The organism is Pseudomonas tolaasii NCPPB 2192 (genome assembly GCF_002813445.1).
In the GTDB taxonomy this organism is placed as follows: Bacteria; Pseudomonadota; Gammaproteobacteria; order Pseudomonadales; family Pseudomonadaceae; genus Aquipseudomonas; species Aquipseudomonas tolaasii.
Genome location: NZ_PHHD01000001.1, coordinates 5,088,633 through 5,550,005, shown reverse-complemented (window position 1 = coordinate 5,550,005; position 461,373 = coordinate 5,088,633). Strand labels below are relative to the sequence as shown.

Here is a 461,373-nt window from a genome sequence, read left to right as displayed (position 1 = left end):
GGCGGCCTATACCTCGCTGTGGACCTTCGTGGCCCTGTTGATCGGTGCCTTCTTCGCCAGTTTTGCAGCCACCTTTGGCGGTCGCCGTCGCGATGCCGTGGTGTATGTCGAAACCGAACACTTTGTCCGTTAATTAAGGAAGAACATCATGCGCTCATTACTTCTGTGGTTCCTCGGCGTGCCAATTCCAGTGATCATCCTGATCGCGATCTTCATGCACTAAACCCGGGCCTGTCTGGCTCTGTGTGGGAGCGGGCTTGCTCGCGATGGCGGTCTGTCAGCTATTGATTAGTTGACTGACACAACGCTATCGCGGGTAAGCCCGCTCCCACCTTTGGTTTTTGTTCGGCGCGATTGTTAATAGCGGCTTAACCAAGGCCTGGCTAGACTCGCGCCCCATGAGCCGCCTAATCCGTTTAATCCTGGTCACGCTGTTAAGCCTCACGCTACCCCTCGCCGGGATGGCGGGCGTACCATCGGGCACCGAGCCTTGCCCGATGAAAATGTCGAGCATGCAGATGATGAGCGACATGACCCCGGACTGCTGCCAGGACGGCGTCGACCATGGCAAGGCCTGCAAAACCGGTCAGGAATGCAAGACCGGCGGTGTCGTGCAACTGGCGATGCCGGTGTTCAAGGCGCCCTTGGGCATGGCGCACCCTGTGGCGCTTGGTCTCTCCACGGATTTCATCCCCGACCGCACGCCGTCCGGCGTCTGGCGCCCACCCCGTTCCTGAAAACCTGTTGCTTCCCACGCTTCATCCCCTGACCGGGATGGCCTTGCTGTGGGCCGCGTAATGCGGCGTGCAGCGCGACAGATCAGGAATTTTCCACATGACTTCCCTCTACCTGCGCGCCCTGATGGTGGGCGTGCTGGCGTGGCCGGCGTTGGCGAACGCGCTGACCCTGGATGACGCCTTGCGCCTGGCGCAAAACAACGCGCCCTCCCTGACCGCCGAGGCGGCCAAGCTGCAAGCCGCGGCCCAGGCGGCCATTCCGGCGGGTGAATTGCCCGACCCGAAACTGTTGGTGGGCCTGCAGAACTTCCCCATCGGCGGGCCGAATCGCGGCACGTTATATGGCGATGACATGACCCAGCAGATGATCGGCATCCAGCAACAGGTGCCCAGCCGCGACAAGCGCAAGGCACGGGTGGAACTGGCTGACGCCACCGTCGAACGCACGGCGGCAGAAGGGCGAATCGAGCGCCTCAACGTGCGCCAGGCCACCGCCCAGGCGTGGATTCGCGCCTGGACGGTGGAGCGCAAGCAAGCCCTGTTCGAAGACTTCTACCAACAAAACCGCCTGCTGCAAGACAGCGTACGCGCGCAGTTGGCCGGTGGCCGTGGCCAGGCGTCCGATGCGGTCATCCCCAGGCAGGAAGCCGCCGAGCTGGCCGGGCGCGAAGATGAATTGACCCTGCAACGTGCCCAGGCCCGTGCGGCGCTCAAGCGCTGGATCGGCGCGGCCGCCAGCGAAGCCCCCAGCGGCCAGTTGCCCGACTGGCCCATCGACGGCCATGGCCTGAGCCATAACCTGCACCAACACCCCGAACTGCAAGCGTTCGCGCCACGCACCCGCGAGGCCGAGGCGCGTTTGCAGGACGCCAAGGCGCAGAAAACCTCGGACTGGAGCTGGGAAGTCGACTACGGCCATCGCAGCCGCGAATACGGCGACATGGTCACCCTGCAATTGAGCTTCGACCTGCCGATCTTCCCCGGCCGCCGCCAAAACCCCGGCATCGCCGCCAAGCAGGCCGAGCTGGACCAGTTGGACGCCGAACGCGAGGCCGCGACCCGCGAGCACACTCAGATGCTCGACGACGACCTGGCCGATTACCAGCGCCTGCAACGCGCGGTACAGCGCAGCCAGGACAGCCTGGTGCCGTTGGCCGAAGAAAAAGTCGCCCTGAGCCTGGCCGGGTACCGGTCCGGCAAAGGTGATTTGATCAACCTCGTCAGCGCGCGCCGCGAACAGGTCGAAGCCCGTTTCAAACTCTTGGATGCCATCGAACAGCGCGCCCTGGTTGGCGCGCGGCTGTATTACGCCTATGGGGAGCCTGCCAATGACTAATCGAATTATCGCCGCCGTACTGGTTCTCGGCCTCGGCGCAGGTTACGGACTGGCGCAGTGGCGTCCGGCAGCCCCGGCACCGGTCAAGGACGACAAACAGGCGCTGTACTGGTACGACCCGATGTACCCGCAGCAAAAATTCGACAAACCCGGCAAGTCGCCCTTTATGGACATGCAACTGGTGCCGCGTTACGCCGACGGCGCCGCAAGCGAAACGCCGAGCGTGCAGATCGACCCGCGCCAGACCCAGAACCTCGGCATACGCCTGGCGACGGTCACCCGTGGTGTGCTGACGGCCACCCTGGACTTGCCCGGCATTGTGGCCTTCAACGACCGCGAGGTGGCGGTGGTGCAGGCGCGGGCGGCGGGGTTTGTCGAGCGGGTGTATGCCCGTGCGCCGGGGGATGTGCTCAAGGCCGGCGCGCCATTGGCAGACGTCCTGATACCTGAATGGGCGGCGGCCCAGGAGGAATTCCTCGCGTTGCGCCACAGCGGTGACAACGGCTTGATTGCCGCCGCGCGCCAGCGTTTGCGCCTGAGCGGCATGCCGGCCGGGTTGATCGCGCAGCTGGAACGCAGCGGCCGGGTGCAGTCGGTGCTGACCGTCACCACGCCGTTGGGCGGTGCGTTGCAAGCCCTGGACGTGCGCGAAGGCATGACCGTCGCGGTCGGGCAGACCCTGGCGCGCATCAATGGTTTGGATCAGGTATGGCTGCAGGTGGCCGTGCCTGAAGCCCAAGGTGCGGGCTTGAAAGTGGGGCAAACCGTGGAGAGTCACTTTGTCGGCCTGCCGGACAAGCCCGTGCAAGGCACCGTCAGCGCGATCCTGCCGACGGCAGCGATGGACAGCCGCACCGTGCAAGTGCGTGTGGAACTGCCCAACCCGGACGGCAACTTGCGCCCCGGCATGACCGCGCAGGTGCGGCTGGCGCAAAACAGCGCGCAGCCCGTGTTGCAGGTGCCCAGCGAAGCGTTGATCCGCACCGGCAAGCGCGTGTTGGTGATGCTGGCCGAGAAGGGCGGGCGCTTCCGGCCGGTCGAGGTGCACGTGGGCACGGAAAACGGCGACCAGACCGTGATTCTCAGCGGCTTGCAGGAGGGCCAGCAGGTGGTCGCTTCCGGCCAGTTCCTGCTCGATTCCGAGGCCAGCCTCAGGGGCGTGACGGCCGCCGAAGCGCCGATGAGCATGCAACCGGGAGCCCAGCCATGATCGCCTTGCTGATTCGCTGGTCGGTGGCCAACCGTTTTCTGGTGCTGCTCGCCACACTGTTCATCACCGCGTGGGGCGTGTGGGCGGTGCAGAACACCCCGGTGGACGCGCTGCCGGACCTCTCGGATGTGCAGGTGATCATCCGCACGCCGTACCCGGGCCAGGCGCCGCAGATCGTGGAAAACCAGGTCACCTACCCGATGACCACCACCATGCTCTCGGTGCCGGGCGCCAAGACCGTGCGCGGTTTTTCATTCTTCGGCGACAGCTACGTGTATGTGCTGTTCGACGAAGGCACGGACCTGTACTGGGCGCGTTCGCGGGTGCTGGAATACCTCAGCCAGTTGCAGGCGCGGCTGCCGGCGTCGGCCAAACCTTCGCTGGGGCCGGACGCCACCGGGGTTGGCTGGATCTACCAGTACGCGCTGGTCGACCGCACTGGCACCCACGACCTGGCGCAATTGCGCGCCTTGCAGGACTGGTTTCTCAAGTTTGAACTCAAGACCATCCCCAATGTGGCGGAAGTTGCGACCATTGGCGGCCAGGTCAAGCAGTACCAGGTGCAACTCGACCCGCTGGCCATGGCCAGCCGTGGTATCACCCAGGCGCAGGTGGCCGACGCCATCGGCAAAGCTAACCAGGAAGCCGGCGGCTCGGTGCTGAACATGGGCGAGTCCGAGTACATGGTGCGTGCTTCGGGTTATTTGAAAACCCTGGATGACTTTCGCGGCATTCCCTTGCGCCTGGGCGCGAACAACGTGCCGGTGGTGTTGGGCGATGTGGCAAAAATCCAGCTGGGCCCGGACCTGCGCCGCGGCATCAGCGAACTGGACGGCGAAGGCGAGGCCGTCGGCGGCGTGGTGATCCTGCGCAGCGGCAAGAACGCGCGGGAGGCCATCGCGGCGGTGAAAACCCGGCTGGAGCAACTGCAAAGCAGCCTGCCGCCGGGCGTGGAGGTCGTCACCACTTACGATCGCAGCAAGCTGATCGACCGCGCCGTGGACAACCTCAGCCACAAATTGCTGGAGGAATTCCTGGTGGTGGCGCTGGTGTGCGGGGTTTTCCTGTGGCACCTGCGTTCCTCGCTGGTGGCGATTATTTCGTTGCCGGTGGGGGTGTTGATCGCGTTTATCGTCATGCGTTTCCAGGGCATCAACGCCAATATCATGTCGTTGGGCGGCATCGCGATTGCCATCGGCGCGATGGTGGATGCGGCCGTGGTGATGATCGAAAACGCCCACAAGAAAATCGAGGCCTGGCATCACGCCAACCCCGGTCGGGAACTGAAAGGCGAGGATCACTGGAAGGTCATGACCGATGCGGCGGGCGAGGTCGGGCCCGCGCTGTTTTTCTGTCTGCTGATCATCACCTTGTCGTTTATCCCGGTGTTTACCCTGCAGGCCCAGGAAGGTCGCTTGTTCGGGCCGCTGGCCTACACCAAGACGTACGCCATGGCGGCGGCAGCCGGGTTGTCGGTGACCCTGATCCCGGTGTTGATGGGCTACTGGATTCGCGGGCGCATTCCTGATGAGCAGCGCAACCCGCTCAATCGCGGCTTGATCAGGGTGTACCAACCGGCGCTCGACGCCGTGCTGCGCTGGCCGCGCCTGACCTTGCTGGTGGCGCTGCTGATGGTCGCCAGCGCCTTGTGGCCGGTGTCGAAGCTGGGCGGTGAGTTTCTGCCGCCGCTGGATGAGGGGGATTTGCTGTACATGCCCTCGGCACTGCCGGGCTTGTCGACGCAGACGGCGGGCGAGTTGCTGCAACGCACCGACCGCTTGATCAAGACCGTGCCGGAAGTCGCCCACGTGTTCGGCAAGGCCGGCCGCGCCGAAACCGCCACCGACCCGGCGCCGCTGGAAATGTTTGAAACCACCATCGAGTTCAAGCCTCGGGACCAATGGCGCGCGGGCATGACCCCCGACAAACTGGTGAAAGAACTCGACCGCGTGGTGCAAGTGCCGGGGCTGACCAATATCTGGATTCCGCCGATCCGCAACCGCATCGACATGCTCGCCACCGGGGTTAAAAGCCCGATCGGCGTGAAAGTCGCCGGCACCAGCCTGATGCAGATCGATGCCGTCACCCAGGCCGTGGAAAAGGTCGCCAAAACGGTGCCGGGCGTGAGTTCGGCGTTGGCTGAGCGCTTGACCGGCGGGCGCTATATCGACGTCGACATCAACCGCGCGGCGGCCGCGCAATACGGGCTGAACATTGCCGATGTACAGGCGATCGTGTCCGGCGCGATTGGCGGTGAAACCATCGGCGAAACCGTTGAAGGGCTGGCACGTTTCCCGATCAGTCTGCGTTATCCCAAAGAATGGCGCGACTCGGTGGACGCGCTGCGCAACCTGCCGGTCTACACGCCCCAGGGCAGCCAGATCACCTTGGGCACGGTGGCCAACCTCAAGGTCAGCGAAGGCCCGCCGATGCTCAAAAGTGAAAACGCACGGCCGTCGGGCTGGGTGTACGTCGACGTGCGCGACCGCGATCTTGCATCGGTGGTGAAGGATTTGCGTGAGGCGATCAACCGGCAGGTGCAGCTGCAGCCGGGCATGAGCCTCAGTTATTCGGGGCAGTTCGAGTTTCTGGAGCGAGCCAATGAGCGTTTGAAACTGGTGGTGCCGGCCACCTTGCTGATCATTTTCGTGCTGTTGTACCTGACCTTTCGGCGGGTGGATGAGGCGCTGCTGATTCTCGCCACCTTGCCCTTTGCGCTGACGGGCGGTGTGTGGTTGCTTTACTGGCTGGGCTTTAACCTGTCGGTGGCCACGGGTGTCGGATTTATCGCGCTGGCCGGGGTCTCGGCAGAGTTCGGCGTGATCATGCTGCTCTACCTGAAAAACGCCTGGGCCGAACGCAAGGACGGTGATTTGCTCGCAGCGATTACTGAAGGCGCGGTGCTGCGGGTGCGGCCCAAGGCGATGACCGTGGCGGTCATCATTGCCGGTTTGTTGCCGATTCTGATGGGCGGCGGCACGGGCAGTGAAGTCATGAGCCGTATTGCCGCGCCGATGATTGGCGGCATGCTGACGGCGCCGTTGTTGTCACTGTTCGTCATTCCGGCGGCGTACCGCCTGATGCGCCGGTGATTCCTGATCGTTCCCACGCTCCGCGTGGGAATGCCTCCTGTGACGTTCTGCGTCATGCCCTTAAGAACGGACGCGGAGCGTCCAGGGCTGCATTCCCACGCGGAGCGTGGGAACGATCACTGGGAGGTCAATCGTCGAACCCCACCTGCTCATGAATCTCATCCACCTTCAATTCCAACCGGTACGCCACGGCGATAAACAACGCCTGGCACAGGCACAAGGTCGCGCTCAACGAACGGAACGCAAATGACGAGCCTTCATTGACCAGCAACACCGCGTTCGCCCGCTTGGCCAGGGGCGACAGGTTGCTGTCGGTGATGATCAGCGTCTTGGCCTGGTGGTGCTGGGCGATACGCAGGCAGTGCTGGGTCTCTTTGCCGTAGGGCGTGAAGCTGATGGCAATCACCAGGTCGTTGGCACGCACGCTGCGCATCTGCTCGCGGTAGCTGCCGCCCAGGCCCGAGATCAGGTGGATGCGTTTGTTGGTGTGTTGCAGGTTGTACACCAGGTAGTCGGCCACCGCGAAGGAACGGCGCACGCCCACCACGTAGATATTGTCGGCGTTGACCACCAGGTCCACGGCCTTTTCAAAGGCCGCGTCGTCCAGTTCCAGGCCCAGGCGTTCGATGCCCGAGAGCGTGGCATTCACGCATTCACGCGCCAGGTCGCCGCCGCTGGCTTTCTGCGACTTGTTGGCGATCATGCTGCGGATACGCTGCTGGTAATTCTGCACCGGCGTGGTTTTGTGGGTGTAGGCCTCGCGGAACAGCGCCTGCATTTCACTGAAGCCACTGAAGCCGAAACGCTGGGAAAACCGCACGATGGCCGAGGGGTGCACTTCGCACTCGCGGGCGATGTCGCTGATGCGGTCGACCATGATCCGGTCGCTCTGCTGGCTCATGTAGCTGGCGATGCGTTTGAGCTGGCGCGGCAAGCTCTCGTATTCGTCGGTGATCAGCTGCAACAGGCGCTCGGCGTTGAGCGGGGGGCTGGCGAGAGCGTCTTGTGAAGGGGTCTCGGGCATGGGCAATCCTTCTGGCGTGTTCTTCTGATGCGCTGGTGGGTGGCGCAAGTCTACAGGGTAGGCGCAAAAAAATACCTCGGCATCACGGCGCGCTTGGGCTGCTGAAACGATGCAGGGTGGAGGCAGAGCTTTTACTGTGGCTTATTGGAAAAAATATTCCACTAAAAATAATTATGGAATAAATATTGATTGGCGCCGCTGAACGTTCTAGTCTGCTCGCACCAAGAGCGTTTACCGTCGCCATGACGGTGCAACGCAGGCTGATAAAAATAACAGGAGCCAGCATGGGCCAGACTCGTTTTGCCAGTGGGCGTCAATTGGATCTGATTTGCCTCGGGCGCCTGGGCGTCGACCTCTATGCACAACAAGTCGGTGCGCGGCTTGAGGACGTGTCCAGCTTTGCCAAGTACCTCGGCGGGTCCTCCGCCAATATCGCTTTCGGTACCGCGCGGCTGGGGCTCAAGTCGGCCATGCTGAGCCGGGTGGGCGACGACCATATGGGGCGTTTCCTGGTGGAATCCCTGGCTCGCGAAGGCTGCGATGTCAGCGGCATCAAGGTCGACCCGGAACGCCTGACCGCGCTGGTGCTGCTCGGCCTCAAAGACCGCGAAACCTTCCCCCTGGTGTTCTATCGCGAAAACTGCGCCGACATGGCCCTGCGTGCCGAAGACATCAGCGAAGCCTTCATTGCCTCCAGCAAGGCGCTGCTGATTACCGGCACGCATTTCTCCACCGACGGCGTGTACAAGGCGAGTATTCAAGCGCTGGACTATGCCGCCAAACACAACGTCAAGCGTGTGCTGGATATCGACTATCGCCCCGTACTGTGGGGCCTGGCGGGCAAGGCTGACGGCGAAACGCGGTTTGTCGCCGACCAGACTGTCAGCGCCCATGTGCAGAAAATCCTGCCGCGCTTTGACCTGATCGTCGGCACCGAAGAAGAGTTTCTGATTGCCGGTGGCAGTGAAGACCTGCTCACTGCACTGCGTACCGTGCGCAAACTGACTCCGGCCACGCTGGTGGTCAAGCTCGGCCCGCAGGGCTGCACGGTGATCCACGGCGATATTCCGGCGCGGCTCGAAGACGGCGCGATCTACCCCGGCGTGCGCGTTGAAGTGCTCAATGTGCTCGGCGCCGGTGATGCCTTTATGTCGGGCTTTCTCAGCGGCTGGCTCAACGACGCCAGCGATGAGCGTTGCAGCCAGCTGGCCAACGCTTGCGGCGGGTTGGTGGTGTCGCGCCATGCCTGTGCGCCGGCCATGCCGACCCCGGCTGAACTGGATTACCTGTTCAACAGCCTGGTGCCGATCACCCGGCCCGACCAGGACGTGACCCTGCAGCGCCTGCACCGCGTGACCGTGCCGCGCAAAGCCTGGAAGCAACTGTTTGTGTTTGCCTTCGACCACCGCTGGCAACTGGTGGACCTGGCGCAAAAAGGCGGCCAGGCCCCGGCGCGCATCAGCGACATCAAGCAGCTGTTTATCCAGGCCATTGAGCGCGTGGAGAAAAAGCTCGCCGAGGAGGGCGTCGAAGCCGATGTGGGCCTGCTGGCCGACCAGCGTTTCGGCCAGGACGCGCTCAACGCCGCCAGCGGTCGCGGCTGGTGGATCGCGCGCCCGGTGGAAGTGCAGAATTCGCGCCCGCTGGCGTTTGAGCACGGCCGCTCGGTGGGCAGCAACCTGATCGCCTGGCCTCAGGAACAGATCATCAAGTGCCTGGTGCAATTTCACCCGGACGACGAACCGATGCTGCGCCTGGAGCAGGAAGCGCAACTCAAGGCAGTGTACGAGGCGTCCCTAGTCAGCGGCCATGAACTGCTGCTGGAAGTCATCCCGCCCAAGGATCACCCGTCCACTTACCCGGACGTGCTCCACCGCAGCCTCAAGCGCCTGTACAACCTTGGCATCTACCCGGCGTGGTGGAAGATCGAGGCGCAGTCGGCCGAAGACTGGAAAAAACTCGATGAGTTGATTCAGGAACGCGACCCGTACTGCCGCGGTGTGGTGCTGCTGGGCCTGAATGCCTCCGCCGAGTTTCTCGCCGATGGCTTCCGGCAGGCCGGCCAAAGCACCACCTGCCGAGGCTTTGCCGTGGGGCGCACGATCTTCCAGGAACCGAGCCGCGCGTGGATGGCGGGGGAGATCGATGACGAGACGCTGATTCAGCAGGTGCAGGCGACCTTCGAACAGCTCATCAATGCCTGGCGCAGCGCCCGTGCTTAAAAGTTGAAATGCAATCCAATGTGAGAGCAGTTTTTTGTGGGAGTCGGGCTTGCCCGCGATGCAGGCGACTCGGTTCAACTGCTGAACCGAGGTGATGCCATCGCAGGCAAGCCAGCTCCCACACAAGCCAGCTCCCACATCAAGCAGAACTCAGTGCTATTTGAAAATAACAATAGGTGCAGCCATGCCCGCAATCCGAATTGGCATCAACCCGATCTCCTGGAGCAACGACGACCTGCCGGCCCTGGGCGGTGAAACGCCGCTGAGCACCGCGCTGAGCGAAGGCAAGGAAATCGGCTACGAAGGGTTTGAACTCAACGGCAAATTCCCCAAGGACGCCAAGGGCGTCGGCGATGTGCTGCGCCCTTACGACCTGGCGCTGGTCTCGGGTTGGTACTCCAGCCGCCTGGCGCGCCGCTCGGTGGCTGAAGAAATCGAAGCCATCGCCGGCCATGTCCAGCTGCTCAAACAGAACGGCGCGACGGTGTTGGTGTACGGCGAAGTCGCCGATTCGATTCAGGGCTCGCGCATCCGCCTGATCGAACGCCCGCGTTTTCACAGTGAACAGGCCTGGCAGGACTACGCCGACAAGCTCACGGAACTGGCGCGTTTTACCCTGTCCCAGGGCGTGCGCCTGGCGTACCACCACCACATGGGCGCCTATGTAGAGTCTCCGGAGGACATCGACCAACTGATGCGCCGAACGGGCCCCGAAGTCGGCCTGCTGTTCGATTCAGGCCACTGTTACATGGGCGGCGGTGAGCCCATCGAAATGCTGCGCAAGCACATCGACCGTATTTGCCACGTGCATTTCAAGGACGTGCGCAAACCCGTGGTGCAACTGGCGCGCAACCAGATGTGGAGTTTTCCCGACTGCATCGTCAACGGCACGTTCACGGTGCCCGGCGACGGTGATATCGACTTCGCCGAATTGCTCGACGTATTGCTGGCTGCCCAATACGAAGGCTGGCTGGTGGTCGAGGCCGAGCAGGACCCGGCGGTGGCGCCCAGCTATGTCTACGCGAAAAAGGGCTATGACACCTTGCGCGCGCTTCTCAACGAGAGGACTTGAGTGATGAGCCTGTTGGTCAAAAGCAGCAAACGCGGGCAGACCATGGTCGCCCTCGAAGACGGCCGCCTGGAGTACGTGGGCTTTTCTGCCTATCGGCTGAGCCTTGGCGAGACCCTGCCGGTCAGCGCCGGTGACAAGGAGCTGTGCCTGGTATTGCTCAGTGGTCGGGTGAATATCGAAGGCGAAGGCTTCAACTGGCAGAACCTGGGGGATCGCCAGTCGGTTTTCGAAGACAAATCCCCGTTCGCCGCCTACTTGCCCCCGGGCACCCAGGCGCAGGTCACCGCCTTGAGCGATGTGCAGATTGCCGTGTGCGCGGCTCCGGGCGCCGAGGGCTACGAGCCGCGGCTGATCCGCCCGGACAACTGCAAGCGCAGCGTGCGTGGCAAAGGCGCCAACACCCGTTATGTGTGCGACATCCTGCCGGACAGCGAGCCGGCCCATTCGCTGTTGGTGGTGGAGGTGCGCACGCCGTCCGGGCATTCGTCGAGCTACCCGCCGCACAAGCACGACACCGACGATTTGCCGCACCAGAGTTTTCTCGAAGAAACCTATTACCACCAGATCAACCCGCCCCAGGGCTTTGTGTTCCAGCGCGTCTACACCGACGACCGCAGCATCGACCAGGCCATGGCCGTGGAAAACAGCGACCTTGTGGTGGTGCCCAAGGGGTACCACCCGGTCAGCGTGCCGTACGGTTACGAATCCTATTACCTGAACGTGATGGCCGGGCCCAAGCGCGCCTGGCATTTCCATAACGACCCGCAGCACAGCTGGCTGCTGGACCTCTAAACGGTGTTGGACGGAGAACAACAATAATGAAGTCGCCGCTGCGTTTTGCCCTTAACCGCATGGTTGCACCGAACTTGTCCCTGCCGGATTTCATTCAGTTGGCGGCGGCGCTCAAGTGCGATGCCATCGAGATCCGCAATGACCTGGCGGACAAGCAGATCGAGTTCGGCACCCCGGCCAGCCGTGTGCGCGAGTTGTGCGCCGTGCAGGGCATCACGGTGCTGTCGATCAACGCGCTGTACCCCTTTGATGTATGGAACGACGAGCGCCGTGCCCAGGCGATCAAGCTGGCGACCTATGCCCGTGAATGCGGCGCCCAGGGGCTGGTGATGTGCCCGCTCAACGAGCGGGGCGATTCCCGCACTGAAGCCCAGCGCGCGGCCGGCCTGCGCACGGCCTTGAGCGAGCTGGCGCCGATCCTGCGTGATTACGGGATTCTCGGCTTTATCGAACCCCTGGGGTTTGAAGAATGCGCCTTGCGCCGCAAACGCGTGGCGGTGGATGCGATCCAGTCCATCGGCGGCCTGGATGTGTTCCGCCTGGTGCATGACACCTTTCACCATCATCTGGCCGGCGAGCAGGAATTCTTCCCGCAACTGACCGGGCTGGTGCACATCTCCGGCGTGGAAGACGCCGACGCGCCACTCAATGCCATCCGTGACGGTCACCGGGTGCTGGTGGGCGAGGGGGACATTCTTGGTAATGCGGCGCAGATCGACACGTTGTTGAGTACGGGTTACAGCGGCTATCTGTCGTTTGAGCCGTTTGCCGAAAGCGTGCATGGCCTGGCCAATATTCAGCAGGCATTGGGCGCGAGCATTGCCCACCTGCAAAAGCCTCGAACCTGACACCGATCAACCTGTGGGAGCTGGCTTGCCTGCGATAGCGGCCTTCCAGTCACAGATTCATTGGCTGACACACTGCAATCGCAGGCAAGCCAGCTCCCACAGGGTTCACTGTTCATACAAGGTGCGAACATGACCACAACAAGATTGACCATGGCCCAGGCCCTGGTGAAGTTTCTGGATAACCAATACATCGAAGTCGATGGCGTGCAGAGCAAGTTTGTCGCCGGGGTGTTCACGATTTTCGGCCACGGCAACGTGTTGGGCCTGGGCCAGGCTTTGGAGCAGGACAGTGGCGACCTGGTGGTGCATCAGGGCCGCAACGAGCAGGGTATGGCCCACGCGGCCATCGGTTTTGCCAAGCAGCACCTGCGCCGCAAGATCTACGCCTGCACCGCTTCGGTCGGCCCCGGCGCGGCGAATATGCTGACGGCGGCCGCCACGGCCACCGCCAACCGTATCCCGCTGCTGCTGTTGCCCGGCGATGTGTACGCCAGCCGCCAGCCTGACCCGGTGCTGCAACAGATCGAGCAGTTCCACGACCTGAGCATCAGCACCAACGACGCCTTCCGCTCCGTGAGCAAATACTGGGACCGCATCAACCGCCCCGAGCAGTTGATGACCGCCGCCATCCACGCCATGCGCGTGCTGACCGACCCGGCCGAGACGGGCGCGGTCACCCTGGCGTTGCCGCAGGATGTACAGGCTGAGGCCTGGGACTATCCGGATTATTTCCTGCAAAAACGCGTGCACCGCATCGAGCGTCGTCCGGCGACTGCCGCGATGATCGGCGACGCCCTGAGCGCCTTTCGCGGCAAGCGCAAGCCGCTGATCATCTGTGGCGGCGGGGTGAAGTACTCCGGCGCGAATGCCGCGTTGCAAGCCTTCGCCGAGCGTTTTGATATTCCCTTCGCGGAAACCCAGGCGGGCAAGAGCGCGGTGGTGTCCGGCCACCCGTTGAATGTCGGCGGCATCGGCGAGACCGGCTGCCTGGCGGCGAACCTGCTGGCGCCCGAGGCGGACCTGATCATTGGTGTGGGTACGCGTTACACCGACTTCACCACTTCGTCCAAATCCCTGTTCAAGCACCCGGAGGTGAAATTCCTCAACCTCAATATCAGCCCCTGCGACGCCTTGAAGCTGGATGGCGTGCAAGTGCTGGCCGACGCGCAAGTCGCCCTTGAAGCGCTGGCGGATGCACTGGGGGATTACCGTGCCGGCTGGGGCGGGCAGGTGGCGGATGCCAAGTCACAACTGGAGGCGGAAGTGAACCGCGTGCATCAGGTGGAATACGCCGGCGACGGCTTTGTGCCGGAGGTGGATGACCACCTGGACCGCGCAGTGCTGCGTGAATTTATCGAATTGACCGGCTCCTGCCTGACCCAAAGCCGTGTGCTCGGCGTGCTCAACCAGACCCTGGCCGACGACGCCATCATCGTCGCCGCCGCCGGCAGCCTGCCCGGCGACCTGCAGCGCGCCTGGCGCAGCAAGGGCGTGAACACCTATCACGTCGAATACGGCTATTCATGCATGGGCTACGAGATCAATGCGGCCCTGGGCGTGAAACTCGCCGAGCCGGCCAAAGAGGTGTACGCGCTGGTCGGCGATGGTTCCTACATGATGCTGCATTCTGAGCTGGCCACTTCGATTCAGGAGCGGCGCAAGATCAACGTGGTGCTGCTCGACAACATGGCCTTCGGCTGCATCAACAACCTGCAGATCGGCAATGGCATGGACAGCTTCGGCACTGAATTCCGCTACCGCAACCCCGAAAGCGGCAGGCTCGACGGTGGCCTGGTGCCGGTGGATTTCGCCATGAGCGCGGCGGCCTATGGCTGCAAGACCTACAAGGTCAGCACTGTGGAGCAACTGGAAGCGGCGCTGGCGGATGCGCGTACGCAAACCGTTTCGACGCTGATCGACATCAAGGTGTTGCCCAAAACCATGGTCCACGGCTACCTGTCGTGGTGGCGCGTGGGTGTGGCGCAGGTGTCCACCAGCGAACGCACGAATGCCGCCGCGAAAAAACTCAATGAACAGCTGGCCAAGGCCCGGCAGTACTAATAACAAGAGGAGTTTTGTATGTCTTTAAAGCTAGGTGTCATTGGTACGGGCGCTATCGGCCGGGACCATATTCGTCGGTGCAGCCAGACGTTGCTCAACAGCCAGGTGGTGGCGGTCACCGACATCAACCTGGAGCAGGCTGCCCAGGTGGTGGCCGATTTGAAGCTGGACGCCGAGGTGTACCCGGACGGGCGCGCGCTGATCGCCTCTCCCGAAGTAGAGGCGGTGCTCGTGACCTCCTGGGGCCCGAGCCACGAAGAGTTCGTGCTGGCGGCCATCGCTGCCGGCAAACCGGTGTTCTGCGAAAAACCCCTGGCGGTCACGGCTGAGGGCTGTCGCCGCATCGTCGACGCCGAAATCGCCTACGGCAAGCGCCTGGTGCAGGTGGGTTTCATGCGCCCGTATGACGAAGGCTATCGCGCCCTGAAGGCGGTGATCGACAGCGGCCAGATCGGCGAACCGCTGATGCTGCACTGCGCGCATCGCAACCCGACGGTGGGCGAGAACTACAAGACCGACATGGCGATCACCGACACCCTGATCCACGAACTGGACGTGTTGCGCTGGTTGCTCAATGACGACTACGTGTCGGTGCAAGTGGTGTTCCCCCGCAAGTCGAGCAAAGCCCTGGCCCACCTGCGCGACCCGCAGATCGTGCTGCTGGAAACCGCCAAAGGCACGCGCATTGATGTGGAAGTGTTTGTGAACTGCCAGTACGGCTACGACATCCAGTGCGAAGTGGTGGGGGAGACCGGCATCGCCAAACTGCCGGAGCCGTCGCAAGTTCAGCTGCGCAGCGGTGCAAAGCTGTCGAATGCGATTTTGATGGACTGGAAAGATCGCTTCATCGGCGCCTATGACGTGGAGTTGCAGGCATTTATCGACAGCGTACGCGCCGGCCAAGTCGGCGGGCCGTCGGCGTGGGACGGTTTTGCGGCGGCGGTGGCGGCGGATGCGTGCATCCAAGCGCAGGGCAGCGAGCAGATTGTGAAAGTGAGCTTGCCGGATCGACCGCATTTCTACGGTTAAACCACTGAAGAAACCCGATTGAAAAATGTGGGAGCTGGCTTGCCTGCGATAGCGGTCTTTCAGTTGCAAATGTAGTACCTGATGCACCGCTATCGCAGGCAAGCCAGCTCCCACAGTTGACCGGGGTTGGTAGATCGTTCCCACGCTCTGCGTGGGAACGCCTCAATGGACGCTCCGCGTCCGCTTTTGATTGTGACGCAGAGCGTCACGGGCTGCATTCCCACGCAGAGCGTGGGAACGATCAAGGGATCTACTTATGAGAATTGGACTAGTCGGCTACGGCCACGGAGGGCGCTTCTTTCATGCGCCGCTGATTGCCACGCTGCCAGGCGCCACGTTTGTTGGCGTGGTCACCCGTTCACCTGAGCGGCGCCAGCAGTTGGCAACCGACCACCCCGGCCTCAAGGCCTTTGACTCCATCGGCCAGATCGTCGAGGCCGGCGTTGACGCGCTGGTCATCTCCACCACCCTCAAAGGCCGCCCGGCGCTGGTGCTGGAAGCCATCGAACACGGCGTGGCGGTGGTCAGTGACAAGCCTTTTGCCAGCAACGCCGAACAGGCCCAGGCCCTGATCACCGCCGCCGAGCGCCAGGGCGTGTTGCTCAGCGTCTACCAGAACCGGCGCTGGGACTCGGACTACCTGACCCTGCGCAAGCTGATCGACGCCGGTGCCCTGGGCGACATCACCCGGTTTGAATCCCGCGTGGAGCGCTACACCCCCGACGCCGTGGGCAACCCCAGTGGCGGTGGCTGGCTGCGGGATCTGGGCAGCCATCTGGTGGATCAGGCGCTGCAACTGTTCGGCCCGGTGGATCGGGTGTTCGCGCAACTCCAGTTCAGTACGGAACACCCAACCCTCGACCACGGCTTCTTTGTGTCGCTGACCCACGCCAACGGTGTGATTTCGCACCTGTGGGGCAGTGCGCTGCAAAACAGCCAGGCCCCGCGTTTTCGGGTCAGTGGTACCCGCGGTTGCTACACCGTCGATGGCCTGGATGGTCAGGAAGCACTGTTGCTGGCCGGCAAGTCGCCAAAAACCGAAGGCGAGCATTGGGGCGCCGAAGAACACCGACGCTGGGGCTGGTTCGAGCAGGGTGAAGAGCGCGAACGGGTGCCGTCGGAAAAAGGCTGCTGGACGCAGTTCTATCGGCAGTTGCACAGTGCGGTGCAAGGGTTGGGGCCGTTGCCGGTGGATGCCTGTGATGCGCTGGAAACTACCCGTATATTGGACGCTGCGCGGCTCAGTCATGAGCGTCAGCAAGTGGTCGAAACAACGTCGCAGTAGGGCTTTTCCAGAAAAATAGAACAAAATTCCAAATTGTGTTGATATGGAATTAATTTTCCAATAAAGTCTTTTCCAGGTTGCAGAAAGTACGCTCGAACCCGATTCGCGCGGCTCAACAAAAACAAGATCAAAAACAACCAGGTACCGTCAGATGAAAATCTTCAACGCTGTACTGCGAGTTTTACGCCCTGCCCAAACGCCACGCGGTCTGCCCCGCGCCCGGCCATTTTACTTCTCCTTCCTCAATGTGCTGTGCGTCGAAAACAAAGACGCGCTGGTGTGCTGCATTCCAGGCGCTCCGGTGGTTCGACTGCCTACTGCGCAAGGCCCGCTCTGATCAACGTAACGTCCAACAAAATCAACAAGAATGTGGAGACAGACCGTTCATGAAGACCCCGATCCGTTTTACCGCGCTGGCCCTGTCGTTGATGCTGGCCAGTGGTTTTGCCAGCGCTGCCGATATCAAGGTGGGCGTGAGCATGTCCGCCTTCGATGACACCTTTCTGACCTACCTGCGCGAAGACATGGACAAGCAAGCCAAGTCCTACCCCAAAGGCGACGGCGTGCAGCTGCAGTTCGAAGACGCCCGTGCCGACGTGGTCAAGCAACTGAGCCAGGTCGAGAACTTCATCAGCCAGAAGGTCGACGCGATCATCGTCAACCCGGTGGACACCGCGTCGACCAAGAACATCATCAGTGCCGCGACCAAGGCCGGCATTCCGCTGGTGTTCGTCAACCGCCGCCCTGACCAGAAAGACCTGCCCAAGGATGTGGTGGCCGTGACCTCCGACGACGTCGAGGCCGGCAAGCTGCAAATGCAGTACATCGCCGACAAGCTGGGTGGCAAAGGCAATATCGTGATTTTGCTCGGCGACCTGGCGAACAACTCGACCACCAACCGCACCAAGGGCGTCAAGGAAGTGCTGGCCAAGTACCCCGGCATCAAGATCGAACAGGAACAAACCGGCATCTGGCTGCGTGACAAGGGCATGACCCTGGTCAACGACTGGCTGACCCAGGGCCGTGATTTCAACGCGGTGCTCGCCAACAACGACGAAATGGCGATTGGTGCATCGATGGCTTTGAAGTCGGCGGGCAAGAAAGACGTACTGATCGCAGGGGTTGATGGCACGCCGGACGGTTTGAACGCAATTACCAAGGGCGATATGGCCGCCTCGGCGTTCCAGGACGCCAATGGCCAGGCGGTCGGTTCGGTGGAAGCGGCGCGCAAGATGGCCAAGAAAGAACCCGTCGAGCAAAACCAGGTGATCCCGTTCCAGTTGATCACCCCGGACAACGTCGCCAAGTTCAAGTAGCCCCGACATAACAACAATAAGCCGGCAGGGCGGTCACGGCCGCTCTGCAGATGGAGTACCTTTCTATGCTCGCTCAAGCGACTGTCCCGCAGACTGCCGGCGCCCAGGCCCCGCTGCTTGAAGAACCCTACTTGCTGGAAATCGTGAATATCAGCAAAGGCTTTCCCGGCGTCGTGGCCCTGGCTGATGTGCAACTGCGTGTGCGCCCAGGTTCCGTGCTGGCGTTGATGGGCGAGAACGGCGCGGGTAAATCCACGCTGATGAAGATCATCGCCGGCATCTATCAGCCGGACGCCGGGGAAATCCGTCTGCGTGGCAAGCCGATCGTGTTTGAAACACCACTGGCGGCGCAAAAGGCCGGCATTGCGATGATCCACCAGGAACTCAACCTGATGCCGCACATGAGCATCGCCGAAAATATCTGGATCGGCCGCGAGCAGCTCAACAGCCTGCACATGGTCAACCACCGCGAAATGCACCGCTGCACCGCCCAATTGCTGGCCCGGTTGCGCATCAACCTGGACCCCGAGGAACACGTGGGCAACCTGAGCATCGCCGAGCGGCAGATGGTCGAGATTGCCAAGGCCGTGTCCTACGACTCCGACATCCTGATCATGGATGAACCGACTTCGGCCATCACCGACAAGGAAGTGGCCCACCTGTTTTCGATCATTGCCGACCTGAAAGCCCAGGGCAAAGGCATTGTCTATATCACCCACAAAATGAACGAAGTGTTTGCCATCGCCGACGAAGTGGCGGTGTTTCGCGACGGTCATTACATCGGCTTGCAACGCGCCGACAGCATGAACAGCGACAGCCTGATTTCGATGATGGTCGGCCGCGAATTGAGCCAGCTGTTCCCGGTGCGCGAAACGCCCATCGGTGAGTTGCTGCTGACCGTGCGTGACCTGCGTCTGGACGGCGTGTTCAAGGACGTGTCATTCGACCTGCACGCCGGTGAAATCCTCGGTATCGCCGGCCTGATGGGCTCGGGACGTACCAACGTGGCGGAAACCATTTTTGGCATCACCCCAAGCAGCGGCGGGCAAATCACCCTCGACGGCAAGCCGGTACGCATCACCGACCCGCACATGGCCATCGAAAAGGGCTTCGCGCTGTTGACCGAAGACCGCAAGCTCAGTGGCCTGTTTCCGTGCCTGTCGGTGCTGGAAAACATGGAAATGGCCGTGCTGCCGCATTATTCGGGCAACGGTTTTATTCAGCAAAAAGCCCTGCGCGCCCTGTGCGAAGACATGTGCAAGAAGCTGCGAGTGAAAACCCCGTCCCTTGAGCAGTGCATCGACACGCTGTCCGGCGGCAACCAGCAAAAGGCCTTGCTGGCGCGCTGGCTGATGACCAACCCGCGCCTGCTGATTCTCGACGAGCCGACCCGTGGCATCGACGTCGGCGCCAAGGCCGAGATTTACCGTTTGATTTCCTTCCTCGCCAGTGAAGGCATGGCCGTGATCATGATTTCGTCCGAGCTGCCTGAAGTGCTGGGCATGAGCGACCGAGTGATGGTGATGCACGAAGGCGACCTGATGGGCACCCTGGACCGCAGCGAGGCGACCCAGGAAAAAGTCATGCAGCTGGCTTCCGGTATGACCGCAGTCCACTGATTACAGAATAAGAAGGTGATTGGCTATGAACGCAATAACAGACAACAAGCCCGCCACGGCACCGGTCAAGCACCGGCGTCGCATGCCCACCGAGCTGAGCATCTTTCTGGTGCTGATCGGCATCGGCCTGGTGTTTGAACTGTTCGGCTGGATCGTGCGTGACCAAAGCTTTTTGATGAATTCCCAACGCCTGGTGCTAATGATTCTGCAGGTGTCGATCATCGGTTTGCTGGCGATTGGCGTGACCCAGGTGATCATCACCACGGGGATCGACTTGTCCTCCGGTTCGGTGCTGGCGCTGTCGGCGATGATCGCCGCCAGCTTGGCGCAGACCTCGGACTTTTCCCGGGCGGTGTTCCCCAGCCTGACCGACTTGCCGGTGTGGATCCCGGTGGCCATGGGCCTGGGCGTGGGGCTGCTGGCGGGGGCGATCAACGGCAGCATTATTGCGGTCACCGGCATCCCGCCGTTTATCGCGACCCTGGGCATGATGGTGTCGGCCCGTGGCCTGGCGCGTTACTACACCGAAGGCCAGCCGGTGAGCATGCTGTCGGATTCGTACACGGCCATCGGCCATGGCGCGATGCCGGTGATCATCTTTCTGGTGGTGGCAGTGATCTTTCACATTGCCTTGCGCTACACCAAGTACGGCAAATACACCTACGCCATCGGCGGCAACATGCAGGCGGCGCGCACCTCGGGCATCAACGTCAAGCGCCACCTGATCATCGTGTACAGCATCGCGGGCCTCTTGGCAGGTTTGGCCGGTGTGGTGGCCTCGGCACGCGCCGCGACCGGGCAGGCGGGCATGGGCATGTCCTATGAGCTGGATGCGATTGCGGCGGCGGTGATCGGCGGCACCAGCCTGGCAGGCGGGGTAGGGCGCATCACCGGCACGGTCATCGGCGCGCTGATCCTCGGGGTGATGGCCAGCGGGTTTACCTTTGTCGGGGTGGACGCGTATATCCAGGACATCATCAAGGGGCTGATCATCGTCATTGCGGTAGTCATCGACCAATACCGTAACAAGCGCAAACTCAAGCGCTGACAAGTAAGGGGCCATGCAGGCATCACGCCGATGCTGCCCCTTAACTGACCCCCCTTCTTTTTCAAGGTACCAGTGGCAGGAAACGCCATTGCGCCAATTCCTTGCTGATCCCGCCCCGGTGCACGTCTACCACGCTTTGCGGGCTGACAGCCTTGTTCAACAGCGAATAGTAATTCTCGGTGCGCTGAGCCCTGGTTTTGAGATGGGCCACGGTGTATTCAAGTTTGGGGGTGGTGGCCTGCGGGTAATGAAAGTGTGCATACCACACGGGATAGCCGCGTTTGTCGTTGATGGCGTACTCCTGGATAAAGTCGCGCCGTTCGCCCTTCAAGGCGATGCGCGGGCTGAGGCTGGCGAGCTGGACCTGGTCCTGTTCAAGCAGATAAGCCAGATGGCTGTCGGTGGGCGCAAGTTCCAGCGTGCGCTGAATGCGTAACGTGCGGTCTTTGGTCTTCAAGGTTTCCACGGCACCGAGCAATTCGCTGACCAGCCCGCGGTCGGCTGGAGTTTGCCGGTCTGCGGGTTGAGCGGTGATGGCTCGGTCCAGTTCATTGGCCAGTGCATCGAAACGCGTTGCTTCGGTGTCCAGGCTCTCCTGTATTTCTATCGGAAACCTCGATACCCGCGCATAGCCTTCCTGACGTTTGACCGTCGAGTCCAGTGTCTTGAGCCGCTGGCGCGCGTCGCCCTTGATGACATTGAGTGCACGCGTGTCCGGCAGCGGTCCCGGGGCGGAAGGCAGACGCCGGTATTCAATTTCGTCCCAGCCGCTTTCGTGCTCCGAATAAGTGGCCAGCAACTGGTCGGTCTGTTCGGAGCGAACTTCCACGGTATCGATAGGCAGGGTGTTGTCAGCGGGCTTCATATCGCCAATCAGGACGCCCTGCTTGCGAGTCTTGATGACCTTCTTCTGGACTTTTCCAGGCGTGCCGAGTGCCCGCTTGGGTGGTCGTTTCGGCGATTCGGCTATTGGCTTGACCACCGAGGCCAGCTGTTGCACCACGTCCTGGTACAACGAATTGATCAGCGCTTGCAGAGATTGGAATTCGGCCATGTTCAAGCTTTCGGCGTGTACCAGCCCGATGCCCTGCAAGGCGTCCACGGCCTGGGCGTAGTGCTCGAACAGGCTGTCGAGCACGGCGAGGCGGTCGGCGGCGCCAAGGTTGAAGGTGTTGAGTTCGCTGTGGGTGCGCACTTGCGGGGCCAAAGGGTCAAGAATGGCATCCAGTTCATTGTCGAACAGACCGGCCCGCCAGTCCTTTTTGCTCAGGTTTTTCAGATTTTGCAGTTGCGAATATTTGAGCGCGAGTGCGCTGAGCTCGTCGGGGCGTCCGTGAGTCAATCGGTTGTAGCGTTCAAGGCCGGGCTGGCCGAGGTTAAACAACTCCAGCAGGGCGTTGTCCTTGGTTTCCAAAGCCTTGATTTGGCGCTCGTTGATCAGGCTCAGGTCCTTGAGAAAGTCTGAGTAACGGGAAGGGTTGGCAAGGATTGCCGGTAACGCCTGCTCGTAAGGCGCACTCAATTCAGGTGTTTCGGCGTAGAGCGCCTGGCGGTCCATGTCGGCGACAACGACCGACTTGCGTGCATTGTTGACGGTGTTTTCCAGAAACACACCGGCAACATCGACAGGCATGGGGATGCCCAGTTCGCTGCGCTCCTGACGGCTGTCGAGAAAACCTGCATAAACGTTCATTTGCTCATGCAGGGCGTTGTCGAAATTCTTGCGTGTATTGGCACGGGCCTTGTCGCTGTACTTGGGGTCGGTGGCGGCGCGGTTCATCAGCGTCTGGGCCATGTCGACCTTGTCCTGCAACAGTTGTTGCGGGCTTTTGAGGGTTACCAGGGCGCCTTGCTGCATGACCTGCGGGCTGTGGGTGAACCGGGTCTGCTCTTCGCCCAGTTGTTGCTTGCGCAAGGCTTTGCGCTCGCGCTCGGCGGCGATGCGCTTGGGCGGCATGCCGCCGCGCAGGCGCAACTGCAAATCGATCGACCAGTTACCCTGACCGTCCGATTTCAGATACGGGCCATGATGTTGGGTGTTGAACGGGTCAACGATCACCACGCAGTCAGGTTCAAGACGAACCTGGTACCAACCTGTATCAATGAGCGCGTACCAATCACGCAGGTAGTGATAGAGGCCGCGATGCGGGCCGCTCGACACAGGGTCAGGCAGCACCTCAGGCTTGGGCACCTGCAGCAGCGACAGACGCTGCCGTTGGTCCGCCGTCAACCGCTGGCGTGCGCTGGCAAAGCCGAAGTCGACTACGCTGTTGGCCAGCCCTGAACTACCGCCGCCCAACAGGACGGCGCCGTGTTCGACGGGGGCGGCGGGCAGGGGCGGCCATTGTTCGGGAACGCGCCGTGCCAGTGGCGAGTGCAGAATCTGCTCTTGGTGATGGCTTGACAGGTTGAGTTTGGAAGGCACGCGTGTCGGCACAAGTTCGAACATCAGCATGCCGACGTTCAGCAGCAAGTCTGCCCAGGCCAGCTCGCGGGTTTGGGCGTCTGCACTGTTAACTGCCGGGATATCCCGATTGGCGCTGCTTGACAGGCTCAGCAACCAGCCCGTCAGCATGAGTGGCCCGCGCAGCAATGGCAGCAGCAGCGTACTGAACAGCAGGCCGGCACCTTCCAGGAATACCCGCCAGCGGCTTTCGGCGTTGGATACGGACTCATGCTCAGCCTGATCGACCAGCGCGCGTGCGTTGGCGCCGTAGAGGTATTGCATCAATTCGCCGTTGGCCAGGCACTGCAACAGTTCGTCATTGATTCCATTGGCGGCAAGGGTGGCCGGCGCAGGTATTTCAGGTCGGTCGAATTCACTGCCGGCACCAAACCGGACGTAGTGCGGCTGTGCAAACCCGCCGTTGTCATAAATGGGGCGCGCGCCGTCGGACAGCCAGGTCAGCACGCTGGTTTGCAGCTCGCCCGGTGTGGCGATGGCACTCATCATCTGCGCGCGGCTGCTGAACTGCAGCAGCGCGTCGGCATAGAGCGGGCGATAGAGAATATGCGGCCCGATGTCGCTGTTTTCCGGTTCGATGATGTACATGTTTGCAACCCTATCCGCAGCTGCGCCGGGCTTGCGCTGCAGTGCAAGCTGGCGGATGACGATGGGCTGACCGTCCACCCTGCGTTCCCCGGCCTGGCCAGCGACCAATGCCGCGACGCAGGCAGCCCCTCGTGCCGTAACGCCGTTGACCTGCTTGAGGCTCGACTCCAGCGCCAGCAACGGCAGTTGCGCCACCGCCTGCGCGGCAAAACGGCGTTCTCGCTGACGGGATTCTTCGTTGTCCCCAAGCAGGCGGTTCTTGAGCATTTCAGGGTAAGTCTTGCCAATGTTGACGTGTTGAATCAGGCCGCCGCTGCCGGTGAGGTAATCGGCCGTGAGCCAGGCTGGCAGGGGCTGGTTGTTGCGGTGGGCTATTGTGAATTGCCCCTGTGGTCGACTTTGCAGGTTGTTGATGGCCAGGTCCGTCAGGCTCATGCGGACGTTTTCGACGTAGCCCGCGCCACCCGGGTAGCCAGCGGCCACATGAAAGGTCAATTGAAGGTCAGCGGGCTGGAACTGCGCGGCGCGAGTCTGTTCGGCGCGGATGTTGTCGAAGCGGATCTCATCCTGCTGCAACTGGTTGAGCAAGGCGGTTTGGGTGTAGGTACGGATATCCGGCAAATCACTGAGGAAGGTTTCACCCTCGCCGCGTTTTTTGGCGCTGGCCAGTTTCAGGCTCAAATGCCTGTACTGCGCGCGTTCGTGCGGGGTGGCCCGGGTTAGCCACTCAGGCAGCTGCTGGCGCAACGTTGTCAACGTCGGGGCGCTGTAACGGGCGGCGTTTTCAAGGCTTTCGACCGGGTTGGTGATGTGCCAATACACGCTCTTGAGCGCCTCGAGGCCGAACTGGCTGCCCAGCTTCAGGTTTTGCAACTGATGTAGTTGATGATTGAGGATGATCGACGACTGGGTCTCAAACAGATGACCGTCCGCCTCGAAACGTTGGAGAGTCACGCGCTCGAATACGGCGTCCGGTTCGAGCGTGTGTGCCCAATTCGACAACGCCGACTCCAGGGTGTAGTAGCGTTCATAACCACCCGCCGCGTAGCACCACAAGATATGCGGCTGGCCTTTGAATACGGGGATCAGAATCAAGTCGGGGGCCAGCCGCTGTTGCGTGCGCTTGCCTGCCGTAAAGGTTGCCATGGGGAAGTACGCATGGACGGCGGCATCGCCGTAGCGGGCCAGGCGCAGGTCAGCGTCTGGATACTCGACCAGTTGTTCGAGTATTTCCCGTTCCAGCGGCATGAGGTCGTTCGTCTGGATGAGTGCCATGCGCAAGGTGTCTCGGAGCACCTCGCTGAACCACTGCCAACGCGTTACGCCTGTGTCGCTGGTGCCGTTCCAGTGCGCCGCGAGGGCATTTTGCAGCGCGGCTGGCAATGTCTGAGGGAGGGATTCGACCAACCCCTGGACGATCTTCATGTCCAGAGGAGCGCCCTGTGCAAGCAGTGGAGTGGGAGGGATGTGACTCAGCTGGCAGCGGCGGCCATGACGGTCGCTGAAGTCCGGCGCAGTGCCATTGGCAAGCAGGTCCAGTGCCAAAGCCATGAGTGATTGCCGGCTCCAGCCTCCGCGAGAGGTCGGTGTGAGCAGCTGCGTTCGGGTCAGGTCAAAGGTCAGCGATGGATAAGCCTGGTTGATGAGAGTTGCCAGCAATTGTCGGGTAACCGCGATCAGCGTCGGGCGGGAGCCGAACTGGGTATTGACGGCGCCGCTGAGGGGTTCACCGGCAGGCGATGGAGCAGGGCTTGGGGGCATAACGGGGGCTTTCCTGGTTGATTACTGATGTAGGGCGCTAGCTAATGCCTATTCACCTGGGGCCGGGCGGTAGCTATTGCTGGGCAGCAAATCAACCATTCGTCTTTCATATAGCTCCACAACACTGAATTTCTTGCTATAAACGCACTCCGATGACCATTCGCCGAGCCCGTCCTGGTGCTTTTGGGGGTTATCTCGGAAAAAATGCCTGTCTTTTCAGTTGCTGCGCCCTCAAGTCGGCCTTAGACTGCCGCCCCTCGTAAATTGAGTGCCGGGTGGCGCTTGGAATGGATGGCGCCTTTCCGAGACCTGCAGAGGTCGGCCGGAACGCTCCCTTATTCGCCTTAATGCACGTATTTTTTATAGAGAAATCAATGACAAAGGAAAAGTTGCTGGCCATGCCGGCGGATGACTACATGAATGCCGAACAGCACGCTTTTTTTGAGCAATTGCTGCAAGACATGAAAGTGGAACACCACGAGCGCATTGAACAGAACCGCATCGCCATTGAAAGCCTGGACACCCCGGCCGACCCGGCTGACGCTGCTTCCGTCGAAGAAGAGCGTACCTGGCTGGTAAACGCCATCGACCGCGACCAGCGCATGCTGCCGCAGCTTGAGCGCGCACTGGAGCGCATCAAGGAAGATTCCTTTGGCTGGTGTGATGACAGCGGCGAGCCTATCGGCCTCAAGCGCCTGCTGATCAGCCCGACCACCAAGTACTGCATCGAAGCGCAAGAACGCCACGAGCAAATCGACAAGCACCAGCGCCAGGCCTGATGCGCTGAAGCTGGGCACTGCCTTTGCGGTGCCCTGGAAACACCGGTTACACCCACGTCTATTGATCTGCTGCAAGCTACCCCACCAAAGGCCCATGGATAATGGCTAGATAGTGGCGTTTAATGCAGAAACAATAACGACAAGCAGTGGGGTAACAACGATGGCTGGAGACGGATCTCTGATGGGCGCAGCAGTGCCACCACACACGGTGGCGCGCACGCTGCCCGGCTGGCTCACGCCGCTTCTGCAGAGCACCGCCCTGGTGCTGGTACTGCTGGGCCTGGCGTTTGCCGGCTTGCCGCTCTATGTATGCCTGCCGGTGATATTGCTGGTGGTCTGGCTGCCTTCCTTAAAACACCGCGCGCCGCGTGAGACGCCTTCCCAGGCCGTGGATGCCATGGGCGAGCTGACTCGCGACCTGTCCTATACCACCAGCCACAATGCGTTGTCGGCCGCCGGCGTGGCCTATTCGGTCAAGCAATTGGCGGCGCGGTTGCAATCGCAATTGAGTGCGGCGAAGCAGATTGTCAGCAGCGCCGAGGTCATGATCGGCACCGAGCAGGTGACCTCACAGCTCAGTCGTCAGGCATTGGGCGCGGCGAGTCAGGCTCACCAGCGCAGCACCGAGGGGCGCGAAGTGCTGGCCCAGTCGATCACGCGCATGCATCAGCTCAGCCAGCGTGCGAATGCCAGCCGCGAACTGATTGAGGCGCTGAGCCAGCGCAGTGAAGAAATCCAGCGCGTCACGCTGGTGATCCAATCCATCGCCAGCCAGACCAACCTGCTGGCATTGAACGCGGCCATTGAAGCGGCACGCGCCGGTGAGCATGGCCGCGGCTTTGCGGTGGTGGCTGACGAAGTCCGTGGCCTGGCCGGGCGCACGGCCACGGCCACCGATGAAGTCGGGGTAATGGTCGCCGATATCCAGCAGCGCACCGCGCAGGTGGTGGAGCAGATTCGCCAACTGTCGACAGACCTGCACACGGGGGTTGAACAGGTGGAGCACGCTGGCGAGCAGTTGGAAAGCATCGCGAGTCTGGCGGCGGATGTAGAAGGGCAGGTCAATGAAATCGCCCAGGGCACTGATACCAACCGCACGCAACTCGACAGTCTGTTTCACGCCGTGGAGCAGATGCGCAGCGATTTGTCGGTCAGCGACCAGCAGACCCGCCAACTGGCCGATGTAGCCGTACAAATGGAGGGGCAGGCGGAAACCATCAGTGAACGCCTGGCCGAAGTCGGCCTGGACGATTATCACCAGCGCATCTACGACCTGGCCCGCGAAGGTGCCAGTCGCATTGCCCAACAGTTCGAGGCTGACGTGCTGCAACGCCGTATCAGCCAGGAAGACCTGTTTGATCGCAGCTACACGCCCATCCCCAACACCAGCCCGAGCAAATACCACACGCGTTTTGACGGTTATACCGATGAGGTACTGCCGGCGATTCAGGAAGCGCTATTGCCGCGTCATGAAGGCTTGGTGTTCGCCATTGCCTGTACCCCTCAGGGCTACGTGCCGACGCATAACAAGGCGTTTTCCCACGCTCTGACCGGCGATGCCCAGGTCGACGCGGTGCAGAATCGCACCAAACGCAAGTTCGAAGACCGCACCGGCATTCGCTGCGGCAGCCATCAGCAAGCGGTGCTGTTGCAGACCTACACCCGTGACACAGGGGAGTTGATGCATGATTTGTCGGTGCCGATCATGGTCAACGGCCGGCATTGGGGCGGGTTGCGTCTGGGCTATAAACCGGAAGGGGCACCGGCGGTCCGCTAGGGATTGTTGCTGTTTATGCAATGGAGCTATTCCGCGGATAGCTTTTTCCAACTGGCAGAAAACCGTAGCATGATCAACATTGTTAGCAAGCTAACTAGTGTTGCGGAGAAGCTCCATGCAAAACAAGGTCGATGTGGCCGTGATGATCGGCAGTGGTGTACCCGAAACCCTGCGTGCGCTGGGTCAAAAAGCCTGTTGGGTCGTGCTGCTCAATGGCGAGCAACGCGGCACGGCCTTCGCCAGCCGCGATGAAGCCGAGGAGTGCAGGGCTGCCTGGCAAGCGCTGATGCAGCTCGAACAGTCAGACAGCCTGCATTGAGGCGGATTATTGTGCCTGGTGCAGACGCTGGTTCAGCTCGTCTACCGGGATGGCCCACTCGGCATCTTCACGCAGTTCTTCTTTGAGGAACTGCGCTTGTTGTGGCGTCCAGAAGGGCGCGTCGATCAACTTGACTTCTTCAGGCAGCGGATGCGCGACGATAAAAGCATCGATGGCCTCGGGCGTCGAATCCAGGCCCAGTTGTTCGAACAGGGTTTCAAGGGTGGGAATTGGCGCGTCCATTGGTCGTTCTCCATGCAAGGTGATGGTGGCTATGCATGTGAGGCTGGTGGCGCGGCAGAGTTCTATCGGATTGTCAGGAATTGAGCGCACCGGAGTCCACGGCCGCTTTCAGCGCTTTGGCGGCATCTTTTGCTGCCAGTGCCGCGGCGTCGACGGTTTTGAACCAGCGGTCTTTCTCCACCTGGTGCGTTGTGACGGTTTTCAAGGGGGGTTTGGCGCGCATGATGATGACAGCCTGAAACTCACCGTCTATTTCCCTTGCATCGCCATGGATGAAAAATTCGCCAATATCAAATTCCGTCACGTATTGCCTTCCCTTTCAGATAACCGCATCAAGGTAACTGCACAGATAAAACCGGGCCCCGAAGTGGGGCGGGTCAGTATGGCAGTTGTTGGGCGGCGGCGGCGGGGGAATGTCAGCCAGGTGACGAAACGATTGCACCGTGGAGCGCATGCAGGCCGGCTTCCAGCTCTCTGGCCAGTTTGCAGGCCTGGATGTGGTTGCTGCGAAAGCCTTTGATCCTGCCGCTGGTCACCTCGAGAATATGAAAGAAATTGCGTCCGGCGGGTACAACTTGGTAAAGAACAGAATTGGAGTACCCGCTGTCGCTGTTCAGGCAGTAATATTGGCGCTCGTCTTGGCCAAATGTACGAGTGCGGGAAGACATGGCGGCGTGTTGACGTGGTTGCATGGTCAGCTCCTGTCGATCGATCGTGTTGGTCACCCGCAGCGTTTCGGGTGGTTTTGACCCGCGTTGCTGTTTTAGTATTGTTGCCGGCAGCCCGCGGCTGGTTCCAGACCAAGTGTTTTAGGCTGTGACGGCTGTCGGAAGCTGCGTTTTTAACTGGGTTATTCTCTGAAGCGGGCCGGCTCGTATTCTCGGACCGGTGAACCTGTGATTTCCTGTGATGCCTGATGACCTTTCACAAGGTCCATCACGCATGCCTGTACTAGTCTTACGGCGCAGCAAGGGATCTTCTTCAGTTTTTTAAAGCATGTGTTGTGTGATCGTGCCCGCTGGGCCGTTTTTTTGTGCTGCCCGCTCCGGTGGTCAGCGCTCTTTTTGATGTGGGGGCGTTTCCTTGGCAGTCAGTAATCTGGATATGCACGCGTTATTCGTGCTGGGTGATTTGCGCGCAAAGTTGGTCAAACAGTTTCAATCCCGTTTTGTTTACATCACTGAACAGACGCCGGAAGGCATCTATATTGCCGAGATCGATACCGAAACGGCGCTGGTGGTGGATGACAAACCCCGTCTCGAACTCAAGGTTGGCGATCACTTTCGTGCAGCCGTGTTGCCCAGCCGTGAAGGCGGCAAGTTCGAATTGAAGTTTCGTGACATCAAGTTGACGGTCTATGGCCTGGGCGATTACGCCTTTGTTTCTTCGGCAGAAGGCCAGGGCATCGTGTTCAAGGAAGGCCACAGCGTGATGTTGGTGTTCGCAGCCCACGAGCAATTGCAGGAAGGCTTGACCAAAACCCTCAAGGCCGTCACCGGCAAGGCTGCCAAGTGGCGCAAGGGTGAACTCGTCACGTTCAAGGCCAGCGAGTAATTCATAAACTTGCTGTGCAAGCCTGCTCTCCCGGAACCTCTACTACAGTTGAGTTGACTTAACTATTCAGAGGCTTCGCGCATCAGCAGCAAAGCCCTCCGCCAGTGCTGCGAACACGCGAGGTGCAAAAAGCATGAAAGGATTGAGAACCCTGTTGGCCGCGTCCCTGACGACCTTGAGCCTGTCGGTGGCGTCACTGCCGGTATCCGCCGCCCAGGCGCCGGTGCATTTCGCCGACCTGAACTGGGAAAGCGGCAGCCTGATCACCGAGGTACTGCGGTTTATCGTCGAGAAGGGCTACGACCTGCCCACCGACACCTTGCCCGGTACCACCATCACCCTGGAAACCGCCCTGGCGAAAAATGACATTCAGGTGATCGGTGAGGAGTGGGCCGGCCGCAGCCCGGTCTGGATCAAGGCCGAAGCCGAAGGCAAGGTGCTGGGCCTTGGCGACACGGTCAAGGGGGCAACGGAAGGCTGGTGGGTGCCGGAATACGTGATCAAGGGCGACCCGTCCAAAGGCCTCAAGCCCTTGGCACCGGACCTGAAAACCGTACAGGACCTGGCGCGCTACAAGGACGTGTTCAAAGACCCCGAATCTCCCGGCAAGGGGCGCTTCCTCAATAGCCCGATCGGATGGACCTCCGAAGTCGTCAACGCGCAGAAGCTCAAGGCTTACGGCCTGAACGACAGCTATGTGAATTTCCGCAGCGGCTCGGGTGCGGCGCTGGATGCCGAGATCGCCTCGTCGATCCGCCGAGGCAAGCCGGTGCTCTTCTATTACTGGTCGCCCACGCCGTTGATGGGCCGTTACAAGTTGGTCCAACTGGAAGAGCCGCCGTTTGACGCCGATGCCTGGAAGACCCTGACCGATGCGGATAACCCCAACCCAAGGCCGACACGTTCGCTGGCGTCCAAGCTGAGCATTGGTGTGTCGACGCCGTTCCAGCAAGAGCATCCGCAGATTGCCGCGTTCTTTACCAAGGTGCAGTTTCCGATTGATCCGCTGAACAAGGCGTTGGCGGCGATGAGCGAGAATCACACGCCGCCGCGTGAAGTTGCGCAGGCCTTTCTCAAGGACCATCCCGAGGTGTGGAAGGCGTGGTTGACGGACGATGTCGCGCAGAAGGTTGAGGCGGGCTTGAAGTAACTTAAACCTCGAATACAAGTGCAGCTCCGAATGTGGGAGCTGGCTTGTGTGGGAGCGGGCTTGCCCGCTCCCACATTTTTATGCATTCCAGCCTTAGAACCGGGTCTGCACCGCCACCTCAAACGTCCTCGGCGCCCCCAGGTAGTAAGCCGGCGACACATGCGCAAACTCGGCATACACCTCATTCGTCAAGTTGCGCACACGCCCCGTTACCGAGGTGTGCGAGTCCACCTTGTAGCGCAGGAAAGTTCCGAACAGCGTGTAGGCCGGTACCGTCTGAGTGTTGGCGTTGTCGGCATACACCTCGGCCACGTACCGTGCGTCCACACCGCCTTGCCAGTCTTCGGCGAAATCGTAGGTCAGCCACAGATTACCCACGCGCTTGGGCACGTTCGTCGGCGTGTTGCCTTTGCGCGAAACCACGGCACCGCTGGCGATTTTCTCGTTGAAGTCGTCGTACTCGGCATCCACCCAGGCGAAGTTGCCTTCAGCCAATAACGTGGGCGTGATGCGCAATGAACTGGCCAGCTCAATGCCCTTCGACGTCTGCGCGCCTACGGGAATGCTGTTGTTCGGGTCCAGCGGGTCGGTGACGGCAAAATCCTTGCGTTCGATCCTGTAGGCGGCGACGGTGGCCGAGCCACGCCCGTCCAGATAGTCGAACTTGCTGCCCACCTCCCACTGCTTGCCGGTCGACACGTCAAACACCTGCGTCGTGGTCGAAGGTTGCTCGGCGGCAGTGCTGTATTGCACATACACATTGGCCGATGGAATGAACTGGTAGGTCAGCCCCACGCGACCGGTGACCGGCTCCCAGCTGCGCTTGAAGTGGCGCGGGTTGGTGACCGTAACCACGCGATGGTTGGTGACATCCAGGTCGATGGCGTCATAGCGCAAGCCGGTCAGCAGCGACAATTTGTCGGTCAGGCCCAGGCGATTCTCTACGAACAGCGCTTTGGTGGTGACGGCGTTGGTCTTGTCCTTGACGAAGCCCGGGCGAGTGCCCGGAATGTCATAGAAGTGCCCGGGGTTGTAGTTGTTTGGATCCACCGTGCTGTTGCCCGGTACATTCAAGGGGTTGTTGGTGGTGCTGTTGACCTTGTATTCAAAGCCGCCGGACCAGGTCGTCGAAAGGCCGAAGAAACTGTCGTCGTGACGCAGCTCGAACTGGTTGCCGTTCTGCTCACCTTGATGGCGTACTTGGTAGGCGGTCGAGCGATTCACCGCGCTGTTGTCCGCGTTGTACTGGTAAGTCTCCAGGTTGCGGTAATCGCGCTGGCTGTCCAGGTGATACAGCGTGTTTTTCAGCGTGGTGCTGTCGTTGATCCGGTAGTCGATGATCGAGCGCATCCAGAGGGTGCGTTGTTCGTAACGGCCATCGGCGACGTTGTAGTTGTTGAAGCGGTTGTGCCTGTCGATCTTCAGCTCGCCGGCCTTGGGGTTGAGGACCGGCGTGCCCCAGTAGGGGCTGTCCTCGTGTTCATCCTGATATTCCAGCGCCAGGGTATGGGACAGGTCGGGCGTCAAATCACTGAGCAGGGAAAACGCCACACTCCAGGCATCACGCTGGTCGCGGTCGATGTAGCTGTGGTTGGTGTTGCGGCTCACGTCCAGGCGCGCGTAGTGCTGTACATCGGCACCCGGCTCGGTCAGGGCGTGATTCAGGCCAAAGGCCATGCCCGCCGTGTCGTAGCTGCCATAGGTGAGCTGGCCTTTGGCGGCCTGTTCCTCACGGGTCGCCAGTTTGGTCACGTAGTTCAGCGAGCCGCCTACGGAACCGGCGCCGTTGATCAGGGAGGAGGGGCCGCCCACCAGCTCAACCCGGTCGTAAATCCACGCATCCACTGGCCGGGCCAGGCCCGTGGCGACGTTGATACCGTTGAACATCTGGGTGATCTGGCTGCTGGTAAACCCGCGATAGGACACAAAACCGCCAAACCCCGGCGGTGCGCTGGCGTTGACACCAGGCAGGGTGTTGGCCGCATCGCGGAAGGTCTTGGCGCCATGGCGCTCGATATCATTGCGTGTGGCGATGGCCACTGACGCCGGGGTTTCCCGCACGCTCAAGCCCAGGCGCGACGCCATGCCGCTGGGTTGATCCAGGGTCAGTCCGGGCTCGGCGCTTTGCTCGCCATCAATGGTGGTAGGGGCCAGTTCAATCGCCCAGGTGCAGACGGGCAGGCAGCCGAACAGGCCTGCCAACAGGGGTAAATGTTTCATGGTTGAATCCTGAAAAACTTGGCTGAAACAACGCACAGCCATCCCTGTTCCTCAATGGGAACGGAGGCCGGTGCGGATCGGAAAGCGAAGAGTCAGGCGAAAGCGGGAGGCGCGCGCGGGTTGGCCGTGGGCCAGGTGAAACGGGCAGGGATGTCAGCGGCAAGCACCACCGCCGGAGGCGGTGCATGGGGTTGTGGCAGCACCGCCACATTCAGGCTGGAACTGAGCGCCGGGCCCATGCCGCCGGTGGAACACAGCGGGCAACCAAAGGCCTTGGCCAGGGTCGGCAGGTTTTCATCGGAGGTGTTGGTCGAGGCGGGCGCCTGGGTGCGCGGGTCGACGGTACAGAACTGACCACCGATGCCATTGAGCTGCATCCCCAGCATCTGCCCATGGCCAATACTGCACGCGAATACATTGAACAGGACGCAGCAATAAAGCATCCAGGCAATGAGCGAACGGTCGGCACGGGCGATTTTCATGGGGCGGCACTTTACCATCAGCTGCCGACGAAATGCCTACAAAAAATCTCAGGGCGACTATCCTCATTCGCACATTTTCAGGGAGCGTCAGCCATGAGCTTTGTCATCGCGCGATGGATTGTGGGGGTGTTTGCCTGCATCAGCATGGTGCATTTGTACTGGGCGGCGGGCGGCAAGCTTGGCAGCCTGGCGGCCATTCCACAATTACCGGGCGAGTTCGCCAGAGGCCCAAGACCCGCGTTCAAGCCTTCGGCACTGGGCACGTTTCTGGTGGCGTTGGGGTTGGTCGCAATTGCCTTGCTCGTCTGCTTGCGCGCCGGGCTGTATTTCTCGCCGGTTTCCCATGGGGCCCTGCAGTGGGGGATCAGCGCGATTGCACTGGTGATGTTTGCCAGGGCCATTGGGGATTCGGAGTTGGTGGGGTTTTTCAAGAAAGTGGGCGGGTCGAGGTTTGCGCGGCTGGATACATATTTTTATTCGCCGTTGTGTTTGTTGTTGGGGGTGGGGTTGTTGGTGGTGGCGTGGGCTTAAACCTGGCGCCCAACGGCTGGCCCGCCGGACTACACAAGAAAGCGACCCGACTCACTGCGAGAAAGCCGCACAAATAAAAACCACTCTCATCCTTGCCCGATTTCCAGACTGGGCCGTCACTGTTAATAGAACCTCTATTACGCAGGATTTCCCATGTCGCGCCTTGCTCGTCCCTTGCACCCACTGGCCCTGTCAGTGGCGTTCGCCTTTGCCGCCGTGCCGTTGCTCACCGTTGAGTCTTCCTTTGCAGAAGAGAACATCAGTGCCGTGCGCCGTTTCTCGATTCCCGCCGGGGACTTGAGCCAGGCGCTCAATAGCCTCGCCGAGCAGGCGGGGCTGGTGCTGGCGTTTGATGCGAGCTTGGCCCGGGGCAAGCACAGCAACGGGTTGAGCGGGCAGTTCGACACCGACGTGGCGTTGACTCGGCTGTTGGCTGGCAGCGGCTTGCAGGCGTTGAAGATTTCCGCTGATCGCTACCGGCTGGAACCCATTCCGGATAGCGGTGGCGCCATGGAGTTGCAGGCCACGACCATCAACGGCGCGTATCAAAGCGAAAGCCCCACCGGCCCTGTAGTGGGCTATGTGGCCACGCGTAGCTTGTCGGGCACCAAGACCGACACCGCGCTGATCGAGACGCCGCAGTCGATTTCCATCGTCACCAAAGACCAGATGCGCGCGCAAAACGCCGAAAGCCTCAACCAGATCCTGCGTTACAGCGCTGCCGTGGTCCCGGAAACCCGTGGCGCCACGGCTTCGCGGCTCGACCAGTTGACCATCCGCGGCTTCGCGCCCGCGACTTACCTTGACGGCCTGCGCTTGCCGTCCAGCCGAGACGCTTCGCCGCAAAAGGACGCGTTCGACCTGGAGCGTGTCGAAGTGCTGCGCGGCCCGGCTTCGGTGCTCTACGGGCAGGGCACGCCGAGCGGAGTGATCAATATGGTCACCAAGCGACCGCTGGACACGCCTTTTCATGAGATTGGCGTGGAGTACGGCACCTTCAACAAGAAGCGCACCACCTTCGATCTGAGCGGCCCGATCGACGATCAGGGTATTTATTCCTACCGAGTGGCAGGCCTTTTCGATGACGCCGACGGTCAGGTTCAGCACACCGAAACGCGTCGCCAATCGCTGTCCAGCGCCTTCACCTGGCGACCGGACGATGCCACCTCGCTGACCCTGCTCGGGCATTTTCAGAAGGATCCTCAAGGCGCGTCCTACGGCTCGGTGCCCGCCTGGGGTTCGGTGCTGCGCAGCCCCACCGGGCATAAGATCGACGTGGATTTCTACGACGGCGAAAAGCGCTTCGAGAAAAGCGACCGCGAACATTACTCATTGGGCTACGCCTTCGAACACCACTTCAACGATGTGTGGACCGTGCGCCAGAACGCCCGCTATATGCGCGCCGAAGGTATCTATCGCAGCATTTACAACAGCAACTTGCAGGCCGATTACCGCACCTCCAACCGTTCGACCATCGCTGCTGATGTCGATATGGACGCCTATACCCTCGACAACCAACTGCAGGCCAAATTCGACACCGGGCCGTTGCAGCACACGCTGTTGACGGGCCTCGATTACCAGAACATCACCACAGACACCAAGACCGGTTATGGCAAAGGTCCGACCCTGGATATCTTCGACCCGGTCTATGGCGCGCCGGTCGTCACACCTGCTTTCAGCACTGACGCCACCTCACGCAGTGAGCAGACCGGTGTCTATTTGCAGGAGCAGATGAAGTGGGACCAATGGGTACTGCTGCTCGGCGGCCGTTATGACTGGGCCAGCACCGACAGCACCACCAAAACCCTCAGCAGCGGCGCCAAGAGCAAGTCCTCGCTGGACAGCAAGGCCTTCACCGGCCGCGTGGGGCTGGTGTATCTGTTCGATAACGGCCTGGCGCCGTATGCCAGTTATGCCGAGTCGTTCAACCCGCAGTCGGGTACCGGCTACGGCGGTTCGGTGTTCAAGCCGACCGAGGGCAAACAGTATGAAATCGGCATCAAATATCAGCCGCCAGGCAGCAACAGCTTTATCACCGCAGCGATTTTCGACCTGCGCCAGAGCAACGTGCCAACCATGGACCCGGACCCGACGCACCTGTGCGGCAACGGGCGCTGCAGCATTCAGGACGGCGAACAGCAATCCCGTGGCTTTGAGCTGGAAGGCAAGGCCAGCCTGAACGATAACCTCGACATCACGGCGGCCTATGCCTATCTGGACAACCGTGCGAGCAAGTCCAACAGCACCGTGCAATATGCGCCGATCAGCGACATCGGCACCGGCCCGGCGATCCCGGTCAAAGGCACCACCACCTACGGCGTGCCGCGCCATACCGCGTCGGCCTGGGCGGATTACACCTTCCATGATGGCCAGCTCAAAGGCTTCGGCATGGGCGCAGGGGCACGTTACGTGGGCTCGTCCTGGGGTGATACCGCCAACACCCTGAAAGTGCCGGGCTACACGCTGGTGGATGCGGCGGTGCACTACGACATCCCGAATATCGCCAACCCCAAAGACAACCTGCGCCTGGCGCTGAATGCCACCAACCTGGCAAACAAGGAATATGTGGCTTCGTGCTACTCCTACTCGTGGTGCTGGTATGGCTCGCAGCGCACGGTGCAGGCGAGTGCGACTTATCAGTGGTGACACACACGGATAAGGCAATTTAATGGCCCCTTTGTAACAAAAATCTCGCCAGAATCACTTTTATTTTCAGGTGGTTAGGTGAGGAAGCAAATGCGCTCTGTGGGAATCATGCTGATCGCCTGCTCATTGGCGGGCGGCGCGGCTGCCGTGCAGGCACGGGAGCTGCGCGAGGGTGACAAGTACATGTGCAGTTGGGGCGCCGGTACGGCCGCCAGGGCCCAGGAACTCAAACTGTCGGGGGTGTCGCTGTATGCCGCCCGGCAGAAGATCCAGACCCTCAAGTTCAGCAAGTCGTGGATGCGCATGATGGCCATGGGCATCACCGAGCAGACCTACGACAGCCGTTCGCGGCTCAAGCCCGAGGCGATTCGCCAGAGTTTCTATCAGGATTGCCTGCGCTATAAAGTCGCGCGCAAATAGCACCTTCGATTTGCACCGGTCAGTGCAAAATCTGTGTAAGCCCGTCCAACTTTGCCCTGGCGCCCGTCTCCATACTGGCGCCAGGTAAACGAAGAGGCACAGGCCATGACTGATTACGTATTCACCCCCGCGCAAACCCCGTCCCTGGCGATTCAGGGCAGTGACGCACGTTTTCCGCTGCGCCGCGTGTTTTGCGTGGGTCGCAACTACGGCGAGCACTCCCGGGAAATGGGGCACGACCCGGACCGCGAGCCGCCGTTCTTCTTTATGAAACCGGCGGATGCGGTGGTGCCGGCGGAAGGCGTGATTGCTTATCCGCCGCTGACTGCCGACCTGCACCATGAAGTGGAACTGGTGGTGGCCATCGGCAAGGGCGGGGTGGATATCAGCCCTGAAGAGGCGCTTTCCCATATCTGGGGTTACGGTGTCGGCATTGATCTGACCCGGCGCGACTTGCAAACCCAGGCGAAAAAGCTCGCGCGGCCGTGGGAATGGGGCAAGGCCTTTGATGAGTCGGCGCCGAGCACGGCATTGCAGCCGGTCAGCGCCATCGGGCACCCGTCCACCGGGGCCATCTGGTTGAAGGTCAATGGCCAGCAGCGCCAGATCGGCGACCTGGCTGACCAGATCTGGTCCGTCAGCGAAGTGATCAGCCATGCCTCAAAATCCGTGGCCCTCAAGGCTGGCGACCTGATTTTCACCGGAACGCCTGCAGGCGTCGGCGTGTTGCAGCCTGGGGACGTGGTTACGGCGGGTATTGAAGGCATCGGTGAGTTGAGTTTCACCCTCAGCAAGGGTTGAGGCTAAAGTGGTGACCAGGCCAATCGAGAGATCTTTATGCCCGGCACCCGCGTCACCACTTATGGCATGGAACAACGCAGCGACCGCCCTGATTTTTACATCCGCGACAAACGCGGGCGGGCGGCGCTGACCAGTCCCCATCGGCATGAGTATTTCCAGATCCAGATCAACCTCGGCGGTGACACCGTGCAACACATCGGTGGCGCCTTGCGGCCGTTTCCGCGCAAGGCGCTGGCTTTCATTCTGCCCCACCGACTGCATGTGATTCCCCATCCTGAGGACGGTGAGTTCATGCTGATCAACTTCAGCCAGGCGTTTTTCCTGCCGCAGCTGACCTGCGATCCGTTGGACCTTGAAGATATTCCCATCGGCCAGGCGCCGGAGCTTTCGCCGTTTCGCTTTCAGGAGCAGTTGGACTTCATCCTTGAGGATGCAGCCTTTGGCGAAGTGCAGACGTGGCTCGCGCACATGCGCACGCTGGACGCCCAGCGCACCTTCGGCGCCCGCGAGCGGCTCAAGGGCTATCTGTTTCAACTGATTGGCCTGGTCTGCGAACAGTACGCCGAACCCCTGCAGGCGTACGCCGCCACCAACGCCACCCGGCGCGGGCGCAAGGATGCCTTGGCGCGCGTGCAGGGCTATATTCGCGAGCATGTGCACGAGCCCGGCCTCAACCTGAGCGATGCGGCCGCCGCTGCCTTTTTGTCGCCGAACTACCTGACCCATCTGCTGCGAAAGGAAACCGGTAAACCGTTCTCCCAACTGGTGCTCGACCGACGCATGCAACTGGCGCGCACCTTGTTGCTCAACAGTGCGCAGATGATTGGCGTAATAGCCCTGCGCTGCGGGTTTACCGACGAAGCCTACTTTTCCCGCTGTTTCCGCAAGGCCCACGGCCTGGCGCCGGGGCAGTTCCGTCGCCAGCAACAGGCGCAACCGTTGTAGCTCCCACAGGCGACCGCGTCCACTTTTTGAAATGCGGTCAATTGTGGGAGCTGGCTTGCTTGCGAAGGCGGCGGCACTGCCAACACAGAGGCCATCTGACCCACCGCCATCGCAGCCTCGCTAAAGCTCGACAGCTCCCACAGGCGACCGCGTCCATTCTTTGAAATGCCGTCAAATGTGGGAGCTGGCTTGCCTGCGAAGGCGGCGCACTGCCAACACAGAGGCCACCTGACTCACCGCCATCGCAGCCTCGCTAAAGCTCGACAATTCCCCCACGGGGGCTGTGACGTTTGAATGATCTCCACCGGCAGGGCGGTCGTGCCGGGCTCACTTTTACAAATCCACGACAATCGATATGTTTCTATTTGCATACAATTGCGCTTCCCACCCTGGAGGACAGTATGCAAATGCTTATTCGCCTGGCGAACGAGGACGACGGTGACCCCGTGCGCGACCAAAAGCGCAGGGCGCGCTAGTGCCATGAGCCTGCCAGAACCGTCAGCCTCCGATAACGCCCGCTACTTTGTGATCGGGGTGGTGTGCGTCGCGGTGCTGCTGGGCGCCTATTTCGTGCGGCTCAATGCCCAGGTTGACCAACAACGGGAGCAAGCCAGCGAGCAGTTGGCACTGTGCCGACACGTTGAAAACATTGCGCGTGCCACAATCCCGGGCAACCTCGAGCCGGGACTTACCTGTGAGGAATTAAAGGCGCGTTATTCCAAAACATCCGCACCGTTATAATCAATAACCCTATTTAAATAATGGAATTGCATAAGCAAAGTGCAATGCCTTATGAGCGCAACTTGCACCAAAAAGTGGCACTTATTGCGTTGACTACCCTGAAAAACATGTGGTTATTGAATGACTTACACCGTTTTTAATCCGACGAAAGGATTAAATTCGTCTTGTTACAGGTTATTACAATCGTTATTATTGCCGGGCGTTCACCTCCCACGGTTTATGCATTTTTAAATCCCAAGTTTCCATCAGCTACTTGGGATTTTTTTTGCCCGGAATTTGACCTCAGCGTCAAACTTCAATATCTGCAAACTCCGCGCGCATGCGTCCATTGCGCTTGGCCTGGTACAGCAACTTGTCCACGGTCTCCACAAACCCGAGCATGTGACTGTCAGGCCTCACGATCCGCGTACCGACCCCCAGGCTCAGGGTCAACAGCCTGGAAACCGGCGAAAACCCGTGCTCTATCTGCTGTTGGCAAATCAGATGCAGGCAGCGTTGTGCCACTTGCCGCGCTGAAGCCGCATCCGTCTCGGGCAACAACCACACAAATTCTTCTCCGCCGATGCGCGCAATGAAATCCCGCGGCCGGTTGGCAGCCTGAGCCAGGGTGCGTGCCACCTGGCGCAAGGCTTCATCGCCCTTGATGTGCCCGTAGTGGTCGTTGTACTGCTTGAAAAAATCGATATCGAGAATAATCAATGACAGCGGCAACTGGCTGCGCAGGGCGCTGGCCCACTCGCGTTCAAGCACGGTGTCGAACATGCGGCGGTTGGCGATGCCGGTCAGGCCGTCCTGGAAAGAGTATTCCTCCAGCTGTTTTTGCAGGCGAATCAGGTGCTCCTCGGTTTTCTTGCGCTCGCTGATGTCGAACATAAAGCCAATCAGCGCTTGTACTTCGCCGTCCTTGCGCACCACATGCACCACGTCGCGAATCCACACGTAGTCGCCATTGACCGTCAGCGCACGGTAATCAGCCTCGTGGTCCACCCCGGCTCGGGATTGCGACACGCAGAAATTCACCACGTATTCACGGTCGTCGGGGTGCATGCGTTCGACCCAGTCATCCACGCTGACCCAGCTTTGCGGAGTCCAGCCCAGCAGGGTTTCGATCTGCGGGCCGATGTAGCTGAAGGTCATGGTCGGCCAGTCGATGCGCCAGGGGATGGCCTTGGTCGATTCCAGCAGTGTTTTGTACACATCACTGTCGGGCGCGCTTGGAGGTTCGATGCTCATGAAAGGTGGCTCGCGAGAAGGCAAAGAGCCATGAGCCTCTTGCGATCCACAGCGCGAGTCAAGCCTTGAAAAAGCCGGCAGACGAGAGGTCGCACGCCTGCTTTCTGGCGCCAACACACCAGCGTTTAAAGGGCAAAATGCGGAGCAGGTATCACTTTTGAATTAATTGTTCAGTAGCAGGCAAAAGCTTATCTATGCTGGTGGCATCACACCGACAGGGTAGAACCCAGGGACGGGGCTTTATCATGATTTCCATCACCGAACTCAACCAGATAATGGCCTCGGGCTTTCTGCCGCTGTCGTGCGAATGCAGCCTGAACAGTGATGGCTCGCTGCGCATCAGCGTGTACGAGCCGACGTCCGGCCGCGTCGACTTGCTGCTCACCCGGGTTTCACCCCAGGGTCTGGACAGCATCCGTTCCATCTCAAACCTGATTGGTGAACTGCGCACCGAGCTCAAGGCCGGGCGTCGTGGTTTTGCGGCCGTGGGTTAGCTGTTGACGGTGTCTGTCTGGGTGGAGACGGCGCCGTAGTAGCGCCAGCAGCAATGCCGGTGTTCCGGCAGGATCACACAGCCGCTGAGGCTGGCAATCAACAGGGCGGCGACAAGCAGGGTCAGGCGACGGGGCATGATGTTTCCTCTTTATGTGTACTGCGTTAACCGTTGAACGCAGCCGCCTGCGAAAATCCGTCGCGATACGTTCAAACATTTCATCAAGCGCCGTGAGTGCCTGAGCAATACTTCCCTTCGATCCTCGCCGAGAAAATATTCAGTTTTTTTTGCGACGGATTTTTCCGCACCCGCCGTTCAACCCATCAGCAGCGTGCATTTACGCTCGCCGTATGAAGGAGTTGCCATGAGTTCACTGGCCAAATTGCGCTATGCCTTGCTTGTCCCGCTGGCGTTCACCGCGCTTGTCAGCACCCCGGGTTTTGCCGAAACCGAAGTGATCATTCGCCAGGCGCCGCCCGCCGAGCGTGTTGAAGTGATTCCCGCTGAACGCCCGGGCTATGCCTGGGACCGTGGCCACTGGCGCTGGGAAGGCGGTGCCTACGCCTGGGTGCCGGGGCATTGGCAGCCGGTTGAGCGTAACGGGCGCTGGGAGCCCGGCCACTGGGAATCCCGCGGGCCGAACTGGTACTGGCGCGAAGGGCACTGGATTCACTGAACACCCCCTGGCCCCGGACCGAGTATGACCTGATTGAAAGACACTGATCCGGACGTTGAGCTACTGGCACGTATCGGCAACAACGAACCCGCCGCCGTCAACGAAATGGTGACGCGCAAGCTGCCGCGCCTGCTCGCGCTTGCCGGTCGGTTGCTGGGGGACGCCGACGAGGCCAGGGACGTGGCCCAGGAAAGTTTCCTGAAGATCTGGCGCCACGCGGCGAATTGGCGGCCGGGCGAAGCGCGCTTCGACACCTGGCTGCATCGCGTGGCGCTCAACCTGTGCCATGACCGTTTGCGCCGCCGTAAGGAGCGCCCGCTGGACGAGGACGAAGTGCTTGAACTGGCGGACAGTGCGCCGTCCCCGGAGGAACAGCTGGAGACGGCCGACCGCAGCGCAAGGATGGCCGCCGCCGTGGCGGCCTTGCCCGAGCGCCAGCGCGAAGCCATTGTGCTGCAGTATTACCAGGAGCTGTCGAACATCGACGCCGCAGCCCTGATGAATATCAGCGTCGAGGCACTGGAGAGCCTGCTGTCGCGGGCCCGACGTCAGTTGCGCAGCCAACTTGCCGATACACCCGGGCTCGCCCGCCCAGGAAGGGGAAAACCATGACACCTGAACGATTTGCGTACCTGGCCGATGCCTACGGTGCCAGCTTGCAACGCTGGCCCGTCGCCGAGCAGGCTGGCGCCCAGGCGCTGCTCGACAGCGGCGATGCCCGTGCGCGTGAGGCGTTGCGCGAAGCCGGCTGGCTCGACACACAATTGAACGGTTACGCGTTGGCCTTGCCCGACCCTGCGCTGGCGCGGCAGATTCGCCAGTCGGCGCCGCGGCGCGCATCGTTCTGGTCGCGCTATGCCAACTGGCTGTCACCGGCGGGGCTGGTGGGCGCGGGCATTGCCGGTATCGCCGCCGGGGTGCTGGTGGCCTCGCTGAGTGCGCCCTTACCGATGGTTTCATCCGAAGTGCTGCCCAGCGTCTTCGATCAGGGCGACGCCGATGTCGTCTTTACCGTCAACGCCGAGGAAGCCGAGCAATGACCTCCAAACCCCTTAAGCCCTGGTTGCTCGCGTCGGTATTGCTCAACGTATTTTTGCTCGGCGGTGTGGGTGGGGGGCTGTATCACTGGATGGCTGCCCCCAAGCCTGCCGAAGCAGTGGTCAACCAGCATGGTTTGCGCCAGGCGATGATCAAGTTGCCGGCAGAGCGGCGCAAGGAACTGCGTGCGTTGCTGCGGCACAACCGTTCCGACAGCCAGCCGCTGATCATGGCCGGCCGCGAGGCACGTCTGGGGGTGATCAAACAACTCGAAGCGCCGACGCTGGATCGCGATGCGCTGGTGACCGAGCTGGCTAAAGCGCGGGAGGCCGATGCGTCACTCAGGGCACTGGTGGACGGCACGCTGGCGCAATTTGCGAGCAATTTGCCGCAGGATGAACGGCAGAAACTCGTCGAGGCGCTGTACCAGCGCGGGCAGTCCGGAACTAAAGAAAAATTAATCCAGACGGTGGGGAATAAACCCCGTTCTTGAGCCGTTAAGCCCGCATAAACTCTATGGAAGTGTGCTTATGCCGGCTGCGAAAAAGAAACAGGCTTTTGATTTTTCCTGTGGGGCTGCGTCGTTGCTATGCGCGGCGGTGGAGCTGGATGCGACCTTGCCCGGTGGCATGAATGCGACTGATGCGCTGCGCACCAACATGTGTGAGGTGGAACTCTACAAATACACCTCCGGGGCGCTGACCGGCGGGGTGGTCAAACCCTTCGATCCGACAAAGGCCGGATATTCCTACCCCCACAGCGTGGCGCTGGCGGCGCGGACGTTGGGGTTGAATGTGACCATCTATATGGAAGGTTTTCTGGCCAGCGCGCTGGCAACCTTGTACCCCAAGTGCGAGGAGCTGTGCGTGAAGGCGGGCTTCCCGGTGATTCACGGCGCACCACCGCCGATGGCGGCCAACCGCCGCGCGTTATGTGTGGTGACCACCTTTGTCGTAGGGCTGCATTATGTGATGTTGCGGCCGGGAGGGGATTTCATGGACCCGGCGGACGGCGATAACCATGACAATTTCAAGACGATGAATACGTGGTCCAAGGTGTATTCGCAGACGGGAATTACCCTGGTGCTGGAGAAGGAAGTCGAGGTCTAGGACGCTGGCGCGGTATTTGGAGCGAGGAGGATCCCCTCTGGGAGCGGGCTTGCCCGCGATCGCGGTGGTTCAGCCAAGACTAAATTGACTGACACACTGCCATCGCGGGCAAGCCCGCTCCCACATTTTTGACCGAGCGCGGCTGTGCTTTTCTGTGGGAGCTGGCTTGCCTGCGATGGCTGTTTAGCGGTCAGGTACCTGTGGCGAGCGGGCTGCGTACACCGACCAGAACCTCCTGCTCACGCTGTGCGCTGTTGACGTTCACGCAGCGTGCAACGCTCACGCCGTTGCCCTCAAACACGCACATCACCCGATCCCGGAACGCGGTCTGCGGGTAGATCCAGTTCATTTCCAGCGTGCGCGTATCCAGCCAGCGGGCGCCCGCTACGACCTGCGCCTCGTTGAACTCATAACCGTGGTGCAGGTCGCGACCGGGCATGCTGGTCAGGCCTGCCAGCCAATGATCCATTCCCACGTTCAGGCGGTGTGTGGTCTGGCTGTCGGTCAATTCGAAGGTCAGCACGTCACCGCGAAACTCGAATGACAGCTGCTTCACGCCCAACCCGTTTTCAGCCATCGCAAACACACGCGTCGAGTCTGCTGGAACCGCGCAGGCTGAAACCAATGAAGGCCGTTCGGCCATGCTCGCCAATCGCACTTCCAGCCGTGCATCCGCTTCGGGCGTGCCACCGCCGCCAAACGCCGCCGGAAAGTACTGCTCGATGTACGGAATGATCTCGGCCGAGTTCTTCATGCCGCCGACCACCACCAGCGTCGCGTCATGCTCGCGGTACACCGCCGCCATTTGCACGAATACGCCCAGGGCACTGAATGCGCCGACGGGTTTCATCATCCAGTGGTAGCCGTAGCGGCTGTTGGGCCCGCCCTGGGGCTGCGTGGCCGCCTTGACCCACGCGGCGGGCAGGATTTGCTCGCCCTGCCACACGCCGTTTTGCGCGTGCAACACGGCTAGTTTCAGCACCGCCGACACCGGCGCGGTCAGGCCATTGCCGCCGGGGTTCACACCGTCGGGGCCGATGTCCCAGCGCTCGTTGTGAATCTCCAGCGGCGCGAACAGCCGCGGTTTGAGGTAGTCGTGCAGGGTCTGCCCGGTCACGCGGTTGATCAGCGCCGACAACATGTAGCTCGCCGCGCTGGTGTAGACGTATTCGGTGCCCGGCGCAAACGCCAGAGGGATCTTGAAAAATTCGGCAATCCAGCTGGTCTCTATTCCACGCCACACCGAGCCCGAGGTATTGCTCGCGTGCCCGGTGCGCATGGTCAGCAGGTGTTCGACGGTCATGTCCGCGAGGCGCGGGTCGGCGTCTTCCGGGACTTCGTCGGGGAAGAAGCTCACCAGCCGGTCATCCAGCTTCAACAACCCTTCGTCGATCGCCAGACCAATCGCACAACCGGTGAAACTCTTGGCCATGGAATGCAGCACGCGCGGCTCGTTGGGGTCCACGGGCCAGGTCCAGCCTTCGGCTAGCACATGGCCATGGCGGTGCAGCATAAAGCCGTGCAGGTCGAGGCCGGCGGCCTTCACCGCATCGAGAAACGCAACCACTTGATCGGGGTCAACGCCAACGCTGCTGGCGCTGGCACGGGGCAAACCATCGTAGGAAGTCGGGGGCATGAAAAGGCTCGTGGGGCTAAGGGTCAACGGCTGCGATGCACCAGCCGCGAATAGGAAATCAGCATGCTGGTGAGTTCCTGGCTGACGCTGGTCAGGGGCGAGGACCGGCGGCTGATCAGGCACACATCGCGGCTGGCCAGAGGCTCTGCGATGGCAATGGTGGTCAGGGCGCTGGAAAACAGCTTCATCCCCGGCAACATGCGCGGCTCGATGGTCAGGTAATCGGTTTCCGAGACAATGTGCAGGGTTTCCAGTAACGAGTCGGTGGTGATCGCGATTTTCGGCGGCGCCAGGCCCTGGGTGCGGAACAGCTCGACCAGGCGGTTTTGCGCGCCGCCGACCACGCCGGAAGGGCGCACGCTGATCCATTGGCAGTCCACCAGCGCCTGCACCGACTTGGCGTGTGCCAGCGGGTGGCCCTTGCGCGCGATGATCCCGGCGTTGGAGCTGTAGAGGCGGTCAATCGAGAGGTCGATGTCGGTAACATTCGGCGCCAGCGGGCACAGCACAAAATCCAGGCGGCCATCGCGCACCTTTTCCACCAGGCCTTTGGTGGTGTCGCTGGCCACGTGCACCTGAATGCGCGGGAAGCGCTGGGTGAAGTTGCTCAGCACCGGCAGCAGCAGTTCGGCGAGCGGTTCGGAGGTGACGCCCAGCGCGATGTTGCCTTCGGGTTCGCCTTTCCACGGTTGCAGGTCGAGCAGGGCGCGTTCGCAGTCCAGGGTGATGGAGCGTGCGCGCACCAGAAACACTTCGCCCGCCGGGGTGAGGTTGATGCCCTGGTTCGAGCGTTGCAGCAAGACCACGCCGAGTTCCTTTTCCAGGGTCTGGATCGACTGGGTCAGGGTGCTTTGCGCCACGTCCAGCTGGCGCGCGGCAGAGCGGAAACTGCCTTTTTCAACCACGGCGCAGAACGCGCGAAGATGGGTGAGAGTCATATCGGACGGCCTCGGCTGCGCCAGCAAATTCATTGGATGCCGGCCAGCTTATCTGATGGCTTTCCGGACGCACAGATCGGTTTAAGCAATCAGGTTCATTATTTCTGATCGCCTGGAAACGGCCCCGGCCCTCGATTTTTCGGTAGGCTCAGGGCATTCCCGCTCAGGTTCGCCCGGTGATCGGAAAACCCGAGCCCGATCACCTGGAGCGTTCTTCTCAAGGTTGGCGCGTGAAGAATAAGATCGGTCCAGGAACATTCGCCCACCGTGAACGGCGACCAAAACAACAACAACTATTCAGGAGTTCGGCCGTGCCTCTTTTTGGGTCCTGCCAGCGTCCGAACCCATGCGTAAGGAACAGTTAAGGTGCATTTATCCATGAACAAGACTTTTATCCTGGCAGGCGCCTTGTCTGCGGCGCTGATGGGCACTGCCCACGCTGAAAGTGTCTTGAAGGTGGCGCTCAACGCCGACATCCGCAGCACCGACCCCGGTGTGAATCGCGACACCAACTCGGACGCGGTGATCATGCACATCACCGAAGGGCTGGTGGCGTTTCGTGAAGACGCCACGGTTGGCCCGTTGTTGGCCAAGGACGTGCAGGTCTCCGATGACGGCCTGCGTTACACCTTCCACCTGCGCGACGGGGTGAAATTCCAGAACGGCAAACCGCTGACCTCCGCCGAGGTGCTGTGGACCTGGAAACGCTTTCTGGACCCCAAGACCCAATGGCGCTGCGCGCCTGAATTCGATGGACATGGCGGCGCGAAAATCGTCGACATGAGTGCCCCGGACCCACTGACCGTGGTGTTCACCCTCGACAAGCCCAACGGCCTGTTCCTCACCAGCACCGCGCTGCCGGAGTGTGGCGGCAGCGGCATCCTGTCACCGGATTCACTGAATGCCGACGGCAGCTGGAAAGCCCCGGTCGGCACCGGCCCGTTCCAGTTGGGCGAGTGGAAACCCGGCCAATACGTGGAGCTGCTGCGCAACCCCAACTACACGCCGCGCGATGAGAAAGACCCTGACGGCTACACCGGCAACAAGACCACGCGTCTGGACCGTGTGCGCCTGCTGGTGATTCCGGACCCGGCGGCGGCCAAGGCGGCGTTGCTGTCGAAAAACGTCGACCTGCTGATTGATGTCACCCCGCTGGACGCCACCGAACTGGCCGCCAACCCCGGCGTGCGCGTGACTTCCAGCGGCACCATGTCGGTCAATGCCTTGCTGTTCCAGACCCGCGACCCATTGCTTAAAGATGTGCGCCTGCGCCAGGCCATCGCCCACGCGCTGGACACCGCGCAAATCGTCGAAGCCCTCACCGGCGGGCGGTCCAAGGCCAACAATTCGATGGTCGCCAGCGGCAGCCATTACCACACCGCCATTGAAGACCAGGGCTTTGCCTTCGACCCGGCCAAGACCGCGCAACTGCTCCGCGAGGCGGGCTACAAGGGCGAGCCGATCAAGCTGATCGTCAACAAACGCTACGCCGCGATCTTCGACATGGGCGTGTTCGTGCAAGCCATGGCCAAGGCCAGCGGCATCAACCTGGAGCTGGAAACCCTGGAGTGGGGCACCCAACTTGAGCGCTACCAGAGCGGTAACTACCAGATGATGGCCTTCCCGTATTCCGAACGCCTCGACCCGGCCTTGAGTTTCGACTCGATGACCGGCGACAAGGACAAGGAAGCGCGCAAGGTCTGGGACAACCCCGACGCCCGCCACTGGCTGCGTGAAGCCCAGCGCGAAGGCGACATCACCAAGCGCCAGGCGCTGTTCGATCAACTGCACCAGCAGATGATCAAGGACGTGCCGCTGATCCCGATGTACAACGGCAACGCCATCGCCGCCAGCCGCGACTACGTCAAGGGCCTGCGCACCTGGCCGGTGTCCAAGCCGCGCCTGTGGACCGTCAGCGTCCCTGCCTCCGGGAGTAATTGAGGATGTTGCGCTTTATTTCTCAACGCCTGGCGATGTCGATTCCGACCTTGCTGCTGATCTCGCTGATGGTGTTCGCGATCATCCGCCTGGTGCCCGGTGACCCGGCGCTGCTGATGCTCGGCGACATGGCCGACGCCCATAGCCTGGAAGTCGCGCGCGCATCGTTGGGGCTGGACCAGCCCTTGCCGGTGCAATTTGTGATTTGGCTCAAGGCCGTGCTCAGCGGTGACCTGGGGCATTCGATCACGACCAATGAAGCGGTATTGCCGCTGATTCTGGACCGTTTTCAGGTGAGTGCCGGAATCGTGCTGGTCTCGGTGCTGCTGGCGGCGCTGATCGCGGTGCCGGCGGGCTTGCTGGCGGCGTGGAAGCAGGACAGCGCGCTGGACTTTGGTGTGGTGTCGACCGCGACGCTGCTGCTGTCGATCCCCAGTTTCTGGCTGGGCCTGCTGTTGCTCTACGCGTTCGGCATCAAGCTGGGCTGGTTGCCGGTGGTGGGTTACGTGTCGTTCAGCCAGTCGCCCTGGCAGGCCGTCACCTTCATTGTGCTGCCGATTGTCACCCTGACGCTGGTGGAGTTGGGCGCGATCACCCGCATGGCGCGGGCCAGTGCGATTGAAGTGCTGCGCCTGGAATACATCACCCACGCCCGGGCCAAGGGCCTGTCGGAGCGCGCGGTGCTGTGGCGGCATGCCTTGCGCAACTCGTTTGCGCCGACCTTGACCCTGATCGGCCTGATCCTCGGCAACCTGCTCAGCGGCATCGCGGTGCTGGAAACCGTATTCACCCTGCCGGGCATCGGCCGGTTGATGGTCGACGCCATCTATGCCCGCGACTACCCCGTGCTGCAAGGCTGCCTGTTGCTGGTGACCTTTGTTTATGTGCTGGTCAACCTGTTGGTGGACCTGCTGTACCCGCTCTTCGACCCTAGGGTTAAGTTATGAATAAGCCTCTTCCTGTTGCGCCCGACGTGCTGCTGCCGGCACCGGCGCGTGCCCCGAAGGCCTGGCGTGTGCCGCCGTTGAATGCGCTGATCGGTGCGTTTCTGCTGGGGGTGCTGTTGCTGATGGCCGCCCTGGGTCTGGTGTGGACACCCCACGACCCGCTGGCGCTGAACCTGCTGGCGCGTTTGCAGGCTCCCGGCGCCGCGCACCTGCTGGGCACCGATGAATACGGCCGCGACGTGCTGAGCCGTTTGATGATCGGCGCGCACACCAGCCTGTGGGTGAGCGTGTTGACGGTGACCCTGGCCATCGTCGCCGGTACCTTCCTCGGCCTGCTTTCCGGCTTCCTGCGCGGCTGGGTCGACCGTGGCCTGATGATGATCAACGACGCGCTGCTGGCGTTTCCGGGGATTCTGCTCGCGTTGGGCTTGATGGCGATCATCGGCCCGAGCCTGTACGGCATCGTCTTCGCCCTGAGCCTGGCTTACACGCCGTCGGTGGTGCGGGTGGTGCGCGGCACGGTGTTGTCGCTGCGTGAAAAGGAGTTCGTCGAAGCCTCGCGGGTGATCGGCAATTCCGAGCTGTACACCATGCTGCGCCACATCGCGCCGAACTGCGTGGCGCCGGTGTGCGTGCTGGCGACCAGCATGTTCGGCTGGGCGATTCTGGCCGAAAGCGCCTTGAGTTTCCTCGGCCTGGGCGTGCCGCCGCCGGCGGCGACCTGGGGCAACATGCTCGCGGCCAGCCGGCCGTACATTGCCACGGCCAGTTGGCTGGGGTTGTTTCCCGGGGTCTGCATCGCCATGGCGTTGCTGGCGTTCAACCTGTGTGGCGACGCCTTGCGTGACCGCCTTGATCCACGGATGAGTAAATGACCATGACTGACGTACTTCTGGCCGTCGATCACCTGAAAATCCGCGTCGGCGCCCACGGCCCGCTGGCGGTCAACGATCTGAGTTTCACCATTGCGCCGGGTGAAATCGTCGCCCTGGTGGGCGAGTCCGGCAGCGGCAAGACCATGGCCGCCCGGGCTGCCATCGGCCTGTTGCCGCCGCCGCTGGAGCATTGCGGCGGGCAGGTACGCTTCCAGGGCCACGACCTCAACAGCCTGGCGCCCGAGCAACTGCGCCAGCTGCGCGGGGCGAAAATCGGCATGGTGTTCCAGGAACCCATGGTGTCGTTGAACCCGTCCATGAGCATCGGCGAGCAAATGGCCGAGGGCCTGCGCTTGCACACCAAGCTGACCGAGGAGCAGATTCGCGCCCGCAGCCTGGAGATGCTCGGGCATATCGGCATCAAGGACGCCGAGCGCTGTCTGGCGGCGTTCCCCCATGAGTTCTCCGGCGGCATGCGCCAACGCATCATGCTCGCCTCGGTGATGCTGCTGCGTCCGGCGCTGCTGATTGCCGACGAACCAACTACGGCGCTGGATTGCCTGGCGCAACTGGACGTGTTGAAACTGATGCTCGACCTGACCCGCGAGCAGGGCACGGCCATTCTGTTTATCAGCCATGACCTGTCGCTGGTCGCGCGTTACGCCGACAAGGTGGTGGTGATGCGCGAAGGTCGCGCGGTGGAGCAGGGCACCATCGAACAGATTTTGCTGTCGCCCAAGGCTGAATACACCCGGCAATTGCTGGAAGCCTTGCCGCGTCGCGGCGTACTGGCGCAGTTGCCCAAGGCTGACGGGCCACTGCTGACGGTCAAGGACGTGTGCATCGAACACCCCGGCCCGCGCAGCTTGTGGGGGCGCAGCCAGTTCAAGCGTGTGGTGCACTCGGCCAATCTGAGCATCGCACCGGGGGAAACCCTGGCGTTAGTGGGGGGCAGCGGCTCGGGCAAAACCACATTGGGGCGGGCGATTGTCGGCTTGAACAAAGCCTGTGCCGGCGCCATTGAGTTTGAGGGTGTGGACATTCTCAAGTCCGGCAACCGCGAGCATCGCCTGCAGTGCCAGATGATTTTCCAGGACCCGTATTCGTCCCTCGACCCGCGCATGAAAATCGGCGACATCCTCGCCGAACCCCTGCGCCACGTGCCGGGCATGAGCGGCGCGCAGAAGCGTGAGCGGGTCACCAAAACCTTGTTGGATATCGGCCTGGCCGAGCAGTTTGTCGACCGTTTCCCGCATCAGCTCTCCGGTGGCCAACGCCAGCGCGTCGCGATTGGCCGCGCGCTGGTGCGTCACCCACGGTTGGTGATTGCCGACGAGCCGATTTCGGCGCTCGACATGACCATCCAGAAGCAGATTCTCGAACTCTTCGAACGCCTGCAAGCCCAGTACGGCTTTGCCTGCCTGTTCATCTCCCATGATCTCGCGGCGGTGGAGCGCATTGCCCACCGGGTGGCGGTGATGAGTGAGGGCAGGGTGGTGGAAATGGGCGCGCGAGACGAGATTTTCGACCGCCCGCAACACCCCTACACCCGCAAGCTGCTGGCCGCTGCCAGCCCCCTGGAGAAACTTGAAAACGGTGGCTACCGCATCCGTCAGGGCCCCGTACCGCTAGCGCTGTAACCCAGAGCTGACTGCACCCGCCGCGCAAATCACCGATTTGCGCGAACGGCGAAGCCATGCCCGAAGAACAATAAAAACCCCCAACCATGACACTGCCAGGAGCTTAAAAAAATGAAAAAATCCCTGACTCAACTCATCACAGGCGTAGGCGTCGTGAGCAGCGGGATGATCCCGTTCGCCGCCCAGGCCGACTTCATCAAGGACAGCAGCGGCACGCTGGAATTGAAGAACTACTACTTCAACCGCGACTACCGGGAGAACGCCTCGCAGTCGATGCGGGCGGAATGGGCCCAGGGTTTTATCCTGGGCATCAAGTCGGGGTTTACCGAGGGCACCGTCGGTTTCGGCCTGGATTTGACCGGCATGCTCGGCGTGAAACTTGACTCCAGCCCGGGGCTTTCCGGCACCGGTTTGCTGCAACGCGACAGCGACAAAAACGTCTCCGATGAGTACTCCAAACTCGGCGTGACCGCCAAGGCGCGTTTCGCCAAAAGCGAGCTGCGGGTGGGCTACCTGGTGCCGGACCTGCCGATTTTGCAGCCCAACACCAGCCGCCTGTTTCCCCAGTCGTTCAGCGGTACGCAGCTTGTTTCCAACGACATCAGCAACCTGAAAATCAGCCTCGGCCAGCTCGACCAGGCCAAGGACCGTGATTCCACCAACTATGAAGACATGAAGCTGACCACGGTCAGCAAGGTCTACAAAAGCACTGCGCTGAGCGACAAGTTCCGCTTTGCCGGGGGTGACTATTCGCTGACACCCAACACGCTGGTCAGCTACCACTTTGCCGCGCTGGACAGCATCTACCAGCAGCAATACGTGGGTTTCAAGAACAACTTCGGCCTCGGTGGCGGCACGCTGAAAACCGACGTGCGCTACTTCAACTCCGACAAGGACGGCGCGGGCCTGGCCGGCAAGGTTGATAACAGTGCGTTGAGCACGCGCCTGACCTACCAGTACGGTGGGCACAGCATCGGCGGCGGCTTCCAGCGCCAGTACGGCACCACGCCGTTTACCTACCTGGACGGCTCGATCACCTACCTGTTCACCGAATACCAGTTCAGCAACTTCACCCAGACCAAGGAACAGGCGTGGCACGCGCGCTACGACTACAACTTCGCCGACCTGGGCGTGCCGGGCCTGTTGATGGGCATCAAGTACGCCAAGGGTGATTCGGCCGAGGTGATTGGCTTCAACGGCGAAGGGCGTGAGTGGGAACGTGACCTGGACATCAGCTATGTGGTGCAGAACGGGCCGTTCAAAGGCGTGTCGATGCGTTGGCGCAATGCCCTGAGCAAGGGCAACTACTTCAATGACGTCAACGAAAACCGCGTGATGCTGGGCTACACCCTGGCGCTCTGGTAGTTCCCCTCACTGTGGGAGCGGGCTTGCTGTGGCGAGCAAGCTTGCTTGCGCTGGGGTGCGAAGCGCCCCCCAAAAGCCAGCTCCCACACTGATCGGATTATCAGATCGAGATAGCTGTAGCCGCCCTTACAGGCGATCACCCGGTCTCGTTAGTATTTTCTCAAGGTCCATCACTCGAATATCGAGACTTCCGGTTTATGAAACTTAATCAACACCCTTTGCTGCAAGCGACACAGGGCACCCACAGGTACGTGGAAAGTGAGCATTACGGCGCGGCGGGTGCAGGTCGAAAAATCTATATTCAGGCGGCGCTGCACGCCGATGAAACCCCGGCGATGCTGGTGGCCGCGCAACTGCGTCGGCACCTGGTGGCGCTGGAAAGTGCAGGGCGCCTGAACGCAGAAATTGTACTGGTAGCGGTGGCCAACCCGGCGGGCCTGGGCCAGTACATCATGGGCGCCCCGAGCGGGCGGTTTGAACTGGGCAGCGGGCGCAATTACAACCGCGGTTTTCCGGTGCCGTACCAGGCGATTGTCGGCAAGGTCGAGCACCTGCTGGGCCAGGACATCCACGCCAACCGCGAGCTGATCCGCACCGCCTGGGGCGAATGCCTGCGCGCCGCCCAGCCGATGGATGAATACCAGTCACTGCAACAGACCCTGATGCTGTTGGCCCACGACGCCGACATCGTGCTCGACCTGCATTGCTCCCGCGAAGCGGCGATGCACCTCTACACCGGTGAGTCGGTATGGCCGACCATCGAACCCCTGGCGCGTTACATCGGCGCCGAGGCCACCTTGCTGGCCACCGATTCCCAGGCCAATTCCTTTGATGAAGCGCTGTACCTGTTGTGGGTGAACCTGCGCGAACAACTGGGCGAGCGTTTCCCGATTCCGGACAGCAGCATTGCCGTGACGGTGGAACACCGCGGGCAGCGTGATGTGTCTTACGAGCTGGCCGAGCATGACGCCAGCGCGATCATCGATTACCTGACCCACCTGGGCGCCATCGAAGGCACGCCGCGCCCCTTGCCGGCGTTGCGCAACCCGGCGACGCCGCTGGCAGGCAGCGAACAGTTTTACGCGCCGGGCGCCGGGGTGCTGGTGCACCGCGCGACGGTCGGCAGCCGCGTCGAAGCGGGGCAGGCGTTGTTCGACATCGTTGACCCCCACAGCGGCAAGACCGTGACGGTGACGAGCCACAACACGGGCGTGCTGTACATGCGCCGCGATGTGCGCTTTGTGAAACCCGGCGACCCGCTGGGCCGCGTCTCCGGCGCCACGCCGATTCGCAGCGGCAAGCTGCTGAGCGCCTGATTTTCCAGGCATGAAATGCAATTCAATGTGGGAGCTGGCTTGCCTGCGATGGCGGTACAGCAGACAGACCGCTATCGCAGGCAAGCCAGCTCCCACAGTTGATCTCTTTTGTTCACTAGTTTTTTACCAGGCAGGACACCCCCCATGCACTCCAACCCGGCAATCACCCTCGAAAACCAATTCTGCGCCCACAACTACTCGCCACTGCCGGTGGTCATCGTCAAGGGCGAGGGCGTCTGGGCGATGGGTGACGACGGCAAGCGCTACCTGGACATGATGTCGGCCTATTCCGCCGTCAGCCACGGCCATGTCCACCCGCGCATCCGCGCCGCCGCCGTGGCGCAGATCGACAAGATCAGCGTGGTATCCCGTGCGTTCTACAGCGAGCCGCTGGGCAACTTTCTCAAGGCGTTGTGCCGCATCAGCGGGTTTGATTCGGCGCTGCCGATGAACAGCGGTGCCGAGGCGGTGGAAACCGCGATCAAGGCCGCGCGCCGTTGGGGTTACCGGGTCAAGGGCATCGCCGCCAACCGGGCAAACATCGTGGTGGCCGACAACAATTTCCATGGCCGTACGTCGACCATTGTCGGCTTCTCGTCAGAGCCGGATTACAAGGCCGATTTCGGCCCGTTCTGTAACGGTTTCACCGAAGCACGCTTTGGCGATATCGAAAGTTTCCGCCAGGCGATCACCGCCGACACCTGCGCAGTGTTGATCGAGCCGATCCAGGGCGAGGCGGGCATTCGCGTGCCGCCCGCCGGGTTCCTGAGTGAATTGCGCCAGCTGTGCGATGAGACCAACACCCTGCTGATTCTTGACGAAATTCAGTCGGGCCTGGGTCGCACCGGCAAGTGGTTCGCCTTCCAGCACGAAGGCATTCGCCCGGACGCATTGATTCTGGGCAAGGCCCTGGGCGGCGGGATCATGCCGGTGTCGGCGTTTGTGGCCGACCACTCGATCATGGACCTGTTTGACGCCGGCAGCCACGGCTCCACGTTTGGCGGCAACCCGTTGGCCGCCGCCGTTGGCCTGGAAGCGCTGAACGTGTTGGAAGACGAAGGCTTGATCGACAACAGCGCAAGCCTCGGCCAGTACCTGGTGGAGCGCCTGACGGCAATGAACTCCCCGGCGATTCGCGAGATTCGCGGGCGTGGTTTGTGGGTGGGCGTGGAACTCGACCGCGATGCGCGGCCGATCTGCGAAGCCCTGCTCGCCGAAGGCCTGTTGACCAAGGAAACCCACGAAAACGTGCTGCGCATCGCGCCGCCGTTATCGATCACCCGCGAAGAACTCGACTGGGGCCTGGCGCGCATCGAACGAGTGTTCGGCCAGCTATGAGCGATTTTCTCAACCACCTGCACATCGACGGGCAGCGTTACACCTATATCGACCTGCATAAACTGCTGACGCCTGAACAGCTGCATCGGTTGCCGTATTCAGTGCGCATCTTGCTGGAAAACATCGCCCGCTGTGCCCCGGCTTCGCTGCCGCAGGTGCTGGCGCGCGCGACCGGCAATGGCGCGGAGTGCGAAGTGCCGTTCCAGCCCAACCGGCTGATGTTCCACGACACCACCTGTTTGCCCGCCCTGGCGGATTTCGCCGGGATGCGCGACGTGGTGGCGGAGCTCGGTGGCGACCCGACGGCGGTCAATCCGTCGATTCCGGCGGTGCTGACTATCGATCATTCGGTGATCGTCGAGCATTACGCCGAAGCGGGCGCGGTGGATGCCAACCTCGACATCGACTTTCGCCGCAACAGCGAGCGCTACCGCTTTATCAAGTGGGCCCAGGCCAGCCTCGACAACTTCAAGGTGATCCCGCCGGGCACGGGGATCATCCACCAGATGAACATGGAGGCTGTTGCGCAAGTGGTGTGGGAAAGCCCGGCGGCCGACGGCGGCGTGCTGCTGCACCCCGATTGCATGGTCGCCACCGACAGCCACACGCCGATGATCAATGCCATCGGCGTACTCGGTTGGGGTGTCGGCGGGCTGGAAGGCCAGGCAGCGATGCTCGGTGAGCCGGTGCCGATTCCTTTTCCGCAGGTGGTGGGCATTCGCGTGAGCAACGCGCTGCGTCCCGGTGTGACCGCGACGGACCTGGCGTTGACCGTAACCGAGTTGCTGCGTCAGCGCAGCATGGTCGGCAAGTTTGTCGAGTTCACCGGGCCCGGGCTGTCGTCGTTAAGTTGGGCGGCGCGTGGAACCGTGGCGAATATGGCGCCGGAATATGGCGCCACCGTGGTGTTTTTCCCGTTCGATGACGAGACCTTGTCTTACCTGGCACTGAGCGCGCGGCCCAAGCCGTTGCTGGCCAAGGTGTCGGCGTATATGGCGGCGCAAAACTTGTGGCGCCAGGAAGAGGCGCCGCAGCCGCAGTTCGACGAGTTGATCGAGCTGGACCTCGCGCAGGTCGAGCCAAGCGTGGCCGGGCCGCATCAGCCCCATCAGCGCCAGTCGCTGGCGAATGCGGCCGCCTCGTTTCATCGGCATGTGCAGGGCGAACCTGGCCAGCAGTTTTTCGAGCCGTCGTTTGATGCCCCGTTGAGCCACGGCGCTGTGGTGATGTCTGCGATCACCAGTTGCACCAACACCGCCAACCCGGCGCAGATGGTCCAGGCCGGTTTGCTGGCGCGCAATGCGCGAGCCCGTGGCGTGGGGCGCCGGCCGTGGGTCAAAACTTCGCTGTCACCGGGGTCGCGGGTGGTGGCCGATTATCTGCAGGCGGCGGGGCTGCTGGAGGATTTTGCCGCGCTGGGGTTCGAGCTGGCGGGGTTTGGCTGCATGACCTGCATCGGCAACTCCGGCAGCCTTGAAGCCCATGTCGAAAGATTTGCCAGGCGAGGCCTCAAGGGTGTGGTGGTGCTGTCGGGCAATCGCAACTTCGAAGGCCGGGTCAACCCGGACGTGCCCGCCGGCTACCTGGCCTCGCCCGCGCTGTGTGTGGCGTATGCGATTGCCGGGAGTATCGACATTGACCTGTCGAGCCAGCCGCTGGCGATCGACGCCCAGGGCAAACCGGTGTATCTGCACGAGCTGATGCCCGATGATACCGAGGTGGCGGCGCAGGTGGCCGAGGTGGTGCGCCCTGCGTTGTTTCGCCAACGCAGCGAGCTGTTGTGGCAGGGCACCCATCATTGGCAGGCGCTGGACGCCGATGGCAGTGTGCGGTTCGGCTGGCACCCGGATTCCACCTACCTGCGGCGCCCGCAGTATCTGGCGCATGTGCAGCCGCTGCCCGCGAAGAGCCTGGCGGTGCGTGACGCCCGGGCGCTGGTGGTGCTGGGCGATAACGTCACCACCGACCATATCTCGCCCGCCGGCACCATCCCGCCCGATAGCCTGGCGGGTGCCTGGCTGCGCGAGCGTGGTGAAGCCGAGGTGGATTTCAATCAGTACTCCACCCGCCGCAGCAACCATGAAGTGATGGTGCGCGGTGCCTTCACCAACCCGCGCCTGAATAACCTGCTGGATACACAGCAACCCCCGCGCCGTGGCGTGTGGGCGTGGACTGCCGACCACAGCGAGTACTTGCCGCTGTACCTTGCCGCGCAAAGCTATGCGGGTACGCCGACGGTGCTGTTTGCCGGCATCAACTATGGCGCCGGTTCCAGCCGTGACTGGGCGGCCAAGGTGCTGAGCCTGTTGGGGATCAAAGCGGTGGTGGCGCGCAGCATCGAGCGCATTCACCGCAGCAACCTGATCGGCATGGGCGTGCTGCCGCTGGTGTTCGCCGAGGGCACGACGGTGCAGGCGTTGGCGCTGGACGGCAGCGAGCGCCTGGATTTTCTGGGGCTGGACGCGCTGAAGGTCGGCGAGAATCCGATTACCCTGCAGATCACGCGCGCCGATGGCACGCTTGCGACCTGCGATTTGGCCCTGCGCCTCGACTCGTTGCAAGAGCTTGGTTACCTTGAGCACGGCGGCGTGTTGCCGTTTGTGATTCGCAAGACCGTGCAACGGACTCGTCAAGGAGCGCTCAATGATTGACCCGCAAGTGCTGCACCAACTGGCCCCCGACGGCGTGTTGCGCGCCGCCATCAACTTCGGCAACCCGGTGCTCGCGCAACGCGGCCCCGCCGGTGAGCCTCAGGGAGTTTCCGTGGCGCTGGCCGAGGCTTTGGCCGAAGAATTGGGTGTTGAGTTGCAATTGATCACCTTTGACGCAGCGGGCAAGGTGTTTGCCGCGCTCGCCGAGGATGTGTGGCGGGTGGCATTTCTGGCCATTGAGCCGGTGCGCGAGCAGGAGATTGCCTTCAGTGCGCCTTATGTGGCGATCAAGGGCACCTGTCTGGTGGCGGCCGATTCAGCCATCACCCGCGTGGCGCAACTGGATGCTCCGGGCAGGCGCATCGCCGTCGGCCAGGGCGCAGCCTATGACCTGTACTTGAGCCGCACGCTGCAGCACGCCGAGCTGGTGCGCGCGCCAACTTCGGCGGCGGCCGTGGACTGGTTTATCGAGCAAGGCCTGGACGCGGCGGCGGGGGTGCGGGATTTACTGTTGGGCAAGGTGTCGGCGCAGTGGCGGCTGGTCGAGGATGATTTCATGACGATCCGCCAGGCCATGGCGGTTCCGGTGGCGCACGCAGCCGCTGCCGCGTTCGTCAAATCCTTTGTCGAACGGCAGAAAGAGAGTGGCGGGGTGAAGCGGGGCTTGCTGGCCAGCGGGCAGAGTGCCGGACTACAGGCGACGTAGAAAGGCTTTGACGATGTGGCGGGTGGCGTCGGTGGTGTCGAGGTCGTCCATGGCGTGGTAGTCGTGCCACTGACACTCGACGATTTCGTTGCGTGGCCGCGCTTCGCCAAGGTTTACCACCGAGGCTTCGAACACGTGGTGCACGGTGTCGCGGGCCTTCAATTCCTGCAAATACAGCAGGCCGTCCACGTTCAGCCCGGTTTCCTCTTCCAGCTCCCGTTCGGCGGCACCGACCGGGCGTTCATCCTGCTCGACCTTGCCCCCCGGCAACGCCCATTTCGCTCTGGCCTTGCGCACGAAGAGGATCTGCCCCTCGTGTTGGCAAATGACCGTGGCCCTTATTTTCATCCTGATGTTTCCCCCATATCGCAGTGGCTGTCATAAAAGTGTAATGCAAATGTCATGCTAATCGGCGGTGGCGCCGACGAGGGGGGATGTGGATACTGCCTGTTGAATGAAAAAACGCACGAGGAAAACCGATGAACACCGTACGTTGGGGCATGATCGGCTGTGGCAGCGTCACTGAATTGAAGAGCGGGCCTGCCTTCTACAAAGCGCCAGGTTCTGCGCTGGTGGCCGTGATGGGGCGCCGCGAAGAGGCCGTGCGCGATTATGCGGCACGTCATGGCATCGCCCGCTTCTACACCGACGCGCAGGCCCTGATCGACGACCCTGAAGTGGACGCGGTGTACATCGCCACACCGCCCGACAGCCACCTGGAATACAGCCTGATGGTGGCCGCCGCCGGCAAGCACTGCTGCGTCGAAAAACCCATGTCGCTGAACGCCGAACAGAGCGCGCTGATGCAGCGCACGTTCGAGCGCGCCGGCTTGCACCTGTTCGTTTCCTACTATCGCCGTTCGCTGCCGCGCTTCCAGCAAGTGCGTGACTGGCTGCAGGAAGGGCGCATCGGCGAATTGCGCCACGTGACCTGGAGCCTGTGTAAACCGGCGGCGGCGGGGGATGCCAGCGCCGCCAATTGGCGCACCGACCCGGCGATCGCCGGTGGGGGTTACTTTGCCGACCTGGCCAGCCACGGGTTTGATCTGTTCCAGTACCTGGCGGGTGATATCGTCGAAGTCACCGGTTTCACCGCCCGGCAGGCTGGTAGCTATGCCGCCGAAGACGCGGTGACGGCCTGCTGGACCTTCACCTCGGGCGCGCTGGGCATGGGTTGCTGGAACTTCGTGGCGGACCGTCGCGAAGACAAGGTCGAGTTGATCGGCAGCCATGGGCGCATCACCTTTGCCGTATTCGACGACCAGCCGCTGCGGCTTGAAGGCCAAACCAGTGAAGTGCTGGAGGTGCCGTGCCATGCGCATATCCAGTGGCACCATGTGTTGAATATGAATGCACATATTCGCGGTGAAACCGAGCATCCTTCCCTGGCGATCGAAGCGTTGAAGACCGACAGGATTCTGGACAAGGTGCTGCAGCGTAATCCCCACCTTCCGGGGTGATTGGTTTTTTTCAAGGAACAGACGGATGAAATACTGGATGGCGTTGTGGCTGGCGTTTGCCACCTGCGCAATGGCGGCGCCGCGAGATCAGGGCACGCCGGGGGCGTTTGATTTTTATGTGCTGTCGCTGTCATGGTCGCCGACGTTTTGCCTCACGCACCCGGACAATGAACAGTGCTCGGGCAAGGGTTACGGCTTTGTGTTGCACGGCTTGTGGCCGCAATACGCGAAGGGTGGTTGGCCCGCTTCCTGCGACCCGCAGTCACGCTTGAGCCGCGAAGCCATGGACAAGGGCGCCACTTTGTTTCCGACCCGTTCGCTGCTCAAGCACGAATGGGCCAAACACGGCACCTGCAGCGGGCTTGAGCCTTTGGCCTATCTGGAGAAAACCGATACCGCGCTGGGCGTGGTGAATATTCCGCAGCAATTGCAGCCCTTCAACACGCCACCGTCATTGCAGGCCCGCGAGATCGAAGCGTTGTTTCGCGAGAGCAACCCGCGCATGGGTAACCATGGGCTGGCGGTGATCTGCAAGGGCAAGGTGCTGTCGGAGGTGCGGGTTTGCCTGACCAAGGACCTGGCATTCGCCGGCTGCCCGCGCAGCGTGAAGACACAGTGCCGTGGCGGCGATATCCGCATTCCCTCACAGCGCTAAGGCAGCATTGCCACGCGATAGCGCTCGTCAAAATCTTCCGCCAACTGCGCCAGGGTCACATTGCCCAGGCGCTCCAACAACAGGGCCTGAGCCTTTTCGAAGGCGTCGGTCAATGCTGCATTCACTGCCTGTTCCACCAGGCACTCCGGGTGGTCGGTGGACAGGCCGATGGCAAAGATCGACGGTGCACCCAGGGCGTGGTGAATCTCCAGCAGGGTGATTTCACTCAAGGGCTTGCCCAGGGTCCAGCCGCCCTGGTGGCCCTTTTCCGAGCGCACGTAACCTTTCTCCTTGAGTAAGCCGAGCGTGCGCCTTACCACCACCGGGTTGGTGCCAAGCATCTGTGCGATGGTTTCCGATGTGGCACGTTCTTCATGGCGACCCATGTGGATCAGCACGTGCAGCATGCGCGAAAGGCGGGTGTCGTTTCTCATCAGCAAACCTCAAGTCGATTCGCTGCGAAGTATCGTTTGTAACCTGAAGAGTTGCGAGACTCTTGACGGCTTATTTTCATGTAACTTATGGTGTGCCATGAAAGCGCCGGGATCACCTTGCGCAGCGAAAGACGAGATCGCACACATGATTTATGACGTCATTATCGTGGGCGGCAGCTATGCCGGCCTGTCTGCGGGCCTGCAACTGGCGCGAGCGCGGCGCAAGGTGCTGGTGATTGATGCGGGGCTGCGGCGCAACCGGTTCGCGGCCACGTCCCACGGTTTCCTCGGTCAGGACGGCCAGCCGCCGGAGATCATCGCCGCCGAAGGGCGCGGCCAATTGATGGAGTATCCGACGGTGACCTGGGTGCACGACAACGTGATGCAAGCGCAGCAACAGTTGGACGGCTTCAGTGTCCGAACCCTCTGTAACGGGGCGTTCCAGGGCAGACGCCTGATCCTGGCCACCGGTGTGGTCGACGAACTGCCTGCCATCGAGGGCCTGGAGGAGCGCTGGGGCAAACGGGTATTTCATTGCCCCTACTGCCACGGCTACGAGCTGGACCAGGGCCGCATCGGTGTCATCGCCACGTCCCCCTTGGCCATGCACCACGCACTGATGCTGCCGGATTGGGGCACCACCACCTTGTTCACCAATGGCGTGTTCACGCCGGATGCCGAGCAACAGGTGCAGCTGGATCGGCGTGGGGTAAGCGTGGAAAGCGCCGCGGTCAGGCGTCTGAGCGGTGAGCGGGCGGACGTTGAACTGGATGACGGCCGGGTGTTCAGCCTTGATGGTGTGTTCATCATGTCCCGCACGCGCATCAGCCCGCTGGCAGGGCAATTGAGCTGCAGCATGCTGGAGGGCCCGACGGGGTCTTATCTGCAAACGGACGAGATGCGCCAGACCTCCGTCACCGGCGTGTTTGCCTGCGGCGATACTTCGCTGGCAGCCGGTTCCGTGGCGCTGGCGGTGGGCGAGGGCGTGCGCGCCGGGGTGGGCGCGCACTTTTCGTTGATCAACGGGTGAGGTAGACCGGGGCGGCGGTGGAAAGCGAGGCCTTCACTGCGTGGGTCATGTCGGTGATCAGCGCTTCTTCGCGGTCTTCGCTCAGGGCCTTGAGGGTGATGGCGACCACGTCCTGGGGCGTGCTTTTCGGCGCCTGGATATCGGCCACCATGTCGGTGTCGATGTAGGCCGGGTGCACGCCAATCACCAGGGTGTTCTGCTCGCGCAACTCACCGCGCAGGCCGTTGGTGAGGCCCCACTGGGCGGATTTCGAGGTGCTGTAGCCGCCCGAGCCGGGAGGGCTCAGCCAGCTCAATACCGACAGGATATTGATCAATGCGCCACCGCCCTGTTTGGCCAGGATCGGCGCAAAAGCGCGGCTCACACGCAGGGTACCGAGGGTGTTCACCTCAAAATGCTGCTGCAGGTTGTCGACACTGTCTTCGGCCAGCAGTGAACCGTACTTGAGCCAACCGGCATTGTTGATCACTACGCTGACGTCGGTGTACTGCTCGGCGGCGCGTTGCACGCTGGCCGCATCGGTAATGTCCAGAGCAACCGGGGTACTGCCGGGAATATTGACACTCGCCGGGTCGCGAGCGCCGGCGTAGACCTTGGCGGCACCCGCCTCAAGCAATGCGATGACAAAGGCTTTGCCCAGGCCACGATTGGCGCCGGTGACCAGTACGACTTTTCCACGAATATCCATGATCCACTCCACACGACAGTTTGGTTTAATAATGAAACTGTTTTTATCCTGCGCGTTTGGGTCCTATAATGCAACCTTATTTTTCAAGCTGCCGGGAGGCCGCCGATGAAACGCAAATGCCTGGAAGGTGACGCTTGCCCGGTCGCCCGCGCGCTGGATGTGGTGGGGGATTGGTGGACGCTGCTGATCATCCGTGATGCGTTCGCCGGGGTGACCCGCTTCGGCGATTTCCAGAAGCACTTGGGCGTGGCGAAAAACATCCTCGCCACGCGCCTCAAGGAGATGGTCGAGCAAGGCTTGCTCCAAACCCGCGAAGTCGGTGCGCGCAGTGAATATGAGTTGACTGACAAAGGCCGCGCCTTGATGCCGGTGCTGGTGACCCTGGCACAGTGGGGCGAGGTGCATACCGAGCCCGAAGTGGAGGGCGCCCGCGTGCTGGATGCGCGCTTGCTCAAGCCGCTGCGCAAGGTCGAGGTGATGTCTGAAGATGGCCGCGTGCTGGATGTGAACGATATCGTCACCCAGGCGCCAGTGGCTTGATGGCCCGCTGAGCAAGGGCGTGAGCCTGGAAAACCCGAAACAGTCCCGGCCATGTGAAGGCGCGGGACTGCGAGTTATTCGTCAAACAGGCGCAACCGGCTTCATTTGCTGTCGAGGAAGTTCAACACCGCCGCGTTGAACAGCGCCGGGTCCTGCAGGAAGGCGAAGTGGCTGGTGTTCGGCAGGATCAGCAGGCCGGCACCGGGGATGGTCGCCGCCATGTACTCGGTGTGCTCGCGCTTGATCGCTTCGTCATGGTCGCCGTCGGCAATCAGGATCGGCGTCTTGATGCTTGCCAGTTGCGCGTCGGTCCAGTTCGGTTGGCTGGCCCACATGTGGCTGATCTGCTCGACAAACGCGTCGTACTCTTTTGGCGTCGGCGAGAGCCTGGCGTATTCCTTGCCCGCGCGTTCGATGAAGGCGGCGAAGGTCGGGTTCTTCTCGACGGCATCCTTGACCCCGGAGGTCTGGGTGTTGGCGGCGAAGGCGAACACCTTGCCGATACGCTCAGGATGACGCAGGGCCAGGTCGATGCCGATGATCGCGCCGTCGCTCCAGCCAACGATATCGGCGCGCGGGATTTTCAGGCTGTCGAGCACGGCCACCACATCGTCGGCCATCAGGTCATAACCGTAGGGTTGTTCATTGCGCGAGCTGCGCCCGTGGCCACGGCTGTCGAGGCTGATCACCGTGTGTTTGGCCGCCAGAGCCTTGACCTGGTTGCCCCAGTAATCGGAGTTGGACAACCCGCCGTGCAGCAGCACCACCGGTGAGCCGTGGCCGGTGCGGGTGTAATAGACCTTGATGCCGTTGACGGCGGCGTAGCCGGTTTGGGCACCGGCCACCGCAGCTGGTGTCGGCGGCAAGGTTTCCCAGCGCTCGGCGGCCTGGGCCGCAGAGAAAGACAACAACAGGCAGGCAGCTGCCAATAGACGACGTGACATGGCGATTCCCTTTTACAGTGATCAATGAGAAGTGAGCAGGGGCCTGAACTCTAGCACCGCCATTTGCCTGGTAAATATGCATTTATTCCTATTGAAACAGACCGCTTGAAAGAAAAAAATGAAGCGATATCAATGGAATAAAAACTTCTAAAGAGCCTGTGGCAGGCCGCGAAAGTCGTCAAAACGATCAGCGTGGCGAAGTGCAAGTTCACTGAGGGTGATTTTGTTCAATACGCCCCAGAGTCTGCGCTTTACCGTGACCCCATCGTCATTGGCTCGAATAAAAAGGAACTGCAATGAGCTTGATCCTCTCCATGGCCGCCTTCGCTCTCGCCACGTCCATCACGCCCGGCCCGGTCAACGTGGTCGCGTTAAGCACCGGGGCGCGCTTCGGTTTTGTCGCCAGTCAGAAACACGTGTTCGGCGCGGCAGTGGGTTTCACTCTACTGCTGGTGCTGATCGGCCTGGGCCTGCATGAAGTGCTGCTACGCTGGCCGATCCTGACGCAGTTGATTCAGTGGGGCGGGGTGGCCTTTCTGTTGTACATGGCGTGGAAACTTGCGGTCGACGATGGCCGGCTGAATGCCGACGGCACGGCCACCGCGCCGTCGATGCTGTACGGCGCGATCATGCAATGGCTCAACCCGAAAGCCTGGCTGGCCTGCGTCGCCGGCATGGGTTTGTTTGTGGCCGACGGCGACGCCGGTCAGGTCTGGCTGTTTGCCGCGCTGTATCTGGTGATCTGCTACCTGTCGGTGGCGTGTTGGGCCTATGCCGGCACCTTTTTGCGGCGTTACCTGGGCAACCCGCAGGGCGTGCGCTTGTTCAACCGCTCAATGGCCGCGTTGCTGGTGGCCAGTGTGGGTTATTTGCTGATGGCTTGAGCACGTCGCGGTACTGCCCCGGCGTCGCCGCAAAGTGCTGCTTGAAGGTGCGCTGGAAGTGCGCCTGATCGGCAAAGCCTGCAGCCAGGGCGACCTCGGCGATGAGCCCGCCATCGCGCAGTTGGCGGCGGGCAAACTGGATGCGCCGGTTGACCAGGTAGGCGTGGGGCGTCATCCCGTAATACTGTTTGAAGGCGCGAATCAGGTACGACGGCGACAGCTCGGCGGCCAGGCAAATGTCTTCCAGTTTCAACGCCTGGCTGCAGTGCTCGCGGATGTAGTCGGCGGCGCGTTCCAGCTTGTGGTTGACCTCGCGCGGCGGTGTATCGGACGGGTTCAGGCGCTGCTGCACCTCAGTGAAAAAACTCACCAGCGCACTTTGCTTGTGCAGGTGTTCGGCCTGTTCGTCGACCAACAGGCGGTACAGCGCCAGCAGGCCGTTGTAGAGGTTTTCGTCGCGGGTGTAAGGCGTGCTGAACGGGCGATAGCCCAGGTCGCTGCTGAAACCCAGCTGATGTTGCAGGTCGGTCAGCCAGGGGGTGTCGAGGTACAGCATCTGATAGGACCAGGGCTGATTGCGGATCGGGTTGCAGGCGTGCACGTCGCCGGGGTTCATCAGCACCACCGTACCGGCGCTGATCTCGAACGTTTGCGCGCCGTGGTGGTAATAGCTGCAACCGGTGGTGACCGCGCCGATGGAGAAGTGCTCGTGGGCGTGGCGCCCGTAAGCGACCTTGCGCCCGTCGGCAATGGCCCGCGCCTCGATAAACGGCAGGGCCGGGTCGCGCCAGAAACTGGGGGTAGCAGGGTTGGCGGGCGAGGTCATGGTGCGGAGCTCCGAAAGGGTTGCAGCGCCAGACTCAGGCATATCCGCCGGATGTTCAAGGTTTGGATGCCGTCGCTGCAAGGTCGCATCACCTGGCGCAACGATAGGGGACTGGGCCAGCTCCCACATTTTGCTTTGTGATGGTGCGGCTAAACGGTTATACATCCGCTCAAATGTCCACCGAGAAGCGACAATGAACCCCTTCGAAGACATGCGCCTGTTCTGCCAGGTCATGGAGTCCGGCAGTTTCACCGCCGCCGCCGAGCAACTGGGCCTGTCCAAGCAATTCGTCAGCCGCCGCCTGATTCAGCTGGAAGACCGCCTGGGCGTGCGCCTGCTCAACCGCTCCACACGCCGCCTCGACGTCACGCCACTGGGCCAGAGTTACTACGAATCGGCCTTGCGCCTGCTCGGTGAAGTCGAGCAAGTTGAGCAGGGCATTGCCGGCCAGAACAGCGAGCCGCGCGGCACGATCCGGCTCAGTGCCCCCTTGTCGTTTGCGATGGCCCACCTGAGCTGCCTGCTGCCGTTATTCCTGCAACGCCATCCCCAGGTCTCGGTGGAAGTCGACCTGAGCGACCGCCCCGTGGACCTGATCGGCGAGGGCTACGACCTGGTGCTGCGCATCGGCATTCTTGAAGACTCCACCCTGATCGCCCGACGCATCGGCAACGTGCCGCGCGTGTACTGCGCCAGCCCCGACTACCTGGCCCTGCGCGGCACGCCGCGCAAACCCGAAGACCTTGCCGCCCACGACTGCCTGCCCTACGGCCATGGCCGCCAGGTGCAATGGCGGTTCCAAAACAAGGGCAAGTTGCAGTCGGTGAATGTGAGCGGGCGTATGCGCGTCAATAACGGCGAGCTGTTGCGCGACACGGCGATTGCCGGATTGGGGGTGACTTACTTGCCGACCTTCATCGTCGACGAGGCGTTGAAAGACGGGCGACTGGTGACGGTGCTGGAGGAATTCGCACCTGAACCGTTGACACTGTCGGCGGTGTATCCCCAGCACCGCCAGAGTTCACGGCCGGTGCAGGCGCTGGTGGAGTTCTTGCGCGAGCGCCTGGCCGGTGGCTGTTGAACATTCTTGAACCCGTCAAAGATCCACTGTGGGAGCTGGCTTGCCTGCGATAGCTATCTAACCGTTGAAACTGCGTCAACTGACCCACCGATATCGCAGGCAAGCCAGCTCCCACATTGTTTGATCGGTGTTTGGCTTAGATTTCGACGAGGTTGGCCAGTTTTGAACCGTCGAGATAGCGCTCCAGATTCGCCAGAAATGCCTCGGCAATCTCATGTGCGCTGTTCGTCGAAATCGCCGAAGTATGGGGCGACAGCCGCACCCGCGGATGGCTGTACAACGGGTGCCCGTCCGGTAGCGGTTCAGGTTCGGTCACGTCGAGGGAGGCCAGGCCGATCCGGCCATTGTCCAGGGCTTGCAGCAAGGCCTGCTGATCCAGCAAACCGCCGCGCGCGATGTTGATCAGGTGCAGCCCCGGCTTTGCGCTGTCGAGCACCTCACGATTGACGATATGCCGCGTGGCCTCGGTCAGCGGCGCGGCCAGTACCAGATGGTCGGCACGGGCGAACAGGTCATGGATATCCTTCGCCGCTTCAACCCCTTCAACCTCGAAGGGCGCCTGGCGTTGACGCAACGCGATCACATTGATCCCCAAGGCCAGCGCTTTGCGCGCGAGGCTTTTGCCAATTGCGCCAAAGCCAAGAATGCCGAGCGTGGTGCCCTTGAGCGGGCGCAGCGCGGTGAAGTGCCACTGGGCATCCTTCACCCAAATGTCCGGCAAGTGCTTGGATGCGGCAAAGATCGCCGCCAGAGCGAATTCCGCGAGGTTATCGGAGGCGCTGCCCCGTGAGGTGCTGACCGGCGGGCCGTTGAACAGCCAGTGCGGATAGAAATCGATGCCCGACGACACCAAGTGCACCCACTGCGCGCCATACGGCCAGCCCGGTGGCGGGGTGTCCGGCGCGGTGTAGCCGCGCACATTGATCGGGCGCAGCAGCAGGATATTGGCGTGGGGCGGCAGGTCGCTGGGCACGCCGACGGGCACGCCGATCACCTGGGCTTCAGGGTGCAGCGGCGCCAGGCGCTCGCGGATCACCTGGTTGAAATCTTCGTCCAGCTGGCTGGCGATAATCACCTGACTCATGTGCGTTCCTTCTGACGTTGGGCGAAGACAGCTTTGCCGACGCCTTGCAGTACGGCGTCGTTTTGCGGGGTATGTACGCGGCTGCACAGCACGTCGCGGTAGTGACGTTGCAACGGGCTGTGGCGCGATAGGCCGGGGTTGCCCGAGGCCTCAATGGCCAGCTCGACGGCGCGGATGGCATTGCCGGTCACCAGGTATTTCAACTGCGCCGCGTTAGCCGCCGGGGTGTGCCCTTCGGCGGCGGCGTCCAGCAGGCTGCGGTTGGCAAACAGCAAGGTGTCGATATGCCCGACGGTTTCCTGAAAACGCGGCAGCGTGGACAGCGCGGCGCCAAGGTTGGACGGCGTGCGTTGTTCCAGCCAGGTCACCAGCCAGTCCCGCGCAGCCTGGGCCACGGCGTCGTACACCGACGACAACAGCACGGACATCCACAGGAAACCCTCGCCATCGAGTTCCGGTTGCGGCGCGCTCCACGGGCTGACGCTGACGGCGTGGTCGAGCGGCACCAGCACGTTGTCGAGCACCACCTCATGGCTGCAGGTGGCGCGCATGCCCAGGTGGTCCCAGGTGTCGATGATGCTCACGCCGGGGCTGCCTTTGGGCACCAGCCAGGCACCGACCAGCGGGTCGGCATCGTCGCTGCGTGCCCATACGCTGAACCAGCTCAGGCCGTGGCTGCCGGTGGAGTAGAGCTTGCGCCCGCTGATGCGCCAACCTTCGGCAGTGCGCACGGCGGTGGTTGCCGGCAGGCCACCACGGGCCGGGGTGCCGAGGTCAGGTTCGACGCGCAGCGCATTGATCAGCGCGCCATGGCGTACGGCACTTTCGGCGACCTGTTCGCGCAGGTGGCGCGGCCAGGTCTTGCTGTCTTGCAGGCGGGTGTGTTGCAGGTATTGCATGACCAGAATCAGCGCGGTGGACGGCTCGCCCCTGGCAATCGCGCTGATCGCCTTGCGCGCCTGGGGCAGGCTCGCGCCGCCACCGCCGAGGTGCTTGGGTACGGTGAGGGCGACCAGGCCGTGGTCATGCAGCAATGTGAAGTTGGCGTGTGGGAAGGCGCCGCTGTCGTCGTAAAGGTGCGCGGTGGCGGCGAGTTCGGCACTGAGGCGTTCGAGCAGGGCTTCGAAGTTGGCCACTTCCACGGAGCGTAAGGAGGGGTGAGAAGATTGGCTCATGCTGATGTCACTCGATCAAATCGATGGGGGCAGGCCGAACCCTGTGGCAGCTGGCTTGCCTGCGATGGCGGTGGTTCAGGCGACGCTGCGGTGGCTGACAGACTGCTATCGCAGGCAAGCCAGCTCCCACAGGGAATGGGTGTGTACCCACTGCACCGGCTGTCAGGCGGAACGTTGTTCCACTGCGTGCAGCGCCGGTTCGACCTCGGCGACGCTGTAGCGGTTGGCCGGCACCTCCAGGCCCAGGTTGTCGCGCAGGGTGTGGCCGGTGTACTCGGTGCGGAACAGGCCGCGCTGCTGCAGCACCGGCACCACCAGTTCGGTGAAGTATTGCAGGCCGTCAGGCAGTACCGAGTTGATGATGAAGCCGTCGCTGGCGCCGGTTTCGAACCAGGTCTGGATCGCGTCGGCGACTTGTTCCGGGGTGCCGACAAAATCGCGCTTGGGCCGTGAAAAGCGCAGGGCCACTTCGCGCAAGGTCAGACCTTCATCCCTGGCCAATTGCTTGATGCGGTCGGAACCGCCTTTCTGGCTGTTGGCGCCCAGGTCGCCGAGCTCGGGGAACGGCGCATCCAGCGGGTATTGGCTGAAATCATGGTCATTGAACGGGCGGCCAAGGGCGACGATGGCGTCTTCGATGGACACCAGTTCCACGGCCTGCTGATAGCGGCTTTCCACCTCAGCCGCGTCACGCCCGACAATCGGGCGAATGCCCGGCAGGATCGACAGGCTGGCGGCGTCACGGCCAAACCCTGTGGCGCGGCGTTTCAGGTCGGCGGTGTAGGTTTTGGCTTCTTCGATGGATTCAACGTGCACGAAAATCGCATCGGAATGTTCGGCGGCAAAGTTGCGCCCGTCTTCGGAAGTGCCCGCCTGAAAAATCACCGGTTGGCCCTGGCGCGAACGGGCGATGTTCAGTGGGCCTTTCACCGAGAAAAATTCGCCCTTGTGGTTCAGCGCATGCAGCTTGTGCGGGGTGAAAAACTCGCCGCTTTGCTTGTTGTAGGCAAACGCGTCGTCTTCCCACGAGTCCCACAGGCCTTTGACTACATTGAGGTGTTCCCTGGCGATGCGGTAGCGCACGGCGTGGGGCGGATGCTCGGCCTTGCCGAAGTTGTCGGCGGTGCCGCTGAGCCAGGAAGTGACCACGTTCCAGCCGGCGCGGCCACCGCTGATATGGTCCAAAGAGGCGAACTGACGGGCCACCTGATAGGGCTCGGTGTAGCTGACGGTGACGGTGGCGACCAGGCCGATATTCGTCGTCAGTGCGGCGAGGGCCGAAAGGATGGTCAGCGGCTCGAAACGGTTGAGGTAATGGGGGCTGGATTTGGCGTGGATGTGCAGGCTGTCGGCAATGAACACGAAGTCAAATTTGGCGGCTTCGGCCAGTTGCGTCTGCTGTTTGTAGAACGCAAAGCTGGTGCTGGCGTTCGGTTGCGCCTGCGGGTGGCGCCATTCGCCCCAGCCGTGGCCGACACCGTGGACCATGGCGCCGAGTTTCAAATGGCGAGGCTTCAATGGATGTGGCTTGCTCATGTTCTGCTCCTGTTAGCGCGAGGCTTGGGAAAGAGGGACGCGCTTGGCGTTAAAGCTCTTGTCGAATCCTTGGGACACATCGATATGTTTGTTGATCAGGCCTTCCTGTTCATAGGTGTCGGCGGTGGCTTGCAGGCCGCTGATCACGCTGTCGTCGATGGTGACCGGGCTCAGGTGAGTGTCCTTGGCCACCGCGAGGTGCACGGCCAGGGGCAGGCCGGTGATTTTCGCCTGGGCGGCGGCGTACTCATCCGGGTGTGCGTTGGCCCAGGCATACGCACGGTCCACACGGGCCACAAAGTCATCCAGTTGCACGCGCTTGTCGGCGATGGCCTGGCCGGTGGCGGCGAAATACAGGTGGTTGCTCAACAGCGTGTTGCCGCTGATCAGTACGCGGGCCTGGCTTTGCGAGGTCACCACGGTGGTGTACGGGTCCCAGGTGGCCCAGGCGTCGACGGTGCCGTTGTCCAGCACCAGACGCGATTCGGCCGGCAGCAGGAACACAAACTCGACGTCCCTGGAACTCAGGCCCGCGCTGGCCAGCGCCTTGAGTGCCAGGTAATGGCCGATGGAACCGCGCCCGGTGACGATTTTCTTGCCCTTGAGATCAGCCACGGTCTTGATCGGTGAATCCTTGGGCACCAGCAGCGCGGTGGTGTTGCGCCCTTCGGCGTGGATGATGCTGACCACCTTGAGCGAGGCACCGGCGCCGAGGGCGAACACGTAAGGCGCATCGCCCAGGGCGCCCACATCCACTGCGCCTGCGTTCAAGGCTTCACCCAGCGGCGAGGCGGACGGGAACTCCGACCAGCGGATTTCGTAGGGCACATGCTGGGTTTCGCCAGAGGCTTCCAGCAAGGCCTTGATCGTGGATTTCTGATTGGCCACGCGCAGTGGTTGCAAGTCGGCGGCGGTGACGCTGCCGAGCAGGCCGAAGGCGAGGGCAGTGCCCAGGAGCAAGCGTTTGAAAGGGGTGGTAAAGACCATGGCGTGCAGGCTCCAGGCAAAACGAATAAGGGTTGGCTACCTCCGCCTGGAGAAGGGGTCGGTGTGTAGATTCACGTTATTCCCATAAAAACCCGCTGTGAAGTTCTTTTTGGTTATATGTTAATTATTAAAATATTTGATTATGTTCTTATTGATTATTCTGTATTTGCATTTGAATGGGCGCTACGAGCGAGTGCAAACCGCGCCTTCATTTCGTGACGAGCAGGCTTGCCTGCGTTGGGGGGGGCGCAGCGGCCCCAATGACAGCAATGCATTTTTGCTGGCAGGGCGGGAGGCACGAGGAGATTCCTGAGAACACTGCGATTGCTGTGGGAGCTGGCTTGCCTGCGATGGCGGTGTGTCAGCCACCAATGTTTCGGCCGAAGGAACGCTATCGCAGGCAAGCCAGCTCCCACAAAAGGGGGGCAGGCAGGCTGGGCGGGGTCAGATCACGTAGAAACCGTGGGTGCCGTCGCGAGCCAGTTGCTCGACCAGGCCGAACTCCCAGTCCAAGTAGGCCTGCATGGCTTCTTTGGGGCTGTCGGTGCCTTCGTACGGGCGGCGGTAGCGGTCGATGCGCGGGGAGGCCAGGCGGGTTTCGCCTTCTTCCAGCGGCAGCTTTTCGGCGATCCAGTTCAGGGTGCCGCCTTGCAGCAGGAACACGGGCTTGCCGGTGAGGGCTTCGACTTCGGCCACGGCCAGGCGCGCCAGTTGGCTGGTGCCGCAGGTCAGCACATAGCGGTCGGCGGCAGGCACTTTGGCCAGGGCTTCGGGCAATTGCGCGCGCAAGGCCCAGAAGGCTCCGGGGATATGGCGTTTGACGTAGTTGGCGCTCGGGGTGAAGTCCAGCACTGCCGTGTCGCCGTGGGTCAACCAGTCGGCAAGGGTGTGCGGGCTGATCGGTTCGGCTTGCGGCGGTGCCGGCACCGGCGCGACCCAGGCACCTGTTTCGCTGAAATTCGCCGGTTGCAGGTCGTCCAGCACATGCACTTCCCACCCCAGTTGGGCGAGCCAGGAGGCGGACATGTTGGCCCGCACACCATCGTCATCGGCCAGCACCAGCCGCGCACCGCGCACGCTGGCGACGTGGTCGGTCTCCTGCACCAATTGGCCGCCGGGCGTTGAGCGCGCGCCGGGTAAATGGCCGGCTTCGAATTCTTCCGGGGTGCGCACATCGAAGAGGTAGGTGGTGCGCGTCGCGTCTTGCTGCCAGCCCTGCAGGTCAGCGAGGGTCGCGCGGCCAACCCGGGCCTTGTCGGCGACGCGGCGTGCATCCCGGGCCGCAATCTGGCGGTGCTCTTCGGACGTGGGTGCAAAGCGGCGCGACTGACCATGGGCAAGTTTCTGCCCGGCCAGGGTCCAGCCGATGGTGCCGTTGCGCAGCGCCGACACCGGGTTCGCCACGCCGGCATTGATCAGCGATTGGGTGCCGATGATGCTGCGGGTACGCCCGGCGCAATTGACGATGATGCGGGTGGCCGGGTCCGGTGCCAGTTCTCGGGCGCGCAGCACCAGCTCGGCACCGGGTACGCTGATGCCGGTGGGAATGCTCATGGTCTGGTATTCGTCGAAACGGCGGGCATCCAGCACCACCACGTCGGCCTGGTTGTCGAGCAACGCCTGCACTTCTTCGGCGGCCAGGGACGGCGTGTGCCGCTCGCTTTCAACCAGTTCACCAAAGGCCTTGCTTGGCACGTTTACATCGATAAACAGCTCGCCACCGGCCCGCCGCCAACCGTCAAGGCCGCCTTCGAGCAGGCTGACATCGCTATAGCCCAGTTCCAGCAAGCGCTCGGCCGCCCGCGCCGCCAGGCCTTCGCCGTTGTCGTAGACCGTGATCCGGGTATCGCGGCGAGGGATGCGCGAATACACCTCCAGCTCCAATTTGGACAGCGGGATATTGGCCGCGAACAACGGGTGGGATTCGGCAAACGGCGCCTCTTCGCGCACGTCCACGAGGGCGACTTCCTGGTGGTCCAACAGGGCCTGGCGGATCTGCGCAAAGCGGCGGGTCGATACGGTGGTCATAGGGCAGGGCTCTTTTCTTTGGACAAATCCCAGATATTCGGGAGGTAAGCGTTGGAGTAACCGGAGATAAACAGTTTCTCGCTGCCGTCGGGCTGGTACACCGCACGGCGAACGGCGCCGATATTGGCGCCGTACACATGAATACTGATCGACACCTTGTCGCTGTAGGCATTACTGACCTGATGGATATCACCGACCTTGGGCGACACGGCCTCAACCTGACCCGGCACCAATTGAACCGGCTTGCCTTCGGCGATCAGGCGGCCATCCGGCGCGCGCTCAAAGCCCTGGGAAAACTCGGAACCGCGCAGCATGCCGATCAGGCCCCACACGCGGTGGTCGTGAATCGGTGTGGTCTGGCCCGGCCCCCACACAAAGCTGACGATGCTGAAGCGCTGGCGCGAGTCGGCATGCAGCAAAAATTGCTGATAGCGCTCGGGGTCGGGCTGGGCGTATTCGTCGGGGAGCCAGTCGTCATGGCTCACCAGTTGCGCGAGGAGTCTGCCGCCACGGTGCAGCAGGTCGCCTTCCCGTGGGTTGCCGTCGATCAGTTCCGCCAGGGCGCCTATGAAGGCTCTCAATCTTTCGGGGTGTCGGGCCTGGGTCATGGCAATTCCGTCGGTCTGTGTTGATGGGTTTATCTAAGCATAATGTTTATGGTTAATATGCTATTTTTTAATGATTAGCTTATAGCTGGAGGTAATTTAGAACCGGTCTGAATAGCGTTAGACGTTATCGATCACAGCGCGGGCTATCCAGACAGCGTGGCGACAACTATGCTTGGCGCACATCTTAATGACTGTTCTCTATGTGCGGCCCAAATGAAAATTGACGATATCGATGCCTTTGTCGAAGTGATTCGTTGCCAGTCCATCAGCCACGCCGCCGAGTCGTTGCAACTGACCCAGCCGGCCATTACCCGCCGTGTGCAGAACTTCGAGCAAGCGCTGGGGGTGGAGCTGTTCGACCGCAATACCAAGCCCCTCAAGCCTACGCTTATCGGCACCCGCGTTTATGAACAATGCCGGCTGATCCTGCGTGAAATGGATGCCCTGCGCGAGCTGGTGGCCACCGATGCGCCGCCCACCGGCCTGCTGCGCCTGGGCGTGCCGCAGACCATCGGTGACGTGGTGTTGCTCGATGCGCTCAAGCACTTGCGCACCGAATACCCTGACCTGCGCGCCCAAGTGGCGACGGGGTGGGGCAGCCAATTGGTCGGCAAGATCGAGCGCGGCGAGCTGGACGCCGCGGCGGCGCTGTTTCCGGCAGGCAAGATTTTCCCGGACAACATCGTCGGCCAATCCGTCGGCAAGATGGAGCTGGTGGCGGTGTGCGCCCTATCCCAACTGCCGAAAAAGCCGTGCAAGCTGGCGGATGTGTACCAGAATGGCTGGATTCTCAACCCGGATGGCTGCGGTTTCCGCGCGGGGTTGCAGCGCACCTTGTCGGATCAGGGCCTGGCGTTGCGGGTGAACCTGGAGACGTTCGGCACCGAACTGCAATTGGGCCTGGTGGCGGACGGTTTGGGGCTGGGGCTGGTGCCGCGCCCGTTGCTGGAGCGCAGCGCGCACCGTGAGCAATTGGCGGTGATGCCGCTCAAGGACTTCAAGCCGGTGATGGATTTGTGGCTGATCTACCCGCATTTTCTCGGCAACCTGCAGGGGCCGGTGGATGCGTTCGGCGAGTGGGTGGCTGCCTCTTTGCATAAAGTCCCTGACGCCGCCTGAGTCCTCTTGTGGGAGCTGGCTTGTGTGGGAGCTGGCTTGCCTGCGATGCCGTCACCTCGGTGTATCAGCTGCACTGCGACGATGCTGTCGCAGGCAAGCCAGCTCCCACAGGTGTTCTGTGTTGTGACTTTTTATATGAAAAAAAATAATAATTAGCTTAGATTAAAATGTGCTTTTTATTATTTTTCGGCATCCCCTAGGCTGCCTGGAAGTCCTTAAGGCCATCCAGGAAGTTTTGCCATGAGCAGCGTCACCTCGCTATCGAGTGTCTCCAGTAACGTCCGCCAGCGCGTCACGCCAGAAGAGTGGGAAGTGCGCGTCAAACTGGCCGCGGCCTATCGACTGGCGGCCTTGTACAAATGGACCGACCACATCTACACGCACTTTTCCGCCCGCGTACCGGGGCCGGAGGAGCATTTCCTGATCAATGCCTTTGGCTTGTTGTTTGATGAAATCAGCGCTTCCAACCTGGTCAAGGTCGACCTCGACGGCACCATCGTCGACGACCCGACCGGGTTGGGCATCAACTACGCAGGGTACGTGATTCACAGTGCCATCCATGGTGCGCGCCCTGATCTGCAAGCGGTGCTGCACACGCATACCCGCGACGGCATTGCCGTGTCGGCGCAGAAAGACGGCTTGTTGCCGATTTCCCAACATTCCATCGCATTCTCCGGACGCGTCGCGTACCACGGCTATGAAGGTGTGGCGCTGGACCTGGACGAGCGTGAGCGGCTGGTGGCGGACCTGGGCGACAAGAGCGTGATGATTTTGCGCAATCATGGCCTGCTGACGGCGGGCGTGAGCGTTGAACATGCGTTTCAGCAACTGCAAGGGTTGGAGCGCGCGTGCAATATCCAGATTGCGGCGCAGGCGGGGGGGAACGCGGAGTTGATCTTCCCGCCAGCCGAGGTGGTGGCCAAGGTGGAACAACAGGCCAAGGTGTTCAGCAACGGTGAAGGGCCGGGGGTGGCCAGGCATTGGAATGCGCTGATTCGGCAGTTGGAGCGTACGGATACGGACTACAAAACCTGAGCTGGGAACCTGTGGGAGCTGGCTTGCCTGCGATGACATCAACTGAGTGTGCCTGACACACTGCGGTGTCTGCATCGCAGGCAAGCCAGCTCCCACAGGGTGTATTGCGCTTTAATTGGTCGGCACCAAAAACGCCGCCTCCAGCAACTGCCGGGTATAGGCATGCTGCGGATCCGCAAAAATCGCCTGCGCATCCCCCTGTTCCACCACCTGCCCATGCTTGACCACCATCAACTGGTGACTCAACGCCTTCACCACCGCCAAGTCATGGCTGATGAACAGGTAGGTCAAGTTGTACTTGGCCTGCAGTCCTCGCAACAACTCCACCACCTGGCGTTGCACCGTGCGGTCCAGCGCCGAGGTCGGTTCGTCCAGCAGAATCAGGCGCGGCTTGAGCACCAGGGCACGGGCGATGGCGATACGCTGGCGCTGCCCCCCGGAAAACTCGTGGGGGTAACGGTGGCGTGAATCCGGGTCCAGGCCGACTTCCTTGAGTGCCGCGATAATTGCCGCTTCCTGCTCGGCGGGTGTGCCCATCTTGTGGATGCGCAGGCCTTCGCCGACGATCTCGCTGACGCACATGCGTGGGCTCAGCGAGCCGAAGGGGTCCTGGAACACCACCTGCATTTCCCGGCGCAACGGTCGCACCTGTTGCTGGCTGAGTGTATCCAGTTGCTGACCTTCGAAACGGATCCCGCCCTTGCTGCCGATCAGGCGCAGGATCGCCAAACCCAATGTGGACTTGCCCGAGCCGCTCTCGCCCACAATGCCCAGGGTTTGCCCCTGGGGCAGGCTGAAGTTGATGCCATCCACCGCCTTGACGTAATCCACGGTGTTGCGCAAAAAGCCTTTCTTGATCGGAAACCAGACCTTCAGGTTATCCACTTCCAGCAACGGTGCCCCGACGTCATTGGTCGCCGGCCCACCGCTGGGTTCAGCTGCCAGCAGTTCCTGGGTGTAAGGGTGCTGCGGCGCCTGGAACAGCGTTTCGCACTCCGCCTGCTCGACGATGCAGCCTTTTTGCATCACGCACACGCGGTGAGCGATGCGGCGTACCAGATTCAAGTCGTGGCTGATCAGCAGCAGCGCCATGCCCAGGCGTGCCTGCAATTCCTTGAGCAGTTCAAGAATCTTCAACTGCACCGTCACATCGAGGGCGGTGGTCGGCTCGTCGGCGATCAACAGTTCCGGCTCATTGGCCAGGGCCATGGCGATCATCACCCGTTGGCGTTGGCCGCCGGAGAGCTCATGGGGCAGGGCTTTGAGGCGTTTGTGAGGCTCAGGGATGCCCACCAGCTCCAGCAGTTCCAGCGTACGCTGGGTGGCCACCTTGCCTTGCAGCCCCTTGTGCAGACCGAGCACTTCGTTGATTTGCTTCTCGATCGAATGCAGCGGGTTCAGCGAGGTCATCGGCTCCTGGAAAATCATCGCGATGCGGTTGCCGCGAATGTGCCGGATGGTTTTTTCTTTCAGCTTCAGCAAGTCCTGCCCGGCATAGTGAATGGTGCCGCAGGGATGCCGCGCCAGCGGGTAGGGCAGCAGGCGCAGGATCGAATGCGCCGTCACCGACTTGCCCGAACCGCTTTCGCCGACCAGGGCCAGGGTCTCGCCCCGCTTGATATCGAAGCTGACGTTGTTGACCACGCGGTGGTGATGTTCGCCCGTGACGAACTCGACGCTGAGGTCGCGGACTTCGATCAGATTGTCCTGATTCATCTCATTTCCTCGGGTCGAAGGCATCGCGAGCGGACTCGCCGATAAACACCAGCAAACTCAACATGATCGCCAGCACCGCAAAGGCGCTCATGCCCAGCCACGGTGCTTGCAGGTTGGATTTGCCCTGGGCCACCAGTTCGCCCAGCGACGGCGAGCCGGCCGGCAGGCCAAAACCGAGGAAGTCGAGGGCGGTGAGGGTGCCGATGGCGCCGGTCAGAATGAAGGGCATGAAGGTCATGGTCGACACCATCGCATTGGGCAGGATATGCCGGAACATGATCGCGCCGTTCTGCATGCCCAGCGCTCGCGCCGCACGTACATATTCGAGGTTGCGCCCGCGCAGGAACTCGGCACGCACCACGTCCACCAGGCTCATCCAGGAAAACAGCAGCATGATCCCCAACAACCACCAGAAGTTGGGTTGCACGAAGCTGGCGAGGATGATCAGCAGGTACAGCACCGGCAGGCCGGACCAGATTTCCAGGAACCGTTGCCCGGCCAGATCGACCCAGCCGCCATAGAAACCCTGCAAGGCTCCGGCGATCACGCCGATGATCGAGCTGAGCACGGTCAAGGTCAGTGCGAAGAGTACCGATACACGAAAGCCATAGATGACCCGCGCCAGGACGTCGCGGCCCTGGTCATCGGTGCCCAGCAGGTTGACGCTCGACGGCGGCGCCGGTGCAGGCACCTTCAGGTCGTAATTGATGCTCTGGTAGCTGAACGGGATGGGCGCCCACAAGGTCCAGGCATCCTTGGCCTTGAGCAATTCCTGGATGTACGGGCTCTTGTAGTTGGCCTCCAGCGGGAACTCGCCGCCGAAAGTGGTTTCCGGGTAGCGTTTGAGCGCCGGGAAATACCAGCCGCCGTCGAAATGCACGGCCAGCGGCTTGTCGTTGGCGATCAGTTCGGCGCCCAGGCTGAGCACGAACAGGATCAGAAACAGCCACAGCGACCACCAGCCACGTTTGTTGGCCTTGAAACGCTCGAACCGACGGCGATTGAGGGGGGACAGGTTCATCTCAATGCTCCCGGCTGGCGAAGTCGATACGTGGATCGACCAGGGTGTAGGTGAGGTCGCCGATCAGCTTCACCACCAGCCCCAGCAGGGTGAAGATGAAGAGGGTGCCGAACACCACCGGGTAGTCGCGGTTGATCGCCGCTTCGAAGCTCATCAGGCCCAGGCCGTCGAGGGAGAAGATCACTTCCACCAGCAGGGAGCCGGTGAAGAAAATCCCGATGAAGGCCGAAGGGAAACCGGCGATCACCAGCAGCATCGCATTGCGGAACACATGGCCGTAGAGCACGCGGTGATTGGTCAGGCCCTTGGCCTTGGCGGTGACTACGTACTGTTTGTTGATCTCGTCCAGAAAGCTGTTTTTGGTCAGCAGGGTCATGGTCGCGAAGTTGCCGATCACCAGCGCGGTGACAGGCAGGGCCAGGTGCCAGAAGTAATCGAGGATCTTGCCGCCCCAGCTCAGCTCTTCAAAGTTATTGGAGGTCAGCCCGCGCAAGGGAAACCAGTCGAGGTAACTGCCTCCGGCAAACACCACGATCAGCAGAATCGCAAACAGGAACGCCGGGATGGCGTAGCCGACGATGATTGCCGAGCTGGTCCACACATCGAAATGGCTGCCGTGTCGCGTGGCCTTGGCGATGCCCAGCGGAATGGACACCAGGTACATGATCAGCGTGCTCCACAACCCGAGGGAGATGGACACCGGCATCTTTTCCTTGATCAGGTCGATGACCTTGGCATCGCGGAAGAAGCTGTCGCCAAAATCCAGCCGGGCGTAATTCTTGACCATGATCCACAAGCGTTCCGGCGCCGACTTGTCGAAGCCGTACATCTTCTCGATTTCCTTGATCAGCGCCGGGTCCAGGCCTTGCGCGCCGCGGTAGCTGGAGCCGGCCACCGAGACTTCGGCACCGCCCCCGGCGATGCGGCTGGTGGCACCGTCGAAACCTTCGAGTTTGGCGATCATCTGTTCCACCGGGCCACCGGGGGCGGCCTGGATGATGACGAAGTTGATCAGCAGAATCCCGAACAGCGTGGGGATGATCAGCAACAGGCGGCGAAAGATATAGGCCAGCATTTAATCGCCTCCGCTCGCCGGATCGGCGTTTGTGCTTGTTTCAAGGGTGACGGCAGGTTTGGCGTCGGGCTTGGCCCACCAGGTGGCCGTGCCGACGTCGTAGCGCGGCGGGACTTCAGGGTGGCCCAAGTGGTCCCAGTACGCCACGCGGAAGGTCTTGATGTGCCAGTTGGGGATCACGTAGTAGCCAAATTGCAGCACGCGGTCGAGGGCCTTGGCATGGGCCACCAGGCTTTTGCGCGAGTCGGCGTCGATCAGTTCTTCAACCAGCTGGTCGATGGCCGGCTCCTTGAGGCCGATGTAATTGCGGCTGCCGGGTTTGTCGGCGCTGGAGGTTTTCCAGAACTCACGTTGTTCGTTACCCGGCGACGTGGATTGCGGGAAGCTGCCCACGACCATGTCGAAATCCCGCGAACGCACGCGGGTGATGTATTGGGAAACGTCAACCCGGCGAATCACCAGGTCGATGCCAAGGTCCGCCAGGTTGCGCTTGAAGGGCAGCAGCACCCGTTCAAACTCGGTCTGGGCCAGCAGGAACTCGATGGTCACCGGCTTGCCGGTGGTGTCGACCATCTTGTCGTCGACGATCTTCCAGCCAGCGGCTTGCAGCAATTGGTAAGCCTCGCGTTGCTGGGTGCGGATCATGCCGCTGCCATCGGTTCTGGCCGGTTCAAAGGCCTGGGTGAAGACTTCGGGCGGGATCTTGTCGCGCAGCGGTTCGAGGATCGCCAGTTCGTCCGGGCCGGGCAGGCCGGTGGCCGCCATTTCCGAATTTTCAAAATAACTGCGGCTGCGGGTGTAGGCGCCGTTGAACAGCTGCTTGTTGCTCCATTCGAAATCCAGCAACAGGCTGATGGCCTTGCGCACGCGCACATCCTGAAACATCGGCTTGCGGATGTTGAAGACAAACCCCTGCATGCCGGTGGGGTTGCCGTTGGGAATTTCTTCCTTGATCAGCCGGCCTTGGGTGACCGCCGGGATGTTGTAGGCGTTGGCCCAGTTCTTGGCGCTGAACTCCAGCCAATAATCAAACTGGCCGGCCTTCAACGCTTCCAGCGCCACGGTGCTGTCGCGGTAATAGTCCGTGATGCGGTTATCGAAGTTGTAGAAGCCCCGGGTGATCGGCAGGTCCTTGGCCCAATAGTCCTTGACCCGTTCGTAGCGCACCATGCGCCCCGGTTTGACTTCGGCCACCTTGTACGGCCCGCTGCCCAACGGTATTTCCAGGTTGCCCTTGGTGAAGTCGCGGGTTGCCCACCAATGTTTGGGCAATACCGGCAGTTGACCTAGGATCAACGGCAATTCGCGGTTGTTGGTGCGCTTGAACTTGAACAGCACGCGCAATGGGTCTTCGGCGATCACCTCATCAACATCGGCATAGTAGGTGCGATAAAGCGGCGAGCCGTCCTTGATCAGTGCCTGGAAGGTGAACACGACGTCTTCGGCGCGCATGGGGTGGCCGTCGTGGAAGCGTGCTTCAGGGCGCAGGTAGAAGCGGACCCAGCTGTTATCCGGGGCCTTTTCGATCTTGCCGGCGACCAGGCCGTATTCGGTGATGGGCTCGTCCAGGCTTTGCATGGCCAGGGTGTCGTAGATCAGTGGCAGGTTGTCCGCCGGCACACCCTTGCTGATGTAGGGGTTGAGGCTGTCGAAGCCGCCCATGCTCGACTCGCGGAAGGTGCCGCCCTTGGGCGCGTCCGGGTTCACGTAGTCGAAATGCTTGAAGTCGGCGGGGTACTTGGGGGGCTCGTTGTAGAGCGTCAGCGCGTGTTGCGGCGCGGCATGTGCCGCGCCGCACAGCAAAAGGCTGCCCAGCAAGGCAGTACGCAAAGACATCATTGGGCTTTCTCCGAAGCTTTCAGCCACCACGCGCTCAGCCCCAGGCTGTAGGGCGGCGTGGTCACAAAGGCGAACCGGTTGCGGTACGCCAGGCGATGATAGTTGAGGTACCAGTTGGGAATACTGTAGTGCTGCCACAGCAGCACGCGGTCCAGCGCGCGGCCGGCGGCCAGTTGCTCTTCGCGGGTCTTCGCCGCCAGCAGTTGCTCCAGCAGGCGGTCGACGACCGGGTTGGCGATGCCTGCGTAATTTTTGCTGCCCTTGATCGCCGCCTGGCTGGAGTGGAAATACTGCCACTGCTCAAGGCCGGGGCTGAGGGTTTGGTTGAGGGTGATCAGGATCATGTCGTAGTCGAACTGATCCAGGCGCTGCTTGTATTGCGCGCGGTCAACGGTGCGCAGGCGCGCGTCGATGCCGATGCTGATCAGGTTCTCGACATAGGGTTGCAGAATGCGCTCCAGGTTCGGGTTAACCAGCAGTATCTCGAAGCGCAGCGGCTGGCCGTCGCTGTTGAGCAAACGTTGCCCCGACAGTTTCCACCCGGCCTCGCCAAGCAGGGCGAGGGCACGGCGCATGGTCTCGCGCGGGATGCCGCGACCGTCGGTCTGCGGCAGGCTGAAGGGTTGGGTGAACAGGTTGGCCGGTAACTGGTCGCGGTAGGGCGAGAGCATCAGCCATTCGTGGCCCACCGGTACGCCGGTCGCCGAGAACTCGCTGTTGGGGTAGTAACTGAGGGTACGTTTATAGGCGCTGCTGAACAGGGTGCGGTTGGTCCACTCGAAGTCGAACATCAGCCCCAGGGCTTCGCGCACCTTGACCTGGCTGAAGGTCGGCCGCCGTGTGTTCATGAACAGGCCCTGGCTTTGTGTCGGGATCTGGTGGGCGATCTGCGCCTTGATCACGTCGCCCCGGTTCACGGCCGGGAAGGTGTAGCCGGTGGCCCAGTTCTTCGCCTGATGTTCGATATAGATGTCGAATTCGCCGGCCTTGAAGGCTTCGAAGGCCACGTCACTGTCGCGGTAGAATTCCACCTCGACCTTGTCGTAGTTGTACAAACCCTGATTGACCGGCAGGTCCTTGCCCCAGTAATCCTTGACCCGCTCGAACACCAGTTGGCGGCCGGGTGTGACTTTGGTGATGCGGTACGGCCCGCTGCCCAGGGGCGGCTCGAAGGTAGTGGCCTTGAAGTCGCGGTTTTTCCAGTAATGCTGGGGCAATACCGGCAACTCGCCGAGGCGCAGGATCAGCAGCGGGTTACCGGCGCGCTTGAACACGAAGCGGATGCGGTGGCGGTTGAGAATGTCGACCCGTGCCACTTCCTGCAGGTTGGTGCGGTATTGCGGGTGACCTTCGGTCAGCAGCGTACGATAGGAGAACGCCACGTCATAGGCAGTGATCGGCTTGCCGTCATGAAAGCGCGCTTCCGGGCGCAGGTTGAACACCACCCAACTGCGGTCTTCGCTGTATTCAACGGATTGGGCGATCAGCCCATAGCTGGAGGCAGGTTCGTCGCCGGAGGGCGCGTACTGGCCAGTGCCGACCATCAATGGCTCGTTCAGCTCATTGACGCCGTATTGCAGGAAATTGGGCGTGGAAACCGGGCTTGAGCCCTTGAAGGTATAAGGGTTGAGGGTGTCAAAAGTGCCAAATGCCATGACCCGCAATGTCCCGCCTTTGGGCGCTGCAGGGTTTACCCAGTCGAAGTGGGTGAATTTGGCCGGGTACTTGAGCGTGCCGAACTGCGTGTAACCGTGGCTCTCGGTAATCGTCGCGTTCGCAGCAAAGCTCAAGGCCAGACTTATTAGTAGAAGGAGGGGACGCTTCAAGTCAGAGATCCGATCCAGGCGGCTTGGGCTTTATGATCGGTACAGTAACAGCTTGTTCCGGTTGGAAAAAGGTTGTTGAAAACGTCAGCTTGAGGCTCGCTCAGGCTTGAGCCATGTGCAAAACAAATGTGGGAGCTGGCTTGCCTGCGATGGCCTCACCCCGGTGCTCCAGATGTACCGTGGTGATGCCATCGCAGGCAAGCCAGCTCCCACAAAAGTTAACGCGGGCCGGAAACCACCAGCATCTGCCCCGGCTTCAACGCCTGGCCGGTGCGCGGGTTCCAGCGCTTGAGATGTTGCATCTCAACGTTGAAACGCTTGGCAACAATGTACAGCGAGTCGCCTTTCTTGACCTTGTACTGCACGGGCTTTTTGCTGCTGGCCACGACCTTTCGCGTGTCCTGCATCACCAGGGTCTGGCCGACCTTGAGCGCCTGGCCGTTGAGCTTGTTCCAGCGCTGCAGGTCATGCACATCAACCTTGTTGGCCTTGGCGATCAGCGTGAGGTTGTCGCCGCTGCGTACCTTGTAATTGCGCGTACGCCCGGCCACCCGCGCGGTTTCAACTTCGTCGAACACCTGCTTTTTCGGGCGCATGGCCAGCAATTCTTCCGGCTTCATCGTCGAAAGGGTGCTGGTCAGCAGTTGCGCCTTGGAGCTGGGAACGAGCAAATGTTGCGGGCCGTCGAGGGTGGTGCGTTGTTTCAGCGCCGGGTTGAGCTGGAACAGTTCGTCTTCGTCGATTTCTGCCAGCGCGGCCACCCGTGACAGGTCCATGCTTTGCTTGACTTCAACCACTTCGAAATACGGCGTGTTGGCAATCGGGCTCAGGTTGACGCCGTAGGCCTCGGGGGCCAGCACCACCTGGGACAGCGCCAGGAACTTGGGCACATAGTCCTTGGTTTCCTGGGGCAGGGGCAGGTTCCAGTAGTCGGTTGGCAGGCCGAGCTTTTCGTTGCGCTCGATCGCCCGGCTCACGGTGCCTTCGCCGGCGTTGTAGGCCGCCAGGGCCAGCAGCCAGTCGCCGTTGAACATGTCATGCAGACGCGTCAGATAGTCCAGGGCGGCGGTGGTGGAAGCGGTGATGTCGCGACGGCCGTCGTAGGCGCGGGTCTGGCGCAGGTTGAAGTAGCGCCCGGTGGAGGGAATGAACTGCCACAAGCCGACCGCATCGCTGCGCGAATAGGCCATGGGGTTGTAGGCACTTTCAATTACTGGCAGCAGCGCCAGCTCCAGGGGCATGTTGCGTTCTTCAAGGCGTTCGACGATGTAATGAATGTAGAGGCTGCCGCGTTCGCCGGCGTTCTCCAGAAAGGACGGGTTGCTGGCGAACCACAAACGCTGTTGCTCGATGCGCGGGTTGACGCCCAGGCCGTCCTGTAATTGAAAGCCCCGTCGCATGCGTTCCCAGACATCCTGGGGGACTTCGGGGCTTGGCTTCTCTGAGAGCCAGATAGGTTTTTGCTTGATCTTGGCAGCAAGATTCGGTTTGGGTTGCACGGTGGATTGTGCAGCGAAATTTGTCGATTGGCAGCCCGCCAGAGTCGCGGAAACAGCCACCGCCACAGCTTGAGCCAGGCGGGTCAATGCGTCTGAAGAAATGGATTTACGAATAGATGACGACATTGGCTGGAAGTAAGTTCCGGGCAAAAATGTCGGGCGATTCTAGAAAGCGCTTGAGTTCCGGTCAACCATTCAGAAATTCCGTATCAGATTGCATCGGCTTAGAACTTATCTTTCCATGCCCTCAAGCTAGCAAACACCTCGGCCCCAGAGCGGTTGTCGCGCCCATTCCGTTCGTCCGCTTTTTGTTTAACGGATGTTTCGGCGGTCCGCAGAAAAGGGTTAGTGCGTTTTTCGAGAGCCAGGTTGGACGGCAACGTCATCTCGCCAGATGCACGCAATTGGTTGACGTTGGCCACTCGTTCGGCGATGTCTGCGTTATCGGGCTCCACGGCCTGGGCAAACTTAAGGTTACTTTGCGTGTACTCATGGGTGCAGTACACAAGGGTGCTGGCCGGGAGTGCGGCCAAGCGTTCCAGCGAAGTGTGCATCTGTTCGGGCGTGCCTTCGAACAGGCGTCCGCAACCGGCGGCGAACAGGGTATCGCCACAGAACAACACGCCCTCGTGGTAATAGGCGATATGGCCCAGGGTGTGGCCGGGCACGGCATAAACGTCGAAGTCCCAACCGAGCGCGGTAATGCGGTCGTTATCCTGCAAGTCCACGTCCCGCGCCGGAATGTTTTCGTTTGCCGGGCCGTAGACTCGGGCTCCGGTCGTGCTTTTGAGTTGCTCGACGCCGCCGACGTGATCATGGTGATGGTGAGTGATCAGGATGTCGCTCAAGGCCCAACCCGGGTTTTGCTTGAGCCAGGCCAGTACCGGCGCGGCATCGCCGGGGTCGACCACGGCGCAACGTCGGGTTTGCGGGTCTTGTAACAACCAGATGTAGTTATCGGTGAAGGCGGGCAGGGCACTGATCTGTATCATTCTTCGATTCGCCAAGCTGAACACATTGGTGCATCTTAGAACGTCCAGGCGAGTTGGAGAATGCAATGACTGATAAAGCGTTCGCCCAGGCCGATCCCGAGTGGCTGGCCCTGATCAGCGCGGCCCGCGATTGGCTGTCCGGGCCGATCGGGCAATTTCTGCTGGATGAAGAACGAAAAATGCTCGAAGACGAGCTGGGCCGGTTCTTTGGCGGCTATCTGGTGCATTACGGCCCGTCGGCGCAGACGCCACCGTCGGCGCCGCAGGTGCAACGCAATGTGCGTTTGGGCGCGCCATTGCCGGGCGTTGAAATTGTCTGCGAAGAACAGGCCTGGCCCTTGAGCGAACACGCTGCTGATGTGGTGGTGTTGCAACATGGCCTGGATTTCTGCCTGTCGCCCCATGGTTTGCTCCGCGAAGCCGCCAGCAGCGTGCGCCCGGGTGGCCATTTGCTGATTCTCGGCATCAACCCCTGGAGCAGTTGGGGGCTGCGCCATGTATTCGCCCATGATGGCCTGCGCCAGGCGCGCTGCATCTCGCCTTCGCGGGTGGCTGATTGGCTGAACCTGCTGGGCTTCGCGCTGGAGAAACGCCGCTTCGGGTGCTATCGTCCGCCGCTTGCGTCGACCAAGTGGCAAGGCCGCATGGCCGGCTGGGAACGCCGTGCGGGCACCTGGCAATTAGCGGGCGGCGGCTTCTATTTATTGGTCGCGCGCAAGATCGTGGTCGGGCTGCGGCCGGTGCGTCAGGTGCAGCGTCAGCCCATGGGTAAACTGGTGCCGATGCCGATGGCCAAGGTCAACCGCAAACAAAGCGATGCGTAACACCTCTTTTTTGATTTCAGACCCTGCCTGTTTTGATGGATGCAACTGATGACCGATACCGTAGAACTCTTCACCGATGGCGCCTGCAAGGGCAACCCGGGCCCAGGCGGCTGGGGCGCCTTGCTGGTGTGCAAGGGCGTGGAGAAGGAACTGTGGGGCGGCGAACCCAACACCACCAACAATCGTATGGAGCTGATGGGCGCCATTCGCGGCCTGGAAGAACTCAAGCGTCGGTGTGACGTGCTGCTGGTGACCGACTCGCAGTATGTGATGAAGGGCATCAACGAGTGGATGGTCAACTGGAAGAAGCGCGGCTGGAAAACCGCCGCGAAGGAACCGGTCAAGAACGCCGACCTGTGGCAACTGCTCGACGAGCAATGCAATCGCCATAACATCACCTGGAAATGGGTGCGCGGGCACATCGGGCATCCGGGGAACGAGCGCGCCGACCAGCTCGCCAACCGCGGTGTGGACGACGTGCGGGGCTACAAGCAAAGCTGACGTGGTAACATCGCGCCCTTTGATTCACACCACCCGCTGAGAGCTGAACCCTGATGGCCATCCGATCTGTTGTACTCGATACCGAAACCACCGGCATGCCGGTGACCGATGGCCACCGGATCATCGAAATCGGCTGCGTCGAACTGATGGGCCGCCGTCTCACCGGGCGGCATTTCCACGTCTACCTGCAGCCGGATCGTGACAGTGACGAAGGCGCGATCGGCGTCCACGGCATCACCGACGAATTCCTCAAGGGCAAGCCGCGCTTCGCCGAGGTCGCCGACGAATTCTTCGAATTCATCAACGGCGCGCAACTGATCATCCATAACGCGGCGTTCGACGTCGGCTTCATCAACAACGAGTTTGCCCTGATGGGGCAGACGGACCGTGCGGATATCTCGCAGCACTGTTCGATCCTCGACACCTTGATGATGGCCCGTGAGCGTCACCCCGGCCAGCGCAACAGCCTGGATGCGTTGTGCAAACGTTATGGCGTCGACAACTCCGGCCGTGAACTCCACGGCGCCTTGCTCGACTCCGAGATTCTGGCCGACGTTTACCTGACCATGACCGGCGGGCAAACCAGCCTGTCCCTGGCCGGTAACGCCTCCGATGGCAGCGGCTCTGCGGAAGGGTCGGGCAACCGCCCTTCGGAAATCCGCCGCCTGCCGGCCGATCGCAAGCCGAGCGTGATCATTCGCGCCAGCGAGCAGGACATGGCCGAGCATGCCGCGCGGCTGGAAGCGATTGCCAAGTCAGCCGGTGCGCCGGCGTTGTGGTCGACCCTGACCCAGCACTAATTAATGTGGGAGCTGGCTTGCCTGCAATGGCGGTGAGTCAGCCAGAGGTAAATCAACTGATCTACCGCCATTGCAGGGACGCCAGCTCCCACAGTTGATCACCTTCGCTTTCAAAATCTTCATTCGCGTCATCCCGCCGCAGCTTCTACCCTTGAGTGCATAGCCCTCAGGACTAAAAGCGCTCATGTACAAAGACCTGAAGTTTCCCGTTCTGATTGTGCACCGCGACATCAAGGCCGACACCGTGGCTGGTGACCGGGTCCGAGGCATCGCCAGGGAATTAGAACAGGAGGGCTTCAGTATCTTTTCCGCGGTGGACTACGCCGAAGGCCGGCTGGTGGCTTCTACCCATCATGGTCTGGCCTGCATGTTGATCGCCGCTGAAGGCGCCGGCGAAAACACCCACCTGCTGCAAAACATGGTCGAGCTGATCCGCCTTGCGCGGGTGAGGGCGCCGAACCTGCCGATCTTCGCCCTCGGCGAGCAGGTCACCCTGGAAAACGCCCCGGCCGATGCCATGAGCGAACTCAACCAGTTACGCGGCATTCTTTACCTGTTCGAAGACACCGTGCCGTTTCTGGCCCGGCAAGTCGCGCGGGCAGCGCGGGCCTACCTTGATGGCCTGTTGCCGCCTTTCTTCAAGGCGCTGGTGCAACACACCGCCGACTCCAATTATTCCTGGCACACCCCCGGCCATGGCGGCGGCGTGGCTTATCGCAAAAGCCCGGTGGGGCAAGCGTTTCATCAGTTTTTTGGGGAAAATACCCTGCGCTCGGATTTGTCGGTTTCCGTGCCGGAACTGGGTTCGCTGCTCGATCACACCGGGCCGCTCGCCGAAGCCGAGGCCCGCGCTGCGCGAAACTTCGGCGCCGACCACACGTTCTTTGTGATCAACGGCACGTCCACCGCCAACAAGATCGTCTGGCACTCCATGGTCGGGCGTGACGACCTGGTGCTGGTGGACCGCAACTGCCACAAGTCGGTGCTGCATTCGATCATCATGACCGGCGCGATCCCGCTCTACCTGTGCCCGGAGCGCAACGAGCTGGGCATTATCGGCCCGATTCCCCTGAGTGAATTCAGCCCCGACGCCATTCGCGCCAAAATCGACGCCAGCCCACTGACCCGCGGGCGCCCGCCGAAAGTGAAGATGGCCGTGGTCACCAACTCCACCTACGACGGCCTGTGCTACAACGCCGAGCTGATCAAGCAGCAACTGGGCAACAGTGTCGAGGTGTTGCACTTCGACGAAGCCTGGTACGCCTACGCGGCGTTTCACGAGTTCTTTGCCGGGCGCTACGGCATGGGCACCTCGCGCACCCCGGACAGCCCGCTGGTGTTCACCACCCACTCGACCCACAAGCTGCTCGCGGCGTTCAGCCAGGCGTCGATGATTCATGTGCAGGACGGTGGCGCGCGGCAGCTGGACCGCGACCGTTTCAATGAAGCGTTCATGATGCATATCTCCACCTCGCCGCAGTACAGCATCATTGCCTCGCTGGATGTGGCCTCGGCCATGATGGAGGGCCCGGCCGGGCGCTCGCTGTTGCAGGAGATGTTCGACGAGGCCCTGAGCTTTCGCCGCGCCCTTGCCAATTTGCGACAGCACATTGCCGCTGAAGACTGGTGGTTCTCTATCTGGCAGCCGCCTTCGGTGGCGGGCATTGACCGCGTTGCCACGACGGATTGGCTGCTGCACCCTCAGGATGACTGGCACGGCTTCGGCGATGTGGCCGAAGATTATGTGCTGCTCGACCCAATCAAAGTCACGCTGGTGATGCCCGGCCTGAACGCCGGTGGCGCGTTGAGCGAGTGCGGCATTCCGGCGGCGGTGGTCAGTAAATTCCTCTGGGAACGTGGGCTGGTGGTGGAAAAAACCGGGTTGTATTCCTTCCTGGTGCTGTTTTCCATGGGCATTACCAAAGGTAAATGGAGTACGTTGCTTACCGAACTGCTGGAGTTCAAACGCAATTACGACGCGAATGTCAGCCTTGCCAGCTGTTTGCCATCGGTCTACACACAAGGCCCGGCGCGCTATCAGGGCCTGGGCTTGCGCGACCTGTGCGATCAATTGCACAGTTGCTATCGCAGCAACGCCACCGCCAGGCATCTCAAGCGCATGTACACCGTGTTGCCGGAGATCGCTATGAAACCGGCCGACGCCTACGACCAGCTGGTCAGAGGCGAAGTTGAAGCCGTTTCCATCGATGCCTTGCCAGGACGCATCGCAGCCGTGATGCTGGTGCCTTATCCGCCGGGCATACCGTTGATCATGCCCGGCGAGCGTTTTACCGAGTCAACGCGCTCGATCATCGACTACCTGGCGTTTGCCCGGACATTCGATAGCAGTTTCCCCGGTTTTGTCGCCGATGTTCACGGGCTGCAACACGAAGACGACGGCAGTGGTCGTTGTTACACCGTCGATTGCATCAAGGGTTAAGGATGTTTATGCAGGCTGTAATGAACCCGAAGTACCCGGGCCTGAGTGTGCGCGTTGCCGACGAAGGCTTCGATGCCTACGTGTGGGGCAACGACTTCAGTTTCGAAGTCAGCGCCTATGGCGTGCCCCAGATGGGCAAGCGCGTCGATCAGTGGGCGGTGGAGCGCATCGTGCCGTATCGCAAATGCTACGGCATTGACCCAGAGGAGTTCGCCAGTTTTCGTGACGCGCCGGACAGCGCGATCTTCATGGCCTACCTGGATGACCGCGCGGTGGGGCATATCGTGGTGAGCACCAACTGGAACGGGTTTGCCCATGTCGATGAACTGGCGGTGGCTTTGCCTGCACGTCGGCATGGCGTGGCCAAGGCGTTGCTGGATGTGGCGCAGTTCTGGAGCCGCAAGAAAAACCTGCCGGGCATGATGCTCGAAACCCAGAACAACAACCTGGGGGCCTGCCGCCTGTATGAGCGCTGCGGGTATGTGATGGGCGGGATTGATCAGTTGCGTTATCGCGGCATTGATCCGCAAACCCGCGAGGTGGCGATTTTCTGGTATCGCCTGTTCAAGACCGAAGGCGAACAGGTTTAACCCACTAACAGACTCTCGGCTTTTTGCGTGACGATCTCCAGCAGCGCATTCAAGGCCGGCGTGGTCATGCCGTCCCTGAGGGTCAACGCATACAGGCTCACCGGAATCGGCGGCGACACCGGGCACGCGTCCAGCCCGGCCTCCCGCGCGCCGAAGGCGGTGAACGGGTCGACAATCGCCAGACCTTCGCCGGCCTCCACCATGCTGCGCATCATCTGGTAGGTCTGCACCCGCGTTTGCACCACCGGCAGCGGCCGAAGGGCTTGCAGCTTGGCGTCGAGCAGGCGGCTTAGCGGGTCGTGGCCTTCCAGGCCAATCATCGACTGCCCGGCCAGGTCCTGCAGCGCGATGTATTTCTGTTTGGGTTTGAGCCAGCCGTGGGGCGCGAGCACTTGCAGCTTGCCCTGAGCCAGCACAGTGCTATGAATCTGCGGGTGTTCCGGGTCGTGCAGGCTCAGGCCCACTTCGGCCTCATGCAGCAACAGGCTGCGCACGATATCCCGCGTCGGTTGGCTGGACAGGTTGCACGGCGTGTCCTGAAAACGGCGGCGCAGCACGGCGATGCTTTGCGGCAGCAGTTGATTGGCCAGCGGCGGGGTGCACAAGGCGCGCAGGGGCGCGGCATGGTGATGTTTCAGGCGGCTGGCCAGCCGTTGCACGGGCTCCAGTGCTTCATACACGCGCGCAATTTCGGCTTGCAGCGCCAATGTTTCGCGCGTCGCTTGCAAACGCCCGCGCACACTGGCAAATAGCATGAAACCCAATTGCTGCTCGGCCTCTTTGAGTGCTGCGTCTACGTCGGCCACGGGAAGTTGCAACCATTCGGCCGCCAAGCCTGGGTGTCCGGTTTGCAAGATGGCTTGAATCACTTCGATATGACGTAAACGCATGGCCGGAGTCTAGGGGGCGCGCGGCGGGGTTTCAATGGCCGGGCACAAAAGAGCGCGAGCCTGCCTGCGGGGCGTCTACTTTTATGTCTGTTGGGTACTGCAATCGTCAGTTCACACAAAGCGTGTATCAACCAAAGCATTCAGAGGGAACCCTACGATGCCCGGCAAAACCGCAGCCAATGACAGCTTGCACAACCAGCGCGGTTTTACGCGGTGGGCCGTGCTGGTGGCGTTGATCATCCTCGGCCTGCTGGCGCTGGCGGTCGGGCCACGTTTGTTTGGTGATGTGACGCTGGCGGAAATAGCCACGGCCAAACGACAGGTCGCCGAACTGGGCCAGGCTGTCGAGCAGTTTCATCAAGACATTGGCCGTTATCCCAGAGATGACGAGGGGTTGGACGCGTTGATCACGCCACCGCAAGGCGAAACGAAGTGGAAGGGCCCCTATGTCAAAGACGAACAACTGACCGACCCTTGGGGTGTGGCTTATCAATACCACTATTCCCCTGGCAAGGCGCAAACGCCCTTTGATCTGTTCTCGTTCGGCAAGGATCGCACGCTTGGCGGTGTGGGGGAGAACAAGGATATTACCTACGGCGACCGCTGATACCGCTGGCATTACCCATCGACCTGATTAGAATGGCGGCTCTGATCATCAACGACCAATGCCGGTCAACCGGCACTTACAACAAAAACAAGTCTGGTCTCACATGCCTCTACCCTCGATGTTTTTCGGGGTAACGGCCAAGCAACTTCTGGTCCTGGTGACCGTGGGGTGCGCGGCTGCTTATCTCTTCAATGCCAGTGACGAACACACCCCCGACAACCTCGCCCTTGAGGCATTTATCCGTTCCCAGGAACAGGTGGGCGAACAGGTGGGCGCGGTGCTGGGTATTACGCTGGTGCGGCAAGTGGTGGCGCATCCCGCGTATGGCGCGGCGGGCTACAAGCGTTCGATGTTTGACGTCGAGGGGGAGAAGGGCAGGCTGGTGGTGACGCTCAAGCAGATGGAAGGCGAGACAGGCGCTGAAATCACGGAAATCCGCAAACCTTGATCGCCCGGCCCAGTCGACGCCGGCAAGGGCCAGGACTGAGCGGGTAGATAAGGCGCGATCTTATGAAGCGAGGGTCGTTTGCGATTCGCGCACGATGATCGTGCCCGACTGAATCAGTTTGAACTCATCCCCTTCCAGTTTTTCTACACGGTCGCCAATGGCCAGCTTGTAGGTGGTGGTAGGCGTCGAGCCAGCCTGGCTGTCCTGCGCCGGGTTGGATTCCTGGAACTCATGCACCGAATACACGCGTCCTTCTGCGTCTCTGGCATGGAACTGTCCGACAAGTACTGCAGCCATCTGTTTAGAACCTCTGGAGATAAACACTCGATTTGCGGTTCTGTAGACCGTCATGGAGCGCGGTAGTTTTCCTACAAGGAAAAAATACTAGTCGTTGATATTTTTAGAGCCTTCCTGCGTCAGCAATACGCAGTGAAGCTTCGGGGACAGTAAAAAACGTGCTGGTGAACACCGGGTGAAAACTCTATAACTACAAGCTCTTTTAGTCAGACGTCGGGAAAACCTCAATGAGCAAGGTCTACACGATTGCCGTCCTGGTGGGCAGCTTGAGAGCAGCGTCGATCAACCGCAAAGTCGCACTGGCACTGGCCGAACTGGCCCCTGCCAACCTCAAGTTGAATATCGTCGAAATTGGCGACTTACCGCTCTACAACGAGGACATCGACGCAGGTTCGCCGCCCGCAGCCTACAGTACTTTCCGCAAACAAGTGAGTTCATCCGACGCGGTGTTGTTCGTGACGCCGGAATACAATCGCTCCGTGCCGGCGCCGTTGAAGAATGCGATTGACGTGGGTTCCCGCCCATATGGCCAAAGCGCCTGGAGCGGCAAGCCGGGGGCGATCATCAGTGTGTCGCCGGGCGCCATCGGCGGGTTTGGTGCCAACCACCATTTGCGCCAGTCCTTGGTGTTTCTGGATGTGCCGTGCATGCAACAGCCGGAGGCCTACCTGGGCGGCGCGGGCAGTGTGTTTGACGAGTCGGGCGCATTGTCGGAAAAGACCAGGCCCTTCCTGCAAGCGTTTATCGACGCTTATGGCAAGTGGGTGGAAAAACAGAAGGGCTGACAAGCATTAGTGTGAGCGCTGGCTTGCCTGCGATTCAGGCACCGTGGTGTGTCAGTCACACTGCGGTGACGCCATCGCAGGCAAGCCAGCTCCCACAGGGGGTTATCTGAGCCAGTTGGTGCGTGCCAACTCGATCACTTCATCACCACGCCCGCTCATCACCGCCTTGAGCATGTACAGGCTGAAGCCCTTGGCCTGCTCCAGCTTGATGGTCGGTGGCATCACCAGTTCCTGAGTGGCCGTGACCACGTCCACCAACACCGGGCCGTCATGGGCCAGTGCGCGGCGCAAGGCCGGCTCAAGGTCCTCGGATTGCTCCACACGAATGCCCAGAATGCCCATGGCGTTCGACATGGCGGCGAAGTCCGGGTTTTTCAGCTCGGTGCCGGCGTCCAGGTAACCGGCGGCTTTCATTTCCATGGCGACGAAACCCAGTGACGAGTTATCGAATACGATGATTTTGACCGGCAGTTTCAACTGCGCCAGCGAAATGAAATCCCCCATCAACATGGCGAAACCACCGTCACCGGACATCGAGATCACCTGCCGCCCCGGAAACGCCGCCTGGGCGCCGATAGCCTGTGGCATCGCGTTGGCCATTGAGCCATGGTTGAACGAGCCGATCAGCCGGCGCTTGCCGTTCATCTTCAAATAGCGCGCGGCCCACACCGTCGGCGAGCCAACGTCGGCGGTAAAAATCGCATCGTCGTCGGTCAGTTCGCTTAGCAGGCGCGCTACGTATTGCGGATGGATCGGACGGTCGGCCTTGGAGGGTTGCGCCAGGTCATCGAGCCCCTGGCGAGCCTTTTCATAGTGCTTCAACGAGGTTTCGAGGAAGCTGCGGTCGGTCTTGCGGGTCAGGCGTGGCAGCAGTGCCGTGATGGTTTCGCTGACGTCGGCGGCAATCCCCAGGTCCAGCGTGGCGCGTCGGCCCAGCGCCTGCGGGTTGCGGTCCACCTGAATGATTTTGGCGTCGGTGGGGTAGAACTGGCGGTACGGGAAATCAGTGCCGAGCATGATCAGCGTGTCGCAGTCGAGCATGGCGTGGTAGCCCGAGCTGAAGCCGATCAGGCCGGTCATGCCCACGTCGAACGGGTTGTCCCATTCCACATGTTCTTTACCGCGCAGGGCATGCACCACCGGCGCGCCCAAGGTGTCAGCCAGCGCCACTACCTGATCGTGGGCGCCGGCACAGCCGCTGCCGCACAGGAGCGTGACTTTCTCGCTGCCTTGCAGAATCTCGGTGAGCTGTTGCAGGTCTTGCTCGGCCGGTAATGTGCGCGGGGCGTGCAGGGCTGGCCAAGGTTTGAGCTTGTCTTCGACTTCCAGCAATGACACGTCGCCGGGAATCACCACCACGGCCACGCCACGGTTGAGAATCGCCGAGCGCATGGCGCGGTGCAGCACTTGCGGCATCTGGGCCGGGTTGGTCACCAGTTCGATAAAGTGGCTGCATTCCTTGAACAGTTCCTGGGGATGGGTTTCCTGAAAGTAGTTCAGGCCGATCTCCGAGGACGGAATTTGGGCTGCGATCGCCAGTACCGGCACATGGTTGCGATGGCAGTCGAACAAACCGTTGATCAAATGCAGGTTGCCCGGGCCACAGCTGCCGGCGCACACGGTCAATTCCCCGGTGGCGGCGGCTTCGGCACCGGCGGCGAACGCGGCGACTTCTTCGTGGCGCACGTGCATCCACTCGATGCTGTCCATGGTGCGCAGGGCGTCGGTGAGGCCGTTGAGGCTGTCGCCGGTCAGGCCCCAGATGCGCTTGATGCCCGCCTGTTCAAGGGTGGTCGCCAATTGCTGGGCCAGGTTGATTTTCGCCATGAAGAACTCCAATCGTCAGTGAGGTTAAAAGCTGCTGATCAGTAGAGGACAGTTCGATCACGGCGAATACTCACCCCTTAATGTGAAGATTGACTCATGGCGGCGCGGTATTGGCGGGTGCGTCGCGCCAGGAACCACTGGTCACGTACCAGTGCCATGCACGGTTTGACGTCTGCCTTGGGCGCATGGCCGCGGCTCAGGCGGCGCATCTGGTAGCGCACCACGGCCAGGGTAGCGAGGGCGGCCAAAGGTTTGCGCTGCCAATTGATCGGCTTGAGTTGCGGGTTGAGGTCGCGGCCGTCGCGCCAGTGTTTGATCAGCTGCGGTTCCAGGGTCAGGGCCGTGGCGATGCCGGCCATGGCGATGCCGCTGTCCAGCACCTGTTGCACGATGGGCAGGCGACGGATGCCGCCGGTGACCATCAACGGCATCCGGGCAATGGCGGCCAGCTCCTTGGCGAATTCCAGAAAATACGCTTCGCGCGCCAAAGTGCGGCCATCACGCGCTTCGCCTTGCATGGCCGGCGCCTCGTAGCTGCCGCCGGACAATTCCAGCAGATCGATGGGCAGCGGGTTGAGCATTTGCACCACAGCGCGCGCATCGGCAGCGTCGAAACCGCCGCGCTGGAAGTCCGCCGAGTTAAGTTTCACCGCCACGCAAAACGACGGGCTGACGCTGGCGCGAATGGCGGCGATCACCTCCAGCAGCAAGCGTGCTCGGTTTTCCAGCGAGCCGCCCCAGCGGTCAGTGCGTTTGTTGCTCAACGGCGACAGAAACTGGCTTAACAGGTAGCCGTGGGCGCCGTGGATTTGCACCCCGGTAAACCCGGCTTTCTCGGCCAGGCGTGCGCTGGTGGCGAAACGTTTGATCACGTCCTGGATGTCGTCCTCGGTCATGGCCTTGGGCATGGCGAACATCTTCGAGAAGCCGCCCAGGTCCAGCGCGACGGCGGAAGGTGCGACAGAAGGCTGGCGCAGATTACCCGGCGTCTGGCGCCCCGGATGGCTGAGTTGCACCCAGAAGTGCACGCCTTTGGCCCGCGCCACGTCGGCCCACTCACGAAAGCTTGCCAGGTGCGTCTCGTCTTCCAGGGCCACGCCGCCGGGGCCGGTCATGGCGCGGCGGTCGATCATCACGTTGCCGGTGATCAACAGGCCGGGTTCGCCTTCAGCCCAGGTCTTGTATAGCTGCTTCAATTCGGGAGAGGGCGCCTGGTGCGCATCGGCCATGTTTTCTTCCATCGCCGCTTTGGCGATACGGTTGGAAATGACTTGGCCATTGGGCAGTTGCAGGGCTTCAAAGGGTGACATGGGTTGACTCCTGAGCGGGGGAGGCCTCAGGCTAAGCTTAAAGTTAACTTTAATGTCAAGCAGGGTTTGGTGATGAATATCGGTGAGTTGGCAAAGCAGAGCGGGCTGGCGGCGTCGCGCATCCGTTTTTATGAGGCTGAAGGCTTGATCAGCCAGGTGGGGCGCCAGGCCAATGGCTATCGGCGCTATTCGCAGGAGGCGCTGCAAACGCTGCAGTTGATTCAGAGCGCGCAGCAGGCCGGATTTACGTTGCAGGAGCTAAAAGCGCTGATGCCGGCGCCGGGTGAACACAAGCGCGAGGAGTTGATTGAAGGGCTGGAGCGCAAGGTCGCGCAGATCGAAGTGATGCAGGCGCAACTGGCCCACAGCAAGGCGCAGTTGCTGGGTGTGATCGAGGCGGTACGGGCGCAGCCTGAAGGCGTGCCGTGCTCAATGGGGCAGCAACAGGTGCTGGCGTCGATTAAATCCAACGCATAAAAAAGCCCCGGCGTGCCAGGGCTTTTTCATGCGCTGATGCTTCAGCAGGACGCAGAGCGTCCCCGGCGGCATTCCCACGCAGAGCGTGGGAACGATCAATGCGCCTAGGCTTAGCGACGACGGAACAACGGCAATGGTTCATCCGTTGCAGCCTGGTACGTCACCGAGAAGTCCTTGAGGCTTTCCAGCGCTTCGTACGGGTCTTTGTCGGCGCGCAAGGCGAAGGCATCGAAACCGCAGCGGCGCAGGTAGAACAGCTGGTCGCGCAGCACGTCGCCAATCGCGCGCAGCTCACCCTTGTAACCGTAGCGGTCGCGCAGCAGGCGTGCGTTGGAGTAGTTGCGCCCGTCGGTGAAGGCCGGGAAGTTCAGGGCGATGACCTGGAAGTGTTCCACGTCGGCGCCGATTTCTTCGGCTTCTTCATCGGCGTCCAGCCACACACCCAGGCCGCCGTCGCGCGCCTTGAGGGCGTGGCCGTGTTCGCGCCACAGGGCCAACGGCACGATCAGGTCGTCGCAGTTGGAAATGCCGTCGAAGCTCGCGTCCTTGGGCAGCAGGTGCCAGGTTTCGTCGAGGACTTCGTTGTTCTTAATGATTCGCTGCATAGACGCGCTCCTTGAACAGGTCGATGCCGATGCGCTGGTAGGTGTCGATGAAACGCTCATCTTCGGTGCGCTGTTCGACGTACACATCGATCAGTTTGCCGATCACGTCAGGCATGGCTTCCTGGGCGAAGGACGGGCCGAGGATCTTGCCCAGGCTCGCATCGCGGCTGGCGCTGCCACCCAGGGACACTTGGTAGAATTCTTCGCCTTTCTTGTCCACGCCCAGGATGCCGATGTGGCCGACGTGGTGGTGGCCACAGGCGTTCATGCAACCGGAAATGTTCAGGTCCAGCTCGCCGATGTCGAACAGGTAGTCCAGGTCGTCGAAACGCCGCTGGATCGATTCGGCGATCGGGATCGACTTGGCGTTGGCCAGGGAGCAGAAATCGCCGCCCGGGCAGCAGATGATGTCGGTCAGCAGGCCGATGTTCGGCGTGGCGAAACCGCCTTCGCGCAGCTCGCCCCACAGGGTGAACAGTTGGCTTTGCTCAACGTCCGCGAGAATGATGTTCTGCTCGTGGGAGGTGCGCAGTTGACCGAAGCTGTAGCGGTCGGCCAGGTCGGCGACGGCATCCAGTTGTTTGTCGGTGATATCGCCCGGTGCAACGCCGGTCGGTTTGAGCGACAGGGTCACGGCCACATAGCCCGGCTTTTTGTGCGCCAGGGTGTTGCGGCTGCGCCAGCGGGCGAAACCCGGATGCTCTTTATCCAGCGTGGCAAACTCGGCGTCCTGATTGGCCAGGGCCTTGTACTCAGGGTCGACGAAGTGCTTGGCCACACGGTGAACTTCGGCTTCGGTCAAGGTGGTCTGGCCGCCGCGCAGGTGTTCCATTTCGGCGTCGACTTTCTGGGCGAACACCTCAGGGGTCAGCGCCTTGACCAGGATCTTGATCCGGGCCTTGTACTTGTTGTCACGACGGCCGTAGCGGTTGTAGACCCGCAGAATGGCGTCGAGGTAGCTCAACAGGTCCTGCCACGGCAGAAACTCGTTGATGAAGGCACCGACCACCGGGGTGCGGCCCAGGCCGCCACCCACCAGGACGCGGAAACCCAGGTCGCCGGCGGCGTTGTACACCGGCTCAAGGCCAATGTCGTGCACTTCGATGGCTGCACGGTCCGAGGTCGAGCCATTGATGGCGATCTTGAACTTGCGCGGCAGGTAAGCGAATTCTGGGTGGAAGGTGGTCCATTGGCGGACGATTTCGCACCAGGGGCGTGGGTCGATCAGCTCGTCGGCGGCAACGCCGGCGAATTGGTCGGTGGTCACGTTGCGCAGGCAGTTACCGCTGGTCTGAATGGCGTGCATTTGTACGGTGGCCAGTTCAGCCAGGATGTCCGGCACGTCTTCCAGCGCCGGCCAGTTGAACTGTACGTTCTGGCGCGTACTGATGTGGGCATAGCCTTTGTCGTAGTCGCGGGCAATCTTGGCCATCATGCGCATCTGGCGCGAAGTCAGCTGGCCATAAGGCACGGCCACCCGCAGCATCGGCGCAAAGCGCTGAACATAAAGGCCATTTTGCAGGCGCAGAGGGCGGAACTCTTCTTCGCTCAGTTCACCTGCCAGATAGCGTCGGGTCTGATCACGGAACTGCTTGACGCGGTCCTCGATGATGCGCTGATCGTATTCGTCGTATACGTACATATAGGTCCTGTTCTCGGCAAATCTGCGCGCACGGCCGCGCACTCCCAACGGAGCCGGCGCACGATACCAGTTTGCGTTTATGCGCAAAAGTGATGTTTGAGTATATGTAAATAACCAAAATGACTAATGAGACTGATTCTCGCAATGCCCACATTTGTCATGGGGGCAAGTGTGGTCTTTACTGTCGTCGAGTCTTAGTGCAATCACCTATAAAACCGACAAGAGGCGATGCGATGAGCAATCCTGTAAAGGCGCGTAAACCCGACAGCACCGTTGATGCCTGGGCGATTTTGTTCCTGATCATTCTGGTGGTGGGAACCGCGGTGTTCTGGGTCAGCCACCAGTAAAAGAGCGTTGATTGAGCCTTCATTGAGTGTCGCATTGCCATTATCATGGCGCTCAATCTTCAGGGCTTGAACAACTATGTTGAAGGTTCTGCTTACGTGTGTGTGGTTGCTGGGATCGACGTACGGGGCCATGGCTCACGCGGCGTCGGTGGTGTTTCTCAACCCTGGCATGTCGACTGAAACCTTCTGGGTCAGCTACACGCAATTCATGCAGGCCGCGGCCAAGGACCTCGGCCTGGATTTGCGTGTGCGCTATTCCGAGCGTGACGGCCACAACACGGTGGCCCAAGCCCGCGAAGTGTTGCAAGGCAGCCAACGGCCCGATTACCTGGTGTTGGTGAACGAGGAGTATGTGGCACCGCAAATCCTGCGCATGGCGCGGGGTAGCGGGGTCAAGCTGCTGATGGTCAATAACAGCCTGACGGCCGACCAGGTGCAATTGCTCGATGCCCACCGGGATACCAACTGGATCGGCAGCCTGATCGCCGACGACGAACAGGCCGGCTACCTGATGCTCTCTGACCTGCTGCGCCAGCACGGCCCGGTTGCGCCGGGCGCGACCATCGACTTGCTGGCGTTCTCCGGCGCCAAAAATACCCCCGTCTCACAACTGCGCGAGCAGGGCCTGCATCGCGCCCTGGCGGAGCACCCGCAAGTGCGCCTGCGCCAGCTCGTGTACGGCGAATGGAGCCGCCAGCGTGCCTTTGAGCAGGCCACGCAGCTGTTCAAGCGTTACCCGCAGACGGCGCTGGTATGGTCGGCCAATGACGAGATGGCGCTGGGTGCCATGCAGGCGCTGCAAGACAGTGGGCGTGTGCCGGGCAAGGATGTGTTGTTCAGCGCGGCGAACAGCTCGCCAGCCGCCTTGAACGCGCGCTTGGAGGGGCGGTTGACGACCCTCGTTGCGGGGCATTTCACCTTGGGCGGCTGGGCGATGGTGCTGATCAATGACGACGCCAGGGGCGTGGACATGGCCACGTACGGCGGCAGAGACCGCCAGGCGTCGCTGTTTCAACTGATCGACGCGACACAGGCGCAACGCTTGCTGGGGCCTGCGCCGTCGGTGGATTTTCGAGGGATGTCTGCCGTGGGCAAGCCTGCGTCCTATCGCTACCCGTTCAGTCTGCAATGGCTGCTGCGCTAAACGCCCGCCATCAACAGCACCAGCTTGACGATGCCGAACAGCGTCAAGGCAAACACCACCGTAAACAGGATGCCCAGGATCACAAAGTGGCTGGGTTTGCCGTGGGTGAAGTCGCGCGCACGGTTCTTGCCGCTCTGCACGCCAAAGGCGGCGGCCATGACGCTGTGCAGCATCTGCCAGAAGGTAGGAGGCTTGTGGTCGGTCGGATCGTCCATACATCCCTCAGAACAATGTGCCTGGGGGAAAGCATAGTCCAAACAGCACGAAACCAATGTGGGAGCTGGCTTGCCTGCGATGGCATCAACTCGGTTTGCCTGAAGTACCGAGGTGTCTGCATCGCAGGCAAGCCAGCTCCCACATTTTGATCGGCGTTGCGGTAGATCAGTTGTCGTAACCCAGGTTCGGCGCCAGCCAGCGCTCGGTCACAGTCAGATCCTGGCCTTTGCGCGTGGTGTAGCTGGTCACCTGGTCCTTGTCGATCTTGCCGACGGCGAAGTACTGCGCCTGCGGGTGGGCGAAGTACCAGCCGCTGACGGCCGCCGCCGGGAACATGGCGTAGTGCTCGGTGAGGAATACACCGCTGCGCCCGGCGTGCATTTCCTGCGCTTCGGGATCCAGCAGTTGGAACAAGGTGCCTTTCTCGGTGTGATCCGGGCACGCCGGGTAGCCGGGAGCAGGGCGGATACCGCTGTACTGCTCCTTGATCAAGGCCTCGTTGTCCAGGTCTTCATCTTTGGCATACCCCCAATAGTCTTTACGCACTTGCTGGTGCAGCCATTCGGCGCAAGCTTCGGCCAGGCGGTCGGCGAGGGCCTTGACCATGATCGAGTTGTAGTCGTCGCCCGCGTCCTGATACGCCTTGGCCACTTCTTCGGCGCCGATGCCGGCGGTGGTGATGAAGCCACCCACGTAGTCGGTCACGCCGCTGTCCCTGGGCGCCACGAAGTCGGCCAGGGAGAAGTTCGGCTTGCCGTCGGTCTTGATGATCTGCTGGCGCAGGTGATGCAAGGTCGCCAGGGGCTTGCCGTCGTCGCCGTAGACTTCCAGGTCATCGTCCTGCACCTGGTTGGCCGGCCAGAAGCCGAACACCGCACGGGCGCTGATGAGTTTTTCATCGATTAGCTTGGCGAGCATCTCCTGGGCGTCGGCATACAGCGCGCGGGCGGCTTCACCGACCACTTCGTCGTCGAGAATGCGCGGGAATTTACCGGCAAGATCCCAGGAAATGAAGAACGGCGTCCAGTCGATGTACTCGGCCAGCACCTTGAGGTCGATATTGTCCAGCACCCTGGCACCGGTAAAAGTCGGCACCACTGGGGTGTAGCTGCTCCAGTCGAACTGCGGCTTCTTGGCGATCGCCGCCGCGTAGCTCAGGCGCTCGGTGCGGGCGCTGCGGTTGGAGGTGCGCTCGCGCACTTCCACGTATTCTTCACGGGTACGTTCGACGAAGCCGGCTTTCAGTTCCTTGGACAGCAACTGTGTGGCCACGCCCACCGCGCGGGAGGCGTCGGTGACGTACACCACCGCATCGTTGCTGTACTTGGGCTCGATCTTCACCGCCGTGTGTGCCTTGGAAGTCGTCGCGCCGCCGATCATCAATGGCAGGTGGAAGTCCTGGCGCTGCATCTCGCGGGCCACGTGCACCATTTCGTCCAGGGACGGCGTAATCAGGCCGGACAGCCCGATAATGTCGCACTTCTGCTCCCTGGCCACCTGCAGGATCTTCTCCGTCGGCACCATCACGCCCAAATCGACGATGTCATAGCCGTTGCAACCCAGCACCACGCCGACAATGTTCTTGCCGATGTCATGCACGTCGCCTTTTACCGTGGCCATCAGGATCTTGCCCTTGGCTTCCGGCTTGTCGCCTTTTTCCAGCTCGATGAACGGAATCAGGTGAGCCACGGCCTGTTTCATTACACGGGCGGATTTCACTACCTGTGGCAAGAACATTTTGCCCGCACCAAACAGGTCGCCGACGATGTTCATGCCGGACATCAGCGGGCCTTCGATCACTTCGATCGGGCGCGCGAACGACAGCCGCGATTCTTCGGTGTCTTCCACAATGTGGGTGGTGATGCCCTTGACCAGCGCGTGCTCCAGGCGCTTGTTCACGTCCCAGCCCCGCCATTCCTCGGTCTCGGCTTCCTTGACGCTGCCGTCGCCCTTGTACTTGTCGGCGATGGCGAGCAGGGCGTCGGTGCCTTCCGGCGTGCGGTTGAGCACCACGTCTTCCACGGCGTCACGCAGCTCGGCCGGGATCTGGTCGTAGATCTCCAACTGGCCGGCGTTGACGATACCCATGGTCAGGCCGTTGCGGATCGCATACAGCAGGAACACCGAGTGGATCGCCTCGCGCACCGGGTTGTTGCCACGGAACGAGAACGACACGTTGGACACACCACCGGAACTCAGTGCGTAGGGCAGCTCGTCACGGATGTAGGCACAGGCGTTGATGAAGTCGACGGCGTAGTTGTTGTGTTCTTCAATACCGGTGGCGACCGCGAAGATATTCGGGTCGAAGATGATGTCTTCCGGCGGGAAACCGACTTCATTCACCAGAATGTCGTAGGAGCGTTTGCAGATCTCTTTCTTGCGCGCTTCGGTGTCGGCCTGGCCGGCTTCGTCGAACGCCATCACCACCACGGCGGCGCCATAGCGCTTGCACAGCTTGGCGTGGTGAATGAATTGCTCCACGCCTTCCTTCATGCTGATGGAGTTGACGATGCCCTTGCCCTGGATGCACTTGAGGCCGGCTTCGATCACGTCCCATTTGGAGGAGTCGATCATGATCGGTACGCGGGAGATATCCGGCTCACCGGCAATCAGATTGAGGAAGGTCACCATGGCCTTCTTCGAATCCAGCATGCCCTCGTCCATGTTGATGTCGATCACCTGGGCGCCGGCTTCCACCTGCTGCAGGGCGACTTCAAGGGCTTCGGTGTAGTTGTCTTCACGGATCAGGCGGGCGAACTTGGCCGAGCCGGTGATGTTGGTGCGCTCGCCGACGTTGACGAACAACGAACTGCGATCAATGGTGAACGGCTCCAGGCCCGACAGGCGGCAGGCTTTGGGAATGTCGGGGATCACGCGCGGCGCATAGCCGGCCACGGCCTTGGCGATGGCTTCGATGTGGCCCGGCGTGGTGCCGCAGCAACCGCCGACGATATTGAGGAAGCCGCTTTGGGCGAACTCTTCAATGACCTTGGCGGTTTGCGACGGCAACTCGTCGTATTCGCCGAATTCGTTGGGCAGGCCGGCGTTCGGGTGCGCGGAAACGTGGGTGTTGGCCTTGTTCGACAATTCTTCCAGGTACGGGCGCAGTTCGCTGGCGCCGAGGGCGCAGTTCAGGCCCACGGAAATCGGCTTGGCGTGGGCCACCGAGTTCCAGAACGCTTCGGTGGTCTGGCCCGACAGGGTACGACCGGAGGCGTCGGTGATGGTGCCGCTGATCATGATCGGCAGCTCGATGTTCAGTTCTTCGAACACGCCTTGCACGGCGAAAATGGCGGCCTTGGCGTTGAGGGTGTCGAAAATGGTCTCGATCAGGATCAGGTCGGCGCCGCCTTCGATCAGGCCTTTGGTGGCCTCGGTGTAGTTTTCCACCAGTTCATCAAAGGTCACGTTGCGGTAGCCGGGGTTGTTCACGTCCGGAGACAACGAGCAGGTGCGGCTGGTAGGGCCGAGCACGCCCGCGACGAAACGCGGTTTGGCCGGGTTTTCTGCGGTCTTGGCGTCGGCGATCTTGCGCGCCAGGCGTGCGCCTTCTACGTTTAGCTCAAAGGCCAGCTCTTCCATACCGTAGTCGGCCATGGAAATGCGCGTGGCGTTGAAGGTGTTGGTTTCCAGGATGTCGGCGCCGGCATCCAGGTAGGCTTTTTCGATGCCGCCGATCACGTCGGGGCGGGTGATCACCAACAGGTCATTGTTGCCTTTGACGTCACTCGGCCAGTCGGCGAAGCGTTTGCCACGGTAGTCGTGTTCCTCAAGCTTGTAGCTCTGGATCATCGTGCCCATACCGCCGTCGAGGATCAGAATGCGTTCCTTAAGGGCTTGATGGAGGGCTTGCAGACGAACGCTACGATCGGACATGGGACTACTCTGGTCAGGCATTTCGGAGGGCGGCAATCATAGCAAACCTGTGCCGATTTAGAGTATGTGCAGATTTTGCATGAATATCGTTCATGTTGCTGCAGGCCTTGGCCCGGTAGAATCACCGGCAATTTTTCAGCGCACGCATTGAATCGGGACCGGGTACATGTCATTTCGTCTTATCGTCAGCGCGGTGTTGTTGCTGATCGCCAGTAGCACTCAGGCGCAAAGCCCGGCTCCCGCGCTTTCCTATACCCGCGACATCCAGCCGATTTTTACCGAGAAGTGTGTGGCCTGCCATGCCTGCTACGACTCCGCCTGCCAGTTGAACCTGGGCAGTGCCGAGGGCGCGGCCCGTGGCGCGAGCAAAGTGCCGGTGTATGACGGCGAGCGCAGCCAGGCCACGCCGACTACGCGGCTGTTCTATGACGCCTTCGGCAAACAGGCGTGGCAGCAGAAGGGCTTCTATTCAGTGTTGGACGCCCAGGGCAGCCAGGCTGCGTTGATGGCGCGCATGCTGGAGCTGGGTCACAACGCGCCGCTGCAGCCCAACGCCAAGCTGCCCGACGACATCGTGCTGGGTCTGAACCGCGAAAACATGTGCGCGACGCCGGGCGAGTTCAATGCCTACGCAGGCAGTCATCCCAAGGAAGGCATGCCGCTGGCGGTCACCGGCCTGACCGACCAGCAATACCAGACGTTGCAGCGCTGGCTGGCGTCCGGTGCGCCTATCGATGAGCAGGGCCTGGCGCCGAGCGCCAAAGAAGCCCTGCAGGTGCAGCAATGGGAAAACCTGTTCAATCAGCCTGGCGCCCGGGAAAGCCTGGTGGCGCGCTGGTTGTTCGAGCACCTGTTCCTGGCTCACATCTATTTCGAGAACGGCGAGCCGGGGCATTACTTCCAGTGGGTGCGCTCCCGCACGCCCAGCGGCAAGCCGATTGACTTGATCGCCACCCGTCGCCCCAATGACGACCCGGGCACCCAGGTGTACTACCGCCTGTGGCCGGTGCAGGGCGTGATCGTGCACAAAACCCACATCACCTATCCGTTCAGCGCGGCGAAAATGGCGCGCGTGAAAGAGCTGTTCTACGCCGGTAACTGGCAGGTCAACGCCTTGCCTGGCTATGGGCCGGGCAGCCGCGCCAACCCGTTCGCCACCTTCGAAGCCATTCCGGCCAAGGCGCGCTACCAGTTCATGCTGGATAACGCCGAATACTTTGTACGCACCTTTATTCGCGGGCCGGTGTGCCGGGGGCAGATTGCCACGGACGTCATCCGCGACAACTTCTGGACGCTGTTCCAGGACCCGGACCACGACCTGTACATCACCGACGCGCGTTACCGTGGCCAGGCCACGCCGCTGCTGGCGATGCCGGGGCAAAACGATGACGTGGGCAGCGTGCTGAGCCTGTGGCTGGCCTACCGCGACAAACGCAACCAATACGAAGCCTTGCGCCGTGACAACTATGCGGATTTGCCGCCACCGAGCTGGTCGACCCTGTGGGCCGGCAATGACAATGCCTTGCTGAGCATCTTCCGCCACTTCGACAGCGCCTCGGTGACCAAAGGCCTGATTGGTGAAGTGCCGCAAACGATGTGGCTGTTCGACTACCCGCTGCTGGAGCGCACCTATTATCAGTTGGCGGTGAACTTCGACGTGTTCGGCAACGTATCGCACCAAGCCCAGACCCGGCTGTACTTCGACCTGATCCGTAACGGCGCCGAACAGAACTTCCTGCGCCTGATGCCTGCCGACAGCCGCGACGGCTTTATGGACGACTGGTACCAGAACAGCGGCAAACTCAAGCTGTGGCTGGACTACGAGGCGATTGATGACGACAAGCCAACCGGCTTGCATCTGGACGAAAAAGACCCGAAACGCGACTTCGCCAACCAGTTGCTGACCCGCTACGGCGACTTGAATGCCAGCCCGGACCCGATCAACCGCTGCAGCGGCGCCTATTGCTCGCGCGACGGCATTGACCCGGCGTTGCAGGAGGCCGAGCAAGCATTGAGCCGCCTGACCTCGCGCCCGGCGGCGGGGCTCAAGGTGATTGACCAGTTGCCCGAAGCCACCATGCTGCGCATCGAAACCAACAGCGGAAAACGCGTGGTCTACAGCATGTTGCGCAACCGGGCGCACAGCAACGTGGCCTTTTTGCTGGGCGAGGCTTATCGCTATCAGCCTGGTCTGGACACGGTCACTATCTATCCGGGCGTGCTGAGCAGCTACCCGAACTTCATGTTCAATATTCCCGCTCAGGAAGTGCCTGAGTTCGTCACGGCGATGGAAAGCGCCAAGGACGCCAAGCGTTTCGAGAAGGTTGTCGACCGTTGGGGGGTACGCCGCAGTCATCCGCTGTTCTGGCAGTATTTCCATGACCTGTCGCAATACATCCACGAAACCACACCCGTGGAAGAGGGCGTGCTGGACATGAACCGATATGAAAACCTCTGATGGGGCTGCAAAGTCTTTTCCGACAAAATTACTCGGACTTTGTACCTGCGTAATATTTTGGCGTAAACTGCCGGCAAGCCTGTGAGGAGTTTCCATGACTGCCATAACCATTACCGACGCCGCCCACGATTACCTGGCTGACCTGCTGTCCAAGCAGAACACCCCGGGTATCGGCATCCGCGTCTTTATCACCCAGCCCGGCACCCAATATGCCGAGACGTGCATTGCCTACTGCAAGCCCGGCGAAGAAAAGCCTGAAGACACCGCCCTGGGGCTGAAAAGCTTCACCGCGTACATCGATGCCTTCAGCGAAGCCTTCCTCGACGACGCCGTGGTCGACTACGCCACCGACCGCATGGGCGGCCAGTTGACCATCAAGGCGCCAAACGCCAAGGTGCCGAACGTCAACGCCGACAGCCCGGTCAACGAGCGCATCAATTACTATCTGCAAACCGAGATCAACCCGGGTCTGGCCAGTCATGGCGGCCAGGTCAGCTTGATCGACGTGGTGGATGACGGCATCGCCGTGTTGAAATTCGGCGGCGGCTGCCAGGGCTGCGGCCAGGCGGACGTGACCCTGCGCGAAGGCATCGAGCGTACCTTGCTCGAGCGTATTCCGGAGCTCAAGGGCGTACGCGACGTGACCGACCACACGCAGAAAGAAAACGCCTACTACTGAGTAAGGTGTTCACTGCAAACAAAAAACGGCGCCCCGTGAGCGCCGTTTTTTATGCTTTAAAATTAATGTCTTACAGGATTTATCTAACAAAACAGATCAACTGTGGGAGCTGGCAAGCCTGCTCCCACAGGGTATTGCATTGCCTTCGGCATGTGTTCAAGGCCGGTAGAGGTGCGCATGACCTGCTCGATACAGCGAAGACTCGCTGAAACTGTCATCCGCCAGCACCCGGCCCACGATGATCAGTGCCGTGCGCCGAAACCCCTTGGCCGCGACCTTATCTGCGATATCCGCCAGTGTGCCGATCGCGAAATCCTGATCCGGCCAGGTTGCCCGGTGCACCACGGCAATCGGGCAATCCGCACCGTAATGCGGCAGCAACTCGGCGACGATTTTCTCCAGGTGGCTAACGCCCAAATGAATCGCCATGGTCGTGCCGTGCTGCGCCAGGCTGCCAAATTCCTCGCCGGTCGGCATGTTTGTTTTGCCGGCGTAGCGCGTCAGGATCACGCTTTGGGCGATGTCCGGCAAGGTCAGTTCGGCTTCCAGCAGTGCAGCGCAGGCGGCAACCGCCGTGACGCCGGGGATGATCTGAAAGGGAATGCCCAACTCGCGCAGATAACGAATTTGCTCGCCGATCGCCCCATACAGGCTCGGGTCGCCGGAGTGCACGCGCGCCACATCCTGGCCCTTGGCGTGGGCGACCTTGATCAGGTCGATGATCTGCTCCAGGTGCAATTCGGCGCTGTTGACCACCTGTTCCGCTTGATGGCCTTCCAGTACCGCTGCGGGTACCAGCGAGCCGGCGTAGATGATCACGGGGCAACTGCGGATCAGCCGCTGGCCTTTGACGGTGATCAATTCCGGGTCGCCGGGGCCGGCGCCGATGAAGTAGACGGTCATGGGAATTCCTGTAAAAAACGTGCGAGCATGAAGATTGCTCATGATCGAGCGCGCTGATTATCGGGATTTTAGCCGGCGCATGCCAATGCAAAGGTGGCCTGGGCGGTGTTTTTCCGGGTGATCAGCAGGCGGGCGGGGGCATTGCCGAGTTGTTCGGCGAGGGCCAATGCGGCGCTTTCGGCGATGCCGTAACAGCCGGTATGGGCGAAAGCCACATCGGACTTGTGACTCAGGCGGTCTGCGTAGGGCGCCAGTTGTTCGGCACTGAAACATTCCAAAGGCAGATTCAGCCGTTGCGCCAGGGCGATCAGCCCCGGCTCATCCCTTTTTCGATCAATACTGGCCAATGCGGTCACGCGCCGACATTCAATGCCGCCCTCGGCGAGGGCGGTTTCAAACAGCGCCAGCAAGGTGTGAACATCACAGCCGCGCTGGCAGCCCAGGCCGACCACCAGGGTCATACCGAGTATTGACCGTCGCGATGGCGGCGAAACAGCCAGGCGCTGATCAGGCCCAGGGCCAGCCAGAACGCCACGTTGGTCAATTGGGAGGCAATCTTGAACTGCGCTTCCAGCGCTTCGGGCGCCAGCATCGAATGCACTTCCGGCTGCGGCGCGCCGATCACGTGTGGCACGGCCAGAATCGCCACGCCCAGGATTTTCAGCAGCCAGTTGCGACCGAACACCAACAGTGCGATACCGACGGCGGTCGAGGCCGCGGTGCCGATCCACCAGATCTGGCGTTGGGCCAGGTCAGCGGCAGCGGTGCCCGGCAATTCAGGTGGCAGACCCAAGGTTGGCGCGAGCACGAACGTCGCATAACCGGCCAGGCCCCACAGCAAACCTTGAGCGGTGCGAGTGGGCGCGCGAAGCGTGTAAAGACCGGCCAGCATCAGCGCAAAACCTACGGCCACCACCAGGTTGCCGCCGGTGGTCGACAGCACGCGCTGCCAGCCATCTTCAGGCTCCCAGGCTTCGGCGTCGTGAGTGTGCGCAGCAGCACCGTCGGCGTGTTCATGGGCGACTTCGGCGGCTGGCGAGGCGTTTTCAAAGGTTTCCGCCTGCAAAATCAGCGGGGCGACCCAAAAGCTTTGCAGCAGGGTCAGCAGCAGGGCGGCCAGCAAGCCGGTGAAACCTGCGGTCTGGGCAATACGCTTGATCATGTCGGCAGGTCTCAGTGGCACGGGAACGCGGCGCTGTGGCGGGTATCGTGGGCGGCGTTGTGCACCGCTTCGATGTGCGAGAAACCGGCGAAATACACCAGGCACGCGCCGAGGATCGACGCACCGATGGCGGCGGTCAGGCGTTGGCTCAGGGTGGAAGTGGTGCTGGCGGTGTGCGAGGTGCTGCTGATGATCGACATGGCGCGTCCCTTCGGGTTTCAGGGTGACGCAGGCGCATGAAAACCCCGCGAGCCGGGCACGCAGGGTTCGAACAGCGCCCGCCCACCGCGGGTTTGTTATCTGATTTTCGGGCCGGTCTCCGGGCTTGCGAGGGGGCTCTTGAGAGAGTCCTGAAAGCATCGCCTTCCCATGCCTGCGCACAGTGGCAATGACGCTTCGCTCGCTTACCGTTGCGGGGGCAGCACCGGACTGGTCATATCGCTATGACGCACCGGTTTCCCGTTTCACCCTTTGCAGGGCACCCGAAACAAGAGGTGTAGGAGAGCATGGGGGTGGGAGGTGAGTCAATTCGGGATGTGTTTTTGGTAGGTGTACCTATCCGTTTCTTGAGTAGCGGCTGATAGGGGTTCCGCTCTTACAGAAGCAAAAGCACGGCGGTCTGAGTGGTGCGAAGCAAAAACGCTTCGGTGCGGGAGCTCAACTCCGACAGAAAAGAAAAGCCGAGCACAGTCAAAAATGTGGGAGCGGGCTTGCCCGCGAAGGCGGTCTGGCAGCGACATAGATGCGGGCTGGCACTCCGCTTACGCGGGCAAGCCCGCTCCCACCGCTGGATATTCATTTTCTGGGGGAGCGCGGTCCGCAGGTGGCCGCAACCGCAGCAACGGATGTGTACACAACCCAAACCCCATCATTGACCATCCCCCAAGCACTGCGTAGCCTTGCACCCTCGAGGTTCTCCGACTCAGGCCGGAGCTAAGAAGGGAACGCGGTCCAAGCCGCGGCTGCCCCCGCAACTGTAAAGGGTTGAGCTGACTGCCACGCCACTGCCAAATCGGCGGGAAGGCGCAATCAGCGCCGGTCGCAAGACCTGCAAGCCCCAAGCCAGGAGACCTGCCTCGCAACCGAATTTCAATTCAACCGGGCGGGGTGATCCGGTGACGAAATCAGCCCCTGCGCGCCGTCGCAGGGCTTGTCGTCCCGTATGCCCGCCCTCAAGGGCATCCGATGAAAACACTGGCCAAACTCCCCGTCACCATCGTTACCGGCTTCCTCGGTTCGGGCAAAACCACCCTGCTGCGGCACATGCTCGACAACGCCCAGGGCCGTCGCATTGCGGTGATCGTCAATGAGTTCGGCGAGCTGGGCATTGATGGCGAAATCCTCAAGCAATGCTCCATCGGTTGCACCGAAGAAGAAGCCAATGGCCGCGTGTACGAGTTGGCCAACGGCTGCCTGTGCTGCACCGTGCAGGAAGAGTTCTTCCCGGTGATGCGCGAACTGGTGGCCCGTCGCGGCGACCTCGATCACATTCTTATCGAAACCTCGGGCCTGGCCCTGCCAAAACCTTTGGTTCAGGCCTTCCAGTGGCCGGAAATCCGCAGCGCCTGCACCGTTGACGCGGTGATCACCGTGGTCGACAGCCCGGCGGTGGCTGCGGGCACCTTCGCGGCGTTCCCGGATCAAGTCGACGCCCAGCGCAAACTCGACCCGAACCTGGACCACGAATCGCCGCTGCACGAGTTGTTCGCCGACCAACTGGCCAGCGCCGACCTGGTGATTCTCAACAAAACCGACCTGATCAGCCCCGAAGACCTGGCCCGCGTGCGCCTCGAAGTCGCCGAAGAGCTGCCGCCAGCCGTGAAAATCATCGAAGCCAGCAGCGGTCGCCTGCCGCTGGACGTGCTGATTGGCCTGGGCGCCGGCTCTGAAGAGCACATCGACGGTCGTCACAGCCATCACGATCATCACCACGACGGTGACGACGACCATGATCACGACCACGATGCCTTCGACTCCATTTCCATCGACCTGCCGCAAGCCGACGAAGCACTGCTGCTCGACGCCCTGACCCAACTGGTGGTGCAACACGGCATCCTGCGCGTCAAAGGCTTTGCCGCGATTCCGAACAAGCCGATGCGCTTGCTGATCCAGGGCGTGGGCACGCGTTTCGACAAGCACTTCGACCGCGCCTGGGGCGCGGACGAAGCGCGCACCACGCGCCTGGTGTTGATCGGTCAGGAACTGGACGCGGCAGGCCTTGAAGCGCAACTGCGCGCTGCGCTCAGCGTTTAACCCATGCACCTGCTCAGGACCCAGCCCGGCGGTTTCGTCTCGGACGACAATATTGCCGACCTGGGCCAAACCCCCGCAGAGCTGGTGATCCTGTGCAGCGGTGATTCGAGCCTGGCGCTGCTGGCCGAAGCCGCCCGGCAGTTGCCTGACGATTACCCCAGCTTTCGCCTGGCCAACCCGATGCAGGTGCAGAACCATGCATCGGTCGACCTGTACGTCGATGAAGTGCTACGCCACGCCAGGGTCATCCTGATTTCGCTGCACGGCGGCATCGGCTATTGGCGCTACGGCATTGAGCGTCTGGTGGAGCTGGCCGAGCGCGGCGTGCAGCTGATTCTGGTGCCGGGGGACGATCGCCCGGACCCGGAACTCAGCAGCCTGAGCACCGTGGGCGTGGAGGTGCGCGACCGCCTGTGGCATTTCCTGCGTCAGGGCGGCATGGGCAACGCGCTGGATTTTTATCGCTGCCTGGCCAGTGGTTTTCTGGGCCGCGATTACGCCTGGGCCGAGCCGCAAACCTTGCCGCGCACGGCGATTTATCATCCGCAAAGCGCCAACCCGCGCCTCAATGACTGGCAAACGGACTGGAACCCTGCGTTTCCCGTGGCCGCTGTGCTGTTCTACCGCTCCCATTTGCAGGCGGCCAATACCGGTTTTATCGATGTGTTCTGCCAGCGCTTGCAGGCGGCGGGCCTTAACCCGCTGCCGATTGCGGTGGCCAGTTTGAAAGAGCCCGGCTGCCTGACGGTGGTCGAGGATTGGCTGGATGACGTGCAGGCGGCGGTGATTCTGAACACCACCGGCTTCGCTCAGTCGAGCCCCGAGGCGCCGCATTTACGGCCGTTTCGACGCAATATTCCGGTGATTCAGGCCATTTGCGCCCAGGACAACGAGCCCGGCTGGCAGGCCAGCGAGCAGGGCCTTGGCCCGCGCGACCTGGCCATGCACATTGCGTTGCCGGAGCTGGACGGGCGCATTATCAGCCGCCCGATCAGCTTCAAGGACCTGGCCTGGCGCAGCGAGCGCAGCCAGTCGGACGTGGTGTGCTACCGCGCCGCGCCCGAACGTATGGATTTCGTCGCCGAACTGGCGCGGCGTTGGGTCGAGTTGGCGCGGGTGCCGAACGCGCAAAAACGCATCGCGCTGATCCTCGCCAACTACCCGACCCGCGATGGCCGCATCGGCAACGGCGTGGGCCTGGATACCCCGGCGGCGGCGCTGAATATCCTGCGTGCGCTACAAGCTGAAGGCTACCCGGTGCCCAGTGAATTGCCGGCCAGCGGCACTGCGCTGATCCACGATTTGCTCGGTGGCGTCACCAATGATCCGGACAGCCTCGACCTGCGCCCGTGCCACCAAAGCCTGGGCATGGATGAATACGAGGCGATGTTCAAGCGTCTGCCCGAAGCCAACCGCCAGGCGGTGATTGCACGTTGGGGGGCGCCGCACAACGACCCGATGTGCCGCGATGGGCGCATGATGATCGCCGGCCTGCGGCTGGGCCTGACATTTGTCGGCATCCAGCCGGCGCGCGGTTATCAGGTGGACGCCAGTGCGGTGTACCACGACCCGGACCTGGTGCCGCCCCATGGCTACCTGGCGTTTTATTTCTGGCTGCGCCACACCTATGGCGCCCATGGCGTTATCCATGTGGGCAAGCACGGCAACCTTGAATGGCTGCCGGGCAAGGGCGTGGGCTTGTCGGAAAACTGCTGGCCGGATGCACTGCTCGGGCCTTTGCCGAACATATACCCGTTTATCGTCAATGACCCGGGCGAGGGCGCCCAGGCCAAGCGTCGTACCCAGGCGGTGATCATCGACCACTTGATGCCGCCGCTGACCCGCGCCGAAACCTACGGCCCGCTGCGCAACCTTGAATTGTTGGCGGACGAGTATTACGAGGCGCAATTGCTCGACCCGCGCCGCGCCCTGGAGCTGCAAAAAGACATTCTCAAGCTGGTGCTCGAAACCCGCATCGACAGGGAACTGGAGATGGACAGCGAGGCCGACGCCGCCGTCTGGCTGCCGCGCCTCGACACGTATTTGTGTGATTTGAAAGAGTCGCAGATCCGCGACGGCTTGCATGTTTTCGGCGAATCGCCCGAGGGGCGCTTGCGCATCGACACCTTGCTGGCCCTGCTGCGTATTCCGCGCGGCGATGGCCGTGGCCCGCAGTCGAGCTTGCTGCGAGTGATCGCCAAGGCCTTTGAATTGGGCTTTGATCCGTTGGACTGTGCGTTGGCCGAACCCTGGACCGGGCGGCGTCCCGATGTATTGCAGAAGATCGACGCACAACTGTGGCGCACCGCCGGCGATACCCGCGAGCGTCTGGAATTGTACGCGGCGCGTTTGATCGAGCAGGCACTCGAAGGGCCACTGGAACAGTTGGAAGAACCTGGCTGGGAAGCAGTAAAAGCGGTGATCGAAAGCCTGCGCTTCGTCGTGGCGCCGCGCCTGGACGCCTGCGGCCCGGCGGAAATGCGCGGTTTGCTGGATGCGCTGAGCGGACGCTTTGTGCCGGCCGGACCCAGTGGCGCGCCGAGCCGTGGGCGCCTGGACGTGCTACCCACCGGGCGCAATTTTTTTACGGTGGACGTGCGTAACCTGCCCACCACCACGGCATGGCGCATCGGTTTCCAGTCGGCCAACCTGATTCTTGAACGGCATTTGCAGGACCACGGTGACCATTTGCGCCAACTCGGCCTGTCGGTGTGGGGCACCGCCACCATGCGCACCGGCGGCGACGACATCGCCCAGGCCATGGCCTTGATGGGGGTGCGCCCGGTGTGGGCCACGGGCAGCCAGCGGGTGGATGATTTTGAGATCCTGCCGATCAGCTTGCTCGACCGCCCGCGGGTGGACGTGACGCTGCGCGTCTCGGGTTTCTTCCGTGATGCATTTGCCAACCTGATCCGCCTGTTTGACGCGGCGGTGCAGGCCGTGGCAGCGCTGGATGAGCCGGACGACATGAACCCGCTGGCGGCCAAGGTGCGCAGTGAACGCGAGGCGTTGCGCCAGTCTGGCCTGGACGAAGACGCGGCGGCGAAACAGGCCGGCTGGCGCATTTTCGGCGCCAAACCGGGCGCCTATGGCGCAGGCGTGCAGGGCGCGGTGGACGGTCGCCTGTGGCAGAGCCGCGAGGATTTGGCCGAGGTTTACCTGAACTGGGGTGGCTACGCCTATGGCGCTTCGGATGAAGGCACTGCTGCCCGCGAACAGTTCGCCCGGCGTCTGAGTCAGGTGCAGGCCGTGTTGCAGAACCAGGACAACCGTGAGCATGACGTGCTCGACTCCAATGACTACTACCAATTCCAGGGCGGCATGCTTGCCGCCGTCGAGACCCTGAGCGGCGACAAGGCTGCCAGCTATCATGGCGACCACAGCCAGCCGGACTTGCCGAAGATCCGCACGCTCAAGGAAGAGCTGAACCGGGTCATTCGTTCCCGGGCGGCCAACCCCAAGTGGATTGAGGGCGTGAAGCGTCATGGCTACAAAGGCGCATTCGAAATGGCGGCGACCGTGGACAATCTGTTCGCATTCGACGCCACCACCGCGCTGATCGATGATCACCAATACGCCTTGCTCGCCGACGCCTATCTGCTGGACCCCGACACCCGGGCTTTCGTGCAGCAGCACAACCCCGATGCCCTGCGCGACATGACCGAACGCATGCTCGAAGCCCAGCAGCGCGGCATGTGGCAGGAACCGGGGCCCTATAAGGACGCTCTGGAAAACCTGTTGCTGGATATAGAAGAAGACAGCTGAAAACCGCACCGCTCGTTCCCACGCTCTGCGAGGGAATGCAGCCCGTGACGCTCTGCGTCACAAGAGCGGACGCAGAGCGTCCATTGATACATTCCCACGCGGGAGCGGGGGAACGATCTAGTGAGAGTTGATGATGACTGATATTCCCCATTTCCCGCTGTCCGCCGTGGTCGGCGCCGACGATTTGAAACTGGCGCTGTGCCTGACCGCCATCGACCCGAAGATCGGCGGCGTGCTGATCGAAGGCCCGCGTGGCATGGCCAAGTCCACGTTGGCGCGGGGGCTGGCAGACCTGCTGGCTAGTGGTCAATTCATCACGCTGCCCTTGGGCGCTACCGAGGAGCGTCTGGTCGGCACGCTGGATCTGGACGCGGCGCTGGGCGAAGGCCGCGCGCAGTTTTCACCGGGCGTGCTGGCCAAGGCGGACGGGGGCGTGCTGTACGTCGATGAAGTCAATTTGTTGCCCGATCACTTGGTCGACCTGCTGCTGGATGTGGCCGCCAGTGGTACCAACCTGGTTGAGCGCGATGGCATCTCCCATCGGCACTCCGCACGCTTTGTGCTGATCGGCACCATGAACCCGGAAGAGGGTGAGTTGCGCCCTCAGCTGCTCGACCGTTTCGGCTTCAATGTGGCCTTGAGTGGCCAAACCTTGCCGACCGAGCGCGGCCAGATCATCCGCCGTCGCCTGGATTTCGACCGCGACCCGGCTGCGTTCTGCACGCTGTGGGCCGGGCAACAGGCTGCCTTGCGCGAATGCTGCACCCAGGCGCGGGCGCGGCTCGACAGCATTGAGCTCGACGACCATGCCCTGGCGCAGATCACCGAGCGTTGTTTTGCGGCTGGCGTCGATGGCTTGCGTGCGGACCTGGTATGGCTGCGTGGCGCCAGAGCCCATGCGGCCTGGCGTGGGGCGACGGCGATTGCCGAGGAAGATATCGAGGCCGTGGCCGAATTTGCCCTGCGCCACCGTCGCCAGGAACAATCCCCGCCGGGCAGTCCACCGGGCGAAGGGCAGTCGCCCGGCGCTGCCGACAGCTCGCCTGGCCAGGGCCAGTGGGGCGATATGCCTGCTCCAGCCTTGCCCACGGGCGCACGCCGGGAAGTCCCCGCCTGGCCAAAAAAGCCTTAGGCATTCGCCCTCGACCTGACGCGGGGGCGGATGCCCGGCCCAAGGCAGGGCGAGTGGACGGTGGCAGGCACGGCAAGGCGCGCAGCGCCAGGCAGGGCTCGATCAATTGGTCCGGCACGTTGCTGGGCGGTCGCCCGCAATCGCGAGAGGATTTGCTGTTTCACCTGCGCAGCCGTACAGCCCATGAGTTGTGGCTGGTGATTGTCGATGCGTCAGCGTCTACCCGGCGCCACCGGGCACTGACCGATGCCAAAGGCTTATTGGCCCAACTGTTTGATGACGCGTATCGCCAGCGAGCGCGCATGGCGCTGTTGACGGCCAGCGGGCAATCGCCGGTGTGGCAGGTTCAGGGTTTGAAAGCTGCAAAAGGCCTGGCAGGGTGGCTGGAGCACTTGGGAGCTGGCGGTGGTACACCGTTGCTGGCAGCGCTGACCGAAGCAGGGCATTGGCTGGTGGCGCGGCGCAAACGCTATCCGGCGGAGCAGCAGCGATTGCTGGTGATCACGGATGGACGGCTGAAAGATATTGCCGGGTTGCCGTCGCTGGGGTGTCCGGGTTTGCTGGTGGATATAGAGCGCGGGCCGATCCGGTTGGGGCGGGCTCATGAGCTGGCGGCAGGGTTGCAGCTGGATTATCGGCATATCGACAGCCTGTAGCGGCCGGCCGATTGCTATCGCAGGCAAGCCAGCTCCCACAAAAAAGGTGGGAGCTGGCTTGCCTGCGATGAGGCCCTGAAAACCACTACAAGACTATCAGCCAGCCCCCGGCACATTCGGCCAAAGATCCGCCACCAGAAACAACCGCTCGGCTTCTTCCCAATCCTCACCCACCTGAACCAGCCGCACCAGCAACTGCGCCGGCGCCATCGGGTCCAGCTGGGCGAGCCAGCCTTGCATCTGCTCTTCGCTCCACACCTGGGCGGCCGGGTAATGCGCCGGCGCCAGCCACGCATGCCGGGGCAGGGGTTGCCAGCGACCGGGCGGGCTGAGGCGGACAAAATCCTGCCAGTCGCGTTGATGCAACCAGCGCCCACGTAAATGTTGCGGGTGCGCACCTGTGGGCGGTTCGGCCTGCCCAGGCCACGGGTATAGCAGGTACCCGCCGAGCCACAAATGCGCGTCGAATTGCTGAATATCCAGCGCTGCCAGTACTTCGCGGCTTTCCGGGCGTGCCGAAATCGGCAGTTGATGCTGGGCCAGATGGGCGAGCTTGCGGTCGAGGCGGTCATGGCAGCCCGGGCCCAGCCACTGCGCGCTGTCGTGACCGTTGCCGTCCTGGGGGCCCAGGTAGAGCTTGATCGCCAGTTCCAGGTGATGCACGCCGTCACGGTCACGCAGCAGCATGTCCAGCTCACCGAGGGTATGCCCGGCGCGGCGGATCGGCAGATTGGCCACCAGCAACTCCACGCCCGGCGCGTGCTGCACGGCGAACTGCCACAGGCGCTCGTAATACAGCCCCAGACGCCGGGTGCGCGCCTGGCTCAGCCAGTGCTGCAAGGCGCTGCTGTCTTGATCGAGGGTGCGCAGCCAGCGTTCCAGAAGATGAGGCGCCTGCACCCAGTCGCTGCCGGCCAGCGGATGGCGCTGGGGCCAGGGCGTGTCCGCGAGCATCGGCGGGGCGAGCATCACCCACGCCAGGTCGCGCACCTCCGGGTGGCGCAGTTGGCGGGGCAGGTTGTGCAAATCGGGGAACACAGTCATGTGTCCGAGCATAGCCGTTTAACGCTCCTACAGGTGGCTGAGAACCATTGTCATCGGGGCCTTGCGACGACAAAGGGTTTTGCCTGACGCGGCCTTTCGCCCATAATCCTTCTTTTTGCCACACCCCAAATCCCGCAGGAGCCCCATGGAGCAATTTCGCAATATCGGCATTATCGGTCGCCTGGGCAGTACCCAGGTGCTGGACACCGTCCGCCGGCTGAAAAAATTCCTGCTGGAACGCCACCTGCATGTGATCCTCGAAGACACCATCGCCGAAATCCTCCCCGGCCACGGCCTGCAGACCTCCTCGCGCAAGATGCTCGGCGAAGTGTGTGACATGGTGATTGTGGTCGGCGGCGACGGCAGTCTGCTCGGCGCCGCCCGTGCGCTGGCGCGGCATAATGTGCCGGTGTTGGGGATCAACCGGGGCAGCCTGGGCTTTCTGACCGACATTCGCCCGGACGAGCTGGAAGTCGAAGTGGCCAAGGTGCTCGATGGCCATTACCTGGTGGAAAACCGCTTCCTGTTGCAAGCCGAAGTGCGCCGCCACGGCGAAGCCATCGGTCAGGGGGACGCCCTCAATGACGTGGTGCTGCACCCCGGCAAATCCACACGGATGATCGAGTTCGAGCTGTATATCGACGGCCAGTTCGTGTGCAGCCAGAAGGCTGACGGCCTGATCGTCGCCACGCCCACCGGTTCCACCGCCTATGCGCTCTCGGCGGGCGGCCCGATCATGCATCCCAAGCTCGATGCCATTGTGATCGTGCCGATGTACCCCCATATGTTGTCCAGCCGGCCGATTGTGGTCGACGGCAACAGCGAGCTGAAAATCGTGGTGTCCAAAGACATGCAGATTTACCCGCAAGTCTCCTGCGACGGGCAGAACCATTTCACCTGCGCCCCCGGTGACACCATCACCGTGAGCAAAAAGGCGCAGAAGCTGCGCCTGATCCACCCGCTGGACCACAACTACTATGAAGTGTGCCGCACCAAGCTGGGCTGGGGCAGCCGCTTGGGGGTGGAGGCGACTGATGCTCGATCCCGCGCGTAGCTACGACCTGATTGGTGACGTGCACGGTTGCGCTCATACCCTTGAGCACTTGCTCGACCGCCTGGGTTATCACAAGATCGGCGGCGTGTGGCGGCATCCGTCGCGTATGGCGGTGTTCCTCGGCGATATCATCGACCGCGGGCCGCGCATTCGCGAGGCGCTGCATATCGTCCACGACATGACCGAGGCGGGCCAGGCGCTGTGCATCATGGGCAACCATGAGTTCAACGCGTTGGGCTGGACCACGCCTGCGCCGCCGGGCAGTGGCAAGCAGTTCGTGCGCGAGCACAACCCGCGACATGCGCGGTTGATCCACGAGACGTTGACCCAGTTCGAACAGCACCCGGGCGATTGGCACGATTTCCTCGGCTGGTTCTACGACATGCCGCTGTTTGTCGACGCCGGGCGTTTCCGCGTGGTGCACGCGTGCTGGGACGACGGTTTTATCCAGCCGCTGCGTGCGACTTTTCCGGACGGCTGCATCGATCAGCATTTTCTGCAGGCTGCCGCCGTGCCGGGCAGCTTTGCGTGCAACGCCTTCGATCGCCTGCTGCGCGGCACTGACATGCGTCTGCCGGATGGGCTGACGCTTACCGGTGGCGATGGCCTGACGCGCTCGTTCTTCCGCACCAAATTCTGGGAAGACGATCCGAAGACCTACGGCGACATCGTGTTCCAGCCTGACGCCTTGCCGGAACCGGTGGCGCGCACGCCGTTGTCCTCCACACAAAAGAATTCCCTGCTGCGCTACGGCGTCGACGAGCCGTTGCTGTTCGTCGGCCACTACTGGCGCAGCGGCAACCCGGCGCCGATCCGCCCGAACCTGGCCTGCCTGGACTACAGCGCTGTGCTGTACGGCAAGCTGGTGGCGTATCGGCTGGACCAGGAAACCCGCCTGGATCCGCATAAATTCGTCTGGGTCGACGTTGAGCGGCCCGAGGTTATTCAATGAGCACCGTGGCTGTTTTACGCCTGCCTCTGAGCGTCGATCTGGGCGGCTTCGTCAAATTGCTGCAACGCATGCAAGTGCCCCACCGTGTCAGCGAAGAGGCGGGCGAGCAAGTGTTGTGGGTGCCGGAAACCATCAGCGACGATGTGCGCGTGTTGTATCAACGCTTTCCCGCCGGTGACCCGGATCAGCAACTCGATATCCCCGAGCAGGCGCCCATGACGCGTCCAGGGTTTGTTCAGCAAGTACGTCACAGCCCGGTGACGGCGCTGGTGCTGCTGGCGAGCATGCTGGTCGGCGCGCTGACCGTGCTCGGCGAAAACCTGCAAACCATGGCGTGGCTGACCTTCCTGCCGTTTCGGGTGATGGGCGAGTACATCCAGTTCACGCCGCTGGCCGACAGCCTCGCGTCGGGGCAGTGGTGGCGGCTGGTCACGCCGATGCTGATCCACTTCGGCATCCTGCACCTGGCCATGAACGGCATGTGGTACTGGGAGCTGGGCCGGCGCATTGAGGTGCGCCAGGGCAGCATCAACCTGCTGGGCCTGACGCTGCTGTTCAGCCTGGTGTCCAATTATTCGCAATACGCTTATGGCGGCCCGAGCCTGTTTGGCGGGTTGTCCGGCGTGCTGTACGGCCTGCTCGGGCACTGCTGGATTTTCCAGTTACTGTCGCCCAACCCGGCTTATCGTCTGCCCCGTGGTGTGCTGGCGATGATGCTGATCTGGCTGGTGCTCTGCATGTCGGGGCTGATCTCGATGATCGGCTTCGGCGAAATTGCCAACGCGGCTCACGTGAGCGGCTTGGTCATCGGTTGCCTGACGGGTTTGCTGGGCGGGTTGTACAACCGCCGCAAAGCCTCACTTTGAGATAGGAAGAGCCTTATGTCCTCTTTTGCTGAAATGATCGAAAACATCACCCCCGACATCTACGAGAGCCTCAAGCTCGCCGTGGAAATCGGCAAATGGTCCGATGGCCGCAAACTCACTGCCGAGCAGCGTGAGCTGTCGCTGCAAGCGGTGATCGCCTGGGAAATCCAGAACCTGCCGGAAGACCAGCGCACGGGCTACATGGGCCCGCAGGAATGCGCGTCCAAGTCGGCGCCAGTACCGAATATCCTGTTCAAGTCGGATGCGATCCATTGATTGAAATCGGTCGCGGTGCAGTCAACAAAATGTCGGCGCAACTCGGTGAGTCGACGGTTCAATACGCGTTTCGTCTGGGCGATACAGAGGTGCCGGTCAACCCGTTGATCGGTACGCATGTGCGCCTGGAATATCTCGGTGCCATCCATTGCAGCCATTGCGGCCGCAAGACCAAAACCAGTTTCAGCCAGGGTTATTGCTACCCGTGCATGACCAAGCTGGCCCAGTGCGACCTGTGCATCATGAGCCCCGAGCGTTGCCATTACGACGCCGGTACCTGCCGTGATCCGGGCTGGGGCGAAAAATTCTGCATGACCGACCACGTGGTGTACCTGGCCAATTCGTCGGGCATCAAGGTCGGCATTACCCGGGCGACTCAACTGCCGACGCGCTGGCTCGACCAGGGTGCGAGCCAGGCGCTGCCGATCATGCGCGTGGCCACGCGCCAGCAATCGGGCTTCGTCGAAGACCTGTTCCGCAGCCAGGTGGCGGACAAGACCAACTGGCGTGCGTTGCTCAAGGGCGATGCCCAGTCCGTCGACCTCAAGCAGGTGCGTGATGAGCTGTTCGCCTCCTGCGCCGAAGGCTTGCTCGGTTTGCAGGAACGCTTTGGCCTGCAGGCCATCCAACCGGTAACCGACATCGAGCCGATCGAAATCCGCTACCCGGTAGAGCAATATCCTACAAAGATTGTCAGCTTCAACCTGGACAAGAACCCGATTGCCGAAGGCACGCTGCTGGGGATCAAGGGCCAATACCTGATCTTCGACACCGGTGTTATCAATATTCGTAAATACACGGCCTACCAGCTCGCCGTGCATCAGTAAAAGGACGAAGCCATGCGCACCGAACAGCCGAAGATGATTTACCTGAAGGACTATCAGGCACCGGACTACCTGATCGAAGAGACGCACCTGACCTTCGAGTTGTTCGAGGACCACAGCCTGGTCCACGCGCAGTTGGTGATGCGCCGCAACCCCGAGCGCGGTGCCGGCCTGCCGCCGCTGGTGCTGGATGGCCAGCAACTGGAGCTGTTGAGCGTCAACCTCGCCGACCAGGAACTGACGGCCGCTGACTATCAACTGACCGAAAACCACCTCACGGTGCAGCCGAACACTGAGACCTTCACCCTCGACACCACGGTGAAGATTCACCCGGAAACCAACACAGCGCTGGAGGGTTTGTACAAATCCGGCGGCATGTTCTGCACCCAGTGCGAGGCCGAAGGCTTTCGCAAGATTACCTATTACCTCGACCGCCCGGACGTGATGAGCACCTTCACCACCACGGTGATCGCCGAGCAGCACAGCTACCCGGTTTTGCTGAGCAACGGCAACCCGATTGCCAGCGGCCCCGGTGAAGACGGCCGTCATTGGGCGACCTGGGAAGACCCGTTTAAAAAGCCCGCGTACCTGTTTGCGCTGGTGGCCGGTGACTTGTGGTGCGTCGAAGACAGCTTCACCACCCTGACCAACCGCACCGTGGCACTGCGCATTTATGTCGAGCCGGAAAACATCGACAAGTGCCAGCACGCCATGACCAGCCTGAAAAAATCCATGCGCTGGGACGAAGAAACCTACGGCCGCGAGTACGACCTCGACATCTTCATGATCGTGGCCGTGAACGACTTCAATATGGGCGCCATGGAAAACAAGGGCCTCAACATCTTCAACTCCAGCGCCGTGCTGGCCCGCGCCGAAACCGCCACCGACGCTGCGCACCAGCGCGTCGAAGCGATTGTCGCCCACGAATACTTCCACAACTGGTCGGGCAACCGCGTGACCTGCCGCGACTGGTTCCAGCTGTCGCTCAAGGAAGGCTTCACCGTGTTCCGCGACTCCGGCTTCTCCGCCGACATGAACTCGGCGACGGTCAAGCGCATTCAGGACGTGGCTTATCTGCGCACCCACCAGTTCGCCGAAGATGCCGGCCCCATGGCCCACGCCGTGCGCCCGGACAGCTTCATCGAAATCTCCAATTTCTACACCCTGACCGTGTACGAAAAAGGCTCGGAAGTGGTCGGCATGATCCACACCTTGCTCGGCGCTGAAGGCTTCCGCAAAGGCAGCGACCTGTATTTCGAACGCCATGACGGCCAGGCAGTGACCTGCGACGATTTCATCAAGGCCATGGAAGACGCCAACGGCGCCGACTTGAGCCAGTTCAAGCGTTGGTACAGCCAGGCGGGTACGCCGCGTCTGGCGGTGAGCGAGTCCTACGACGCAGCGGCCAAAACCTACAGCCTGACCTTCCGCCAGAGCTGCCAGGAGACCCCGGACAAGGTGGAAAAACTGCCGTTCGTGATCCCGGTGGAGCTGGGCTTGCTGGACGGGAAGGGCGCCGGTATCGCCTTGCGCCTGACGGGTGAAGCAACGGCGGGTGCTACGTCGCGGGTGATTTCGGTGACCGACGCCGAGCAGACGTTCACCTTTGTCGACATCCCTGAGCAGCCGCTGCCTTCGCTGCTGCGGGGTTTCTCCGCGCCGGTGAAACTGAGCTTCCCGTACAACCGCGATCAACTGATGTTCCTGATGCAGCACGACAGCGACGGTTTCAATCGTTGGGACGCTGGCCAGCAGTTGGCCGTGCAGGTGTTGCAGGAATTGATTGGCCAGCATCAGGCCGGCCAGCCGCTGCAGCTGGATCAGCGCTTGATCACCGCGTTGCGCAGCGTGTTGAGCGACGAAAGCCTGGATCAGGCGATGGTTGCGGAAATGCTGTCGTTGCCCGGTGAGGCTTATCTGACCGAAATCAGCGAAGTGGCTGACGTCGATGCCATCCATGCGGCCCGCGAATTTGCGCGCAAGCAACTGGCTGACAACCTGCACGAAGAACTGTGGCTGCGTTATACGGCCAACCGCGACCTGTCCAAGCGCACGCCTTACGTGGCCGCTGCCGAACATTTTGCACGGCGTGCCTTGCAGAACATTGCGCTGTCGTACCTGATGCTCAGCGGCAAGCCTGAAGTGCTGGCTGCAGCTCTGGAGCAGTTCGACACCAGCGACAACATGACCGAGCGCCTGACCGCGCTGGCCGTGCTGGTGAATTCGCCATTCGAAGCGGAAAAAGCCCAGGCATTGGCGGTGTTTGCCGAGAACTTCAAGGACAACCCGCTGGTTATGGACCAGTGGTTCAGCGTGCAGGCCGGCAGCAGCTTGCCGGGCGGCCTGGAGCGGGTCAAGGCGTTGATGGACCATCCGGCGTTCACAATCAAGAACCCGAACAAGGTGCGTGCATTGATCGGCGCGTTTGCCGGGCAGAACCTGATCAACTTCCACGCGGCGGATAGCTCGGGGTATCGCTTCCTGGCGGATCTGGTGATCCAGTTGAACGGCTTCAACCCGCAAATCGCCTCACGCCAACTGGCGCCGCTGACCCGCTGGCGTAAATACGACAGCGCGCGTCAGGCGCTGATGAAGGGCGAGCTGGAGCGCATTCGCGCGTCCGGAGAGCTGTCGAGCGATGTGTTCGAGGTGGTCAGCAAGAGCCTTGCCTGATTGTCCTGATTGAAGACACGGCCCTTGCGTACGGGCCCTGTGGCGAGGGAGCTTGCTCCCGCTGGGTCGCGAAGCGGCCCCGGCTCTTTGTCTAAAAAGCCTGGGACTGCTGCGCAGTCCAGCGGGAGCAAGCTCCCTCGCCACAAGGGCTGTTCAAATAACCGGTGGGCGAGGCGTGTCGTCGCCAGGGTCAAGCGGGAAACGCTCCGAGATGATTCCGTGGGGCACGCCCAGCGGCAGGGCGCTTGCGGTGTCGAGGCGAGTGACCTGCTCGGCTGAAAGCTGCACATTCAGGGCGCCAAGGGTGCCATCCAGTTGTTCGCGGGTGCGCGAGCCGAGGATCGGGATCAGCGTGGTGGTCGAGCGCCGAGCCTTTTCGCGCAGCCAGGCGATGGCGACGTGGGTGGGCGTGGCGCCCAGTTCGGCAGCCACCGCCAGCAGGGTGTCGAGCACGGCGGTTTCACGGGCGCTTTTTTCGGCATGGATCAGCATGCCGAGTTTGGTGGCGCGGTTGTCCGTCTGGCTTTCCCGGTACTTGCCGGTGAGAAACCCACCGCCCAGTGGCGACCATAACGTGGCGGCCAGGCCCAGCGCCTCGGCCATCGGCAGCATTTCACGGTCGGCGCTGCGCTCGGCGAGGCTGTATTCCACCTGAATGCCGATGATGGGCGCGAAGTGGCGCACTTCGGCCAGCAAGTCGGCACGGGCAATGCGCCAGGCCGGGAAGTTGGACAGGCCGGCGTAATGGATCTTGCCGGCGCGCACCAGGTCATCGAAGCCCCGCAGGATCTCCTCCATCGGTGTTACGTTGTCGCTCATATGTGCCCAGAGCAGGTCGATGTGGTCGGTGTTCAAGCGCTTCAGGCTTTCCTCAACGGCGCGCACCATGTTCTTGCGGTTGTTGCCGAGCCTGAGGGTGCCTGCGTCCGAAGGCTGGGTGCGCAGGGTGTATTTGGTGGCGACCACCAGGTTGTCACGCTCCGACGCGATGAACTCTCCCAGCAACACCTCGGCCTGGCCGAACTGGTAGCCATTGGCGGTATCGAGGAAGTTGCCGCCGGCCTCCAGGTAGCCATCGAAAATCCGCTTGGCCTCTTCGCGCTCGGCGCCATGCCCCCACCCTGTGCCGAAATTGCCGGTGCCCAGGGCCAATTCCGATACCTGTAAGCCGCTGCGGCGGCCAAAGACTTTATTGCGCATGCAAGACTCCCGACACTTCAGGTTATTTAAATGTTTGGTAACATGTAATTAATATGATGCTGGTCATTTATAACGTCAAGCGACTTTTTTGCTGCTGACAATTTCTGACAGGGGGCTCTGCTAAGCTGCAGGACTTTTTCCTTTTCGGCGGGATCATCGTGTCGCGAACCACTCGTCTTCTGACCTTATTGCAGGCCCTGCGCGGCAAGAAACGCCCGGTGACTGCCGCGGTGCTGGCGGCGCAGCTGGAAGTGTCCGAACGTACGCTGTACCGCGATATCGCCGAATTGACAGCCCTGGGTGCGCCGATTTTCGGCGAGGCGGGGGTGGGGTATGTGTTGCGCAGCGGATTGTTTTTGCCGCCGTTGATGCTCAATGCCGAGGAAACCGAGGCCATCGTGCTGGGGCTGCGCTATGTGGATCAGCGTGGCGATGATGTATTGAGCCGCGCCGCGGCCAATGCCCTGGCCAAGATCGCCGATGTGCTGGATCCCGCCGCCCAGGAAGCCCTGCGTAACCCGACCTTGCTACCCGGCCCGCCGGGTTTTGGTTACCCGGAAAACCGTGTGCCGCTGAATATGTTTCGCGATGCCATCCGCCATCAGGCCAAGCTGCATATCGATTATGCGGACGCCAGCCAAACCCAGAGCCAGCGTCTGATCTGGCCACTTGCGCTGGGCTTTCTCAACGAAGTGCGGGTGATTGTGGCCTGGTGCGAGTTGCGCGGTGCTTATCGCACCTTTCGCACCGATCGCGTAGCGACCGCTGAGGCCCGCGGTGAACGCTACCCGGGGCGGCGCAGTGACCTGCTGCGCGGCTGGCGAAAATTGATGGAACAGAATGAAAGCGGGCCGTTTACTCCTGACAAAAACTGACACGTCCCTGGCTTAGCATGGCGCTACAAATCATCAAAAAAGGAGCTGTGCCATGTCCGTTCCAGAACTGGCCCCGGCCATCAAGGCCTACATCGCGGCCGCCAATGCCCGCGACACCTCTGCGGTTGCCCAGTGCTTTGCCGACGATGCCAATGTGTTCGATGAAGGCGAGCATCAGGTCGGTCCTGCCGCCATTGCGCGCTGGATGGAGGATACCGGGCGGCGCTATCAGCCACGGGTTGAAGTGCTGAACGTGCAGCATCGCACCGGCAAGGTGTTGGTCAGCAACGTCGTTTCCGGCAACTTTCCCGGTAGCCCGCTGGAGTTGCGCTACACCTTTCGCCTGAATGAGCAGGGCAAGATTTCACGGCTGGATATTTCCCTGTAAGTCATACTGGCCCCCATGACTTTCGACTCGCCGCTCGCCGCTTACCAACATGCCATCACCCAGCAAGGCTTCGCGCCCGACGACGCCCAGCGCCGGGCGGTTGATGCCTTGCAAGCTTGTCACCAGGCCTTGCACCAAGGGTGTTCGCCAACCAGGGGCGTATACCTGTGGGGGCCGGTGGGGCGCGGCAAGACCTGGCTGATGGACCAGTTTTATCAAAGCCTGCAAGTGCCCGCCCGACGTCAACACTTTCATCACTTCATGGGCTGGGTGCACCAGCGCTCGTTCCAGCTCACGGGTACTCAGGATCCATTGCAGGCGCTGGCCCGTGAATTGAGCCGGGAAGTGCGGGTGCTGTGTTTTGATGAATTGTTCGTCAATGACATCGGCGACGCCATCATGCTTGGCCGTTTGTTTCAGGTGATGTTCGAGAAGGGCGTGGTGATGGTCTGCACCTCCAACCAGCCGCCTGATCAACTGTATGCCGGGGGCTTCAACCGCGAGCGTTTCCTGCCAGGCATTGCAGCGATCAAGCAGCATATGCAGGTGGTGGCGGTGGATGGCGATGAGGACCACCGTTTGCATCCGGGCATCGGCCTGCAGCGCTATTGGATCAATCAACCGGGCGCGCTGGCTGACGTGTTCCGGCAGTTGAGCGAAGGGCGGGCGGTGCGCGGTGGGCCGGTCAGTGTCGGCTATCGCTCGATTGAGGCGGTACAGTCCAGCGACACCGTGCTTTGGTGTCGCTATGCCGAGCTGTGTGAGCAACCGCTGGCAGCCATGGACTTCATGCTGTTATGCGATCGTTTCAAGGCCATCCTGCTGGGTGACGTCCCGAACCTGAGTGCACAAACACGCCCGGCGAAAATCGCCCGCGGTACCGAAGACGGTGTCCAGCGCGTGGTGGCCGGCGATCGAGAGCTGCCGGAGCTGTCGGTACACGATGACAGCGTGCGGCGTTTTATTGCATTGGTGGACGAGTGCTACGACCGCAAGGTGCCGTTGTTCATCGAGGCCCGCGTGCCGTTGGAAAACCTCTACACCGAGGGTTATCTGGCGTTTGCGTTCCGCCGCACCTTGAGTCGCCTGCAAGAAATGCAGTTGCAGCGTTTCGGCACCTGAAATTACGCGGAATGTGCGTACTTTCTGACGGGCATTTGTAGCTAATCTCCTTCATCTTCTGCGGGCTGCCCGCTTACAATCAACGCCCTCAAAGGGAGCCGATTCCCTTGTGGCCGTTATCGAGGAAGGAAATGGACACCCCCGACATCCTGGTGCTGCAAGCCAGCTATACCAACGCCGTGCACGCCGAGGCCATTGGCCTGCTGCTCAATCACTATGCGCAAGACCCGATGGGCGGCGGCCATTCATTGCCGGCCGACCTGCTGCAACAGTTGCCCGCCGAACTGGCCAAACGCCCGCATGCGTTCAGCGTGCTGGCGTTTGTCGGCGGTGAACCGGCCGGTCTGATCAATTGCTTTGAAGGGTTTTCGACCTTTGCCTGCCGCCCGCTGGTCAACGTTCATGACGTGGTGGTGATGAATCAGTTTCGCGGTTTGGGGCTGAGCCACAAGATGTTGCAGAAGGTTGAGGAGATCGCCCGTCAGCGCGGTTGCTGCAAGATCACGCTGGAGGTGCTGGAAGGTAATGAAGTGGCGCAGTCGGCCTATCGCAAGTTTGGCTTTGACGATTCCATATTTGATCCAGCCCACGGTCGCATGTTGTTCTGGAGCAAACCGCTTTAATAATTTAAAGGCAAAAAAAAGGCGCCATTAAATGGCGCCAAGTTAACCTTTGCCAACGGAGCGGGATGGCACAGGGTAATGCGGATTAACTAAACATTAAATAAAAATTAAATCAGCTATTGGATTGTTGCTCTGAACTTTTCTGTTCAACGGTATTGGTCTTGACGTCTTTGCCGTCGGCCATGGCGGTTTGTTGGTGAATGCCGTGAGTCTGCTGCTGCACGAAGGTGAAGTCCTTGTAGAACTGCTTGGAGCGCTCTGAACCGCCCTCGGCGAACGCCGCTGCGGAAGTCAGTGTCATCAGGCCGGCCAGCATCAAAGTGGAAAGTTTCATCGTCGGTGTTCTCATAAAGTGTGATGAGGTGTCTGTTCTCCCTGATCAGACTCGTGGGGCCGATTATGTGAGTGGTCGATTAAGCGAAGCTTAACTGGAGGGCCTTCAAACTTAACAATTGCGTTAAGTTTGAAGGCGGCATGCAGTTAACTTTTAAAGCTTCCAGTCCACGGCAAGCGTGATGGAGCGCGGGTCTCCCCAATACACGCCGTTATAAAACCCGACACGTTCGTAATATTTTTTATCAAATAGGTTGTTGACGTTAACTGACGCAGAAACATGTTCGTCGAACTGGTAGCGCGACATCAGATTGACCACGGTGTACGCCTGCTGCGTGATCCGCGTGCGTTCAGTGATCAGGCGGCCGTCCTTGTCTCTGCCGCCGACAGGGCGGTAGGCAAAGTCGTAGAAATCACTCTGCCAGTTCACTGCGCCACCGACTGTCAAGCCGCGCCATTCCCCCGGCAGGCGGTAGGCGGTAGACACCTTCAGCAGGTTCAACGGCTGGCCGGTGTTGTTGCGCTGCTTGTCGCCGTTGAGTGAATGGGTATAGCTGTAGCCGGCCGTCAGGTTCCAGTCCGGCATGACTTCACCCGACACCTCCGCTTCGAAGCCCTGAACCTTATTGCCCTTGCCGCCGGACTTGTAGAACTGCTCACCGGTTTTCGGATCGGGCGGCACCGAGTTGTCGAGTTCGGCAACGTTGTCTTGGGTGCTCCAGAAAACGGCCGTCGCCAGGTTCAAGCGCTCGTTGAGCAGGCTGCCCTTGAGGCCGATTTCGTAGTTACTGCCCACCACCGGCTCCAGGTATTTCTTGCTGGCGTTGCGTTCATCCTGCGGGTTGAAGATGTCGGTGTAGCTGACATACGCGGTGTATTCAGGGGTGATGTCATAGAGCAAGCCCGCATAGGGCGTCCACATGTCGTTGTGGGTCTGGCGGGTTTTGGCGGAACTGATCCGTTGGTTGCTGGCGTTGTAGTCGGGCTCGACACTTTCAATGTCCCAACTGCCGTAACGGCTGCCCAACACGGCGTGCAGGCGCTCGGTCAGGCTCAGGCGTGTGGCCAGGTAACCGGCCTTCTGCTTTTTGCTGCTGTGTTCGCCCTTGAGCCCCGTGGTGCGGTCGGGGAACTTGGGGATACCGCCCATGTGCTGCCAGTCTTTGATATCCGTGTAGCCGTCGGGCTCGCTGTAACGCTGGAAAGGCGAGGAGTCTCGCTGTTGCGATTCGCCGTAACCGACCATCAGTTCATGCTCGCGCCCCAGCAGCGAGTAGGAACCTGACAGGTTGAAATCCACCACGTCCATTTTCGAGGTGCCGGTCATCTGGCTGGTCCAGGCGGTCATGCCGCTGCCATCCGGGTTTGGCGCGCCGGCGCCGCCGTAGTAGACCTTGCCGTCGGTGTCGCTTTGGCGATGGGTGTAAGCGGCTTTGAGGCGCCAGTCTTCAGACAGCTTGTGGTCGATGGAGGCAAACGTGGTTTTGTCCTTCAGTGGCCAGGAACTCCAGTCAGCCGCCAGGTTGGCGGAGCGGCGCAGCTTTGCCTTGCTGCCATCGCTGTTCCAGTAGGGCAGGGTGCCCCACGAGCTGCCTTGTACATGCTTGTTCTGGTAATCGAAGCCTACGGTGAGCAGGGTATCGTCCGTCAGATCGCCTTCGAGAATTCCGTAGCCGACTTCCCGTTGAGTGGCGTAGCTGTCACGAAACGATCGGGCATCCCGGTAGGCCATTACGGTGCGCCCGCGCAGTCGCCCATCGAATGCCAGCGGGCCGCCGACGTCGACAAAGCTGTAATAGTTTTCATGGCTGGCACCACTGGCGCCGGCCTGGGCTTGCCATTGGGCGGTGGGGCGCTTGCGGATCATGTTGACGGTGGCCGAAGGATCGCCCGCGCCGGTGGTCAGGCCGGTGGCACCGCGGACCACTTCGATGCGGTCGTAAATGATGGTGTCGGAGTCGGACTTCATGCGCCCGTAGGTACTGAGCATGCCGTCGACCTGGTAGTTGCTGATCGAGTAACCGCGAGCCGTGTAACCCACCCGGTCCGAGTCCAGATGCTGCACGTTCACGCCCGTGGTCTGGCGCAGGGCGTCGGTCAGGGTGTTGAGGTTGAAGTCGTCCATCTGCTGGCGGGTGATCACCGAGATGGACTGCGGGGTTTCCTTGACCGACAGGTTCAGGCGTGTAGCGGTACTCATGGCGCCGGTGGTGTAGGCGCCGGTGTGTTCGGTGGTACTGCCCAAGCCTTCGGCCGTGATGCTGGTGGCACCCAGCTCGAGGGCTTTTGAAGCGTTTTGCTCGGACTCGGTTTCGGCGAGCAGTTCAGGGCTGAGCACCACACTGAACAGGCCGAGGGTAAAGGTTATGGAACGGGTAAAAGGCGCGAACATCGCGGCAGACTCCTTGTCGTCTTTTTCGCCTTCTCAGAAAGAAAAGGCATTGGCTCAAAGACGAAAGGAGTCGCGGAACTTTAGGGTCTAACGAGAATGATTGTTATCTTTCTGTTACAAAGCCCTGACGTTATTTGGCAACCACTTCAGAAGGGTCGGGCTTTTTCGGCTTGATCAGGCTGAAGTCGATCAAGCCCTTTTTCTGGGCGATGTAAGGGTCGCCAATGATCAACGGGCGCGGTTTGAAGCTGTCGCTGACCAGGCTCTTGGTGCGGTCCCACTCATCAAAACTCAGCCCGGCAAGATCGGCCCAGGTGTGAATCAATTGCGAGCTGCTGTAAGGCCGCTGCAGGTCACCGGCGAAGCTCCAGTCGTGGGTTTCGCGCCACTTCGGCGAGGCGTACGCCATGAACGGAATGGTGTACATCGGCGCCGTCGGCTTGCCTTCGTTGCGGCCAAGCGTGCCGTGGCCGGCGGAATCGAACACGTCTTCGCCGTGGTCCGAGAGGTACAGCAGGAAGCCGTTGGGGTCGGTCTTGGCGTAGTCCTTGATCAGGCTGGACACCACGAAATCGTTGTACAGCACGGCGTTGTCGTAGCTGTTGTAGGTCGGTAGCTGCTCGTCGCTCACGCCGGGTGGTACGCCCTGGCGATCAGTGAACTTGTCAAAGGTCGGCGGGTAACGGTACTGGTAGCTCATGTGCGTGCCGAGCAAATGCACCACGATGAATTTGCGTTCAGTGGGGTCGGCCAGGGCCTTGGCAAACGGCGCCAGCACGTCGCCGTCGTATTGGCGGGCGTTCTGGTTGCGGTTGTTGTTGAGGTACACCTGTTCGTCGGCCTGTTCGGAAAAGGTCGTGAGCATGGTGTTGCGCTTGGTCATGGTCTGCTGGTTGGTGATCCAGTAGGTCTTGTAGCCGGCCTGTTTCATGACGCTGACGATCGACGGCGTCTTGAGGTACAGGTCCGGGTTCTCTTCGTCGGCGAAGGTCAGTACCTGTTGCAGCGCTTCAATGGTGTAGGGGCGCGGAGTGATCACATTGTTGAACACCGCCAGCTGGTCGCGCAGTTTGTCCAGTTCCGGCGTGGTATTGCGCGGGTAGCCGTAGAGGCTCATGCGTTGACGGTTGGTGGACTCGCCGATCACCAGCACCAGGGTCGACGGCTGGCCCGCCATGGTGTCCTTGAGGTTTTTCAACGGCGGGATCTGGCTGGCGCTGGTCAGCATGCCTTGCATGTTTTCCAGTTGCTCGGTGTAGCGACGGTAGGCCACGATCATCTGCCAGGGCACGGCAGGTTCGACGCGGGACTCGAAGCCGTCGATGGCCAGCTCCATGGTCGGGTTGGTCGCAATCTGTTTCACCAGCGGATAGCCAACCACTGCCAACACAATGGCGGCCGCCGCCAGCATTGCCTGGCCGCGCGGCAGGTAAACCGGACGCAGGCGGGTCCACAGGAAAATGGCCATCGCGGTGTGGGCGATAAACGCCAGCACAATCCACCAGGCGAAGTACTGGGTGGCGTACTCGCCTGCTTCAGAAATGTTCGACTCGAACATGATGAAGATGACGCTCTGGGAGAATTCCTGCTGATAGATGAAGAAATAGCCGAGGCTGGCCATGGAACAGGCCCACAGCACCACGCCGATCAGGGCGGCGAGCAGGCGCGTGCGGCGCGGGAACAACAGCATGGGCGCCAGCCACAGTGCGCTGAGGAAGAATGCCTGGCGAAAGCCGCTGAAGCCGGACGTGCCGGTCAGTTGGATCAGGAGTTGGGTAATACCCGAGAAGTACCAGAAAAACAGGAACAGCCAACCCAGGCCTGCCCAATCAAAACCTTTCGCAGACTTGGTGCTGCGTTTGAACATCGCCATCCAGTACTCCAACCGAAAATTGCTCAGTCGCCACGCAGGCATGCGCGCAACAGTGGGCCGCCGCTTACGTGCGGCCCTATCTCGGCGGGAGTATCGGGAGGAGGATGTGAAAACTTCGTGAGTTATTTCTGAACGGTTCGTTCAGCTCAGGTTCAGCAAAGGGCGGGCTGGGTGTCGGCCGCCTGATTGATTTGTGCTTGCAAGTGTGAGCGCAGGCGCTGGACTTCCTGCTGCAGCTGGTCGCGTTCGTCTTTCAACTGGCGCAACTCATCGCGACGGACGGTGACGTAGAGGGTCTGTGGCGGGCGGGTCATCTGTGCTGTGCTCATTGCTTACCTCGCAAATAGCCGGTAGATCGCGGTGCCGGAACGGGAGAATGACGGTTCGCGGCAACAGTCGAGACAATTCTGAATTCTTTTTTCCGGCAATGGAACTTTTTTATTTTTGGTGGTCGCTGTGACTTTTTGGAGGGTGATGGTGAAAGGATGGCCACTTTTTGTCATGAAACTCCACGGATCCGCTCTGGACTAACCCTCATTAGCCTCATTGCGCTATAAACTATGTCACACATTTTTTAGCAGTTAGGAGCATCAGCACATGCAACTGGGGATTATCGGACTAGGCCGCATGGGCGGTAACATTGCGCGGCGCCTGATGCTCAATGGGCATACCACCGTTGTATACGACCGTAACGAAGCCTTCGTAAAAGGCTTGAGCGAAGAGGGCTCCACCGGCGTTGCCGATCTGAAGGCCCTGGTCGCCGGGCTGCAAAAGCCTCGCGCGGTCTGGGTCATGCTGCCGGCAGGCGCACCGACCGAAGACACCATCAACACCCTGAGCGAGCTGCTGGAAGCCGATGACGTGATCATCGACGGCGGCAACTCCATGTACAAGGATGACATCCGTCGTGCCAAGGCCCTGTCGGAAAAAGGCCTGCACTATGTAGACGTCGGCACTTCCGGCGGTGTCTGGGGCCTGGAGCGTGGCTACTGCATGATGATCGGCGGTGACGTCGAAGCCGTGGAGCGCCTCGATCCGATCTTCAAGAGCCTGGCCCCTGGCCTGGGCAGCATCCCGCGCACCAAGGACCGTTCCGCGTCGGCCGACCCTCGCGCCGAGCAAGGCTACATTCACGCAGGCCCGGCCGGTTCCGGGCACTTTGTGAAGATGATCCACAACGGCATCGAGTACGGGATGATGCAGGCCTTCGCCGAAGGGTTTGACATTCTCAAGACCAAAAACTCGGAAAACCTGCCGGAACACGAACGTTTCGACCTGAATGTGGCTGACATCGCCGAAGTCTGGCGCCGTGGCAGTGTGGTGTCGTCCTGGTTGCTGGACCTGACCGCCGATGCACTGGCCACCGACCCTAAACTCGATGGCTACTCCGGCTCTGTGGCCGACAGTGGTGAAGGCCGCTGGACCATCGAAGCCGCCATGGAACAAGCAGTGCCGGTGCCGGTGCTGTCCACGTCGCTGTTCGCGCGCTTCCGTTCGCGCCAGCAAAGCACCTACGGTGACAAAATGCTCTCTGCCATGCGCTTCGGCTTTGGCGGCCACGTGGAGACTTCCAAAAAATGACCGCCAACGGCAAGAAACCCCAGGCCGAACCTGCACCGCCCACCACGCTGTTTCTGTTTGGTGCCCATGGCGACCTGGTCAAGCGCCTGCTGATGCCGGCGCTGTATAACCTGAGCCGCGACGGGCTGCTGGGCGACGGCCTGCGCATTGTCGGCGTTGATCACAACGCCATCAGTGACGCCGACTTCGCCAAGAAACTCGAAGACTTCATCCGCACCGAAGCCGCGAGCAAGGTTCGGGGCAAGGGCGACAATGCCCTGGACCCGGAGTTGTGGGCCAAGCTGGCCAACAATATCAGCTACGTCGAGGGCGATTTCCTCGACGACAGCACCTATGCCGACATCGGCAAGAAGATCGCCGACAGCGGCACCGGCAACGCGGTGTTCTACCTGGCCACCGCGCCGCGTTTCTTCAGTGACGTGGTGCAGCGCCTGGGCAGTGCCGGCTTGCTTAACGAAACCGCTGAGGGGTTCCGCCGCGTGGTCATCGAGAAGCCGTTCGGCTCCGACCTGGCCACCGCCGAAGCGCTGAACGCGTGCCTGCTCAAGGTGATGAGCGAAAAGCAGATCTATCGCATCGACCATTACCTGGGCAAGGAAACGGTGCAGAACATTCTGATCAGCCGTTTCTCCAACGTGTTGTTCGAAGCGTTCTGGAACAACCATTACATCGACCACGTGCAGATCACGGCGGCGGAAACCGTCGGCGTGGAAACGCGGGGTAATTTCTTCGAGAAAACCGGCACCCTGCGCGACATGGTGCCCAACCACCTGTTCCAGTTGCTCGCGATGGTGGCGATGGAGCCGCCGGCGGCGTTTGGCGCCGACGCAGTGCGTGGCGAAAAGGCCAAGGTGGTCGGCGCCATCCGGCCGTGGTCCCTGGAAGACGCGCGGGCCAATTCGGTACGCGGCCAGTACACGGCCGGTGAAATCGGTGGCAAGTCGCTTCCCGGCTACCGCGAGGAAGCCAACGTCGCCCCCGACAGCAGCACCGAGACGTTTGTCGCCCTCAAGGTGATGATCGACAACTGGCGTTGGGTCGGCGTGCCGTTCTACCTGCGCACCGGCAAACGCATGAGCATTCGCGACACCGAGATCGTGATCTGCTTCAAGCACGCGCCCTATGCGCAATTCCGTGATACCGACGTGGACGAGCTCAAGCCCACGTACCTGAAAATCCAGATCCAGCCGAACGAAGGCATGTGGTTCGACCTGCTGGCCAAAAAGCCCGGGCCGACCCTGGAAATGGCCAATATCGAGCTGGGTTTCGACTACAAGGACTTCTTCGAGATGCAGCCGTCGACGGGTTACGAAACCCTGATCTACGACTGCATGACCGGCGATCAGACCTTGTTCCAGCGCGCCGACAATATCGAAAACGGCTGGCGCGCCGTGCAGCCGTTTCTGGATGCGTGGAAGGAAGATGACGGGATCCAGGCCTACAAGGCCGGTGAAGACGGCCCGGCGGCGTCCGACGCCTTGCTGGCCCGTGATGGCCGCACCTGGCATAGCCTCGGATGAGTGACGCGGCGATTCATCCCATCCGTTTTGTATTGAGTGACATGGACGGGACGCTGCTGCGCCCCGACCACACGCCCAGCCAACGCACGATCGACGCGGTGCGTGCCTTGCGCGACGCCGGGGTGTTCTTCAGCCTGGCCAGCGGCAGACCGCCGCGGGCCATGATGCAGATGGCCGAAGCGTTCGGCGTTGACGTGCCCATCGCCGGGTTTAATGGCGGGACGCTGGTCAACCCCGACGGCAGCGTATTGCTGGCGCATCATCTGCCGGCAGAGGCCGCGCTGGTGGCGCTGGCGCTGTTTTCGGTAGAGCCGGACGTTGAGGTGTGGGTATTCGCCGACGGCGAATGGCTGCGCCGCGATCCGCCGGGGCCGATGGTCGCCGTCGAGGCGGCGGGCCTGGGCTACGGGCCGCGGGTTGTGGAGAGTTTTGAGCCCTACCTGGACCGGGTCAACAAGATCGTTGCCGCCAGCCACAATGCGCCGCTGTTGGTCGAGTTGGAGGCGCAATTGCAGCCCAAGGTGGAGGGGTTGGCCCACGTGTCGCGGTCACAACCGATTTACCTGGACGTGACCGCCATGTTGGCCAACAAGGGCGATGCCTTGAAAACCCTTGCCGAGCACCTCGGCGTACCGCTTGAGCAAACGGTCGCGATGGGTGACGGTGGCAATGACCCGGCGATGTTTGCAGTGGCCGGCTTGTCGATTGCCATGGGCCAGGCAGAAGAGACCGTCAAGCGTCAAGCAACTGTCGTTACCGGCAGCAATGTCGAAGACGGTGCCGCCGAAGCGATTGAGCGTTTTATTCTAGCGGTGCAGTAAGCTGCGTTATCCGGCCAACTTCCGATCATTGTTTCAGCGTGCAGGCAATGATCGGAAGTTGCGGCGGTTACTACTTGGGCATTGCCCATGACTGCAACTGATAGCCATCTTTGTCGAGCTCTGCGCGAGCTTGCAACAACAAGTCTTCCAATTGTGCCGGGTCGGTGTAAGTGCTCGACGACAGTTGTTTGCTGCCGATACGGGTATTGGTGCGGTCGATGACGCTCAGGCTCAGGGCGCCATGGCCATCGTGCCAGGCCACACACTGAAAGGGCTGGAAAGCACGGTCTGCGATCAAAAGAGCTTCGTTGATGCGGAGCGGGGCGTTCATGGGGTCTTCTCTCTCAATGCCCATTCAAGTGTAGTGCCGGCGGTTGGGCTGACCGTGCGGCGGGTTACTTGTACTGATGCACGATGGCTGGGTACAGGTCACATATTAGGACAAGAAATTTCAACTTTCCGTGATTGAGGTCATGTAAGCGCCTGTTTTGAAAGCGCAATGAAAGTTTCAGTGGTGCATGCCTTTTTGATCGAACACGGGATTAATGGCTTTGTGCCAACACTTATAGCGAAACGGTACAAAGAAAGCGTCAATTCCTTGCTAGTGTTAGCGCCAGGCCTCACAAACTATTGTTTCTAAATAACTTTAATAAATTTGGCGCCAAGGAATAGTCATGGTTGTTACACCTGTCCAGCGTCGTTTGCTTGTGGTCGATCCTTGTGACGATTGCCACGGGCTATTGCCCGGTTTGCGTGCGGCCGGGTGGGAAGTGGACAGCTGCGCCCTCAATGCGGTGGGTGACCGCTCCTGTGATGTGGGGCTTTTGCGCGTGCAGCCCTATCACCTGGAACGCCCGGAAGCGGTCAAGGAGTTAATCAGCCGCAGCGGTACCGAGTGGATCGCCGTCCTCAGCCAGGATGTGCTGCGCCTGCAGAATGTCGGTGATTTCGTCTGCGAATGGTTCTTCGATTTCCACACCTTGCCGTTTGATGTTTCCCGCGTACAGGTGACCCTCGGGCGCGCGTTCGGCATGGCGCGCCTGCGTGGCAAAGGCCAGATGCTGGTCGACGAACCCGCCCATGAACTGCTCGGCGACAGCCGGCCCATTCGCGAATTGCGCAAATTGCTCGCCAAGCTGGCGCCCACAGAGTCTCCGGTATTGATCCGTGGCGACAGCGGCACCGGTAAAGAGCTGGTCGCCAAGACCCTGCACCGCCAATCCCAGCGCCATGCCAAGCCCTTTGTGGCGATCAACTGCGGCGCCATTCCGGAGCATCTGATTCAGTCCGAGCTGTTCGGCCATGAAAAAGGCGCGTTTACCGGCGCCCATCAGCGCAAGGTCGGGCGCATCGAGGCGGCTCACGGCGGCACGTTGTTTCTGGATGAAATCGGTGATTTGCCGATGGAGCTGCAAGCCAACCTGTTGCGCTTTTTGCAGGAAAAACAGATCGAACGTGTCGGCGGCAGCCAGCCCATACCGGTGGACGTGCGCGTATTGGCCGCGACCCACGTCGATCTGGAAGCAGCGGTCGAGAAGGGCACCTTTCGGGAAGACTTGTATTACCGCCTTAACGTGTTGCAAGTGGTGACCGCGCCTTTGCGCGAGCGCCATGGCGACGTGGCCATGCTGGCCAACCACTTTTCACGCTTTTACAGTCAGGAAACCGGCCGCCGGGCGCGCAGTTTCAGCGAAGACGCGCTGGTTGCCATGGGCCAACACCCGTGGCCCGGCAATGTGCGCGAGTTGGCCAACCGCGTACGCCGTGGGTTGGTGCTGGCAGAAGGGCGCCAGATCGAAGCCGTTGATCTGGGATTGCAGGGCGAACAGGCAATTGCGCCACCGATGGCTACACTGGAAGACTACAAGCACCGCGCCGAACGCCAGGCGCTGTGCGATGTGCTCAACCGGCACAGCGACAACCTGAGTGTCGCGGCCCGAGTGCTGGGGGTTTCCCGGCCGACGTTCTACCGGTTGCTGCACAAACACCAGATCCGCTAGGGCGGGTAAACCGAAAAGCCCCGCAACGACCCTTATCGTTGCGGGACTTTTCCTTTGTGGCGAGCGGGCTTGTCCCGCGTTGGGCTGCGAAGCAGCCCCTTCAATCAAAAGTAATACGGAAATTTCAGGCTGAACGTAAAGTCCGGCGCGTCATCCGTCATGCCAATCGACAGGTTCGGCACGATCGTCAGGTTATCCGACGCCGCAATGGTCATGCCCACGTTGAAGTAGCCGGCATTGGCATCGCTGGACACCACCGACTGCCAGTCCTGGCCGCTCTGCTTGATCTTGCTCTTGCGTTGCACAAGGTCGGAGACGGAAAACGACATACTCATTTTCTCGTTGAGCGCGAACGCTACCCCCACGCCGAGCTGAAAGCTGTCGCCCAGGCTGATCTTGCCGGGTATTTTCTGGCCGACATTGGGGCTGATATCGCCAAACGACTCCTCGAAGTTGTGGGTGTACGACAGTGAGCCGAACAACACGGCCGGGTCGAAGGTCTTGACCAGGGAAATACCCGGCGTTATCGACCACACGCCGTTGCCCGTCGGCAGGCTTTCCGGCACGGCGAGGTTATTGTTATTGGCCTGCTCGATCAGCTTGATGCCGTACGGTTCCTGGCCGGTCGGGGCCTTGACCCGGACAGACACCACCGCATCCGGCAGGCTGGCGCTTTCATCGAGGAATTTGTAGGCGATGCCGAAGTTGACGTCGCCGATGGTGGGGTCTCGCGTGACCGAGCCTTCCGACGTGGCTTTGGAGTCGCCGCCGGCGCCGCCGGACTGGTAGGTCGACTCGCGATACACCACCGGCACGTTCAAGTCGAACTGCCAGCGGTTGTCGAGGTTGTAACGGCCGGTCAGGTCCAGGGTCCAGCTGTCGGATTTGATCCGGTCCAGGTTGAGGTTGCCCAGGAAGATCGAGTCCAGCGCCAGAAACCCGTTGAGGGACAATTGCCGCGCGTCGTAACGCGCGTAAGTGATGCCGGTTTCAAAGCTGAATTTGCCATTGCCAAAAAAGCCACTGGCCTCGTTATAGAGGTTGCTCACGCTTTGCGCGGGTGCCGAGTCGTCTTTCAGGCTTTGCCCGTAGGAACTGCCCCCCGCTGCGCCACCGGAAGCCGCTGCCGTCCCCACACCCGTGGTGTGAGAGGCCACGCTGGTGCCGCCTTTCTGGAAGTCGGCGGGGGATTTGGCCAGGCGTTTGGGGGCGGGTGTTGCCGGTTGATCTTCTACTTGTCGTACACGTTGCTCCAGTACGGCCAGTGCTTTTTGCTGCACTTCATAACGTTGCTTGAGTTCCAGCAGCTCCTGCTTCAGCGTTTCGATGTCGGCATCTGGCGCGGCATACAGCATGGACGCAGGAAGAAGCGTACTCAAACAAACCACGGCACGTAGCGATAACGATCGATGCATGAAATAAGCCGTCCCTTTCTAATGCGTAAGTGTCGTGGCTCAGCGTAGTTCAATAACCGGAGGTGCGTAGGCCTTTGAGTTGTTCCAGGTTCACGCTCTGGGTGATGGTGTTCAGCCCGTTATTGCCCAGCACCACATTGAGCTGGGTCATGTTGGCAATCGCGTTGAAATCGCCTTTGATAATGGTGCCCTGGCTCACGGCGCCGCCGCCGATCTGCTGCAAGACACTGCCCTGGTTATTGTTGGCCAGCAGCGCCATTTGCAGCCCGCCATTTTGCGCCGAAACCGTCACCTGGCCCGCCGCCGTGCCGCCGGTAATCGGTTGGCCCGCCATCAATGCCTGCCCGGATTGCACATAGTTGGCAGGCGCCAGGCCGTTTTTGCTCACATTGATGTCGACGCCATTGGTGGCGGTGTTGCCATCCCCGGCGGCGCGCACGCTTTGCACCACGCCCTGGCCTGCGCCGAGGCCCGAGCCGCCCACCACGGTGCCGGAACCGTCAGGTTGCTTGATCATGCCGTTGCCATCGTGGCCGGTGATCTGCACATAAAACTGCGGCGTGATGGTCGACGAACTGACCTGCATATTGGCCGTGCCCGTGACAGTTGCACCGGCGGCATTGGTCCAGGTGGTGCTCATCACCAGGCCAAAACTGACAATGCGCCCGGGCATTACATAGCGCCCGCGCAGGTCGGCCATTTCCGAGTCCTTGAGTTCGATCGGCTTGAATGGCGATGACGCATAAGCCGGTACAGAGGCTGCCAGGCACAGGGCCGTCAGCCAGCTTCGAGTGTTCATTGTTGGCTCCTGGGGCGTCCTGCCCCTTATTGCGCTTCTAGAAGAAGTCGCTCTGGATAAAACCGAAGTCCATCAATTCGCTGTCGCGTACCGGGCTGAATTCGTTCAGCTGGTTTTTTGCCGTCAGCGGCGCACGCGGGGTGAGCAGGGCGTTGGTCTTGTCGTAGCCCTCGCCGATCACCGCGAACACGATGCCGTTCCAGCCTTTGACGAAATCGTCCCTGGCATAACGTTTGTTGCCCAGCACCGGGTCGCCGATATAGGCCCAGTCTTTGTCGGTGCGCTGCAAGACGACGAAATGCTTGTAGCCGCGGATGTCCAGCAGTACGACCACAGGGACTTTCACCGTGACCAGCACGTCCGGCGTGATGCGGTAGCCTTTGGCGCGCATGTTGATGCTTTCCAGGTAGCGCTTCATGTCGAGCATGGAGAAGCCCTGGGTGCGCACCAGGTCCTGGTTGGCGTTGACCAGCATGCCCTTGATGACGTGCTCTTCATCCACGTCCATCCAGTAGGCCTGGCGCAGGATGGTCGCCAGTGCGGCGGCGCCGCAGCTGAAATCGGTTTTCTGTTCCACCAGGTTGGCGAATTTGCGCTCGCGGATACTCTCGACCTTTTTGTACATCAACCCGCCGCCGGGCATGACGATTGCCACTTGCCCCGCCATGGCCTGGCCGGTGAGTGCAAGCAGAAGGAAAAGGGCAACGAGGCGCATGATCGTATGACCTGTCGGACACTGGAAATAAAAAGGGCCTTGTCTCCAAGGCCCGATCCGGATCAGAAACGAGTGGTGGATTGCACGACTACGTTGTTCTGACCCTGGTTGCCGCTGCCCGACAGAACGTTGGAGTTCGAGATGCCCGAGCTGTAGTTCATCGAGCTGTTCACGCTGGCGTTGTTGACGACAGGTTTGGTGCTCCAGCCGTGGCCGCTGCTCAGGTTCGCGGTGAGGTTGGCCGAAACGTCCTGCACACCCGCAACGGTTGCGGCGCCGCCGCTGCCATCTTTGTTGGATTGAACAACGGTGCTGTTACTGCCCTGGTTAGAGGTGCCCGACGCAGCGTTCAACTGAATGATGCCTGACGCGTGGTTGCCGCTGTCGTTGAGCGAGGCGTTGTTTTTGGTGCCGCTGTTGAGCACCAGGTTGCCGGTGTTCGATTGGGCGGAGTTCACGGAGGCGAATACGAAATCGGCATCGGCAGATTGCACGGCCACGTCGTTTTTGCCTTGGTTGTTGTCGCCGCTCAGCACGTTGCCGTTGGCCACGCCGCTGATGTTGTTGTAGGAATCGTTGGCCGACGCGTTGTTTTTGGTTTTGTCATTGAGCACCACGTTGCCATGGTTGCTTTGACCATCAGCAGTGCTGGCAGTCGCGGAGGTAGGCGCGTGGTAACCACCCGCTTGAGCAGCAACAGCCATGAGCGCAGCGAGAGCGAAAGCCAGTGGTTTAAGAGCCATTGAAGTTTTCATGGTGTATCTCCTTGCTTCTATTAGTTGGTTAAGTGTTGGTACTTTCCAGCAGTCGACTCAGCTCCATCAGTTGAGTCGTAGATTCAGGGTGTTAGCCACTCGGTTCCCCACCCCGGCGCTCTGGTTGACCTGTACCACTCCACGGCTGCCGGTGAAGGCCTGGTCACTGGTGGTGACCTGGCGGCTGCCAGTGGCAGGGGTCAATCCCGAGTCTGTTGCAAGCGCAACGTTCTGTTGCGACATGACGCTGTCGTCGATGCTTTGCGGGCCAGCATTCACGCTGATGCGCACAGCATTGATCATCTGGTTCTGGGCCCCGGCGGACTGGTTGACACTCAGTGCGCCGCTGCCATTGCTGAAAGAGTTGCCCTGGATCGCGGCGTTGGCGTTCAGGGAGCGGTCGGCAGGTGCGCCGCTGATTTTTTGCGTGACGCCGATGGTTGACTGGGCGTTGCGGCCCACTGAAATGGCGACGTTATTGCTCAGTTGTTGCTGGTCCCCGGCGCCCTGGTTGATCAGGACGACGCCGTTGTACTGCTTGCCGGAATTATCAATGGACGAGTTGTTGTTGCTGTCAGCCATCGCGGCTGAGCAACCGAGTGCGGCCAGAAGGATCAGGGAACGGTTCATTTCATCGCCCCCCCGATCATGCCGCCGAGGTTGTTCAGCGGGGCGAGGCCGCGCGATACCGCACCGTTGACCGTGCCCGAGATACCGCCGCCAGTGCCACCGCCACCCAGGCTGGTCGCCCCCCCTGCACCCAGGCCATTTGCGCTGCCGAGGGTGTTCAGGCCGTTGAGGGTGCCGTTGGGCATGAGGGTGCGATTGATGCTTGCACCAGTGGCAATGCCCGCGATGTCGTTATCGTTGAGTTCATTGCTGACGGCACGGTTGATCTGTGTCGACGGATTGGCATTGACGGTGGTGGGGTTGGGGTCCATGCCGCGTGAGCGGCCGATAACGTAAGGATGCACCTGGCGCTCGAGAACAATCACACCATCACCTGCGGCAAACACCGGAATGCTCGCGCTGGCGGTCAATGCGCAGCTGATCAGCAGGAGGCTCAGTGAGCCTGGATTGTGTGTGTCCACGGTGATGTTCCTTATTCTTCGCGCTGACCCTAAACAGCGCTGTGAGGAAGAGAGCAGGACGCGTGCCGCTTTTTATTTTGTGTTGTTTTTCAACGTGTTGCCCATAAACCGAGGCAAAGTGATAGCTACGCTGTATCACGGCTGAGACAGCACAGGCCGCCGTGGGCATGCCCGGCAACGCCACGTTGCTTCCTTCAGTGTGTTTCAGCGATGTAACAGAGGCTGTGACAAAACGATGAACCCGCGTCACGCGGGCGATTCAGCACAGAGCAGTGTTTCAAAAATGGACACCGCAGGCAGGCAAGGGCCGAACCTGCCGCAAGCGGGTTCAGCCTTTAGGGGCTTTGCGCGGGATGGCGTTGAGTACGGGGTTGCCGTCCTGGTTCTGGGTCAGGTAGACCGGCAGCACCTTGGGCAGGGAAGGGACGAGCTTGCTCACCTCGTTGATGTTGTAGATGCCGCCGATACGAATGGCCCCGGTACTGGCATCCGCCAGCATCACCGGCTTGCTCAGGTAGCGGTTGATCAGCGGCAACGCATCGGCGAGCGCCAGGTTGTCGAGCACCAGCTTGCCGGTTCGCCAGGCCAGGGCCGTGTCGTCGGGGTTGAATGCCTGGACGTCAGGCGTGACCTCGCCCAAGTGGTAGCTGGCCTGCATGCCGGGGCTCAGCGGCACACTGGGGTGCTGCTTGTCGCTGGCGACCTGCACGGAACCTTCGAGCAACATCACTCGCACCTGATCTTCGTACTTCCACACGTTGAACTGGGTGCCGGTCACGCGCACGTTGCCGTCGCCGGCATACACGATAAAGGGGTGTTCACGGTCATGGCTGACCTTGAAAAACGCCTCGCCTTTTTTCAGCGTGACCCGACGTTGGTCCTTGTAGTTGGCGTAGACCAGTTCAGTGCCAAGGTTGAGCTCCACCTGGCTGCCGTCACTCAACGTGACCTGGCGCAGGCCCGTGGTGGCTTCGACACGCTCATAAGCATTGGGCAACCAGCCCGCTTCCCAGCCGGTAAACGCCGCCAGTGGCAGCGCCACCAGGCAAATCGCAGCGGCTACGGCGTAGCTGCGCAGACGGCTGCGGGGTTTGAAGGGGACAACCGTCGAGGCGGGTTCGTGGCGTGGCAAATGGTCGGCCACGTCCCAGATTTCGAGCATGGCGGCGTATTCAAACGCGTGCAGCGGATGTGCATCGTGCCATTGTTCAAAAGCTTCCCGCTCGCCGGGCGTGCAATCACTCGCATGCAGTCGCATGCACCAATGCGCGGCGGCGTCGGTGATGGCGTCATATTCGGCTTCTGAAAGGGACTTTTCGGTCATTTACACATCCTGATTTCGCACATTCTAACCTCCCAAGGTGGACCGCGAGAACAGCCGTCATGGCGATTGCACATCAATTGGAACTTATTCTCGTTTGAAAAACCCTAACCTGTTCGGGACATGAGTCCGGTATTCACTTGATGGAGAACGATTATGTTGAAGAAAACCCTGGCCGCCTTGTGTGCAACCACCGCCTTGCTCAGCGCTGGCGCCGCCCTGGCCGACAAACCCGGCGCCGGCTGGATTCCGATCGAGAAGGCGATTGAAACCGCCAAGACCAAGGCCGGTTATGTCGAGGTCTATGCCGCCGAAGCGGATAACGACGGTTATTGGGAAGTGAAGGGCCGCAAGTCCGATGGCATCGTGTATGAAGCCCGCATTGACGGCGCTTCGGGCAACATCCTGCGCGACCAGAAAGACTGACGCCTACCCGCCAGGGGCCGTTCAGGCCCCTGCATCCAGCTCCCGCCCCAATTGCGTAATCATGTAGGCCACCGAATCGGCGTTGGCCAGAATGATGTCCATGCGCTTGTTTTCGTCGCTCATAAACACGCGCCGGGCATCGTCCAGCGTTTTGGCTCCGGTTATCTGCAGTACTCTGTTTTTGACAGGGCGTGTCGTGGAATCGTACCCCAGGTCATCCCAGGCATCCGAATACGCATCCCATGCCTTGAACAGCATCAGCTCCGGGGTAAGGGTTGAGAGTGCACAGCGACGCACGTCCGCAAGGTCCGATTTAAGCTCGGGCGCGCCCGGAATGTTAGTGTCGATGAGGTCATGAAACGGGCGCATGCTGTCCAGGTAAGCGATGTCTTCGGACTCGGATTCCAAGTGTGTCAGTTCATGGATCAGGGTTGATGCGCGAGCATGGGCTGAAATATCGAAGGGGGACGTCAGGCGGTTTTGATACACGTCCATCATGGGGTCGAAAAAGCGATTCAACAGGTAGATTTTTTTCTGGTCATCATCCGGCAGCGTAAACGCGTAGGTACTGTCAGGCGTCCAGCGGCTGGTGCCGCATACAAATCGAGCGGAATCGGGTCTGGTCAATGAAGGGGCAACGAGCGCGTTCAACACGTCATCAACCTTTTTTTCGATGCGGCCCAGCTGCTCAGGCGTCACCCGATGAATGCCAAACAGCTCGCCGAAAAACCGCCCCAGGCGGGTCACCGGATCGCGCTCTGCAGCGAAGAACCTGATGTTGCGCTTGCAGTTCACCGAGTAATAAGTGGCCACATTCAGCGCCTCATCGATGCACTGCGCTTTCCAGCTGGAAAGGGCACGGATGGCTTGCATGCCGACGGCCTCGATATTGATGACCTGGCGTTGTGCAATCTGCGTATTGATCTTGCCGGCCAGGCGCGACAGGGTTTTGCCGTAACGCGGGTGGTGGCGGTCCAGGTCCAGTACCCATTCGCCTTTGGCATTGCGTTGCACGCAAGGGCCTGTGAGGCCTTTATGGAAAATGCACCAGCGCTGGCCGGCGCGTTTTACCGGGTACACCTTGCCGGCGACCGGCACATAGGAACGCGTTGCGGTGGTGTCGGTATACACATGGCTCAACGGGCTGAATTTCAGTTCGTTGAGGGCCGTATCGTGATCCTCGAACACCTGCATGCGCGTGCGCTGTGGCTCGGTAATGTCCAGCGTGGCAAAGCGGGTGGCAGCCGGCGCGGGGGCATTCAGCCATTGATGGACGGATGGCTGCGGCGCGGCCGGGTCTTCAGTGCCGAGCAATGTATCGAACTCCTTGCGCAATGATGCCAGCTGCGCCACCCCCTGGATAAACGTGCGCAATCCTTCACTCCAGCGATGTTGCTGCAAATGCTCAGCCGACGACTTGAGCAGTGAATAGCTGCGCCATATCACCTTGGGGACGTTGAGTTTGCCGGCCAGGAAATCCAGCGCCATGGGAATGCCTTTGCGCAGCAGGCTCGACACCGCCTCCCACTGCGGTTTGCCCAAGGGGTCGAATTGGCAGGTCAGCATCGTGTTTATTTGTTTAAGGTTGTCGTTGAACAGCCGTAGAAGCGCGTTGCCCTCTATGGGGTTCGTCGCGAGACGAATATCCGAAGCGTCGTCCCGTGCGGTTTGCCGCCACAGGTTGCGGTAAGTGGCCTGGTGCATCGCCTCCAGGTGTTGGGCCACCCAGGCTTGCAAGTCACCGGGACGATTGAGTGCCTGAAGCAACTCATCTTCGCATGAGAACTCTTGCAACACGCGCCCGGCGCGGTAGGGCGAATACAACACCAGCGGGGCTTGCGGGTCGTCAGCCGTCCCAATCAGGTACAAACCGACTGCCCTTGCGGCGGTGGCGCCGGCGGTTGCGAGCAACTCCAACGGGCGGATGTTCGCCGTGGCGCCCTGCATGGCGGCCCGCGCGACCGCGTCCGGCATATCAAACACCTGGCGGACAAGGCTCCAGGCGGTATTCGACAGCCGTTCTTCCAGCCATTCCTCATGGGCATGGCGCAGCAATTGCCAGGGCAATTGGCGACAAAACGTATGTCGTCGCTGTCGGGTGTCCTCGGTGTCACAACCCAAGTACTTGCCGAACAGGTCCTGGTAGATTTGCCTGAGGTTCAGTTGCTGCACCAACTGCACCACGGCGTGACCGTCCAGGGTTCTCGGCAGCGGCTGTGTCGAACGCGAACGGGGGCGGATGTCGTCCGCTGACAGGTCGGGCAGGTGGCGAATGGCAAAGTCCGCCAACGTCTGAATTCGCCCGTCCAGTTCAACCCGTGTGGGAATCAGCACATCCTCCGGGTCTATCGCCTGATCAGGAAAGCGTGCCTTGAGCAGTGCCCTCAGGGCTTGAGCGGCCTGTTCGCGCAAAGAGGGAATGCCGTGCAGATAGTCACGCTCATCGGGCGCGCTGAGGCGTTGTTGCTCCAGCAGCTCGGCCTGCACGTGTTGTTCTCGGGGTGGCGCCATGCCGAGCCAGGCGGGCAGCGCCTGCTGATACAGCATGGCCTTCGCTATCCGCGTCGCACGTTCAAGGTTGGTGGGGGAGGCACGTTGCATCAGCGCATCCAGGCTGTTTTGCAAGGACCGGGCGCCGAGCCCCATGGACAACTGATGGTCGATTCCGTCCAGCACATGGTCGCGGTGGCTGAGTTGCCGGTTGTCCAGCAGGTGGTCGTCAATGCGCTGCAGCGGGCCCAGTTGGAAAACCTGGTGAGGCGTGCGCTGGCTGACAGGCAGGTTTTCCAGCAGGTGCAGGCGGTGTTCGGGGTGTTTCAAGCGACGGTCCAGCACATCACGCAGGTGGCTCAACGAGGCGAAGGCTTCACAGCCGCGACCGGGCGTCCACAACAGCATCTGGCCGGAACGCTGCGGGTCAGTGCCGCCGCGTTCGCTCAGTACGAAACAGTTGGCCAGGGCCTGCCAGGCGGCGCTGGCGGTTGAGTTCACGGTCAAGGCAAAGGCATCCGGCAAAAAGCCGTTCAGGCCATGGCGTGTCTGGCGCGTGGGGCTGTCGCCTTCAAGCACGGTGGCGAGGACTTCGGCTGCGCGCTCGGGCAGGCTATGACTCAGGCGTCTGAGGTCTGCTTCACTGCGCAGACCTTGTCCCATGGCCTCGCTGACAAGTTGGCGGTGATTGTCGAGAAACAGTCGAGGCAGGTCCCGAATGTCGTGGCGGCTGAACGGCAGCAGCACCTGCTGGATGATCGTGTTGAATGCCGAGTGGGTCAGGCTGCCGATTTTGTAGGCCGCTCCGTCCTGGCGAGGGCCGTAGAACCCGGTGCGAGCGGTATCGGGCACCGTGCCGGTTTCACCCGCGAGGCGTTCGATGAAGTGCTCCACCATGCTGATGGAGCGTTCGGGCGGACGCTCCTCGCGCTCCTGTGCGGTCGTTGAGTAGGCGTTGAGATAAACGTCTTGCGCCTTGAGGTCCAGCGCCTGCTTTTGCAGTTCGTCATTCAGCGCGTGGGTTGCCAGGCTGCGGACCGTCGGGTGGTTGTTGCGCGCGGCAGCCAGCGCCGCCTCGCCGGCTTGCAGAATCGCCAGCACCTGCTTGGCCCGCTCGGCCTTGACGGTGGACGGTCGGCCGCTCGGGCCGGACACCGGATGCAGGCTCCAGCGTCCGCCAGCGTCCAACTCCAGCAAGCGAGGATCGAACATGCTGCGCACATCCAGCGCGCAATCGAGCAGGGCGCTCAAGTCGACCTGGCCGCCGCTCTGGCGGTACAGCGCCAGCGCATGCTCCATATTGCTGATTTGCTTGGCGGCAATCCCTTCGGCCAGTTCGGTGAATACATGGCCCGTGACCGCGCTCCCGTTGACCCGCACCTGATCCAGCCCCAGGAATACGCTGCGCTCCTCAAGGGACAGGAAATTGAGCAGCTCATCCTCATGGCCGGCCGCCTTGAGCATGCTCAACAGGGTGGCCTGCAGGTCATCCAGGTCTTTCAAGACCTGCAGGCCCCGGTGCTGGGTGTACAGGTAGGCATGGGTATCGCTGGCCATCAGCGTGCCGGCCAATTCGACGTAATGTTGGTACGGCGCGTCGACACGTATTTTTTCAATGTTCAGGTTTTTCGCGTGGGCACTGCGCGCCGTCTGGTCGGGCAGCAGTAAAGCCTGCAATTGATGGTATTCGGTCGAAGAGATGATGCCGGCCTGGCGCTTGAGCAGCAGGTCGGCGCGGCAGTTGGCGTTCATCACGTTGGCAAAAAACGTCAGCCTGGATTCACCGTTGGCACGGTCGGCATGCCAGTAGGTGTGCAGCAGGCTGCCGAGCAAGCGGGTCAGCAAGCCGCTGGTTTGCTCGATGAGCCTGTCCCAGTTTTCCAGGTCTTGCCGGGCCTGGTCTTCCGTGAAGCCGGTGGTGAGATGACGCGGGTTCACATAGGTGCGGGTTTGCCCGGCGGGCCAGGCGTGGTTCACGTAAAACTGCAGCAACGCTTCACTCAGCGGGATTGAGCCGACCCAGCGCCGCCGGTTTTCGCCCTGTGCCGTCACGAAGGTGTTGACCTGTGTGTCGCGCTGGTCGAGTGCAGGGAAGCGGGTGCGCGCCATGATCCCGAGCAACGTATCGAGCATCCACTGCAATGGCGGGAGCTTGCACAACTCATCGAGCAGGTCGCGCCGGTTACGCTGCTGGGCTGCCTCAATGGCATGTTCCTGATCCTCCTGCACCGCGCCTTCGATGATCGACGCGGTGAGTGTCAGCGCTTTATCGGTACTTAATGTTTTACATTCACTTATAGATAAAAAATCAAATAAAACATTGGCTTGGGATTCTTTATTAATCCTTTTTATAAGTTCGTCCATCAGCGCGTCACGGCTCTCGAACACTTCCAGGCCGTCATAGGGCGTGTAGAGCAAGGCTTTGCCGGCATCCGGGCCGGGAGCCATCATGAACACGCCCACCAGTGCCACCGGTGCGGCGTCTGTCGGGGTGACGACGAATTTTTCAACCACCATGGGCGCGGTGCGCAGCACCTTGTCTTGCCGGGCGGCGTCGGTGGCGTAGTAGAGCGTGTGCAGCCAATCCAGGTCTTTGACCGTCAGGCCCAGTTCACGCTCGCGCGGGGTAGGCTCATCCCTTTTGAGCGGACGTAAAAACTCGTCGAAAAAATACGGCGGCGTTACCCGTGCCATGGCCTTGTACTCCGTTATCAAAGGAACTTACGGGCAGGCTAGGGCGGTGAAGGGGCAGGCAAGCGGTAGATATTTGCCGTAACCGCCATTGACAGCAGGCGCGGGCCGCGTTGTTTAATCACAGGTCTGGATTTCACAGCCGTAGCCCCTTCCAATCATAAAATCGGAGCTTCAGATGTCTGCCCAGTCCCAGGTAGTTGACAGTTCGACCGCCCTCATCGGTTTTGCCGAACTGGTGGCGTTGCTCCAGGCAATCTTTGTCAGCCACGGCACTTCGCCCGAAGTGGCCGCGGTCCTCGCGCACAATTGCGCCAGCGCCGAACGCGACGGCGCCCATAGCCATGGCGTGTTTCGTATTCCCGGTTACCTGAGCACCCTTGCCAGTGGCTGGGTGAATGGCAAAGCCACGCCGGTGATCACCGATGTTGCATCGGGCTTTGTGCGAGTGGACGCCTGCAACGGGTTTGCTCAACCGGCGCTGGAGGCCGCACGTCCGTTGCTGGTGGAAAAGGCCCGCAATGCAGGCATCGCCCTGCTGGCGATTCACAATTCCCACCACTTCGCCGCGCTGTGGCCGGATGTCGAGCCCTTCGCCGAAGAAGGCCTGGTGGCGCTGAGCGTGGTCAACAGCATGACCTGCGTGGTGCCCCACGGCGCCGACCGGCCGCTGTTCGGTACCAACCCCATCGCATTTGCCGCGCCACGCGCCGATGGCCTGCCCATCGTGTTTGACCTGGCGACCAGTGCCATCGCCCACGGTGACGTGCAAATTGCCGCACGCAAGGGCGAGCGCCTGCCGCCGGGCATGGGCGTCGATAGCCTTGGCCAACCGACCCAGGACCCCAAGGCCGTGCTCGAAGGCGGCGCGCTGCTGCCGTTCGGCGGGCACAAGGGCTCGGCGCTGTCGATGATGGTCGAGCTGCTGGCCGCCGCCTTGACGGGCGGCCATTTCTCTTTCGAATTCAACTGGGCCGATCACCCGGGGGCGCGTACGCCCTGGACCGGTCAGTTGGTGATTGTGATCGACCCGAGCAAAACCGCCGGGCAAAGCTTTGCCGAGCGCAGCCAGGAATTGGTGCGGCAGATGCATGCGGCGGGGTTGCGGCGTTTGCCGGGGGATCGTCGGCATCGCACGCGGGCGAAGTCGGATGAGCAGGGTATCGAGGTAGATGCTGAGGAACTGGCGCGGCTGCGGGACTTGGCGGGGCAGTAAAACGCTTTCAATAAAAGCGGCTGCGCCAGGGCTGGCGCAGCCGCCATCGATCAGTTGCGACGGCCCAGCAACAGGCCAACGACCAGGCCGAAGCCTGCGGAAATCGCTACGGTCTGCCACGGGTGGCCACCGATATAGGTTTCAGTGGCGTCCACCACCGGCTTGCTGCGCTCGCGCACATTGGACACCGAATCCAGGGCTTGCTTGAGTTTGATGGCAACCTGCTCGCGCAGGGTTTCGCCTTCTTCGCCTACCAGCGAAGCGCTGCTTTTGAGCAGTTTGTCTGATTCTTCGATCAGCGCCGTCAGTTCACTGAAGGCTTGATCCTTGATTTGATCTTCGACGGCTTGGGCGGCAGATTTGCGGGCCATTGTGTGACTCCTTGCAGGTGAATGTGACAGTGAACAATGGAGTGTCGGGCGTCGCCAAAAGTTGCAGTTTTTTTGCCGCAGGTAAAACCTGCACGAAATCCGGATCAGGAAACGGTGACCTACAGTGTAAGATGTCACCTATTTGTGCAGCAGGAAATTCCACATGAGCTTCAATCTCGCCAACAAAACCCTCGCCGAACGCGCCGAGCTGGAAGATGAAAAGTCCCGCCTCTACGACCTGTGGCAAACCAACCTGGGCAAGGCCAAGGGGGAAGCGGCGCGGTTGTTCGGCGAACGCGCCAAGCGCAAGGGCAAGTGGGCCGAGTGGGTCCGCGCCGAGCTTGATGGCATGACGCCGCCGGAGTTCTCCAACATGGTGCGCAGCGAGGTCAACAAGCTCATGGCGGCAGCGAAGTAAAAACTGCCACAGTCGCCTTGCGCAGCGTTTCAGCGGGTTCAGGCCAACCTGTGTGATATTTATTTGGCTTATATCATTTAGAACTGAATCGATCTTTATTCACGCTTGAGGCCGGCCGGAGAATGAGCAACCTCATTTTCAGGAGTAAGCGTGATGGCAGTTTCGACGGTAGCGGCGTTGCAGATTGGCTCTTTGCCGGGTGGCAAGGCTGACACCCTGGCGCAGATTCTGGCCTATGAAGACGAAATTCTGCGCAGCGGTGCGCAATTGGTGGTGATGCCCGAGGCATTGTTGGGCGGCTATCCCAAGGGCGAGGCATTCGGTACGCAGCTGGGCTATCGCCTGCCGGAGGGCCGTGAAGCCTTCGCACGCTATTTTGCCAATGCCATCGACGTGCTTGGCGCCGAGACGGATGCACTGGCCGGGTTGTCCTCGCGCACCGGCGCCAGCCTGGTGGTGGGCGTGATCGAACGCAGTGGCAGCACCTTGTATTGCACCGTGCTGTATTTCGAACCGGCGGGCGGGCTGGTGGCCAAGCACCGCAAACTCATGCCCACTGGTACTGAACGGCTGATCTGGGGCAAGGGTGATGGCTCGACCTTGCCCGTCGTCGACACCGCCGTGGGGCGTATCGGGGGGGCGGTGTGCTGGGAAAACATGATGCCGCTGCTGCGTACGGCGATGTACGCCAAGGGCGTGGAAGTGTGGTGCGCACCCACGGTGGACGAGCGTGAGATGTGGCAGGTGAGCATGCGCCATGTGGCCCACGAAGGCCGCTGTTTTGTGGTCAGCGCGTGCCAGGTGCAGGCGTCACCCCGGGCGCTGGGCCTGGACGTGGCGAACTGGCCGGCCGAGCGGCCCTTGATTGCCGGCGGCAGCGTGATCATCGGCCCTATGGGTGACATCCTCGCCGGGCCGCTGCTGGGTGAAGCCGGGTTGTTGACGGCGCAGATCGATACCGACGAATTGGTGCGCGCGCGGTATGACTATGACGTGGTCGGCCATTACGCGCGGCCGGATGTGTTTGAGCTGACCGTGGACGAACGCGCCAAACCGGGCGTGCGCTATATCACTGACTGAAACACAATCAAAAATGTGGGAGCTGGCTTGCCTGCGATAGCGGTGTGTCAGCTTGGCCATCCTTGACTGATACACCGCTATCGCAGGCAAGCTGCTCCCACAGTTGATCTCATTGTTTGGGAGATTTTGATGCCAACCACTCTTCCCGGGTTATTTCCCAGATATCCCGCGGGAAGTCACCTCCCACAAAGTGGCCTTCTTCTGTCCTGATCAAGCGCATGCCCGTGCGCTCGGAAATCCGTCGCGAGCCCAGGTTGGGTGCCGCCTTGGGCGCGCGCAGCACAGGGCGCTTGAGCACCTCAAACCAGTAATCGGTCACCGCCGCGCTGGCTTCGCCCGCCAAACCCTGGCCTTGCCATTGCGGGCCCAGCCAGAAGCCGCGATGGTCATCCTGTTCGTCCGTCAGGCAGATACAGCCAATCAACTGTTGCGGCGCACTTTTGAGGCGGATCGACCAGTGCCAATGCTCACCTCGCGCCATGGCCGGCAAGGCGACCTGTTCCAGATAAGTGCGGGCGCCGTCGGCCGGGTAGGGCCAGGGCACCTCGTTGTTGAGGTAACGCACCACTTCCCAATGCGCAAATTGCTGTTGGGTAGCCTCGGCGTCGTCCAGGGTCAGCGGGCGCAGAATCAATCGTTCAGTGAACAAGGTCGGCTGCATGGTCTTCACCAGCTCGCCGTATTCGGCAAATCCAGCGTGCCACGGTCCACAAAGCGCATGGTGCCGAACAGCCCGCCCGCCAGCTTGCCGCGCAGGGTGTAGGGCAGGTTGTTCAGGCTTTGGGTCTGGCTCAGGCCGAGGGTTTGGCGCAGCACGGAAAATGCCGAAACGCTGACCGGCACTGTAAGAACAGTCTCGGAAAAACGTGGGATGGAGCCTGCCTGATCACTCACCCCGGACGCCAGCGGTCGGCCGTTGACTTCCAGGTCCAGGGCCACGCCGCTGTAGTCGATCGCCGTTTCATTGGGGTTCTGCACCCGCAGCTTCACGGCGAAGCGCACTTCCAGGTCCTGGCTCTGCAGGGGCTCGATGCCCACTACGTTGATATTCACCGGGTCACGGTTGGGGAACAGCGCGCAGGCGCTCAAGGTCAGCAGCAGTAACGATAGAACCATGAGCTTGCGCATTGAAAGTTGCTCCTATTTCGTGACGTCCGGGTCCTGCATCACTTTGAGGGTAGAGGACTCCGGATCAAATTCATCTTCTTCCAGCTCTATGAACTCTTCCGGCAGGAAAATGTTCAGCACGATGGCACAGAACGCGCCTACGGTGATCGGCGATTCAAAGATGTTGTGCAACGCCTTGGGCAGTTCGCGCAGCACTTCCGGCACGGCAGCGACGCCCAGGCCCATCCCCAGGGAGATCGCCACGATCAGCACGTTACGGCGGTGCAGCCCGGCTTCGGCCAGAATCTTGATGCCCGCCACGGCGACGGTGCCGAACATGATCAGGGTCGCGCCGCCCAACACCGGCTTGGGCATCAGTTGCAGCACCGCGCCGATCATCGGGAACAGTCCCAGCAACACCAGCAGGCCGGCGATGAAGTAGGCGACGTAGCGGCTGGCCACGCCGGTCAACTGGATCACGCCGTTGTTCTGGGCGAAGGTCACCATCGGCAGGCTGTTGAAGGTGGCGGCCATCGCCGAGTTGAGGCCGTCGGCCAGCAGGCCCGACTTGATGCGCTTGATGTACAGCGGGCCCTTGACCGGCTGTTGGGAAATCATCGAATTGGCGGTCAGGTCACCGGCCGCTTCCAGCGGTGAAATCAGGAAGATCACCGCCACCGGGATAAACGCCACCCAGTCGAACGAAAAGCCGTACTTGAACGGCACCGGCACGCTGATCAACGGCACCTGGGGCAGGGCGGCCAGATCCACACGGCCCAGCAGCCAGGCGACGACGAAGCCTAGGGTCAGGCCGATCACGATCGAACCCAGGCGCAGGAACGGGTTGTTGAAGCGGTTGAGCACCACGATGGTCAGCAGCACCAACGCGGCCAACCCCATGTTGCTCGCGGCGCCCAGGTCCTTGGCACCAAAGCCGCCGGCCATGTCGGTGACCGCCACCTTGATCAGCGACAGGCCCATCAAGGTAATGATGGTGCCGGTGACCACCGGGGTGATCAGCTTGCGCAGCTTGCCGATGAACTGGCTGAGCACCACTTCGATAAAGGCCGCGAAAAAGCAGATGCCAAAGATCGTCGAGAGAATTTCGTCGGTGCCGCCGCCCCGGGCCTTGACCATGAACCCGGCACTGAGAATCACGCTGATAAACGAAAAACTGGTGCCCTGCAGGCACAGCAGCCCGGAGCCGATCGGCCCGAACGTGCGCGCCTGCACAAAGGTGCCCAGGCCCGAGACGAACAGCGCCATGCTCACCAGATACGGCACTTCGCTTTCCAGGCCGAGCACCCCGCCGACGATCAAGGTGGGGGTGATGATGCCGACAAAACTCGCCAGCACATGCTGCAGCGCGGCAAAGATCGCTGCCGTGAAGTGCGGGCGGTCTTCCAGGCCGTAGATCAGGTCGGATTTATAGCGGGGGCGAGGAGCTTGAGCGTCAGACACAATGCGGGCCCGGGTCAGAAAAGGGAGGCGCAGGATGCCAGAAACTGCCGATCGTCAGAAGTGTAAAAAAATATTTATGGGGGGCCTGCGCAAAACCCCGGGCGCTGCCGATACCTCGTATAGGCCCACATTCCAACCATAACAGTGGTGACCAAAGGTCAGAACGGCGCGTTGACGCCGGCTGATCGTTTCGCGGCAGGGACGCTCGCAAACACTATTTCTGAGAGCATCCCCTATGTCCCTGCGTCAGCTGAATATTGCCCCACGAGCGTTTCTCGGTTTCGCGTTCATTGCCTTGTTAGTGGTGTTGCTGGGGGTGTTTGCGGTCAACCGCATGACGCAGATCCGCCAGTCGTCGGTGGACATGAGCGCCACGCAGCTGCCCAGCGTCACGTACCTGGGCAACATCACCGAAAACGTGCTGCGCCTGCGCATCCTGTCATTTCGCGTGTTGGTCAACCGTGAGCCGGCGGGCTTGCAGGAGGCCGAAACCCGCATGGGCGTGCTGACCGAAAAGGTCAAAACCGCCCAGGCCGGCTACGCGGTGTTGCCCGCCGGTACCGAGGAAGCGGCGCTGTACAAGACGTTCGTCAGCACGCTGGACAACTACCTCAAGGCGCAGGCCGAGATGCTGGCCTTGTCCAAGCAGAACAAGGTCGATGAGATGCGAGCCCTGATCAATACGCGCATCAAGGACGGCACCGACCTGATGGGCGAACAGTTGAACAAGCTGATCGCGATCAACGCAGCCGACGCCAAAGACGCCGACACCGAAGCCGGTGCCAGCTATCAAGGCGCGATTACCGGGGTGATTGTGTTCGCGGTCGCCGCCGCCTTGCTCACCGTGCTGCTCGCCTGGTTGCTGACCCGCAGCATCGTCACGCCGCTGCGCAAAGCTGTGGAAGTGGCCGAAACCATTGCCGGCGGCAACCTCAGCAAAACCATCGAGGACGACGGCAAGGACGAACCTGCGCGCTTGCTCGGCGCCCTGGCCGCGATGCAGGCCAACCTGCGCCAGACCATCCAGCACATTGCCGGCTCGGCCACGCAGCTGGCCTCTGCCGCCGAAGAACTGAGCGCGGTCACCGAAGAAGCCTCCAAAGGCTTGCAGCAGCAGAACAACGAAATCGATCAGGCCGCCACGGCGGTTAATGAAATGACAGCGGCGGTGGAAGAAGTGGCGCGCAATGCGGTGTCCACCTCCGAGGCGTCGAGCCAGTCGAACCAGGCGGCCCGCGAAGGGCGCGACCGGGTGGTGGAAACCGTCGGCGCGATCCAGACCATGACCCAGGATGTGCAAAACACGGCGGTGCTGATTGAAGGCCTGGCGTCCCAGGGCCGCGACATCGGCAAAGTGCTCGACGTGATCCGCGCGATTGCCGAGCAGACCAACCTGCTGGCGCTCAACGCGGCGATTGAGGCGGCGCGGGCCGGTGAAGCCGGGCGCGGTTTTGCGGTAGTGGCGGACGAAGTGCGGGCACTCGCCCACCGCACCGCGCAGTCGACCCAGGAAATCGAGAAGATGGTCGCCGGCATCCAGAACGGCACCGGCGAGGCGGTGCAGTCGATGCAACAGAGCAATCAGCGCACGCAAAACACCCTGGAAATGGCCCGCGCGGCTGGTGTGGCGCTGGAGCAGATCACCCAGTCCATCAGCCTGATCAACGAGCGCAACCTGGTGATCGCCAGCGCCTCGGAAGAGCAGGCCCAGGTGTCCCGTGAAGTGGACCGCAACCTGGTGAACATTCGCGACCTGGCAACCCTGTCGGCCGCCGGCGCCAACCAGACCAGCGCGGCCAGCCATGAGCTGTCGCGTTTGGCGGTGGATTTGAACGCCATGGTGGCCAGGTTTGTGATCTGACAGTCGCAGACTCTCAACTGTTGAACTGGCTTGCCTGGAAACTGGCTTGTGTGGGGTGTGTCAGGAACTAGGGTTTCCAGGCAGTGGGGTTGACCAGGTTTTTCGGCTTCTCCCCGGCCAACGCCTGCAACAGATTATCCACCGCACACCTGGCCATCGCTTCGCGCGTCTCATGGGTCGCCGAGCCGATGTGCGGCGTGGCCACCACATTGTTCAGGCGCAACAACGGCGAGTCATGATTCAACGGCTCGCGCTCGAACACATCCAACCCTGCCGCCCGAATGATGCGTTGCTGCAAGGCTTCGACCAACGCCACTTCGTCCACCACCTTGCCGCGCGAAATGTTGATAAAGATCGTCTGCGGCCCCATCAGCGCGAACTCTTCGGCGCCGATCAGCTTCTCGGTTTCAGCCGTCAGCGGCAGGGTCAGGCAGACGAAATCGGCTTCCTTGAGCAATTCCGCCAGGCTGCGGTATTGCGCGCCAAACCGCGCTTCAACCTGGGGTTTGGGCGAATGGCTGTGGTAGATCACCGGCATGCCAAATCCGAAATGCCCGCGCTGGGCCAGGGCTTCGCCGATTCGGCCCATGCCGATGATGCCCAGGGTTTTGCCGTGCACGTCGGTGCCGAAGTGCGCCGGGCCGATGTTTTTGCTCCATTGGCCGGCGCGCACCATGTCGGCCAGTTCCACCACGCGCCGTGCGGTGGCCAGAATCAGCGCGAAGCCGGTGTCGGCGGTGGTTTCGGTGAGCACGTCCGGGGTGTTGCTGAGCAGAATGCCGCGTGCCGTCAAGTAGTCGATGTCGTAGTTGTCGACCCCCACGGAGACGCTGGCCACGGCCTCCAGATGGGGCGCCAGGTCGAGCAGTGTGGCGTCCAGGCGCAGGCTGGCGCCGAGCAGGCCGTGGGCGCTGGGCAGGGCGTCGCGCAGTTTGGCCAGGCCGGTGTCGTCCAGTGCTTCGATCAGGGTGACGTCGACCTGTTCATGCAGACGCGCCATCAACGGTGCGGAAAGTTTTTTGTAGAGTACGACAGACTTTTTCATGAGGTTTTTACCTTCAACTCCAGGGTTGGCACCCGTACGCGGTCGCTGGCGCCGGGTTTGAGGAAAATCGTGAGCACCACCGACAGCAGCAGCGCGCCGCTCATCAGCAGGTACGAAGCGCCGGGCGAGCCGGTGCTGCTATTGAGGTAACCCACCAGCCAGGAGCCGCCGAACGAGCCGAGGGCACCCATGCTGTTGATCAGTGCCATGGCGCCACCGGCCACATTGGCCGGCAAAATTTCCGGCACGATGGCAAAAAACGGCCCGTAAGGCGCGTACATGCAGGCCCCGGCGATCACCAGCAGGCTGTAGGACCACCAGAAATGTTCGGCGCCCAGCACGTAAGAGGCATAGAAGGCGATGGAGGCGATCAGCAGCGGCGGCCACACAAAACGTTTACGTTTTTGCAGCTTGTCTGAACCCCACGACACCGCGAGCATGCCGATCACCGCCGCCAGGTACGGCAGCGCCGAGAGCCAGCCGGCCTCAACCATGTCCATCTGCAAACCGGCCTTGAGGATCGACGGCAGCCACAGCACAAAGCCATACACGCCGATACTCCAGCAGAAAAACTGCAGCGCCAGAATGATCACCTTGGGCGAGCGGAAGGCCTCGGCGTAATTCTTCACTGCTTTGATCCCGACTTGCTCGGCGGCGAGAGCGCTTTCCAGGTCGTGTTTCTCGGTGTCGCTCAGCCACTTGGCATTCGCCGGTTTTTCATCCGCCAGCTTCCACCAGATAAACGCCCAGATCACCGCCGGCAAGCCTTCGATGATAAACATCCAGCGCCAGCTGAAATGCTGCACCAGGTAGCCCGAGACCACTGACATCCACAGCATGGTCACCGGGTTGCCGAGGATCAGGAAGGTGTTGGCCCGTGAGCGTTCGGCGCGGGTGAACCAGTGGCACAGGTACACCAGCATCGCCGGCATCACCGCGGCTTCGACCACGCCGAGCATGAAGCGGATGGCGATCAGCATGTAGGCGTTGGACACCACACCGGTCAGGGTGGCCAGGCCGCCCCACAGAATCAGGCTGACAAAAATCAGCTTTTTGACGCTGCGTTTTTGCGCGTAAATCGCCCCCGGCACCTGGAAGAAAAAGTAGCCGAGGAAAAACAGGGCGCCCAACAGTGACGACATGCCGGGGGTGATCATCAGGTCTTCGGCCATCCCGGAGGCGGCCGCGAAGCCGTAGTTGGCGCGGTCCAGGTAGGCCAGGCTGTAAGTGATAAACACGATGGGCATGATGTACCACCAACGGCGGGTGGCGAGTTTCAGCGTTTGCATGGGGTGGCTCCTGAGCTTGTTGTAGTTGTGGCAACAGGTAGTGGTGGGTCAGGCAACGGATCGGCCGGGCAGCTCCGCGCGCGTGGGCAGGCCTTCCATATCGCCACGGCTCTGCACGGCACGGCTGCCGATCCAGTTGCCGCGCTGTACCGCTTCGGGAAAGCTGAGGTTTTCCAGCAGGGCACTGACCATGCCTACGGCAAAACCGTCGCCGGCGCCCACGGTGTCCACCACCTTTTCCACCGGCACAGCGGCGATGAAGCCCTGGTCCATATGGGTGCGGTAGTAGGCGCCGTCCGCGCCGAGCTTGATGGCCACGGCTTCGGCGCCCTGGTCCAGGTAAAACGCGGCAATGTCCGCCGGGTCGTCGAAACCGGTGAGCAGGCGGCCTTCGCCCAGGCCCGGCAATACCCAATCGGCCAATGCCGCGAGGGCGTTGATTTCGCGGATCATCTGCGCTTCGCTAGCCCACAGCGAGGGGCGCAGGTTGGGGTCGAAAGAGACGCTGCGCCCGGCGCCGCGCATTTGCGTCATCAATTCCACGGACAACTCACGGGTGGCCTCGGACAGCGCCGGCGGAATCCCGGTGGCGTGCAGGTGCCGCGCCTGCAACAGCGCCGGGCTGATGGCCGCGATGGACAAATGGCTGGCCGCCGAGCCTTTGCGGAAATATTCCACCTGAGGGTCGGCGCCGGCTTCTTCGCGGGACTTGAACTGAAAGCCGGTGGGGTGCAGCGGGTCGACGGCCACATGGCGGCAGTCCAGGCCTTCGCTTTTCAGCGTATCGACCACAAACCGGCCCAGCGAGTCATTGCCTACACGGCTCAGCCAGGCCACGTTGAACCCCAGGCGCGACAAGCCGATGGCGACATTGCTGTCAGCCCCGGCAATGCGCTTGTGAAACTGCGCCACCTGGGCCAGGTCGCCGGTCTGCTCGGCGACAAACATCGCCATGGTTTCACCAAACGACAGGATATCGATCTCAGACATGGGCATTCTCCGCACGGGGCTGGCCAAGGAGGGCGAGGGCGGCCACCTGTTGCGCGGTGACCGCGATCAGGTCATCGCCCTGCAACGGGAATTCCACGGCCCGGGTAATTCCTTGAGTCATATGTTTAAGCAGTTGTTCCCACAGATGCAGGTCGGTGGCGCCGGGCGGCAGCGCCACCAGCTTGCCGTCCGCCCGGCGCGCCACGGCCTTGCAATGCAGGTAATCCACATGGCGGCCCAGCAGGCGTGCGGCGGTGAGGGCGGACTGGTCTTGCCACTGCCAGTTGCCGATGTCGAAGGTCATTTTCACCGGCAGGCCCAGGCGCTCGACGTCGCTGAAAAACCGTTGCATCGGCTCGATGCGTCCGCCGTGCAGGGTCTGGTCGTTTTCCACCAGTAACTGGACCGGGTGACGGCCGAGCAGGGCGTGCAGGCTTTGCAGGTCGTTCGTATCGGTGAAGTAGCCGAGGGAGACTTTCAGCCAGCGCGAACCGAACGTTCGCGCGCGATCCAGGGTTGCACCCAGTTCGGCATTGGGCTGGGCGCGCCCGGCGACCCACAGTTCCAGGGGCGAGGAAAACACCGATTCAAGGCCATGCTTGTCGGCGGCTCGCGCCAGGAGGGTCGGTTGCTCGGTGGTCAGCAGTTCTTCGCGCCATTCGATGCGTTGGGCGCCGGCAGCGCTGAGCAACTCGACAAAACTCAGCTGGCCCTGCTCGCGAACCAGGTCGGCGCCGTAGCTGGATAGGCTGATGGAGACGGGGTATTTATGCATTGTTGTTTACCTCTGAAACCGGTTTCATTTTTTCACGCAAACAATCATCAATGTGGGCGCTGGCTTGCCTGCGATAGCGGACAGTCAGGAAGGTCGGTGCCCACAGGTTGAGCCGCGAACAATCAGTTGCGGCAGGAAATCCAGGGTGCGCGTCGGCGCATCGTCACCGCGCAAGCGTTTGAGCAGGCAGTCGAACGCACTGGCACCAATGGCTTCGGTGGGTTGGGCGAGGGCGGTAATGCCGTTGCCCACCAAGGGGTACCAGTCCAGGTCGTCGAGGGCGATCAGGCCGATGTCGTCAAACAGGTTGCAGCCCAGGTTTTTCAGGGCGCGGGTGCAGGCCAGTGCGGTGATGCCGTTGGCGCAGAACAGCGCTTTGGGGCCCGCCTTGGCAACAAAGACTTTGAGGTTGTGTTCCAGCGTGGCGTCGAGTTCCAGCACGACGCCGGTCATCCCGGCGCGGCGGGCCATCTCGGCCTTGAAGCTCTGTTGGCGCTCCAGGCGTGAGCTGGTGCCGTCATTGGCTTCGGTCACCATCAGTACCTCGCGGTAGCCCTGTTGCTGCAGGTGGTCCACGGCGATGCGGACGGCGGCGGGGTTATCCAGACCCACCAGGTCGCTGTGCAGCGGGGCAATTTTACGGTCCACCAGGACGAGCGGCATTTCGCGCTGCAATTCCAGCAGTTGCTCGAGGTGATGGCCGAGGGTGTTCACGATCAACCCTTCGATGTTGTACGAACGCAGTGCAGCCAGATGCTGGCGCTCTTGCTCGTCATCGCGGTCGGTGTTGCACACCACCAGGCTATAGCCGTGTTGACGGCAGGCGGTTTCGACGCCGTGCATCACGGCAATGGAATAGGGGTTGCGAATGTCGGCAACGAGCATGCCGATCAAACGCGTGCGCCCGCGTTTCAGGCCGCGGGCCATCTGGTTGGGACGATAGCCGAGCTCGTTGATGGCCTGCTCGATGCGCAGCGCAATGGCGTCTGAGAGCAGGGCGCGGTCATCGCCGATAAAGCGCGACACGCTGGCTTTGGAGACGCCGGCGCGCTCGGCCACATCAAGCATGGTCACGCGGCTGCGCTGGGCGGCAGAAAAAGTGGTCACGGCAGCAGGCCTTTCTTATTGGAGGTTGTGAGCATTGAAACCGGTTTCAGGAAACCTCAATGCGGCAAACCCGTCAAGTGTATTTCTGATGACTGGAGCAAGGGAGTTTCCCGTAAACCCCGACGAATGGCGGTCGTACCTGTTAGTTCTGACAGTATCCGAGGGCCGTGATTGGGTATTCAATCAAGGCTAAACCGATCAGCCTAACGCGCCAGCCGATGCGATGTTGATATTCTGGAGACATACATGAGCAGCCCTTCAAGCGGCACTACAGCGACCACGAAGGTTACGGGTTTAAACGCCTTGCCGACATTACCTGCGCTTGAAGTGGAAGGGCGATTGCCGAGTGGGGTCATTCCAACCGCGCTGTTATTTGCAGACCTGAAGGTCAAGTTAAATGCGCCTTGGGGATTTTTACCTCAGTTGGGTGAAACCGATTATTTTGAGGTGATATGGCACGTTCTAGGAAGTGTACCGTTTGACCTTCCTGCGAAACCCCTCGACGGGCCGATTACCGCCGCTGATTTTCCTCTTGAGCAGACTATTCCCCAGGCGTACTTTCAAAATAATAACAAGGTGCTGGTCTCATACCGTATACGCAACTTGTTCGAAGACAGCCTGGTATTTGAGACTTCTTCACCCGTGGAGGTGATCTTTGACCGCAGGTCGCCAGGGGAAAACCAGACGCTTAAAGCACCACTGTTTCACACCGATCCCATCAGTGAACTCGACTTGAGCACTAACGCGACGCTCGCTGTTGAAGTGCCAGGCGATTATTCAGGTCGTGCCCTTAATGATGAGGTCCTGCTTTACTTTATGAACAGTAATGCCCTGCCCACCGGCCTGCCCGTACACGCGCAGGTATTTGCGGTGACTGCCGGCTCAATGATTCTAAACGTACCCGTGGCGGAGTTTCGCAAGTTTGCGGCCTTTCCAGAAATTTATGCGTGTTACAAGTTAAAGGATGAAGCCGGCAATATCGGTAATCAATTTTCCTTGTTGGGCCGTGTTGCGCTCAATCTCACCCCGCCCGTAACGGGATTGCTCCCGCCTGAAGTGCCCGCGTTTGAGTTCAAAAAACTTCTGGTGCGAGAGGACGCGCGCAATATTGTGTCGTTCACCGTAAAACCCTATGGCAACCCGATGGCCGGGGATATCTGTATTCCTGAATTGAACGGCGTCAAACTTGCGCCTCTGCCTGTGACATCGCTGCCTTTATCCGGCCAATTTAAATGGACCGAACTGATCGCCAACGGCTCCGACCTTCAACGCAAAGACAATGTGACTTTTCGCTACTATATCCGGCGGGCCGCCGACCTGGCGGGCCCCGGTGAACGGTCGCCACTGAAATTGCTGAATATGGATTTCACCGTCTTCGGGCGTGATCATAATCTGGCGCCGGCGCTCCTCAATGTGTTGCTGGACCTGGTAAATCTGTTTGGTGCGGTGTCCCAAGTCGCCAACCGCCTGGACATCCGCGACGTCAACCTGCCCGTCACAGCTTCCGTTGTTTTGCCTGCGAATCCGAAACTCGGTGACAGCCTCTCGCTGTTCTTCGCAGGTCAGGCGACGCCAGTAGCAACCTATAAAGTCAAGCCGGGTGACGTGGGGGGCGTGATCGTAAACTTTGACAATTCCATTCCCTGGGCAACGGTGACACAGGCACTTGGCGCCGGTGCGAGTTTGTCGGCCTATTACGTGACTGATAACGCTGTCAACCAGCAACAATCGGCCAGTCAGAGTGTGACGGCCACGATTGTGCCTCCTATTAACTTTCCACGCCCTGCATTTCCGCAATCATTACAGCACCCCAATAAGTATCTGGCGTGCAGTACGCAGCCACCCATCTGGGTAGAAGTTCAAATTGTAGTGACACCCGGTACAAACGTACTTCCGGGCGACGTGGTCACCGTCATCGTTCAAGGGTTTCTAAACTATCCGGACCGTAATCCGATTGCGTCGACTGCTCATACAATCAGCCACATATGGGGCAATTCGGAAACGGCCCATACGTTCCTGATAACGGATTATGAGAACTTCATCAGACCGCTCAGTGACTTTGCAGGGTTGTCGGCGAAATACAGTGTTAGCCGAAAGGGCGCTCTGGTGGGGACTTCAAGTGCAGCCTATGTACAAATCGATCGAAAATTCGCTGGTTCCGGGAAGTATTGCGGCCCGTTGGGAATAGGCCCCAAGTAAGCGGATGAAGCGAGATGGGAGTCACAGCGCATAGGGATTCTGCAAGTTGGTAGTTGGGCAGCTGTAGGCAGTGGCTTTTAAACAACGACGAACGCATGCATGCATGTGGAATGCATCGGCTCGGTGCAGTCAACTATATTCGGTACGATGGAGAGCAGAACATGAACGGAAAAGTTTCTACCAAAGTGTTTATTATCGGTATACCTCCTACCCTGGCGCCAGTTCAAATTCAGAATGTGGTCGACCCGGCTATAGGTCTTGTTTCAAAAGCGTCTGCGACCAGTAGTTTAGAGCTTGACTGCCCGTCTGGCGATCAATCGGATAACGGGGATTGGTATGAAGTTTATATGCGCGACAAGACCAGCCCGATTGCCAATGCCTGGACCCAGATAGCAGGGCCCGCCCAATTTACCATTGCGAACCCTGGCGACTTGTTTCGCGTCACGATCCCGGCCCCTGCCGGCAGCGGCGGGTTCCCCCATGGGGAATTCGAAATTTGTCATCAGTTATTTGTTAATAAGTTTGCGGACCCGGCCATTCCGGGCGATGTGGACCGGCCTTCAGATGTGGGCGAGCAATCGGCTCCCGTGCCTGTGACATTTGACCAATATGCCCCGTATGAGAGTGTAAATTCCAGCGTCAGGCCGCCCGCACCCATCTACACGGGTACGTTGCCGGCAGGTACGCCTGTTACGGCCACTTTTTTGGCGAGCGCTGGCGGTTTAACCTTTAGTGTTCCCGATAACACCTATGCTTTTCGAAGTGGGCAGTGGGATCCTCTCGACACGATTCAGTTCTACTGGACTACAGGTGACGCGGCGGTGCCATCCGAGGAGGTGGGTGGGCTCATTCCACCGCGGCCCATGACGCAAACCGGCAACGTCTTTACACTGCTTCCCGGTGAAGTAACCAACAGTGGTGTGTACAAGCTTATCTATACCATCACAGACCGTTTGGGGCACGTCAGTCTGCCGTCAATCGCGAGTGCGCCCTTCACCGTCGCGCTGACGCCACCGCCTGTGCTGGAGGATATTCTGATTGACCAGGCTCCCGCGCCGAGGGGGGGCAGTACTGACCGTTTAATCAACGTCAAGGACTACGTGTCCGGTGTTACCGGCCAGATCCTTGCTTACACGAACCACCTGCCGGCCAAGGACGAGTTTCAGTTCAAATGGGGCAATCAGCCCTGGACCCAGTGGTTTGGCGTACCCCAGCTGCCGTTCACGTTGGATACAGCCCTGTTGACCCCGCTGATCCTTGCTGATTACGGCACCACAAAAGGGGTGAAGCCGACAGACCTGCAATACCGCATCCGTCGGGACGGTGAGGAATTTCCTTCACCCACCAAGACGATCGATGTGAATTTGAGTGTGACAGGGCCGGACAACCCCGGCACGCCGGGCAGCCCGAACACCCGTTTACTGCCCCTGAATATGTTTGGACAACCTGATGCTGCTCCGGTTGAACCCAATGTGCTGAGGTTTCCACAGGCGGGTAACACTGCCTTTGCAGAAATTGTTTTGTGGACGGGCAGTGATGCTCCCGCGCCAGGCATGTGGATTCACGTGGTACGCCCCGACGGCACGCTCGTCACGCCGCCGTATCCGATCACGACTGAAGTGTCGGGGCAAACCATCCGCGTTCCAGTTGCCTGGAGCAATATAGAGGCCGGTGGAAATGGCGTTCAAAATTTTCATTATTTCGTTGCATCGACGGCAGCGCCAACGGCTGACGATAACCGCAATGACTCACCACCTACCCCTGTGCAGGTACTGGGCGCTGTGACAGCTAGCCTGCCCGCGCCGCAATTTACCGGCGCTGTGGGCACCGGTGCAAATAATCAGTGGAACTGTGATTCGCTTGTGATCGTCCCGGTGACGACGCCCAAAACGTTCCAGGGGCGGATTTTCGTACAGGGAGATCCAAGGATGGTGCTCGGCCAGCAACTGACCCTTGCGTTGCGGATTTTCAGGCCTCGTACAGGAACGCCGATTTTTGACAATACGCAAACCTACAGCGTGCCCATTACCCCCGCCATTATCGCCAGCGGTCACACCTTCCTGGTGCCGTTCAGTTTCCTGGTGAATGCACGACTTGGGCGGGCCGAAGTGGTTGTCACTGCTCCTTTGGCCGGCAACACGCTGGGGGTTGCGGTGTCGGGCCTCAACGTGCGTACCACGCTGTCACAGAATTCCTGTGATTTGTCACCCATCGTAGGGCCTTAGAGGCGTCAGGTAACACAGCGGCAAGCCCCCTCTTTCGCACTTGAAAGGGGGGGCGTTTCGCTCAATCGTTCCCGTTCAATAAATCACCCGGCGTGAAGATTTTTTACATCTAAGCTGCAGACTATTCCTACATAACAAGGGAGGCTTAATTCTTACCCTATGCGCCGCAGAGGTAAGGCTCCTTGTGTAGCGACTGAGCCGAACCGCTTTTTGTAAGCCTCACCAAGAGAGTGATTGACCATGTCGGCACTGAATACGTTTGAGCTCAAGCCGTTGAGCAAGATGATGAAAGTCCCCACCCTTACATTGTGTTTGTTCGCTGCGGTGCAAGGGCAAGCGCAAGCGGTTCAGCTGGGCAATGGTGCTCAACAAACCATTGATGCCACTGTTCCTTCGACCGATTGGCAGCTGTCTGGCCAGTCCACGCTTAACATGAACGGCGCAACAGCAACGGATATCGAGTTGGCGGCTTCCACGTTGAACATGAACGCTGGCAGCGTGGCTAACAGTATTCGTGCAGGTGGCGGCTCCAGGGTCAATATCAACGCTGCACGGGTGACTTCCAACAGCCAGCTGCTCGGCGCCGTGCGCCTGGAAAACAGCCAGGCTTTTATCAATGACAGCACCATCACCAACAGCCGTGGCGTAGGCCTGCAGGCGTTTGGTATCTCCGGTACTGCCAATGGCTCAACGGCGACGGTGACCAACAGCACGATCAGCGGCGCTCTCGCCGGCGCGGAGGCTACCAGCGGCAGTGAATTGCACTTTAAGCAAAACACTGTGGTGCAAGGCACGGGAACCGGTTCGGAAGGGCTCTCCCTGTCAGGTGCCACCGCGACAGCCAGTCAAAGCACCATCATCGGTAACGGAAATGGTGTCTCGCTCACCCGCGGCCGTGCCGATACCACGAATGGCAAACTGGTTCTGGACCAGTCCAGCGTTGAGGGGCGGGTCGGCTCGGCCATTTCGGTGCGAGGCACGCCAGGCCGTGTCCCCGCGGTGTCCATCGATGTTAACAACGGTTCGACCTTGAAGGGCGGCAACGGCAATGTGCTGAGCGTCTCCGGCGGCGCGACAGCGACCATGAACGTGGACGACAGTCGCCTGTTCGGCAATGTCGCTGTCGACGGCACCAGCACCGCTCATTTGAACCTGCAAAACAAGGCCGAGCTGACCGGCCAGTTGCAGAACGTTTCCAGCCTCAGCGTCGGCAATACCGCCAACTGGACCATGACCGGCGACAGCCAGGTCGGTGCGCTGAACATGGGGGGCGGTACCGTCACCATGGGGGCTGCCGATGCATTCTACCGACTGAACCTGACGACGCTTTCCGGCGACGGCAAATTTGTCATGGGGACGGACTTCGCGACCGGCCAGACTGACTTCATCAATGTGACCGGCGAAGCCACGGGCAAACTCGTCCTGGCAGTGGCGGCCAGCGGCGTTGAATCGGTCAAGACCCAGCTGCTGCACACAGGGGGGGGCAATGCGACGTTTTCCCTTGACGGCGGCCCGGTCGACTTGGGTGCTTATGCTTACGACGTAAAAAAAGAAGGCAACGATGTGTTCCTGGATACGCAGAAACGCGTCGCCAGCCGCAGCACACGTGTCGCGCAGGCAGTGTTCAATACTGCGCCCACCGTGATGCTCGGCGAAGAGGCTTCGCTTCGCGCCCGCATGGGGGAACTGCGTTTCGAACCGGGCCAGGCAGGCCTGTGGATCCGCGGTTTCGGCAACAAGTACAACGTGTCGGAAAGCTCGGGCAGCGCCTACACGCAGAACCAGCGCGGCTTCTCCATTGGTGCCGATATGCCGCTGGCAGACAGCCAATGGCTGGTCGGTGTGATGGCCGGTCACAGTACTTCTGACCTCAACCTGGCACGGGGTTCCTCGGGCACCGTCAAAAGCTACTTCGCGGGCCTGTATGCCACCTGGATGGATCAGGAAAGCGGCTTCTACTTTGACACGGTTGCCAAGGTCAACCGCTTCCAGAACGAGGCCAAGGCCACACTCAGTGACAGCACTTCCAGCAAGGGTAATTACAACAACCTGGGCGGGAGCCTGTCGGCAGAGTTCGGCCGCAATATCAAGCTCGATGATGGCTGGTTTGTTGAACCTTATGTGCGAGGCTCGTCGATTGTCGTTCAGGGCGGCAATTACAGCCTGAAAAATGGCCTGCAAGTCGATGGTGAGCGCACACGCTCTATCACGGGTGAGGCGGGGGCGACCGTGGGGCGTGATATCCAGCTCGACAGCGGCACCATTGTTCAGCCATACCTGCGTGCGGCCATGGTCCATGAGTTTGCCAACAACAATAAGGTGCTGGTGAACAATCAGACGTTCAAAAATGATCTGTCGGGTTCACGCAGCAAGTTTGGTGCGGGTGTAGCGGTGAAATTTTCCCAGAACCTGCAAATGCACGCCGACCTGGAAACCAGCAACAGCAACAAAATCGATCAAGTCTTCGGGGCCAACCTTGGCGTTCGTTACTCGTTCTAACTGAACCTGTCGTTGCCAAAAGGCCCTGGTCGAAAGATCAGGGCCTTTTTTCTGCGTGGCAGGGGTGGCAGGCTCAGCTAAACAGGCCTGCGGCGATATTGATCGAAAATCCCAGAATGGCGGTATTGAACAGAAAACCAATCAACGATTGCCCCAACACCACTTTGCGCATACCGCGCGAGGCAACTCCCACATCTGCCGTCTGCACTGCTACGCCAATGGTGAACGAGAAATACAGGAAATCCCAGTAATTGGGGGTTCGTAAATCGTCGGCAAAGCGCAGCGCCGGCTCGTCACCGTCCCAGGTATAAAACAGCCGCGCGTAATGCACGCTGAAAATCACCCCGATCAGCAACCATGAGCCAACCACCGTTAGCCCGGTAAAGCCGTAGTGCAGCAGGCGCTCGGTGTTGTCCAGGTCCTTGGCGCCCACCAGGTTGAGGGTGATGGTCGCAAGGCTTGCGATCGCGGCGATGCACACCATGAACAGCACCATGCCGGCATTTTCATCTTCGATTTCCGCGATGCGCTTGACGTCGTCGGCGCGGGAGCGGCTGACCAGCCACAGCATCAACAGCAAGTAAGTCCAGACCCCGGCGTTCCAGCCAATGAGGATTTTGCTTACAAGTGTGTCTGCCGGTGCCAGGATGCCTATGCCAAGGCCCAGAACGGCAGCGGCGGACAGGCGAGGGTGGGTGCGGGCAAGGAAGGCCATAGGTGCTCACAACAGGGGAGGTTGTGAGCACCATAGCGCATTCGCGGCGGATGAGCTTCCTGTGGCGAGCGGGCTTGCCCTTAACGCTTTTTACGCACCAGCTTCATGACCACTACAAAGAACACTGGCACAAACACCACCGCCAGGGTGGCGGTGATCATGCCGCCAATCACACCGGTGCCAATCGCTTGCTGGCTCGCCGAGCTGGCGCCGGTGGCAATCGCCAACGGCACCACGCCTAGAATGAACGCCAGCGAGGTCATGATGATCGGCCGCAAGCGCAGGCGCGCGGCTTTCAGGGTGGCGTCGATCAGGTCTTCACCTTGCTCGTACAGGTCTTTGGCGAACTCGATGATCAAAATCGCGTTCTTCGCCGACAAGCCGATGATGGTGATCAAGCCCACCTTGAAGAACACGTCATTGGGCATGCCGCGCAACGCCACCGCCAATACCGCGCCGAGCACCCCCAGCGGCACCACCAGCAACACCGAGGTCGGGATCGACCAGCTCTCATACAGCGCCGCCAGGCACAGAAACACGATCAGCAGCGAAAGCCCCAGCAGCAACGGCGCCTGGGAGCCGGACAAACGCTCCTGCAACGACAAACCGGTCCATTCCTGGCCCAGGCCCGCCGGCAACTGGCTGACCAGGCGCTGGATCTCTTCCATCGCCTCGCCCGTGCTGTGCCCCGGTGCCGCTTCGCCGCTGATGGCAATGGCGGGGTAGCCGTTGTAGCGCGTCAACTGTGCCGGGCCCTGGGTCCATTTGGCTTCGACGAATGCCGACAACGGCACCATCTTCCCGGCGTTGTTGCGCACGTTGATTTTAAGCAAATCCGCCACCTGGCTGCGCTGATCGCCTTCGGCCTGTACCACCACGCGCTGCATGCGCCCCTGGTTGGGGAAGTCGTTGACATACGCCGAGCCGATCGCCGAAGACAGTACGTTGCCCACGTCGGCAAACGAGACACCCAGCGCGTTGGCCTGTTTGCGGTCCACTTCCAGCTGCACTTGCGGTGCTTCGGCCAGGGCGCTTTCGCGCACGTTGGCCAGGATCGGGCTCTTCTCGGCGCTCGCCAGCAGCTCGGTGCGCGCCGCCATCAAGGCCGCGTGGCCGACGCCACCCCGGTCTTGCAGGCGGAACTCGAAACCGCTGGAGGTGCCGAGGCCGTCCACCGGTGGCGGCAGAATTGCGTAGGCAATCGCGTCTTTCAGCTCGCTGAAGGCCGCGTTGGCCCGGTCGGCAATCGACGAAGCCGAATCATTGCTGCTGCGTTCGGACCAATCCTTGAGCGTGGTAAACGCCAGCGCCGCATTCTGCCCGGAACCGGAGAAACTGAAGCCCATGATCATGGTGGTGTCGCCCACCCCGGGCTCCCCGGCGTTGTGCGCTTCAATCTGCTCGGCCACCTGCACCGTGCGGTTCTTGCTCGCGCCCGGCGGCAGCTGAATGTCGGTGATGGTGTAACCCTGGTCTTCCACCGGCAGGAACGAAGAGGGCAGGCGGCTGAACATCCAGCCCAGGCCCACCAGCAACACCAGGTAGATCAGCAGGTAGCGGCCACTGCGCTTGAGCGCATAAGCCACCCAGCCTTCGTAGCGGTTGGTGAACTGATCAAAACGTTTATTGAACCAGCCGAAGAAACCGCCCTTGGCATGGTGCTCGCCCTGGGCAATCGGCTTGAGCAATGTGGCGCAGAGTGCCGGGGTCAAGGTCAGGGCGAGGAAAGCCGAGAACAGGATCGAGGTGGCCATCGACAACGAGAATTGCTGGTAGATCACCCCCACCGAACCCGGCATGAAGGCCATCGGCAGGAACACCGCCACCAACACCAGCGTAATGCCGACGATGGCCCCGGTGATCTGGCCCATGGCCTTGCGCGTGGCGTCCTTGGGCGACAGACCTTCGGTGGCCATGATGCGCTCGACGTTCTCCACCACCACAATCGCGTCGTCCACCAGAATGCCGATGGCCAGCACCATGCCGAACATGGTCAGCACGTTGATCGAAAAGCCCAGCAGCAACATGGTCGCGAAGGTGCCCATCAGTGCCACCGGCACCACCAGCGTCGGGATCAGGGTGTAGCGCACGTTCTGCAGGAACAGGAACATCACCGCAAACACCAGCGCCATGGCCTCCAGCAAGGTGTACACCACCTTGGTGATCGAGACTTTGACGAACGGCGAGGTGTCGTACGGAATCTTGTATTCCACATTGGCCGGGAAGTAGCGCGACAGCTCATCCATCTTCGCCCGCACCAGCGTGGCGGTGCTCAGCGCGTTGGCGCCGGGCGACAGCTGCACGCTGACGGCGGTGGACGGCTTGCCGTTCAGGCGCGTGGAAAACTGGTATTCCTGGCTGCCGATTTCAACCCGCGCCACGTCGCCGACGCGCACGGTGGAGCCGTCCGGGTTGGCCTTGAGCACGATGTCGGCAAATTCCGCCGGGGTCGAGAGCTGGCCTTTGACCAGGATCGCGGCGGTGATTTCCTGGGTGTTGGTGCCCGGCAAATCGCCGATGCTGCCCGCCGACACCTGGGCGTTCTGCGCGCTGATGGCGGCATTGACGTCGGCGGGTGTGAGGTTGAAACCGATCAGTTTCTGCGGGTCGATCCAGATGCGCATGGCGCGCTCGGCGCCATACAGCTGGGCCTTGCCCACGCCGTCCAGACGCTTGAGCTCGTTCATCACGTTGCGCGCCAGGTAATCGCTGAGCGCCACGTCGTCGAGTTTGCCGTCGCTGGACGTCAGGGTCACCAGCAGCAGGAAACCGGCGGAGACTTTTTCCACCTGCAAGCCTTGCTGGGTCACGGCCTGCGGCAGGCGCGGCTCGACCGCTTTAAGACGGTTTTGCACGTCAACCTGAGCCATTTCCGGGTCGGTGCCCGGCTGGAAAGTGGCGGTGATGGTGGCCGAGCCCAAACTGCTCTGGGATTCGAAATACAGCAGGTGGTCGGCGCCGTTGAGCTCCTGCTCGATCAGGCTGACCACGCTTTCGTCCAGGGTCTGCGCCGAAGCGCCGGGGTACACCGCGTAGATTTCCACCTTTGGCGGTGCGACGTTGGGGTACTGCGCCACCGGCAACTGCGGGATGGCCAATGCGCCGGCCAGCAGGATAAACAGGGCGACCACCCAGGCGAAAATCGGGCGGTCAATAAAGAACTGCGGCATGGCGGGTTATTCCTTGACTGGCTGGCCCGAGGCTGGGCTGTCGTCCACCTGGACTTTTTCACCGGGGCGCGCGTGTTGCAGTCCTTCGACCACAATGCGGTCGCCGGCCTTGAGGCCGCTGCTGACGATCCAGCGGTCGTCGATCACCGCTCCCAATTCGACCGGTTGCTGGCTCACGGTCTGCTCGGCGTCAAGCAGCAGCACCATCGGCACACCCGCGCTGTCACGGGTAATGGCGCGTTGCGGCACGCTCAGGCCCTGTTTGTCCACGGCTTGTTCCAGGCGCACCCGCACAAAACTGCCGGGCAGCAGGTCAAGATCCGGGTTGGGGAATTCGCTGCGCAGGATGATCTGCCCGGTGCCGGGGTCAACGCTGATTTCAGCGAACAACAACTTGCCCGGCAGCGGGTACAGGCTGCCGTCGTCCTGGATCAGCGTGGCCTTGGCCTGGTCCTGGCCGACCTGCTTCAAGCTGCCGGCGCGGAAGGCGCGGCGCAGGTCATTGAGTTCACGGGTTGACTGGGTCAGGTCGGCGTGGATCGGGTCCAGTTGCTGGATGATTGCCAGCGGCGTGGCCTCGTTCTGGCCGACCAGTGCGCCTTCGGTCACCAGCGCACGGCCGATGCGCCCGGAAATCGGCGCGGTCACGGTGGCGTAACCCAGGTTGAGTTTGGCGCGCTCCACGGCGGCCTTGTTGGCGGCGACTTCGGCGTTGGTCTGGCGCAGGTTGGCGCGGGCGTTGTCGTATTCCTGGCCGCTGATGGCGTTACCTTCCACCAACTGGCTGTAGCGCTGCTCTTGCAGGCGCGCCTGGAACGCGTTGGCCTCGGCCTTGCTCAGGTTGGCCAGGGCGCTGTCGAGGTCGGCCTTGAACGGGGCCGGGTCGATGCGAAACAGCACGTCGCCCTGTTTGACGTCGTGACCTTCCTTGAACACCCGCTGCATCACCACGCCGGCCACCCGCGCGCGCACTTCGGCAATGCGTGGCGCGGCAATCCGCCCGCTCAGTTCGCTGGTGATGGACAGGGGTTTGGCCTGCAGGGTTTCGATACGCACCTTGGCCAGCGGCATTTGCGGCGCTTCCTCGGCCGACTTGCCGCACGCGCCCAGGGCCAGCGTCAAGGCTAGCAGGCAAAACGGCGCAAACAGATTCTTCGACATGCTCATATCCCAATATTGACTGGCGCATCCTAAAGTCACCTGCGCCGTGGTGCTGTGAAGCTGTGTAGCTCGTCTGTGAAGAAATGTAAGGTGCGGCGCATAGTCCGCCGAGGATGTATATCCTTACAAAAAAACTGTAAACACCAAAGATACAATGTGGGAGCGGGCTTGCCCGCGAATGCAGTGGTTCAGTGAAGTATGTATTGACTGAACCACTGCATTCGCGGGCAAGCCCGCTCCCACATTGGATTTGTATACCACCAATAATTGTATTTTTCTGGAAACACCTTCATGCCCAACATCCTTCTGGTGGAAGACGACGCCGCACTCTCCGAGCTGATTGCCAGCTACCTTGAGCGCAATGGCTACCATGTCAGCGTGCTCAGCCGCGGTGACCATGTCCGCGAACGTGCGCGCCTCAATCCGCCGGACCTGGTGATCCTCGATCTGATGCTGCCCGGCCTCGACGGCCTGCAAGTGTGCCGCCTGCTGCGTGCCGACTCGGCGGGCCTGCCGATTCTGATGCTCACCGCCCGCGACGACAGCCACGACCAGGTGCTGGGCCTGGAGATGGGCGCCGACGATTATGTGACCAAACCCTGCGAGCCGCGTGTGCTGCTTGCTCGTGTGCGCACGTTGTTGCGCCGCAGCAGCCTGTCCGAACCCCAGGTGGCCAACGATCAAATCATCATGGGCAACCTGTGCATCGACCTGTCCGAGCGCACCGTGACCTGGCGCGAGCAACCGGTGGAGTTGTCCAGCGGTGAATACAACCTGCTGGTGGTGCTGGCCCGGCATGCCGGTGAAGTGCTCAGCCGCGACCAGATCCTGCAACGCCTGCGCGGCATTGAATTCAACGGCACCGACCGTTCGGTGGACGTGGCCATCTCCAAGCTGCGCCGCAAGTTCGACGACCACGCCGGTGAAGCGCGCAAGATCAAGACGGTGTGGGGCAAGGGTTACCTGTTCAGCCGCTCCGAGTGGGAATGCTGATCCATGTTTCGTGTGCTGCTACGCCTTTACCTCATCACCATCGTCACCTACAGCGCGGCGATCTATCTGATTCCCAAGCTGGTGATTCTGGCTTTCGAACACCGCTACATGGACTACAACATCGAGCAAACGCGCGGCCAGCAAAAACTGATCGTCAAGCAGTACCTGCGTGCGCCCGTGGAGCGCTGGTCGCAAGTTACCGAGCAGTTGGGCCGCGACTTTGCGCCCCTGAAGGTGCAACTGCTGTTGCGTCAGGACGCCAGCTACACGCCCGCCGAAGAAAAGCTGCTGGAGCAGGGCAAATCGGTGGTGCGCCTGGGCGAGTGGGGCTGGATGGAAGAAATCAGCTCGCCGATCAACGAGCAATTTGCGGTCAAGCTGACGCTGCCGCCCGACCCGATGGACATGAACGTGCTGTACTGGGCAATCAACGTGCTGATTGTGGCGGCGCTGCTCGCCTGCCTGCTGATCTGGCTGCGCCCGCACTGGCGTGACCTGGAGCGCCTGAAAAGCACCGCCGCGCAACTGGGCAGGGGCAACCTGAGCGAGCGTACGCGCATTCCGTCCAGCTCCAACATCGGCAGCCTGGCGTCGGTGTTCGACACCATGGCCGATGACATCGAGAGCCTGCTCAACCAGCAGCGCGACCTGCTCAACGCGGTGTCCCATGAACTGCGCACGCCACTGACCCGCCTGGATTTCGGCCTGGCCCTGGCCTTGTCCGAAGACTTGCCGCCCGCCGGCCGCGAACGCCTGCAAGGCCTGGTGGCGCATATTCGCGAGCTGGATGAGCTGGTGCTGGAGTTGCTGTCCTACAGCCGTCTGCAAAACCCGGCGCAGTTGCCGGAGCGCGTCGAAGTGGTGCTCGATGAGTTTATCGACAGCGTACTCGGCAGCGTGGATGACGAGCTGGAAAACCCCGATATCGTCATCGATGTGGCCCTCGATTGCGCTGTCGAACGTTTCAGCCTCGACCCGCGCCTCACTGCTCGCGCCTTGCAGAACCTGTTGCGCAACGCCACGCGTTATTGCGACAAGCGCATCCAGGTGGGCGTAAAAGTGGGCGCCGACGGCTGCGAAATCTGGGTGGACGACGATGGAATCGGCATTCCGCTGGAGCAACGCGAGCGGATTTTCGAGCCGTTCTACCGCCTCGACCGCAGCCGCGACCGCGCCACCGGCGGCTTCGGCCTGGGCCTGGCGATCAGCCGCCGGGCGCTGGAAGCCCAGGGCGGTACCCTCACGGCCCAGGCCTCGCCGTTGGGCGGCGCACGGTTCCGCTTGTGGTTGCCCAGTGTCGGCTGATCAAAGCACCTTCACGGCCCGGCCAATCGCCTGGATCGGCCCGGTGGGCTTGCCGGTCGGCGAGCCGCGCGGGTCTTCCAGGGTCAGTTCAAACAGCTGGTTGGGCGTGAGCGGCGGCAGCTTGTCCAGCGGCACCGACAGCGTTTGCCCCGGCTTGACCAGGCCCAGCGAGACCGGGCCTTGCCAGCCATCGCCCTTGGTCCAGAACTGCAGGGCCTTGTCGCTCGGCACCTCCATCACACCCAATGGAATAAGCTGAATCTGTTGATTGTTGCTGGCCTGGATCACCCAGCCCGGCGCCTGGCTCTGTGGCGCCACCAGCACCACCACAAAGCTGGGTGGCGTGGCGGGCGGGCGAGTCAGCAACAGCGCCGCCAACACCAGCGTGGTCAGCATGCCCGCGCCGGCCAACCCGCGCCATAGCGCCAACAGGTTCCACCACGCCACGCTGTCTTCGGGACGTTTAATCGTGCGTTCGATGCGCGGCCAAAGGTGGGCGGTGGGCGGCACCGGCTCGGCCAGTGCCGTCAGTGGCAGCAGGCGCTGTTCCCAGGCGTCCACGGCGGCACGCAACTCAGGGTCGTGGTTCAGGCGCTGTTGCACCTCGGCCCGTTGCTCGGCGGGCAGGGTGCCCAGCACGTATTCGCTGGCCAGTTCATCCATCGGCTCGTTCATGCCATGCACTCCCGCAGCGCGGCGAGGCTACGTTTGATCCAGGCTTTGACGGTGCCCAGGGGCGTGTCCAGTTTCCGGGCGATTTCGCTGTGGGAATCACCGTCGACATAGGCGTGCAGGATGCACGCGCGACGGGCCGGGTCGAGCTGTTCCAGGCAACGATAAACCTTGTCTTCCCGGGCGCCGAATTCGAAGCGGGCAGCCGGTTCGGCAGCTTGCTCGTGTTCATCGTCCAGCACCACTTCGCGGTAGCGGTTGCGCACGGCATTGAGCGCCAGGTGGCGGGTCACGCTGAACACCCAGCCGCGGGCCGAGCCGCGGCGTGCGTCAAAACTGCCGGCGCCACGCCAGATGCGGATAAAGGCGTCGTGCACGATGTCTTCGGCCAGGGCCTTGTCGCGGGCGATACGCAAGGCCACCCCGAGCAACTGGTTGCTGTCCTGCACATAGAGCTGGCGCAGGGCACGTTTATCGCCGCGGGCGCAGGCCGCAAGGCACGCTTCATAGTCAAACAAATACGGCATCCCTTAATGGCTGAACCCTGTGGCGAGCGCACTCGCCACAGGCAGCGTAGCCGACTTTACTCAGTTGGCCGCCCAGAAGATGTAGTCGGCCTGGTACTTCACCACTTCCTGCGCGCCTTTGTTCGCCACCGTGCAGGCGCTGCTCGGGGCCACGCCGCCCTTGAGGGCGACCCGCTGGATGTAACTCACGCCGCTCATCGCACCCTTGCCTTCGGCCGGGTTGGCCTTGACCAGTTGATAGGGCAGGTTGCCTGCGCCCGACGGTGCCACCGCCAATTGGGTGCCGGTGATTTTCGAGCCGTCCTTGGCCTGCCAGGTGGCCGGTGGGCCGAAGTAGGTGCCCACCGGCTTGCCGCTGCGGTCATTCAACACGGCCTTGGGGCCGACGAAGGTCCATTCGGTCTGGCCGGCGGCGTTGGCTTTGTCCTTGCACTCGTAGGTGATTTCGCCGACGCCTGTCGTCTCCAATGCCACCTTGTGGCCGTCCGGCACCTTGATGCTGTCGGGCAAACCGGTTTGGGCGAAAACGGCAGGGGTGGCCAACAGCGCGGTCAGGCAGAGCAATGCTTTAGCGTTCATGGTGTAACTCCATTTCAGTAAAACAGCGGGGTGACTGAAAGGACTACCCGCGGCGCGCGCGATTGGATGCACGGGTTAGAAAATAAACTTGAGAGGGCGCACACTGTGCGCCCCGCAACAACCGAGGAGAGATTGGCAATGACTGGTGTTCACACGTCTGCTCAACAAGGTTTCTCGACCCAGGCCGTCACCTACGCCCAAGGCCGGCCGGACTATCCGCGGCAACTCACCGGCTGGCTCACCGACACCCTGCATATTGATGCGCACTCCACGGTGATCGATCTGGGCGCCGGCACCGGCAAGTTCACCCGGTTGCTCAGCACCCTGGCGCCGACGCTGATTGCCGTCGAGCCGGTGGAGGCCATGGGCGCGCAGTTGGCAAAACTGCTGCCGGACGTGCGTTTGCTTCCCGGCACGGCCGAAGCCATCCCCCTCGAAGCCGCCAGCGCCGATGCGGTGGTCTGCGCGCAGGCTTTCCACTGGTTTTCCACTGAGGCGGCGTTGGCGGACATTCACCGCGTGCTGAAGCCCGGCGGTCGCCTGGGGCTGGTGTGGAATGTGCGCGATGAATCGGTGGATTGGGTGGCGGCGATCACGGCCATCATCACCCCGTATGAAGGTGATACGCCGCGCTTTCATACCGGCCACTGGCGCGAAGCCTTCACCGGTGAGTATTTTTCCGCACCCGAGATGACGTGCTTTCCTTACAGCCACGTCGGCAGCCCGCAGGAAGTGATCATGGACCGCTTTCTCTCGGTCAGCTTTATTGCCGCGCTGGGACCGGCTGAAAAAGCCACGGTCACCGCGCAGCTGCAGGCGCTGATCGATACCCATCCGGCCTTGAAAGGGCGCGATACCGTGGCCTTTCCGTACCGGACCCAGGCGTACGTCTGTCAGCGCCTGAGCTAAAAGGCATAAAGTCAGATCATATTGGTATAAGTCGTTATAAGAAAAATCGCTATCCTGCGGCCAGAAATTTATAAGGCCGCAGGTAGCTGTAATGGATGTGGGGAATTTTGGTTTTGTCATTGCCGGCCTGATCGTGGGTTTTATCGTGGGCATGACCGGTGTGGGCGGGGGCTCGTTGATGACGCCGATCCTGCTCTGGTTCGGCATCAACCCGGCGACTGCCGTGGGCACCGACCTGTTGTACGCGGCCATCACCAAGTCCGGTGGCGTGCTGGTACACAGCAAGAACAAAAACATCGACTGGACCATCACCGGCTGGCTCACCCTGGGCAGTGTGCCTGCGGTGCTGCTGACCCTGTGGTTTCTCGCCAGCCTGCACACCGACCCCAGCGCGATGAACGCAGTGATCAAACAGGCCCTCGGCGTGGTGCTGTTGCTGACCGCCCTGGCCATTTTGTTCAAGAAAACCCTGTTGGCCTTCGCCCAGCGCCATGCCGGCGATGACTACCGCATGAGCCCGCGCAACCTGAATGCGCTCACCGTGATTACCGGTGCCATCCTCGGCACCATGGTTGCGCTGACGTCCATCGGCGCCGGGGCTTTGGGCACTGTGGCGCTGTTTATCCTTTATCCGTTCCTGGCCACACGGCGGCTGGTCGGCACCGAGATCGCCCACGCGGTGCCCCTGACCCTGGTGGCCGGCCTGGGCCACGCGAGCATGGGCAATATGGACTGGCACTTGCTGGGCTTTTTGCTGATGGGCTCGCTGCCGGGCATTTACCTGGGCAGCCACATGACCGGCAAGGTGCCCGATGGTGTGCTGCGCCCGTGCCTGGCGATCATGTTGATGAGTATTGGCTACAAGCTGGCCTTCTAAATGGTGGGGTGTACGCAATCCAAATGTGGGAGCTGGCTTGTCGGGTCGCCGCATCGCTGCGATAGCGGTGGTTCAGTTGACTGAATAGGTGGCTGGCACACCGCTATCGCAGGCAAGCCAGCTCCCACAGGGATTGCGTGACTTCAGGTCCTGGTCGGGCCATTACCGATCTGCCACACAAACGGCGGTTCGGTGCCATTGACCACCCAATCCCCCACAATCCGCGCCTTGTAGATCACCGGGTTGTGCGAGGACACCGTGCGCGCATTGCGCCAATGCCGATCAAGCGCCTTGCCCTGGCGCACGTCCGAAGCGCCCAGCGCATTGAACAGTTCGGTGGTCGCCCGCTGAATCAGTTCCGATACCACCACCTGCGCTGTCGCCGACTCGATCTCGGCGGCCACGTTGGCCTCACGCTCCACTTCCGCATTCCCGCCAAACCGCGCCACATAGGCCCGTTGCGCCGGCACGGCGGCTTTCAATGCGCTGGCTTCGGCGGCATACACCAGCGCGGCCACTTCACCCACCACCTGCTGAATCTGCGCGTCCTGGCTGACATGCGGCGCATTGCCATGGCTGTAGATGCGCCGGCGGCTGCGCACCTGATGGGCCACATCATTCAGCGCGGCGCGACCGATCCCGGCCAGGCTGGCCAGCAGGACAAGCTGATAGAACGCCGTCTGGTATTTGAAACGGGTGGCGAAGTCGATGACGTTGTCGGCTTCCACCACCGCGTCGCTAAAGCGTGTGGTGCCGCTGCCGGTGGTGCGTTGGCCGAAGCCGTCCCAGTCGTCACGTTGCACCACACCAGGCTGGCGCGTGCGGGTGGCGGCGATCACGTCGCCGCCGGTGTCGCTGCGTTGGGCGTACACGTCGATCCAGTCCGAGAAAATACTGCCGGTGCTGTAGAACTTTTCGCCGTTGAGCTTCCAGTTATCGCCGTCGGGGCTGACTTGGGTGACCACATCGCCGATGGCCACGTTGCCGATTTCGGTCCAGGCGCAGCCGACGATATCGCCTTCAACAAACCGTTTAAACCAAAGGTCGCGGCCCGCGCTCGGCGGGGCGTTCAAGCGGTCCTCGGCAAAGGCAAAGTGCCCGCGCAACGCTTGCGGCACGTTGGAGTCGGCGGCCGCCAGTTCGATCAACAATTCAAACAACTGCGGCAATGAAGCGCCGCCGCCGCCGTATTCCACCGGCACCCGCACGGCGCCGAAACCCGCCTCTTTCAGCCATTGAATGGGCTCAAACGGCAGGGCGCGGGTGTGTTCACGTTCCACGGCACCTTCGGCGATGCGCTGGAAGATCGGCCGAAAGCGCGCGGCCAGCGCGGGGTAATCGACGCCGGTGGACAGCGGGTTGATCACGTGTTGCTCGGTCATGGGGTACGGCTCCCTGGCAGTGTTCAAGTCCTGGGGCTGTTGCACAGTCCGTGCCGGGGTTTATCGCCCGTGTTTGCGGCGCGCGGCAGTGATCCACTGTTGCTCCCGCAACAGTGGAACGACAAACCGGCACAATCCCCGACATTGCCCGCGCGGCCGTACAACCACCAATTGCTTACCGCAACGCCTGCAGGCCGGGCCTTTGCGGACGGCTGGCACGCTTGCTGCTCAAGCCCCTGCCACATCCCTTTGTGCGAGGTACTGCCAGATGAGTCAGCAAGCCGTTAAATTTGCCTATTGGGTACCCAACGTCAGCGGTGGGCTGGTGGTCAGCAAGATCGAACAGCGCACCCACTGGGGCATCGACTACAACCGCAAACTGGCGCAATTGGCGGAAGCGGCCGGTTTTGAATATGGCCTGACGCAGATTCGCTTTACCGCCGGCTACGGCGCAGAAAACCAGCACGAATCCGTGGCGTTCAGCCATGCGCTGCTGGCAGCGACGACCACACTCAAGGTGATTGCGGCAATCCTGCCGGGCCCATGGCAACCTGCGTTGGCAGCCAAGCAACTGGCGACCATCGACCAACTCACCAATGGCCGCATCGCGGTCAATATCGTCAGTGGCTGGTTCAAAGGCGAATTTCAGGCCATCGGCGAGCATTGGCTGGAACACGACGAGCGCTATCGCCGCTCCGAAGAGTTCATCCGCGCCCTCAAAGGCATCTGGACCCAAGACGATTTCACCTTCAAGGGCGACTTCTACCGTTTCAACAACTACACCCTCAAACCCAAACCGCTGGGCCAGCCCGAAGTGTTCCAGGGCGGCAGCTCGCGGGCGGCGCGGGACATGGCCGCGCGCGTGTCGGACTGGTATTTCACCAACGGCAACACCCCGGAAGGCATCAAGGCCCAGGTCGATGACATTCGTGCCAAGGCCGCGGCGAATAACCATTCGGTCAAAGTCGGCGTGAACGCGTTTGTGATCGCTCGCGACACCGAGGAAGAAGCCCGTGCCGTGCTCGCAGACATCATCGACAAGGCCGACCCGGAAGCCGTCAACGCCTTTGGGGATGCGGCCAAACAGGCGGGCAAGGCGTCGCCCGAAGGCGAGGGCAACTGGGCCAAGTCCAGCTTTGAAGACCTGGTGCAATACAACGACGGTTTCAAGACCAATTTGATCGGCACCCCGCAGCAGATTGCCGAGCGCATCGTCGCACTCAAGGCGGTGGGCGTGGATTTGGTGCTGGCCGGCTTCCTGCACTTTCAGGAAGAAGTCGAGTACTTCGGCGAGCGCGTGCTGCCGCTGGTGCGCGAGCTGGAAGCCAAGGCCGGAATCCAGCAAGTGGCCTGAGCCTTTACCGGGTGAAGACGACGACCGCCGCGCGTAATTTGTTGTTGCCGAAACGGCACATGCGCTCGAACTCCCCGTGGCTGACCGGCAGGTGCTGGCAGTCCAGGGGTTGGCGGTGCTGGCTGTGGTCCACGTCAGGGTCGTGCAGGTAGACGAAATCTTCGTCGCAATCGGTGACCATCACCCAATGCGGCGACTTGGAGCGGGTGAGGCGGTAGCTGCTGATCAGCACCAGCGGCTGCCCGCCGTCACGCAGCACTTGCGGCAAGTCCAGTGCGCTGCCGAACAGTTGCTCCACATCGCTGCCGGCCAATTCTTCTTCAAACGCTTCATGCACCAGGCGCATGACATCCTTTTTATGCGGGTCGCGTACGCCATCCAGAAACAAGGGCCCGCGCACGTTCACCTGCATGCGCACGCGAAACCCCCGGCGCCACGCTGCCAGTGCCAGGCCTTGCGGGCTGCAACCGCCATGGCCGGCGGTCATGAATACGGTGGTTGCTTCGCGCCAGATCTGCAATTCCTCGCGGCGCTGCGCGAGGCGTTCGGGCACCAGCGCGCCCATCGCCATCAGCAGGCAGGCGGCGCCGCAGGTGAAGTCGGTGGTTTGCTGGTAATAGGGCACGCTGTGCGGGCGCGCGTCGCTGTGCTGGACGATGCGTTTTTCCAGGCGCAGGGCGGCGGTGTGGTCTGCGTAATAGTCGTTGATCAGCGCAAAGCGCCGGTAACCGTTGCGCTCATACAGGGCCAGGGCGCCGGGGTTGTCGGTGCGCACTTCCAGACGCAGGTAGGCGCAATCGTGCTCGACGGCGCAGGCCTCGATCCGCGCCAGCAACTGTTTGCCCAGGCCCAGACCGCGCGCGTGTTCGGCGATGGCAATCGAATACAGGCGCGCCAGCGAGGTGCCGCGATGGAACAGCACCAGCGCGTAGCCCAGCAGTTGCCCGTCATTTTCCGCCACCAGCAACCGGCCGTGGGCGCGGCTGACCATCCATTGAAAGCTGCGCGGCGAAAGCCGGTCGGTGGTGAAACAGTGCTGTTCCAGCGCCACCAGTTCGGGCACATCTGCGGGGGTTGCAATGCGAAAGAAAAGAGCCATAAGACCGCCGTAAAAGTTGCGTAACGAAACGGGACTTCTCTAAAAGATCGTGCTTAATAGAAAAGGTCGAGTTCTCTAAAGCGGATCAAATATTATGTCGGCGGTACAAGGTCATTGGCGTGAAGTATCCGGGCAAACTGTCGCGGCGACAATAACTTCCAACGGTTATTTTTCGGCGCCCCAACGAGGTTCCAGTCAAGTCGTGATTATTGTCGAGCGCAAGGAAGATTGGGCCTCTTACTTCCCCAGCGAAGACATCGTCACCGCCCAGGAATACCTCGAACAGACCCGTGAAGGCGAGACGGGCAAGCGGGTGCAGGTGATCAACCTGTGTCGCAGCTACAAGTACCTGGGGCATGGTTACTACTGCTCGCTGCTGGCTGAAGCGCGAGGGCACAGGGTAATTCCTTCGGTGCGCACCATCAGCGAGTTGACGAAAAAGTCGTTGTACGGCTTATCTCTGGACGACCTGGATAAAACCCTCGATAAAGCCTTGAGTCATCACCTTTACAGCAATACCGAAGGCTTTACCCTGACACTTTATTTTGGTCGCACCAATATTGAACCGTTGCAGGAGTTGGCCCGGCAGTTGTTTGAAACCTTTCCTTGCCCGATCCTGTTAGTTGAATTTCGCAAGAATAACGGCTGGCATATCGAGGGGGTTAAATCCGGCGTACTGCACAAGTTGCGCGACGACCAGGAAGACCAGTTCGCCCATGCGCTGGACAACTTCAGCCGCAAGATCTGGCGCCAGCCACGCTCACGCCGCCTGGCCCGTTACGACCTGGCGATCCTCCACGATCCCCAGGAGCAACTGCCGCCATCCAATGCCAAGGCCCTGGAAAATTTCGTACGCGTGGGCAAAGGGTTGGGCATTGATGTGGAGCTGATCGAGCGCAAGGATTACTCGCGCCTGGCCGAGTACGACGCCTTGCTGATCCGCGAGACCACCAGCGTCGACAACCACACCTACCGCTTCGCCAAAAAGGCCGAGAGCGAAGGCCTGGTGGTGATGGACGACCCGGCGTCGATCCTGCGTTGTACCAACAAGGTTTACCTCACTGACCTGCTCAACAGCCATCAACTGGGCATGCCCGCCACCGAAATTCTTTACAAGGAACGACCGGAAGATTTCGAACGGGTCGGCGAGCGCCTGGGCTTTCCGCTGGTGCTGAAGATCCCCGACGGCTGTTTTTCCCGGGGCGTGATCAAGGTGGAAAGCCAGGAAGCCTTGCTCAAGGCCACCGCCGAATTGTTCGAACATTCCGTGTTGTTGCTGGCCCAGGAGTTTTTCTACACCGAATACGACTGGCGCATCGGCGTACTCAACCGCAAGCCGATCTTTGCCTGCCAGTACTTCATGTCCAAGGGCCATTGGCAGATCTACAACCACAAGGCCATCGGCCAGGACATCAACGGCGAGTGCCGTACCCTGGCGGTCCACGAAGCGCCCAAGGCGGTGGTGGAACTCGCGGTGAAGACCGCCAACCTGATCGGCGACGGCCTTTACGGCGTGGACCTCAAGCAGTCCGGCGACAAGGTGGTGGTGATCGAAGTCAACGACAACCCGAACATGGACGCCGGCATCGAAGACGCCTACCTGCAGGACGACCTCTACGCCCTGGTACTGGAAGAATTCGTACGGCGCCTGGAGCTCAAGCGCCAGGGCCAGGTGTGGTGACGCGCGATGATCCAGCGCTTTGAATTGAGTGGCGGCAAGCTGGACAGCGGGGCGGGCGAGGATGCACCGATTTTGCTGGTCAGCAACCCCGACCTCCTGGAACGCGAATGGCTGCGCGACCACCACAAACTTGACGAACACGCCCTGGCCTCGGCGCTCGACCCGGACGAGGTGTCGCGCATCGAGTTTCACCCCGACAACCTGTTCCTGATCTGGAAACGCCCGGAGAATTATTCCGGCGGCGGCAACCTGGTGTTCGAGGTGTCGTCCTGCGGCCTGTTGTTTTCACCTGGCCGCCTGCTGGTGATTGCCACCGATGACACCCCGCTGTCCGGGCTCGGCGCGCGGCGGTCGTTGCACACGCCGCTGGATGTGCTGCTCGACCTGTTGCTCAACAACATCCACCACTACCTCGGCCATTTGAAGGTGATCAAGCTGGTGGCGCGGGAGCTGCAGCAGCAGTTCAACGCGTCCATGAGCAATCACCATCTGATGCAGATGTTTAACCTCAGCGAAAGCCTGATCTATTACATCAACGCACTGCACAGCAACGGCGCGGTGCTGTCACGGCTGCGCAACCATGGGGAGAAGGAGCATTTCAGCGCCGAGGTGCTGGGGCTGATTGACGACCTGATCATTGAAAATCACCAGTGCTACAAGCAGGCGGAGATCTATTCCAATGTGTTTTCCGGGTTGATCGATGCGCGCGGGAATTTGATGAACAACAGCATGAATGACCTGTTGCGCAAGCTGACGCTGATCAACGTGGTGTTTTTGCCGTTGAACCTGATTGCGAGTGTGGGCGGGATGTCGGAGTTCAGCATGATGACGGCGGGGACGCCGTGGTGGGTGTCCTATCCGTTGTTTTTGCTGGCGATGGGGGTGGGGGCGGGCTTGATGGTGGTGGGGTTGAAGAGGATGGCTCGTGGGAGGCGTGTTATCAGGGCAGATTGCGTTTCTTCAGACACATGAAGTTCCAACTGTGGGAGCGGGCTGGTGCAGCCAAGAAGATATTGACTGACCCACTACCATCGCGGGCAAGCCCGCTCCCACATTTTGATGGTGCTCGGCTCTGCGTTTCTGTGGGAGCTGGCTTGCCTGCGATGGCATCAACCGGATCTGCCTGATGTACCCGGATGCCAGCTGCTGGAGGAGATGTGTTGTTCAGGCGACCGGTTGCAGGGTCAGCACTTCAAAGCCGTCTGCGGTCACCGCCACGGTGTGTTCCCACTGCGCCGACAGGCTGTTGTCCCTGGTTACAACCGTCCAGCCATCCTTGAGGTTGCGCACTTTGGCGCTGCCCTGATTCAGCATCGGCTCAATCGTAAACACCATGCCTTCGCGCAGTTCCATCCCGGTGCCGGGTCGCCCGAAGTGCAGAATTTGCGGTTCCTCATGCATTTCGCGGCCGATGCCGTGGCCGCAATATTCGCGTACCACGCTGTAGCCGTTCGTTTGCGCGTGGCTCTGGATCGCATGCCCGATATCCCCCAGTCGCGCACCCGGCCGGACCGTGCGAATACCGGCCCACATCGCCTCGAAGGTTTTTTCCACCAGGCGCTGCGCCTTGGGCGCCACGTTGCCGATCATGTACATCTTGCTGGAGTCGGCGATGAAACCGCCTTTTTCCAGGGTGATGTCGATGTTGATGATGTCGCCATCCTTGAGGATGTCCTTGGCGCTGGGCATGCCATGGCACACCACTTCGTTGAGAGACGTGTTGATGCAGAAGGGGTAGTCGTACTGCCCCAGGCTCGCCGGGCGGGCTTTCAGCTCATGGCGGATAAAGGTCTCGACGGCACTGTCGAGCTCCAGGGTGGAGCGGCCGGCGGCGACAAAGCCGTCGAGCATGGTGAACACCTGGGCCAGCAGGCGCCCGGATTCACGCATCACGGCAAGCTGTGCGGGGGTCTTGATCATCAGCCGCGCCCTCGGACCAGGTCGGGTTTGTCCAGCAACAGTTTGTTGATCAGGTCGTTGTAGGGCAGGTGGGGGTTGAGCTCGGCCAGCAGGCCGATTTTGATCCAGAATTCGGCCTGGGCGTTGATGGAGCGGTCCATGGCGGCGCTGGCCAGGCGGAGTTGTTCGTGCAATTGGTCGGTGATTTTGACGATGCCCATGACAGTCACTGTGTTGAAGGAATATACGAATCGTATATGTTTCGTATACTTATGGTAAGCCCCCATCCGCTAAATGGCGGTTGGCCATTGACTTGCCCGGCAAGCGCCGGTTAATTTCGTTGCATGACATTTCTGACTTCGCACTGCCAGCCGAGCATGATTATTACCGCCATTCCTCATTTGGCGGGATAGCACTCGGCTGCACCCAGACCCGCCCTTGAGGCGGGTTTTGTTTATCCGTCTCAGGCCTTTTTTAACAATGCCAGGAGACACCGATGAACACCTGCCCCGTTCCCCCTGCCGCCGATGCCGGGCTGCTTGAACACTATGTGAAAAAGATCCTCGCCGCGCCGGTGTATGACCTGGCGGTGCGCACGCCGTTGCAGGCGGCCCCGGCCTTGTCGGCGATGCTGGGCAATCAGGTGCTGCTCAAGCGCGAAGACCTGCAACCGACGTTTTCCTTCAAGATCCGCGGCGCCTACAACAAGCTGGTGCAGCTCACGGCCGAGCAAAAGGCGCGTGGTGTGGTCACGGCGTCGGCGGGCAACCATGCCCAGGGCGTGGCGCTGGCGGCACGGGAACTGGGGATACAGGCGCGCATCGTCATGCCCTGCAGCGCGCCGGAGCTGAAGGTGTTGGGCGTGCGTTCGCGAGGCGCCGAGGCGGTGCTGCACGGTGACAGTTTCCCGTTTGCCCTGGCCCACGCGCTGCAATTGGCGCATACCACGGGCAGCACTTTTGTCTCGCCATTTGACGACCCCGATGTGATCGCCGGCCAGGGCACGGTGGCGATGGAGGTGCTGCGCCAACAACAAGGCCGGCTGGACGCGATCTTCGTGCCGGTGGGCGGCGGTGGCCTGATCGCGGGCATCGCCGCGTACGTCAAATACCTGCGCCCCGACGTGCGCATCATCGGTGTGGAGCCCGAAGGCTCCAGTTGCCTGCTGGCGGCCTTGCGTGCGGGCGAGCGCGTGGTGTTGCCGAGTGTCGACGGGTTTGCTGACGGCACGGCGGTGGCGCAGATCGGCGCCTATGGTTTCCAGATCTGCCAGCAATGGGTCGATGAAGTGATCACCGTCAGCAACGACGAGCTGTGCAGCGCCATGAAGCTGATTTACGACGATACACGGTCCATCACCGAACCTTCCGGCGCATTGGCCGTGGCCGGCATTCGCAAATACGTGGCTCTGACGGGGGTGCAACAGCAAACGCTGGTAGCGATCAATTCAGGCGCCAACATCAACTTCGATAGTTTGCGACATGTTGCTGAAAGAGTTGCCGCGCAAGTTGCCGTCTAACACGTACGCCCGGGTTAACCGTTTAATCGCGACTTTTCGACGAAGATTTATAGGACGTAAACCAGCCGGCGTTGAAGTTATATAAACGCGCTCAGTGCTTATGAGGAATGGTTACAACGAGAGTGGAGTTTGCCGAGTAGGCTGGTGAATGAAAGCGTCTGCCAGGGTCGGCAAGACGTGGCAGGCACGCGTGTCTGCCGGACATATAAAAATCTGTTGGCAGTCTCATAAAAGGAGAGGTTGACCATGCTTTCGGAATTAGAGCTTCGCAGCATTATTGAAGGAAGTTTCCTGCCCAAACGGTGCGAATGCACCAAAGCCGAAGATGCCTCGTTGACGATCAAGGTCTATGACGACCGCGACCGTGACCGGGTGGATCTGGAAGTCAAAGGCATCAACGCCGATAAACTCGACAGCAGTCGAGCCATTTGCAACCTCATTACCGGGTTGCGCGAAGACCTCAAGCATACCCATTCACCTGTTCTGCAACGAGCGGGCGGGCGCGCCTATTACTAGGCCGATGTTTGAGGTTGAACCACCGACGACCTGTGGGCCTGGATAAACGCCAGGCCCAATACGGTTTCTGTTGCCACCGCCAGCAGGATGCCCGGCCCCGCGTTGCCATCGATCCATTCCCCAAACCCCAACACTGCCAGCACCAGGCAGCCGGTTGCGAAACCGGTGGTCAGGGCGCGGCGCGTTTCATTGGGCGGCGCATGGCGGGCGCGGTAGAACATGATGCCCAAGGCCAGAAACAGCGCAGCGTTGCGGCGGCAGACCAGCCCGGTTGCGCCGGCATATTCGACACTCCACAGCCACAGCAGCAGGTCGGGGCGTAACCCCCAGATCAGCGCCAGGGCAAAGCAGAGCAGGGCGGTAAACAGGGCGAGGGGGCGAAAACTCAGCAGCATGGCGAATCCTTTCAGCCGTTTGACAAGCCCGCAAGACTACTCGTTTATACGCGGGCTTGCCGTGTCTGTTTCAACGACTCAGTTCTGGAAGTCACAGGCTTCGGACATTTTCCGATAACCCACGTCTTCAACTTTGCCGGTCTTGTCGATGAACTTGATGTCCGCGTTGATGACCTTGCAGTCATTGGTTTGGGTTTCGTTCATGGCAAGGACCTTGTCGATGTTCAAGGGCATGCCGTACTGATAAGGCACAGGTTGAGTGGCAGGCTGTGTTGTGTCGGCCTGGGCCAGCCCTGACAGGGTTGTCAGCGCCAGCGCGCCGCCGAGCATCAAGGTACGCAGTTTCATGTTGGTTCTCCGCAAGTGAGTAGAACTTCACACTCGACTTGCGGGATTAACCGTTGATTAATTTTGGCCTAACTGACAAAACCTTCATGAACGCCTGTTCAGTCTAACTGCTCGCGGTAAGGCAGGTCCGGTCCCGTCTTGCTGCAGGTCAGCGCTGCGGCGCGAATGGCGAAGCCGAGCATGGCGTCGATTTGCTCGCGGGTAAGCTTTTGCAGGCCTGCCACCGAGTCCAGTTCATGCTCGGTCAGCCAGGCAATCAACGCCGCCTGGAAGGTATCGCCAGCACCTACGGTGTCGGCCATCACCACCTTCACCGCAGGCGCGGACCAGGTGCCATGCTGACGGCTGAACACGGTGGCGCCGTCGCCGCCACGGGTGAGGAACACCAACTGGCAACGGTGCTGCAGCCAACCTTGCAGCACGCTTTGCGGTGACTGGTTGGGGTAGAGCAGGTGCAGGTCTTCATCGCTGACCTTGATCAGGTCGGCGTGCTTGACCAGCTCGGCGATGCGATCACGCCACAGCTGAATATCCGGCTGCGGGTTGAGGCGCACGTTGGGGTCGAGGCTGATCAGGCGCTTGCCGCTTTCACGCTTGACCAGGCTCAGCAGCGTGTCGCCAATCGGCTGCACCACCAGTGAAAAAGAGCCGATATGCAGGCCGCGAATGTCTTTGCCCAGAGCGGGCAGGTGCGCGGCGTCCAACTGGCGGTCGGCGCAGCCTTCGCCACGGAAGCTGTATTGCGGCGAGCCATTGGCGCCCACGGCAACCATGGCCAGGGTAGTTGGCGCGGCGAACTCCACCAGAAACTGCTCACTTACGCCTTCGTCCTTGAGCACCTGCAACAAGCGGCGCCCGAGGAAATCGGTAGACAGCCCGCCGAACAACGCGGACTCAATGCCCAACCGGCGCAAACCGACCGCGACGTTGAACGGCGAACCGCCGGCAATCGCCTTGTAATTAACCTTCGAAGCCTGCCCGCCGGCCTCTTCTTCGCTGAAAAAATCGAACAGCGCTTCGCCACACACCAGATACATAGTCGTTCGCTCTTAAAGGGTTGCCACGAGTTGTTGATAGCGCTCATAGGCCTGTTGATAGGCGCTCACATGCGCGGCCACCGGCAGCGTACGGCTGGCGGGGTCGACGCTCACACATTTATCGCAAAGGCTGGCCAGGGGCTCGCCGGACTGGCTCCACGCCGCCTGGATCGCCGCACCGAGTGCCGCCGCTTCGCTTTGTTCGGTGCAGACCACCTCGGTGTTCATGATATCGGCGACCATCTGCCGCCACACCGGGCTTTTCGAACCGCCGCCGATCAGGCGGATACGCAGGCTTTGCAGGCCGGTCTGGCGCAGCAGGTCCAGGCCGTAACGCAGCCCGAAGGTGGTGCCTTCGACCACAGCGCGACACAGGTTGGCGCGGGTCAGGTTGGTCATGGTCAGCCCGTGCAGGCTGCCGGTGGCATGGGGCAGGGCGGGCACGCGCTCACCATTGAGGAACGGCAGCATGCTCACGCCGTCGGCGCCAATCGGGGCTTCGGCGACCAGCGCGTTGAACGCCGTCAGGTCGAGGTCGAACAACTCGCGGATCACCCCGGTGGCGTTGGTCAGGTTCATGGTGCAGATCAACGGCAGCCAGCCGCCGCTGGAGGAGCAGAACGTCGCCACCGAAGCCTGCGGGCTCACGTTCGGTTGGTCGGCAAACGCATACACGGTGCCCGATGAGCCGAGGCTCATGGTGATCACGCCGGGGGCGATATTACCGGTGCCGATGGCGCCCATCATGTTGTCGCCACCGCCGCTGGACACCACCGCATTCGGGTTGATGCCCAGCCGTTCGGCAATGGCCGGCAGAATCGTGCCGACGGTTCGGTCGGCCTCGACCAGTGGCGGCAACGCGGCTTGGAGGCGCCCGCTGGGGTCGATGTGCTTGAGCAGTTCCACGTCCCATTCACGGGTGCGTACGTTGAAATAACCGGTGCCGGAGGCGTCGCCGTATTCCGCGACAGCGCGGCCGGTGAGCCAGTAATTCAGATAATCGTGGGGCAGCAGGATATGGGCGATGCGCGCGAACACGTCCGGGTGCTGTTCGCGGGTCCACAACAGCTTCGACACGGTGTAGCCCGGCGCAATCGCGACGCCGAGGCGTTCCAGCGAGGCCTGTTCGCCGCCCAGATACGTCAGCAGGCGGTCGTTTTCCGGCGCGGTTTCGGTGTCGCACCACAGCTTGGCCGGGCGCAGCACTTCACCTTGCTCGTCCAATAGCACCAGGCCGTGTTGCTGGCCGGATACGCCGATGCCGAGGATGTCCTGGCCGTCCACCCCGGCCTGTTGCAAGGCGCGATGGGTGGCTTCGGTGAAGGCGTCCAGCCATTCCTGGGTGTGTTGTTCGCGGCGGCCATTGGCGCCACTGATCAGTGTGTGTGCCGCTGCGCCCAGGCCCAGCACCTTGCCGCTCGCGGCATCGAGAACGATGGCCTTGGTGCCCTGGGTGCCGCAGTCGATGCCGAGAAACAGGTTTTGCCGGGTCATGAGTATTTGCTCAGCAGTATTGTTTTTATGGATAGCTCATACGGTCGATGTGGGAAGGCTTGTGTGAGCACTTCCCAAGTATTTAAGCCGGATCCTTCAGGAGATTTTGCAGGGTTTCGGTAACACCCTTGTCACGCAAACTCACAAAACACCGCTCAAACGCTGCCACAAACTCTGGCGAATTGGGAATAGCCGTCCCGAAAATCTCCTCCACCCCCAGCAGGCGTTGGCTGATCAGTGCGTCGTCGCTCACCAGTCCATGGCAAAATTCGGCACGCGGGTCCGGGATCTTGTAGCTCACGCCATTCTCGTCCACGCCCTTCAAATACAGGGCCCACGCGGCCACCACCAGGGCGGCACGCTCGGTCTCGCGCCCGTCGGCAATCAGGCGGTTGATGGTCGGCACGGTGAACTTGGGAAACTTCGACGAACCATCGGAACACACGCGTTCCAGCTGGTCGGCAATCGCCTGGTTGGAGAAGCGGTCCACCAGGGTCTGCTTGTAGTCGGTCAGGTCGATGCCAGGCACGGGCGCCAAGTTGGGCGTGACGTCCAGGTCCATGTAAGCGCGCATGTAAGCCACGAATACCGGGTCGTTCATGGTGTCGTGCACGAACCGGTAGCCCTTGAGAAAACCCAGGTAAGTGAGGGCCAGGTGGCTGCCATTGAGCAAGCCGATTTTCATCTCTTCATAAGGCGTCACGTCGTTGGTGAACTGCACGCCGACCTTTTCCCAGGCCGGGCGGCCGTTGACGAATTTGTCTTCCAGCACCCATTGCACAAAGGGTTCGCACACCACCGGCCAGGCATCGTCGACACCATGCTCGTCGTGCAATTGCAGGCGGTGGGCGGTGCTGGTCATGGGGGTGATGCGGTCGACCATGGCATTCGGAAAGCTCACGTTGGCGGCGATCCAGTCAGCCAGGTCGGCATTGTGCAGCGCGGCGAACGCCAGCAGCGCCTTGCGGGTGACCGCGCCGTTGTGCGGCAGGTTATCGCAGGACATCACGGTAAACACCGGAGTGCCGGCGGCGCGGCGTCGGGTCAGCGCGGCGCAGATGAAACCGAACACGGTTTTCGGCGCGCCGGGGTTGGCCAGGTCGTGCTGGATCTGCGGCAGGTGGGCCATGAACTCGCCGTTGCTGTCGTCGATGCAGTAGCCGCCTTCGGTGATGGTCAGCGAGACGATGCGGATCTCGGGGCTGGCCAGCTTGTCGATCAGCGCCTGGGCGCTGTCTTCGGCCAGCAGCATGTCGCTGATCGAGCCGATCACGCGCACTTCGGTGTCGTCGGTGTCGCCCAGTTCATACAGGGTGAACAGGTAGTCCTGGCCGGCCAGGTCGTCGCGGGCCTTGCGGTCCTCGGCGCGCAGGCCCACGCCGCAAATGCTCCAGTCCAGGCCCTCGCCGGTATTCATCAGCGCATCGGTGTAATACGCCTGGTGCGCGCGGTGGAAACCGCCGACGCCGATATGGGCGATGCCCTGGCGGGTATCGGCAATGGCGTAGGCCGGGATTTTGACTTCCGGCGCCAACTGAGTGAGGTTCTGTTTATTCAGTTTCATCACAACTCTCGCAAAATCAGGCGGCGGCGCGCAGTGGGCGGGCCACGGCTTTGCCGTCGGTGTCGAACAGGTGGCAGTGCGCCGGGTCCAGGTGCAGTTGCAGCGTTTCGCCGTACTGGCTGGCCATGTCGCCACGGATGCGCATGGTCAGCGGCTCGCCGCTGGCGGTGACCACGTGGCAGAAGGTGTCGCTGCCCAGGCGCTCGCCGACGTCAGCGGTCACGGTCAGGGTGGTTTGGCCGGGGGTAGCGATTTCCAGGTGTTCCGGGCGAATGCCCAGGGTTACCGCGCTGCCCACGCTCAGGTTCGCGCCGCTCAACGGCAGGCTGAGGGTGGTGCCGGCGTCCAGTTGCACTTCGCAGCCCTGGCTTTCGGCGCGCGTGACCTTACCCTTGAGGAAGCCCATTTTCGGCGTGCCGAGAAAGCCCGCCACGAACAGGTTGGCCGGCTGGTGGTACAGCTCCAGCGGCGATCCGACCTGTTCGATGCGGCCGCTGTTGAGCACCACCACCTTGTCGGCGAGGGTCATGGCTTCCACCTGGTCGTGGGTCACGTAGATCATGGTCGCTTGCAGCTCTTTATGCAGGCGTGCCAGCTCCAGACGCATCTGCACGCGCAGCGCGGCGTCGAGGTTGGACAGCGGTTCGTCGAACAGGAAGATCTTCGGGTTGCGCACAATCGCACGGCCAATGGCCACCCGCTGACGCTGGCCGCCGGACAGCTGCTTGGGTTTGCGCTCCAGCAACGGGCCGAGCTCCAGAATGCGCGCCGCTTCGCTGACCTTGCTTTCCACCAGCTTCTTGTCCACGCCCGCCAGGTCGAGGGCAAACGACATGTTTTTGCGCACGCTCATGTGCGGGTACAGCGCGTAGGTCTGGAACACCATCGCCAGGTCACGCTTGGCCGGGGTGACTTCGGTGATGTCGCGGCCATCGAGTTCGATGGTGCCTTCGGTGACTTCTTCCAGGCCCGCGATCAGGCGCAGCAGGGTGGATTTGCCGCAGCCCGACGGGCCGACGAACACCACGAATTCCTTGTCGTTCACCTCAAGGTCGATGCCCTTGATGATGGAGAAACCTTCGAAGCCTTTTTGCAGATTCTTGATTTTCAGGTTGGCCATGATGGGCCCTCCGTATAGAAATGATGAGGCCGTTATTTCACGGCGCCGAAGGACAAACCGCGCACCAGCTGCTTCTGGCTGATCCAGCCAAAGATCAGGATCGGCGCACAGGCCAGGGTCGACACGGCGGACAATTTGGCCCAGAACAACCCTTCAGGGCTGGAGTACGAAGCAATCAGCGCGGTCAGCGGCGCGGCGTTGGAGGAGGTCAGGTTCAGCGACCAGAACGCCTCGTTCCAGCACAGGATCAGCGACAGCAACACGGTGGAGGCCAGCCCGCCCTTGGCGATCGGCAGCAGCACGCGAACCATTTCCTGCCAGAGGGTGGCGCCATCCAGGCGCGCGGCTTCGAGGATGTCCTTGGGGATGTCCTTGAAGTAGGTGTAAACCATCCACACCACAATCGGCAGGTTGATCAGCGTGTAGATGATGATCAGCGCAATGCGCGTGTCCAGCAGGCCAAAGCTCTTGGCCAGCAGGTAGATCGGCATCAGCACGCCCACCGGCGGCAGCATCTTGGTAGACAGCATCCACAACAGCGTACCCTTGGTGCGCTGGGTTTCGTAGAACGCCATGGAGTAGGCGGCCGGCACCGAAATCAGCAGGCACAGGGCGGTGGCGCTGAAGGAAATCACTACCGAGTTCCAGGCGTAGGCGAAGTAGTTGCTGCGCTCGTTGATGTGCAGGTAGTTCTCCAGCGTCGGCGTGAAGATGAACTGCGGCGGCGTGGCGAACGCGTCGATTTCGGTTTTAAAGCTGGTCAGCACCATCCAGAAGATCGGGAAGAAAATCAGGATCGCGATGGCCCAGGCCAGGGTGCCGAGCAACAGGCTTTGCAGGCGGCGGGATTGTTGAAGCGTCATGGCGCGGCCCTCAAGGCTTGTCAGTCAGGTTTTTGCCGATCATCCGCACCAGGATGATCGCCGCGATATTGGCGATGACCACGGCAATCAAGCCGCCGGCAGACGCCATGCCCACGTCGAATTGCACCAGCGCCTGGTTGTAGATCAGGTAGGCGAGGTTGGTTGACGCGTAGCCCGGGCCACCGTTGGTGGTGGTAAAGATTTCGGCGAATACCGAGAGCAAAAAGATCGTTTCGATCATCACCACCACGGCAATCGGGCGGGCCAGGTGGGGCAGGGTGAGGTGCCAGAAAATCGCGATGGCGCCCGCACCGTCCAGGCGCGCAGCTTCCTTCTGTTCCTGGTCGAGGGACTGCATGGCGGTCATCAGCAGCAAAATGGCGAAGGGCAGCCATTGCCACGACACAATGATGATGATCGACAGCAGCGGGTAGTGTGCCAGCCAGTCCACCGGCTCGGCGCCAAACAGCTTCCACACGGCGGCGAGCACGCCCGACACCGGGTGGAAAATCAGGTTCTTCCAGATCAGCGCACCGACGGTGGGCATGATGAAGAACGGCGAAATCAGCAACACCCGCACTACGCCGCGGCCGAAGAACTCGCTGGCCTCCAGCAAGGCGCTGATGAGTACGCCGAACACCACGCTGATCAGCAGCACGCTGCCCACCAGCAACAACGTGTTGGTGGCGCCGGGCAGGAAGCCCGAGTCGGTGATGAAGTAGGTGAAGTTTTCCAGCCCCACGAATTCGTTTTCGCCGGGGTAGAGCAGGTTGTAGCGGATCAGCGAAAAGTACAGGGTCATGCCCAGTGGCACGATCATCCACAGCAACAGCATGGCCACCGAGGGGCTGACGAGGAACCAGCCGGGGTTGGCCAGGCGGTTTTTGCGCGGCTTGTCCGGCACAGCGGTTTGCACTTGGGCAGTGTTGGTATTCATAGGGTCAGAACCAGTCAGGTACATGCAGAACTAGAGTCGAAGCGCGGTCAGTGTGGGAGCTGGCTTGCCGGCGATGCACGCACCCCGGTCTTGCAGCCAAACCGAGCGGATGCCATCGCAGGCAAGCCAGCTCCCACACAAAGCCTTTATCGCGGTGATGCTCAGTTATTTGGGGTAACCGGCCCGCTTCATTTCACGCTCGGTGGTGGTCTGCGCGGCGGTCAGTGCGGCATCGACCGTTTGCTGACCGGTCAGCGCGCCCGAGAAGAACTTGCCGACCTGGGTACCAATCGCCTGGAATTCAGGAATGGTCACCAGCTGGATACCGATGTACGGCACCGGCTTGAGGGTCGGTTTGGTCGGGTCCGCGACTTTCAGCGATTCCAGGGTGACCTTGGCGAACGGTGCGGCTTTCATGTATTCGTCGCTGTAGGTCGACTTGCGCGTACCTGGCGGTACGTTGGCGATGCCGTCGGTCTTGGCCACGAGCTGGCTGTATTCCTTGGAGGTGGCCCAGCTGGTGAACACTTTGGCGGCGTCCTTGGCTTTGGAACTGGTCGGAATCGCCAGGCTCCAGGAGTACAGCCACGAGGTGCCCTTGTCGGTCTTCTCGTGCGGGGCGAAGGTGAAGCCGACGTGGTCGGAGACTTTGCTCTGGGTCTTGTCGGTCACGAACGAGCCGGCGACGCTGGCATCGACCCAGATCGCGCACTTGCCGCTGTTGAACAGCGCCAGGTTTTCGTTGAAACCGTTGCTGGAGGCGCCCGGCGGGCCGGATTTCTTCATGTTGTCGACGTAGAAGGTCAGCGCGTCCTTCCATTCAGGGCCATTGAATTCCGGTTGCCACTTCTCATCGAACCAGCGTGCACCGTAGCCGTTGGCCAGGGTGGTGATCAGCGCCATGTTTTCACCCCAACCGGCTTTGCCGCGCAGGCACAGGCCGTATTGCTCTTTGGATTTGTCGGTGAGTTTGGCCGCGAATTCGCCGATCTGGGTCCAGGTCGGGTGCTCGGGCATGGTCAGCCCGGCGTCCTTGAACAGGTCGGTGCGGTAGTAGGTGATCGAGCTTTCGGCGTAGAACGGCAGGGCGTACAGCGAGCCTTTGACGGACAGGCCGTCACGCACCGATGGGAAAACGTCGTCAAGATCGTAGGACGCCGGCAGATCTTTCATCGGCTCCAGCCAGCCCTTGGCGCCCCACAGTGCAGCTTCGTACATGCCGATGGTCAGCACGTCGAACTGTCCACCCTGGGTGGCGATGTCGGTGGTCAGGCGCTGGCGCAGCACGTTTTCTTCGAGCACCACCCAGTTCAGCTTGATCTCCGGATGCTCGGTCTCGAAGGTTTTCGAGAGCTTTTGCATGCGGATCATGTCGCTGTTGTTGACGGTGGCAATGGTCAGGGTCTGCGCGCCAAAGCTGACGGCGCTGAGGGTCATGCAGGTCATCATGCAGGTAGAGGCAAGCAGAGCTTTTGCTGTGAACTTCATCGCGCACTCCATTTCCGCGCCCAGGGGGCTGCAGAAGGACAGTTATTGTTGTTGTGTCTTCCTGCAAGGAGCCAGGAAGAGTGTGCGGTTGATTACAGCCTTGAAATGGGGTTGTGACAAATCCTTGGGCGCACTTGGACTGATACTTTTTTGCACTCCGTTGGCAATGGGTCGAAACAGTCAACCCATGGGATGGTTGGTCGTTCGTCCAGTCGCAATGCTGCAACCTGAGGCTGCCGCTCCCGGGCAACCTCACTGGCAGGTTCCGCTTGACCTCAGATTCACTTTATCTTGGGTGGGCCAAAATGCACCGGCGCATACTCCACAGGCATCGTGATATAAACCGGTTGTGCTGTTGTGCCTATATTGACGTCAATGGTCGTTCCAACATCTTTTCTGACTTCCAAGACATCGAGTTTGTTTTTGACCAGTTTATTAAGCTGAATTTCTGCCCATTCCTCGACATCAGCTTGAGAGAATTTCGGGAATTTTCTTCTGGTTTCCCGCAGTAGCCGTTGGTATTCCATACTCAACTCTGTTCCTTCAAGCCAATCCGTGGTGACGGTGCTCTCAAAGCCTTTTACCGGGACACCGGTAATCTTTTGTAGTTGGGCAGCATACGAGGCCTCTCCGCCACTCGCGGAATAGCACGTCAAAGTCCGAACGTTCGGGTAATCACGAATATTAACCCCCCTGGCGAGGAGTTTTTGATCAACCTCAGCGGCAGAATATAAAGCGTCGTTGTCGCCGATGATCTTTATGGCATCCCCAGGCTTCTCGGGCTGTGGGCCATGCCCCATGATATTGAGCCGAGGCTTGCCATCATAGGTGTCCACAAATGTCTGAATCTCTCCATCCAGGGCTTTGACGTTTTCCAGGGGGCCGCCCAATCGTATATGGCCGATCCGTTCGCGACCTTCGGCGATGACCCCTTCCAATGCAGGCCCTTCTGCTTCCATTTTCAAGGCATTGTAGGAGTAGCGCTGACCATTCTCGAGTATCGTGCTGGCCTTAATGCGCTCTGCGGTGTCTGCGCGCAGCACCTTGCGATCCGCAATGACAGCATCCTGGATACCGTTTTCGGTGGCCTGTTGCACCAACGGGCTGGACTGCAGCCGACTGACGCCCTTGATCGCTTCCGAGGTGGCGGCGGTGCTCATATCGATGAGCGCAACGTTTTCGGCCCCTTTAACCCCAAACTTCTCGATAAACCCTGCTGCCACCTTGGCAGCCCCCCAAGACGCCGCAGTTTTTGCCAGCCCCCAGAACATGCCGGCGCCCTCTGTGCCAACAATGATCGCGGCATCGATGGCAAGGTCAAGGAATGCCTTGGAGTATTGGCCGTAATAGAGGTCTTCCAGACTGCTGGCGCCCGGCAAGCTGTGCCAAAGGGCCCTGAAGACATCACGGGGTTCTGTCACTTTTTCAAGCGTGTTGGTGAACTTATTACGGTGAAGGTTGAAAAACTCGGCTTTATACAAGTAGGTCGAATCGATCATGACTTTGGCAAGTTTTGAGACTCTGCCTGTCACGTAGTTGGGGGAGAAAGGGTCATTTTCTTTATGGGCTGGTAAGGAAACTTCCAGTGGCCAGGGTTCATTATTGTCATCCAGGAGATGTTGATCGGTACTGCGCAGTACGACCTCTGATTTAACCCCCGATTTGGGCTCAGTGCCGTTTTTAAACGCCTCGGCGTCAATTTCCAGGCTGACTTTCTGACCCAATGGTGTTTCAGGATCAATGTCGGGAATTCTTATAATTTGGCCCCACGCCGGATAGACCGCAAAATCTCTTCTGACCCCGTTGTAGATCGACGTGATCACCATGCCGCTGCCGGCGCCTTCAACGTTCAAAAACTCTACGTTGCCATAGAGCAGGCTTTTGTATTCATCGAGCGGTAGCTTTTTGAGCATGTTTTCGAACAACGTTGCGGTATGACGCCTGCGAAGATCGAAATCTGCCTTTATGGCTTTATCGAATTCATCGTTGATAACCGGGAAGCCAGGCTCTTTGGCTTTTTCACGGATGCTGTCGAAATCTACATGTTTGCCCATCTGTATCCAGCTTTCGTCCAGCCTGCCAGTTTCATAGATTTCCACGAGACTGTAGTGACCATCACTGATGACACCGGCGAAATGGTTTTCCTGCATAAATCCTGTTTCATAATCATTATCGGTGCCGCACTTTTCTCTTAGCACCTTAAGCGCCATGTCCCGTCTATTGGGCGGGTTGTTTGTGCTCAGCCAGCGGACCGCTTCAGCCGTGCGGTTAGCCTGTGCCTGGAGTTTTTGCTGACTATCTTTCAACTGGTCCAGGGTGTAGTTGTTCTTGTCGACCTTGTTGTTGAGGGCCGCCCAATCCAGTAAGGGGTTCATCTGCGCATAGCTCTTTATCTGCGCTTCCAGTGCTGAAACAGGCTGGATATTGTAATGACTCATGACCTGCTCGTAGGTCATGTTTGCGGCAGCGCCAGGGGCCGTCCATTCGATCTGGTTAACCGCCGCCGTAAAATTGAACCACTCGAGAGAGCCCAGAGTGACTTTTTTCGGTACGTCCTTGACCAGTAATTGCGGCGCCGCCCCTGATAACAGCAAGTGCGAAACGACAGGTGCAAGGTTGGAAGGTATATTTTTGTTGGCAGTCAGGTATTGGTTAAACCGGTCGCGGATAAACCGAGTGCTACGACCGACATAATCAGGGTCCGTTAAATCAGCGCCGGCGACGGTCTTGTGTTGAGTGCCGGCCGTTGGATCAAGCTCCAGCACCAAGGCGGTCAATAGCCATTGCTTCAGGCTGGTTGGGGTGATAGCCCCCTTCATCCGAGTTTGCAGGAAATCGGCGAGTTCAAGTGCGTCGTCACTGCTGAGCAATTGCTCCAGGGCTTGTTGGGGGTTGGCGTCCAGGTTGGCAATCTTGCTGCTGAGGTAGTTGAGGAGGGTCTCATCGGTCCCGATCTTGTTTTTTACCTCTTTGATCAGTGCGTCGCGTTGCGCGTTACTCAACGGCAGTTGAGTTGACAGAAATCCCCAGCGATTGCCCAAGGGAGGAGCAGGCGCAACCTGTGTCTGCAAGGCGGCGAGCAAATTGTCACTGCCTGCCTTTGACGGTATTGGGTACCAGCCATTGTTCGAGATGAATGCTGTAACCGTTGTCACGCTTTTAGGCTGATGAGAAGAGTCCGGATCGACGACGAAGGGCTTGAGGCCAGTGTCAGCAGTCCAGTTTTTCAGTTCGTGGATCAGCGCATAACGGTCGTTGCTATCACCCAGTGCAGTTTTCTGGCGGATTAGCCAAGTCACTATTTTTTTCGGGTTAGCGGGGGCTGCGGGGAACCGTGGGGTGCGGCCGATCAATGCAGTCTGTTGATCGAACGCCGAGCTGTTGGGGTCAGCATTGAGGTTATAAAAATGGGCCACCCACTGGTACGGCACGCCGCTGGTTTCGGCGTGAGAGAGTGAGATCGATTGGCCGGGCTTTGCAAATGCCTGCGCGGCGCTCAACACGGGTGTGAGCACGTCAAAATGCTTGGGGTACTTTTGCGCAAAGTCAGTGGCGGTGAAACGCTTGTCAGCACCCTTGACCTTGGCGATCAGTGCATTGTCCGCGGGGTCATAGCGCAAGGAAGTCAGGTCAATATTCTGTTCGCGTGCCCATTCGTTGAAACCACGGCCCTTAAGGGCTTTATCGAGGTAGGCCTGCCATTGCCCGAGCAGGCTGTTGCCCGGTATTGGCTGGATGATTTTCGACGCGAACTGGGCCGGGTTGGTTTTCAGTTCGAGCATTGCCTTGTGCACGGTTTTTGCCAGATCACTTTCGGCGATTGCCCAAAGGTCTTCGGTGCTATCTTCGCTTGCCGCGTGTACCGGGAGGTTGGCTTTGACGGTGGCCGTCAGGGTTTCCATAGGCGAGGGCGATAGCGTCGTGCCTTCCAGTTGTCGCACCCTGTCCCGCTGGCGCTGCTGTACGGCGACGGCAGGGGGATCGCCGGGCAGAGGGGCGGTCAGCGCCTTGAAGCCATCGTTACCGGTCATCTCAGCGATGCGACGCAGGGTGTTCGCGAGTTGGCGCTGTTCCCAGCCCTTTTTTCGAGCGTCCTCCTGGTGAGGGTAGGGTTCGTTGTAAAACGTCATGACTTGAGACAGAGGGGCGGTGTTGTCGGTGGGGTAGGTCACATCGTCTTCGGAACCGGCCGCCATCTGGAGCACTGCATCTTTTATTTCGGCCCAGGTATCACTCCAGCCGGACAGATCGTTCAGATTGAATGGGGTGTTGACGCCTTTGACCGTGCCCATCAGTTCACCGCTGACAGGGTTGATGCGTACGCTGCTGGGGGCGAGTTCGTTCTCTTTGGCAAAGGCGGTAAAAACGCTGCCCGTCAGCGCTTTCAAAAGGTTCTTGCGTACCAGATTGAAAGTTGAATACTCAGGAATGTCCTGCAGAGTGGGCGATGGCTCATATTGATCAGTTTCCGGGATCAGTTTCATCATCCCGCGAGCTGCCAACTGTGCCAGTTCCTGGTCGGCGCGTTGAACCTTTTGTGGTGCGGTAAGGGGTGCAAATTTGTTCAGAATCTCGCGCAGCGCAGGCAGGGGTAGATCCGCGATGTGTTGGCGGGCGTCTGCTTGTTTTTGTTTAATGGGTGCGTCGAGCGGATTCGAGCTGCTGAGCGACTTGAAGTTTTCGTCACGCAATAATTGTCCTGCGGCAGACAAAAGGGCGGTGCTGTCGGTGGTTGCGGGTTCTGAAAAACCGTAAAAGTCACTGACGTCATTACGATAGGCGTGATCGCGACCACTGAAACTAACGACGGTCTGATTTCTCCCCATCAACTGTTTTGCGGCGGCTAAAACTTCAGCTGAGGCGGCCGCCCACACTTCGTCGTCATGCTCAAATTGTAGGTAATGGCCCTTAGATACTTTATTGGCTGCCTGCAGAACGCCGTCCTCCCGGAAATACAGTTCCGACACGTCAAGCGAATAGGTCTGAGCAAACGATTTGAACGGCTCAGCCTCCACCGCATCAGCAAGTCTGGATAATGCCTGACCAAAGGTGGAGTACGGCGGGACGGGAACGTTGTCAATCTCGTTCAGGACACGTTCATCCAGAAGACTCTGCCTGCGGACCAAAGCATTCCCGACACTTATAGCGAGTTGTCGGTCGCCCTGCTCAATCAGGGCTTTCGCGAACTGGCGAACCGACTCTTTGAGGGGCGCCCCCTGTGCAGGGTCGTTCTGCAAATCTCGACGTGAGCGCGACAATGTAGGCGTAGACCGTACGTTGGCTACGCTGAGGAGCGGATGGTCGGCTGCTGCTTGTTGTGAGACGGCATGGTTTTTTTGGGGGATGGGTTGATTGGACTGAAAGGCGGGGGTGTTAATTGAAAATAGCCGTATGTTAATCAAGCTGTAGCTCCTTTTTTATCTGCGTGTCAGAAAAGCACCGCTTTTCGCAAGAAAGCATGTAAGTACTTACGCTGAGTTGCAGGAGGAGCGATCAGGTTCCTTGCTCAGTGGATGAAACGGTTTCGCTTTGCTGGCGTTATTGTTCAACGTGTTTCACTGGACTCGTGGTCAGGCCAGGTTCTGCTCCGTCAAACGCTGAACCGCCAGGCGGCGATAGTGGGAAGGGGTCATGCCCTTGAGCTGCTGAAAGCGCCGGTTGAAGTTGGAGATGTTGTTGAAGCCTGACTCAAAGCACACATCCGTCACGGCTTTATCGCCGTCGGCCAGCAACTCGCAGGACTTGCTGATACGCAGCCGATTAACAAACTCAATAAACGTACGCCCGGTCGCCTGTTTGAATACCCGTGAAAAATACGTCGGTTTCATCCCCAGGTATTCCGCGACTTCTTCCAGTGACAATTCCCGCGCGTAGTGCGCAAAGATGTAATCCACCGCGCGGTTGGTGCGGTCGATGCTGTGTTCGTCCGCCAGTTGCGGCGTGGTCACGCCGGACAGCAACTGATAGTCCTCACACGCGCTCAGCACGTCCAGCAGGATGAAGAAGTGCCCCAGCCGCGCCATGCCCTGGGCGTCTTCGATGCGTTGCATCAGGCTCATGGCCTGGGCAATGGTTTTTTTGCAGCGAAACTCGATGCCGTATTGCGCGCGTTCCAGCAGCGGCGCGAGGGTCCTGAGTTCGGCGAAGATCTGGCTGCCGCTTTCGAACAGTTCGTCGGTGAAGTTCACCAGCATGTCGCGCTTGGGCACCACCTCGTCTTCCTCCACCTGGCTGATCCAGTTGTGCGGCAGGTTGGGGCCGGTGAGGAACAGGCTTTCGGGATAGAAGTTGCCGATGTAGTCGCCGATAAACACCTTGCCGGAGCTGGCGACGATCAGGTGCAGCTCGTATTCCTTGTGGAAGTGCCAGCGCACCAGCGGGCAGGGGAAGCCGTGCTGGCGATAGATGATGGACAGGCCGTTATGGTCGTCCATCAGCTCGTAGGAAGGGTCGGTGATACGCGTTGCTCGGGTCATGCTGCCGTCGCTTTTATTGTGGTCGCTGCACGGGATAATGCCCCCTCGCGCGCGACCTCGCCAGCGCCGGTGTCAAATCACACGGTTTTTTGCCTCGATCCACTGGGACATGTACTGGGTACTTTTATGCGCATGGTGGCGCAACATGCTGCCGGTAAAGTTGCGCCGGCGATGGGCGTCCAGGTCGCGGCGGCAACGCTCCAGGCAGGCCACCAGCGCCGGGCCGTGCAAGCTTTGGTCGTAGCGGTGCGCCAGCAGCTGGCGGCCGTCTTCCTGGGCCTGGGTCCAACGTGCGCGGTCCTGATACAGCGCCACCGCCGCAGCCGCCAGGGCCGGGGCGCTGTGTTCGATCACCCCCGGCCACGGCTGATCGTTGCCCATGGCTTCGGCGCCGATGGGTGTGGTGATATTCGGCGTGCCGCAGAGCATGGCATCCGCGAGCTTGCCCTTGATGCCGGCACCAAAGCGCAACGGCGCCAGGCAGATACGCGCCGCGGTCATGACCTGCAGGGCATCTTCCGCCCAGTTCATTACATGAAACCCCTGGGCCGGATTGTGCAGGGCGGTGGCCTTGGGCGGCGTGTAGGCACCGTAGATGTGCAGTTGCGCTCCCGGCAATTGCTGGCGGATCAGCGGCCACAGGCTGTTTTTCATCCAGAGCACCGCGTCCCAATTGGGCGCGTGGCGGAAATTGCCGATGCTCAAAAAGTGCGCACGGTCTTCAAACGGCGCGAAGGGCTTCACCGGCGGTTCCAGCATCAACGGGCACCAGTGGAGCAGGGCGGCGGGCACTTTGAAGTGATCGGTGAGCAGGCGGATTTCCACGTCGGAGATCATCAAGCTGATATCGCAGCGGTAAATCGCGGCGATTTCGCGTTTGGCCAGGTCGGTGTCGGCCATCAGCAGGAACTCTTCCTCCAGCGCGGGAGTAAACAGCGCGGTGAAGTCGTCGCGGTCGGGATGGGCCTTGAGGTGGTCCTTGAAGCGCTGGTGCCGCGCGTCACGCAGGCTTTGCAGGTCAGAGGTTTCCAGCACGCGCAGGGCATCGGGGCAGCATTTTTCCACGCGCCAGCCGAATTGCTCTTCCATCATGAAACGGTCGAACAGCACGATGTCCGGGGCCAGCTCGCGGATAAAATCGTCGAAACTGCTGTTATTCAGCTCGATGGCGCACTCGGCAATACCCAGCGCGGGCAGGTCGGCCTTGTGCTCGCCAAGGGTTGCCGGGCTGCTGAAGGTGATGGCCCAGCCGCTGTCGAGAAAACTCTGCAGAATCTGCATCATGTGCCCGCCGGCGGCCGAGGAACGGGGTTCCGGCCAGACGTAACCAATGACCAGGACTTTGGTGGCGGGCTGATTCATCTAAAGCAGATCCTTGAAGGGCGGGCGCAAAGCGCGCAATTAAACCACACCTGCGCGGCATGACAATTTGTGTGCGGTGGTAGGTAGTCACTGCACTTTGTGGTTAACTTCGGCCTCTCGAATTCGTTTCAATAAACCCAGCATAAGGATTCCGTTCATGGCTCAAGTCACCCACCGTGGCAACCCAATCAAGGTTGAAGGCGAGCTGCCGCAAACCGGTACCCAGGCTCCAGACTTCATCTTGACCGCCGGCGATCTGTCGGACGCAACCCTGGCCACTTTCGCCGGCAAGCGCAAAGTGCTGAACATCTTCCCAAGCGTTGACACCCCGACCTGCGCCACCTCGGTTCGCAAGTTCAACGCCCAGGCCAACGACCTGAACAACGCTGTGGTGCTGTGCATCTCCAGCGACCTGCCATTTGCCCAGGCGCGCTTCTGCGGTGCTGAAGGCCTGGAAAACGTGAAGAACCTGTCGGACTTCCGTGACCCGGGTTTCGCCGTTGACTACGGCGTCTCGATTGCCGAAGGCGCACTGCGTGGCCTGACCGCCCGTGCCGTGGTGGTGCTGGACGAGAACAACAACGTGCTGCACAGCGAGCTAGTTGCTGAAATCGGCCAAGAGCCGAACTACGAAGCAGCCCTGGCTGTTTTGAAGTAACTGTTTCGGCGCATTACTGTCGTTTGGCAGTAACACGCTTGATGCATGATTGCGGCCTGGCCTAGTCCAGGCCGTTTTTATTTAGGGCTCAAACGCTTAGCGAAATAGCCCGCGGACTAAGGTCAGAAGTTAAAAGTTGTAAGTCCAAGGTAAATAGCCGGTAAAGGCGCTTTTCTTAATGCGCCCCAGTGCTTATCTTTCAGCCTCCCAAAGAAGAAGCTCTCGCGCCCAATGGTTGATCATTCCATGCAATCCTCCCCCCGCAATTCCCGCCGCTGGCTGTTTGGCCTGCTGGTACTGCTGGTCATCGCCGGCCTGTGCTGGAAATTTTGGCCCGGCAACCACAAGGATGCCGCCGAGAAGAAGCCGGCCGGGCATGCCGGCAAGTCGGGGATGATGCGCCCGGGGTTCGGTGGGTCTACCGGCCCGATCCCGGTGCGGGTGGCGCCTGCAGTGCTTGGAGAGTTCCCGGTGTACTACAAGGCACTGGGCACGGTGACGGCGCTCAACACCATTAATGTACGCAGCCGGGTGGGCGGCGAGTTGGTGAAAATCGCCTTTGAAGAAGGGCAGATGGTCAAGGCCGGCGACCTGCTGGCGGAAATCGACCCGCGCAGCTACCAGAATGCCTTGCTGCAAGCCCAGGGCACGCTGCTGCAAAACCAGGCCCAACTGAAAAACGCCCAGGTTGACGTGCAGCGTTACCGCGACCTGTACGCCCAGGACAGTATCGCCAAGCAGACCCTGGACACCGCAGAAGCGCTGGTCCTGCAGTATCAGGGCACGGTCAAGACCAACCAGGGCGCGGTGGACGACGCCAGACTCAACCTTGAATTCACCAAAATCCGTGCGCCGATCAGCGGCCGGGTCGGCTTGCGCCAGGTTGACGTGGGCAACCTGGTGGCGGCAAACGACACCACCTCTCTGGCCGTGATCACCCAGACCCAACCCATCAGCGTGGTCTTCACGCTGCCGGAAAATACCCTGGACACCGTGCTCACCCGCTACCACGCCGGCAACAAACTGCCCGTGGAAGCCTGGGACCGTGGCGACGTGAAAAAACAGGCCGTCGGTGTGCTGCAAAGCCTCGACAACCAGATTGACGTCACCACCGGCACCCTGAAATTCAAGGGCCGCTTCGATAACAAGGACCAGGCGCTGTTCCCCAACCAGTTCGTCAATGTGCACCTGCTGGCCGATACCTTGCACAACGTGGTGCTGGCACCGTCTGCCGCGATCCAGTTCGGCAACAACGGCACCTTTGTCTACAAGCTCGACGGCGACAAGAAGGTCAAGGTCCAGCCGCTGGTGGTGGGTGACACCGATGGTGACAACACCGTGATCAAGGAAGGCCTGGCCGCCGGCGACCGTGTGGTACTGGAAGGCACCGACCGCCTCAAGGACGGCAGCGAAATCGAAGTGGTCAACGACAGCAGCGAAGTCCCGACCACGCCCACCGGGCACCTGCAAGGCAAGCCCGCAGCGAAAGGGGAGACCGGCGCTGACGCCGGCAAGGCGCAAAAGGTCGGCGCATGAACCTGTCGCGGCTGTTTATCCTTCGCCCGGTTGCCACCACGCTGAGCATGCTGGCCATTGTGTTGGCCGGCCTCATCGCTTACCGCTTGCTGCCGGTCTCGGCCTTGCCTCAGGTGGATTACCCGACCATTCGGGTAATGACCCTGTACCCCGGCGCCAGCCCGGACGTGATGACCAGTGCGGTCACCGCGCCGCTCGAGCGCCAGTTCGGGCAAATGCCCGGCCTCACGCAAATGGCCTCCACCAGTTCCGGTGGCGCGTCGGTGCTGACCCTGCGCTTCAACCTCGACATCAATATGGATGTCGCCGAGCAACAGGTGCAGGCCGCGATCAACGCCGCCACTAACCTGTTGCCCAAGGATTTGCCGGCGCCGCCGGTGTACAACAAGGTCAACCCGGCGGACACCCCGGTGCTGACCCTGGCAATCACCTCCAAGACCATGCTGTTGCCCAAATTGAATGATTTGGTCGACACGCGCATGGCGCAGAAAATCGCGCAGATCAGCGGCGTCGGCATGGTCAGCATCGCCGGTGGCCAGCGCCAGGCCGTGCGCATCAAGGTCAACCCCGAGGCCCTGGCGGCCAATGGCTTGAACCTGTCGGACGTGCGCACCCTGATCGCCGCGTCCAACGTCAACCAGCCCAAAGGCAACTTTGACGGCCCGACCCGCGTGTCGATGCTCGACGCCAACGACCAGTTGGTCTCGCCCCAGCAATATGCCGAACTGATCCTGGCCTACAACAATGGCGCGCCGCTGCGCTTGAAAGACGTTGCGCAAATCGTCGATGGCGCCGAAAACGAACGGCTTGCCGCCTGGGCCAATGAAAACCAGGCCGTGCTGCTGAATATCCAGCGCCAGCCGGGCGCGAACGTGATTGAAGTGGTCGACCGTATCAAGGCGTTGCTGCCGAGCATCACCGACAACCTGCCAGCCGGTCTCGACGTGACCGTGCTCACCGATCGCACCCAGACCATCCGCGCCTCGGTCACCGATGTACAACACGAATTGCTGATCGCCATTGCCCTGGTGGTGATGGTGACCTTCCTGTTCCTGCGCCGTTTCAGCGCCACCATTATTCCGTCCATTGCCGTGCCGCTGTCGCTGGTGGGCACCTTTGGCGTGATGTACCTGGCCGGCTTCTCCATCAACAACCTGACGCTGATGGCCCTGACCATCGCCACCGGTTTTGTGGTGGACGACGCCATCGTGATGCTCGAGAACATCTCCCGTTACATCGAGGAAGGCGAGACACCCATGGCCGCCGCCCTCAAGGGCGCCCGGCAAATCGGCTTTACCCTGGTGTCGTTGACCCTGTCGCTGATTGCGGTGTTGATCCCGCTGTTGTTCATGGCTGACGTGGTAGGGCGCTTGTTCCGCGAGTTCGCCATTACCCTGGCGGTGGCGATCCTGATTTCTCTGGTGGTATCCCTCACGCTGACGCCCATGATGTGCGCGCGCCTGCTCAAGCGCGAACCCAAGGAAGACGAACAGGGCCGCTTCTACAAGGCCAGCGGCGCCTGGATCGACTGGCTGATCGAAGCCTACGGGCGCAAATTGCAGTGGGTGCTCAAGCACCAGCCGCTGACCTTGCTGGTGGCCATCGCCACGTTGGGCCTCACGGTGTTTCTGTACCTGGTGGTGCCCAAGGGCTTTTTCCCGGTGCAGGACACCGGGGTGATCCAGGGGATTTCCGAGGCGCCGCAGTCGATTTCCTTTGCGGCGATGAGCCAGCGCCAGCAGGAATTGGCCAAGGTGATCCTGGCTGACCCGTCGGTTGAAAGCCTCTCGTCCTACATCGGCGTGGACGGTGACAACGCGACCCTCAACAGTGGCCGCCTGTTGATCAACCTCAAGCCCCACGGCCAGCGCGACCTGAGCGCCGCGCAAGTCATCACGCGCCTGCAGCCGCAAATCGACAAGCTGGTCGGCATCCGTCTGTTCATGCAGCCGGTGCAGGACCTGACCATCGAAGACCGCGTCAGCCGCACCCAGTACCAGTTCAGCATGTCGTCGCCCGATGCCGAACTGCTGGCGCTGTGGAGCGACAAGCTGGTGCACGCCCTCAGCCAGTTGCCGGAACTTACCGACGTCGCCAGCGACCTGCAGGACAAAGGCTTGCAGGTGTTCCTGGTGATCGACCGCGACGCGGCCTCGCGCCTGGGCGTCAGTGTGTCGACCATCACCGACGCGTTGTACGATGCCTTCGGCCAACGGCAGATTTCCACCATCTATACCCAGGCCAGCCAGTACCGCGTGGTGCTGCAGGCTCAATCGGGTGAGACCCTCGGCCCGGCTGCACTGAACCAGATCCACGTGAAAACCACCGACGGCGGCCAGGTGCGGCTGTCGAGCCTGGCCCATGTGGAGCAGCGCCAGGCGCAGTTGGCCATCGCCCATATCGGCCAGTTCCCGGCGGTGATGATGTCGTTCAACCTGGCCCCCGGCGTTGCGCTGGGCAAAGGCGTGGAACTGATTAACCAGACCCAGAAAGACATCGGCATGCCGGTAGGCGTGCAGACCCAGTTCCAGGGCGCGGCCCAGGCGTTCGAAGCCTCGCTGTCGAGCACCTTGCTGCTGATTCTGGCGGCGGTGGTGACCATGTACATCGTGCTCGGTGTGCTGTACGAGAGTTACATCCACCCGATCACCATTCTTTCCACCTTGCCGTCGGCAGCGGTGGGGGCCTTGCTCGCGTTGCTGCTCAGCGGCAATGACCTGGGCATGATCGCGATCATCGGCATCATTTTGCTGATCGGCATCGTGAAAAAGAACGCGATCATGATGATTGACTTCGCCCTCGACGCCGAACGTAACCAGGGGCTGGACCCGCAGACGGCGATTTATCAGGCGGCGCTGCTGCGGTTCCGGCCGATCCTGATGACCACCCTGGCCGCATTGTTCGGCGCCGTGCCGTTGATGCTGGCCACCGGTTCCGGCGCCGAATTGCGCCAGCCGCTGGGCCTGGTGATGGTCGGCGGTTTGCTGGTGAGCCAGGTGCTGACCCTGTTCACCACGCCGGTGATCTACCTGTACTTCGACCGCCTTGGCCGTCGCTGGCGCAAAGAGCCGCAAAGCCTGGAGCCGGTTGAGTCATGAACCTCTCCGGACCTTTCATTCGCCGGCCGGTCGCGACCATGCTGCTGAGCCTGGCGATCATGTTGCTGGGCGGTGTCAGCTTCAACTTGCTGCCGGTGTCGCCGCTGCCGCAGATCGATTTTCCGGTGATCGTGGTCTCGGCCAGCTTGCCCGGTGCGAGCCCCGAGGTGATGGCGTCTACCGTCGCCACACCGCTGGAGCGCTCGTTCGGCGCGATTGCCGGCATCACCACCATGAGCAGTTCGTCGAGCCAGGGCTCCACGCGGGTGATTCTGGCGTTTGATTCCGACCGCGACATCAACGGCGCGGCGCGGGAAGTGCAGGCGGCCATCAACGCCTCGCGCAACCTGCTGCCCAGCGGCATGCGCAGCATGCCCACCTACAAGAAGATCAACCCGTCCCAGGCGCCGATCATGGTGCTGTCGCTGACCTCGGACGTGTTGCAAAAGGGCCAACTCTACGACCTGGCATCCACCATCCTCTCGCAAAGCCTGTCCCAGGTGCCGGGCGTGGGCGAAGTGCAGATCGGCGGCAGCTCGTTGCCGGCGGTGCGCATCGAGCTGGAGCCCAAGGCGCTGGACCAGTACGGCGTGGCGCTGGACGATGTGCGCAACACCATCGCCAATGCCAACCAGCGCCGGCCCAAGGGCTCGCTGGAAGACAGCGAGCGCAACTGGCAGATCCAGGCCAACGACCAGTTGGAAAAAGCCAAGGACTATGAGCCGTTGCTGATTCGCTACCAGAACGGTGCGGCGCTGCGCCTGGGGGATGTGGCGAAGATCAGTGACGGCGTGGAAGACCGCTACAACAGTGGTTTCTTCAACAATGATTCGGCGGTGCTGCTGGTGATCAACCGCCAGTCCGGCGCCAACATCATCGAGACGGTGCGGCAGATCAAGGCGCAGTTGCCGGCCTTGCAGGCGGTGTTGCCGTCCAGCGTCAAGCTCAACCTGGCCATGGACCGCTCGCCGGTGATCACCGCGACCCTGCATGAAGCCGAAATGACCTTGCTGATCGCCGTGGCCCTGGTGATTCTGGTGGTGTATCTGTTTTTGGGTAATTTCCGCGCGTCCCTGATCCCGACCCTGGCGGTTCCGGTGTCGCTGGTGGGCACCTTTGCGGTGATGTACCTGTGCGGATTTTCGTTGAACAACTTCTCGCTGATGGCGCTGATCCTGGCCACCGGCCTGGTGGTGGACGACGCCATTGTGGTGCTGGAGAACATTTCCCGGCATATCGACGAAGGCGTGCCGCCGATGAAGGCGGCGTACCTGGGCGCTCAGGAAGTCGGCTTTACCTTGCTGTCGATGAACGTGTCGCTGGTGGCGGTGTTCCTGTCGATCCTGTTTATGGGCGGCATCGTCACGAATTTGTTCCGCGAGTTTTCCATCACCTTGTCGGCGGCGATCATCGTGTCGCTGATCGTCTCGCTGACCTTGACCCCGATGCTCTGCGCGCGCTGGCTCAAGCCGCATATCAAGGGGCACATGACCGGTTTGCAGCGCTGGAGCCAGCGGATCAACGACCGCATGGTGGCCGTTTACGCCACCAGCCTGGATTGGGTGCTGCGCCATCGACGCCTGACCCTGCTCAGCCTGTTCGTGACCATCGGCGTTAACGTGGCGCTGTATGTGGTGGTGCCGAAAACCTTCATGCCCCAACAGGACACCGGCCAGTTGATCGGCTTTGTGCGCGGCGATGACGGGCTGTCGTTCAATGTGATGCAGCCGAAGATGGAGACCTTCCGCAAAGCAGTGCTCAAGGACCCCGCAGTGCTCAGCGTGGCCGGGTTCATCGGCGGCAACAACGGCACCAATAACGCGGTGATGCTGGTGCGGCTCAAGCCCATCGCCGAACGCAGGATCTCGGCCCAGGCGGTGATCGAGCGCCTGCGCAAGGATGTGCCGCTGGTGCCCGGCGGGCGCCTGTTCCTGATGGCCGACCAAGACCTGCAATTCGGCGGCAGTCGCGACCAGACCAGCGCGCAATATTCCTACATTCTGCAAAGCGGTGATCTGGCCGCGCTGCGCCTGTGGTACCCGAAAGTGGTCGCCGCCTTGCGCGAGCTGCCGGAGCTGACCGCCATCGACGCCCGTGAAGGCCGCGGCGCGGCGCAGGTGACGCTGGTGGTCGACCGCGATCAGGCCAAACGCCTGGGCATCGACATGAGCATGGTCACGGCGGTGCTGAACAACGCCTACAGCCAGCGACAGATTTCCACCATCTACGACAGCCTCAACCAGTACCAGGTGGTGATGGAGGTCAACCCGAAATACGCCCAGGACCCCATCACCCTGAACCAGATGCAGGTGATCACCTCCACGGGCGCGCGGGTGCCGCTGTCGACCATTGCACACTACGAAAACAGCCTGGCCGATGACCGCGTCAGCCATGAAGGCCAGTTCGCTTCGGAAAACATTGCCTTCGACATGTCGCCGGGCGTGACGGTGGAGCAGGGCACGGCCGCCATCGAGCGGGCGATTGCCAAGGTCGGGTTGCCCGAAGACGTGATCGCCAAGATGGCCGGCACCGCCGATGCGTTTGCGGCGACGCAGAAAGGCCAGCCGTTCATGATTCTCGGCGCGCTGGTGGCGGTGTATCTGGTATTGGGCATTCTGTATGAAAGCTACATTCACCCGCTGACCATTCTCTCGACGTTGCCGTCGGCGGGGGTTGGCGCGATGCTTGCCATCTACCTCACGGGCGGCGAGTTCAGCCTGATTTCTCTGCTGGGCCTGTTCCTGCTGATCGGCGTGGTCAAGAAAAACGCGATCTTGATGATCGACCTGGCCTTGCAACTGGAGCGTCACGATGGCCTGGGCCCGCTGGAATCGATCCGCAGTGCCTGCCTGCTGCGTTTGCGGCCGATCCTGATGACCACCTTGGCGGCGATTCTGGGGGCCTTGCCCTTGCTGCTTGGCACGGGGGATGGTGCAGAGATGCGTCACCCGCTGGGCCTGACCATCATTGGCGGCCTGGTCTTCAGCCAGATCCTGACCCTTTACACCACCCCGGTGGTTTACCTCTACCTCGACCGCGCGCGCCACCGTTTCAACGCCTGGCGCGGCGTGCGTACCGATGCTGCCCTGGACACTGCGCTATGACCGATTCAACACCCGACCTGTGGCAAGGGAGCAAGCTCCCTTTCCACACTATCAAGTTGGCAGTGGTAGTGCTCTGCGGCGCCTTGCTCAGTGCCTGCGCCATTGGCCCGGACTACAAACGCCCGGAAGTTGTCGAGCCTGCGCAGTTCAAGGAGGCCCAGGGCTGGCGTCAGGCTAGCCCCAGTGACGCCCTCGCCCGAGGCGCGTGGTGGGAGTTGTACGGTGACCGTCAACTCAATGAGCTGGTGACACGCCTCAACAATTCCAACCAGACCGTGGCCCAGGCCGAGGCGCGTTTTCGCCAGGCCCAGGCCCAGGTGCGCAGCGCGCGGGGGACGTTTTTCCCCACGGTTGACCTGAGCGTCGGGAAAACCCGCGCCAGCCAGGGCACCGGCAGCAGCAACGCCAGCCTCAGCAGCTCCAGCAGCGGGATTCGCGACACCCTCAACGCCCAGTTGGGCGTGAGTTGGGAGGCGGACGTATGGGGCAAGCTGCGCCGTGGCCTTGAGGCCAATGAAGCCACCGCCGAAGCCAGCTCCGCCGACCTGGCGGCGATGCGTTTGAGCCAGCAGTCGGAGTTGGTGCAGGACTACCTGCAACTGCGCGTCATGGATCAACAGACCCGCCTGCTGCAAGCCACGCTGGACACCTACCAGCGCTCGCTGAAAATGACCGAAAACCAGTACCGCGCCGGTGTGTCCGGCAAGGACGCGATCGCCCAGGCGCAAACCCAGCTCAAGACCACCCAGGCCAGCTTGATCGACCTGATCTGGCAGCGCGCCCAGCTTGAAAATGCCATCGCCGTGTTGATCGGCGAAGCGCCGGCCAATTTCAACCTGGCGGTGAGCCAGGACATTCCGGCACTGCCGCAGATTCCGGTGAGCGTGCCTTCGCAACTGCTGGAGCGCCGCCCGGACATTGCTTCTGCCGAGCGCTCGGTGATTGCGGCCAATGCCAATATCGGTGTGGCCAAGGCGGCCTACTACCCGGATCTGACCTTGAGCCTGGCGGGCGGCTACTCCAGCAGTACCTATGCCGACTGGATCAGCTTGCCGAACCGCTTCTGGTCGGTCGGGCCGAAGCTGGCCATGACACTGTTCGACGGCGGGCAGCGTTCGGCCGAAGTCGACCGCACAGTGGCGACCTATGACGAGACGGTGGCGAAGTACCGGCAGACCGTGCTGGATGGCTTTCGCGAAGTTGAAAACTATATGGTGCAGTTGAAAGTGCTGGAAGACGAGGCGGTGGTCAGCAACGAAGCGCTCGACGCCGCGCGCGAGTCGCTGCGCTTGACCGAGAACCAGTACAAGGCCGGGTTGATAGCGTACCTGGACGTGGTGACGGTGCAGGCGACGGCGTTGAGTAACGAGCGCACGGTGCTGACGTTGCTGCAGACGCGACTGGTGGCGAGTGTGCAGTTGATTGCCGCGTTGGGCGGGGGGTGGGATGGGCACACCTCGTATTCGGGTAAGGAGTGATTGGGGGGTATATCCGTTATTTGGGTGATGGCCAGCTATGGTTCCGCCCTTACGGCGGGTCACTTTGAAAAGCGCAAAGTAACCAACCGCTCTTGCCACTATCCACGGATTCAAGCCTGCGATCGACCAGCGTGTTTAACGGGGCGCCCAGGATCAAAATCAAAAGCACGGCGGCCTGAGTGGTTGAATCAAAAGCGCTGTTTTTGCCAGGGCAGGTTGCATTCACCCTGATAAATGAATATCCAACTGTGGGAGCGGGCTTGCCCGCGAAAGCGGTGTGTCAGCCAGCATCCATGTAACTGACAGACCGCCTTCGCGGGCAAGCCCGCTCCCACATTTTTGACCGAGTCAAACTTCAATATCTGCACACATCTGCTTCTCTGTGGGAGCTGGCTTGCCTGCGATGCAGACACCTCGGTACATCAGTCACACCGAGTTGATGCCATCGCAGGCAAGCCAGCTCCCACACAGAACCGCTTTTGCTTCACACCACTCAGGTCGGCTTTCAAGCCGCCGTGCTTTTGATTTTGATCTTGGGCACACCGAAGCGTGAGCGAGGTGCCGAGTGTTGGGGCAAGAGCCTTTTGGTTACTTTTGGCTGGGCCGGCATTCCGGCTCTTTTCAAAAGTGACCCGCCGTAAGGGCGGAACCCATCTCAGCAATCACCCAAATACCGGATATACCCCCCAAAAAAGCCCCCCGACTGACGGCCATTGTCAGAAACTTCCCACAAGAGTACAAATGTACTCCATGACAACCCTGACCCCCCGCCGCACCGCCATCCTGACCTTCATCCGCGACCGCATCGCGCAACAAGGCCAGCCCCCCAGCCTCGCCGAGATCGCCGAGGCGTTCGGCTTTGCCTCGCGCAGCGTCGCCCGCAAGCACGTGGTGGCCCTGACCGAAGCCGGCTTCATCGAAGTCAACCCCAACCAGGCCCGCGGCATCCGCCTGCTCAACCAACCCCAACGCCCCGAGTGGCTGGACGTTCCCGTCCTCGGCCGCGTCGCCGCCGGCTTGCCCATCGGCGCCGACGCCGAAGTACACAGCCGCCTGCAACTCGACCCCGCGACCTTCGCGAAAACCCCGGACTACCTGCTGCGCGTGCAAGGCGATTCGATGATCGAAGACGGCATCCTCGACGGCGACCTGGTGGGCGTGCGCCGCAGCGCCGAGGCCTTGAACGGGCAAATCGTAGTGGCGCGCCTGGACGGCGAAGTCACCATCAAGCGCTTCGAGCGCACCGGCGAAAGCGTGCGCCTGTTGCCACGCAACCCCGCGTACCAACCCATCGTGGTCGGGCCTGATCAGGACCTGGCCATCGAAGGGGTGTTCTGCGGCCTGGTGAGGCAAGGTTGATGGGCGCCGTGGTTGCCCTGGACTCGCTGTTCAATGGCGGGCGAGTCTGGAAGGGCCGGCCCGTCGCGCCACCGGCCAGCGTGCACCCCACGGGGCTGGCGGCGCTGGACGCGGTGCTGCCCACGGGCGGCTGGCCGGAGTCGGCATTGAGCGAAATCCTCATGGCCAGGGAAGGTGTGGGCGAGTTGCAACTGGTGCTGCCGACCCTGGCGCGCTTGTCAAAGGCCGGTGAGCGGATTGTGCTGGTGGCGCCGCCCTATACGCCGTACCCCCATGCCTGGCAAAACGCCGGGGTGGATCTGCGTCAGTTATCGGTGATCCAGGCCGAGGAGCGCGATGCGTTGTGGGCGGTGGAACAATGCCTGCGCTCGGGCAGTTGCGGCGCGGTGCTGTGCTGGCCGCGCAAGGCCGATGACCGGGCATTGCGGCGCCTGCAGGTGGCGGCGGAAACCGGGCAGACCCTGGCGTTTGCCTGGCGCTCCTTAAGTGAGGCGATCAATGCGTCACCCGCCGCCCTGCGCCTGGCGGTCGAGGCCAAGCCCGCGCAAGTGCGGGTGATCAAGTGCCGTGGCGGGCTGGCTCATCCGGCGCCGATTGCGCTGGCGGGGCACTGAGGTTGCCATGCGCTGGGTGTGTATTGTCTTCCCGCAATTGGCGCTGGACGGGGTGCAGCGTGGGCACCCCGAGCCGGACCAGCCGCTGGTCTTGCTCGCCGGTACGCCGCAACGGCGGGTGTTGCAAGCTGTCAACGATGCCGCGCGTGCTCTGGGCCTGCGCCCCGGCCAGTCGCTGACGGCGGCGAATGCCCTGGCCAAGACCTTTGCCAGCGCCGAATACGACCCCGCCGACATTGAGCGCTGCCAGCAATTTCTCGCCGCCTGGGCCTACCGTTTCAGCTCCCAGGTCAGCCTGTATTACCCGCGCGCCTTGTTGTTCGAGATCGAATCGAGCCTGGGGCTGTTTGGCCCGTGGCCACAATTTGAAGCGCGTTTGCGCCGGGAGCTGACCGAACTGGGCTTTCGCCACCGCATCGTCGCCGCGCCCAACCCAGCGGCGGCGCGGGTGCTGGCCAACCTCTACGATGGCCTGGCTGTCGGGGATGATGGTTTGATGCAGGCCTTGGCGCCGTTGCCCATCGACCGCGCCGGCCTCGACCCGCAGGCCGCCACCGCCTTGTCACGCATGGGCCTGCGCACCCTGGCCCAGGTGCAGGCGTTACCCCGGCATACCCTGGCGCGGCGCTTTGAGGCCGGTTTGCTCAAACACCTGGACGCGCTGACCGGGCACCGGCCGCTGGGCCTGGATTTTTATCAGCCGCCGGACCAGTTCGATGTACGCATCGAATTGAATTTCGACGTGCAATCCCATCAGGCCTTGCTGTTTCCCTTGCGCCGCTTGACCGGCGATTTATCGGCCTTTCTCTGCGGTCGCGACAGTGGCGTGCAGCGTTTCGACCTGCACCTGGAACATGCCCAGGCGCCCGACAGCGTGATCAAGGTCGGCCTGCTCAGCGCCGAGCGTGAGCCGTCGATGCTGTTCGAGCTGGCCCGTGGCCGCCTGGAACAGGTGCAAGTCACCTCGCCAGTGCGCGGCTTTCGCCTGGTCGCCCAGGATTTGCCGGTGTTCGTGCCGCAACGCCAGGACCTGTTCGACGACCGCCCGCAACAAACCCTGCCGTGGGAACAGTTGCGCGAACGCCTGCGCGCCCGCCTGGGCGACGAAGCCGTGCAGGGCCTGCGTTTTCACGCCGACCATCGGCCCGAATGCGCCTGGCAAGCGGCATCGGACAAAAGCCCGTGCCCGACCTTGAATAAGGTGCAACGCCCCGGCTGGTTGCTGCACGAGCCGACGCTGCTGAGCGAGCAGGGCGTGCAGGTATTGATGGGCCCGGAGCGCATTGAGTCCGGCTGGTGGGACGGTGCCGATATCCGCCGCGATTACTACCTGATCCAGACCCGTGCCGGGCAGCAAGGCTGGGCTTACCGCACCGTGGGGCAAAACGACGGGTTATGGCTGCAAGGCTGGTTCGCATGAGTTACGCCGAGCTGCATTGCTTGTCCAACTTCAGCTTTCAGCGCGGGGCGTCGAGTGCGCTGGAGTTGTTCGAACGGGCCAAGCGTCAGGGCTACAGTGCTTTGGCGATTACCGATGAATGCACGCTGGCAGGCATCGTGCGTGCCTGGCAGGCGGCGAAGGCGGTGGAGCTGCCGTTGATCATCGGCAGTGAAGTGCGGATCGAAAACGGCCCGAAACTCGTGCTGCTGGTGGAAGACCTCACGGGCTATCAGCACCTGTGCCGTTTGATCACGGTGGCCCGGCGTCGTGCCGAAAAGGGCAGTTACCGCCTGTTGCAGGAAGATTTCGCGCAGCCGCTGCCCGGCCTGGTGGCGTTGTGGGTGGCCGAAGACAGCGACACCCAGGCCTCGATCCAATGGTTGCGCCGCACCTTCGCTGAGCGCCTGTGGCTGGCGGTGCACCTGCATTGCGGCCAAAACGATGCGCGCCATCTGGAGCAGCGCCTGCAACTGGCCGCCAGCCTGAACATCCAGGCGGTGGCCTGCGGGGATGTGCACATGCACGCCCGTGGCCGCCGCGCCTTGCAAGACACCATGACCGCCATCCGCCATCACGTACCGGTGGCCGAAGCCGGCACGCGCCTGCACCCCAACGGCGAGCGGCACCTGCGCAGCCTCGACGCCCTGGCCGCGCTGTACCCGCGAGCATTGCTTGACGAAACCCTGGCCATCGCGCGCCGTTGCACCTTCGACCTGAGCCAGTTGCGCTATCACTACCCGCGCGAGCTGGTGCCTGCCGGGCATGATGCCGAGTCCTGGCTACGCGCGGTGACGGAAGAAGGCATCGCCCGGCGCTGGCCCCACGGCGCCGATGCCAAGACGGTGCAGCAGATCGACAAGGAACTGCGGCTGATCAGCGAGCTGGGTTACGAGAGTTATTTCCTCACGGTGCACGACATTGTGCAGTTTGCCCGTAGCCGCTCGATTCTGTGCCAGGGGCGTGGTTCGGCGGCCAACTCCGCGGTGTGTTTTGCCTTGGGCATCACCGAGATCGACCCGAGCCGCATGAACATGCTGTTCGAGCGCTTTCTGTCGAAGGAACGCAACGAGCCGCCGGACATCGACGTGGACTTCGAACACGAGCGCCGCGAAGAAGTGCTGCAATATGTGTTCAAGCGCTATGGCCGCACCCGTGCGGCATTGACGGCGGTGGTCAGCAGTTACCACGCGGCCGGCGCGGTGCGTGACGTGGCCAAGGCTTTGGGCTTGCCGCCGGACCAGATCAACGCGCTGGCCGAATGCTGCGGGCGCTGGAGCGACGACGCGCCGCCCCTGGAACGCCTGCGCGAAGGCGGTTTCGACCCGCAAAGCCCGATCCTGCGCCGCGTGCTCACGCTGACCCAACAACTGATCGGCTTTCCCCGGCACCTGTCCCAGCACCCCGGCGGGTTCGTGATTTCCGAATACCCGCTGGACACCCTGGTGCCGGTGGAAAACGCGGCGATGGCCGAGCGCACCATCATCCAGTGGGACAAGGACGACCTCGACGCCGTGGGCCTGCTCAAGGTGGACATCCTCGCGCTGGGCATGCTCAGTGCGATTCGCCGCTGTTTCGATTTGTTGCACCGCCACCGTGGTCGCGACCTTACCCTGGCGACAATTCCGTCTGAAGACCCGGCGACCTACGCGATGATCAGCAGGGCCGACACCATCGGTGTGTTCCAGATCGAGTCGCGGGCGCAGATGTCGATGCTGCCGAGGCTCAAGCCCAAAGCGTTTTACGACCTGGTGATCGAGGTGGCCATTGTGCGGCCCGGGCCGATTCAGGGCGGCATGGTGCACCCGTATTTGCGCAGACGTAACGGCGAGGAGCCCACCACCTACCCGTCGCCGCAGCTTGAGGCGGTGTTGGAGCGCACCCTGGGCGTGCCGCTGTTTCAGGAGCAGGTGATGCAGATCGCCATGGTCGCCGCCGACTACGGCCCCGGCGAGGCCGACCAGTTGCGCCGCTCCATGGCCGCCTGGAAACGCCACGGCGGGCTGGAGCCGCATCAGGAGCGCCTGCGCATCGGCATGCTGAACAACGGTTACACCGAGGCTTTCGCCGCGCAGATTTTCGAGCAGATCAAGGGCTTTGGCAGCTATGGTTTTCCCGAATCCCATGCGGCCAGTTTCGCCTTGCTGACCTACGCCAGTTGCTGGCTCAAGTGCCATGAGCCGGCCGCCTTTGCCTGTGCGCTGATCAACAGCTGGCCCATGGGGTTCTACAGCCCGGACCAGATCCTGCAGGATGCGCGGCGCCATCAGTTGCAGATTCGCCCGGTGGACGTGCAAGCCAGCGACTGGGATTGCAGCCTGGAACCCATCGAGGGCCAGCAACCGGCGATCCGCATGGGCCTGCGCATGATCTCGGGGTTTCGCGAGGAAGACGCGCGGCGCATCGAGGCGGCGCGTCAACGTCGAGCCTTCAGCGACATCGCCGACCTTGACGAGCGTGCCGGGCTGGATGCTCGCACCCAGGCGTTGCTGGCCGACTCCGGCGCCTTGCGCGCGCTGGCGGGCAACCGGCACAAGGCGCGTTGGGACGTGGCGGGGGTGCACAAGCAACTCGGGTTGTTCGCCGGTTTGCCTGGCCCCGATGAAGCCGTTGTGGAGCTGCCGGTGCCTTCGGTCGGTGAGGACCTGCACGCCGACTACGCCACCGTCGGCACCACGCTGGGCCCGCATCCGCTGGCGTTGTTGCGGGCCGAGCTGCGCAGGCGGCGCTGCCGCAGTTCCCTTGAACTGATGGCGGTGGAGCATGGACGCAACGTGAGCATTGCCGGGCTGGTGACGGGCCGTCAGCGGCCCGGCACGGCCAGCGGGGTGACCTTTGTGACCCTGGAAGATGAGTTCGGCAACCTCAATGTGGTGGTCTGGCGCGATTTGGCCGAGCGTCAGCGCCAGGCACTGGTGGGCTCGCGGCTGCTGAAAGTGGACGGGCGCTGGGAGGCGGTGGGCGAGGTGCGGCACCTGATCGCCGGGCGTTTGACCGACCTGACGCCGTTGCTGGAAGGGATTAATGTGCGCAGCCGGGATTTTCACTGACGCCAGTGGTTTCTGCGTCATTTACCCCCTAACGTATAGGCATTGAAACGATCTTTGCCTGACGCGCTCCAAACTTTGCCGACGTCCTTTTTTTCGCACAGAGTTTAACCATGCAGTTTTTATCCAACCCCCACGGCTGTGAAGGTTGGGCCGGTGAAATGGCCCAGCGGATTCGCGGGTTCGATTGGTCGGCCACCGACCTTGGGCCGATCGAGCGTTGGTCCACCAGCCTGACCTGCACCGTGCAGATGATGCTGGCATCACCGGTGCCGATGGTGATGCTGTGGGGGCGGGCCGGGTACATGATCTACAACGACAGCTACTCGGCGTTCGCCGGCGGGCGGCACCCGTACCTGCTGGGAACGCCGGTAGAACTGGGCTGGCCGGAAGTGGCCGAGTTCAACCGCCATGTGGTGGACACCTGCCTGGCAGGCGGCACCTTGTCGTTCAACAATAAAGACCTGGTGCTGCTGCGCAACGGCAAGCCGGAAGACGTATGGCTGGACCTGTATTACAGCCCCGTCGCCGGCGACGATCACCAGCCCGCCGGGGTGCTGGCCATTGTGGTGGAAACCACCGAGCACGTGCATTCCGAGCGCGTGCGCCAGGAGCTGACGCATAACCTGGAACAACGGGTGGCCGCCGAGGTGCAGGCGCGTTCCGCTGCCGAAGACCAGTTGCGCCAGTCGCAGAAGCTCGAAGCCATCGGCGGACTGACCGGCGGCGTGGCCCACGACTTCAACAACCTGCTGCAAGTGATCGCCGGCAACCTGCACCTGCTGGCCCGGTATGAGCCGGACAATGCCCAGGTGCAGCGCCGTGTCACGGCGGCCATCGCGGCGGTGGAGCGGGGTGCCAAGCTGTCGTCGCAACTGCTGGCGTTTGCGCGGCGTCAGCCGTTGTCGCCGGCGGTGTACAACCCGCAGCGCATCTATGCCGGGTTGGGTGAATTGCTCCAGCGCGCGCTGGGGGAAACCATCCATATTGATGTGCAGTTGCCCCAGGATTCATGGTGCATCAACGTCGACCGCAATCAGCTGGAAAATGCGCTGCTCAACCTGGCCATCAACGCCCGGGATGCGATGAGCGGCGAGGGCGTGATTCGTATCACCGGTGAAAACATCATCCTCAACCCTGACGACTGCACCGGCAAAAGCATCAAACCGGGTGAGTACGTACGCCTGGCGGTCACCGACACCGGCGTGGGCATGCCCGCCGCCGTGCTCAAGCGTGCCTTCGAACCGTTCTTCACCACCAAGCGCGAAGGCCAGGGCACCGGCCTGGGCCTGAGCATGGTGTTCGGCTTTGTGCGCCAGAGCGGCGGGCATGTGGAGATGTGGAGCGAAGAGGGCAAGGGCTCGGTGGTGCAGATGTATTTCCCCCACAGCCTGGAGCCGGAAAGCCTCGACATCGGCAGCGAACTGGCGCAGCACAGTGGCGGTCAGGAAACCATTCTGGTGGTGGAAGACAACGAAGGCGTGCGCCTGACTGTGGTCGAGTTGCTGGAGCAATCGGGCTACACCGTGCTCACTGCCGAAGACGGCGACCGCGCGATGCAGGCCTTGCAGGGCGGCGCGCTGCCGGATCTGATTTTCACCGACGTGGTGATGCCCGGCCGCATCAAAAGCACCGACCTGGCCGACTGGGCGCGCGCGCAGCAGCCCCCCGTGGCCGTGCTGTTCACCTCGGGCCACACCCGCGACATCCTCTCCACCAACCACCTGCTAAGCCCCGACATTCATCTGCTGAGCAAGCCCTACAGCCCCGAAGCCCTCACGCATCGGGTGCGCAGCGTGCTCACCGCAAGACAAGGTTACCCATGACGTCACAGCGCAGCATTCCCCCGATCACCGCCCAACGCCCGGGCTTCGTCCGGGTGCGCGGCGCCCGCGAACACAACCTGCGCAACGTCGATGTGGACATTCCCCGGGATGCCCTGGTGGTGTTTACCGGGGTTTCCGGCTCGGGAAAATCGTCCCTGGCGTTTTCCACGGTGTATGCCGAGGCGCAGCGCCGCTATTTCGAATCGGTGGCGCCCTATGCACGGCGCCTGATCGATCAGGTCGGCGTGCCGGACGTGGACTCCATCGAAGGCCTGCCGCCCGCCGTGGCCCTGCAACAGCAGCGCGGCACCCCGAGTGCGCGCTCGTCGGTGGGCAGCGTGACCACGTTGTCGAGCCTGATTCGCATGCTCTATTCCCGCGCCGGCAGCTACCCGCCGGGCCAGCCGATGCTGTACGCCGAGGACTTTTCGCCGAACCTGCCCCAGGGCGCGTGCCCGGAATGCCACGGTTTGGGCCGCGTGTATGAAGTGACCGAGGCGCTGATGGTGCCCGATCCCTCGTTGACGATCCGCCAGCGTGCAGTGGCGTCCTGGCCGTTGGCGTGGCAGGGCCAGAACCTGCGCGACATCCTGGTGACCCTGGGGTATGACGTCGACATTCCCTGGCGCGACCTGCCGAAAAAACAACGCGACTGGATCCTCTTCACCGAAGAAAACCCGACGGTTCCGGTCTATGCAGGCTTCACCCCAGAGCAAACCCGCGAGGCTTTGAAGCGCAAACTGGAGCCCAGTTACCAGGGCACTTTCAGCGGCGCGCGGCGCTACATCCTGCACACCTTCACGCACACCCAAAGCGCGCTGATGAAAAAGCGCGTCTCGCAGTTCATGCAGGGCAGCGCCTGCCCGGCATGCGACGGCAAGCGGCTGAACAAGGCGGCGTTGTCGGTGAAGTTTGCCGGCGTGGACATTGGCGAGTTGTCGCAATTGTCACTGGCGCAGCTGGCCGAGCTGCTGCGGCCGGTGGCGGCTGGGCAGGACACGATGAAACTGTCGGTGGAAAAACGTCTGGCCGCGCAGCGCATTGCTCAGGATTTGCTGGAGCGGGTCAGCACCCTGACCGAGCTGGGGTTGGGCTATTTGTCGCTGGAGCGCAGCACGCCGACCTTGTCCTCCGGCGAGTTGCAGCGCTTGCGCCTCGCCACGCAATTGGGCTCGCAGCTGTTCGGCGTGATCTATGTGCTCGATGAGCCTTCGGCAGGCCTGCACCCGGCGGATGGCGAGGCGCTGTACAGCGCGCTGGATCGCTTGAAGGCGGCGGGCAATTCATTGTTTGTGGTCGAGCATGACCTGGAAACCATGCGCCGCGCCGACTGGCTGATCGACGTCGGCCCGGCCGCAGGTGAGCACGGCGGGCAAGTGCTGTACAGCGGCCCGCCGGCGGGGCTGGCGGATATCGAAGCGTCGCAGACCCGCGAATATTTGTTTGCCGAGCGGCGCCCGGCCAATTCGGCGCGGCGTGAGCCCTCGGGTTGGCTGAAGCTGGAAGGTGTGACGCGCAATAATCTCAAGGACTTGAGCGTGAGTTTTCCGCTGGGCTGCTTTACGGCGGTGACCGGTATTTCCGGCTCGGGCAAATCCAGCCTGGTCAGCCAGGCGCTGCTGGAGCTGGTGGGCGCGGGGCTGGGCCGTGTACCGGAAAGTGACGAAGAGCCGAGCCTGGAAGATGACGCGCCGCAAACCAGTGGCGGGCATATCAGCGCAGGGCTGGAGCACATTCGCCGTCTGGTGCAGGTGGACCAGAAACCCATCGGCCGTACGCCGCGCTCCAATCTTGCCACTTACACCGGGCTGTTCGACAACGTGCGCAAGCTGTTCGCCGCCACGCCAGCCGCGAAGAAGCGCGGCTACGATGCCGGGCAGTTCTCGTTTAACGTCGCCAAGGGGCGTTGCCCGAACTGTGAAGGCGAAGGGTTTGTCAGCGTGGAGCTGCTGTTTATGCCCAGCGTGTATGCGCCGTGCCCCACCTGCCATGGCGCGCGCTACAACCCTGAGACCCTGGCGATCAAATGGCAGGGTTTGAGCATCGCCCAGGTATTGGGCTTGACAGTGGAACAGGCGGTTGAGGTGTTTGCCGAGCAGCCCGGCGTGTTGCGTTCGTTGCAGGTGCTGCGCGATATCGGCCTGGGCTATTTGCGCCTGGGGCAGCCGGCGACGGAGTTGTCGGGTGGTGAGGCGCAGCGCATCAAGCTGGCTACCGAGTTGCAGCGCAATGCGCGGGGGGCGACGTTGTATGTGCTGGACGAGCCGACGACCGGGTTGCACCCGCGGGATGTGGACCGTTTGCTCAGCCAGTTGAATCATCTGGTCGAGGCAGGTCACACGGTGGTCGTGGTGGAGCACGAGATGCGCGTGGTGGCGCAGAGCGACTGGGTGATTGATATCGGGCCGGGGGCCGGGGATTTGGGCGGGAAGGTGGTGGCCAGTGGCACGCCGCAGAAAGTGGCCAAAAGCAAGGTCAGCCGGACGGCGCCGTTTTTGGCTCGAGAGCTGATCTAAACGTCAACACTCATCAATTGTGGGAGCTGGCTCGCCTGCGATGGAATCAAATGGATATGCCTGATGTACCGAGTTGCCTGCGATAGCAGTGTGTCAACCAACACATCAGTGACGGAACCACCGCAATCGCAGGCAAGCCAGCTCCCACAGTTTTGATCAGCGTTGGGCGAGTTGGATTTGTGCTTTCGCTTGCTTCACCACATTTTCAACGGTGAACCCAAACTTCTCCTGCAACTTGGCCAGTGGTGCCGACGCGCCGAAGCTGTTCATCACAACTTTGGCACCGGTCTGTCCCACATACCTGTCCCAACCCAGCGGCCCGGCTTGTTCCACCACCACCCGTGCCTTTACGGCTGGCGGCAACACGCTGTCACGGTAGGCCTGGTCCTGGTCCTCAAACAGCTCCCAGCTCGGCATCGACACCACGTGCGCAGCAATCCCTTCGCTTTTCAACTGTTCATACGCCGCCACCGCCAGGCTGACCTCGCTGCCTGTCGCCAGCAGCAGCACTTGCGGGTTGTCGCCAGCGGCCAGCACATAGGCGCCCCTGGCCGCACCCGAGGCAGGTGCATATTTCGTACGATCCAGCGTCGGCAGCGCCTGGCGCGACAACACCACGCAGCTCGGCCGGTGAGTCTGTGCCAACGCCACCTTCCATAACTCCAGCGTTTCATTGGCGTCGCCCGGCCGCAGGGTCAGCAGGCCCGGCGTGGCGCGCAGTTGGGTCAAGTGCTCGATGGGCTGGTGTGTCGGCCCATCTTCACCGACGCCGATCGAGTCATGGGTAAACACAAAGACCACCGGCAACTCCATGATCGCCGCCAAACGAATCGGCGGCTTCATATAGTCGCTGAACACCAGGAACGTCGAGGTGTAAGGCCGCAGATACGAGAGCGCCATGCCATTGGCAATCGCGCCCATGGCGTGCTCGCGGATGCCGAAATGCAGGTTGCGCCCGCTGTAGTCGTCGGCGCTGAAACGACCGGCGCCGTCGAAGGTCAGGTTGGTTTTGGTCGAAGGCGACAAGTCGGCCGAACCGCCGAGCAGCCAAGGGATGTGCCGGGCGAAGGCATTCAGCACCTCGCCACCGGACGCACGGCTGGCGACGCCTTTGGCATCCGCGGCAAAGCCGGGCAGGTCGGCTTGCCATTGCTCGGGCATTTCACCGGCGCGCATCCGTTTCAGTTCGTCCGCCAGTTGCGGGTCGAGTGTGGCCAGTGTTTGGCCCCATTGGGCATACAGCGGCTCGGCGCGTGCGTGCAGCGCGTCACGCAACACTGTGCGCACCTCGTCGGGCACGAGGAAGCTGGAATCTTCGGGCCAACCATAGGCGGCTTTGGTCAGGCGGATTTCTTCCTCGCCCAACGGCTCGCCATGGGCGGCGGCGGTGTTGTGTTTATGGGGCGAGCCATAACCGATCACGCTGTCGACCACGATCAGGGTCGGCGCGCCGGTATTGGCCTGGAAGGTTTCCAGTGCGGTGCTCAACGCCTGCAAGTCATTGGCGTCGGTGACGTGCAGGGTGTGCCAGCCGTAGGCCTGGAAGCGCTTGATCACGTCTTCGCTGAACGCCAGCTCGGTGTGGCCCTCGATGCTGATGGTGTTGTTGTCGTAGATCCAGCACAGGTTATCGAGTTTCAAGTGCCCGGCGATGGACGCTGCCTCACTGCTGATGCCTTCCATCATGTCGCCGTCGCCGCACAGGGTGTAGACGTTGTAGTCGAACAGCACCTGACCGTCGCGGTTGAAGCGTTCACCCAGCCAGCGTTCGGCCATGGCCATGCCGACGCTGTTGGCGCAGCCCTGGCCGAGCGGGCCGGTGGTGGTTTCCACGCCGGTGGTCATGCGGTATTCGGGGTGGCCAGGGGTTTTCGAGTCCGCCTGACGGAACTGCTTGATGTCATCCAGGCTGATTGCCGGCTGCCCGGAACGCGTGCCGTGGGCGTCAATCTCGACCACGCCGGCCAGGTGCAGCAGCGAATACAACAGCATCGAGGCGTGACCCACAGACAGTACAAAACGGTCACGGTTGGGCCAATCCGGGTGCTCGGGGTGATAACGCAGGAAACGGCTCCACAGCGTGTAACCCACCGGCGCCAGGCCCATGGGCGTGCCTGGGTGGCCGGAGTTGGCCTTTTGTACGGCGTCCATGGCCAGGGTGCGAAGGGTATTGATGCATTGGGTGTCGACGGCGGTGGCAGCGTGAGTCATGAAACCGGTCTCCCTTGAGTGGCGATCTTCAGTGGAGGGCAGGGCACGGCAAAGGTTTGATTCAATCGCCAGGGTTTCGACGAACGGGGCTGCGTTGACTCCAGGCATGACAAGACCCCGCACAATGGGCTAGCTTCAAGGGCGTAGGCCATTGATCAACTTGCGGAGGTATTCCATGCCAGTGAAACACGACCTGTATCAGGACTTGGGGTTGAGCAAGGAAGTCGTTCACGAACGCAGGGCGGGCGACAAACGCTTGGATTCGCTGCTCACTCAGTATGACGATGCCGATAAAGAGGTGCTCAGGGCCGAGTCCACCAGTGCCAGCGATGAGGATGTGGAGAATCTGAAGAAGAAGCGCCTGTTGATCAAAGACGAGATCGTGGGGCGGCTGAACTGAGTGCAGGGTGGTCCTACAGGCCACGGACACATTTGTTCAGAATTGTCTGAGGGACAGGGCGCTTTTGACTGAATATGATGCGCCCCGTCCACCCGGCTCTGGGGACTGTTGCGGCGCAAGGATTGCGCTGTTGAGCCGGGTGGGCATCTCTATTTCACGCCAGCAGCGCCTGGGTGCAAGCCTCGATCGAGCGCTGCTGCGTTTCGCCATACAACTTCAATTCATCAATCGTCTGACGGCCCAGCGCGTGCTCGAACTCAAGCCTGTTTGAGTTGGCTGCGTAGTGGCTCTGCGCTGCATTGCCCAGGTTGGACTGAAAGATCCCCGCCGCACTCACCGGCAGAAAATCCTCGTACACCAAAGGCTCCACATCAATGTGGCCGGCTGCGACCAACGCTTCCAGCGTGCGCGGCTGATCGCAGGCGCCGCGTGCCGCCAGGCCTTGTTCGGTGGCGAAGTAGCGGAAGTAGGCCAGGCCCTGTTCCCGCATCTGCGCATGGCCATCCGGAAAAGCCTGAAAGTGTTGCTCCATCAATTGCATATAACGTGTGGCGTTACCCTCAGTCGGGAAAGCGCCCAGTTCGTCGCGCGCAGCGTTCAGCAATTGGTCGTACAGCGCGCGGCCTTTGGGCGTCAGTGCGACACCGCGTTGTTCGATTTCACCAAACCGCGCGCTGTGGTTGCCCTTGGCGTCGGCAAAGGCGATGGGCTCGTCAAGGGCCTTGAAACTGGTCTGGCGCAGCAGGATCGGGCACTGGCGGCGCGGTGGCCCCTCGATCACCGCTTTGGGCGTGATGCCTTTGCCGGGCATGGCGGCCTGCACCTGGTCGATGTCCAGGGTGCGCGGGGTCAGGTGGTTGATGTGCGGTCCTTTGAACGCAACCACATCGGCGATCAACCGGTGCTGGTCGCTGAGCTGCTGATACTGGGCGGCGGTGACGGTCGCCGTGTGGTGCCAGCGAAAGGTCTCCAGCGCCTGGCCGATGAAAGTCTTGGCGTCTTCCGCGTTCAGGCCGCCCTCCCGTTCAGCCTGTTCGATCAGCGCCAGCGCACCCGGCGTGAAGATCGACCGTTTTGCCAACGCCTGTTCGGCGAAGGCACGCAGTTCCGGGTTTTCGATCAGCTCCAGGCGCAGCAGCGAGGTGAACACGCGAAACGGGCTGGTCTGCAATGACTGCTCGTGCACGGCGCGAAAGGCCGTGGAATGCACCGGCACGCCCGCCGGTGTCAGGTCGTAATAGCCCACCGGCTGCATGCCCATCACCGCAAAAAGCCGGCCGATGGTGGCCAGTTCCGCCGCCGTGCCCAGGCGGATCGCACCGTGGCGTTCCATGTCCAGGCGCTGGATTTCACCGGTGCGTTGCAGGTGCGCGGCCAGGGCCTGATCACGCTCCAGAACCGCGGCATTGGTGTCGGCTACCAGCTCCATCAGTGCGCCATACAGCGGAACTTCATCTCGGTACATGTCGGACATGGCCCGGGAGAAACCCTTGCGGATGTCGTCGGGGCTGACATAGGCGACGGTTGGCATAGAAAAATTCCTGAACACAGTTGAGAGAGGCGAGGCCAGTGTCTGGATTTTGTTGGGCTGGGCGTGGCTACGCAAACGAAGAATCTTCAGGACTTCATTCTTTCAGTGAATGAAATGACGCAAATATGACAAAAAATCGAAGCCGTGAAATTTCATTTTCGAGGGGGTTTTCCTAACTAATTCTTCACGAGGAGCGCCGCGGCCGTCATGAAACAATCGTCACGTTTGTAGGGATGAAAGCTGTTCTGCACACACCGCACATAAAAATATGTTTAGGGGCCGTCGTTAATGAAAATTTCTACACTGGCGTTATCCATCACCGCCGCCTTGCTCGCACAACACGCCAGCGCCGATGATTTCGGCCTGGGTTCGCTGGGCACAGGTACCGGTCACAGCGGTTTCCTGGAAGACAGCCACGCGGCGATCAGCTCGCGCAGCATGTACTACAGCGCAGACAACCGCTCGGGCACCGCCAACGATTTGCGTGAAGCCGCGACACTGCTGCGCTTTGACTACAAATCCGGCTTTACCCAAGGCACCCTCGGGGTCGGTTTTGACGTGATGGCCTTCGGTGCCCTGCGTCTGGACGGTGGCGATGGCCACGCGGCGGGCCCAGGCCTGTCCGGCAACGGCAACAGCTTCTTCCCGACCAAAAACAACGGCACCGAGCCGGCTGACTCCTTCGGTCGCGCGGCGGGTAACGTGAAGTTCCGCATTTCCCAGACCGAGTTGCACGTCGGTGGCGGCCTGGCGCCTGTGTTGCCTATCCTGGTGTCGAACGACAGCCGTGTAGCGCCGCAGACCTTTGACGGCGGCATCCTGACGTCGAGCGACATCCCCAACGTCACTTTCACCGGCGGTGAGCTGAACAAGGCCGAAGGCCGTGCTTCCAGCAACTCCACCGGCTTGAGCGTTGCCGGCGGTACCCGCGACAGCGACAGCTTCAAATTCGGTGGTGTGGACTACAAGCCTTTCGGTTCGTCTGACAACGCCATCGCTAAAAACCTGACGTTGCAGTACTACTACGCCAACCTGCAAGACTTCTACAAACAGAACTACTTCGGCCTGGTTCACGTACTGCCGCTGGGTAACGATCAGTCGTTCAAGACTGACCTGCGCTACTTCGACAGCACCAGCGACGGCAAAAACGGTGAAGCCGGTTACCAGTTCAACAACAACGGCGGCTATGCCAAACACGCCGGCGAAGTGGACAACAAAACCTACAGCGCCGCGTTCACCTACCAGTTGGGTGGCAGCAGCCTGATGCTCGGCCACATCGGCGTGAGCGACGACGGCGGCTTCGTGTGGGTCAACCAGGGCAGCATCGCCAACCCTCAGCCACAAGGCGCAGGCGGCAGCGACTTCTACCTGTTCACCGACGCCGTGGTTGGCCAGTTTTCCCGCGCGGGCGAGCAAGTCAACTTCGGCCAGTACACCTACGACTTCAAAGCCTATGTACCGGGCCTGAAAGCTTCCGTGGCGTACCTGGACGGTACCGACATCAAGTCCAAAGTGGCTGGCGGCTCCGACCAGAAAGAAAACGAAACCGACTTCCGTCTGGATTACGTCGTGCAGCAAGGCCCGCTCAAAGGCTTCGGCACGACCTTCCGGACCGGTACCTACAAAGGCCACAACACCGGTACGCCGGATCAGGATCAAACCCGCCTGATCTTCAACTACACCTACGCGATCTTCTAAGACCGCGCTGCAAAACTCCCCATCTGGAGCGCTGTAAAACTGAAGGCCGCCTCATCCGCGGCCTTCAGTCTTTTTGGCGGATGGGCGACTCTTCATGTGCATCCGCAGGCGAATGGGTTCTACACTGGCCCCCACTGTGTCAGTGATGGAGGACCCGATGCCCGCCACGCCTACCAACATCCTTGAAACCATCGAAGGCCAGCGCCTGGCCACCCCTGACGCCGAACGCTGGCGCGAGTGGGGGCCCTATTTGAGTGAGCGCCAATGGGGCACGGTGCGCGAAGACTACAGCGCCGACGGCGACGCCTGGACCTACTTTCCCCATGAACATGCACGCAGCCGCGCCTACCGTTGGGGCGAAGATGGTCTGGCGGGGTTCAGCGACAAGGCGCAACGCTGGTGCCTGGGCCTGGCGCTGTGGAACGAGCGCGACGCGATCATCAAGGAGCGCCTGTTCGGCCTGAACAACGCCGAAGGCAACCACGGTGAAGACGTCAAGGAACTGTATTTTTTCGTCGACGGGGTGCCGAGCCATGCCTACATGCGCATGCTCTACAAGTACCCCCACGCGGCCTTTCCCTACGCCGACCTGATCACCGAGAACGCCCGGCGCGGCCTGGGAGATGCCGAATACGAAGTGCTCGATACCGGGGTGTTTGAAGACAACCGCTACTGCGATGTGAGCGTGGAATACGCCAAGCACCAGCCTGACGACGTTTTCATGCGCGTCACCGTACACAATCGTTCGGACCAGCCGACCCGCCTGCAAGTGTTGCCCCAGTTGTGGGCGCGCAACGACTGGAGCTGGACCTTCGACGCGCCCAGGCCGCAACTGACGCTGGAGGGCGATCGCGTGCTGGCTCGTCATCATGAGCTGCCCGATCGCCACCTTAGTGCCTGGGGCCAGGACGGGGTGGAGTGGCTGTTCTGCGAAAACGAAACCAACTACGCCAAGCTGGACGGGTTGGCGGCACTCGGGCCGTTCAAGGACGGCATCAACGATTACGTGGTGGATGGCGTGCAATCGGCGATTCGCCGCGACGCGGGCACCAAGGTGGCCGCGCGTTTCACCCTCGAGCTGGCGGGTTTGCAAAGCAAAACCCTGTATCTGCGCTTTGCCCCCGCGCACGCGCCCGAGGTCAATGCGCGCAAGCTGTTCGAGGCGCGCCGTCAGGAAACCGATGACTTTTATGCCGCCTTGCAACACGGCATCGCCGATGAAGACGCGCGCAATGTGCAGCGTCAGGCGCTGGCCGGTTTGCTGTGGTCCAAGCAGCTCTACTATTTCGACGTGAACCAGTGGCTCGACGGCGACCCGGCCCAGCCCGCGCCACCGCCCGAGCGCCTGCACATCCGCAATACCCATTGGCGGCACCTGTCCAACTTCGACATCCTGTCGATGCCCGACACCTGGGAATACCCGTGGTACGCCTCGTGGGACCAGGGCTTCCAGGCCGTGGCTATTGCGCTGATAGACCCGGCCTACGCCAAGCAACAACTGTTACTGCTGGTCAAAGACCGTTTCATGCACCCCAACGGCCAGTTGCCGGCCTACGAATGGCGTTTTGACGATGCCAACCCGCCGGTGCATGCCTGGGCCAGCTGGCGCGTGTATCAGCAGGACAAAGCGCTGACAGGCGTCGGCGATATGGATTTCCTGGAGCGAATTTTCCATAAGCTGCTGCTGAATTTTTCCTGGTGGGTCAACCGCAAGGACGCCGAGGGCCGCAACCTGTTTCAGGGCGGGTTCCTGGGACTGGACAATATCGCCTTGTTCGACCGCTCGGCCACCTTGCCGCCGGGTTACCAACTGGATCAGGCCGACGGCACGGCGTGGGTCGCCGCCTATGCGCTGGACCTGATGCGCATCGGCCTGGAACTGGCCAAGCGCAATGCGGTGTACGTGGATATTTCGGTGAAGTTTTTCGAACATTTCCTCTACATTGCAGGCGCCATCAACCGTGTCGACGACAACGCCGAAGGCCTGTGGGATGAGCAGGATCAGTTCTTTTACGACGTGTTGCACCGCCCGGACGGCCATAACGAACCGGTGCGCCTGCGCTCCATCGTCGGCCTGATGCCGCTGTTTGCGGTGCTGGTGCTGGAGCAGCGTGAGCATGAAGGCCTGCAGGGCTTGCGCGAGCGCCTGCTGGGTTTCATGAAGCACCGGCCGGACCTGGCCAAACTGGTGTCACGCTGGAACGAACCGGGGCAGGGCAACCGCCTGTTGCTGGCGCTGTTGCGCGGCGAGCGCACCAAAGACCTGCTGCGACGCATGCTCGATGACCGGGAGTTTTTGTCGGACTTTGGTGTGCGTTCACTGTCCAAAGCCTTTGCCGAACAGCCTCTGGCGCTGAAAATGAATGGCGACACCCTTTGCGCCAGCTACCAGCCTGGGGAGTCCGACTCACGCCTGTATGGCGGCAACTCCAACTGGCGCGGGCCGTTGTGGATGCCGGTGAACTACATGCTGATCGAATCGCTGCGCGAGTTTCACCGTTACTACGCCGACAACTTCTCGGTGGAATACCCCACGGGCAGTGGTTATCTGTCGTCGCTTGAGGACGTGGCCGACAGCCTCAGTCAGCGTCTGACCGCGTTGTTTCTGAGGGATGAGAATGGCGTGCGGCCGTCGATGGCCGGGTATGCGCAGTTGGAGGCAGACCCTGCGAGCCGCGATCTGGTGTTGTTCCATGAGTATTTTCATGGCGAGACCGGACGGGGCCTGGGGGCTTCGCACCAGACGGGGTGGACGGCGTTGGTGGCGTTGTTGTTGCAACCGAAGTCCTGACTGTTGCCACGCGCAGGGTGTGGGAGCTGGCTTGTGTGGGAGCCGGGCTTGCCCGCGATGCAGGCGACTCGGTCTGTCAGGGAACCGAGGTGATGCGATCGCGGGCAAGCCCGGCTCCCACAGGATTTATGTTGAGCACAAGATTGCAGGCAAAAAAATCCCGCCTCTAGAGGCGGGATTGGTCTTCAAGGTTGCCCTAGGATCAAGCCGGGAACAGTTCGCTCAGCTTCATCGCCAGCATCATGTCGCCTTCGGTGCGCAGTTTGCCGCTCATGAAGGCCTGCATGCCGTCGGTGTCGCCGCTGACGATGCCTTCCATGGTTTCGCCGTCGGTCACCAGGGTCACCTGAGCGTCAGGGTTTTCGCCTTCCAGCAGTTCGCAGGTGTTGTTCTTGACCACCAGCGAGAAGTTCTGGGTGTCGTCGATGCGGAAACCGAACACCAGATCCAGGCCGTCAGCGGCGGCCGGGTTGAATTTGGCTTTCATTGCTTCTACAGCTTTGGCTACGTCAGTCATGGTTTCGATCCTTTAAGGTAGAGTCCAGTGACCTTGGGGTCACGGTTGGCCGCAATTCATCGGAAAGTGATGAGCTGCGGCGCCTTCAACAGTTGCAAGTGGGTATGACCGTTGAAGGAAGCCAGGGCCACCTCGCGACCGCGGAATTTCAGCACGTTGAGCGAGGTGTTAACAATTTGCCAGTTCAGTTCGAAGGCCTGCGCGGCAGGCATCCGGGTGATCAGGTGGAGCAGGGCGGTAATCGTGCCGCCGGAGGTAAACACGGCGATTTTGTCGGCGTTGTCGGCCGCTTCCAGAATGCGTTGCAGGCCGCCTTGAACGCGCTCGACAAATCCCAGCCAGCTTTCCAGGCCTGGCGGGTCGTAAGTGCCAGCCAGCCAGCGCTCGATGATCAGCGCGAAGATGCGCTGGAATTCGCTGCGGTTCTGCGCGGCGTTGCGTAAAACGTCGACCGCGTGAGGCTCTGTGCTCAGCAGGTCCGGGAGCAGTGCGCGAATGATGGCTTCGGCGTCGAATTCGTTGAACGCGCTGTCGATTTCCAGCGTCGGTGCCGCAATGCCAAGGGCGCGGTACTGATCGAAGGCGGCGGTGGCGGTGTGCTGCTGGCGACGCAGGTCGCCGGCAATGCAGCGGTCGAACGTCAGGCCCAGCTCGGCCAGGTGACGACCCATCACGTGCGCCTGTTCCACACCGACGGGCGACAGGACGTCATAGTCGTCTGCACCGAAGGAGGCCTGGCCATGTCGAATCAGATAAATGCTGCCCACGTCCGTTTTCCCGGTACGTTGAAAGTCTGGCGAGGTTATGAGGATGCCTGCGAGCTGTCAATGAAAAAACATACGCTTGTTTTAAAAGCTCGTTAGAGCGCCACTGCTGGCGGTTTGAGCACTGGCTCCAAGGCAGTGCCGCCGGTATGCTGGGGCCATCCGCGCCTGGCGCAGTGCAATTTTCTAAGGAGTCATATGGATTTTCTGGCTGAATACGCGAGTTTCCTGGCGAAGACCGTCACCCTGGTGGTCGCTATTCTGGTGGTGTTGATCAGTTTCGCGGCCCTGCGCAGCAAAGGCCGTCGCAAATCCGCCGGCCAATTGCAGGTCAGCAAACTCAACGACTTCTATAAAGGCCTGCGCGAGCGGCTGGAGTCGACCCTGCTCGACAAGGACCAGCTCAAGACCCTGCGCAAATCCGAAAGCAAAACCGAAAAGAAAAATGCCAAGAAGAAACCCGAGGCCAAGGCGCGGGTATTCGTGCTGGATTTCGACGGCGACATCAAGGCCTCGGCCACCGAAAGCCTGCGCCATGAAATCACCGCGCTGCTGAGCCTTGCCACACCGAAGGACGAAGTGGTGCTGCGCCTGGAAAGCGGCGGCGGCATGGTGCACAGCTATGGTTTGGCGTCTTCGCAGCTGGCACGCATCCGCCAGGCAGGCGTGCCGTTGACGGTGTGCATCGACAAGGTGGCGGCCAGCGGCGGCTACATGATGGCGTGCATCGGCGAGAAGATCATCAGCGCACCGTTTGCCATCCTCGGATCCATCGGCGTCGTGGCGCAATTGCCCAACGTCAACCGTCTGCTGAAAAAGCACGACATCGACTTCGAAGTGCTGACCGCCGGCGAGTACAAACGCACCCTGACCGTGTTTGGCGAGAACACCGAGAAGGGTCGCGAGAAGTTTCAGGAAGACCTGGACATTACCCACCAATTGTTCAAGAACTTCGTGTCGCGTTATCGCCCACAGCTGGCGATTGACGAAGTGGCGACCGGCGAAGTGTGGCTGGGTGTTGCTGCCCTCGACAAACAGCTGGTAGATGAGCTGCAAACCAGCGACGAGTACCTGGCGACTAAAGCCAAGACCGCCGAGGTGTACCACCTGCACTATGCCGAGCGCAAAAGCCTGCAAGAGCGCGTGGGCCTGGCGGCCAGCGGTTCGGTGGACCGTGTGTTGCTGACCTGGTGGAGCCGGTTGACTCAGCAGCGGTTCTGGTAATCCTGATGTAGGCTGCCCCAACTGTGGGAGCTGGCTTGCCTGCGATAGCATCACCAAGGTGTGACTGACACACCGAGGTGCCTGCATCGCGGGCAAGCCCGCTCCCACATTCAGGTTGGTGTCGTCGCGGAGGACTGTTGCGCCAAGGGTATCGGCTTTCTCATCAACATCCCCACCACCAAGGCACCCAGTAACCCCAACAACCCCGCCACCCACAACACCCCGCTGAACCCGCCCACAAACGCCTGCCGCGCCAGCGGTTGTACCACCGCCCGTGCCGATTCCGGCAACAAGCCCATGGCCGCCGGCATATCACCTGCCACCACGCGTGATGCAATGCCTGCCACCTGCTCCTGCCATTGCGCGCCGATACTCGCGCTCAGCAGCTGTTCGCTATGACTGCTCAGCAGCGCGCCGTAAACCCCAATCGCCAGCATGATCGCGCTGAAGCGCATGGTGGTGCTCATGCCCGAACCCATGCCCGCGCGGTCCCGAGGTACGCAGGCCATGATGTTCTTCTGGGTGTCGCCATTAAGCAGGCCAGCGCCGGCGCCGGTCACGGCAATTGCCAGGGCGAAGGGCAGGTAGCCGCCGGCGCTCACTGCCCAGGCGCTCAGCAAATTGCCACAACCCACCAGGGTCAAGCCGGTCGCCATCATCGTAGCCGGCGCAACACGCCCGGCCAGGCGTGCGCCGATGCGTGGACAAACCAGCATGGTCAGGGCAAAGGGCAGCATGCCAAGGCCGGAGGCAATCGCGGAAAAGCCCAGGCCGTTTTGCAGATAAAACGGCAGCAGCGTCATCATCACCTGAGCGCACCCGGCGTAGGCAAACATGCCCATTAAGGCGCCGATAAAGCGCGGATGGCGGAACAGCTGCAAGTCCACCATCGGCCGCTGTTGCAGGCGTTCAACGATCACAAATACACCCAGTAATATCGCACCGCCGATCAGGCGCGCGTAGGTCAGCGGGCTGTTCCAGCCGATGCGGTTGGCTTCGATCAGGCCCCAGATCAGGCACAGCAGGCTGGCGCTGAACGCCAGGCTGCCCCACGGGTCCAGCCGTGCGGACTGGGCGTCACGGGACTCCGGAATCGCGCGCACTACCAGCGTCATCAGCGCCAGGCCCACCGGCAGGTTGAGATAGAAGATCCAGCGCCAGCCCAGGTACTGAGTGATCAAACCCCCCAGGGTTGGTGCAGCAGTCATCGCCACGCCCATGCACGCGCCCCAGAAAGCCCAGGCTTTTGCGCGGTCCACTTCATCGTGGAAGGTGTGGCCGATGGAGGCCAGCGCCGACGTCAGCAGCAAGGCGGCGCCCACGCCTTTCACTGCGCGGGCAATGTCGAGGAACAACGCGTTCGGTGCCGCCCCGCAACCCAGTGATGCCAGGATGAAAATACTCAGGCCCCAGATCAGCGATTTCTTGCGGCCAAAGCGGTCGGCAATGCTACCGGCTGGCAGCAGCAACGCGGCGAAGGCCAGCATGTAAGCGCTGACTACCCACTCGATATCGGCGAAGTTGGCTCCCAGATCGCGAGCGATGCTGGGCAGGGTCACGGCGACGATATTGGTGTCGAGCACGATCAGCGAGCACACACCCGAAGCCGTGAGCAGTGTCAGGCGTGGACTGACCCGGCTCATGGTTTGATTACCTTGCAGGCAATACGGAAATGACGGTTGACGGACATCGCAGAGGCTCTTTAGTGTTGAGGTATCACGAGCTTATCCTTGGCGGCCATGGTCTTTGTTAGGCGCCCCGGTTCACTTTATTACCTTTGAGCTAATGCTGAAATGGAAATACGCCACTTCCGCTACTTCCTCGCTGTGGCCCGTCAGCGCAATTTCACCCGCGCGGCCGAGCAGTTGGGTATCGCGCCGCCGACGCTGAGCCGGCAGATTCAGGACATGGAAACCGACCTGGGCGCCCGTCTGTTCGTGCGCCAGCAACGTGAAGTCAGCCTCACCGAAGCAGGCGCTGCGTTACTGATAGAGGCCGAAGCCACGGTGCGCCAGTTTGAGTTCGCCCAGCGCAATGCACAGCGCGCCGGGCGCGGCGAGATCGGCCATATCGAGCTGGGTTACGTCGCCTCGGCGGTGTATTCCGGGGTATTGCAGCGGCAAATGCAGGCGTTCAGCCAGGCGTTTCCCGATGTGAGCGTGAATGTGCGCGAGTGTGCGATGGCCAGCTTGCCGGGTGCCATCGCGGATGGGCGATGTGATATCGGTTACATCCGATCCCCCATGACCCTGCCTGAGGGGGTGGAGGCCGTGCGCCTGGACAGCGAAGGTTTCGTATTGGCGCTGCACCGTGATTCATGGCTGCTGGGACTGAAGGCCATTCTCTGCGAGCACCTGCAAAACGAGACCTTCATCCTGCCGGAACAAATCAGCGGCACCTTGCACGTGGCGGCGCAAGGGGGCTACGCACCGCAACTCGGCCCGCAGCCGGGTGGCCTGGTGGCAGTCGTTGCGTTGGTGTCATTGGGGCAGGGCGTGGCGGTGGTGCCGGCGTCGCTGGTGGGGCATGTGAGTTTGCCGGGTGTGGTGTATCGGCCCATTCAGGGCAATGACGCTACGTCGTGGTTGTCGCTGATTCACCGGCGCTTTGAGAAGGCGCCGGCGGTGGTGCGGTACATTCAGCAGGTCAAAATGGGCGTCTAGTTCCTGTGGCGAGCGGGTTAATGTGGCAAGCCCGCTCACCACAGGGGTTTTTGTGGTGTCAGGTGAGGCGCGGCTGGACTGAATCCGCCAGGCGCGTGAGGATCAGGCAACAGGACACCGCCCCGGCGTCCAGCACGCCCAACGAGCGCTCGCCCAAACGGCTGGCCCGGCCGATTTTTGCGATCAGGTCTTTGGTCGAGTCGCGCCCTTGGGACGCGGCAGCTTTCATGGCGTCCAGTGCATCATTGAATGAGGCGCCACTGGCATGGGCGTGCTCGAAGGCTTCAACCGCCGGAATCAAGGTGTCCATCAGGCACTTGTCGCCCACGCCGGCTTCGGTAATGTCCTGCAATGAGGTCAGACCGCCGCGCAGCAAGTGGGCGAAGGTTGCCGCATCAATGTTTTCGCTGCTGCGCACTTCGTCGGCCATGCCGATAAACAGGCTGCCATACAGCGGCCCCATGGAACCGCCGATGCCTTCCATCAGGCTCAGCGTCAGCTCGTCCAGCGCTTCGGCCAGGGTCAGTTGGCGGCCTTCGATGGTGCGCCCGCAGTGGGCAAAGCCCTTGGCCATGTTGATGCCGTGGTCGCCATCGCCGATGGCGCCATCGATTTCACTGAGGTATTCGCGGTTGGCGACAATCACGCTGACCAGGTCGCTGACGATGGCGCCGCCGTCACGGGTGGAAAAATGCTGGCTCATGGTTCATTCCGCCTGGGTCATGCCGATGGAGCGGCAGGGTTGGTCGATCAGGGTTTTGAGCTCTGCGTCGAGGCCGAGCAGGGTCAGGGTTACGCCCATCATTTCCAGGGATGTGAAGTAATTGCCTACATAGCAGCGATGAATGTTCAGACCCTTGGCCGTGAGCTGGCGCTCCACTTCGGCGTAGAAAATGTACAGCTCCATCACCGGTGTAGCGCCGAGCCCCGAGACCAGCACCACCACGCTGTCGTCCACGCTGAAGTCTCGGTCGGCGAGAATCGGCGCGAGCATGCGTTCGGCCATGGCGGCGGCAGACTCGATGGGAACGACTTCAATGCCCGGTTCGCCGTGATGGCCGATGCCGAGTTCCATCTGGCCGTCGGGAATGTGGAAGTTCGGCTTGCCCACGGCGGCGATGGTGCAGGGCGTCAGGCCGATGCCGATGGAGCGGCAGTTATCGACCGTTTTTTGCGCGACACGGATCACTCCGTCCAGGTCGTAATGCTGGGCGGCCGCTGCGCCGCCGATCTTCCACATGAAAATTTCCCCGGCCACGCCACGGCGCTTGGCGATATCGGCCTTGGGCGCCGAGGCCACGTCGTCGTTGGCGACCACGGTGCGGATGCGCATGTCTTTGCTGGCGGCCATTTTCATCGCCAGTTTTACGTTCATATTGTCGCCGGCGTAGTTGCCATAAAGGCACGCCACGCCTGCGCCATGGTCAGCGGCGCGGAAGGCGTCGAAGAAGCTTTTGGCGGTGGGCGAGGAGAAGATTTCGCCGACGGCCACGGCGTCTACCAGCCCCGGGCCGACGTAGCCGAGGAAGGCAGGCTCATGGCCCGAGCCGCCGCCGGTGACAATGCCGACGCGGCCTGGCGCCGAAGGTTTGGCTTTGACGATGACGCGCGGGTTGGTCTCGTATTGGCGCAGCTCAGGGTGCGCGACCAGAATGCCGCGCAGCATGTCCTCGACCACCTGGTCCGGATCATTGATGACTCGATTCATAACGCGGGTTCCTGTTTTTGTTCTTAAAGGGCAACAACAATCTAATGTGGGAGCTGCGTCGGTGAAATCAGGGTTCGAGTACCACTTTGAGCGACTTGTCCCCACGCTCCATCACCGCAAACGCTTCCTTGAAGTCCGCCAGCGCAAACTTGTGAGTCACCACATCGCGCATGTCGATCTTGCGGTTGCCAATAAAGTCGATGGCCCGCGGGTACATGTACGGGCCCAGGTGCGAGCCCAGAATATCCAGTTCCTTGCGGTCGCCGATGATCGACCAATCTACCGTGGCCTCGTCATTGAATACGCTGAATTCGACGAAACGCCCCAGCTTGCGCAGCATCGCCAGACCCTGGTTCACCGCCTTGTGGTGCCCGGTGGCTTCGATATAGATGTCGCAGCCATAACCGTCGGTGATGTCGCGGATTTTGGCCATCACATCGACTTCGGCCGGGTTCCACACTTCGTCGGCGCCCATGCGCAGGGCGAGGGCGGCGCGTTCGGGTTTCATGTCGAGCACGATCAGTTTTTTCGGGTTGCGCAAACGCACGGCGCCGATGATGCCCAGGCCGAGGGTGCCGGCGCCGGCGACCACCACAACGTCGTCGTGGTCGACATTGGCGCGTTCGGCGGCGTGCAGCGAGCAGGCGAGCGGTTCGATCAGGATCGCTTCGTCCGGGGCAATGGATTCCGGCACCTTGTGGATGATGCCTTCCTTGGTGAAGATCATGTACTGGGCCATGGCGCCCTGCACGTTGTTCTGGAAGCCATACAAATCGTGCTTCTGGCACATCCAGTACTGGCCGTGGTTGCAGAAACGGCAGCCCCAGCACGGCACGATCTGTTCGGAGATGACCCGGTCGCCGACGCTCACGCCGCGTTTTTCCGCGCCAGGCCCGAGCGCGACCACGCGGCAGACGAACTCATGCCCCGGAATCATTGGCGGTTTCACGTAGCGCGGTTGTTCGGCATCGCCCCAGAACGAGGGTGCGCCGCGGTAGGTCTTGATGTCGCCCATGCAGATGCCGCACAGCTCGACCTTGGTCAGAATCTCGTCGGGCCCGGGTGTGGGCACATCGACGGTTTCCAGGCGGTAGTCTTCCGGGCCATGGCAGACCACGGCCTGCATGGTTTTCGGGATGACCGGGGACAGGTGTTCAGGTGTGCGTTCGGTAACGGTGGACATGACAAAACCTCACGACAAAAAAATGAATTACTGAATGCTGTAGCCGCCGTCGATCACCATGTTGGCGCCGGTGATCATCTGTGCAGCGTCGCTGAGCAAATACAACGCCAGCCCGGCGATTTCTTCCGGTTGGGCAAAGCGACCCGCCGGGATTTGCAACTTGGCCTTTTCACCCACTTCACCGGCCCAGGCTTTCTTGCCCAAGGCGGTCTCGACGATGGTCGGAGAGATGGCGTTGACATTGATCTGCGGCGCCCACTCCATGGCCAGTACCTTGGTCATGCCGACGATGGCCGCCTTGCTCGCGCAGTAGGCGACGTGGCGGTCCAGGCCGATCACGGCGGCCTGGGAGGCGAGGTTGACGATGCGCCCGCTGCCTTGGACCAGCATGTGTCTGGCGCAGGCCTGGGCTACGAAAAAACTGGCTTTGAGGTTGATATCCAGCGTGGTATCCCAAGCGCTTTCGCTCACCTCCACGGCTTTGTCGAGCAGCACCACGCCGGCGCTGTTGATCAGGTAATCGAGGCGCTGGAAGTGTTCGAAAACGCTATCGATGGTGTGTTGTATCTGGCCGATCCGGCCGAGATCAACGGCAATGCCCAGGTGGCCGCTGCCCAGGCGGGCGGCGACTTCAACCACGGCAGGGTCGCGGTCGAGCAGGGCGACGCGCGCACCGCGTTCAACCAGCAGGGTGGCGCAGGCCAGGCCGATGCCGGCGGCGCCGCCAGTGATCACTGCGCAGCGGCCGGTGAGGTCGAAGGCTTGGTTCCAGAAACCGGACATGAATGACTCCTCTGTCGATCGTTCCCACGCTCTGCGTGGGAATGCCGCCTGGGACGCTCTGCGTCCCGATGTTGGGTGACGCGGAGCGTCACGGGATGCATTCCCACGCGGAGCGTGGGAACGATCAAGCTACTTGGAGCCGCTGACTTGTTTGTACAGCGCATCCGCATTCGCGTTAGTCACCGGCACCCACGGCAGGATGTAATTTTTGTCGGTGCCGTCACCCCATTTCACGTCTTTGGCGTAGCGCTCCCAAATCACCGACTGCGGCTTGTAGTCCTTGCCGGCCAGTGCGCGCAATGCCACATCCAGCGCGCCCTGGGATTGGGCCTGGGCGTCTTGCAGGAAGGTGGTGACTTCATCTTTCTTCGCCGCCTGGATCGCGTCCGGCATGCCGTCAATCGAGGTGACCGGCACGTCCTTGGACGACAAGCCATGGGACTTCAGGGCCTGTACCGCGCCAAGGGCCATGTCGTCGTTTTGTGCAATCACGCCGTTGATGCCTTTGGGGTGGGCGTTCAGCCAGTCTTCGGTGAGTGCCAGCGCCTGGGCGCGGTCCCAGTTGGCGGTTTTCTTCTCGATGATCTTGATGTCCGGGTGCTTGCTCAGCACTTCCAGCTCGCCTTTTTCGCGGTCGATTTGCGCCGACTGGCCAATCGGGCCCTGGATGATCACCACGTTGCCTTTGCCGTTGAGCTTGTCGACCATGGCCTGGGCCTGCAGGCGGCCGCCTTCCACATCGTCGTTGCCCACGTACGGCACAGCGGCATCGGCTACTTTCGTATTGGAGGCGATCACCACCACGTCGTTACTCATGGCTTGCTTGACGGTGCCGACGCCGGCCTTGGTGTCAATCGGCACGAACAGGATGGCGTCGTAGTGCTGGGTCACCATGTTTTCAATCTGGTTGTTCTGGGTCAGGGCGTCGTAGTTGCCGTCGAACACGGTCAGTTGCACGGTGCCGTCCTTGACTGCCGGGTGTTCCTTCAACTCGCGCACCCAGTTCTGCATGAACTGGCCCTTGAGGCCGTAGACGGCGGCGCCGATTTTGTAGGTCTTGCCGTCGGCGGCCATTGCGATACTGCTGGCGAGCAGGGAGAGAGCCGCCACGGCGGCCAAGGTGGTACCCAGTTTCATAAGTAGAACTCCGGTTATTGTTGTGGGTCGTTCTCTAGCGTTTTTTCTTGCGCCACACGTCGATCAGTACTGCGAACACGATGATCAGGCCCTTGGCGACCTGCTGGTAATAAGAGGACACGCCGAGCAGGTTCAACCCGTTGTTGATCACGCCGATCAGTAACGCGCCAAACAGCGTGCCGACAATGCTGCCGGTGCCGCCCGAAAGGCTGGTACCGCCGATCACCACCGCGGCAATCGCGTCCAGTTCGTAGGAAACCCCGGCCTGGGGCAGGGCGGAGGTGGTGCGCGCCGACAGCACCACGCCGGCAAGGCCTGCGAGCAAACCCGAAACCACGTACACCGAAAACATCACCTTGCGCACGCCAATGCCCGAGGTGCGCGCGCTTTTTTCATTGCCGCCCACCGCGTACACGTAGCGGCCGTACGTGGTGTAACGCAGCACCATCCAGAAGATCAGTGCGACCACGGCGAAGATCACGATCGGCACACCAATCGGGCCGATCTTGCCGATGCCCAGCGCCAGGTAGGCGTCGGGCAAATCGGTGATCGGGCTGCCGTCATTGAGGATGAAGGTCATGCCCCGCGCGATGCTGAGCATGCCCAGGGTGGCCACGAACGGCGGGATCGACAGGTTGGCGACCATAAAGCCGTTGACTACACCGAGCATCGCCCCGGCAAACATCCCGGCGCTGACGGCCGCGAGCAAGCCGTAACCCTGGGTTGCAACCATGGCGCTGCACAGCCCGGCGAAGGCCAGAATCGAGCCCACTGACAGGTCAATGCCCTTGGTCAGGATCACGTAGGTCATGCCCACGGCGAGGATGCCGTTGATCGAGGTCTGGCGCAGGATGTCCATCCAGTTGCGCCAGGTCATGAAATATTCGCTGGAAAACGCCATCACCACGCACAGCAGGATAAACACCAGCGGCAGGCCGAAACGGTCGAGGGACAGGCGCACACGGTTGCGCGGTGCGGCGGTGACAGGGGCAGTAATGGAGGTTTTGGCATTCATGAGGCAAGACTCAACAAGGCTTCCTGGGAAAGGGCGGTGTCGGTGCTGATGGTCACCAGCCGGCCGCCTTTGAATACGGCGATGCGATCACTCAGGTGCAGCAATTCCGGGGCTTCGGACGACACCACAATGGCCGCGCCGCCGGCGCGCACAAACTGGTCGAGCAGGTGGTAGATCTCCTGCTTGGCGCCTTCGTCGATGCCGCGCGTGGGCTCGTCGCACAGCAGGCACACCGGCTCGGTGGACAGGCATTTGGCGAGCACCACTTTTTGCTGGTTGCCGCCACTCATGGACGCCACCGGCAATTCCAGGGAACTGGTCTTGATGTGCAGACGCTTGACCATGTCCTGCGCGAGCTGGGTTTCCTTGCGCGCATTGATCAGCGACCAGCTCGACAGGCGTTTGTAAGCCGAGAGCGCAATGTTGGACAGAATGCTGCCGGTGAGCACCAGGCCGCTGTCTTTGCGGTCTTCGGTGACCAGTGACATGCCCGCGTTGATCGTGGCCTTGGGCAGGCCAACCGGCATGGGTTTGCCTTGCAGGGTGACGCTGCCGGAGTCGGCGACGGTCAGCCCATAGATGCAATTGAGGAATTCACTGCGCCCGGAGCCCATCAGGCCATAGATGCCGAGGATTTCGCCCTGGCGCAGGCTCAGGCTGATGTCGTGGAACTCGCCGTGACGGCTCAGGTTGTCGACTTGCAGGCAGGTGCTGGCCGCGCATTCGCGGCCGACCTTGTGGTCGATGCGCGTGAGTTCCTGGCCGACGATGCCGCGCACCAAGTGGTTGCGGTCGATATCGGCCATGCGCCCGCTTTCTACAAAGGCGCCATCGCGGAAGATGCTGTAGTCATCGGCAATCTGCGCCAGTTCGCTGAGGCGGTGCGATACGTAAACAATGCCGGCGCCGCGAGCGGTGAGGCGGCGGATGGCTTTGAACAGGGTTTCGGCTTCGCGCTCGCCGATGGCGGAGGTGGGTTCGTCCATGATCATGACCTGGCAGTCATGGCTGAACGCCTTGGCGATTTCCACCAGTTGGATCTGCGCCACGCTCAGGCGGTGCATGGGGCTGGTGGCGTCGACGTCGAATTCCAGGCTTTCGAGCAGTTCGCGGGTGCGGCGGTTGAGAGCCTTGCTGTCGACAATACAGCCGGCGCGGCGCGGTTCGCGGCCCAGCCAGATGTTCTCGGCGACGGTCATATAGGGGATGGGTTCCAGCTCCTGGGTGATCATCGCGATCCCCGCCGCCAGCGCTTCACTCGGGCGGTTGAATTGCACAGGCGCGCCGTTGAGCAGAATGGTGCCGGCATCACGCTGGGTGATGCCCATCAGAATGCTCAGAAACGTTGATTTGCCGGCGCCATTGCCGCCACACAACGCGTGAACGCTGCCGGCCCGCAGAGAGAGGCGCCCGTCACGCAGGGCAGGCACCCCGGCGTAAGCCTTGGCGACGTGTTCAGCCTGGAGCAGTAATGGCGTGGCCATCGGCGTGTCCTCGTGCTGTGAATTCTTATTAGGTCGCACAGTCATGTTTCTCTGTGAGCATATGTGTACCAAATGAAATTCTGATCAGTCAATCTCTTTAATGTAAAAGGTTAGAATGTCATCTTTGCGCTGAAATACGCCTGAATAGAGGGGGGTTGACTGGCAGGTCAGTTAAAACTCGCTTGACAGAAAGGTTTGAATGCCCGCGAAATGAGTGAGCGAAATTTCACAGATTGATCATATGATCAGTCATCAGTAAGATCTCGGCAGCGGAGCCAGACGCCATGAACACACCTTTCCCGGTGGCTATCGGATGCGATGAAGCGGGTTTTGAGCTCAAAGAGCTGTTGAAGCGCCATATCGAGGCGCTGGGTTACCCGGTGACCGACTTCGGCACCCATTCCACGGCGCCGGTGCTGTACCCGGATATCGCGCTGGCTGTGGCCACCGCCATCAACGCCGGGCAGCAGCGCCTGGGCGTGCTGGTATGCGGCACCGGCATTGGCATGGCGATTTCGGCCAACAAGGTGCTGGGTATTCGTGCGGCCCAGGCCCACGACACCTATTCGGCGGAGCGTGCGCGCAAGAGCAACGATGCGCAGATTTTGTCCATTGGTGCGCGGGTGATCGGCGCCGAGCTGGCGAAAAGCATCGTCAAATCGTTCCTGGAGTCTGAGTTCGAGGCCGCGCGTTCCGGGGCGAAGGTCGAACGCATCAATGCGATCGAGCGTGACGGGCATCAGTAGTGGACGGAACGGGGCAAGAGTCGGGAGAATGCGCCTTTGACGCCGAAACGGAAGCCCGTCCCCATGAGTGACAGTACCCAGCGCATGGCCAGCGATATCGATCAAATGACCGAAGTGGCGATGCTCTATTACCTTGAGAACGTCACTCAGGAGGCCATCGCCAAGCGCTTCGACCTGTCGCGCGCGAAAGTCAGCCGCTTGCTCAAGCGCGCGCGCGATGAGGGCATTGTCGAGGTGCGCGTGCTGCAGCACCCGGCGATGAACAACGAGCTGGAGCGGGCGCTGGTCGAACGTTTCAAGCTCGACCGCGCCTTGATTGCCGTCGACCACAGCGAGCCCGACACCCAGCGCTCGGCCGTCGCCAGCCTGGTGGCCAACTACCTGAACAAAACCCTGGGCGACGGCATGATTGTCGCCGTGGGCATGGGCCGCAATGTCGGCGCGGTGGCCGATAACGTGTTTTTGCCGGTGACACGCAATTGCACGTTTGTGTGCGCTATCGGCGGTTCGCTCAAGGCCGGTGAGTACATGAACCCGGACCATATCTGCCGGCGTCTGGCCCTGCGTTTTGGCGGCGAAAGTGAAAGCCTGTACGCGCCGGCACTGGTGGCCAACCCGGAATTGCGCGGTGTGCTGATCAACAACGACACGGTGCGCTCGACCCTCGACCGTGCGCGGCGCGCGGATATCGCGCTGATCGGCATTGGCGATATGAGCGAAAACAGCAATATGGTGCGCATGGGCTGGTTTTCGCCGCAGGAAATCGCTCAGGCGCGGCTGTCCGGCACGGTGGGTGACATGATGGGGTATGACTTTATCGACATTCACGGGCAGCCGGCGGTCAACGCCATTCAGGGGCGGGTGATCGGGTTGACCGTGCAGGAGCTGTTTCGCATTCCGGATGTGGTGGCGATCGCCAGCGAGAACACCAAGGCGGCGGCGACGCTGGGGGCGTTAAGGTCGGGAGTGATCAATACGCTGGCAACCACGGTGACCAATGCGCACACCATCCTGGCGCTGGACGACGCGACCCGAAAGTCCTGATACCCCATCGTTCGACCATGCAGATCAGGCCCCTGTGGGAGCTGGCTTGCCTGCGATAGCATCACCTCGGTTTTACTGATGGACCGAGTTGTCTGCATCGCAGGCAAGCCAGCTCCCACACAAGTGATGTGTTGGGTTCTACAGATCTTGTAATAGTTTTGCGTTGTGGGAAATTTAACTTTCGACTGTACGATTCAAGTCCTTTTCCCATTACAGGACTTACATGAACACCCTCTCGGAGCCTCCCAGTCGTCTTTCCCCAAGACAATCACTGCCGCTGTTCCTGCTGAAGCACCCCGTATTCCGACTGCTAACCTTGTCCCGGCCCACTGACCGCGCATTGCCGTGCCCGGCATTCTGAAAAACCGATAAAGAGACTCTATAAATGGAATGGTTAGCGGATCCAACGGCCTGGCTCGGCCTGTTGACCTTGATTGTGCTGGAACTGGTGCTGGGCATCGACAACCTGGTGTTTATCGCGATTCTGGCGGACAAACTGCCGCCGGAGCAGCGCGACCGGGCGCGGTTGATCGGTTTGTCCCTGGCCCTGCTGATGCGCCTGGGCTTGCTGGCGAGTATTTCGTGGCTGGTCACCCTCACGCAGCCGTTGTTCGAGGTATTCGACAAGAGCTTCTCCGGCCGTGACCTGATCATGCTGTTTGGTGGTGTGTTCCTGCTGTTCAAGGCCACCATGGAACTGCATGAGCGCCTCGAAGGCCATGTGGCCCAGCGCACGGGCAACGCCGCCTATGCGATGTTCTGGCCGATCGTCGCGCAAATTGTGGTACTCGACGCGGTGTTCTCCCTCGACGCGGTGATTACCGCCGTGGGCATGGTGGACGAACTGGCGGTGATGATGATCGCGGTGATCGTGTCCATCGGCGTGATGATTGTGGCCAGCAAGCCGCTGACCCGTTTCGTCAATGCCCACCCGACGGTGATCATGCTGTGCCTGGGCTTCTTGATGATGATCGGTTTCGCCCTGACCGCTGAAGGCCTGGGTTTCCATATTCCCAAGGGCTATCTGTATGCGGCGATTGGTTTCTCGATCCTTATCGAGCTGTTCAACCAGATCGCCCGCGCCCGCCGCAAGAAGTCGGCGCAGGGCACATTGCCGGTACGCCAGCGTACGGCCCACGCGGTCATGCGTTTGTTGGGCGGCCGCAGCCTGGCGGTAGAAGGTATGGAGGATGAGGTCGCCGATTTGCTTGGCGAGCCGGATACCCATCAGGGCCCGCTGTTCGATCGACGTGAGCGCGTGATGATCAGTGGCGTGCTGCAACTGGCCGAGCGGCCGATTCGCACATTGATGACCCCGCGTGCCAAGGTGGACTGCATTGACCTGGCGGACGATGCCGAGACGATTCGCCTGAAGCTGATGCACTCGTCCTACTCGCGGTTGCCGTTGATCCGCAACGGCGCGGTGGATGAACCTTTGGGCTTTGTGCACAAAAAGGAATTGCTCAAAGAGTACCTGGCCGGCAACGAGCCTGACCTTGAGCACCTTGCGCGCCGCGCGATCAACCTGCTGGAAAGCTTTTCGATCCTTAATGCCCTGGAACAGATGCGCCAGGAATCGACCCACATCGCTTTCGTGATCAACGAATTCGGCGACTTTATGGGCGTGTTGAGCATGACCGACATCCTCGAATCCATCGCCGGTGAATTGCCGGACGCCAGCGAGATCGAAGGGCCGGACATTGTCGAAGAGGCGGGCGGGTTCCGGGCCAACGGCGCGTTGAACCTCAACCTGATTCGCCAGCGCACCGGCTTTCAAGCGGCAGCCAGCGAGGACTACCAGACCCTGGCCGGCCTGGTGATGAGCCTGTTGGACCGCTTGCCCGTGGTGGGCGACAGCCTGGAGCATGAAGGCTGGCGCCTCACGGTGGCGGCGGTGGAAGAGCGACGGGTGACGCAGGTGGTTCTGGTGCCTTTAGTGGCTGGAGCCTAAGTCCTGGCCGGTTTGCCGGTGTTGATGAAAGTTGTCCTGGGACGGCGTCTCGGTGTTGGCGTACTCGTCGAACACGTCTTCCAGGACGGCTTTCTGCTCATCACCTGGCAAGCCAATCCCCAGGAGTGATTCAACTTCCTTGCCATTTATGAACACCTTGAGTGTGGGGGTTCCTTCAACGCCGTCCACTCTAGGGATGTACTCAGTGTCGAAGATAAAGCTCGCCACTTGATCGGCGTACTGCTCGGCAATTCGGTTGAAGCAGGGGTCGAGCTCCTTGCATAACTGGCAGTGTAGAGACTTGAACACCACGATAACCGGCAGATCTTTTTTCAGGGCACTTTGATAGCGCTCGAAGTTTTCGGCGGCTGTTTGCATTTCATTCATGGCGACCTCCTGTCAGCCTGATCGGGCTGTTTTCCGGTCACGCTAAATCGAGCAATCACCCCCGTCTACTGTCAACTCTGACAGGTACGCCGCTTAAGCATCGCCATCGCGCTCCACTCGTTCCCGGGCCTTGCGCGCCTGGCTCGCACACTTTCTGTATTCCTCATTGTCCCGGGATGCCTTGGCCTTGCGGTAACCGTGATGGTTCTGGCGGGTGTAGTCGTTGCCGTAGGCTTCCTTGAGCTTTTGCAATTGTTCTTTGCAGTCGCGTCGGTCATTGGTAGCCGAGGCGTTGCCGGCGAGTAAAAAAACCAGCAAAAACAGGAGAGGGCTGAACTTCATTGGGACGGGATCCTTGTCGGCGGTGATGTGCCAAGGCTAGTCCAGTGGGGAGATATTTCCATCTGAGTGCGCGCACCAAAACAGCGCCGGGTAACACCGATGGGGCGCACCTGATTGGAGCTGTCACCGATGGGTGGGGCGTTGGGTATCAACTCCGCCCTCGGTGCTGGCGTAACGCCTTGTTAGTCATTTTGTTTTATCTATTTGATTTTTAAACAATTTGTTCCTGTCATATTTTTCTGTTACCGCGTATGGCACACTTTCTGCTGTCTATTCCGTTGTTACATACTAAGTTCCGGTATAGCGGAATACACAACTCCTGGAGTGCTTGTCATGCATCACCGACCTTCCGTGTTTAAAGCGTGTGTTTTTCTCTTCGCCGCATCGGCTTCCCTCGCAAGCGTAGTGCACGCGGCGGACAGCAAGCTCGATGATGTGCTCAAGCGTGGGCACCTGATCGTGGGTACAGGCAGTACCAATGCGCCGTGGCACTTCCAGGGAGCGGATGGCAAGTTGCAGGGTTTTGATATCGACATCGGCCGCATCGTGGCCAAAGGCTTGTTCAATGATCCGAGCAAAGTCGAGTTTGTGGTGCAGTCGTCCGACGCACGTATTCCCAACCTGCTGACCGACAAGGTCGACATGAGTTGCCAGTTCATCACCGTCACCGCCAGCCGTGCACAGCAAGTGGCATTTACCTTGCCGTACTACCGCGAAGGCGTGGGCCTGCTGTTGCCGATCAACAGCAAGTACAAAGAGATTGAAGACCTGCAAGCGGCCGGCGACGGTGTGACCGTGGCGGTGTTGCAGAACGTGTACGCCGAAGAACTGGTGCATCAGGCCCTGCCAAAAGCCAAGGTCGACCAGTACGACAGCGTCGACCTGATGTACCAGGCCGTGAACTCGGGCCGCGCCGATGCCGCCGCCACCGACCAGTCCTCGGTCAAATACCTGATGGTGCAAAACCCTGGCCGCTACCGCAGCCCGACCTACGCCTGGAGCCCGCAAACCTACGCGTGTGCCGTCAAGCGTGGGGACCAGGACTGGCTGAACTTCGTCAACACCGCCCTGCATGAAGCCATGACCGGCGTGGAGTTCCCGACCTACAAGGCCTCGTTCAAACAATGGTTCGGCGTGGATCTGCCGGAACCTGCGATCGGTTTTCCGGTTGAGTTCAAGTAATTCGTAAACACTGGGGCGTCGTTGACGGCGCCCCAATCAGGTACTGCCGACCATGAACTATCAGTTGAACTTTGCCGCCGTGTGGCGCGATTTCCCCAGCCTGTTGGCGGGGCTGGGCCTGGGCCTTGAGCTGGCCTTGCTGTCGATCGCGATTGGCTGCGTGATCGGCTTGATGATGGCGTTTGCCATGCTGTCCAAACACCGTGCGCTGCGTGTGCTCGCCTCGGTGTATGTGACGGTGATCCGTAACACGCCGATCCTCGTGCTGATTCTGTTGATCTACTTTGCCTTGCCCACCCTCGGGGTGCGCCTCGACAAAATCCCCTCGTTCATCATCACCCTGTCGTTGTACGCCGGTGCTTACCTGACCGAAGTGTTCCGCGCCGGGCTGTTGAATATTCCCAAGGGGCTGCGTGAAGCCGGCCTGGCCATTGGCCTGGGCGAGTGGCGCATCCGCGCGTACATCACCGTGCCGGTGATGCTGCGCAACGTGCTGCCCGCGTTGTCGAACAACTTTATTTCGCTGTTCAAGGACACCTCCCTGGCCGCTGCAATCGCGGTGCCGGAGCTGACCTATTACGCCCGCAAGATCAACGTCGAAAGCTACCGGGTGATTGAAACCTGGCTGGTCACGACCGCGCTCTATGTGGCTGCCTGTTACCTCATTGCCATGCTGCTCCGTTACCTGGAACAGCGTCTGGCGATCCGTCGTTAAGGAGGGCTTTCATGTACGAGTCCCCAAGCTGGCTGCATGAGTTGTGGATCGCCCGGGATACCCTGTGGGCGGGCTTTCAGGCCAGTGTTTATGTGTCGGCACTGGCGATTATCTTCGGCACCCTGATCGGCATTGTCGCCGGGTTGATCCTGACCTACGGCAAGTTCTGGATGCGTGCGCCGTTTCGTCTGTACGTGGATTTGATCCGTGGCACCCCGGTGTTTGTGCTGGTGCTGGCGTGTTTCTACATGCTGCCGGCGCTCGGCTGGCAGATCACCGCGTTCCAGGCTGGTGCCGTCGGGCTGACGCTGTTCTGCGGCTCCCACGTCTCGGAAATCGTGCGCGGTGCGCTGCAGGCCATTCCCCGTGGGCAACTGGAAGCAGGCAAGGCCATTGGCCTGACGTTCTACCAATCCCTGGGTTATGTGCTGCTGCCCCAGGCGTTGCGCCAGATCCTGCCGACCTGGGTCAATTCCTCCACCGAAATCGTCAAGGCCTCGACCTTGCTCTCGGTGATCGGCGTGGCCGAGTTGCTGCTCAGTTCCCAGCAAGTCATTGCACGTAACTTCATGACCCTGCAGTTCTACCTGTTCGCCGGGTTTCTGTTCTTTGTCATCAACTACGCCATCGAGTTATTCGGGCGCTACATTGAAAAGCGGGTGGCCTTGCCATGAACCAACCTCAATCCAACCAACCGCTGCTGAACATCCGCGGCCTGCGTAAACAATATGGCCAGGTGGAAGTGCTCAAGGGCGTCGATCTGTCCATGCAGCGCGGCAACGTGGTGACGTTGATCGGCTCCAGCGGCTCGGGAAAGACCACGCTGCTGCGCTGCGTCAACCTGCTGGAAGAGTTCCAGGGCGGCCAGATTACCCTGGACGGCGAGTCCATCGGCTACAGCGAAATTGCCGGCAAGCGTGTGCGCCATCCCGAGCGCGTGATTGCCCAGCACCGTGCAATGACCGGCATGGCGTTTCAGCAATTCAACCTGTTTCCGCACCTGACCGCCTTGCAGAACGTCACCCTCGGCCTGCTCAAGGTCAAGAAAATGGGCAAGGACGAAGCCGTGGCCCTGGCCGAAAAATGGCTGGACCGCGTGGGCCTGCTGGAACGTCGTAATCACTTCCCCGGTCAGTTGTCCGGCGGCCAGCAACAGCGTGTGGCGATTGCCCGTGCCATTGCGATGAACCCCAGCCTGATGCTGTTCGACGAGGTCACCTCGGCCCTCGACCCGGAGTTGGTGGGCGAAGTGCTGAGCGTGATCAAGGGCCTGGCGGAAGAGGGCATGACCATGTTGCTGGTCACCCATGAAATGCGCTTTGCCTATGAAGTGTCCGACAAGATCGTATTCATGAACCAGGGCCGCATTGAAGAACAGGGCACCTCGAAGGACATCTTCGAACGCCCGCAATCGCCGCGCCTGGCGGAATTTTTGAAGAACATCCGTTTTTAATTTCAGGAGTTATTTTATGAGCATTACTCGTTACGGCACCGGCAGCACCGCCGGCGGCGGCCAGCCACGTCCTTTCGCCCGTGCGGTGGAAGCCGACGGCTGGCTCTACGTCTCGGGCCAGGTGCCGGCGGTGGACGGTGAAATCGTCCAGGGCGGCATCATCGAGCAAACCCGCCAGACCATGCGCAATGTGGTGGCCATTCTCGAAGAGGCCGGTTACGAATTGAAAGATGTCGTACGCGTTGGCGTCTGGCTGGAAGACCCACGGGACTTCTGGAGTTTCAACAAGGTCTTCGGCGAATACTTCACCCCGGAACACGCCCCGGCGCGCGCCTGTGTGCAAGCCAACATGATGGTCGATTGCAAGGTGGAGATTGATTGCGTGGCGTACAAGAAAAAAGGCTAAATTGCCCCGACCTTAAGGCCGCCAACGATCCCATGTGGGAGCTGGCTTGCCTGCGATAGCGGAGTGTCAGTCGGCCCATCCACCCTTGACCCACCGCAATCACGGGCAAGCCCGTTCCCACAGGGGATCGCCTATGCAGTACATACCTTTGACCGGACCCACACTGCCATGACCGAAGACACCATCAAGCGCCGCGCCAAAGGACTGGACCGTGCGTTCGATATCCTCGATTTTCTCAAGGAAATCGGCCAGCCCCTGCGCCCGAATGATATTGCCAGCGGCATTGGCAGCCCCAAATCCACCGTCTACGAACTGGTTGCGTCGCTGCTCGAGCGGCGCATCCTCGAAACGGTGGGCAAGGACGGTCACGTTTACCTCGGCCGTCAGCTGTATTTCCTTGGTCAGGCGCACTTGCGCCATTTCGACCTGACCCGCGAAGCCGATTTCGCCTTGCAGGAAATTGTCAGCCAAACCCACGAAACCGCGCAGATGTGCCTGCTCAATGGGCGCAAATACACGGTGGCGCTGATGCGTGAGGGTGAGCGGCATTTCCGCATTTCGTCGGACATTGGCGAAAACGCCCCCATCCCGTGGACAGCCTCCGGGCGCCTGCTGCTGGGGCACTTGAGTGATCAGCAGATCATCGACCTGATCGACCACGACGACTTCATCCTGCCGGATGGCCAGCGCTTGCCGCTGGAAACCTTCCTGGCGCAAATCCGTCAGGCCACCCTCGATGGCTTCTTTTCCTTCGACAGCGTGGCCGACACCTTTACCCATTGCTTTGCCGCCCCGGTACGGGACGGACAGGGCATCAGCATTGCGACCTTGTGCATCGTCGCCCCGCGCGCCGATGCGATCAAAAACTACAACGACTATCGCCGGGTGTTGATCGACAGTGCCAACAACCTGGCCCGGCGCATCAACGAATAGGAGTTTTCCATGTCTGCCCACAATGCCGTTGAAAAAGGCGCCGCCGCCGTTGGCGCGCACCTGGTCCGTGACGTCAGCCTGCCGGCCCTGGTGCTGCACCGCGACGCGCTGGAACACAACATTCGCTGGATGCAGGACTTTGTCAGCAACAGCGGCGCAGAACTGGCGCCCCATGGCAAAACCAGCATGATGCCGGCGCTGTTCCAGCGTCAGATCGAGGCGGGTGCCTGGGGCATCACCCTGGCCAACGCCGTGCAGACCCGCGCTGCCTATGCCGGTGGCATTCGCCGTGTGCTGATGGCCAACCAACTGGTGGGCGCGCCGAACATGGCGTTGATTGCCGACTTGCTGGCCGACAAGGACTTTGACTTCCACTGCATGGTTGATCACCCCGACAACGTCGCCGACCTGGGCCTGTTCTTCGCCGCCCGTGGCCTTCGTTTGAACGTGATGATCGAATACGGCGTGGTCGGTGGCCGTTGCGGTTGCCGCAGCGAGCAGGAAGTGCGCGAACTGGCCAAGGCGATCAAGGCCCAGCCGGCCCTGGCCCTCACGGGCATTGAGGGCTATGAAGGCGTGATCCACGGCGAGCACGCCATCAGTGGCATCCGCGACTTCGCCGCCAGCCTGGTGCGGTTGGCCGTGGACCTGCAAGACAGCGGCTCTTTCGACCTTCCCAAGCCGATCGTTACCGCATCAGGTTCTGCCTGGTACGACCTGATCGCCGAATCGTTCGAAGCACAAAATGCCGCCGGCCGCTTCCTCAGCGTGCTGCGCCCAGGGAGCTACGTGGCCCACGACCACGGTATCTACAAAGAGGCGCAATGCTGCGTGCTCGACCGTCGCAGCGACCTGAACGAAGGCCTGCGCCCGGCGCTGGAAGTCTGGGCCCACGTACAGTCGTTGCCTGAGCCGGGGTTTGCGGTGATCGCCCTGGGCAAGCGCGACGTGGCCTACGACGCCGGTTTACCGGTGCCGCTCAAGCGCTACAAGGCGGGCATTATTGCGGCGGACGGCGATGACGTGACGGCCTGCAAGGTCACGGCGGTGATGGACCAGCATGCGTTCATGACCGTGGCGCCGGGGGTGGAATTGCGCATTGGCGACATCATTTCGTTCGGTACTTCCCACCCGTGCCTGACCTTTGACAAATGGCAGGTGGGCTGCCTGGTGGATGAGCAGTTGCAGGTGGTTGAGTCTCTTCATACCTGCTTCTAAACCGTGTCGCGGCCATCGCAGGCAAGCCGGCTCCCACATGTTGAATTGTGAATACTTTCAACTGTGGGAGCTGGCTTGCCTGCGATGGGGCCCTGAAGAACACCCGAGAAACTGTCATGACCAGCCAACCCCGCATCGCCCTCATCGGCGAATGCATGATCGAACTGCAACACCGCGCCGACGGCAGCCTGCACCAGAGCTTCGGCGGCGACACCCTGAACACCGCGGTGTACCTGCGCCGCGAACTCGGCGACACCGGCAGCGTCGACTACGTCACCGCCCTGGGCGATGACCGTTTCAGCGATGCCATGTGCCAGCAATGGGCAGAGGAAGGCCTGGGGCTCGGCATGGTCCAGCGCCTGGCCGGGCGCTTGCCCGGTTTGTATTGCATCCAGACCGACGCCAACGGCGAGCGCAAGTTTCTCTACTGGCGCAACGAAGCCGCCGTGCGCGACTGCTTCACCACGCCCGCCGCCGAACCGATTCTGGCCGCGCTGCCGGGTTATGACGTGGTGTATTTCAGCGGCATCACCCTGGCGGTGCTGGGTGAAGTCGGGCGTGAGCGCCTGCTGCAAACCCTGATAGAAACCCGTCGGCAAGGCGGCAAGGTGGTGTTCGACAACAACTACCGGCCGCGTCTGTGGGCCACGGTTGAAGCCGCGCGCGCGGCCTACCACGCGGTGTTGGCCCAGGTGGACATCGCCTTGCTCACCGAGGACGACGAACGTGCGCTGTTTGGCTATGAAGACAGCGAACAGGTATTTGCGGCGTATCCGGACATTGCTGAAGTGGTGCTCAAGCGCGGCGCGGATGCGTGTTTGATCCGTTGCGACGGCGAGCGCTTTGCGGTGCCGGCGTTGAAAGTCGGAAAGGTCGTGGACACCACGGCGGCGGGCGACTCATTCAGCGCGGCGTACCTGGCCAGCCGGCTCAAGGGCGGTTCGCCGGAGCAGGCCGCACTGGCCGGGCATCAGCTGGCCAGCCGGGTCATTCAGGTGCCGGGGGCTTTGATTCCTCGTTGAATGGCCGCCTGCGGCGGTTCGCGGGCAAGCCCGGCTCCCACACTAGAGCGGTGTCTGTGGGAGCTGGCTTGCCTGCGATAGCGGTTTACAGCCAAGCCCCTCAGTCGCGGTAGAAGACCTGCACCAGGTGATACCCGAACTTGCTCTTGATCGGCCCGTGCACCACCTTTATCGGCTTTTTGAAGATCACCGCATCAATCGCCCCCACCATCTGCCCGGGCCGCACTTCACCCAGGTCACCGCCACGCTTGCGCGACGGGCAGGTGGAGTACTTCTTGGCGAGCACATCAAAGGCTTCACCCTTGGCGATGCGCTGCTTGAGCTGTTCGGCTTCTTCGCTGGTTTTTACCAGGATGTGACGGGCTTGGGCTTTCATGTTGTTACCTTGCAACGGTCAAACGGAAGGGCGCGCGATTATGCCTGAACTCATTCATCCACGCTGATCATGCTGCGGATCTTGGTGGCCAACAGGTCGATTGAAAACGGTTTGGCGACCATGTCCATGCCGTCTTCCAGAAAACCCTGACGCTCGGCCGCTTTCTCGGCGTAGCCGGTCATGAACAATACCCGCAGACCCGGGCGATGCTGGCGGGCGATCTCTGCCAGTTGCCGGCCGTTCATGCCGGGCAAGCCCACGTCGGTCACCAGCAGGTCCACACGCAAATCCGACTCCAGCAGCGGCAGTGCCGCACGGGCATCGGCGGCCTGGTGGGCGGTGTAGCCCAGTTCGTCGAGTACGTTGACCACCAGCATGCGTACCGCCGCGTCATCCTCGACTACCACAACCGCCTCGCCCGCCAAGGCCAGCGGGGCTTCGCTCAAATGCGCGGGCAACTCGCTTTCCAGCGCCGTGCCATGCAGGCGCGGCAAATACAGGCGTACGCAGGTGCCTTGGCCGGGTTCGCTTTGAATGGTGACGTGGCCGCCGGATTGCTGGGCAAAGCCGTAAATCATCGATAGCCCGAGGCCGGTACCCTGGCCGATGGGTTTGGTGGTGAAGAACGGGTCGAACGCCTTGGCCAGAATTTTCGGTGCCATGCCGGTGCCGTTGTCGCACACGCCAAGCATCACGTAATCACCGGCCTTGACCGGTTCGAGGGTGGTGATGTCGGTGCCGTCCAGGTAGCTGTTGGCCGTTTCGATGAGGATTTCGCCGCCATCGGGCATCGCATCGCGGGCGTTGATCACCAGGTTAAGCAGAGCGTTTTCCAGCTGGCTGGCGTCGGTGTTGACTGGCCAGATATCCCGGCCCAATCGCACCTTGAGCCCGATATGCGCGCCTTTGGTGCGCCGGAACAGGTCTTCCAGAGACGCCACCAACTGGTTGGGGTCGAGCGGGCGCCGGTCCAGCGACTGGCGCCGCGAGAACGCCAGCAGCCGGTGGGTGAGGGCGGCCGCGCGATGGGCCGAGGACACGGCGGCGTCGGTAAAGCGGCCGATTTCATCGCTGCGCCCGGCGGCGATATAGCGCTGCATCAAGTCCAGGCTGCCGATGATGCCGGTGAGCATATTGTTGAAGTCATGGGCGATGCCGCCGGTGAGCTGGCCCACCGCTTCCATTTTCTGGGCATGGCGCAGGGCGTCTTCGGCGCGCTCGCGCTCGAACATCTCGTTTTGCAGGCGCTGGTTGGCTTCGGCGAGCGCCTGGGTGCGCTGGGCCACGCGTTCTTCGAGGTTCTCGTTGAGGTGGCGCAGGGCTTCTTCGGTGAGTTTGCGTTCGGTTTCGTCGATCACAAAAATGTAGAAGCCGTTCACCGAACCGTCATTGCTGAAGCGCGGCAGGTATTTCATCAACGCATGGCGCGGGCGGCCGTCACGGTGCGGGGTCATGGTCATGAAGCTGCAGGCTTTGCCCTTGAGGGCGGCGGCGATCTTGTCCGCCCGCCCGGCATACACCTCGTCGCCAAGCACTTCGCGGATGGTCTTGCCGTACAGCTCCTGTGGCGTCATGCCGTACCAATCCAGGTAGGCGCTGTTGTTCAGGCGAAAGCGCTGCTCGTGGTCGACATAGCTGATCAGCACCGGCATGGCGTTGATGATCAGTTGCAGCTCGGTCTGGCTTTGGCGCAACGCCTGCTCGGTGTGTTTGCGCTCGGTCAGGTCCAGCGCCGCGCCCAGGAACCGCGCCGGGCGGCCTTGGGCGTCCTTGTAGCAGCGGCCCCGGGCAAATACCCAGCGCACCTGGCCGTCGGCTTGCAGCAAACGGTATTCCTCGGCGTACTCGGTGCCGAACGTGATGCAGTGCTTGATGCTGCGCGCGACCATGCCACGGTCTTCGGGGTGCACGCCTTGCAGGTAGTCGCTGATGGGCAACAGGCCGGCGTCGTTGGGGTCGACGCCGTGCAGGTAGGCGAAATGGGCATCGGCGATAAAGCGGTCTTCACCGATATCCCAATCCCAAGTGCCCACCGCGTCGGTGGCGGCGAGGGCGAGTTGCAGGCGTTGTTCGGTGTTGTGCTGGGCCTTGAGGCTGTCTTCGGAGCGCTGTTGCAGTTCGAGCGCCTTGCTGCGGCGCTCATTGGTTTCGATGGCGGTGACCAGGATGCCCGCCACACGGGCGCTTTCATCGCGGATCGGGCTGTAGGTCAGGTCGAGCCAGATGTCGGTGTCACGGCCGTCGCGTTGCAAGACGAAACGCTGTTCGCTGAAGGTGCGCACCTGGCCGCCGAGCACGGCGTCGTAGATGGGCGCGGTAAAGCTTTCCAGCTCCGGCCAGGTCTGGTGAGCCGGCTGGCCAAGAGCGCCGGGGTGTTTGCTGCCCGCCAGGGTGGCGAAGCTGTCGTTATAAAGCTGGGTCAGCTGGTTGCCCCACAGCAGGAGCATCGGCATCGGCGAATGAACGACGATATCCACCGCAGTGCGCAGGCTTTGCGGCCATTCATTGGCCTCACCGAGCGGGCTTTTTGCCCAGTCCAGCCGCGCGATCAATGCGGCGGCGCTGGCGGTGGATGTTCCATTCATTGAAAAGCCCTGAGCATAACGCTTTGAAATATGACAAAAGCCGATTATCCCGCGAGTCGGGAACGGCTGACTACCCCACGAAAAATAGCATGCCTTGGGGGTTTGTCTTCAAATGAGTGCCTCAGAGCTGAAACCTTTCATCCGTTCGCCAGTTCGGGGCGGTCGCGAAACTGTGCCAGTGCCTGCGGATTGGCCAGCGCATCGGTATTTTTCACCGGTTCGCCATGCACCACGTTGCGCACCGCCAGCTCGACGATCTTGCCGCTGATGGTGCGGGGGATATCCGTGACGGCCAGAATCTTCGCCGGAACGTGGCGCGGTGTCGTGTTGGCACGGATAACCTGGCGAATCTGCTGCGCCAGGGCCTCATCGAGTGTCACACCGTCGTCCAGCCGCACAAACAGCACCACCCGCACGTCGTCCTGCCAGCGTTGGCCGATGGCCAGGCTTTCCAGCACCTGCGGGACTTTTTCCACTTGCCGGTAAATCTCCGCCGTACCGATGCGCACGCCGCCGGGGTTGAGCACCGCGTCGGAGCGCCCATGAATCAGCAGGCTGCCATTGGGCCGTTGCTCGGCGTAGTCACCTTGAGCCCATACGCCGGGAAACTGGCTGAAATAAGAGGCACGCAGCTTTTGCTGGTCCGGGTCATTCCACAGGCCGATGGGCATGGCCGGAAAGTGCCGGGTGCACACCAGTTCGCCTTTTTCTCCGATCAGCGGCCGGCCCTTGTCGTCCCATACTTCGATGGCCATCGCCAGGCTCTTGCACTGCATTTCACCGCGCCGCACCGGCAACACCGGGTTGCCGATCACAAAGCAGGAGACGATATCGGTGCCGCCGGACATCGACGACAGGCACAGCTCGCCCTTGATCTCGCGGTACACGTAGTCGTAACTCTGCGGCGACAGCGGCGAGCCGGTGGATATCAAGCCCTTGAGACTTGTCAGGCTGTGACTCAGGCGTGGTTGCAACCCGGCCTTTTCCAGGGTGGCAAGAAACTTGGGGCTGGTGCCGAACACCGTGATGTGTTCGGCGTCGATCAGGTCGATCAAGCGCTCCGGTCCCGGATGGAAGGGCGAGCCGTCATACAGCACCGCCGTGGCGCCGAGGGCAAGTACCGAGACCAGCCAGTTCCACATCATCCAGCCGCAGGTGGTGTAGTAGAACAGGCAGTCGTCCCGCGACAGGTCGGCGTGCAGGCCGTGTTCCTTGAGATGGGTGAGCAACACGCCGCCGGTGCCGTGGATGATGCATTTGGGCACGCCGGTGGTGCCGCTGGAATAGAGGATGTACAGCGGGTGATCGAAGGGCACCGCGACGAACTCCGGTTCGCCGCCGGGGAGGTAGAAGTCGTTCCACAGCGCCACACTGGCCTGGGTTCGATAGTCCTCAACGCGTGCCTGAGGCCGCGCGTAGGGCACGATGATCAGTTGCTCCAGGGACGGCAGGCGTTCAAGGATCTCATTGAGTTTGGCGCTCTGGTCGATCGCCTTGCCGGCGTAGCGGTAACCGGCGCAGGTGATCAGCACCTTGGGCTCGATCTGGCCGAAACGGTCAATCACGCCCTGGGTGCCAAAATCCGGCGAGGAACACGACCAGATGGCGCCAAGGCTGGTGGTGGCAAGCATGCCCACCAGGGTTTGCCAGGTGTTCGGCATGCAGGCGGCGACGCGGTCGCCCTGGACCACGCCTGCGGCCCGCAGGCTTTTTTGCAGGCCGCAGACGTGGGCGGCCAGTTCGGCGTAACTCAGTGTTTCACGTGTGCCGTCTTCGCTGACGGCGACCACGGCGGGGTGGTCGTCGCGCCGGCGCAGCAGGTGTTCGGCGAAATTCAACGTTGCGCCGGGGAACCACTGGGCGCTTGGCATCTCGGCGTCTTCGATCAATACCGCGCTTGGCGGGCTGCGAAATTGCACGTCAAAAAAATCGACGATTGCGCGCCAGAAATCCGGACGCTGGTCGATGCTCCACTGGTGCAGGGCCGGGTAGTCGGCCAATTGCAGGCTGTGGCGTTCGTTGATGTAGCGACGGAACTGATCCATGCGCGTCTTGGCGATGCGTTCGGCGCAGGGTTGCCAGAGGATGTCGGACATACAGTTGCCTCTTGTTTTTCTCGTTCCCACGCTCCGCGTGGGAATGCCTCATTGGACGCTCTGCGTCCGCTCTTGGGACGCGGAGCGTCCCGGGCTGCATGCCCACGCAGAGCGTGGGCACGAGGGTGACCGGTTTACTGGGCCAGCCAGCCCCCATCAATATTCCACGCCGCACCGCGGACCTGGCTGCCGGCGTCACTGCACAGAAACAACACCAGCTCCCCCAACTGCGGCGGCGTCACAAATGCCAGCGACGGCTGCTTCTCGGCCAGCAAATCATGCTGCGCCTGCTGCGGGTCGATGCCGTTGGCGGCGCGGTCGTCAATCTGCTTTTGCACCAGCGGCGTCAGCACCCAGCCGGGGCAAACCGCGTTGCAGGTCACGTTGCTGGTCGCCGTTTCCAGGCCCACCACCTTGGTCAGGCCGATCACGCCATGCTTGGCCGCCACATACGCCGCCTTGCCCACCGAACCGACCTGGCCATGCACCGAAGCAATGTTGACGATCCGCCCCCAGCCCTTGGCCTTCATGCCCGGCAAACTCAAGCGCGTGCTGTGGAACACCGATGACAGGTTGATTGCGATGATCGAATCCCAGCGCTCGGTCGGGAAATCCTCCACCGCCGCCACATGCTGGATGCCGGCGTTGTTCACCAGAATGTCCACACCGCCGAACTCTCGTTCGGCGTAGGCGAGCATGTCGGCAATTTGCGCCGGGTCGCCGACGTCCGCCGGGTGGTGGCCCACCTTGCCGCCAAACGCCTGCACCTGAGCGATCACCGCGCTGGCGTCGCCGAAGCCGTTAAGGATCAAATCCGCGCCGGCCTTTGCCAGGCTCAACGCAATCCCCAGGCCGATGCCGCTGGTGGAGCCGGTAACCAGGGCGGTCTTGCCGTTCAATGTCGTCATGAAAACCTCACACAATGCCGGTGGCGTAGAAAGTACCGATCACCACGAACACCGCGAGGGTCTTGATGATCGTGATGCCGAAAATGTCCTTGTAGGCTTCGCGGTGGGTCAGGCCGGTGACCGCCAGCAGCGTGATCACCGCGCCGTTGTGGGGCAGGGTGTCCATGCCGCCGCTGGCCATGGCCGCGACGCGGTGCAGCACTTCAAGGGGGATATTGGCCGCATGGGCCGCTGAAATAAAGCTCTCGGACATGGCCGCCAGGGCGATGCTCATGCCGCCCGACGCAGAACCGGTGATACCGGCCAGCAGCGTCACGGTAATCGCCTCGTTGACCAGCGGGTTGGGAATGCCCTTGAGCCAGTCCGCCAGCACCAGGAAGCCCGGCAGCGAGGCGATCACCGCGCCAAAACCGTATTCCGAGGCAGTATTCATCGCCGCCAGCAACGCACCGCTGACCGCACTTTTACTGCCCTCGGCGAGTTTGCTTTTGATCGCCGACCAGCCAAACACCAACACCATGACGATGCCCACCAGCAAGGCTGCCTGCACCGCCCAGATGGCGGTGAGTTTGGCGATTTCCGTAGTCACCGGAGCGCTCATGCCGGGCAGCGCGAGGCTGTGGGTTTTGCCGTACCACTGCGGGATCCAGTGGGTGAACAGCAGGTTCATCACACCCACCAGAATCAGCGGCGACAGCGCGATCCACGGGTTGGGCAGCGCCAGGTTGTCGGCGGTCTCCGGCTCATTGCGCAGCTCGTTGCCATACCCTTCACCGGCACGCTGGGCCTTGTTGCGCTGGCGTGCCAGGTACAGCATGCCGGCGCAGAACACGAAAATCGTGCCGATCAGACCCAGCCACGGTGCCGCCCAGGCAGTGGTGTTGAAGAAGGTGCTGGGGATGATGTTCTGGATCTGCGGCGTGCCGGGCAGGGCGTCCATGGTGAACGAAAACGCGCCGAGGGCGATGGTGGCCGGGATCAGGCGCTTGGGAATATTGCTCAGGCGGAACATCTCGGCCGCAAACGGGTACACCGCAAACACCACCACAAACAGCGACACGCCGCCGTAAGTGAGCAGGGCGCAGACCAATACGATCACCAGCATCGCCTGGCGGGTGCCGAGCAAACGGATCGCCGCGGCGACGATGGAACGCGAAAACCCCGACAGCTCGATCAGCTTGCCGAACACGGCTCCAAGCAGAAATACCGGGAAATACAACTTGATGAAACCGACCATTTTCTCCATGAACACCCCGGTAAAGGCAGGCGCCACGGCGGACGGGTCGGTCAGCAGTACCGCGCCCAGGGCGGCGATGGGGGCAAAAAGGATAACGCTATAGCCACGGTAGGCAGCCAGCATCAACAGCGCGAGGGCTGCCAAGGCAATGATCACACTCATGGTGTGTCTCCAGATCGGATTGTTATTTTTGTGAGGTGGTGCTTTGGGGAGGAGCTATAGCGAGATGTGTGCCAAGAAGTTAACTTGTTGAAATATATGGGAAATAGCTGTTTTTTAATGTTCGATTTCAAGATTTATCTCTATTTAGAGACAAATAAAAATCCAATGTGGGAGCTGGCTTGCCTGCGATAGCGGTGTGTCAGCCCTCATATGTTTGACTGATGTACCGTTATCGCAGGCAAGCCAGCTCCCACATTGGGTTGTCTATTATTTGGGAATTGTGTCTCTTTATTGAGATTGTGCAATACCCAAGGCAACCATCTTCTTGTACAACGTCGACCTGCCAAGCCCCAACCGCCTGGCAGCCTCCACCACATTTCCCTCACACCCCGCCAACGCCGCCGTAATGATCTGCCGATCAAACCGCTCCCGCGCCGCACTGAACGTTTCGTCCTCGACCGTGACGACTGCATTGCGCTCAACCGGGGTAAAGGTGCCAATCGCCGCGCGAATTTCCTCGGTATTCAATACCAGGTCATCACTCAACAAGGCCGCGCGCTCCAGCACATTGCGCAGCTCGCGGATATTCCCCGGCCACGCATGCCGGGCCAGCAGCGCCAGCGCTTCACGATCCAGTTCATGCTGGCTGCGCAGTTCTTCCAGAATGGCTTCGCTCAACGCCGGGATATCGTCCAGTCGCTCGCGTAAGGGCGGCACGCGGATCGGCAGCACATTCAGCCGGTAATACAAATCTGCACGAAACTCGCCGCGCTTGATCGCCGCTTCAAGGTCCATGGACGTGGCGGCAATCACCCGCACATCGCTGTGCTGCATTTCGTTGGAACCTACCGGTTCGAATTCCTTTTCCTGCAACACCCGCAGCAGTTTGCTTTGCAGCGGCAGCGGCATGTCGCCGATTTCATCGAGAAACAGCGTGCCGCCCTGGGCAATCTGGAACTTGCCGGGGCGCCCCTTGCGGTCGGCGCCGGTGAACGCACCGGGGGCGGTGCCGAAGAACTCGGCTTCGAGCAAATCATGGGGAATCGCCGCGCTGTTGATGCTGACAAACGCCTTGTGGGCCCGCGGTGATGCGCCATGAATCGCCTGGGCGAGCAATTCCTTGCCGGTGCCGGTTTCCCCCAGCAGCAACACCGGCGACTCGGCGCTCGCACTGCGCCGTGCGCGGCGTTTGACCTCCAGGCTGGCCGCGCTGGTGCCGATAAAGTGCGCAAAGTTGTACTTGCTCTGCCGCGAACGCAGCAGCGAGCGGGTGGAAGCCAGTTCCTGCTGCAGGCTCAAGTAGCGCTCGATCAGCGGCGACAAATTGCGCAACTCATCGAACAAGGCAAAGCCAATGGCGCCGATCACCGCGCCTGCGTCGTCGTGGATCGGCAGGCGCATCACCACCAGCGGGCCTCTGGGGGTGTCCTGAATGTCCAGCAAAATCGGCTGATCAGTGCGCACCACCTGGCGCAACAGGCTGTTGGCGATCACCTGTTCGCAGGGCTGGCCAATGGCTTCGTCGGCGCTTTTCAGGCCGAAGCGCCGGGCATAGCGCTCGTTCATCCACACGATATTGGCATCGCGGTCGACAATCACCGTGCCTTCGCTGGACTGCTCGATAATCTCGAACAGCGACTGGATGGCCAGGCCGCGAACCTGTTGGTAATCCTTGAGGCTTTCGTTGCTATTCATGTTCACGTCGCCAACACAAAATATGAATAAGATCGCGACCCTGTGGGAGCTGGCTTGCACGCTCCCACAATGGGGCGCGTTTACAGGGGAATGTGTGCGGCGGCCAGCAGCTCTTTGGTGTAAGGATGCTGCGGCGTTTCAAACACCTCATGGCTGGGGCCGCGCTCCACCACCTTGCCGTCCTTGATCACAATCATGTCGTGGGCCATGGCACGCACCACGGCCAGGTCATGGCTGATAAACAGGTAGGTCAGGCCGTATTTCTCCTGAAGCTCGCGCAACAGAGTTACCACCTGTTTCTGCACCGTACGGTCGAGGGCGGACGTGGGCTCGTCCAGCAACATCAGCGCCGGTTTGAGCACCAGTGCGCGGGCGATGGCGATGCGCTGGCGCTGGCCGCCGGAAAACTCGTGGGGGTAGCGGTGGCGGCTGTCCGGGTCCAGACCCACGTCCTTGAGCACCTGGACCACCTGCGCATCACGCTCGGCCAGGCTGCATGGCGCGTGAACTTCCAGGCCTTCGCTGATGATCTGCTCGACCGTCATGCGTGGGCTGAGGCTGCCGAACGGGTCCTGGAACACCACCTGCATCTGCTTGCGCCACGGGCGCATCTGCTGGTGGTTCAGCGGGTCAAGGTCCTCGCCCTGAAAACGGATACTGCCGGTGGAATCCAGCAGACGCAGGATCGCCTGGCCCAACGTGGACTTGCCCGAACCGGACTCGCCGACAATCCCCAGGGTTTTGCCGCGCTGCACGCTGAGGCTGATGCCATCCACGGCGCGCAGGTAGGTCTTGCGCCGAAACAAACCGCTTGAAAGGGGGAATTGCACCGTCAGGTCATCCACCTGCAACACCGTTTCACGCGCGTCGCTGCAGAGCACATCGCCAGAGGGTTCGGCGTCGAGCAGCAAGCGGCTGTAGGTATGTTGCGGCGCTGTAAACAACGTCTCGCAATCGGCCTGCTCGACAATCTCACCGGCGCGCATCACGCACACCCGTTGGGCAATGCTGCGCACCAGGTTCAGGTCGTGGCTGATCAGCAGCAGGGACATGCCCAAGCGCTGTTGCAGGGATTTGAGCAACAGCAGAATCTTGCGCTGCACGGTGACGTCGAGCGCGGTGGTGGGCTCGTCGGCGATCAACAGTTCCGGCTCGCAAGCCAGGGCCATGGCGATCATCACCCGCTGGCGCTGGCCGCCGGACAACTGATGTGGATAGGCTTTGAGCCGTTCCCGAGGCTTCTGAATGCCCACCAGCTCCAGCAATTCAAGAATGCGCGCCTGCGCTGCCTTGCCGCCCAGGCCCTTGTGCACCAGCAGGGTTTCGCCAATCTGCTTTTCGATGCTGTGCAGCGGGTTGAGGGAGGTCATCGGCTCCTGGAAGATCATCGCAATGCGGTTGCCGCGCAGTTTTTGCAGGGTGGCCGCCGAGGCTCCGATCATCTCCTGACCGCGATATTGGATGGAGCCGGTGGTGTGTGTGCCGGCTTCGGGCAGCAATTGCAGGATGGAATGGGCGGTCACCGACTTGCCCGAGCCCGATTCGCCCACCAGCGCCAGGCATTCGCCGGGGCGCACGTCCAGGCTCAGGTTTCTCACGACGGTCTGGCCGTTGAAGGCGACGCTGAGGTCGCGGATTTCGATCAGGTTCATAGGCCGGCACTCATGAGCGGGGGTCGAAGGCGTCACGCAACGCCTCGCCAATAAAGACCAGCAGCGACAGGATGACCGCCAGGGTGAAAAACGCCGTCAGGCCCAGCCACGGCGCCTGCAGGTTCTGCTTGCCCTGGGCGATCAGTTCCCCCAGCGACGCGCTGCCCGCAGGCATGCCAAAGCCCAGGAAATCCAGGGCGCTGAGGGTGGAAATCGCCCCGGTCAAAATAAACGGCAGGTAACTCAGGGTGGCGGTCATGGCATTGGGCAGGATGTGCCGTCGAATGATCTTGCCGTCGCCCAGGCCCAGGGCCCGTGCGGCCTTGACGTATTCCAGGTTGCGCCCGCGCAGGAACTCGGCGCGCACTACGTCCACCAGTGCGAGCCAGGAAAACAGCGCCATGATGCCCAGCAGCCACCAGAAATTGGGCTCGACAAACCCCGACAGAATAATCAGCAAATACAGCACCGGCAGCCCCGACCACACCTCCAGAATGCGCTGGCCGAGCAAGTCGACCCAACCGCCGTAGTAACCCTGCAACGCACCGGCGGCGATGCCGATGGCTGCACTGATGGCGGTGAGGGCCAGGGCAAACAGGATCGACACGCGTGCGCCAAAGATCACCCGCGCCAACACATCCCGCGACTGATCATCGGTGCCCAGCCAGTTCACCGACGAAGGCGGGCTGGGGGCAGGGCGGCTCAATTCGTAATTGGGTGTGTCGTCGCTGAACGGAATCGGCGGAAACAACATCCAGCCGCCGTCCTTTTTGATCAGCTTCTGCACGTAGTCACTGCGGTAGTCGGGCTGGAACGGCAGTTGCCCGCCAAACTCCTGCTCGGTGTAGCGCTTGAACACCGGGAAATACAGCTCGTTTTTGAAGCTCAGTACCAAGGGCTTGTCGTTGGCGATCAGCTCGCCGCCCAGGGTAAGGATAAACAGGCCGATAAACAGCCACAGCGACCACCAGCCGCGACGATTCTTCTTGAACCGTTCGAAACGCCGGCGGGCCACGGGAGACAGATTTAGCATCAGGCGTTCCTCGCGGCAAAGTCGATACGCGGGTCCACCAGGGTGTAGCAGAGGTCGCCGATGAGTTTTATCAAGAGCCCGAACAAGGTGAAGATAAACAGCGAGCCGAACACCACCGGGTAATCCCGCGACACAGCAGCCTCGTAGCTCATGCGCCCCAGGCCGTCGAGGGAAAAGATCACCTCGATCAGCAGCGAACCGGCAAAGAACACGCTGATAAAGGCCTGTGGAATTCCCGAGATCACCAGCAACATCGCGTTGCGAAACACATGGCCATACAGCACGCGGCGCTCGCTCAAGCCTTTGGCGCGGGCAGTGACCACGTACTGACGGGTGATTTCATTCAGGAAGGAGTTTTTGGTGAGAATGGTCAGCGTGGCAAAGCCGCCGATGACCAGCGCGGTGACCGGCAACACCAGGTGCCAAAAATAATCGGCAACCTTGCCGACCGTGCTCAGCTCTTCAAAGTTCTCTGACACCAGGCCGCGCACCGGGAACCAGTTCAGCGAGGTGCCGCCGGCAAACACCACAATCAGGAACATCGCGAACAGAAACGCCGGCATCGCGTAACCGATGACGATGGCCGTGCTGCTCCACACATCAAAACTGCTGCCATGGCGCACGGCTTTGCGGATGCCCAGAGGGATCGACACCAGGTAGGTGATCAGCGTGGCCCACAGGCCCAGGGAAATGGTGACCGGCATTTTCTCCAGGATCAGGTCGATGACGGTTTTGCCACGAAAGAAACTGTTACCAAAATCCAGTTTGGCGTAGCTCTTGAGCATCAACCACAGGCGTTCCGGCGCGGGTTTGTCGAAGCCGTACTGTTTTTCGATGTCCTTGATGAGTTTGGGGTCCAGCCCCCGGCTGGCTCGCGAGCCGCTGCTGATGCCCTCGCCAGCCGAACCGCCGACGGCACCGCCGCCAATCCCTTGCAGGTGGGCGATGGCCTGTTCGACCGGGCCGCCTGGCGCGGCCTGCACGATCACGAAATTCACCAGCAGGATGATCACCAGCGTCGGGATGATCAGCAGAAGGCGCCGCACAATGTAAGCAAACATCAGCGCGCTCCTCCGCGTTTTTTCAGCTCGGCGGTCATCTGTTCATTCGTCAGTGGGGTGGGGCTGATTTCCCACCAGGTTTCCAGCGCCTCGTCGTTCCTGGCCTCGATGGCCGGGCGGCCGAAGCGGTTCCACCACGCGGCGGAGGTGCCGGGCGGGTAGTAGTTGGGGATCCACAGGTAGTTCCATTGCAGCACGCGGTCCAGGGCATGGGCATAGGTGAGCATTTGTGCCTGGGTGTTGGCCTTGACCAGGCCTTTGATCAGTGTGTCGACGGCCGGATCCTTGAGCACCATGTAGTTGTTGGCGCCGGGGTCGAACGCTGCGTCCGAGCCGAAAAAATTATACAGCTCCATGCCCGGTGAGGTGGTCACCGGGAAGCCGGTGACGATCATGTCGTAATCGCGGGCCATTACGCGGTTGACGTACTGCGAGGAGTCAATGCGGCGGATGTTCAACGTAATGCCGATTTGCGCGAGATTGCGTTTATACGGCAGCAACAGGCGTTCCAAACCACTTTGGGCATTAAGGAAAGTGAACTCCAGCGGCTCGCCCTCGGCGTTGACCAGCTTGTCGCCCTTGGGTTTCCAGCCGGCTTCTTCGAGCAAGGCCAGAGCTTGCAACTGCTTGTCACGAATCATGCCGCTGCCATCGGTGACCGGCGCCTTGAACACTTGCGTGAACACCTCGTCGGGCACCTGGCCGCGCAAGGGTTCAAGAATCGCCAGTTCTTCCTGGGTCGGCGGTTGGCTCGCGGCCAACGGGCTGTTGGAGAAGAAGCTTTGCTGGCGGATGTACATATTGCGCATCATCTGCCGGTTGGCCCATTCGAAGTCCCACAGCATGGCCAGGGCCTGGCGCACGCGGCGGTCCTTGAACATCGGTTTTTGTACGTTGAACACATAGCCCTGGGCCGGTTGCGGCATCTCTTTGGCCAGGTGATCACGTTGCAGGCGGCCATCATCCAGCGCCGGGCCGTTGTAGCCGATGGAGTAACCGGTGGCGGAAAACTCGCGGTTGAAGTCGTAGGCACCGCCACGCAGCACCTGGCGCGCCACTTCGGTGTCGCCGAAGTACTCAAGGCTCAGATGATCGAAGTTGTACAGGCCGCGGCTGACCGGTAAATCCTTGCCCCACCAGTTCGGGTCGCGGGTAAAGGTAATGGTGCTGCCTGAGTCGATCTTGCTGACCTTGTACGGGCCGCTGCCGAGCGGCGCTTCATAACCGCCGCCATTGGCAAAATCGCGGGTCTTCCACCAATGCTCGGGAAACACCGGCAAGGTGGCGATATCCAGCGGCAGGGTGCGATTTTCATTGCTGGAAAAATCAAAGCGCACCTGGCGCTCACCCTCGACTTCGACGTGCTTGACGTCGGCGAACAGTGTGCGGAAGCGCAGGCTGCCCTGGGTCATCAGCAGGTCAAAACTGTAACGCACGTCTTCGGCGGTGATGGGCGTGCCGTCGGCAAAACGTGCTTTGGGGTTCAAATAGAAGCGCAGCGACAGGCCGTCCTCGGCGCGCTCCATCTTTTCGGCGACCAGGCCATACACCGTATACGGCTCGTCCAGCGAGCGCTGGGCCAGCGGCGCGTACAGCCAGCCGTCGACCTGAGACACACCAATACCTTTGTCGATGTACGGCAGCACATGGTCGAAGCGCCCGATCTCGATGGCCGAGCGCTTGAGGCTGCCGCCCTTGGGCGCATTGGGATTGGCATAGTCAAAATGAGTGAAGCCGGTGGGGTACTTGGCCGGTTCGCCGTAGACCGTGAGGTAGGTCTGCGGGGCTGCGATCACAGCCGAAGTGGCCAGCAGCAGGGCCAGGGCAGAACCGAACAGTGTTGTAGGAAAAGCCAGTCGCATTATCAGCCTTGAACGCCGGGTGAGCAGGAATAAGGATTTGTACGCTAACGGCGCCAGCGTCGCCAGTCATCACATGCACAACGGCCCACCAAAAGGCGGGCCGTTGTTTTAGAGCATCAGCGCGGACTGGATCAGTCCTGGCGGCTGGTGACTTCCAGCAGGTGGTAACCGAATTGGGTTTTCACCGGGCCTTGCACGGTGTTGACCGGGGCGCTGAAGACCACGGTGTCGAATTCTTTAACCATTTGGCCTGGGCCGAACGAACCCAGGTTGCCGCCGTCACGGCTGGACGGGCAGCTGGAGTTGGCTTTGGCGATTTCTGCGAAATCGGCGCCGCCTTCGATTTGGGCCTTGAGTTCGTTGCACTTGTCTTCAGTGGAAACGAGGATATGACGGGCGGTTGCTTTGGCCATGGGGAGTAACTCCTTGAATTAAAAACGGTGAGCCTACCCGATTCAGGTGGTTATTTCCCGGCAAAGTTCCCGCCGATTGGCAGATCGGTTCAAGAGCGGGCCATGGCGCCGCTGCGGGTCAGCCATTCGATGAACAATGCAAACAGCTCGGCCTGGGAGTTGATCGCCAGCTTGGTGTACAAATTCTTACGATGCATGCGCACGGTTTCCGGTGAGATGCCCAGCACTTGCGCGGTGGATTTCACCGAGTGGCCGCGCAGGATCAAGTGGGCAATTTCCCGCTCACGTACTGTCAATACGCCACTGCCAAACCCCATGAACGCCGCTTCGATCTGCTGGTGCGCCTGGGTCTGGGTAAAGGCTTCATCGCTGATCACCTTGGCCAGCCCGCCCGTGGTGCCGAAGCGGCGCAGCAATTCGCGGACCATCGCCTGAGTGGCGTTCTGCAGTGCCAGTTGCTCGTTGCTGAATTGCCCGGCGCTCAGGCCTTGGAACATGCACAGGGAAATTTTGCTCTGCGGGCACAGGTCGACGATGTAGTAGCTCTCCTGCGCGCCGCCGCTGCGCAGGTAGTAGGTTTTGTAGTACTCGCTGTTGAAGAAGTCATCCGGGGCGATTTGTGCCAGGTGGTAAAAACCCTCGGCAAGCCCCTTGTCCACCGCCAGGCAAAACGGGTCGAGCAGGTAACCACGGGAGAAATAGCGGTGGATGATTTCGTCCTGATAAGCCCGTGGAATGCCTTGTTGATATAACAAGTGCGGTGCCAGGCCCTGGCGCTCCAGGCTGATCATCATCGATTCGATGGGGGTGAGCGTGCACAGCGCCGCCGCCAGGTGTTCCAGGAACGAGGCCTCGTCCACGTGGATAAACGCCTGGGCCAATGCATGGTGCCAGGCTTCCAGTTGCTGCAGGGTTGGCGCGGGGCTGGGTGTGGTCATGCGGGCCAGTCTACCCGCAGGCCAACACCCAGGCAAAAACGCCGAGACAGGCTCGGCGCGAGGGTTCATCGGCCTTGATACTCGCCGCTTTCACGCAGCTCGACCGTCGTGTCGAGGATGCACTGGCGCAGGGTTTCGACGATTTCGTCGACCTGGGCGCGGGTGATGATCAGCGGTGGCGACATCACATTCAAATGGCCGATCGGACGCACCAGCAGGCCTTTTGCCTGGGCGCGCAAGTGGATTTTCTCGCCGATATTCACCGCGTCCGGCAACAGCGCCTTGCTGCGTTTATCTGCGACAAATTCAATGCAGGCCATCAGACGCTGGCAACGGATATCACCCACCAGGGGCAGGTCGGCCAGTGTTTGCAGGCGTTGTTCGAGATACACGCCGACATCCTCAACATGCGCCAGCAGGTTTTCCCGCTCAATGATTTCTATGTTTTTCAGCGCCGCCACACAACTGACCGGGTGGCCGCTGTAGGTGAAACCGTGGGTGAAGCAACGGCCCTTGCCCGGTTCGCCGATCACTTGCCAGATGCGCTCGGAGAAAATGCACGCGCCCAACGGCAAGTAGCCGGACGTCAGGCCCTTGGCGGTGGTGATGATATCGGGCTGCATGCCGAACACGTCTTCGGAGGCGAAAAATGCACCGAGCCGGCCGAACGACGTCACCACTTCATCGGCTACGTAAAGCAGGTCGTAGCGCTGGCAGATCTCCCACATGCGGCGGTGATAGCCGACAGGTGGGATGATCACACCACCCGAGCCCATGATCGGTTCGGCAAAGAAGGCGGCTACGTTGTCCGGGCCGAGCGTGAGGATCTTGTCTTCGAACTCGCTGACCAGAAAGTCAAGAAAATCGGGCTCGCTCATCCCCTCAGGTGCCCGGTAATAATTAGGGCAGGAAATGTGGTGAAACAAATCACTCATGAAATCGAATTCGGGGGCGCGGTCGGCCGCCTTGTTGCCGATCGACATGGTGAGGAAGGTCGAGCCGTGGTACGCACTCAAGCGCGAAATGATGTGCTTCTTGGCCGGTTTGCCGCGGCTGTTCTGGTAGAACTGCACCAGCCGGTAAGCCGTGTCCACGGCAGTTGAGCCACCGGTGGTCAGGAATACGTGGTTCAGGTCACCGGGAGCCAGGCTGGCGAGCTTGGCACACAGTTCGATGGCGGTGACGTTGGCCATGTCGCAGAAGGGGTTGGAGTAGGCGAGCTGACGCACCTGATGGGCGATGGCGTCGGCCATTTCCTCACGGCCCAGGCCGATATTCGTACACCACATGCCACCGACGGCATCGAGGTAGCGATTGCCATGAGTGTCGTAGATGTAGGCGCCGTTACCCACCGCAATATTCAGCGAGCCTTGTTCACGGTGCTCGTCGAACATATGAAAGCCGTGCATGTAGTGAGCTTTGTCGGCGGCGTCCAGCTTGTCGTGGTCAAACTGGGCGAAGAAAGCGGGATTTGGCAGAGTCATGGCGTTTACCTTCAATGGCTGGGTTTACTTGCCGGTTTTCACGGCATTCCAGGTACGGGTGATCAGGCGCACCGCAGCTTGGGGCTGGCTTTTTTGCGTGAACAGGCGCTGCATCGTCGCCGGGTCCGGGTAGATGGCCGGGTTGTCGCGGATGTCGGCGTTCACCAACGGCTTGGAGGCCAGGTTGCTGTTGGCGTAATGAATGGTGTTGCTGACGCCGGCCATGGTTTGCGGTTGCAGGAGAAATTCGATGAATTTATGCGCATTGGCGACGTGGGGCGCGTCGGCGGGGATGTAGAAGTTATCGAACCAGATCAACGAACCTTCCTGGGGAATGAAGTAGTCCAGTTTGACCTTGGCCCCAGCCTCGGTGGCTCGCGCCTGGGAGGTGGCGTAATCCCCCGACCAGGTGGTGGCCAGGCACAGGTCGCCATTGGCCAGGCCATTGATGAAACCGCTGGAGTCGAACTTGCGAATGTAGGGACGCACGGCCATCAATACATCCTGGGCAGCCTTGAGGTCTTTGGGCGCGACGCTGTTGGGGTCCAGCTTCAAGTACGTCAGGGCCAGCGGGATCATGTCGGTGGGCGAGTCCATGAAGGTGATCCCGCAGTCGGCAAATTTCGACACGATTCTCGGATCGAAGATCATCGCCAGCGAGCCGATCGGCGCATCCGGCATGCGCGCCTTGATCATCTCCACGTTGTAGGTCACGCCGTTGCTGCCCCAGGTATACGGCGCCGAGTAGGTGACGCCCGGGTCGTGGGTTTCCAGGCTCTTGAGCACGACGGGGTCGAGGTTTTTCCAGTCGGGCAGTTGCGATTTATCCAGCGGCTGAAACACCTTGCCTTTGATCAGCAGCGGCACCAGCGAAGCATTCAGCAATGCCAGGTCGTAGCCGGAGCGTCCGGAAAGTAATTTGCCTTGCACGGTTTCGTAGGAATCGTAGGTGTCGTAGATCACCTTGATGCCCGTGGCCCTCTCGAAATCGGCCAGGGTGGTGTCGCCGATATAGTCCGCCCAGTTGTAGATGCGCAAGGTGTTGGCGGGGTCGTCGGCGGCGTGGCTCAGCGAACTGGTTGCCAGCAATGCGGCGCTGAACAGGGCGATAAGGGCTTTGTGCATGGGAACCCACCTTTGTTGTGCTTGTTATCAGGCTCAGGGACTGATTGCACTGTCAGGCAGGTGAGGGGTGGGCGCCATACCCCGTTCGGGTAGGGTTCAGGGCAACACGATGTAGTCATTCTGCTGGATGATGGGCCGGTGCGCGCCTTGTACGAGGTGAATATAGCGGCCGTCTACCAGGTCGATGGGCAGGCAGTCATCAATATCCATCACGCCATCAGTGTGAGGCTGAGTCCAGTCATGCAGCATGTGCCGTTTGCCTTTGCTCATGGCTTCCCGCGGGGTTTTGGCCACCACCAGCAGGTAGTGATGGGCCTCGCCAAAGGCATTGGCCTCGTAACCACCCAGGTTGATGAAATACAAACGATGCGCGTCTGCCTGGGGCGCCAAATGGCTAAGTTCGACTTTCCAGCCGTCGACGCCCTCGACCATCATCCACGAGTCGATGTGTACACCGTTGGGGCTGCCAAACCAGCCGTCGCGCAACTGCGCATAGGTGCCTTGCAGCGTGTCCGCCACAGCGAACACCACATCGTGAACTTCAATTTTCGCCCGTGGATGCTTTCCTCCGAGCATGACGACAAACAGCATTGCAGCCTCTTCCCGGTAACCTGAGAGGGGCTAACCATACTTCGATTGAACCCTTTTGTCCGGTCAGTGCCACACTGTTTATTCGCGAATTCATCAGGAGGTTGTCATGCGTACCATCGATCTGGCTGGCGTTCCCGTCCCTGTTATCGGCCAGGGCACCTGGCGTATGGGCGAAAACCCCGACCAGCGACGCGCCGAAGTCGCCGCATTGCAACTGGGCATTGACGAGGGCATGACCCTGATCGATACCGCCGAAATGTATGGTGAAGGGGGGGCCGAGGAGGTCGTCGGCGAAGCCATACGCGGCAAGCGCGATCAGGTGTTTCTGGTGAGCAAGGTCTATCCGCACAATGCCAGTCAAAAGGGCACCCCTCGTGCCTGTGAATCCAGCCTTCAGCGCCTTGGTACGGATTACATTGACCTGTACCTGTTGCACTGGCGGGGCCAATATCCCTTGGAAGAAACCGTCGAAGCCTTCGAGCGCCTAAGGGAGGCTGGCAAGATCGGTCGCTGGGGTGTCTCCAACTTTGATGTGGCGGACCTGCAGGAACTTGCATCCCCGACATGCGCGACGAACCAGGTGCTATACAACATTGAAGAGCGAGGCATCGAATTCGATTTACTGCCTTGGTGGCAACAACACCATTTGCCCTTGATGGCTTACTGCCCAATCGCTCAGGGCGGTGAGTTGCTGGCGAGTCCCACCCTCAAGCAAATTGCCCTTCGTCATAACGCCACGCCTGCGCAGGTCTCCCTGGCTTGGGTGTTGCGCCAGGACGGCGTTATCGCTATCCCTAAGGCCGTCACACCCGAACATGTACGGCTCAATGCCGGAGCCGCAAAACTCGTGCTCGATGAGCACGATCTGGATGCAATCGACCGGGTATTCGGCGCGCCGAAACGCAAGCACCCGCTGGCGATGGTGTAGCCACAGGACAGGAGCGGCACCCTCCGTGGCGACCGCTCCTGCATCCGCCAGCCTTAGCCGGCTACCGGGCTACGCCAGTCGTCCGAACCGGAAGTGCCGGCGACTTCGTGAGTCCAGATAATTTTTCGGTAGGTGAAATACACATCCTCCAAATGGGTGAAGTGGGCGTTGTCCGGGTCCTGGCAATTGGGCATGCGCGACTGAATGTCCACGACGGTTGCCCCCTCCAGTTCAATGGTGAAGTAGTGTTCCTGAGTGCCGGCGGAGGAGGTGCGCAGCCACTCCAGGCGGCATGATACCTCCTCGCCCGATGTCAGCGCGCTGAAGAGCAGGGGCGAGGACTTGTCGAAGACCTTGCTGATCATCATCGGTTTGTGAACCCGCTGGCCCGTTGGCTGACCCGATTGTGGGTCGCGGGGAATGATGACCTGGTGGGCAAATGCCTGTACCAGAATCTGGTCCTCATGCCCCTCTTGATAAATATTACCTACTGAGTCCTGGGTGAATGTGCCTGCCGTGATCAAGCCTTGTTTAACGCCGGTGATTGAAAGGTACGCGGGTGTTGGCATAAGTGGTTTCCTTGCCTGATTAAGTAGATAGACCGAACGGCAAAATACCGATCGGGCGTTTTCCTATAACAAGAAGCGTGCCTGAATTGGTCGTGGTCAATGAAATATAGGGTGCGGTGGTTTTTTGTTTGGGAAGTGTTGAAGTGTGTGGCGGTTTAAGCGGGCGTTTTATGTTTTAAATTGCAGAGGTGTGCGCATTTATCTGCGCAGTTGCTTTCACTTGATAAATAAAAGCTTGAGCGCAGTAGTTAATGAAATTCTCTGAAATGGTTGCGCAAGGCGCTGCGCACACAAGCTTTTAGAGGGTTTGTAGGAAAGTGCTTAAGTGAAAATCTTGCCCTTGCTGATCGCTTTTGGAATGGCTAAGGTTCGTCTGCCTCGCCTGTAAGTGGGCCGAGGTTAAGGGTATTCCGAATGTTTAACTTGTTACGCTTGGGCTGCCGAATTTATCTTGTGAAGTTATGTGCGATATCGAATGGTTTATTCAGACAAGCTCTACTCTCATTATGTTGAGTTGGCCCGAATCCCTTGCTCGGCAGAAGAGTTTGCCGGCTGTGATATGCGCTTTTCTACAGAGTATGAACTTCTTGAATTTGAACTTGGAAAGGCTCAGTCCATGCATGTTTCAAGTTCGCCGGATTGGCAAAAAGTCAACGAAATTGCCGAGCGCATGTTGCGCGTTCATACCAAGGATTTGCGGGTGGTTGTTTGGCTGACGTGGGCTTTGTACCAGCGTTTTTCATTTCCGGGGCTGTTGGCGGGGCTTGGTCTGCTTCTGGGTCTGTGCGAGCAGCATTGGGCGGTTGTTTATCCCGCCAAAGCACGTACGCGTTGCGCGGCGTTGAGTTGGCTGGTGTCGCGGTTGGACGTGCTCTTTTCACAGCACCTTTTACTGAGTGAGCAGTTGCCTCTGTTTGAGGCGCTCCAGGATCACATCGCGCGCCTTGATGAGCTATGGGGTAAGCGTCTTGGCGATGATGCGCCGTTGTTGCTGCCGGTTCGCAGGCAGCTGTCAGAACGTTTGGTCGCTGCAAGTCAAGTGGCTCCCGAAGCGGTCGGTGTTGCTGGTGTGATGGCCCAGGTCAAGCAGGTCGCTACGCAGTTGCTCAAGCCCGAACAGCCGGTCAGCAACGAAAGAGACGCTCAGAAACTGCTGCGGGCGTTGCAGGACCAGGCTCGGCCGTTATGCGCATGGTGGATGCGCCAAAATGTGGCTGACCCGCGTGCGATGCGTTTGAGCCGGACACTGACGTGGTTGATGCTCATCACTTACCCGGACGCCAACAGTGAGCGAGTAACAGCACTGTTTGCGCCCGCGCCCGACAAGATCAAGCGGTTCGAGAGTCGTTTTGCCCAGGGACAGTATGGCGATCTGCTACTGGAACTGGAGGTCAGCCTGACCCACTCAATGTTCTGGTTCGATGGACTGCGCATGGCATGGGAGTGCCTGGAGGCACTGCAGGCGGGGATGGCGAAGGTCGAACTGGAGATGAGTTTTGCCCTGTTGTTGCAGCGGCTACCGGATTTGCCTGAGTTCAAATTTGCTGACGGTACGCCGTTTGTCGACCCCGCAACAGGTAACTGGATCGCGCTGCATGTTGCACACCACCTGCAAAAAGGCGAAGTACCCAATGTTGTGGGGGATGCTGCGGCGCAACCCTGGGAGGTTGCATTGCAGGAGCAAATACTCAACCTGCGCACAAATGGGCTCAAGCCCGCCGTAGCCGAACTCAAACGAGGCCTGCATGCCGCGCGCAGTGAGCGAGCCAGGTTTCATTGGCGATTGGCGCTTGCCCGGTTGTGCATGCGGGCGGGCAAGCATGACCTGAGCAGGATTCAGCTTGAGCAGTTGGATCACGAACTGCAACAAGCGCGGCTGGATCGTTGGGAGCCTGAATTGGCATTTGAGGTGACCCGGCTCCTGCATCGATGTTACGACCTTTTGCCGCAAGACCACGCCATGCGTGAACGCAGGGACATGACTCATCGAAGGCTGTGTCATTTCGACCTGGAAGCAGTACTTGAATAGGTTTTCTAGCCAAAAAAAGGAGAAACACCATGGCCAAAGACGGTTCGGTAGCACCCAAGGAACGCATCAATATCACCTTCAAACCCTCCACGGGCGGAGCGCAGGAAGAAATAGAACTGCCTTTGAAATTGCTGGTGTTGGGAGAATTCAGCGGGCGAGAAGATCTACGCAAGCTCGAAGACCGAAAGCCAATAGCAATCGACCGGAATTCCCTTGATGAGGTACTGGCCAAGCAAGCGTTGAGCCTGACATTGAGCGTGCCCAATCGACTCCAGGAACAGGCTGGCGCCGAAGAATTGGCCATCCAGGTTCGCATCAACTCCATGAAGGATTTCAACCCCGCCAGCCTGGTTGAGCAGATACCGGAATTAAACAAGTTGATGGCATTGCGTGAGGCCCTGATGGCACTCAAGGGACCTCTGGGCAACACCCCCAGCTTTCGCAAGGCCATCGAGCAGGCATTGGCCGATGATGAGTCCCGTGCGCGGGTACTGGCTGAACTGGAATTGAGCCCCAGCGCCTGACAACTTCAGTAAAAGGACACTGACACCATGATCTCTACCCAGCACAACCCGCAGCCCGCAAAAACCGTCGTTGAACACAGCATCCTCGACAACATCATTGCCCAGACATTGCTCAATGCCGATGACGAAGCCTATGGCATTGCCAGGCGCGGGGTATCGGCATTCATCGAAGAACTGCTCAAGCCACATAACCACGCAGAACCGGTAAAAAAACGTCTGGTTGACCGGATGATTGCCGAGATCGATACCAAGCTCAGCCAGCAGGTAGACGAGATCCTTCACCACAGCGAATTCCAGGCGCTTGAATCCGCCTGGAGAGGGTTGCAGTTGTTGGTGGACCGAACCAATTTTCGGGAGAACATCAAAATCGAGCTGTTGAATGTCTCGAAGCAGGACCTGCTGGATGATTTTGAAGATTCGCCGGAGATTACCCAGTCCGGGTTATACAAACATATCTACAGCGCCGAGTACGGACAGTTTGGTGGTCAGCCAGTAGGGGCGATCATCGCCAATTACTTCCTCTCACCCAATGCGCCTGATGTGAAACTCATGCAACACGCTGCGAGTGTTGCCTGTATGGCCCATGCGCCATTTATCGCGGCGGCCGGGCCAGGCTTCTTCGGACTCGAAAGCTTCACAGGGTTACCCGACCTGAAGGACCTCAAGGATCACTTCGAAGGCCCTCAATTTACCAAATGGCAAAGCTTTCGCCAGAGCGAAGATGCTCGTTACATCGGGCTCACCGTGCCACGTTTTCTGCTGCGCACGCCCTACGACCCTCTTGAAAGTCCGGTAAAGACCTTTGCCTATCAGGAAAATGTGGTCAACAGTCACGAGCATTACCTCTGGGGCAATACCGCCTACGCATTCGCCACTCGCCTGACTGACAGCTTCGCGCGTTTTCGTTGGTGCCCGAACATTATCGGTCCGCAAAGCGGCGGCGCTGTGGAGGACTTGCCACTGCATCATTTCCAGAGCATGGGTGAAATCGAGACCAAGATTCCGACCGAAGTGTTGATCTCGGACCGGCGTGAATATGAGTTGGCCCAGGAGGGTTTTATCGCCCTGACCATGCGCAAAGGCAGTGACAACGCCGCGTTCTTTTCCGCCAGCTCCGTGCAAAAACCCAAGACATTTGGCAACAGTGAGGAGGGCAAGGCCGCCGAATTGAATTACCGATTGGGTACCCAACTGCCCTACATGATGGTGGTCAACCGTCTCGCCCATTACCTCAAGGTGCTGCAGCGTGAACAACTGGGCTCCTGGAAGGAGCGTACGGATCTTGAGCTGGAGCTGAACAAGTGGATCCGCCAATACGTGGCTGATCAGGATAACCCCAGCGCCGAAGTCCGCGGGCGCCGACCTTTGCGCGCAGCCAGAATTGTAGTCAGCGATGTAGATGGGGAGCCTGGCTGGTATCGGGTTAGCCTGAGTGTGCGCCCTCATTTTAAATATATGGGAGCGGACTTCACGCTGTCCCTGGTTGGGAAGCTCGACAAGGAATGAGAACAGGCCAGGGGGACTCCCACAACACCAGCCTTTTCGAGCGTCTTGATCGCGATACGTCGTCCCGGACGTGCAGGGTCAGCTCCGTAGCAGCGCATCTGGCGAAAATGCTTGGCACCCGTGCGGGCAGCGTCCAGACATTGCCGGACTACGGACTGCCCGACCTTAATGACATGCGGCTGAGCCTGCATGAATCCGTGACCCGGTCGCGCATCGTAATTGAGCGTTTTATCCAGGCTTACGAGCCAAGGCTGGCGAATGTGCGTGTCCACCTTTTGCCGCGAGGCGACGACCCTTTGGCCCTGTCTTTCACAATCGATGCTGCGCTGATCGTTGACGGTGTTCTGCAATCCGTTGTGTTCCGCGCACGGTTAATGGACACCGGTCGGGTTGAGGTGTGTGCCGATGGGGTTTAATCACTATTTCCAGAGCGAACTCAGCGCTCTGCGTCAGCTCGGTCGGCGGTTTGCTGAACGTAACCCGGCCCTGGCGCCGTTTCTTGCACATCCAGGCCAGGATCCGGATGTAGAGCGCCTGTTGGAGGGATTCGCTTTTTTAACCGGACGTTTGCGTCAAAAACTGGATGACGAACTGCCAGAGTTGACACATTCCCTGATGCACCTGCTGTGGCCCAACTACATGCAGCCGCTACCGTCGTTCAGCATCCTGCAGTTTGACCCACTTAAACGCGTAGGGCCCCCTGTTCAGGTTCCGCGTGACACTTCGATTGAAAGCGAGGGCGCAGGGGGGCAGCGTTGCCGTTTCCGGACCTGTTACGCCACTGATGTCATGCCGCTGCAACTGACCGGCGTAGAGAGTCTGCGTCAGGGCGAGGGTGCACACCTGGATTTGCGTCTCGCCATGAGTGCGGAAGGTAACTTCAGTGAGTTGGCTTTCGATGCCCTTCGGCTGCACTTGTCCGGAGATCGCTATACCAGCCAGGGATTGTATCTTGGGTTGTTGCAGCATCTGGACGCAATCCACTTGCTGCTCCTGGACCACGATGGCATGCCAATCGACGAAATCGACGGGCAGCGAGCCGGATTGCGGCTGTCGGCTGCCAACGTCCGGCCGGTCGGGTTTGCGGAGAACCAGGCGCTGATTCCTTATCCGCAAAATACATTCAGAGGCTATCGCCACCTGCAGGAATACTTCGCCTTTCCCGACAAATACTTGTTTGTCGATGTAGAGGGCCTGGACGTGTTGCACACACTTCCCGAAGCGCTCCTCAAGCGCGCGCACGGCATGGTAATGCGCTTTGAGCTGCGCACTCAGCGTTTCGAAGCGCGGCACCTGACTCTGGACAATGTGAAGTTGTACTGCACACCCATTGTCAACCTGTTCAAGCATGATGCGGTACCTATTCGCCTGGATGGCAAACAAGACGAGTACCTGTTGGTTCCGGGCGAATATGCGTCGGGTAACGCGGCGGTGTTTTCCGTGGACAGCGTCACGGGGTGGCGCCCGGGCGGGTTGGGGTATCAAGCTTATGTGCCCTTTGAGTCCTTTGTGCATGATGGCCAAAGCACGCAGTCATACATCATCCGTCAACGCGTATCGCTGCAGCACAGTGGTCTCGACACCTGGATCGGTTTTGGCGACCACAAGGGGCAGCATCAGGAAACACTGTCGATCGAGCTGACGTGTACCAACAGCAACCTGCCTCGCCAGTTGCGTATCGGGGACATCAACCAGCCCTGTGAGCAGGCTCCCGAGTTACTCACATTTCGAAATATCACCGTGCCAACGTCAAGCTTCGCGCCACCGCTGGATCAGGATTTCCTGTGGAAGCTTATCAGCAACATGTCGCTCAACTACTTGTCGCTGACCGACATCAATGCCTTGAAGGTCATTCTCCAAACCTACGACTTTCCGAGCTATCACGACCAACAGGCGCACAAGGTCGGCCAGGCAAGGTTGGGCGCTTTGCGTTCCATCAGTCATGAAGCCGTAGACCGTTTGCACCGTGGCTTGCCCGTTCGCGGCTTGCGTGTTGACCTGATCGTTGACCCGCAGGGGTTTCTCGGCCAAGGCGATGTGTTCGTGTTCGCGTCGGTTCTCAATGAGTTTTTCTCGCTTTACGCCAGCCTCAATTCCTATCACGAGTTGCGAGTCACCAGCACACAGGGAGACGTGTACCTATGGCCTTGCCGGATGGGGCAGCAGCCCCTGCTTTGACTGAAGTGTGCCGGGTGATCCGTGAGTACACGCTTTTCCAGGCGGTACTGCAGGTGATCGAACGGTTGCGTGATGCTCATCCGTTACTGGATGAGGACGCGTTGTACGACCAATTGGAGTTCCAGGCCAATCCAGGATTGGGTTTCGCAGCGCACGATATTGAACGTGTCGAATTTTTTCTGGAGGGTGAACAGCTGCGTGCTCGCCTGCGCCTCAATGTATTGGGCTTGTTTGGTGCGGGTTCACCACTGCCCGCATTTTATGGTGAGCAGGCTTTTACCGAACAGCCAGGCGGCAATGCGACCCGCGATTTTCTCGACCTGTTTCACCACCGTTTGCAGCGGCTGATGCTGCCTGTCTGGCGCAAATATCGGTATCAGGCTCGTTTTCACCTGCAAGCCGACGATGATTTTTCTCGTCAGATGTTTGCGCTTATCGGGCTGGGCAGTACCGCCATTCGGGCTGCTGCGCAACTGGATTGCAAGCGTCTTTTGCCCTACCTGGGGCTTCTGAGTCTGCGAGCACATTCGGCTGCGTTAATTGAGACCGTGCTGCGTTATTACTTCAAGCATCCGCCGATATTCATCGAACAATGGGTTGAGCGGAGCGTGGAGATCGTCCATTCGCAACGCAACGACCTGGGGTTCGCCAACAGTGAGCTTGGCAGGGATTTGGTACTGGGCCGTCACGTTCATGACCGCAGCGGGAAGTTCAGGGTGCATGTGCTTTCGCTGAGTTGGGAACGTTTACACGAGTTTTTACCAACAGGTACGGGGTACCCGCCGTTATGTGCACTGGTGCGCTTAACCGCGCGGGATCCTTTGGCGTACGACGTGCGGTTGGTATTGGCTGAAGGGCAAGCCAGGGCGCTGCGCATAGGTGCGTGCAATGTTTGCCAGCTTGGCTGGACCAGTTGGCTGGGGCATGAACAGGCTGACGGTGCCGTCACGTTTGGAGCAGTTTTCATTAGGGATTGATGACCATGATAAATGTTGATCTGCAACAACTGATAAACAACCTGACTGTTGATGCGCGCGTTGATCTTGAACGCTCCTCCGAGCGTTGCGTCATGCGCGGAGGTCGAGAAGTGCTGGTCGAAGATCTGCTGTTGGCGTTGCTTGAGCACCCGGATGGCGTGTTGACCCGTGCATTGGAGGATGCAGGCGTAACGACTGGTGAACTGCATGGGGTGTTGCAGCCCAAAAGCGAGAACAGCGCCACACGCAACCCGGTGTTCGCCCAGGCATTGGTGCAGTGGCTGCAGCAGGCGCTGATGGTTGCCCATGTCGAACTGCGGCGGCATCAGGTTGACCACGGCGCTCTGTTGCTGGCGCTCTTGCGTCATCCAACGACTTACGCAGGCAGCGGCTATTACCGTTTTTTGAGTCGACTGAATGCAGATCGCGTGCGGGATTTTCTGGTGATTCGCACGCCTGATGTCCAGCCGGTTGCTACGCAATCGTTGTTGCAACGGTTCACCTTCGACCTGACGTGTCAGGCCCGGGACGGCTTGATTGACCCTGTCCTGTGTCGTGATGAAGAGATTTGTCAGTTGATCGACATTCTTGTGCGCCGACGCAAAAACAACCCGATTCTGGTGGGGGAGGCGGGCGTGGGTAAGACGGCGGTAGTCGAAGGCCTGGCCTTGAAAATTGCCGCAGGGCACGTGCCCGACGCCCTCAAGTCCGTTCGCGTACTGATTTTGGACCTGGGTTTGTTGCAGGCGGGCGCCAGTCTTCAGGGAGAGTTCGAACGACGCCTCAAAGGTGTGATTGATGAAGTCAACGCCGCGCCGCAAGCAGTGATCCTTTTTATTGATGAAGCTCATACCCTGGTGGGAGCAGGAGGGCCGGCGGGAGGGTCTGACGCGGCCAATTTGCTCAAGCCGGCCCTGGCCAGGGGAGAGCTGCGTACCATCGCGGCGACTACCTGGTCGGAATACAAAAAATACATCGAAAAAGACCCGGCGCTGGCGCGACGATTCCAGCCGGTGCTTGTCACGGAGCCCGGCGTCGAGCAGGCCGTGTCCATTCTGCGTGGGCTGGTACCTGTCTATGAGGCAAGCCACGGTGTCTACGTGCGTGACGACGCCGTCGTCGCAGCAGCCCACCTGAGCGCGCGTTACCTTGTGGGGCGTCAGTTGCCGGATAAGGCGGTGGATGTTTTGGATACCGCGTGCGCGCGAGTGCGTACCCGCGCGGCGATGCCTGCGCAAACCCTGCAGCAACTGCGTGCAGAGCAGGCTGAAGTCAGCCGGCAGCACCATGCGTTAAGCCGTGACCTTGAAGCGCGGCTACCCGCGGATGCACAGGTACTGCAGTCCTTGAGCCTGAGGCTTGAGGCTATCGAGCGCGAGTGCGGCTTACTGGAGCAGGAGTTGGCCCAGCACGTGCCTGCATCAACCAGGCTCGAAGTCTGTCCACGGTTGATAGCACAAGTCGTCAGTGCGTGGACGGGGATACCGGTCGAGCAGCTTTCCCTTGAGCCCAACGAGAAAATTTCTGGCTTTGCCGACGCCTTGCGCGCACGCATCCTGGGACAAGACCAGGCCGTGATTGCACTCGACCGCGCCATGAGAGCAGTGGCTGCCGGACTGAACAAGGTCGATGCCCCCGTGGGAGTATTTTTGCTGGTCGGCCCCAGCGGTGTGGGCAAGACGGAAACAGCCCTCGCCCTGGCGGATTTGCTCTACGGTGGTGAGCGATTTATCACGACGATCAATATGTCGGAGTACCAGGAGAAACACGCGCTGTCCCGGCTGATAGGTGCGCCACCGGGCTACGTCGGTTACGGCGAGGGCGGGGTTTTGACAGAGGCTGTGCGTCAGCGGCCCTATTCGGTTGTGCTGCTTGATGAAGTCGAAAAAGCCGATCCTGAAGTGTTGAACCTGTTCTACCAGGTTTTCGACAAGGGGCGCGCAAATGATGGCGAAGGTCGGGAAATTGACTTTCGCAACACACTGTTCCTGATGACTTCCAACCTGGGTAGCGACTGCATTAACAAGCTGTGCGCGGATGGCCAACGCCCCGATGCCCAAGTGCTGCAGGACGCCATCCATCCGCTGTTGCGCGCGCACTTCAAACCGGCCTTGCTGGCTCGCATGCGTGTCGTGCCCTATTACCCGATTGCAGGCCCCGTACTGCAGGACGTTACGGCACTCAAGCTGGCAAGCCTGGGGGAGCGCCTGCTGCGACGCAAACTGGCATTTACCTACTCGTCGGAACTGGTCACCCACATGACCGAGCGTTGTGCCCATGGCGACAGCGGTGCGCGGTACATCGATCAATGGATCGAGCGGCACTTATTGCCACAGATGGTCGACCAGGTTCTTGCTGCCATGGCCACCGGTGAGTCGCTGTCTCAGGCCCATGCTTGTCTGGACGGCAGCGATCATCCGATCTGCGAGTTCAGCTAATGAGCGATTTCCAGATTACACAAACGAATGGCCCATTGGCCGATGCGGATACCTTGCTCGATAGCTTCATACGTATCGGGCTGGCGAGTGACGAGACTGCATTGTCGAATCTTTGCGTGGTGAGCGCCGCGCAACTGAGTGGATGCGAGCTCAGCCAGTTGTATCTGCTTGATGAAACCACTGCTCGACCGAGCCTGGTTGCCCAGCATTTGCCAGCGTTGTTTTCGTCGCCCCATCGGTCCTCGGGCGAAGACCTGAAAGAGCAGCAATTACTGCGTTATGTCCTGGAACGCCGGATTGCTTTATGTATCGACGACCTTGCGTGCAGCCCTTATGACGCTGGATTCCTGCCGTCAGCAGGCAAACCTTGGCGCTCAGTGCTGACAGTGCCGCTGTTCGACCGACGCAGGGTGATCACGGGTGTTCTTCTGTGCGCCAGTCGGCGACCTTCGGCGCTGCAAGACCATACGGTTGCACTGGGCCGGTTGGGCAGTTTTGCCCTGAATCAATTGCTCATGGTGCGTTGCATGCAGCTTGCTGTGCAGTGCGAACGGTTGCCACGCGCTGAAGGAAAAGCGCCGAGTCTTGGTTTGATAGGCAGCAGTGCGGCGATTGAAGAAACCTGCCACCTGATCGCCAAGGTCCTGCATACCCCCTACACCGTTCTGTTGCAGGGTGAAACGGGTACCGGCAAAGAGGTTGTGGCCAGGGCCATTCACCTGTCCGGGCCGCGCAGCGGCAAGGCCTTTGTCGTACAGAACTGTGCGGCATTCCCGGAGGGTTTGCTGGAAAGCGAGCTGTTCGGTTACCGCAAAGGGGCCTTCACCGGGGCTGAACGGAACTACACGGGACTGTTCGACGCCGCGGATGGCGGCACGTTGCTGCTGGATGAAATTGGCGATATGCCGCTGTCACTGCAAGCAAAGTTATTGCGGGTGTTACAGGAAAGCGAAGTGAGGCCGCTGGGAGCCAGTGCGGCCCATAAGGTTGACGTTCGCATTATTGCCGCGACGCACCGTGACTTGTCGGCCATGGTCGCGCAGGGCAGTTTTCGTGAAGATCTCTATTACCGTCTTGCTCAGTTTCCCATTCAACTTCCGGCTTTGCGTGAACGAGATGGCGACGTGTTGCAACTGGCTCGGCATTTCACGGAAAAGGCCTGCGCATCGCTGGGCAGGGCATCGCTCGAGTGGTCCGGGGGCGCGCTTGATCAACTGTCAAGTCATCACTTTCCCGGCAACGTTCGTGAGCTCAAATGCCTTGTAGAGCGCGCAGTGCTGATGTGTGAAGGCGATGTGATTTTGCCTGCACACCTGTCGCTTCCGCACCCGTCGAATCCAGTTGCCGCGGCAGAAGCGACGCTACGCCAGCGCATGGAGCGCGTCGAACGCGTGGTCTTGATTGATTGCCTGCACAAGAACCGTGGCAATCGAACCCGTACTGCCCGTGAGCTGGGCGTTGCCCGACGTACGCTGCTCTATCGCCTGGCGCGTTTGAACATCCCTTTTGACGACGCCAAAGGCGAACGTTGAATCGCATCGCCTGCCGCCATCCGGGCGGTCACATTACCGAGTGAGAAACCTAATGCCTGATCATCCGTGGAAAGCTGTTGTGCTTGTGTTGTGTTTGTTGGGTGGCTGCAGCGCCAACTATGCCTTTGACGATGCCGACTACCGCCGATTAGGTGAGCCGCAGTCGACCGTGCGTGGTCAGTGAGCGGGGAGCTTGGGTATGAAGCTTGAGTTAGAGGTAATCAGTGCCGGCGAAACGGGCCCCCAGCCGCTGCTGCGTAAAACGTTTGACGGAGTCGGCGGGGTCATTGGTCGTGGTGCCGGATGTGATTGGACCATTCCGGATTCCAGTCGCCTGCTTTCCAGCCATCACGGGCTGATCGCCTGCCGAGAGGGGCGATATTTTTTGACGGATATCAGCACGAATGGCATCGACGTGGTGGGCAGTTCTGAGCGCCTGCAGAAAGGGCTGGCGCGGTTGATCAGCAATGGCGACGAGTATCGGTTGGGATCCTTGAGGGTCAGTGCGCGATTGACTGAGTCCGCACGGTCTGGTGACACACGACTTCACACCGCCACCGAATCGATCCCCGACGATGCTTTCCGCACGTTGGACCCCATACGTTCGCTCGATCTCGAACGGCAACATCGGGAGACCTCGCCGGAGCTGGAGGCGTTGGCCATGGCGCCCACAGAGTCGGGGCTTGGTGCAGGACACAGCGTGATCGACAGGGACCACCTGGTCTTGCCTCGCCGGGCAGAGTCCGTCCAAGAGCCCGTTGCAGTTCAGTCCCTTGCTTCAACGCCAGATGACGATGTCTTTTGGGCAGCGTTCGGAGCAGCACTTGGCATTCGCATCGAAACCTATGAACTGTCTGACAGAGAGGCCCTGGCAATCAAGGTAGCGCGCCTGTTTCGCCTGGGGTTTGAGGGGTTGAACCACAGCCTGAGGACCTGCGACGAGCTGAAAAGCGAACTCGACCTGCCGCTTTCGGACGTTCAACCCGCAAGCCGGAACCCCTTGAAGGACTACGCGGGCAGTGAGGCTGGATTGTCAGCGATGCTCGCTGCGACCGCCGCGAGTCAATTGCCTGCGGAGCGGATCATTACTCAGGCATATCGGTATCTGCAGACCCACCAGGTTGCATTGCTGGCCGCGTGTCGCAGCACCGTGCGCAGTACGCAGGCGGTCTTCTCTCCGGGGCATCTGCTGGCGTGTTTTCACACACCGGAAAAGAGGTTTCGGTTTTCCACTGACGGGGGGCGCTGGCGAGCCTATCAACGGTACTACCAACGCCTCATTGCGCAGGGGCGCGGCAAGGGCCACCCGTCAGATGAGGCTTTCGCCAAGGCATACGAAGAACAGGTGCGCCTGATTTCAACGCTGCACGTCGACTATCCAGGATGATGTCCATGTACCGAGCCAACCTAGTACTCACGCTGTTTCTGGTCGGTTTGTTGACCGGCTGCAGTGCGATCTCGCCATTTTCCACGTTGACCAAGCTGGACGTGAAATTGACGGCTCATGAGCGCGTCAACCCAGACCTGCATGGCCGGCCTTCGCCCGTGGTGGTGCGCTTGTTCGAGTTACGACATGCCGCTGCCTTTGAGAACGCGGATTTCTTCAGCCTGTATACCCATGCGGAGCAGGTATTGCCCAAGGATTGGATCAACAGCGAGGAAATTGAACTGCGCCCCGGAGAACAACAGGTTCTCAAACTGAGGCTGGAGCCTGATACCCGGTTCGTAGGCGTGCTGGCGGCTTACCGAAACCTGCCCAATGTTCAGTGGCGCAGGGTCATTTCTGTGAATTCTCAGCAATTGAACCGTGCGGACTGGGTGTTGGACGAAGCGGGCATCCGTTGCGCGTTACCCGCTTCCTTGACGGAGGCTGAGTGAGATGCGCGTTGATAAAGTCATCTGGCAGGAAGGCATGTTGTTGCGGCCTCAGCATTTGCAGCACAACGACCGTTATTACCACCAGCAACTCAACCGGGCGCGTTTGTTGAACGCCGATGCGTGGGGTTTTCTGACGCTGGAGCTTGATCTGCAATACCTGAAGCTGGGCAAGGTAGTGGTCAATCAGGCGAGCGGTATTTTACCCGACGGAAGCTGGTTTGAACTGGGTGCCGTCATGGAGCCTCTGGTTCTGCAAGTGCCCGCCAATTCCGGCGGGCAATCGATTTACCTTGCGTTGCCGTTGGCGACGGCTAACCAGACTGAGGTTCGCCGGCAGGATCAAACGGAGGTTCAAGCGCGTTATGTTGCCTGTGATGTCGAGGTGGGTGATTCCAATGCCGGTGTGGACTCCCGTTGCCGGATCAGCGCCGGACGCCCGGATCTACGCCTTCTTTTGGGAGACCATCAGAGTGCCCCTGGTTTTGTGACGCTCAAGGTTGCACAGCTTCTGGATTCCACGAACGAGGGCGGCGTGAATCTGGATACGGACTACGTGCCAACGTTTATTTTTCTTCAGGGCAACGGGTACGTGTCGTCCTGCCTCAAAGAGGTGATCAGTCTGCTGGCCAGCCGGGGTGACGCCATTGCTGCGCGCGTGCGGGGAGAGGGGGCTGCGGCCAGTTCGCAAGTCGGTGATTTCCTGATGCTGCAACTGATCAACCGGGCTGAGTTGGAGCTGCGTCATTACTTCAGCCAGGCCCAGGTGCGCCCCGAAACGTTGTTTCGAACCTTGCTGTCGATGCTTGGAGAGCTTTCGACGTTTTCAAACGAAAGCAGGCGGATTCCTCCGGGCATACGTTACAGCCATGGTGACCAGGGTGAGAGTTTTCGCGGGTTGATGAATGGGGTTCGTACGGCACTGTCGATGGTGTTGGAGCAACATGCCATCGAACTGGCACTGCAACAGCGCCAGTACGGGGTGATGGTGTGCCCGGTTGGCGACTTGAAGTTGTTGGGCGCTGCCACCTTCATTCTGGCGGCTGCCGCGCAGTGTGACTCCGAGACGTTACGCCAGCGCCTGCCGGCGCATCTGAAAATCGGGCCTGTAGAGCGCATTCGCGAATTGGTCAACCTGCACTTGGCGGGTATCAGGATCAAGCCGCTGCCCGTAGCGCCACGCCAGATTCCGTTTCACGCAGGCAAAACCTATTTTCTCCTTGAACTGACCGCCCAAGACATCGCGCAACTGGAGCAGTCAGGTGGTTTTGCCTTTCATGTCAGCGGTGAATTCGCGGCACTCGAACTTAACTTCTGGGCGATCAGGGACTGAACATCATGGACAGCGAATATCCGCAGGATGAAAAAACCATCCTGCTTGACAGTGAGGGGCGCGGTCCTTTGCAGGTGCCGATCACGGACTTCCCTTCTGCGCCGCGTTTTGAGCAGTTGGAGGGCCGGATGGTCTATGCCGCCCGTGCTCAGGACGTGCACCGCTTCAAGACGAGCACCAATTCATTGGTTGTTGCGGCGTGGCCATTGTTGTTGCAAGTGGTCGAACTCAAGAGCAGTTCGGGGCGCGACAGCATCGCGGCGGTCAACGATCGGTTGTCATCAGCGGTAAACCAGTTTGAAGCGTGCGCCCTGCAGTCCGGCGTTGAAGGCAGTGAGGTTATTTCTGCTCGTTACGTGCTTTGCAGCGTCATTGATGAAGCGGTCGTCACGACTGAGTGGGGCAATCACAGTGACTGGTCCAGGATGAGCCTGTTAAGCCGGTTTCACAACGAAACCTTTGGCGGCGAGAAAGTTTTCCAGCTGTTGGAGCGACTGTGCCGCGACCCGATCAGGCACCTGGCAATGCTTGAGTTGATTTACCTGTGTCTGGCCATCGGGTTTGAAGGCAAGTACCGGGTGTTGGAGAGAGGCGCTTGCGAGCTCGAAGCCGTTCGTGATGCCTTGCATCGTCAGATCAGGCAAGTACGGGGTGACCCGCCGAACGATCCCGCCCCGCCGTTGACGGGACGGCGCAAAAGGTTCCGCGTCATCTCGGCTCGCTGGATCGCAGCGTTCGCCCTGGCCTGCGGGGTGAGTCTGTACATCGGTTTTGCCTGGAAGTTGGGTGAGCTGCGAGGGCATGCGCTGCAACCTTTTCTATCTTCGGCGCCTGAACCGATTCAGACGCCTTCGTAAACGCTGGGAGCAATGAATGAACGCATTCTTCAAGAAGGCGGGCGCTGTGCTGAGCAGGATTTGGGTTTGGAGCCTGTTAGTGGTGCTTGCCTGCACGGTGTTGGTGTGGTGGGTCGGGCCGTTGCTGGCTGTGAACGACTACCGGTTTTTGCAGGGTACTACGGCCCGCCTTGTCACTATGTGCACGTTGTTTTTTTTATGGGGGTTGGCAATGGCCCTCTTTGGCGGACGCCGCACAACGTCGGTTGATCAGTACGAGCGCGCGGAGCGCGAGCAACAGTCGGCACGGGTAGACGCAGAACAGGTGCGTGTACGTGAGCTGTTCAAGAAGGCGATCCGGACGCTCAAATCCACCCCGCGTGATCCAGGCAGTCTTGAACTGCCGTGGTACCTGTTGATAGGGGAACCTGGAAGCGGGAAGACACAGTTGCTGACGGCAGCCGGCTTGCAATTGCCATTCGATCAAACAGATGAGGTGCCACAGGGGGAAACGGCGCATTGCGAGTGGTATATCGCCGATGAGGGCGTCGTGATTGATGTGCCGGGACGTTACCTGATGCAGCCTGACAGTGCTGTGGACGGTGCAGGATGGTCAACATTGTTGAGCCAGCTTGGCGTGCGACGGCGAGCGCGCCCGCTTAACGGCGTGGTAGTCGCGCTGTCGATGGAGAGGTTGCTGAGCAACAACGAAAACGAAGTGGAGCGTCACGCCCGGTATGTGCATTCGCGCCTGCAGGAAATTCACCAGACATTGCATGCCGACGTTCCCCTCTATCTGGTGTTGACCCAGGCCGACCGGCTTCCGGGGTTTAATCAATTCTTCGAAGCGTCCCCCAGGGATACCGCCGAAAACGTGTTCGGGCAACGTCTTGATGAGAGCCACACCCGTGTTGACATTGGCCAGGTGCGCCACGCCTTCGAGACCTTGTTGCAACGATTGAGCGCGCAGTTGATTACACGGTTGCATCAGGAGCGCAGTGTGGAGCGTCGCGGACAAATGCTGGGTTTTGCGCAGGAAGCAGCGCAAATCGGCGAGCGTTTGTGCATCTTTGTCGAATCGGCTTTTTCCACGCATCGAAACAGGCGCATCAATGGTTTGCGCGGGTTTTACTTGACCTGCGCAGACCCTGGGCAGAGTCGCTTTGCCGAAGGGCTGTTCAGTCGGGTTATCTTCGCCGAAGCCGGTCTCGCCGGCCTCCAGGTTCAGGAGCAACGTCGACTTCGCAGGCGCCAGGGGTTGCAATTGGCGGCGGCGGCATTGCTTGTCGGTGGGGCAGGATGGCTGTGGGCACACAGTTATTCGGTCAACCAGCATCGGCTGTCGCAATTGGCAACACTGGCCGACCATCCTTCCGATACTGCAGCAGATGCCGACCCGGTCCTGGCGCTCCTGGCGTTGCTGGATGCGCGTCTGGCGGCGACTCAGGTGTTCCCGCCGGCAGGGGGCGCCGGGTTCATGGAGCGAGCCGGTCTTTACCAGGGGGATTTGAGCCGCCCGATCGTCACACGCGCCTATGAGCAGGCGCTGCAACAGCAGTTCCTGCGCAAAATGACTGCACAGGTTGAGCAGCAGGTGCGCACCCATCACGGGAGCCGGGAGCAGCGGCTCGACGATCTGCGCGCCTATCTGATGCTCAATTTGCGTGAGCGTCGCGAGAACAGTTGGCTGGCGCAGCATATGGCGGGTATCTGGTCTGCGCGTCATCCGGGCGATGCATCCGTGCAGAAGCGTCTGAATACGCATTTTGCGCGGCTGCTGGAGCACCCGTTTGTGGTGCCGCTCGACGCGACGCTGGTGTCGATGGCCCGTGAGGAACTGCGAGGCGAATCACTGGCTGATGGCGTTTACCGGGTACTGCGCGAACAATCGCGAAACCTGGAACCGCTGCGTCTTGGCGAGGGTAAAGGGTTATTGGCGGCCGACCCACCTGTACCGGGCTTTTACACAAAACGGTATTGGCAGTATTTCGAGGCTCAGGGGCCGAGGCTGGTGAATGCCATTGCACAGGACAACTGGATAATGGGCGAAGCCGGTGACTTGAGCGCCATGGATCTGCGTCGGTTGATGACCGAGCTTCAGCAACGTTATTTCAGTGAATATGCCGATGTTTGGAGCGAGGCTCTTGGTCGTGTCAGCCTGCGTCGCACGGATAACCTCAGGCAGAATGCCGAGCAGCTTGCGCACCTGACATCCGCCCAGTCACCCTTGATGCAGCTATTGCAGGTGATTGCCGAAAATACCCGTCTGCTGCCTGCCAACGTGCTGTTGGACAAAGCCGCTTCGCAAGCAGGCGCGTTGGGCGGGATGATTCAGTCGGCGGCGACTGAAGTGCAAACAGCCGCATTTCCTGACACGGCTCGCCGCGCACTGCAACGGCGTTTTGAGCCGCTGCATCAGTTGCTGGATGAACAGCAGAACCCGAGTGCCGAGCTTACTCAAGCGTTGCGACTGCTTGACGAGTTGCACCTGCAACTGGCGTCGCTGAACCGGGAGAGTTCCCCGGAACAGGCAGCGTTCCAAAGAGTGAAGCGGCGAATGGAGGGGCAGCAGGATGTACTGGGCAACCTGCGGGACGCCGCTTCGCGTTTGCCACTGCCGCTAGCGGGTTGGTTCGAAGGGGTGGCTGACGATAGTTGGAGGCACTTGTTGGAGGGCGCCTATTCGCACGTCAACCAGCGCTATCAAAGTGATGTGTACAGTCTTTATGCCAAAGCATTGCGTCAACGCTATCCCTTCAACGCCCATGCGACCAGTGAAGTCGGCCTTCACGACTTTCAAGAGTTCTTCAAGCCGCAAGGCGTCATGGCACGCTTTTATGAGGGGTACCTCAAACCCTTTATCAGCGTTGATGGCAGCCGATACAGGCTGCGCGGTCTGGACGGTAATAGCCTGCCGGTTACACGTTCATTGCTGGACCAGTTGACGAAAGCGCAGGTTATCCGTCGCAGCTTTTTCCTCGAGGAACATGGCGAATTAGCCATTCGATTCACATTGGCTCCCTACAGCCTGGACCCCTCGGTCAGCCGTGCGACCCTTAGCCTGGGCGATCAGCAACTGGAATATCGACATGGCCCGATTGTGCCCATGACGTTTAATTGGCCCACGGAAGCCGACAATGGGCGCAGCAGCCTGGTGCTTGAACGAGGGACGGAACAACGGCCGCTGGGGATTGAGAAAAACGCCGGCGCCTGGTCGCTGTTCAGGTTCTTCGACTTGTTGCAGAAGGAGTCAGCCAGTGGGCGCAACGCGCAAGTCGTCAAGGCAGACCTCGCGGGGTTGCGCGCCAATTACCTGCTGACGACCCCGCGCACTCCCAGCCCGTTTGAGATGGATGCCTGGCGCACTTTCCGGTTGCCGGAGCAGCTATGAATCTCGGGCAAACCCATCGGCGCAGTGCCGGGCGCACGCAGCAGGGCCATGCCAGGCTTCGCAATGAGGATGCGTACCTCGACTGCCCGCAGAGTGGCTGCTGGGCAGTGGCGGACGGCATGGGCGGCCACCAGGCCGGTGATGTGGCGAGCCGTTGGGTGATCAACAGCCTGGCTTCGTTGCCTGCTCGGGGTGGCTTGGATCAACGTGTCCAGACAGCCCTGCGATGTTTGCAGGACGTCAACCGGCGTTTGGTGTGTGCCGGGGCACAATTGACCACGGGTCACGATGTCACGATGGGCAGTACCGTCGTGGCCTTGCTGGTGGAGGCGCACCGCGCAGTGTGCATATGGGCAGGGGACAGTCGCTGCTATCTGTGGCGTGGGCGACGCCTGTACCAACTGTCGAAGGATCACACCCTGTTGCAGCGTCTGGTGGATGAAGGTCGGCTGGGTCTGTCGCAAGCGCGGGCCCATCCTGATGCCAGGGCTCTGACGCGTGCCATTGGCGCCGGTACGTCGTTGAGCCTTGAAACCCTGGAGCTGGGGACTCGGCCAGGCGATGTGTTTTTATTGTGCACTGATGGCCTGTATCAACTGCTCGGTAATGACGATCTGGTGCGGGCCCTGAGTAACGGCTCGCCGCAACAGAGCGTGGATCGATTGTTCACTGGCGTATTGCGTGGCGCCGCGCGGGATGATTTCACGGCGGTGGTGGTGCGGCCATGAGTGAAGCATCACTCCCTTTCAACCTGCTTGCCGGGCGTTATCAGCTGGAACGTGAGCTGGGCAGGGGCGGAATGGGCGTGGTCTATCGCGCCCGTGACCTCCTGCACGAGCAGTTTGGTGAGCCAAGCTCCAATGTGGCGCTCAAGATGTTGGGTGAAAGCATGTCCGAGTGCACCGATGCCCACGTGTTGTTGTACAGCGAGTTTTCGCTGACCCGAAGCCTGCATCACGAAGGTGTGGTTCGCGCGTTTTCATTCGAGGTCGACACGCCTCGTCAAACCGCTTTTTTCACGATGGAATTGATGCATGGCATCACCCTGGATCGTTTGCTTCAGGAGTGCCCCGCAGGGTTGCCTTGGCGAGAATTGCAGCCTGCGGCTGTGCAGCTACTGGACGCTCTGGACTACACCCACGGGCAACGGGTGCTTCATGGCGATATAAAACCGTCCAACGTGATGATGGGCGAACAGGGTGTGCGCCTGTTCGATTTCGGCCTGGGCAGTGTTCAAACGGGCCTGCCGAGCTTGAATCGCAGCCGGTTCAACGCATGGACCCCAACCTATGCAGCCCCGGAGTTGCTCGAGGGAGGTGAGCTGACGGTTGCCGCCGACCTGTATGCCGCCGCGCGCGTGGTGTACGAAATGGCCTGCGCAAAGCGCCTGGAGAGCCATCAAACCCTGCCAAAAACAGCACGCCCCCGGCAGTTGCCGAGCGGTTGCTGGCCAGCATTACGTTCAGCCCTGGCCGCCGACCCCGAGCGAAGAACCATTACCGTTGCGGAGTTGGCTGAAGCGATGGGTTGTCGCCGGCGCTTTTGGCACCTGTAGCCCAACCCTTACTCCACCAAATCATGCAACTGGCAATATTCAGCCCAATTCATCCCCGCCATCTGAGCGACTTCCTTATGCACCTCCAGCCGCTGGGCTTCAAACGCCTGCGGGGATTCGGCCGTCAACTTCAGGGTCAGTTCCCACGCAAACAGGTGCAGACGTTCCGCTTCCGCCTCGAAGGCTTCATGCAGGCGTTCGGCGCGATACTGCGCAAGGGTTTCTTTCTTGGCCTGGGCAGCCAACGGGTTCAGCGTGTCCAATTGTGCGAGCACGTCCGGGTGTTCGAGCAGAAATTTGTCCAGGGCGCGCTGGTGGTTATCGCCGGGGTCTGACAAAGGCTAACTCCTGTGACGATTGGCTCGGCGCCGGTTGCGTTTTTTCAGACGCCGATCGATGCGGTTTCTCATGGGCTCCAGCAAAAACAGTAGCACGTAGGCGCACAGCGCCATGGCCAGGTTCAGTTCCAGCGAGTCATCGTCGATGGCCTCGAAGAACGCTACGAGCGCATTTTTGAGCAAAAGTAGTAGCGTAACGCCACACAGCCACACCACGGCATTGAATACGATGGGGGGCACGGGGTTTGACAGCTTGAGTTGCATGTTGAACGGACCTCCTTGATCTCTGGCTCCTTTACGACAATCGACAAGCATAGCGTGTCGAAATTAATTCTGAATAATTACGAGTGTTGCGGCAAAATCTTTTGCTCCCGGTTCCTGAATGTCCAGCGTTACCAGGGAGTTTCGGGCCTGCCTGCTGGCAGAGAGCGAAGGGCAGAGGGGCGGGTCATGGCGCAAACGCTGTTCAAACTTTTCCTCACTCAGCGCCTGGCGGCGTTGGCCAGCACCGATTCGCTGCGCGCGATACGGGAAGGTTTGCTGTGGATCCTGCCATGCCTGCTGGTGTCGGCCGGTTTTCTGATTCTGTCCGAGTGCGCCAGAGTGCTGGGTTTCGACCCGCAAGTCGTGACGTTTTTGTCCGGGTTGCACAACCAGATCAGCTCGGTGATTCCGCTGCTGGTGGCCGCCTCAATCGGTTACATGCTGGCGATCCAGTACCGTTTGCCCCAATTGCCTGTGGCCTTTTTGTGCCTGGCCCACGTGGTGGTTGCAACGTTTGTGTTGCGTGAGTACCCGCGAGCCTCGGCTACGTTCGTGCTGTTCATTGCCATCGCTTCGCCCTTGCTCAATGTGCCGGCAGTCGCGTGGCTGCACCGCTTTCGCTGGACCCGCCTGGTGAATGAGAATCTGGTCGGGCATAACCTGCGCGGCACCATCAACATGGTAATACCTGGCGCCATCACCGCGCTGTCTCTGGTGGTGGTGCTGTCGTTGCTGCTGCAGATTCCTTATGTGGCGCAGCTTCAGGGGCCGCAAGTGCTGGATGCACTGCAATCGCCCTATGGCAGCGGTTTGTTCGTGACGCTGATGAATTCGCTGTTGTGGTTTTTCGGCATTCACGGCGTGTATGCCATGCAGCCGTTGTTTGATGTGCTGGACCAGGCCGTGGTGCTCAATGGCACCGCTTCGGCAGCGGGTGAATCGATTCCGTATGTGCTCAATAGCGGCCTGTTGGGCTGTTTCGCTTTTATCGGTGGCTCGGGCGGTGCGTTGTGCCTGCTGTTGGCGATTCTGCTGTTTTCCAAAAGCCAGTCCATGCGCTTGCTGGCGATGGCCAGTGTGCCGCTGTCGCTGTTCAACGTCAGCGAAGTGCTGTTATTCGGCCTGCCGATCATTCTCAATCCGCGCCTGTTCATGCCCTTTCTGCTGGTGCCGGCGTTCAACGCTATGCTGGCATTGACCGCGGTGTTGCTGGGATGGGTGTCACCCGCCGTGGCCAGCGTGCCGTTTACTGCACCCGTGCTGCTCAATGCCTACCTCAGCACCCATGGGGATTGGGCCGCCGTGGTGTTGCAACTGGCGCTGCTGGGGCTGGGCACGCTGGTGTACGCGCCCTATGTGCGAGCGATCCATCGCGAGGCCACGGAAGGCAGCACGGTGTATCTCAAATCATTGGACATGACCTTTCGCGGCCTCGAAGAGAAGGGCCGGCTGCGCGAGATGGACCCGGTGCTCGCCTCCCACAAAACCCTGGCCCGCCAGGCAGTCGAGCTCAGCCACATCCAGCAGATCTGCGACTATGAGTTCTACCTTGAATTTCAGCCTCAGGTCTCTACGCGTACAGGGTTGTGCACCGGTTGCGAAGCCCTGATGCGTGCCCGGGACGACAAGGGCCAGGTGCATTCGCCCTGGGAGTTTCTGCAATGGCTGGCGCAGGCGCGGCTGATGCCGGACGTGGATGTGTGGGTGGCGTCCCAGGCGGTACGTCAGTGTCAGAAATGGCAGAAGGCCGGCTTTGCCCTGCCCATGACCATCAACATTTCCAGCACCACCCTGACCAACGCCGCCCACGGTGAGCGCTTGGTGGAAATCCTCGCTCAGGCCCACGGGCAGGTGTCGGTGGAAATCACCGAAGATGCGCTGGTCAGTGACGTGCCGGCCACGCGTCAGACCATCCAGAAACTTCAGGCGATTGGCGCCAAGGTGTACATCGATGACTTCGGCACCGGGTTTTCCGCGCTGAGTTATCTGCACCAGTTTCCGGTGGACTTCATCAAGATCGACCGCAGTTTCGTAGTGGCCCAGCATGATCCCAAAGGCGCCCAGGTGCTGACCGGCATGCTGCGTTTTTGCGAGGCGCTGAACCTCGGTGTGGTGGTGGAGGGCGTGGAGACGGCCGAGCAGTTGGCCTTCTTGAATACTGGCACCGAGTTGTTTATCCAGGGCTGGTATTTCAGCAAGGCACTGCCCGGCGATCAGGTGCAGGGCTTTGTCCGCGAGCGCGCACTGGCGCAGCGTTAAGTCTGGGCGGACGCGTATTCACGCCGGGTCTGCTCGATCTCTTCGACCAACCCGTCGATCCGCTCCAGGCGCGTGCGGTTATCGTGGTTCCATGGATGAAAGCCGGGTTTGAAGTAATGCAACCACGGCCGAAGCATGCGCGGAAACACCCCTTTGGGCCCGTACAGGAATTTGAGCATTCGCCAGAAGCCCTTCAGATATCCATCGGACGTGCGATCGGCAATCAACAATCGCACATGAAAGTCAAACACCACCAGCCAGAAAAACAGCGTGGTGGTCAGCATCGTCCCGGTGCGCAGCAGATACCTTCCCGGCCCGGGCTTGATCACCGTGTTCCACACATCGAAGGCCACGGCCTTGTGCTCGGTTTCTTCGAGGGCGTGCCAGTACCACATTTGCTGGTAACCCTTGAGTGATTCGCCAAAGCGCGTCGGGTCGCTCAGCAGGATTTCCGCGAGCATCGCCGTGTAGTGTTCAAGGGCGATGGTCACTGCCAGGTTGAAGGCGGGCGGCAGGTGCTTTTTTTGCAGGTCGAGGATGAACTTGAGGCGTCGGTCCAGGGTGTGGGCGGGCAGGCCGGCGGCTTGCAGCAAGTCGTTATAGGCCACGTGTTCGCGGCTGTGCATGGCTTCCTGGCCGATGAACCCCTGAATTTCCTTTTTCAATGCCGGGTCATCGATGCGCTGGCGATAGTGGCGCACGCTGTCCATGAAAAACAACTCGCCTTGGGGAAACAGCAGCGACAACGCGTTGAAAAAGTGCGTGATGAACGGGCCTTGTTCATGCCAGTCCTTGATGCGCCCGGCGGGCAAGGCAAAACGGATATCGCGACGGATCGGCAGCATGGTGCGCTCTCCTGTTCAGGGGCGGGGTTCGTCGTTGGTTTCAAACACCGGCGTGCGCGGTTTGGGCGCCATGCGCTTGCTGGCGAACACCACCAAGGCTTGATAGGCCGCCGGCAGCAGGCGCGCGAGCAGGTCGAGACAGTAGGCGTCGCGGCCAATCAGCACGCGACGTTTGTTCTTGCGTATGCCACGCAGGATCACTTTGGCGGCGTGGTCGGCCTCGGTGATAAACAGTTTTTCGAAGTCGGCGCGGGCTTGTTGCTCGCTGTGAATCAGAAAGCCGGTCATGTTGGCGTCGATGCGGCTGCTGCGGCAGATGTCGGTGCGAATGCCACCGGGGTGCACGCAGGTGGCGGATACCCCGCAACCTTGCAGGTCGAGCTCCTGGCGCAAGGATTCGGTGAAGCCACGCACCGCAAACTTGGTGGCGTTGTAACCGCTCATGCCGGGCTGGGCGAACAGGCCGAACACGCTGGAGGTGTTGACCACATGCCCATCGCCGCTGGCTTTCAAGTACGGCAGGAAGGCCTTGGTGCCATGCACCACGCCCCAGAAGTTGATATCGACGATCCATTCCAGGTCGGCATAGTCCACGCCTTCAACCGTACTCGACAGCGCCACCCCGGCGTTGTTGAACACCAGGTTGACCTTGCCGTGATCCGCCACGCAGCGCGCAGCCCAGTTTTCCACGGCCTGACGATCAGCCACATCCAGCGCGTAAGTGGTGACGCGCACCGGCGACAGCGTCGACGTCTTGATCAGCATCAGCGTCTGTTCCAGCCCCTGGCTGTTCTTGTCCGCCAGGGCCAGGTGGCAGCCTTCGCGCGCCAATGCCAGGGCGAGGGCGCGGCCCATGCCGGACGCCGCACCGGTAATTGCCGCCACGCGGCCGTTGAAAGAGTTCATGACAGGCTCCCCTCTGCGTTGGGGTGAGGTGCCGCCGCCTCGCGGGGCGACGGGCTGCTCGCCAGCGGGCTGGCGATGTAGTCCTTGAGGGCGAACTGCCGGGTCACGCGCTTGAAGCGCCAGGTCGAACCGGGCCACAGCGTGGTGTTCTTGCCGGTGCGCGGGTCGAGGTACCAGCTCTGGCAGCCACCGGTGTTCCAGATGGTGCGTTTGAGTTGTGCCTGCAACTGTTCGTTGTAGGCCTGTTCCACGGCGGGTTTGACCTCGACAGTGGCCAGGTGCTGGCGCTGCATCTGTTTGAGGGCATCGAGGATATAAGCGACTTGGGCTTCGATCATCAGAATCATCGAGTTATGCCCCAGCCCCGTGTTGGGGCCGACAATCAGGAACAGGTTCGGGTAGCCGGGCACTGTGGTGCCTTTATAGGCATGCGCGCCGTCGTGCCAGGCGTCGATCAGGTCGAGACCGTCGCGGCCGATGATGCAACCGCGCAACACCGGGTCCGCCGCCTTGAAACCGGTGCCGAAGATCAGGCAATCAGCCGGGTGCTTGATGCCATCGGCGGTGACCACACCGTCGGCTTCGATGCGCAGCACCTTGTCGGTGACCACCTCGACGTTGCTGCGCGACAGCGCCGGGTAATAGTCGTTGGAGATCAGCACGCGCTTGCAGCCGATGGTGTAGTCGGGCGTCAGGGTTTTGCGCAGGGAAGGGCGGGCCACCTGTTTGTGCAGGTGACGCCTGGCAATTTTCTGCACCATCTTCATCAGCCGCGGGTGCAGGGCAAAACCGACCACGCGGCCTTCCAGTGCCCAGTAAAACGCAGCGCGTACCAGACGCTGAGTGAATGGCAGGTGCCTGAACACCCAGCGTTCGGCGCGTGAAATCTCGCGGTCTGGCTTGGGCATGATCCACGGCGGCGTGCGCTGAAACAGATCCAGATGAGCCACCTGCGGTGCAATCTGCGGTACGAACTGGATTGCGCTGGCGCCGGTGCCGATCACCGCCACGCGTTTGCCCTTCAACGAATAGTCATGGTCCCACTGCTGGGAGTGAAAGCGTTTGCCCTTGAAATGTTCGAGCCCGGGAATATCCGGCAGTGCCGGGCGCGAGAGCCCGCCCATGGCCGACACCAGCACCCGCGCACTGACCCGTCGGCCATTGCTGAAGCGCAGTTGCCAGCGTTGCTGCTGCTCATCAAATACCGCCTGCTCAAGGCCCATGCCGAAGCACAGGTAGGGCGCCAGCCCGAAACGCCGGGCGCAGTGCTCAAGGTAAGCGCGGATCTCGGCCTGCGGTGCAAATTGCCGCGTCCAGTGCGGGTTGGGCGCGAAGGAAAACGAATACACGTGGGACTGCACGTCGCAGGCACAGCCGGGGTAGTGATTGTCGCGCCAGGTGCCGCCCAGGGTGTCGGCCTGTTCGGCGATGAGAAAGTCGGTGAGCCCGGCTTCCTGGAGTTTGATGGCCATGCACAAGCCGGCGAAGCCCGAGCCAATGATGGCGATGTCGATTGAGTCAGCGTGGGCATTCATAAACCGGCCTCATGGCGAGAGCGCTTGGAGGGCATCGGACGTGCTCCTGTTTTTTGTGGGTCTTTTAGATAAAACACCATTGCAAAGGAAAATTGAATTATTTATTTTAAAAAAGATTTTAAATAATCTACCTGAAAATTTCGCCTACGCTAGGACCTTGTTCCGCATGTGCGATTTGTCCGACGGACGCGCGCGGCATGCATGAAGTCTGGTCCAGGGTGTGGACGATGGCTGAGGCCTTGATCAATTCCGGTCGGGTCGCCAGCGGCAGGGAAGCAGAGGACCGAGCTATGGCTGTCGATTGGGTAGTCGCTGCGGGTGTGGTAGTGGGTGCAAGCGCGCTGTTGTGGGCTTTCAGTGCCCTGATGACGCGGCGTATCGAAACCGCTGTTCCCATCAACGGGCGCTTCGTGGAGGTAGAGGGCGAGCGCTTTCATTATGTAGACGAGGGCAAGGGCCCGCCGCTGGTCATGATCCATGGGCTGATGGGCAGCAGCCGCAACCTGACCTATGCCTTGTCCGGCCAGTTGCGCGAGCGCTTTCGGGTGATCACTCTCGACCGCCCGGGGTCGGGCTATTCCACCCGGCATTCCGGCACCGCAGCCGACTTGCCGGCCCAGGCCAGGCAGATTGCCGCTTTTATCAAGACGCTGGACCTGGACAAGCCCCTGGTATTGGGGCATTCCCTTGGCGGGGCAATTGCCCTGGCGCTGGCCCTTGACCATCCTCATGCGGTGTCGGGGTTGATCCTGGTGGCACCGCTGACCCATCCCCAACGTCTGCTGCCCTGGGTGTTTTTGTCCCTGGCGGTGCGCCCGGTCTGGTTACGCCGTTGGGTGTCACATACCTTGACCCTGCCCATCGGGCTGCTGACCAAAGGTTCGGTAGTAAAGGGCGTTTTCGCCCCGGACCCGGCGCCCGCAGACTTCGCCACCCGCGGTGGCGGCTTGCTTGGCATGCGCCCGGATAACTTCTACGCCGCCTCCACCGAGATCAACACCGTCAACGCTCACCTGCCGGAGATGGTCAAACGCTACGCGCAACTGACCCTGCCGATCGGGCTGATGTACGGCGCGCGCGACAAGGTGCTCGATTTCCAGAAACACGGCCAGGCCCTGGCCAGCAAGGTGCCAGGGCTGAAGCTGCAGGTGGTGGAAGGGCGAGGGCATATGTTGCCGATCACCGCCACAGAGCGTGTGGCGGCCGTGGTGGAGCAGGTGGCCAAACGCGCTCGGCCACCGCAAAACGCCACGTTGCTGCACCCGCCATTTGCCCTGGCGAGCAAATAGTTGTGCCACCCGACTCGCGGTTGAGGGGCGTCGAAGCCTGCTTTAGACACCTGACCAAACGGCTGAAAAAGAGACTGCCCGGTCACGTCAAAAAGGCTTCAAGAAACTAGTTGACGACCTAACGATTCCGCGCTATTTATTTAAAAAAATTATTTCAATGTCTTATTTGAAACAGTTTTTGCAGTGCCTAAGAGCGAATAAAATAATGAAAAAAACGTCTTTTATCGCATCGTTGATTTCCCGGAGCATTCAGCGCTCCGCAAACCTGTTTATGGCGTGTGTCGAATTCCTGCCAACCCGTCACGTGCGGAGGTTGCCATGAATCAGACCCTGGCCACCGCAAGCACCTGGACCGACGGCAAACGCCACCTCTGGTGGCTGGGCATCATGCCGCTGGCCACTCCCCTGCTCTCGGGCGCATTGGCTATTACCACTGGCCTGCAGCAATTGTGGTGGGTCGGTGTGCTGGTGATTTTCGGCTTGATCCCGTTGATCGACGGCCTGCTGGGTGAGGACGTCAGCAACCCGCCCGAATCCGCTGTCAGCAACCTCGAATCCCAAAGCTACTACCGCTGGATCGTCTACACCGGCGTGGTGTTTGTTATCTCCTCGGTGGTGATCACCGGCTGGCTCGCCGCCGGCGGTATCGACTGGATCATCAGTGGCGGCCTGCTGAACGCCACCGCACACCTGGACCCATCAAGCTGGCTGGCGAAAGCGGCGGCTTACCTGACGGCGCGCACCGAGTTGCATGGCAGCGTGACCTGGTTCACCTACCTGGGCATGGCAATGTCCACCGGCGCCGCCACCGGCATCGCGATCAACACTGCCCATGAACTGGGGCACAAACCCAAGCCGCTGGAAGTGTTCCTGGCCAAAGTCACCCTGGCGCCGACGTTCTACGGGCACTTTTACACTGAACACAACCGTGGCCATCACGTACGTGTCGCCACGCCGGAAGACCCGGCCAGCTCGCGTCTGGGTGAGAGTTTCTGGGCATTCCTGCCGCGCTCGGTGTGGTTCAGCGCACGTTCGGCCTGGAACCTGGAGCGTGAACGCCTGCGCAAACTCGGCCTGCCGGCCCTGCACTGGAAAAACGCCGTGCTCAGCGCCTGGATGTACAGCGTGGCGCTGTGGGGCGCGATGATTGTCTGGCTGGGGGCGGCGGTGATTCCGTTCCTGATCATCCAGGGCATCTACGGGTTCTCGTTGCTGGAAGTGGTCAACTATGTCGAGCATTACGGCCTCAAACGCCAGAAGTTGCCCAATGGCCGTTATGAGCGTTGTTCACCACGGCACTCGTGGAACAGTAACCGTATTGTGACCAACATCTTTCTGTTCCAACTTCAGCGTCACTCCGATCACCACGCCAACCCCACACGCAGTTATCAGTCGTTGCGTCATTTTGATGAGTCACCGCAACTTCCTTACGGCTACGCAAGCATGATTGTCTGGGCGTATGTGCCGTACTTGTGGCGCCGCCGTATGGATCACCGGGTATTGAACCACTATGACGGCGATATCACGCTGACCAATCTTCAACCGTCACAGCGTTTGAAGTATCTGGAGAAATACAGCAACGGTGCAAAACCGTTTTAACCTGAATCAGGCACGTTGCGGGGCACGCGGTTTAATGGCCGTGGTGGTTTTCATCGCCCACGATTAAGCGGTTTCGTTGCAAGCAAGTTGTTTGACCCTACAACAATAATTTCAAGGGAAGGACGTACACCATGCAAAGCCCTGTCACGTTCACCGCACATATTGTCCTGGCCGCCCTCGGGCTGATTGTGTACCACCAGGCCCAGGCCGCCCGTATCGAGCCTGCCGGCAGCGCATTCACTGCCCAGGGACCGATAAGCTTTTCCAAAGGCGCGTTGATCAGCGCCGACTGCACCATCAAGGTGGCCGGCAAAGTTGCCGCAGATGGTTCATCGGTAAATGTCGATAAGGTCGAGTTCGACGGCGGCCTCAAGTGCAGCCGTGTCGAGGCCATCAACTTGCCGTGGGTCTTGATTGCCAAAGATACGAAAAGTGGCTCGATGTCAAAGATCAGTGTGGATGTTCATGCCTTTGGTCTCGGTGGCAAGTGTGGCCCCTCCACGGCTGACGGTACTTGGGATAATGCCACCGGCAAGTTGGAAGCGGCCAATGTACCGATTGGCGAAGACTGCAAGATCAAAACGGTGTCGATCAAGATGCCGTCCAACTTCAAAGTTGTTGAGTAATACCTGTTCCTGATGTTGCAGCGGTAAATGAATTGAAATTTGGCTGGAAAGGGAAGTTCTGCAGTTTCACCGTGACCTCTCGATCATGGCCATTACCCCTGGCGAACTGACTCGCCATCACATGTGAGGAAAAACAATGAAAAGCTTGAAAACTCTCGTGTCCTTGACTGCTCTGGCTGTGTGCATGGGTGCTGCTTCCATGGCCAATGCCGCCACCATTTCTCCGGCGGGCACCAGCTTCTCCACGCCTACCGGGACCATTGCGGTGTCGTCGCCAGCGTCGTTCGGTGCGGCTGTTTCCTGCAGCATCGTGTTCACCGGCACTGTGGCGGGCGACGGTTCCTCCGCCTCCATCACTGGCGCGTCGGTCAGTGGCGCCAACCCACTCTGCGGCGTACCGGTGCTGCTCGGCCTGCCATGGACCCTGACGCCAACCTCCACCTCCACCGGCGCCGGCGTGTACGCAGGCACTGTGTCGGGTGTGAACTTCAAGATCGTCAGCAACTGCGCCAGCGGCCCGGCCACGATCAACGTGCTCTACAACAACAATACCCACGCCATCACCGTTCCTTCGGCCCAGACCGTGGGCAGCTGCAAAATTACCGCCCTGAACGCCGCTCCATCGCCAGTGCTCACCGTAAACCCTTGATTGCCAAGTGCTTGACGTGATGATCACACGTTGAAATGCAGGTGCCCCAAGCGGGGCACCTGTTGAGTGAACCCAGGGACGGCAAGCCCGGCCGTGGTGGAAAAAATAATAAGGAGTGGAGCATGAATAATAAGAAACAACCGGCCCAGGCATTACTTGGCCTGGCATTGTTGAGCGGGCTGATAGTCGCGGCCGGGCCGGCACACGCTGGCGGTTACTCGACTCCTACGTTTGGCGCCCAAGGGTGGGGCCGTGCATTCGGGGGTGGCTCGTTGTTCAAGGACGACCCGTCCTCGGCCTACAACAACCCGGCCGCCATGGCCTTTATCGATCAAACCATCGCGCAACAAAACGTCATCTATGCGCGCGTCAATATCAAGTTCAAAGGCAATGCCTACGATTACAAAGGTGATCCGGCTTCCGTCGGCGTGATCGACGAATTTGGCGGGGTCACCTCCACACCGCGTACCGGCGACGGCGGCGAAGGCGGTTTCACCGCGTGGCTGCCTACCGGGTTCCTGGTCATACCGATCAATGATCGCTTCAGTTTCGGCCTGAGCCAGGTCGTGCCCCAGGGCATGAAATCCACCTGGGACAACGACTGGAAAGGCCGCGACTTTGCCGTCGATACTAAAATCGAAACCGTGGGCCTGACCGGTTCGCTGTCGTTCAAGGTCAATGACCAGTTCTCCATCGGCGGCGGCGCCATCGTTCAACACACCAGCGGGTTCGTCAGCCAGAACGTCGACTTGTACGCCTCGGCGGCGGTGTCCCCGGGCCTGGGCGGTTTCGGTATTCCCTATCCGTCCGGGGTGGGGCAGTCGCTGATTCGGGTCAAGGTCGATAACACCTCCGTGGGCTGGTTCGCCGGCATGGCCTGGAAGCCGACCGACCAGGACACCGTGGGCTTCAACTACCACGCCAAGATCAAGAACAAGCTGGAGGGCAAGTACAAGTTCAACGCTGACCCCGGCAGCCGTTTGCTGATGACGGATGACGGCGGCGACGGCCTGACCCTGCCCGAACGCGCCTACCCCGGCCTGAAGCTGTTCCCGGATGGCGCCAATGCCACCACGCAACTGGACATCCCGGCCACTGCCGCCATCGACTGGGTGCACGTGTTCAACGACCGTTTCACCCTCGGCGCCAGTGCGTTGTGGACCCAGTGGTCGTCGTTCAAGTCCCTGACGCTCAAGTCTGACGGCAACACCATTGTGTCGATTCCGTATAAGTACCGGGACGTGATGATGTACTCCCTGGGCGGCGACTATAAGCTCACCGACGACTTCACTGTGCGTGCCGGTGTCGCCTATGACCAGACGCCGACCCGCAACTCCACACGCGACCCGCGCATCCCGGACGGTGATCGCTACTTCGCCTCCCTGGGCTTTGGCTACAACATCAAGGCCGTGCCGGGCCTGAGCATCGACGGCGCCTACTCACGCCAGTTCGTCGAGAAGGTCAAACTCAGAACCGTCAACGAAGACCGCCTGGGCGCGGCACGCCTGGATGGCAAGGTCGACAGCAAAGGGGAGGTGGTCAGCCTGGGCGCCACGTACAAGTTCTGACCCGCAGCCTGTACAGGGGCAGGTATGAAGCCGGCAGTCAGCGCATCTTTCTGCCGTTTCATGCCTGCACGGTATGAGGCTCGACACTGGGGCGGTTTTCAAGGCTGAAACCGGTTGATCTGTTCAGCCTATTTTTTTACCTCAGCATTAAATAAAAATTTCAAAACAAAATTTGAATTGTCGCTTTCAAGTTTGTAGTGTGGTTGTACGCCGCAAGCCATTTCGGCTTGACCGTGCGTTGGCCGTACCCTGAATTGAGTAGAGGTATCCCATGGTTATCTGGTTATTGGCGGGCGTTGCAGCAGCGATTGCCCTGGCGTATCGGCAAGCGGCGGCTGCATTGTGGCTGGGGGCTGGTGTGATCTGGCTGGCGCTGGCTTATCTGTTCAACGTGGTGGCAGGTTTCGGGACGGTAGTCGCAGCGGTCCTGGTGGTGTTGCCCGCGCTGTTGATGACGATCAAGCCCTTGCGCCGCGCGCTGTTGACAACCAAGGCCCTGGCGCTGTTTCGCAGCATCATGCCGGCGATGTCCGACACCGAGCGCGCCGCCATTGAATCGGGCACCGTGTGGTGGGACGCCGAACTGTTCAGTGGCAAGCCCGATTGGCAGCGCCTGCTGCACGCCGCACCGGCCAGCCTCAGCGCCGAAGAGCAGGCCTTCCTCGACAATGAAGTCGAAACCCTGTGCGACATCGCCAATGACTGGGAAACCACCCAGGTCTGGCAGGACATGTCCCCCGAAGGCTGGCAATACACCAAGGACGCCGGCTTCCTCGGCATGATCATTCCCAAGCAATACGGCGGCAAAGGCTTCTCCCACTATGCCCATTCCCAGGTGGTGATGAAGCTCTCGACACGCTGCTCGGCGGCGGCGATTTCCGTGATGGTGCCCAACTCCCTGGGCCCGGCGGAATTGCTGCTGCATTACGGCACCGACGCCCAGCGCAACTATTACCTGCCACGGCTGGCACGCGGTGAAGACATCCCGTGCTTTGCGCTGACCAGCCCCTATGCCGGCTCCGACGCCGGGGCCATCCCGGACGTGGGCATCGTCTGCAAGGGCGTGCATGAAGGCGAAGAAGTGCTGGGTTTCAACGTCACCTGGGACAAGCGCTACATCACCCTGGGCCCCATTGCGACAGTCCTCGGCCTGGCGTTTCGCGCCGAAGACCCCGAAGGTTTGCTCGGCGCCCCCGGCTCTTTGGGCATCACTTGCGCGCTGATCCCCACCTCGCACCCTGGCGTCAACAGTGGTCGGCGTCACTGGCCCTTGAATGCGGTATTCCAGAACGGTCCTACAACGGGCAAGGATGTCTTCATTCCTCTGGAATGGGTGATCGGCGGCCGCGAGCAGGTCGGAAACGGCTGGCGCATGCTGATGGAATGCCTGGCAGCGGGGCGGGCCATTTCCCTGCCGTCCGCCAATGTGGGCCTTGGCAAAGTGGCCGTGCGCGGCACTACGGCCTATGCCGCGATGCGCAAACAGTTTGGCCTGCCGATCGGCAAGTTCGAAGGCGTGCAGGCGCCACTGGCGCGCATGGCCGGGCATTTGTATGCCTGCGATGCGGTGCGCAAGGTTTCGGTAGCCTCGTTGGATGCGGGCGAAAAACCCTCGGTGATCTCGGCCATCGCCAAGTACCACGTTACTGAGCGCGCGCGGATCATCGTCAATGACGGCATGGACATCGTTGCCGGGAAAGGCATCTGCATGGGCCCGAATAACTTTCTGGCCCGTGCCTATCAGCAAAGCCCCATTGCCATCACGGTGGAGGGCGCCAATATCATGACCCGCTGCCTGATCATCTTTGGCCAGGGGCTGATTCGCTGCCACCCCTATGTGTTCCGCGAGATGGAAGCGGCGCGCAACCCCGACCGGCGCAAGGCGCAGGAGGCCTTCGACAGTGCGATGTTCGGCCACCTGAGCTTCGTGCTGGCCAACACTGTACGTGCGGCGGTGCATGCGCTGACCGGCGGGCGGCTGATTTCCGCCCCGGCCAACACCGACCCTGCGCTGGCGACCTACTACCGCCAGGCCAATCGCCTGTCGGTGGTGCTGGCCTTGATCTCGGACGTGTCCATGGGCGTGCTCGGCGGTGCCCTCAAGCGCAAGGAAAGTATCACCGGACGCCTGGGGGATATTCTGTCGCAGTTGTACATTCTTTCCTGCGTGCTCAAGCGCTTTGAGGATGACGGCCGGCCCCAGGCCGATCTGCCGTTGGTGCACTGGGCGGCTCAGGACGCCTTGCTGCGCGCCCATGAAGCCCTGGCTGAAGTGCTCGATAACTACCCGTCGAAAGCCGCCGCCGCGGTGGTGCGTGGTTTGAGCTTCCCGTTCGGCATTCCCCTGCGCAAACCTTCGGACCCTCTACTGGCGCAAGTCGCAGACGTGGTGCAGACGCCGGGCGAAACCCGCGACCGTCTGCTGGCCAATTCCTACATTCCGCGGCCGGAAATCGACAAGCTGGCCTACGGCGAGCTGGGTTTCCGTTTGTTGCCGCAAGTGGAGCTGATCGAGGCGCGGCTCAAGCCTGCGATCAAGGGCGGTTTGATCGAACCCATGCCGATTTCCGCCACGGCCTTTACCGCCTGGCGCGTCAAGGCCCGCGCACTGGACCTGATCAGCGATGACGAAGACAGCGTGCTCGGCCGTTTTGTGGAATACGCCGACCACGGCATCCAGGTGGATGACTTTCCCCAGGACTTTGGTTTGCTCGAGGCCTTGCAACAGCGCAAGCAGGCGCTGGAGCCGACAGCGAAGCGTCGCACGACCCAAAGCGAAAGCGCCTCGGTCAACTAGGAAAAACCCGATCCAATGTGGGAGCTGGCTTGCCTGCGATGGCGGTGTATCAGTCACCGCCGCCATCGCAGGCAAGCCAGCTCCCACACTGACAGCGTTCACACAGCAAGGCTGCGTTTTGAGTGAGTTCGACTATGAGTGACAGCTACCTTTCCTTCGTCAATTCCCCCCTGGGCCGCCGCCTGGCCCAGGCCATCGGCCTGCCGCAACCGCTGCCGTTGCAACGCCATCGCAGCGGGCAGCATGGCCTGGCCAACCCGGTCATCGTCGCCGGGGCAGGGCGCCTGATTGCGCAGGTGCAGCAGGTGTTCAGCGACACCGACACGGTCACCGCCACCCCGGCCACCCTCAAGGCGCCATCCACGGTGAAAGTCCAAGGCGCGGTGTTCGACGCAAGCAACGTGGTCGACCTGCAACAGCTCGATGAGCTGTATGTGTTCTTTCACGCCAACGCCAAACGTCTCGCCCACCATGGCCGGGTGGTGGTGCTCGGCACCGCGCCCGAGCACTGCAAGGATTTGCCCCAGGCCATCGCCCAGCGCGCCCTCGAAGGGGTGGTGCGTTCGCTGGCCAAAGAGTTGCGCCGCGCCATTACCGTGCAATTGATCTACGTGGCGCCGGGGGCTGAAGAAGCGCTGGACAGCAGCCTGCGTTTCTTCCTGTCGCGGCGTTCGGCGTATGTGTCCGGGCAAGTGGTGCGCCTGGAAAAACCGGTAGACGGGCAGGTGGCCGTTAATTGGGACAAACCCTTCGCCGGCCGCCGCGCACTGGTGACCGGCGCGTCCCGTGGCATCGGCCTGGCCATCGCCCAGGTGCTGGCGCGCGACGGCGCCCATGTGGTGTGCGTGGATGTGCCCCAGGCGCAGGAGGCCTTGCAACACGCCGCAACCGGCGTGGGCGGTTCGGCGCTGCCGCTGGACATCACCGCGCCCGACGCGGCCTCGCTGTTGCTGGCCCATGCCAGCCAATACGGAGCTTTTGACGTGGTGGTGCATAACGCCGGCATCACCCGCGACAAAACCATCGCCAAGATGACCGAGGCCGCCTGGCGCAGTGTGCTGGCGGTGAACCTTGAAGCGCCGCTGCACCTGAGTAACGCCTTGCTCGATGGGCAGGGGCTCAATCCCGGCGGGCGTATCGTCTGTGTGTCGTCGATTTCCGGCATTGCCGGCAACCTTGGGCAAAGCAACTACGCCACCTCCAAAGCCGGTGTGATCGGGCTGGTGCAAGGGCTGGCGCCGGCAGCGGCGGCGCGGCAGGTCACGGTCAATGCGGTGGCGCCGGGGTTTATCGAGACCCAGATGACCGCGAAAATTCCGTTGATGATTCGCGAGGCCGGGCGACGCATGAACTCCTTGTCCCAGGGCGGCCAGCCGATCGATGTGGCCGAAACCATCGCCTGGCTGGCGCACCCTGCGTCCGGCGGCGTCAACGGCCAGGTCGTACGCGTGTGCGGCCAAAGTCTGCTGGGGGCCTGAGCCATGGACTACGTGACACAGATCATCGACCCACCGCCGTCGCGCGCGCAGCTGATGCTCGACGGTCTGCGCGCCCTGCGCAAACCCCCGTTCGATGGCGCGCCGCACCTGCCGGCTGAGCGCCTGGTGCGGTCTGCCGTGGAATTGTCCGCCGACGGCATCGCAGCCTATGGCCGTGCCTGCGGGTTTCGCCGCGAGCAGGGCGTGCCTTTGTCTTATCCCCACGTGCTGGCCTTTCCCCTGCACCTGATGCTGCTGACCCGCCCGAGTTTTCCTTACCCGGCCAGCGGCATGGTGCACCTGGCCAATCGCATCCGTCAGCATCAGCAACTGGAAGCGGGCCAGACCCTGCGTCTGGAAGTATTTTGCGAACGCTGGGTGGCTCACCCCAAGGGCCAGGCATTGAGCATCGCCACCCGGGCCTACAGTGCAGGCGAATCAGTGTGGGAAAGCCACAGCCTTTACTTGCGCCGTGATGTAAAAAATCCCACAGGCGAAGCGTGGGCTGACTCGCTGCCCTTGCAGGAGGACGGTCTTTTGCGCACCCAACGCTGGGTATTGCCTGCCGATCTGGGCCGGCGTTTTGCCAGGGTGTCCGGAGATTTCAACCCGATTCACACCTCGGTCATCGGGGCAAAACTGTTCGGCTTTCGCCGCGCCATCGCCCATGGCATGTGGACGCTGGGGCGCGCGTTGGCGGCCCAGCAACCGCCCGGTGGCCTGGCCGTGGCCGAAGCCCATTGCGACTTCAAACTGCCGATTTTTTTGCCCGGCCAGGTCGCCCTGTGGAGCCACCCCGTAACCGGCCCGCGCCGTGAATTCGAAGTGCGCAATGTCGCGGGGGACAAACCCCACATGCGCGGCCTGTTTGTCTGGAACGAGAACCGTCGATGAGTGACTACAGCTTCACCCCGGCCCCGACCCGCCGCGTGGCGATCATCGGCGGCAACCGCATTCCCTTTGCCCGTTCCAACACGGTGTACGCCCACGACAGCAACCAGGATTTGCTGGTGGCCGCGCTGCAAGGCCTGGTCGACCGCTACAACTTGCACGGCCAGCGTTTGGGCGAGTTCGCTGCAGGGGCGGTGATCAAGCATTCGCGGGATTTCAACCTGGCGCGCGAGTCATTGCTTTCGACCACGCTATCGCCGGACACACCGGCTTACGATGTGCAGCAGGCGTGCGGCACCGGCCTTGAAGCCGCGTTGCTGGTGGCGAATAAAATCGCCCTCGGCCAAATCGACGTGGGCATCGCCGGAGGGGCCGACACCACCTCGGATGCGCCCATCGGCATTAACGAGTCCCTGCGCCACACCTTGCTGGCAGCCAACCGCGCCAAGGGCCTGGGCGCCAGATTGAAGGCGTTGCTGAAGGTGCGTCCGTCGATGTTTTTCAAACCCTTGCTGCCGCGCAATGGCGAGCCGCGTACCGGGTTGTCCATGGGCGAGCATTGCGAAGAAATGGCCAAGCGCTGGCAGATCCGGCGTCTGGCCCAGGACGAGTTGACCCTCACCAGCCACAAACGCCTGGACGCTGCTTATAAACGCGGCTTCTTCGATGACCTGATCAGCCCCCATCGCGGCCTGGCGCGAGACAACAACCTGCGCAGCGACGCCAGCCTGGAAAAGCTCGCGGGCCTGTCGCCGGCGTATGACCGACAGAACGGCACACTCACGGCGGGCAATTCCACACCCTTGACCGATGGCGCTTCGGTGGTGCTGCTGGCCAGCGAGCAATGGGCTGCCGAGCACGGTCTGCCGGTGCTGGCGTACCTGCGCACCGGCGAGACGGCGGCGGTAAATTTTGTCGACGGCAGCGAAGGGTTGCTGATGGCACCGGCCTATGCCGTGCCGCGCATGCTCAAGCGTGAAGGCCTGAGCTTTGCCGACTTTGACTTCTTTGAAATCCATGAGGCCTTTGCGGCTCAAGTGTTGTGCACGCTCAAGGCCTGGGAAGACGCCGACTATTGCCGCGAGCGTCTAGGCTTGGACGCACCTCTGGGCACCATTGACCGCGCGAAGATGAACGTCAATGGCGGCTCCCTCGGGTGCGGCCATCCTTTCGCCGCCACCGGCGGCCGGCAATTGGCCGCGCTGGCCAAGAGCATTCACGAAAACGGCGGCGGGCGCGGGCTGATTTCGATTTGTGCGGCGGGCGGGCTGGGCATTACCGCCATCGTCGAAAAGTAGCGTGATCCAAAACAATAACAACAAGGAGACTGCCATGAACGCTGTAAGCCAGGAACACACCGAACGGGTCTGGTTGAACGCTTACCTGCCGGGGGTGCCGGCGGACATTGAGAGCGGGATCGAGGCGTACCCGTCGTTGCGCGAGGTATTCCTGGAACACCTGGAAAAATTCCGCGAGCGCGTCGCCTACGTCAGCATCGGCACCGAAATGACCTACGCCGACTGGCAGGTGCAGGGCCTCGCGTTTGCCGCGTGGTTGCAGGGTCAGGGCGTGAAGAAGGGCGACCGGGTGGCGTTGATGATGCCCAATTGCTTGCAGTATCCGATCTGCCTGCTCGGCACCATCCTGGCCGGTGCCGTGGTGGTCAACGTCAACCCGCTGTACACCTCCCATGAGCTGAAACATTTGCTCAAGGACAGCGGCGCCGAAACCATCGTCATCTTTGAAAACTTCGCCCGCACCCTGGAAAAGTCCATTGAGGGCAGCAGTATCAAGCGCGTGGTGGTGGCGGCCATCGGCGACCTGCTGGGTACCTTCAAAGGCGCGGCGATGAACTTCATCCTTCGGCGTGTGCAAAAACAGGTGCCTGCCTTCAACCTGCGTGGCGCGGTGCGTTTCAATCAGACGCTCAAGCGGGGACGCGGGTTGAACCACTTCCCGGTGGCCATGGCCCTGGATGATCTGGCTTTTCTGCAGTACACCGGCGGCACCACCGGCGACGCCAAAGGCGTGATGCTCAGCCACCGCAATATCATCGCCAACCTGTTGCAGGCCAAGGCCTGGGTCGGGGACCAACTGGATCAGAACAAACAGGAAACCAACGTCACCTTGCTGCCGCTGTATCACATCTTTTCCCTGACGGTGAATTGCCTGATGTTCATGTGCCTGGGCGGCCGCAACATCCTGATTGCCAACCCGCGGGACGTGAAGCGCGTGCAGATGATCCTGCGCAAGGAGCGCTTCAATGGCATCGCCGGGGTCAACACGCTGTTTAACGGTTTGCTGGAAAACAAGGCGTTCTGCGCGCGAGACTTTTCTGACCTGCGCATGGTGATTGCCGGCGGCATGGCCACTCACACGGCGGTGGCCAAGCGCTGGAAAGAAGTCACCGGCTTGCCGATCATCGAAGGCTACGGCCTGACCGAATGCTCGCCGGTGGTGAGCATCAGCCCCATCGACATTGCACGCATGCGCGAAATGGAGTTCACCGGCAGCATCGGCGTGCCGTTGCCGTCGACCTGGGTGCGTTTTGTCCGTGAGGACGGCGAACTGGCCGAAATCGGCGAGCAGGGCGAGTTGCAAGTGCGCGGTCCACAGGTGATGCGCGGTTACTGGAAACGCCCCAGGGAAACCGCCGAGGTGCTGGACGCCGAGGGTTGGCTGTCGACCGGTGACATTGGCGTGATGGACGAGCGCGGTTACATCCGCCTGGTGGACCGCAAGAAAGACATGATCCTGGTCTCGGGCTTCAACGTGTACCCCAATGAAATCGAAGACGTGGTGGCACTGCACCCCGGCGTGGGCGAAGTGGCGGCCATTGGGGTCGAGGACGGCGTGACCGGCGAGAAGGTCAAGATTATCGTGGTGCGCAAGGACCCTACGCTCACGAAGGAGCAGCTCCTGGCCCACTGTCGCGAATACCTGACGGGGTACAAGGTGCCCAAGTACGTGGAGTTTCGCACCATCGAACTGCCCAAAACCACGGTGGGCAAAGTGCTGCGCCGGGCGTTGCGCTGAGGTCCAACACCGCCTCCTGTGGGAGCCGGGCTTGCCCGCGATGGCGGTGTGTGATTCACCCTTGCTATCGCAGGCAAGCCAGCTCCCACATTTTTGATCGGTGGTGTTGTTCAGAGTGAGTGAATATTGACCCAACGCTCTTCTTGGGCGGCCACACGAATCGCCGTCGCCAGCCGCTCCACTTCCCACGCAGCCTCAAAGTCAGTGCCGTCCGCGCCTTGACCGGCCAGCGCCATGATCAATTCCTGCACTTCCAGCGTTTTCAACTCGTTGTAGCCCAGTTGATGCCCGGCCGCCGGGCTGAACGCGGCATAGCCGGGCAGGGCGGGGCCGGCCAGCAGGCGCTGGAAACCTTCCTGGCCGACGCGACACACGCGCAGTTCATTCAGGCGTTCCTGGTCAAAGGCCAGCGTGCCTTTTGTCCCGCTGATTTCAAAACTCAGGTGGTTTTTGTAACCCAGCTTTAGCCAACTGCTGCTCACCGTGCCGCGCGCGCCATTGGCAAAGCGCAGCAGGGCGTGGACCTGGTCATCTACGGCAATGGGTTTAAGGTCTCGGCTGCCTTTCACGGCAGGGCGTTGGGCATGCACGGTTTGGGTGTCGGCGCAGACGCTGGTTACATCGCCGACCAGGTAACGCGCCATCGACAGCAAATGGCTACCCAGGTCCGCCAGCGCGCCGCCGGCATGCTCCACTTCGCAACGCCATGACCACGGCGAGGCCGCGTCGGCCATGAAGTCTTCGCTGAATTCGCCTTGAAAGCTGATGATGTCGCCCAACTCGCCGTCGGTAATCATCTGTCGTGCGAGTGTGATCATCGGGTTGTGCTGGTAGTTGTAACCCACCCGCGTGACCACTCCGGCAGCACTGGCGGCGCGGCGCATGGCGTCGGCCTGCTCCAGGCTCACAGCCAGGGGTTTTTCGCAATACACCGCCTTGCCCGCGGCAATCGCGGCCATGGCCATCGGGTAGTGCAGGTGATTGGGGGTGGTGATGGCCACGACGTCGACCTTGGGGTCATTGATCAGCGCCTGCCAGTCGCCGTGGGCCTGGGCAAATCCCCAGAACTTGGCGCAGCGCTGGGCGCGTTCGGTGTCGGCGTCGGCCAGGGCGGCCAGCGTGAGGGTCACCGGCAGTTCGAACACCGCCCGGGCGTTATTGAATGCCAGCGCGTGGGCGCGTCCCATGAAGCCTGTGCCGATCAAGCCGATTCCGAGTTCACGCATCGCCGTGGTCCTTTGGATTATTGTTTTCAGGAAGCCTATTAATGGAATAATTATTCTCTAATTTCAATAGATGGAACAAAAATTCATTTCCGAGTGCATAATCACGCCGACGAATGCGGCTACATTCAGACCGTGACGAAAGGCCATCAGTTAACAAAAGATAACGTAGCGCCGATTGTCAGACGATTCGAAAGCCCGATAGGATGGCCCCTGCTTCCTTCAGGCGCTCTAGATTGCAGGTTTCAGCGCCCGGGCAGGCAAGACGACCTAACAATAATAAATAGGGAGAAAGGTCTATGAGTGAGCCTGTCATGGGTTGGCATGTCTGCCGCCCGCGCGCCGCACGCAAGGCTGCGTTGCTGGCCACAGCGCTCTCGCTGCTTGCAGGTGCGGCGTGGGCGACGCCGGTGCCGGCAGCCCGCGATACCGCTGCAACACCCGTGTTTGCGATTGAATCCCCCAAGGCCGCCAAGGGCCTGATGATCGACGTGGTGCATGCGGGCAAACGCCTGGTGGCGGTCGGTGATCGCGGGCACATTCTCTATTCCGATGATCAGGGCAGTACCTGGGCCCAAGCCAAAGTACCGACCCGCCAGTTGCTCACCGCCGTGTTCTTTGTCGATGACAAGCAGGGTTGGGCCGTGGGCCATGACGCACAAATCCTCGCCAGTTCCGATGGCGGCGCCACCTGGACCCAACAATTTCAAGACCTCAAGCGCGAAGCGCCGTTGCTCGACATCTGGTTCAAGGACGCCGCCCACGGCCTGGCCGTGGGTGCCTACGGTGCGCTGATTGAAACCGATGACGGCGGCAAAACCTGGGAAGACGTCAGCGATCGCCTCGACAACGAAGATCAGTTCCACCTCAATGCCATCGCCTACATCAAGGATGCTGGCCTGTTTATCGTCGGTGAGCAGGGCAGCATGTTCCGCTCCAGCGACGACGGCCAGACCTGGGAAAAGCTCGAAGGGCCTTACGAGGGCTCGTTGTTTGGCGTGATCAGCACCGCCCAGCCTCAGACCCTGCTGGCATATGGTTTGCGGGGCAATCTGTACCGTTCCACTGATTTTGGTACCACCTGGGAGCAGGTCGAGTTGAACGCGGCGCGGGGAGCGCTGGAGTTCGGCTTGTCGGGGGCGACCTTGCTGGAGGACGGCTCAATTGTCGTCGTCGGCAATGGCGGCAGCGTGGTGGTCAGCCACGATGACGGCCAGACGTTCAGCGTGTTCAACCGTCCGGACCGCATTTCGCTTTCTTCCGTCACGGCGGCAGGCAACGGCAACTTGATTCTGGCCGGGCAGGGCGGTGTTCGTGTCGCCACGCCAGCCGGCGCTGAGCTCTCAAAATAATAAGAAGGCGGGGTTTCAATGAGCAGTCATCACAACGATAAAGCGACCTTTCTTGAGCGCCTGATCTTCAACAACCGTCCGGCAGTGATTGTCATCTGCCTGCTGGTGAGCATTTTCCTGTTTTGGCAGGCGACGTTGATTCGCCCGTCCACCAGCTTTGAAAAGATGATCCCGCTCAAGCACCCCTTCATCGAAAAGATGATGGAGCATCGCAATGACCTGGCCAACCTGGGCAACACGGTGCGCATTTCGGTGGAGGCCAGGGACGGCGACATCTTCACCAAGGAATACATGGAGACCCTGCGTCAGATCAACGACGAGGTGTTCTACATCTCCGGCGTTGACCGTTCGGGCCTCAAGTCGCTGTGGAGCCCCAGCGTGCGCTGGACCGAAGTGACCGAAGAAGGTTTTGCCGGCGGTGAAGTGATCCCGCAAAGCTACAACGGCTCGCCGGCGAGCCTCGATCAACTGCGCAACAACGTGCTCAAGTCCGGCCAGGTCGGGCGTCTGGTGGCCAACGACTTCAAATCGAGCATCGTCGATATTCCGCTGCTGGAGTCCTACCCGGACCCGCAAGACCAAGGCAAGCTGCTCGCCCTCGACTACCAGAAGTTTTCCCACGAGCTTGAAGACAAGATTCGCACCAAGTTTCAGGAACAGAACCCCAACGTGCAGATCCACATCGTCGGCTTCGCCAAAAAAGTCGGCGACCTGATCGATGGCCTGATCATGGTGGTGCTGTTCTTCGGCGTGGCATTCGCCATCACTCTGGTGCTGCTGCTGTGGTTCACCAACTGCCTGCGCAGCACCATCGCGGTGTTGAGCACCACGCTGGTGGCGGTGGTCTGGCAACTGGGGCTGATGCATGCGGCAGGCTTCGGGCTTGATCCGTACTCGATGCTGGTGCCGTTTCTGATCTTCGCTATCGGCATTTCCCACGGTGTACAGAAAATCAACGGCATCGCCCTGCAATCCAGCGAGGCCGACAACGCGCTGACTGCCGCGCGCCGCACTTTCCGCCAACTGTTCCTGCCGGGCATGATCGCGATTCTTGCCGACGCCGTGGGCTTTATCACGTTGCTGATCATCGACATCGGCGTGATCCGCGAGCTGGCCATCGGCGCGTCCATCGGTGTGGCGGTGATTGTGTTCACCAACCTGATCCTGCTGCCTGTGGCAATTTCCTACGTGGGCATCAGCAAACGCGCGATCGCCAAGAGTAAAAAGGATGCAAACCGCGAGCATGCGTTCTGGCGCCTGCTGTCGAAGTTTGCCAGTCCAAAAGTCGCGCCGGTGTCGATCTTCCTGGCGCTGATCGCCTTTGGCGGCGGCCTCTGGTACAGCCAGAACCTCAAGATCGGCGACCTCGACCAGGGCGCGCCGGAACTGCGCCCCGACTCGCGCTACAACAAGGACAACAACTTCATCATCAGCAACTATTCCACCAGCTCCGACGTGCTGGTGGTGATGGTCAAGACCAAGGCCGAAGGCTGCTCGCGCTACGAAGCCATGGACCCGATCGACCAGTTGATGTGGAAGATGCAGAACACCGAGGGCGTGCAATCGGCGATCTCACTGGTGACCGTGTCCAAACAGATGATCAAGGGCATGAACGAGGGCAACCTGAAATGGGAAACCCTGTCGCGCAACCCGGATGTGCTGAACAACTCCATCGCCCGCGCCGACGGCCTGTACAACAACAACTGCTCGCTGGCGCCAGTGTTGGTGTTCCTCAACGATCACAAGGCCGAAACCCTCGACCGCGCGGTGCATGCGGTGCAGGACTTCGCCAGGGAGAACAACAAGGACGGCCTGGAATTCATCCTTGCCGCCGGTAACGCCGGGATCGAAGCGGCCACCAATGAGGTGATCAAAGAGTCGGAGCTGACCATCCTGATTCTGGTGTACCTGTGTGTTGCAACCATGTGCATGATCACGTTCCGCTCCTGGGCGGCGACCCTGTGCATCGTGCTGCCGCTGGTGCTGACCTCGGTACTGGGCAACGCACTGATGGCGTTCATGGGCATTGGCGTCAAGGTCGCGACCTTGCCGGTAGTGGCCTTGGGCGTGGGGATTGGCGTGGACTACGGCATCTACATCTACAGCCGCCTGGAAAGCTTCCTGCGCGCGGGGCTGCCGCTGCAAGAGGCGTATTACCAGACGCTCAAGTCCACCGGTAAAGCCGTGTTGTTCACCGGCCTGTGCCTGGCGATCGGCGTGTGCACCTGGATCTTCTCGGCCATCAAGTTCCAGGCCGATATGGGCCTGATGCTGACCTTCATGCTGCTGTGGAACATGTTCGGTGCGCTGTGGCTGCTGCCGGCACTGGCGCGGTTCCTGATCAAACCGGAGAAGCTCGCGGGGCAGAAGGGCAATTCGTTGTTTGCCCACTGACACCGGCGGGTCAGCGTCAAATTTGTACAGGGGGAAGCCGGCCGGCTTCCCCTTTGTCGTTTACAGATTCAGAAACAGCTTCTGATCCAACGGCGGGCCGATTTTGGCGTGAACAATGCTGTTGACGCGTTTGTTGTCCTTGCCAGCCTGGGTCACGAGGTCTTTTTGCGTCAGGTAACGTTGCTCAGGCAATTTCAGGTGCGCGGCGCTGTATTCGTTACGCGAGGTGGCCAGGGTCGGGTAATGGAAGTGCGCATACCACAAGACGTCCAGGCCGTTTTTTTCGCGTACGGCGTATTCGGTGAGAAAGTCGCCGCCCTTGAGCTGTTTCCCCCGGTTGACCAGCCCGATATCTACACGGCCGTGGGTCCAAAGATAGTCGACGTTTTCCGGGCGGGGCTCCTGGCGCAGGTAACCCTCACAACGGTGTGTGATCGCCCGCTGGCGCATGTCTTGTGCTGCCTTCTGCCACTGCCCAACCAATGCCGCCGTTTCGCTGTTGTTGGCATGGTTGGCCTGAGCCTGCTGGGTAAGCTGTTCAAGACGCAGGGCCTGGTGTTCCAGCATGTCGCTCCAGTCTCTGGGGTTGAGGCTTTCGCGACGGGCGGGGTCATTGAGTTTCTTTTTCTGAAACTCAATTGAACGCTCGATAGCAGCCTGCCCCTCTATCAGTTTTTGTGCATCACTGGACAGGGAAGCCAGCGGCTTGACCGGTGGTGGCGTAGAGGGTTTCTTGGGTGGTGCCTCGACTATCTGCGCCCATTCTCCTTCGCTGACGTGCCAACTGTAGCTGGTGACGGCTTGTCCGGTTTTGGAATCAAGCACATCGATGATCGGAATGTCCTGGCCGGGCTGTGAAGCCCGCAAGGTGCCGACAAGCGTCTGTTTATCGCGTGTTTTGAAGACTTTTTTGTTTTGCAGGCGGCGAGGGCGCTCCTTGCGTACTGTTACGGTGGGCGGCAGGTGTTGATCTTCGCGGATCAGGTCGGCCAATTCGGACTGGGCCTGGGCAATGACCTGGTTGAGACACTCGGTGTAACGCTCGCCATAAAAAGGCCGTACGCGTGGCGAGCCCATGTCCTGAAGGGCCTGGCTGATGCCCAGTTCGGACTTGTATTGATCGATCAGGCTGGTGAGTACGTCGATACGTTCATCCGCGGTATAGCCTTCGTGCTCCTGCAACTCGATATGGGAGTTTGCGATGCTGTTGAGTTCGGCCCGGTTGAACCGTTGCATGAGGAATTCTTCCTCGACAGAGTGGTTCTGCGTACCGCGGTCCACACTCAATTCACGCAAAGTGCTCAGGCGCTCCAGCCTGGCGTACAGCGCTTGATGTTCCGGCGGCTGCTGGGTGTCTTTGATGAAGGTTTCAGCCTGCTTTTTGCTCGCCGGGGAATCGTTTTTCCATTCGTCGAGCAGGGCGGAGTAAGCATCAGAAAAACGTATCAGCCGCTCGATGTGCTCGACACGCTCACCGAGGGTTTCAATCATTAGCGCGTAGGCCCCGGGCGCGTTCACTCGTGTCCTTCCGATCAGGTCAGGCATGGGTTCACCGGTACGGGCGTGCGTCAATTCCTCATCCAGGTACAAGTACTCGGTGTTCAACGAACGCAAGGTTTCGGCGATCTCCTTGTATTCCTCCGCGCGCTTTTCCTTGAAAACATTGAAGTCCATCGCCGGGGTTGAAGGGGTGAGGGCCTTGATGGCGTCTTTACGCAGTGTGATGAGTTGCTCGGCTTGCTGCTCGTAGAGTGTCACCCGTGTTCGGTGCATCGATCTCAACAAGGTGTTTTGCTTCAACTCTTTGTGGTACCGCTCGGCGAACTCCTGGCCACGTTCGGGATGGTTGTACAGACCCCAAAGGGTTTTCAGGGCCGTATCGGACTTGTGCAATGAGCGCTCGGTCTCTACAAGGTGCTGGTCAGCGTCCTCTGTGGCAATCGCCGCAGGCTGTATCGCTACCATTTCATCCGCGTACTTTCTCAACATCGAGTTGGTCACTTCGATATTTCGGTCGACAGTGGCTTTCATGCGGCCCCCCCCTCGGGGCATGCCTCCCCTGAGCTTGGGCCGTATATCAAATTGCCAGTCACCTGGGGTGCGGGTTGTCAGCGGCGGGCCGGTGCGTGACTTGTCGTGTTCGTCAATCACAAACACGCCGTCCAGATCCCTTGCAATCCTGTACCAGTGGTCATCAATACAGGCGAGCAGTTTTCCACCGATGGTGTACAGGCCTTTCAATTGCCCGCTTGCGATAGGCGAAGCCGGACCCGTCGGCGCGGGCACACTGAAGCTTTCGATATGGGCAAGCTGTTTCGCAGTGAGCCTGCGCGGGTTGGAGAAGGCAAAATCAAACGACGCGGATGCTGTCTCTGTCACGGAGCCGGTTGGCAGCTGATGAATCGCTGCTGGCTTGCCGGGCGCAGTATTGGCGTCACGATTCAGCGGGATATTAACGTCGGCACGCTCGGAAAACGGGATCTCACCGACCTTGCGACGTGGTGCAGGCCCGCTGGTTGAATGGCTCAGCAACGTACCCACGTTGACCAGCAAATCCACCAACGTGGCAGTGGGGTCGGGGTCAGTCGATTCGCTTTGGCGCTGGATATCGCTTTCCACATTCGCCAGTTGCAACAGCCAGCCCGCCATGGCGCCCGGGCCTTGCAGCACCGGGAGCAACGTATTGAACAGCAACCAGCCGAGTTCCTTGTGGGACGCCCAGCGGCTTTCGGCATCGGATGTGGATTGATTCCTGGCGAGGTTGACCAGGCTGCGGGCGTTGGCAGTGAACAGGTGCTTCATCAGCTCACCGTCGTTCAAGGCCTGCGCCAGCTCCGTGGCTGCGCCAAAGCCGTCGACTGCCAGCGCTGTGGGTTTTGGCGTGTCGGGGGCGTCAAACTCGTTGAATACACCGTAATGAGCGATATGCGGCGTTTTAAAGCCGCCATTGCCATACACCGCGCGCGCTTTGGCGTCCGGTAACCAGGCAAGAATGCTTTGTTGCAAGGGGCCGGCTTGCTGGATGGCAGCCAGCAGGGCTTCGCGGCTGGCAAACTCCTGCAAGGGCGGTGAAAGTTGAGGGCGATAGAGAATGTGCGGGCCTTTGGTTGCGTCCCTGGGCTCAATCAAGAACATGTTTTCGACCACATCCGGTATGGCCCCAGGCTTGCGTAAAAACGCAAGCGGACGCACGGTTATCTCCATGCCATCGACGTGTCGCGGACCCGGACCCGGCTGGATGACGGTTTCGACAAACCGTAAGCCACGGGCGGTAAGACCTGCCTCACCTTTGAGCCTGAGTTCGGCAGCCTGCATCGCCAGCTGGAGGGGGACCTGTTCGATGAACAGCGCCTCGCGCGCCCGGGACTGCGGGGTGCCAGCCAGCAACTGTTGTTGCAGCAACGCCGGATAGTGCTTGCCGATGTCGACTTCACTGATCAGGTCTTTGAGTTGGCCCGCCAAAGAGGCGTCTTTGACGAGCTCGCCGCGCAGTCGCACTTCCATATCGCCCTTGGGCAATCCGGCCAGGTTTTCCAGGGCCATTTGCACCAGGCTCATTTTTACCGGTTCGATGTACCCGCCGGCCAGTGTGCCGACCGCGACGTTGAAGGTGATTTCCAGGTCCTTGGCGCTATAGCCTTTGGACGCCAGCCGTGCATCCAGTTGTTGCTCGGTGTAGGTCTGTATGTCCGGAATATCAGTGAGGAAAGTACGCCCCTGATGGCGTTGCACACTGGCGGCGAGTGCCAGCGTGTTCTGCTGATAGGCAAAGCGCTGCGCTGAGCTGGCGCGTGTGAGCCAGGCCGGCACCTTGGGGGCCATGGCGGCCAGTGTGGCGGCGGACGGTTGCAGTGCGCCCTTGAATGCCGGGCCGGTGGCGCTGGCCTGGGCGAAAAGCTGCTCCAGGGCTTCGGCGGTGCTCTGGGCAGGCAGCTGGATGGCTTCCAGGTTTTGCAATTGCTGATTGAGCAGGGTGGCCGCTTGGGCATCAAACGCTGAACCGTCGAGCGCGAGCTGCCTCCAGTTCAATTGGTCAAAGACGAAGCGCTCGCTGAGCTGGCGTTCCCAGGCAGCGACAAAGGCTTGCACGGAGTCGTAAGGCGTGACCACGCCTGCGGCAGAAGCGTGCAACACCACCTGGCGACCATCGACCTCGCGAGTGATCAGCAGGTCGGGGCTCAGAAGCCTGGAAGTGACGCCGCCCTTGCTCAGCGTGGTTTCCAGATTGTGCACCTTGGCTGCCGACGCGCCGCAAGCCGCTGAGCGGTCGTTGGTATCCGGAAAGCGCGTGACCTGGTCCAGGGTTTCACGCTGTAGATCATCCAGCCCGGTTTGTTTGAGCGTTGAAACACGCAGGCTGTTGCGCAGGGTGTCGCTGAGCCAAGACCAGTGGCTCGCAGGTGCTTCGGTGTTGGGGTCACGGGTGAAAGCGTTTTGCCCCCAGTATTGGCTTAATGCATCGGCGTAAGCCCCCTTCAGGTTGGGGCGCAGCGCGCGAATGGCCAGTTCCACCGCCTGCATATCCAAAGGCCGGGGGTATGGATTGGCCCCTTCGGTGACCTTCACAAATTTCATATGAGCCGTGTCCATCCACTCGCAGAGCAGGCTGAACCGGTCCGAGAAGTCTAATTCGGTGCCCGCCGCCAGATGATCAAGGGCGAGGTCCAACAGCGGGGTCAGAGAATACTGTAATGGCTCGGCACTGATGGGGACCGCGAGGGAGGTGTTGGCGACATCGATAGTCAGCGTCGGGTGCTGTGCTTTTAACGCGTCGTTCAGCATGCCGGCGACCACGGAGCGCACCGTAGGACGGCCGGCAAAGTGCGCGGCCACGATTTCTGCCGGGTTGCCGGCGGCCGGTGCGTTTAACGGGTGCTGACTGCCCAGAGGGGCAGCGGGCGAACGGGGCGCCGCAGGCGCATCGGATTCTGGAACCGGGGAGGTGTCGGAGGAGGGTGGGGTTTCGACGGGCAGTGAGACCGTATACACGCGAGGGCTATGACTTACCGATAACATGCAAGCGCTTCCTTTGCTTGGGAGATAAAACAGATGCCGGCGAACATACCCGCCCCGTCGCCCGGCGAGGCCGAGAATGCGTAATCAGCTGTTTCATCCCGAGCGTTCAACCTGCCTCGAAGCGCTGATGGGCGCGGGCTTGGCCTGTCTGTTTCGGAGTATTTGTAACCGCGTCGCTGCTTAAAACGCCGCTCCACGTTCTTTGCTGGGCTATCATTGGCGCTTTCCCGAAGATGATTGACTGCCATGACTGCCGACACCCTGACCTCTGTCCTTGCCACCAGCGACATGCTTGAAATCGATGGGCTGCACGCGTTTGACTTCGAACTCAATGCTGAAAAGCTGCTGGTCATCGCCATGGACGGCCGTGCCGAGAAACGCTGGAGTTTCAGCCTGGCGCAAGTAGAGGCAGCCACCTTCGACGACACCTTGCAAAGCTGGACCCTAACCGGTGATTCGGGCGAACACCGCCTGATCTGCTTCAACGCATTCACCGGCAACAATAACGACGAGGATGAAGCGGATGATGATGCGTAAATTCTGGCCCCTGCTGATGGCGGGCAGTGTCGGTGCCATGTCGGTGCAAGCCGCACCGGCGGACACCTATGAATTGTTGGTCGGCAGCTACACCGCCAACACCAGCGAAGGGATCTACCGCCTGCAATTCGACAGCCGCACCGGCCAGTTCAGCGGTAAGCCGGTGCTGGCGGCCAAGGCGGCCAACCCGTCCTGGCTGACGATTTCCAGCGACCGCAAGCACCTGTTCGTGGTCAATGAAAACGGCCCCGGCCAGAAAGACCCGGTTGGCCGCGTCAGCAGCTACAGCATCGACCCGCAGAACCACCAGCTCACCCTGATCAACCAGGTGCAGAGCCTGGGCAACGAGCCAACCCACTCCAGTGTCGCGGCCGATGGTCGTTACCTGTTTGTCGCCAACTATTCGGTGCTGGAAGATCCGGGCGGCAGCCTGGCGGTGTTGCCGGTGGACGCCAATGGCAAGTTGTCGCCGCCGGTGCAACTGAGTGCGCACCCGGCCAGCCGCGTGAACCCTGAGCGTCAGGCGTCCAACCATGTGCATTCGGTGGTGTCTTCGCCGGATGGCAAATACGTGTTTGTGCAGGATCTGGGGGCAGACAGGATCTTTGCCTACCACTACGACCCCAAGGCCAATCATGAACTGCCGCTGACCCCGGCCAACCCGGCTTCGGTTCAACTGCCACCGGGCAGCGGCCCGCGTCACTTGTTGTTCAGCACGGACGGCAAGCACGCCTGGCTGACCACCGAGATGAGTGCGCAGATCGCCGTGTTCGACTACAACGACGGCAAACTCAGCCAGACCCAACTGGTGGATTTCGCCGCCGGGCAACCGGTGTCCGACAAGGCCGGCGCCGCGCTGCACGCCTCAAGCGACGGCAAATTCCTCTACGTGAGTAACCGCGGTACCGCCAATCAGATGCTGGTGTTCAGCATCGACCCGGCCACCGCACACCTCAAGGAGCTGCAACGCCGCTCCGTGGAAGGCGACCACCCGCGCGAGTTCAGCCTGGACCCGAGCGGCAAGTTCCTGTTGATCGCCAACCAGAAAAGCAACGAAATCGTGGTGGTTGAACGCGACCCGAAAACCGGCCTGCTGGGTAAAACCGTGCAGAAATTGGCGATTGATGCCCCCAGCGACCTCAAGTTCCTGGTGCGTCAATAAGCCACAGGCCCCGCCGTGCGGGGCCTGAGCCTTTCTATTAATTCTATTAATAGCGGCTACTGTTTCAAAGCATTTCTAAGGTTCAGCCCCCGGGCGTAAGTTTGGTTCCAAGGCCTTCACCGGCCACCTAACCAAACGAACACAAGGGTTACCGACATGAACTTGAACCTCTTCTCCATCATCGCCGCTTCCGCTGTTTCCGCTACCGTAGCCCTGCCTGCCGCTGCCAGCGTCGAAGTGACCGGCAAAAAATCCAGCACCAGTGCCTACACCCAGAAATACCTGCAACAAAGCGCCAACTTCTACGCCGCCCTGGATCACAAAACTCAGCAGTGAGCTTGAGCCAAGCGACGGTCAAATGTGGGAGCTGGCTTGCCTGCGATGAAATCAACGCGGTGTATCAGTTGGACCGAGTCGTGGGCATCGCAGGCAAGCCAGCTCCCACACGAGCCCGCTCCCACATGTTGATTTGTGTTCAGCTCTAGGATTTCGCCATTACCGCAATAAACAGTGGCGATTCCAGAAAGCGCTCAAGCCAAACCTGTAACCGTTTGTACGAAGTGCCGGCGAACCACACTCGATCCACATGGGCAAATTGGCGCACAAACGGCGCCAGTGCAGCATCCGCCAGGGTCAGGTGGTTGGCCAACAGGTAATCCCGCTCGGCCAACAACCCTTCAAGCTTTTGCAAAAACACCTCGCCCTCGGCCCGGTAGTGTTCCATCGACTGCTCCGGGTAGCGTTCGGCGTACTTGTATCGATTCAAGTGATGTTTGAACACCTGATCGTTCTCGGTGATCAGTTGCGCCACCCTCGGGTCACCCTGCAGTAACCAATCATCCGGATCGTGCTGGGCCAAAGCCCATTGCATGATCTCAAGGCTTTCTTCAATCACCCGCCCATCGACGCTCAACACTGGCACCGTGCCCTTGGACGACAGCGCCAGCATCTCGGCCGGCTTGGCCTTGAGGTTCACCTCGACGATCTGCACCGGCACGCCCGAATAGCGCAGCGCCAACCGCGCGCGCATCGCATACGGGCAGCGCCGGAACGAATACAGCAGCGCCTCGCTCACTTGACCTCCAGCGTGCTCAAGCCATTGCCCTGGCGCTTGACCTGAATCTGTACCGGAATACGCTCGTGCATTTCCTGCACATGGGAAATCACCGCCACCTTGCGGCCCTGGGCCTGCAGGCCGTCGAGGGCGTCCATCGCCAGTTGCAGGGACTCGGGGTCAAGGCTGCCGAACCCTTCGTCGATAAACAACGACTCGATCTTCAACGTGCTGGATGCCATCGACGCCAGGCCCAAGGCCAACGCCAGCGACACCAGGAACGTTTCACCCCCTGACAACGAGTGCACCGAGCGCAGCTCATCGCCCATTTCCGTGTCCAGCACCAGCAAACCGAGCATGCTGCCGCCGCGCTTGAGGCGGTAGCGGCGCACCAGTTGGCGCAGTTGCACGTTGGCGTGATGCACCAGCAGGTCAAGGTTGTAGGCCTGGGCGATCTTGCGGAAAGTGTCGCCGGAGGCCGAGCCGATCAGCGCGTTGAGCCGTGCCCAACGCTGCCATTCTTCATACGCCTGAGTGATCTGCCCGGCCAGCGCGTGGTTGGCGTCCTGACGGCGCTGGTCTTCGGATTGGCGCGCGCTCAGCTCAATGACGAGTTTCTCACCTTCGGCCAGTTGCTGATTGAGCGCGGCAAGTTCGCTGTCCAGTTGTTCGGCTTCCAGGCCGCCATTGTGCTGGGCCTGATGATCAGCGAGCAGGCGTTCGCGCTCTTGCAGGAGAACCCTGGCTTGCTCGACGGCTTTTTCGCTGCTCTGCAACTGTTGGCGCAGCTCGCTGACTTGGGCGTCATCGAAGGCCAGCAAGCGATCAAGGCCGTCGTTATCCAGCTCCGGATGCCGTGCGCGCCATTCGCCGAGGCGCGTTTCCAGGGTCTGTTGTTCCTCGTGCAACGCCTGCCGGCGCTCCTGCTGAGCCTTGAGGTCGGCGGCCAGTTGGACCAGCGCGGTGCGCAGTTCCTGTAACTGCTGATTGGCGTCGGTTTCACGTTGGCGTGATTGCGCCACGGCCGTGTCGAGCTGCTGCTGCCAGTGTTCGGCGCTGCTGTGCCCGCCGAGCAGGGCGCGGAGTGTTTCCTGTACCGCTTGTTGCTGTGTCGCCAGTTCGGTCACGGCGTGTTGCGCAGCCTCCAGTTGTTGTTGGCGATGCTGTTGATTGCCGTGTTCCTTGTCGAGGGTTTGCTGGCGCTGTTGCTGTTCTTCCAACTCCTCGCGCTGGCGATCCAGCTGTTCGCGGCGCTGGCTGACCTGCTGGTCCAGCGCCATGAAGGTGTTGGCCGGGTCGCGGCGCAGGCCATCCAGTGTTTGCGCCGGCAGCAGGCTGGCGAAGGCATTGAGTTCTTCGTCCAGGCGTTCGCGGTCGCTGGCCAGCTCGCGTTGCTGGTCCACCAGCAATTGACGGGCTTGCCCGCTGGCCTCCTGCGCCGCCTGCAGTTGCTGCTGCAAGCGCCCGGCGTTTTGTTGCAGGTTGAGCAGGGCGCCCTGGCGGTGTTCGTCCTGAGTGATGCTTTGCGTCAGTTGGCTGAGTTGCTGGGCCAGCCAGGTGCTGCGTTGGGCGGCGTCCTGATTGAACAGCGACGCGCAGAGTGGGTGCGCCTCCAGGCTGGTCGCCAGGCCCTGTTGTTGAATGCCCAGCTGTTCCTGCTGTTGCAGGAACTCTTTTTGTTGGGCAATCAAGCCGCCGACCTCACCGCGCAACTCAGTGAGTTTTTCCTTCAGGGCGTCGACGGTTTTCTGCGCGTTGGCTTCTTCGCTTTCGTCATGGCGGCCAAGGCTTTGCAGCAAGGCTTCAGGCTGGTGATACGGATGCTCATGGCTGCCGCACACCGGGCAGGGCTGGTCGTGCTGCAATTGCTCACGCAATTCTTCGACGCTGGCACTGCGCGCCAGGCGCTGGCGCTCCAATAGCTGCTTGGTCACCGTCAGGGTTTGTTCGGCAACCGCCAGCTCGGCTTTGGTTTGCAGGCCATTGCCGTTGAGTTTTTCCCGCTGCTGCGCGGCGTCCGCCAGTTTTTGCGCGATGAGTGCGGCTTGCTGGTCGAGTTGTTGCTGGCTGTCCCACAAACGCGTGAGGTCTTCAAACCCACGCTGCTGTTTGCGATTGTCCTGCAACAGGCTGGCGAGCAACTGGATTTGCTCGGCCACGGCCTGGGGTTCGGCCCCGGCTTCCTGATACAGCAGGTCGAGTGCATTGCGTTGTTGTGCCAATTGCTCGGCGGCGGCGGTGGCGCGCTGTTCCAGCTGCGGCAGCTCGGCCTGGCCCTTGTTCAGGCGATTGCCGATCAACATCAGTTGTTGCAAGCGCTCACGGTAGGCGGCCCAGGCGTCGCTCAGCGGCGCGAGCACGGCGCTGCGTTCCAGTTCGGCGGCCAGGCGTTGCAGGCGCTCGGCAACTTCAGTGTGCTTGTCCTGTAAGCCCTTGAGCAGTGCCTGGCCTTCGGTACAGGCGGTTGCCTGTTGTTGCCGGTCTTCGGTGCGCTTGGTCAGTTCTTTGGTCAGGTGGGCGAGGGTGTTGTGCTCTTCAAAAGCCTGACGCAACTGTGGTGCCGCGTCTGTCTGGTTCTTCAGGGCGTCGGCCAGTGCCGTCTGCGCGGCAGACTGTTGCTCCTGGGCCTGTTCCTGACGGGCGTGCAGCGCTGTTTGTGTCTCGATGTGTTGCTCAATGTGCTCGGCAAGCGGTGTCAGCAATGAGGCGACCTCGGCCTGGCGCGCAAACTGATGCCGTTGCGGCGCCAGTTGGTCCAGGCGGCTCAAGTCCTGGCGTTGCTGGCCCTGGCTGTCCCAGTGTTGCTGGGCCTGCTGCAACTGCTCGGCGGCGCTGCGTTGGCGCTCTTGCCACTCACGCAATTCCTTGAGCCAGGTGTGTTGCGCCTCCAGCTGTTTGAGTTGGGCTTGCTGGCGCTTGAATTGTTGCTGGGCGTCAGCCAGTTGCTGGTCGAGTTCGGCGCGGGCTTCGGCGGCCATGGGGGTCACGCCGGTGGCCTGGTCTTGCAGTTGTTTGTGGGCGTCCTTGGCGTCTTTGGCCTTGTCGAATGCGCGGCGGCCCAGTTGGGTGTAAAGCGCCGTGTCGGTGAGCTTTTCCAGCAGTTCGCTGCGCTCGTTGTCATTAGCCTTGAGGAATGCACTGAACTCGCTTTGCGCCAGCAACACCGCGCGGGTGAACTGCTCGAAGTTCAGGCCCAGGGCCAGCTCCAACTGGGTCTTGTATTCGGTTTTCTGGCTGGCGAGCAGTTGGTCGCTGTCCAGGTCCGTCAGGCTCTGCCGGCTGTTTTGCAGCTTGCCACTGGCTTTGTCGCGGGCGCGATTGGCCTCCCAGCGTGCGCGGTAGCGACGGCCGCTGACGCCGACAAAATCCACCTCGGCATACCCGCCGCCCGTACCACGGCGCAGCAAGGTGCGCGGGTCACCGATGGAAATGTCGCTGTCGGCGTCCGGCATTTTGGCCTGGCCGGTGTCGCCCAGACGCGGCACGGCTCCAAACAGTGCCAGGCACAGCGCGTCGAGCAGGGTACTTTTACCCGCGCCGGTGGGGCCGGTAATCGCAAACAACCCGGCGCTGGCCAGGGGCTCGGCGGTAAAGTCGATTTCAAACGGGCCGGCCAGGGAGGCCAGGTTTTTCAGGCGAATGGCGAGAATCTTCATGGCTGTTCGCCCTCCTGTTGCACTTCCTGAAGCAGCACGGCGAAGTCCTTCAGGGTTTGCTCGTCCACGTCGCTGCCGTAACTGTCCTGCCAGGCGCGGCTGAACAGTTCCTGGGGCGTGAGCTGGTCAAGTTCGATCAGGCGCTCGTCGTCGGTTTCTTCGCTGCCACGCTTGCCCGCGTACTCGGCGGCGATGCGTACCAGGCGCACGGCCTTGCCTTGCAGGGCGCTTTCGATTTGCTGGCGCAAGTCCGGCTGGGGCTCGTCGAGGCGCACACGCACTTCCAGCCACGGGTGGCGCTGGGTTTCGGCGAGCAGGTCGACATCCGGCAAGTCGGCCAGTTGCTTGAGAATGTCCGCCAGCGGCGCGGCGTCCAGGCGGCGCAGGTCGACCGAGCGCGGAATCAACAGCGGTTCGACGCCCACCAGCCGTTCGCCCTGAAACGTCACGTCGAGAATCTGGTGCTTGTAGCCGATTTCGGAAAACGACAGCGGAATCGGCGAGCCGCTGTAGCGGATGCGCTCCTCGCCATTGACCTTTTGCGGCTTGTGCAAATGGCCGAGGGCCACGTAGCTGACGGTTCTATCAAAGAGTTTGGCGGGCAGCGCCTCGGCATTGCCGATGATCAGGCTGCGCTCGGAGTCTTCCGAGACCGACCCGCCCGCCATGTGTGCGTGGCTGACGGCAATCAGTGCCTGGCCTCTCTTGCGCTTGGCATTGGCGGCGGCAATCAACTTCTCATGCACCTGGCCAATGCCCACCAGGTAGTCGTCACCCAACTGCGCGCCAGTGACTTCGGCCGGGCGCAAAAAGGGCAGCGCCAGGCACCAGCCGGCGACCTTGCCTTTGGCATCCGGCAGTGGAATCAGCAAACGTTCGGCATCCAGTTGGCCATCATCCAGCCACAGCACGCGGCCGAGCGCGTGGGTGCGCAAGCGGCGCATCAACGGCGCGGGCAGTTCGATGCGCGAGCCGGAATCGTGGTTGCCGGCGATCATTACAATGGTCAGCTTGGGGTTTTGTTCGTGGGCGCTGATGATGAAGTCATACAGGCGCTCCTGGGCCTTGAGCGGCGGGTTGACCGTGTCGAAGATATCGCCGGCGATGAGCAACGCATCCGGCTGTTCGGCCTTTAACTGGCCGAGCAGCCACGCAAGGAAACAGGCATGTTCGAAGTCGCGTTCCTGGCCGTGCAGGTTTTGCCCAAGGTGCCAGTCGGAGGTGTGAAACAGACGCAAGGCGAACTCCGTGCAAAAGATGAAAAGGAGGGGAGTTTACCTATAAATGAGGATGCAGTGCCCCAGACAACACAAATCCAATGTGGGAGCTGGCTTGCCTGCGATGGCATCCCCTCGGTATGACTGAAAAACCGAGGTGGCTGCATCGCAGGCAAGCCAGCTCCCACAGGGGTTAGGCTGCTTGCAGGCAGTTCAGTGCGCGGTCGGCGAGGAGTCTGGCGTTGTCGATCAGGTGTTCGGTGGCGCCGGCCAGGTGGCGTTGCTCGTCAGTCAGCGCCTGGGTTGTGACGGCAGTCGTGGCGGCGGCACAGCGCAGCAGGTCGCAGATTTGGATCAGGGCGTCTTCGAAACTGAGGTCGTGGTGCACGGTGAAGGCGGGTGGTGGGTCTGGGACGATTTTGTTCATTTGGAAATTCCTACTGAAAAAGGAGCCATCCGAGTGTCGGTCTCACTCGACAAAAGGGTGGCAGCTATGTGCAGGGTGAGAAAACTGGACAGTAGGACTCCAGCCAGACCGAAGTCTGCCTGCACACAGCCGCCATAGAGCGTGTTGCTCGCGGTTGCGGCGCTTGGCGCCTACTGGTTCACAGGTTCTCACACCCGATCGCTGATATGCAGCGACGGAGCGAAGGCTAGCCAGTGAAGTCAGCAGGCGCAAGGCCGTGGGATTGTCTAGGAAACTTCCCGCAAATTAAAGGGACAGGGATTGCTGGCCTTTAACAATGCATGTCGCCCAGACACCGCCGATCAAGTGTGGGAGCTGGCTTGCCTGCGATCCGGCCACCTCGGTTTTTCAGTCATACCGAGGGGATGCCATCGCAGCGGTGCGACGACTCGACAAGCCAGCTCCCACAGGGTTTTGTGGCGTTTCAGAGCATTGGGTTACTTGGGGTAGAGCGGCGGCAGGCTGGTGGTGTCGGTCGCCGGGTCTTGCTCGCGTTCGGCCACGGGGATGGCTTTGACCGCGCGCCACAGGTCTTCGCCCAGCCAGAAGTGCCCGCTTTCGCTGTAGAGCGCGCCGTTGAGGCCGTCCAGGGCGTCGGACAGCGGCACAAAGCGCGCTGCCATATCGGCCAACGTTTCCGGCTGTTGCCGTGCCCAGGCATCGAGCGCCTGGCGTGTGGCTTGGGGGTCGTTCGCTTGCGTGGCGCGCTTGAGGTCGTCGAGCAGGGTGCGCGGGCTCGGGCCGGTTTGTGCGGCGCGTTGCACGGCCGGTTGCCGACGGGCGCGCCACCACAGGCTGAAGCCGAGCAGGGTGGTGCAGGCCAGCAGCAGTGTGCTGAGTTGCCACAGCCAAAGGCGGTTGTCGTCCGGGGCGGTGATCACCGTGGGCGTGGCCGGGGTGTCCACCACCAGGCTCGGGTTGGTGGCCACTTGCAGAGTGCGAGCGGGCAGGCTCGTGCGTTCCAGGTGGTCTTCGTGGGTGTTCCACCACACCACTTCCACCGCCGGCAGTTCCACGGCACCGGCGCGGGTGGGCACCAGCGCTTCGCGGTCTTCGCGACTGCCGATCAGGCCGCGGTCATTGTTCTGGTTGCCGAGCACGGGCTGGTCGGGGTAGCGGCGCAGACCATTGATGTCGGCACTCGGCAGCGCCGGCAGTTGTGCGCTGGACAGGCCTTCGGCCTTGACCGTGAGGCTGCGCGTCAGGGAATCGCCAACCTGGACGTGGTCCGGTTCGGGGTTCCAGGTTTCACTGAGGGTCAGGCTGCGCGCCGGTATCCACGGTGCGTCGGCGGGGTAGATCGAAGGTTTGGCTTTGACCGTCAGCGGCAATTCGGCGGAGCTGACGTGGATCAGCTTGCCCGGCTTGGTGCCCTGCAAGGTGTTGTCCTGGGGCGGGCGCGACTCCACCAGCGTGGCGCTGAAGGTCTGCGCGGGAATCACCAGCGCGCCGCTGTGTTGCGGGTAGATCGCGTAGCGGGTTTCGATCACGCCGTGGCGGATGCTGTTGATGACCTTCTCGTAGGTGCGCGACTCGCCCAATTGCTCGATGCGCGCGTCGGGAATCTGCAAGGGCGTGAGGCTGCTGTCGTCGTACAGCGACACCGAGTGGTACACACGCACGGTCAACAACGCCTGGGCCTGCACGTACACGCTGCTTTGGTCGAGGCTGGTTTCGATGAACACCGGTGCCAGTTCGGCGCTGGTGTTCTGGCTGGCGGTTTCCACCACTTGCAGGTTGATTGGCTGAGTCTTGAGTTCGCCCACTTGCAGCGGCGGAATCACCACGGTGCCGTTTTCCTTGGGCAGCAGGGTGATGATCCAGCGCGTGGTGGCGTGGTTGTCGCCGCCCAGGGTGGTGAGCTGGTTGATCTGGCGCGTGCCGCTGACTTCGAATTGCGCATCCAGCGGCGACAGGTCGGGCTTGCCGAACTGCGTGACGTCACTGGATTCCACCGTCAGCTCCACCGTTTCCCCGGAATTGAGGCGGCTGCGGTCGACGCTGGCGGTCAGGTTCGCCGCCTGGGCGTGGCCTGCCGATAACGCGAGCAGAAGCAGAAGGGTGGTGCGGCGGCTCATCGAGTCTTGTCCTGATGTTGTTGCTGTTCGTACCAGAATTTGCGGCGCAACAGCTCGCCGGGGTTGTCCGGGATCTCCCGCAGCCATTGCTCCAGCGCTTGGCGGTGTTCGCCATCAATGCTGGCATCGGCAGGGCGCAGCGGCGGCGTGGTGGTGTGTTCGTCGCCCAACTCGCTGCCCGGCACTTCATTGCCGCCCGGCGGTGGCGTGGCACCTGTCTGGGTGTCGCCCTTGCCGGCTTCGCCCTGACCTTGTTCCGACTGTTCGCCACCGGTGCTGTTTTGCCCGCTCGCGCCCGGTTGCGCAGTTTGGCCGGGTTGGGTGGTTTCGTCATCCTCATTTTTGACAGGCTTGGCCGGTTCGGGCTCGGCCTTTTCCTGCAGGATCTTTTCCACCAGTGCCTTGTTTTTCAGGGCCGGCTGCAGGTCGGGCTGGGCTTCCAGCGCCTGTTCGTAGGCGTCGATGGCCGCTTCCAGCTCGCCCGATCTGGCCAGGGCATTCCCTCGATTGTAGTGAGCGTAGGCGTCGTTGCCCTGGGCAAAGCGCTTGATGGCTTCGGCATAGTTGCCGGCTTCGTACAGCGCCACACCTTGCCATTGCGGGTCTTCGAAGTGTTCGGCAGCCTCGGCCGGGCGCTTGTGCTTGAGCAGGTACTGGCCTTGCTGGTCGGGGCGCAGCCACAAATCCTGAAGCTCAAAGGCGTAACTGGGCTGCGGCGCGCCGAGCAACAACAGCGGCAGGCAAAACAGCCAGCCGCGGCGCCCGGCGCAGGCGGCGAGCAGCAGCAAGGGCAGCAGCAACCAGTAACCCTGGTCGGCCCAGGTGTCGAGGTGCAGCAACTGGCCGTCGTTGCGCAGGCTTTGCGGGCCGTCGAGCAGGTTCAGTTGGCGCAGGTCCTTGTCGTCCAGGCGCGCGGCGCGGTAACGGCCCCCCATTTCGCTGGCGAAGGCCTTGAGTGTCGGGCTGTCGAGGCGCGGAACGAGGATCGCGCCTTGTTCGTCCTTGAGGAACTCGCCGCTTTCCTGGGTCACCGGCGTGCCTTCACGACTGCCGATGCCGAGGATCGACAAGGTCGGCGCCTGTGCACCTTGCAGTTGCAGGCGAATGCCCTGGCGCTCCTGTTTCGACAGCGAGGAGCCCACCAGCAGCAAACGGCCCTGGCCCAAGCCGCCTTGCTTGAGCAGGGTCATGGCCTTTTCGACCGCCAGGTCGGCGCGATGGCCGGGCTCGGGCATGATCGATGGGCGCAGGGCTTCCAGCAGATTACGGCTGGTGGCCAGGTCGTCCGACAGCGGCACCAACGTGTGGGCGCTGCCAGCATAGACCACGATGGCGGTCGGCGCATTGTCCCGAGCTTGCAGCAGGTCGTAGAGCTTGCGCCGTGCCTGTTCCAGGCGGTTGGGCGGGCTGTCGGTGGCGAGCATTTCCGGGGTCAGCTCCAGCAGCACCACCACCGGGTCGGACGGTTTCTGGCTGGACTGCTCAACCCTTTGCCAGCTCGGCCCGAGCAAGGCCAGCACCGCAAGCAGCCAGGCGATGCCCAGCACCACCCATGGCGATTTGCTCTCGCGGCCGCTGCCACCACTGAGCAGCACGGCATGAAAGGCCGGCGGCAAAATCATCTGCCAGCGCCCGGCGCGCTTTTGCCGATGCCACAATTGCCACAGCAGCCAGCCGAGCGGCGGCAACAGCAACAGCCACCCGGGGCGGAACAGGTGCGGCCACAAGTCGCTCATCGACGCCTCCGCAAACGCAGGCGTTTGAGGCGTTGGCGCCATTCCGGGTGCTGTTGCAGGAAAATCCCCTTGCTCGACAGTTTGTTGAAGGCGCGTTGCAACGCGTTATCGGGCCAGCGCTCCTGAATCACCAGCAACATGCTCAAAACCAATGCCAGCGCCAAGGGCGCGCTGTACAGCGCCTGGGCCGGGCGCGCCTGGGTGGGCTGTTGCGCGACGGGTTCGAGCTGGTCGAGGGTGTCCCTGATTTTTTCCAGCTCGTCGCCGTCACGGGCGCGGAAGTACTGGCCGCCGGTGGCTTCGGCGATGGCCTTGAGCGCCGGCTCGTCGAGGTCCAGGCTCGGGTTTACCCCCAGAATGCCCAGCGAACCGTTCTGCTCGGGATCGGCGCCAATGCCGATCGGGTAGATTTTCACGCCTTCTTCAGCGGCCAGGCGTGCGGCGGTCAGCGGGTCGATCTGCCCGGCATTATTGGCGCCGTCGGTGACCAGAATCAGCACGCGGCTTTGCGCCGGGCGCTGGCGCAGGCGTTTGAGTGCCAGGCCGATGGCATCGCCAATCGCGGTGTTTTTGCCGGCAATGCCGATGCGCGCTTCATCGAGCCAGGTGCGCACGGTGTGGCGGTCGAAGGTCAGCGGCGCTTGCAGGTAAGCCTGGCTGCCGAACAGGATCAGGCCCACGCGGTCGCCTTCGCGGCTTTCCAGGAAATCGCCGAGCATGTGTTGCACCAGGCTCAGGCGGCTGACGTCATCGTCCTGCCAGTGCATGTCGGGGAAATCCATGGAGCCGGACACGTCCACCGCCACCAGCAGGTCGCGGCCACTGGCGGCAATCGGCAGAGGCTCGCCGAGCCATTCCGGACGCGCGGCGGCGGTCAACAGCAGCAGCCACAGCACCACGAACGGCGCTTGCTGGCGCCAGCCCGGCAAGTTGATGCGGGCGCGGCGGCGGGCGAGGCCTTCGAGGTCGGCGAGGTAGCTGACTTTCAGCGCCGGTTCGCCGCTGTCGGCCACCGGCAGGATAAGCCGCATCAACCAGGGCAATGGCAACAGGGCGAAGATCCACGGCCAGGCGAATTCAAACATGTTTGCGAATCCAGGTGTCGACGGCTTGGGTCAGGCCGGCGATGGCTTTGTCATCCAGTTTGCACTCGGGCTTGTAGGCGCCTTCCACCAGCACCATCCAGCGCGTGAGGCCAGCGGCGGGGCAGCGGTTGTCGAGAAACGCCAGCCATTTGCGGCCATTGAGGGTGTGGCTCTGGCTGTAGGGGTAGTCGTTGCGGCACAGGCGCTTGAGCAGACCATTGAGCTGTTGCAGCCAGGCACCGGCGGGGGCGCCGTCATAGGGTTTGGGCATCAGTGCCAGTTCGGCGAGGGCGGCGATGCGCAGCGGGTCCAGCGGTTGTTCGGCGCGGGCCACCGGTTGGCGTTTGGGCAAGAAACGGCGCAGCCACCACAGGCCCCAACCGATCAGAGGAATGATCAGCAACAACAGCCACCAGCCCGGCGCGGGCGGCCAGAAGCCGATCGACGGCGGGGCGATCAGCGGTTGCAGTTGGTCCAGGCTGCTCATTGCTTTTTAACCGGGCGTTGCGGGTTGAGGTATTCGCGCAGTTGCTCGACCATTTCGCTTTGGGTGCTCAAGGGCATCAAGAGCACTCGCAGTTTCTGCGCGAGCAGTTCCCAGCGGGCGATGCGTGCCTCGGCCTGGGCTTTATACGCCTGGCGCAAGTCGAAATTCAGGGTGTCCAGTTCCAGTTGCGCGCCCCGTTCGGCAAAACGCAATAACCCGGCGGCGGGCAGGGCGTGGTCGAGAGGGTCGGAGATCGGCAGCAACAACAGGTCGCAATGGCGCGACAGCAAGCTCAACTGTTGCTCGGCGCCTTCGGTGAGGGCGCGTTCGTCGCAAATCACGATCACCAGGCTGCCCGGGCGCAGCACTTCACGGCCACGGCGCAAGGCCATGCCCAGGGCGTCGGCTTCGGGGCGGCTTTCGGTGTTCAGGCTCTGGTTCACGCGAACCAGCCGGTTGAGCAGCTGCAGCAGACTTTGCTTGCTGCGCCGGGGCTTGATTTCATAGTGCTCGCTGTCACCGAACACCAGCCCGCCCACGCGGTCGTTGTGGCCCAGGGCGGCCCAGCCGATCAGGCTGGCGGCCTGGGCGGCGAGTACGGATTTGAACATTTGCCCCGAGCCGAAAAACAGCCGGCAGCTTTGCTCGACCATGATGAAAATCGGCCGTTCGCGTTCTTCATGGAACAGTTTGGTGTGCGGCTCCTGGGTGCGCGCCGTCACGCGCCAGTCGATGGTGCGCACATCGTCGCCGGCCTGGTACACGCGCACCTGGTCGAAGTCCACACCACGCCCGCGCAGCCTGGAGTGGTGCAGGCCGATCAACGGGCTGCGCTGGCTCGGCGTGGAAAACAGCTGCACTTCGCGCACGCGGTGGCGCATCTCAATCAGCTCGCTGAGTGTGACGCGGATTCCTGCGCTGGCATTCATGGGTTTCAAGCGACGGCAACGACGTCGAGAATGCGTTGCACCACGCGGTCCTGGTCAATGCCGGCGGCTTCGGCCTCGAACGACAGAATGATGCGGTGGCGCAACACGTCGAACAGCACGGCCTGGATATCTTCGGGGCTCACAAAGTCGCGACCGGCCAGCCAGGCATGGGCGCGGGCGCAGCGGTCGAGGGCGATGGAACCGCGCGGGCTGGCGCCGTAGGCAATCCACTCGGCCATTTCCGGGTCGAATTTGGCCGGGGTACGGGTGGCCATGACCAGTTGCACGAGGTATTCCTCCACCGCGTCGGCCATGTACAGCCCAAGGATCTCCTTGCGCGCGGCAAAAATGGCCTGCTGGCTGACACGGCGCTCGGGCTTGGTTTCGCCGTTGAGGGCCTCGCCACGGGCCTGTTGCAGGATACGGCGTTCGACGGTGGCGTCCGGAAAACCGATTTTGACGTGCATCAGGAAGCGGTCGAGCTGGGCTTCGGGCAGCGGGTAGGTACCTTCCTGCTCGATGGGGTTTTGCGTGGCCATCACCAGAAACAGCGGTGACAGGTCGTAGGTACTGCGCCCGACGCTGACCTGGCGCTCGGCCATGGCCTCCAGCAGCGCGGACTGCACCTTGGCCGGGGCACGGTTGATTTCGTCCGCCAGCACCAGGTTGTGAAAGATCGGACCTTGCTGGAACACGAAACTGCCGGTTTCCGGGCGATAGATCTCGGTGCCGGTGATGTCGGCGGGCAGCAGGTCGGGGGTGAACTGGATACGATGGAACTGCGCTTCAATGCCTTCGGCGAGCTCTTTGATGGCTTTGGTCTTGGCCAGCCCCGGCGCGCCTTCTACCAGCATATGGCCATCGGCGAGCAGGGCGATCAGCAGGCGATCGATGAGTTTTTCCTGGCCGAGAATCTGCGTAGAAAGAAAGGTTCGCAGCGCAAGCAGCGCTTCACGATGTTCCATCGATGACGGTTCCTGGAGAGAAGAGCCCGAGCGTTGAGGAGGGCGCCGGGCCTGGGAGGTCTACTTTAATGCATCGCGGGGGGCAGCGACTAACGGCGCGAGGGGTATTTTTGGGAAAACTTGTAGGAATTTTGTGTGTTTAGCACAAATGGTGCTGAGGCTTGCGCTGTTTATGTGGGAGCGGGCTTGCCTGCGATGGCATCAACTGGGTCAATCTGGAGGACCGAGTCGCCAGCATCGCAGGCAAGCCAGCTCCCACACAAGCCAGTTCCCACATTTGATCTTCGGTGCATTCAGATCCGGGTGAAGGTGCCGGTGCCTTTGAGAATGTTCTGCAGGGTTTCTTCAACTTCAGCCATGTCCGACGCGGCAGTGCTGTGGCTGATCTCGAGTTGATCCTTGCCGCCCAGTGCGTCGGCGTCCCCGGCAGCCAGTTCCACCAGCAGTTTTGTATCGCCCAGGGTGACTTTCAGCCCGTCCAGAGTCGATGGCTCGTAATCCCAGGTAAGCTCCACTTCGTCTTCGTCCGGGTAGCGGGTGAGCATGAACATCTCGCCGTTTTTGCCGTGGCAGCAGAGCATGGCCATGTTGTCTTCTTCGTCATCGCACGGGGTAGCCATCAGTGCGTCGGTGTTCAGTTGCAGCATGGGAAATCCTGTCTGGGGGAGGGTGCGGCGCGGCAATTGTGCCATCGCGGCGAATTTTGTGCTGCTTCCTGTGTCAGACCCAATGCATGACCTGACGGGCTGTATCGGTCATTTCTGGTACTCGCAGGCTCGGAAATAGCCGGTTTTTCTGTCGGAAAATCCGGGTTGCCCAAGTCGCAACCCCCAGCCTGCGTACCGATGACCGAATATGTCGCAGCGTCGCAAGCAGCTGTCTTCCTACACTCGTTAAGCTGCGCAACGGATGTGCCTTGTGCCGAGCGTCTGACCTGCCCGTCGTATCGTCACCCGGCAAGGTGTGCATCCCGTGGAAGTTGTATGTGACCTGACTGTCTCTTCCAGCTTCACCCACCTGTCACCCCGATTCGCTATGGTTAACCGGCGAACGGAGCCGACGGTCTCCCCGCAAGGGGATAACACGCGACGCTTTCATCAATAACAAGCCCAAGCGGAGTACCACAGATGGCGTTCTTCACCGCAGCCAGCAAGGCCGACTTCCAGCACCAACTGCAAGCGGCACTGGCGCAGCACATCAGTGAACAGGCACTGCCACAAGTGGCGCTGTTCGCGGAACAATTTTTCGGCATCATTTCTCTCGACGAACTGACCCAACGTCGCCTCTCCGACCTGGCCGGTTGCACCCTTTCTGCCTGGCGCCTGCTTGAGCGCTTTGATCACAACCAACCGCAGGTACGGGTGTACAACCCCGATTACGAACGTCATGGCTGGCAGTCGACCCACACCGCGGTCGAAGTGCTGCACCATGACCTGCCATTTTTGGTGGACTCGGTTCGCACCGAGCTGAACCGCCGTGGCTACAGCATCCATACCCTGCAGACCACCGTGCTCAGCGTGCGCCGTGGCGCCAAGGGCGAGCTGCTGGAAATCCTGCCCAAAGGCACCCAGGGCGAAGGCATCCAGCAAGAATCGCTGATGTACCTGGAAATCGACCGCTGCGCCAATGCCGCCGAACTGAACGTGCTGAGCAAAGAGCTTGAGCAGGTGCTGGGCGAAGTGCGCGTGGCCGTGGCCGATTTCGAACCGATGAAAGCCAAGGTCCAGGACCTGCTGGCCGGTATCGACGCCAGCAAGTTCGTGATCGACGGCGAAGAAAAAGCCGAGATCAAGAACTTCCTCGAATGGCTGGTGGGCAACCACTTCACCTTCCTCGGCTACGAAGAGTTCGTGGTACGTGACGGCAAGGACGGCGGTCACATCGAATATGACGCCAAGTCCTTCCTCGGCCTGACCAAGCTGCTGCGCGCCGGCCTCACCGCCGAAGACCTGCGCATCGAAGATTACGCCGTGGCCTACCTGAACGAGCCGGTCGTGCTGTCGTTCGCCAAGGCCGCGCACCCAAGTCGCGTGCACCGCCCGGCTTACCCGGACTACGTGTCGATCCGCGAAATCAGCGCCGACGGCAAGGTCATCAAGGAACACCGTTTCATGGGCCTCTACACCTCCTCGGTGTATGGCGAAAGCGTGCGGGTGATCCCGTACATCCGTCGCAAGGTCGCGGAAATCGAACGCCGCTCGGGCTTCCAGCCCAAGGCTCACCTGGGCAAAGAGCTGGCGCAGGTGGTTGAAGTGCTGCCGCGTGACGACCTGTTCCAGACCCCGGTCGACGAGCTGTTCAGCACCGTGATGTCGATCGTGCAGATCCAGGAACGCAACAAGATTCGCGTGTTCCTGCGCAAAGACCCGTACGGTCGTTTCTGCTACTGCCTGGCCTATGTGCCGCGCGACATCTATTCCACCGAGGTGCGCCAGAAGATCCAGCAAGTGCTGATGGATCGCCTGAAAGCCTCGGACTGCGAGTTCTGGACGTTCTTCTCCGAGTCCGTGCTGGCCCGTGTACAGCTGATTCTGCGGGTTGACCCGAAGAACCGCCTCGACATCGACCCGCTGCAACTGGAAAAAGAAGTGGTACAGGCCTGCCGCAGCTGGCAGGACGACTACGCCAGCCTGGTGGTGGAAAGCTTTGGCGAAGCGCAAGGCACCAACGTGCTGGCCGACTTCCCGAAAGGCTTCCCGGCCGGCTACCGCGAGCGTTTCGCGGCGCATTCGGCGGTGGTCGACATGCAGCACCTCAACAGCCTGACCGAAGCCAACCCGTTGGTGATGAGCTTCTATCAGCCGCTGGGCCAGGTGTCCGGTCAGCGCGAGCTGCATTGCAAGCTGTACCACGCCGATACCCCGCTGGCACTGTCCGACGTGTTGCCGATCCTGGAAAACCTCGGCCTGCGCGTGCTGGGCGAGTTCCCGTACCGCCTGCGTCACGCCAATGGCCGTGAGTTCTGGATCCATGACTTTGCGTTCATCGCTGCCGAAGGCGTGAACCTGGACATTCAGCAGCTCAACGACACCCTGCAGGACGCATTCGTGCACATCGTGCATGGCGACGCCGAAAACGATGCGTTCAACCGCCTGGTACTCACCGCCGGCCTGCCGTGGCGCGACGTGGCGCTGCTGCGTGCGTATGCGCGTTACCTGAAGCAGATCCGCCTGGGCTTTGACCTGGGTTACATCGCCAGCACCCTGAACAACCACACCGATATCGCCCGCGAATTGACCCGGTTGTTCAAGACCCGCTTCTACCTGGCGCGCAAACTGACCGCCGAGGACCTGGAAGACAAGCAGCAACGCCTGGAGCAAGCGATTCTCACGGCACTGGACGACGTTCAGGTGCTCAACGAAGACCGCATCCTGCGTCGCTACCTGGACCTGATCAAGGCCACTCTGCGTACCAACTTCTACCAGACCGACGCCAACGGCCAGAACAAGTCGTACTTCAGCTTCAAGTTCGACCCGCGTGCCATTCCCGAGCTGCCGAAGCCGGTGCCGAAGTTTGAAATCTTCGTGTACTCGCCGCGCGTTGAAGGTGTGCACCTGCGCTTTGGTAACGTCGCCCGTGGCGGCCTGCGCTGGTCCGACCGTGAGGAAGACTTCCGTACCGAAGTGCTCGGCCTGGTAAAAGCCCAGCAAGTGAAAAACTCGGTCATCGTGCCGGTGGGGGCGAAGGGTGGCTTCCTGCCGCGTCGCCTGCCATTGGGCGGCAGCCGTGACGAGATCGCGGCCGAGGGCATCGCCTGCTACCGCATCTTCATTTCGGGCCTGCTGGACATCACCGACAACCTGAAAGACGGCGCTTTGGTGCCACCGGCCAACGTCGTGCGTCATGACGACGATGACCCCTACCTGGTGGTGGCCGCGGACAAGGGCACTGCGACCTTCTCCGACATCGCCAACGGCATTGCCATCGACTACGGCTTCTGGCTGGGTGATGCGTTTGCGTCCGGCGGTTCCGCCGGTTACGACCACAAGAAAATGGGCATCACCGCCAAGGGCGCGTGGGTCGGTGTGCAACGTCACTTCCGTGAGCGCGGCATCAATGTGCAGGAAGACAGCATCACCGTGGTGGGCGTGGGCGACATGGCCGGTGACGTGTTCGGCAACGGTTTGTTGATGTCCGACAAGCTGCAACTGGTCGCGGCCTTCAACCACTTGCATATCTTCATCGACCCGAACCCGAACCCGGCCACCAGCTTTGTCGAGCGCCAGCGCATGTTCGAGCTGCCGCGTTCGGCCTGGACCGACTACGACACCAGCATCATGTCTGAAGGCGGCGGTATCTTCTCGCGCAGCGCGAAGAGCATTGCCATCTCGCCACAGATGAAAGAGCGCTTCGACATCCAGGCCGACAAGCTGACCCCGACCGAACTGCTGAACGCCTTGCTCAAGGCGCCGGTGGACCTGTTGTGGAATGGCGGTATCGGCACCTACGTCAAGGCCAGCAGCGAAAGCCATGCCGACGTGGGCGACAAGGCCAACGACGCACTGCGTGTCAACGGCAACGAGCTGCGCTGCAAGGTGGTGGGCGAGGGCGGTAACCTCGGCATGACCCAACTGGGTCGTGTGGAATTCGGCCTCAATGGTGGCGGCTCCAACACCGACTTCATCGACAACGCCGGTGGCGTGGACTGCTCCGACCACGAAGTGAACATCAAGATCCTGCTCAACGAAGTGGTGCAGGCCGGTGACATGACCGACAAGCAGCGCAATCAGTTGCTGGCGAGCATGACCGACGAAGTCGGCAACCTGGTGTTGGGCAACAACTACAAGCAGACCCAGGCCCTGTCCCTGGCTGCGCGCCGTGCCTACGAGCGTGCTGCCGAGTACAAGCGCCTGATGAGCGACCTGGAAGGCCGTGGCAAGCTGGACCGCGCCATCGAGTACCTGCCGACCGAGGAGCAGCTGACCGAGCGCGCCGCAACCGGTAAGGGCCTGACCCGTCCGGAGCTGTCGGTGCTGATCTCGTACAGCAAGATCGACCTCAAGGAAGCGCTGCTTAAGTCGCTGGTGCCGGATGACGACTACCTGACCCGTGACATGGAAACCGCGTTCCCGCCGAGCCTGGTCGCCAAGTTCGGCGAGGCCATGCGCCGCCACCGCCTGAAGCGTGAAATCGTCAGCACCCAGATCGCCAACGACCTGGTCAACCACATGGGCATCACCTTCGTTCAACGGCTCAAAGAGTCGACCGGCATGAGCCCGGCGAACGTGGCGGGTGCTTATGTGATCGTGCGTGACATCTTCCACCTCCCGCACTGGTTCCGTCAGATCGAAGCCCTGGACCACCAGGTTTCCGCTGACGTGCAACTGGAGCTGATGGACGAGCTGATGCGCCTGGGTCGCCGTGCCACACGCTGGTTCCTGCGTAGCCGTCGCAACGAGCAGGACGCTGGTCGCGACACCGCGCACTTCGGTCCGCACCTGGCGGCGTTGGGCCTCAAGCTCGACGAACTGCTGGAAGGCCCGACCCGCGAAGGCTGGCAAAACCGCTACGGCAAGTACACCGAAGCCGGTGTGCCTGAGCTGTTGGCGCGCATGGTTGCAGGTACGACTCACCTGTACACCCTGCTGCCGATCATCGAAGCCGCCGACGTGACCGGGCATGACGCCGCCGAAGTGGCCAAGGCCTACTTTGCCGTCGGCAGCGCCCTGGACTTGCCGTGGTACCTGCAGCAGATCAGCGATTTGCCGGTGGCCAACAACTGGCAGGCCCAGGCCCGTGAAGCCTTCCGTGATGACGTGGACTGGCAGCAACGCGCGATCACCATCTCCGTCCTGCAAATGGCCGACGCGCCACAAGACATGGAAGCCCGCGTGGCCCTGTGGCTTGAACAGCACAAGGACATGGCTGATCGTTGGGTGGCGATGATGGTGGAAATTCGTGCTGCGGTCGGCACGGATTACGCCATGTACGCGGTGGCTAACCGTGAGTTGCTGGACCTGGCGTTGAGCGGTCAGTCGGTGCTGCAACCGGCTTGATGCTGCAGTAAGACAAAAGCCCCCGTATCGTGAGATACGGGGGCTTTTTGTTGGAACACTGTTTATCAAATACAGTTGGATTCATATTCACTTGGGAGTCAGTGGTGTTTCAGCAATTTGCTTTCCAGGTGGTCCAGGTGTTGGGTCATCAGCGCTATTGCGGTGGCTGAGTCCCTTTGCTCGACCGCCTCGACAATCGCCATGTGCTCTTGCCACGCACAATAGGTGCAGGCTTTCGCTTCAAACTGGGCAATGACCAGTGACGTCAATGGCACCAGGCTATTGAGAAATTGCGCCAGCGGCCCATTCCCGGCAATCGCCGCCAAGTGCAGATGGAACTCCCCCGACAAACGAATCGCCGGCCCGCGCTGGTCGCGCTCGATGCAGTCACGCTCGCGGCCGATCAGCTCGCGCAATTGGCGGATCTGCGCCGGTGTGGCCTGGGCGCAGGCCAGTTGCACAACGGTAATCTCGGTCATCCGCCGCGCTTCGAGGATCTGCCGCGTCTGCTGCGCATCCGGCGCCGCCACTTGGGCGCGCTGGTTGGGGCGCAGAATGATCACTTGCTGGTGCGACAGTTTGGCCAGTACCCGGCGAATCACGCTGCGGCTCACGCCAAAGGTTTCACCCAGGCTTTCTTCGGTAAAACGGCTGGCGGGGGCGATGCGTTGTTCCAGGATGGCGTCGAACAGACGCGGGTAGATGTCATCCACCGAAGGCTTTTTGCCGGCCACCAGGCGGATGGCGGGCAGGGTGGTGACGACGGAATTGCGTTGCAGGGCGTGAGCGGTCATGGCCTGTCTCCTAAAGTCAGCTGCCCAGATGGTCGTCGGGGATGTTCAAACGGATGCCCATGCGCAGCCCTTCCTGGAGGATGTGCCGACGCATCTCGGCGCTGGCCAGGGCGCTGTTCTTGTTGCGGATGGCGCGCACCACGGCTTCGTTTTCCTGCAGGCGTTCAGCCAGGTGTTCGGGGGAGTTGCGCAGCACCTGGGCGCTTTGCTTGAGGGCGTTGCTGGTCTGTTGCACCACGTTCTGGAAGATCGGGTTGGAGGTCAGTGCGAACAGCTCTTCGTGGAAACCGATATAGGCGTTCATGCCCGCTTCGGCATCTTCGGCGTCGAGGGCTTCGCGCATATCCATCAGGGTCAGGCGCAACTGGCCGACTTCCTTGCTGCTGATGGATTGGGCCACCAGGCCGACGATGAAGGGTTCCAGGGTGTAGCGCAGTTGCAGGATGTCTTCGAGGCTGGCGTCGGCGACGGCGTCGCCCGAGTGTGCTTCGTTGACGCTGGTTTCCAGTACCACCACGCCTTTGCCCGGCATGGAACGCACCAGGCCGAGGGTTTCCAGCACGATCACGGCTTCGCGCAGGCTCGGGCGGCTGATGCCCATCTGTTCGGCCAGCTCGCGTTGGCCCGGCAGCATCTCGCCCTGGCGCCACTGGCCGCGCTTGAGTGCGGCGCGCAGTTTTTCTACGACTGAATTGACGACGGTTGAGGTGCTGATCACGTCTGCGTCTCCTTGATGGTGCAAATACGGTAGTGAATCCTGCGGGATCTCAATGTGGGAGCTGGCTTGCCTGCGATGGCGCCGGGTCAGCCAACTCATCGGTATCTGATGCACCGCTATCGCAGGCAAGCCAGCTCCCACCTTGACAGGTGTTGCTCTCAGGCGCGCATCAGAACTCCTGATGCGCCGGCACCACCGGCTTCTTGGCCTGGAAGGCATAGCCTTGCTGACCTTCAAGCACCTTGTTGGCGCGCTGTATATCAATGTCTTTTTCCCACCGGGCGATTGCCACGGTGGCCACGCAGTTACCGATCAGGTTGGTCAGCGCGCGGCCGATGCCCATGAACCAGTCCACCGCCAATACCAGCACCAGGCCTACCACGGGAATGGCCGGGATGGCCGTGAGTGTCGCCGCCAGAATCACCAGCGCCGAACCGGGAATGCCGTGGGCGCCCTTGGAGGTGATCAACGACACCAGCAGGATGGTCAGCAGGTCGGTCATCGACAGGGGCGTGCCGGTGGCGTTGGCGATAAACACGATGGCCAGGGTCAGGTAGATCGAGAAGCCGTCGAGGTTGAACGAATAGCCCGTCGGAATCACCAGGCCTACGGTAGAGCTGCCGATCCCCAGGTGCTCCAGTTTACGCATGATCTGTGGCAGCACGGCGTCGGAGGAGGCGGTGCCCATCACGATCAGCAGTTCTTCACGCAGGTATTTGAGCAGCGGCAGCATGCGCAGGCCGGACAGGCGCATCACCAGGCCGAGGACCAGGCCCACGAAGGCAAAGCATGTCAGGTAGAACAAACCCACGAGGCTGCCCAAGTGTTGCAGCGAATCCAGGCCGTAGGTGCTGGTGGTAAAGGCAATCGCGCCAAACACGCCGATCGGCGCCAGGCGCACGATCATGCCCATGATGCGGAAGATGATATGGCTCAGCTCGTTGATCAGCCGCGAAATGCCCGAGGCCGATTCACCCACCAGGTTCAACGCGCTGCCGAACAGCACTGAGAACAACAGCACTTGCAGCACGTTGTTGTCGGCGAAGGCGCCGATCACCGAGTTGGGGATCAGGTCCATCAGGAACTGGCTGGTGCCGCGAATGTGCTGGCCCTTGTCAGCCAGCTCATTGAGGCCCGCCGATGACAATTGCTCCAGATGAATATTGGCGCCCTGGCCGATGCCGGTGCTGAAGGCCATGATCAGGCCGATCACCAGGGCGACGGTGGTGAGCACTTCAAAGTAGATTACGGATTTGAGGCCGATGCGCCCGACTTTTTTCAGGTCGCCGGCGCCGGAAATACCGCTGACCACCACGCAGAACACGATCAGGCCAATCAGCATTTTGATCAGCTTGATAAAGCCGTCACCCAGGGGTTTGAGTTGCGAGGAGAATTCGGGAAGGGCCAGGCCGCAGATGATGCCTAGCATCAGGCCAATCACGACTTGCAAGAAAATCGAACGCGAGCACCATCTGAGCATGGGAGGGATCTCTATTCGGTGCCCCGGTGGTTCCAGGGCTTAATTGTTGTGGTCATACCGGTAAGTCCAGTGCGGGGCCAGTCTACGCCTGGGTTTTTTGAAATCACAAGTAAATATTAGTCGGTTGACAGGTCCCGGTCTGACCAGTTGGTCGCGAAGGGCGATGCTTGAGCGGTTGGCGGGGCGTAAATTTTTTCGCTTATCATCCGCCGGTTGAAAGACGAGGTGATGGATGGACACAGCAGGGCTGAGCACAGATGAAACCGGTCGCACCTACTGCACCTGGCGCACCGCCGCGGCAGATTACCCGCACTATCACGACCACGAGTGGGGCGTGCCGGTGGCGGACGATATCCTGCTGTACGAGAAGATTTGCCTGGAAGGTTTTCAGGCCGGCCTGGCGTGGATCACCATCCTGCGCAAGCGCGAGCAGTTCCGGCTGGCCTTTGACGGCTTTGATTTTCGCAAGGTCGCGCAGTACGGCGAGGCAGATATCGAACGGTTGATGGGCGAGCCAGGCATTGTGCGCAACCGCGCGAAGATCGTGTCCACGATTACCAACGCGCGCAGGGCCTGTGAACTGGTGGATGAAACCGGCTCGCTGGCTCACTGGATGTGGGCATTCGAGCCCGCCGAGACGGAGCGCCCGGCGGTGGTTGATTTGGCGTACTGGAAAGGAAATCCGACCTCACCGGCCTCGGCGCGCTTGTCCAAAGCCCTGAAGAAGCGTGGTTGGAGCTATGTGGGCCCGACCACGATGTATGCGTTGATGCAGGCAACGGGAATGGTGAACGATCATCTGGAAGGGTGTGCTTGTCGCCCTCAAATCGAGAGCCTGCGCCGCCAGTTCAAACGGCCCTGAACACCGTTAAAACTGTGGGAGCTGGCTTGCCTGCGATAGCGGTACATCAAACACAGATTAGTTGGCTGACCCGCCGCTATCGCAGGCAAGCCAGCTCCCACAGGTTATTTGGGGGGCTGATTATTTGGGCAGGGGCGTCAGCACCTCGGCCTTCTCATCCAGCACCATCACCACCAGCATTTTCGCCGGTTGGGTCTGGCTGGCATTGCTCGATTCAAAATGCCGCGAGCCGGCCGGTTCGTAAAAGGATTCACCCACCTGGTAGGTTCTGGCCTTCTCGTCATTGACCCGCGACGTGATCGCGCCTTCCAGCACATACGCCACGGCGGTGCCGGTGTGGCTATGGGGCACGGTGGCCTGGCCGGGGGCGTAGTCCACGGTGAGCATGAGGGTTTTTTTGCCGGGCACGTTGGTCAAGGGGTGCTCTTGCAGCACCTTGATCGATTCCTGGTTGTACACCGGCTCGTGGGCGAAGGCGCTGAGAGAGGCGAGCATCAGGGTGGTGGCGAGCAGTCGTTTCATCATGAGATTTCCGAGTGATTCGAGACCTCTTCACCCTACGCCCGAGGGTGTGCGCGACCAATGACCAATCCGGCGGAAAACCGCCTAGCCAATCTGCTGGAGGATGTCGCGCACCCGGTCCAGCGCCGGGTCGATGTCGAGCAATTCGATGGCGCCGAAACCGATCACCAGGCCCGACCTGACCGGTGCCTCATGAAAGAACACGTCCACCGGGTACAGCCCCACCTCGACCTGCCGCGCCAGTTCGATCAGCAGCGGGATATTCACCGGCACCTTGCACAGCGCCGCCAAGTGAAATCCGGCCACGGTGGGCACCGCTTCAAACCACGGCGACAAATCCCCGGCCAGGCGCTGCAGAATGCGCTCGCGGCGCCCGGCATACACGGCATGGCAGCGCCGGATGTGCTTGAGCAAAAAACCTTCGCTGATGAACTTGGCCAGCGCCCATTGCGGCAGCGTGGAGCTGTGCTGGTCGGTCAATTGCTTGGCTTTGAGCACGGCTGCATGGATGGCGGGGGGCAGCACGGCATACCCCAGGCGCAGCTCGGGCAAAAGGGTTTTGGAGAAAGTGCCGACATAGGTCACCACGCCTCGGGCGTCCATGCTTTGCAACGAGTCGGTGGGCCGGCCTTCGTAGCGGAACTCGCTGTCGTAGTCGTCTTCGATGATGATCGCGCCCATCGCGAAGGCCCGTGCCAGCAAGGCTTCGCGGCGTGGCACGCTCATGGGCATGCCGAGCGGGAACTGATGGGAGGGGGTGACGTAAATCAGCCGCGTGCCATCGGGAATGTGATCGACCTGAATGCCTTCGCCATCGACCGGCACGCCGACAACACGCGCGCCCATCGCCGCAAACAACTCGCGCGCAGGGCTGTAGCCGGGGTCTTCCATGGCCACGATGCTGCCGGCTTCGAGCACCACGCGGGCGATCAAATCCAGCGCCTGTTGCGCGCCGTTGGTGACGACGATGCTGTCGGCACGGCATTTCACCCCGCGGGAAAACGCGATATGCCCGGCGATGGCCTCGCGCAATGCCGGCAGGCCTTCGGGCTGGCTGTAGAAGCCGCTGTTCTGAGCGATGCGCCGCAAGGCGTCCTGGGTGCAGCGTCGCCATTCGTCCTGAGGGAATTGCTGGCGTGAGGTGGCGCCGCCGATAAATTCGTAGCGCAAGGTACTGTCGCGCGTTGGGTGACGCATGGGCGAAGGCAGCGCGGCCCACTTTGCCAGGTTGGCGGCGCAGGCCAGGTCGGTGGCGGTTTGCACGCGCTCGGCCTGGGGTGAATGGGCATTGACGAAGGTACCCTTGCCGGTTTTGCCCACCAGCAGGCCTTCGTAGGTCAGGGTGGCGTAGGTGTCGGACACGGTCTTGCGCGATACACCCAATTGCTCGGCGAGCAGGCGGCTGGGCGGCAATTGCGCACCGGCGGCCAGGCGCCCGGAGCCGATGGCTTCACGCAACTGCCGGTAGAGCTGTTCGGCGAGGTCCTTGCGGCCTTTGATCACCACGTGCAGTTCCATGTTTCCCCCTGATGCAATCGATCTGCGCCAAGGTTACTCGCTCGCGGGGTGGCCTCAAAATGGTCTCTGCATAAACCGTCTGATTGGCTATAGGGCTTGCCGCACGCGGGCTCTAGGCTGTACGGCAATTGCAGCTGTTACCCGAGAATGCCCCCATGGAACCCCGCCTCGACTACTACACCGCCTCGCCGCAGGCACTCAAGGGCATGCTGATGCTCGAGGCCGCGACCTTTGGCCTGTCCATCGAGAAACCCTTGCTGGAGTTGATCAAGATTCGCGTGTCACAGATCAACGGCTGCGGCTTTTGCACCGACATGCACTCGATGGCGGCACGCCAGCGAGGTGAGAGTGAGCGACGGTTGTTTGCGCTGTGCGTGTGGCGTGATTCGCCATTTTTTACGGCGCGGGAGAAGGCGGCGTTGGCCTGGTGCGAGTCGGTGGCGACGCTGCCGACCTCCAGCGTTTCAGATGAGCTCTACGCGGCGGTGCGAACGGCGTTCAGTGAGCAGGAATTGGTGGACCTGACCATGGCGGTGTCCAGCATCAGCGGCTGGAACCGCCTGGCGGTCAGTTTTCGGCAGCAACCACCCAACGCTTGAGCACACCACCGCTCCCACATTAGTGGGGGGTAAGCTGCACAATCAGGACAGGAAACCGCCGTCCACATTCAGCGACACGCCCGTGGTGTAGCTGGACGCATCGCTGGCCAGGAACAGCACCGCGCCGGCCATTTCGCTCGGGTCGGCCACGCGCTTGAGCGGGATTTGCGCCAGGGCCATTTTCAGGATCGAATCGTTCTTGACCAGCGCCGAGGCGAATTTGGTGTCGGTCAGGCCCGGCAGCAGCGCGTTGCAACGGATGCCGAACGCTGCGCATTCCTTGGCGAAGACTTTGGTCATGTTGATCACGGCGGCCTTGGTCACCGAATAGATGCCCTGGAACACGCCAGGTGAAATGCCGTTTATCGACGCCACGTTGATGATGCTGCCGCCGCCGTTCTCGCGCATCAGCTTGCCGGCTTCCACCGACATGAAGAAGTAGCCGCGAATGTTCACGTCGACGGTCTTCTGGAAGGCGCCGAGGTCGGTGTCCAGTACGTTGCAGAATTGCGGGTTGGTCGCGGCGTTGTTGACCAGGATGTCCAGGCGCCCGAACTGCTCGCGAATGCCGGCAAACACCTGGGTAATCTGTTCCATCTCGCCGATATGGCAGGCCACGGCCGTTGCCTTGCCGCCGTCGGCGATGATCGCATCGGCCACGTGCTGGCAACCTTCGAGCTTGCGGCTGGACACGATCACATGGGCGCCTTGCTGGGCCAGCAACTTGGCGATGGCTTCGCCGATACCGCGGCTGGCACCGGAAACGAAGGCGATCTTGCCGTCGAGGTCGAACAGGTTGGTCTTGGACATAGCGGTTCCTTGTTCTTTTAGTCAGAGAGACGATTTGCTGATGACATTCAGGCTCATTTGCTCCAGCAGCTTGTTCATGTGAATGAACTGCGCAAAGCGTTTGTCCTGGGTCTGGCCATGGAAGAAGCGGTAATAGATCTGCTGCACGATGCCAGCCAGTCGGAACAGGCCGTAGGTGTAGTAGAAATCGAAATTGTCGATTTGGATGCCTGCACGTTCGGCGTAGTAGTCGACGAATTCGCGGCGGGTGAGCATGCCGGGGGCATTGCTCGGTTGGCGGCGCATCAGTTGCACCGGTGCCGGGTCTGCTGCTTCGATCCAGTAAGCGAGGGTGTTGCCCAGGTCCATCAGCGGGTCGCCGAGGGTGGTCAGCTCCCAGTCCAGCACGCCGATGATCTGCATCGGGTTGTGCGGGTCGAGGATCACATTGTCGAAGCGATAGTCGTTGTGCACGATGCTGGAGGTGGGGTGATCGGCCGGCATTTTGTCGTTGAGCCACGCGCGCACGGCTTCCCAGCTCGGGGCGTCGGGAGTCAGGGCTTTTTCGTAACGGTCGCTCCAGCCGCGAATCTGGCGCTCCACATAACCTTCCGGCTTGCCGAGGTCGGCCAGGCCGCAGGTGTTGTAGTCCACCTGATGCAGTTCGACAAACTTGTCGATAAAGCTTTTGCACAAGGCTTCGGTTTTGGTGGCGTCAAGGCCCAGCTCAGCGGGCAGGTCGGAGCGCAGGATGATGCCGTTGACGCGCTCCATCACATAGAACTCCGCGCCGATTACCGACTCATCGGTGCAATGCACGTAGGCTTTGGGGCAATACGGAAAGCCGTCTTTGAGCTGGTTGAGAATGCGGTACTCGCGGCCCATGTCGTGGGCGGATTTGGCCTTGTGGCCAAACGGCGGGCGACGCAGCACGAATTCCTGGCTGGGGTATTCCAGCAGGTAGGTCAGGTTGGAGGCGCCGCCGGGAAACTGGCTGACGGTGGGCGTGCCGCTCAAGCCCGGAATATGGGCCTTGAGATAAGGGTCGATCAGGTTGGCGTCCAGCTCTTCGCCGGGGCGAATCTGGGTGGATTGGTCGTTAAGCGCCATGCTTATCCCTTCTGCTTATTCTAAAGGCCTTGGACTATTGGCTAATCTAATGCGCGCCGCCGCGAGCCGACAAGGTCGCGGCGGCTTAATAGGTTAGCGTGTTGGATGATGATCAGTGGGCCTGATGCGCTCAAATCACCAGCGCGGCGCGACCACCGGGGTTGCAGGACAGGTTGGCACCGATTTCGACTTTCGCCAGGTCAATGCCCAGGCCGGCGAGGAGGTTGTTGACCAGCGGGTCGAGCAAAGGGCTGAGCAGGCTGGAAATGATGCCGCTGAGCAGGCTCAGCACGCCGGTCAGTATGTCGACCACCAAACCCAGTACCAGGCCCAGCAAGCCACCCAGGGTCGGTGTATGGCTGGTCAATTGAATGCCCTTGAGGGTGTCGCTCAAACTGCCGACCACGTTGTTGGCACTGAAACTGTAAAAGTTCGGCGGCTGCTTGATGTCGGGTGGCGACACGTAAACGTGGGCGCGTGTGGTCTTGGCCACGCTGCTGTCCACCCGCAGGCTGAGGCCGCCCACGGCATAGGCTTGCCGGGGGTCGCATACGCCCTTGGCGCAGGCTTTTACGCCAAGATCGAGCAGGGGGAAATCGTCGACCTTCAAGGGGTCGACTGACGAAAACAGGTTTTTGGGATCGATCTGACCCACCATCAACCTGACCGCCGACGTGGTGCCCGACGCAGTCAGGGATTTGTCTTCCGGGCCGTTGCAGCGATAGCCGGTGACGGTGCTGCTGCCGCTGGCGGCTTCCAGGGCAATGTCGATGTGCGTGCCGATCACCGGGTCCAGGGAGCTGCCCAGCAGCAAACTCACCAGGTTGGTGACGAGTTCGACCACTTTGTTGAGCACATCTATGACGGGCAGCTTGATGGAGATCCAGGTCCTGACCTGTGCGGTCCTGACGGTAATCGGTTGGGTGGCGATCAGTTGCGGGTTGCCCACCGCGGAAATCTGCGCCGGCTCGATGACCCGTGTCTTGACCGTGATATTCAGCAACCCGAGTACATCCACCGGCAACTCGACGGCCACCGCGCTGGCTTTGTTCGACAGTTGCACGAACCCCTGGATCAGGTTGAACAACTGCAGGTCCACATTCAATGCGGTTTTGTCGGTGCCGTTCTGGATCTTGATCAGGTCGCCCAGGTGCAGGATTTCCGTTCCCGGTGCAATCAGCTTGATGGCTTCCAGGTTGTTGATCACCACCTTGACCGCATCGCCACCCAATTTCAGTACGTCGATGGCGGCCTGGATCAACTGGCCGACCGTGGCGTCGGTCTTGAGCAACTGGTCATAGTTGCCGGCGCTGACATTCAGGCGGATGGCCAGTGCGTCGAGGTAGCTGAGCAGGCTGATGTTGGTGTTGATCAGGCCATTCCAGCCCACGGCATCGAGCTGCAATTTGCCGCCGAGCAAACCGCCGATCAGGCCGTTGAGCGCCGCTGACTTGGTGCTGTCCACGGTTAACAATGTGCTGCGAATGGTAAGTGAGGCGACGGGTGGGGAGGGCGCGGCCGCGACGGCTGTGGCGCTCAACAGCGTGGTCAGGCTGACGGGTTGGGTTGAAAACAATGTGAACAGGCCGTGGGCCAGGCTGGTGGGAACGCGATGGGTGGCGATCACTCGAATGGCGTCGGCCCTGGCCGGGTCCGGGTTGAAGGTGCGCATAAAGTCGGCGCCCGTGGCGAGCGTGCCACAGGCCGTGGCCAGGGTGCGGTCGGCACTGACCGTGAAATCATTGCGCTGGGCGCTCTCGATCACAATTTGTGCGGCGTTGTTGTTCGGCGCCACACATTTACCGCCACGGCTCACGGCCTCCAGCGCCGCCGTGTCGGCCACGCGCTGCAATTTGCGCTTCTCAAGGTACAGGCGGCCGCTGTCGACCACCAACAGTAGAAACAACAGCGCAATTGCGAGGGTAAACGCGCCGATCAAGCCGATAGCGCCGCGCTGGCGGGCCGGGCCGGGTCCATGGCCAAACATTCAAGCGTTCCTTCGCCGGTCATGCACCGACGTCCTGAGCATCCCCGCAAGCAGTGTAGTCAGGTTTTGCGTCGGCGCTGGCTATTCGCTATTAGTTGCGCGGCGGCAGCGCTACCGGGGTCAGCACCGGGCGGCCGGCAAAATATTCCACCAGGTTGTCCGCTACGCGTTGCACGGTATCGTGGGCGGCTTCCGGGGACAGGCCGGCCACATGGGAAGTGAGCACGGTATTGCTCAGCTTCTTGAGCGCGTCGGGCACTTTGGGCTCGTCATCGAACACGTCCAGCGCCGCACCACCGATACGGCGTTGCTCAAGGGCGGCCACCAGGTCGGCGGTCACCACCACGCTGCCACGGCCAATGTTGACCAGGTAACCATTTGGGCCGAGGGCATCCAGCGCGTGACGATCGATCAAGTGGCGGGTGCTCGCGCCGCCGGGGGTGGCCAGGATCAGGAAGTCCGACGTGCGCGCCAGCTCTACGGCGGTGGCGCAATAGGTGTAGTCCACATCGTCACGGGGCTGGCGGTTGTGATAGCTCACCTCCATGCCAAACCCGAGCGAGGCGCGCTTGGCAATCTCCATGCCCACTGCGCCCAGCCCGAGAATGCCCAGTTGCTTGCCGCCCAGGGACGGGCGCATCACTTTCGGCCACTCGCCCCGACGCACAGCCGCGTCGGTCTGCGGGATGCCGCGCACCAGCGACAGCAGCAGCGCCATGGCGTGGTCGGCCACCGAAGGCGCATTCACCCCGGCGCCGTTGGTCACCACAATCCCCCGGTTGCTCGCGGCCTGCAGATCCACGTGCTCATACCCGGCGCCGATCACGCAGATAATCTCCAGCAACGGCAACGCAGCGATTTCCTCGGCATACAGCCCCAGCGGGCCGCGGGTCAGCACCGCCTTGATCTGCCCGCCATGGGTCTTGATGGCCTGAGCGCGTTCGGCGGGCGTCGGCGCCAAAATCACGTGAAAGTCGTTGCTCTCGATGATTTGCAGGTATTCGTTGATGGTTTCAACCAGGACCAGAACGGTGGTGGACATCGCAAGGCTCTTCCTGAAGGGTTTGAGAGGAGGGAGTATGCGGGATTTGTAAGACGGAACGATTTGTTCCATCAGAAAATTTCCCGCATGAGCCCTGTTAAAACGCAATATTCACTGCGTTTACCCGCTTCACAAACGCGCCCGCCAGGGTCGCATTGTGATGCTCGATAATCGCCTCGGCCTTAAGCGTCGGAGTGTCCATGCAGGTATGGCCGTCTTCCGGCAGTACCACCGAGAACCCCAGCTCCACCGCCACGCGGCACGTGGTGTCGATGCAAAACTGGGTTTTCATCCCGACGATTACCAATGCCTCAACCTGCGCAGCCGCCAGTTGTTGCGCCAGGTCAGTGCCCAGAAAGCAGCTCGGGCGAGTTTTATTGAACAGGGTGTCGCGTTCGGCGTCGACCTCAAGGCCTGGGCACAGTTGCCATAACGGGCTCCCCGCTTCGATGGGCGAACCCGCCGGGCCGGTGTGGCGGGCGGCGAAGATCGGCGCACCAGCGCTGCGTGCGCGCCTGATGAGCTGGTTGATGGTTTCCAGTACGCGCTCGCGTTCGAAGGGTTTTTCCGGTCCGTCGTACAGGCCGTTTTGCATATCGATGATCAACAGGGCTGTGTTCATGGTGGTGCTCCTTGTGGTTCCAGAGGGCGGAGCAATAAAAAGGCCCCGTCCATTGCTGGCGGGGCCTTGGGGTATTCCGGGGGCTGTTCAGCTTCCACGGCAACCACACGACCCGCCGGAGGCGGTCGTGGTGGTGCGGGTGAGGTCGTGCTGAATAAGGTTCATGGCCGGATCATGCTGGCACAGGCGTTTTGCTGTCAACGCCTTCAGTCAATTCCCGCTCGGCCAGCAGCGTATTTCGTGCCGCTGCCAGGAATTCATCCGACAAGGCATTTCCCCGCGTCGCACGGGCAAGTGTCAGAGCGCCGATCATCATCGCGTACCTGGCCAACAGCGCCTGGCGATCGTCATCGTGAAGGTGCGCAAAAATATCCAGCGACACTTCCACGCCGTCGATGAATGCGTGCTGCAACGCGGTGTCGGCAGGTTCATGGCACATATCCGGGGTGAATGCTGAAATCGGGCAGCCATCGCCGGGGTTGTCGCGGTGACTGGCCGAAAAATAGGGGCGCAGGATCGCTTCGCGCGCAGCCTGCTGATCGGCACTGCGGTTGATCTTTTCCTGCCAGCCCAGGTTTGATTGCTCGAAGGCCTTGTTGCACGCTTCGGTCGCCAGCGCCTCTTTGGACGCAAAGTGCCCGTAAAAACCGCCATGGGTCAGGCCGGCAGCGGCCATGACGTCCGACAGGCTGATGCCGTGCAGCCCACGCTCACGAAACAAGTGCGTGGCAGCCTCGACGATGATTTCACGGTTCAGTTCGGCTTGTTTGCGGGATACGCGCGGCATGGCGGGCTCTCAGAATAACGACGGGCAATGGCTGAAAAGTACAGGAATTGCGGCGAATTCAAAATAGATTTGTTTGGGCATTTATTATTCGTGGGGTGCTGCAGCCCTTTAAAATCGCCGCGTAGCCTCGACCCGGAGCGCCTGCACCGGTACACCGTTCCTCAGCTAAGTCTTTGCTTATTCAGAAGAATCCCGGACAATCCGGCCCCTTCTATGGCTGGGACGCTGCCTGTCAGGTTTTTCTGACTCGTCCTGGCCATGTTTATGCGGAGATCCGACCGGATGAATGATCAGGCCAATAGCTTCGACGAACGCTATCAGACGACACCTGCAACCCTCACAAGCTGGAGCCGCCAGGACACCACCTGGATGCTTGGCCTGTTCGGCACCGCCATTGGCGCCGGTACCCTGTTTTTGCCGATCAACGCGGGCCTCGGGGGCTTCTGGCCGCTGGTGATTCTGGCGCTGCTGGCATTCCCGATGACCTTTTTTGCCCACCGTGGCCTGACCCGTTTCGTACTGTCCGGCCGTGAAGGTTCCGACATCACCGACGTGGTTGAAGAGCATTTCGGGCTCAAGGCCGGTGCGCTGATCACCTTGCTGTACTTCTTCGCGATCTTCCCGATCCTGCTGATCTACAGCGTGGCGCTGACCAACACCGTCGGCAGCTTTATGGAACACCAACTGCACATCATGCCGCCGCCGCGTGCGATCCTGGCCTTTGTGCTGATCCTCGGGCTGCTGGCTGTGGTGCGTTGTGGTGAGCAAGTGATCGTCAAGGCCATGAGCCTGATGGTGTATCCGTTTATCGTGGCCTTGCTGTTCCTGGCGGTGTACCTGATCCCGCACTGGACCGGCGGCATCCTCAGCACGGCAAGCGAAGTGCCGGCGCCATCGGCATTGCTCAATACGTTGTGGCTGGCGATTCCGGTGATGGTGTTCTCGTTCAACCACTCGCCGATCATCTCGGCGTTTGCGGTTGACCAGAAGCGCCAGTACGGCGCGAATGCCGACCAGCGCAGCTCGCAGATCCTCTCTCGCGCGCATCTGTTGATGGTAGTGATGGTGCTGTTCTTCGTGTTCAGCTGCGTGCTGACCCTGTCGCCGGCGCAACTGGCTGAGGCGAAAGCGCAGAACCTGTCGATCCTGTCGTACCTGGCCAACCACTTCGACAACCCGACCATCGCCTTCGCTGCGCCGTTGATTGCGTTCGTGGCCATCGCCAAATCGTTCCTGGGGCACTACATTGGCGCCAGCGAAGGCCTCAAAGGCCTGGTACTGAAGACCGGTCGCCGCCCAGGGGCCAAATCCCTCGACCGCATGACCGCAGCGTTCATGCTCGTGGTGTGCTGGCTGGTCGCTACGCTCAACCCGAGTATTCTCGGCATGATCGAGACCCTGGGTGGCCCGGTTATCGCGTCGATTCTGTTCCTGATGCCGATGTACGCCATCCGCAAGGTGCCGGCCATGGCCAAGTACCGTGGGCAGGCGTCCAATGTGTTTGTGACAGCGGTCGGTCTGGTGGCGATTACCGCGTTGGTCTATTCGTTGATTGCTTGAAGCTTGATGCGGCTTGCATGACTGCACAGATCTGAAAATGTGGGAGCTTGCTTGCCTGCGATAGCGGCGGCACTGCCAACAAAGATGCCGCCTGACCCACCGCTTTCGCAGCCTCGCTAAAGCTCGACAGCTCCCACAGGGAACCGAGTCCATCCGTTGAAATGCGCTCGAAGGTGGGAGCTGGCTTGCCTGCGATGGCGGTGTATCAGTCGCCAAAGAGAGTGGTTGACCTACCGCTATCGCAGGCAAGCCAGCTCCCACATTTGTTTTAGGGTGTTGCCGATAGCGAATTTCAGGCATAAAAAACGCCGCGTATCGTGAGATACGCGGCGTTTTTTATTGCATCAACAGCTTAGGCTTGAATCACCGGGATGTTGGCGCTTGCTGCGATTTTACGGAACTCGGCGATCTGGTCGAAGTTCAGGTAGCGGTAAACGTCACTGGCCATGGTGTCCAGTTTCGCTGCGTAGCCCATGTACTCTTCGACGGTCGGCAGGCGACCCAGGGTGGAAGCAACAGCCGCCAGCTCGGCCGAGGCCAGGTAGACGTTTGCGCCGTCACCCAGACGGTTCGGGAAGTTACGGGTCGACGTCGACACAACGGTCGAATTCGGCTCTACACGTGCCTGGTTACCCATGCACAGCGAGCAACCCGGCATTTCCATGCGCGCGCCAGCCTTGCCGTAGATGCCGTAGTAGCCTTCTTCGGTCAGTTGGTGAGCGTCCATCTTGGTCGGCGGCGACAGCCACAGACGGGTTGGCAGCTGACCCTTGACCTGTTCCAGCAGCTTACCGGCAGCGCGGAAGTGACCAATGTTGGTCATGCACGAGCCGATGAACACTTCGTCGATCTTCTCGCCGGCAACGCTCGACAGCAGACGGGCATCGTCCGGGTCGTTCGGTGCGCAGAGGATCGGCTCGTTGATGTCGGCCAGGTCGATTTCGATGATTTCGGCGTATTCCGCGTCGGCATCGGCTTCCATCAGCTCCGGGTTCTTGACCCAGGCTTCCATCGCTTGGGCGCGACGTTCCAGAGTACGCGCATCGCCGTAGCCTTCGCCGATCATCCAGCGCAGCAGGGTGATGTTGGAGTTCAGGTACTCGGTGATCGAGTCTTTCGACAGCTTGATGGTGCAACCGGCAGCCGAACGCTCAGCCGAGGCGTCGGACAGCTCGAACGCCTGTTCCAGCGTCAGGTCGTTCAGGCCTTCGATTTCCAGGATGCGGCCGGAGAAGGCGTTTTTCTTGCCTTTCTTCTCGACTGTCAGCAAGCCCGACTGGATCGCGTAGTAAGGAATGGCATGAACCAGGTCACGCAGGGTGATGCCAGGTTTCATTTTGCCTTTGAAGCGCACCAGGATCGATTCCGGCATGTCCAGTGGCATCACGCCAGTGGCTGCGGCGAACGCGACCAGGCCAGAACCGGCCGGGAACGAGATGCCCATCGGGAAACGGGTGTGGGAGTCGCCACCGGTGCCGACGGTGTCCGGCAGCAGCATGCGGTTCAGCCAACTGTGGATGATGCCGTCGCCTGGACGCAGCGATACACCGCCACGGGTCATGATGAAGTCAGGCAGGGTGTGGTGGGTGGTCACGTCGATCGGCTTTGGATAGGCCGCGGTGTGGCAGAAGGACTGCATCACCAGATCGGTCGAGAAGCCCAGGCACGCCAGGTCTTTGAGTTCATCACGGGTCATTGGACCGGTGGTGTCCTGGGAACCCACGGTGGTCATCTTCGGCTCGCAGTAGGTGCCGGGACGAACGCCTTTGCCTTCCGGCAGACCGCAGGCCTTGCCGACCATTTTCTGTGCCAGGGTGTAGCCCTTGCCGGTATCGACAGGTGCTTCTGGCAGCTTGAACAGGTCGGTTGGGCCCAGGCCCAGTTCAGCACGTGCCTTGTCGGTCAGGCCGCGACCGATGATCAGCGGGATACGGCCGCCGGCGCGAACTTCGTCCAACAGGACCGGGGTCTTCATTTCGAAGGTGGTCAGGACTTCATCGGTGCCGTGTTTGCAGACTTTGCCAGCATGCGGGTACAGGTCGATCACGTCGCCCATGTTCATGTTGGTGACGTCGAATTCGATTGGCAGTGCGCCGGCATCTTCCATGGTGTTGTAGAAGATTGGAGCGATCTTGCTGCCGAAGCAGAAGCCGCCGGCACGCTTGTTCGGCACGTATGGCACGTCGTCGCCGAAGAACCACAGCACGGAGTTGGTCGCCGATTTACGCGACGAACCGGTACCGACCACGTCGCCCACATAGGCGATCGGGAAGCCTTGGCCGCGCATCTCTTCGATCTGCTTCATCGGGCCGGTCTTGCCTTGCTCGTCCGGCACGATGCCTTCACGCGCCATTTTCAGCATGGCCAGGGCGTGCAGCGGGATGTCAGGGCGGGACCAGGCGTCCGGGGCAGGGGACAGGTCGTCGGTGTTGGTTTCGCCGGTAACCTTGAACACGCGCAGGCTGATCTTGTCGGCCAGGGTAGGGCGGTTCTTGAACCACTCGCCGTCAGCCCAGGACTGGATCACGGCTTTGGCGTGCTCGTTGCCGTTGCGGGCTTTTTCAGCCACGTCGTGGAAGGCATCGAACATCAACAGGGTGTGCTTGAGTTGGGCAGCGGCGACCGGTGCTAGCTCGGCGTCGTCCAGCAGCTCGACCAGGGTCACGATGTTGTAGCCGCCCTGCATGGTGCCGAGCAGTTCAACGGCGCGTTTCTTGTCGATCAGAGGGGAAGTGGCTTCGCCCTTGGCCAGGGCGGACAGGAAACCGGCCTTGACGTAGGCTGCTTCGTCAACGCCTGGTGGAATGCGGTTGGTGATCAGGTCAACGAGGAATTCTTCTTCGCCAGCCGGGGGATTTTTCAGCAGCTCGACCAGGCCTGCGGTTTGTTCGGCGTTAAGCGGCTGGGGAACGATACCCAGTGCTGCACGCTCTTCGATATGTTTGCGGTAGGCTTCAAGCACAGTTATTACCCTCATCAGTGGTCCCACGGGACGCTCATCCAGAAATGATCGGCACGCATGCGCTCGGGGGCTTTTTGGGCCGCAAAGCCAGCGCTGCCGGCATTTCTCACAGAAGCTGCTTTCAAAGTTTTACGCCTGCAGAGCGGAGCTGATGAGGGTTGGCGCTGGCTATTTACCGCGTAAATAACCGTCGCCAACACCGCTCTGAAGGAACGACTGTGCTCGTGACGCTTTGAAAACAGCTTCCAATGGACTATTGGCGCCTTACAAGGCCGGATGATTCTACGGCAAAAAAATTCTAAAGGTAAGTTGCCTCGCCAAGTTTGCAGGGTGATGAAGGTTAGACAAAGGGCTAACATGGCGCATTGTTTCGCTGATTTGCGTGTTGCCGCCCATGTCCAACCAAACCATCAAAACCCCCTGCGTCGGCCTGTGCTCCACGGTCTACGGCGATCTCGTGTGTCGCGGCTGCAAGCGCTTCCACCACGAAGTGATTCAGTGGAATGGCTACAACGAAGAAGAAAAGCGCGCCGTCTGGCTCAGGCTTGAGCAATTATTGGTGCAGGTGATGGCCGGAAAAGTGGAGGTTTTCGACCCCAAGGCCCTGCGCGGGCAGCTGGAGCAACGCAAGATCCGCTTTGTGCCGCACCAGTCCGAGTACTGCTGGGCCTACCAGTTGATCGCCCGTGGCGCACGGGTGATTTCCAACCTGGAGGCTTACGGCATGGTGCTGTTGCCGGAGTTTCGCGACTGGAGCTTGCCGGATTTGCGCGACGCCATTGATCGGGAGTTTTTTATCCTGTCCGAGGCGCATTACCAGCGCTATATCGCGCCGGGTTTCTTGCGCGATGCACTGGCTCCCTGACTGAACCGGTCGAGGTGGGAGCTGGCTTGCCTGCGATGGCGTTCTGTCAGTCTGCTCAGTGCTTGCTGAGTCACCGCTATCGCAGGCAAGCCAGCTCCCACAGGGGGCTTCGTTGTTTGAACGCTCGGCGTCAGGGCTTGGTGGCCAGCGCTTGCAGATGATCCATCAGATCCTCCGGCTTCAGCACCAGCACATCACCTTCCACAGCATCCAGCACCACTTCCGCCGTATTGCCGATCAGCGCCCCCGAAATGCCGGTGCGCGCCACGGTGCCGATAATGGTGACCGCTGCGTTCAGCGAATGCGCCGCGTGGGGGATCAGCACGTCCGCCGGGCCTTCTTCGATATGCAGATGGGTGTCGTCGATATCAAATTCGGCCTGAAACGCCTTGCACTGTTCGCGGTAGCGCGCCTCGATGGTTTCCTTGAGCTGAAAGGTGGGGTCCGCCGCCGACAGCATCGGCGACGGGTGGGCGCTGATCACATGCAACTGCGCCTTGGCCAGCCGTGCAATGTCAAAGCCGTGATCAATGATGGTGTTGTGCAGCGCCTGATGCTCGCTGTCGCTATTGCCCACATCAATTGCCGCCAGCACCACTTTCTCTGCCCACGGCGTCGCGGTTTTCACCAACAGCACCGGGGTTGGGCAATAGCGCAACAGCTTCCAGTCCGCCGGTGTCAGCAGGGCTTTTTTCAGCGGGCTGTCGGGGAAGTGCTGTTTGATCACCAGCCCGCAGCCTTCGGCTTGCTGCACGTCGATGATGGTTTCATGCAGGCTGTCATTCCACGCCTGCTCGGTGGTCACACCGTAGCCGTCCTCCTGCAAGCCCGTCTTGAGCAGGCTGAGCATCGCCGAGTGTTCATGCTTTTTATCGCACACCAGTAAATGCAGGTGCGCGCCGGTGACCCCGGCGATCAGCTTGGCGCGCTTCAAGGCCAGGCTTTCCGAATGCTCGGGCTCGATAACCACCAAAATGCTGCGGATGGCTTGCATGGTCGGGCTCTCCAGAAAAGGGACGTGGAACAACTATAGTTGCTCGCCGCCAGTCGTCATGTTGATACACATCAAGGCCGGTGGCTGGTGGTCTGCGGCGTGGTCGGTATAATCGGCGCCCTTTTGTGATCCTTTTGCCCGTGAGCCCGATGAACCTGCCCGAAATCCACGAATTCCTCGGTTGCCGCACCCCCGACGCCTGGGTCCAGGCCGCGCTGGCCGATCAGGAAACCCTGCTGATCGACCACAAGAACTGCGAATTCAAGGCCGCCAGCACCGCCATGAGCCTGATGGCCAAGTACCACGGCCATGTTGACCTGATCAACATGATGTCGCGCCTGGCCCGCGAGGAGCTGGTGCACCACGAACAAGTCATGCGCCTGATGAAAAAACGCAAGGTCGAGCTGCGCCAGCTGCACGCCGGGCGTTACGCCTCGGGTTTGCGCAAAGTCGTGCGCACCCATGAGCCGGTCAAGCTGGTGGACACGCTGGTCGTCGGCGCGTTTATCGAAGCGCGCAGTTGCGAGCGTTTCGAAGCACTGGTGCCGCATTTGGACGAAGAACTTGGCAAGTTCTACTTTGGGCTGCTCAAAAGCGAAGCGCGACACTTTCAGGGGTATTTGAAACTGGCTTACCAGTATGGCGACGTCAAAGACATCGCCCAGGTGATCGAGCGGGTGAGGGCGGCCGAGCAGGAACTGATCGAGTCACCCGACATCGAGTTCCGCTTTCACAGTGGCGTGCCAGCCTGAAGCGACGGCCACGCCGATCAACGCGGTGATCCCCACCAGCAGCAGGATCACCGTCTGCGTGCCCAGCGGCGCTGCCAGCACCGCCACCAGCAAGCCTGCCAGCGGCTGGGACAGGTTGTTGAGCAAGGTGATCACGCCGACGGTCTTGCCGAAATCCTGCACCGGGATGACCCGCTGCCGGATGCTGCGCTGGTACACGCTGAACATTTTGTCGAAACCGATGACCAGCAAAAAGCCGAGGGTGTACACCCAGAGCTCAGTGCCGAGGGCGGTAAGCAAGGCCCCGAGGGTCATCATGGCGTAAGACAGGCCACCCAGCACTTTGAGCGTCAGGGTGGTGCGCGCCAGATAAAACAGAATCACGATGGTGACCAACGCCCCGGCGGTTTGCAGCAGAGCGTAGTCGTGTTCGCTGGCGGCGTACTGGCCGGTGTACATGGCGGCAGATGTTGCCAGTGTGACGCCAAACACCAGGTTGACGCCGGCCGCCAGGGTCACGATCCGCCGCAACTCGGCCAGGTTGCCGATGTGCCGGAAGGCGACGCGCAGAGGCTGCAGCCAGATGTCGCGATGCTGCTCGAAGCTTTCCAGCTGTACCGCGCTTGTGCGCTGCCACAGGCTCATCGCCAGATCGGCCAGCACAAAAAGCCCGGCGACGCCCAGTACCACCCAGTTCCACGCCCAGGCTTGCAGCATCAGCGCGGCCACCAACGGGCCCAGCACCAGGCCGCTCTGGTCGGCGATCTGTGAATACGACAAGGTTTTGGCGTAGGTGTACTGTTTGAAAATGTGCGGCATCAGCACTTCGCGGGCCATGATGCCCTGGGTCGTCAATACGCCGCACAGGGCCGACAGCATTACCAGCCAGTAAATGCCGTCGAACGCGGCATGCAGCGCGACCGCAACCACACACACCAGTGCCCGATAGACCTGGCTGATATGCAGGATGCGCACAGGGGAGAACTTGTCACACAGCGCGCCACACACCGGAAACGCCAAAAAGCGTGGCAGCGATTCAACAAAAAACGCGAGGCCCGCCCACGAGACGCTGTGGGTCGTTTGAAACACGATAAGCGGCACGATAAACAACAGAATCTGATCCGCCAGGCGCGACAGGAACAGCGAAACAAAGAACGCCAGGTAATCTTTGCGCATACCTCTCCCTGTCAGTGGCGTTAAAGACTGCGGGCTTTTTGTTAAAAACTCTTAAAAGCATGAAGCTTCGTCGGGCCGCAATGGCCGGCGGCTTCTGTTGGCCAGCTTGCCACCTATAATGCCTGCACTTCAATCCGCGCTTGCACACTGAGAATTTATGGAAAACCTGGGTCTGGGCAAGGTCCTGCTCGTTGAGGACGACGAAAAGCTGGCTGGGCTGATCGCGCATTTTCTGTCGCAACACGGCTTCGAGGTGCGCGTGGTGCACCGGGGCGATGAAGCCCTGGCGGCGTTTCTGGACTTCAAACCGAAAATCGTCGTGCTCGACCTGATGTTGCCGGGCCAGAGCGGCCTGCACGTGTGCCGTGAAATTCGCAACGTGTCCGACACGCCCATTGTCATCCTGACCGCCAAGGAAGACGACCTCGACCATATTCTCGGCCTGGAATCCGGTGCCGACGACTACGTGATCAAACCGATCAAGCCACCGGTGCTGCTCGCCCGGCTGCGCGCCCTGCAGCGCCGCCAGGTGCCCGAGCCGACGGTGCGCGGGTCCCTGGAGTTTGGGCGTTTGTCGATCGACCGCAGTTGCCGGGTGGTCAGCCTGGGCGATGACAAGATCGACCTCACCACCATGGAATTCGAGCTGCTGTGGCTGCTGGCAAGCAATTCCGGCACCATTCTTTCGCGCGACGACATCCTCAACCGCATGCGCGGCATTGCCTTCGACGGCTTGAACCGCAGTGTCGACGTGTACATCAGCAAGCTGCGCGGCAAGCTCAATGACAACCCGCGCGAACCGGTGTGCATCAAGACCATCTGGGGCAAGGGGTATCTGTTCAACCCGTTTGCGTGGGAGGTCTAGATGCTGCGGCTGTTTCTGCGCCTCTATGTGATTCTGGCGCTGGGGTTGGCAGGGGCCATCTGGCTGGTCAACTACACCTTCGACGAACTGCTGCCGGAGGCCAATGAGGTTTATAACCGCGAGGCCCTGCGTGGCCCGGCGTATGGCGTGGTGGAGCAACTGCGTCCGCTGCAGGGTGCCGCACGCGAGGCACGCCTGGCCGAGCTGCAGCCCCATTACGGTTTGCACCTGCAGTTGGTGCAGCGCGACAGCCTGGCGTTGACGGAGCGCGAGCAGAAACTCCTCGCCGATGGCCAGTTGGTGGTGCGCGGAGACTTCATGGAGTTCATCACCAACATTGACGGCGGCCCGCAACTGCTGGACATCAAGTTGCCCGAGGAACCCAAGTGGTTGTACCTGTGGGCTTACGGCTTCCTCGGCGTGAGCCTGGCGATTGTGCTGTATTTCTGGGTACGGCCCCACTGGCGCGACCTGGAGCATATCCGCCTGGCCGCGCAACGGTTCGGCGACAACGACCTCGGCTCGCGCATCCTGCTGCCACGCCGCTCGACCGTGCGCGAGCTGGCCGGGCACTTCAACCAGATGGCCGAGCGCATCGAAAGCCTGATCGCCAATCAGCGCGAACTGACCAACGCGGTGTCCCATGAATTGCGTACGCCCATTGCGCGACTGTCGTTCGAACTCGACCAACTCAAGCAGCAGGCTGACCCGCGCCAAAGCCGCGAACTGATTGCCGACATGTACGCCGACCTCGGCGAACTGGAAGAAATGGTTTCCGAGCTGCTGACGTATGCCAGCCTGGAGCGCGGCGCCACTCAAGTGACCCGGGAGAATATCGAAGCCCACAGCTGGCTCGACAGCGTGATCGGCAGCGTGGCCCTGGAAGCCGAGGCTGCAGGGGTGCAGTTGTCGCTGCGCACGTGTGAGGTCGACTTTATCCAGATCGAACCGCGTTTTATGGCGCGCGCGGTGATCAACCTGCTGCGCAACGCGATTCGCTACGCCGAGCGACGGGTAGAGGTGTCGCTGGTCAAATTTGGCAGCGGTTATGAAGTGCGCGTCAGTGATGATGGCCCGGGAGTGCCGCTGGAAGGCCGGGCGAAGATTTTCGAGCCATTTATGCGCCTTGATGCCAGCCGCGACCGTCGCACGGGCGGGTTCGGGCTGGGGCTTGCGCTGGTGCAGCGGGTCAGCCAATGGCATGGCGGGCAGGTCGAAGTGCTGGACTCGGAGTGGGGCGGGGCATCGTTCCGGATGACGTGGGCGTATGCCGAATAACCGTGTGAAAACTCTAATGTGGGAGCTGGCAAGCCAGCTCCCACAGGTTTAATTGGGCCAGCTGATTAAAAGGTGTATTCCACCATCCCCATCACCGACGTCTGCAACCGCCGCTCCACAATCGGGCTTTTGCCCGCTTCATCCGCCAGGTACTGCACATCCAGCAAAGTCGAGAACTGGGTGTGCTCGCTGATCGGCAAGCTCCACACCAGGTTCATGCCATTGCTGATATTGCCTGCACCGGCCTTGTAGGCCTTGAAGCGGCTTTGCGCCGCCTGGCCGGTGGTCACGCCGTACCAGGTCTGCAAGTAGTTGCGGTCGCCGAAGTGGCTGTTGAGGCTGGCGTCGAGGGAGCCGTAGCGGCCCTCGTACAGGTTGGTGCCCAGGCTGAGTTCCAGGTGGGTGTAGGCCTTGCCGGTGTCTTTGTGGTCGTCTTCTTTCAGCGCGTGCTCAAGCGTTGCGCCGGCGATCACGCCGCCCAGGTTATAGCTGGCGCTGACCCCCAGTTGCGGGCGGGCTTTGATCTCGCCCATGCCCTTGAGGCGCTTTGAGCCGGCATGCAGGGTCTGGTTTTTATCCTTGCGTGAGTCGCTGGCGCCCACATAGGCAGAAAAGCTCAAGGCGTGGCCTTCATAGCCCCAACCCAGGCCTTTGTCGGTGTCGAGGAAAACTCCCCAGGGGCTGACCACCTTGCCACCCAGCAGCGGTGCGGTGGTGCGTTCGTCACTGCCGCTGTAGCGCGGCGCGTTGGCGATGCCCGCCTGGAGGCTGTATTGCCAGTCTTCGGCAATCGCGGTGTCGGCGGCGGCCAGCAGGCACAACGAGGTGAAAGACAGGCAGAGGTTTTTTGAGCGCATCAGGTGTTCGTCCGGGTTAGAAAATCAGGTTTTTTTGCAGGGAGTTCGTGCGTTTGAAGGAGTAGCCTGAAGCACTGAGGCCGTTGATCTGGCGGCTTACGGTGTCGCCCAGGCCGTAGCCATTGCCGGCCAGCACTGCGTGGGCGTTGTCGACAGGGAGCAGGATGTAATCGGTCAGCGGCTCGCCATGCAGTTGGCCGCGAATCACCAGAAAACCGTCCTCCAGCCTCACGCTGATGCCGCTCAACGGGGCGTCGGGCTCATGGGTGCTGAGCACTTGGTAGGTGCCGATGGTGTCGGCCCAGGCGGAGGGCAGCGGTTGGGCGTCGACACGTTCGCCAATGGCGATGCGCTGACCGTTGCTGCGGGCCGTGAGCATCTGCCGGCCCTGCACGGTGACAACGTCTAACTGCACGCGCCCCAGTTCGCCAAGGTCCTTGTGCCAGAAACCGAGGACTTTTTTCTGCGCGCGCAGCCAGCCCTGGTCGTCACGAACCAGCTCGAAATCAAAGCCCGCGAGTTCGCCGGACAGCCGGTCACCCTCGTTCTTGATCCGGAACACCCCCCAGGCCGTGGCATAGAACCCGGCCAGACGCTTGCGGTCGACCGCGGCCGGGACCTGGCGCAATTTGAGCCCCAGGCCCGGCTTGTGACAGTCCTCGGCACACACGGCGTGGCCGGTTTGCGCCTGCAACATCAGGCGCAAGGCTTCGGTGGACAACGACACCACCATGTCCTCGGCGTTGCTGTCGTTGGCCATGATGATCACCGCCAGTTGCTGGTCCGGCAGCACCGTCAATTGCGCGGCGAAATCATCACCACCACCGCTGTGCTGGAAGCTCCGTACGCCGGGGCCCACCGGCTCGTCACCGCACGGCGCCAGAAACCAGCCCAGGCCCATCTGGCAGTCGAAGTCGAGTGCGTTGCCGGTGTTCTGCTGGGTGAACATCTCGTCGATTGAAGCGTTGCTCACCAGTTGCTTGCCTTTATAGAAGCCATTGGCGAACAGCATCTGCACGAAGTGGCTCAAGTCTTTAGGGCTGGACCACAGGCCACCGGAAGCGAGATCGCGCACCTGGGCGTCGGTGCTGGCGACGCCATCCTCATAACCCATGGCGCGAAAGCTCAGTTGCGTGCCGGTGCCGACAAAACTCGACTGGTTCATTTCCAGCGGTTTGAGCAGGCCGCTTTGCAACTGCGCTTCGAAGCTTTTGCCGCTGCTGCGCTCGATGGCCGCGCCCACCAGCGAGTAGCCAAGGTTGGAGTACGCCACCTGGGAGCCCGGTGGACTGCTCAGCCACACGCCGGAGACGCGCATCGGCATCTGGCCCATGGCGTAACTGCTGCGCAGGTCGCGCAGGTGTTCGCTGGGCAGGCCGGATTGGTGGCTGAGTAGACGGCGCAGGGTGATGTCGCGGTCGGCGGCCGCCTGGTCGGTGTGAAAGCGCGAGCGCACGTAGAACTCGCGCAGGGTTTGCTGGATGGGATCATCCAGGCGCAGTCGTTGTTTCTCCACCAACTGCAGCGCCGCCGTCGCGGTGAGCAGTTTGGAGATGCCGCCGGCGCGGAATGCCGTGTTGGCCGTCACCGGCACACCCTGGGCCTTGTCCGCCAGGCCGAAACCCCGCGCCCAGATCAGCTCCTGGCCATTGACCAGCGCAATCGACAGCCCGGCCACATTCTCCCGGGCCATGTCCTTGGGAATGCGCGCCTGCAGGTAACGGATGATCGCGCTGTAGTCACCCTTTTGAATCGGCGGCGGGGCAGGGGGTTGCATGTGGCAACCCATGCTGCCCAGCAGACAACCCAGCAGCGGAATACCGCGCAATGTGCGAAACATGAAGAGCACCCGAATGGTGGTTTGGATGCTCGAATGCTAGGGCGCAGGCGTACAGCGGTCTTTGAGAGCTTTGTCGGGAAACTGTCAAAGACTGTTAACGCACCAGTCCCAATCGCTCATGCCATTGGGCGATGGATTCTTCGGGGTATTCGTCGAACTGCAGGTCGCCCTTGCGCACGCTGACTTCAACCCACGGCGCTTTCGAGCCAAGCATCAGGTGTGTGTGCTCCGGCGGCACCGGCAGCGGCGTGTCGATGGCCGAGGCAAACGGGTGGATTAACTCCGGCCATTCCGGGCTGAACAGCCACAGGGCGCTGCCGCATTGCGAGCAAAAGTGCCGTTCGGCGGTGCTCGCATGGGCACGGCTGGCGCCGTCCGGTTTGAGCCGGGCGTGGTAGATCGAAATCTGCTTGCGCCCGCGCACCTTCAAACTGGCCGTATCACCGGCCAGGTTGATCGCATAACCGCCGCCGCCCTGGGTCTTGCGGCAGATCGAGCAATAGCAACGCTGGTACGGGTAAGGGTGGGCGCTCTCGAGGCTGAACGTTACGGCGCCGCAATGGCAGGATCCTTCTAACTGCATGGGGAGTCTCCTCTGGCAAGGTGACTGTTGAGCTTAGGTGCTTTCGGGCATCAAGGTAGCAATCAACGCCCGAATGGTGCCGGGCAGCGCTTCCAGTTCGCGTACCAGGATACTGCGCTCGCGAATTGCCCATGACTCATCCAGCTTCACCGTCACCAACTGCATGGTGCGGCTGTGACGCACCGCGGCGGATTCGGGAATGATGCCGATGCCCACGCCGGCCTCGACCATCCGGCAAATCGCCTCGAAGCTCGACACCTGAATGCGCAACGACAAGTGCTTGCCCAGCCGCTCTACGTGTTCACGCAAAAAGCTCAGCAACGTACTGCCTTCATGCAGGCCGATGTGCTGGTAAGCGAGGGTTTGCTCCAGTGTGACGCTGGATTGGTCGGCCAACGGGTGCCCGGCGGGCACGATCAATACCAGTTGATCGGTGCTGAAGTGCAGCACCTGCAAGCCCGAGGCTTCCACGGGGCCGGCGATGATGCCCATGTCGCTGGTGCCGTCGAGCACGCCGCGCACGATGTCGCGTGATAACCGCTCCTGCAGGTCAACGGTCACGCCGGGCCGCGCGGACAAAAAGCCGGCGAGCACTTCCGGCAGAAACTCGGTCACCGCCGTGGTGTTGGCGAAAATGCGGATATGCCCGGCCGAGTCCACGCCGTACTGGGTGAACTCGCTTTTGAGGTAATCCACCTGGCGCATGATCAGCCGCGCATGGTGCAGCAGGCGTTCGCCTGCGGGGGTGATCTCTACGCCACGGCTGTCGCGGTACAGCAGACGCGTGTCCAGTTGCCCCTCCAACGCCTTGACCCGCGCACTGGCGGCTGCCGGCGAGAGAAACGCGCGCTTGGCGCCCTGGGTCAGGCTGGGGGATTCGGCGATATGGATAAACAGGCGCAGGTCGGCCAGATCGAAGTGCATGCAAAACACCTATTTGGGCAACGATGAAAATCACCTGTGGGAGCAGGCAAGCCAGCTCCCACAGGGAATGGCGTTCAGCATAGCCGAACGCCGGTTTATTGAAATGCAAATTCTCAGAACGGGCGGGTGCTTGCATGATCCGGGGCAGACACTCACTGCCCGAGGACCTGCCCCCGATGAGCGCCACCGATTGGATCGGCCGAAGCGAGACCGCCCACGACCACCTGAGCCACAACCTGCTCAAGCGCATTGCCGCCACCTTCGGTGAAGCCGTGCCTGAAGACGGCGCCGAGGTGCCGCACCTGTGGCAATGGTGCTTCTTTCAGGACCCGGTGCCTGAAGCGGCACTGGGCACCGATGGCCACCCGGCCCGCGGCGGGTTCCTGCCGCCCGCCGACAATCGCAACCGCATGTGGGCCGGCGGGCGTATCGAGTTCTTTCATGCCCTGCGTGCCGGTGAAGCGGCCACTCGCGTGTCGACCATCACCCAGGTGGAAGAGAAGACCGGCCGCACCGGCTCGCTGCTGTTCGTCACCGTGCGTCACGACTATTCGCAGAACGGCCGCCTGGCCATCCGCGAAGAGCAGGACATCGTGTACCGCGAGCCCACGCCGCCCAAACAGGGCAGTGGCGAAGCACTCGCGCAGGGCGAATGGCGTGAAGCCGTCGACCCTACGCCCACCCTGTTGTTTCGCTACAGCGCCGTGACCTTCAACGGCCATCGCATTCACTACGACTACCCCTACGTCACCGGCACCGAAGGCTATCCGGGCCTGGTGGTGCACGGGCCGCTGACCGCCACCTTGAGCCTGCGCGCGTTTTGCCGCGCCCACCCCGAAGCCACGGTACGCCGGTTTGCCTATCGTGGCGTGCGTCCGCTGATTGCGCCGCAGCCGTTTGAAGTCGGTGGGCGTATCACCGAAAACGGCGTGGCCGAGTTGTGGGCGGGCAATGCGGACGGCCTGGCGCAGACAGCAAACGTCCACTTCGAATAAATAAAGGCGGAGAGCCGAAACATGAACCCCAATAACAATGAAGAGCTCAACGCCATCCGCGAAGGCGTACGCGCCTTGTGCGCCGAATTCGACGCCGCCTACTGGCGCAGGATCGACGAAGAAAAAGGCTTCCCCGAAGCCTTCGTCAAAGCCCTGACCGACGCCGGCTGGCTGTCGGCGATGATCCCGGAAGAATACGGCGGCTCCGGCCTGGGCCTGGCCGAAGCCTCGGTTATTCTGGAAGAAGTGAACCGCTGCGGCGGCAACTCCGGCACCGTGCACGGCCAGATGTACAACATGTTCACGCTGCTGCGTCACGGCAGCGAAGCGCAAAAGCGTTTCTACCTGCCCAAGCTGGCCAGTGGCGAACTGCGCTTGCAGTCGATGGGCGTGACCGAGCCCACCACCGGCACCGACACCACCAAAATCAAGACCACCGCCGTCAAGCGTGGTGACAAATATGTGATCAACGGCCAGAAGGTGTGGATCTCGCGCATCCAGCATTCCGACCTGATGATCCTGCTGGCACGCACCACGCCGCTGGCCGAGGTGAAGAAAAAGTCCGACGGCATGTCGATTTTCCTGGTGGACCTGCGCGAAGCCATCGGCAACGGCCTGACCGTGCAGCCCATCGCCAACATGGTCAACCACGAAACCAACGAGCTGTTCTTTGACAACCTCGAACTGCCCGCCGACAGCCTGATTGGCGAGGAGGGCAAGGGCTTTCGCTACATCCTCGACGGCCTCAACGCCGAGCGCACGCTGATCGCCGCCGAATGTATCGGCGATGGTCGCTGGTTTATCGAGAAGGCCAGCGCCTACGCCCGCGACCGCGTGGTGTTCGGCCGGCCGATTGGGCAGAACCAGGGCGTGCAGTTTCCGATTGCCGAAGCCCATATCGAAATCGAAGCGGCGGACCTGATGCGCTGGCGCGCCTGCGAGGAATACGACAGCGGCGCCAACGCCGGGGCCAGCGCCAACATGGCCAAGTACCTGGCGGCCAAGGCGTCGTGGGAAGCGGCCAACGCCTGCCTGCAAACCCACGGCGGTTTCGGCTTTGCCTGCGAGTACGACGTTGAGCGCAAATTCCGCGAAACGCGCCTGTACCAGGTGGCGCCGATCTCGACCAATTTGATCCTGTCTTACGTGGCCGAGCATTTGCTCGAACTGCCACGCAGCTTCTGAGGCAACGACCATGAGCCATACCCAAGCCCTGTGTCGGTTTCTGGCCGATTTGAACGACGCGCAATTGCCCGAAAATGTACTGGCGCGCACCGAAGACCTGTATCTGGACTGGCTCGCCTCGGCGCTGGCGAGCAAGGGCGCACACCCGATCCCGTTGTTTGAGCGCTATGCGCAAAAGATGGGCCCCGCCAACGGCCCCTCCCAAATAATCGTCAGTGGCGGCGGCAGCAGCGCCTATTTCGCCGCGTTGGTCAACGCTGCTTCATCCCACCTGGTGGAGCAGGACGACCTGCACAACAGCTCCGTGCTGCACCCGGCGACGGTGGTGTTTCCCGCTGCGCTGGCCGCCGCGCAAGACCTCGGCAAATCCGGCCGTGATTTACTGCTGGCCTCGGTGGCCGGGTATGAAGCCGGCATTCGCATCGGCGAATTCATGGGCCGCTCCCACTACCGCATCTTTCACACCACGGCCACCGTCGGCACCCTGGCGGCGGCGGTTGCGGTTGGCAAACTGCTGGATTTCAACCAGGAGCAGTTCATCAACCTGCTCGGCAGCGCCGGCACCCAGGCCGCCGGGCTCTGGGAATTCCTGCGTGATGCGGCGGACTCCAAGCAATTGCACACGGCCAAAGCGGCGGCGGATGGTTTGCTCGCCGCTTACCTGACTGCCGACGGCCTGACCGGTGCCCGCAATATTCTCGAAGGCGACCAGGGGTTGGCCGCCGGCATGTCCACTGATGCCGAGCCCGCCAGATTGTCTGCAGGCCTGGGCAGCCGTTGGGCGCTGCTGGAAACCTCGTTCAAGTTCCATGCATCCTGTCGCCATACCCATCCGGCGGCGGATGCGTTGTTGCACCTGATGCAGCGCGAAGGCCTGCACGTCGAACAGATCGAACGGGTCGAAACCCGCGTGCATCAGGCCGCCATTGACGTGCTCGGTCGCGTCAACGTGCCGGCCTCCGTGCATCAGGCCAAGTTCTCCATGGGCACCGTGCTGGGCCTGATAGCCGTGCATGGCAAGGCCGGGCTTACGGAATTCCATGAACGGGCGCTGACTGATCCTGCGGTTTCGGCGTTCCGCGACAAGGTCAGCATGCGCCTCGACCCCGAAGTCGATGGCGCCTACCCGCAACGCTGGCTGGGCCGTGTCACGGTGACCACCACGGATGGCCGCACGCTGCAGGGCGCCATCGACGAGCCCAAGGGCGACCCGGGCAACACCTTGAGTCGCGTCGAATTGGCCGACAAATTCCAGCGTCTCACCCAATTCAGCCGCGCGTGCACCCCGGCCCAGGCCGACGCACTGATCGAAAAGGTCTGGAACCTGCGCGACGTCGCGTCCATGGCCCACTGGCTTTAAGGAGCTGTCATGACTCACCAACGACCGCTGGACGGCATTACCGTCGTCAGTCTTGAACACGCGATTGCCGCGCCGTTCTGCACCCGCCAACTGGCGGACCTGGGCGCCCGCGTGATCAAGGTCGAGCGCCCCGGCGCCGGCGACTTTGCCCGTGGCTACGATGAACGCGTGCGCGGCCTGGCGTCACACTTCGTGTGGACCAACCGCTCCAAGGAAAGCCTGACCCTGGACCTGAAGCAGGACGAGGCGAGCGATATCCTTGAAACACTGTTGGCCGACGCGGATGTGCTGGTGCAGAACCTCGCACCCGGCGCGGCGGCACGCATGGGCCTGTCGTTCGAGGCGCTGCATGAGCGGTTTCCACGGTTGATCGTCTGCGATATTTCCGGCTATGGCGAAGGCGGACCTTACGAGAACAAGAAAGCCTATGACCTGCTGATCCAGAGCGAGGGCGGTTTTCTCTCGGTGACCGGCGGCCCCGCTGAGGACCAGATGGCCAAGGCCGGGTGTTCCATTGCCGACATCTCTGCCGGCATGTACGCCTACAGCGGCATCCTTTCGGCGCTGCTGTTGCGCGGCAAAACCGGGAAGGGCAGCCGCATCGACGTGAGCATGCTCGAAAGCCTGGTGGAATGGATGGGCTACCCGATGTATTACGCGTTCGACGGCGCGCCACAACCGCCACGCGCGGGCGCTGCGCATTCGACGATCTACCCTTACGGGCCGTTTCCCACCGGTGACGGCGGTACTGTAATGCTGGGTTTGCAGAACGAGCGCGAATGGGCGGCATTCTGCGACAAGGTACTGCTTTCGCCGGAACTGGCGGTCGATGAGCGTTTCTCGGCCAACTTCAAACGCTCGGCCAACCGTGAAGTGTTGCGCCAGATCATTGTTGACAGTTTCGCCCGGCTCGACGCCGAGGCGGTAATCCAGCGCCTGGAAGACGCGCAGATCGCCAGTGCGCGGGTCAACGACATGCAGGGCGTGTGGAACCACCCGCAACTCAAGGCTCGCGACAGTTGGCGTGAAGTCGACAGCCCGGCCGGGTCGCTGCCGTCACTCTTGCCGCCGGCGCGCAATGCGGCTTTTACCCCGCGCATGGATGCCGTTCCCGCGTTGGGCCAGCACAGCCAAGGGATTCTGGATCAGCTGGGTTACTCCCCCGAATCCATCGCCAACCTCAAAACACGCGGTGTCATCTGACCCCTGTGGGAGCTGGCTTGCCTGCGATGGCGCCCAAGAGAGCAGTGTAAGCCTCAAGGCCCTCATCGCAGGCAAGCCAGCTCCCACAATGGACCGTGATCACAAGGATATTCAGTTATGCCTACTCCTCTTGTGCGTTCTGCCCTGTTTGTACCCGGAAGCCGCCCGGAGCGGTTCTCCAAAGCCCTGGCCAGTGGTGCCGATGCCGTGATTGTGGATTTTGAGGATGCGGTGGAAGAACCGCTCAAGCGCCAGGCGCGGGACAACCTCGGTGCGTTTTTAACCGGCAACCCCGCCGCTCAGGTTTGGGTGCGCATCAACGCGCCGGAGCATGCCGGGCATTTTGAAGATGTGGCGTTTTGCAAGGCCCATTCAAATGTGGTCGGCGTGCTGCTGCCCAAGGTTGAAAGCGCGGCGCAAGTGGCTGTGGTGGCGGCTATCGGCAAAGCCATCTGGCCGATCATCGAGAGCGCGCGCGGTTTGTTGGCAGTGGCTGAAATTGCCCAGGCCCCCCTGGTGGAGCGCCTGTCGTTCGGCGGCCTGGACCTGGCACTGGACTTGAACCTGAGCACTGACTCCCCGGCCGCCCGGTTTGCCCTTGACCAGGCACGCCTGGCGTTGATCGTGCACTCCCGTGCTGCAGGCCTGGTGGCGCCGCTGGACGGCGTGCACCCGGCGATAGACGACCCCGAAGGCCTGCGCCGCTCGATCCGGCATGCCTATGAGATGGGCTTTGCCGGCGCGCTGTGTATTCATCCAAAGCAGGTGGCGGTGATTCATGAAGCCCTGGCGCCGAGTGCCGAAGAACTGGCCTGGGCGAAGCGGGTTGTGGAAGCCGGGGCCCATGGGGCAGGGGCTTATCAGATTGATGGGCAGATGGTGGATGCGCCGGTGCTGCTGCGCGCCCAGAGGTTGCTCGCCGCCCGGCTCTAAAAATGTGGGAGCTGGCTTGCCTGCGATAGCGGTGTATCAGCCAAAAACTGCTGGGTCTGACAGACCGCTATCGCAGGCAAGCCAGCTCCCACATTGGATCGATGTTGCGCTTCGGATCTGCGTTCGGCCAGACCGAACGCAGGTATCAAAAAATCGAAATTCACTACACGCACCACATCAGGCACCTTGCCTTACAACACAACAATAAGAAGGTGATTTTCCATGCTCAAGCTTTCCCGGGCGCTGCTGTGCGCCGCCAGTGTGTTCGTTGCGGGCCTGGCCCAGGCGGCGGACCCGATTGTGATCAAGTTCGCCCACGTCGTGGCGGAAAACACCCCCAAGGGCCAGGGCGCGCTGCTGTTCAAGAAACTCGCCGAAGAGCGCCTGCCGGGCCGGGTCAAGGTTGAGGTGTACCCCAACTCGTCGCTGTTTGGCGACGGCAAGGAGATGGAGGCGCTGCTGTTGGGCGACGTGCAGATGCTGGCGCCGTCCCTGGCCAAGTTCGAGCAATACACCAAGCAAGTGCAGATTTACGACCTGCCGTTCCTGTTCAACGACCTCGCCGCTGTCGACCGTTTTCAGGCTGCCCAGGGCAAGGCGCTGCTGACCTCGATGCAGGACAAGAACATCCTCGGCCTGGCCTATTGGCACAACGGCCTCAAGCAGCTTTCCTCGAACAAGGCCCTGCATGAGCCCAAGGACGCCCGTGGCCTGAAATTCCGTGTGCAGGCCTCCAGCGTACTCGAAGAGCAGTTCAAGGCGATCCGCGCCAACCCGCGCAAGATGAGCTTCGCCGAGGTGTACCAGGGCTTGCAGACCGGCACTGTGAATGGCACCGAGAACACCTGGTCGAACTATGAAAGCCAGAAGGTCAATGAGGTGCAGAAGTACTTCACCGAGTCCAACCACGGCCTGATCGACTACATGGTGATCACCAACGCCAAGTTCTGGAGCGGCCTGCCACCGGATGTGCGCAGCACGCTGGAGCAGATCATGGGTGAGGTCACCGTCGAGGTGAACAAGCAGGCCGAGGCGCTGAACCAGTCGGCCAAGCAGAAGATCATCGACGCCAAAACCAGCGAAATCATCGAACTGACCCCCGAGCAACGCCAGTTGTGGCGCGAAGCCATGCGCCCGGTGTGGCAGAAGTTCGAGGGTGAGATCGGCGCTGACCTGATCAAGGCGGCCGACGCGTCCAACCAGTGATCGCTTGAACGACACGGGGCAAATGTGGGAGCTGGCTTGCCTGCGATAGCGGTTTGTCTGATGCACCGCTATCGCAGGCAAGCCAGCTCCCACAGAGATCTTCTTCCACAGTTTGACCCGGTTTCCACCCTGACATCATTCCCGCTTCGCGAGGTTTTGCCATGCAAACGCCAAGGCGCATCTGGGAGCACCTGGAGGAAGGTTTTATCGCCTTCCTGCTGGCCGCCATGACCCTGGTGACGTTCGTTTACGTCATGCTCAACAACATTTACACGCTGTTCTTTTCCCTGGCCGACAAGTGGGCCTTCAGTAGCCCCTTCTTCAACGCCCTGGGCGACCACACCATGACCTGGGCCCAGGACATGACCTGGAGCGTGGCGCTGACCAAGGCCATGTTCGGCTGGCTGATTTTCTTCGGTATTTCCTACGGCGTGCGCACCGCCGGCCACCTCGGCGTAGACGCGCTGGTCAAGCTGACCAAACGCCCGGTGCAACGCATCCTCGGCATGCTCGCCTGCCTGTGCTGCCTGGCTTACGCCGGGCTGTTCATGGTCGCGAGCTACAAGTGGGTCAGCGCGGTCATGAGCGCGCACATCGGCGCCGAAGACCTTGACCAGTATGGCATCGACGTCGGCGACATCGTGCTCATCGTCCCCATCGGTTTCGCCATGGTGTTTGTGCGCTACCTGGAAATTTTCTACCGCATCTTTACCCACCGTCAGGTCGGGTTGGGGCTGGCCGATGAAGCCGGCGAGGCCAGCAAGTTGGCCGGCAGCCATGAGGAGCGTCACTGATGGCCGTGCTCTGTCTGTTTTTGCTGTTGTTCGTGTTCATGTTCCTCGGCGTGCCGATCGCGATTTCCCTGGGGCTGTCCGGCGCCGTGTCGATCCTGATGTTCAGCCAGGACTCGGTAAGCTCGCTGGCGATCAAACTGTTTGAAACCTCCGACGCCTACACCTTCCTGGCGATTCCGTTCTTCCTGCTTTCCGGCGCGTTCATGACCACCGGCGGCGTGGCACAACGGCTCATCGATTTCGCCAACGCCTGTGTCGGCCACATCCGTGGCGGCCTGGCGATTGCGGCGGTGCTGGCGTGCATGCTGTTCGCCGCGCTGTCCGGTTCATCGCCGGCCACAGTGGCGGCGGTGGGTTCGATTGCGGTGGCGGGCATGGTGCGTTCCGGCTATCCGAAGGAATTCGGTGCGGGGATCATCTGCAACGCGGGGACGTTGGGCATTCTGATTCCGCCGTCGATTGTGATGGTGGTGTATTCGGCCGCCACCGAAACCTCGGTCGGCAAGCTGTTTATGGCCGGGGTGATTCCGGGGTTGCTGCTGGGCCTGATGCTGATGGTCGCGATCTACATCGTCGCGCGCATCAAGAAGCTGCCGGCCCAGCCACGCGCTACCTTTCGTGAATGGCTGACCTGCGCTCGCCGTGCATTCTGGGGGTTGCTGCTGCTGGTGATCATCCTCGGCGGCATCTACAGCGGCATGTTCACGCCAACGGAAGCGGCCGCAGTGGCCGCGGTATATTCGGCATTCGTGGCCCTGTTCATCTACAAGGACATGAAGTTTCGCGATTGCCCCAAGGTGCTGCTGGAATCCGGGCGGCTGGCGATCATGCTGATGTTCATCATCGCCAACGCCATGCTGTTTGCCCATGTGCTGACGACCGAGCAGATCCCCCAGGAAATCACCGCATGGGTGATCTCTGAAGGGCTGACGCCGATTGGTTTCCTGATCATGGTCAACATCGTGCTGCTGGTAGCGGGCAGCTTTATGGAGCCTTCGGCGATTGTGCTGATCCTGGCGCCGATCTTCTTCCCGATTGCCATCAAGCTGGGGATCGACCCGATTCACCTGGGGATTGTGATGGTGGTCAACATGGAAATCGGCCTGGTGCACCCGCCGGTGGGGTTGAACCTGTTTGTGACCTCGGCGGTGACGGGCTTGAGCCTGGGTCAGACGATTCGCGCGGCGCTGCCGTGGCTGATGATTTTGCTGGTGTTCCTGATCATGGTCACCTACCTGCCGTTCATTTCGCTGGCGCTGCCGCACTGGCTCGGCATGTAAGCCACGCCGTAAAGAATGTGGGAGCCGGGCTTGCCCGCGATGGCGGTGTATCAGTCACCTGACGTATTGACTGACACACCGCCATCGCGGGCAAGCCCGGCTCCCACATTTGGGTTTTGTTCGACGTTAGTGATCTATCGCGCTCAAGATCGCATGGGCCACTTTCACCCGCTCACCATTCGGGTAGTTCTTGTTGGCCAGAATCACCACGCCAATATCCCTGCTCGGCACGTACGCCACGTACGCACCAAACCCGCCGGTAGAGCCGGTTTTGTTGAACAGAATATCGGCGGTTTCAGTCTTTGCCGGGTTGAGCCAGTTGACCTTGTGCGGCTGCATGACCATTTCGGTGGAGTTGCCGTCCAGCAAGGCCTGGAGCTTGATCGGGTAGGGGTAGGCTTCCCAGCCCAGGCCCTGGGTCATGCCATTCACCGTGTAATAGCCGGTGTGGGTGGTAGCGATGGCCTGCTGCAAAGGCTTGTCCAGTGTGCCGGGGTGCATGTTGGCGACTACGTAGCGAGCCAGGTCCTGGGTGCTGGTTTTGATGCCGTAGGCTTCGCTGTCCAGTGCGCCGGGGCTGACGCGTATGGGTTTCTGGTTTTTGTCATAGCCTTGGGCGTATTGGGCTGACTTGTCGGCGGGGACACTCACGTGGGTGTTTTTCAAACCCAGCTTTGGCAGCAGGGTTTTCTCCATCGCCACATTGAACGGCTGCCCGAGGCTTTGCGCGGCGAGGTAGCCGAACAGGCCGATGCTCGGGTTGGAATAGAGGCGTTGCTCGCCAGGTGCGTACTTGGGTTTCCATTGCTGGAAATAGGCGAGCATGGATTCGGCGTTATCAGCTGCATCGGGGAATTGCAGGGGCAAGCCGCCGGGAGTGTAGGTCGCCAACTGCAACAGGCTGATGTGATCAAACACGCCGCCGGCCAGCGCCGGCAAGTGTTCACTGGCCTTGTCCGACAGCTTGAGCTTGCCGGTGGCCTGGGCGTAACCGCCGAGGGTGGCGGTGAAGGTTTTGCTCACCGAGCCGATCTCGAACAGGGTGTCTTCGGTGACTTTCTGCTGGGTGTCTTTGGCGGCGACGCCGTAATTAAAGTATTGCACTTGCCCTTTGTTGACCACGGCCACTGACAGGCCGGGAATACCCTGTTGCTGCATCAGTGGCTCAACGCGGCTATCCACAAGGGCACGCAGGTCCGTGGCCGCCATGGCCGTGCCGGAGCCCAGCAACAAAGCTGATATCAGCATTTTTTGTAGGTTGTGTTTCATGGTGGTTCGCTTCCCTGTAAAGGATGTACTGATGATCAAGGCCTGCGCAGGTGCGGCAAATCTAGGTGGATTTTGTGGTGGCGGCAAACGATGATATCTCGCACCTGCCATTAGAAAAATTAAGGGTCAAGCATGTTGCGCTCCCATTTGCCCCTCAATGCCTTGCGTGCCTTCGAGGCCTCGGCCCGTCATTTGAGCTTTACCCGCGCGGCCATTGAGTTGTGCGTGACCCAGGCCGCCGTCAGCCATCAGGTGAAAAGCCTGGAGGCGCAATTGAACGTGACGCTGTTCAAGCGCCTGCCCCGCGGGCTGATGCTCACCAGCGAAGGTGAAACCCTGCTGCCTGTGGTGCGCGAGTCGTTTGACCGTATTGCCCAGACCCTCAGCCAGTTCGAAGGCGGCCATTACCGCGAGGTATTGACCGTTGGCGCGGTGGGCACCTTTGCCGTGGGCTGGCTGCTGCCGCGCTTGCCGGACTTTCAGGCGCGTTACCCGTTTATCGACCTGCGCCTGTCCACTCACAACAACCGGGTGGACGTAGCCGCCGAGGGTCTGGACTACGCGATCCGCTTCGGCGCCGGTGCCTGGCATGGCACGGAGGCGTGCGAACTGCTGGCGGCCCCACTGACCGTGCTTTGTGTGCCCCCTATCGCCGAGCAACTGCACACCCCGGCGGATGTGCTTAAACACACGTTGCTGCGTTCCTACCGTGCCGATGAGTGGAGCCAATGGTTCCAGGCGGCCGGGTTGCCCGCCGATACCCTGGTGCCGCGCAGCATCGTGTTCGACTCGTCGCTGGCGATGATGGAAGCCGCTCTGCAAGGCATCGGCGTGGCGCTGGCCCCGGCGATGATGTTCTCGCGCCAACTGGAAAGCGATGTGATTCGTCAACCGTTCCAGACCGGTATCACCACCGGCAGCTACTGGCTGACGCGCTTGCAGTCGCGCACGGAAACCACGGCGATGGCGGCATTCAAGGGCTGGTTGAAGGAGGTGGCGGAAAGAGGGTGAATGTTTATCGCTGAAACAAAATGAAACATTTGTGACGGGCTAACCTCTACCGTACCCCGTCCTGAGTGCTTTCATGAAAATTCCGCGCCCCTCCGACCGCATGCCCCACCTTACCCAACTGCGCAACCTGAAGATGGCGCGCTCGGCCCACGCCTACGTGCGGGGCAGCACCGTGCAATTCTACGAGTGGCTGCACAGCCAGCCGGGTCGCCGTCTGCCCCACGGCCCTGCGATCTGGATTTGCGGCGACTGCCACGCCGGCAACCTTGGCCCGACCGGTGACAACAAGGGCCGCATCGACATGCATATCCGCGACCTCGACCAGACTGTGATCGGTAACCCGGCCCACGACCTGGTGCGCCTGGCGCTGTCACTGGCCACCGCTGCGCGGGGTTCCGACCTGCCCGGCGTGACCACCGCACGCATGCTCGAAGAAATGATGGTGGGCTATGAGCAGGCTTTTAAAGATAAGCCTGATGAGGTGCCACCGCGCCCGTCCCAGGTCAAGGCGGGCATGCGCAGTGCAGTGGAACGCACGTGGAAAAACCTGGCGCGTGAACGTATCGAAAATGCCCGGCCGAGCATTCCGCTGGGCAAGCATTTCTGGTCGCTGTCGCGGGCAGAGAAGGGCGCACTCCAAAACCTTTGCGCGTCGGACGAAATCCATCAACTGGTCACCTCCCTCAAAGGCCGCCCCAAGGACGCCAGGGTCGAACTGCTGGACTCGGCCTATTGGGTCAAGGGCTGCAGCTCCCTGGGCCTGATGCGTTACGCCGCCTTGCTCGGCGTCGGCGACAAGGATGACCAGGAATACTGCCTGATCGACATCAAGGAAGCCGTCGGCGCCGCTGCACCCCGCGTGGCGCGGGCCAAAATGCCGCGGGACAATGGCCGTCGGGTGGTGGAGGGCGCGCGCCAGTTGTCACCGGGGTTGGGCGAACGCATGCTCGCCACGCGCATGCTGGACCACGGTTTTTTCATCCGCGAACTGCTGCCCCAGGACATGAAGCTGGAGCTGGATGAACTCAGTGAAATCGACGCCATGCACGCCGCCGGTTACCTGGCTCGCGTAGTCGGCATTGCCCACGCGCGGCAGATGGACCGGGATACGCGCAAGGAGTGGATGGCGACGCTACAGGAAAACCGTTCGAAGCAACTGGATGCGCCGTCGTGGTTATGGACCAGCGTGGTGCAGTTGGTGGGCAGCCATGAGCAGGGGTATCTGAACCATTGCCGGCGGTATGCCTTGGAACATTGACCCGGAAAACAACAAACAACCCCTGTGGGAGCTGGCTTGCCTGCGATGACGGAGTGTCAGCGAGCAAATGTTCAGCTGATAAATCGCTATCGCAGGCAAGCCAGCTCCCACCGTTGGGCTGGTCGTCTACGCAAGGTATTTGTTGAACCAGCCCAGTGTTCTTTCCCACGCCAGGTTCGCCGCGGCTTCGTCATACCTCGGCGTCGAATCATTGTGAAAACCGTGGTTGGCGCCCTTGTAGATAAACGCCTCATACGTCGTACCCGCTGCCTTCAGCGCCTTTTCATACGCCGGCCAGCCCTCGTTGATGCGGGTATCCAGCTCGCCGTAATGCAGCATGATCGGCGCCTTGATGCGCGGCACGTCCTTGGCGTCGGGTTGCCGCCCGTAGAACGACACCGCCGCGCCCAGTTCGGGGTAGGCCACGGCCGCCGCATTGGTCACACCGCCGCCGTAACAGAAGCCGGTAATGCCGACCTTGCCGGTGCTGCTGTCGTGGTGCATCAGCCATTCGATGGCGGCGAAGAAGTCGTTCATGAGTTTCTCAGGGTCGACTGTCTGTTGCAGCGCCACGCCTTTCTCATCATTGCCGGGGTAGCCGCCCACCGAGCTCAAACCATCGGGCGCCAGGGCGATAAAGCCGGCTTTGGCCAGGCGCCGCGCGACGTCTTCGATGTAGGGGTTCAGGCCACGGTTTTCATGCACCACCACTACGGCGGGCAACTTGCCGGCCGCTTTGGCCGGGCGCACCAGGTAGCCGCGCACGCTGCCGTTGCCCTTGGGCGAGGGATAAGTGATGTAGTTGGCGACGATGTCCGGGTCGGTGAATTTGACCTGTTCGGCCAGCGCGTAGTTGGGGCTCAGGGCCGCGAGCAGGGCCGAGGCGGTGAGGCCGCCGAAGGTGAACAGCGCGGCGCGGTCGAGAAATTCGCGGCGGTTGATCTTGCCGTGGGCGTAGCCGTCGTAGAGTTCCAGCAATTCGGGAGCAAAGTCTTTCGCGGTGAGACGAGTCATCGGAGCAATCCTCGATTGGCGGTGGCCGTCACTGTAGACCAGGTTCAACCTTCGCGGCCATGGGCGGCGTCCGACAGTTGCCGGGTGTCGACGCGCACGAATATCGAGTCGCCGATGGCGGTCAGCACATCCCCGGCATACACCTCGCAGACCACGCGGCTTTTGCGCCCCACGTCGCCTTCCACACGGGCGCGCAAGGTGAGTGTGACGCCCATGGGCGTCGGTTTGATGAATTTGATGCCCAGGTTGCCGGTCACACAGTCGATGCGCGGCAGGCTGCCGGGCTCACGCTGTTCGGCGCGGTAGTGGTAAGCCATGGCGGTCCAGTTGGAGTGGCAGTCCACCAGCATGGCGATTAAACCGCCGTACACCAGATCGGGCCAGCCGCTGTATTGCGCGTCGGGCAGGTGTTCGGCGATCAGGTGGATGCCATCGGCGTCCCAGCGGCTCTTGATGTGCAGGCCATGGGGGTTACTGGCGCCGCAGCCGTAGCAGATGCCTTCCGGCGCGGTGATGTCCTGTAGGGCAGGGGTGTGCATGCAGCGTCCTTATTGTTGTGGGGCGACTACTCTGTTTAGCAGGCAACAGGGCGAATGGGAATAAACCTGTGGCATGGGGTGTTAGCTCAGTACCTGTTTCCTGCCCTATACGGAGCGTTGCATGAAGCCTCTCGTTTACCTGGCCATCCTTCTCGGTTTTTGCACCAGCGCCCAGGCGGTGGAGTACAAGGACGTCAACCGCACGGCCAGCCAGATCAGCTTCACCTACAAACAATTGGGCCAGCGCGTATACGGCACCTTCAGCGATTTTGAAGGCACGCTGACGTTTGACACGCAAAAGCCCGAAGCCGGGCATGCGTTGCTCAAGATTCAGTTGGCGAGCATCGACGCCGGCAGCCCCGACGCCAACGACGAGCTGCAACGCGCCTCCTGGTTCGATACCGCGACTTACCCCGTGGGCGTGTATGAGTCCACAGCCGTCAAGCCGCTGGGCGACAACCGCTACAAGATCAGCGGCAACCTGACCATCAAAGGCACCACGCGGCCGGTGGATGTGGATGTGGTGCTCAAGGAGCAAAGCGGCATCGGCGTGTTCGACGGCGAGCTGATCCTCAAGCGCGACGACTTCAAGATCGGCGAAGGCGAATGGGCCGGGAACAGCGTGGTGTCCAACGACATCGACATCAAATTCAAGATGGTCGCGCCGCAACGCTAACGCGCACACTTTTTCGCCCCGGCCACGCAGCCGATCACCGCGACCGTCACCAGCAGCATGCCCAGGCTGACCTGCTCATGCAGCAGGCCCGCCGCCAGCGCCAGTCCGAAAAACGGTTGCAGCAACTGCAATTGGCCAACCGCCGCGATGCCGCCCTGGGCCAGGCCGCGGTACCAGAACACAAAACCGATCAACATGCTGAACAGTGCCACATAACCCAGGCTCAGCCAGGCGGGCAGGCTGATGCCGGCCACACTCGACGGCGCCAGCATCACGCTCAAGGGCGCCACAACCGGCAGCGACACCACCAGCGCCCAGCAAATCACCTGCCAGCCGCCCAGGCTGCGTGACAGTTTGGCGCCTTCGGCATAGCCCAAACCGCACACCAGAATCGCCAGCAGCATCAACATATCTCCAACAGGTGCAGCGCTCAGGCCCTGGGCGAAGGCGTAGCCCATGACCAGCATGCTGCCCAGAATGGAAAACAGCCAGAACACCGGGCGCGGACGTTCGCCGCCCCGCAGCACGCCAAACAGTGCAGTCGCCAGCGGCAACAGCCCCACAAACACGATGGAATGGGCGGAAGTCACGTACTGCAGCGCCAGGGCGGTGAGCAACGGAAAACCGATCACCACGCCGAGGGCGACAATCACCAGCGACGCCCATTGATTGCGCACCGGGCGTTTCGCCTTGAACAACCCCAACAGACCAAGCCCGAGCACTGCTGCAATCGCGGCGCGAATCATGGTGAGAAATACCGGGTCGAATTCCATTACTGCCAGGCGCGTGGCCGGCAATGAACCGCTGAAAATCACCACACCGATAAAACCGTTGATCCAGCCCTGAGTGCTGCTGTCGAGTGTGCCGAGTCGCGAGGTGCGTTCCATGGGAAAGGGCCTGAAAATAGTCGTTGTGTGCCCGGCATCCTGAGGGTGAAAATCAAGACAATCAAAAAATTGTCATGGATACATCGCTTATGCCCCGCGCGCGCTATAAAACGCTGGTCGACTCGTTTGCCCAAGCCATTCGCAGCGGTGCAATGCCGCCCGGCACGCGCCTGCCTACCCATCGCCAACTGGCCGCCGACCACGGCCTGGCGCTGGCCACCGCGAGCCGCGTGTACATCGAGCTTGAAGGCATGGGCCTGGTCAGCGGCGAAACCGGTCGCGGCACTTTCGTGCGCGAAATCGCCTTGCCGCCGGGGCAGGGCAGCGGCCAGATGAACCTCGCCTCGGGCATGCTCGATCTGAATTTCAATTACCCGTCGTTGCCGGGTCAGGCTGATTTGCTGCGTACCGCCTTGCGCCAGTTGGCACTGTCGGGCGACCTCGAAGCCTTGCTGCGTTACCAGCCCCACGCCGGTCGCGCCCATGAACGTGCCGTGATGGCGCGGCATTTGCTCCGTCGCGGGCTGACGGTTGGTGCCGATCAGGTGCTGCTGGTCAGCGGTGCCCAGCATGGTTTGGCCGTGACCCTGATGGCGCTGCTCAAACCCGGTGATGTGATTGCCGTGGATGCGCTGACGTATTCAGGCTTCAAGGTGCTGGCCGAAACCCTGCACCTGGAAATCGTCGCCATCCCGGTCACCGCCCATGGCCCCGACCTGGAGTTTTTGCGCAGCTTGTGCCGCAAGCGCCCGGTGCGTGCGGTGTACAGCATCCCCACTTTGCACAACCCACTGGGTTGGGTGATGAGCCTGGCGCAACGCGAGCAGTTGGTCGCCATCGCCCGTGAGCACCAACTGACGATCATCGAGGACGCGGCCTACGCATTCCTCGCCGATGACGCGCCGCCGCCGCTGGCGAGCCTGGCCCCGGAATGCACGGTGTATGTGGGCGGGCTGTCCAAAAGCGTGGCGACGGGTTTGCGTGTCGGGTTTATTGCAGCCCCGCCGGCGTGGGTGAACAGGCTGGAACGCACCATCATGGCCACCACCTGGAACGTGCCGGGGGTGATGAGTGCGATTGCCGTGGCGTGGATCGAGGACGGCACTGTGGCCCGACTGGAAGCGCAAAAGCGCGAGGATGCCAGGGCCCGACAGGTATTGGCGGCGCAGGTGTTGCAGGGCGTGAGCTACATCAGCCACCCCTCATCCTACTTTTTGTGGCTACCGTTGGCCGAGGACGCGCGGGCAGATCAAATGGCGATGGCGTTGCAGCGGGAAAATATTTCGGTGTCCACCGCCGAGCCCTTTGCGGTCTCGGCGTTTGTGCCCCATGCGTTGCGCCTGGCGCTGGGCTCGGTAGACATGCCGGCCTTGCGCCAGGCGCTGTTGACAATACGCCGGGTCGTGGCGTGGTGATCAGTACTTGTAAGCCTGACGACCGATCAGGATCCACTTGCCTTTCTGCTTCTGCCAGACCTGGAAGTTATCGATATCGGTGGGCGTGTCGACGCCACTGTTCACCGCCAATGCGTGGAAGTGGTTGCGCACCAGGGCGGTATCGCCGTCCAGGGTGATGGTCTGGTTTTGCATTTCCAGGGTTTTGAACGCGCTGGTGTGGGACTCAAGGTCGGCGATGAATTGGTCTTTGTTCTGCACCTTGCCGCTGGAATGGCCGTAGGTGAGTTTGTCGGACGTCAACGCGTGCAACTGTTTGAGGTCCAGGTGCAGCATGGCTTGGGTCAGTTGGTCGACCGCTTGAGCCACATCCTTCTCGGCCGGGGCAGGCGCAGCTGCGACGTAACCGGTGAACAGGCACAGAAAACCGATCAGCACTTTGACGTTTTGCATGGGTGTTTCCTTATTCTTGTTGGGGGCGATGACGACCGCTTAAGTCGTCGTACAACCATGCAATATTTCAGGTGGGTAAGGAAAGTGAAATTTCGAAATATCTTGAAAAGATTAGCGATAAAGGCGTTCTAAGTCGTGGCTGTTCTTGTACGACGTCCCAACACGCTTATTTGCTTGGCGCCGTTTTTGCCGGCTACTTCCTGTGCGAATGGCACATCGCTATGCTAGCGGCCAAATAATAAATCGCCCCGAGGGCCAAAATGGATGTTGACTGGCACCGCGACGCCATCACTCGCGCCACTCCCGTGACTGCCGACTATAAAAATACCCAAAATGTGCGCCGTTTCATGCTTGAACACTGCGGCCTCGGGCTCAGGCTCGACCTACGGTTGAGTCGCCCATGATCACTCAAGGCATGGCGGTTTTGATCGACTATGGCGTCCACTTGGCGCCGGGGTTGGTGTTGTTGGGGGCGTGGTTCGCACTCACGCCAAAAACCCAGACGGCGCTGCGCATCCTGATTCTGCTGCTGGCCTTCGTGTTGATGCGCGACGTGATGACGCCGCTCGGAATGTGGAAGCTTGGCAGCGACGTGCAGATCGCGTTCAGCTCGAATGCCTTTGTGCTGGCGATGCTGGGTGGGCTTTCGGCGCTGCTGGTGATGGTGCTTTCACGGCTGGCGCCGCAGTTGTGGCGATTGATGCGTTGGACCCTTGGCCATCCGGGCACCGGCATGCTGGCGGGGCTGATGGTGGGGTGTGCGATTGGCGTTCCGCTGCGGTTTTACCAGGGCATCGAGGCGGCGGATATTCACGGCTATTGGGTCTGGCTCCCCGGCATGGTGGTGCTCGCCTATGGCGCCAATGCGTTGGAAGAGGTGCTGTTTCGCGGGTTTTTGCAGGGATATCTGGAGCAGCAGGTCAGCCCGTTGCGGGCAGCGTTGATCAGTGGTGTGGCGTTTGCGGCGTGTCACACATTTCTGGCGTTGAGCGTGACCCAGTTGGGTTGGCCGGTGCTGCTGTTTACGTTGATTGAAGGGTTGGCATGTGGGTTGGTGAGGATGCGTTACGGCGTGCTGCCGGCGATCCTGGCACATGGCACCGCCATCCTGTTGATTGCGGTGCCCATCACTTGAAACACATTCCCCTGTGGGAGCTGGCTTGCCTGCGATAGCGGTGGGCCAGCTTACAACTATTTCGCTGATACACCGTTATCGCAGACAAGCCAGCTCCCACATTTTTTACACCGCGTTTAGTCGGTTGCCAGCGGCGGTGTGCGTGGCGGAATCTGCCGCTTGCTGCCCGTCGCTTCAAACGCCGCCGCAAACCGCAACAACGCCGAATCATCATAAGCACGCCCGGCAAACGTCAGGCCCACCGGCATGCCAATGTCTGCCATTACACCCATCGGCACGGTCACGGTGGGTACGCCGAGGTGGCGAATGGCGAGGTTGCCGTTGGCGACCCAGATGCCGTTGCTCCAGGCGATGTCGGCGGAGGCTTCGTTGATATCGGCATCCGCGGGGCCCACGTCCGCCACGGTCGGGAACAGCACCGCGTCCAGCCCCAGCGTGTCCATCCAGTCTTCCAGGTCCAGGCGCCGGGTTTTTTCCAGGCCGCGCAGGCCGTCGGGTACGGTGCTGATCTCGTTCCACGGCGTGATGCCCCGCTGAGCCATGCGCACGTATTCGTCCATGCCGGCCGCCAGGTCGTCTTCGCGGTTGGGCAGGGTGCCGGGGTCGTGGGGGAATATTTTCGGCCCGTCCACATCCGCCAGGCGGTTGAGGCTCGGGTCGCCGTTGGCGCGCAGGAAATCATCGAAGGCCCAGGCCGACAGTTCCCACAACTCGTCGTGCAGGAATTCTTTGGAGACCAGGCCACGGGTAAACACAGTCGGCGCGCCGGGGCGGTCGCCTTCGCAGTTGGAGACCAGCGGGAAATCCACTTCGATCACTTCGGCACCGGCCGCTTCCAGGGCCTGGCGCGCGGCTTGCCACAGCGCGATCACCGTCGTGCGGGTGTTGATCTTCTGCCCGGTCGGGCCGCCGATGCCGGGCTTTTCGCTGGTGCCCGCGTCCGGATCGGCGTTGATGTACATGCGCGGCACGCCAAAGCGCTTACCCGCCAGGGATTCACTGCCCACGGCCAGTTCTGCATAGGAGGCCGGGCGCACCGAGGCCACGCTCGGGATCGGCACCCAGGGTTGCAGGCGCCACAGGTCGCCACGGGTGTCAGGGTCTTCGGCGACCACCACGTCGAGCACTTCCAGCAGGTCGGCCATGGTGCGCGCGTACGGCACGACCACGTCCATGGTCGGCGTCAGCGGCCAGTTGCCGCGCACCGAAATCACCCCGCGTGAAGGCGTGTAGGCACACAGGCCATTGTTGGACGCCGGGCCGCGCCCACTCGACCAGGTTTCTTCCGCCAGGCCGAACGCGGCGAAGCTCGCCGCCGTTGCGGTGCCGGCGCCGTTGGATGAGCCGGAAGCAAATGGCGCCGTCAGGTAGTTGGCGTTGTAAGGGCTTTCAGCCCGGCCGTACACACCGCGTTGCATACCGCCGTTGGCCATGGGCGGCATATTGGTCTTGCCCAGGCAGATGGCGCCGCCGGCGCGCAGGCGTTCAATGGTGAAGGCGTCGCGATGGGCGGTGAGTGTGGCAAAGGCCGGGCTGCCGGAGGCTGCCGTCAGGCCCTTGACCAGGTAGCTGTCTTTGGCCGTGTAGGGAATGCCATCCAGAGGCCCCAGTGTTTCGCCTTTGGCCCGGCGCGCATCGGATGCCCTGGCTTCTTCCAGGGCTTGCGGGTTGCGCACCACCACGGCGTTCAGCGCGGTGGCGGTCTGCGGGCCGTCGTAGGCGTCGATCCGCGCGAGGTAGGCCTGGACCAGCTCAACGGCCGTGGTCTGGCCGCTTTCCAGCGCAGCGCGCAATTGGGCAATGGAGACTTCGGTAACTTGCATCACGTTTTTTTCGCCGCCTTCAAGTGGGAGGTATGGCGGCAGTCTACGTACAGATATTTCACAAGACCAGCGCGCCGAGTAAGGTGGCAATCCGATGATCGAGGTTGTACTCCAAGGAGAGGAATATGCAGAGGCCCTATCTTGCTCTGGCCGGTTTGGTCGCTTTTTCGCTGTATACCGTGTCGACGATGCTGACGGCCGAGCAATCGCTGCTGGCGTTTGGGCGGGAATTACTGTCACGGCCGGACACGGCGCAGGTAGTGATTGACCTGTACCTGATGGCGGCGCTGGCGTGTGTGTGGATGTACCGGGACGCGCGGGGAAGGGGGCGCTCAGTGGTTTCCGTGCTGCCTTATTTTTTGCTGACGGCGGTGTTCGTGTCGGTGGGGCCGTTGCTCTACATCGTGATGAATGGGTTTGCGCGCAGCTCAAAACGCCAAAACTGACTCGGGTTCCTTGTGGTGAGCGGGCTTGCCCCGCGTTGGGCGGCGAAGCCGCCCCAAAACCTCACAACGCGGTACAACAGTTATACCAGCGGCGCTGGAATTGGGAGCGCTTCGCGCTCCAACGCGGGGCAAGCCCGCTCGCCACAACAAGCCGCTCGCCAAACACAGTAGCCCTGCCTTTAAGGGTTGAGGAAGGCTTGGTAGTTTTCCTTGGTGATCTGCTGATAAGGGATCGTCAACTCAGCCTTGTACGGCTCCTTCTTCACCATCTTCACCGCCAGGTCAATCGAGCCCACGGCTTGCCCCTTGTTGTCCTGATACACCGTCACCAGCAGCAGGCCTTTTTTCACTGCATCCAGCCCGGCTGGGCCGCCGTCGCTGCCGGCGACGAGAATGTCCTTGCCCGGTTGCATGCCGGCCTGACTGATGGCCATGGCGGCGCCGATGGCCATTTCATCGGCATTCGCGGCCACGGCGTCGATTTTCTTGCCTGACACGATCCAGTTGTTCATCAGGTCAATGGCTTTGCTGCGCTGCCATTCCGCGCTTTGTTCCTCGACGATCTTGATGTCGGGAAACTCCTTGAGCACGGTTTTCACCCCCAGCGTGCGGTTGTGGGTGGCGTTATTGGAGAGCAAGCCGAGCATGATCGCCAGGTTGCCCTTGCCGCCCATTTGCTGCGCCAGGTAGCGCATTTGGATTTCACCGGCCTTGATCTCGTCCGAGCCTACATAACCCACGCCCGGCGGTAGCTGTTGGGCATCGGGGCGACGGTTGACGTACACCAGCGGCGTCTTGGCCTGCTGGGCATTGACCGTCATTTTTTGCGTGGCGGCGGTGTCCACCGGGTTGACGATGATCGCGTCCATGCCCTGAGCAGTGAAGTTCTGCACTTGGTTGAGCTGGCGCACCACGTCGCCCTGGGCGTCTTCAAATTGCAGGGTCACGCCAGGCAGCTCCTTGGCGTGGGCGGCCATGTAGTCGCGCATTTGTGCGAGGAACACATCGTCAACCTGGGCGATGCTCACGCCAATGCGAATATCGGCCATGGCCCATGGGGTTACAGCCAATGTAAAGAGTGCTGCGAGGAGGTGCTTTTTCATGCTGTTGCTCCGTTATTTTTGTTGTTGTCAAAGCATCACGCCTGGCGCTTGGTCCGCATCTGCGTGACGGCAGCGGCAAAATCCGACAAGGCCCAGCGTTCTGAGAGGGCCTGCTGCATCAGTTGCTGCCCGGTTTGCGGTGCCAACCCTTGCAAGGGCGGGTCGGTGTCAAGGTTGGTGGGGAATGAGTAGCCGTCGGCGGTGCAGGCGATAACCGCGCTGATGGCTTCGGCATTCAGCGCCGTATTGGCCAGCAACTCCGGGTAGACGGCCAGCATCATGCGGTCACGGTCGAGGGCTTCCATGGGTTTGCCGAAGGCCGAAGAGATTTGCAGCAGGTTGGCCATGCGCTGTTTATCCGGCGTACGGTTGGTGCCAGCGGCGTGGAACAGGGCCGGGTTGAAGAACAGCAAATCGCCCTTGTTCAGCGGCAACTGCACGGCGTGCTGCTGGAAGTAGTCGATAAATTCCGCGCGCCGCCAGGCCAGGTAACCCAGCGCGTATTGCTGGGAGAATGGCAGCAGTTGGGTCGGGCCGGTTTCCAGTGGCATGTCCGAATGGGCCACGGCGCCTTGCAGCGTGAGGTATTGGGACAACAGGTGCAGGGGCAGGGGGAAGCGCTCCACAACATCGTTGGTCTGGAAACCCAGGTGATAGTCGCGATGGGGCTGCTGCGCTTGGCCACCGGGGTGCACCACATTCACCTGTGCCGTCACCTGAAAGCCCGGCCCCAGCCATGCCTCGGCAATCAGCCCCAGCAGAGGGTTGGCGTAGTACTCGACGAAGGAGGCCGGCGATTCCAGCGCGGCCTTCTGCAATGAATTCCAGATGCGCCCGTTGCTGCCCGCCTTGGCGAAGTGGTCGGCGGCCACACCGCGTGCGGCCTCCTGGGCGAAGATCGCCTCGAACACCTGGCTGTGGCGGTCGACCACTTCCAGGTCTTCATAGGCGCCGCGCACCACCATCACGCCGGGGCCGTCGCGGAACAGGTGGTGCAGCTCGTTCATCACGACCAGGCGCTCGCTGTTGCGCAGGGTCCGCGCCTGATAGATCGGCACGTTGCTGACGACCTCTGCGCTCAGCGGATAGTCCTCGACGCTCGCCCGTTGTGCGCAAATGCGGCTGAAGTCCGTCAGGCGCACCGCCTCGCTTGTCACAAAAGCCGACATCACGCACCTCCCGGCAGGCTCAACGCCTGATGGGGCTGCGGGGTGCTGCTGTCGGTGCAGCCGACCACGCCTTGCTCCAGATCGATGACCGAGCCGGTCATCATTCCCGATTCGCGTGACAGCAAAAACGCCACGCTTTGCGCCACTTCCTCGGGTTTGAGCAGGCGGCCGAACGGTTGCGCGCTTTCGGCCTTTTCCAGCCAGCCGTCCTGCGCACCGTGGTACTGGCGCTGGATTTGGTCTTCATGAGGCGTGTCCATCCAGCCGATGTTCAAGCCGTTGACGCGGATGCGGTTGCGCAGGGCGCTGAAGGCCACGTTCTTGGTCAGGATCGCCAGCGCGCCCTTGGACGCCGCGTAAGCACTCAGGAACGACTGGCCGCCATGCCCGGTGACGCTCTGGATGTTCACCACCGCACCTTCCACGCCCTGGCTGATCATCAGCTTCAACGCTTCCTGCATCAGGAAAAACGGCGCGCGCACGTTCACTGCAAACAGGCGCTCGAACAGCTCGGGCGAGGTATCCAGAATGGTGCCGCGATCGGACATGCCGGCGCAGTTCACCAGCCCGTGCAAGGTGCCGAAATGCGTGCGTGCCGCGTCGATGATTGCGCGGCAGTCCTCGACGCCTTCCAGGTCGGCCTCGACAAAAAATGCCTGACAATCCAGTTCGGTCAACTGGCGCACCTGCTCTTCGCCCTCGGCGCGGCGGCGCCCGCAGATGATCAACCCGGCGGCGCCGCGCCGCGCGAGGGTATGCGCCACCGCCGCGCCCAGCCCCTGGGTGCTGCCGGTGACCACAAAGTATTGGCCGCTGAACGAGGTGGCGAGATCAGTGTGAGGCATGAAGTTCTCCTGAGTTTTTGTTGTTTTCATCGCCCGGCTCGACGGCGGGCAAAACTGAGACTAGCATTGCAAAACCTCAGTAACGCCCAAAAAACACCTCAAAAAGACCTCAGGCGAACCGCATGCTCGAACGCGCAAAACACTTTTCCATCAAGCAGCTCGCCACCCAGGCCGGGGTGAGCAAGGCCACGGTCGACCGCGTGTTACATCAGCGCGGCGCCGTGCATGCACAGACGCAACGTCGTATCGCGCAGGCGCTCGACGAGCTGGAAGCCCAGGAAAAAAACGGCCTGGCGGTGGGGCGCACCTTTCATGTCGATGTGATCATGCACACGCCCAAGCGCTTCAGTGCGGCGGTGCAGGCCGCGATCGTCGCGCAGTTGGCCAGCCTGGCGCCGTTTCGCATCGCGCCGCGTTTTCACCTGTTCGAAGAAATCGAGCCCCAGGCCATGCACGACCAGTTGCTGCGCTGCCTCGACACCGGCAGCCAGGGCGTGGTGCTCAAGGCCGCCGATGAGCCGGCGGTGAACCAGGCAGTCAAGCAACTGATGGCGGCGGGCGTTCCGGTGGTCACGCTGGTCACTGACCTGCCACAAAGCGAACGCATCGGCTATGTGGGCATGGACAACCGCACCGCCGGCCAGACGGCGGCTTATCTGATGTCACGCTGGCTGCCCACCCAACCTCAGGACGTGGCGGTGGTCATCGGCAGCGAGCTGTTTCGCGGTGAGGAAGAGCGTGAGATGGGCTTTCGTGCCTGGCTGCGCGGGCGCGCGCCGCACTTGCGGGTGCTGGACATCAGTGGCGGTTACGGCGTGTACGAGCGCACCTTCGAGCGCGTCAGCCAGGCGCTGAAACAGCACCCCGACCTCAAGGCGGTGTACAGCGTCGGCGGTGGCAATCGCGCGATTGTCGACGCGTTCGCTGCACAGGGGCGCGGGCTCGACGTATTTATCGGCCACGACCTCGATGAAGAAAACCGCCAGTTGCTGCTGGAAGAAAAAGTCGCCGCGATCATCGATCACAACCTGCAGATCGATGCCCGCAGCGTGTTTCTGCACATCCTGCAACACCACCGGCTGTGGAAAACCGGGCCCATTGCGCCGTCACAGGTGCAGATCGTCACACCGTTCAACCTGCCGGATTGACTACTCCCTTCAAAAACAACATCAGGAGTTCGACCATGCTACGTATCGCCGTTCTGGGTGCCGGGCGCATCGCCAGGATCCACGCCGCCAACGTCGCCGCCCACCCCAATGCCACGCTGGTGCTGGTGGCCGACCCCTGGCGCGAAGGCGTTGATGCCTTAAGCGCGCAGTTGGGCTGCGAGGCGGCCTACGACTGCGCCGCCGCGCTCACCCGCAAGGACATCGACGCGGTCGTGATCGGCACGCCCACCGACACCCATATTGACCTGTTGCTGGCTGCCGTGGCCGAGGGCAAGGCGGTGCTTTGCGAGAAGCCCATCGACCTCGATATCGCCAAGGCCCGCAACGCCGCACAAGCCGTCGAGCGTCAGGGCGGCAAAGTGATGCTCGGTTTCAACCGCCGCTTCGATCCCGATATGCTGCGCCTGCGCGAGGCGCTGGATGCCGGACAGATCGGCGCCGTGCGCCAGGTCATCATCACCAGCCGCGACCCCGGCCTTGCCCCGCGTGATTACCTGAAACACTCCGGCGGCATCCTGCGCGACATGACCATCCACGACTTCGACACCGCCCGCCACTTGCTCGGTGAAGAGCCGGTGGAAGTCAGCGCTTTTGCCAGCCGCCTGGTGGACCCGAGCCTGGAAGACATCGACGACTATGACAGCGTGATGGTGTTGCTGCGCACCGCTTCGGGCAAACAATGCCACATCAACTGCTGCCGCCAGGCGGTGTATGGCTACGATCAGCGCGTGGAGGTGTCCGGCGTCACCGGCGTGCTGCTCACCGACAACCATCGCCCCAGCACGCTGCGCCACTGGAGCGCCGAACACACCGAGGCGCTGGAACCGTTGCAGCACTTTTTCCTGGAGCGTTACGCCGATGCTTATCGTAATGAGCTGGCGCAATTCATTCATGCGCTGAACGGCGGCAAAACCTTGCCGACCGGCATGCGCGACGGGTTGTATGCCTTGCATCTGGCCGATTGTGCGCTGGAGTCGGTGAAGACCGGAAGGAGCGTGAAAGTTCATTATGAGCTATGAGGTGTAGTGGCAGCCTCCAGGCCCATTGGCTGCCGTACTACTCGTGTTGTTGAGCTTGTTTGGAGAAGATGCGATAGGCAACAAGCTCTTCCGCCGACGGCCATTTTCTCTTAACCTTGCGGGGCGGTGGATACAGCGAGGCCAGAAAATCCTTATCGCCCTGTGAAAGTTCGTCATTGGCGGGAATCGCCACGTTGTTGGAAGTCGAACTTGCCAGAAATGGGTAGTGCATCACTGATTTCTGATCATAGTCAGACGTTGTCACGTCAGCAGGGTTGAGAGGGGCGATTATGTTCGAGGCAATCACTGCTGTGGAGGCGCCCCCTGCTCCAAAGGTCCTGTACACGTCAGGGATGTTTAAAGAAAAAGACCGGTCCGGATGCTGATGTTCGTGCTCCAGGCCCAAGGCGTGCCCAAACTCATGAAGTATCTTGCTTCTGATTTTGTTGTCGTCAAACCCGTGGGTGTCCACATTCAAGGTCGCCTCATCAGGCGGACCATACAGGGCCGCAACGCCCAGCTCTGACCAGTCCCCTTCGTTTTTTTCAGTAGCAATGCGTATTTCACCGTCATTGCCATCCACAAACTTGAACTGCAAGTTCACGTACGGGGAAATTGACCCAATGGCTTCTTTGAAAATCTCTTTATCTTTTCCCGCCACATCCATGAAGGAAATGGTGATGGTTTTGTTCTGAGGCCATAGTCTGGAATGCTTAGCGACACCGCGTTTATTACGTACGACTGTTTGCGCCTCGGCCGTTTCAACGTGCTGGGGCGTAGTGTCTGGATCAATCGGATAGGGGGTGTGATTCACTGCTGGCGAGGTTGTAATCATGCAATGGCCTCTTCAAGTCACTGTCTATCAGCCTCAAATAGGTGGCCCAGCAGCAGATTCAGTTCCCGTGGAAGCAGGCAGTTACCCTGCGGCAAGCAAGAAAGCCGAGCCGCATTGCCCGGTGGCGGCATGAGTCCTACGGTTCTTGGGCGTAATGTGCGAAGCCCGTGCGGTCGACCAACCGAATGCTGTCTCGCCCCCCGCGCTTGGTTTCGTAGAGTGTGGAGTCACCTTGTTCGATCAACTGCGCGAGGTTGGCCGGTGGTTGGTCGAACAAATGCGCGCCGATGCTCAGGGTGACCGGCGCCGGGGTGGTGAAGGTCTGCGCGGCCAGTTGCTGGAACTGCTCGCGCAAGCGGCTGCCGAGGTCGACGATCTGCGCGGTCGATGCGTTGTTCAGCAAGATCACAAATTCGTCGCCGCCCAAGCGTGCCGCCAGCGCGCCCTGGTGGAGGACGCTGCGAATCATCTCGCTCAAAGCGATCAACAGGCGGTCGCCGGCCGTGTGGCCGTAGAGGTCGTTGACCCCTTTGAAATTGTCGATATCGATCAGCAGTAACGCGCCCGGTTGGGCTGCCGAGACTTGCTCCAGCAGACGCGGTGCGCGCAGGTCGAGGGCGCGGCGGTTGTATAGGGCGGTGAGCGGGTCGCGGGCGGCGAGGCGGGCGATTTGCTGTTCGCGCCGGTAGCGCTCGGAACCGGTCATGGACAGTGCAATCAGCATGATCGCCATCGCGCCTTCCACCAACGACACCTGAATGATTTCGCCCTTGAACGCGGCCAGGTCGATCAAGGTGCCGGGGATCAGCACCGACAACGCCTTGGCGACATAAAACGCGCCGTGAATCAGCAGTACATAACGCAGCTGCACCGCGCCGATGCTCAAGGATTTGCCGTGGGGCCGCAGCAGGAAACTGGCGCGAAGCGTGGGCAGAGCCACCAGCAGCGATTGCACCGCCAGCATGGCCTTGGACCAGGGCAGGTCAGTGGGCAGCGCGAGCATGCCGAGCCAGATCACCAGCATCAACAGCCACAGCGGCGACAACCGCGCTTGGGTGAAACGCGCCACACCGAGCAAAAACAGAAAGTGCGCCGTGACCAGCAGGCCGTTGGCGAACCAGATGCCGATCGTCAAAAAACCGCTGCTGCGCAGCAGGGCGAGGGTGGAGCCGATGCTGATGGTGGCGAAACCCGCCGCCCAGAACAGCAAGGAAGGTTCGCGCACGCTGCGCCATTCGACGGCGAGGTACAGGGCAGCCGCGGCTGCGAGGGCAACGGTGAGTGCCAGAATCGTGGGAGGGTCGAGCGTCATGTGGTGCCGGGTCTGCCTGGGTGTGCGTTTAAATCGGGATTGTAAGCGCACACGCAGGTTTTTCGGAGCCCTCATCGTGCTGGCACACGGCCAGCCGATGATCGGCGGGGTCAGACGCCTTTGGTGGACGGCAGCAGGATGGTCAGAATGCCCACCAGCGGCAGGAACGAACAGATCGTGTAGACGTACTCGATGCCGTGGCTGTCAGCGAGCAAGCCCAGCAATGCCGCGCCAATCCCGCTGAAACCGAACATCAGGCCGAAGAAGATGCCAGCGATCATGCCCACGTTGCCCGGCACCAGTTCCTGGGCAAATACCACAATGGCCGAGAACGCCGAGGCGAGCACAAAACCGATGATTACGCTGAGCACGGCGGTCCAGAACAGGTCGACGTAGGGCAGGGCGAGGGTGAAGGGCGCGGCGCCGAGGATCGAGAACCAGATGACCTTCTTGCGGCCGATCTTGTCGCCGATCGGCCCGCCGGCGAAGGTGCCCACGGCCACCGCGCCGAGGAACAGGAACAGGTACATCTGGGAGCTGGCGACCGACAGGTGGAATTTTTCGATCAGGAAAAAGGTGAAGTAGCTGGTGAGGCTGGTCATGTAGAAATATTTGGAGAACACCAGCATCGCCAGCACCACCAGGGCGAAAGTCACGCGGCCTTTGGAGAGACCGTGGGTGGCTTTGCCGCCGGTTTTCAGTTTGAACAGGTTGAGGTGGTTGCGGTACCAGCGGCTCAAACCGTAGAGCACCAGAATCGCGAACACCGCAAACAGGCCGAACCAGGCGATATGGCTCTGGCCGTAAGGAATGATGATTGCCGCCGCGAGCAGCGGGCCGAACGCGCTGCCGGTGTTGCCGCCGACCTGGAACGTCGATTGCGCCAGGCCATAGCGGCCGCCGGACGCCAGGCGCGCCACGCGGGAAGTTTCCGGGTGGAAGGTCGAGGAGCCCACGCCGACCAGCGCCGCCGCCAGCAAGATGGCAGGGAAGGTGCCGACAAACGCCAGCATCAAAATGCCGATCAAAGTGCTGATCATGCCCGCCGGCAGCAGCCAGGGTTTGGGGTGACGGTCAGTGTGGTAGCCGATCCACGGCTGCAGCAGCGACGCGGTCAGCTGGAAGGTCAGGGTAATCAGGCCGACCTGGGTGAAGCTCAGGCCGTAGTTGGCCTTAAGCATCGGGTAGATCGAAGGCAGCACGGCCTGGATCAGGTCATTGATCATGTGCGCCAGCGCGCAGGCGCCGAGGACGCGCATGACCAAAGGGCTTACCTGGGGTGTGGTGGTTGCAGCGGCGGGTGACGCGGTCAGGGTCGACATGCAGGCATTCCATACAAGGCAGCTATCAGAGGCAAACGGTACTTAAGCCGTTTGCCCATTTCAAAATATTTCGGCGTTCATGCTAGATTCAGTAAAAATGCCTGTCTCGCGAAATTCGGGCAACAACCGTCGCAAAAAGGGCGAAATGATTAAATCACTGGATACATTTCTGCGTGAGATTGATGAAGGCGACTGGGCTGTCATCAGTTCCGCCACCGATTACCCCGAAAACTGGGTGATCCCCGACCACAGCCACGAAAAACACCAATTGCTCTACGCCATCGAGGGCGTGATGGTGGTGCACTCCGTGCAGAACCAGTGGACCGTGCCGCCCAATCGCGGCTTCTGGATGCCGTCGGGCCAGGTTCACTCGCTGCGTTGTGTGGGGCCGCTGAAGATGCGCAGCGTGTTTGTGCGCCCGGACAGCTTCCCGAATTTGCCGACTGAAACCAAGGCGGTGAGTGTGTCGCCGTTGCTCAGTGAGCTGATCAAGGCGTCCGTGAGCTTGAAGCCGCCGTATGCCGAGGATTCTCGCGAAGCGCGCATCATGCATTTGATTCTGGACGAGCTGGCGATTCTGCCGGCGTTGCCGCTGTCATTGCCGCAGCCTGCCGATGCGCGTATCAACCGAATCTGCGTGGCCTGGCAGGCCGACCCGGGGGACGCTTCAACGGTGGCGGACTGGAGTGACCGGCTGGCGCTGGACCAGAAAACCATCCAGCGTCTGTTTCGCAAGGAAACCGGGCTGACCTTCGGCCAATGGCGGCAACAGGCGCGGCTGCTGTTGGCGCTGGAGCGTATTGCGGTGGGGGAGAAGATCATCGATGTAGCGATTGAGTTGGGATATGAAAGCCCGAGCGCCTTTACCAGCATGTTCAAGAAACAATTCGGCAAAACGCCCAGCCAGTTTTTTCGCTAGGGCGGGGGTTTATCAGATGTCGGCTGAATCAACTGTGGGAGGGGGCTTGCCCCCGATAGCGGTGTTTCAGTCACATAGGTGTTAACTGGCCCACCGTCATCGGGGGCAAGCCCCCTCCCACAGTTTTGAACGAGCAAGCCGGTTCAGTTGATCCGTGGATGCTGCTGCACCAGGTTCTTGCGCTTGGCTTCCAGCTCGGCAATTTCGGCGTCGATGTCTTCGATCTTCTGCTCGATATTGTCGTGGTGTTCCTGCAGCAATTCCTTGGCTTCTTCCATGTCCGACGCCGCCGGTGCCGCGCCGCGCAGGGGCTTGTTGGCGGTTTCTTTCATGGTCAGGCCGGTGATCAGGCCGACCACCGCGAACAGCATCAGGTAGTAGGCGGGCATGTACAGGTTATCGGTGCTTTCCACCAGCCAGGCCACGGCGGTTGGTGTCACACCGGCAATCAGCACCGAGACGTTGAACGCGCTGGCCAGGGCACTGTAACGAATATGGGTGGGAAACATCGCCGGCAGGGTGGAGGCCATCACGCCGATGAAGAAGTTGAGGATCACGGCGAGGATCAGCAAGCCGGCGAAGATCAGCCCGATCTTGCCGCTGGTGATCAGCATGAAGGCCGGAATGGACAGTAACAGCAGGCCGATGCTGCCCGCGATGATGAAAGGCTTGCGCCCGATCTTGTCGCTGACAAAACCAATGAACGGCTGCACGAACAGCATGCCGACCATGATCGCGATGATGATCAGCACGCCGCTGTTTTCTTTGTAATGCAGGTTATGCGACAGGTAGCTCGGCATGTAGGTGAGCAACATGTAGTAGGTCACGTTGGTCGCCGCAACGATGCCGATGCAGGTCAACAGGCTGCGCCAGTGTTTGGTCGCGACTTCCTTGAAAGACACTTTCGGGCCATGGGTCAGGCCTTCGCGGTCGCCCTGTTCCATTTTGTCCATGTGTTGCTGGAAAGCTGGCGTTTCTTCCAATGCGTGACGCAGATACAGGCCGATGATGCCCAGGGGCAGGGCGAGGAAGAACGGCAGGCGCCAGCCCCAGGCCTCGAAATCGGTTTCACCGAGAACGCTGGAAATCAGCACCACCACGCCCGCGCCGAGCACGAAACCGGCGATGGAGCCGAAGTCCAGCCAACTGCCGAGGAACCCGCGTTTGCGGTCCGGGGCGTATTCGGCGACGAAAATCGAGGCACCGGTGTATTCACCGCCGACCGAGAAGCCCTGGGCCATTTTGCACAGCAGCAACAGGATCGGCGCCCAGATGCCAATCGAGGCGTAGGACGGGATCAGGCCGATGGCGAAGGTGCTCAGGGACATGATCACGATGGTGGCGGCCAGGACTTTCTGTCGCCCGTATTTGTCGCCCAATGCGCCGAAGAACAGACCGCCAAGGGGGCGAATCAGGAACGGCACCGAGAAGGTGCCCAGCGCCGCGATCATTTGCACGCTGGGTGAAGCGTCCGGGAAGAACACCTTGCCGAGTACATAGGCGACGAACCCGTAGACGCCGAAGTCGAACCACTCCATGGCGTTACCCAGCGCGGCGGCGGTGATCGCCTTGCGCACTTTGGTATCGTCGACGATGGTGATGTCTTTCAATCCGATGGGATTGACGCTTTTCTTACGTGATTTCATGCAGGCCACTCTAAAACTGAACAGGGGAGGTGCCATCGCTGCGATGGCACCGCTCTGTCAGTTCAGATACAAGCCGACACGAAATAATTCACCACTAATTGCGTTTTTTTGCAGGCCATGGCGCCGTCCCGGCGTGAAGCAGCTTTTTTTGTGGCGAGCGGGGCAAGCCCGCTCGCCACAATGAGAATGTTGTCCTATGACTTCTGTTTTATCAGGCGGTGTAAAACCTCAATAAGCGGCAATCTTTGCGATTGACACCGTACAGGGACCTCGATATAAAAGTCACAGTTGTACGACGACATATGACGTTACATGTGTCCTGACTAAAAACAATAAAAAGTGATGCCATGAATTTGAATGAGCCCATCAACGCCCATCGCGTCGGCCAGGCCGTCGGCAACTATCGCTGGACCATCTGCGCGATGTTGTTCTTTGCCACCACCGTCAACTACCTTGACCGTCAGGTGCTCAGCCTGTTGGCACCGCAGTTGTCCACGCAATTTGGCTGGAGCAACACCGACTACGCCAACATTGCGGCGGTGTTCCAGTTCGTTTACGCCATTTCCATGCTGTTCGCCGGGCGCTTTGTCGACAAGATCGGCACCAAGGCCGCTTACGTGGTCGCGATCGGCATCTGGTCCACCGGCGCGATCATGCATGCCTTCTCGGTGCCGATGGGCGCAGGTATCGCCACCGTCAGCAGTGCCATCGGCCTGGCGGTGATTCCGGTGTCGATTGCCGGTTTCATGTTGTCACGCGCGGTGCTGGCGATTGGCGAGGCGGGTAACTTTCCCATCGCGATCAAGGCCACCGCTGAATATTTCCCCAAGAAAGAACGCTCGCTGGCCACCGGTATTTTCAACTCCGGGGCCAACGTGGGCGCGATCCTGGCGCCGATCTGCGTGCCGTTGATCGCCGGAATGTGGGGCTGGGAAGCGGCGTTCATCGTGATCGGCATGCTCGGTTTTGTCTGGGTGGCCGTGTGGTCGATGCTCTATGAGAAACCCGAGCAGCAAAAGCGCCTGTCGGCTGAGGAACTGGCCTACATCCGCAGCGACCAGACCGTACAACCTTTCACGCCACCGGTTGCGGGGGCGGTTGAGAAAAAGGTGTCGTGGTTCAAGCTGTTGACCTACCGCCAGACCTGGGCGTTTGCCTTCGGCAAGTTCATGACGGACGGCGTGTGGTGGTTCTTTCTGTTCTGGCTGCCTACCTACCTGTCGGCGCAGTACGGCATGAAAGGCGCCGATATCGTGATGCCGCTGGCCGTGCTGTACAGCATGACCATGGTCGGCAGCATCGGCGGCGGCTGGTTCCCCAGCTACTTCATGGCACGTGGCGATGCGCCCTACGATGGCCGCATGAAAGCCATGCTGGTGATCGCGCTGTTCCCGTTGGTGGTGTTGCTGGCGCAACCGCTCGGCTATCTGAGCTTCTGGGTGCCGGTGTTGTTGATCGGCGTGGGCGCCTCGGCGCACCAGGCGTGGTCGTGCAACATCTTTACTACCGTGTCCGATATGTTCCCGCAGAAAACCGTGGCCTCGGTGGTCGGGATCGGCGGCATGGCCGGCGGCCTGGGCGGCGTGGTAATGACCAAGATCGGCGGCTGGGTGTTCGACTACTACAAGTCGATCAACGACATTCACACTGGCTACATGATCATGTTTGCGATCTGTGCGCTGGCGTACCTGGTGGCGTGGAGCGTGATGAAAGCGCTGGTGCCGCGCCACAAGGAAATCACTGATCTGTAATGCGTAAAATCCCGCGCTGCCGGGCAGCGCGGGAGCGCTTCACAGCTCGCGGCTCCAGGTTTCATCCATCAGCGACTTGCCGAAGTTCACCGTGGGCTCTTCCTTGACCAGGTTGAACCCGGCTTTGCGGTAGAGCTTGCGGGCATCCGTCAGCGCGTCCACCGTCCACAGAATCATGCTTTTGTAGCCCACCTGCCGGGCAAAGCGCAGGCATTCGTCCACCAGGCGCGAGCCGATTCCCATCCCTCGGGCACTGGCGTCCACGTAGAGCATGCGCAGCTTGGCGGTGGTTTCGTCATGGCGCACCACGAAGACCGAACCCACCACTTCGCCATCCTTTTCCGCGATCCAGCAACGCTCGCACGCCGGGTCAAACTCACGCAGGTACCTGGCGGTAATCTCCGATACCAGCGCTTCGAATTCCCAGTTCCAGTTGTACTCGCGGGCATACAGCGCCGACTGTTGCTGCACCACCCGGCCCATGTCGCCGGGTTGCGGGTCGCGCAGCAAGTAGCTCGGGGTGCCGCCTTGCAACAGTGTCTGAATGCGCTGCATGGCGCCGGTCAATTGCTGTTGCTGCTGCTCGGGCAGGCTTTCCAGCAAGGCGATGACTTCCTGCTGGGTTTTCTGCTCCAGGGGGGCCAGTACCGTACGGCCGAGGTCGCTGAGGTGCAGTTGCACCGCGCGCGCATCGGTGACGGAGCGGACTTTCTGGATCAGGCCTTTCTTTTCGAACCCGCTGATCAGCCGGCTCAGGTAGCCGGCATCCAGGCCAAGCATCTGGCACAAATCGGCGCTGGTCAGGTCGCCATGGGATGACAACTCATACATCACGCGGATTTCAGTCAGGGAGAAGTCACTTTGCAGCAAGTGTTCCTGCAGCACACCGATCTGGTGTGTGTAAAAACGGTTGAAGCCACGGATGATGCCGGCGCGTTCCACAAGGGTGGTGGTAGACATGAGGGTGCTCTGATGGTTGCCTGAGGCAATTATATTGTTGCCTCAGGCAATCATGTCAAAACATTTCGTCTAGCGGTTACGCGTCACCCGCCAAATGGTATTGGCCAGATCGTCGGCGATGATCAGCGCGCCTTTTGGATCCACCGTCACGCCCACCGGGCGCCCGCGTGTCTTGCCGTCTTCACCGCGGAATCCCGTGGCGAAATCGACAGGCTCGCCGGCCGGCTTGCCATTGCTGAACGGCACAAAGATAACCTTGTAGCCCACCGGCGGATTGCGGTTCCAACTGCCGTGCTCGCCCACAAACGCGCCGTCGGCGAACTTTTCGCCCATTGCCGGAATGGAAAAATCCACACCCAATGCCGCGACATGGGAGCCCAGGCTGTAATCCGGCTTGATCGCGGCGGCGACTTTTGCCGGGTTCTGCGGCTGTGCACGCGGGTCGACGTTCTGGCCCCAGTAGCTGTAAGGCCAGCCATAAAAAGCGCCTTCGCGTACGGAGGTCAGGTAGTCCGGCACCAGGTCCGGGCCGAGTTCATCGCGTTCGTTGACCACCGTCCACAGCTGCCCGGAACCCGGCTGGATGGTCAGCGCGGTCGGGTTGCGCAAGCCGGTGGCGTAGGGCTTGTGCGCGCCGGTGGCGGCGTCGATCTGCCAGACCATGGCGCGGTCGATCTCCACTTCCATGCCGCGTTCGGTGACGTTGCTGTTGGAGCCGATGCCCACATACAGCTGGCGCCCGTCGGCACTGATGGCCAGGGATTTGGTCCAGTGGTGGTTGATCTGCGCGGGCAGGTCGGTGACTTTGCTCGGCGGGCCGCCGGCTTTGGTCTGGCCGTCGGCGTAGTCGAAACTGACCAGCGCGTCCTGGTTGGCCACATAGAGTTTGCCGTTGGCGTAGGCCAGGCCGTAGGGCGCGTTGAGGTTGTCGGCGAACACGGTTTTGAGTTCATACACGCCGTCACCGTCTGCATCGCGCAGCAGGGTCAGGCGGTTGCCGCCTTTGACCTTGGTGTTGCCCTCGGCCTTGATCACGCTGGCGATCACGTCCTTGGGCTTGAGCTTGGCCGCGCTGCCGCCCCGGCCTTCGGCGACCAGAATGTCGCCGTTGGGCAGCACCAGCGTTTGCCGCGGAATGGCCAGGTCGGTGGCGATGGCGGTCACGCTGTAGCCGTCCGGCACAGTGGGCTTCTCGTTGCCCCACGGGGTGGGCTCGGCAATTTTCATGCTCGGCAGCAGGCTGCTTTGTTGCTCCGGCAATTTGGGGTCGGGGCCACGGGCCTGGGTTTTATCGCCTTCGCCGCCGCATGCGCTGAGCAACAGCGCGGCACTTAACAGGGTGAGTGTGCCTAATGTTTTCATTTGACACCTCCCGCACGCAGGCCGGTCCAGGTGGCGGCCAACGCCAGCACCATGACGATCGCCGACAGCACCAGCCCGGCGGGCATGGCGGCGTAGGCGTCCTTGGCATGCTGGAAGGCGTTGATCAGCCCGAGCACCCAAGTGGCCAGCAACAACAGCACATAGACGGTGGGCTGCCCGGCCTTGCGCTCGGCGCGCAGCAGGTTGACCAGCGCGAACAGAAAGGCAAAACCGGCGAATACCAAGGCCCCGGCGATCAGCCAGGAGGCGAAGTTGGCCCATTGAATCTGGTAGGTCTGGGTGTAGGCGATGTCGCTGAGCAAGGCCCCGAGAAACAGCGGCACGGTGCCGGCGAGCAGGGTCGCGTGCAGCGGCCCGGGGGCGTAGCGGTAGACGGGAAGGGTGGTCATGGGGTGGCGGCTCCTTGTTGTACAACGCCCCTGGGGTTGGGGCAGCGCATAGGAAAGGAGCTTGGGATTTGTAGGAAAGTTCAGCCGGATTCGTGTCGAAATATTATGAACCGGCCCGTCAAGCCCGGGCCTAACCCCGTATCATCCATTCCTTTTGACCGCCAGGCTTTCCCATGACCCATCCCCGCATCGGCTTCGTCTGCCAATACCGGCATTCCGAGCGTGAGCTTTCAGCCAATGCCTTGAAGCTGATCGAAGGCCCGTTCAACCCGCGCACCACCACCCTGCGCTGGATGGAAAGCGTGACGCCACAGATGGCCCGCGACAAATTGGTGGAAATCGTGACCCACAACCTGGCTGCGCAATTGCGCCTGCTGGCGTACGTGGCCGCGCTGCCGCCGACGTTGCGCATGCTGCGCGTAAGCAGTGATTTGCTGCCGTTCTACAGCCACCCGAAAGTCGCGCATGTGTACAAAGACCCGGCCATCGAACGGCAATTGATCGAAGGTTTCGCCGCCATCGGCGAGCTGGCGCGGGCCTCGGACATTCGCCTGTCGTTCCACCCCGGCCAATACTGCGTGCTGGGCTCGGACAACCCCGGCGTGGTGGAAAACAGTGTGGCCGAGTTCGAATACCACGCTGACATGATCCGCATGATGGGCTATGGCCGGCGTTTTCAGGACCTCAAATGCAACGTGCACATCGCCGGGCGTTTGGGCGTGGAGGGAACCCGCGCGGTGTGGTCGCGCTTGTCCGAGGCAGCACGCAATTGCATCACCTTTGAAAATGACGAGAAAACCTACGGCCTCGACCACTGCCTGCAAGTTGCCGACCTGGCGCCGGTGGTGCTGGATATTCACCATTGCTGGATCCACGAAGACGACTACATCGACCCGCATGCTTCGCGGGTCGCGCAGGTGATCGACAGCTGGCGCGGCGTACGCCCGACGATGCACTACTCCCAGCCTCCGGAAAGCCTGCAGGCGTTGGGGTTTGACGCCGAGCACAAGCTGGAAATGGATGCGCTGCTGAAGGTGGTCTCCAAGCGCGACCTCTACGCTCACAGTGCGCAGATGTGGAACCGCTGGACCAACGATTACGCGCTGCAGTTTCTTGACCGCTTCGACATCATGATTGAAGCCAAGGACAAGAACGTCGCGTCCCAGGCTTTTTATGAGTACTGGCAGCGAAGCGTCGCCATGTAGTGCTTCTGTGGTGAGCGGGCGTTGCGGCGATTCGACCAGCCCGCTCGCCGCCGGAGGCCCGCTCAGCGACAGGCATTTTTACGCAGCGTCCCACTGCGGTGCAAACGGCGGTTGCACGTATCGCTGGTCCTTGGGCAGTTGGGCGATGGCGTGCATGTCTTGTTCATCCAGCGTGACGCGCAGCGAATCCAGATTGGCTTGCTGGCTTTGCGGGCGCTGAGCCTTGGGGATCGCGACCACGCCTTGTTGGCGCAGCCAGGCGAGGGCGACCTGGGCGGCGGTGGCGCTGTGCCTGGCGCCAATCTGCGCCAAGACCGGGTCCGTGGCAGCGCGGCCCTGGGCCAGGGGGGCGTAGGCGACCATGGGAATGCCTTTGCCACGCAGGTAATCAAGCAGCCGGCGCTGGTCGAGGAACGGGTGATATTCCACCTGCACCGCGGCGATGGGTGCACCGAGCACGTCAATCGCCTGGTGCAGCATCGGCAGCGTAAAGTTGCACACGCCGATGGCCTTGGCGCGGCCGCTGTCGCGCAGGCTCACCAGGGCATTCATCATGCCCGGCAGGTCCATCTCGGGCGTCGGCCAGTGCACCATGTACAGGTCGACGTAATCCACCGCCAGCTTGTCGAGGCTCATTTCAAACGCATTGAGCAAGGCCGACGGCGCCAATTGGTTGTGCCACACCTTGGTGGTCAGGAAGACCTCATCACGGGGAATGCCCGAGTGCTTGATGGCCTGGCCGACGGCGGCCTCGTTGTCGTACATCGCGGCGGTGTCGATATGCCGATAGCCCAGCGCCAGCGCGCTTTCGACCACGGCGCGGCAGTCATCGCCCGGCATGCGGAAGGTGCCGAAACCCAATTCAGGCATGTTCATCGGTGCTGTTCTCCCGCCGTTTGGTTTGCCAGGTCACGCAGTACGGTGATCAACGGCGTGGTGCCCTTGATCACGTGTTCATGCTCAAAACAAATCCAGCCTTCATTGAACCCATCGACCATGCGCATGCGTGGCATCGGGTTTTGCGCGCCCTGGCCCCGTAGCAAGGTTTCCCAGGTGTCGCGGGGCACGGCTTGGGCGCGTACGTCGCGGCCAAGGATCTGCGCCAGGGCGTGAGCGATATCGTTCGGGCTGACCCATTGGCCTTCCAGTTCGACCACGCGCCAGCCTGCCCAATCCTGCTGGATCAATTGCGCGGCGAGCACGCCGATGTCGGACGTGGCGATCATCGGCACGGCCTTGTCCAGCGGTTGCAGGAAGCTGTTGATCACGCCGGTTTCACGGGCGGCGATCACGTCGTACAGCGCATTTTCCATGAACCAGCCGGGGCGCAGGAACGTCACCGGCAGGTCCAGGGCGATCAATGCCTGTTCCATCAAGGTGCGCTGGGTGAGCAGGTTGAGGTGTTCGGCCTGGGCGCCGATGGTGGAAAGGCACAGCACCTTTTTCGGCTCTGCGGCCTTGAGTGCCTGGCTGACGGCGGCGATTACCGCGCGGGCTTCGGGGAAACCGGGCCCGGGATCAAACCCTGGCGGCGGCAGGATGAACACGCCGGTGGCGCCCTTGAAGGCTTCAGTGAGTGCGTGGGCATCGTCCATCTGCGCAAACACCACTTCACAGCCCTGGTCGGCCCAGTAAGCAGCCTTGGCGGCGTCGCGAATTACCGCGCGAACCGGCTGGCCCGCCTTGATGAGGTTTCGCGCCAGCGCGCCACCGACTTTGCCTGTTATCCCGGTAATGACATACATGCGCTTTACACCTGTGGGTTCCAATGAGTGGAGCCCAGCATAAAGTTCGCCCAGCGATGACAGAATAGCGATTACGTCACTGAATGGATGACTTCAAGTCACTAATCAGCCAGCGGTGGCAGGCGTCGTTTCACCGGGGTTTTCTTGACGATGGCGGTGTTGGTTTCGGCGTAAACATTCAGACGGTCGAGCAGGGTATCCAGCTGTTCCATGGTGCGCACGTGCAACCGCGCGATAAAGCAGTCATCGCCGGTGACCTTGTCGCACTCGGTGAACTCGGGAATTGCCTGAATCTGGCGTTCCACTTCCTGCAATTTGCCGGGCAAGGGCCGGATACGCACGATGGCCTGCAACAGGTAACCGAAATGTTTGGGGTCGATGTCGACGGTGTAATGGGTCAGCACGCCGCGTTCTTCAAGGCGACGCAGGCGTTCGCCCACACTGGGCGAAGACAGCCCGGAGATAGCCGCCAGCGCTTTGAGGGATAGGCGCGAGTCGTCCATCAAGGCCGCGATCAGTTGCTGGTCGATGGTGTCAATCATGGCGTTTGCCTAATTAGAAAAGGAAATAATCGGGTTTTGCCTTTTTTAGCCGCTGGAGCCGGTGTGCTGCAGATTGCCATAATTGGGCCTCATTTGAGGAGCCTTCATCGTGGACACATCAATTCGTCGCGGTTCGTGGGAAATGGTCGCCGCCATGCTGATTTCGGGCACCATCGGCTGGTTCGTGCTGGTGTCCGGCGTGTCGGTGATCGAAGTGGTGTTCTGGCGTTGCGTCATCGGCGGGCTGGCACTGTTGCTGGTGTGTGCCTTGCTCGGTTACCTGCGCCTGGAACTGCTGACCTGGGCCACATTCGGCCTGGCCATGCTCAGCGGTGTAGCCATTGTCGGTAACTGGCTGTTGCTGTTTGAATCCTATTCCCACGCCTCAATCGCCATCAGCACGGCGGTGTACAACGTGCAGCCGTTCATGCTGGTGCTGCTGGCGGCGGTGTTTCTGGGTGAAAAAATCACCCTGCAGAAAATGGCCTGGTTGAGCGTGGCATTCCTCGGCATGCTGGCTATCGTGACGGCCCATGGTGAAGAGCAGAGCGGTGGCAGCGATTACCTGGCGGGGATTGCGCTGGCGTTGGGCGCGGCGTTTTTGTATGCGATTGCCGCGCTGATCATCAAGCGTTTGAAGGCCGTGCCGCCGCACCTGATGGCGCTGATCCAGGTGTCGACCGGCGCGGTGTTACTGGCGCCCCTGGTGCCTTGGGGCAGCCTGCCCGGCTCGACGAATGCCTGGGCTGCGCTGGCCACGTTAGGCGTGGTGCATACCGGTTTGATGTACGTATTGCTGTACGGCGCGATCCAGAAATTGCCGACGGCCATTACCGGGGCGCTGTCATTTATCTACCCCATTGCCGCCATCTTCGTTGACTGGTTTGCCTTCGGCCATCGCCTCGGCTGGCTGCAATGGCTGGGCGTGGCGGCGATTTTGCTGGCCGCAGCCGGTTTGCAGCGCGGCTGGTGGTGGCGCGCGAAGGCACCGCTGCAACAGGTTTCATGAAGCGCCGCTGGCCGCTTCGTTACTATTCGCCGCTATATATTAATTGTTATAGCGAGCGAGCCGATGCTGAGCAAAACCAAGGGGTGGCTACTCGGTAGCCTGCTGTTGAGCGCCGCGATTGCGGCCCATGCCGAAGGGCAGGTTCATGTGACCTACGCCGGCTCTATGGGCGTGGTGATGGACAAGGCGCTGGGCCCCGCGTTTGCCGAGCGTGAAAAGGTCACGTATCAGGGGCAGGGCGAGGGTGCCTACGGGCTGGCGCGCCTGTTGGCGTCAAAGAAGTTGCAGGCCGATGTGTTTGTGTCGATCACGCCGGGGCCGATCGAGATTCTGCAAAAGGCTGGCTTGGCCGACCATGCGATTCCGGTGGCCAGCACGCGGATGGTCATCGCCTACAACCCTAAAAGCAGCTTCGCACCGCAACTGGCCAACGGCACCTGGTGGCAGGTGCTGCAAACGCCCGGCCTGAGGTTTGGCCGCACGGATGCGGGCACTGACCCTCAAGGGCAAAACATCGTCTTCACGATGAAACTCGCAGAGAAGTACTACCAACAACCGGGCCTGGCTCGGCATATCCTCGGTGACGTGCAAAACCCGCAGCAGGTCTTCGGCGAAGGTGGTTTGCTGACGCGCCTGCAAGCCGGGCAAATCGACGCAGCCTCTGGCTACGAGAGCGCCACGATTTCTGCGAATCTGCCTTACGTTGCGCTCCCCGATGAAATCAACTTGAGCAACCCGACCTTCGCGAAGGCTTGGTACGACACTGTCGACCTGCAACTGCCGGACAAAAACGGCCAGCCACAAACCCTCAAACCCCAGCCGCTGGTGTTCTACGCCGTGGTGCTGAAAAACGCTGCGCATCCACAACAGGCCGAGGATTTCGTGAAGTTCCTGCAGTCGGCCGACGGCCAGAAGTTGTTTGAAGCCAATGGTTACGGCCAGCCCAAAGGCGGGGCGCTTTGAGTCGAGCGCTCTGGCTGGGCGTGCCCGCCACGGTGTTGTTGGCGATTCCCTTTGCGGCGCTGATAGGCGCCACGTCCTGGGCGCATTTGCACCTGGCCTATGGCGACGGCGCGGCAGTCGGGGTGTCGTTGGGGTTGAGCAGTGTGTCGACGGTGTTGATCGTGTTGCTTGGCACGCCGCCGGCCTTGTGGCTGGCGCGCAGCCGTTCAGCCTGGCGCCGGGCAGTGGAGGCGCTGTTGCTGGTGTCCTTACTGACACCACCGCTGGCGATGGGGATTTTGCTGGTTACCGCCTACGGGCCTTACGCCACCTTGGGCGAAGCGCTCGGTCATTTGGGCGTTACTCTGAACAACAATTGGCCGGCGTTTGTGCTCGCGCAGCTTTATGGCGGTTTGGCCTATTACATCTTGTGTGCGCGCACGGCGTTCGAGTCGGTGCCGCGCTCGGTCGAGGATGCCGCTCGAGGCCTGGGCTGCTCGCCGGTGCAGGTGTTTTTGCGTGTGACATTGCCCGTCACCCGGCGCGCCCTGGCCAGTGCGCTGGCGATCGTGTGGGTGCGGGTGATCGGCGAATTCGGGATTGTGATGGTGTTTGCCTACTTTCCGCAGGGCATACCGGTGAAGTTGTTCGTCAATCTGCAAAACGAAGGCGTAGACAGTGTCTACGCCTTGCTCTGGTTGCTGCTGCTGGTGACGTTGCCGTTTCCGCTGTGGTGCCTCTCGGTGCGCAAACGGCAAGGGCTCAGTGCGGTGCGCGCGGGATGGTCTTGAGCAGGTCATCCGGGCTGATATAGCCCACCACGCTGCCCGGTTGCGGCAGGCCAAGGATGTGGCCCTTGATCTTGCCGACCACGTGCATTTCGCAGGGTTTGCAGTCGAACTTCAGGGTCAGCACTTCGTCGCCGTGGATCAACTGCATCGGCGCCACTTTGGTCTTCACGCCCGTGACACCCTTGGCCTGTTTGGGGCACAGGTTGAACGAGAAGCGCAGGCAGTGCTTGGTGATCATCACCGGCACTTCGCCGGTTTCTTCGTGGGCTTCGAAGGCTGCATCAATCAGCTTCACGCCGTGGCGGTGGTAGAAGTCGCGGGCCTTCTGGTTGTAGACGTTGGCCAGGAACGACAGGTGCGCTTCCGGGTACACCGGCGGTGGCGTGGTCTCGGCTTTGCGTCCGCCACGCGGGTGCGCGGCCACACGGGCGGCCGTCAGCGCTTCAATCACTTCGCGGCGCAAGGCCTTGAGCTGCGAGTTGGGAATGAAGAACGCTTGCGGCGCGTCCAGCTGAATATCGATGGCATGGTATTCGGTGGTGCCGAGCTGGCCGAGCAGGTCGCGCAGGGTTTCCAGCGCCTGTTCCGGCTTGTTGGCCACGCCGAACGGGCCGGGCAGGGTGACGCTGGCGCTGATGCCTTCTTCGCTGGTGGCGGTGACTTCCAGTTGGTCTTCGCGCAGGCGTGCCGCCCAGGACAAACCGATACGACGCTCGGACGAGGTCTTGAGCAGTGCCTGTTGCCAGTTATGGTCCAGGTTACGGTTCAGTGCATGGTTCGGGCGCAGTTGGTACAGGCCGGCCGGCATTTCATTCGGCTCGACACGGTAGCGGTAGCGCTTCTCGCCGTCTTCTTCGAACTCGCCCTTGGGCTCGGCGATGTTGGCGCGGAAACCCACGACTTCGCGTTTGACCAGCACATTCAGGCCGTCGCCGTTGGACAGCGGCTCATGGGTGACCACCAGCAAGTCGCGCTTGCCGGTTTTCTCCACCACACCCACCGGCAGGCCGGTGAAGGTCGGGGTGTCGAAGGCGCCGATGTCGATCTTGCGATCGGTGACGAAATAGTCGGTGCTGCCGCGGTGGAAGGTTTTTTCCGGATCGGGCAGGAAGAAATGCGCGGTACGGCCGCTGGAGGCACGGGCAAGGTCCGGGCGGTCTTCGAGCACGTCGTCGAGGCGCTGGCGGTAGTAGGCGGTGATGTTTTTCACATAGCCCATGTCCTTGTAGCGACCTTCGATCTTGAATGAACGCACACCGGCTTCGACCAGCGCGCGGATGTTGGCGCTCTGGTTGTTGTCTTTCATCGACAACAGGTGCTTTTCAAACGCCACGACGCGGCCCTGGTCGTCTTTCAGGGTGTACGGCAGGCGGCACGCCTGGGAGCAGTCGCCACGGTTGGCGCTGCGGCCATTTTGCGCGTGGGAAATGTTGCACTGCCCCGAGAAAGCCACGCACAGGGCGCCGTGGATGAAGAACTCGATGGCGGCCTCGGTTTCGTCGGCAATCGCACGAATTTCCTGCAGGTTCAGCTCGCGGGCCAACACCAACTGCGAGAAACCGGCCTGGTCGAGGAACTTGGCACGGGCCAGGGTACGAATGTCGGTCTGGGTACTGGCGTGCAGCTCGATGGGTGGAATATCCAGCTCCATCACGCCCAGGTCTTGCACGATCAACGCATCGACGCCGGCGTCGTAAAGCTGGTGGATCAGCTTGCGCGCGGGTTCCAGTTCGTTGTCATGCAGGATGGTGTTGATGGTGGTGAACACACGGGCGTGGTAACGGCGCGCGAATTCCACCAACTGAGCGATATCGCTCACTTCGTTACAGGCGTTATGGCGGGCGCCGAAGCTTGGGCCACCGATGTAGATGGCGTCGGCGCCATGCAGGATAGCCTCGCGCGCAATGGCCACATCGCGGGCAGGGCTGAGCAATTCCAGGTGATGCTTGGGCAAGGACATAGTTTTTTTAGTCAGGCTTGTCACGGTTGAGGCGCGCATTGTAGCTGTGAAATGCCTGACCGGCATCTACCGCAGGGCTGTCGGGCGCAATGCGCGAAGGCGACGCTGATTCAATGCGGGAGCTGGCTGCATTTCAAAGGATGGACGCGGTCTCCTGTGGGAGCTGTCGAGCTTTAGCGAGGCTGCGATGGCGATGGGTCTGGCGGCATCTTTGTTGGCAGTGCCGCCGTCTTCGCAGGCAAGCCAGCTCCCCCATGGATTTGTGTGAAGCTTTCAGGCCATCAGTTGATTCTCGGCCCGCTGCCTCCCGGTTGATGCGGCTGTGGTTTGTCCGGTGGTGCATCGCTTGGCAGGTTCGGCGGCGGGGCGTCCGGGTCTTTGTAGGATTTGTGCAAGGACCCATCCAGCCGGTTGCTCGATGAGCCGCCTTTGCCAGGCGTTTCCTCGAAGTGCTGCCATTCCGATTGCTGGAAGCGGAACAGGCTGTCATCGGTGGGTGTATCGCGGCCGTGGTAATGGTGGATCTCGTAGTGGGCGTACTCGACCTTTTCCGCCCAGTCACTTTGCAGCAAGCCATCGCCCGCCAGGTCGCGGTACCAGTCGTTTTCCGCGTTCGTGGCCTTCTGCTTTTTGTTGTGATCGACGAAGAACCCGATAATCCCGCCGACCACCGCCAGCACCGCACCCACCAGGAACAGTGGCCCGGTCAATGCCGCCGCCGTGCCTGCACCAAACAGCGCAGCCGCACCCAGCACCCCGGCCGACGCACCGAACGCGCCGCCCGCCACCTGCAGGCCGCCGGCCGCTTGCGCCAGCGGGTCTTTGCTCGCCACGCCGCTTTTGATCGCCAGCGCACCGAGTACGATGTCGGCAAACCCGCCGGCGATGTCCGTGGCCGGGCCCAATACCTTGATCACCGAGCCGGCAATTTTTGCCGATTTCGATGCACCCAGCTTGGCCGCGCCGGCGGCCGCCAGGCCGTCATCCAGGTGCGTGGCCAGGCCGTCGGTGGCTTCGGTGACGGCTTTGTCGCTGTCGCCGAACAGATTCGAGATGCCGTCGTATTGGCTGTCGGGCACCGCGTCGAGGGCCGACGAAATTTCCTTGCCGATCTTCGGGTCGATATCGCCTGCCTTGCTGAAGTCAAGGGTTTTGCCGGCCGCGCCTTCCTTGCCCCAAATCTCGGGCAAGCTTTTGTCCAGGCCGAGGAAGTCCACCAGGCCGCCTTTGCCCAGGCTCTCGCCGATCTTGTCGCCCAGGCGCACAAAGTGGCTGGAGCCGCCGGCAAAGCTCATGAAATCCTTGGCGATGGTCATGCGCTGCGCCGGGGTTTCACCCAGCTTTCCGCCTTTGCCCACCAGTTGGTAAATCGCCGAGAACATGGTTACACCGGCGCCGAGCGAGCCGAGAATACCCTTGCTGTTGAGGGTGTGGAACACCTCGCCGAGCATGCCGCGGTCGGCGACTGGAATGTAGGGTTTGCTCAACGCGGTTTTGAGGTCGGCTTCGGTGATCACGCCGTTGCTCTTGTACACATTGCCCAGTTCTTCCAGGGCCTTGGTCACGGCGGCGGATTTTTCCTTGCCTTGCAGGCCCTCGTTGAGGAATTTTTCCAGGGTTTCCTGGGAGCGGCGCGGCAGGTCGAGCAGGGTGCCTTTGAGCACGCCCTTGAGCAGGCCGAACAGGTCTTTGGTGGCCAGCTCCTTGTTCTCGTCGGAGATTTTGCTCGGGTCCGAGAGAATCGCGTTGAGGTCGGTGGTCAAGCCGTCGGCCTGGATATTCTGCGCCGCCTTGGTCGCGGCGTCCGGGTCGAACAGCGACAGCGAGGTGAGGGTGTCGCTGAGGTCTTTTTGCGCCTCGGAGGTCTTGCCCTGGTCTTGCAGGTCCTTGAGGTACAGCACGTAATCCGGGTTGGAAGTCAGGTCCAGCAGCTTTTGCTTGATCTCGTCCTTGTTCGGCAGCTTGTTGATGGCGTCGTCCATCTTCGCCTTGTAGTCGGCCTGCACGGTCGGGTCCTGGAACAGCTCGCCGATCTGTTGCTGCACCGCCTTGCCGTCGATGATGTCGTGCATGTCGGCCGACGTCAGCTCGGTCTGCTTGCTGTCGGATTCACGCCAGGTGGTGTTGAACGGGCGCCGGGCTTCCTCGTAACCGGTAATGCCGTGGCCATTCTGGTAGGCGGCCTGGGCTTCCAGGGCACGCACCAGCTTGGCGCGCGGATCGTCCTTGGGAATCGAGCCGTCCTTGACGCCGGCGCGATAAGTATCGATCAGTTGGGTGGTGGCCAATTCGCTGACGGTCAGGGTCGGCGATTTGTCGTCCTTGTCATCCGCGTGCACGCCGGTGTCCATGTTCAGCACATCCAGGTCGCCGGCAGGCGGCAGGTTGTGCTTGGCGCGCGTGTCGTCGACCCCGGCGGCACTGAAGGCATCCCACTTGGCCTTCACATCGTCGTAGAGCTGCGGGCTGAGCTCCTTGGAGACAATCACTTTGCCTTCGCTGGTTTCATAGCGGATCAGGCCGTCACCCAGTTCATCGGGCGAGCCAAAGGTGATGTCGGTGTTTTTCAGGAAGTCATTGGGGCCTGCGAGTTTGTAGCCGGCGTCTTCACTGGTGTGGATTTTGGCCCAGGTGTCGTTGGCGGTGGCGACACTCTTGAACAGTTCGGGGCTGATGTCCGAGGACACGACGACCTTGGTGCCGTCCTGCAGCTCGTAAGTGAGGATGTTGTCTTTCTGGTCATTGTTCCAGCTGAAGTTTTTGTAGTCATTCAGGCCGGGCACGGGGGTATTGGCATCGGCCAGGGTTGCGCCGTTGTTCAGTTCGCCTTCGATAACGGCCTTTTTGCCCGGATCGGTGTAGACCGTATTCAGGCCTGCGAGGTAGTCAAACAGCTTGGGGTTGTCGTCGCGGGCCACCACGACTTTCTCGCCATTGCTTTCATAACGAATCAAACCGGGGCCGACTTCATCCACGGGGCCCACCGTCGTGCCGCCGTAGGGTGGCCACACTTCGTTGTCGGTGGCGCGCCGGTAACCGGCCGCTTCACTGCTGGAAAGGCCGGTGAAGCTTTCATAGGCTTCCTTGGCTTTCTCGAAGGCCTCGGGGTTGTCGCGCTGGCTGATGACGACCTTGGTGCCGTCCTGGGTTTCATAGCGGATCACGCCGGGGCCGGTTTCGTCCGGCGGGCCGAGCGCCTTATAGTCCGCGAGGCTGTCGGGGGCCTTGCCGTCGGCGCCCAGGTATTGGTAGCCGGCGTTCTGGCTGGCATTCACGCCGCCCAGTGACTTGAAGTCTTCGCTGACCTGCTTGAACAGGTCCGGGCTGTCATGTTCGCTGACGATGACTTTTTTGCCATCCCGGGTTTCGTAGCGGATCAGCCCCGGGCCGACTTCATCGGGCGGGCCGATGGCTTTGTAGTCGGACAATGCAGGGGGAGGTGTGGCGTCCTTGCCGGCGAGTTCATAGCCGTCCTTTTTGCTGGCTTCCAGCCCGGAGGGCTTTTTGTCCTGGGTTTCGGCCTTTTTATGGGCGCTCTTGTTAAGCAGCACATGGAATTCCGCGCTCGACGTGGTCGGCGTGCGGGGTAGGCTTTTAGGCTCGGACGAGCGATCAAGCGGCTGGGTCGACATGCCGTGGAACTCCTGCTGTTTCCGGTGGGACTATTCGGCGAAAACACTAACAGCAGGGGTTCGGCACACGTTGCGAAAAGTTGTGAATTGACGGTTAACGGTGATGCAACGCACGCTCCATGCGTTGCAGGCCTTCTTCGAGCATTGCCCGTGGGCAGCCGAAGTTCAGGCGTACAAATTGCTGGCTGTCATCCCCGAACTCGATGCCGGCGCTCAAGCCGACCTTGGCCTGTTCCAGGAAAAACTGCTGCGGGTCGGCCAGGCCCAGAGCGCTGCAGTCCAGCCAGGCCAGGTAGGTGCCCTGGGGCACGTGCATCACAACGCCAGGCAGGCGGGTTTGCACGGCGTTGTGCAGGTAGTCGCGGTTGGCTTGCAGGTACTGCACCAGCGCGTCGAGCCAGTCGCTGCATTGGCTGTAGGCCGCACGGGTAGCTTCCAGACCCAGCGGGCTGACGCTGTCGACCATGCCGCAGCGGGCATTGTTGAAGCGCTCGCGAACCTCGGCGTTCTGCACCACGGCAAAGCAGGTTTTCAAACCGGCCACGTTGTAGGCCTTGCTGGCCGACATCAGGGTGATGGTGCGTTGGGCGATTTCGGGGCTGAGGCTGGCGGTAGGAATGTGGCGGCGGCCGTCGAAGCACAGCTCGGCGTGGATTTCGTCGCTGATGATCAGCGCGCCGTTTTCCAGGCAGGCGTTGGCGACGGCCAGCAGCTCTTCACGCGGGAACACTTTGCCCACCGGGTTGTGCGGGTTGCTCAGCAGCAGCGCGCCGGCACCGCTCAGTGCCTGGCGCATCGCAGGCATTGGCGTGACGAATTCACCGTTGATCAGCCCAAACGGCACTTCGATGCGCGGCAGGTTCCAGTGGCCTGGCGCCAGGCGGATCGGGCGGTAGTTGGGGGTTTGCAGCACCACCGTCTGGCCGGGTTTTACAAAAGCATGCAGGGCCATATTGAAACCGGGTTCTACGCCAGGCAAAAACAACAGCTCTTCAGGCTGCACGCGCCAGGCGTACTTGGCCCACAGGTCGGCCACGATGGCCTCGCGTACATCCGGGCCCGCCACGCTGTAGCCCAGGACCTGCTGATCAAGCCGCGCGTGCAGGGCCGCGAGCACAGCGGGTGGCGCGGCGATGTCCATGTCGGCGATCCACATCGGCAAAACGTCTTGCGGGTAACGGTTCCACTTGGTGCTGCCGGTGCCGAGGCGTGGGTGGATCGTGTCGAAATCAAAGCTCATGGGGGGCTCGTATCAGGGAGGCGGGCAAAGAATGGCGCCGATTCTAGCGCCATTAATTTTATAGGCCAGTGCTGATTGCCGCCGACAGTTGCCGATGTGCCCGTTCCAGCGAGCGGTTGACGGCTTCTTCACCGCGCACCATGGCGCCCAGGTAAACAAAATCCACGGTGTGGATGCCCACGGTAGACAGGATGGCGGTCAGGTAAGGCGTCAAAAAGTCCGGTTCATGGCCCTTGCGCGAGTTGCCGGAACTCACCAGAACAAACGTACGCCGGTCGTCGAGCAGGCCGACTTTTTCAAACTGTGACGTGACGGTGAAGCTGCGTTGGATGCGCACCACATGGTCGATCCAGCCCTTGAGCGCCGCCGGGACGGTGAAATTGTGTACCGGCGTACAGAGGATCAGCAGGTCGCAGGCCTCCAGCTCCACGATCAATCGCTCGGACAATTGCGTCGCGCAGCCGCTGAGGCCGCCCGGTGTGGTCAGGGCATTGGCGTATTCGCGGGTCAGTGGCGGCAGCGCCTGGCCGCCGTAGTCACGCTCGGTGACTTCGGCGTCCGGCACCAGGTCCTTGAGCAAGGCGCGGGCCAGTTTGAACGTCTGTGCAGCCTTGCCGTGGGGGCTGAAGCTTAAAAGCAGGGCGCGGGTCATTGGCTCAAGTCCTGGGAAAAGTGCATGCCCAACGGCAACAGCCCCTGGCGGAAATAGAACCGCTGGGCCAGGGCCATGTGCATGCCGGTGTCGAGCACCAGCCAGCGATAGCCCAGGGCGCGGGTTTCTTCGCGCACCCGGTCGAGCAATTGCTCGCCCAGGCGCCGGCGTTGCAACGACGCGTCCACCACCAGGTCATCCACATAGATGAAGCGGCCGTAGAGCGTGTTTTCAGTCAGCCGGTAGCCCGCCAGGCCGATGACCTTGCCGTGTTCGCGGGCGGCCAGCAGGCGGTAACCGTTCTGGCGCTGGCGTTGAACTTGCTCGGCAAAACCCGTCGCGTCTTTGAGGTGCGGGCGCAGTTGCTGCATCACCGCGAAGCTGGCAATGCAATCGGCCTCGGTGCCCATGTGCACGAACTCGACAGACTCATTCATGGTTGAGGTTCTCCAGGTGGGCCTTGATCGCGGCGGGTACTTTGCGAAAGCTGATGGCGACGCGGTTCAAGGCGTTCATCAGCGCGACGGCCAAGGTCAGGTCGGCGACTTCCTTGTCGCTGAAGATCGCTGCCACGGCGGCGTAGTCGGCGTCCGGCACTTCGGTTTCGGCGACGAGTGTCACCACTTCGGCCCATGCCAGCGCTGCCTGTTCACGCGGTGTGTACAGCGGCAAACCCTCCCGCCAGGCGGCCAGCAGCATGATTTTTTCCAGGCTCACGCCCTGCTTGAGCAAGTCGCGCGAATGAGCGTCCAGGCAATAGGCACAGCCGTTGAGTTGCGAGACGCGCAGGTAAACCAGATCGATCAACTCTTTTTCCAGACCGCAGCCGTGGATGTAGCTGTGCACCGAACCCAGGGCTTTGTAACCGGCCGGCGCGGCCTGGGCGTAATCGAGACGGTGTTTCATGGAGCATCCTCGTGTTCGTGAAGGGATGGGCCATTTTCGGCGGCGGGCGGGGCGGTCAACAGGGGCATGATTGGACAAGCAGGTTGGGACATGATCAGACTTCGCATTGTTCTTCCGTCGAGCCCGTCTGCGATGTCATCACTGCCCAAATACCAGGAAATCTACCGACGCTTTCGCCAGGCCATTGATCAGGGCCAACTGGGGCCGGGAGATCGCGTGCCGTCCGTGCGCGGCCTGGCGCTGGAGCTCAAGGTGGCGCGCGGGACGGTGGAAGCGGCGTATCAGTTGCTGGTCAGCGAGGGTTTTTTCGAAGCGCGCGGGCAGGCCGGAACCGTGATTGCCGGCTCGGCGCCCCAGGTGACGGTCAAGCCGCTGCCGGTGGCGGCGCCCGCTTCAAAAGGGCCCAGGCCGCTGCAAATGGGCTTGCCGGCACTTGATGCCTTTCCGCGAAAACTGTGGGCGCGGCTGGTGACTCGGCAAGTGCGCCGCACCGACGCCGACAGCCTGGCCATGGGCGACGCGCGCGGTGCCCTGCCTTTGCGCGTGGCGATTGCCAACTACCTGGCGCTGTACCGGGGCGTGGAGTGCTCGCCGCAGCAAGTCTTTGTGTGTTCCGGTTATGCCGGCAGCCTGACCCTGCTGTGTGAGGCACTGCAGATGACCGGGCAGCGTTGCTGGTTTGAAGACCCGGGGTATCTGCATGCGCGGCAGCTGCTGAGCCATCAGGGCGTGAAACTGGTGCCGGTACCGGTGGACGCTGACGGCCTGCAGGTCGACGAGGGCAGGCAACGTGAACGGAATGCGCGCCTGGCCATCGTGACCCCGGCGCATCAGAGCCCGCTGGGCGTAGCGTTGAGCCCGGCGCGGCGCCTGGCGTTGCTGGACTGGGCGCGGGAGCAAGGCAGTTGGGTGGTCGAGGATGATTACGACAGCGAGTTCCGCTACCGCGGCCAGCCGCTCGCCGCGCTCAAAAGTCAGGACCTCGATGACCGGGTGATCTATGCCGGGAGCTTCAGCAAGATGCTGTTTCCGGGGTTGCGCCTGGGCTATCTGGTGGTGCCTGCGGCGTTATTGGAGGCGTTTGAGCGAGGGGCTTTGGCGTTACAGCAGCGCAGTGCGCAGTTGTTGCAACTGACCGCGGCGGACTTTCTGGAACAGGGGCATTTCACCCGGCATTTGAAGAAGATGCGCCAGTTATATGCGCTGCGCAGGGGGCTGTTGGTGGACGCGCTGCGCGAGCATTGCGCGCAGCTTTTGCGGGTGGATGAGCAAGCGGGCGGGATTAATTTACTGGCGCGGCTGTTGGTGGACGTGCCTGATCGGGTGGTGGCTGACGCCGCCATGGGCGCCGGGCTGGCGGTTCAGGCGTTGTCGGGCTGGACGGTCGAGCCAGGGCAGGGCGAAGGGCTGTTGATGGGATTTACGAATGTGGCTACGGCGGCTGAGGCGGTGGCGATTGCGCTGATTTTGCGCGGGGCTGTTTTGGGGTGTATATCCGTTGCTGCGGTAACGACTTGCCCACGATAGCGGTGTATCAGCGGCAAAATGTATTGGCTGACACACCCTCATCGCGGGCAAGCCCGCTCCCACATTTTTTGATCGCGCCCGGCTCTGCTTTTCTGTGGGAGCTGGCTTGCCTGCGATGCTGCCAACTCGGTACATCAGGTACACCCAGCTGATGCCATCGCGGGCAAGTCCGCTCCCTCATTTTTGATCAAGTACGGCATTGCTTATCTGTGGGATAACCTGCCTCACAACCCCTGGCTCCCCCGAATCAAGTCATAAGCCTTGCGCGCAATCGGATTAGCCGTATTCGGCCGTATCCAGAGGTAATACGTGACCTCCGGCATCCGAGGCAGCCCATCAGTCTCCCCCAACACCCGCATATCCGGCCCGAGCATTTCCATGCTGCGTGGCGTCACCCCCAACCCCGCGCGAGTCGCGGCTTTAATCCCGATCAAATTCGACGCCAGATAAGCCTGCCGCCAGGGGATATTCGCTCGCTCCAACGCCTCCAGCGCATACCGCCGGTAAATACTCGGCTCATCCACCAATATCAGCGGCAACGGCTCGCTCGGCTGGTGAATGTACTGCGCCGAACAAATCCACCACACCGGCGACGTGCGCAACGCAAAGCCTTCAAGGTTCGGATCAGACCTCGTGGAAATCACCATATCTACCTTGCCGCGATGCAGGTCATCCATCAAAAACGGACTGCGCCCCACATCAATCTCCAGCCGTAGACGCGGCGCCGAACGCGCAATGTGGCTGAGAATCGGCGGCAAAATCGTGTCGGCAATATCGTGCGGTGAGCCGATCCGCAACACCCCGCTCAAGCTGCTTTCACGCAGGGAATTCAACGCATCGTCATTCAGCGACAGCATCTGCCGCGCATGGCGCAGCAACTGCAAGCCCGGCTCGGTCAGCTGTTTCTGGCGGCCGCGCTTTTCAAACAGGCTCACACCCACCTGCTGCTCCAGCCGCTGCATATGCTGGGTAACGGACGACTGGGTGCGCGCCAGGTGCGTACCGGCGCCGGCGAAACTGTGGTGGTCGACCACGGCAATGAAGGTGCGTAGCAGTTCCAGATCAAGGGTCGTCATGGCCATTTCCTGAGGCGTTTTACATCAGCGGTGTGAAGTTAAACATTACAGATTCTGATGTGTTCTTGAAGCGATTTTTAACAGGCGTCAATAAATTCGAGGATATTCCAAAAGGCAAGGTTGCCAATACACGGCAAGTTATAACGATATGAGATATTTGCATTTCCGTTGCCCCGGCACTCTCCCTAGCATGCCCCACCATCAGGTCGGGGTACGCCGATCATTAGCCAGGGGGAAGTCCAATGATGTTCAAGAAATGGTTGCCGGTGGCCCTGGGGTCGATGATCGCGTTGGGCGCCACTGTGGCCGCGCACGCCGATGCCACGCTGGACAAAATCGAGCAACGCCATGTGCTGGTGGTCGGTGTGCTGTTGTCCGGCGGCCCGTTCGGCAGCATTGACCCGGCCACCCAGAAACCCAAAGGCTTGAACGTCGACCTGGCCAACGAACTCGGGCGTCAGCTCAAGGCCGAGGTGCAGTTGGTGCCGGTCTTGCCGGCCAATCGTGTGCAGTTCCTGCAGCAGGGCAAAGTCGACCTGTTGATCGCCAACATGGAATGGACTGCCGAGCGCGGTGAAATCCTGGGTTTTGTACCGACGCCTTTCTATCGTATCGGCGGCACCGCAGCGGTGCTCAAAGACAGCACGATCACCCGCTGGGAAGACCTCAAGGGCCAGCCGGTGTGCACCTCCCAAGGCAGCAGCTATGTGAAGCCGCTGACCGACCTCGGCGCGCAGATCAAAGCGTTCAAAAGCTCCTCCGAATCGCTGTTGGCCCTGCGCGGCAACAATTGCGTCGCCGCCGTGCATGACTCCACCCTGATCAACCCGCTGATCAACGACAGCGCCGAATGGAAGGATTACCGCGCCATCAGCCCGGAACTCAACCCGGCGCCGTCGGTGATCTGGACCCGTCGCGGCGAAAGCGACACCCAGGCCAAGCTCGACCCGATCGTCAAGGAGCTGCACCGCAGCGGCTGGCTGATCGAGGCCCAGACCCGTAACCGCATCAGCCCGGCATCGCCTGCGTTGGTGGAATTGCAGCAACAGTTCAAGGGCGCCTGAGCATGAACCTGAAAACCTTCACCGCACTCGGCTTGGCCCTGTGTGCCGGCTTCGCCAACGCCGACGCCACCCTCGATAAAATCCAGCAGCGCCACGCCATCAGCGTCGGCGTGATCCTCAGCGGCCCGCCGTTCGGCACCCTCGACCCCAAGACCGGCGAACACCTGGGCTACAACGTCGAGCTGGCCAAAGGTATCGGCCAGGCGCTGGGTGTGGAGACCAAAACCGTGTCGGTGCTGGCGCCCAACCGCGTGCAGTTCCTGCAACAGGGCAAGGTCGACATCCTGATCGCCAATATGCAGTTCACCGAAGAGCGTGCCGAGATCCTTGATTACGTGCCCACGCCGTATGAAGAAGTCGGCGGCGCCGCGCTGATTCGCAAGGGTGCAGGCATCAAGCAATGGGCCGACTTGAAAGACAAACCGGTGTGCGTGTCCCAGGGCAGCAACTTCATCAAGCCGCTGCAGGAAACCTACGGCGCGCAGATCAAGGCGTTCCGCAGCCAGTCCGAGTCGCTGCTGTCGCTGCGTGGCAATGGTTGCGTGGCGGCGGTGCACGTCAGCCCGACCATGCACGCGTTGCTCAGCGATGCCGAATGGCAAGGCTATGAAATCCCGCTGCCGGGCGACCTGATCCCGTCCAAATCGGTGATCTGGATTCGCAAGGGCGAACACGACACCCAGGCCAAACTCGATGCCATCGTGCGCGAATGGCACAAAAGCGGCTTCCTGATTGCCCTTGGCGAGCGCACCGGCATGGCGCCGTCCCAGGCCCTGCGTGATCTGCACGAGCACTACAGCCATGAGTGAAACGCTTTTTGCCACCCTGCAAAAACTGCTCGGCGCGGGCCATGTGCAAACGAGTGAAGAGGCGGCGCACTACCTGACTGATAAGCAAGGCCGCTACACCGGCAATGTGATCGCAGCGGTGCACCCGGCCACTACCGAAGAAGTGGCGGCGGTGGTGCGTACCTGTGTGGCCTGGAAAGCGCCGATCGTGGTACAGGGCGGCAATACCGGGCTGATGGCCGGTGCCACGCCGGACGCCAGCGGGCGTTCCGTGTTGCTGCTGCTCGACCGCATGAACCGCGTGCGTCATGTCGATACCGACAACGACACACTGACGGTGGAAGCCGGTTGCATCCTGCAAACCGTGCAGGAGGTGGCCCGCAACGCCGACCGCCTGTTTCCCCTGAGCCTGGGCGCCGAAGGCAGTTGCACCCTGGGCGGCAACCTCGGCACCAATGCCGGCGGCACCGGCGTGCTGCGTTACGGCAACACCCGCGAATTGACGCTGGGCCTTGAAGTGGTGACTGCCGAAGGTGAGATCTGGCACGGCCTGCGCGGCTTGCGCAAAGACAATACCGGCTACGACCTGCGGGATTTGTACATCGGCAGCGAAGGCACGTTGGGCATCATCACGGCGGCGACGCTGAAACTGTTTCCGCTGCCCAAGGCCCAGGCCACCGCGTTGCTGGCCTTTGATGAACTGGCCCAGGCCGTGGCGTTCCTGTCCCATGCCCGCGCCGGTTTTGGCGCAAGCCTCACCGCGTTTGAATTGCTCACGGCTGATTGCCTGGCCTTGCTGCGCGACCAATTCCCGCAAGGCCCGCAGCCGTTTAAAACCGCCAGCCAGCCGTGGTTTGCCTTGATCGAACTCTCTGACAACAGCAGCGAAAGCCACGCCCGCGAGGCCTTCGAACAGGTGCTGGGCGATGCCTTCGAAAAACAGCTGATCAGTGACGCGCTGATTGCCGAAAGCCTGGCGCAAAGCGAGGCCCTGTGGCTGCTGCGCGAGAACATGAGCGAGGCGCAGAAACGTGCCGGGCGCAACATGAAACACGATATCTCGGTGCCGATTTCCCAGGTGGTGGCGTTCGTTGCGCATACCGACGCGCTGTTGCAGCAGCATTTTCCCGGCGTGCGCAACTTCACCTTTGGCCATCTGGGCGACGGCAACCTGCATTACAACGTGGCCCATCCGCTGGATTCCACGGTGGAGGCACACATGGCCCATTACGCCGAATTGAGCGCCCTGGTACACGACAGCGCCCACGCCCACGGTGGTTCCATCAGCGCCGAACACGGCATCGGCCAACGCAAGGTCGGCATGCTCAGCCGCTACAAAAGCCCGGTTGAGCTGGACCTGATGCGCCGCATCAAGCAGGCGCTTGACCCCCACAACTTGCTCAACCCCGGCAAAGTCCTTGAGGTGCAGCCATGACCGTCCGCCTGTCCCAACGCGTGCAGCGCGTGTCGCTGTCGGCCAACGCGGCGGCCAAGTCCCGAGCCACTGAATTGCGTGACGCCGGCCGCGATATTCTCGACCTCACCACCGGCGAGCCGGACTTCGACACGCCGGAGCACATCAAGCAGGCGGCCTATGCCGCCATCGCGGCCGGTGCGACCAAGTACACGCCCACGCCGGGCGTCAAGGCGCTGCGCCTGGCGGTGCAGCGCAAGCTGGCCGAGGAAAATCGTCTGGACTATCCGCTGTCGTCCATCGTGATCGCCAACGGCGCCAAACAGATCATCTTCAATGCCTTTGCCGCTACGCTGGATGACGGCGATGAGGTGCTGGTGCCGACGCCGTACTGGCCGTCATTTCCCGACAGCGTGCGCTTCAATGGCGGTACGCCGGTGTTCATCGAGTGCGAGCTGGAGCAGGGCTGCAAGTTGCTGCCCGCCCAGTTGGAGCAACACATCACCGAGCGCACGCGCTGGCTGATTCTCAATGGTCCGGGTAACCCGAGCGGCGCGGTGTACAGCGAGGCCGAATTGCGCGAGCTGGCGGACGTGTTGCGCCGCCACCCTCAGGTGCTGGTCCTGCTGGACGAGCTGTACGAACACATCCGTTTCGACGGGCGCCCGCCACAAAGCCTGCTGAATGTGGCGCCGGATTTGCTCGACCGCAGCCTGTTGGTGGGCGGCGTGTCCAAGACCTATGCCATGACCGGCTGGCGCATCGGCTTTGGCGCCGGGCCGAAAAACCTCACCGACGCCATGGCCGTGGTGCAATCGCAATCGACGTCGGGTGCTTCTTCGGTGGGGCAGGCGGCGGCATTGGCAGCGTATACCGGCGGGCTGGGTTTCCTCGCAGAGCAGGTTACGGCCTATCAGTTGCGCCGGGACATTCTGGTCAAAACCCTGCAAAGCGTTGAAGGTCTGGAGGTGCTCGAACCCCAGGGCGGCTTCTTCGTTTTTGTGCGCTGCGCGGGTTTGCTGGGGCGCCATCGCCCGGATGGCGTTCGCATCAAGAACGATGAAGATGTGGTCGCCTGGTTGCTGGAAGAGGGCGTGGCCGGAGTGGCGGGCAGCGCTTATGGCCTGTCGCCGTGGTTCCGGCTGTCCATTGCGACTGCGACCGAGAGTGTGGCCGAGGCCGGGCGGCGCATCGCGACCGCCTGTGGAAACCTGCAATGATGGAGTGGTTTGTCCATTGGGCTGCCGGCATCGGCCTGAACTACACCTTCCTGCTGGACGCCTACCAGCGCGGCACGCTGGTGCAGGGCGCGCTGACCACCGGCCTGCTGTGCCTGTTCACCATCATCGGCAGCCTGGTCGCGGGTATTTCCCTGGCGGCGATGCTCACCTCGGGCAACCCGTGGCTGGCCAAGCCTGCGCGGGTGTTCGTCGAGGTCACGCGCAACACGCCAACCCTGGTGCAGTTGTACTGCGCGTTTCTGGTGCTGAACATGCTGCTCACCCAGGCGGTCGGCGCGGCCAACCCGCTGACGCCGTTTGCCTGGGTGGTGATCGTGATCTCCCTGCACAAGGGCGCGTTCCACGCCGAAGCCTTGCGCGCCGGCATTGAAGCGGTGCCCGCCGTGACTCTGGAAGCCGCCAGTTCCCTGGCCTTCAGCAACCGCCAATTATTGTGGAATGTGCAGTTGCCGTTGGCGCTGCGTTTCGCCTTGCCGTCGCTGATCAACAACCTGATCGACCTGGTGAAAATGACCGCCGTGGCTTCGGCCATCGCCGTGGGCGACATCACCTACGCGGCGATCATGATCTGGACCCAGAGCGACAACGTGCTGGAACTGATGATTCTGATCCTGAGTTTTTTCGGCCTGCTGAGTTTTATCGTCAATTGCGTGGGGCGCTGGCTGGAAGCGCGCCTGAGGATGCCCGGCTATGGCCATTGATTCATTCCCGGTGCTGTCGGCGTTGCTGCAATGGTCACCGGCGCTGGTGGCCGGTTTTGGCCAGAACATCCTGATCAGCCTGTTGGCGATTGCCATCGGCTCGGTGCTGGGCCTGTTGATCGGCGCGCTGGCGTTGTCGCCGCTCGGGTTTGTCGCGCGGCTGTGGGTGCAGGTGTTTCGTAACGCGCCATGGTTGGTGCTGATTTACTTCACCACCTACGTGTTCCCGTTCGAAATTCATATTGGCAGCAGCTACGTGTCGTTTCCTGACTGGGTGAAAGTCACCCTCGGTCTGGCCTTGCCGGCCAGCGCCAACGTGGCGGAAATTTTTCGGGGCGCCATCGGTTCGATCCCGAGCACGCAGTGGGAAGCCGCACGCTCGCTGGCCTTCACCCGTGGCCAGCTGTTCCGTTCGATCATCCTGCCGCAGTGCTTCAAACGCATGTTGCCGCCGTGGATGAACCTCTACGCGGTGGTGACCATGGGCACCGCGCTGGCCTCGCTGGTGGGCGTGCACGACGTGATCGACACCGCGCAGATCGCCAGCAACACGGTGAACATGACCGGTTTCACCGTGGTGATTTACCTGAGCCTGCTGGTGCTGTTCTTCGCCTATTGCTACCCGATTTCTCGCCTGACCCAACACCTGGAGCGCCGTTATGCCTTCTATTGAACCCCTGGTGAGCCTGCGGGATGTGCACCTGTCGTTCGGCGCCAACCCGGTGCTCAAGGGCATCGACCTCGATGTGCTCAAAGGCCAGGCGGTGTCGATCATCGGCCCGTCGGGCTCGGGCAAATCCACCATCCTGCGTTGCATCACCGGGTTGTTGCAGCCCCAACGCGGCAGCATTCGCGTGGGGCACACCCAGGTCGAGGGCCTGGCCCAGGAAGCCCAGCGTATCGAGTTGCGCAAGCGTGTCGGGTTTGTGTTTCAGCAGTACAACCTGTTCCCGCATTTGTCGGTGCTGGAAAACCTGGTGATTGCCCCGCGCAAGGTACTGGGGCGCAACCGCGCCGACGCCGAGAAAGACGCGCGGGCGCTGCTGGCCAAAGTGCGCATGGAACACAAGGCCGACGCTTACCCCGGCCAGCTCTCCGGCGGCCAGCAACAGCGCGTGGCGATTGCCCGTGCCCTGGCGATGCGCCCGGAACTGATCCTGTTTGACGAAGTGACCTCGGCGCTGGACCCGGAAACCGTCGGCGAAGTGCTGACGGTGATTCGCGAGCTGACCGAAGAGGGCATGACCTGCGTGCTGGTCACCCACGAAATGCGCTTCGCCGAAGAGATCAGCGACGTGGTGTATTTCACCGAAAACGCCGTGATTGTCGAGCATGGCAGCGCCGCGCAGATTTTCCAGAACCCGGTCAGCGAACGCACCCAGACGTTCCTGCGCCATGCCCTGGGCGACACCGGGCGCCGTGGCCCCATCGCCCACGATCCGTACCTGTTGACCAATTTGAGCCGTTACAGCCTGTCTGTCTGATAAGAGGAAATGCGTGATGAGTACCGAAAACCGTGCCGACGTGATCGAGGCATTCCTGCAGCAGATCCGCGTCATTAACCAGCGTGGCGTAGACCGTGCGGCCCTGGTGGAAATCGTCGGCCTGCTGGAAACCCTGGCCGAGCGCCGCGACCTGTTCAACTTCGACGAATTCCCCGCGCCGGTGCCGGGGCAGGGCAGCACCGCGTTTCGTTATCGCCTGAACGACGACGGTGACACGCCGACCCTCTACCTCAACTCGTTGCTGCCGGGCAAAAGCACCATCGCTCACAACCACGAGACCTGGGCAATCATCAGCGCCATCGAGGGGCAGGAAATCAACTACGTCTACGCGCGCAATGATGAAGGGCGCGAGCCGGGCTTCACCACCCTGACCCTTGAGAAGGAAGTGATTGTGCAGCCAGGCACGTCGATCTCGTTCCTGGGCGAAGACCTGCATGGCATCAAGGTTGAGGGGGAGCAGGCGACCTTGCATTTTCACCTCTACGGTTTGCCGCTGGAATCATTGAACGGCCGGTACGGCGTGGAAGCGGACGGCCGCATCCTCAACTACAACGCCTCGCAAATGGCGCCGTCGATCAAGGCCTACGCCTGACACAACACTGACCAATGTGGGAGCTGGCTTGCCTGCGATAGCGGTGTGTCAGTCACCACCGCTATCGCAGGCAAGCCAGCTCCCACAGGTTTAGCCGTGTTCGTCCAAGGGGTTTTTATGATTGATCTGTATTACTGGCCCACGGGCAATGGTTTGAAAGTCGGCATCCTGCTGGAAGAGCTTGGCCTTGAATACCGCCTGCTGCCGGTGAACATCCGCGAAGGCGAGCAGAAGCAGGCCGAGTTCCAGCGCATCAGCGCCAACGGGCGGATTCCAGCGATTGTTGACCGTCGCGCAGGCACGCCACTGAGCCTGTTTGAGTCCGGCGCGATTCTCAACTTCCTGGCCGACAGCGCCGGACGGTTTTTGCCGCCCGCTGGCAGCGTGGAGCGGCAAAAGGTGCAGGAATGGCTGTTCTGGCAAGTCGGGCATATCACGCCCTATCTCAGCCAGTTGCAGGTATTCAAGGAGAAGGCGCCCGAGCCGATCCCGTTTGCCCTTGACCTGCTGAACGCCGAAGCCACGCGCCTGTACGGCGTACTGGAGCAACGCCTGGCCGAGGTGCCGTACGTGGCGGGTGAATACTCGGTGGCCGACATCGCAATTTTTCCGTGGATTCAGCCGCAACGCCAAGGCCAGGACCTGGCGAGCTACCCGCACATCCACGCGTGGCGCGAGCGCATCAAGGCAAGGCCGGCGGTGCAGCGTGCCTACGCCAAGGGCCGCGAAGTAGCACCCGGCGAGCGCTCTTTGGCGTTGCAGTAACCCTTTTCTAACTTTGTTGGGACTTCCATGAGCCAGACCATCACCCCAAGTCAACTGCAGCAATGGCTGTTCGACGGGCAGGAAATCGCCGTGTTCGACGTGCGCGAGCACGGGCAATACGGTGAAGCCCACCTGTTTCACGGGGTGAACCTGCCCTATAGCCGCCTGGAGCTGGAGGTACGCCGCCTGGCGCCCAACCCGCAGGTCCGTCTGGTGATTTACGACCAGGACGGCGGTGAAGTGGCGGCGCGCGCGGCCGAGCGTTTGCACACCCTGGGTTACAGCCTCATGCACGTGCTGGAAGGTGGCGCGGATGGCTGGCAGGCCGCTGGCTTGCAGTTGTTCGCCGGGGTGCATGTGCCGTCCAAGGCCTTTGGCGAGTTGGTGGAAGAAGCCAGCCACACGCCCCACATCACCGCGCGGCAATTGGCCGAGTGGCAGGCCCGTGGCGAACCGCACGTGTTGCTGGATGGCCGGCCCTTCGATGAGTACCGCAAGATGACCATTCCCGGTTCCATCTGCTGCCCGAATGGCGAACTGGGCTACCGCGTGCATGATCTGGTGCCGGATGACCGCACGCCCATCGTGGTCAACTGCGCCGGACGCACGCGCAGCATCATCGGCGCGCAGACGCTGATCAACCTGGGCTTGAAGAACCCGATCTACGCGCTGGAAAACGGCACTCAGGGCTGGTACCTGGAAGACTTCAAACTGGAGCACGGCAGTACGCGGCGTTATGCCGAGCAGGTCAGCACTGACCTGGCTGAGCAGCGGCTGGCCGCCCGGCAACTGGCTGAGCGGGCAGGGGTGGTGAATGTCTCGGCGGATCAGGTGCGCCAGTGGGCCGGCGACGCCCAGCGCAGCCTGTTTCTGTGCGACGTGCGCACCGCCGAAGAGTTTGCGCTGGGCACGTTGCCAGGCGCGCAACACACGCCGGGCGGGCAGTTGATCCAGTCCACCGACCTGTATATCGGCGTGCGCCAGGCGCGGGTGGTGCTGGTGGACAGTGACGGCGTGCGTGCGCCGATTGTGGCCAGTTGGTTGCGCCAGTTGGGGCATGAGGCCTATGTATTGCGCGGCGGCATTGCCAGCGGCCTTGCATTGCCGGTGTTGCAGCCGGTGGCGTATGCGCCGTTGCCACTGATCAGCGCCCAGGCGCTTGCGCTGGAGTTGAACGATGTCAACCTGGTCGACTTGCGCCCGAGCATGGTGTTTCGCAAGGGGCACATTCCGGGTTCGCAGTGGTCGATTCGCTCATTGCTTAACACCGATCATCGCCCGTTGGTGCTGGTGGCGGACGATCCGGCGCTGGCTGCTTTTGCTGCCGAAGGGCTGGATGCGAGGCTGTTGGACGGCAGTTTTGCCGCCTGGGCTGCGGCTGGCCTGCCCGTCATCGAAGACGCGCAAACCCCGCCAGACGCGCAGTGCATCGACTTTCTGTTCTTCACCCACGACCGCCACAGCGGCAACAAGGACGCCGCGCGCCAGTATCTGGCCTGGGAAATCGGCCTGCTGGCGCAGATGAGCGAGGCGGAAATCGCCAGCCTCAAGCCGCTGACGGCTCCGTCGCGGGTACGCACCCGGTTGATCCACGCTGCGCGCACCGAAAAAGGCCAGGGCGGCCGCGCGGTCAACGTGCCGGTGACGCGCCTGAGCACGGTGCTGTTCGATAACCTTGCGCAAATGCGCGACGCCCGTGCCCGCCGTGACAGCGAGCGCGTGCTCAGTTACGGCGCGCGCGGCAACCCGACGTCCCATGCGCTGGAAGACCTGGTGACCGAACTGGAAGGTGGCTATCGCACGCGCCTTTACGGTACCGGCCTCGCGGCGGCGGCCCAGGTGTGCCTGGCGTATCTGCGCCCCGGCGACCATGTGCTGATCACCGACGCGGTGTATTCGCCGGTGCGCAAACTGGCCCTGGAATTCCTCGAGCCCTTCGGCATCGAAGTCAGCTATTTCGCACCGGACGGTCAGGGGCTGGAAGCGCAGTTGCAGGCCAACACCAAACTGGTCTACGCCGAAGTGCCGGGCTCGCTGCTGTATGAACTGTGTGATTTGCCTGCGATGGCGGCGCTGTGCAAGCCGCGCAATATTCTGCTGGCGGTCGACAACACCTGGGGCTCAGGCTACCTGTACCGCCCGCTGGCGTTGGGCGCGGACATTTCCATCATGGCCCTGACCAAGTACCTCGGCGGCCACAGCGACGTGATGATGGGCAGCGTGAGCACCACCGAAGCAGCCTGGCCGGCGCTGGGCCGGATGAGCGACACCTTCGGCAATGCCGTGAGTGCCGACGACGCATACCTGATTCTGCGCGGTGCACGCACCCTGGCGCCCAGGCTGGATGTGCATGAGCGTCAGGCGGTCGAAATCGCCCAATGGTTGCAGGCGCAACCTCAGGTCAAGCGCGTGTTCCACCCGGCCTTGCCCGGGCATCCGGGGCATGCGCTGTGGCGTCGGGATTTCACCGGCAGCAATGGCTTGTTGTCGTTTGAACTGAGCAGCCTTGACCCGGCCTGGCTCGAACGCTTTATCGACGGTTTGCAGGTGTTTGGGTTGGGCGCTTCGTGGGGTGGCTATGAAAGCCTGGTTACCGTGGCGGATACCAGGGATCGTGAGAGCGCGGCGGACAGGGCGTTGAACCCGGTGGTGCGCCTGCATATCGGCCTGGAGGATGTGGCGACGCTGATCGAGGATCTGCAGCGCGGGTTTGCCCTGGCGGACTGAGTGAAGATCGCTCCCACAGCCCGTGGGAGCGATCAACACTGTCAGTGTTTGACGGGGGTTGGCAGCGTCACGAGGTTGACGTAGCCGTCCCAGAATTTCTTCTGGTCCACGCCGAATACTACCTTGGCTTTCTGCGTACCCACCGGCGCGCCTTTCTTGTAGCCCAGCGCACGGCCGTAGTCGGCGCCGAAGGTGGCATCCACATCCACCCACAAGTCACGAGACTCGGTGACGATCTGCGGGCTGACCAAAAACAACGCCGGCAAGCTGTCCCAGGTGAAGCTGTGGTAGCCCGGGTCCTTGTCGAACAGTGGCCCGAACTCATGCTTGTACAGGTCGGCTATCGCGCCTTTCTGTGCAATCACGCGCTGGTACACCGACTTGTCGAAGGTGACTTTCTCGCACACGTCGTTGGGGAAAATCACGTGTTCGATCGGCGAGCGCAACACGATCTTCGCGGCCTCCGGGTCGAACCACCAGTTGAATTCCGCCGCCGGCGTGGTGTTGCCCGGAATCTCCAGGGCGCCCCCCATGTACACGATGCGCTTGATCAGCGGCACGATGTCCGGCGCCGAACGAATGGCCAGGGCGATGTTGGTCAACGGGCCGACTGCCAGAATCGTCACCTGATGGGGGTTGGCGCGCACGCTTTGCACGATGAACTGCGCGGCAGTTTCGCTGCGCAATTGGGTATGAGTGGCCAGGCCATCCGGTGGCGCGATCAACTGCGACGGTGAAGTAGGGCGGGGGTTTTTGAACGCCCCCGGCCAGCCCACGCCGAACAGGGTTTTTTCTGCCTCATAGGTGGCGAAGTCATGCAACAGCGGGTAGGCGGCGCCGGAATAGACGCCCACCTCTTTCTCCACGCCCATGCGTTCCACGGCCTTGAGGGCGTCAACCTGTTCCTGGTCAACCCAGGCGTTGCCGCTGACCAGGGTCATGCCCAGCAGCTCGATGCGTTTTTGCGCATGCAGCTGGGCGAGCATGATGAAGGCCTGGCCGTCATCGTTGAGCACGTTGAAGTCGGTGTCGAAAATGACTTTCTCAGCCGCTTGCGCCGTGCCTGCACACAGGCCGACGGCGACAAGCAGCGCACAGCTTTTCAGGAAGCCTTGCATGGTGATTCATCCGAAAAATTATTGTTGTTAACGGTTCACCAGTTTCGCCGGCAAGGCGATGACCAGGAAGCTGCTGAGGATCAGGCAGCCGGCGAAAAACCACAAGGCACCGGCGCTGCTGCCTGTGACATCGATCGCAACCCCCATCAACGAATTACTCACCAAGCCGGCAATGTTGGCCACCGAACAGGCCAGGGCAAAGCCCGTGGCGGCGGCGGTACCTTTGAGGAAGGTGGCCGGCAGGCTGAAAAACACCGGCACCGCGCCGATGATGGCGGCCGAGGCAATCGCGAACAGCGCCACGGTGGCGGCCACGTTATGGGTAAAGAACGTGCTGGTGGCCATGGCGGCTGCGCCGATGAAAAACGGCACGATGATGTGCCAGCGACGCTCGCGGTGTTTGTCGGAGCTGGCGCCGATCAGCAGCATGCCCAGCAACGCGGCGATGCTGGGCAGGGCCGTGAGCACGCCGATGTGGAAGGTGTCGGTGACCCCGGCATTGCGGATGAAGGTCGGCATCCAGAAGCCCATGGCATAGGCGCTGAGCAGGATCGAGAAGTCGATGCCGCCGAGCATCCACACCTTGAGGTTGAAGAATCCGTCGCGGAAGCTGTGCTTGCTGCCGGTGGCGTCGGCTTCGTCCTTGCGCAGCTCGCTTTCCAGCAGGGATTTTTCCTCGGCAGACAGCCATTTGGCCTGCTGATAACTATTGGGCAGCGCCCAGAAGGTCAGCACACCGAGCAGCACGCTGGGCACCGCTTCGATCAGGAACAGCCACTGCCAGCCGCGCAGGCCGCCGACGCTGTCAAAGTGGGCCATGACCCAGCCGGACAGCGGGCCGCCGATCACGCTGGAGAGCGGCAGGCCGATCATGAACAGCGCGATGATCCGCCCGCGCCGGTGGGTGGGGAACCAGGTGGTCAGGTAATACAGAACCCCTGGCAAAAAGCCCGCTTCGGCGGCGCCGAGCAGGAAGCGCAGGATGTAGAACTGGGTGGTGGACGTGACCAGCATGGTGCAGGCCGAGAGCAGGCCCCAGGTGATCATGATGCGCGCGATCCAGATTTTCGCGCCGACCCGCTCCAGCACCAGGTTGCTCGGCACTTCAAAGAGGATGTAGCCAACGAAGAACAGCCCGGCGCCGAGGCCGAACGCGGTTTCGCTGAAGTGCAACTGGTCGAGCATCTGCAACTTGGCGAAGCCGATGTTGATGCGGTCCAGATAGGCTGCCAGGTAGCAGAAACACAGGAACGGAATCAGCTTCCAGGTGATCTTGTGGTAGAGCGTGGTGACGGGGTCTGCGACATGGGTCGCGGGCGCTGCATTCGCAATGGGCATTGGGGTGTCTCCTGGCGGTGACTTATGGTTTTTATACGGCCGCTTTTGTTCCAGCACTTCGGAGTGCTGTAGAAGCGACGTCCAAAGGCAGTGTCAGAAGACTGAGAGCTGCACCGGCTTTCTATTGTGGGAGCTGGCTTGCCTGCGATGAGGGCGTGTCAGGCAACAGGGATGTTGCTGACCCACCGCCATCGCAGGCAAGCCAGCTCCCACCTTTTAACCGGGGGCGGCTCACAGTTTTGCGCAGGACCACGCTCTTTGTCGTGGTTCCCGGTGAATCGTTATGGCTCCCTGAACTTGCTCATCGCCTCCTGCTTGCTCACCACGTCGCCGTACTTGCTGTCGATATCGAACAGGTTGGCTTCATGGGGAGCCGGGTGCCGGTCGCCGACGCATTCGCGCACGACGATGGTGCGAAACCCGTGTTGCACGGCATCCACCGCCGTGGCGCGGATGCAGCCACTGGTGGAGCAGCCGGCCAGTACCACGGTGTCGATGCCCTGGGCGTGCAGCATCGGGGCCAGACTGCTGCCGAAAAACGCACTGGCGTACTGTTTGGTGATCACCACTTCATCGGCCTGGGGCAGCACCTCGGCGCAGAACGCTGCGAGCGGGTTGCCTTCGACCATGTCCTTCATCACCGGGGCCTTCTTGACCCAGATGCCGCCATCGGCGAAATGGCCGGGATGGTAGCGGATATTGGTGTGCACTACCGCAACCCCATGCTCGCGTGCACTGGCCAGCAGCTCGACGCTTTCGGCCACCGCACTGACCACACCCGGCGCGAACAACGGCGCGCCTTCGGTGGTGTAGCCCTGCATGAAATCAATCATCAGCAGCGCAGCCTTTTTGCCGAAGCCGATGCGGTTGCCCCATACGCCCTGGTAGTTGGCGTCGGCGGATTGTTCACTCATCTTCAACTCCTCAATTCTGAACAGTGCACTGGACCTGTGGCGAGCGAGCTTTTTGTGGCGAGCGGGCTTGCCACAGAGGTCTTTTGCACATTTCAGTAAGCACCGGAGAGCAGGGCGCCGGCGCCTGGAACGATGGGCTCCAGGTCCAATGCCTTGAGCATCGCGTAGGTGGTGGCAATGGCGGCGGTCAGCACGGGTTTGCCGGTTTGCGCTTCGACCTTGGCCACCACCGGCAGCGACTGCATCTGCACGCAGGCCGACAGCACGATCACGTCCACGCCTTCGAGGTTCATCCCGGCGACGATGGCCGGCAGGTTGGCGGGGTCGTGGCGCGCCACTTCGAGGTTGTCGGGGATTTCCAGCGCGCGCCAGTCCACCACTTCAAAGCCTTCCTCGCGGATGTAATTGACCACCAGTTCAGTCAGCGGCTTCATGTACGGCGCGACAATGGCGATGCGTTTGGCGCCCATGACTTTCAGGCCTTCGATCAAGGCGCCGGCGCTGGTGATCACCGGGGCGTTGGCGTCGTTGTCGGCGGTGGCCTTGCGCAGGCGTTGCTCGGAATTGCGGTGGTAGCCCAGCCCCATGGCCATGATCGCCACCAGGCACGCATAACCGAGTACATCCACCTTGGCGTCGGACAGCTCGACGGCGCAGCGATCGGACTCGCCGTCCATCGCCGCCAGTTCTTCCTTGCGCACTTGCTTCATGCGCATGCGGCTGGAGTGAAAGGTAAAACGCTCGGGGCGGATGGCCTGGCGTGCGGTGAGCATCGCCGGGATCTCGGTTTCCATGGTGGTGTTGGAGCTCGGCACGATCTGGCCGATGCGGTAAGGCTTGTGCATGGTGGTCTCCGTTCTTATCGGGTGAGAAAGTCGCCGAGGGCGTTGAAAAAGCCGTCGAGGTCGTCCCACGGAATCATGTGTCCGGCGTTCGCGACGCGCGCGACCTGAATGTTCGGTTGCAAGTCCTGGATTTCGGCCACGTCTTCGTCGAGGATCACACCGCCGCGCCCGGCCACCATCAACAGGGCAGGGGCGTTGAGGTGAGGCAGGTCCTGGTGGAAGTCAACGCTGTGGAAGTCATTGAAGGCGCGCACGATGGCGGGCTCATAGCAGGTGTGCAGCCATTCGGCGCGCAGCTGCAGTTGCTCTTCGGTCCAGGTGGCGCAGAAGGCGCGCATCGCCTCTGCATCCATGCCGATCAGCGACTGGCGGATCGAGTCGACGTACCACGGCAGCTTGCTCGGGTATTCGCGTCGGCCAGGGCCTGAAACAGGCGGGTCGATCAGCACCACGCGGTTGACGCCCCGGGGGTGCTTGACGGCGCTGCGCACGGCAAACCGGGCGCCCATGGAATGGCCCATCAGGTGGTAATGGTCGAGGCCGAGTGCCTCGGCAAACGCGCCGATGTCATCGGCGCAGGTGTCAGCGCTGTAATCCAGTTCCGGGCCGGTCGACGACAAGCCGCGGCCGCGCACATCCAGCACATAGGTGTCGAACTGCACGCCCAGGCGTTCGGCGACAAAGCCCCAGGTGATCGCCGGGCTGGTGATGCCCGGAATCAGGATCAGTGCCGGGCCTTTGCCGCCGTAGCGCAGGTAGTGCTGGCGAATGCCGTTGGCTTGCACGTTGCCGCCATACAGAAAGGTGCTCACGCGGCCACCCCCGACTTCAGTTGCTGGGCGTACAGGTCGTAGCCATAAACCCAATCCGGATCTTCCTGGGTGCGCAGCCAGGTGTTGGCGTTGGACACGGCCTGAACGCGGGAGGCGCGCTCCTTGCGGTTGGCTTCGTAGAGCTGAAAGGCGGTGCGGTAATCGCTGATGCCGGTTTCCTGCAGGCACCGGGTGAGCATGGCGGCGTCTTCGATGGCCATGCCGGCGCCCTGGGCCATGTGCGGTTTCATCGGGTGGCAGGCATCGCCCAACAATACCAGGCGGCCACGGCTCCACAGCGGCAGCGGGTTGCGGTTGCGCAGCGGCCATTTGGTCACGCTTTCGGTGGATTCGATCAGCGCCTGCACGGTGGGGTGGTAGCCCTTGAAGGCGTCGAACATCTCCTCGCGACTGCTGTCGACGAAGGCGCCCTGGAAATCCCATTCGGCATGGGGCACGCCGGTCACGTAGTAGTACTCGTCGCGCTTGCCGGTGGTGTAGTAGACCATCATGTGGCGGTCTTCGGTCCACCACTTGATGCAGTCTTCAAACTTCAAATCGTACTTGGCCAACTGGTCGCCGCGGATCAGCGCACGGTGCGCGACCCAGCCGCTGTACAGCGGTTTTTCCACCCCCAGCAGTTCCTCGCGGATCTTGGAGTTGATGCCGTCGGCGCCGATCACGATGTCGGCGTAGGTCACCTGGCCGTCAGCGAAGGTCAGGCGCACTTGGGTGTCGGTCTCTTCGAGGGTTTCCAGGCGCTTGTTGAAATGCAGGGTGCCCGGCTTGAGGGTGGACATCTGCAGGGCATGCAGGTCGCCACGGTGCACGGTGATGTAGGACGCGCCGTAGCCGGTCAGGGGGATGCGTGAGAGGTAGTCGCCCGTTTCACCGCAACGGCTGAACCAGTGCTCGGGGTGCGAGCCCATCAGGTCCAACTGTTTTTCGATGCCCATGCGGCGGAAGATTTTCATGATGTTGGGCCCCATGTGGATCCCCGCGCCCAGCCGGGAGAACTCCGGCGCCTGCTCGTAGATATCCACGTCAAAGCCGGCTTGTTGCAGCAGGGTGGCGGCGGCGGCACCGCCAAGGCCGGCACCGACGATGGCGATTTTCTGAGTGCTTCCCATGGGGCGTAATCCTCTCTCTTTTTGATTTTCGGCGGCATCTGTCCGCAAGGTTTTTAAAGTGTATACGCTCATTTTTTGAAATGGGAAGCCCACGATTATAAAATTTATTTTTGACCGTATTTGTCCTGTGTAACGCTGAGTAGCCTTTAAATATTAGGTTTGTGTGGATTGGTAACGTTTTGGCGCGACGCTTGCAGTCCGCATGCAATTCAGGTCTTATCGTCAGTAATTGGCGTATACGCTATAAAAATGCACTAGTGTGAAGCGCGATGCCTGAACTTGGTGCAGCCCCACAGGAGACAGGAAAATGCCGGTAAGCGATTGCGAACTGACCCAGATGTTTGAACACGTGCTGAAGCTGTCGAAGGTCGATCCGACCCAGAGCGTCGCCGTGCTCAAGAGCCATTACTCCGACCCGCGTACCGTGCGCGCCGCCATGGATGCCGCCCAGCGTCTGGGCGCCAAGGTGTACGCGGTGGAGCTGCCGTCGTTCAACCACCCCAAGGCGATGGGCAACGACATGACCGCCTACTGCGGCGACACCGCGTTGACCGGCAACCTCGCGGCCCAGCGCGCGCTCGAAGCCGCCGACCTGATCGTCGACACCATGATGCTGCTGCATTCGCCCGAGCAGGAGCAGATCCTCAAGACCGGCACGCGCATTCTGTTGGCCGTGGAGCCGCCGGAAGTGCTGGCGCGCATGCTGCCGACCGAAGAAGACAAGGTGCGCGTGCTGGCCGCCGAACAGTTGCTGAAAAAGGCGCGCTCGATTCACGTCAAGTCTCGCGCCGGCAGCGATTTTCGCGCGGCGCTGGGGCAATACCCGTCAGTCACCGAATACGGCTTTGCCGATGAACCGGGGCGTTGGGACCACTGGCCCAGCGGCTTTTTGTTCTCCTGGCCCAACGAAGAAACCGCCGAGGGCGTGCTGGTGCTGGATATCGGCGACATTCTGCTGCCGTTCAAGACCTACACCCGCGAAAAGATCACGCTGGAGATTGAGAAGGGCTTTATCACCAAAATCCACGGCGGCTTTGAGGCCGAATACCTGCGCGACTACATGAAGTACTTCAACGACCCCGAGGTGTACGGCATTTCCCATATCGGCTGGGGCCTGCAGCCACGGGCGCAGTGGACGGCCATGGGCCTGCACGACAAAAACGACGGCATGTGCATGGACGCGCGGGCGTTTTACGGCAACTTCCTGTTCTCCACCGGGCCGAATACCGAGGTGGGGGGGACGCGCAAGACGCCGTGCCATATGGACATTCCGTTGCGCAATTGCGATGTGTATCTGGATGACGAGGCGGTGGTGATCGGAGGTGACGTCGTCGCACCGCAGGCCTCCCAGGCACGCTGAAAAGATCGTTCCCACGCTCCGCGTGGGAATGCATCCCGTGACGCTCTGCGTCACCCATGCACCCGAAGGCGGGACGCGGAGCGTCCCAGGCGGCATTCCCACGCGGAGCGTGGGAACGATCATATGAGGTAACATGCTTCTCCATCGCCCACCACCTCCCGAGCCCGCCGTGCCTGATTCCTATGTCTTTTCCGAGCAAGTCGGCCACCTGTTGCGCAAGGCCTACCAGCGCCATCTGGCGATTTTTCAGCAGCATGTCGGCGACTCCCAGCTCACCGCCGTGCAATTCGTCACCCTCTGTGCCCTGCGCGATCACGGTGCAAGTTCATTGACGGAGCTGGTCAAGGCCACCGCCGTCGACCAGGCGACCATTCGCGGTATCGTCGAGCGGCTCAAGGCGAAGGAGCTGATTACCCTGGAGCCGGACCCGCAGGACAAGCGCAAGGTGGTGGTGGACCTGTCTGCCGCCGGTGCCGAGCTCGTCGCGCAAACCGCGCCTCGGGCCGCGCAGATCAGCGAGCTGACCATGAGCAACCTCAACCCGGCCGAGCGGGTGGCGGTGCTGTTTCTGCTACGCAAAATGATCGACGACCCGCAGGAGTAGTCACGGCTGGCACCGTTTTTGCTCTGAGTTGATGTAGCAGGCACTTCACGTATGAAGTGTGTCGCGAGACCCCAGGTCCGCGGCGCTTTTTTTTGATTGTTTCGTGTAGTGGTTACTTCACCAAATGGCACAGGCGAAGCGAATGATCAGCCCGAATATCACGGTGACCCTCGAGGTCAACGGCCAGAAAAGCGATGTCAGCGCCATGGCGGACACCCCGCTGTTACTGGTGTTGCGCAATGATCTGGCACTCAACGGCCCCAAGTATGGCTGCGGCCTGGGGGAGTGTGGTGCCTGCACTGTGATCATCGACGGGGTGGCGGCGCGCTCCTGTGTGTTCCCGCTGGCGGGCGCAGCGGGGCGCCAGATCGTTACCCTTGAAGGCCTCGGCACGCGCCAGGCGCCACACCCGGTGCAGCAAGCCTTTATCGATGAGCAAGCCGCGCAATGCGGCTATTGCCTGAACGGCATGATCATGACGACCAAAGCCTTGCTCGACCGCAACCCCGACCCCAGCGAAGCCCAGATCCGCAATGAGCTCTCGGGCAACCTCTGCCGCTGCGGCACCCATATTGAAATCCTGCGCGCCGTGCTGCGTGCCGCCCGCCTGATGACTGTGGACCCACGACCATGACCGAGACGACGCTTTCCCGTGACCAATGGCTGGCCAAGGCCGGTGTGCTGTTGATCGTCGATGATGTGCTGCCACCGTCGGGCCCGGTGGCCAAGGGCGGTACGCCCACCGTGAAGCCCAGGGAGCTGGGGCTGTTTATCGCGGTGAACGACGATGGACTGGTGTATGCGTTCAATGGCCATGTCGATCTGGGCACCGGCATTCGCACGTCGCTGGCGCAGATCGTCGCCGAGGAACTGGACCTGAACATGGAGCAGGTCAAGATGGTGCTCGGCGACACCGAGCGCGCGCCCAACCAGGGCGCGACCATCGCCAGTGCGACCTTGCAGATTTCCGCCATTCCCTTGCGTAACGCCGCCGCCGAAGCGCGGCGTTTTCTGCTGGCGCGGGCGGCGGGGCGCTGGGGCGTGAGCACCGCCAGCCTCAAGGTCGAAGCCGGCGTTGTTCACGCCGCGGACGGGCGTACCACCACCTATGGCGAACTGGTCAGCGGCCAGCACGATCAATTGCGCATCAGCGGTGATGCGCCGCTCAAAGCCATTGAGGATTACCGCCTGGTGGGCAAGGGCGCGGCGCGGGTGGATATCCCCGGTAAAGCCACCGGTGAGCTGACCTACATCCACGACATGCGCGTGCCCGACATGCTCCACGGCCGGGTGGTGCGCCCGCCGTATGCGGGGCTCGATTGCGGAGATTTTGTGGGCAATAGCCTGCTCAGGGTGGACGAGGCCTCCATTGCGCATATTCCCGGCATCGTCGCCGTGGTGGTGATCCGTGATTTTGTCGGCGTGGTGGCGCTGCGCGAAGAGCAGGCGATCAAGGCTGCCCATGAACTGCAAGTGCACTGGAAGCCCTGGAACAACGCCTTGCCGGACATGAGCGACGTCGAACAGGCCATCCGCGACAACCCCCGGGTGCGGCGCACGGTGCTGGACCAGGGCGCAGTCGATGACGCCCTGGCCAATGCCAGCCAGCGTATGCCGCGCAGTTACCTGTGGCCGTACCAGATGCATGGCTCGATCGGGCCGTCTTGCGGTGTGGCGGACTATTCCCCGTCAGGCAGCCGGGTATGGTCGGGCAGCCAGAACCCGCACCTGTTGCGCGCGGATCTGGCGTGGTTGCTTGAGTGCGATGAGGCACTGATCGACGTGATCCGCATGGAAGCGGCGGGCTGTTACGGGCGCAATTGCGCGGACGATGTATGCGCCGATGCGTTGTTATTGTCCCGCGCCGTGGGCAAACCGGTGCGCGTGCAGTTGACCCGCGAGCAGGAGCACTTGTGGGAACCCAAGGGCACCGCCCAATTGATGGATGTGGACGGCGGGCTGAATGCCGACGGCAGCATCGCCGCCTACGACTTTGAAACCAGCTACCCCTCCAACGGCGCGCCGACCCTGGCGCTGCTGCTGACCGGCCGCGTGGAACCGGTGGCGGCGATGTTCGAAATGGGCGACCGCACTTCGATCCCGCCCTACGACATCGACAATATGCGCGTGACCATCAACGACATGGCTCCCATCGTGCGGGCGTCGTGGATGCGCGGCGTGTCGGCGTTGCCCAACACCTTTGCCCACGAGTCCTATATGGATGAGCTGGCGTTTGCCGCCGGCGTCGACCCGGTGGAATACCGCCTGCGTTACCTCAAGGACGAGCGCGCCATCGACCTGGTGAAATCCACTGCCGAGCGTGCCAACTGGTCGCCGCGCACCGCGCCGATGCAAACCGCCAACGAAGACCATCTGCTGCGCGGTCGCGGCTTTGCCTACGCGCGTTACATCCACAGCAAATTCCCCGGTTTCGGCGCGGCGTGGGCCGCCTGGGTGGCGGATGTGGCCATCGACAAGCAGACCGGCGATGTGTCGGTGACGCGGGTGGTGATCGGTCATGACTCGGGAATGATGATCAACCCGGCGGGTGTACAGCATCAGATTCACGGCAACGTGATCCAGTCCACCAGCCGCGTGCTGAAGGAACGGGTGACCTTTGAAGAATCGACGGTGGCGAGCAAGGAGTGGGGCGGTTATCCGATCCTGACCTTTCCCGAAGTGCCCAAAATCGATGTGCTGATGATGCCGCGCCAGGATCAGCCGCCCATGGGCGCGGGGGAGTCGGCGTCGGTGCCGAGTGCGGCGGCGATTGCCAATGCGATCTATGACGCCACCGGAATACGTTTTCGCGAGCTGCCGATTACCCCGGAACGGGTGCTGGCTGCGCTGAATGCGGGCACGCTGGGCGAGCCGGCCAAATCCCCGGAGAAACGCAAGAAATGGTGGTTTGGCGCATTGTTCGCCACCCTGGGCGCGCTGATGGCGACGGCCTGGCCATTCCACAATGAAATCGCACCGATTGCCCCGCCCGCTGCCGGTACCTGGTCCAAGGCCACCCTGGAGCGCGGGCGCTTATTGGCAGCCGTGGGTGATTGCGCGGTGTGCCACACGGCACCGGGCGGCGCGACCAACGCGGGCGGGCTGGCGATGGAGACGCCGTTCGGCGTGCTGTACAGCAGCAATATCACCCCGGACGTAAAGACCGGTATTGGCGCGTGGTCATACCCGGCCTTTGAGCGGGCGATGCGTGAGGGCATAGGCCGCGATGGGCGCAACCTGTACCCGGCGTTTCCGTACACGGCGTTTCGCAATATCAATGACGCCGACATGCAGGCGCTGTATGCCTACCTGATGAGCCAGGCGCCGGTGAGCCAGGCGCCTACGCCGAATGCCATGCGCTTTCCGTTCAATATCCGGCCGTTGATGGCAGGCTGGAATGCGTTGAATTTAAGGCGCGGCGAAATCACTGTGCAGCCGGAGCGCAGCGAGCAGTGGAACCGCGGCAACTATCTGGTCAATGGCTTGGGGCACTGCGCCGCATGTCATTCGCCGCGCAACCTGATGGGCGCGGAGAAGGGCGGCAAGGCGTTCCTGGCAGGCGGCATGGTCGATGGTTGGGAGGCGCCGGCGTTGAACGGGTTGTCCAAGGCACCGACGCCGTGGACCGAGGATCAATTGTTCAC

General features: G+C 61.2%; 387 protein-coding genes, 1 pseudogene and 2 riboswitches (2 of these 390 running past the window's edge). Of the genes and pseudogenes, 202 read left to right on the top strand and 186 right to left on the bottom strand.

The features are described 5' to 3' along the window. The 5 genes from ATI14_RS25315 to ATI14_RS25295 all read left to right on the top strand — a co-directional run. Positions 1–133: the final stretch of a hypothetical protein gene (locus ATI14_RS25315; RefSeq protein WP_016973459.1), read on the top strand. It extends 773 nt beyond the left edge of the window; the window shows 133 of its 906 coding nt (coding positions 774–906); its start codon lies beyond the left edge, outside the window; it ends in the stop codon at positions 131–133. A 265-nt stretch (positions 134–398) separates the two neighbouring features. Continuing rightward, positions 399–737 carry a hypothetical protein gene (locus ATI14_RS25310; RefSeq protein ID WP_031320283.1) on the top strand — a complete coding sequence of 113 codons (339 nt, stop codon included), beginning with the start codon at positions 399–401 and terminating at the stop codon, positions 735–737. Between the two features lie 97 nt (positions 738–834). Continuing rightward, the gene (locus ATI14_RS25305; protein WP_016973462.1) at positions 835–2,073 is read left to right on the top strand and encodes a TolC family protein; all 1,239 of its coding nucleotides are present in this window, start codon (positions 835–837) and stop codon (positions 2,071–2,073) included. Then, positions 2,066–3,283, top strand: a complete 1,218-nt coding sequence (locus ATI14_RS25300) for an efflux RND transporter periplasmic adaptor subunit (RefSeq protein ID WP_017256232.1) — start codon at positions 2,066–2,068, stop codon at positions 3,281–3,283. The genes ATI14_RS25305 and ATI14_RS25300 overlap by 8 nt, the downstream gene beginning before the upstream one ends. After that, positions 3,280–6,375 (top strand): efflux RND transporter permease subunit, encoded by a 3,096-nt coding sequence (locus tag ATI14_RS25295; protein ID WP_016972850.1) that lies wholly within the window; start codon positions 3,280–3,282, stop codon positions 6,373–6,375. Before ATI14_RS25300 ends, ATI14_RS25295 begins: the two co-directional genes overlap by 4 nt. A gap of 127 nt (positions 6,376–6,502) precedes the next feature. On the opposite strand, the gene ATI14_RS25290 is transcribed toward ATI14_RS25295, so the two are convergent. Further along, positions 6,503–7,399, bottom strand: a complete 897-nt coding sequence (locus ATI14_RS25290; RefSeq protein ID WP_016972849.1) for a MurR/RpiR family transcriptional regulator — start codon at positions 7,397–7,399, stop codon at positions 6,503–6,505. A gap of 82 nt (positions 7,400–7,481) precedes the next feature. After that, positions 7,482–7,685: a hypothetical protein gene (locus ATI14_RS31260; RefSeq protein WP_130886707.1), complete on the bottom strand. Its 204-nt coding sequence runs from the start codon at positions 7,683–7,685 to the stop codon at positions 7,482–7,484. Between ATI14_RS31260 and ATI14_RS25285 the strand changes: the two genes are divergently transcribed. The 11 genes from ATI14_RS25285 (at position 7,684) to ATI14_RS25235 (ending at position 20,691) form a co-directional block, all read left to right on the top strand. Next, positions 7,684–9,621, top strand: a complete 1,938-nt coding sequence (locus tag ATI14_RS25285; protein ID WP_080520619.1) for a bifunctional 5-dehydro-2-deoxygluconokinase/5-dehydro-2-deoxyphosphogluconate aldolase — start codon at positions 7,684–7,686, stop codon at positions 9,619–9,621. The two genes, ATI14_RS31260 and ATI14_RS25285, sit on opposite strands and share 2 nt — an antisense overlap. A gap of 184 nt (positions 9,622–9,805) precedes the next feature. Beyond that, positions 9,806–10,693, top strand: coding sequence for a myo-inosose-2 dehydratase (iolE, locus tag ATI14_RS25280; protein WP_016972847.1), 888 nt, complete (start codon positions 9,806–9,808; stop codon positions 10,691–10,693). Between the two features lie 3 nt (positions 10,694–10,696). Beyond that, complete coding sequence (gene iolB / locus ATI14_RS25275; protein ID WP_016972846.1) at positions 10,697–11,485, top strand: 5-deoxy-glucuronate isomerase; 789 nt, start codon at positions 10,697–10,699, stop codon at positions 11,483–11,485. 26 nt (positions 11,486–11,511) lie between these two features. Beyond that, a complete protein-coding gene (locus ATI14_RS25270; protein WP_016972845.1) occupies positions 11,512–12,333 on the top strand; it encodes a TIM barrel protein in 822 nt (273 codons plus the stop codon). A gap of 129 nt (positions 12,334–12,462) precedes the next feature. After that, positions 12,463–14,394 carry a 3D-(3,5/4)-trihydroxycyclohexane-1,2-dione acylhydrolase (decyclizing) gene (gene iolD, locus ATI14_RS25265; RefSeq protein WP_016972844.1) on the top strand — a complete coding sequence of 644 codons (1,932 nt, stop codon included), beginning with the start codon at positions 12,463–12,465 and terminating at the stop codon, positions 14,392–14,394. An 18-nt stretch (positions 14,395–14,412) separates the two neighbouring features. After that, positions 14,413–15,423 carry a bifunctional inositol 2-dehydrogenase/D-chiro-inositol 1-dehydrogenase gene (gene iolG / locus ATI14_RS25260; protein ID WP_016972843.1) on the top strand — a complete coding sequence of 337 codons (1,011 nt, stop codon included), beginning with the start codon at positions 14,413–14,415 and terminating at the stop codon, positions 15,421–15,423. 256 nt (positions 15,424–15,679) lie between these two features. After that, positions 15,680–16,708: a Gfo/Idh/MocA family protein gene (locus ATI14_RS25255; RefSeq protein ID WP_016972842.1), complete on the top strand. Its 1,029-nt coding sequence runs from the start codon at positions 15,680–15,682 to the stop codon at positions 16,706–16,708. A 151-nt stretch (positions 16,709–16,859) separates the two neighbouring features. Beyond that, a complete protein-coding gene (locus ATI14_RS31730) occupies positions 16,860–17,045 on the top strand; it encodes a hypothetical protein (protein WP_080520035.1) in 186 nt (61 codons plus the stop codon). A gap of 49 nt (positions 17,046–17,094) precedes the next feature. Beyond that, positions 17,095–18,024, top strand: a complete 930-nt coding sequence (locus tag ATI14_RS25245; protein WP_016972841.1) for a sugar ABC transporter substrate-binding protein — start codon at positions 17,095–17,097, stop codon at positions 18,022–18,024. A 65-nt stretch (positions 18,025–18,089) separates the two neighbouring features. Then, a complete protein-coding gene (locus ATI14_RS25240; protein ID WP_031320159.1) occupies positions 18,090–19,643 on the top strand; it encodes a sugar ABC transporter ATP-binding protein in 1,554 nt (517 codons plus the stop codon). A 25-nt stretch (positions 19,644–19,668) separates the two neighbouring features. Next, on the top strand, positions 19,669–20,691 hold the full coding sequence (locus ATI14_RS25235; RefSeq protein WP_026083090.1) for an ABC transporter permease: 1,023 nt from the start codon (positions 19,669–19,671) through the stop codon (positions 20,689–20,691). A gap of 61 nt (positions 20,692–20,752) precedes the next feature. Here ATI14_RS25235 and ATI14_RS25230 read toward each other — a convergent pair whose 3' ends face one another. Next, entirely contained in the window at positions 20,753–25,504 is a 4,752-nt protein-coding gene (locus tag ATI14_RS25230; protein ID WP_100831516.1) for a hypothetical protein, read from the bottom strand. A 374-nt stretch (positions 25,505–25,878) separates the two neighbouring features. Here ATI14_RS25230 and ATI14_RS25225 point away from each other — a divergent pair, with 374 nt between their 5' ends. The 3 genes from ATI14_RS25225 (at position 25,879) to ATI14_RS25215 (ending at position 28,379) form a co-directional block, all read left to right on the top strand. Continuing rightward, on the top strand, positions 25,879–26,283 hold the full coding sequence (locus tag ATI14_RS25225; RefSeq protein ID WP_010564800.1) for a TraR/DksA family transcriptional regulator: 405 nt from the start codon (positions 25,879–25,881) through the stop codon (positions 26,281–26,283). 160 nt (positions 26,284–26,443) lie between these two features. Then, positions 26,444–28,060 carry a methyl-accepting chemotaxis protein gene (locus tag ATI14_RS25220; RefSeq protein WP_418330456.1) on the top strand — a complete coding sequence of 539 codons (1,617 nt, stop codon included), beginning with the start codon at positions 26,444–26,446 and terminating at the stop codon, positions 28,058–28,060. A gap of 115 nt (positions 28,061–28,175) precedes the next feature. Next, positions 28,176–28,379 (top strand): hypothetical protein, encoded by a 204-nt coding sequence (locus ATI14_RS25215; RefSeq protein WP_016972836.1) that lies wholly within the window; start codon positions 28,176–28,178, stop codon positions 28,377–28,379. Between the two features lie 6 nt (positions 28,380–28,385). Here ATI14_RS25215 and ATI14_RS25210 read toward each other — a convergent pair whose 3' ends face one another. The 3 genes from ATI14_RS25210 to ATI14_RS25200 all read right to left on the bottom strand — a co-directional run bounded on the left by ATI14_RS25210 (position 28,386) and on the right by ATI14_RS25200 (position 29,314). Beyond that, positions 28,386–28,622: a DUF2789 domain-containing protein gene (locus tag ATI14_RS25210; protein ID WP_016972835.1), complete on the bottom strand. Its 237-nt coding sequence runs from the start codon at positions 28,620–28,622 to the stop codon at positions 28,386–28,388. A 73-nt stretch (positions 28,623–28,695) separates the two neighbouring features. Then, positions 28,696–28,926 (bottom strand): hypothetical protein, encoded by a 231-nt coding sequence (locus ATI14_RS25205; protein WP_016972834.1) that lies wholly within the window; start codon positions 28,924–28,926, stop codon positions 28,696–28,698. A gap of 112 nt (positions 28,927–29,038) precedes the next feature. Beyond that, the gene (locus ATI14_RS25200) at positions 29,039–29,314 is read right to left on the bottom strand and encodes a hypothetical protein (RefSeq protein WP_016972833.1); all 276 of its coding nucleotides are present in this window, start codon (positions 29,312–29,314) and stop codon (positions 29,039–29,041) included. Between the two features lie 412 nt (positions 29,315–29,726). Here ATI14_RS25200 and ATI14_RS25195 point away from each other — a divergent pair, with 412 nt between their 5' ends. Both ATI14_RS25195 and ATI14_RS25190 read left to right on the top strand, forming a co-directional pair. Next, positions 29,727–30,176 carry a hypothetical protein gene (locus ATI14_RS25195; protein ID WP_026082950.1) on the top strand — a complete coding sequence of 150 codons (450 nt, stop codon included), beginning with the start codon at positions 29,727–29,729 and terminating at the stop codon, positions 30,174–30,176. Between the two features lie 133 nt (positions 30,177–30,309). Continuing rightward, positions 30,310–31,326 (top strand): ABC transporter substrate-binding protein, encoded by a 1,017-nt coding sequence (locus ATI14_RS25190; protein ID WP_016972831.1) that lies wholly within the window; start codon positions 30,310–30,312, stop codon positions 31,324–31,326. Positions 31,327–31,419: 93 nt separating this feature from the next. On the opposite strand, the gene ATI14_RS25185 is transcribed toward ATI14_RS25190, so the two are convergent. Continuing rightward, positions 31,420–33,546 carry a TonB-dependent receptor gene (locus ATI14_RS25185; protein ID WP_031320153.1) on the bottom strand — a complete coding sequence of 709 codons (2,127 nt, stop codon included), beginning with the start codon at positions 33,544–33,546 and terminating at the stop codon, positions 31,420–31,422. A gap of 92 nt (positions 33,547–33,638) precedes the next feature. Next, positions 33,639–34,028 (bottom strand): DUF2946 domain-containing protein, encoded by a 390-nt coding sequence (locus ATI14_RS25180; RefSeq protein WP_016972829.1) that lies wholly within the window; start codon positions 34,026–34,028, stop codon positions 33,639–33,641. 93 nt (positions 34,029–34,121) lie between these two features. On the opposite strand from ATI14_RS25180, the gene ATI14_RS25175 reads away from it, so the two are divergent. The 6 genes from ATI14_RS25175 to ATI14_RS25150 all read left to right on the top strand — a co-directional run bounded on the left by ATI14_RS25175 (position 34,122) and on the right by ATI14_RS25150 (position 40,112). Next, a complete protein-coding gene (locus tag ATI14_RS25175) occupies positions 34,122–34,559 on the top strand; it encodes a DUF3995 domain-containing protein (RefSeq protein WP_080520033.1) in 438 nt (145 codons plus the stop codon). 153 nt (positions 34,560–34,712) lie between these two features. Next, on the top strand, positions 34,713–37,205 hold the full coding sequence (locus ATI14_RS25170; RefSeq protein ID WP_016972828.1) for a TonB-dependent siderophore receptor: 2,493 nt from the start codon (positions 34,713–34,715) through the stop codon (positions 37,203–37,205). 90 nt (positions 37,206–37,295) lie between these two features. Then, complete coding sequence (locus tag ATI14_RS25165) at positions 37,296–37,625, top strand: hypothetical protein (RefSeq protein WP_026082948.1); 330 nt, start codon at positions 37,296–37,298, stop codon at positions 37,623–37,625. 105 nt (positions 37,626–37,730) lie between these two features. Then, on the top strand, positions 37,731–38,426 hold the full coding sequence (locus ATI14_RS25160) for a fumarylacetoacetate hydrolase family protein (protein WP_016972826.1): 696 nt from the start codon (positions 37,731–37,733) through the stop codon (positions 38,424–38,426). 36 nt (positions 38,427–38,462) lie between these two features. Continuing rightward, positions 38,463–39,371 carry a helix-turn-helix transcriptional regulator gene (locus ATI14_RS25155; protein WP_016972825.1) on the top strand — a complete coding sequence of 303 codons (909 nt, stop codon included), beginning with the start codon at positions 38,463–38,465 and terminating at the stop codon, positions 39,369–39,371. A 480-nt stretch (positions 39,372–39,851) separates the two neighbouring features. Continuing rightward, complete coding sequence (locus tag ATI14_RS25150) at positions 39,852–40,112, top strand: hypothetical protein (RefSeq protein WP_016972824.1); 261 nt, start codon at positions 39,852–39,854, stop codon at positions 40,110–40,112. A gap of 288 nt (positions 40,113–40,400) precedes the next feature. Here ATI14_RS25150 and ATI14_RS25145 read toward each other — a convergent pair whose 3' ends face one another. Beyond that, on the bottom strand, positions 40,401–41,345 hold the full coding sequence (locus ATI14_RS25145; protein WP_020372604.1) for a sensor domain-containing diguanylate cyclase: 945 nt from the start codon (positions 41,343–41,345) through the stop codon (positions 40,401–40,403). A 245-nt stretch (positions 41,346–41,590) separates the two neighbouring features. On the opposite strand from ATI14_RS25145, the gene ATI14_RS25140 reads away from it, so the two are divergent. Beyond that, a complete protein-coding gene (locus tag ATI14_RS25140) occupies positions 41,591–41,839 on the top strand; it encodes a DUF1652 domain-containing protein (RefSeq protein ID WP_016972822.1) in 249 nt (82 codons plus the stop codon). On the opposite strand, the gene ATI14_RS31475 is transcribed toward ATI14_RS25140, so the two are convergent. Next, entirely contained in the window at positions 41,836–41,976 is a 141-nt protein-coding gene (locus ATI14_RS31475) for a hypothetical protein (RefSeq protein WP_016972821.1), read from the bottom strand. The genes ATI14_RS25140 and ATI14_RS31475 overlap by 4 nt on opposite strands. Before the next feature lie 226 nt (positions 41,977–42,202). Here ATI14_RS31475 and ATI14_RS25135 point away from each other — a divergent pair, with 226 nt between their 5' ends. The 5 genes from ATI14_RS25135 to ATI14_RS25115 are packed head-to-tail and all read left to right on the top strand — an operon-like array spanning position 42,203 to position 44,661. Next, positions 42,203–42,514, top strand: coding sequence for a YXWGXW repeat-containing protein (locus ATI14_RS25135; RefSeq protein WP_016972820.1), 312 nt, complete (start codon positions 42,203–42,205; stop codon positions 42,512–42,514). Positions 42,515–42,547: 33 nt separating this feature from the next. Next, positions 42,548–43,126 (top strand): RNA polymerase sigma factor, encoded by a 579-nt coding sequence (locus ATI14_RS25130; RefSeq protein WP_016972819.1) that lies wholly within the window; start codon positions 42,548–42,550, stop codon positions 43,124–43,126. Continuing rightward, positions 43,123–43,554 carry a hypothetical protein gene (locus ATI14_RS25125; RefSeq protein ID WP_016972818.1) on the top strand — a complete coding sequence of 144 codons (432 nt, stop codon included), beginning with the start codon at positions 43,123–43,125 and terminating at the stop codon, positions 43,552–43,554. Before ATI14_RS25130 ends, ATI14_RS25125 begins: the two co-directional genes overlap by 4 nt. After that, positions 43,551–44,045, top strand: a complete 495-nt coding sequence (locus tag ATI14_RS25120) for a periplasmic heavy metal sensor (protein WP_080520032.1) — start codon at positions 43,551–43,553, stop codon at positions 44,043–44,045. The genes ATI14_RS25125 and ATI14_RS25120 overlap by 4 nt, the downstream gene beginning before the upstream one ends. A gap of 37 nt (positions 44,046–44,082) precedes the next feature. Continuing rightward, positions 44,083–44,661 (top strand): T3SS effector IpaJ family cysteine protease, encoded by a 579-nt coding sequence (locus tag ATI14_RS25115; RefSeq protein WP_016972816.1) that lies wholly within the window; start codon positions 44,083–44,085, stop codon positions 44,659–44,661. A 190-nt stretch (positions 44,662–44,851) separates the two neighbouring features. Here the strand turns inward: ATI14_RS25115 and ATI14_RS25110 are convergent, their stop codons facing one another. Next, on the bottom strand, positions 44,852–46,297 hold the full coding sequence (locus tag ATI14_RS25110) for a serine hydrolase domain-containing protein (RefSeq protein WP_016972815.1): 1,446 nt from the start codon (positions 46,295–46,297) through the stop codon (positions 44,852–44,854). Positions 46,298–46,320: 23 nt separating this feature from the next. Next, complete coding sequence (locus ATI14_RS25105) at positions 46,321–47,235, bottom strand: LysR substrate-binding domain-containing protein (RefSeq protein WP_031320151.1); 915 nt, start codon at positions 47,233–47,235, stop codon at positions 46,321–46,323. Between the two features lie 378 nt (positions 47,236–47,613). On the opposite strand from ATI14_RS25105, the gene ATI14_RS25100 reads away from it, so the two are divergent. From ATI14_RS25100 to ATI14_RS25060, 9 genes are all read left to right on the top strand, one after another. Next, the gene (locus ATI14_RS25100; protein ID WP_016972813.1) at positions 47,614–49,176 is read left to right on the top strand and encodes an ABC transporter substrate-binding protein; all 1,563 of its coding nucleotides are present in this window, start codon (positions 47,614–47,616) and stop codon (positions 49,174–49,176) included. 2 nt (positions 49,177–49,178) lie between these two features. Then, entirely contained in the window at positions 49,179–50,120 is a 942-nt protein-coding gene (locus tag ATI14_RS25095; RefSeq protein WP_016972812.1) for an ABC transporter permease, read from the top strand. After that, positions 50,117–50,995: an ABC transporter permease gene (locus tag ATI14_RS25090; protein WP_026082945.1), complete on the top strand. Its 879-nt coding sequence runs from the start codon at positions 50,117–50,119 to the stop codon at positions 50,993–50,995. Before ATI14_RS25095 ends, ATI14_RS25090 begins: the two co-directional genes overlap by 4 nt. Beyond that, on the top strand, positions 50,992–52,635 hold the full coding sequence (locus ATI14_RS25085; protein WP_016972810.1) for an ABC transporter ATP-binding protein: 1,644 nt from the start codon (positions 50,992–50,994) through the stop codon (positions 52,633–52,635). Before ATI14_RS25090 ends, ATI14_RS25085 begins: the two co-directional genes overlap by 4 nt. Positions 52,636–52,746: 111 nt before the next feature. Continuing rightward, the gene (locus tag ATI14_RS25080) at positions 52,747–54,000 is read left to right on the top strand and encodes an OprD family porin (protein WP_016972809.1); all 1,254 of its coding nucleotides are present in this window, start codon (positions 52,747–52,749) and stop codon (positions 53,998–54,000) included. Positions 54,001–54,197: 197 nt separating this feature from the next. Further along, positions 54,198–55,316 carry a succinylglutamate desuccinylase/aspartoacylase family protein gene (locus ATI14_RS25075; protein WP_016972808.1) on the top strand — a complete coding sequence of 373 codons (1,119 nt, stop codon included), beginning with the start codon at positions 54,198–54,200 and terminating at the stop codon, positions 55,314–55,316. A gap of 144 nt (positions 55,317–55,460) precedes the next feature. Continuing rightward, the gene (gene rocD / locus ATI14_RS25070) at positions 55,461–56,654 is read left to right on the top strand and encodes an ornithine--oxo-acid transaminase (RefSeq protein WP_016972807.1); all 1,194 of its coding nucleotides are present in this window, start codon (positions 55,461–55,463) and stop codon (positions 56,652–56,654) included. Next, positions 56,651–59,305, top strand: coding sequence for an aconitate hydratase AcnA (gene acnA / locus ATI14_RS25065; RefSeq protein WP_016972806.1), 2,655 nt, complete (start codon positions 56,651–56,653; stop codon positions 59,303–59,305). The genes rocD and acnA overlap by 4 nt, the downstream gene beginning before the upstream one ends. Then, on the top strand, positions 59,298–60,011 hold the full coding sequence (locus ATI14_RS25060) for a transporter substrate-binding domain-containing protein (RefSeq protein ID WP_016972805.1): 714 nt from the start codon (positions 59,298–59,300) through the stop codon (positions 60,009–60,011). The genes acnA and ATI14_RS25060 overlap by 8 nt, the downstream gene beginning before the upstream one ends. On the opposite strand, the gene ATI14_RS25055 is transcribed toward ATI14_RS25060, so the two are convergent. After that, positions 59,997–60,359 (bottom strand): NUDIX hydrolase, encoded by a 363-nt coding sequence (locus ATI14_RS25055; RefSeq protein ID WP_016972804.1) that lies wholly within the window; start codon positions 60,357–60,359, stop codon positions 59,997–59,999. The two genes, ATI14_RS25060 and ATI14_RS25055, sit on opposite strands and share 15 nt — an antisense overlap. 131 nt (positions 60,360–60,490) lie before the next feature. Between ATI14_RS25055 and ATI14_RS25050 the strand changes: the two genes are divergently transcribed. After that, the gene (locus ATI14_RS25050) at positions 60,491–61,471 is read left to right on the top strand and encodes a Gfo/Idh/MocA family protein (protein WP_016972803.1); all 981 of its coding nucleotides are present in this window, start codon (positions 60,491–60,493) and stop codon (positions 61,469–61,471) included. Between the two features lie 25 nt (positions 61,472–61,496). Next, positions 61,497–62,126 carry a ribonuclease T2 family protein gene (locus tag ATI14_RS25045; RefSeq protein ID WP_016972802.1) on the top strand — a complete coding sequence of 210 codons (630 nt, stop codon included), beginning with the start codon at positions 61,497–61,499 and terminating at the stop codon, positions 62,124–62,126. Here ATI14_RS25045 and ATI14_RS25040 read toward each other — a convergent pair. Then, positions 62,123–62,560, bottom strand: coding sequence for an Rrf2 family transcriptional regulator (locus ATI14_RS25040; RefSeq protein ID WP_016972801.1), 438 nt, complete (start codon positions 62,558–62,560; stop codon positions 62,123–62,125). The two genes, ATI14_RS25045 and ATI14_RS25040, sit on opposite strands and share 4 nt — an antisense overlap. Before the next feature lie 145 nt (positions 62,561–62,705). Here ATI14_RS25040 and ATI14_RS25035 point away from each other — a divergent pair, with 145 nt between their 5' ends. Next, the gene (locus ATI14_RS25035) at positions 62,706–63,590 is read left to right on the top strand and encodes an NAD(P)/FAD-dependent oxidoreductase (RefSeq protein WP_017255673.1); all 885 of its coding nucleotides are present in this window, start codon (positions 62,706–62,708) and stop codon (positions 63,588–63,590) included. On the opposite strand, the gene ATI14_RS25030 is transcribed toward ATI14_RS25035, so the two are convergent. Next, positions 63,580–64,278, bottom strand: a complete 699-nt coding sequence (locus ATI14_RS25030) for an SDR family oxidoreductase (protein WP_016972799.1) — start codon at positions 64,276–64,278, stop codon at positions 63,580–63,582. The two genes, ATI14_RS25035 and ATI14_RS25030, sit on opposite strands and share 11 nt — an antisense overlap. Positions 64,279–64,383: 105 nt before the next feature. Here ATI14_RS25030 and ATI14_RS25025 point away from each other — a divergent pair, with 105 nt between their 5' ends. Continuing rightward, entirely contained in the window at positions 64,384–64,818 is a 435-nt protein-coding gene (locus ATI14_RS25025) for a winged helix-turn-helix transcriptional regulator (protein ID WP_017255671.1), read from the top strand. 101 nt (positions 64,819–64,919) lie between these two features. Here ATI14_RS25025 and ATI14_RS25020 read toward each other — a convergent pair whose 3' ends face one another. Next, positions 64,920–65,762, bottom strand: a complete 843-nt coding sequence (locus tag ATI14_RS25020) for an alpha/beta fold hydrolase (protein WP_016972797.1) — start codon at positions 65,760–65,762, stop codon at positions 64,920–64,922. A 296-nt stretch (positions 65,763–66,058) separates the two neighbouring features. Here ATI14_RS25020 and ATI14_RS25015 point away from each other — a divergent pair, with 296 nt between their 5' ends. Next, on the top strand, positions 66,059–66,646 hold the full coding sequence (locus ATI14_RS25015; RefSeq protein ID WP_016972796.1) for a LysE family translocator: 588 nt from the start codon (positions 66,059–66,061) through the stop codon (positions 66,644–66,646). Here the strand turns inward: ATI14_RS25015 and ATI14_RS25010 are convergent. Continuing rightward, complete coding sequence (locus tag ATI14_RS25010) at positions 66,588–67,472, bottom strand: helix-turn-helix transcriptional regulator (RefSeq protein WP_016972795.1); 885 nt, start codon at positions 67,470–67,472, stop codon at positions 66,588–66,590. The genes ATI14_RS25015 and ATI14_RS25010 overlap by 59 nt on opposite strands. 193 nt (positions 67,473–67,665) lie before the next feature. Between ATI14_RS25010 and ATI14_RS25005 the strand changes: the two genes are divergently transcribed. Then, positions 67,666–68,553: a LysR family transcriptional regulator gene (locus ATI14_RS25005; RefSeq protein WP_016972794.1), complete on the top strand. Its 888-nt coding sequence runs from the start codon at positions 67,666–67,668 to the stop codon at positions 68,551–68,553. Between the two features lie 136 nt (positions 68,554–68,689). On the opposite strand, the gene ATI14_RS25000 is transcribed toward ATI14_RS25005, so the two are convergent. The 6 genes from ATI14_RS25000 to ATI14_RS24975 form a co-directional block, all read right to left on the bottom strand. After that, entirely contained in the window at positions 68,690–69,637 is a 948-nt protein-coding gene (locus ATI14_RS25000; protein WP_016972793.1) for a D-isomer specific 2-hydroxyacid dehydrogenase family protein, read from the bottom strand. Further along, a complete protein-coding gene (locus ATI14_RS24995) occupies positions 69,634–70,812 on the bottom strand; it encodes an acyl-CoA dehydrogenase family protein (protein WP_016972792.1) in 1,179 nt (392 codons plus the stop codon). Before ATI14_RS24995 ends, ATI14_RS25000 begins: the two co-directional genes overlap by 4 nt. 162 nt (positions 70,813–70,974) lie before the next feature. Next, on the bottom strand, positions 70,975–72,348 hold the full coding sequence (locus ATI14_RS24990) for an LLM class flavin-dependent oxidoreductase (protein ID WP_016972791.1): 1,374 nt from the start codon (positions 72,346–72,348) through the stop codon (positions 70,975–70,977). Positions 72,349–72,360: 12 nt separating this feature from the next. After that, positions 72,361–73,335, bottom strand: coding sequence for an ABC transporter substrate-binding protein (locus ATI14_RS24985; protein WP_080520031.1), 975 nt, complete (start codon positions 73,333–73,335; stop codon positions 72,361–72,363). A 444-nt stretch (positions 73,336–73,779) separates the two neighbouring features. Next, positions 73,780–75,363 (bottom strand): rhodanese-related sulfurtransferase, encoded by a 1,584-nt coding sequence (locus tag ATI14_RS24980; RefSeq protein ID WP_016972790.1) that lies wholly within the window; start codon positions 75,361–75,363, stop codon positions 73,780–73,782. Then, positions 75,360–75,971: a cysteine dioxygenase family protein gene (locus ATI14_RS24975; RefSeq protein ID WP_016972789.1), complete on the bottom strand. Its 612-nt coding sequence runs from the start codon at positions 75,969–75,971 to the stop codon at positions 75,360–75,362. The genes ATI14_RS24980 and ATI14_RS24975 overlap by 4 nt, the downstream gene beginning before the upstream one ends. 213 nt (positions 75,972–76,184) lie before the next feature. Between ATI14_RS24975 and ATI14_RS24970 the strand changes: the two genes are divergently transcribed. Both ATI14_RS24970 and ATI14_RS24965 read left to right on the top strand, forming a co-directional pair. Further along, entirely contained in the window at positions 76,185–77,090 is a 906-nt protein-coding gene (locus ATI14_RS24970; protein ID WP_016972788.1) for a LysR family transcriptional regulator, read from the top strand. 240 nt (positions 77,091–77,330) lie between these two features. Further along, the gene (locus ATI14_RS24965; protein ID WP_016972787.1) at positions 77,331–78,125 is read left to right on the top strand and encodes a class II aldolase/adducin family protein; all 795 of its coding nucleotides are present in this window, start codon (positions 77,331–77,333) and stop codon (positions 78,123–78,125) included. Positions 78,126–78,236: 111 nt separating this feature from the next. On the opposite strand, the gene ATI14_RS24955 is transcribed toward ATI14_RS24965, so the two are convergent. The 7 genes from ATI14_RS24955 to gloB all read right to left on the bottom strand — a co-directional run bounded on the left by ATI14_RS24955 (position 78,237) and on the right by gloB (position 88,093). Next, positions 78,237–79,841, bottom strand: coding sequence for an ABC transporter ATP-binding protein (locus ATI14_RS24955; RefSeq protein WP_031320147.1), 1,605 nt, complete (start codon positions 79,839–79,841; stop codon positions 78,237–78,239). Position 79,842: 1 nt separating this feature from the next. Beyond that, entirely contained in the window at positions 79,843–80,862 is a 1,020-nt protein-coding gene (locus ATI14_RS24950) for an ABC transporter permease (protein ID WP_016972786.1), read from the bottom strand. Position 80,863: 1 nt separating this feature from the next. Further along, a complete protein-coding gene (locus tag ATI14_RS24945; RefSeq protein WP_016972785.1) occupies positions 80,864–81,937 on the bottom strand; it encodes a microcin C ABC transporter permease YejB in 1,074 nt (357 codons plus the stop codon). Next, the gene (locus ATI14_RS24940; protein ID WP_080520030.1) at positions 81,938–83,776 is read right to left on the bottom strand and encodes an extracellular solute-binding protein; all 1,839 of its coding nucleotides are present in this window, start codon (positions 83,774–83,776) and stop codon (positions 81,938–81,940) included. It abuts the gene before it with no gap. Beyond that, on the bottom strand, positions 83,773–85,602 hold the full coding sequence (locus tag ATI14_RS24935; protein ID WP_016972783.1) for an extracellular solute-binding protein: 1,830 nt from the start codon (positions 85,600–85,602) through the stop codon (positions 83,773–83,775). Before ATI14_RS24935 ends, ATI14_RS24940 begins: the two co-directional genes overlap by 4 nt. Positions 85,603–85,820: 218 nt before the next feature. Further along, complete coding sequence (locus ATI14_RS24930) at positions 85,821–87,227, bottom strand: transglycosylase SLT domain-containing protein (protein ID WP_016972782.1); 1,407 nt, start codon at positions 87,225–87,227, stop codon at positions 85,821–85,823. 98 nt (positions 87,228–87,325) lie between these two features. Continuing rightward, positions 87,326–88,093: a hydroxyacylglutathione hydrolase gene (gene gloB, locus ATI14_RS24925; RefSeq protein ID WP_016972781.1), complete on the bottom strand. Its 768-nt coding sequence runs from the start codon at positions 88,091–88,093 to the stop codon at positions 87,326–87,328. A gap of 65 nt (positions 88,094–88,158) precedes the next feature. Between gloB and ATI14_RS24920 the strand changes: the two genes are divergently transcribed. The 5 genes from ATI14_RS24920 (at position 88,159) to ATI14_RS24900 (ending at position 93,248) form a co-directional block, all read left to right on the top strand. Beyond that, entirely contained in the window at positions 88,159–88,917 is a 759-nt protein-coding gene (locus ATI14_RS24920; protein ID WP_016972780.1) for a class I SAM-dependent methyltransferase, read from the top strand. 48 nt (positions 88,918–88,965) lie between these two features. Then, positions 88,966–89,418 (top strand): ribonuclease HI, encoded by a 453-nt coding sequence (gene rnhA, locus ATI14_RS24915; RefSeq protein ID WP_016972779.1) that lies wholly within the window; start codon positions 88,966–88,968, stop codon positions 89,416–89,418. A 59-nt stretch (positions 89,419–89,477) separates the two neighbouring features. Continuing rightward, a complete protein-coding gene (gene dnaQ, locus ATI14_RS24910) occupies positions 89,478–90,218 on the top strand; it encodes a DNA polymerase III subunit epsilon (RefSeq protein ID WP_165448243.1) in 741 nt (246 codons plus the stop codon). A 184-nt stretch (positions 90,219–90,402) separates the two neighbouring features. Beyond that, positions 90,403–92,658 (top strand): Orn/Lys/Arg family decarboxylase, encoded by a 2,256-nt coding sequence (locus ATI14_RS24905; protein ID WP_016972777.1) that lies wholly within the window; start codon positions 90,403–90,405, stop codon positions 92,656–92,658. Positions 92,659–92,666: 8 nt separating this feature from the next. Then, on the top strand, positions 92,667–93,248 hold the full coding sequence (locus ATI14_RS24900) for a GNAT family N-acetyltransferase (protein WP_080520029.1): 582 nt from the start codon (positions 92,667–92,669) through the stop codon (positions 93,246–93,248). Here the strand turns inward: ATI14_RS24900 and ATI14_RS24895 are convergent. After that, positions 93,245–94,138 carry a LysR substrate-binding domain-containing protein gene (locus tag ATI14_RS24895; protein WP_016972775.1) on the bottom strand — a complete coding sequence of 298 codons (894 nt, stop codon included), beginning with the start codon at positions 94,136–94,138 and terminating at the stop codon, positions 93,245–93,247. The genes ATI14_RS24900 and ATI14_RS24895 overlap by 4 nt on opposite strands. 157 nt (positions 94,139–94,295) lie before the next feature. Here ATI14_RS24895 and gspG point away from each other — a divergent pair, with 157 nt between their 5' ends. Together gspG and ATI14_RS24885 are read left to right on the top strand one after the other, a co-directional pair. Beyond that, the gene (gene gspG, locus ATI14_RS24890; protein WP_016972774.1) at positions 94,296–94,745 is read left to right on the top strand and encodes a type II secretion system major pseudopilin GspG; all 450 of its coding nucleotides are present in this window, start codon (positions 94,296–94,298) and stop codon (positions 94,743–94,745) included. A 103-nt stretch (positions 94,746–94,848) separates the two neighbouring features. Further along, on the top strand, positions 94,849–95,193 hold the full coding sequence (locus ATI14_RS24885; RefSeq protein ID WP_026083344.1) for a hypothetical protein: 345 nt from the start codon (positions 94,849–94,851) through the stop codon (positions 95,191–95,193). A gap of 60 nt (positions 95,194–95,253) precedes the next feature. On the opposite strand, the gene ATI14_RS24880 is transcribed toward ATI14_RS24885, so the two are convergent. Further along, the gene (locus ATI14_RS24880) at positions 95,254–95,490 is read right to left on the bottom strand and encodes a hypothetical protein (RefSeq protein ID WP_017136925.1); all 237 of its coding nucleotides are present in this window, start codon (positions 95,488–95,490) and stop codon (positions 95,254–95,256) included. Between the two features lie 227 nt (positions 95,491–95,717). Between ATI14_RS24880 and ATI14_RS24875 the strand changes: the two genes are divergently transcribed. Beyond that, positions 95,718–96,275 (top strand): NADPH-dependent FMN reductase, encoded by a 558-nt coding sequence (locus tag ATI14_RS24875; RefSeq protein ID WP_016972771.1) that lies wholly within the window; start codon positions 95,718–95,720, stop codon positions 96,273–96,275. 102 nt (positions 96,276–96,377) lie between these two features. Here the strand turns inward: ATI14_RS24875 and poxB are convergent, their stop codons facing one another. Both poxB and ATI14_RS24865 read right to left on the bottom strand, forming a co-directional pair. Then, on the bottom strand, positions 96,378–98,102 hold the full coding sequence (gene poxB, locus ATI14_RS24870; RefSeq protein ID WP_080520028.1) for a ubiquinone-dependent pyruvate dehydrogenase: 1,725 nt from the start codon (positions 98,100–98,102) through the stop codon (positions 96,378–96,380). Positions 98,103–98,179: 77 nt separating this feature from the next. Then, complete coding sequence (locus ATI14_RS24865) at positions 98,180–99,412, bottom strand: NADH:flavin oxidoreductase/NADH oxidase family protein (protein ID WP_016972769.1); 1,233 nt, start codon at positions 99,410–99,412, stop codon at positions 98,180–98,182. Positions 99,413–99,484: 72 nt separating this feature from the next. Between ATI14_RS24865 and ATI14_RS24860 the strand changes: the two genes are divergently transcribed. Next, entirely contained in the window at positions 99,485–99,889 is a 405-nt protein-coding gene (locus tag ATI14_RS24860) for a MerR family transcriptional regulator (protein WP_016972768.1), read from the top strand. 110 nt (positions 99,890–99,999) lie between these two features. On the opposite strand, the gene ATI14_RS24855 is transcribed toward ATI14_RS24860, so the two are convergent. After that, positions 100,000–100,494, bottom strand: a complete 495-nt coding sequence (locus ATI14_RS24855) for a DUF934 domain-containing protein (protein WP_003235539.1) — start codon at positions 100,492–100,494, stop codon at positions 100,000–100,002. Further along, complete coding sequence (locus tag ATI14_RS24850; protein WP_016972767.1) at positions 100,478–102,136, bottom strand: nitrite/sulfite reductase; 1,659 nt, start codon at positions 102,134–102,136, stop codon at positions 100,478–100,480. The genes ATI14_RS24855 and ATI14_RS24850 overlap by 17 nt, the downstream gene beginning before the upstream one ends. A 423-nt stretch (positions 102,137–102,559) precedes the next feature. On the opposite strand from ATI14_RS24850, the gene ATI14_RS24845 reads away from it, so the two are divergent. After that, positions 102,560–103,627 carry an ABC transporter substrate-binding protein gene (locus tag ATI14_RS24845; protein ID WP_080520027.1) on the top strand — a complete coding sequence of 356 codons (1,068 nt, stop codon included), beginning with the start codon at positions 102,560–102,562 and terminating at the stop codon, positions 103,625–103,627. Here the strand turns inward: ATI14_RS24845 and ATI14_RS24840 are convergent. Then, on the bottom strand, positions 103,624–103,842 hold the full coding sequence (locus ATI14_RS24840; protein ID WP_016972764.1) for a DUF2970 domain-containing protein: 219 nt from the start codon (positions 103,840–103,842) through the stop codon (positions 103,624–103,626). The two genes, ATI14_RS24845 and ATI14_RS24840, sit on opposite strands and share 4 nt — an antisense overlap. 166 nt (positions 103,843–104,008) lie before the next feature. After that, positions 104,009–107,719: a methionine synthase gene (gene metH / locus ATI14_RS24835; protein ID WP_080520026.1), complete on the bottom strand. Its 3,711-nt coding sequence runs from the start codon at positions 107,717–107,719 to the stop codon at positions 104,009–104,011. A gap of 166 nt (positions 107,720–107,885) precedes the next feature. Between metH and ATI14_RS24830 the strand changes: the two genes are divergently transcribed. Both ATI14_RS24830 and nfuA read left to right on the top strand, forming a co-directional pair. Next, positions 107,886–110,177, top strand: a complete 2,292-nt coding sequence (locus ATI14_RS24830) for a fatty acid cis/trans isomerase (protein WP_016972763.1) — start codon at positions 107,886–107,888, stop codon at positions 110,175–110,177. 94 nt (positions 110,178–110,271) lie between these two features. Further along, on the top strand, positions 110,272–110,856 hold the full coding sequence (gene nfuA / locus ATI14_RS24825) for a Fe-S biogenesis protein NfuA (protein WP_003190728.1): 585 nt from the start codon (positions 110,272–110,274) through the stop codon (positions 110,854–110,856). A gap of 156 nt (positions 110,857–111,012) precedes the next feature. On the opposite strand, the gene cobM is transcribed toward nfuA, so the two are convergent. The 4 genes from cobM to ATI14_RS24805 form a co-directional block, all read right to left on the bottom strand. Beyond that, positions 111,013–111,759 (bottom strand): precorrin-4 C(11)-methyltransferase, encoded by a 747-nt coding sequence (cobM, locus tag ATI14_RS24820; RefSeq protein ID WP_016972762.1) that lies wholly within the window; start codon positions 111,757–111,759, stop codon positions 111,013–111,015. A gap of 68 nt (positions 111,760–111,827) precedes the next feature. Then, positions 111,828–112,220, bottom strand: coding sequence for a cobalamin biosynthesis protein (locus ATI14_RS24815; RefSeq protein ID WP_016972761.1), 393 nt, complete (start codon positions 112,218–112,220; stop codon positions 111,828–111,830). Further along, complete coding sequence (locus ATI14_RS24810) at positions 112,217–112,921, bottom strand: CbtA family protein (RefSeq protein ID WP_016972760.1); 705 nt, start codon at positions 112,919–112,921, stop codon at positions 112,217–112,219. The genes ATI14_RS24815 and ATI14_RS24810 overlap by 4 nt, the downstream gene beginning before the upstream one ends. A gap of 11 nt (positions 112,922–112,932) precedes the next feature. Beyond that, positions 112,933–113,121 (bottom strand): CbtB domain-containing protein, encoded by a 189-nt coding sequence (locus ATI14_RS24805; RefSeq protein WP_016972759.1) that lies wholly within the window; start codon positions 113,119–113,121, stop codon positions 112,933–112,935. 93 nt (positions 113,122–113,214) lie between these two features. Next, positions 113,215–113,422, bottom strand: a riboswitch (cobalamin riboswitch). Between the two features lie 392 nt (positions 113,423–113,814). Continuing rightward, a riboswitch (cobalamin riboswitch) is annotated at positions 113,815–114,014 on the top strand. Positions 114,015–114,106: 92 nt separating this feature from the next. On the opposite strand from ATI14_RS24805, the gene cobW reads away from it, so the two are divergent. The 4 genes from cobW to ATI14_RS24785 all read left to right on the top strand — a co-directional run bounded on the left by cobW (position 114,107) and on the right by ATI14_RS24785 (position 120,727). Continuing rightward, a complete protein-coding gene (gene cobW, locus ATI14_RS24800) occupies positions 114,107–115,174 on the top strand; it encodes a cobalamin biosynthesis protein CobW (RefSeq protein ID WP_016972758.1) in 1,068 nt (355 codons plus the stop codon). 3 nt (positions 115,175–115,177) lie between these two features. Next, the gene (cobN, locus tag ATI14_RS24795; protein WP_080520025.1) at positions 115,178–118,939 is read left to right on the top strand and encodes a cobaltochelatase subunit CobN; all 3,762 of its coding nucleotides are present in this window, start codon (positions 115,178–115,180) and stop codon (positions 118,937–118,939) included. Positions 118,940–119,072: 133 nt separating this feature from the next. Continuing rightward, positions 119,073–120,071, top strand: a complete 999-nt coding sequence (locus ATI14_RS24790; protein WP_031320142.1) for a magnesium chelatase ATPase subunit I — start codon at positions 119,073–119,075, stop codon at positions 120,069–120,071. Between the two features lie 53 nt (positions 120,072–120,124). After that, positions 120,125–120,727 carry a vWA domain-containing protein gene (locus ATI14_RS24785; protein ID WP_016972756.1) on the top strand — a complete coding sequence of 201 codons (603 nt, stop codon included), beginning with the start codon at positions 120,125–120,127 and terminating at the stop codon, positions 120,725–120,727. A 96-nt stretch (positions 120,728–120,823) separates the two neighbouring features. Here the strand turns inward: ATI14_RS24785 and ATI14_RS24780 are convergent, their stop codons facing one another. Beyond that, the gene (locus ATI14_RS24780; RefSeq protein WP_080520024.1) at positions 120,824–121,771 is read right to left on the bottom strand and encodes a DUF1853 family protein; all 948 of its coding nucleotides are present in this window, start codon (positions 121,769–121,771) and stop codon (positions 120,824–120,826) included. Positions 121,772–121,916: 145 nt separating this feature from the next. Here ATI14_RS24780 and ATI14_RS24775 point away from each other — a divergent pair, with 145 nt between their 5' ends. The 6 genes from ATI14_RS24775 to pepN are packed head-to-tail and all read left to right on the top strand — an operon-like array spanning position 121,917 to position 128,416. Next, positions 121,917–122,825, top strand: a complete 909-nt coding sequence (locus ATI14_RS24775) for an NAD(+) kinase (protein ID WP_016972754.1) — start codon at positions 121,917–121,919, stop codon at positions 122,823–122,825. Further along, entirely contained in the window at positions 122,803–123,777 is a 975-nt protein-coding gene (locus tag ATI14_RS24770; protein WP_165448242.1) for a metallophosphoesterase, read from the top strand. The genes ATI14_RS24775 and ATI14_RS24770 overlap by 23 nt, the downstream gene beginning before the upstream one ends. Further along, a complete protein-coding gene (locus ATI14_RS24765) occupies positions 123,774–124,643 on the top strand; it encodes a rhomboid family intramembrane serine protease (RefSeq protein WP_016972752.1) in 870 nt (289 codons plus the stop codon). Before ATI14_RS24770 ends, ATI14_RS24765 begins: the two co-directional genes overlap by 4 nt. A 15-nt stretch (positions 124,644–124,658) precedes the next feature. Continuing rightward, a complete protein-coding gene (locus ATI14_RS24760; protein ID WP_016972751.1) occupies positions 124,659–124,919 on the top strand; it encodes a YeaC family protein in 261 nt (86 codons plus the stop codon). Then, positions 124,916–125,746, top strand: a complete 831-nt coding sequence (locus ATI14_RS24755; RefSeq protein ID WP_016972750.1) for a DUF2797 domain-containing protein — start codon at positions 124,916–124,918, stop codon at positions 125,744–125,746. The genes ATI14_RS24760 and ATI14_RS24755 overlap by 4 nt, the downstream gene beginning before the upstream one ends. Before the next feature lie 12 nt (positions 125,747–125,758). Further along, a complete protein-coding gene (gene pepN / locus ATI14_RS24750) occupies positions 125,759–128,416 on the top strand; it encodes an aminopeptidase N (RefSeq protein WP_080520023.1) in 2,658 nt (885 codons plus the stop codon). A 153-nt stretch (positions 128,417–128,569) separates the two neighbouring features. Here pepN and ATI14_RS24745 read toward each other — a convergent pair whose 3' ends face one another. Next, positions 128,570–129,616, bottom strand: a complete 1,047-nt coding sequence (locus tag ATI14_RS24745; protein ID WP_016972748.1) for an aldo/keto reductase — start codon at positions 129,614–129,616, stop codon at positions 128,570–128,572. A 158-nt stretch (positions 129,617–129,774) separates the two neighbouring features. Here ATI14_RS24745 and ATI14_RS24740 point away from each other — a divergent pair, with 158 nt between their 5' ends. From ATI14_RS24740 to ATI14_RS24725, 4 genes are all read left to right on the top strand, one after another. Continuing rightward, a complete protein-coding gene (locus tag ATI14_RS24740; RefSeq protein ID WP_031320141.1) occupies positions 129,775–130,491 on the top strand; it encodes a helix-turn-helix transcriptional regulator in 717 nt (238 codons plus the stop codon). Positions 130,492–130,543: 52 nt separating this feature from the next. After that, positions 130,544–130,879, top strand: a complete 336-nt coding sequence (locus ATI14_RS24735) for a nuclear transport factor 2 family protein (protein WP_016972746.1) — start codon at positions 130,544–130,546, stop codon at positions 130,877–130,879. A gap of 15 nt (positions 130,880–130,894) precedes the next feature. Next, positions 130,895–132,001: a cell division protein ZapE gene (zapE, locus tag ATI14_RS24730; RefSeq protein ID WP_016972745.1), complete on the top strand. Its 1,107-nt coding sequence runs from the start codon at positions 130,895–130,897 to the stop codon at positions 131,999–132,001. A 131-nt stretch (positions 132,002–132,132) separates the two neighbouring features. Further along, the gene (locus ATI14_RS24725; protein ID WP_016972744.1) at positions 132,133–132,624 is read left to right on the top strand and encodes a GNAT family N-acetyltransferase; all 492 of its coding nucleotides are present in this window, start codon (positions 132,133–132,135) and stop codon (positions 132,622–132,624) included. 112 nt (positions 132,625–132,736) lie between these two features. On the opposite strand, the gene ATI14_RS24720 is transcribed toward ATI14_RS24725, so the two are convergent. From ATI14_RS24720 to ATI14_RS31255, 4 genes are all read right to left on the bottom strand, one after another. After that, positions 132,737–132,958 carry a hypothetical protein gene (locus ATI14_RS24720; RefSeq protein WP_080520022.1) on the bottom strand — a complete coding sequence of 74 codons (222 nt, stop codon included), beginning with the start codon at positions 132,956–132,958 and terminating at the stop codon, positions 132,737–132,739. 153 nt (positions 132,959–133,111) lie between these two features. Continuing rightward, positions 133,112–135,349, bottom strand: a complete 2,238-nt coding sequence (locus tag ATI14_RS24715; protein WP_080520021.1) for a TonB-dependent siderophore receptor — start codon at positions 135,347–135,349, stop codon at positions 133,112–133,114. A 130-nt stretch (positions 135,350–135,479) separates the two neighbouring features. Continuing rightward, positions 135,480–137,222 carry a phosphoethanolamine transferase CptA gene (locus ATI14_RS24710; RefSeq protein ID WP_026083332.1) on the bottom strand — a complete coding sequence of 581 codons (1,743 nt, stop codon included), beginning with the start codon at positions 137,220–137,222 and terminating at the stop codon, positions 135,480–135,482. 152 nt (positions 137,223–137,374) lie between these two features. After that, complete coding sequence (locus ATI14_RS31255) at positions 137,375–137,551, bottom strand: DUF6026 family protein (RefSeq protein ID WP_155773650.1); 177 nt, start codon at positions 137,549–137,551, stop codon at positions 137,375–137,377. Positions 137,552–137,819: 268 nt separating this feature from the next. Between ATI14_RS31255 and gnd the strand changes: the two genes are divergently transcribed. Genes gnd through ATI14_RS24695 form a run of 3 tightly spaced genes read left to right on the top strand, consistent with a single transcriptional unit; the run spans position 137,820 to position 141,144 of the window. Then, on the top strand, positions 137,820–138,803 hold the full coding sequence (gene gnd, locus ATI14_RS24705; protein ID WP_080520020.1) for a phosphogluconate dehydrogenase (NAD(+)-dependent, decarboxylating): 984 nt from the start codon (positions 137,820–137,822) through the stop codon (positions 138,801–138,803). Next, the gene (gene zwf / locus ATI14_RS24700; RefSeq protein ID WP_016970849.1) at positions 138,800–140,323 is read left to right on the top strand and encodes a glucose-6-phosphate dehydrogenase; all 1,524 of its coding nucleotides are present in this window, start codon (positions 138,800–138,802) and stop codon (positions 140,321–140,323) included. Before gnd ends, zwf begins: the two co-directional genes overlap by 4 nt. After that, a complete protein-coding gene (locus tag ATI14_RS24695; RefSeq protein WP_016970818.1) occupies positions 140,320–141,144 on the top strand; it encodes a Cof-type HAD-IIB family hydrolase in 825 nt (274 codons plus the stop codon). Before zwf ends, ATI14_RS24695 begins: the two co-directional genes overlap by 4 nt. Before the next feature lie 70 nt (positions 141,145–141,214). Here the strand turns inward: ATI14_RS24695 and ATI14_RS24690 are convergent, their stop codons facing one another. Then, positions 141,215–141,475 carry a hypothetical protein gene (locus tag ATI14_RS24690; RefSeq protein ID WP_016970819.1) on the bottom strand — a complete coding sequence of 87 codons (261 nt, stop codon included), beginning with the start codon at positions 141,473–141,475 and terminating at the stop codon, positions 141,215–141,217. A gap of 343 nt (positions 141,476–141,818) precedes the next feature. Between ATI14_RS24690 and ATI14_RS24685 the strand changes: the two genes are divergently transcribed. Continuing rightward, entirely contained in the window at positions 141,819–143,144 is a 1,326-nt protein-coding gene (locus ATI14_RS24685; protein ID WP_016970820.1) for a sigma-54 dependent transcriptional regulator, read from the top strand. Between the two features lie 104 nt (positions 143,145–143,248). Here the strand turns inward: ATI14_RS24685 and ATI14_RS24680 are convergent, their stop codons facing one another. The 7 genes from ATI14_RS24680 to ATI14_RS24650 form a co-directional block, all read right to left on the bottom strand. Beyond that, entirely contained in the window at positions 143,249–144,559 is a 1,311-nt protein-coding gene (locus ATI14_RS24680) for a transporter (RefSeq protein WP_016970821.1), read from the bottom strand. Positions 144,560–144,608: 49 nt separating this feature from the next. Beyond that, positions 144,609–145,358, bottom strand: coding sequence for a hypothetical protein (locus ATI14_RS24675; protein ID WP_016970822.1), 750 nt, complete (start codon positions 145,356–145,358; stop codon positions 144,609–144,611). Between the two features lie 37 nt (positions 145,359–145,395). Continuing rightward, complete coding sequence (locus ATI14_RS24670; protein WP_016970823.1) at positions 145,396–146,073, bottom strand: C39 family peptidase; 678 nt, start codon at positions 146,071–146,073, stop codon at positions 145,396–145,398. A gap of 62 nt (positions 146,074–146,135) precedes the next feature. Beyond that, on the bottom strand, positions 146,136–146,828 hold the full coding sequence (locus ATI14_RS24665) for a hypothetical protein (RefSeq protein WP_016970824.1): 693 nt from the start codon (positions 146,826–146,828) through the stop codon (positions 146,136–146,138). Positions 146,829–146,894: 66 nt separating this feature from the next. Next, positions 146,895–147,458: a hypothetical protein gene (locus ATI14_RS24660; protein ID WP_016970825.1), complete on the bottom strand. Its 564-nt coding sequence runs from the start codon at positions 147,456–147,458 to the stop codon at positions 146,895–146,897. After that, on the bottom strand, positions 147,455–147,919 hold the full coding sequence (locus ATI14_RS24655) for a hypothetical protein (RefSeq protein WP_016970826.1): 465 nt from the start codon (positions 147,917–147,919) through the stop codon (positions 147,455–147,457). Before ATI14_RS24655 ends, ATI14_RS24660 begins: the two co-directional genes overlap by 4 nt. A 328-nt stretch (positions 147,920–148,247) precedes the next feature. Then, the gene (locus tag ATI14_RS24650; protein ID WP_016970828.1) at positions 148,248–149,243 is read right to left on the bottom strand and encodes a FecR family protein; all 996 of its coding nucleotides are present in this window, start codon (positions 149,241–149,243) and stop codon (positions 148,248–148,250) included. A 153-nt stretch (positions 149,244–149,396) separates the two neighbouring features. Here ATI14_RS24650 and ATI14_RS24645 point away from each other — a divergent pair, with 153 nt between their 5' ends. Next, on the top strand, positions 149,397–149,666 hold the full coding sequence (locus ATI14_RS24645; protein WP_016970829.1) for a PepSY domain-containing protein: 270 nt from the start codon (positions 149,397–149,399) through the stop codon (positions 149,664–149,666). Between the two features lie 21 nt (positions 149,667–149,687). Here ATI14_RS24645 and ATI14_RS24640 read toward each other — a convergent pair whose 3' ends face one another. After that, the gene (locus tag ATI14_RS24640; protein WP_080520019.1) at positions 149,688–154,850 is read right to left on the bottom strand and encodes a M35 family metalloendopeptidase; all 5,163 of its coding nucleotides are present in this window, start codon (positions 154,848–154,850) and stop codon (positions 149,688–149,690) included. A gap of 175 nt (positions 154,851–155,025) precedes the next feature. Here ATI14_RS24640 and ATI14_RS24635 point away from each other — a divergent pair, with 175 nt between their 5' ends. Continuing rightward, on the top strand, positions 155,026–156,063 hold the full coding sequence (locus tag ATI14_RS24635) for an Ldh family oxidoreductase (RefSeq protein ID WP_016970831.1): 1,038 nt from the start codon (positions 155,026–155,028) through the stop codon (positions 156,061–156,063). Between the two features lie 50 nt (positions 156,064–156,113). On the opposite strand, the gene ATI14_RS24630 is transcribed toward ATI14_RS24635, so the two are convergent. After that, positions 156,114–156,434 (bottom strand): ElaB/YgaM/YqjD family protein, encoded by a 321-nt coding sequence (locus ATI14_RS24630; RefSeq protein ID WP_003217958.1) that lies wholly within the window; start codon positions 156,432–156,434, stop codon positions 156,114–156,116. A 163-nt stretch (positions 156,435–156,597) separates the two neighbouring features. Between ATI14_RS24630 and ATI14_RS24625 the strand changes: the two genes are divergently transcribed. Then, entirely contained in the window at positions 156,598–156,852 is a 255-nt protein-coding gene (locus ATI14_RS24625; protein ID WP_016970832.1) for a hypothetical protein, read from the top strand. 153 nt (positions 156,853–157,005) lie between these two features. Next, on the top strand, positions 157,006–157,932 hold the full coding sequence (locus tag ATI14_RS24620) for a carbon-nitrogen hydrolase family protein (RefSeq protein ID WP_016970833.1): 927 nt from the start codon (positions 157,006–157,008) through the stop codon (positions 157,930–157,932). 109 nt (positions 157,933–158,041) lie between these two features. On the opposite strand, the gene ATI14_RS24615 is transcribed toward ATI14_RS24620, so the two are convergent. From ATI14_RS24615 to ATI14_RS24605, 3 genes are read right to left on the bottom strand one after another with little or no spacing between them, the layout of a single operon-like run. Next, positions 158,042–158,593: a GNAT family N-acetyltransferase gene (locus tag ATI14_RS24615; RefSeq protein WP_016970834.1), complete on the bottom strand. Its 552-nt coding sequence runs from the start codon at positions 158,591–158,593 to the stop codon at positions 158,042–158,044. Positions 158,594–158,598: 5 nt separating this feature from the next. After that, on the bottom strand, positions 158,599–159,060 hold the full coding sequence (locus tag ATI14_RS24610; protein WP_016970835.1) for an LEA/WHy family protein: 462 nt from the start codon (positions 159,058–159,060) through the stop codon (positions 158,599–158,601). A gap of 12 nt (positions 159,061–159,072) precedes the next feature. Then, the gene (locus ATI14_RS24605) at positions 159,073–160,500 is read right to left on the bottom strand and encodes a nucleobase:cation symporter-2 family protein (protein ID WP_016970836.1); all 1,428 of its coding nucleotides are present in this window, start codon (positions 160,498–160,500) and stop codon (positions 159,073–159,075) included. A gap of 235 nt (positions 160,501–160,735) precedes the next feature. Between ATI14_RS24605 and ATI14_RS24600 the strand changes: the two genes are divergently transcribed. After that, positions 160,736–162,361 (top strand): methyl-accepting chemotaxis protein, encoded by a 1,626-nt coding sequence (locus tag ATI14_RS24600; RefSeq protein WP_016970837.1) that lies wholly within the window; start codon positions 160,736–160,738, stop codon positions 162,359–162,361. A gap of 67 nt (positions 162,362–162,428) precedes the next feature. On the opposite strand, the gene ATI14_RS24595 is transcribed toward ATI14_RS24600, so the two are convergent. The 5 genes from ATI14_RS24595 to ATI14_RS24575 all read right to left on the bottom strand — a co-directional run bounded on the left by ATI14_RS24595 (position 162,429) and on the right by ATI14_RS24575 (position 167,567). After that, positions 162,429–163,406, bottom strand: coding sequence for a 2-hydroxyacid dehydrogenase (locus ATI14_RS24595; RefSeq protein WP_016970838.1), 978 nt, complete (start codon positions 163,404–163,406; stop codon positions 162,429–162,431). Then, complete coding sequence (locus tag ATI14_RS24590) at positions 163,403–164,695, bottom strand: MFS transporter (protein WP_016970839.1); 1,293 nt, start codon at positions 164,693–164,695, stop codon at positions 163,403–163,405. Before ATI14_RS24590 ends, ATI14_RS24595 begins: the two co-directional genes overlap by 4 nt. Positions 164,696–164,743: 48 nt before the next feature. Then, positions 164,744–165,685: a sugar kinase gene (locus tag ATI14_RS24585; RefSeq protein WP_016970840.1), complete on the bottom strand. Its 942-nt coding sequence runs from the start codon at positions 165,683–165,685 to the stop codon at positions 164,744–164,746. Continuing rightward, positions 165,678–166,460 carry a sugar phosphate isomerase/epimerase family protein gene (locus tag ATI14_RS24580; protein ID WP_016970841.1) on the bottom strand — a complete coding sequence of 261 codons (783 nt, stop codon included), beginning with the start codon at positions 166,458–166,460 and terminating at the stop codon, positions 165,678–165,680. The genes ATI14_RS24585 and ATI14_RS24580 overlap by 8 nt, the downstream gene beginning before the upstream one ends. Before the next feature lie 84 nt (positions 166,461–166,544). Then, entirely contained in the window at positions 166,545–167,567 is a 1,023-nt protein-coding gene (locus ATI14_RS24575) for a LacI family DNA-binding transcriptional regulator (RefSeq protein WP_016970842.1), read from the bottom strand. A gap of 246 nt (positions 167,568–167,813) precedes the next feature. Here ATI14_RS24575 and ATI14_RS24570 point away from each other — a divergent pair, with 246 nt between their 5' ends. The 3 genes from ATI14_RS24570 to ATI14_RS24560 all read left to right on the top strand — a co-directional run bounded on the left by ATI14_RS24570 (position 167,814) and on the right by ATI14_RS24560 (position 174,490). Then, positions 167,814–169,766, top strand: coding sequence for a hypothetical protein (locus tag ATI14_RS24570; protein WP_231124401.1), 1,953 nt, complete (start codon positions 167,814–167,816; stop codon positions 169,764–169,766). Between the two features lie 161 nt (positions 169,767–169,927). Then, positions 169,928–171,991 (top strand): hypothetical protein, encoded by a 2,064-nt coding sequence (locus tag ATI14_RS24565; protein WP_016970844.1) that lies wholly within the window; start codon positions 169,928–169,930, stop codon positions 171,989–171,991. Positions 171,992–172,231: 240 nt separating this feature from the next. Beyond that, complete coding sequence (locus tag ATI14_RS24560) at positions 172,232–174,490, top strand: autotransporter outer membrane beta-barrel domain-containing protein (RefSeq protein WP_080520018.1); 2,259 nt, start codon at positions 172,232–172,234, stop codon at positions 174,488–174,490. Positions 174,491–174,563: 73 nt separating this feature from the next. On the opposite strand, the gene ATI14_RS24555 is transcribed toward ATI14_RS24560, so the two are convergent. From ATI14_RS24555 to ATI14_RS24545, 3 genes are all read right to left on the bottom strand, one after another. Continuing rightward, complete coding sequence (locus tag ATI14_RS24555) at positions 174,564–175,205, bottom strand: DUF1345 domain-containing protein (protein ID WP_016970846.1); 642 nt, start codon at positions 175,203–175,205, stop codon at positions 174,564–174,566. A gap of 80 nt (positions 175,206–175,285) precedes the next feature. Then, positions 175,286–178,375 (bottom strand): efflux RND transporter permease subunit, encoded by a 3,090-nt coding sequence (locus ATI14_RS24550; RefSeq protein ID WP_016970847.1) that lies wholly within the window; start codon positions 178,373–178,375, stop codon positions 175,286–175,288. Between the two features lie 6 nt (positions 178,376–178,381). After that, on the bottom strand, positions 178,382–179,536 hold the full coding sequence (locus tag ATI14_RS24545; RefSeq protein WP_031319722.1) for an efflux RND transporter periplasmic adaptor subunit: 1,155 nt from the start codon (positions 179,534–179,536) through the stop codon (positions 178,382–178,384). Positions 179,537–179,827: 291 nt separating this feature from the next. Between ATI14_RS24545 and ATI14_RS24540 the strand changes: the two genes are divergently transcribed. Together ATI14_RS24540 and ATI14_RS24535 are read left to right on the top strand one after the other, a co-directional pair. Beyond that, entirely contained in the window at positions 179,828–180,529 is a 702-nt protein-coding gene (locus tag ATI14_RS24540) for a response regulator (RefSeq protein ID WP_016971864.1), read from the top strand. A 3-nt stretch (positions 180,530–180,532) separates the two neighbouring features. Beyond that, a complete protein-coding gene (locus tag ATI14_RS24535) occupies positions 180,533–181,834 on the top strand; it encodes an ATP-binding protein (protein WP_017255569.1) in 1,302 nt (433 codons plus the stop codon). On the opposite strand, the gene ATI14_RS24530 is transcribed toward ATI14_RS24535, so the two are convergent. Genes ATI14_RS24530 through ATI14_RS24520 form a run of 3 tightly spaced genes read right to left on the bottom strand, consistent with a single transcriptional unit; the run spans position 181,835 to position 183,612 of the window. Continuing rightward, entirely contained in the window at positions 181,835–182,509 is a 675-nt protein-coding gene (locus tag ATI14_RS24530) for an anti-sigma factor (RefSeq protein ID WP_080520017.1), read from the bottom strand. It abuts the gene before it with no gap. Then, complete coding sequence (locus ATI14_RS24525) at positions 182,506–183,033, bottom strand: sigma-70 family RNA polymerase sigma factor (protein ID WP_016973280.1); 528 nt, start codon at positions 183,031–183,033, stop codon at positions 182,506–182,508. The genes ATI14_RS24530 and ATI14_RS24525 overlap by 4 nt, the downstream gene beginning before the upstream one ends. Before the next feature lie 60 nt (positions 183,034–183,093). Then, entirely contained in the window at positions 183,094–183,612 is a 519-nt protein-coding gene (locus ATI14_RS24520) for a DUF3455 domain-containing protein (protein WP_016973281.1), read from the bottom strand. Between the two features lie 138 nt (positions 183,613–183,750). On the opposite strand from ATI14_RS24520, the gene ATI14_RS24515 reads away from it, so the two are divergent. Further along, positions 183,751–184,521, top strand: coding sequence for a class I SAM-dependent methyltransferase (locus ATI14_RS24515; protein ID WP_016973282.1), 771 nt, complete (start codon positions 183,751–183,753; stop codon positions 184,519–184,521). A gap of 91 nt (positions 184,522–184,612) precedes the next feature. After that, on the top strand, positions 184,613–185,398 hold the full coding sequence (locus tag ATI14_RS24510) for a sulfite exporter TauE/SafE family protein (RefSeq protein ID WP_016973283.1): 786 nt from the start codon (positions 184,613–184,615) through the stop codon (positions 185,396–185,398). Between the two features lie 143 nt (positions 185,399–185,541). Here the strand turns inward: ATI14_RS24510 and ATI14_RS24505 are convergent, their stop codons facing one another. Next, complete coding sequence (locus ATI14_RS24505) at positions 185,542–186,780, bottom strand: acyl-CoA dehydrogenase family protein (RefSeq protein WP_016973284.1); 1,239 nt, start codon at positions 186,778–186,780, stop codon at positions 185,542–185,544. A gap of 268 nt (positions 186,781–187,048) precedes the next feature. Here ATI14_RS24505 and sfnG point away from each other — a divergent pair, with 268 nt between their 5' ends. Next, positions 187,049–188,134 (top strand): dimethylsulfone monooxygenase SfnG, encoded by a 1,086-nt coding sequence (gene sfnG / locus ATI14_RS24500; RefSeq protein WP_016973285.1) that lies wholly within the window; start codon positions 187,049–187,051, stop codon positions 188,132–188,134. Positions 188,135–188,138: 4 nt separating this feature from the next. Here the strand turns inward: sfnG and ATI14_RS24495 are convergent, their stop codons facing one another. Next, a complete protein-coding gene (locus ATI14_RS24495) occupies positions 188,139–189,233 on the bottom strand; it encodes a GNAT family N-acetyltransferase/peptidase C39 family protein (RefSeq protein WP_016973286.1) in 1,095 nt (364 codons plus the stop codon). A gap of 94 nt (positions 189,234–189,327) precedes the next feature. Between ATI14_RS24495 and ATI14_RS24490 the strand changes: the two genes are divergently transcribed. Both ATI14_RS24490 and ATI14_RS24485 read left to right on the top strand, forming a co-directional pair. Continuing rightward, positions 189,328–190,914, top strand: a complete 1,587-nt coding sequence (locus ATI14_RS24490) for a RimK family protein (protein WP_031320222.1) — start codon at positions 189,328–189,330, stop codon at positions 190,912–190,914. A gap of 6 nt (positions 190,915–190,920) precedes the next feature. Then, a complete protein-coding gene (locus ATI14_RS24485) occupies positions 190,921–191,886 on the top strand; it encodes a magnesium transporter CorA family protein (protein WP_016973288.1) in 966 nt (321 codons plus the stop codon). Between the two features lie 192 nt (positions 191,887–192,078). Here ATI14_RS24485 and map read toward each other — a convergent pair whose 3' ends face one another. Further along, complete coding sequence (map, locus tag ATI14_RS24480) at positions 192,079–192,834, bottom strand: type I methionyl aminopeptidase (protein WP_016968938.1); 756 nt, start codon at positions 192,832–192,834, stop codon at positions 192,079–192,081. After that, positions 192,834–193,034, bottom strand: a complete 201-nt coding sequence (locus ATI14_RS24475; protein WP_016968937.1) for a ParD-like family protein — start codon at positions 193,032–193,034, stop codon at positions 192,834–192,836. Before ATI14_RS24475 ends, map begins: the two co-directional genes overlap by 1 nt. A gap of 275 nt (positions 193,035–193,309) precedes the next feature. On the opposite strand from ATI14_RS24475, the gene ilvA reads away from it, so the two are divergent. After that, complete coding sequence (gene ilvA / locus ATI14_RS24470; protein ID WP_016968936.1) at positions 193,310–194,332, top strand: threonine ammonia-lyase, biosynthetic; 1,023 nt, start codon at positions 193,310–193,312, stop codon at positions 194,330–194,332. Positions 194,333–194,578: 246 nt separating this feature from the next. Then, positions 194,579–194,848, top strand: a complete 270-nt coding sequence (locus ATI14_RS24465; RefSeq protein WP_026083295.1) for a DUF1652 domain-containing protein — start codon at positions 194,579–194,581, stop codon at positions 194,846–194,848. Here ATI14_RS24465 and ATI14_RS24460 read toward each other — a convergent pair. The 12 genes from ATI14_RS24460 to ATI14_RS24405 all read right to left on the bottom strand — a co-directional run bounded on the left by ATI14_RS24460 (position 194,845) and on the right by ATI14_RS24405 (position 211,932). Then, positions 194,845–195,243, bottom strand: coding sequence for a hypothetical protein (locus ATI14_RS24460; RefSeq protein ID WP_016968935.1), 399 nt, complete (start codon positions 195,241–195,243; stop codon positions 194,845–194,847). The genes ATI14_RS24465 and ATI14_RS24460 overlap by 4 nt on opposite strands. Before the next feature lie 78 nt (positions 195,244–195,321). After that, complete coding sequence (locus ATI14_RS24455) at positions 195,322–195,591, bottom strand: DUF2790 domain-containing protein (protein ID WP_016968934.1); 270 nt, start codon at positions 195,589–195,591, stop codon at positions 195,322–195,324. Positions 195,592–195,689: 98 nt separating this feature from the next. Then, the gene (locus ATI14_RS24450; protein WP_016968933.1) at positions 195,690–196,628 is read right to left on the bottom strand and encodes a carbohydrate kinase family protein; all 939 of its coding nucleotides are present in this window, start codon (positions 196,626–196,628) and stop codon (positions 195,690–195,692) included. A 12-nt stretch (positions 196,629–196,640) separates the two neighbouring features. Further along, positions 196,641–198,122 (bottom strand): xylulokinase, encoded by a 1,482-nt coding sequence (xylB, locus tag ATI14_RS24445; RefSeq protein ID WP_016968932.1) that lies wholly within the window; start codon positions 198,120–198,122, stop codon positions 196,641–196,643. 82 nt (positions 198,123–198,204) lie between these two features. Then, positions 198,205–199,686, bottom strand: coding sequence for a mannitol dehydrogenase family protein (locus tag ATI14_RS24440; protein ID WP_016968931.1), 1,482 nt, complete (start codon positions 199,684–199,686; stop codon positions 198,205–198,207). 16 nt (positions 199,687–199,702) lie between these two features. Continuing rightward, positions 199,703–200,806, bottom strand: a complete 1,104-nt coding sequence (locus ATI14_RS24435; protein ID WP_016968930.1) for an ABC transporter ATP-binding protein — start codon at positions 200,804–200,806, stop codon at positions 199,703–199,705. A 32-nt stretch (positions 200,807–200,838) separates the two neighbouring features. After that, the gene (locus tag ATI14_RS24430) at positions 200,839–201,669 is read right to left on the bottom strand and encodes a carbohydrate ABC transporter permease (RefSeq protein WP_016968929.1); all 831 of its coding nucleotides are present in this window, start codon (positions 201,667–201,669) and stop codon (positions 200,839–200,841) included. 10 nt (positions 201,670–201,679) lie between these two features. Continuing rightward, the gene (locus ATI14_RS24425) at positions 201,680–202,606 is read right to left on the bottom strand and encodes a carbohydrate ABC transporter permease (RefSeq protein ID WP_016968928.1); all 927 of its coding nucleotides are present in this window, start codon (positions 202,604–202,606) and stop codon (positions 201,680–201,682) included. A gap of 165 nt (positions 202,607–202,771) precedes the next feature. Then, positions 202,772–204,094, bottom strand: coding sequence for an ABC transporter substrate-binding protein (locus ATI14_RS24420; protein WP_017254958.1), 1,323 nt, complete (start codon positions 204,092–204,094; stop codon positions 202,772–202,774). A 281-nt stretch (positions 204,095–204,375) separates the two neighbouring features. Beyond that, entirely contained in the window at positions 204,376–209,496 is a 5,121-nt protein-coding gene (locus ATI14_RS24415) for a hypothetical protein (protein ID WP_016968963.1), read from the bottom strand. Positions 209,497–209,664: 168 nt separating this feature from the next. Beyond that, entirely contained in the window at positions 209,665–210,570 is a 906-nt protein-coding gene (locus tag ATI14_RS24410) for an AraC family transcriptional regulator (protein WP_016968962.1), read from the bottom strand. 72 nt (positions 210,571–210,642) lie between these two features. After that, positions 210,643–211,932, bottom strand: a complete 1,290-nt coding sequence (locus ATI14_RS24405) for a glycosyltransferase (RefSeq protein WP_016968961.1) — start codon at positions 211,930–211,932, stop codon at positions 210,643–210,645. Positions 211,933–212,089: 157 nt separating this feature from the next. On the opposite strand from ATI14_RS24405, the gene tpx reads away from it, so the two are divergent. The 11 genes from tpx (at position 212,090) to uvrA (ending at position 232,606) form a co-directional block, all read left to right on the top strand. After that, positions 212,090–212,590: a thiol peroxidase gene (gene tpx, locus ATI14_RS24400; RefSeq protein WP_016968960.1), complete on the top strand. Its 501-nt coding sequence runs from the start codon at positions 212,090–212,092 to the stop codon at positions 212,588–212,590. A gap of 231 nt (positions 212,591–212,821) precedes the next feature. Beyond that, complete coding sequence (locus ATI14_RS24395) at positions 212,822–214,126, top strand: MdtA/MuxA family multidrug efflux RND transporter periplasmic adaptor subunit (protein WP_016968959.1); 1,305 nt, start codon at positions 212,822–212,824, stop codon at positions 214,124–214,126. Beyond that, the gene (locus ATI14_RS24390; RefSeq protein ID WP_016968958.1) at positions 214,123–217,224 is read left to right on the top strand and encodes an MdtB/MuxB family multidrug efflux RND transporter permease subunit; all 3,102 of its coding nucleotides are present in this window, start codon (positions 214,123–214,125) and stop codon (positions 217,222–217,224) included. The genes ATI14_RS24395 and ATI14_RS24390 overlap by 4 nt, the downstream gene beginning before the upstream one ends. Then, complete coding sequence (locus ATI14_RS24385) at positions 217,221–220,328, top strand: efflux RND transporter permease subunit (RefSeq protein ID WP_016968957.1); 3,108 nt, start codon at positions 217,221–217,223, stop codon at positions 220,326–220,328. Before ATI14_RS24390 ends, ATI14_RS24385 begins: the two co-directional genes overlap by 4 nt. Then, positions 220,325–221,806 carry an efflux transporter outer membrane subunit gene (locus ATI14_RS24380; protein ID WP_080520751.1) on the top strand — a complete coding sequence of 494 codons (1,482 nt, stop codon included), beginning with the start codon at positions 220,325–220,327 and terminating at the stop codon, positions 221,804–221,806. Before ATI14_RS24385 ends, ATI14_RS24380 begins: the two co-directional genes overlap by 4 nt. A 741-nt stretch (positions 221,807–222,547) precedes the next feature. Further along, positions 222,548–223,165: a transcriptional repressor LexA gene (gene lexA / locus ATI14_RS24375; protein ID WP_016974649.1), complete on the top strand. Its 618-nt coding sequence runs from the start codon at positions 222,548–222,550 to the stop codon at positions 223,163–223,165. Then, complete coding sequence (gene imuA, locus ATI14_RS24370; protein ID WP_016974650.1) at positions 223,165–223,779, top strand: translesion DNA synthesis-associated protein ImuA; 615 nt, start codon at positions 223,165–223,167, stop codon at positions 223,777–223,779. Before lexA ends, imuA begins: the two co-directional genes overlap by 1 nt. A 7-nt stretch (positions 223,780–223,786) precedes the next feature. Continuing rightward, complete coding sequence (locus ATI14_RS24365; protein WP_016974651.1) at positions 223,787–225,199, top strand: Y-family DNA polymerase; 1,413 nt, start codon at positions 223,787–223,789, stop codon at positions 225,197–225,199. Beyond that, positions 225,175–228,267 (top strand): error-prone DNA polymerase, encoded by a 3,093-nt coding sequence (locus tag ATI14_RS24360; RefSeq protein WP_196775046.1) that lies wholly within the window; start codon positions 225,175–225,177, stop codon positions 228,265–228,267. Before ATI14_RS24365 ends, ATI14_RS24360 begins: the two co-directional genes overlap by 25 nt. A gap of 110 nt (positions 228,268–228,377) precedes the next feature. Next, a complete protein-coding gene (locus ATI14_RS24355) occupies positions 228,378–230,090 on the top strand; it encodes an ATP-binding protein (protein ID WP_080520316.1) in 1,713 nt (570 codons plus the stop codon). Further along, positions 230,087–232,606 carry an excinuclease ABC subunit UvrA gene (uvrA, locus tag ATI14_RS24350; RefSeq protein WP_016969755.1) on the top strand — a complete coding sequence of 840 codons (2,520 nt, stop codon included), beginning with the start codon at positions 230,087–230,089 and terminating at the stop codon, positions 232,604–232,606. Before ATI14_RS24355 ends, uvrA begins: the two co-directional genes overlap by 4 nt. A gap of 156 nt (positions 232,607–232,762) precedes the next feature. Here the strand turns inward: uvrA and tkt are convergent, their stop codons facing one another. Further along, positions 232,763–234,817, bottom strand: coding sequence for a transketolase (gene tkt, locus ATI14_RS24345; RefSeq protein WP_080520315.1), 2,055 nt, complete (start codon positions 234,815–234,817; stop codon positions 232,763–232,765). A 175-nt stretch (positions 234,818–234,992) separates the two neighbouring features. Between tkt and ATI14_RS24340 the strand changes: the two genes are divergently transcribed. Beyond that, complete coding sequence (locus tag ATI14_RS24340) at positions 234,993–235,217, top strand: HP1242/YdcH family protein (protein WP_016969753.1); 225 nt, start codon at positions 234,993–234,995, stop codon at positions 235,215–235,217. 154 nt (positions 235,218–235,371) lie between these two features. Here ATI14_RS24340 and hglS read toward each other — a convergent pair whose 3' ends face one another. Then, the gene (hglS, locus tag ATI14_RS24335) at positions 235,372–236,748 is read right to left on the bottom strand and encodes a 2-oxoadipate dioxygenase/decarboxylase HglS (protein WP_016969752.1); all 1,377 of its coding nucleotides are present in this window, start codon (positions 236,746–236,748) and stop codon (positions 235,372–235,374) included. Positions 236,749–237,036: 288 nt separating this feature from the next. Here hglS and ATI14_RS24330 point away from each other — a divergent pair, with 288 nt between their 5' ends. Both ATI14_RS24330 and ATI14_RS24325 read left to right on the top strand, forming a co-directional pair. Next, complete coding sequence (locus tag ATI14_RS24330) at positions 237,037–238,446, top strand: OprD family outer membrane porin (RefSeq protein WP_016969751.1); 1,410 nt, start codon at positions 237,037–237,039, stop codon at positions 238,444–238,446. 157 nt (positions 238,447–238,603) lie between these two features. Next, a complete protein-coding gene (locus ATI14_RS24325) occupies positions 238,604–241,237 on the top strand; it encodes an MGH1-like glycoside hydrolase domain-containing protein (protein WP_031319577.1) in 2,634 nt (877 codons plus the stop codon). Between the two features lie 202 nt (positions 241,238–241,439). On the opposite strand, the gene ATI14_RS24320 is transcribed toward ATI14_RS24325, so the two are convergent. After that, on the bottom strand, positions 241,440–241,754 hold the full coding sequence (locus tag ATI14_RS24320) for an SCP2 sterol-binding domain-containing protein (protein ID WP_016969749.1): 315 nt from the start codon (positions 241,752–241,754) through the stop codon (positions 241,440–241,442). A gap of 56 nt (positions 241,755–241,810) precedes the next feature. Further along, positions 241,811–242,521 (bottom strand): histidine phosphatase family protein, encoded by a 711-nt coding sequence (locus ATI14_RS24315; protein WP_016969748.1) that lies wholly within the window; start codon positions 242,519–242,521, stop codon positions 241,811–241,813. A gap of 195 nt (positions 242,522–242,716) precedes the next feature. Here ATI14_RS24315 and sohB point away from each other — a divergent pair, with 195 nt between their 5' ends. Then, positions 242,717–243,742, top strand: a complete 1,026-nt coding sequence (sohB, locus tag ATI14_RS24310; RefSeq protein WP_016969747.1) for a protease SohB — start codon at positions 242,717–242,719, stop codon at positions 243,740–243,742. Positions 243,743–243,852: 110 nt separating this feature from the next. On the opposite strand, the gene ATI14_RS24305 is transcribed toward sohB, so the two are convergent. Further along, a complete protein-coding gene (locus ATI14_RS24305; RefSeq protein WP_016969746.1) occupies positions 243,853–245,385 on the bottom strand; it encodes an MFS transporter in 1,533 nt (510 codons plus the stop codon). Between the two features lie 150 nt (positions 245,386–245,535). Between ATI14_RS24305 and ATI14_RS24300 the strand changes: the two genes are divergently transcribed. Then, positions 245,536–246,405: a LysR family transcriptional regulator gene (locus ATI14_RS24300; protein WP_016969745.1), complete on the top strand. Its 870-nt coding sequence runs from the start codon at positions 245,536–245,538 to the stop codon at positions 246,403–246,405. A 58-nt stretch (positions 246,406–246,463) separates the two neighbouring features. Here the strand turns inward: ATI14_RS24300 and dhaL are convergent, their stop codons facing one another. From dhaL to ATI14_RS24260, 7 genes are all read right to left on the bottom strand, one after another. Next, positions 246,464–247,108, bottom strand: coding sequence for a dihydroxyacetone kinase subunit DhaL (gene dhaL, locus ATI14_RS24295; protein WP_016969744.1), 645 nt, complete (start codon positions 247,106–247,108; stop codon positions 246,464–246,466). A 3-nt stretch (positions 247,109–247,111) separates the two neighbouring features. Further along, positions 247,112–248,113, bottom strand: a complete 1,002-nt coding sequence (locus ATI14_RS24290) for a dihydroxyacetone kinase subunit DhaK (RefSeq protein WP_016969743.1) — start codon at positions 248,111–248,113, stop codon at positions 247,112–247,114. 67 nt (positions 248,114–248,180) lie between these two features. After that, positions 248,181–249,296, bottom strand: coding sequence for an MDR/zinc-dependent alcohol dehydrogenase-like family protein (locus ATI14_RS24285; RefSeq protein ID WP_080520314.1), 1,116 nt, complete (start codon positions 249,294–249,296; stop codon positions 248,181–248,183). A gap of 27 nt (positions 249,297–249,323) precedes the next feature. Beyond that, positions 249,324–250,079, bottom strand: coding sequence for an SDR family oxidoreductase (locus ATI14_RS24280; RefSeq protein ID WP_016969742.1), 756 nt, complete (start codon positions 250,077–250,079; stop codon positions 249,324–249,326). A 129-nt stretch (positions 250,080–250,208) separates the two neighbouring features. Next, positions 250,209–251,216 carry a substrate-binding domain-containing protein gene (locus tag ATI14_RS24270; RefSeq protein WP_016969741.1) on the bottom strand — a complete coding sequence of 336 codons (1,008 nt, stop codon included), beginning with the start codon at positions 251,214–251,216 and terminating at the stop codon, positions 250,209–250,211. Between the two features lie 34 nt (positions 251,217–251,250). Continuing rightward, positions 251,251–252,231, bottom strand: coding sequence for an ABC transporter permease (locus tag ATI14_RS24265; RefSeq protein WP_016969740.1), 981 nt, complete (start codon positions 252,229–252,231; stop codon positions 251,251–251,253). Further along, a complete protein-coding gene (locus ATI14_RS24260) occupies positions 252,228–253,715 on the bottom strand; it encodes a sugar ABC transporter ATP-binding protein (protein WP_016969739.1) in 1,488 nt (495 codons plus the stop codon). Before ATI14_RS24260 ends, ATI14_RS24265 begins: the two co-directional genes overlap by 4 nt. Positions 253,716–253,999: 284 nt before the next feature. Between ATI14_RS24260 and rpiB the strand changes: the two genes are divergently transcribed. From rpiB to ATI14_RS24245, 3 genes are all read left to right on the top strand, one after another. Then, complete coding sequence (gene rpiB / locus ATI14_RS24255) at positions 254,000–254,461, top strand: ribose 5-phosphate isomerase B (RefSeq protein WP_016969738.1); 462 nt, start codon at positions 254,000–254,002, stop codon at positions 254,459–254,461. Between the two features lie 63 nt (positions 254,462–254,524). After that, entirely contained in the window at positions 254,525–255,505 is a 981-nt protein-coding gene (locus ATI14_RS24250; RefSeq protein ID WP_016969737.1) for a sugar-binding transcriptional regulator, read from the top strand. A gap of 385 nt (positions 255,506–255,890) precedes the next feature. Beyond that, positions 255,891–257,456 (top strand): TerC family protein, encoded by a 1,566-nt coding sequence (locus ATI14_RS24245; protein ID WP_016969736.1) that lies wholly within the window; start codon positions 255,891–255,893, stop codon positions 257,454–257,456. Here ATI14_RS24245 and ATI14_RS24240 read toward each other — a convergent pair. Together ATI14_RS24240 and ATI14_RS24235 are read right to left on the bottom strand one after the other, a co-directional pair. Then, positions 257,439–257,843, bottom strand: a complete 405-nt coding sequence (locus ATI14_RS24240; protein ID WP_016969735.1) for a thioredoxin family protein — start codon at positions 257,841–257,843, stop codon at positions 257,439–257,441. The genes ATI14_RS24245 and ATI14_RS24240 overlap by 18 nt on opposite strands. A gap of 93 nt (positions 257,844–257,936) precedes the next feature. Next, positions 257,937–258,185 carry a hypothetical protein gene (locus ATI14_RS24235; RefSeq protein ID WP_016969734.1) on the bottom strand — a complete coding sequence of 83 codons (249 nt, stop codon included), beginning with the start codon at positions 258,183–258,185 and terminating at the stop codon, positions 257,937–257,939. Between the two features lie 333 nt (positions 258,186–258,518). Here ATI14_RS24235 and ATI14_RS24230 point away from each other — a divergent pair, with 333 nt between their 5' ends. The 8 genes from ATI14_RS24230 (at position 258,519) to ATI14_RS24195 (ending at position 265,114) form a co-directional block, all read left to right on the top strand. Continuing rightward, the gene (locus ATI14_RS24230; protein WP_016969733.1) at positions 258,519–259,367 is read left to right on the top strand and encodes a transporter substrate-binding domain-containing protein; all 849 of its coding nucleotides are present in this window, start codon (positions 258,519–258,521) and stop codon (positions 259,365–259,367) included. Positions 259,368–259,419: 52 nt separating this feature from the next. Beyond that, positions 259,420–260,082: an amino acid ABC transporter permease gene (locus ATI14_RS24225; protein WP_016969732.1), complete on the top strand. Its 663-nt coding sequence runs from the start codon at positions 259,420–259,422 to the stop codon at positions 260,080–260,082. Positions 260,083–260,093: 11 nt separating this feature from the next. Further along, the gene (locus ATI14_RS24220) at positions 260,094–260,756 is read left to right on the top strand and encodes an amino acid ABC transporter permease (protein ID WP_016969731.1); all 663 of its coding nucleotides are present in this window, start codon (positions 260,094–260,096) and stop codon (positions 260,754–260,756) included. Continuing rightward, positions 260,753–261,535, top strand: coding sequence for an amino acid ABC transporter ATP-binding protein (locus tag ATI14_RS24215; protein ID WP_016969730.1), 783 nt, complete (start codon positions 260,753–260,755; stop codon positions 261,533–261,535). Before ATI14_RS24220 ends, ATI14_RS24215 begins: the two co-directional genes overlap by 4 nt. 16 nt (positions 261,536–261,551) lie before the next feature. Further along, positions 261,552–261,941, top strand: a complete 390-nt coding sequence (locus ATI14_RS24210) for a RidA family protein (RefSeq protein ID WP_016969729.1) — start codon at positions 261,552–261,554, stop codon at positions 261,939–261,941. A gap of 168 nt (positions 261,942–262,109) precedes the next feature. Beyond that, complete coding sequence (locus ATI14_RS24205; protein WP_016969728.1) at positions 262,110–262,874, top strand: IclR family transcriptional regulator; 765 nt, start codon at positions 262,110–262,112, stop codon at positions 262,872–262,874. 9 nt (positions 262,875–262,883) lie between these two features. Beyond that, the gene (locus ATI14_RS24200; protein ID WP_016969727.1) at positions 262,884–264,092 is read left to right on the top strand and encodes an amino acid deaminase; all 1,209 of its coding nucleotides are present in this window, start codon (positions 262,884–262,886) and stop codon (positions 264,090–264,092) included. A gap of 116 nt (positions 264,093–264,208) precedes the next feature. Next, positions 264,209–265,114: a sugar kinase gene (locus ATI14_RS24195; protein ID WP_016969726.1), complete on the top strand. Its 906-nt coding sequence runs from the start codon at positions 264,209–264,211 to the stop codon at positions 265,112–265,114. A gap of 100 nt (positions 265,115–265,214) precedes the next feature. On the opposite strand, the gene ATI14_RS24190 is transcribed toward ATI14_RS24195, so the two are convergent. The 15 genes from ATI14_RS24190 to ATI14_RS24120 form a co-directional block, all read right to left on the bottom strand. Further along, a complete protein-coding gene (locus ATI14_RS24190) occupies positions 265,215–265,490 on the bottom strand; it encodes a peptidylprolyl isomerase (RefSeq protein ID WP_016969725.1) in 276 nt (91 codons plus the stop codon). Positions 265,491–265,540: 50 nt separating this feature from the next. Then, a complete protein-coding gene (locus ATI14_RS24185) occupies positions 265,541–268,075 on the bottom strand; it encodes a PAS domain-containing hybrid sensor histidine kinase/response regulator (RefSeq protein WP_016969724.1) in 2,535 nt (844 codons plus the stop codon). A gap of 137 nt (positions 268,076–268,212) precedes the next feature. Continuing rightward, positions 268,213–270,171 (bottom strand): acetoacetate--CoA ligase, encoded by a 1,959-nt coding sequence (locus tag ATI14_RS24180; protein ID WP_016969723.1) that lies wholly within the window; start codon positions 270,169–270,171, stop codon positions 268,213–268,215. 134 nt (positions 270,172–270,305) lie between these two features. Then, positions 270,306–271,079, bottom strand: coding sequence for a 3-hydroxybutyrate dehydrogenase (locus ATI14_RS24175; RefSeq protein WP_016969722.1), 774 nt, complete (start codon positions 271,077–271,079; stop codon positions 270,306–270,308). Positions 271,080–271,086: 7 nt separating this feature from the next. Then, entirely contained in the window at positions 271,087–272,478 is a 1,392-nt protein-coding gene (locus ATI14_RS24170; protein ID WP_080520313.1) for a GntP family permease, read from the bottom strand. Positions 272,479–272,766: 288 nt separating this feature from the next. After that, positions 272,767–274,173, bottom strand: coding sequence for a sigma-54 interaction domain-containing protein (locus tag ATI14_RS24165; protein WP_080520312.1), 1,407 nt, complete (start codon positions 274,171–274,173; stop codon positions 272,767–272,769). Between the two features lie 80 nt (positions 274,174–274,253). Next, positions 274,254–275,825: an ABC transporter ATP-binding protein gene (locus tag ATI14_RS24160; RefSeq protein ID WP_016969719.1), complete on the bottom strand. Its 1,572-nt coding sequence runs from the start codon at positions 275,823–275,825 to the stop codon at positions 274,254–274,256. A 10-nt stretch (positions 275,826–275,835) separates the two neighbouring features. Further along, the gene (locus tag ATI14_RS24155) at positions 275,836–276,858 is read right to left on the bottom strand and encodes an ABC transporter permease (RefSeq protein ID WP_080520311.1); all 1,023 of its coding nucleotides are present in this window, start codon (positions 276,856–276,858) and stop codon (positions 275,836–275,838) included. Next, positions 276,858–277,919 (bottom strand): microcin C ABC transporter permease YejB, encoded by a 1,062-nt coding sequence (locus ATI14_RS24150; protein WP_016969718.1) that lies wholly within the window; start codon positions 277,917–277,919, stop codon positions 276,858–276,860. The genes ATI14_RS24155 and ATI14_RS24150 overlap by 1 nt, the downstream gene beginning before the upstream one ends. Beyond that, positions 277,919–279,781: an extracellular solute-binding protein gene (locus tag ATI14_RS24145; RefSeq protein WP_016969717.1), complete on the bottom strand. Its 1,863-nt coding sequence runs from the start codon at positions 279,779–279,781 to the stop codon at positions 277,919–277,921. The genes ATI14_RS24150 and ATI14_RS24145 overlap by 1 nt, the downstream gene beginning before the upstream one ends. A 131-nt stretch (positions 279,782–279,912) precedes the next feature. Further along, the gene (locus ATI14_RS24140; RefSeq protein WP_010210937.1) at positions 279,913–280,194 is read right to left on the bottom strand and encodes a peptidylprolyl isomerase; all 282 of its coding nucleotides are present in this window, start codon (positions 280,192–280,194) and stop codon (positions 279,913–279,915) included. Between the two features lie 89 nt (positions 280,195–280,283). Beyond that, positions 280,284–281,132 carry a response regulator transcription factor gene (locus ATI14_RS24135; RefSeq protein ID WP_080520310.1) on the bottom strand — a complete coding sequence of 283 codons (849 nt, stop codon included), beginning with the start codon at positions 281,130–281,132 and terminating at the stop codon, positions 280,284–280,286. A gap of 65 nt (positions 281,133–281,197) precedes the next feature. Then, positions 281,198–282,616 (bottom strand): aminotransferase, encoded by a 1,419-nt coding sequence (locus ATI14_RS24130; RefSeq protein WP_016969715.1) that lies wholly within the window; start codon positions 282,614–282,616, stop codon positions 281,198–281,200. A gap of 24 nt (positions 282,617–282,640) precedes the next feature. After that, positions 282,641–283,741, bottom strand: a complete 1,101-nt coding sequence (locus ATI14_RS24125; RefSeq protein ID WP_016969714.1) for a polyamine ABC transporter substrate-binding protein — start codon at positions 283,739–283,741, stop codon at positions 282,641–282,643. A gap of 96 nt (positions 283,742–283,837) precedes the next feature. After that, the gene (locus ATI14_RS24120; protein ID WP_016969713.1) at positions 283,838–284,332 is read right to left on the bottom strand and encodes a DUF1543 domain-containing protein; all 495 of its coding nucleotides are present in this window, start codon (positions 284,330–284,332) and stop codon (positions 283,838–283,840) included. Between the two features lie 106 nt (positions 284,333–284,438). Between ATI14_RS24120 and ATI14_RS24115 the strand changes: the two genes are divergently transcribed. Continuing rightward, positions 284,439–285,260 (top strand): aldo/keto reductase, encoded by an 822-nt coding sequence (locus ATI14_RS24115; RefSeq protein WP_016969712.1) that lies wholly within the window; start codon positions 284,439–284,441, stop codon positions 285,258–285,260. A 53-nt stretch (positions 285,261–285,313) separates the two neighbouring features. Here ATI14_RS24115 and ATI14_RS24110 read toward each other — a convergent pair whose 3' ends face one another. Continuing rightward, positions 285,314–285,829 carry an Hcp family type VI secretion system effector gene (locus tag ATI14_RS24110; RefSeq protein WP_016969711.1) on the bottom strand — a complete coding sequence of 172 codons (516 nt, stop codon included), beginning with the start codon at positions 285,827–285,829 and terminating at the stop codon, positions 285,314–285,316. A 475-nt stretch (positions 285,830–286,304) separates the two neighbouring features. Here ATI14_RS24110 and tssA point away from each other — a divergent pair, with 475 nt between their 5' ends. From tssA to ATI14_RS24030, 15 genes are all read left to right on the top strand, one after another. Further along, the gene (gene tssA, locus ATI14_RS24105; RefSeq protein ID WP_080520309.1) at positions 286,305–287,858 is read left to right on the top strand and encodes a type VI secretion system protein TssA; all 1,554 of its coding nucleotides are present in this window, start codon (positions 286,305–286,307) and stop codon (positions 287,856–287,858) included. 29 nt (positions 287,859–287,887) lie between these two features. Beyond that, positions 287,888–288,382 carry a type VI secretion system contractile sheath small subunit gene (gene tssB / locus ATI14_RS24100; RefSeq protein WP_080520308.1) on the top strand — a complete coding sequence of 165 codons (495 nt, stop codon included), beginning with the start codon at positions 287,888–287,890 and terminating at the stop codon, positions 288,380–288,382. A gap of 27 nt (positions 288,383–288,409) precedes the next feature. Continuing rightward, a complete protein-coding gene (gene tssC / locus ATI14_RS24095) occupies positions 288,410–289,888 on the top strand; it encodes a type VI secretion system contractile sheath large subunit (RefSeq protein ID WP_080520307.1) in 1,479 nt (492 codons plus the stop codon). Beyond that, positions 289,885–290,304, top strand: coding sequence for a type VI secretion system baseplate subunit TssE (gene tssE, locus ATI14_RS24090; RefSeq protein ID WP_016969708.1), 420 nt, complete (start codon positions 289,885–289,887; stop codon positions 290,302–290,304). The genes tssC and tssE overlap by 4 nt, the downstream gene beginning before the upstream one ends. Continuing rightward, on the top strand, positions 290,294–292,066 hold the full coding sequence (gene tssF / locus ATI14_RS24085) for a type VI secretion system baseplate subunit TssF (protein ID WP_016969707.1): 1,773 nt from the start codon (positions 290,294–290,296) through the stop codon (positions 292,064–292,066). The genes tssE and tssF overlap by 11 nt, the downstream gene beginning before the upstream one ends. Next, positions 292,030–293,043 (top strand): type VI secretion system baseplate subunit TssG, encoded by a 1,014-nt coding sequence (gene tssG, locus ATI14_RS24080; protein WP_016969706.1) that lies wholly within the window; start codon positions 292,030–292,032, stop codon positions 293,041–293,043. The genes tssF and tssG overlap by 37 nt, the downstream gene beginning before the upstream one ends. 5 nt (positions 293,044–293,048) lie before the next feature. Continuing rightward, positions 293,049–295,481, top strand: coding sequence for an AAA family ATPase (locus ATI14_RS24075; RefSeq protein WP_031319576.1), 2,433 nt, complete (start codon positions 293,049–293,051; stop codon positions 295,479–295,481). Next, positions 295,481–297,013: a sigma-54-dependent Fis family transcriptional regulator gene (locus ATI14_RS24070; protein ID WP_080520306.1), complete on the top strand. Its 1,533-nt coding sequence runs from the start codon at positions 295,481–295,483 to the stop codon at positions 297,011–297,013. The genes ATI14_RS24075 and ATI14_RS24070 overlap by 1 nt, the downstream gene beginning before the upstream one ends. A 199-nt stretch (positions 297,014–297,212) precedes the next feature. Then, a complete protein-coding gene (tagH, locus tag ATI14_RS24060) occupies positions 297,213–298,400 on the top strand; it encodes a type VI secretion system-associated FHA domain protein TagH (protein WP_016969703.1) in 1,188 nt (395 codons plus the stop codon). A gap of 5 nt (positions 298,401–298,405) precedes the next feature. Beyond that, the gene (gene tssJ / locus ATI14_RS24055) at positions 298,406–298,891 is read left to right on the top strand and encodes a type VI secretion system lipoprotein TssJ (protein ID WP_016969702.1); all 486 of its coding nucleotides are present in this window, start codon (positions 298,406–298,408) and stop codon (positions 298,889–298,891) included. Between the two features lies 1 nt (position 298,892). Beyond that, on the top strand, positions 298,893–300,221 hold the full coding sequence (gene tssK, locus ATI14_RS24050; protein ID WP_080520304.1) for a type VI secretion system baseplate subunit TssK: 1,329 nt from the start codon (positions 298,893–298,895) through the stop codon (positions 300,219–300,221). Between the two features lie 5 nt (positions 300,222–300,226). After that, the gene (icmH, locus tag ATI14_RS24045; RefSeq protein ID WP_080520303.1) at positions 300,227–301,078 is read left to right on the top strand and encodes a type IVB secretion system protein IcmH/DotU; all 852 of its coding nucleotides are present in this window, start codon (positions 300,227–300,229) and stop codon (positions 301,076–301,078) included. A gap of 16 nt (positions 301,079–301,094) precedes the next feature. After that, complete coding sequence (gene tssM, locus ATI14_RS24040) at positions 301,095–304,448, top strand: type VI secretion system membrane subunit TssM (RefSeq protein WP_080520302.1); 3,354 nt, start codon at positions 301,095–301,097, stop codon at positions 304,446–304,448. After that, the gene (locus ATI14_RS24035; protein ID WP_016969699.1) at positions 304,445–305,176 is read left to right on the top strand and encodes a PP2C family protein-serine/threonine phosphatase; all 732 of its coding nucleotides are present in this window, start codon (positions 304,445–304,447) and stop codon (positions 305,174–305,176) included. Before tssM ends, ATI14_RS24035 begins: the two co-directional genes overlap by 4 nt. Continuing rightward, the gene (locus ATI14_RS24030; protein ID WP_016969698.1) at positions 305,173–306,003 is read left to right on the top strand and encodes a serine/threonine-protein kinase; all 831 of its coding nucleotides are present in this window, start codon (positions 305,173–305,175) and stop codon (positions 306,001–306,003) included. Before ATI14_RS24035 ends, ATI14_RS24030 begins: the two co-directional genes overlap by 4 nt. An 8-nt stretch (positions 306,004–306,011) precedes the next feature. Here the strand turns inward: ATI14_RS24030 and ATI14_RS24025 are convergent, their stop codons facing one another. Continuing rightward, positions 306,012–306,341, bottom strand: coding sequence for a DUF6388 family protein (locus ATI14_RS24025; RefSeq protein WP_016969697.1), 330 nt, complete (start codon positions 306,339–306,341; stop codon positions 306,012–306,014). A 3-nt stretch (positions 306,342–306,344) separates the two neighbouring features. Next, positions 306,345–306,605: a hypothetical protein gene (locus tag ATI14_RS24020; protein ID WP_016969696.1), complete on the bottom strand. Its 261-nt coding sequence runs from the start codon at positions 306,603–306,605 to the stop codon at positions 306,345–306,347. Between the two features lie 186 nt (positions 306,606–306,791). Here ATI14_RS24020 and ATI14_RS24015 point away from each other — a divergent pair, with 186 nt between their 5' ends. After that, complete coding sequence (locus ATI14_RS24015; RefSeq protein WP_026083062.1) at positions 306,792–308,864, top strand: PTS sugar transporter subunit IIC/EAL domain-containing protein; 2,073 nt, start codon at positions 306,792–306,794, stop codon at positions 308,862–308,864. On the opposite strand, the gene ATI14_RS24010 is transcribed toward ATI14_RS24015, so the two are convergent. From ATI14_RS24010 to ATI14_RS24000, 3 genes are read right to left on the bottom strand one after another with little or no spacing between them, the layout of a single operon-like run. Then, positions 308,861–309,709: a metal-dependent hydrolase gene (locus ATI14_RS24010; protein WP_016969694.1), complete on the bottom strand. Its 849-nt coding sequence runs from the start codon at positions 309,707–309,709 to the stop codon at positions 308,861–308,863. The genes ATI14_RS24015 and ATI14_RS24010 overlap by 4 nt on opposite strands. 15 nt (positions 309,710–309,724) lie before the next feature. After that, positions 309,725–310,615: an SDR family NAD(P)-dependent oxidoreductase gene (locus ATI14_RS24005; protein WP_016969693.1), complete on the bottom strand. Its 891-nt coding sequence runs from the start codon at positions 310,613–310,615 to the stop codon at positions 309,725–309,727. Beyond that, a complete protein-coding gene (locus tag ATI14_RS24000; RefSeq protein WP_016969692.1) occupies positions 310,612–312,150 on the bottom strand; it encodes a flavin-containing monooxygenase in 1,539 nt (512 codons plus the stop codon). The genes ATI14_RS24005 and ATI14_RS24000 overlap by 4 nt, the downstream gene beginning before the upstream one ends. Before the next feature lie 290 nt (positions 312,151–312,440). Between ATI14_RS24000 and ATI14_RS23995 the strand changes: the two genes are divergently transcribed. The 10 genes from ATI14_RS23995 to ATI14_RS23945 all read left to right on the top strand — a co-directional run bounded on the left by ATI14_RS23995 (position 312,441) and on the right by ATI14_RS23945 (position 326,083). After that, complete coding sequence (locus ATI14_RS23995; RefSeq protein ID WP_031319575.1) at positions 312,441–313,439, top strand: alpha/beta fold hydrolase; 999 nt, start codon at positions 312,441–312,443, stop codon at positions 313,437–313,439. A gap of 318 nt (positions 313,440–313,757) precedes the next feature. Continuing rightward, entirely contained in the window at positions 313,758–315,038 is a 1,281-nt protein-coding gene (locus ATI14_RS23990; RefSeq protein ID WP_016969690.1) for an alkane 1-monooxygenase, read from the top strand. Positions 315,039–315,169: 131 nt separating this feature from the next. Then, a complete protein-coding gene (praA, locus tag ATI14_RS23985; protein ID WP_016969689.1) occupies positions 315,170–315,664 on the top strand; it encodes an alkane oxidation protein activator PraA in 495 nt (164 codons plus the stop codon). 136 nt (positions 315,665–315,800) lie between these two features. After that, the gene (gene praB / locus ATI14_RS23980) at positions 315,801–316,313 is read left to right on the top strand and encodes an alkane oxidation protein activator PraB (protein ID WP_016969688.1); all 513 of its coding nucleotides are present in this window, start codon (positions 315,801–315,803) and stop codon (positions 316,311–316,313) included. Positions 316,314–316,435: 122 nt separating this feature from the next. Continuing rightward, a complete protein-coding gene (locus tag ATI14_RS23975; protein ID WP_016969687.1) occupies positions 316,436–317,881 on the top strand; it encodes an outer membrane protein transport protein in 1,446 nt (481 codons plus the stop codon). Positions 317,882–318,152: 271 nt separating this feature from the next. Next, positions 318,153–320,678, top strand: coding sequence for an acyl-CoA dehydrogenase (locus ATI14_RS23970; RefSeq protein WP_080520301.1), 2,526 nt, complete (start codon positions 318,153–318,155; stop codon positions 320,676–320,678). A 134-nt stretch (positions 320,679–320,812) separates the two neighbouring features. Then, entirely contained in the window at positions 320,813–322,156 is a 1,344-nt protein-coding gene (locus tag ATI14_RS23960) for a 3-oxoacyl-ACP reductase (protein WP_031319574.1), read from the top strand. Between the two features lie 3 nt (positions 322,157–322,159). Continuing rightward, on the top strand, positions 322,160–323,050 hold the full coding sequence (locus ATI14_RS23955; RefSeq protein ID WP_016969684.1) for a MaoC/PaaZ C-terminal domain-containing protein: 891 nt from the start codon (positions 322,160–322,162) through the stop codon (positions 323,048–323,050). After that, positions 323,047–324,345 (top strand): acetyl-CoA C-acetyltransferase, encoded by a 1,299-nt coding sequence (locus tag ATI14_RS23950; RefSeq protein ID WP_016969683.1) that lies wholly within the window; start codon positions 323,047–323,049, stop codon positions 324,343–324,345. The genes ATI14_RS23955 and ATI14_RS23950 overlap by 4 nt, the downstream gene beginning before the upstream one ends. Positions 324,346–324,379: 34 nt before the next feature. Then, positions 324,380–326,083, top strand: a complete 1,704-nt coding sequence (locus ATI14_RS23945) for an AMP-binding protein (RefSeq protein ID WP_016969682.1) — start codon at positions 324,380–324,382, stop codon at positions 326,081–326,083. A gap of 110 nt (positions 326,084–326,193) precedes the next feature. Here ATI14_RS23945 and ATI14_RS23940 read toward each other — a convergent pair whose 3' ends face one another. Beyond that, positions 326,194–327,309: a Gfo/Idh/MocA family protein gene (locus ATI14_RS23940; RefSeq protein WP_016969681.1), complete on the bottom strand. Its 1,116-nt coding sequence runs from the start codon at positions 327,307–327,309 to the stop codon at positions 326,194–326,196. A 311-nt stretch (positions 327,310–327,620) separates the two neighbouring features. Between ATI14_RS23940 and ATI14_RS23935 the strand changes: the two genes are divergently transcribed. Next, entirely contained in the window at positions 327,621–328,658 is a 1,038-nt protein-coding gene (locus ATI14_RS23935) for a WD40/YVTN/BNR-like repeat-containing protein (protein WP_016969680.1), read from the top strand. 18 nt (positions 328,659–328,676) lie between these two features. After that, entirely contained in the window at positions 328,677–331,052 is a 2,376-nt protein-coding gene (locus ATI14_RS23930; RefSeq protein ID WP_016969679.1) for an efflux RND transporter permease subunit, read from the top strand. Positions 331,053–331,112: 60 nt separating this feature from the next. On the opposite strand, the gene ATI14_RS23925 is transcribed toward ATI14_RS23930, so the two are convergent. Further along, a complete protein-coding gene (locus ATI14_RS23925) occupies positions 331,113–336,068 on the bottom strand; it encodes a dermonecrotic toxin domain-containing protein (RefSeq protein ID WP_231124354.1) in 4,956 nt (1,651 codons plus the stop codon). A gap of 246 nt (positions 336,069–336,314) precedes the next feature. Here ATI14_RS23925 and ATI14_RS23920 point away from each other — a divergent pair, with 246 nt between their 5' ends. From ATI14_RS23920 to ATI14_RS23910, 3 genes are all read left to right on the top strand, one after another. Further along, complete coding sequence (locus ATI14_RS23920; protein ID WP_016969677.1) at positions 336,315–336,605, top strand: DUF5629 family protein; 291 nt, start codon at positions 336,315–336,317, stop codon at positions 336,603–336,605. Beyond that, on the top strand, positions 336,592–337,767 hold the full coding sequence (locus tag ATI14_RS23915; RefSeq protein ID WP_016969676.1) for a lactonase family protein: 1,176 nt from the start codon (positions 336,592–336,594) through the stop codon (positions 337,765–337,767). The genes ATI14_RS23920 and ATI14_RS23915 overlap by 14 nt, the downstream gene beginning before the upstream one ends. 156 nt (positions 337,768–337,923) lie before the next feature. Continuing rightward, a complete protein-coding gene (locus tag ATI14_RS23910; RefSeq protein WP_010210027.1) occupies positions 337,924–338,103 on the top strand; it encodes a hypothetical protein in 180 nt (59 codons plus the stop codon). A 145-nt stretch (positions 338,104–338,248) separates the two neighbouring features. Here the strand turns inward: ATI14_RS23910 and ATI14_RS23905 are convergent, their stop codons facing one another. From ATI14_RS23905 to ATI14_RS23855, 11 genes are all read right to left on the bottom strand, one after another. After that, positions 338,249–338,842 (bottom strand): glutathione S-transferase, encoded by a 594-nt coding sequence (locus tag ATI14_RS23905; protein ID WP_016969675.1) that lies wholly within the window; start codon positions 338,840–338,842, stop codon positions 338,249–338,251. Further along, positions 338,839–342,477 (bottom strand): AAA family ATPase, encoded by a 3,639-nt coding sequence (locus tag ATI14_RS23900; RefSeq protein WP_016969674.1) that lies wholly within the window; start codon positions 342,475–342,477, stop codon positions 338,839–338,841. Before ATI14_RS23900 ends, ATI14_RS23905 begins: the two co-directional genes overlap by 4 nt. After that, positions 342,474–343,715: an exonuclease SbcCD subunit D C-terminal domain-containing protein gene (locus tag ATI14_RS23895; RefSeq protein ID WP_016969673.1), complete on the bottom strand. Its 1,242-nt coding sequence runs from the start codon at positions 343,713–343,715 to the stop codon at positions 342,474–342,476. The genes ATI14_RS23900 and ATI14_RS23895 overlap by 4 nt, the downstream gene beginning before the upstream one ends. A 172-nt stretch (positions 343,716–343,887) precedes the next feature. Continuing rightward, positions 343,888–344,121: a DUF6124 family protein gene (locus ATI14_RS23890; protein WP_016969672.1), complete on the bottom strand. Its 234-nt coding sequence runs from the start codon at positions 344,119–344,121 to the stop codon at positions 343,888–343,890. Positions 344,122–344,597: 476 nt separating this feature from the next. Beyond that, entirely contained in the window at positions 344,598–346,238 is a 1,641-nt protein-coding gene (locus ATI14_RS23885) for a BatD family protein (protein ID WP_080520601.1), read from the bottom strand. After that, a complete protein-coding gene (locus tag ATI14_RS23880; RefSeq protein ID WP_080520600.1) occupies positions 346,235–347,974 on the bottom strand; it encodes a tetratricopeptide repeat protein in 1,740 nt (579 codons plus the stop codon). Before ATI14_RS23880 ends, ATI14_RS23885 begins: the two co-directional genes overlap by 4 nt. Next, positions 347,971–349,059, bottom strand: a complete 1,089-nt coding sequence (locus tag ATI14_RS23875; RefSeq protein WP_016971762.1) for a vWA domain-containing protein — start codon at positions 349,057–349,059, stop codon at positions 347,971–347,973. Before ATI14_RS23875 ends, ATI14_RS23880 begins: the two co-directional genes overlap by 4 nt. Beyond that, a complete protein-coding gene (locus ATI14_RS23870; RefSeq protein WP_016971761.1) occupies positions 349,052–349,546 on the bottom strand; it encodes a DUF4381 domain-containing protein in 495 nt (164 codons plus the stop codon). The genes ATI14_RS23875 and ATI14_RS23870 overlap by 8 nt, the downstream gene beginning before the upstream one ends. After that, the gene (locus tag ATI14_RS23865; RefSeq protein ID WP_016971760.1) at positions 349,543–350,475 is read right to left on the bottom strand and encodes a DUF58 domain-containing protein; all 933 of its coding nucleotides are present in this window, start codon (positions 350,473–350,475) and stop codon (positions 349,543–349,545) included. The genes ATI14_RS23870 and ATI14_RS23865 overlap by 4 nt, the downstream gene beginning before the upstream one ends. A gap of 5 nt (positions 350,476–350,480) precedes the next feature. Then, positions 350,481–351,440 carry an AAA family ATPase gene (locus tag ATI14_RS23860; RefSeq protein ID WP_016971759.1) on the bottom strand — a complete coding sequence of 320 codons (960 nt, stop codon included), beginning with the start codon at positions 351,438–351,440 and terminating at the stop codon, positions 350,481–350,483. A 293-nt stretch (positions 351,441–351,733) separates the two neighbouring features. Further along, complete coding sequence (locus tag ATI14_RS23855; RefSeq protein ID WP_016971758.1) at positions 351,734–352,087, bottom strand: hypothetical protein; 354 nt, start codon at positions 352,085–352,087, stop codon at positions 351,734–351,736. Positions 352,088–352,567: 480 nt separating this feature from the next. Between ATI14_RS23855 and ATI14_RS23850 the strand changes: the two genes are divergently transcribed. Further along, complete coding sequence (locus ATI14_RS23850; protein WP_016971757.1) at positions 352,568–357,436, top strand: NAD-glutamate dehydrogenase; 4,869 nt, start codon at positions 352,568–352,570, stop codon at positions 357,434–357,436. A 98-nt stretch (positions 357,437–357,534) separates the two neighbouring features. Here ATI14_RS23850 and ATI14_RS23845 read toward each other — a convergent pair whose 3' ends face one another. The 3 genes from ATI14_RS23845 to ATI14_RS23835 all read right to left on the bottom strand — a co-directional run bounded on the left by ATI14_RS23845 (position 357,535) and on the right by ATI14_RS23835 (position 360,443). After that, positions 357,535–358,230, bottom strand: coding sequence for a GntR family transcriptional regulator (locus ATI14_RS23845; RefSeq protein ID WP_080520599.1), 696 nt, complete (start codon positions 358,228–358,230; stop codon positions 357,535–357,537). A 16-nt stretch (positions 358,231–358,246) separates the two neighbouring features. Continuing rightward, on the bottom strand, positions 358,247–358,948 hold the full coding sequence (locus ATI14_RS23840) for a FadR/GntR family transcriptional regulator (RefSeq protein ID WP_080520598.1): 702 nt from the start codon (positions 358,946–358,948) through the stop codon (positions 358,247–358,249). A gap of 169 nt (positions 358,949–359,117) precedes the next feature. Further along, a complete protein-coding gene (locus ATI14_RS23835) occupies positions 359,118–360,443 on the bottom strand; it encodes a C4-dicarboxylate transporter DctA (RefSeq protein WP_177007821.1) in 1,326 nt (441 codons plus the stop codon). A 217-nt stretch (positions 360,444–360,660) separates the two neighbouring features. Here ATI14_RS23835 and ATI14_RS23830 point away from each other — a divergent pair, with 217 nt between their 5' ends. Beyond that, positions 360,661–361,290, top strand: a complete 630-nt coding sequence (locus ATI14_RS23830) for a DNA-3-methyladenine glycosylase I (RefSeq protein WP_016971828.1) — start codon at positions 360,661–360,663, stop codon at positions 361,288–361,290. 120 nt (positions 361,291–361,410) lie between these two features. On the opposite strand, the gene ATI14_RS23825 is transcribed toward ATI14_RS23830, so the two are convergent. Further along, positions 361,411–361,812, bottom strand: coding sequence for a cupin domain-containing protein (locus ATI14_RS23825; protein ID WP_031319864.1), 402 nt, complete (start codon positions 361,810–361,812; stop codon positions 361,411–361,413). An 84-nt stretch (positions 361,813–361,896) separates the two neighbouring features. Then, a complete protein-coding gene (pdxR, locus tag ATI14_RS23820) occupies positions 361,897–363,330 on the bottom strand; it encodes a MocR-like pyridoxine biosynthesis transcription factor PdxR (RefSeq protein ID WP_080520431.1) in 1,434 nt (477 codons plus the stop codon). A gap of 155 nt (positions 363,331–363,485) precedes the next feature. Between pdxR (ATI14_RS23820) and ATI14_RS23815 the strand changes: the two genes are divergently transcribed. Then, complete coding sequence (locus tag ATI14_RS23815; protein WP_016971826.1) at positions 363,486–363,929, top strand: carboxymuconolactone decarboxylase family protein; 444 nt, start codon at positions 363,486–363,488, stop codon at positions 363,927–363,929. Between the two features lie 42 nt (positions 363,930–363,971). On the opposite strand, the gene ATI14_RS23810 is transcribed toward ATI14_RS23815, so the two are convergent. The 6 genes from ATI14_RS23810 to ATI14_RS23785 all read right to left on the bottom strand — a co-directional run bounded on the left by ATI14_RS23810 (position 363,972) and on the right by ATI14_RS23785 (position 370,266). Beyond that, entirely contained in the window at positions 363,972–364,739 is a 768-nt protein-coding gene (locus ATI14_RS23810; RefSeq protein WP_016971825.1) for an SDR family oxidoreductase, read from the bottom strand. 21 nt (positions 364,740–364,760) lie between these two features. Beyond that, positions 364,761–365,828, bottom strand: a complete 1,068-nt coding sequence (locus ATI14_RS23805; protein WP_016971824.1) for a phosphotransferase family protein — start codon at positions 365,826–365,828, stop codon at positions 364,761–364,763. A 130-nt stretch (positions 365,829–365,958) separates the two neighbouring features. Beyond that, positions 365,959–367,815, bottom strand: coding sequence for a pilus assembly protein TadG-related protein (locus ATI14_RS23800; protein WP_016971823.1), 1,857 nt, complete (start codon positions 367,813–367,815; stop codon positions 365,959–365,961). Positions 367,816–367,906: 91 nt separating this feature from the next. Beyond that, the gene (locus tag ATI14_RS23795; protein ID WP_016971822.1) at positions 367,907–368,857 is read right to left on the bottom strand and encodes a 2-hydroxyacid dehydrogenase; all 951 of its coding nucleotides are present in this window, start codon (positions 368,855–368,857) and stop codon (positions 367,907–367,909) included. 97 nt (positions 368,858–368,954) lie between these two features. Continuing rightward, on the bottom strand, positions 368,955–369,479 hold the full coding sequence (locus ATI14_RS23790) for a cysteine hydrolase family protein (RefSeq protein WP_016971821.1): 525 nt from the start codon (positions 369,477–369,479) through the stop codon (positions 368,955–368,957). A 172-nt stretch (positions 369,480–369,651) separates the two neighbouring features. Next, positions 369,652–370,266, bottom strand: coding sequence for a TetR/AcrR family transcriptional regulator (locus ATI14_RS23785; protein ID WP_016971820.1), 615 nt, complete (start codon positions 370,264–370,266; stop codon positions 369,652–369,654). Between the two features lie 282 nt (positions 370,267–370,548). On the opposite strand from ATI14_RS23785, the gene ATI14_RS23780 reads away from it, so the two are divergent. Continuing rightward, the gene (locus ATI14_RS23780; RefSeq protein ID WP_016971819.1) at positions 370,549–371,826 is read left to right on the top strand and encodes a serine/threonine transporter; all 1,278 of its coding nucleotides are present in this window, start codon (positions 370,549–370,551) and stop codon (positions 371,824–371,826) included. A 352-nt stretch (positions 371,827–372,178) separates the two neighbouring features. Here the strand turns inward: ATI14_RS23780 and acnB are convergent, their stop codons facing one another. Next, positions 372,179–374,788, bottom strand: coding sequence for a bifunctional aconitate hydratase 2/2-methylisocitrate dehydratase (gene acnB / locus ATI14_RS23775; protein ID WP_016971498.1), 2,610 nt, complete (start codon positions 374,786–374,788; stop codon positions 372,179–372,181). Positions 374,789–375,182: 394 nt separating this feature from the next. Here acnB and ATI14_RS23770 point away from each other — a divergent pair, with 394 nt between their 5' ends. Further along, positions 375,183–375,653 (top strand): DUF1289 domain-containing protein, encoded by a 471-nt coding sequence (locus tag ATI14_RS23770; RefSeq protein ID WP_080519821.1) that lies wholly within the window; start codon positions 375,183–375,185, stop codon positions 375,651–375,653. 130 nt (positions 375,654–375,783) lie between these two features. Here ATI14_RS23770 and ATI14_RS23765 read toward each other — a convergent pair whose 3' ends face one another. Next, positions 375,784–376,647, bottom strand: a complete 864-nt coding sequence (locus ATI14_RS23765; protein WP_016971500.1) for a universal stress protein — start codon at positions 376,645–376,647, stop codon at positions 375,784–375,786. A gap of 149 nt (positions 376,648–376,796) precedes the next feature. Here ATI14_RS23765 and ATI14_RS23760 point away from each other — a divergent pair, with 149 nt between their 5' ends. Beyond that, positions 376,797–377,399, top strand: coding sequence for a MiaE family protein (locus ATI14_RS23760; protein ID WP_016971501.1), 603 nt, complete (start codon positions 376,797–376,799; stop codon positions 377,397–377,399). On the opposite strand, the gene ATI14_RS23755 is transcribed toward ATI14_RS23760, so the two are convergent. Beyond that, on the bottom strand, positions 377,355–378,554 hold the full coding sequence (locus ATI14_RS23755; protein WP_016971502.1) for an MFS transporter: 1,200 nt from the start codon (positions 378,552–378,554) through the stop codon (positions 377,355–377,357). The two genes, ATI14_RS23760 and ATI14_RS23755, sit on opposite strands and share 45 nt — an antisense overlap. A 157-nt stretch (positions 378,555–378,711) precedes the next feature. On the opposite strand from ATI14_RS23755, the gene ATI14_RS23750 reads away from it, so the two are divergent. Both ATI14_RS23750 and ATI14_RS23745 read left to right on the top strand, forming a co-directional pair. Further along, positions 378,712–379,419 (top strand): response regulator, encoded by a 708-nt coding sequence (locus ATI14_RS23750; RefSeq protein WP_016971503.1) that lies wholly within the window; start codon positions 378,712–378,714, stop codon positions 379,417–379,419. Next, the gene (locus ATI14_RS23745) at positions 379,420–380,697 is read left to right on the top strand and encodes an ATP-binding protein (protein ID WP_016971504.1); all 1,278 of its coding nucleotides are present in this window, start codon (positions 379,420–379,422) and stop codon (positions 380,695–380,697) included. Between the two features lie 65 nt (positions 380,698–380,762). Here ATI14_RS23745 and ATI14_RS23740 read toward each other — a convergent pair whose 3' ends face one another. The 4 genes from ATI14_RS23740 to ATI14_RS23725 all read right to left on the bottom strand — a co-directional run bounded on the left by ATI14_RS23740 (position 380,763) and on the right by ATI14_RS23725 (position 384,901). Further along, positions 380,763–381,554: a MipA/OmpV family protein gene (locus tag ATI14_RS23740; RefSeq protein ID WP_016971505.1), complete on the bottom strand. Its 792-nt coding sequence runs from the start codon at positions 381,552–381,554 to the stop codon at positions 380,763–380,765. A 16-nt stretch (positions 381,555–381,570) separates the two neighbouring features. Next, a complete protein-coding gene (locus tag ATI14_RS23735) occupies positions 381,571–383,394 on the bottom strand; it encodes a serine hydrolase domain-containing protein (RefSeq protein ID WP_016971506.1) in 1,824 nt (607 codons plus the stop codon). A 94-nt stretch (positions 383,395–383,488) separates the two neighbouring features. After that, positions 383,489–383,977, bottom strand: coding sequence for a GFA family protein (locus ATI14_RS23730; RefSeq protein ID WP_016971507.1), 489 nt, complete (start codon positions 383,975–383,977; stop codon positions 383,489–383,491). Positions 383,978–384,010: 33 nt separating this feature from the next. Further along, on the bottom strand, positions 384,011–384,901 hold the full coding sequence (locus ATI14_RS23725) for a LysR family transcriptional regulator (RefSeq protein WP_080519820.1): 891 nt from the start codon (positions 384,899–384,901) through the stop codon (positions 384,011–384,013). A 176-nt stretch (positions 384,902–385,077) separates the two neighbouring features. Between ATI14_RS23725 and ATI14_RS23720 the strand changes: the two genes are divergently transcribed. The 8 genes from ATI14_RS23720 to dctM all read left to right on the top strand — a co-directional run bounded on the left by ATI14_RS23720 (position 385,078) and on the right by dctM (position 393,857). Next, entirely contained in the window at positions 385,078–385,896 is an 819-nt protein-coding gene (locus tag ATI14_RS23720; RefSeq protein WP_016971509.1) for an HTD2 family dehydratase, read from the top strand. A gap of 21 nt (positions 385,897–385,917) precedes the next feature. Then, positions 385,918–387,081 carry an acyl-CoA dehydrogenase family protein gene (locus tag ATI14_RS23715; RefSeq protein ID WP_016971510.1) on the top strand — a complete coding sequence of 388 codons (1,164 nt, stop codon included), beginning with the start codon at positions 385,918–385,920 and terminating at the stop codon, positions 387,079–387,081. Between the two features lie 10 nt (positions 387,082–387,091). Beyond that, positions 387,092–388,441, top strand: a complete 1,350-nt coding sequence (locus tag ATI14_RS23710; protein WP_080519819.1) for an MmgE/PrpD family protein — start codon at positions 387,092–387,094, stop codon at positions 388,439–388,441. A gap of 9 nt (positions 388,442–388,450) precedes the next feature. Then, the gene (locus tag ATI14_RS23705) at positions 388,451–389,644 is read left to right on the top strand and encodes a CaiB/BaiF CoA transferase family protein (RefSeq protein WP_016971512.1); all 1,194 of its coding nucleotides are present in this window, start codon (positions 388,451–388,453) and stop codon (positions 389,642–389,644) included. 117 nt (positions 389,645–389,761) lie between these two features. Then, complete coding sequence (locus ATI14_RS23700; RefSeq protein WP_016971513.1) at positions 389,762–390,577, top strand: HpcH/HpaI aldolase/citrate lyase family protein; 816 nt, start codon at positions 389,762–389,764, stop codon at positions 390,575–390,577. A 222-nt stretch (positions 390,578–390,799) separates the two neighbouring features. Beyond that, entirely contained in the window at positions 390,800–391,783 is a 984-nt protein-coding gene (locus ATI14_RS23690; protein ID WP_016971514.1) for a TRAP transporter substrate-binding protein, read from the top strand. Between the two features lie 161 nt (positions 391,784–391,944). Then, positions 391,945–392,577 carry a TRAP transporter small permease gene (locus tag ATI14_RS23685; protein WP_016971515.1) on the top strand — a complete coding sequence of 211 codons (633 nt, stop codon included), beginning with the start codon at positions 391,945–391,947 and terminating at the stop codon, positions 392,575–392,577. After that, positions 392,577–393,857: a C4-dicarboxylate TRAP transporter large permease protein DctM gene (gene dctM / locus ATI14_RS23680; RefSeq protein ID WP_016971516.1), complete on the top strand. Its 1,281-nt coding sequence runs from the start codon at positions 392,577–392,579 to the stop codon at positions 393,855–393,857. Before ATI14_RS23685 ends, dctM begins: the two co-directional genes overlap by 1 nt. Before the next feature lie 126 nt (positions 393,858–393,983). On the opposite strand, the gene ampC is transcribed toward dctM, so the two are convergent. Beyond that, positions 393,984–395,126, bottom strand: coding sequence for a class C beta-lactamase (ampC, locus tag ATI14_RS23675; RefSeq protein WP_016971517.1), 1,143 nt, complete (start codon positions 395,124–395,126; stop codon positions 393,984–393,986). A gap of 132 nt (positions 395,127–395,258) precedes the next feature. On the opposite strand from ampC, the gene ATI14_RS23670 reads away from it, so the two are divergent. Both ATI14_RS23670 and ATI14_RS23665 read left to right on the top strand, forming a co-directional pair. Next, positions 395,259–396,137 carry a LysR family transcriptional regulator gene (locus tag ATI14_RS23670; RefSeq protein WP_016971518.1) on the top strand — a complete coding sequence of 293 codons (879 nt, stop codon included), beginning with the start codon at positions 395,259–395,261 and terminating at the stop codon, positions 396,135–396,137. A gap of 73 nt (positions 396,138–396,210) precedes the next feature. After that, positions 396,211–397,395: a DUF2252 domain-containing protein gene (locus tag ATI14_RS23665; RefSeq protein ID WP_016971519.1), complete on the top strand. Its 1,185-nt coding sequence runs from the start codon at positions 396,211–396,213 to the stop codon at positions 397,393–397,395. 126 nt (positions 397,396–397,521) lie between these two features. Here ATI14_RS23665 and yghX read toward each other — a convergent pair whose 3' ends face one another. Both yghX and ATI14_RS23655 read right to left on the bottom strand, forming a co-directional pair. After that, a complete protein-coding gene (gene yghX, locus ATI14_RS23660) occupies positions 397,522–398,409 on the bottom strand; it encodes a YghX family hydrolase (protein ID WP_016971520.1) in 888 nt (295 codons plus the stop codon). A 44-nt stretch (positions 398,410–398,453) separates the two neighbouring features. Continuing rightward, on the bottom strand, positions 398,454–398,948 hold the full coding sequence (locus ATI14_RS23655; RefSeq protein ID WP_016971521.1) for a PaaI family thioesterase: 495 nt from the start codon (positions 398,946–398,948) through the stop codon (positions 398,454–398,456). Positions 398,949–399,069: 121 nt separating this feature from the next. Between ATI14_RS23655 and ATI14_RS23650 the strand changes: the two genes are divergently transcribed. Further along, positions 399,070–399,624: a YceI family protein gene (locus tag ATI14_RS23650; protein ID WP_016971522.1), complete on the top strand. Its 555-nt coding sequence runs from the start codon at positions 399,070–399,072 to the stop codon at positions 399,622–399,624. Here the strand turns inward: ATI14_RS23650 and ATI14_RS23645 are convergent. Further along, positions 399,621–400,511, bottom strand: coding sequence for a DMT family transporter (locus ATI14_RS23645; RefSeq protein WP_016971523.1), 891 nt, complete (start codon positions 400,509–400,511; stop codon positions 399,621–399,623). The two genes, ATI14_RS23650 and ATI14_RS23645, sit on opposite strands and share 4 nt — an antisense overlap. 89 nt (positions 400,512–400,600) lie before the next feature. Between ATI14_RS23645 and ATI14_RS23640 the strand changes: the two genes are divergently transcribed. After that, complete coding sequence (locus ATI14_RS23640; protein WP_016971524.1) at positions 400,601–401,926, top strand: aminotransferase-like domain-containing protein; 1,326 nt, start codon at positions 400,601–400,603, stop codon at positions 401,924–401,926. Here the strand turns inward: ATI14_RS23640 and ATI14_RS23635 are convergent, their stop codons facing one another. After that, positions 401,927–402,358, bottom strand: a complete 432-nt coding sequence (locus ATI14_RS23635) for a nuclear transport factor 2 family protein (protein ID WP_016971525.1) — start codon at positions 402,356–402,358, stop codon at positions 401,927–401,929. A 260-nt stretch (positions 402,359–402,618) separates the two neighbouring features. Here ATI14_RS23635 and ATI14_RS31720 point away from each other — a divergent pair. Both ATI14_RS31720 and ATI14_RS23630 read left to right on the top strand, forming a co-directional pair. Next, positions 402,619–402,741, top strand: a pseudogene (locus ATI14_RS31720) (DUF6434 domain-containing protein); the annotation flags it as partial. Between the two features lie 17 nt (positions 402,742–402,758). Continuing rightward, positions 402,759–403,493, top strand: coding sequence for a CPBP family intramembrane glutamic endopeptidase (locus ATI14_RS23630; RefSeq protein ID WP_016971526.1), 735 nt, complete (start codon positions 402,759–402,761; stop codon positions 403,491–403,493). Between the two features lie 116 nt (positions 403,494–403,609). Here the strand turns inward: ATI14_RS23630 and ATI14_RS23625 are convergent, their stop codons facing one another. Further along, positions 403,610–405,319, bottom strand: coding sequence for an amidase (locus tag ATI14_RS23625; RefSeq protein ID WP_016971527.1), 1,710 nt, complete (start codon positions 405,317–405,319; stop codon positions 403,610–403,612). A 122-nt stretch (positions 405,320–405,441) separates the two neighbouring features. On the opposite strand from ATI14_RS23625, the gene ATI14_RS23620 reads away from it, so the two are divergent. Further along, the gene (locus ATI14_RS23620; protein ID WP_080519818.1) at positions 405,442–405,762 is read left to right on the top strand and encodes a DUF2834 domain-containing protein; all 321 of its coding nucleotides are present in this window, start codon (positions 405,442–405,444) and stop codon (positions 405,760–405,762) included. 179 nt (positions 405,763–405,941) lie between these two features. Here ATI14_RS23620 and ATI14_RS23615 read toward each other — a convergent pair whose 3' ends face one another. From ATI14_RS23615 to ATI14_RS23605, 3 genes are read right to left on the bottom strand one after another with little or no spacing between them, the layout of a single operon-like run. Next, on the bottom strand, positions 405,942–406,865 hold the full coding sequence (locus ATI14_RS23615; RefSeq protein WP_017255795.1) for a sugar ABC transporter substrate-binding protein: 924 nt from the start codon (positions 406,863–406,865) through the stop codon (positions 405,942–405,944). A 35-nt stretch (positions 406,866–406,900) separates the two neighbouring features. Continuing rightward, positions 406,901–408,034: a phytanoyl-CoA dioxygenase family protein gene (locus ATI14_RS23610; RefSeq protein WP_016971529.1), complete on the bottom strand. Its 1,134-nt coding sequence runs from the start codon at positions 408,032–408,034 to the stop codon at positions 406,901–406,903. Continuing rightward, positions 408,034–408,879 (bottom strand): SDR family oxidoreductase, encoded by an 846-nt coding sequence (locus tag ATI14_RS23605; protein ID WP_016971530.1) that lies wholly within the window; start codon positions 408,877–408,879, stop codon positions 408,034–408,036. The genes ATI14_RS23610 and ATI14_RS23605 overlap by 1 nt, the downstream gene beginning before the upstream one ends. A 122-nt stretch (positions 408,880–409,001) precedes the next feature. Between ATI14_RS23605 and ATI14_RS23600 the strand changes: the two genes are divergently transcribed. Continuing rightward, on the top strand, positions 409,002–410,027 hold the full coding sequence (locus ATI14_RS23600) for a LacI family DNA-binding transcriptional regulator (RefSeq protein WP_017255794.1): 1,026 nt from the start codon (positions 409,002–409,004) through the stop codon (positions 410,025–410,027). Positions 410,028–410,062: 35 nt separating this feature from the next. After that, the gene (gene iolG, locus ATI14_RS23595) at positions 410,063–411,067 is read left to right on the top strand and encodes an inositol 2-dehydrogenase (protein WP_016971532.1); all 1,005 of its coding nucleotides are present in this window, start codon (positions 410,063–410,065) and stop codon (positions 411,065–411,067) included. Between the two features lie 37 nt (positions 411,068–411,104). On the opposite strand, the gene ATI14_RS23590 is transcribed toward iolG (ATI14_RS23595), so the two are convergent. The 3 genes from ATI14_RS23590 to ATI14_RS23580 form a co-directional block, all read right to left on the bottom strand. Further along, positions 411,105–411,902 (bottom strand): M12 family metallopeptidase, encoded by a 798-nt coding sequence (locus ATI14_RS23590; protein WP_016971533.1) that lies wholly within the window; start codon positions 411,900–411,902, stop codon positions 411,105–411,107. Between the two features lie 136 nt (positions 411,903–412,038). After that, complete coding sequence (locus ATI14_RS23585) at positions 412,039–413,214, bottom strand: GGDEF domain-containing protein (protein WP_016971534.1); 1,176 nt, start codon at positions 413,212–413,214, stop codon at positions 412,039–412,041. Positions 413,215–413,324: 110 nt separating this feature from the next. Then, complete coding sequence (locus tag ATI14_RS23580; RefSeq protein WP_016971535.1) at positions 413,325–414,536, bottom strand: MFS transporter; 1,212 nt, start codon at positions 414,534–414,536, stop codon at positions 413,325–413,327. 97 nt (positions 414,537–414,633) lie between these two features. On the opposite strand from ATI14_RS23580, the gene ATI14_RS23575 reads away from it, so the two are divergent. Further along, the gene (locus ATI14_RS23575) at positions 414,634–415,455 is read left to right on the top strand and encodes an AraC family transcriptional regulator (protein WP_017255659.1); all 822 of its coding nucleotides are present in this window, start codon (positions 414,634–414,636) and stop codon (positions 415,453–415,455) included. Between the two features lie 143 nt (positions 415,456–415,598). On the opposite strand, the gene proP is transcribed toward ATI14_RS23575, so the two are convergent. After that, the gene (proP, locus tag ATI14_RS23570; protein ID WP_016971537.1) at positions 415,599–417,101 is read right to left on the bottom strand and encodes a glycine betaine/L-proline transporter ProP; all 1,503 of its coding nucleotides are present in this window, start codon (positions 417,099–417,101) and stop codon (positions 415,599–415,601) included. Between the two features lie 347 nt (positions 417,102–417,448). Between proP and ATI14_RS23565 the strand changes: the two genes are divergently transcribed. Beyond that, positions 417,449–418,852 (top strand): MFS transporter, encoded by a 1,404-nt coding sequence (locus ATI14_RS23565; protein WP_016971538.1) that lies wholly within the window; start codon positions 417,449–417,451, stop codon positions 418,850–418,852. A gap of 39 nt (positions 418,853–418,891) precedes the next feature. On the opposite strand, the gene ATI14_RS23560 is transcribed toward ATI14_RS23565, so the two are convergent. The 3 genes from ATI14_RS23560 to ATI14_RS23550 all read right to left on the bottom strand — a co-directional run bounded on the left by ATI14_RS23560 (position 418,892) and on the right by ATI14_RS23550 (position 421,584). Further along, the gene (locus ATI14_RS23560; RefSeq protein WP_016971539.1) at positions 418,892–419,812 is read right to left on the bottom strand and encodes a bifunctional helix-turn-helix transcriptional regulator/GNAT family N-acetyltransferase; all 921 of its coding nucleotides are present in this window, start codon (positions 419,810–419,812) and stop codon (positions 418,892–418,894) included. Positions 419,813–419,881: 69 nt separating this feature from the next. Further along, on the bottom strand, positions 419,882–421,174 hold the full coding sequence (locus ATI14_RS23555) for a PQQ-dependent sugar dehydrogenase (RefSeq protein WP_016971540.1): 1,293 nt from the start codon (positions 421,172–421,174) through the stop codon (positions 419,882–419,884). After that, a complete protein-coding gene (locus ATI14_RS23550; RefSeq protein WP_016971541.1) occupies positions 421,171–421,584 on the bottom strand; it encodes a DUF2231 domain-containing protein in 414 nt (137 codons plus the stop codon). The genes ATI14_RS23555 and ATI14_RS23550 overlap by 4 nt, the downstream gene beginning before the upstream one ends. A gap of 173 nt (positions 421,585–421,757) precedes the next feature. On the opposite strand from ATI14_RS23550, the gene ATI14_RS23545 reads away from it, so the two are divergent. Then, positions 421,758–422,789 (top strand): apurinic/apyrimidinic endonuclease family protein, encoded by a 1,032-nt coding sequence (locus ATI14_RS23545; RefSeq protein ID WP_080519817.1) that lies wholly within the window; start codon positions 421,758–421,760, stop codon positions 422,787–422,789. A 78-nt stretch (positions 422,790–422,867) separates the two neighbouring features. On the opposite strand, the gene ATI14_RS23540 is transcribed toward ATI14_RS23545, so the two are convergent. The 3 genes from ATI14_RS23540 to ATI14_RS23530 all read right to left on the bottom strand — a co-directional run bounded on the left by ATI14_RS23540 (position 422,868) and on the right by ATI14_RS23530 (position 425,076). Next, positions 422,868–423,665: an aldo/keto reductase gene (locus ATI14_RS23540; RefSeq protein ID WP_016971543.1), complete on the bottom strand. Its 798-nt coding sequence runs from the start codon at positions 423,663–423,665 to the stop codon at positions 422,868–422,870. Then, positions 423,662–424,534 carry an NmrA family NAD(P)-binding protein gene (locus ATI14_RS23535; RefSeq protein ID WP_016971544.1) on the bottom strand — a complete coding sequence of 291 codons (873 nt, stop codon included), beginning with the start codon at positions 424,532–424,534 and terminating at the stop codon, positions 423,662–423,664. The genes ATI14_RS23540 and ATI14_RS23535 overlap by 4 nt, the downstream gene beginning before the upstream one ends. Positions 424,535–424,635: 101 nt before the next feature. Beyond that, positions 424,636–425,076, bottom strand: a complete 441-nt coding sequence (locus ATI14_RS23530; protein WP_016971545.1) for an Lrp/AsnC family transcriptional regulator — start codon at positions 425,074–425,076, stop codon at positions 424,636–424,638. Positions 425,077–425,185: 109 nt separating this feature from the next. Between ATI14_RS23530 and ATI14_RS23525 the strand changes: the two genes are divergently transcribed. The 3 genes from ATI14_RS23525 to ATI14_RS23515 all read left to right on the top strand — a co-directional run bounded on the left by ATI14_RS23525 (position 425,186) and on the right by ATI14_RS23515 (position 427,818). Next, positions 425,186–426,085, top strand: coding sequence for a DMT family transporter (locus tag ATI14_RS23525; RefSeq protein ID WP_016971546.1), 900 nt, complete (start codon positions 425,186–425,188; stop codon positions 426,083–426,085). Positions 426,086–426,148: 63 nt separating this feature from the next. Continuing rightward, positions 426,149–427,048: an extracellular solute-binding protein gene (locus ATI14_RS23520; RefSeq protein WP_080519816.1), complete on the top strand. Its 900-nt coding sequence runs from the start codon at positions 426,149–426,151 to the stop codon at positions 427,046–427,048. Next, entirely contained in the window at positions 427,045–427,818 is a 774-nt protein-coding gene (locus ATI14_RS23515; RefSeq protein ID WP_016971549.1) for a molybdate ABC transporter permease subunit, read from the top strand. The genes ATI14_RS23520 and ATI14_RS23515 overlap by 4 nt, the downstream gene beginning before the upstream one ends. Here ATI14_RS23515 and ATI14_RS23510 read toward each other — a convergent pair. From ATI14_RS23510 to ATI14_RS23485, 6 genes are all read right to left on the bottom strand, one after another. Then, positions 427,790–429,778: a peptidase U32 family protein gene (locus tag ATI14_RS23510; RefSeq protein ID WP_016971550.1), complete on the bottom strand. Its 1,989-nt coding sequence runs from the start codon at positions 429,776–429,778 to the stop codon at positions 427,790–427,792. The genes ATI14_RS23515 and ATI14_RS23510 overlap by 29 nt on opposite strands. Before the next feature lie 281 nt (positions 429,779–430,059). Continuing rightward, a complete protein-coding gene (locus ATI14_RS23505; RefSeq protein ID WP_017256227.1) occupies positions 430,060–433,410 on the bottom strand; it encodes a hypothetical protein in 3,351 nt (1,116 codons plus the stop codon). Positions 433,411–433,504: 94 nt separating this feature from the next. Next, entirely contained in the window at positions 433,505–434,650 is a 1,146-nt protein-coding gene (locus ATI14_RS23500; protein WP_016969422.1) for a MalY/PatB family protein, read from the bottom strand. A gap of 58 nt (positions 434,651–434,708) precedes the next feature. Continuing rightward, a complete protein-coding gene (locus tag ATI14_RS23495; protein WP_016969421.1) occupies positions 434,709–435,302 on the bottom strand; it encodes an FMN-dependent NADH-azoreductase in 594 nt (197 codons plus the stop codon). Further along, positions 435,299–435,739 (bottom strand): GNAT family N-acetyltransferase, encoded by a 441-nt coding sequence (locus ATI14_RS23490; RefSeq protein WP_017256561.1) that lies wholly within the window; start codon positions 435,737–435,739, stop codon positions 435,299–435,301. Before ATI14_RS23490 ends, ATI14_RS23495 begins: the two co-directional genes overlap by 4 nt. After that, complete coding sequence (locus ATI14_RS23485; protein WP_080519815.1) at positions 435,732–436,208, bottom strand: carboxymuconolactone decarboxylase family protein; 477 nt, start codon at positions 436,206–436,208, stop codon at positions 435,732–435,734. Before ATI14_RS23485 ends, ATI14_RS23490 begins: the two co-directional genes overlap by 8 nt. 132 nt (positions 436,209–436,340) lie before the next feature. Here ATI14_RS23485 and pdxR (ATI14_RS23480) point away from each other — a divergent pair, with 132 nt between their 5' ends. Beyond that, complete coding sequence (pdxR, locus tag ATI14_RS23480) at positions 436,341–437,735, top strand: MocR-like pyridoxine biosynthesis transcription factor PdxR (protein WP_016969418.1); 1,395 nt, start codon at positions 436,341–436,343, stop codon at positions 437,733–437,735. Between the two features lie 224 nt (positions 437,736–437,959). Here the strand turns inward: pdxR (ATI14_RS23480) and ATI14_RS23475 are convergent, their stop codons facing one another. Next, positions 437,960–438,811, bottom strand: a complete 852-nt coding sequence (locus ATI14_RS23475) for a LysR substrate-binding domain-containing protein (RefSeq protein WP_016969417.1) — start codon at positions 438,809–438,811, stop codon at positions 437,960–437,962. A 242-nt stretch (positions 438,812–439,053) separates the two neighbouring features. On the opposite strand from ATI14_RS23475, the gene ATI14_RS23470 reads away from it, so the two are divergent. The 10 genes from ATI14_RS23470 to metC all read left to right on the top strand — a co-directional run bounded on the left by ATI14_RS23470 (position 439,054) and on the right by metC (position 449,608). Further along, the gene (locus ATI14_RS23470; RefSeq protein WP_016969416.1) at positions 439,054–439,875 is read left to right on the top strand and encodes a transporter substrate-binding domain-containing protein; all 822 of its coding nucleotides are present in this window, start codon (positions 439,054–439,056) and stop codon (positions 439,873–439,875) included. A 2-nt stretch (positions 439,876–439,877) separates the two neighbouring features. Then, positions 439,878–440,684, top strand: a complete 807-nt coding sequence (locus ATI14_RS23465; RefSeq protein WP_016969415.1) for a transporter substrate-binding domain-containing protein — start codon at positions 439,878–439,880, stop codon at positions 440,682–440,684. Then, on the top strand, positions 440,677–442,098 hold the full coding sequence (locus tag ATI14_RS23460; RefSeq protein ID WP_017254630.1) for an FAD-binding oxidoreductase: 1,422 nt from the start codon (positions 440,677–440,679) through the stop codon (positions 442,096–442,098). The genes ATI14_RS23465 and ATI14_RS23460 overlap by 8 nt, the downstream gene beginning before the upstream one ends. After that, entirely contained in the window at positions 442,095–443,297 is a 1,203-nt protein-coding gene (locus ATI14_RS23455; protein WP_016969413.1) for an aminotransferase class I/II-fold pyridoxal phosphate-dependent enzyme, read from the top strand. Before ATI14_RS23460 ends, ATI14_RS23455 begins: the two co-directional genes overlap by 4 nt. Further along, positions 443,294–444,019, top strand: coding sequence for an amino acid ABC transporter permease (locus ATI14_RS23450; protein ID WP_016969412.1), 726 nt, complete (start codon positions 443,294–443,296; stop codon positions 444,017–444,019). Before ATI14_RS23455 ends, ATI14_RS23450 begins: the two co-directional genes overlap by 4 nt. Continuing rightward, positions 444,009–444,692 carry an amino acid ABC transporter permease gene (locus ATI14_RS23445; protein WP_080519814.1) on the top strand — a complete coding sequence of 228 codons (684 nt, stop codon included), beginning with the start codon at positions 444,009–444,011 and terminating at the stop codon, positions 444,690–444,692. Before ATI14_RS23450 ends, ATI14_RS23445 begins: the two co-directional genes overlap by 11 nt. Further along, complete coding sequence (locus tag ATI14_RS23440) at positions 444,679–445,503, top strand: amino acid ABC transporter ATP-binding protein (RefSeq protein WP_016969411.1); 825 nt, start codon at positions 444,679–444,681, stop codon at positions 445,501–445,503. The genes ATI14_RS23445 and ATI14_RS23440 overlap by 14 nt, the downstream gene beginning before the upstream one ends. Positions 445,504–445,519: 16 nt before the next feature. Next, the gene (locus tag ATI14_RS23435) at positions 445,520–446,116 is read left to right on the top strand and encodes a cysteine dioxygenase family protein (protein WP_016969410.1); all 597 of its coding nucleotides are present in this window, start codon (positions 445,520–445,522) and stop codon (positions 446,114–446,116) included. A gap of 117 nt (positions 446,117–446,233) precedes the next feature. Beyond that, entirely contained in the window at positions 446,234–446,881 is a 648-nt protein-coding gene (locus tag ATI14_RS23430; protein WP_016969409.1) for a glutathione S-transferase family protein, read from the top strand. Between the two features lie 27 nt (positions 446,882–446,908). After that, positions 446,909–449,608, top strand: coding sequence for a cystathionine beta-lyase (gene metC / locus ATI14_RS23425; RefSeq protein WP_080520559.1), 2,700 nt, complete (start codon positions 446,909–446,911; stop codon positions 449,606–449,608). A gap of 41 nt (positions 449,609–449,649) precedes the next feature. Here metC and ATI14_RS23420 read toward each other — a convergent pair whose 3' ends face one another. From ATI14_RS23420 to ATI14_RS23395, 6 genes are all read right to left on the bottom strand, one after another. Then, complete coding sequence (locus ATI14_RS23420; RefSeq protein WP_016969408.1) at positions 449,650–450,726, bottom strand: nucleoside hydrolase; 1,077 nt, start codon at positions 450,724–450,726, stop codon at positions 449,650–449,652. 27 nt (positions 450,727–450,753) lie between these two features. After that, positions 450,754–452,064, bottom strand: a complete 1,311-nt coding sequence (locus tag ATI14_RS23415) for an MFS transporter (protein WP_016969407.1) — start codon at positions 452,062–452,064, stop codon at positions 450,754–450,756. A gap of 281 nt (positions 452,065–452,345) precedes the next feature. Then, entirely contained in the window at positions 452,346–452,978 is a 633-nt protein-coding gene (locus ATI14_RS23410; protein WP_016969406.1) for an N-carbamoylsarcosine amidohydrolase, read from the bottom strand. A 92-nt stretch (positions 452,979–453,070) separates the two neighbouring features. After that, a complete protein-coding gene (locus tag ATI14_RS23405; protein WP_016969405.1) occupies positions 453,071–453,823 on the bottom strand; it encodes a maleate cis-trans isomerase family protein in 753 nt (250 codons plus the stop codon). A 14-nt stretch (positions 453,824–453,837) separates the two neighbouring features. Next, a complete protein-coding gene (locus ATI14_RS23400) occupies positions 453,838–454,635 on the bottom strand; it encodes an alpha/beta fold hydrolase (protein WP_016969404.1) in 798 nt (265 codons plus the stop codon). Next, the gene (locus tag ATI14_RS23395; protein WP_016969403.1) at positions 454,632–455,765 is read right to left on the bottom strand and encodes an FAD-dependent monooxygenase; all 1,134 of its coding nucleotides are present in this window, start codon (positions 455,763–455,765) and stop codon (positions 454,632–454,634) included. Before ATI14_RS23395 ends, ATI14_RS23400 begins: the two co-directional genes overlap by 4 nt. A gap of 307 nt (positions 455,766–456,072) precedes the next feature. On the opposite strand from ATI14_RS23395, the gene ATI14_RS23390 reads away from it, so the two are divergent. The 4 genes from ATI14_RS23390 to ATI14_RS23375 form a co-directional block, all read left to right on the top strand. Next, positions 456,073–457,125, top strand: a complete 1,053-nt coding sequence (locus ATI14_RS23390) for a 2,5-dihydroxypyridine 5,6-dioxygenase (protein ID WP_016969402.1) — start codon at positions 456,073–456,075, stop codon at positions 457,123–457,125. 169 nt (positions 457,126–457,294) lie between these two features. Then, on the top strand, positions 457,295–457,729 hold the full coding sequence (locus tag ATI14_RS23385; protein WP_016969401.1) for a MarR family winged helix-turn-helix transcriptional regulator: 435 nt from the start codon (positions 457,295–457,297) through the stop codon (positions 457,727–457,729). 142 nt (positions 457,730–457,871) lie between these two features. After that, positions 457,872–458,363 (top strand): (2Fe-2S)-binding protein, encoded by a 492-nt coding sequence (locus ATI14_RS23380; RefSeq protein ID WP_016969400.1) that lies wholly within the window; start codon positions 457,872–457,874, stop codon positions 458,361–458,363. Further along, a protein-coding gene (locus tag ATI14_RS23375) for a molybdopterin cofactor-binding domain-containing protein (protein ID WP_080520558.1) crosses the window boundary here: on the top strand, positions 458,360–461,373 show its 5' portion. Its footprint extends 511 nt past the window's final position; 3,014 of the gene's 3,525 nt are visible here — the first part of the coding sequence; the start codon lies at positions 458,360–458,362; the stop codon falls past the right edge of the window. Before ATI14_RS23380 ends, ATI14_RS23375 begins: the two co-directional genes overlap by 4 nt.

Excerpts from the sequence above, each read along its gene's own strand:
- ATI14_RS25310 (WP_031320283.1), top strand. The coding sequence starts at position 399 with ATGAGCCGCCTAATCCGTTTAATCCTGGTCACGCTGTTAAGCCTCACG.
- ATI14_RS25305 (WP_016973462.1), top strand. The coding sequence starts at position 835 with ATGACTTCCCTCTACCTGCGCGCCCTGATGGTGGGCGTGCTGGCGTGG.
- ATI14_RS25300 (WP_017256232.1), top strand. The coding sequence starts at position 2,066 with ATGACTAATCGAATTATCGCCGCCGTACTGGTTCTCGGCCTCGGCGCA.
- ATI14_RS25295 (WP_016972850.1), top strand. The coding sequence starts at position 3,280 with ATGATCGCCTTGCTGATTCGCTGGTCGGTGGCCAACCGTTTTCTGGTG.
- ATI14_RS25290 (WP_016972849.1), bottom strand. The coding sequence starts at position 7,399 with ATGCCCGAGACCCCTTCACAAGACGCTCTCGCCAGCCCCCCGCTCAAC.
- ATI14_RS25285 (WP_080520619.1), top strand. The coding sequence starts at position 7,684 with ATGGGCCAGACTCGTTTTGCCAGTGGGCGTCAATTGGATCTGATTTGC.
- ATI14_RS31260 (WP_130886707.1), bottom strand. The coding sequence starts at position 7,685 with ATGCTGGCTCCTGTTATTTTTATCAGCCTGCGTTGCACCGTCATGGCG.
- iolE (WP_016972847.1), top strand. The coding sequence starts at position 9,806 with ATGCCCGCAATCCGAATTGGCATCAACCCGATCTCCTGGAGCAACGAC.
- iolB (WP_016972846.1), top strand. The coding sequence starts at position 10,697 with ATGAGCCTGTTGGTCAAAAGCAGCAAACGCGGGCAGACCATGGTCGCC.
- ATI14_RS25270 (WP_016972845.1), top strand. The coding sequence starts at position 11,512 with ATGAAGTCGCCGCTGCGTTTTGCCCTTAACCGCATGGTTGCACCGAAC.
- iolD (WP_016972844.1), top strand. The coding sequence starts at position 12,463 with ATGACCACAACAAGATTGACCATGGCCCAGGCCCTGGTGAAGTTTCTG.
- iolG (WP_016972843.1), top strand. The coding sequence starts at position 14,413 with ATGTCTTTAAAGCTAGGTGTCATTGGTACGGGCGCTATCGGCCGGGAC.
- ATI14_RS25255 (WP_016972842.1), top strand. The coding sequence starts at position 15,680 with ATGAGAATTGGACTAGTCGGCTACGGCCACGGAGGGCGCTTCTTTCAT.
- ATI14_RS31730 (WP_080520035.1), top strand. The coding sequence starts at position 16,860 with ATGAAAATCTTCAACGCTGTACTGCGAGTTTTACGCCCTGCCCAAACG.
- ATI14_RS25245 (WP_016972841.1), top strand. The coding sequence starts at position 17,095 with ATGAAGACCCCGATCCGTTTTACCGCGCTGGCCCTGTCGTTGATGCTG.
- ATI14_RS25240 (WP_031320159.1), top strand. The coding sequence starts at position 18,090 with ATGCTCGCTCAAGCGACTGTCCCGCAGACTGCCGGCGCCCAGGCCCCG.
- ATI14_RS25235 (WP_026083090.1), top strand. The coding sequence starts at position 19,669 with ATGAACGCAATAACAGACAACAAGCCCGCCACGGCACCGGTCAAGCAC.
- ATI14_RS25230 (WP_100831516.1), bottom strand. The coding sequence starts at position 25,504 with ATGCCCCCAAGCCCTGCTCCATCGCCTGCCGGTGAACCCCTCAGCGGC.
- ATI14_RS25225 (WP_010564800.1), top strand. The coding sequence starts at position 25,879 with ATGACAAAGGAAAAGTTGCTGGCCATGCCGGCGGATGACTACATGAAT.
- ATI14_RS25220 (WP_418330456.1), top strand. The coding sequence starts at position 26,444 with ATGGCTGGAGACGGATCTCTGATGGGCGCAGCAGTGCCACCACACACG.
- ATI14_RS25215 (WP_016972836.1), top strand. The coding sequence starts at position 28,176 with ATGCAAAACAAGGTCGATGTGGCCGTGATGATCGGCAGTGGTGTACCC.
- ATI14_RS25210 (WP_016972835.1), bottom strand. The coding sequence starts at position 28,622 with ATGGACGCGCCAATTCCCACCCTTGAAACCCTGTTCGAACAACTGGGC.
- ATI14_RS25200 (WP_016972833.1), bottom strand. The coding sequence starts at position 29,314 with ATGCAACCACGTCAACACGCCGCCATGTCTTCCCGCACTCGTACATTT.
- ATI14_RS25195 (WP_026082950.1), top strand. The coding sequence starts at position 29,727 with ATGCACGCGTTATTCGTGCTGGGTGATTTGCGCGCAAAGTTGGTCAAA.
- ATI14_RS25190 (WP_016972831.1), top strand. The coding sequence starts at position 30,310 with ATGAAAGGATTGAGAACCCTGTTGGCCGCGTCCCTGACGACCTTGAGC.
- ATI14_RS25185 (WP_031320153.1), bottom strand. The coding sequence starts at position 33,546 with ATGAAACATTTACCCCTGTTGGCAGGCCTGTTCGGCTGCCTGCCCGTC.
- ATI14_RS25180 (WP_016972829.1), bottom strand. The coding sequence starts at position 34,028 with ATGAAAATCGCCCGTGCCGACCGTTCGCTCATTGCCTGGATGCTTTAT.
- ATI14_RS25175 (WP_080520033.1), top strand. The coding sequence starts at position 34,122 with ATGAGCTTTGTCATCGCGCGATGGATTGTGGGGGTGTTTGCCTGCATC.
- ATI14_RS25170 (WP_016972828.1), top strand. The coding sequence starts at position 34,713 with ATGTCGCGCCTTGCTCGTCCCTTGCACCCACTGGCCCTGTCAGTGGCG.
- ATI14_RS25165 (WP_026082948.1), top strand. The coding sequence starts at position 37,296 with ATGCGCTCTGTGGGAATCATGCTGATCGCCTGCTCATTGGCGGGCGGC.
- ATI14_RS25160 (WP_016972826.1), top strand. The coding sequence starts at position 37,731 with ATGACTGATTACGTATTCACCCCCGCGCAAACCCCGTCCCTGGCGATT.
- ATI14_RS25155 (WP_016972825.1), top strand. The coding sequence starts at position 38,463 with ATGCCCGGCACCCGCGTCACCACTTATGGCATGGAACAACGCAGCGAC.
- ATI14_RS25150 (WP_016972824.1), top strand. The coding sequence starts at position 39,852 with ATGAGCCTGCCAGAACCGTCAGCCTCCGATAACGCCCGCTACTTTGTG.
- ATI14_RS25145 (WP_020372604.1), bottom strand. The coding sequence starts at position 41,345 with ATGAGCATCGAACCTCCAAGCGCGCCCGACAGTGATGTGTACAAAACA.
- ATI14_RS25140 (WP_016972822.1), top strand. The coding sequence starts at position 41,591 with ATGATTTCCATCACCGAACTCAACCAGATAATGGCCTCGGGCTTTCTG.
- ATI14_RS31475 (WP_016972821.1), bottom strand. The coding sequence starts at position 41,976 with ATGCCCCGTCGCCTGACCCTGCTTGTCGCCGCCCTGTTGATTGCCAGC.
- ATI14_RS25135 (WP_016972820.1), top strand. The coding sequence starts at position 42,203 with ATGAGTTCACTGGCCAAATTGCGCTATGCCTTGCTTGTCCCGCTGGCG.
- ATI14_RS25125 (WP_016972818.1), top strand. The coding sequence starts at position 43,123 with ATGACACCTGAACGATTTGCGTACCTGGCCGATGCCTACGGTGCCAGC.
- ATI14_RS25120 (WP_080520032.1), top strand. The coding sequence starts at position 43,551 with ATGACCTCCAAACCCCTTAAGCCCTGGTTGCTCGCGTCGGTATTGCTC.
- ATI14_RS25115 (WP_016972816.1), top strand. The coding sequence starts at position 44,083 with ATGCCGGCTGCGAAAAAGAAACAGGCTTTTGATTTTTCCTGTGGGGCT.
- ATI14_RS25110 (WP_016972815.1), bottom strand. The coding sequence starts at position 46,297 with ATGCCCCCGACTTCCTACGATGGTTTGCCCCGTGCCAGCGCCAGCAGC.
- ATI14_RS25105 (WP_031320151.1), bottom strand. The coding sequence starts at position 47,235 with ATGACTCTCACCCATCTTCGCGCGTTCTGCGCCGTGGTTGAAAAAGGC.
- ATI14_RS25100 (WP_016972813.1), top strand. The coding sequence starts at position 47,614 with ATGAACAAGACTTTTATCCTGGCAGGCGCCTTGTCTGCGGCGCTGATG.
- ATI14_RS25095 (WP_016972812.1), top strand. The coding sequence starts at position 49,179 with ATGTTGCGCTTTATTTCTCAACGCCTGGCGATGTCGATTCCGACCTTG.
- ATI14_RS25090 (WP_026082945.1), top strand. The coding sequence starts at position 50,117 with ATGAATAAGCCTCTTCCTGTTGCGCCCGACGTGCTGCTGCCGGCACCG.
- ATI14_RS25085 (WP_016972810.1), top strand. The coding sequence starts at position 50,992 with ATGACCATGACTGACGTACTTCTGGCCGTCGATCACCTGAAAATCCGC.
- ATI14_RS25080 (WP_016972809.1), top strand. The coding sequence starts at position 52,747 with ATGAAAAAATCCCTGACTCAACTCATCACAGGCGTAGGCGTCGTGAGC.
- ATI14_RS25075 (WP_016972808.1), top strand. The coding sequence starts at position 54,198 with ATGAAACTTAATCAACACCCTTTGCTGCAAGCGACACAGGGCACCCAC.
- rocD (WP_016972807.1), top strand. The coding sequence starts at position 55,461 with ATGCACTCCAACCCGGCAATCACCCTCGAAAACCAATTCTGCGCCCAC.
- acnA (WP_016972806.1), top strand. The coding sequence starts at position 56,651 with ATGAGCGATTTTCTCAACCACCTGCACATCGACGGGCAGCGTTACACC.
- ATI14_RS25060 (WP_016972805.1), top strand. The coding sequence starts at position 59,298 with ATGATTGACCCGCAAGTGCTGCACCAACTGGCCCCCGACGGCGTGTTG.
- ATI14_RS25055 (WP_016972804.1), bottom strand. The coding sequence starts at position 60,359 with ATGAAAATAAGGGCCACGGTCATTTGCCAACACGAGGGGCAGATCCTC.
- ATI14_RS25050 (WP_016972803.1), top strand. The coding sequence starts at position 60,491 with ATGAACACCGTACGTTGGGGCATGATCGGCTGTGGCAGCGTCACTGAA.
- ATI14_RS25045 (WP_016972802.1), top strand. The coding sequence starts at position 61,497 with ATGAAATACTGGATGGCGTTGTGGCTGGCGTTTGCCACCTGCGCAATG.
- ATI14_RS25040 (WP_016972801.1), bottom strand. The coding sequence starts at position 62,560 with ATGAGAAACGACACCCGCCTTTCGCGCATGCTGCACGTGCTGATCCAC.
- ATI14_RS25035 (WP_017255673.1), top strand. The coding sequence starts at position 62,706 with ATGATTTATGACGTCATTATCGTGGGCGGCAGCTATGCCGGCCTGTCT.
- ATI14_RS25030 (WP_016972799.1), bottom strand. The coding sequence starts at position 64,278 with ATGGATATTCGTGGAAAAGTCGTACTGGTCACCGGCGCCAATCGTGGC.
- ATI14_RS25025 (WP_017255671.1), top strand. The coding sequence starts at position 64,384 with ATGAAACGCAAATGCCTGGAAGGTGACGCTTGCCCGGTCGCCCGCGCG.
- ATI14_RS25020 (WP_016972797.1), bottom strand. The coding sequence starts at position 65,762 with ATGTCACGTCGTCTATTGGCAGCTGCCTGCCTGTTGTTGTCTTTCTCT.
- ATI14_RS25015 (WP_016972796.1), top strand. The coding sequence starts at position 66,059 with ATGAGCTTGATCCTCTCCATGGCCGCCTTCGCTCTCGCCACGTCCATC.
- ATI14_RS25010 (WP_016972795.1), bottom strand. The coding sequence starts at position 67,472 with ATGACCTCGCCCGCCAACCCTGCTACCCCCAGTTTCTGGCGCGACCCG.
- ATI14_RS25005 (WP_016972794.1), top strand. The coding sequence starts at position 67,666 with ATGAACCCCTTCGAAGACATGCGCCTGTTCTGCCAGGTCATGGAGTCC.
- ATI14_RS25000 (WP_016972793.1), bottom strand. The coding sequence starts at position 69,637 with ATGAGTCAGGTGATTATCGCCAGCCAGCTGGACGAAGATTTCAACCAG.
- ATI14_RS24995 (WP_016972792.1), bottom strand. The coding sequence starts at position 70,812 with ATGAGCCAATCTTCTCACCCCTCCTTACGCTCCGTGGAAGTGGCCAAC.
- ATI14_RS24990 (WP_016972791.1), bottom strand. The coding sequence starts at position 72,348 with ATGAGCAAGCCACATCCATTGAAGCCTCGCCATTTGAAACTCGGCGCC.
- ATI14_RS24985 (WP_080520031.1), bottom strand. The coding sequence starts at position 73,335 with ATGGTCTTTACCACCCCTTTCAAACGCTTGCTCCTGGGCACTGCCCTC.
- ATI14_RS24980 (WP_016972790.1), bottom strand. The coding sequence starts at position 75,363 with ATGACCACCGTATCGACCCGCCGCTTTGCGCAGATCCGCCAGGCCCTG.
- ATI14_RS24975 (WP_016972789.1), bottom strand. The coding sequence starts at position 75,971 with ATGACCCAGGCCCGACACCCCGAAAGATTGAGAGCCTTCATAGGCGCC.
- ATI14_RS24970 (WP_016972788.1), top strand. The coding sequence starts at position 76,185 with ATGAAAATTGACGATATCGATGCCTTTGTCGAAGTGATTCGTTGCCAG.
- ATI14_RS24965 (WP_016972787.1), top strand. The coding sequence starts at position 77,331 with ATGAGCAGCGTCACCTCGCTATCGAGTGTCTCCAGTAACGTCCGCCAG.
- ATI14_RS24955 (WP_031320147.1), bottom strand. The coding sequence starts at position 79,841 with ATGAATCAGGACAATCTGATCGAAGTCCGCGACCTCAGCGTCGAGTTC.
- ATI14_RS24950 (WP_016972786.1), bottom strand. The coding sequence starts at position 80,862 with ATGAACCTGTCCCCCCTCAATCGCCGTCGGTTCGAGCGTTTCAAGGCC.
- ATI14_RS24945 (WP_016972785.1), bottom strand. The coding sequence starts at position 81,937 with ATGCTGGCCTATATCTTTCGCCGCCTGTTGCTGATCATCCCCACGCTG.
- ATI14_RS24940 (WP_080520030.1), bottom strand. The coding sequence starts at position 83,776 with ATGATGTCTTTGCGTACTGCCTTGCTGGGCAGCCTTTTGCTGTGCGGC.
- ATI14_RS24930 (WP_016972782.1), bottom strand. The coding sequence starts at position 87,227 with ATGTCGTCATCTATTCGTAAATCCATTTCTTCAGACGCATTGACCCGC.
- gloB (WP_016972781.1), bottom strand. The coding sequence starts at position 88,093 with ATGATACAGATCAGTGCCCTGCCCGCCTTCACCGATAACTACATCTGG.
- ATI14_RS24920 (WP_016972780.1), top strand. The coding sequence starts at position 88,159 with ATGACTGATAAAGCGTTCGCCCAGGCCGATCCCGAGTGGCTGGCCCTG.
- rnhA (WP_016972779.1), top strand. The coding sequence starts at position 88,966 with ATGACCGATACCGTAGAACTCTTCACCGATGGCGCCTGCAAGGGCAAC.
- ATI14_RS24905 (WP_016972777.1), top strand. The coding sequence starts at position 90,403 with ATGTACAAAGACCTGAAGTTTCCCGTTCTGATTGTGCACCGCGACATC.
- ATI14_RS24900 (WP_080520029.1), top strand. The coding sequence starts at position 92,667 with ATGCAGGCTGTAATGAACCCGAAGTACCCGGGCCTGAGTGTGCGCGTT.
- ATI14_RS24895 (WP_016972775.1), bottom strand. The coding sequence starts at position 94,138 with ATGCGTTTACGTCATATCGAAGTGATTCAAGCCATCTTGCAAACCGGA.
- gspG (WP_016972774.1), top strand. The coding sequence starts at position 94,296 with ATGCCCGGCAAAACCGCAGCCAATGACAGCTTGCACAACCAGCGCGGT.
- ATI14_RS24885 (WP_026083344.1), top strand. The coding sequence starts at position 94,849 with ATGCCTCTACCCTCGATGTTTTTCGGGGTAACGGCCAAGCAACTTCTG.
- ATI14_RS24880 (WP_017136925.1), bottom strand. The coding sequence starts at position 95,490 with ATGGCTGCAGTACTTGTCGGACAGTTCCATGCCAGAGACGCAGAAGGA.
- ATI14_RS24875 (WP_016972771.1), top strand. The coding sequence starts at position 95,718 with ATGAGCAAGGTCTACACGATTGCCGTCCTGGTGGGCAGCTTGAGAGCA.
- poxB (WP_080520028.1), bottom strand. The coding sequence starts at position 98,102 with ATGGCGAAAATCAACCTGGCCCAGCAATTGGCGACCACCCTTGAACAG.
- ATI14_RS24865 (WP_016972769.1), bottom strand. The coding sequence starts at position 99,412 with ATGTCACCCTTTGAAGCCCTGCAACTGCCCAATGGCCAAGTCATTTCC.
- ATI14_RS24860 (WP_016972768.1), top strand. The coding sequence starts at position 99,485 with ATGAATATCGGTGAGTTGGCAAAGCAGAGCGGGCTGGCGGCGTCGCGC.
- ATI14_RS24855 (WP_003235539.1), bottom strand. The coding sequence starts at position 100,494 with ATGCAGCGAATCATTAAGAACAACGAAGTCCTCGACGAAACCTGGCAC.
- ATI14_RS24850 (WP_016972767.1), bottom strand. The coding sequence starts at position 102,136 with ATGTACGTATACGACGAATACGATCAGCGCATCATCGAGGACCGCGTC.
- ATI14_RS24845 (WP_080520027.1), top strand. The coding sequence starts at position 102,560 with ATGTTGAAGGTTCTGCTTACGTGTGTGTGGTTGCTGGGATCGACGTAC.
- ATI14_RS24840 (WP_016972764.1), bottom strand. The coding sequence starts at position 103,842 with ATGGACGATCCGACCGACCACAAGCCTCCTACCTTCTGGCAGATGCTG.
- metH (WP_080520026.1), bottom strand. The coding sequence starts at position 107,719 with ATGTCCGATCGTAGCGTTCGTCTGCAAGCCCTCCATCAAGCCCTTAAG.
- ATI14_RS24830 (WP_016972763.1), top strand. The coding sequence starts at position 107,886 with ATGTCATTTCGTCTTATCGTCAGCGCGGTGTTGTTGCTGATCGCCAGT.
- nfuA (WP_003190728.1), top strand. The coding sequence starts at position 110,272 with ATGACTGCCATAACCATTACCGACGCCGCCCACGATTACCTGGCTGAC.
- cobM (WP_016972762.1), bottom strand. The coding sequence starts at position 111,759 with ATGACCGTCTACTTCATCGGCGCCGGCCCCGGCGACCCGGAATTGATC.
- ATI14_RS24815 (WP_016972761.1), bottom strand. The coding sequence starts at position 112,220 with ATGACCCTGGTGGTCGGCCTGGGCTGCCAGCGCGGCTGTGATGTTCAC.
- ATI14_RS24810 (WP_016972760.1), bottom strand. The coding sequence starts at position 112,921 with ATGATCAAGCGTATTGCCCAGACCGCAGGTTTCACCGGCTTGCTGGCC.
- ATI14_RS24805 (WP_016972759.1), bottom strand. The coding sequence starts at position 113,121 with ATGTCGATCATCAGCAGCACCTCGCACACCGCCAGCACCACTTCCACC.
- cobW (WP_016972758.1), top strand. The coding sequence starts at position 114,107 with ATGAAAACACTGGCCAAACTCCCCGTCACCATCGTTACCGGCTTCCTC.
- cobN (WP_080520025.1), top strand. The coding sequence starts at position 115,178 with ATGCACCTGCTCAGGACCCAGCCCGGCGGTTTCGTCTCGGACGACAAT.
- ATI14_RS24790 (WP_031320142.1), top strand. The coding sequence starts at position 119,073 with ATGACTGATATTCCCCATTTCCCGCTGTCCGCCGTGGTCGGCGCCGAC.
- ATI14_RS24780 (WP_080520024.1), bottom strand. The coding sequence starts at position 121,771 with ATGACTGTGTTCCCCGATTTGCACAACCTGCCCCGCCAACTGCGCCAC.
- ATI14_RS24775 (WP_016972754.1), top strand. The coding sequence starts at position 121,917 with ATGGAGCAATTTCGCAATATCGGCATTATCGGTCGCCTGGGCAGTACC.
- ATI14_RS24765 (WP_016972752.1), top strand. The coding sequence starts at position 123,774 with ATGAGCACCGTGGCTGTTTTACGCCTGCCTCTGAGCGTCGATCTGGGC.
- ATI14_RS24760 (WP_016972751.1), top strand. The coding sequence starts at position 124,659 with ATGTCCTCTTTTGCTGAAATGATCGAAAACATCACCCCCGACATCTAC.
- pepN (WP_080520023.1), top strand. The coding sequence starts at position 125,759 with ATGCGCACCGAACAGCCGAAGATGATTTACCTGAAGGACTATCAGGCA.
- ATI14_RS24745 (WP_016972748.1), bottom strand. The coding sequence starts at position 129,616 with ATGCGCAATAAAGTCTTTGGCCGCCGCAGCGGCTTACAGGTATCGGAA.
- ATI14_RS24735 (WP_016972746.1), top strand. The coding sequence starts at position 130,544 with ATGTCCGTTCCAGAACTGGCCCCGGCCATCAAGGCCTACATCGCGGCC.
- zapE (WP_016972745.1), top strand. The coding sequence starts at position 130,895 with ATGACTTTCGACTCGCCGCTCGCCGCTTACCAACATGCCATCACCCAG.
- ATI14_RS24725 (WP_016972744.1), top strand. The coding sequence starts at position 132,133 with ATGGACACCCCCGACATCCTGGTGCTGCAAGCCAGCTATACCAACGCC.
- ATI14_RS24720 (WP_080520022.1), bottom strand. The coding sequence starts at position 132,958 with ATGAAACTTTCCACTTTGATGCTGGCCGGCCTGATGACACTGACTTCC.
- ATI14_RS24715 (WP_080520021.1), bottom strand. The coding sequence starts at position 135,349 with ATGTTCGCGCCTTTTACCCGTTCCATAACCTTTACCCTCGGCCTGTTC.
- ATI14_RS24710 (WP_026083332.1), bottom strand. The coding sequence starts at position 137,222 with ATGGCGATGTTCAAACGCAGCACCAAGTCTGCGAAAGGTTTTGATTGG.
- ATI14_RS31255 (WP_155773650.1), bottom strand. The coding sequence starts at position 137,551 with ATGAGCACAGCACAGATGACCCGCCCGCCACAGACCCTCTACGTCACC.
- gnd (WP_080520020.1), top strand. The coding sequence starts at position 137,820 with ATGCAACTGGGGATTATCGGACTAGGCCGCATGGGCGGTAACATTGCG.
- zwf (WP_016970849.1), top strand. The coding sequence starts at position 138,800 with ATGACCGCCAACGGCAAGAAACCCCAGGCCGAACCTGCACCGCCCACC.
- ATI14_RS24695 (WP_016970818.1), top strand. The coding sequence starts at position 140,320 with ATGAGTGACGCGGCGATTCATCCCATCCGTTTTGTATTGAGTGACATG.
- ATI14_RS24690 (WP_016970819.1), bottom strand. The coding sequence starts at position 141,475 with ATGAACGCCCCGCTCCGCATCAACGAAGCTCTTTTGATCGCAGACCGT.
- ATI14_RS24685 (WP_016970820.1), top strand. The coding sequence starts at position 141,819 with ATGGTTGTTACACCTGTCCAGCGTCGTTTGCTTGTGGTCGATCCTTGT.
- ATI14_RS24680 (WP_016970821.1), bottom strand. The coding sequence starts at position 144,559 with ATGCATCGATCGTTATCGCTACGTGCCGTGGTTTGTTTGAGTACGCTT.
- ATI14_RS24675 (WP_016970822.1), bottom strand. The coding sequence starts at position 145,358 with ATGAACACTCGAAGCTGGCTGACGGCCCTGTGCCTGGCAGCCTCTGTA.
- ATI14_RS24670 (WP_016970823.1), bottom strand. The coding sequence starts at position 146,073 with ATGCGCCTCGTTGCCCTTTTCCTTCTGCTTGCACTCACCGGCCAGGCC.
- ATI14_RS24665 (WP_016970824.1), bottom strand. The coding sequence starts at position 146,828 with ATGAAAACTTCAATGGCTCTTAAACCACTGGCTTTCGCTCTCGCTGCG.
- ATI14_RS24660 (WP_016970825.1), bottom strand. The coding sequence starts at position 147,458 with ATGAACCGTTCCCTGATCCTTCTGGCCGCACTCGGTTGCTCAGCCGCG.
- ATI14_RS24650 (WP_016970828.1), bottom strand. The coding sequence starts at position 149,243 with ATGACCGAAAAGTCCCTTTCAGAAGCCGAATATGACGCCATCACCGAC.
- ATI14_RS24645 (WP_016970829.1), top strand. The coding sequence starts at position 149,397 with ATGTTGAAGAAAACCCTGGCCGCCTTGTGTGCAACCACCGCCTTGCTC.
- ATI14_RS24640 (WP_080520019.1), bottom strand. The coding sequence starts at position 154,850 with ATGGCACGGGTAACGCCGCCGTATTTTTTCGACGAGTTTTTACGTCCG.
- ATI14_RS24635 (WP_016970831.1), top strand. The coding sequence starts at position 155,026 with ATGTCTGCCCAGTCCCAGGTAGTTGACAGTTCGACCGCCCTCATCGGT.
- ATI14_RS24630 (WP_003217958.1), bottom strand. The coding sequence starts at position 156,434 with ATGGCCCGCAAATCTGCCGCCCAAGCCGTCGAAGATCAAATCAAGGAT.
- ATI14_RS24625 (WP_016970832.1), top strand. The coding sequence starts at position 156,598 with ATGAGCTTCAATCTCGCCAACAAAACCCTCGCCGAACGCGCCGAGCTG.
- ATI14_RS24620 (WP_016970833.1), top strand. The coding sequence starts at position 157,006 with ATGGCAGTTTCGACGGTAGCGGCGTTGCAGATTGGCTCTTTGCCGGGT.
- ATI14_RS24615 (WP_016970834.1), bottom strand. The coding sequence starts at position 158,593 with ATGCAGCCGACCTTGTTCACTGAACGATTGATTCTGCGCCCGCTGACC.
- ATI14_RS24610 (WP_016970835.1), bottom strand. The coding sequence starts at position 159,060 with ATGCGCAAGCTCATGGTTCTATCGTTACTGCTGCTGACCTTGAGCGCC.
- ATI14_RS24600 (WP_016970837.1), top strand. The coding sequence starts at position 160,736 with ATGTCCCTGCGTCAGCTGAATATTGCCCCACGAGCGTTTCTCGGTTTC.
- ATI14_RS24595 (WP_016970838.1), bottom strand. The coding sequence starts at position 163,406 with ATGAAAAAGTCTGTCGTACTCTACAAAAAACTTTCCGCACCGTTGATG.
- ATI14_RS24590 (WP_016970839.1), bottom strand. The coding sequence starts at position 164,695 with ATGCAAACGCTGAAACTCGCCACCCGCCGTTGGTGGTACATCATGCCC.
- ATI14_RS24585 (WP_016970840.1), bottom strand. The coding sequence starts at position 165,685 with ATGTCTGAGATCGATATCCTGTCGTTTGGTGAAACCATGGCGATGTTT.
- ATI14_RS24580 (WP_016970841.1), bottom strand. The coding sequence starts at position 166,460 with ATGCATAAATACCCCGTCTCCATCAGCCTATCCAGCTACGGCGCCGAC.
- ATI14_RS24570 (WP_231124401.1), top strand. The coding sequence starts at position 167,814 with ATGAGCAGCCCTTCAAGCGGCACTACAGCGACCACGAAGGTTACGGGT.
- ATI14_RS24565 (WP_016970844.1), top strand. The coding sequence starts at position 169,928 with ATGAACGGAAAAGTTTCTACCAAAGTGTTTATTATCGGTATACCTCCT.
- ATI14_RS24560 (WP_080520018.1), top strand. The coding sequence starts at position 172,232 with ATGTCGGCACTGAATACGTTTGAGCTCAAGCCGTTGAGCAAGATGATG.
- ATI14_RS24555 (WP_016970846.1), bottom strand. The coding sequence starts at position 175,205 with ATGGCCTTCCTTGCCCGCACCCACCCTCGCCTGTCCGCCGCTGCCGTT.
- ATI14_RS24550 (WP_016970847.1), bottom strand. The coding sequence starts at position 178,375 with ATGCCGCAGTTCTTTATTGACCGCCCGATTTTCGCCTGGGTGGTCGCC.
- ATI14_RS24545 (WP_031319722.1), bottom strand. The coding sequence starts at position 179,536 with ATGTCGAAGAATCTGTTTGCGCCGTTTTGCCTGCTAGCCTTGACGCTG.
- ATI14_RS24540 (WP_016971864.1), top strand. The coding sequence starts at position 179,828 with ATGCCCAACATCCTTCTGGTGGAAGACGACGCCGCACTCTCCGAGCTG.
- ATI14_RS24535 (WP_017255569.1), top strand. The coding sequence starts at position 180,533 with ATGTTTCGTGTGCTGCTACGCCTTTACCTCATCACCATCGTCACCTAC.
- ATI14_RS24530 (WP_080520017.1), bottom strand. The coding sequence starts at position 182,509 with ATGAACGAGCCGATGGATGAACTGGCCAGCGAATACGTGCTGGGCACC.
- ATI14_RS24525 (WP_016973280.1), bottom strand. The coding sequence starts at position 183,033 with ATGCCGTATTTGTTTGACTATGAAGCGTGCCTTGCGGCCTGCGCCCGC.
- ATI14_RS24520 (WP_016973281.1), bottom strand. The coding sequence starts at position 183,612 with ATGAACGCTAAAGCATTGCTCTGCCTGACCGCGCTGTTGGCCACCCCT.
- ATI14_RS24515 (WP_016973282.1), top strand. The coding sequence starts at position 183,751 with ATGACTGGTGTTCACACGTCTGCTCAACAAGGTTTCTCGACCCAGGCC.
- ATI14_RS24510 (WP_016973283.1), top strand. The coding sequence starts at position 184,613 with ATGGATGTGGGGAATTTTGGTTTTGTCATTGCCGGCCTGATCGTGGGT.
- ATI14_RS24505 (WP_016973284.1), bottom strand. The coding sequence starts at position 186,780 with ATGACCGAGCAACACGTGATCAACCCGCTGTCCACCGGCGTCGATTAC.
- sfnG (WP_016973285.1), top strand. The coding sequence starts at position 187,049 with ATGAGTCAGCAAGCCGTTAAATTTGCCTATTGGGTACCCAACGTCAGC.
- ATI14_RS24495 (WP_016973286.1), bottom strand. The coding sequence starts at position 189,233 with ATGGCTCTTTTCTTTCGCATTGCAACCCCCGCAGATGTGCCCGAACTG.
- ATI14_RS24490 (WP_031320222.1), top strand. The coding sequence starts at position 189,328 with ATGTCGGCGGTACAAGGTCATTGGCGTGAAGTATCCGGGCAAACTGTC.
- ATI14_RS24485 (WP_016973288.1), top strand. The coding sequence starts at position 190,921 with ATGATCCAGCGCTTTGAATTGAGTGGCGGCAAGCTGGACAGCGGGGCG.
- map (WP_016968938.1), bottom strand. The coding sequence starts at position 192,834 with ATGATCAAGACCCCCGCACAGCTTGCCGTGATGCGTGAATCCGGGCGC.
- ATI14_RS24475 (WP_016968937.1), bottom strand. The coding sequence starts at position 193,034 with ATGGGCATCGTCAAAATCACCGACCAATTGCACGAACAACTCCGCCTG.
- ilvA (WP_016968936.1), top strand. The coding sequence starts at position 193,310 with ATGAACACCTGCCCCGTTCCCCCTGCCGCCGATGCCGGGCTGCTTGAA.
- ATI14_RS24465 (WP_026083295.1), top strand. The coding sequence starts at position 194,579 with ATGCTTTCGGAATTAGAGCTTCGCAGCATTATTGAAGGAAGTTTCCTG.
- ATI14_RS24460 (WP_016968935.1), bottom strand. The coding sequence starts at position 195,243 with ATGCTGCTGAGTTTTCGCCCCCTCGCCCTGTTTACCGCCCTGCTCTGC.
- ATI14_RS24455 (WP_016968934.1), bottom strand. The coding sequence starts at position 195,591 with ATGAAACTGCGTACCTTGATGCTCGGCGGCGCGCTGGCGCTGACAACC.
- ATI14_RS24450 (WP_016968933.1), bottom strand. The coding sequence starts at position 196,628 with ATGTATCTGGTGTGTGGCGAAGCGCTGTTCGATTTTTTCAGCGAAGAA.
- xylB (WP_016968932.1), bottom strand. The coding sequence starts at position 198,122 with ATGACCCGGCAAAACCTGTTTCTCGGCATCGACTGCGGCACCCAGGGC.
- ATI14_RS24440 (WP_016968931.1), bottom strand. The coding sequence starts at position 199,686 with ATGAAACTGAATAAACAGAACCTCACTCAGTTGGCGCCGGAAGTCAAA.
- ATI14_RS24435 (WP_016968930.1), bottom strand. The coding sequence starts at position 200,806 with ATGGCCAACCTGAAAATCAAGAATCTGCAAAAAGGCTTCGAAGGTTTC.
- ATI14_RS24430 (WP_016968929.1), bottom strand. The coding sequence starts at position 201,669 with ATGACGCTTCAACAATCCCGCCGCCTGCAAAGCCTGTTGCTCGGCACC.
- ATI14_RS24425 (WP_016968928.1), bottom strand. The coding sequence starts at position 202,606 with ATGAATACCAACACTGCCCAAGTGCAAACCGCTGTGCCGGACAAGCCG.
- ATI14_RS24420 (WP_017254958.1), bottom strand. The coding sequence starts at position 204,094 with ATGAAGTTCACAGCAAAAGCTCTGCTTGCCTCTACCTGCATGATGACC.
- ATI14_RS24410 (WP_016968962.1), bottom strand. The coding sequence starts at position 210,570 with ATGACCCGAGCAACGCGTATCACCGACCCTTCCTACGAGCTGATGGAC.
- ATI14_RS24405 (WP_016968961.1), bottom strand. The coding sequence starts at position 211,932 with ATGAATCAGCCCGCCACCAAAGTCCTGGTCATTGGTTACGTCTGGCCG.
- tpx (WP_016968960.1), top strand. The coding sequence starts at position 212,090 with ATGGCTCAAGTCACCCACCGTGGCAACCCAATCAAGGTTGAAGGCGAG.
- ATI14_RS24395 (WP_016968959.1), top strand. The coding sequence starts at position 212,822 with ATGGTTGATCATTCCATGCAATCCTCCCCCCGCAATTCCCGCCGCTGG.
- ATI14_RS24390 (WP_016968958.1), top strand. The coding sequence starts at position 214,123 with ATGAACCTGTCGCGGCTGTTTATCCTTCGCCCGGTTGCCACCACGCTG.
- ATI14_RS24385 (WP_016968957.1), top strand. The coding sequence starts at position 217,221 with ATGAACCTCTCCGGACCTTTCATTCGCCGGCCGGTCGCGACCATGCTG.
- ATI14_RS24380 (WP_080520751.1), top strand. The coding sequence starts at position 220,325 with ATGACCGATTCAACACCCGACCTGTGGCAAGGGAGCAAGCTCCCTTTC.
- lexA (WP_016974649.1), top strand. The coding sequence starts at position 222,548 with ATGTACTCCATGACAACCCTGACCCCCCGCCGCACCGCCATCCTGACC.
- imuA (WP_016974650.1), top strand. The coding sequence starts at position 223,165 with ATGGGCGCCGTGGTTGCCCTGGACTCGCTGTTCAATGGCGGGCGAGTC.
- ATI14_RS24365 (WP_016974651.1), top strand. The coding sequence starts at position 223,787 with ATGCGCTGGGTGTGTATTGTCTTCCCGCAATTGGCGCTGGACGGGGTG.
- ATI14_RS24360 (WP_196775046.1), top strand. The coding sequence starts at position 225,175 with ATGGCTGCAAGGCTGGTTCGCATGAGTTACGCCGAGCTGCATTGCTTG.
- ATI14_RS24355 (WP_080520316.1), top strand. The coding sequence starts at position 228,378 with ATGCAGTTTTTATCCAACCCCCACGGCTGTGAAGGTTGGGCCGGTGAA.
- uvrA (WP_016969755.1), top strand. The coding sequence starts at position 230,087 with ATGACGTCACAGCGCAGCATTCCCCCGATCACCGCCCAACGCCCGGGC.
- tkt (WP_080520315.1), bottom strand. The coding sequence starts at position 234,817 with ATGACTCACGCTGCCACCGCCGTCGACACCCAATGCATCAATACCCTT.
- ATI14_RS24340 (WP_016969753.1), top strand. The coding sequence starts at position 234,993 with ATGCCAGTGAAACACGACCTGTATCAGGACTTGGGGTTGAGCAAGGAA.
- hglS (WP_016969752.1), bottom strand. The coding sequence starts at position 236,748 with ATGCCAACCGTCGCCTATGTCAGCCCCGACGACATCCGCAAGGGTTTC.
- ATI14_RS24330 (WP_016969751.1), top strand. The coding sequence starts at position 237,037 with ATGAAAATTTCTACACTGGCGTTATCCATCACCGCCGCCTTGCTCGCA.
- ATI14_RS24325 (WP_031319577.1), top strand. The coding sequence starts at position 238,604 with ATGCCCGCCACGCCTACCAACATCCTTGAAACCATCGAAGGCCAGCGC.
- ATI14_RS24320 (WP_016969749.1), bottom strand. The coding sequence starts at position 241,754 with ATGACTGACGTAGCCAAAGCTGTAGAAGCAATGAAAGCCAAATTCAAC.
- sohB (WP_016969747.1), top strand. The coding sequence starts at position 242,717 with ATGGATTTTCTGGCTGAATACGCGAGTTTCCTGGCGAAGACCGTCACC.
- ATI14_RS24305 (WP_016969746.1), bottom strand. The coding sequence starts at position 245,385 with ATGAGCCGGGTCAGTCCACGCCTGACACTGCTCACGGCTTCGGGTGTG.
- ATI14_RS24300 (WP_016969745.1), top strand. The coding sequence starts at position 245,536 with ATGGAAATACGCCACTTCCGCTACTTCCTCGCTGTGGCCCGTCAGCGC.
- dhaL (WP_016969744.1), bottom strand. The coding sequence starts at position 247,108 with ATGAGCCAGCATTTTTCCACCCGTGACGGCGGCGCCATCGTCAGCGAC.
- ATI14_RS24290 (WP_016969743.1), bottom strand. The coding sequence starts at position 248,113 with ATGAATCGAGTCATCAATGATCCGGACCAGGTGGTCGAGGACATGCTG.
- ATI14_RS24285 (WP_080520314.1), bottom strand. The coding sequence starts at position 249,296 with ATGTCCACCGTTACCGAACGCACACCTGAACACCTGTCCCCGGTCATC.
- ATI14_RS24280 (WP_016969742.1), bottom strand. The coding sequence starts at position 250,079 with ATGTCCGGTTTCTGGAACCAAGCCTTCGACCTCACCGGCCGCTGCGCA.
- ATI14_RS24270 (WP_016969741.1), bottom strand. The coding sequence starts at position 251,216 with ATGAAACTGGGTACCACCTTGGCCGCCGTGGCGGCTCTCTCCCTGCTC.
- ATI14_RS24265 (WP_016969740.1), bottom strand. The coding sequence starts at position 252,231 with ATGAATGCCAAAACCTCCATTACTGCCCCTGTCACCGCCGCACCGCGC.
- ATI14_RS24260 (WP_016969739.1), bottom strand. The coding sequence starts at position 253,715 with ATGGCCACGCCATTACTGCTCCAGGCTGAACACGTCGCCAAGGCTTAC.
- rpiB (WP_016969738.1), top strand. The coding sequence starts at position 254,000 with ATGAACACACCTTTCCCGGTGGCTATCGGATGCGATGAAGCGGGTTTT.
- ATI14_RS24250 (WP_016969737.1), top strand. The coding sequence starts at position 254,525 with ATGAGTGACAGTACCCAGCGCATGGCCAGCGATATCGATCAAATGACC.
- ATI14_RS24245 (WP_016969736.1), top strand. The coding sequence starts at position 255,891 with ATGGAATGGTTAGCGGATCCAACGGCCTGGCTCGGCCTGTTGACCTTG.
- ATI14_RS24240 (WP_016969735.1), bottom strand. The coding sequence starts at position 257,843 with ATGAATGAAATGCAAACAGCCGCCGAAAACTTCGAGCGCTATCAAAGT.
- ATI14_RS24235 (WP_016969734.1), bottom strand. The coding sequence starts at position 258,185 with ATGAAGTTCAGCCCTCTCCTGTTTTTGCTGGTTTTTTTACTCGCCGGC.
- ATI14_RS24230 (WP_016969733.1), top strand. The coding sequence starts at position 258,519 with ATGCATCACCGACCTTCCGTGTTTAAAGCGTGTGTTTTTCTCTTCGCC.
- ATI14_RS24225 (WP_016969732.1), top strand. The coding sequence starts at position 259,420 with ATGAACTATCAGTTGAACTTTGCCGCCGTGTGGCGCGATTTCCCCAGC.
- ATI14_RS24220 (WP_016969731.1), top strand. The coding sequence starts at position 260,094 with ATGTACGAGTCCCCAAGCTGGCTGCATGAGTTGTGGATCGCCCGGGAT.
- ATI14_RS24215 (WP_016969730.1), top strand. The coding sequence starts at position 260,753 with ATGAACCAACCTCAATCCAACCAACCGCTGCTGAACATCCGCGGCCTG.
- ATI14_RS24210 (WP_016969729.1), top strand. The coding sequence starts at position 261,552 with ATGAGCATTACTCGTTACGGCACCGGCAGCACCGCCGGCGGCGGCCAG.
- ATI14_RS24205 (WP_016969728.1), top strand. The coding sequence starts at position 262,110 with ATGACCGAAGACACCATCAAGCGCCGCGCCAAAGGACTGGACCGTGCG.
- ATI14_RS24200 (WP_016969727.1), top strand. The coding sequence starts at position 262,884 with ATGTCTGCCCACAATGCCGTTGAAAAAGGCGCCGCCGCCGTTGGCGCG.
- ATI14_RS24195 (WP_016969726.1), top strand. The coding sequence starts at position 264,209 with ATGACCAGCCAACCCCGCATCGCCCTCATCGGCGAATGCATGATCGAA.
- ATI14_RS24190 (WP_016969725.1), bottom strand. The coding sequence starts at position 265,490 with ATGAAAGCCCAAGCCCGTCACATCCTGGTAAAAACCAGCGAAGAAGCC.
- ATI14_RS24185 (WP_016969724.1), bottom strand. The coding sequence starts at position 268,075 with ATGAATGGAACATCCACCGCCAGCGCCGCCGCATTGATCGCGCGGCTG.
- ATI14_RS24180 (WP_016969723.1), bottom strand. The coding sequence starts at position 270,171 with ATGTCCGACATCCTCTGGCAACCCTGCGCCGAACGCATCGCCAAGACG.
- ATI14_RS24175 (WP_016969722.1), bottom strand. The coding sequence starts at position 271,079 with ATGACGACATTGAACGGCAAGACCGCCCTGGTTACCGGCTCCACCAGC.
- ATI14_RS24170 (WP_080520313.1), bottom strand. The coding sequence starts at position 272,478 with ATGAGTGTGATCATTGCCTTGGCAGCCCTCGCGCTGTTGATGCTGGCT.
- ATI14_RS24165 (WP_080520312.1), bottom strand. The coding sequence starts at position 274,173 with ATGAATAGCAACGAAAGCCTCAAGGATTACCAACAGGTTCGCGGCCTG.
- ATI14_RS24160 (WP_016969719.1), bottom strand. The coding sequence starts at position 275,825 with ATGAACCTGATCGAAATCCGCGACCTCAGCGTCGCCTTCAACGGCCAG.
- ATI14_RS24155 (WP_080520311.1), bottom strand. The coding sequence starts at position 276,858 with ATGCTAAATCTGTCTCCCGTGGCCCGCCGGCGTTTCGAACGGTTCAAG.
- ATI14_RS24150 (WP_016969718.1), bottom strand. The coding sequence starts at position 277,919 with ATGTTTGCTTACATTGTGCGGCGCCTTCTGCTGATCATCCCGACGCTG.
- ATI14_RS24145 (WP_016969717.1), bottom strand. The coding sequence starts at position 279,781 with ATGCGACTGGCTTTTCCTACAACACTGTTCGGTTCTGCCCTGGCCCTG.
- ATI14_RS24140 (WP_010210937.1), bottom strand. The coding sequence starts at position 280,194 with ATGGCCAAAGCAACCGCCCGTCATATCCTCGTTTCCACTGAAGACAAG.
- ATI14_RS24135 (WP_080520310.1), bottom strand. The coding sequence starts at position 281,132 with ATGACCACACCCAGCCCCGCGCCAACCCTGCAGCAACTGGAAGCCTGG.
- ATI14_RS24130 (WP_016969715.1), bottom strand. The coding sequence starts at position 282,616 with ATGACTCTGCCAAATCCCGCTTTCTTCGCCCAGTTTGACCACGACAAG.
- ATI14_RS24125 (WP_016969714.1), bottom strand. The coding sequence starts at position 283,741 with ATGCACAAAGCCCTTATCGCCCTGTTCAGCGCCGCATTGCTGGCAACC.
- ATI14_RS24120 (WP_016969713.1), bottom strand. The coding sequence starts at position 284,332 with ATGCTGTTTGTCGTCATGCTCGGAGGAAAGCATCCACGGGCGAAAATT.
- ATI14_RS24115 (WP_016969712.1), top strand. The coding sequence starts at position 284,439 with ATGCGTACCATCGATCTGGCTGGCGTTCCCGTCCCTGTTATCGGCCAG.
- ATI14_RS24110 (WP_016969711.1), bottom strand. The coding sequence starts at position 285,829 with ATGCCAACACCCGCGTACCTTTCAATCACCGGCGTTAAACAAGGCTTG.
- tssA (WP_080520309.1), top strand. The coding sequence starts at position 286,305 with ATGGTTTATTCAGACAAGCTCTACTCTCATTATGTTGAGTTGGCCCGA.
- tssB (WP_080520308.1), top strand. The coding sequence starts at position 287,888 with ATGGCCAAAGACGGTTCGGTAGCACCCAAGGAACGCATCAATATCACC.
- tssC (WP_080520307.1), top strand. The coding sequence starts at position 288,410 with ATGATCTCTACCCAGCACAACCCGCAGCCCGCAAAAACCGTCGTTGAA.
- tssE (WP_016969708.1), top strand. The coding sequence starts at position 289,885 with ATGAGAACAGGCCAGGGGGACTCCCACAACACCAGCCTTTTCGAGCGT.
- tssF (WP_016969707.1), top strand. The coding sequence starts at position 290,294 with ATGGGGTTTAATCACTATTTCCAGAGCGAACTCAGCGCTCTGCGTCAG.
- tssG (WP_016969706.1), top strand. The coding sequence starts at position 292,030 with ATGGCCTTGCCGGATGGGGCAGCAGCCCCTGCTTTGACTGAAGTGTGC.
- ATI14_RS24075 (WP_031319576.1), top strand. The coding sequence starts at position 293,049 with ATGATAAATGTTGATCTGCAACAACTGATAAACAACCTGACTGTTGAT.
- ATI14_RS24070 (WP_080520306.1), top strand. The coding sequence starts at position 295,481 with ATGAGCGATTTCCAGATTACACAAACGAATGGCCCATTGGCCGATGCG.
- tagH (WP_016969703.1), top strand. The coding sequence starts at position 297,213 with ATGAAGCTTGAGTTAGAGGTAATCAGTGCCGGCGAAACGGGCCCCCAG.
- tssJ (WP_016969702.1), top strand. The coding sequence starts at position 298,406 with ATGTACCGAGCCAACCTAGTACTCACGCTGTTTCTGGTCGGTTTGTTG.
- tssK (WP_080520304.1), top strand. The coding sequence starts at position 298,893 with ATGCGCGTTGATAAAGTCATCTGGCAGGAAGGCATGTTGTTGCGGCCT.
- icmH (WP_080520303.1), top strand. The coding sequence starts at position 300,227 with ATGGACAGCGAATATCCGCAGGATGAAAAAACCATCCTGCTTGACAGT.
- tssM (WP_080520302.1), top strand. The coding sequence starts at position 301,095 with ATGAACGCATTCTTCAAGAAGGCGGGCGCTGTGCTGAGCAGGATTTGG.
- ATI14_RS24035 (WP_016969699.1), top strand. The coding sequence starts at position 304,445 with ATGAATCTCGGGCAAACCCATCGGCGCAGTGCCGGGCGCACGCAGCAG.
- ATI14_RS24030 (WP_016969698.1), top strand. The coding sequence starts at position 305,173 with ATGAGTGAAGCATCACTCCCTTTCAACCTGCTTGCCGGGCGTTATCAG.
- ATI14_RS24020 (WP_016969696.1), bottom strand. The coding sequence starts at position 306,605 with ATGCAACTCAAGCTGTCAAACCCCGTGCCCCCCATCGTATTCAATGCC.
- ATI14_RS24015 (WP_026083062.1), top strand. The coding sequence starts at position 306,792 with ATGGCGCAAACGCTGTTCAAACTTTTCCTCACTCAGCGCCTGGCGGCG.
- ATI14_RS24010 (WP_016969694.1), bottom strand. The coding sequence starts at position 309,709 with ATGCTGCCGATCCGTCGCGATATCCGTTTTGCCTTGCCCGCCGGGCGC.
- ATI14_RS24005 (WP_016969693.1), bottom strand. The coding sequence starts at position 310,615 with ATGAACTCTTTCAACGGCCGCGTGGCGGCAATTACCGGTGCGGCGTCC.
- ATI14_RS24000 (WP_016969692.1), bottom strand. The coding sequence starts at position 312,150 with ATGAATGCCCACGCTGACTCAATCGACATCGCCATCATTGGCTCGGGC.
- ATI14_RS23995 (WP_031319575.1), top strand. The coding sequence starts at position 312,441 with ATGGCTGTCGATTGGGTAGTCGCTGCGGGTGTGGTAGTGGGTGCAAGC.
- ATI14_RS23990 (WP_016969690.1), top strand. The coding sequence starts at position 313,758 with ATGAATCAGACCCTGGCCACCGCAAGCACCTGGACCGACGGCAAACGC.
- praA (WP_016969689.1), top strand. The coding sequence starts at position 315,170 with ATGCAAAGCCCTGTCACGTTCACCGCACATATTGTCCTGGCCGCCCTC.
- praB (WP_016969688.1), top strand. The coding sequence starts at position 315,801 with ATGAAAAGCTTGAAAACTCTCGTGTCCTTGACTGCTCTGGCTGTGTGC.
- ATI14_RS23975 (WP_016969687.1), top strand. The coding sequence starts at position 316,436 with ATGAATAATAAGAAACAACCGGCCCAGGCATTACTTGGCCTGGCATTG.
- ATI14_RS23970 (WP_080520301.1), top strand. The coding sequence starts at position 318,153 with ATGGTTATCTGGTTATTGGCGGGCGTTGCAGCAGCGATTGCCCTGGCG.
- ATI14_RS23960 (WP_031319574.1), top strand. The coding sequence starts at position 320,813 with ATGAGTGACAGCTACCTTTCCTTCGTCAATTCCCCCCTGGGCCGCCGC.
- ATI14_RS23955 (WP_016969684.1), top strand. The coding sequence starts at position 322,160 with ATGGACTACGTGACACAGATCATCGACCCACCGCCGTCGCGCGCGCAG.
- ATI14_RS23950 (WP_016969683.1), top strand. The coding sequence starts at position 323,047 with ATGAGTGACTACAGCTTCACCCCGGCCCCGACCCGCCGCGTGGCGATC.
- ATI14_RS23945 (WP_016969682.1), top strand. The coding sequence starts at position 324,380 with ATGAACGCTGTAAGCCAGGAACACACCGAACGGGTCTGGTTGAACGCT.
- ATI14_RS23940 (WP_016969681.1), bottom strand. The coding sequence starts at position 327,309 with ATGCGTGAACTCGGAATCGGCTTGATCGGCACAGGCTTCATGGGACGC.
- ATI14_RS23935 (WP_016969680.1), top strand. The coding sequence starts at position 327,621 with ATGGGTTGGCATGTCTGCCGCCCGCGCGCCGCACGCAAGGCTGCGTTG.
- ATI14_RS23930 (WP_016969679.1), top strand. The coding sequence starts at position 328,677 with ATGAGCAGTCATCACAACGATAAAGCGACCTTTCTTGAGCGCCTGATC.
- ATI14_RS23925 (WP_231124354.1), bottom strand. The coding sequence starts at position 336,068 with ATGTTATCGGTAAGTCATAGCCCTCGCGTGTATACGGTCTCACTGCCC.
- ATI14_RS23920 (WP_016969677.1), top strand. The coding sequence starts at position 336,315 with ATGACTGCCGACACCCTGACCTCTGTCCTTGCCACCAGCGACATGCTT.
- ATI14_RS23915 (WP_016969676.1), top strand. The coding sequence starts at position 336,592 with ATGATGATGCGTAAATTCTGGCCCCTGCTGATGGCGGGCAGTGTCGGT.
- ATI14_RS23910 (WP_010210027.1), top strand. The coding sequence starts at position 337,924 with ATGAACTTGAACCTCTTCTCCATCATCGCCGCTTCCGCTGTTTCCGCT.
- ATI14_RS23900 (WP_016969674.1), bottom strand. The coding sequence starts at position 342,477 with ATGAAGATTCTCGCCATTCGCCTGAAAAACCTGGCCTCCCTGGCCGGC.
- ATI14_RS23890 (WP_016969672.1), bottom strand. The coding sequence starts at position 344,121 with ATGAACAAAATCGTCCCAGACCCACCACCCGCCTTCACCGTGCACCAC.
- ATI14_RS23885 (WP_080520601.1), bottom strand. The coding sequence starts at position 346,238 with ATGAGCCGCCGCACCACCCTTCTGCTTCTGCTCGCGTTATCGGCAGGC.
- ATI14_RS23880 (WP_080520600.1), bottom strand. The coding sequence starts at position 347,974 with ATGAGCGACTTGTGGCCGCACCTGTTCCGCCCCGGGTGGCTGTTGCTG.
- ATI14_RS23875 (WP_016971762.1), bottom strand. The coding sequence starts at position 349,059 with ATGTTTGAATTCGCCTGGCCGTGGATCTTCGCCCTGTTGCCATTGCCC.
- ATI14_RS23870 (WP_016971761.1), bottom strand. The coding sequence starts at position 349,546 with ATGAGCAGCCTGGACCAACTGCAACCGCTGATCGCCCCGCCGTCGATC.
- ATI14_RS23865 (WP_016971760.1), bottom strand. The coding sequence starts at position 350,475 with ATGAATGCCAGCGCAGGAATCCGCGTCACACTCAGCGAGCTGATTGAG.
- ATI14_RS23860 (WP_016971759.1), bottom strand. The coding sequence starts at position 351,440 with ATGGAACATCGTGAAGCGCTGCTTGCGCTGCGAACCTTTCTTTCTACG.
- ATI14_RS23855 (WP_016971758.1), bottom strand. The coding sequence starts at position 352,087 with ATGCTGCAACTGAACACCGACGCACTGATGGCTACCCCGTGCGATGAC.
- ATI14_RS23850 (WP_016971757.1), top strand. The coding sequence starts at position 352,568 with ATGGCGTTCTTCACCGCAGCCAGCAAGGCCGACTTCCAGCACCAACTG.
- ATI14_RS23845 (WP_080520599.1), bottom strand. The coding sequence starts at position 358,230 with ATGACCGCTCACGCCCTGCAACGCAATTCCGTCGTCACCACCCTGCCC.
- ATI14_RS23830 (WP_016971828.1), top strand. The coding sequence starts at position 360,661 with ATGGACACAGCAGGGCTGAGCACAGATGAAACCGGTCGCACCTACTGC.
- ATI14_RS23825 (WP_031319864.1), bottom strand. The coding sequence starts at position 361,812 with ATGAAACGACTGCTCGCCACCACCCTGATGCTCGCCTCTCTCAGCGCC.
- pdxR (WP_080520431.1), bottom strand. The coding sequence starts at position 363,330 with ATGGAACTGCACGTGGTGATCAAAGGCCGCAAGGACCTCGCCGAACAG.
- ATI14_RS23815 (WP_016971826.1), top strand. The coding sequence starts at position 363,486 with ATGGAACCCCGCCTCGACTACTACACCGCCTCGCCGCAGGCACTCAAG.
- ATI14_RS23810 (WP_016971825.1), bottom strand. The coding sequence starts at position 364,739 with ATGTCCAAGACCAACCTGTTCGACCTCGACGGCAAGATCGCCTTCGTT.
- ATI14_RS23805 (WP_016971824.1), bottom strand. The coding sequence starts at position 365,828 with ATGGCGCTTAACGACCAATCCACCCAGATTCGCCCCGGCGAAGAGCTG.
- ATI14_RS23800 (WP_016971823.1), bottom strand. The coding sequence starts at position 367,815 with ATGTTTGGCCATGGACCCGGCCCGGCCCGCCAGCGCGGCGCTATCGGC.
- ATI14_RS23795 (WP_016971822.1), bottom strand. The coding sequence starts at position 368,857 with ATGTCCACCACCGTTCTGGTCCTGGTTGAAACCATCAACGAATACCTG.
- ATI14_RS23790 (WP_016971821.1), bottom strand. The coding sequence starts at position 369,479 with ATGAACACAGCCCTGTTGATCATCGATATGCAAAACGGCCTGTACGAC.
- ATI14_RS23785 (WP_016971820.1), bottom strand. The coding sequence starts at position 370,266 with ATGCCGCGCGTATCCCGCAAACAAGCCGAACTGAACCGTGAAATCATC.
- ATI14_RS23780 (WP_016971819.1), top strand. The coding sequence starts at position 370,549 with ATGAATGATCAGGCCAATAGCTTCGACGAACGCTATCAGACGACACCT.
- ATI14_RS23770 (WP_080519821.1), top strand. The coding sequence starts at position 375,183 with ATGTCCAACCAAACCATCAAAACCCCCTGCGTCGGCCTGTGCTCCACG.
- ATI14_RS23765 (WP_016971500.1), bottom strand. The coding sequence starts at position 376,647 with ATGCAAGCCATCCGCAGCATTTTGGTGGTTATCGAGCCCGAGCATTCG.
- ATI14_RS23760 (WP_016971501.1), top strand. The coding sequence starts at position 376,797 with ATGAACCTGCCCGAAATCCACGAATTCCTCGGTTGCCGCACCCCCGAC.
- ATI14_RS23755 (WP_016971502.1), bottom strand. The coding sequence starts at position 378,554 with ATGCGCAAAGATTACCTGGCGTTCTTTGTTTCGCTGTTCCTGTCGCGC.
- ATI14_RS23750 (WP_016971503.1), top strand. The coding sequence starts at position 378,712 with ATGGAAAACCTGGGTCTGGGCAAGGTCCTGCTCGTTGAGGACGACGAA.
- ATI14_RS23745 (WP_016971504.1), top strand. The coding sequence starts at position 379,420 with ATGCTGCGGCTGTTTCTGCGCCTCTATGTGATTCTGGCGCTGGGGTTG.
- ATI14_RS23740 (WP_016971505.1), bottom strand. The coding sequence starts at position 381,554 with ATGCGCTCAAAAAACCTCTGCCTGTCTTTCACCTCGTTGTGCCTGCTG.
- ATI14_RS23735 (WP_016971506.1), bottom strand. The coding sequence starts at position 383,394 with ATGTTTCGCACATTGCGCGGTATTCCGCTGCTGGGTTGTCTGCTGGGC.
- ATI14_RS23730 (WP_016971507.1), bottom strand. The coding sequence starts at position 383,977 with ATGCAGTTAGAAGGATCCTGCCATTGCGGCGCCGTAACGTTCAGCCTC.
- ATI14_RS23725 (WP_080519820.1), bottom strand. The coding sequence starts at position 384,901 with ATGCACTTCGATCTGGCCGACCTGCGCCTGTTTATCCATATCGCCGAA.
- ATI14_RS23720 (WP_016971509.1), top strand. The coding sequence starts at position 385,078 with ATGAGCGCCACCGATTGGATCGGCCGAAGCGAGACCGCCCACGACCAC.
- ATI14_RS23715 (WP_016971510.1), top strand. The coding sequence starts at position 385,918 with ATGAACCCCAATAACAATGAAGAGCTCAACGCCATCCGCGAAGGCGTA.
- ATI14_RS23710 (WP_080519819.1), top strand. The coding sequence starts at position 387,092 with ATGAGCCATACCCAAGCCCTGTGTCGGTTTCTGGCCGATTTGAACGAC.
- ATI14_RS23705 (WP_016971512.1), top strand. The coding sequence starts at position 388,451 with ATGACTCACCAACGACCGCTGGACGGCATTACCGTCGTCAGTCTTGAA.
- ATI14_RS23700 (WP_016971513.1), top strand. The coding sequence starts at position 389,762 with ATGCCTACTCCTCTTGTGCGTTCTGCCCTGTTTGTACCCGGAAGCCGC.
- ATI14_RS23690 (WP_016971514.1), top strand. The coding sequence starts at position 390,800 with ATGCTCAAGCTTTCCCGGGCGCTGCTGTGCGCCGCCAGTGTGTTCGTT.
- ATI14_RS23685 (WP_016971515.1), top strand. The coding sequence starts at position 391,945 with ATGCAAACGCCAAGGCGCATCTGGGAGCACCTGGAGGAAGGTTTTATC.
- dctM (WP_016971516.1), top strand. The coding sequence starts at position 392,577 with ATGGCCGTGCTCTGTCTGTTTTTGCTGTTGTTCGTGTTCATGTTCCTC.
- ampC (WP_016971517.1), bottom strand. The coding sequence starts at position 395,126 with ATGAAACACAACCTACAAAAAATGCTGATATCAGCTTTGTTGCTGGGC.
- ATI14_RS23670 (WP_016971518.1), top strand. The coding sequence starts at position 395,259 with ATGTTGCGCTCCCATTTGCCCCTCAATGCCTTGCGTGCCTTCGAGGCC.
- ATI14_RS23665 (WP_016971519.1), top strand. The coding sequence starts at position 396,211 with ATGAAAATTCCGCGCCCCTCCGACCGCATGCCCCACCTTACCCAACTG.
- yghX (WP_016971520.1), bottom strand. The coding sequence starts at position 398,409 with ATGACTCGTCTCACCGCGAAAGACTTTGCTCCCGAATTGCTGGAACTC.
- ATI14_RS23655 (WP_016971521.1), bottom strand. The coding sequence starts at position 398,948 with ATGCACACCCCTGCCCTACAGGACATCACCGCGCCGGAAGGCATCTGC.
- ATI14_RS23650 (WP_016971522.1), top strand. The coding sequence starts at position 399,070 with ATGAAGCCTCTCGTTTACCTGGCCATCCTTCTCGGTTTTTGCACCAGC.
- ATI14_RS23645 (WP_016971523.1), bottom strand. The coding sequence starts at position 400,511 with ATGGAACGCACCTCGCGACTCGGCACACTCGACAGCAGCACTCAGGGC.
- ATI14_RS23640 (WP_016971524.1), top strand. The coding sequence starts at position 400,601 with ATGCCCCGCGCGCGCTATAAAACGCTGGTCGACTCGTTTGCCCAAGCC.
- ATI14_RS23635 (WP_016971525.1), bottom strand. The coding sequence starts at position 402,358 with ATGCAAAACGTCAAAGTGCTGATCGGTTTTCTGTGCCTGTTCACCGGT.
- ATI14_RS23630 (WP_016971526.1), top strand. The coding sequence starts at position 402,759 with ATGATCACTCAAGGCATGGCGGTTTTGATCGACTATGGCGTCCACTTG.
- ATI14_RS23620 (WP_080519818.1), top strand. The coding sequence starts at position 405,442 with ATGCAGAGGCCCTATCTTGCTCTGGCCGGTTTGGTCGCTTTTTCGCTG.
- ATI14_RS23615 (WP_017255795.1), bottom strand. The coding sequence starts at position 406,865 with ATGAAAAAGCACCTCCTCGCAGCACTCTTTACATTGGCTGTAACCCCA.
- ATI14_RS23610 (WP_016971529.1), bottom strand. The coding sequence starts at position 408,034 with ATGTCGGCTTTTGTGACAAGCGAGGCGGTGCGCCTGACGGACTTCAGC.
- ATI14_RS23605 (WP_016971530.1), bottom strand. The coding sequence starts at position 408,879 with ATGCCTCACACTGATCTCGCCACCTCGTTCAGCGGCCAATACTTTGTG.
- ATI14_RS23600 (WP_017255794.1), top strand. The coding sequence starts at position 409,002 with ATGCTCGAACGCGCAAAACACTTTTCCATCAAGCAGCTCGCCACCCAG.
- iolG (WP_016971532.1), top strand. The coding sequence starts at position 410,063 with ATGCTACGTATCGCCGTTCTGGGTGCCGGGCGCATCGCCAGGATCCAC.
- ATI14_RS23590 (WP_016971533.1), bottom strand. The coding sequence starts at position 411,902 with ATGATTACAACCTCGCCAGCAGTGAATCACACCCCCTATCCGATTGAT.
- ATI14_RS23585 (WP_016971534.1), bottom strand. The coding sequence starts at position 413,214 with ATGACGCTCGACCCTCCCACGATTCTGGCACTCACCGTTGCCCTCGCA.
- ATI14_RS23580 (WP_016971535.1), bottom strand. The coding sequence starts at position 414,536 with ATGTCGACCCTGACCGCGTCACCCGCCGCTGCAACCACCACACCCCAG.
- ATI14_RS23575 (WP_017255659.1), top strand. The coding sequence starts at position 414,634 with ATGCCTGTCTCGCGAAATTCGGGCAACAACCGTCGCAAAAAGGGCGAA.
- proP (WP_016971537.1), bottom strand. The coding sequence starts at position 417,101 with ATGAAATCACGTAAGAAAAGCGTCAATCCCATCGGATTGAAAGACATC.
- ATI14_RS23565 (WP_016971538.1), top strand. The coding sequence starts at position 417,449 with ATGAATTTGAATGAGCCCATCAACGCCCATCGCGTCGGCCAGGCCGTC.
- ATI14_RS23560 (WP_016971539.1), bottom strand. The coding sequence starts at position 419,812 with ATGTCTACCACCACCCTTGTGGAACGCGCCGGCATCATCCGTGGCTTC.
- ATI14_RS23555 (WP_016971540.1), bottom strand. The coding sequence starts at position 421,174 with ATGAAAACATTAGGCACACTCACCCTGTTAAGTGCCGCGCTGTTGCTC.
- ATI14_RS23550 (WP_016971541.1), bottom strand. The coding sequence starts at position 421,584 with ATGACCACCCTTCCCGTCTACCGCTACGCCCCCGGGCCGCTGCACGCG.
- ATI14_RS23545 (WP_080519817.1), top strand. The coding sequence starts at position 421,758 with ATGACCCATCCCCGCATCGGCTTCGTCTGCCAATACCGGCATTCCGAG.
- ATI14_RS23540 (WP_016971543.1), bottom strand. The coding sequence starts at position 423,665 with ATGAACATGCCTGAATTGGGTTTCGGCACCTTCCGCATGCCGGGCGAT.
- ATI14_RS23535 (WP_016971544.1), bottom strand. The coding sequence starts at position 424,534 with ATGTATGTCATTACCGGGATAACAGGCAAAGTCGGTGGCGCGCTGGCG.
- ATI14_RS23530 (WP_016971545.1), bottom strand. The coding sequence starts at position 425,076 with ATGATTGACACCATCGACCAGCAACTGATCGCGGCCTTGATGGACGAC.
- ATI14_RS23520 (WP_080519816.1), top strand. The coding sequence starts at position 426,149 with ATGCTGAGCAAAACCAAGGGGTGGCTACTCGGTAGCCTGCTGTTGAGC.
- ATI14_RS23510 (WP_016971550.1), bottom strand. The coding sequence starts at position 429,778 with ATGTCCTTGCCCAAGCATCACCTGGAATTGCTCAGCCCTGCCCGCGAT.
- ATI14_RS23505 (WP_017256227.1), bottom strand. The coding sequence starts at position 433,410 with ATGTCGACCCAGCCGCTTGATCGCTCGTCCGAGCCTAAAAGCCTACCC.
- ATI14_RS23500 (WP_016969422.1), bottom strand. The coding sequence starts at position 434,650 with ATGAGCTTTGATTTCGACACGATCCACCCACGCCTCGGCACCGGCAGC.
- ATI14_RS23495 (WP_016969421.1), bottom strand. The coding sequence starts at position 435,302 with ATGACCCGCGCCCTGCTTTTAAGCTTCAGCCCCCACGGCAAGGCTGCA.
- ATI14_RS23490 (WP_017256561.1), bottom strand. The coding sequence starts at position 435,739 with ATGAATGAGTCTGTCGAGTTCGTGCACATGGGCACCGAGGCCGATTGC.
- ATI14_RS23485 (WP_080519815.1), bottom strand. The coding sequence starts at position 436,208 with ATGAAACACCGTCTCGATTACGCCCAGGCCGCGCCGGCCGGTTACAAA.
- pdxR (WP_016969418.1), top strand. The coding sequence starts at position 436,341 with ATGTCATCACTGCCCAAATACCAGGAAATCTACCGACGCTTTCGCCAG.
- ATI14_RS23475 (WP_016969417.1), bottom strand. The coding sequence starts at position 438,811 with ATGACGACCCTTGATCTGGAACTGCTACGCACCTTCATTGCCGTGGTC.
- ATI14_RS23470 (WP_016969416.1), top strand. The coding sequence starts at position 439,054 with ATGATGTTCAAGAAATGGTTGCCGGTGGCCCTGGGGTCGATGATCGCG.
- ATI14_RS23465 (WP_016969415.1), top strand. The coding sequence starts at position 439,878 with ATGAACCTGAAAACCTTCACCGCACTCGGCTTGGCCCTGTGTGCCGGC.
- ATI14_RS23460 (WP_017254630.1), top strand. The coding sequence starts at position 440,677 with ATGAGTGAAACGCTTTTTGCCACCCTGCAAAAACTGCTCGGCGCGGGC.
- ATI14_RS23455 (WP_016969413.1), top strand. The coding sequence starts at position 442,095 with ATGACCGTCCGCCTGTCCCAACGCGTGCAGCGCGTGTCGCTGTCGGCC.
- ATI14_RS23450 (WP_016969412.1), top strand. The coding sequence starts at position 443,294 with ATGATGGAGTGGTTTGTCCATTGGGCTGCCGGCATCGGCCTGAACTAC.
- ATI14_RS23445 (WP_080519814.1), top strand. The coding sequence starts at position 444,009 with ATGGCCATTGATTCATTCCCGGTGCTGTCGGCGTTGCTGCAATGGTCA.
- ATI14_RS23440 (WP_016969411.1), top strand. The coding sequence starts at position 444,679 with ATGCCTTCTATTGAACCCCTGGTGAGCCTGCGGGATGTGCACCTGTCG.
- ATI14_RS23435 (WP_016969410.1), top strand. The coding sequence starts at position 445,520 with ATGAGTACCGAAAACCGTGCCGACGTGATCGAGGCATTCCTGCAGCAG.
- ATI14_RS23430 (WP_016969409.1), top strand. The coding sequence starts at position 446,234 with ATGATTGATCTGTATTACTGGCCCACGGGCAATGGTTTGAAAGTCGGC.
- metC (WP_080520559.1), top strand. The coding sequence starts at position 446,909 with ATGAGCCAGACCATCACCCCAAGTCAACTGCAGCAATGGCTGTTCGAC.
- ATI14_RS23420 (WP_016969408.1), bottom strand. The coding sequence starts at position 450,726 with ATGCAAGGCTTCCTGAAAAGCTGTGCGCTGCTTGTCGCCGTCGGCCTG.
- ATI14_RS23415 (WP_016969407.1), bottom strand. The coding sequence starts at position 452,064 with ATGCCCATTGCGAATGCAGCGCCCGCGACCCATGTCGCAGACCCCGTC.
- ATI14_RS23410 (WP_016969406.1), bottom strand. The coding sequence starts at position 452,978 with ATGAGTGAACAATCCGCCGACGCCAACTACCAGGGCGTATGGGGCAAC.
- ATI14_RS23405 (WP_016969405.1), bottom strand. The coding sequence starts at position 453,823 with ATGCACAAGCCTTACCGCATCGGCCAGATCGTGCCGAGCTCCAACACC.
- ATI14_RS23395 (WP_016969403.1), bottom strand. The coding sequence starts at position 455,765 with ATGGGAAGCACTCAGAAAATCGCCATCGTCGGTGCCGGCCTTGGCGGT.
- ATI14_RS23390 (WP_016969402.1), top strand. The coding sequence starts at position 456,073 with ATGCCGGTAAGCGATTGCGAACTGACCCAGATGTTTGAACACGTGCTG.
- ATI14_RS23380 (WP_016969400.1), top strand. The coding sequence starts at position 457,872 with ATGATCAGCCCGAATATCACGGTGACCCTCGAGGTCAACGGCCAGAAA.